The following is a 430,629-nucleotide window of genomic DNA, read 5'->3' as shown; positions in this document are numbered from 1 at the left end:
ACGGCATCACCACCCTGATCGAAGCGATGATCAACCAGGAACTGGGCGAACCCTTCCGCCGCGACGCGATGAAAAAACCCGTCAAAGTCGCTGGCATCAGCAAAGACGACATGAAACCGCAACAGGTTTGATGAACCCTCCCTTGTCGGGGCAGGCCTACGTCCCGGCATTTCCTGCGCCCTCTCTTCATCCACCCTTGAAGAAGAGGGGGCGCACTTTTCTTTTTTTGAAGGATGAAAGTGATGATGCAGGACAGCACAGCCCCCGCATTTGCACCCCGTGTGATGGCGTTTCTGCAGGACAACTGGCGCGGTTTTCTGGTGTCAGTCGTCGTGGCTGCGGCAGCGCAGTTTTTGTCAGAGCATTACGGCGCACCTGCAATGCTGATGGCGCTGCTTCTGGGCATTGCTTTTCATTTCTTGGCCGAAGACAGCGGCGGGGCCTGTAAAGCGGGGATCGAGTTCACCGCGCGCACCGTGCTGCGCTTTGGTGTGGCACTTCTGGGTGCCCGCATCAGTGTCGAGTTGATGGTGGGCCTTGGGCCGAAGCTGATCTCGGTCGTTGTGCTGGGCGTGATCCTGACCATCCTCTTTGGCCTTCTGATGGCGCGTGTCCTTGGGCGCGGCTGGCGGTTTGGCCTTCTGACCGGCGGATCGGTGGCGATCTGCGGGGCATCGGCTGCGATGGCCATTGCCGCGGTTTTGCCAAAAAACGAACATTCCGAGCGCAACCTGATCTTCACCGTTCTGTCGGTCACCGTGCTGTCGACCATTGCGATGATCGCCTATCCGATCCTGACCGAGGCGTTTGACTTCAACGACGAAGTCTCGGGCGTCTTCCTTGGCGGCACGATCCACGATGTGGCCCAGGTTGTCGGCGCTGGCTTCTCGGTCTCGGATCAAGCCGGGGAAGTGGCCACGATGGTCAAGCTGATCCGCGTCGCGATGTTGGCCCCGGTGGTTCTGATCATCTCGATCCTTGTGCGCCGTTTTGCCGAGGACAATGCCGCTGAGGGCAAGCGCCCCCCGATCCTGCCGACATTCGTCGTCGGCTTCCTGATCTTCGCCACCCTGAACTCGCTTGGGCTGATCCCGGCCGCGCTGGTCGACGCCATGTCGTCGCTCAGCCGTTGGGCGCTGTTGGTGTCGATCGCCGCCGTGGGCATGAAAACCTCGCTTAAGCGGATTTTGGAAGTGGGCGGGCAGGCCATTGCGATGATCGTGGTCGAGACGATCTTTATCGCGCTCTTTGTCCTCGCTGGCGTCCTGATGTTGGGCCACTAAGCTAATCCGTCGAAAAGGATCAGACGATGAAACCGCTTGAAATGCTTTTGAAAAATGCAGCGCGCTCGCAAAAGAAGATCGTGCTGAGCGAAGGCGCCGATCCGCGCGCCGTGGCGGCGGCCATTGATGCCCGCGCGCAAGGGATCGCCCGGATTGTGCTGGTGGGGTCTGAGGCCGATGTGCAGGCCGAGCTTGCCCGCGCGGGCGCCGCACCCGGCGATGGGATCGAGATTCAGGATCCGGCAACCTCGCCTTTGTTGGACGAACTGGCAGCGTTGTTTCACGAACTGCGCCAGCACAAGGGCGTCACACCCGAGATGGCCCGCGACGCCGCAAAATCACCGCATGTCTTCGCAGCCCTTCTGGTTAAATCGGGCCACGCCGATGGCACAGTTGGCGGCGCTGTCGCCACCACCGCCGAGATCGTGCGCACGGCCATTCAGGTGATCGGCCCCAAGCCGGGATCAAAGCTGATTTCGAGCTTTTTCCTGATGCTGTTCTGCAAGGATCACCACGCGAAGAAAGGCGCGCATATCTTCACTGATAGCGGCCTTGTCGTGGACCCCACGGCCGAGGAAATGGCCCAGATCGCGCAGGCATCAGCCGAATCCTTCGTGGCCCTGACCGGCGACACGCCGCGGGTTGCGATGCTGTCGTTCTCGACGCGCGGAAGTGCCTCGCATGACAAAGTGTCGAAAGTGGTTACGGCGACGGAACTGGCACGGGCAGCCAACCCCAATCTGCTGATTGATGGCGAGCTGCAGTTCGATGCGGCTTTCGTTCCGGACGTCGCAGCGTCCAAGGCCAGCGGGTCGCCATTGGGGGGCGATGCGAACATCTTTGTCTTCCCCAATCTGGAAGCCGGTAACATCGCCTACAAGATCGCCCAGCGCGTGGGCGGAGCCGCGGCTATCGGCCCGATCCTTCAGGGTCTTGCCCGCCCCGCCAACGACCTGTCACGCGGGTGTTCTGCTGAGGACATCCTGCACATGATCGCCGTCACTGCCGCCCAGGCCGACGCCGCAGATATCTTGAAAGCTGAAGCCAAAGGAGAAGACGCATGACCCCTCACGTTGTCGACCTTAGCAAAACGTCCGACGCCAAAACCTCGCGCCGTCTTGCAGATATCCCAAACTGCGTCGTCGAAGGCGACCCGCATCAGGATATCTGGGTTCATTCAACAAGCCCGGATGGGAAGCTGACCGTTGGGGTTTGGACCTCGACCCCCGGCAAATGGCACGCTTTCGCGGGCAAGGACGAGTATTGCTATATTGTGTCGGGCCGATGCGCCTTGATCCATGAAGACGGAACGCGACAAGAGTTCACCGCAGGCGGATCGTTTTTCATTCCGGACGGGTTCAAGGGCTTTTGGGAAGTGCTGGAAACCTGCACCAAGCATTTCGTGATCCGCGACACCAAACCCTGACCCAAAGCCTTTGGGCGCGTCAGCGAAAGCTGGACTGTCGGATGTCTTGCTGAATGAAGTCGATCAGGCTGCGAAGCTTGCGCGGCAAGGCGCGCCCCTCAAGATAGACTGCCGAGATCGGGCTTGTTTCCCCGTCGTAATCCGGCAGCAACGGCACCAATCGCCCATCCTCTATGGCGTCTTGCAGGGCGAAGCTGGGGCCATAGGCGATGCCCCGCCCGGCGGCCGCCAATTCACAGGCGGCACGCGCCGAGTTCACCCGGAAGCGCCCTGTTACGTTGACCGTCTCTTCGACACCGTTGTGATAGAACGCCCAGCGCGTGGGGGTGCGGCGGTTGGTATCCAAGATGCAGCAATGCGTCGCCAGATCACGCGGGTGCTGCGGATCGCCATACGCGGCCAGATAGGCGGGACTGGCCGCCGCTTGGGTCCGAAACGCCCCCAATTTGCGCGTCTTCACGGATAGGGTCTCGGTGGTGCCAATCCGGATTGCCACGTCAATCCCGTCACTCGCCAGATCCGAGAAGCCATCCGTCAGCCGCAGATCAATGGAAAGGTCCGGGTGCTGCGCAGCAAAACGCCCTAGCATGCCGTTCACATAGACTTCGCCAAAGGTAACCGGGGCCGAAATGCGGATGGTCCCGGTGAAGCCGCGGATGTCTTCGGTCACCTCGGCCAGCATGTCGTCCAAATCGTCCATCAAGGCCGGGGCACGGGCCATCAGATCCTCGCCTGCTGCGGTCAGCCCCACCCTGCGCGTGGTGCGCTGAAACAACCGCACACCAAGGCGATCCTCAAGCGCGCCAACATATTTCGAGGTAAGCCGGTTCGATATCCCAAGCTGCTGGGCCGCAGCCGTAAACGACCCGGTTTGGGCCGTTGCCACGAAGGCTTTTAGCCCGTCAATCAGATCCATGCGGGCTCCATTAAGAACATAATGGCGATAGTCATACAATAACTTCGCCATTTTGTGGATTTTTGACAAGCCCTATGTTGATCCCAGCAAAACAACGACCCCGACAGCAACACTCTGCGGGTCATCTTATGAAAGGATCATCGACATGATCGATCAAACTACTGCTCCCTATGCCGCCTTGGCCTTGCGCCTGACGACCGGTGGCCTTTTCCTGGCACATGGACTGACCAAATTGCTGGTCTTTACCATTCCCGGAACGGTCGGCTTTTTTGAAAGCATGGGCCTGCCCGCCATCCTCGCTTATCTGACCATCATCGCCGAGATTGGTGGCGGGATTGCGTTGATCCTGGGCGTGGCCACCCGACTGGTATCACTGGCTGTTCTGCCTGTGCTGCTAGGGGCGATCTGGGCACATTCTGGTGCCGGGTGGATGTTCTCGAACGAAGGTGGCGGCTGGGAATTCCCGCTGTTCTGGGCCGTGGCACAAATTGCACTGGCGCTTCTTGGAAACGGCGCTTTCGCGTTGAAACTGCCGATTGTCGAAAAAACCCTGGGCCAATACGCTTAATCCAGCGGTGCTGCCTTCTGGCGGCACCCCACCCTGCAGGAGCTGCAACATGAAAGTCGTTCAATCCCTTCAGTCACTACGTGACCGCTTTGCGGCATCCGAGCGGATGCCCTTGGTCTTTCTGGGGCACGGGTCGCCGATGAACGCCATCGAGGACACCAAGTATAGCCGCGGCTGGACCGAACTGGGCCGCCAACTGCCGCGCCCGCAAGCGATCTTGGTGGTCTCGGCCCACTGGGTGACGACCGGCACCACTCTGGTCGACGTGTCAGAAATGCCTGCGGTGATCCATGACTTCTATGGCTTCCCCAACGAACTGTATGACCAAGACTATCCGGCTGATGGCCACCCCGAACTCGCCCGCGAGGTCGTATCGCTTCTGTCCAGCCACAACGGGCAGGAAGACGACACATGGGGGCTGGACCACGGCTCTTGGTCGGTTCTGAAGTTCTTGTTCCCAAAGGCTGACGTTCCGGTTTTTCAGTTGTCGATCGACATGTCTCAGGATTTCGAGTGGCACATGGAAATCGGCCGCGTACTGTCGCAGTTGCGTGACCGCGGTGTTTTGATCCTTGGATCGGGAAACATTGTGCACAATCTGCGCGCCTTGACCCCATCGGGACCGCCGCCAGATTTCGCTCAGGCCTTTGACACGATGTTCACCGAGCGCCTGACCGAGCGCGATTTTGCTGCACTGACAGACCGAAAGGGTATGGGCAGTTTGCTACGTCAGGCACATCCGACGACCGAACACTATGTACCCGCGCTTACCATCGCCGGGGCCTCGGACAGTCGTGACGCGCTGACCTTTCTGAATGACAGTTTCGACCTGGGATCCGTTTCGATGCGATCTTTTGTGTTTCACGCCTGAGCGCATTGCTCTCAACGAGGCGCGTCCGGGTGACAAAGACAGGCGATCGGTTCCGAAAGGTCCGATTGGAATGTTGCAGCGCTCGACGCGCCCGCAAGTGCGTCCATTTTTTTTGCCAGCTTAATATCCAGATCGGTTAGACCGTCTGCGTCGTGTGTCGTCAACGTGACGTCAACGGTGCGATAGACATTGCTCCATTCCGGGTGATGATTCCACTTTTCACACCAGATCGCGACGCGGGACATCCAGCCCCAAGCCTCTACAAAATTGGAAAAAATATATACTTTCCGGATGGCATCACGGTCTGTGACCGCTCCCCAGCCGGCATCTCCCAGCGGCAGCAAGTGCTTCCGACGCTCTTCGGGTGTCAAAACATCTACCATTCTCAGCTTCCCTACAATCTGTCTAATCGCATCCAGACGAGCCATTCCTTGTCCCGTCAGAACGTCAGCCTGCCGTGACTTCAAGACAATCACTTCCGGCTCCAGAAGCCATCACACCAATGGAACCCAGCCCGATCATGCACGAACAATCAACTTGGACCCGTCAGATAGGGCTACTCACCTGCCTTGAAGGCTATCTACGTAGTATCACGATGATTGAATCATTTTGCAAAAGCCCTTTGTTCTGCGAAGTCGATTGGAATCCAAAGCACGACATCCCACTGTCTGAGGGCGCTAGAATTGGTCACCTGTGCAGTTGATTTCGCAAGGAAACCGTCTGATCTATTAGATCACAGCCCGAACAGAAGTCGTGACTGCGAAGAAGATCAGTGAAACCAAGGGAACCTCGTTTCAGGAAGGGTTATCGCTCAGCCGATATTAACGCGAATCGGTGTGGCATGGTGAGCTTCCTAAGCTGATTTTGGGGTGGTTATTCATTAGATTACGCTAATGGGTACACTTGACGCCCAGAAACACATGAAATATGTCCTGTTTTCACTGAGCGGGCGTTGTGTAGTGGTAAGACCTTAGCCTTCCAAGCTAATGACGCGGGTTCGATTCCCGCCGCCCGCTCCAGAAACTCCAGACATCGCAGATTGGTCGCCCAAGAAGGGCCGCGCGCACGGATTTAGTCCCGCGCGTAGACGTCTTCGTAGCGGATAATGTCATCTTCCCCCAGATAAGATCCGGTCTGAACCTCGATCAGGACCATCGGCACCTTGCCGGGGTTTTCCATGCGGTGGGTGGCGCCCAGCGGGATGTAGACGGACTGGTTTTCGCTGACCAGTTTGACCTCGTCATCTACGGTGACCTTGGCGGTACCTTCGACCACGATCCAGTGTTCGGACCGGTGGTGGTGGGACTGCAGCGACAGGGCCGCGCCGGGGTGTACGACAATCCGTTTGACCTGGAACCGGTCCCCCACGACAAGGCTTTCAAACCAGCCCCACGGGCGGTGATCCTTGGGGAAGGCCTCGGCCTGAGGGGCTTTCTGTTCCTTCAGCGCGGTGACCGCCTGTTTGACCTCTTGCGTGCGGTCCTTGTGGCTGATCAGAACCGCGTCGGGCATGGCGACCGCGACGATATCCTCAAGCCCGATGCCGACGATCGCCTGACCTTCCACTTCCGAGCGCAAGAGTGTGTTCTGGCAATCAATCGACGTGGCCGGACCGGACAAAGACAGGCCATCCGAATGGGTTTCACGCCAGACAGCCGCCCAATCCCCCAGATCGGACCAGCGCCCGGCGAAGGGAACGACGGACAGGTTGTCGGCTTTCTCCATCACCGCATAGTCGATCGAGATCGGCTTGGCCGTGTCCCATGCCACGGGGTCGAGACGGGTAAAGCCCAGATCCCGCTTGGCGCCATCCACTGCGCCTTTGACAGCCGCCATAAGCTCGGGCGCGTAGGTTTCAAAGGCCGCCAGAATGGTTGGAACCGAGAACAGGAAAATCCCGGCATTCCACAGGTACCGCCCTTCGGCCAGCATGCTGGCGGCGGTTTCCGCATCCGGTTTCTCGACAAATGATTTCAGCGGCACGGCGGTCATGTTGCCGGTCGGCGCCGCGTCCAGTTCAAGATAACCATAGCCGGTTTCCGGGCGGTCCGGGCTGATGCCGAAGGTGACCATCTGGCCCGCGCGCGCGGCGGGCAAAGCGGCGTCCACGCAGGCGTTAAAGTCGTCCGTGTCCGGGATCACGTGATCAGACGGCGCGACCAACATCATGCCGTCCGGATCGGTGGCGGCCAAATGCAACGCTGCGGCCAGCACAGCAGGGGCCGTATCGCGCCCGGCGGGTTCAATCAGAACTGCCCCGGTCGTGATCCCTGCGCCGTCCAGCTGCTCGGTCACGATGAAGCGGAAATCATTCGCCGTGACGACCAGAGGGGCCGCATAGGCAGGGCCAGACAAGCGATGGGCGCTGGCCTGAAACAGGCTTTCGTCCCCCATCAAGGGCGAGAACTGCTTGGGATAGCTTTTACGCGACAGGGGCCACAAACGGGTGCCAGAGCCGCCACACAGCAATACTGGAGTAATCATTGAACTGTTCCTTCTTGCCCTGCTTATCTTTTCAAATTCGGACAGAAAGGCGGCAATCGGATGTCTTCTTCAAGCAATCCTCAGCCAGCCGCAATCTGACCTTCATACGCCGAAATCACGGCGGCAAGTGCCTGTGGCATCGGGGTTTGGGGGGCGTATCCCAGCGCCTTGGCGCGTTCGGAGGTCATGCATTTCGCCATCATACCCTCGGGCCGGGACAGATCATGGTGAAACGCGCCGGTATAGCCTGCCATTTCGCCAATCATCTGATAGTACTCGTTGACCGAATAATCCGTGCCATAGCCGACATTCAGAACCTGAGGCAGGCTGTCCAGCCGCGGCAGCGACGTCAGCATGAACTGCACCAGATCATCGACAAACAGGAACTCGCGCCGGGCGTTGCCGCTGCCCCAGATCTCGACGCTATCCTCGCCCGCATTTCGCGCCTGCACGACCTTGGTCACGATGGCGGCAATCAGGTGGCTTGCGACCGACCCGAAATGGTCCTCGGTCCCGAACAGGTTGCACGGGATCAGCGTTTTATAGTGTCTGTTGTCGTGGCTGCGGGTGATGTAATCGCACAACCGCGCGCCGGTGATTTTGGACAGCGCATAGCCTTCGTTCGTGGGTTCCAGCGGCGCGGCGAGGATATCGCCTTCCTCAAGCGGTTGGCGATAGTCGCGCGGGTACATACAGGATGATCCAAGGAACACCAGACGCTCAACACCTGCCTGATGGGCGCCCATGATGACCGCGTCGTTCATCCTCAGGTTCTCGACCAGAAAATCGACCGGGTGATCGATGTTGGCCTGAATGCCGCCCACACGCGCCGCTGCATGGATGACTGCATCCACCGGGTTGGCGGCGAACCAGTCGGATACGGCCTGCGCGTCGGTCAAGGGAAGCTCGGCCCGGGTCGGGGCCAGAACCTCAAGGTCGGGCGCAACGGTTGGGGCCAAGCGCTGCAATGCGCTGCCCAACATGCCAGATCCACCGGTCAGAAGAAGCTTCATGAGTGGCTTGCCCCGCTCTTATTCCACAACACCATAGGCACGACGTGCCAGACGCTCGGTTTCCAGAAGCTTCCAATCTTCCTGCACCATTTCGCTGACCAGATCAGCGAAAGGCGTAGAGCTTTCCCAGCCCAGCATTTCGCGCGCTTTTGTCGGATCACCCAACAGCTGTTCAACCTCGGTCGGGCGGAAATAGCGCGGATCGACTTGCACAAGACATTGACCCGTCTTGGCGTCATAGCCTTTCTCATCCACGCCTTCGCCTTTCCATTCCAGCGTCACATCGGTGGCAGCAAAGGCCAGATCACAGAATTCGCGGACCGAGTGCATTTCGCCGGTTGCCAGCACGAAGTCTTCGGGCACGTCATGTTGCAGGATACGCCACATGCCTTCCACATAGTCGCGGGCATGGCCCCAGTCGCGCAGAGCGTCCAGATTGCCCAGATAGAGCGTGTCCTGCAGGCCCAGCTTGATCGCCGCCGCCGCGCGGCTGATCTTGCGGGTCACAAAGGTCTCGCCGCGGATCGGGCTTTCGTGGTTGAACAGAATGCCGTTGGTGGCAAACATGTCATAGGCTTCACGATAGTTGACCGTGATCCAATAGGCATACAGCTTCGCCGCCGCATAGGGCGAGCGTGGATAGAACGGCGTGGTTTCGCGCTGTGGAACCTCTTGCACCTTGCCATACAGTTCCGACGTAGAGGCCTGATAATACTTGGTCTTTTCGGTCAGACCCAGCATCCGGATGGCTTCCAGAATACGCAACGAGCCAATGGCGTCGGCGTTCGCGGTATACTCCGGCATCTCGAAGCTGACTTGCACGTGCGACTGTGCAGCAAGGTTATAAATCTCGTCCGGTTGGATGTCGGCGATCTGACGGATCAGCGTGGTGCTGTCGGTCATGTCACCATAGTGCAGATGCAGGTTGCCGGGACGGTGATTGTCGATCTGCAGGTGGTCAATGCGCGCCGTGTTGAACGAAGACGAGCGGCGCTTGACGCCATGCACTTCATAGCCCTTTGCCAGCAAAAGCTCGGCCAGATAGGCGCCGTCTTGTCCGGTGATGCCCGTGATATAGGCGGTTTTCTTATCGGCCCTAGGTCTGGTCCTTGTTCTTAGAATTTGGCACAGGTCGCGTCGACGACCTCGCGCAGACGATCCAGTTGCGCGGGAATGGGGTGGTGGTGGTTGCCAACAAACAACCCTTCGGAATCAATCACGTCTGCGGCCTTGATCTGGCCAAAGACGTTGTGGTCCAGCTTGTCGATGACAGGGTTGCGCAGGAAGTTTCCGGTAACGATGGGGCGGCATTCAATCTCGGCCTCTTTCAGGGCGTCGACCAAGGCCGCGCGCTGGCCGCGCATCTTGCCCTGCAGCACCATAGCAAAGCCGAACCAGCTGCTTTCGCCGGTTTCGCGCTGAATGGTCAGATGCTCGTGATCGCCAAATAGCGACTGAAACTGCACCGCGTTCTTGCGCCGTTCGGCAACGAAGCTGTCCAGTTTCGCAAGCTGAGGAATGCCCAGCGCACCTTCCATTTCGATCGGGCGCAGGTTGTAGCCGGGCAGCACGAAGCGGAATTGACGCACGAAGGGGTCAGGGTCCATCGGCAGATGCGTATCTTCGGGCAGATCACGGACCCAGCCATGGGCGCGGATCGACAGCATGTTGTCATAAAGCTTGCGATCATCGGTGATCACAAGCCCGCCTTCCATCGTGCAGATATGGTGGCTGAAAAAGGTCGAGAACGTCCCGAACAGCCCAAAAGCACCGGCCTTTTCGCCATTCAGGCTGGCACCCATGCTTTCGCAATTGTCTTCTGCCAGAAGGACACCCGCATCGGCACAGATCTTGCGCAGACGATCCGCCTCGATCGGGTTGCCCAGCAGGTTCACCGCAAAGACCATCTTGGTGCGCGGCGTGATTGCGGCGGCGACCTGATCAACATCGATATTCAGCGTCTCGGGGTTGATGTCGACAAAGCGTAGCTTCATCCCGTTCTGGGTAATCGGGAAATAGGTGGTGGACCAGCTGACCGCAGGAACGATCACCTCGTCTCCGGGCTGAAACCCGAAATCCGGGTGATGGAAGGCCGCCGTGATGCCCAGCAAGTTGGCCGTCGATCCGGACGAGGTCATGACAGCGTATTTCTTGCCAAACTTCTTGGCAAATGCCTCTTCAAATTCGCGGACACGGGCGCCCATTGTGAAACGGTCTGATGCGATCACCTCTTGCAGCGCCGCGTATTCCGCGTCGTCCCAAGTTGTATTTGCCAGCGGATAGAACATCGCCTGATACCTTATGCCTGTCGTAGAACGCACCGATTGCCAATGCGTCGTTTAATTGGCGGCAACTTAGACATCGTATCTTCTAATTGCTAGCACCTTACTTTGACGCATTGCTTGCCATTTCCACTGTGATGCAAAGACCATAGCGCGCCCGTCATTTGGCCAGATCAAGCACCATATCCGTGTCGAACGTGCTGCGCTTGATCAGCTCGCGCGCGACCTCGGGACGACCGAGCCGGTCAAACTGCCGATAGATGTCCTGAAGCGTGTGCACAGACTCCAGCCCCCAATCGACGATCTTTTCATAGATCTCGTACGCCTCGTCGGCGCGATCTGCGGCCATCAGGAACCGGGCCTTGGGGGTCATGATCCGCACGGCGCCATGGGCGAGCTTCTCGGCCTTGTCCAATTCGACCAACGCTTCGGGCAGACGATCTGCCGTGCGACGCAACATGTTGGCGGTCAGGATGCGGATCTCGATAAATTCATGATCATGATCTGCCAGCCGGTCATGAATGGCCCGGGCGTCATCACGACGATCCCTGTCAGACCACAAGCGGTCAGCCAGACAGGCCGCATAGCAAGGGTGGTTGCCGGACAGCTCGGTGGCCCGTTCAAGATAAGGCAGCGCGTCCTTCGCCTCGCCTGTTTCGAACAGGATGTCCGATAAACGCTTGTAGTAAATCGGATTCTCGGGCGCCTGTTCGACCGCCGTCAGATGCGCATCCAGCGCGGCCCGCGTGTTACCCATCGCATGATCATAGACCCCCAGCGCAGAGATCAACGCGGGCTCACCCTTCATCTTGTTAAATGAGCGACGAAGCATGTCACGGGTTTTGGCGATCTTCGAGATGTTGGTGAACGCCCGATTCAGACGCTTGCCAGAAACAAGTCGCCAGTCGCGCACGACGATCTCCCACGGGTGGAAAAGCGGTCGATCTTCCGGCTTCATCCCGTGCGGTACAAGGCCGTTTAGCGCAGCTAAAGACGCTTTGCCGACGGGAAACACGCCGCCTTTTTTACGCACCAGATCCGGATCAAACGGATAGAAATTATCTGGCGTGATCGCACCGCCCCCCAGCGCAGAGCTGAGCGCGCCTTGCACCAAAGGCTCGAGCGGTCGGAACCATGTCGCCGCCTGCAGACGCGAGCGTGCCGCCGTATGATCCCCCTGCACCAACTGGTTCATGGCCGAATATGCGTTCACGACCGCAATGGAATCATCGACATAGACCGGGCGCGCATAGGCCATCTTGCGCACCTCTTCGACATAGGGCAGATCCTGACTGGTCACCGAAAGTTCGCACAGCAGCTGATAGGCAAAGCTTTTATCCAGCCCGTCTTCCATATACGCGCTGATGATCCGCTTGGCGCGCGCGGGGTCGTTACGCGACAACTGGTATTCGATCTGGAAATGCAGGCTTTGCCCTACATCCCCCATGTTGATGAACAGGTCTGATTTCTGTTCCAGCCGCTGAGACATCCGCTCCATCGCGATGTCATGTTCTTCTTGGGTCAGGGCATCCTGAACAGCCCGCAAGTTGCAGCCGCCAATTGTCATGGCCGTCTGGCTATAGGCCGAAGACGGCGGCCCGTAGATCTGCTTGCACAGCGACATGGCATACAATTCAAGAAAATCGCGTGCGCCGCTGGTAAAGTCACGTTCGCCGAACAGATCCGAGATCCCCATCACGCGATCGGATTTTTCTTTCAGCCGGTCCACCTCTTGCGGGGTGTCCGAGAAAACCAGAATACGCTGGGTCGGATCTTCGAGCAGCCGTTCCAGCAACACCTCGTAGAACTCGCGCGGGATGTACTTGTTGGGCCACAGCTTGTTCGACGTCACCTGATTATAGATGATGTCCCCGCGGCGGATGTGAAGCGCAGTCAGGCTGGACCCGGCGAACATCTCTTTGATCTCGCCGATCATCGCCTGAACCGGGGGGGAGTACTCGAACTCGTCCAGACACAGGGGCAAGGCAGCCTGCACTTTGGCCATATCTTCCCATGGCAAAACGGTGATCCCCATCGCCGCACCGGCCAGATAGCTTTCACCCTTTGCGACGGGCTTCAGGAATTGTCCGCGGGTCGTGCCGCTGCCTTCCACCGTGCTGATATCGATCAGATCGTTATAGACCTGATGCAGCACATCGCCGTCGAAGAACTTCCGTTCGACAAAATCCTCGCTGAAAATATAGGTCGGATCACGGCATTCCTCGTGGGTACGCCCACCAGTGGTCCAGCCACAAAACCACGGAATGTCATAGTCACGCGATATCCGAATGGCGTTCAACATCGAGATAATGCGCGCGCCCATCCGGTCGTTGCGGTGGGCAATAATACTGCTCTTCAAATCAGCCTGTTTCATCGCGCAACCCTACTCAGATCAGAAAGGCGGGGCCAGCCGAAAGTCGGAAAGCCTGACGATACGAAATTTGGGTGCATAGATCGGTATCAGTTTTGCCCCAGCTCTGCCCTCAATGCCTCTAATCCGACGGCAAGCGCTTGGTCTGCGGCAGGGGCACTGTCGGCCTCGACATACAGGCGCAGTTCGGGGGCGTTTCCAGAGGGGCGCAGATGCACAATCCGGCCGTCGTTCAGCGTCATGCGCAAGCCATCGGTCCGATCCACGGCGGCACAGCGTCCACCGACGCGCGTCAGAAACGCGTCGCGCGCATCTGCGTCGGCATCCAATCTTGCGACCAATGTCTGCGAGATCTCGGTCGGCACCTCTTGCAGGCGGTCGGCGGCGGTAAAGCGGGCTGGTTGCTGCGCGACCAGCGCCGACAGACCGCCCGCAGCCCGTGCGCGCGTCAGAGGCACTAGGAACGGCAACACCGCGTCGCGGGTCATCAAGGGCGGCAAGCCCTGTGCCTCGAACCCCAGAAGGAAGCCGCCATTTGCCTCGTACCCGACGACGCGTCCGTTGGCCTGCTCCATGCCCGCAATCACGTAAGGCGAGCCGATGCGCGTGCGGATCACCTGGCCGAACACCTCTTCCGCGCCCGTATTCGACGATACCGGGGTCACGGCGACATCGGCCCCCATCGCGGCGCCGGTGATCTGGCCCAGGACATCGCCCACAATCACCTGACCTGCCTCATCCGTCAGCAAGGGCCGATCCCCGTCCCCATCCGTGGAAATGATCGCGTCCAGATCATGCGCGCTGGCCCAGTCGCGCAGCTGTTGGCGAAGTTCGGGGGCGACGGCCTCGGTGTCGACTGGAATGAACGACGGGCTGCGACCCAGCTCCAGAACCGAACCGCCCAGCGCCGGGATCATGTCTAACAGCAGATCACGCCCAACGGCGGAGTGGCTGTAGACACCGATCCGCAATCCGTCCAGCGCATCTGGCCCAAAGGCGGTGACATAGCGGGTCACATAGTCGGCCCCCGCCGTGGTGTTTTGGATCACCTCTGGCCCCGCAATTGGGTCCATACAAGTGTCTAATGCAGCCAAAATCGCGGATTCATGGGCTTTGGTGATCTCACCCTCGGGCGTATAGAATTTCAACCCGTTGCGGTCTGCCGGGATGTGGCTGCCGGTGATCATGACTGCCGAGGCGCCCGCCCCCATCGCCGCCAAAGCCAGCGCCGGGGTAGGCACCGCCCCGCAATCCGTCACTTGAATACCCGCAGCCTGCGCCGCATCCGCCACCATCCCCGCAATGTCGGGCGAAGAGGGCCGCAGGTCACGGCCCACGAACAACCCCGTTCCCACCGGGCAAGCGCGCAGAAAGGCCATAACATGGGCGCCGACCAGGTCAGGCGTCAGGTCTGTGACAAGGCCACGCAGGCCGCTTGTGCCGAATTTAGGGGACATTTCGGAACTCTTTTATGTGGGAAGTTAAGTTAAGGGGCAGGCGTTGCTGCGCATCACTCTTCGATCTTGCGCGCCTCATCCACCAGCATAACCGGGATGCCGCCACGGATCGGGAAGGCCAGATTGGCAGCTTTCGACAGCAGCTCTTGCTTGTCGGCATCATAGGTCAGCTGCGTCTGCGTCACAGGGCAGACAAGCGCCTCGATCATGCGACGATCAAACTTGGTTTCAGCTGGGGTGGTCATTGTACTTTCTCCTCGCCCGCGCCTTTGCGCAACGCAAATTCCATAAGAGTTACAAGGGTTTCGCGGCGCGTGGGCAGCGATGGTGCCTCAAGCAGCGCCTGTTTGTCTTCGGGTGCAAAGGGGCACAACATGGACAGGGCATTGATCAACAGCTCGTCCTCGGCCGATTCAAGGCTTTCCCAATCGGTCTGCAATTCCTGCAGATTGAAATAGCGGGTCAACAGCGCCAGAAACGTCTCGCGGTTTAGGCCTGTATCATGTTCGGGCTGGCCAAGGTCGCGGTCAAAGCTGTCCCACCCCATCTGCGCCTTCAGATAGGGCGTAAAGCCCGTTTCGACCTGCCCCAAACGAAAACGCGACACGCCAGTCAGCGTGACCATATAGCGCCCGTCTTCGGTTTCCGTGAACGAGGTGATCCGACCAGCGCACCCAATGCTGTGCAGCCGCGTATCCTCGCCGCATTCTTCGCCAATGGGCTGGATCATGCCCAGCAGCCGCTGGGGCGTTTTCAGCACATCGTCGACCATCGCAAGATAGCGCGGTTCGAACACATGAAGGGGAAGCCGGCCACGGGGCAAAAGCAACGCGCCCGGCAAGGGGAAGATCGGAAGGGTATCCGGCAAGTCAGCTGATGAGATCATGACACCAGTCTAGCGCGACTTTTCCATTCACACAAAGATCATCGACGACAGCTTGCGACGACCGGTCAAGGCGATCGGGTCCTTGGCGTCCAAAGCGTCGAAAATGGTGAACAGCTGCAGCTTGGCGGCCGCGTCATTCCAGTCTCTATCCCTGCGGAAAAGCTCTAAAAGCTCGTCCACGGCGCCTTGCACATCACCGTCTGCATTCAGCGCAACGGCCAGATCAAACCGCGACTGGTGATCGTCGGGATTGGCGTCGACAGCCGCACGCAGCTCGGCCACGGGACCCGCGTTTTCGGCCTGACGCGCCAGTTCGATCTGGGCGCGGACAGCCTCGAGTTCCGGCGCGTCCGAGATCTCGGCGGGGGCGCCATTCAGAGTCGCCTCGGCGTCATCGGCATTGCCAACAGCCAAATGGGTGCGGGCCAGACCGGCATAGGCTGCGGCCGAGTTCGGGTCTTCTTCAAGGATCGCGGCATAGGTTTGGGCGGCGTCCTGAACTTCGCCTGCCTCCAGCATCTCATCGGCAGCAGCAATGGCATCCGCCAGACCACCATCACCGCCAAGCGCCGCAACGCGGTTGACGAATTCCTTGATTTCGCTGGGCGGCACTGCGCCTTGGAAGCCATCCACAGGCTGGCCCTGAAAGAAAGCATAGACGGTCGGGATCGACTGCACGCGCATCTGGCCTGCGATCATCTGGTTCTCATCCACGTTAACTTTGGCCATGCGGACTTTGCCGCCAGCCTCGGTCACGGCAGCTTCCAAAGCTGGGCCAAGCGTCTTGCACGGGCCGCACCACGGCGCCCAGAAATCGACGATCACCGGCACCTCTTGCGAGGCCTCGATCACGTCCTGCATGAAGGTCGCTTCGCCCACATCCTTGATCAGTTCCACGCCCGCAGACGCGCCGTCCAGTCCGAATTCCATGGCTTTGGCTCCGTTTAATAGGTTTACCGCTTATATGGCGCGTGTCAGGCCAGTTTTAAAGGTCAAACGTCGCGAAGACCGGCGCGTGATCCGACGGCTTTTCCCAGCCGCGCGCGTCGCGCACCACCCGCGAGCCGTGACCTGCGTTCGAGATATCGGACGTGGCCCAAACGTGATCCAGACGACGACCTTTGTCGGCGGCATCCCAATCGCGGGCGCGATAGGACCACCAGCTGTAAAGCTGCCCTTCGGGAATATCCTGACGGGTGATGTCGACCCAACCAGCCGCGTCTTGCACATCGCCCAGCGCTTCAACTTCGACCGGCGTGTGGCTAACCACTTTCAAAAGCTGCTTGTGCGACCAGACGTCATCTTCGCGCGGGGCGATGTTCAGATCGCCCACAAGGATCGACTTCTGCGGTTTCTCGCGCCCGAAATGGTCACGCATGTCGGTGAGGTAATCGAGCTTCTGGCCAAATTTCTCGTTCAGCTCGCGGTCCGGCACATCGCCGCCCGCAGGAACATAAAAATTGTGAACCGTCACGCCATTTTCCAGCTGCCCAGCAATATGGCGCGCGTGGCCCAGATCAGCGAAATCAAAGCTCTCGGCCTCGACCATCGGGATACGCGATAGGATCGCAACGCCGTTATAGCCCTTCTGCCCACGGGCCACCATGTGCGTATACCCCAGCGCCTTGAACCCTTCGAGCGGGATCTTCTCGACCGGGCTTTTGCATTCCTGCAGACACAGCACATCCGGCGCTTCTTCCTCGAGCAACTTCAGCACGATCGGCTCGCGCAGACGGACCGAGTTGATGTTCCAAGTGGCAAGGGTAAAGCTCATCGCGCGTCTTCCTGTTGATGGTCGCATGAGCCAACAGTCTTGCCAGAAAAACGGGGCTGGCACCATTCAGAAATTTTTGCAACTTTAGTATAGAAAAGAGCGCCAAGTGCGTTGGCACAATGGCGCTCTTACATCATGGTGAAACCAGTTACTCTACCCATCCTGAAACAGCCAACATGCCAAACAGCATAATGACGCCCCTGCACGCTCCATGACTAAGAATCTGATCGCATGAGACCCCAAGCAAATACAGCCCGTTGGAATGAAATGCATGTAATTGCCATCAACGGCACACGCGTGCGCTGTCATTGGGGCGTACTGCATCGGCTGATCCTCTCGGGGCAAATGAACGGCACGTTCATTTTGGTCGCCCTTGCGCTGGCGACATTCAAATCCACCCTGTTCGAGATCCCCACCCCCTACCTGACCCGGATCTTGTTCTGGGTAATCGGGGTCTATCTGACCGTCGTGTTTTGGTACGCAATGATCCGTGTGATCCATCTGATCCTGAATCGCCTGCGAGCCAACATTGCCGTGATCAACTATCCCGTTACCGCAGCGGCAACCATTGGTGCCGTGTTCGTCAGCACCTTCCTGATCAACCTGCTGACGCAGAGCACGTTCCTTTATGAAAACCTGACTTGGGCTGATTTCTCTCGCAATCTGCTGATCGCTGCATTGGTCGAACTTCTAACCGTCACAAGCATTCTTCCTTTCTTCTGGGAAGGCACGCCGCCCTCGCCAGAACTGGTTGATGCGCCCGAACCAGCCCCGCAGCTCGACACCATTCGGTTCGAGGATAAGGACATTCACCTTCCCTCGCTTCTGCATGTCCAATCACAGGAACACTATCTGGAATTCGTCTTCGAGCAGACGAAATTCCTGCTGCGCGGCGCGTTGAAGGACTTCGTGGCACTGTGCGACCACAGCCATGGCATTCAGTGTCATCGCTCGCATTGGGTGGCGAGGAAGGCGGTGACCGGCCGCAAGCGTCAGGACGGAAATCCGGTGCTGCTTCTGTCCAATGCCACCGCCGTGCCCATCGCGCGCGGCAGGCTGTCGGACGTGAAAACTTGGTTAGAGCAACACCGGCCCGGGATCTGATCCATATGCATCAAGCGTAGGACACAACCTCCCATTCGACGCCATCATGATCATCGAAATAGAACCGCTTTCCCGGCTCGTAATCGGCGTGGTTATGCGGGGTGAACCCAGCCGCCTTTACGCGTGTTTCGGTCGCGTCGATGTCGTCCACGACCACCCCCACATGGTTCAATCCGGCGCGGGTCGTATAGGAATGCTGCGGGTCCTTCATCGCCATGTTGGGCGTGTATAGAGCCACATATGACCCCTCGTCGCCCACATGCGCGGTGTATCCGCCAGACATCGCGTCGCCCTCCCACCGGGTGGTCCATCCGAACACGGCGCCCAACCATGCGGCGGTTGCTTTCGGGTCTGATACAGTCACATTCACATGCTCTAGATTTGCCATTTTGGCCTCCTTGATCTTTGGTGCGACTCGGTTGATAATTCCTAAAGCTAACTTTAGCTCAAGCTTTTTCTTTCAAGGGGATTCACATGGAACGCAGAAACGAGATTTCCATTGGCACCTTGGCCAACCGCACCGGGCTCGCCGTGTCCGCGATCCGGTATTACGAAACCCAGGGTCTGGTCGCGCCGGAACGCAATGCGGGCGGGCAAAGGCGGTTTTTGCGGTCTGATATCCGTCGCCTGAGCTTTGTAATGATCGCGCAGAAATTCGGCTTCACGCTGGATCGTATCCGCGAGGTCATGTCCCGCCTGCCCCAAAGCCGCACGCCCACCGCCAAGGACTGGACCGAAATCTCGCAGGACTTCCGCGCGGAACTGGACGAACAGATACAGGCTCTAACCCGCCTGCGCGACAAGCTGGACGGCTGCATCGGTTGCGGCTGTCTGTCTCTGGACCGATGTGCTCTGTATAACCCCGACGATGTAGCAGCGGATAAGGGCGCGGGGCCGCGGTATCTGATGGGGGATGAGGCGGTTAGGCCCGAGGACTAAATTCGGTTCGCATCCCTTGATCTGCCTTAAGGCGGCACAAGGGATACTGGTTCAAGCTTCCCTGAAGGAGAGCACCTATGACCGATCACGGACACAGCCAACAGGAAATCACCGACCGCATCGGATCGCCTCCCGGGCGCGGCGTTTTGAAGGATGCAGTCTATGGTGCGATTGACGGCGCAGTAACCACCTTCGCCATCGTGGCGGGCGTGGCCGGGGCCGGGCTGTCGCCGTTGATCATCGTCATTCTGGGGCTGGCGAACGTGCTGGCCGACGGGTTTTCCATGGCCGCCGCGGCCTATTCCGGGACCAAGGCGGAACAGGACAATTTCCAGCGCATCCGAAAGATCGAAGAGGATCACATCGCGCGCAATCCCGAAGGGGAATGGCGCGAAGTTCGCGAGATCCTGTCGCAGAAAGGCCTGTCAGACCAAATCTTGGACGAGGCCACGGACGCCATCACCAAGGACAAGGAAAACTGGATCGCGATGATGATGGAGGGCGAATACGGGTTGGGCGGAATAGACCCTAACCCGCTGCGATCCGCCACAACGACCTTCGTTGCCTTCCTAATCGCCGGCATGGTCCCCCTGCTGCCATTCATCCTCAAACTCGAGGATGCCTTCACCGTGTCCGCGTGGATGACCATGGCCAGCTTCTTCGCCATCGGCGCCTTGAAAAGCCACTGGTCGCTCAGCCCGTGGTGGCGGTCAGCCTTTGAGACCCTGCTGATCGGAGGCGCGGCGGCGGCACTGGCATATGGGGTGGGAAGTTTGTTCAACACATAAGGGGCGTCTCGAAACAAATGGACTATCTACACTGATCCATTTAGTGCTTTGAAACCCATTAAGCCGATTATTTAGTAAAGACGAAATTGAATTGCCCAATAATTTTATATCACTCAAGCAAAAATGGAGTGACGACAGGTTGCTTGAGTTTGAAGTCACCGTGAGCGTGGATGGAAATCTGTTTCGCAACACGGTTTACACTGACCTTCAGAGCATTCGCGAGAACATCACCAACCTAGCCGCCCTGCTTAACAACAACCGAACGCATTCCGACACCTCATTTGGCGGTGAAGGTGGGGAGGTTGCAAATGGATACTACCACCAAGTCGTGAAGGCAGACATTCGTGGGCGTGTTTACATCTCGACCCATCAACAGAGTGACTTCGGAGATAGCACAAACCGGAAGATTGCGCATGAAGCCAAGCTTCATCTAGTTTCGGAACCGGCGTTTGTTGACAGGTATATCAACGCGTTGGAGGCTGCGTGTAAGCACGCCGAGAAAAGCTATTTCCAGGATCCCGAAAGCGACCTTGTGATAGATGGTACGTTTGTTCTTCAATGCCTAGAGATCGACAAAGAGTTCGATCCCGAACTGCACACAGTCCTTTAGCACTCGAAAAACCGGGCCCAATGAGCCCGGTCAGTCTTTCAGGGAGGAAATGTGCCCATAACCTCGGGCACAGGAGGATTCTAAGCGTTCAGACGATAGCCACCGCTTTCCGTCACCAGCAGCCGCGCGTTCGAGGGGTCGGGCTCGATCTTCTGGCGCAGACGATAGATGTGGGTTTCAAGCGTGTGGGTGGTGACGCCCGCGTTATAACCCCAGACCTCGTGCAAGAGCACATCGCGCGCCACCACGCCATCGGTCGAGCGATAAAGGAACTTCAGGATGTTGGTCTCTTTCTCGGTCAGGCGGACCTTGCGGTCATCCTCGGTCACCAGCATCTTCACCGACGGCTTGAAGGTGTACGGCCCAAGCTGGAAGACAGCATCTTCGGACTGTTCATGCTGGCGCAGCTGGGCGCGGATACGCGCCAGAAGCACCGGGAACTTGAAGGGCTTGGACACATAGTCGTTGGCGCCCGCGTCCAGACCCAGAATGGTATCTGCATCGGTGTCATGACCCGTCAGCATCAGGATCGGGCATTTCACACCCTGCTTGCGCATCACGCGGCACAGCTCGCGCCCATCGGTGTCAGGCAGGCCCACGTCGAGGATCACAAGATCATAGAGTGCTTCCTTGGACTTGGTGATCGCCTCGGCCCCGTTTCCGGCTTCGAACACGTCAAAATCCTCGGTCATTAGCAGCTGCTCGGCCAGCGCTTCGCGCAGATCCTCGTCGTCATCTACCAGCAAAATCTTCTTCAACGTGGACATGGCGCCCTCCTTTGTCGTGTTGCCTTCAGATTTGTGGGCGCGCACGGAAATGACAAGATATGCAACAAAACTCTCACGGCCTCGTGTCAATTGACCGGGAAATGTTTCATATCGTGTCAGAACCGCCTATCTAGGGCACGAGAGGATCATGATGACGCTTGCCCCGAACCAGACCGAGCTTCTTGCCCGCGCCCGTGCCGATCTGCGCATGGGGGTGCCGGTCGTGTTACGACTGGATGGCCGCGATGTCGTCGCAGCGGCGGCCGAGACCTTATCTGCCGGGCGCTTGGACAGCCTGCGCGCCTTGGGGGACGCTGTTCTGGCGATCACGCCGCGCCGCGCCGAGACATTGAAGGCGCGTGCCTATTCCGACCGCGTGGCCCGGATCGAACTGCCGTCCGATGCCGATACACGCTGGATCGCCTCGGTCGCTGACCCGGCGGATGACCTATCACACCCGATGAAGGGCCCTTTCCGCACCTGTCGCGGCGGCGACGATGCGCTAGAAGCGCACGCCATCGCGCTGTGCAAAACGGCGCAGCTTTTGCCCTCGGCTTTGGTGGTTGAAACGCAGGATGCCGATGCCTTGGCCCTGTCGTATGGCCTGACACTGGTGCATTTGAACCCGGAAACGCTCCGCGATCTACATCTGGCGCCCGTCGTCCATGCCCGCCTGCCCATGCAGGTATCCGAGGCCGGGCGACTACACATTTTCCGCCCCGAAGACGGCGGCGAGGAACACTATGCCGTGGAAATCGGCCGCCCCGCACGCGACAAACCGGTATTGGCGCGGCTGCATTCGGCCTGTTTCACCGGCGACGTTCTGGGAAGCCTGAAATGCGATTGCGGCCCGCAGTTGAACGCGGCGCTGGCGGCTATGGGGGCTGGTGGTGCGGGTGTACTGCTCTACCTGAACCAAGAAGGTCGCGGCATCGGACTGGCAAATAAGATGCGCGCCTATTCCCTGCAAGATCAAGGGTTTGACACGGTTGAAGCCAACCACCGCCTTGGCTTCGAAGACGATGAACGCGACTTCCGTATCGGGTCCGAGATCCTGAAATCCATGGGGTTCACTCAGGTCAAATTGATGACCAACAACCCACGCAAAGTGGCGATGATGGAAGACAACGGCATCAAAGTGGCTGAACGCGTGCCGCTGAAAGTCGGCGAAGGCGCGCATAACGCGGCCTATCTGGCGACGAAAGCCAAGAAATCCGGGCACCTGCTGTGACACTGCCACGCCGCCACGACATGGTCGTCACCCGTTGGGGTGCGCGCTTCATGGGGCGGCGTTTTCCCGTGGCGATCGGGCGCGGCGGCATGACCGATAACAAGCACGAGGGCGACGGCGCAACCCCGCGCGGCGTTTGGCGGCTGGTGGGCGGCAGCTTTCGCGCAGATCGGCTGGCCCATCCCGATACCCTGTTCGACCTGAACACCATTGGCCCGATGGACATCTGGTCCGACGATCCCGCAGATCCCGCCTATAATCACGGGCTACGCGCACAAAACTATGCGCCCAGCCACGAGAAACTGCGCATGACCGCGCCGCTTTATGACGTGGTGCTGTTCAGCGATTGGAACTATCCGAACGCCACGCCCGGCAAAGGCTCGGCCATTTTCGTGCATCAGTGGCGCAAACCGCGCCACCCAACGGCGGGCTGTCTGGCCTTCGCGCCGAAAGACCTGCGCTGGATCCTCGCGCACTGGACCCCGCACAGCCGGATCATCGTCCGTTAAGCGCATTTTCTTGCCAAAAATATCCTGGGGTTCGAAGGCTTCTTGGAAACTGTCCGGGGGACAGTTTCGCCTGAGAACGGGCGGAGCCCACAAGCGCAGGCTCGAGGGGCAAAGCCCCTAGGAATAGTCCCGTTCGCCAAAGATCGCCGAGCCAACCCGCACATAGGTCGCGCCCTGCGCAATCGCGCGATCGAAATCGCCGCTCATCCCCATCGACAGACCTTTGAGCCCGTGCTTCTTCGCCAGCTTGGCCAGAAGCGCGAAATGCAGGCTGGGTTCTTCGTCCGTGGGGGGGATGCACATCAGCCCCTCGACCGGCAGGTTCAATTCGCGGCACAGCGCGACAAGCTCGGCCAAGTCGCTGGGCAACACGCCGGCTTTCTGCTCTTCCTCGCCGGTGTTCACCTGAATGAACAGACGGGGGCAGTGGCCCACTTCCTCGGCAATACGCGCAATGGCGCGGGCCAGCTTGGGACGGTCGACCGAGTGGATCACGTCGAACAGTTCAATCGCCTGCCGGGTCTTGTTGGTCTGAAGCGGGCCGATCAGGTGCAGCTCGACTCCATCAAACTTTTCCTTCAGGTCGGGCCATTTGCCTGCGGCCTCTTGCACCTTGTTTTCACCGAAGACGCGATGGCCCTCTTCCAACACCGCAACCACGCGCTCCAAAGGCTGAACCTTGGACACGGCAATCAGTTGCGCCGATCCCGGGGTGCGGCCCATGCGCGCCTCTTCCTTGGCGATGCGGGTTTGAATGTCTGAAAGTGCCATGGGTCATCCTGTCTTATACTTGCAAACAGGTTTCCCAAAAGAAAAGAGCGGGCGCAAGGCCCGCTCTTCCCTTACCAAATAATCCGTTAGGATTAGAAGGACATGTTGATGCCCAGATCGGCAACAGTGGTGGTGCCGTCGTCTGCAACACCAGCGTCGATCGAAGCGCCGCCACCCAGGTCGTACGAAACGCCCAGACCGTAAACGTCGGCCGACAGGACGCCATCGCTCAGGTTCGAGTAAGCTGCGGTGATGGTTGCTGCACCCATGGTGTAACCAGCGGTTACGCCGATAGCGGTGACGTCAACGTCGCTCGAACGCGAGTACAGAGCGTTCAGGGCTACGTCACCGAAGTTGCCGCCAGCTTTTACGTGGAAAGCGCTACCTGCGGCCAGATTGCCCCAGTCATCGTAGCCGATGCCGAAGTTGTAGTCGCCCATGGCGTAGGTTGCAACAACCGAGAATACTTCGGTGTCCTGCATGTCGTACGACAGAGCTACACCGAAGTCACCGAACGAACCGGTGTACATGATGTTGCCTTGGTCAGCAGCGTCGATCAGAACTTCTGCAACGTTGTCGGTACCCAGACCCGAGTAACCGATGTCGCCCAGACCCAGTTTAGCGTCCGAAGCCGAACCAACAGCGCCAACGGTCAGTTTGCCGAAGCCGCCTTCAACGTGCACTTCGGTGTCACCAACAGCGGTGCCGCCGTTGTCTTGGGTGATGTCGAAGTCTGCGCCGAACGACAGGCCGCCGTCGGTTTCACCGGTCATCGAAACCGACAGAGTGGTGTAGTAGTCAGGGTTCCAGTCGGAACCGTCGTATACAACACCAAAGCCAGCTGCGCCCGAGAAGCCAATCTCAGCAGAAGCGATACCAGCGGTTGCGACCAGAGCGGTCGAAGCGATCAGAATCTTTTTCATTTCGTTTTCCCTCATGAATTTAAGAGTTCGCCTCAATTCAGGGGAATCCGAATTGAGTATGCATCGTTCAATCCACCTTTCCGCTGCTCATTGCAAGCCGACTGAAACGTCGAAAACCGAAAGTCGGGCGTATTGGTGCTTTCATGCCACAGTTTCATTCTCGCAGTCGGCGAAAACCCGCAATATCAAGCGATTCTCTAAATATATGACTCATATAAGGCGCTTGGGAAAACGCTTGCCCGCCCGCAGGGGCTTATATACTAACAAGAGGAATTTTACTTATGGGGCTGTTTCATGGGCATCCTTAAAACGTCTGCTTTTGGTCTGTCATTGATCGCTATGCTTGGTCTTTCTGCCTGTGGTGGCAGCCGTGGATCTGTTGGCTCTGCCGGATCGGGCAATATTTTCGGGGGCGGCTCGAACGCGCAGCAACAAGGCGGTGGTCTTGGCCATACCCCTGAGGCTGAAGAACCGCGCGAAACCATCTGGGATCTGTTCAAGAACGTAGACGACCCCAACACCACGGTCGAAGTTAACCGCTATATCTGGAATGCATCGCTGGATGTGCTCAGCTTTATGCCCGTTCAGGCCGCTGATCCGTTCTCGGGCATTATCGTGTTTGGTTATGGCCGCCCGCCGGGTGGCGGTGCGTCGTACAAAGCCACAGTATATGTGCGTGACCCCGCGCTGGACGCGCGCTCGCTGTCGGTCGCACTATATACGCGCAGCGGCCCTGCCAGCGCCGAAGCCGTCCGCAAGGTCGAGGACGCGATCCTGACTCGTGCCCGCCAGCTACGTATTCGTGACGGCAAGCTGTAAAAGCATGTCGCTCAAAAGTGGGAACCGGTTTTGAGCTTCTCGGACATGCGTCATCAGCCAATAGGGCCGAAGGCCCTAGACCCGGATCGACCAGACTTATAAGACATGCGCCGGGCCCATAGCCCGGCGTTTTCACATCAAGGACCTGACGAATGTCGCGATACACTGCCGCAGATATCGAACCGAAATGGCAAAAAGCCTGGGACGAGGCCGGAATTTTCACCGCCAAGCGCGATGAATCGAAGCCGAAATATTATGTGCTCGAGATGTTCCCCTATCCGTCAGGCCGGATTCATATGGGTCACGTGCGCAACTATACGATGGGCGACGTGATCTCGCGCTATAAATCGTCCTGCGGGTTCTCGGTTCTGCACCCGATGGGTTGGGACGCCTTCGGGATGCCTGCTGAAAACGCGGCGATGGCGCAGGGCGGCCACCCCGGCACATGGACCTACGACAACATCAAGACCATGAAGGGCCAGATGCGTCCGCTGGGTCTGTCGATTGACTGGAGCCGTGAATTTGCCACCTGCGACCCGGAATATTACGGCCAGCAGCAGGCGATGTTCATCGACTTCATGGAGCGTGGTCTGGTTTATCGCAAGAACGCCACGGTGAACTGGGATCCGGTCGACATGACCGTGCTGGCCAACGAACAGGTCATCGACGGCTGCGGCTGGCGATCCGGCGCGCCGGTCGAACGTCGCGACCTGACGCAATGGTTCTTCAAGATCTCGGATTACTCGGGTGAATTGCTGGACGCGCTGGATGGCTTGGACAACTGGCCCGAGAAAGTGCGCACCATGCAGGCCAACTGGATTGGCCGCAGCCAAGGTCTTCAGTTCAGCTTTGAGCGCACCGATGGCGGCGAGTCGATCGAGGTCTATACGACGCGCCCCGACACCCTGAACGGTGCCAGCTTCGTCGGCATCTCGCCCGATCACCCGATTTCCAAGGCGCTCGAGGCCGAAAACCCCGAGATCGCCGCACAGCTTGTCGAAATGCGCAAGGGCGGCACCACCGCCGAGGCCATCGAGACCGCCGAGAAGCTCGGCTATGACACCGGCATCCGCGTGAAACACCCGCTGAACCCGGACTGGGAGCTGCCCGTCTGGATCGCGAACTTCATTCTGATGGATTACGGCACCGGCGCGATCTTCGCCTGTCCGGCGCATGACCAGCGCGATTTGGACTTCTGTCGCAAGTATGACCTGCCGGTCGTCGACACCTTCCTGTCGCTGGAAAACCCCGCACCCGTCGAAAACGAAGCCTTCGTGCCGCCGAAAACCGAAAAGGTGAAATGGGTCGACCACTTCGCCGGTCTGGACGAGGCGACTGGCGAGGAAGCCATCGACGCCACGGTGAAATTCGCCGAAGCCGCCGGCTGGGGCACAGGCGTCGAAAAATTCCGCCTGCGCGACTGGGGCCTGAGCCGCCAGCGTTACTGGGGCTGCCCGATTCCCGTCGTTCACTGTGACGATTGTGGCGTGGTGGCCGAGAAGAAAGAAAATCTGCCGGTCAAACTGCCCGAGGATGTCACATTTGACGTGCCCGGCAACCCTCTGGACCGTCACCCGACCTGGCGCGACTGCGCCTGCCCGTCTTGCGGCAAGCCCGCCAAGCGTGAAACCGACACGATGGACACCTTCGTCGATTCGTCTTGGTACTACGCGCGCTTTACGTCTCCGAACGCTGCGACGCCGACCGATCTGGAAGAAGCCTCCTATTGGATGAATGTCGACCAATATATCGGCGGCATCGAGCACGCGATCCTGCACCTTCTGTACTCGCGCTTCTTTGCCCGCGCGATGAACATCTGCGGCCATCTGCCGGATTCAGCCCGCGAGCCGTTCAACGCGCTGTTCACGCAGGGCATGGTGACCCACGCGATCTATAAGTCGATTGCAACAACAGAAGCCGGGGATCCACGTGGTGAAGGAGTTATATACTCAAAGTACCACTATCCCGAAGAAGTCGTATTCGCATCGAAAAATGGTGAACAGGTAGCCATCCTTGCTTCTGAAATGGTGGAAGATAATGTCGACCCCACTGACGAACAGCAACGCTCAGACTACGTTGAAGTGGTTGGTAGGACGGAGATTGAGATTATCCCCTCGGCCAAGATGTCGAAGTCGAAAAACAACGTGGTCGACCCGGTGAACATCATTTCGGCCTTCGGCGCTGACACCGCCCGTTGGTTCGTGTTAAGCGATTCGCCCCCCGAGCGTGACGTTGAATGGACCGCATCCGGTGCAGAAGCCGCCGCCAAGCACTTGGCCCGCGTGTTCGCCACCGCCGTAAAGATCGCAGATATGGATGACGCCGACGGCAATGACGAAGAGCTGCTGCGCGCCATGCACAAGGCCATCCACGATGTGACCATGGGCATCGAAAGCTTCGGCTTCAACGCCGCCATCGCCAAGCTCTACGCCTTCCAAAACGCCATTTCGAAATCGAAAGCAGGCGGCAAGGCGCAGAAGCAGGCCATGCGCACCATGGCGCAACTGATGTCGCCCATGACCCCGCACCTCTCGGAAGAGGTCTGGTCGATGCTGGGCGGCGAAGGTTTGGTCGCACAGGCCGCGTGGCCCGTCGCCGACGAGGCCATGCTGGTCGAGGACACCGTCACCCTGCCCATCCAGATCAACGGCAAGCGCCGTGCGGAAATCAGCGTGCCCAAGGACATGGACAAAGCCGAGGTTGAAAAACTTGCGCTGTCCGAGGAAGCTGTCGTCAGGGCGCTGGATGGTAAGGCCCCGAAAAAAGTCATCGTTGTTCCGGGACGTATTGTGAATGTCGTGGTCTGATCGCCGCCATTTTTTGAAAATCTCCGCCGCTGCCGCGCTTTTGTCCGGCTGCGGCTTCACCCCGGTCTATGCGCCGGGCGGCTCGGCTGACGGGTTGCGTGGGGCGGTGACCATCGCCGCACCCAGCGATTCCAACAGCTACGAGTTCGTGAAGCGGATGGAAGAACGACTGGGCCGCAATCTGGCTGCGCCATATCGGTTGGGCTATACGATCACCACACGCTCGGAAGGCGTCGGTGTGACGCCCGCGCAGGAAATCACGCGTACGCAGGTGATGGGCGCAGTCGAGTTCACCGTGACCTCGGTCGCGACGGGTGACGTGGTTGAAAAAGGTGCTGTCTCGAACTTCACGTCTTACTCGACCGAAGGCTCGACCGTATCGACCGCCGCCGTCGAACGCGACGCGAATCGCCGTCTGATGGTGCTGTTGGCCGATCAGATCACCACGCGCTTCTCGGCCACGTTCTCGGGCTGGGCCGAATGAAGCTCTCCCCCCGGGACGCCAGCGGCTATTTCGCCAAGCCTGATCCCAGGCAGATGGGCGTGCTGATTTTCGGGGCAGACGCGATGCGCGTGGCGCTGAAACGGCAAGAGCTGATTGCCAACCTGATCGGCCCAAATGGCGAAGAGGAAATGCGCCTGACCCGCATTCCTGCCGCCGATCTGCGCAAAGACCCCGCAATGCTGTCGGATGCGATCAAGTCGCAAGGCTTCTTCCCCGGCCCGCGTGTGGCCTTCGTGGAAGACGCCACAGACATGCTGGCCAAGATCATCACCCCCGCCATTGCCGACTGGCAGGAAGGCGATGCACAAGTCGTGGTGACCGCCGGATCGCTGACCGCCCGCTCGGCCCTGCGGAAGTTGTTCGAGGGGCACCCGAATGCATTTGCCGCCGGCATCTATGATGACCCGCCCTCGCGGGATGAAATCGAGGCCGATCTGAAACGCTCTGGCGTCGGACAGGTTAGCCCCGAGGCGATGAACGACCTGATGGGTCTGTCGCGCGCTCTGGATCCGGGGGATTTCCGGCAGACGGTGGAAAAGCTGGGGCTGTATAAGCTGTCCGATCCCGCGCCCGTCACGCCCGACGATGTGCTGGCCGTTGCCCCGGCCTCGACCGAGGCCGCGCTTGACGACCTTCTACATGCCGTGGCCGAGGGTCGCGCGGGTGAAATAGGCCCTATTCTTGCCAAACTACAGGCCCAAGGCGTCGCGGCTGTCGGGCTGTGCATTGGTGCCACCCGCCATTTCCGCGCGCTTCATGGGGCAAGTTCCGATCCGGCAGGACCGGGGCAAGGCATCAACCGCCTGCGCCCGCCCGTGCATTTCAAATCGCGCGACCGGATGGTTCGGCAGGCCAACAAATGGGGTCTGCGGCGCTTAGAAAAAGCACTTGAGGTGCTGATTGATACAGATTTGAAGCTGCGTTCCGCCCAGAAGGCCCCGCAGATGGCGCTGATGGAGCGGACCTTGATCCGACTGGCAATGATGAGTGGCCAGCGTTAGGCTAAGGTATATGCCGCTGCAGCACGCCCGGCATGACGCCCGGTCGCGAAACAGGTGGTCAACAGATAGCCGCCGGTCGGGGCTTCCCAATCCAGCATTTCACCGCAGGCAAACACGCCCGGCAGCGCCTTGATCATCAACCCGTCGTCCAACGCATCGAACGGTAGCCCCCCTGCGGTCGAGATCGCTTCGTCCATCGGGCGCGGGCCTTGGTGAGTGATCGGCAGGGCTTTGATGAGAGCGGCCAGCTGGGTGGGATCAGACGGCAAAGGCCGCGAAAACTCCTGTAATAGAGACGTTTTTACGGGATCCAGCTTCAGCGTTTTGCGCAGGTGGTTGGACAAGCTGGCCTTGCCACGGGGGCGGGACAAACGGGCGGTGATATCGTCGAGTGAGCGGCCGGGTAGAAGATCCAACGTCAATGGCGCACCCTCGCGCATCGCGCGGCTGACCGCATAAATCGCAGACCCTTCGATCCCCTGCGATGAAATCACGAACTCGCCCAGAACCGATTGATCCCCGGCGGTGACGCGTACGGATTTCACGGGGTGTCCGAAGTGACGCACCATATGGTCGCTCCACGCGACGACGAACCCCATGTTGGTAGGCTGGAACGGCACGCAAGAAATGCCATTTTGGGCAAGAATAGAGACCCATTTTCCATCAGACCCCAAGCGCGACCAGCTGGCCCCGCCCAGCGCGAGGACGGTGACGTTTGGCCGTAAGGTTTGCGGACCTTCAGGCGTGTCAAACTGCATCGCACCGTCTGCGATACCAACCCACCGCCAGTTCCGGCGCAGCTCCACTCCGGCCTGATCTAACCGCGCAAGCCAATTTCGAAGCAGGGGGGACGCCTTCATCACCTTCGGAAAAACGCGCCCCGATGACCCGGTAAAGACCTCTTGCCCATGCGCTTTCGCCCATTCCTGAACTTCCTCGGGACCGAAACCGCCCACGATCTTCCGCAGGCTATCTGGTCCGTGAATATGGGCCAAAAACGCTGAAATAGGCTCGGATTTCGTCAGGTTCAGACCCGATTTCCCGGCCATCAGGAACTTGCGCGCGGGCGAGGGCTTGGCGTCGGCAACGATAACGGACAGCCCCGCCATCGCCAACTCCTCGGCTGCCATCAGCCCTGCCGGGCCCGCCCCAATGACCAGTGCGGATGTCACGAGGGTTTCACCCCGTCACCCAGCATCTCGACCACGCGGTGCGGATAGGGGATTTCGATGTCGTTGGCCTTGAGCGCCTTCCAGATCTGCATCATGACGCGCGGCGTGAACTTGTTGCGGCCATCGTCGATGCCGTTCACCCAGAATTCCAAGGCGAAATCGACGCCGCTGTCACCAAAGGCGCGTAGTTCGCAATCGGGCATGTGCTCTTCGCTGTCGGTCAGGATGAAGTCCAGCTCGGCCACGGCCTTTTCGATGATGTCCGGCACGGCCTCGATATTGGCCTTATAACTGACCGAGAACGGCGCTTCGTAGCGGTTCGCACTGCCCGCATCCGAATAATTTACAACACGAGTTGTGATGAAATGCTCGTTCGGGACGACGATCCATTTGCCGTCAAATGTCTCTAATATGGCGGCGCGGGCGGTCATTTTAACGATGGTGCCGGCCTCGCCCCCGTCCAGTTCAACGTAATCCCCGACGGTCGCCTGCCCTTCCAGCAGAAGGATGATTCCCGAAATGAAGTTCGAGGCGATCTGCTGCAACCCGAAGCCTAGCCCGACGCCAATCGCACCCCCAAGCACCGCGAGCGAGGTCAGATTGACCCCCATGATGTTCATCAGAATCAAGAAGGCGGCACCGAAAATCGCGATCTCGGCGGCTTTGACCGCCAATTCACGCGTGGCCGGGCGCATCTCTTCCTGTTTCTTGATGGCCTGAGCGGTTTGGTCGTTTGACCACCGGCCCAGCCAGAAGATGACACCGCCCAGCACGGAGAACCGGATGGCGAACAGCAGCGAGAAGCTCATGTTCCCCAGCGGAACGACGGTTTCGTCCAGCTTGGTGGTCACAAGATCCAGCAGCCCGACGGTATAGAGCGCAGCCATCGGGATCAGGATGTACTTGGCCAGAAGCTTCAAGAACGGATCCTTGATGATGTGCTGCGCAAAGGCGCGCACCGCCAAGAACAGGAACACGCGTTTCCCGAAGGCGATCACGGCGCCAGAGCCGAAGATCGAGCGTGTGACCTGTTCGCCCATCGCAGTAAACGCCCACGCCAGCAGCGGCATGGTCAGCGGCAGGAAGATCAGCGCAAACAGGCGGACCTTGGCAATCGGGTGATTGCGGTCGCCATTCGGGGTCAGGATGCGGGTCAGGAACGGCTCGAGCTTCTTATCGGTAAAACGCGCAGCCAGATACGCAATGACCAGCAATCCCAACTGAGACCACGCGGCAGGTGACAGGAGCCAGCCCTCGGCGATTTCCCACCCTTGGTTCAGATAGCCCAGCGCGGTGTCCACGATCTGAGGTCGATTTTCCATCTGCTGTCCCTTGCCTTCACGCGATCACTGATAAAACCTTTGGAAATGGATAGCGGTTTGACCTCAAAGGGCAAGGCTTCCTTGCCGGAATGCGCGCTCTGCGGGCGCGTGATCCCGCCGGATGTGGCGCAAAGCCAGCATCATCTGGTGCCGAGGTTGAAGGGCGGGAAAGGCGGGGAAACGGTGCTGTTGCACCAGATCTGCCACAACCAAATCCACCTTGAGCTTAGCGAGGCCGAACTGGCGCGCAGTTATCACACGCCGGAAGCGCTTCGCGCCCATCCCGAGTTGGCCAAGTTCATCCGCTGGGTCGCCAAACGCCCGCCCGATTTCTATGCCATCACCAAAGGGGCGCGACGTCGAAAAGGGCGAAGTTAGGCTGGATTAGGGCCTATATCAGGGGATCATCTGCTTCATCGCCGCCACGTGATCCGCACTTTGCGATCGGGCGTGGTCGGCAAGCTCTAACGCGGCGTCCATCAAGCCCTCTGGCGCGACCACGCGATCAATCAGACCCCATGACAGCGCCTCGTCGGTCTGGATTTTCTGGCCCGCCATCAGGATCATCTTGGCCCGCGCAGGACCGACCAGCGCGGACAGACGTGCGGGGTCGGATGGCTGAGGCAGATAGCCCAGCTTCATCACCGGATAGAAAAACTTGGAACTGGACACGGAAATGCGCAAATCGCAGGCCAAGGCCATGCCGAAGGCGCCCCCCGCCAGCGTGCCATTCAGGGCGGCAATGGTCAGGCAGGGCGCAGCGGCAATGGCGCCAGACAGGCGCTCCCACACATCGTCGGTGGCCAGACCGGCCTTCGCCTCGTCCAGATCCGCGCCAGCGGAAAACACCTTACCCGCGCCGGTCAGCACCAACACGCGCGCGTCCCCCGCCGCGTCCTGCGCGATCTGAGCGAGCCGCTCCAACATCGCTTTCGTCAGCGAATTCGCCTTGTCCGGACGGTTAATTGTCACCACCCAGACGCCATTTTCTTTCGTTAGTTCAATCATCCGAATACGTTCGCTCGTTTCCTAATATCCATGTCGCGTAGCGAGATTTCCTGTCCCAGAAACTCGTCCGCATCTTCGCTACACATCCACAACAGCGCGCGCGCGGGCCATTCGGCGGGGATGTGTTCTTCCCAGTTCAGCCGCGCCACCGCGTTGATGCCCGAGGCCTTGATCTCGCGCTGCATCTGCGTCGCTACCGTACCCGGCGACAGACCGATGGCCCGGATGCCCTTGCCCGAGGTTTCGAGGTGCAGCGCCTCGTTAAACATATGAACGCCCGCCTTCGAGGTGCAGTAATGCGCCCAGCCTTCCAGCGGGCGATGCGCGGCGCCGGAACTGATCGTCAGGATCGAGCCTCCGCCCTGTTCGATCATATGCGGCAAGGCGGCTCTTGCGCCATAATAGACACCTTTTAGGTTCACATCGATGACATGGCTCCACCCCTCGGGGTCCGAGGTCTCCAGTGGCCCAATGGGTTCAATCACCCCCGCGTTGTTGATCAACACATCCACGGTTCCAAAGCGCCCATGCGCCAGATCAATGGCGGCTTTCACTTGGCTCCAGTTCGACACGTCACAGGTGACGGCCAAGGCACGCTCGCCGATGGATTCCGCGATGGCTTGGATCTGCGCCGCGCTGCGGGCGGTCAGCACCACGTTGGCCCCGGCCTGCGCAAAGATGTGCGCGGCGGCTTCTCCGATCCCGCGGCTTGCACCCGTGATCACAACGGTTTTCCCTGTCATATCATGCATATGGAACCCTCCCTTCCGTTGATGCTAGCGCAGCATTCGCCCAGATGCCAGAGACACATCTTGCGAGCGCGGGGTGCAGGGGTTACCTGAAAGGCACGTAATTGAAAGGACGCCCCATGCGCGCATCGCTTGATAGCCTGACACAACAGCTTTTGGACGCCGCCCGTAAGGCGGGGGCCGACCGGGCCGATGCGTTGGCGGTAGATGGCACATCGGTGTCGATTGACGTGTTGAACGGCAAGCTGGAGCACGCCGAGAGGTCCGAGGGCGTAGACATCGGCCTGCGCGTGATGCTGGGGCAGCGCCAGGCCTGTGTGTCGGCATCGGATGTGTCCGAGGCAACGATCAACGCGATGGCCGAGCGCGCCGTGGCGATGGCCAAGGAAGCGCCGGAAGATCCCCATATCGCGCAGGCTGATCCGGCGGATTTGGCGACGGACTGGGATTTGGAGGCCTTGGAAATGGCCGACCCCAGCGCCGAACCGGACCCCGCTGCGCTGGAACGCGACGCGCTCGAGGCCGAGGCCGCCGCGCTGGCCGTCAAAGGCGTGTCGCAGGTCAGCAGCTCGTCGGCGGGCTATGGGCGGCATCAGTTCCACCTGGCGTGCTCGAACGGGTTTTCTGGCGGATATGGACGTACTCACCGGGCCATTTCCTCGGTGGCAATCACCGGCGAAGGCGCGACGATGGAACGTGACTATGCTGGCGAAATGCGCACCTTTCAGGCCGATCTACCCAGCGCCGAGGAAATTGGAACCAAGGCGGGCAATCGCGCCGTCGAACGTCTGGGCGCGAAGAAGCCCCCCACGGGCGCCTATCCGGTGCTGTATGACGAACGGATTTCGGCGTCATTGATCGGTCATCTGCTGAGCGCCTCGAACGGGGCGATGATTGCGCGTGGATCGTCGTGGCTGCTGGATGCGTTGGGCGAACAGGTGTTGCCCGACGGCATCGACCTGATCGAGGATCCGCACCGCAAACGCATTTCCGGCTCGCGTCCTTTTGACGGGGAAGGTCTGCCCACACAGATGCGCAAGATCGTCGATAACGGGCAGCTAACCAGCTGGACGATGGACATCGCCACGGCGCGTCAACTTGGGATGCGAAGCACCGCCAGTGCGTCACGCGGAACCTCTTCGCCACCCTCGCCGTCAATCTCGAATGTGGCCCTAACACAGGGGAAATCGACGAAAGAGGATTTAATCGCGCAGATGGGCACCGGGCTTTTGGTGACCTCGATGATCGGGTCCACGATCAACCCGAACACGGGCGACTATTCGCGCGGCGCGTCCGGCTTCTGGATCGAGAACGGGCAGATCGCCTATCCCGTCAACGAATGCACCATCGCAGGCAATCTGCGCGACATGCTGAAGCGGATCATCCCGGCCAATGACGCGGAACCGCATCTCAGCCGTATGATCCCCAGCCTGCTGGTCGAAGGGATGACCCTTGCCGGTGACTGATGATCTGAGACTTCTGATCGACGCGGCAGAAGCGGCGGGCAAGATCGCCTCGGGCTTTTTCCACGGTGCGGCCGAACGCTGGGACAAACCCGGCGGCCAAGGTCCCGTGACCGAAGCGGATTTGGCCGTGGACCGGATGCTGCGGAACGAGCTGACTGGCGCCCGCCCCGACTATGGCTGGCTGTCGGAAGAGACCGAGGATAACCCCGCCCGCCTTGACGCCGAACAGGTGTTTATCGTCGACCCGATCGACGGCACGCGGTCCTTCATCGAGGGCTCAACCACTTGGGCGCATTCTCTGGCCATCGCCCGGAACGGGATTGTCGAGGCCGCCGTGGTCTATCTGCCCGAGCGTGGCAAGCTGTATGCCGCCGCGCGTGGGCAAGGCGCGACGTTGAATGGCGCCGCGCTGAGTGTCAGTCCAAAGACCCGGATAGAAGGTGCCACGGTTCTGGCCGCAAAGCCCAATCTGGACCCCAGTTTCTGGCGGAATAGAGACGTTCCTCCGATCGAGCGCGTGTTCCGCAGCTCTCTGGCCTATCGCCTATCTTTGGTGGGCGAGGGGCGCTTTGACGCGATGATGACCTTGCGCCCCACATGGGAATGGGACGTCGCCGCCGGGGCGCTGATCGTCGAAGAGGCCGGCGGCGCCGTGACAGATCAGGTCAAGGGATCCGCGCGTTTTAACAACCCGCATCCGCAGCTGCGCGGCATGGTCGCGGGCACTCCGCCGGTGCAGGACGCACTGGTCTCAAGGTTAGCGGAACCGTTAGTCTAACATCCCTTTGGAATTGGGGCATTGCCAAGCGCCTATCTATCGCTAACATACAACAACCCCCATATGTTCAAGGATGCCTAAGTGACAGACAGACAGCCCCCCCCGAACCGCCGCCCACTGACCCTTCGTGACGTGTCTGAAGCTTCAGGCGTCAGCGAAATGACGGTCAGCAGGGTGTTGCGAAACCGGGGCGATGTCAGCCAGGCAACCCGTGACCGCGTGCTGGAGGCCTCGAAGGAACTGGGTTACGTGCCGAACAAGATCGCGGGCGCGCTGGCCTCGCAACGGGTGAACCTAGTGGCGGTGATCATCCCATCGCTGTCGAACATGGTCTTCCCAGAGGTCATGATGGGCATCAACGAAGTGCTGGACGAAACGCCGCTGCAGCCGGTTGTGGGCGTCACGAATTACGACCCCAAACGCGAAGAGAAAGTGCTGTACGAGATGCTGTCATGGCGCCCCTCGGGCGTGATTATCGCAGGGTTAGAGCATTCTGAAGCGGCGAAAGCCATGCTGAAAGCTGCCGGTATTCCGGTGGTCGAAATCATGGACACCGACGGCGACGCCATCGACGCCTGCGTTGGGATTTCGCACCGCCGTGCAGGCCGTAAGATGGCCCAGGCCATTCTGAAAGCAGGCTACAAGAATATTGGCTTCCTTGGCACCAAGATGCCGTTGGACCACCGCGCCCGGAAGCGTTTTGAAGGCTTCACCGAGGTGCTGGCCAAGGAAGGGATCGAGATCGCAGATCGCGAGTTCTATGAAGGCGGATCGGCGCTGGCCAAAGGCCGCGAGATGACCGAGGTGATGCTGGAACGCACGCCCGAACTGGATTTCATGTACTACTCGAACGACATGATCGGCGCGGGCGGGCTGCTGTACTGTCTGGACAAAGGCATCAACGTGCCCGGCCAGATCGGTCTTGCGGGCTTCAACGGGGTCGAGCTACTGGACGGCCTGCCGCGCCAACTGGCCACAATGGACGCCTGCCGTAAAGAAATCGGCCGCGCAGCGGCGCAAATCATCGCCGACCGCAGCACCGAGGCCGGTGACACCGGTGGCGGCGAACGGATCGAGCTTACGCCCAAGATCGAAGCAGGCGAGACCCTGAAACGCCGCTAGACAAGCCCGACCCGCTTGCCTATTTCCTGCGCAAACGGCCCCGTGGCTCAACTGGATAGAGCAGCCCCCTCCTAAGGGGCAGGTTGCAGGTTCGAATCCTGCCGGGGTCGCCATGCGTTTTCCGTGAAACTGACGTTTGGGGCTGGATTAGACTGTCTTTGTGTCTAACGTCCTGCCCTTATTTAGATCGATAAAGTCCGGGGATCAGATCCTCGGCCAGAGCTTGCAATGCATCCGGGGAAGATCCCGGTGGTTGCGTCGCCCCATAGTGAACCTCGTAGCTTCCACCCAATTTCGCCAACAGCTCGGACACATAGCGCAGCGAGGCGACCTCGCGGCCGATATATTCGTTGTTGCCGCTTAGAATGCGGGCGAGTTTTCGGGTTCGATAATAGTGGCGCGAGTTTCGTAGACCGGCGGACGCGGGCACGATCGGGGCGCCGGTTGCTTCTGACACACGGGTGATACCGGTGCGCCACGGGGGTTCGACCAGCAGCCCCCCGGCCATATCCGCCACGCGCCCGGAACCGAAGACCAGCAACGCGCCGCCTTGGTCCAGATGCGCCTGCATATCGGCCCGGGTCTGCCGCGCGCCCAGCACCTTGTCCGACCGGTCAAGGTCCACGGCGACGATGCGCTCGGCCCCCAGAAACCGTTCGGCCTCGCGGTTGGCGACGACTTTCAGGTCCGGTCGATGGCCCAGCAACGCGCCCGCATGCGAGATGAAATCGAACGTCCCGACGGGATGCGTCGCGCCGATGACCACGGCCCCTTGGGCGGGAATGTTTTCGATCCCGTGCGCAGTAATCTGCGTACCGCCCTGCATCTCTAAAAGCGCCTTCACAAGTTCCGGACCGGTGCGCCCGTCAAGCGCGCGCAGCACCTGCTCGGTCTCGCGCAGGGCAAAGAAGGCCTGCCCCGTCAGGGTGCGGCTGAACAGATCGACCGAGCCCATCAGCAGGCGCAACCCCTTCAACCGGAGATGCGCGCTTTCCGTGAGTCGAAGGCGCGCACGAAGCAGCTCGTCCATGGGGTTTTCGGTCTTCGGTCGGGGCAAAATCAGCCTTGCGATATCGAGTTGTCGGACCAAACGCGTATCTGCGCCTGAGTGGTAGACCTGCAGATTGCAACCCCACTGCACCTGCGGTCAATTCGTTTATTGCTTGCCCAAAGGGTGGTGGGCGTTCAAAACTTGACGTGTCACCAATCGGTTACAGGCCAAAACGGCAAACAAGGGACGGGGGAGCAGCATGAGTACACCAGCACAAGCTGGCATTGACGAGGTGATGCTGAACTTCTCGCCCACAAGCCTGCAGATTTTGAATGCCGTGCTTGCCGTCGTCATGTTCTCGATCGCGATTGACCTGAAACCAAGCGATTTCAGGAAGCTGGCCCGCAAGCCGAAGCCCTTGCTGACCGGGTTGGCATCGCAATTCCTTGTGCTGCCCGCGCTGACCTTCGCCCTTGTGCTGGCAACCACCCCGCGCCCGTCGATTGCCTTGGGTTTGATGCTGGTGGCGGCCTGTCCGGGGGGCAATATCTCGAACTTCATTACCCATCGCGCGGGTGGGAACGCGGCGCTTTCGGTGTCGATGACCGCCTTTGCGACGATCTTTGCGATCCTGCTAACGCCGCTCAATATCGCGTTTTGGGGCAGCCTTTATGAACCGACGCGGGCAATCCTGCGGCAGACCTCGATTGATCCGGTGTCAGTGGCGATCACCGTGGGCGTCATGCTGGTGCTGCCCTTGTGCCTTGGTGTGATCCTGAACGCCAAACGGCCCGACATCACACGACGTCTGCGCACACCGCTTCAATATCTGTCGATGGGGATTTTCATCGCCTTCGTCGTGCTGGCGCTGGCCGCGAACTGGGCGCTGTTCCTAGAGTATGCCGAGGCCGTCGCCGCTCTGGTCATCGCCCACAACGCCCTTGCACTGGGGGCCGGGTTTGGCGTCGCCACGCTGGCCGGGCTGTCCGCCTTTGATCGCCGCGCCATCATGATCGAGACGGGCATCCAGAACTCGGGCCTTGGGCTGATCCTGATTTTCGGATTCTTCAGTGGGCTGGGCGGTATGGCGGTGGTCGCGGCCTTCTGGGGGATCTGGCACGCAGTGTCCGGTCTGGTGTTGGCCGGGGTGCTGGCACGCGGTGGCGCGATACATCCGTCCTATTCCTAGGCTTGACCCGCCGCGTTCGACAGCACATCCAGCAGCCATAACCGGAACTCGGCGGCGGCAGGGTTCTGGTCATTCACCGACAGGTAATAGCCCTCGTTGCTGGGGATCGAGGCCGGGTGGGCGCGGGTCAACTGGCCCGTTCGCTGCGCATTCTGGATCAAAAGCTCGCTGACCAGCGCAACGCCGTTTCCTTCCGCAGCAAGGTGCAGCGCCATGCCGAACGAGTCCGCGAACAGCGTGGGTTCACACCGCCCTCCGATCTGCGCGGACCAACTTTTCCACCCGCCCGAGGTGCCGACGGCCTCGATCAGCGGCAAGTCTTGCAGGGCACCGGTCAGAGCGGGGGATTTCATCGCGACCAGCCCGTCTGGCGTCAGAAGTTCTGCGTTCTTGCCCACCTGCTTGGCGGACCCAAAGCGGATTTCCACATCGGCGCGCGAGGCGTTGAACTCGTCCGGCCAGATCGCGCTCAGGAACCGCACGCGGACGTTTGGGTGCGTTCGGGTGAAGTTCTGCAAATGCGGGGCGATGATCCATTGGGCGACGCTGACCGAAGTCGCGATGGTCAACAGGTTTTGGGTGGGGCCCGCGTCAAACACCTCGGTCGCGGCGGCAAGGGTGCCCAGCGCCGCGCCCACTTGCGGCAACAGCTTGCGCCCGTCATCGGTCAGCGACAGCCCGCGCGCGTGACGGGTGAACAGCGACACGCGCAGCCGGGATTCCAGCGCTTTGACCTGTTGGCTGACCGCGGATTGGGTCAAGCCAATCTCGTCCCCCGCAGCGGTGAAACTCAGGTGTCGCGCGGCGGCTTCAAAGGCGCGAAACCATGTCAGCGGGGGAAGTGATTTCTTCATGGGTCAAACCAGCCATTAGTCTTTTTAATACCTAAGCCCGTAAATCTATCATTTGTCAAAATATCAGGGCGTTCCGATGATGTCGCCAAGCGAATAGGAGACCCAAATGACGCCCGAAATCCGCAAAATTGTGACCTATGACGAAGAGGTTCTGATCGAAGGGTTCAAGCCCGCCGACACCCCGTGGCGCATGTTCGCCGTGGCCGCCGTGGTCAAGAACCCGTGGGCCGGGCGCTTCGTTGAAGACCTGAAGCCGGAAATCCACGCCTTTGGCCCCGTGCTGGGCGAGATGATGACCGAACGCATGATTGCGCTGGCCGGTAGCGGCGACGCGATCGAAGCCTATGGCAAGGCCGCCGTCGTCGGTTTGGATGGCGAGGTCGAGCATGCCTCGGGCCTGATCCACACGCTGCGGTTCGGCAATTTCTATCGCGAGGCCGTGGGCGCGAAGTCTTATCTGGCGTTTACCAACACCCGTGGTCCAGCGAACGCACCGATCATGGTGCCGCTGATGGACAAGAACGACGCGGGGCGCCGCTCGCATTACCTGACTTTGCAATTCGCGATCCCCGACGCCCCCCGCGCGGACGAGATCGTCGTGGTGCTGGGTGCAGCGACCACCGGCCGCCCGCATCACCGCATTGGTGACCGTTATCAGGACCTGAAGGATCTGGGCCATGACCTGGACAACCCGGCCGCGGTCTGATCACGCCACCCTGTCCGCGATCTCCGCTGGGCAGGGGGCGACCATCCTGTTCATCCACGGCGTCGGCCTCAGGGCCGAGGCGTGGGGGGCACAGCTGGACGCGCTATCGCCGCACTATCGCGTGGTGGCGGTGGACATGCCGGGGCATGGGGGAAGCGCTCTGCCCTCGGGCAAACTGGGTCTGGTCGACTACACTGACGCCATCGCCACCGGGATTGACGGCCCGGTGATGGTGGTCGGGCATTCCATGGGCGCAATGATCGCGTTGGACATGGCGATCCGGTATCCGGAAAAAGTGCGCGGAGTGGTCGCCTTGAACGCCATTTTCCGGCGCCGCCCTGATGCTGCCGAGGCGGTGCAAGCCCGTGCCGCCAGCCTGGACGGGGTCAGCATGGCCGATCCCCATGGCACGTTGGAGCGGTGGTTTGGCACGGATGCCTCGCCCGAACGCGATGCCTGCCACGGGTGGCTGACCGAGGTGAACCCGGCGGCGTACAAATCCGCCTACACCATCTTCGCGCATCAGGACGGACCGGATACGGACGCCCTGACCACCCTGCCCCGCCCTGCCCTGTTCATGACCGGCGCGGACGAGCCCAATTCGACCCCAGCCATGTCGCAAGCCATGGCCGCGTTGGCCCCGCAGGGCCGCGCACAGATCGCCGAGAGCGCCGCGCACATGATGCCGATGACCCACGCCGCTGACGTCAACGCGGCCCTTCTGGACTTCGCAAAGGAGATTTGGCCGTGACCGAATTTGATCCCCGCGCCCTGCGCCAAGCCTTTGGCCGCTTCATGACTGGCGTCACCGTGGTCACGACCCGCACGCCCGATGGCACGCCCTATGGCTTCACCGCGAACTCGTTTTCATCCGTGTCGATGGATCCGCCCCTTTTGTTGGTCTGCCCCGGTAAGTTCCTGTCGTCGTTTGACGCCTTCGCCGGCTGCACGCATTTCGCTGTGAACATTCTGGCCGAGGGGCAAGAAGACGTGTCCAACACCTTCGCCAGCTTCAAGGGCGATCGGTTTGCCCAAGTCAGCCACCGCGAAGACGCCAATGGCATCCCCCTGATCGACGGCGCGATTGCGCAGTTCTCGTGCTCCACATGGAACTCCATGCCCGCAGGCGACCACCAGATCCTGATCGGGCAGGTGACAGATTTCGCCCAGTCCGAGGGCCGCGGCCTTGGCTATGCGGGCGGGCAGTATTTCAGCCTTGGGCTGGAGCGCGCCGCGCTGGAACAGACCGAAGGGCGCGCGATCTGCGGAGCGATTATCTCGGTCGGGGACGAGGTGCTTCTGGAACAGACGCCCGACGGGTTCCGCCTGCCACAGATCGAACGCTCGGATCGCGGACAGCTACGGCAAGACTTGCAGGACGATCTGGCCGCACGCGGGATATCGGCGCGGCTGGGGCCAGCCTATTCCGTCTATGACGACGCCAGCCGTGGCCAGCATTTCGCCTATTTCCTTGGTAGCAGCGATAACGCGCAAGTGGACGCGCCCCTTCAGGCCATCCCTGTCGCCGACTTGCCCAGCCTCACCTACACCACACCCGCCATCGCCGACATGATGGCGCGCTACGCCCTTGAATTCCGCACCCGCAGCTTTGGCCTTTATCTGGGCGACGCAAAGCGCGGCGATGTGCATGCTCTGTCAGAAAGGACCTGATCCATGGAATTTTCGCTGTTCGCCCATATGGAGCGCATCACCCCCGACCAGTCGCACGCGCAGCTGAATGACGAGTTCATCGAACTGTGCAAGATGGCCGACGACGCCAAGATGCGGGCGGTCTGGACCGGGGAACATCACGGGATGGATTTCACCATCGCGCCGAACCCGTTTCTGACGCTGGTCAATCTGGCCCACCACACCAAGCATGTGCGTCTTGGCACCGGCACCGTTATTGCCCCCTTCTGGCATCCGATCAAGCTGGCGGGCGAGGCCGCGTCGGCCGATCTGATGACCGGCGGGCGGATCGAGCTGGGCATCGCACGCGGTGCGTATTCCTATGAATACGAACGCCTGATGCCGGGTCTGGACGCGTGGGAGGCCGGGCAGCGGATGCGCGAGATGGCCCCGCTGGTTCCGCAGCTGTGGAAAGGCGATTGCGCCCATGAAGGCGAGTTCTTCCAGTTCCCCGCCACGACCTCGGCCCCGAAGCCCCTGCAGGAAGACGGCCCGCCGATCTGGATCGCTGCACGTGACCCCAACAGCCACGAATTCGGCGTGCACAATGGCTTCAACATTCAGGTCACCCCGCTGTGGCAGGGGATTGAGGAGATCGAAAGCCTGATGGATCGCTTCAACGCAGCCTGTGACGGCTATGACGGCAAGCGCCCGAAAATCATGCTGCTGCATCACACCTATGTGGGCAAAGACGCGGCGGATGTGGATCAGGCGGCGAAAGAGCTGTCGCGCTTCTATTGCTATTTCGGCGCGTGGTTCCAGAACAAGCGCCCGGTCAGCCAGGGTTTGATCCAAGAACTGACCGACGAGGAAATGGCCGCGAACACAATGATGGCGCCCGAGAACCTGAAGCGTGATCTGACCATCGGCACCGCGCAGGAGGTCATCGACCAGATCAAACGCTACGAAGATTTGGGCTATGATGAGTATTCGTTCTGGATCGACAGCGGCATGAGTTTTGAGCGCAAGCGCGAGTCGCTGGCGCGGTTCATCGACGACGTCATGCCAGCGTTTCAGTGAGGGAACAGATGGAACAGAAACCGCATTATCAGCTGTTCATTGACGGCCAGTGGGTCGATGGGGCCGACGGTCAGGTCATGGCCACGCAAAACCCGGCGACGGGTCAGGATTGGGCGACGTTTGCCTGCGCTGCGCCCGCGGACGTGGATCGTGCCATCGCGGCCGGGCGTCGGGTTCTGAACGATCCCGTCTGGCGCGACATGACGCAAACCCAGCGGGGCAAGCTACTCTATCGTTTGGCCGAGTTGATCGAGGAGAACGCCCAGCGCATCGGCCAGATCGAGACGACGGATAGCGGCAAGCTGTTGGCCGAAACCTCGTCTCAATCAGCCTATGTGGGGGATTATTACCGCTATTACGCCGGTCTGGCGGACAAGATCGAAGGGGCGGTTCTGCCCATCGACAAGCCCGACATGCATGTGTTCACCCGGCGCGAGCCCATCGGTGTGGTGGTCGCCATCGTGCCGTGGAACGCGCAGATGTTCCTGACCGCGACCAAGCTTGGTCCGGCTTTGGCGGCGGGCTGTTCCGTGGTGCTGAAAGCGTCCGAGATTGCGCCCGCGCCGATGCTGGAATTCGCACGCCTGATTGAACAGGCAGGCTTCCCGCCCGGCGTGGTGTCGGTCATCACGGGGGACGCGGAAAACTGCGCTATTCCGCTAACCCGTCACCCTGATGTGGACCGCATCGCCTTTACCGGCGGTCCGGAAACCGCGCGGCATGTGGTGCGCAACTCGGCCGAAAACTTCGCGGTCACTTCGCTGGAACTGGGCGGCAAATCCCCTATTCTGGTATTTGAAGACGCCGATCTGGACGGCGCGGCCAATGGGCTGATCGCCGGGAACTTTGGCGCGTCTGGGCAAAGCTGCGTGGCCGGGTCGCGCGGGTTGGTGCATCGCTCGATCTTTGATGCACTCGCCCAGCGGATCGAAGAGAAAATGCAGTCGGTGGTCGTGGGTGATCCCCTGTCAGCAGACACACATATCGGCCCGCTCTGCACCAAGGCACAGGTGCGAACCATCGAGGCGACATTGCAAGCCGCCCGAGATGGCGGCGCAACCATCCGGTTCGGAGGCGCGCCCTTGGATCGTCCCGGCAACTACATGGCGCCGACGCTGGTGGAATGTCCCAATACCGACGTTGAGACCCTGAAGATCGAGATGTTCGGGCCGGTCATGTCCCTGATCCCCTTCGACACGGAAGAGGAAGCCATTGCGATCGCCAACTCAACCCCGTTTGGGCTGGGATCAGGTGTGTTCACCGAAAACGTCGCCCGCGCGCACCGTGTGTCGTCGCGTCTGAAGGCCGGGATCTGCTGGGTAAACACCTATCGCGCCGTGTCGCCCATCGCGCCGTTCGGCGGCTATAACCAATCCGGCTATGGCCGCGAAGCCGGTCTTGAGGCGGTGCTGGATTACACGCGCACGAAAACCACATGGATTAGCACCTCGGACAAGCCGATGGCCAATCCATTTGTGATGCGCTGACATAGGCCGGGGCGTGCGCTGGTACGCCCCGCGCTTTGACTTAGGTCAGACCTTATTAATGCGCATTGATATTAGTCTTAGCCTAATCAATGCTGACTCATAACGTTCTTTTCCGTTGGTCCCAAAGTGACAATGTAAAGCGACCGCAAACAGAAGGTGCGCCCCGCCCTTCCCCTGCGCCGAGACGACATTCAGACATAAGGACCAGACACATGCCCGTTGAAACCATTGATACGCTTGTTGTTGGTGCCGGACAGGCCGGAATTGCCCTCAGCGAACACCTTGGAAACAGCGGCGTGCCTCATCTGATTCTGGAAAAGAACCGCGTGGCCGAGGCGTGGCGGACAGGGCGCTGGGACGCGCTGGTGACCAACGGGCCCGTTTGGCACGACCGCTTCCCTAGCCTTGAATTTAAGGGCAACGGCCCGGACGAGTTCGTGACCAAGGACCGTGTTGCGGATTATCTGGAAGAATACGCGCAGATGGTAAACGCCCCCGTGCGCACCGGGGTCGAGGTGTTGAAAGCTGAACGCCTGCCTGATCAAGCCGGGTTCCGGGTCGAAACCTCGGACGGCGAGATCCACGCCAAGCGCATTGTCGCTGCAACCGGTGCTTTCCAGCATCCCGTGATCCCGCCCATCGTGCCAGAGACCACGAAGGTCACGCAGATCCACTCCTACCACTACAAGAACCCCGCGCAGTTGGCCGAGGGGGCGGTGCTGGTGGTTGGGGCCGGATCATCAGGTGCCCAGATCGCGGACGAGCTGAACCGCGCGGGGCGTAAAGTTTTTCTGTCGGTCGGGCCGCATGACCGCCCGCCGCGCCGCTATCGTGGTCGCGATTTCGTCTGGTGGCTGGGTGTGCTGGGCCTGTGGGATTTGGCCGCGCCGAATCCGGGGACGGAACATGTAACGATCTCGGTCTCTGGGGCATATGGCGGCAATACAATGGATTTTCGTCGTCTGGCGGGCGAAGGCGTCACGCTTCTGGGCATGGCCGACGGGTTTGAGGATGGCACACTGACCTTCCGCGACGACCTGCAAGCCAATGTGGCCGCAGGTGACGCCAATTACAGCGAAATGCTGGATGCCGCCGACGCCTATCTGGACCGCACCGGCCTGTCCCTGCCGGAAGAGCCCGAGGCCCGCATCGCCTTCCCCGATCCCGACTGCCTGACCAACCCAATCCGCACCGTTGATCTGGCCAAGGAAGGGATCACGACGATCATCTGGGCCACCGGGTTCCGGCAGGATTTCAATTGGATGAAATTCGACGCCTTCGACGACAAAGGCGCGCCGATCCACCAGCGTGGCGTGTCGGTCGAACCGGACGTCTATTTCCTTGGCCTGCCGTGGCAATCCCGCCGCGGCTCGACCTTCCTGTGGGGGGTCTGGCACGACGCGAAACACGTCGCAGATCAGATCGCAATCCAGCGCGCCTATCTGGATTATGACGGCCCGGCGGCTGTTGTGTCCTCGGCTGCAGAATAAGCTCAACGAAAGAGAACTCAGATGGCCAAAGATCACATCGACCCCGTAGAGGAACTTCGCCAGAACACCGCCGAACCGTTCGAGCAAGCCCATGCCATGCCGCCCTCGGTCTACACCTCCGACGCGTTCCTGAAGGAAGAGCTGGAGCATATCTTCTCGAAAGATTGGTTCTGTGTGGGCCGGGCGGATGCGCTGAAGGAACCGGGCCAGTACACCACCTGCGAGCTTGCCGGTCAGCCGGTTCTGGTCATCCGCGACCGGGACGGTGAACTGCGCGCCATGTCGAACGTCTGCCTGCATCGCATGTCGACGCTTTTGCACGGCAACGGCAAGACCCGCGCAATCGTCTGCCCTTACCACGCCTGGACGTACAATCTGGACGGCAGCCTGCGCGGCGCCCCGGCGATGACCCTGAACGAAGGGTTCTGCAAGGACCAGTACCAGCTGCCGCAGGTGAAATGTCAGGAATGGCTGGGCTGGGTGTTCATCACCCTGAACCAAGACGCGCCCGACGTGTCTGATCAGCTGTCCCAAGTTGAAGAGATGATCGCAGGCTATGACATGACCAACTACACCGAGGCGTTCTATGAAGAGCACGTCTGGGACACGAACTGGAAGGTGCTGGCCGAGAACTTCATGGAAAGCTATCACCTGCCGGTTTGTCATGCGGGCACGATCGGCGGTCTGTCGAAGCTCGAGGATATGATCTGCCCGCCGGGCCTGCCCGCGTTTAACTATCACACAATCCTGAAAGAAGAATCGCTGCGCATCGCCATGGCGCATCCGAATAATGACCGCCTCAAGGGCGATAAGCGGCGCACGACATACTTATTGGCGCTCTATCCAAGCCTCTTGATCACCCTGACGCCGGGCTATTTCTGGTATCTGTCGCTGCATCCGAAAGGACCGGGCCAAGTACAGATCCGCTTTGGTGGCGGCATGTCCAACGACTTTGCCGATGACGCGGATATCGACCAGAATTTCGCGGATCTGAAGGCGCTTCTGGATGACGTGAATGTCGAAGATCGCGGCTGCACCGAGAAAGTGTTCAAAGGCCTGTCCTCGGACCGCGCCGTTCCGGGGCACCTAAGCCATCTGGAACGCCCCAACTATGACTTCGCGCAGTATCTGATGGCCCGGATCGAGGCCGGACGCGCCGCCACCTGACAACCACATAAAGGGACGCCCCATGGCCCATACCCGCATTCGCAAGTTCAACACCTCGGACACCTACCCCGAGCAAAATCTGGACAATGACCTGTGTCAGGCGGTTGTCACGCAGGGCGGCAAAACCGTTTATCTGCGCGGCCAGTGCCCGCAGAACTTGGACGATGCCGTCAACATCGACAGCCATGATCCGGTCGAACAGACCCACAAGGTGATGCAGAACATCCGCCAGTTGATCGAAGAGGCCGGCGGCGAGATGGAACATCTGGTGAAGGTGGTCGTCTACATCACCGACGTTCGCCACCGCGAGGCCGTCTATCGCACCATGGGCGAGTATATCAAAGGCGTGTACCCCGTCTCGACGGGTCTGGTGGTGCAGGCGCTGGCGCGGCCTGAATGGCTGGTGGAAATCGACGGGACGGCGGTGATCCCGGACTAAACGGTAAGCGAGGGGGCTGTCTGCCCCCTCGCGCTCCCCCGAGGATATTTCGGACAAGAAAAAGGAAACTTGGATGACGTTTTCACTGGTAGCCCGTTGCGCAGAGACTGGCATGTTCGGAGTGGCGATATCATCATCGTCCCCAGCAGTAGCGGCGCGGTGCGCTTATGCACGGGCGGGCGTCGGCGCGGTGGCATCGCAGAATGTGACGGATCCAATGTTGGGACCGCTGGCGCTGGATCTCATGCAGGGCGGCATGTCCGCGGGCGAGGCGATTGCCGGCGTTAAGGATCTGGGCCGGTTCATCGAATACCGGCAGGTTCTGGCGGTGGACAAAAACGGCACGACGGCAATTCATTCCGGCCCAAACAGTCTTGGCATCTGGACGCAGGCGCAGGGGCCGGATGTGGCCTCGGGTGGGAACCTGTTGGCCAATGACGGCGTGCCGCAGGCCATCGTGGACGGGTTCTTGGCCAGTTCCGGCCATCTGGGCGACCGGCTGATCGCCGCGATGCGCGCAGGCCTTGCCGCGGGCGGCGAGGCGGGTCCCGTGCATTCGGCAGGCATGATGCTGGTCGACAAGGTCGCATGGCCCGTCGCCGATCTGCGCTGCGACTGGACCGAGGACTGTCCGATCGAAAACATCGCCACCGTGTGGGAGATCTATAAGCCGCAGCTGGACGCCTATGTCCAACGCGCGCTCGACCCGCGCGAGGCGCCGTCCTACGGCGTGCCCGGCGACGAATAACCCCAAAACGCAACAGGAAACGGAGGGTAAGATGGGTGATTTAAGAACGAAGCTTCAGGATTTGGCCGCCTTGCCGGCCGATCGCCCGATGGGCATGCCTGGGGCGTATTACACAAGTCAGGCGCAGTTCGAGCACGAGGCCGCAACGGTGTTGCGCTGGAACTGGCATTGTCTGGGTCGCGCGGACGAAATCCCCGAGCCGGGCGACTTCTTCACCGTGCAGCTTTTGAAAGAACCGCTGATCGTCGTGCGCGGCGACGATGGGAATGTCCGTGTGCTGGCCAATGTCTGCCGCCACCGGGGCATGCCGCTGGCCGAAGGGCGAGGCAATGTGAAGCGGTTTGTGTGTTCCTATCATGCTTGGGCTTATGGCCGCGACGGGGCGCTGTTGCGTGCCGCGCGGATGGAAAACGCCGGGTTTGACAGCAAGACCTGCCGCCTGCACGGGCATAATGTGCATCTGTGGAACGGCTTTGTTTACGTCAACCTGGACATCAACGCGGCGCCGTTTAACCACCCGGATCTGGACGGCCTGCTGGCCCCCTACAAGACCGAGAATTTCCGTCTGGTCCACGTGGCCGAAGAGAACTGGCAGACCAACTGGAAATGCCTCGTCGAGAACTTCATGGAAGGCTATCACCTGTCCGTGGTGCACCCGCAAACCCTGCATGGCTACACCCCCACCGGACTGGCGCGCAAGCTGTTGGCGGGCGAGGATTTCACCTCATATGCCGCGAATTATCCCGACACGATCCCGCCACGCGGATATGGGGCCGAGGGGCTGAGCAGTGACGAACGCATGCGCTCGACCTTGTTTGCGAAATTCCCGACACAGGTCGCCAGCCAAGCGGCCAGCCTGTTGGTTTCGCTGTCGATTTTCCCGCTCAGCGCTGGTGAAATCCGCGTGAAGTGGACCATGTCCGTCTATGGCGAGGATCTGGACGACGCGACCATCGCCGACCGCATCAAGCTGTGGGAAGAGGTCAACCGCGAGGATCGTGAGAAGCTTGAGCGGATGCAGGTGGCCTTGGGCTCTGAACACGCGCTCGAGGGCCCACTGGCGGGTGACGACTATGAAGGAACGATCCGTGACTTCCAGATCTGGCTGGCGCGCCAAGACAGGGATGTCGTGGCCGCCGAATAGGAGAGTGATGTTAAGTCATACCTCACACGTATCAGGCTTGAACCATATGAACCGTAAGGCATAATCGCACGATGGCTTTGCGGTTCACTCTTCGTCAGTTGGAATATTTCGTCGCCGTGGGCGAGGAAGGCTCGATCGCGCAGGCAAGCGCGCGGGTGAATGTGTCGTCGCCGTCGATCTCGGCGGCGATTTCCCAATTGGAAGACGAGTTCGGCCTGCCGCTTTTCGTGCGCAAGCACGCCCATGGGCTGAGCCTGACGCAGGCCGGGCGGCAGTTCATGGCGCAGGCCAAGCTGGTGCTACAGGAAGCGGACGCGCTGAACCGGCTGGCGGGGGATATCTCGGGCAATGTGCAGGGACCGTTCAGCATCGGCTGCCTTGTGACCTTCGCGCAGGTGCTTCTGCCCGCGATTCGACGGCAGTTTGAACTGAAATACCCGGATGTCCGCGTCAGCCAGATCGAAACCGACCAGTTGACCCTGATCGAGCAGCTGCGTCGGGCGCAGATCGACGTGGCGCTGTCCTATGACCTTGAAATCCCGCCGGATCTTGAGTTTGTGCCGCTTCGGTCCCTGCCCCCTTACGCGATGGTGCCCGAAGGCCACCCCCTTGCCCGCCAGAACGAGGTCGAGGTGGCCGAGCTTTTGGACTATCCGATGGTCCTGTTGGACCTGCCGCTGAGCAGCAACTATTTCCTCAGCTTCTTTGACCAGACAGGCCGCAAGCCGCGCATTGTCGAACGCACGCGGGATATGGCGGTGATGCGGTCGATGGTGGCCAACGGGTTTGGCTATGCAATCGCCAATATTAGACCCTATTCCGACCTTTCTCCGGACGGGCGGCGCTTGGTCTTTATCCCTTTGAAAGGCGAACAGCGCCCCATGCAACTGGGCCTGATCATCCCCGAAGGCGCGCGAAACGTGCTGACGGTCAACGCCTTTATCGACCACGCCGCGACGGTCATTCGTGACTGGAATTATCCGGGGCACGCCATCCCGCCGACACCAGACGGAAGTACCGCATGAGAACACTAGACATTCTGGATCGGCTGATCGCCTTTCCGACCGTCAGCAAGGACAGCAATCTAGAGCTGATCCGCTATGTGCAAAACCTGCTGCAAAGCGCTGGGTTCGCCGTGGTGCGCATCCCGTCGCCCTGCGGTCAGAAAGCCGGATTGTTTGCGCGGATTGGGCCTGAAATGGGCGGCGTTTGCCTGTCCGCGCATACGGATGTGGTGCCGGTCAGCGGGCAGGACTGGTCCAGCGACCCGTTCACCCTGACCCGCCGTGGAGATCGCCTGCATGGGCGGGGGACCACGGATATGAAAGGGTTCCTCGCTTCAGCGCTTGCGATGGCGGAACGTGCTGCGAAAGCCACGCTTATCGAACCGCTTAGCCTTGCGATTTCTTATGACGAGGAAATCGGCTGCGTGGGCATTCGCCAGATGATGCCGACGCTGGCACCCCTTCTGGGCAGCCCCCGCGCGCTGATCGTGGGCGAGCCGACCGCGATGCAGGTAGCGACGGGGCACAAGGGCAAGGTGGCGTTGACCGTGACCTGTCACGGCGAGGCAGGTCACAGCGCGCTGGCGCCGAACTTCACCAACGCCTTGCATGTCGCCGCAACCTTCATCGACGAGGTTCGCGCGCTTCAGGATCGGTTGGCAATGGGCGCGACCGATGCGGCCTATTCCATCCCTTACTCGACCGTTCATATCGGGCGTATGACCGGAGGCCGCGCGCTGAACATAGTCCCGGATTTGGCCGAGTTAGAGATGGAATTTCGTCATCTGGCACAGGTACCGGCAGCAGACATCCTTTCCGAACTGAATGGAATCGCTGTACGCGTTAGCACGGCGTTCGACCGCCCCGACAGTGTCGAGATCACACAAACCAATGCCTATTACGGGCTGGAAACGCCCATCGATGATCCGGTTGTCGGCTGGGCGGGTCAGATGGCGGACACCCCTGACACCACCAAGGTCGCCTTCGGAACCGAGGCCGGGTTCTTCGCTGCTGAAGGCATCCCCACCGTGGTGATCGGACCCGGCGACATGGCGCGCGACGGCCATAAAGCGGACGAGGGCGTAGACCTGTCGGAACTGGCCGCCTGCGACGCGATGATGGACCGGATCCTGACCGATCTAAGCGCCTAAGCGCCCGGATTAGATACGCATCCGTGGCACGTCATTCGGATCCAGCCGCAGCTCGATCAGCAGCGGTTTCGTGCGGGTATCAATCGCGGTGATGGCGCTTTCCAGCGTCTCGACACTGTCCACATAGATGCCCTGCCCGCCCAGCGCGGTGCCGATTTCCGCAAAAGACGGCCAGTCGAACATCGACAGGCCCGGATCCATCTTACGGTCGAGGAACTGGATATGCTCAGCCCCATAGGCGCTGTCATTGGCAACGATCACAACCAGATCCTGCTTCATGCGCACGGCGGTGTTGAATTCGTTGATGCCGCCCATCATGAAGCCACCATCCCCGGTGAACAGAACCACAGGACGGTCCTTCACGGCAAACCCCGCGCCAATGGCGACCTGAAGTCCCAGCCCGATCGAGCCGAAATTGGTCGTGGCGATGAAGCTTTCCGCGTTAGGGGCGGCGACACGGCACCAGACCTCGGTCATGAAGCGGCCGCCATCCGTGGTCAGGAAGCGGTCCTTGGGCAACGCTGCGTCCAGACGGTCCAGCGCGTATTCAAAATTCACAAAACCGGGCGCGGATTTGTCGGGATTGCCTTTCGGGTGAGCAGTCAGAGCATCAATATCCAGCTCGGCGGTGAAACCACTGGGGGGGATTTCGGCCTCGTCCAGCCACCAGACGATGTTGTCGGCGGTCAGGCCCGCATCAGCGACCAAAGCCGCGTCGGGGTGATAGTTCTTGGACACCTCGGTCACGGTGTCATTCACCTGCACCACGCGCTTGCCCTTCATCAGCGCACCCTTGTCGGTGGTGAAGTGATGCAAGGACGTCCCGAACGCCACAACACAGTCCGCCTTGGCGATGGCTTCATACGCGGCGGGGGTCGAGAGCGTACCGAAGATGTCAATGTTGAACGGGTGGTCGTTGAACATCCCCTTGGCTTTCAGCGTGGTCGCCAGAGGTGCTTCTAAACGGTCGGCCAGTTTGATGATCTGATCCACCGAATCCTTTGCGCCGATCCCCGCCAGAATAATCGGGCGCTTGGCCGAAGCGATCATGCCGATAGCCTCGTCCAGATCGTCGCCCTCGGGCACATGTGCGGGGGCCGAGAACGCTGGGAAGACGTGCTTTTCATGCGTGGCCTCTTCCCACATGAAATCGGCGGGCATGTTCAGCACGATGGGCCGCTTTTCGACCTGCGCGCGGTAAATGGCATGCGCCACGTCATAGGATGCTGTCTGGGGCGAGCGCATCTGCTCGAACCCCGCGCCGGTAATCTTCACCGTCTCGCGTTGGTCGATGTTTTGCAGGTTCTGCGGGTTAGCGACAGCCGTGTCGCCCGCCAACAGCACCATGGGAACACGTCCGCGCACGCCCTCGGTCAGGGCGGTGACACAGTTGGTCAGGGCGGGGCCGTGGGTGACGGTGGCAATGCCAACGCTGCCGGACACGCGGCCATAGGCCAGCGCCATCAATACGGCACTGCCTTCAAACGCGACGGGGACGAATTCACCCCCACATTCGCGGACATAGTGGTCAACCATAAACAGGTTCGCATCGCCCATCAGGCCGAACATGGTTGTGTGGTCGTGATCCACCAGCGACTGCGCGATGGATTGATATACATAAGCTGAGGCGCTCATCTATGGGACTCCCTTAAATAGACCCGGCTTTCGGAATTAGCCGGCCTCACTTCTATTCTGGGTCCCTATGTATGGGCGCTAACATGGCAACGTCCACTGTTTTCTTGCAAATGAAACGATCCGATCAGGCGCGCGGGCGCAGGTTTTCCGGATCATAGGCGCAGGTGTCGATCACCTCGCCCTCTCGCAGTTCGTTGTGGATTTTCACCTGAAGCTTGGTGCCCGGAGCGGTCAGCTCCTGCGGCACAAGCGCCATCGCGATGTCATGCTGACAGTGATACGAGAACCCGCCGGACGTGACACGTCCAACGATCTGCCCGTCGTGATAAACCGCCTCGTACGCGATCACCGATGTCTCGCAGAAGGGCAATTTTAGCGTGATTAGGGTCTTATATTTGCCCTCTTCCTTCTGTTTCAGCAAAGCGCCTTTGCCGATGAAGTCGCGGTCGTTCATCGCCACGAAGCGACCCAGATCGGCCTCGAACGGGGTCATGTCCTTACAAATCTCACGGTTGATTGCGCGATAGGACTTGTCCAGCCGCATGCTTTCCAATGCCAGCGCCCCGAAGGGCCGCACGCCCGCCTTTAGAAGCAGATCAACGATGTGGCGATTGTAGTTGACGGGATGGTGAATTTCCCAACCCAACTCTCCGGTATAGCTGACCCGCAGAAGGCGCACGCCCTTGGCATAGCCGACTTCGCCCATCTGGGCGGTCAGCCACGGGAAGGCTTCGTTCGACAGGTCGTTGTCAGTCAGCGGCTGCAAAATCTCGCGCGATTTCGGTCCAGCCAGCGCGACCACGCCGTACTGTTCCGAGATGTCTTCCATCTGAACCGAGCCATCCTCCGGCAGGCGCTTGGACAGCTCGTCCCAGTTGTACACCTGCCCGTTGGGGGTCGAGACCAGATAGAACGCATCCTCGGCGTCGCGGACGATGGTGTATTCGGCATCCATGCCGCCGCGCTCGTTCAGCATCAATGACAGCGTCATTCGTCCCACGTTGGGCAGCTTGTTCGCCATCAACCCGTCCAGCCACGCCGCCGCCCCCGGCCCGCGCACCGTGAACTTGGTCATGGGGGACATTTCGATGAAGCCTGCGTCTTCGCGGGTCGTCTTCACCTCGCCCGCGACATGGTCCCATGCGTGGGTCTGGCGGAAAGACGCCACGGGGATCGCTTCCTCGTGCGTCGGCGCGAACCATTTGGGGAACTCATAGCCGTTATAGGTCGTCCACACCGCGCCCTTGGCCGTCAGCAGGTCATAAGACCCAACAGTGCGCATCGGGCGCGCGGAATAGAGATCCTCGCCCGGAATGTGCGCATGCATATGCGTGCCCCATGTCTCGCGCACTTTATCCATCGTCCAGCGTTTCGAGGCATAGTCGCCGAACCGGCGCGGATCGAGCTCGGACATATCAATGCCCGGCTGCCCATTCAGAATCCATTGCGCCAGCTGATTGCCCACGGTGCCGCCCCACAGGATGCCGCCGGGCATGCCTTCGGCCAGCCACAGGTTGTCATGCCCCGGCGCGGGGCCGGCCAAGGGCAGTTCGTCGGGCGTCATCTGGAACGGGCCGCGGGTGTTGGCCTTGATGCCAACCTCGCCCAGCACCGGCACACGTTCGATGGCGCGTTCCCACTGGGTCTCCACGGCATCGAAGTCTTCGGGCAAAAGGTCAGCGCCAAATTCTGGCGGCACACGGTCCTCGGCGAACAGCTTCAGGTCTTTCTCGAACTCGTAAGGACCGAATTGAAGGCCACCCGTGTCTTCACGCAGATAGGCACCGTAATCCTCGTCCCGCAGGATCGGGTATTCCGGCAGCCCCTCTTTCTTGCGGTCGATCAGATGCGGCACCGTTTCGGTGGTCCAGTACTGGTGCGCGATCGGGATACAGGGCAGGTCTAGACCCACCCGACGGGCGTTTTCCCGCGCGTAGTTACCTGTGGCGAAAATCAGGTGCTCACAAGTGATTTCGCCTTGATTAGTGACTATTTTCCACAATCCGTTCTCGAGCTTTTCGTAACTCTGCGCCTCGGTGTTCTGGTAGATCTTCGCCCCCGCATCACGCGCCAGCTTGGCCATCGCTTGCGTGATGTCGGCCGGGTTCACATAGCCGTCTTCGGTATGCAGGATGCCGCCCTGAATGCTGTTGCTTTGGTTCAAAAGCGGATGCACCTCGGCGATCTCTTCCGGGGTCAGCAGTTTGCAGGGAACGCCCGCCGCCTCGGCCACGGACAGATAGCTTTGGAACTCGTCCCAACGCTCCGGCGTGTTGGCCACGCGCAGCTGTCCGACCTTCTTCAGGCCGACTGACATGCCCAGCTTCTTCTCGACCTCGGTATAGATGCGGATCGTTTCCAGCGTCATTTTCGAAACATTGTGAGACCGCACAAAGGTCACCAGAAGCCCCGCCGCATGCCAGGTGGATCCCGCCGTCAGCTGCGTGCGCTCCAACATCACCGCATCCGAGCACCCGTGTTCCGTCAGCCCATACAGGATCGAGGCGCCAACGCAGCCACCCCCAACAACAACGACCTTCGCATGAGATTGCATGGGATCCCTCCGGTTCAGCATTCCTGTTACGAATCACTCTAGTGGCAAATCACCCTCTGACTTCTCTGAAAACGACACCTGCGCGTCGGTCAGATAACGCGGAAACCCCGCCTGATTTCACAGGCGGGGCACGGCAAGTCGGCAAAGGGCTCGCATCAGCCGGAATAGGCGGGGAAGGCAGTGCAGAGTCCGGCCACCTTGCCCGCAGCCGTGGACAAAGCCGCATCACGGGCGGCGTCATCCCCGGCAGCCTCGACGTCAATCAAATCTGCGATGATCTCGCCCAACTGGGCGAACTCGGCCTCTTTCATGCCGCGCGTGGTGGCAGCACTTGCCCCAAGGCGCAGGCCGACCCATTCGGGCGGGCGGGGGCTGTCATTGGGGATCGCATTCTTGTTGGCGGTGATGTTGGCACGCTCCAGAACCACCTCGGCACGTTTGCCGGTCAGACCCGTCCCGCTGAGGTCCAAAAGCACAATATGTGTGTCTGTTCCACCAGAAACGATGCGAATTCCGCGCGCAGCCAGCGTGCTGGCCAAGGTGGCGGCGTTGCCCTTGACTTGATGCGCATAGGCTTTGAACTCGTCGGTCATCGCCTCACCCAAGCAGACCGCTTTCGCCGCCAGAACCTGCGTGTGGATCGAGCCCTGAACGCCGGGGAATACGGCGGATTGCAGGCGCTTAAACCAGTCCTCGTTGTTGGTTAGGATCAGTCCCCCACGCGGGCCGCGCAGGGTTTTGGTGGTGGTGCAGGTGACGATATCCGCGTGCGGGAACGGTGAGGGATGCGCCTCACCCGCGACCAACCCCGCAATATGCGCCATGTCCACGTGGAACCACGCGCCCACTTTCTTGGCGATCTGGCCCATGCGCTCGAAATCAATCTCTCGCGGATAGGCTGATCCGCCGGCGATCAACAGCTTTGGTTTCAGCGACATGGCCTGTTGTTCCAGTTCATCATAATTGATCACCTCGGTTTCCGGATCGACCCCATAATGGTGCGGCTCGAACCAGCGGCCGGAGAGGTTGGCTTTCAGCCCGTGCGATAGATGCCCCCCAGCAGCCAGATCCAAAGACAAAACCTTGTCGCCGGGTTTCAGCAGCAAAAAGAACACGGCCAGATTGGCCTGCGAGCCGGAATGGGGCTGCACGTTGGCGTAAATGCAGCGGAATAGAGCCTTTGCCCGGTCAATCGCGGCTTGCTCGACCACGTCCACGAAACGACCGCCTCCGTGGAAGCGATTGCCGGGATAGCCTTCCAGCGTTTTGTTCGTCATCTCGTGCCCCAGAACGTCCAACACCGCGCGGCTGACGATGTTTTCGGACGCGATCAGCTCGATCTGATCCTGCTGACGTTGCTTTTCATTGTTCAGCGCATCCGCAATCAGTGGATCGGTTTGGGCGACCGGCGTATTGAATTGAAAAGTCATAGCGTCCTCGCTTTCCTGAAGAGGTGTCGCATTCAGGATCAAGCAGAGGGGCTGGATCGCGCAAATCAGTATTGCTATTATTTTGGTGTAGAAAAACTCAATCTAACTGAAAGCGCGCCATGCCCGTCTCGCCACCCCGTCCGAAAGGCCCACATCTGAACGCCCTGCGCGCGTTCGAGGCCGCGGCGCGTTTGGGCAGTTTCTCGGCAGCGGCAGAGGAGCTGTCGGTCACGCCCGGCGCGATCACCCAGCACATCAAGACGTTGGAAGCCTGGGCAGAGACCCCGCTGTTCGTCCGCAGCGCCCGTGGCGTTGCGCTGACTCCGATGGCCGAAACGCTGGTGCCCGAGTTCACCCGCGCCTTTGACCAACTGGGCCTCGCCGTCCATGCGCTGCGCGAGCAGGTCGCACCCAACAAGATCAAACTGGCGACGCTGCCGTCTTTGGCGCAGTACTGGTTACCCGCCCGTTTGGGAAAGCTGCGCCAGATCGCCCCGGATTTGCAGGTATCCGTCATCGCCCTGGAAGAGCCGCCGAATCTGGTGCGCGAACCCATTGATATGTCGCTGTTTTTCACCTCGGACCCCTTGGGGCCAAACGATATCGAAGTGCTGCGGGATCGCATCTTCCCGATTTGCACCCCGGACGTAGCCGCGCGCCTGACCCGCCTTGAAGACCTGCGCAACGAAACACTACTTCGCGACAGCACATGGTCCAACGATTGGGAGCACTGGCTGTCCGCGCAGACCGATCTTGGCGGCATCGCCTCTGGCGGGACAGAGCATTCGCTGTTCGCCGTCGCGCTGGAGGAAGCGCGGCACGGCGGCGGCGTTCTGATGGCGCACGAAGCCTTGGTGCAGCGTTTTCTGGACAGCGGCGAGCTGGTGCGCCCCTTCGCAGGCATTGTTGACCTTCCGCGAAAGCTAGTCTTACACCTGTCACCCAAGATGGCCCGCTCGGATCAACTGGCGCTGATCAAGGATGTTTTGCTGGACACTGTGCAATAGACCAGCGGACCGCCCGGATGCATTGAATCTGCTTCGGTCAATACCCTGAAAGGTGTTGTAACCCCAAAATCACTGACATACCTTCGCGCCAATTGAACTTTGAGTGCAAAGGATTATCGCACATGCAAACTCTTGCCACCCGGCTGACCTGCGCCGCTTTTTTTGGCGCAACCTTCCTGCCCGGTTCTGCATTCGCAGACCTCTCTACCAGTGATGTTTGGACGCATCTTCAGCAAAGCTCGACCGTTTTCGGTGGCGCGCTCAGCGCAGAGACTTCGGCGCGCGGTGACGGCCTTGCGCTGCAGAACGTGACTTTCGACATGATGCTGCCGTTTGATATGGGATCGGTAAGCGTAGATCTGGGCGCGTTTGATCTGATCGATATGGGGGATGGCCGGGTCGAGATGATCGTGCCCGAAAACAGCACGTATACGTTGACCTATTCCGGCACGGATGGGGAAAGCTTCGGCGGCGCGATGACGATGACCCACCAAGGGTTCACCAACATCTTCTCGGGCAGCCCGGAAGAGATCACCTTTGACCAGAAAGCCGCCCGGTTGGATATCGCGGTCGAGCTTGATGGCGCGCCGGAAGAGATCACGGGCTTCTCGATGAACGGCACGTATCTTGGCCTTGTGGGTCAGTCGGTGACCAAATCGGGCGAGATGACGACCTCGGACATGACCTTCGCTGCGGACGAACAGAACATCACATTCAACCAGTCGATGATGGTCGACGATACCGGTCCGATCACGGCGGCGTCGGTCATGAAATCGGGCCGTATCGAGGGCGAAATGCGCATGGTGAGCCCGTCCGCCGGGATCGACTTTACCAACCTTGCCAAGGCGTTGCGCGACGGGCTGGTGATGGACATGACCACCCGCATGACCGATTACAGCACCGAACAGGTGACCTCGCAGGGGGATACGCTGATGATGGCGCAGTCGTCTTCGGCCAAGTCCTATGATTCCTCGATGAAGCTGGATGCAAGCGGCATCACGATCTCGGGTCCGGCTGAAGATTTCCGTCTTCAGATGGAAATGCCGATGATGCCGGGTCTGCCGCTGGGCGGAAACATTGCGTCGATGTCGGCCACCATGCAAGCGCCACTTCTGGCGGATGACAGCTTTGGCCCCGTTGCGTTCAACCTCGACCTGAACGGACTGACGCTGGACGATATGGTCTGGGAGATGGGTGACCCGATGGGTGCCCTGCCGCGCGATCCGATCCACCTGACCATCGATCTGACCGGCACGCTGAAGCACAATGTCGAGTGGCTGGACTTCGCCAACCTTGAAGCCAATCTCGAGGCGCTGGGTGACATGCTGCCGGTCGAGCCGGGCAGCGCGACGCTGAACGCGCTGCGCCTGTCGGCCGTTGGGGCCGAGGTCACCGGCGAAGGTGCCTTTACCTTTGACGCCACAGACCTCGAGACTTTCGACGGCCTGCCGCGTCCCGAAGGCAAGCTGACCCTGCGCGCCAAGGGGCTGACCGCCCTGTCGCAGAAGCTGGTTCAGATGGGCATTCCGGCAGAGCAGATTACAGGGTCGATGATGATGCTGGAAATGTTCTCGGCTGCCGATGCCGCGAACGGAGACGATGCCCGTATCACCACGCTTGAAGTCACCCCCGACGGATCGGTCTTCGCCAACGGGATGCAGCTTCAGTAAGCTTCGCGCCTACATCCATTGAAACGAAATAGCCCGGCACAAGTCTTCCTTCTGCCGGGCTACGCTTTTTAGCTTGCTTGGCTTGACCCATAGGTCATGGCCTTGGATATTAGCGACCGTTGTCGTTCTTGTTCGACTTACCGGGTACGCCATCGCCGCCGCCATTGCCGAAGCCGTTATTGGCTTTCGAACCTTTGCCGCCGCCGTTGCCGCCATTGCCGCCGTCTCCGCCGCCGCCGCCATCAGGTGTACCGCCGCCGGTTCCGTCATCACCGCCGCCGCCACCATCAGGGGTGCCGCCACCGGTTCCATCATCGCCGCCACCAGTACCATCACCAGTGCCGCCGCCACTGCCATCGCCGGTACCACCACTGCCGTCGCAGCTGGTCGTGCAGCCCGTTTCGGCTGTGGCTTGAGTTGCTGGCATCATCAGAACAGCGGCCAAAAGCGCTGCAAAAAGTCCAGGAATCTTTGAATTCATAATTCCCCCTCCTAATAAATTTTCCGCCCAACCACGCGGGTACTAATGTCTGGTTGCGCCGCTCAGTTTACTCAAGATCAGCCCGGAAGTCCAATTTTCCGCCGTCTTTGGGCCACATTCTCGCCTCAATTGAGGGGCCGATTGACCCACCGAAGCAAAGCAGGTCTGCACCGATATGGACCGACCTGCTTGGTGTTTTATGTGAAATGAGCGTCCTAACGCGCGATCCGCACGTGTCAGATCATCCGAATAACGTCTTTATCAATAGACAGCATATAGCCGCGACGGGCGATGGTTTTCACCAAAAGCTCGCTCATCAGCTGGTTGCCCAGCGCGTCGCGCAGACGCTTGATGCGGGTGGCTCCGGCGGCCTCGTCGCATTCGGACGGGTCACGGCCCGAGATCAGCCCCTCAAGCTGCGAGCCAGACAAAACATCCTCGTCCATACGCGCTTCGGCCAATGCAGACAGGGTTTCAATCGCCGCTTCGGTCAGCGAGAACTCCATGTTGTTCAGGTACACGGTGCGTTCCTCGCGGCTGATCAGAAGCGAATTCACCTGAATGCCCGCGCGCTCGATCTCGCTCATGCGGCGGTTCAGGCCGACAATGGTCAGAAGGAACACAAGCGCCGCCACCAAAAGTGCGGTGGCAAAAATCAGCAACACGAAAATCACCATGCGATAGCTGGTCAGCGTATCGGCAAAAGACGTGCCTGACTGAGCCAGAATTTCAAGCAACTTGATTTCCGCACCCGAGTTCAGCCCGTCATTCTCTACAAATATCTGTTCAACCCGCGCGTTAAAAGCGTTGGCATCCGGCAAGGTCATGAACAGAAACACGGCCGCCAGCAGAAGAATCACGACAATCGCCGCGATCCCGATGACAACCACCCGATTCGAGCGCTTCAGCGCATCAGTAGCGAAGGAAGAATTTTCCGGCACTGTCTTTCCTTTCCTCAAGGCCCGTAGCGTCGAATATGGATTGGACCTTCAGCAGAGACCAGCCATTGGCCTCCAACCGGTCACTTATCTGCCGACGCGCGGCTTTGCGATTGTCGCAAGCGTCATCGGGCAGCTCGATCACACCATAGTGGAGCTTTAGCGGGTTATCCCGTTTGGCCTTGTAGTCGGCATAGCACGCGGCCTGAGCCGTCGATGCCATTGCGACAAGGATAAGAGTGAGTGCTGTTTTTTTCATCATGCCCTGACCATGCTGTGCAGGCGCTGGTTATTCAATAACAAACCCCGCCTGAACGCCATGATAGGGGATAACACCGCCCCGTTATTGCCTGTCTTTAAGGGGGATCCGCATGTTGGGGGCATGACAAGCGCCTGCCGCGCCGATCCAACAGACAGGAGGGTCCGATGATCCAGTATTCAATGCCCCGTTCGTTTATGAAGCTCATTCTCAGTGCAGCCGTGGCGGCCACATTGGCCGCGTCCCCTGTTCAGGCACGTGACGCCACAGACAGAGACGACACCGCCGCCATCATCGCCGCCCTTCTGGGTCTGGTCACGCTTGGCGTTCTGCTGTCCGGGAATGATGACGAGCCGTCCACCCCCTATGGTCATGTCTCGCGCCCCTACAAGCCGACCTATCCTGATCGCCCGCACCGCCCACACCGGGTCAGCAAGTACCGTTCGTTGCCGGCAAGCTGCCTGCGTGAATACCGCACGCAGACCGGTCGCAAAATTATGTTCAGCAGCAATTGCCTGAACAAGAACTTCAAATATGCCAGCGGCCTGCCCCGCACCTGCAAGCGCAACCTGGTCGTGAAGAGCCGCAAGGGCATTTACGTGACGCGCCGGGGGTACCAGCCCGAATGCCTCAGCGAACGCGGCTATCGCGCCACACGTCACTATTAAGCATATCGAGCAGCGGCGTGGCGGTCCCTTTCACTTTACGCGCCGCTAAACTTGGCAGAGGCTTCGGCCTCTGCCCTTTTTACTTGCGGGGCCGAGCGGTTTGAGTCACCCCAAGAGAATGACAAAAACTGTTCCTGATTTCAGCTTCGAAGCCGCCGCGATGACCCGTGGCTTTCAATATATCGCCGGAGTGGACGAGGTCGGACGCGGCCCTTTGGCCGGTCCTGTCACCGCCGCCGCCGTCATTCTGAATCCTGATGACATCCCTGAAGGGCTGAACGATTCCAAAAAGCTGTCCGCAAAACGGCGCGAAGCGCTGTGGGACGCGATCCATGAAAAGGCCTGTGTCTGCATCGCGCACGCCTCGGTCGAAGAAATCGACGAGCTGAACATCCTGCGTGCCAGCCATTTGGCCATGGAGCGCGCGGTGGCCGGGCTGTCGCAACAGGCAGACTACTTGCTGATCGACGGAAACCAGACGCCGCGCGGTCTGACCGGGCCGTCTGAAACCATCGTAAAGGGCGATGCGCGATCCGTGTCGATTTCCGCCGCATCCATCGTGGCTAAAATTGCCCGCGATCGGATCATGGTGGATTTGGCGCAACAGTTCCCCGGCTATGGCTGGGAGACGAACGCAGGATACCCGTCAAAAAGCCACAGGTTGGCGCTTCAAAATCTTGGTGTTACCCCACACCATAGACGTTCATTCAAACCGGTACACAATATCTTGTATCAACAGTAAAATGTAAGTTGCTGATTCAAAAAAGAATTTGACGGCGAATCCACTTTGACTCATCCTGTTCTCATCAAAACGAGCGTGAAAACACGCCGCTGATAGAGCGCTAAAGCGCCGGTACATGAGGCAGAAATGGTAACCAAAACCAAAACAAAGGCGGCTGTAGAGCTGCCCCTGAACCAGATTCTTGATGGCGACTGCATCGAGGTGATGAACAGTCTTCCTGAAAACTCGGTCGACATGATCTTCGCGGATCCCCCCTATAATTTGCAGCTGAAAGGTGAACTTCACCGCCCGGACAATTCGAAAGTCGACGCCGTCGATGACGACTGGGACCAGTTCGACAGCTTCAAAGCATACGACCAGTTTACCCGCGCCTGGCTGAAAGCCGCGCGCCGCATCCTGAAACCGAATGGCGCGATTTGGGTCATCGGCTCGTATCACAACGTATTCCGCATGGGCGCCGAGCTTCAAAACCAAGGCTATTGGATCCTGAACGACGTCATCTGGCGCAAGTCGAACCCGATGCCGAACTTCCGCGGCAAGCGCTTTACCAACGCGCATGAGACGATGATCTGGGCCTCGAAATCCGAAGGCGCCAAGTACACGTTTAACTATGAAGCCCTGAAGGCGCTGAACGAAGGCGTTCAGATGCGTTCCGACTGGGTTCTGCCGATTTGCACAGGCCACGAGCGCCTGAAAGACGAAAACGGCGACAAAGCACACCCGACTCAGAAACCCGAAAGCCTTCTGCATCGCGTTCTGGTCGGCGCCACCAACCCCGGCGACGTGATCCTTGATCCGTTCTTTGGCACCGGCACCACCGGTGCGGTTGCGAAGATGCTGGGCCGTGACTTCATCGGCATCGAACGCGAAGAGGCCTATCGCAAGGTGGCCGCGAAACGCATCTCTAAGGTGCGCAAGTTCGACAAAGAAGCCCTCACCACCACGCCGTCGAAACGCGCCGAACCGCGCGTCCCCTTCGGCCAGTTGGTTGAGCGCGGCATGCTGCGTCCGGGCGAAGTTCTGACCAGCCCGCGTGGAAAAACCGCAAAGGTGCGCGCTGACGGCACGCTGATTTCCGGTGACGCCCGTGGCTCGATCCACCAGGTGGGTGCTGCGCTGGAAAGCGCACCCAGCTGCAACGGCTGGACATACTGGCACTTCAAGCAGGACGGAAAGAAAGCTCCGATCGACCTGCTGCGCCAGCAGATCCGCGCGGAAATGAACTAAGCCAGACTTCCTTACACAACAGAATTTGCGTGGCGCGCGATAGACGCGCCCGCATCATCAGGTACCGCCTGTGCCTGTGGCCCGCCGCCACAGCACAACCTGACTGACCCTGCCTACTTGTTAGGCAGGGTTTTTTTTGGTTTGTGGTGGCATGACCGCGATCCTGTATTCCTTCCGCCGCTGCCCCTATGCAATCCGCGCCCGTCTGGCGATTGCCAGCGCCGGTGTTCAAGTTGAACTGCGCGAGATCCTGCTGCGCGATAAACCCGCCGCGTTTCTAGATGCGTCGCCCAGCGCGACGGTGCCGTGTTTGGTCTCTAATTCAGGGGTTTTGGACGAAAGCTTGGACGTGATGACATGGGCTCTGGGCCAGTCCGACCCCGAGGGTCTGTTGGACATGCCCGAGGCCGGGAACGCCCTGATCGACCGCTTCGACGGCCCGTTCAAACGTGCGCTGGACCTAACGAAATACGCGGTGCGACATCCGGGCAGTGATCCAGAAGAGACGCGGGCCGAAGCGATGGAGATGCTTAGTGCGCTGGAGGATCAACTGGCCGAAGGCTGGCTGTTCGGCGCTCGCCCGACGCTGGCAGATCTGGCCATCCTACCCTTCGTCCGTCAGTTCGCGAATATCGACAGGGCACGCTTCGACAGCGAGGCAACACCCCACGTTTCGGCATGGTTAGAGACGTTTTTAGCCAGTGACCGCCTGTCCTTCGTAATGAAAAAGAACGCTGTTTGGACGGAAGGTGACACGCCCTTGATGTTCCCCTAACGGATCACCGGCGGCGGCAGGGTGCCCGCCTTATACGCGCTCCAATCACTCACATCGGGATAGTGCTGCTTGCGCCAAGCGCGCACGCGCGGGTTCATCACACGTCGCCAGATGGGCGGGATCAGCGCCGCCATCGTCATGATCGGATAGCCATAAGGCAATTGTGGCGCCTCGTTGTCGGGATAGGTCTGCAACAGCGGGAAGCGACGCGCAGGCTTATAGTGGTGATCCGAGTGCCGCTGCAGGTTGATCAACAGCCAATTTGACGCCTTGTGATCCGCGTTCCAGCTGTGATGCGGCATCACGCGTTCGTATTTGCCGTCACCCAGATGTTTCCGGGTCAGGCCGTAATGTTCGACATAATTCACAAGCTCCAGCTGCCAAACGGCGACAAAGGCCTGAAACGCAAACAGCGAAAGGCCCATCCAGCCGCCGATCCAGACTGCCAGAATGATCGCGACGAACTGCAAGGTGCCATAGCGCCAGAACGGGTTAGCGCGGTCAAAGGCCGACAATCCACGCCGCGCCAGCATCGCTTTCTCGGCCCGCCACGCCGAGACCGGCGCTTCGGTCAGAACGCGGAAGAAGAAACGATGGAAGCCCTCGTTATACCGCGCGGTCACGGCGTCGCGGGTGGTGCCAACATGGGGGTGGTGAACCAGCAGATGTTCGGTGCGGAAATGGCTGTAGAGCACGGTGGCCAGCAGCAGATCACCTAACCAGCGCTCGAACCGATTGGATTGGTGCATCAGCTCGTGGCTATAGACGATGCCAACCGTGCCGGACAGCACGCCAACGCCAAAGAAGGCCGCGAATTTTTCAGCCGTCGACAGGTGCTCGGCCCCGGTCACGTACCAAATCATGCCATAGATCATTACGAACTGAATCGGGAACCAGATCATGGTGATCAAGCGATACCAGAACAGATCCGCATCCTCGATCATCGGGTCCGCGTTTTCCGTATAGCGACCGGTGATCGCGTCGAGGATGGTATAAAGCCACCATGTGCCCAGCGGCGGCAGTAGCAAAAACCATCCGCCTTGCGTTACGGCGACAATCACCAACAGGGGCAGAGCGATCGAGATGCCGAAGGGCGCGGCGTTGCGAAAGCGCGAGATCGTGGACGCAGGAAGCATGGCGTTTGTCCTTCTGTTGACGCACAGGTTAGCGGTGAAACCGCCTCCGCTCAATGCGACAGATGCGTTGTCGCCACGTCAAAGGCTTTGCGCATCACCGTCGGCAGATCCGAGCGTTTGATGTCCAGAAATAGACCCTGTTTAGGCTGAATCAGGCCTTCTATCTGCACAACCCGTAGCGAGAGATGCAGGTTGAAATGCGTAAAAACGTGCCGAACTTCCACGCCGGGATCTTGCCAGTCGGCGTCAAAAGGCGGCTGCTCGACCGCGACGTCACCCCAATCGGCGCCCGGCCATCCCAGCATCCCGCCCAGCAATCCTTTCTCGGGTCGCCGCTCCATCAACCATTCTCCCGCCGCGTTTCGGGCCAGATACGCGACGCCATACCGCGTGGGCTTCTTGGCTTTGGGCTTCTTCTTGGGCAGCTCAGCCTGAACACCCACTTTCCGGGCCAAACAGTCTCTATTCCAAGGGCAAATACCGCATGCGGGCGATTTCGGCGTGCAGATCGTGGCGCCCAAATCCATCACCGCCTGGGCATAATCGCCTGCCCTTTCCTGCGGGGTTAGCGTTTCGGCCAATTGCGTCAGCTTACCCTTGGCATCAGGCAAAGGTGTTTCAACGTGAAACACCCGCGACATCACCCGTTCGACATTCCCATCCACCACCGTTTCCGGCAAATCATACGCAATCGCCGAGATCGCAGCCGAGGTATAGGGCCCGATCCCCGGAAGCGCCTGAAGCCCATCGCGGGTCGTGGGAAAAGCGCCCAACTGGGCCACCTCGCGCGCGCATTTCAGAAGATTGCGCGCCCGAGCGTAGTATCCAAGCCCAGCCCATTCGCCCATAACTCGATCATCATCGGCCCCGGCCAGATCCTGAACCGTGGGCCAAATGGACATAAATCGGGTGAAATAGTCTCTTACTGCGGCGACGGTGGTCTGCTGCAACATAATTTCGGACAACCACACGGCGTACGGGTCCGGCATCACGCCCTGTGCCCGGTCGCCCGGGCTGACGCGCCACGGCAGATCGCGGGCATGGCGATCGTACCAGTCCAGAAGATCAGCAGTTTTCGGCACGTCACGCACGTGTTATCTCCTATCCGTCGTTTGTTCTGGCATAGCAAAGTGAACAGCCTAGAATAAGCGAAAAGAAACGAGTCACACCTATCTGTCAGATGGAAAAACCCAAAGCATATCCCCGCCGCAAAAAGGGTTTCGAGCGCACCTCGTCCCTGCTGTCGGCCCGGATTCGCAAAGCCAGCGAAACGCGCGGCTTTGCGGTGACGCGTGTGCTGACCCATTGGGCAGAGATCGTGGGCGAGGCGACGGCCACAATCTCGCGTCCCGTGGACATTTCCTATGGGCGCGGCGGCATGGGCGCGACGCTGACGGTACTGACCACCGGCGCGCAAGCGCCGATGCTGGACATGCAAAAGGACCAACTGCGCGAAAAGGTAAACGCGGTCTATGGCTATAACGCCATCTCGCGCATTCGGATTACACAAACGGCGGCAACGGGCTTTGCCGAAGGGCAGGCCCAGTTCACGCACGCCCCGAAGAAACATCCCCAACCTGACCCCAAAGACTTGGCCCGCGCGACGGACGCAACCAAAGACATAGGTGATGAGGGGCTTCGATCCGCGCTCGAGCTTTTGGCGCGGAACGTCATAACTAAAAACAAACACAAGGCATAATACAGATGAATCGTATCCTTCCGATCCTGATCGCAGCGGTGATCGCCATTGGCGGCGCATTCTATATGACGCAGAACAACGGCTCGCTTCCCGGCGTGTCCGTGGCCGAAGCGCAAAGCAACGACGCAGCCGTTGAGCCGGCCGCCGATATGTTTCTTGGTGATGAAAATGCGCCGCTTACCGTGATCGAGTATGCCTCGTTCACCTGCCCCCACTGCGCCAACTTCCACAAAGACGCGTTCAAGAAGCTGAAGCAGAACTATATCGACACCGGCAAGATTAAGTTCGTCCACCGCGAGGTTTACTTCGACCAGTTCGGACTGTGGGCAGGTATGATCGCCCGCTGTGGTGGTGACGAGCGCTATTTCGGTTTGGCTGACCTGATCTATTCCGGCCAGAAAGACTGGATTGCCGACGGATCGCCCACCACCATCGTGGCCAATCTGAAGAAACTGGGCCGCACCGCCGGCATGACGGACGAGCAGATGGATGTCTGCCTGCAGGATGAAGACTCGGCCCGCAGCCTGGTCACTGCCTATCAGCAAAACGCTGGCGCGGACGAGATCACAGGCACCCCGTCCTTCATCATCGACGGCACCAAATACTCGAACATGAGCTATGACGATTTCGCGGCTATTCTGGACGAAAAGCTGGGATCGTAAATCGATCGGGTTAGGGGCAAATAGTCCACGCGTTTCGAGAGAAATAGCATCGCCAATACCTTGTCGCGCTTCGCGCTCTCAGGACATTGGCGATCTGAATATCTAACGACTTCTCGAAACGCGTTACCCCATAAGGATACGCGAAAGAGCTGCGTCAACTGCACTCCAATCCTGAAGCTCCAATCGCACGGGCACGGTCAGCACCTTACGGCGAAATCCGTCCGGCAGACGCACGGCATCTTTCTCGGTCGTTACCAACTGAGCACCCAAGGCGGCGGCCTCAATCTCAAGCCGTTTCATTAACGCGTCGGTCAGGGGTTGGTGATCGGCCAATGCCTCGGCCCGCAGCAGATTTGCGCCCAAGTCACTTACCGTGGCAAAGAACTTCTCGGGTAAGCCAATCCCGGCAAAGGCCAGTACATTCATCCCCTGCCAATCCATGCCCGTTTGAAGCGGCTCCAGCTGCCCGGTGACATGCGGACAGGGGATCGTTTTGCCCCATTTCTGCTGGAATAGGGTCTGCGCGCGGGCATGACCGACAGACAGCAGAAGATCCGCACGCTTCATCCCTGCATGTACAGGTTCACGCAGCGGACCAGCCGGAATACAGCGTGCATTCCCGAACCCTTTCACCGCATCGACCACGACGATGGACAGGGTCTTGTGCACGCTCGGGTTCTGAAATCCGTCATCCATCAGGATGATCTCGGCACCTGCCGCTTCGGCGGCTTGCACCCCCTTCACGCGATCACGGGCAATCCAGGTCGGCGCAAAAGCGGCCATCAACAGCGGCTCATCCCCGACCTGATCGGCCTTATGTTGACGTTCATCAACTCGCAGCGGCCCTTCCTCGCTTCCGCGATGGCCGCGTGACACGATATGGACCGCCCTGCCCTGCGATATTAGTCTCTGAGCCAGCGCAATCGTGGTTGGAGTCTTCCCGGTTCCGCCTGCATTGATATTGCCAATACAGACCACAGGGACCGACGCGCGATAGGCACCGTCTGCGCGCGCGACACGCCGGGCAGTGCCAAACCCATAGAGCCAGCCCAACGGGGACAACAGGCGCGCGCGCCAGTCCGGAGCTTCGGGGTCAGTGAACCAATAACTGGGTGTACGCATCAAAAACCCTTTCGACTTTCAGCTTCGTCCAGTAAATCCAACAGCCGCCGCATCAAAAACTCGCCAACTTCCGCGCCCCTTGTGGTGATATCCCAAGCGGCCATCGCCATCTCGGCCGCCTTGTCGGGGGCCAGAAGGTGCTCGATCTCGACCGCTAGGGTTGCCGCGTCACGCACCCGACGGGCCGCACCGGCACGCATTAAACGATCAAAAGACGCTGCGTGCCGCCCCCCTTCAGGACCGAAAAGCACAACCGAGCCCAATGCCGCGGGGCTTAGCGGATTCCGGTTTGCCCCACCTGCCAAGGTCCCGCCGATCAAGGTGATCGACGCCAGATGCATCCAAAGCGCACATTCATCTGCGCGATCAACGACGAAGATCTGGTCGTCGCGATGTGGGTGGTCGTCCTTTGACCGCGACGAGATAATCCAGCTGTCGGTCTCAAGCTGTGCAGTCAGGTCAGCGGCACGGGCAGGGTCCTGCGGGATCATGACCAGAAGAAGTCGATGCGATTTACGGATCAGAATGCGATGCGCGGACAGAATGGCGTTTTCCTCACGCGGCTCCACCCCTACGGCCAGCCAGACCGGTCGCGCGTCCAGCTTCTGTGCAATTCGGTCTCGTTCCTCGATATCGCAACCGGGCACCTGACTCAGAGGCTGAAGAATACCTGTGACGTCCATCTTCTCGGCAGGAACGCCAAGCTGCAGCAACTCGCGCCGCGATGCCCCGTCTTTGGGCAGAATAGAGTCTAGTTCGACCACCGCATCGCGCAAGGCAGACAGCTTGAACCGCTGCGTCAAACCGCGATCTTGCGGCGCGCCGGCGCCAAGCCAAATGACCGAGACGCCAGACGCTTTCAGCGCGCCAAGTGTTATAAGATCAAGTTCGGGCTGCATCCAGACGACAACATCTGGCTGCCAATGCTCCAAGAAATTGCGAACCGCGGCGGGCTCGAATTTTGGACTGACCTGATGCCGGGCATCATGCGGAATGGCATCGGAGTGTTGCGGGTCATGCGTGGTCAGCAGAAGGGTCACGTCGCCCATTTCTGCCTGCAGGGGCGGAAGAAGCGACGACAGCGCCTCGGCTTCGGTCAGATCGGGCAGACAAGCCCAGATGAGCAACCCATCTGGGCGCGGTTGATCGGATTTTCCCTGCCGCGCACGCGCAAGTGACAACGCGGCGCTGTCCTGCGCCTCGCGCTTGGTCGCGCGGGTCTTGGTAGACGTCTTGCCCTGCAAGGCTTGCAAGCGCCGCAACAGCGATGATCGGATCAGCGACATGGCCTGCCTTTTCCTAACACGCCGAACCGGCGCAGATACCGAGTGTCAGATTACGGGAAGCAACGGCGGGGGGAAAGGCGTGATCAGTGGTGCCATTCGCCGCGAGCCAACATGGTGATTTGCTGCGTGATCCGCGCGAAACTGCGGCGGGCGCGCTCGGACTGGTGGCGGGCGCGCAGATAGCCGTGTACCAACCCAGCTTCGTTGAACCAAGCCGCTTTTCCGCCGGCGTTCAGAATGGAGTCACGATAGTCGCGCCCATCATCCGCCAAGGGATCACATTCTGCCGTAATAGAGACTGTTGGAGGTAGGTCGCCGAAATCCGTATCCTCGAGCGGCGCTGCCGTGGGGTCTGGGCCGTCAGGCGGAGTCGCAAAGCGGATCTTGTTGTAGAATTTCAGATCCTCCATCGACAACATTGGCGCATTTGCGTGGTCGATATAGGAGCCCTTCGTCATGTCGCCACCCAGACCCGGATAAATCAGGACCTGTCCGGCGATATCGGCCTGTCCGCGCAACGCATGACAAGACGCGGCGGCCAAATTCCCACCTGCACTATCACCGACCAAAACAAGTGGTTTGGGCCAAGTTAGAGACACATATTTGACTACAGCCAACGCATCTTCAAACGCGGCGGGATGGGGATGCTCGGGGCAGAGGCGATAGTCGACGCTGACCACACGCAGCCCGGTTTGATCTGCAATTTCGGCACAGACATCATCGTGACTTTCCAACCCGCCGACCACAAACCCGCCGCCGTGAAAATAGATCACGGTGCCCTGCGGGTCACCCGGTTCGTAAATGCGCGTGGGAACGGTCTCGATCCGCTCGTCCCGCACATTCAGCCCCTCGGGATAGCCCGCAAAGAAGGCGCGGCACATGGTGTTGTAGACCTCGCGCTGCTGGGCAGCGGTTCGGTTCACCGCGTCGGGGGGATAGTGGGCGTCCGTCTCGCGAATGAAGCGCCAGATTTCGTCGTCGATCAGCTTTGAATAATCCATACCCGCACGCTAGGCGGCATGATCCAACTTGGCAAGCTGGCGTGCAGACAGCCAACTGGCAGCGGACATTGCGGCGGCGGTCCCTAGGCACAAGGGCAGACCCCCAATCTGATAGGATAGACCAGACAGAAGCGTGCCGATCAGACGGCCCGCGGCGTTGGACATATAGTAAAAGCCCACATCCATCGTCACGCGCTCGGCTTTGGTGAAGGCGAGGATCAGATAGGAATGAAGCGAGCTGTTCACCGCGAAGACAAAGCCAAACACCAGAAGACCCGCGACCAGAACCGGGGTCAGCCAAGCGCCGGGGAACAGGGCGGCGAGCGCCAGCGCACCAATTACCACGGTCAGGATGCCGACCCAGAGCGTAGCAAGGCGGGGAAAATCGTGCGGATCGCGTTGCGACGCTTTCAACAGTTTCGGCGCCCAGGCCTGCACGGCCCCGTAGCCGATGATCCACACCGCCATGAAGCTGCCGATCAGGAAAAACGCGCTGCGATCACCGGCATGCGTCCCGTCCGAGACCACGGCGTGGAAATAGACCGGAATGCCCACGACGAACCACACGTCGCGCGCGCCGAACAAGAACATCCGTGCGAGGGACAAGCGGTTGATCCGCAGGTCTTTCGACCAAACTTGCGAGAATTTGGCTGATTTAGAGCCTTTTGGCAGTCCGGCAGGCATGAAGGCAACCACGCCAATCAGGATCGCACCCAGCACGATGGCCATCGCGATAACGGATGGCGTAAAGCCGATCAGCGCCAGCAAAGCAGCCCCCAACAGGAAGCCAAATCCCTTCACTGCGTTCTTCGATCCCGTCAGGATCGCCACCCAGCGGAACAGCCCGTCGCCCTCGGGCGCCAGCAGCTTCACAGCGCTTTTGGACGACATCTTGGACAGGTCCTTGGCCACGCCGGACATGCCCTGCACCACCATCACATAGATGACCGAAGTCGCGACTGCCCACTCTGTCGATAGCTGCGACAAGGCAATAAGGGCCACAATCTGCAAGGATAGACCCGCATAGAGCGTCGAGGTCAGGCCGAACCGCGCGGCAATCCATCCCGCGGACAGGTTGGTCACAACGCCCATGAACTCATAGAGCAGGAACAGCCACGCCAAGGTGAAGGGCGAGAAGCCCAGCGTGTGGAAATGCAGCAGTACTAGCATCCGCAGCGCGCCATCTGACAGCATAAACGCCCAATAGGCGGCTGTGACGGCGATATATGCGGCAAGCCCCTGTTTGGGCTCGGTTAGGGTCACATCGAGGCTCCGACCATGCGGGCGACATCGGCCAGACGGCAGGCGTAACCCCATTCGTTGTCGTACCAAGCATAGATCTTCACCTGCGTGCCGTTGATTACCATCGTCGACAGCGCGTCAATGATCGAGCTGCGCGGATCGTTGGTGTAATCGGCAGACACAAGCGGGCGTTCCTCGTAGCCCAGAATGCCGTTCAGATCGCCCTCGGCGGCCTCTTTGAAGAAGGCGTTGATTTCCTCGGCGGTGGTTTCACGCTCGACCTCGAACACGCAATCGGTCAGCGAGGCATTCAGTAACGGCACGCGCACGGCGTGGCCGTTCAGACGCCCGGTCAGTTCGGGGAAAATCTGCGTGATCGCCTTGGCCGACCCGGTCGAGGTCGGAATCAGCGAGTTCAGCGCGGAACGCGCGCGGCGCAGATCCTTGGCGGGGCGGTCCACGATGGTTTGCGTGTTGGTCACGTCATGGATCGTGGTCATCGAACCGTGTTTGATGCCGATCCGATCCAGCAGCACTTTCACCACCGGGGCCAGACAGTTCGTCGTACAGGACGCCGCTGTCACCAGATCATGCCCGTCATAGAGGTCGTGGTTCACGCCATAAACGATGTTCAGGGCGTTCTCTTCCTTCACGGGGGCAGAGACGATCACCTTTTTGACGCCAGCCGCATAGTAGGGGGCCAGCTTTTCATTGGTTTTGAACGCGCCGGTGCAGTCGATCACCATGTCGATGCCGAGCTCTTCCAGCGGAAGTGCGTCCAGCGTCCACGACCCGGTCAGCTTCATTTCCTGGCCGTTGATCGTGATGCTGTCTTCACCCGCCGAGAACTCGGCCGGCCAACGCCCATGCACGGTGTCCCATTCCAGCAGATGCGCATGCTGTTCGGCATTGCCCACGGGGTCGTTCAGCAGAACGATCTCTCCGGGGGCACCGTTGTCGATCAGGTCCCGCAGAACCAGTTTGCCCATGCGGCCAAGTCCGTTGATTGCGATACGTGTCATGTCATGCCCCTTTCATTGGTTCCTGCTCACGCGGGATACGTCGAAGGGGTAACAGATTTATGACGTCGCAAACAATGGGGTCAAAGCGAGGCGCGCGGGGACAAGCTCATCGCGTGGGACGCGGTTTCCGAAGTCTGGTTCAACGAAATGACATTGCCCTGAGAATGGGTGGAATAGCCTGTGTTAGAGACACCTGGAACCACTTGAACCTCGGCCCCCTGCCCCGTCAAACGGGCAATCCACGACTTCGCATCCGCCCGGCTTGCCGGGTCGCCCGAGATCAGCCAGACCACGCGACGGCCAGCATTTGCCATCCCGGCATAGTCGGTCAGCACAGCGTCATCGGCAGTTATCCGAGTCGCATCACGGCGGGTCAGCGCCAGAATGTCAGAGTTGGCCGACGCATCATGGATGATCACATCGGCCCGCTGCATTACAGACAGCGCGCGGAAGGTCAGCAGATCCTGCGCACCCGATCCGATGCCCACCAGCCAGATTCCACCCTTCTGATCCGGGTCTTCGCCGGTCAACGACTGGTCAATCAGTTCTTCCGCGCGAACCTCGTCGCCCGCCAGGAAGGCATCGCCAATCGGGCCTTCGATCATCTGCTCCCAGAACCGGCGACGGGCGCGGCCTGAGGTGATGTGATCTTCGATTTTGCCACGAAAACCGCTGAGGAAGCTGGCAAGGCGGCCGTATCCGGACGGCAAAAGCGACTCGATCCGCGCGCGCAAAATACGTGCGATGACAGGTGCGGCACCTCCGGTAGAGATGGCGATGGTGACGGGGCTGCGATCGACAATCGACGGGGTGATGAAATCACACAGCGGCTTCACATCCGCCACATTCACCAGCGCGCCTTCGGCCTTGGCAGCGGCGTGCAGGAACTTGTCCCGTTCCGGGATGTCGGACGCGCCATACGCGATGATGCAGTCCTTGAAATCGTCCTTTTCCGGTAGGCGCGCATGGTGCGTCACGCCCGGTCGCCCAAGCAATCTCAGCAGTTCGGCCTGCGGGTCGGGCTCGAACACATGTACGGCAGCGCCCGCATCCAAGGCACGTTCAACACGTCGGGCGGCGGTGGTACCGCCCCCGTCTATGACCACTTTTCGGCCCTTTATATCCAGAAATATTGGCAGGTGATCCATATCGCGCCTCCGATGAGTTGCGTGTGATATGCACTTGGTTGGGAAATATTTCCATAGATTCGCCCATCAGGACGTTCCGAAAAGGACGGAACGCGCATCGTAGGCATCTTGAAAGGTCATTGTTCCATTCTTGGCGATATTTCTGGTCCGTTTTTGCGGCGTATTCGCGGACTCCACCGAGTCGCCAAAGTGCAAAATCTGGCTATATCCGCAAGGACTTCTGGACCTACCGCACCCCCTGTTTAACTCGGCATTTTAAAAGCAAGACCAACAGGATCGCGCGAAGATGCGCCCGCCAACCGAACCGCCAATGCGGCCAAGGAACAGCAACACGTGATGAGCAAACCTGAAAACATCCAGATCGACACCTCTCCGCCCGTTTCGGACGAGGTGCGCAAGACGACATGCTACATGTGCGCCTGCCGCTGCGGGATCAATGTGCATATGAAAGACGGCAAGGTCGCTTATATCGAGGGCAACCGCGATCACCCCGTGAACAAAGGTGTTTTGTGCGGCAAAGGATCGGCCGGGATCATGCAGCACTATGCCCCGTCGCGCCTTCGTGCGCCGCTGAAACGCGTGGGTCCGCGTGGGTCGGGTGAGTTTGAAGAGATTTCCTGGGACGAAGCGCTTGAGATGGCCGTTGGCTGGATGGGCCCCCTACGCAACGAAGATCCGTCGAAGCTGGCGTTTTTCACCGGGCGCGATCAGAGCCAAAGTTTCACGTCGTGGTTTGCGCAAAGCTATGGCACGCCGAACTATGCGGCGCATGGCGGGTTCTGTTCCGTCAACATGGCGGCGGCCGGCATCTATACGATGGGCGGCGCGTTTTGGGAGTTTGGCCAGCCCGACTGGGACCGCACCAAGCTGTTCATGCTGTTTGGCGTGGCCGAGGATCACGACTCGAACCCAATCAAGATCGGTCTGGGCAAGCTGAAAGAACGCGGCGCGCGCGTGATTGGCGTGAACCCGATCCGCTCGGGCTATAACGCGATTGCGGATGAATGGATCGGAATCACCCCCGGCACGGACGGGTTGTTTATCCTTGCGCTGGTGCACGAACTGTTCCGCGCAGGACAGGTCGATCTGAACTATCTGTCGCGTTACACCAACGCGGGCTTCATCGTGAATAAAGAGCCTAACACAGCAGAAACCGGCCTTTTCATCCGTGGTTCGACGGGCAAGCCGCAGGTCATCTGCCGCGAAACCGGCAAGCTTGCGGACTATGACACACCGGGTGTGATGCCCGATCTGGCGGCGACCTATACGTCTGACGGCCACACGCACCGCCCCGTATTCCAGTTGATGGCCGAACGCTATCTGTCGGACGACTACGCCCCCGATGCCGTGGCCGAACGCACAGGCATCCCCGCCGACAAAATACGCTCTATTGCAGCGGAATTGGCCCGTGTGGCGTTCGAGGAAGAGATCGTTCTGGACCAGCCCTGGACCGATTGGAAGGGCGAGAAACACGACAAGATGATCGGGCGTCCGGTCAGCTTCCACGCGATGCGCGGGATCTCGGCGCATTCGAACGGCTTCCAGACCTGCCGCGCGCTGCACGTGTTGCAAATCCTGCTGGGATCGGTCGAAGTTCCGGGTGGCTTCCGCTTCAAACCGCCCTACCCCAAACCCGTCGAAGCACACCCCGTCCCGCATGTTGGCGTCACACCCGGCCAGCCGCTGAACGGCCCACATCTTGGGTTCGTCCGCGGGCCCGAGCATTTGGCGCTGAAGGACGACGGCAGCCCCGCGCGGATCGACAAGGCGTTCACGTGGGAAAACCCGATGTCCAGCCACGGGCTGATGCATATGGTGATCTCGAACGCGCATGCGGGCGATCCCTACAAGATCGACACGCTGTTCATGTATATGGCCAACATGGCGTGGAATTCGTCGATGAACTCGTCCGAGGTGATGCGGATGCTCACCGACAAGGACGAGAATGGCGATTATGTCATTCCGCACATCATCTATTCCGACGCCTATAGCTCGGAAATGGTGGCCTATGCGGACCTGATCCTGCCCGACACGACCTATCTTGAGCGTCACGACTGTATCTCTCTGCTCGATCGCCCGATTTGCGAGGCCGATGGCGCGGCCGATGCGATCCGTTGGCCGGTGGTCGAACCCGACCGCGACGTGCGCGGCTTCCAGACCGTATTGATCCAGCTTGGCGTGAAGATGGGCCTGCCCGGTTTTGTGAACGAAGACGGGTCCGCCAAGTACGAAGATTACGCCGATTACATCGTCAATCACGAACGTCGCCCGGGCGTCGGGCCGCTGGCCGGTTGGCGCGGTGAAGACGGCAACGGCAAGGGCCGAGGAGAGCCTAATCCAGCCCAAATCGACAAATATATCGAAAACGGCGGGTTCTGGATCAACCACGTGCCCGAGAATGCCAGCTTCTATAAGCCGTGGAACAAGCACTATCAGGAATGGGCCGTAAAGCGCGGGATTTTCGACGTGGAAAGCCCCTATGTCTTCAGCCTGTATGTAGAACCCATGCGCAAGTTCCAGCTGGCCGCTGAAGGGTTCGGAGACCGCCAGCCGCCTGACAATCTGCGTGCACGGATTGGCGAAACGATGGACCCCCTGCCGATCTGGTACGAACCGTTTGAAGAGGGCAATGTCGACACCGAAGAATACCCGATCCACGCCCTGACCCAGCGCCCGATGCATATGTATCACTCGTGGGGCACGCAGAACGCGTGGCTGCGTCAGATTACTGGCAAGAATTACCTCTATCTGCCCACCAAACTCTGGGAAGAGCATGAGTTTGAAGACGGCGATTATGCGACAGTCTCGTCTGTCCATGGCCAGATCACCGTCCCGGTCGCGCATCACGCGGGCCTGAACGGCGATACAGTCTGGACCTGGAACGCCATTGGTAAACGCAAAGGCGCCTGGGCACTGGACGAAGACGCGCCCGAGGCCACCGAAGGCTTCTTGCTGAACCACCTGATCAGCGAACTTCAGCCGCCAAAAGGCGATGGGCTGCGCTGGACGAACTCGGACCCGATCACCGGGCAGGCGGCGTGGTTCGATCTGCGCGTGAAAATCGAGAAAGCAGACCCTAAACCAGCCGAAAGCCAACCTGCGCACCCGCCAATCAAGTCCCCCGTGGGCAAAGGCCCCAAAACCGTGGCGAGGAAGATCTGATGACTGCTTTGCCTTCGAAAACCGACAAGAAGCTGGGTCTGGTCATCGACCTTGATACCTGCGTGGGCTGCCATGGCTGCGTGACGGCCTGTAAGGGCTGGAACACGCAGAACTACGGCGCGCCGCTGTCCGATCAGGATGCTTATGGCGCGGATCCGTCCGGTACCTTCCTGAACCGTGTGTTCAGCTATGAAGCCCAGCAGTCTGGCTGCGCCTCGCAAACCGTGCACATGCCGCGGTCGTGCTTGCACTGCGAAGACGCGCCTTGCGTGACCGTCTGCCCGACCGGCGCCAGCTATAAACGCGAAGAAGACGGGATCGTTCTGGTGAACGAGGATCGCTGCATCGGTTGCGGCCTCTGCGCATGGTCCTGCCCTTACGGCGCCCGCGAACTGGATCGTGAAGCGGGTGTCATGAAGAAATGCACCCTCTGCGTGGACCGGATTTACAATGAAAACCTGCCGGAAGAAGACCGCGTGCCCGCTTGCGTACGCACCTGCCCTTCCGGTGCTCGCCATTTCGGCGATCTGGGCGACCCGGACAGCGATGTGTCGAAACTTGTCGCTGATCGCGGCGGGTTTGACCTGATGCCAGATCTGGGCACCAAGCCCGTAAACAAATACCTGCCGCCCCGCCCCAAAGATCAGCTGGACACCGCGCCGCTGGACACGGTTGCGGACGAGCCCAAAGGCTTCCTTGGCTGGCTGGACAAAGCGCTCGACAAGCTCTGACGGAGGAAACGGATGCATCCCGCACCCAGTGTTATCATCTTCACCACCTTTTCCGGGCTTGGCTTCGGGCTTTTGGCCTGGATGGGGCTTGGTATTCCTGATGTCGGCGGCATGACGCTGCTGGCGTTCTTCGTCATCGCCTATGTGTTGGCGGCGGGCGGACTGCTGGCCTCGACCTTCCACCTTGGGAACAAAAAGAATGCGATCTACGCCTTCAGCCAATGGCGGACCAGCTGGCTGAGCCGCGAGGGCGTGGCCTCGGTCGTCACACTTCTGCTTTTTGGACTGATTGCATTGGCCCAGATCTTTATGGGCGCTGAAATGGCATTTTCAGGTGTAATAGGCTCTGTTTTGGCGCTGGTCACCGTCTTCACCACCTCGATGATTTACACCCAGCTCAAGACGATCTCACGCTGGAACCAGCCACTTACACCAGTGCTGTTCCTCCTGCACGCGATTGCAGGCGGGGCACTCTTGGCGGGTGAGGTTAAGATCGCAGGCGTGCTGCTGGCCGCCCTCGCCGTTGTTATGTGGCTACACTGGCAACAGGGCGACGCGCGCGCCGCGAACCGAGGCACGCTGGGCGACGCCACCGGGCTGGGCCATCTGGGCGAGGTGCGAATGTTCGAAAGCGGTCACACCGCCCGCAACTATGTGTTGGACGAGATGGTCTATCGCGTCGGCCGCAAACACGCACAGAAGCTGCGCATGATCGCGCTGGGCGCGGGCGCTGTCCTTCCCGCCGCCATTCTGCTTCTGACCCCGGCCGGCCACGCCACCGCCTTTATCGCTTTGGCGCTGCATCTTGCGGGCGCAATCGTTGGCCGTTGGCTGTTCTTCGCCGAAGCCGAGCATGTTGTGGGGCTTTATTACGGCAAGTAAGCCTTTTCGTTGAACCTGATCCCCTCTGGCCCTATGCAGAGGGGAAACGGATTACGAGGGCGACATGGCCAACCATCTTTACAAGCGCGACCTTCCCGATGGGCTGGACCTTGGTCCGGTCGTAGCCATCGACTGTGAAACCATGGGTCTGAACCCGCATCGCGACCGTCTGTGCGTGGTGCAGATGTCGGGCGGGGACGGCAATGCCCATATGGTGCAGGTCGAGAAAGGCCAGACCAGCGCCCCGAACCTTGAGAAGATGCTGACCGACCCCAATGTGCTGAAAATCTTTCACTTTGGCCGGTTCGACATCGCCGCCATGCTGAACGCGTTTGGTGTGGTCACGGCGCCTGTCTATTGCACCAAGATCGCCTCGAAACTCGTGCGAACCTATACGGATCGCCATGGGCTGCGGAATCTGCTGGATCAACTGCTGAAGGTCGACATCTCGAAACAACAACAGATGAGCGACTGGGGCGCGGTAGAGCTGACCGAGGCGCAGCTGGACTATGCAGCATCCGACGTATTGCATCTGCACCGCCTGCGCGAAGAGCTGAACATGCGCTTGGACCGCGAAGGTCGGACCGAAATGGCGCAGGCCTGTTTCGACTTTCTGCCTATGCGCGCTCAGCTGGATCTTGCCGGTTGGCCCGAGCAGGACATCTTTGCGCACTAAAGGGTGCCTTGGAATCCGGTGCATCCGCGCTAGATAACAAACAACCCTAACGGAAGGCCCAGCATGTCCGGCACCCGCATCACATATACGCGTCTTGTGAACTGGCTGAAGATCATTCTGCCAGCCGCGGCGCTTGTGCTGTTGTCGCTGATGTTTCTGCTGTCGAAATCCGTCGATCCCACCACATCGCTGACCTATGCGCGGATCAATCTGGACGAGCTGACGGGCGAACAGAAGATCACCAACCCGAAGTTTTCCAGCGTGACAGACGACGGGACCGCGATCCAGTTCAAGGCTGCCAGCGCCGCCCCGGACGAGGAACGCGCCAATTATTTCAAAGCCTTAGACCTAGAGGCTGATATCGAGACCCCAGACGGTGCGCAGGTACATATCCGCGCGGCACAGGCCGACATTGATGGCATCGCACACCAAATCGACCTGTCCGGCGGTGTGTCTTTGCGCACCTCAACGGATTACTGGATCTCGACCGAAACGCTGACCACATTGATGGACAGCACCTATGTCACCAGCAACGGACCCGTTGAAGCCACAGGCCCGATGGGCGATCTGTCGGCGGGCGATGCGGTGATTTCCCGCGCAGAAGGTGAAGACGGCGGATATGTTCTTGTTTTCAAGGACGGGGTGAAGCTGGTATATGATCCGAAAGACAAGGGGGAACCCCGGTGATCAAACGTAGTTTTATCTATTCCATTTTAATGGCGATCTGTTTGCCGGTCGCCGCTTTTGCACAAGCAAATGTTGCCTTTGGCGGTTTGAAACATGACAGCAGCCTTCCGATCGAAATCTCGGCCGATCAGCTGACCGTGGACCAGTCCAGCGGGGCCGCGACGTTCTCGGGCAATGTGGTGATTGGTCAGGGCGACATGCGCCTGAGTGCTGGCAAGGTGCGCGTGGAATACGCGACGGGTGCCGACACGACCGGCGAAATTTCGCGCCTGCATGCCACGGGCGGAGTCACCCTTGTGAATGGCGCCGAAGCCGCTGAAGCACGCGAGGCCGTCTATACCATCGCTACGGGCATGGTTGTGATGACGGGCAGCGTAATCCTGACGCAGGGCCAGAACGCGCTGTCCTCGGACAAGCTGACGGTGAACCTGCAGAATGGCACCGGCCAAATGGACGGACGGGTCAAGTCGATCATCCAGACCGAGGCAAACTGATGGCCACCCCCAACCTGACAGTTCAAAACGGCGATGCAGGGCTGCGCATCATTGGATTGCGCAAAAGCTATCGCAAAAAGCCGGTGATCCGCGAGGTGAACCTGGAACTGAATCGGGGCGAGGTTGTTGCGCTGCTGGGCCCAAACGGCTGCGGTAAATCCACAACCTTCTATGCCATCGCCGGTCTGGTCACGCCCGAAGCGGGGCAGGTGATCATCGACGGCGAAGACGTGACGCTTTTGCCGATGTATCGCCGCGCGCGCCGCGGGATCGGCTATCTGCCGCAGGAAATGTCAATCTTCCGGGGCATGAGCGTCGAAGACAACATTCTGTCGATCCTCGAGATCTCGACCAAGGACCGGCACAAGCGCCGCGAGCGCCTGGAAGAGTTGCTGAACGAATTTTCGATCAGCCACCTGCGCCGCACCCCAGCGCTGGCCCTGTCAGGCGGGGAACGTCGCCGCTGTGAAATCGCGCGACTCTTGGCCTCGAATCCCAAATATTTGCTGCTGGATGAACCCTTCGCGGGCGTCGATCCGATCGCGGTCGGCGAAATTCGCACACTGGTCCATGACCTGAAAAACCGCGGCATTGGCGTGTTGATCACCGATCACAACGTCCGTGAAACGCTGGAAATCGTAGACCGTGCCTATATCCTGCATGACGGCCATGTTCTGATGAGCGGCACCACCGACGAGGTCGTCAAGGACGAGAACGTCCGCCGCGTCTATCTGGGTCAGAATTTCTCGATCAACTGACGAAAGTGACGCCGGGTCGCTTGACAATCCCCACCGACTCGTCGCCAAATGAAGGTGATGCATGAACACGCAAACCTTCGTTCGTGCCGTGCCCACCGTGGGCTCGCACATTTGATCGCCCCAGACCTGATCGGGCGGACAAATCTCTGCAAAGACAAAACATCCCCATGTTTTCAAACGATTTTCCCGCTTTATGCCCCCGTGGCATAGGGCCAAATTCCTACACGATCAAAGGAGATAGGATGCAATATCAAATCAGTGGCAAGCAGATCGACATTGGTGAAGCCCTTCAGATTCACGTGAAAGAAGATCTTGGCGGGATTGTTCAGAAGTATGCTGAACGCCCGACCGATGCGCAGGTCATCTTCTCGAAAAACGCACATGAATATGTCTGTGAAACCATTGTTCATTTGTCTACGGGACTGACCGCACAGGCCAAGGGTCACGCGACCGAAATCTATGCGGCATTCGACCAATGTGCCGAGAAAATGGAAAAGCAACTGCGTCGTTATAAGCGCAGGTTGAAGGACCATCACCGCGACCGCGTCGATCCGGTTGAAGTTTTCGGTGGATCCTCGTATATCCTCGCCAACGAAGAAGGCCAAGACGAGGCAGAGGACGCTACACTCCAGCCCATGATCATCGCCGAAATGGAAACGCGCATCCCGTCGCTTTCCGTTGGTGAAGCTGTCATGCAGATGGAGCTGGCCCACGCCCCCGTACTGGTTTTCAAGAATGAGAAAACTCAGGGTATGAATGTCGTCTACCGTCGTGAAGACGGAAATGTCGGCTGGATCGACCCGGTAAACAACGAAGCGTAGGCCCCCCGCCTTGGCGGGCGGGAAATTGGTCAAAAATGGAACTTGCGAGCATTTTGGCACCGTCCGCCGTAAAGGTTCTGTCGACGGTGTCGTCCAAGAAACGTCTTTTTCAGGACTTGGGCGACATCGCTGCGGATTGCTATGGCATCAACGCAGAAGATGCGTTTGCCGCCCTGTCCGAGCGTGAAAACCTTGGCCCGACCGGCGTTGGTCGCGGCGTTGCCCTGCCACACGCCCGTCTGGCTGGCGTGACCGAAGTCACCGGTTGCTTTGTCCGCGTTGAAAGGCCGTTTGATTTCGACGCTGTGGATCGTCAGCCCGTAGACTTGATCTTTGCGCTGTTTGCCCCGGAAGATTCCGGCGTGGATCACCTTAAAGCGCTGGCGCTGGTGTCCCGCTCGATGCGCGACGCGTCGATCTGCGCAAAGCTGCGCGCCAACACGGACACCGCCGCGTTGCACGCGCTGTTGACGGACAGCTTGTCGAACAAGGCGGCTTAATCGCCGCCCGTCAGGATTTGCCCCAAGGCCGATAGCCGAACATCATATAGTCGCGTTGGTAAGCTGCCTTAACGGCGGCCTCGACCTCGTCATCATAGATTTCATCCAGCGTGAATGGCGTATCTTTATGCTGCGCGGGCAGTTTTGGGGCGCCTAGGTCGACGTCTTGGGCAAGTGCCGCCAACCCATTCTCTAGTTCGTCTTCCCGAAGGACACGATCGGGCAGCTGGAAGTCGGAAAACCCTTTGATCACAGCGGATTGCGTCGCCCATGACGCGTCCACACGGATACCGGTCTGCCCCGCCAGATTGCGCCGCACGAAGTCTGCAAAGGCGATAAAGGCGGTACGATGGGCCGCTTTGTCCCAGCGGTCATCTGGCAGATGCTCGGGCAGGGGGACGTCATAGTTTTCGCGCAGCGCGTTCTTGATCTCCCAATAGGTCTCGGGACCATCTTGCAGAAAATGCGTGCAGAACACCGCATGAAGCCGCGCAACCGGGTGGCGCAGCACCGTAAACGTGCGGTGCCCTTTGTTGCGGTTCTTCCACTGGCGCAGAGATTTCTGGTTAAACTCCGAGGACAGCGCGCCGAAGCCCTGCATCCAGCCTTCCACACGCTCGACCGGGCCACCCTTGATGGGCAGAAACATCAGAGGCGCGTTTTCGGCGGTCACATAGGTCGGGACGGCCGGTGGGCGGGCGGGTTCAAAGTTTGGCACTTTACCAAGGTCGAACAGGTCGATGTTTCGGACGGTTTCGACCAGCTCGTCCATGTTGCGGACCTTGTCGGCCAGCGTCTCGGGGTTCTGTTTCTTGTACTTGCCCGAAAACTTGGTGATCTCATGCTCGGCGCCCAAAAATTTGCCCAGCCCATTCACAACGTCGATATTCTGCGTGTCTTCATAGTCGATATAGAACGCCGTCTGGCCGGTCTTCTGCAGCCGGCCTTTGATCTTCAGCTGGAAGGCTTTGTATTCATAGAAGAAATTCTCGAACTCGCTTGAATCGAACTTCACGCGGAATTTCTTGGCATCCTTGCCGTTGGTCAGCGCCCATTGCTGCGTCGCCCAAGCGATCCGACGGCTGACATAGCTTTCCACCTGATTGCGGGTCAGAACCACCTTGGCACATCGAGGGTCGTCGATCACGTGCTCGAAGATGCGCATGTCGTGGTCGTGGAAGAAGCGGAACCCGGGGATACCGTCGGTGCCCTCTTTCATTCGCTCCAGCAACTTCACCGGGTTCTTATCGCGCTGTTTCACAGTGACGCCGAACAGATCCTTGAGCTCGGGCTTCACCATGAAATAGGGGTTGAAGGCCTCTCCATAGCATTGGATCCCGTCGAACTGATCCAGATTGCTTTCCAGAAAGTTGGACCCCGTGCGCATTTCAGCAAGGATGATGAAACAGTCGAATTTCTTGGTCATATTACTTTGTCACCAAATAGGGCGTGGCGCGCTCGGCCTGAGGGGGTTCGGGCGCGTAATCGGTTGGGAAATCACCCGCAAGATGCAGATGCATGCCCTGATTTTTCAGATTCTGCAAAAACTCTCCGAACCCGCCCAGATGCACCATCTCGGGCGGGGCGGTCAGCTTGGGGCGGTCGCGGGTCGCCAGTTGGTCCAAAACATCCTGCAACGGCTCGATCGGGTTCCGGACAAAGTCGGACAGGGTCTGGATTGTAACGCGGGCGCGGCAGTGATCGGACCGAAGGACGTTCAAGAACGCGCTTTCCGTCTTTTGCAGGCGCGCAGCGGTGCGGCGCATGTCGGCAAACCGGCCTTCCGACAGGAACAAGGGCACCGCCCATGCGCCCGAAATGACATGGATCCGCGCATTGGCGTCGCGCGCGATGTTCCATGTGATATCCTGCGTGTCGGCAGGGCCAAACTGGAAACACTGGCGTTCGCCCCGCGTGTTCCAAATCAGGTTGGTCAGAAACGCAGTGCCATCATAATCACGCAACGCCGCCGAGGATGAGAGCGCCCCGAAGTATTCGGCCCCACCACCGGCAAAATGCGCGCTATCGGGCGCAAACAGATGCCCATGCACCCGCACTTTGCCAAAGCTGGATAGCCAGGGCTCGAAGCCGCGGAACATCTCGGTGAAGCCCTGCAACACAACATAGGGTTCCGCCGTCACCCTGTTGCCCCACCGCTGATGCGGAAAGCGGCTTTGCATCAACAAACCGGGCCGCCCCTTGGTCCGGCGCTCAACCGCCTTGGCGAAGATGCGATCAATCTCGCCAGGGTTGGGTTCAGCGCCGTGGCTCAGGCTTGGTGCGTCTGACAGGAAACTGTCGTAAAGCCGATCCGCATGTGGCCAGATCTTCCGCGCCACAAAACAGTCCGAGCGCCGAAGAAGTTGCAAGTGGTCGTCGTAGAACACATGCGGTTTGCCCTGATAGTCAAACTTCGAAAGGGTCAGGGATCGGCTTTCAATTTTCTTCGAATGCTGGCGGGATAGGGTCTGATAATAGCTTTCATCCGGGATCCAGACCCGCCGGAAATAGGCATCATTCACTGCGCGTCGCGGATCGCTCAGGATCGCCGACAGTGTGTGCCGTGTCAGGCACCACCATTGACTGCCCAGATGCGGCGAGATCCCCAAAGGGATACGTCGCCGATACCCAACCCGCCGCTGAAGCCGCACATAGGCATCAAACATCCGCCGCCTGCGCTTCCACGAGAATGGAAACCGCAGGGTGAAACGTTCGGTGTTCAGCCCGCCAACAGCCCACGGCACATCCTCGGTCGTGACGCTTTCAATGAAATCGGTGGTGGGCCGGTCACGCAGGTAATCCGTCAGCTCAGCCACTGGGCGCAGGGGCAGACAGCTTCCCGAAGCCAAAAGCACATGTTGCACATCCGGGAACCGCTCGAGCATCAGTTCCGACGCGGTCTGACTGGCGGCGACAAGCGACCACGTGCCCCATTCGCAGCGGTGTCGGGCGCAAAACAACACGTTGTCGCGATCCGCCAAGCTTTCAACGAAGCGATCATAGGTGTCACGATCCACGCGCTGATCGACATGCAGCACCACGGGGCAGCCGTGATCGGACCAATGGCGCGCCAGTTGGGTCGCGCGGTGCAGCGCCTCGTGCACGATCATGACGACGCCCAAGCTCATGCCCAGTTCCCCTTAGACATCAGGCCCAATACCTCAAGCTGTCGCCAGTTGATGTATTCTTCGCTCCACTCACACCAAAGGACCGGATCATCCGCCATTCGCGTGTTATAGGCGCGATATTCGTGGCTGTTGGCATAATGCTGGCGGCGTTGCAGCTCTTCCTTCGACTTTTGCTCGAACGTGTCCAGAAACTTGGTGTGCAACAGACAGCCCGAGGCTTTCTCGCCCCCGGATACGTCGTAAACAAGGTTCAAACCGCGCGGCAGCAGCGTGTGGGTCGAGCTGACATAAGTGTAAGACCGGCGCCATTTCACCAAGGGGATCTTGTTCAGGGCCGGGGCGCGTTCCGGGTTGTCGTCAAAGAAGACACGGGCACGCACGCCGCCTTGGATCCACAGGTTTCGAAACTGGCTGTTCTTTCGAATGGAGTAATTGCCGCTGTCGAACCAGCGCGTAATCTCAAGCGGGTTCTGGCCAGCCTGATAGGGTTCAGCCCCGATCTGGCCCTCAGGATACATATCCATCAACATCGCGCCGAAGCTCTTGATCTCGCTTGCATCCAGCCAATCAGTCAGGGCGCGCAAGGGGCGCGTGTCGCAGAAGGGGTAGACAAAGAACTCGTCCGTATCGACGGTCAGGCACCAGTGGTTATGCCCGTATTTGCGCTGCAGCCAGTTCAGCCAATCCACGCCGAACTTCGCGCGCTTATAGCTGGCCTGCGTGGTCCACAGCGACACGTCATCCTGCTGCGCCAGATATTCCCGCGAACCATCATCCGACCCATTATCCACGATCAGAAAGTGATTTACACCCAAGTCCCTGTAATACTTCAGGAAATAGGGAAGGCGCACCAGTTCATTTCGCAGGGTGGTAAAGACAAGGATGTCAGACGGCACGATCTTCGCCGTGCGGTTTTGCACCGCAGACAGCTCGCGTCGTTTGCGAAACGCGCGGATCTGGTGGCGCTTGCGCTTGAGCCTGAGGCGATATGACGTCAAAGCGCCCAAATCTTATCCTGTCTGTTAATGCCTGTATCAATTGGCGCGCGCTTCTGCCCGTGGCAGGCACAAGGCGCGTTCCACTAACTCTTTATATCCAAATCCTAAACGTCTTCCATACAGGCGTAAATCCTTTCACGCACTGTCGGCATTACGTCCACCCTCCGGCCGACATCAGCCCCAACCGGGTCAGCTGTTGCCAGTCCTCGAACCGCTGCGCGCCGGGGTGCCACAGATCCGGGGCCGCGCCGATCGCATCGTAATAGGCGTCGAACTGGTCGGGCTGGCCGAAATGCTCGCGCCGGGCTTTCTCTTCCTCGGACCGATCCAGCACGCCGGGCAGGAATTTTGTGTGCAGCAGAACGCCGGAAAGCTGGTCGGTGCCGCTGATCGCGGGCGGACCGTCCCACTCGAGGTTCAGGCCCGGCGGCAGGATAGAGTGGGTCGAGTTCGCATAGGCATAGCGGCGCGACCACTTGACCAAAGGCAGCTTGTTCAGGGTCGGGCCGCGTGTGGGGTTATCTGCAAAGAACACCCGTTCACGCGCACCGCCCTGAAGCCACAAGTTCTGCATCGGAGCCTGTCGGACCGTGCGATAGGGGCCTGTGTCAAACCAAGGAAGTGCGTCGATAGGATTATCATCCGCGCTCACCGTCCCGGACCCCAGCGGCCCCTTGGGATAAAGATCCAGCATCAACGCGCCCATCGCCTCTGCGCCCGTGGCCTCGAGCCTTTGCGTCAGGACGGGCAGGGGGCGTTGGTCGTGATGCGGATAGATCAAAAGCTCGTCCACATCGACGCTCAGGCACCAATGGCCATGCCCATACCGAAACTGTAGCCATGTCAGCCAATCCACCCCGAACCGCGCGGATTTATAGCTGGCATCGGCACGCCAGAGCGAGACATCGGGCTGCTCCGCCAGAAACTCGGCACTGCCATCGGTGCAGTCATTCGCGACGATCAGGAAATGCCCAACGCCGAGGCGGCGATAATGCGTCAGAAAGAAGGGCAGACGCTGCATTTCGTTGCGCAGCACGACAAAGGCCAGAACCTGATCGCGCTGGATCAGGTTCGTACGCACATTTATTGGGGTCAACTGTCGCCGGGACCGGATCGAGCGCCACAAAAGGCGCCGACGCTTCAGCCGCATCCGATATCGCGAGATCAGACCGGACACGCCCCCCGTCACGCAGAATTACTCGGCAGCTTTGTTCTGGGCCACCAGATCGTGCAGATAGCCCATAAGCTCGTCCCGCAGCTCGTCTCGGGCCATGCCGAAGGCCACGGTGGCCTGCAGGAACCCAGCTTTCGAGCCACAGTCGAACCGCTGACCACGGAAGCGATAGCCAAACACATCACGTCCCTGTTCCAGTTCGTTCGCGATGGCATCGGTCAGCTGAATTTCCCCACCGGCACCGGTTTGCTTGCGGTCCAAGCTTTTCAGAACATCCGGGGTCAGGATGTAGCGGCCAATCACCGCAAGGTTCGACGGGGCTTCGTCAATCGAGGGTTTCTCGACCATGCCGCGGGTCGATACCAGGTCGCCCATGTCTTCTTTCACATCCAGCACACCGTATGCGCTGGCCTTCTCGGGCGGAACTTCCATCGCTGCAACCATGCAGCCGCCCGTGTTTTCATAGGCTTCAACCATCTGCTGAAGGCAGGGCTTTTCGGCGGCAATCACGTCATCGGGCAAGATTACGGCGAAAGGTTCGTTGGCAATCAAACGGCGGGCACACCAGACCGCGTGGCCCAGCCCCAGCGCCTTGTGCTGACGCATATAAGCGATGGCACCGGATTCCATGTTGGTGTCTTTCAGGATCTTTAAAAGCTGGTCTTTACCCTTCTTACGCAGCTCCTGCTCAAGCACGGGCGAGTTGTCAAAGTAATCCTCAAGCGCGCCTTTGCCGCGCGAGGTCACGAAGATGAATTCCTTGATGCCGGCGGCACGGGCTTCGTCAATTGCGTATTGGATCAGGGGCCGGTCAACCAGCGTCATGATTTCTTTCGGGATGGATTTCGTTGCAGGCAGGAACCGCGTTCCAAGCCCCGCCACAGGAAAAATCGCTTTGGTAACCTTACGCTTCATGAACTTCACCTTTGTACTATTCGCGGCAACTCTGCTCGATCTGCTATCATCTGGTGAAAAATCGACGGCATCTTGTTAGGGTTGCGCTTACTCGTCATTCTCTAATTGATAAATTTGAAAACATCATGGTCTTTTTTCGCTATTCTATAGCACGGCGGTTTTTTTCTCGACTCTTTTCCAAAACCCCAGCGCTGCCGATGAATTACGCAACGCCGAGCTCTTGCAAGATGGCCTCGATCCGCGAGACGTCTTCGGGGTTGTTCAGCTCCCAAAACTGGCGGGAACGGGCATCGACTTCGACGCATTGAATGGGCTTCTCGCGTTCAAGAAAGCGCAGCTGCTCCAACCCTTCAAGCTGTTCCAGAGGGCCAGCGGACCAGAGCGGGTAGGCGGCAAGGGCGGACGGGCGATAGGCATAGACGCCGACATGGTGAAACACCGGCGTTTGATCGTGGTCGGACCAGCCATTGCCCTGCGTATAGGGGATCACCTCTTTCGAGAAATAAAGCGCGTGTCCCTCTGATCCGAAGACCGCCGTCGTTCCACCGACACGTCCCGCCTTGCGGTCTTCCAGAAAGCCGTTCAGCGCGCGGCCATCGCAGCGAAGAACCGGCGTTGCGACCTCGGCCGCTGGATGGGTCTTGAGCGCAGCGACCAGTTCTTCCACGAACCACGGTGGCGTCAGGGGCGCGTCGCCCTGCAAGTTGACGATGATCTCGTACTCTTCGCCCAGCGCGGTCAGGGCTTCGGCGCATCGCTCGGTCCCGTTTTCACAAGTGTCCGAGGTCATCACAACCTCGGCGCCAAACCCTTCCGCCTCGTCCCGGATGCGGTCATCATCCGTGGCGACCACGACCCGATCCACGCCGCGCACAGCCTGCGCGGCGTCCCAACTGCGGTGAATCAGGGTCTTGTTTTGACCCGTCGCCCCCCTGAGCGGCACAAGCGCCTTGCCCGGATACCGGGTCGAGGCGTAGCGCGCCGGGATGACAATCAGCGTCGCCATGCGGGTTCAGGCCTTCTTCAGCTCGACACCCGGCGCATAGGCAATGAAGAACGGGTTTTCATAGATCGGCTTGCCATAGGTCAGCGGTGTATGATCGTCGAAACGCACAACATCCCCGCCAGCCCCTTTCAGAACGGCGTGACCCGCTGCGGTGTCCCATTCCATCGTGCGGCCCACGCGGGGATACAGGTCGGCCTCGCCCGTCGCGACCAGACAGAACTTCAGCGAGCTGCCCGCCGACTTACTGTCTTTGACGTTGTATTTGTTGATGTAATCCTCGGTCGCCTGATCGCGGTGGGATTTCGATGCAACGATGAACAGCGCGTCATTGTCGGGCTTGGACACGGTGATCGGCGACAGGGTGCCCACGGTTTCTTTCGCGAACGGGCCTTGCTCCTCTACACTTTCGCCACCGGCGCGAGTGAAGAACATGCGGCCCTTGGCGGGGGCGTAAACAACGCCGCGCACGGGGGTGCCGTCTTTGACGTAGGCAATATTCACGGTGAAATCGCCACGGCGGTGTATGAATTCTTTCGTGCCGTCCAGGGGATCCACGATCAGGAATTCGCTGGCCTGCTCGCTGTGGCTGTCGGCCTGTTCTTCTGTCACCAAAAGCACATCCGGGAAAGCCGCACGCAACCCGGCAGAAATCAGCGCATCCGCCGCTTCATCCGCCGCGGTCACCGGGCTGTCGTCCGACTTGGCGCGCACGTCGAAATCTTCCGAGTTGTAGATCTCCATGATCACGTCGCCCGCTTCCAGGGCCAGCGTGCGCATAACAGTTTCCAGACGCTCAAAATCCAAGTCGAAGCTCCTTAAATTCGGCCAGATCCGGCCTTGTTGATAACATTTTGCACCCCCCTTATGATCAACCGGTAAAGGATCAGCAAGAAATCCCTGTTAAAAGCTCCGCATAACCGTTCAAGGTGGCGCCATGTTCGAGGCAAAGAAGAAACAATCGCGGCTGTCTGCAGCGTTCTCCATGTTCGAGGTCATCTTCCACATGACCGCGCACAGCGTTCGCAGCGAGCAAACGAACGCCCTTGCAGCACTGGTGCTGAACTTGTTTCAGGTGATGCTGTTGATTGCCATATTCTATGTGATGATGACATTTATTGGTTTGCGTGGCGCCGCCTTGCGTGGCGACTTTCTGCTTTACATTATGTCAGGGATTTTCCTGTTCTTCACAAACGTCAAAGCGATGGGCGCTGTGATGGCATCGTCGGGACCATCTCATCCGATGATGATGCATACGCCGATGAACACTTTTGTCGCGTTTGTATCCTCTGCCCTGGGATCTTTGTATATTCAGATCCTCAGCATCGTGGTGATACTGACCATCTATCACATCGCCGTCACGCCGGTGGAAATACAACACCCCGTCAAGGCGCTGCTGATGGTGATACTATCTTGGTTCAATGGGGCGTCCATTGGGCTGATCTTTTTGGCACTGCGACCGTGGTTCCCAAAATTTACTGGCATCGCTCGGAAGATTTACATGCGGGCCAACATGTTCGCATCTGGGAAGATGTTCGTCGCCAATTCAGCGCCCTACTATCTGGTTGCGATATTCATCTGGAACCCACTGTTCCACGTCGTGGATCAGGGACGCGGCTACATCTTTATCAACTACAATCCGCACTACACGAACTGGATGTATCCTTTGATCTTTTCGTGCGTGGCGACATTGCTGGGCCTGATGGGCGAAAGCTATTCGCGGAAACATGTTTCGGCCAGCTGGTCGGCCCGACAGTAGCTGCAAGCGCGCGTTTTCCGGGTACTAAAACGCGAAAAGCGCACAAATCCTCGAATTGACTCGGAATTTTTGCGCCAACAGAGGCACGCGACCGCTTGCAGGCCTCATTTCGCCTACTTATATACGCCCAGACGCCGGAGATGGATCATTCCTGAACCGGTAAAAATCTGGGATCCGGGGCCGATGCTTTGCAAGGTCGGTCCTGACAACATCGCCTTAAGAGAGGATATTACGCATGGCCAAAGTCATCGGTATCGACCTCGGCACCACCAACTCGTGTGTTGCCATCATGGACGGCTCGCAGCCGCGAGTCATCGAAAACGCAGAAGGTGCACGTACCACGCCTTCGATCGTCGCCTTCAAAGATGAAGAGCGACTGGTAGGCCAGCCGGCAAAACGTCAGGCTGTCACCAACCCCGACAACACCGTCTTCGCCGTGAAACGTCTGATCGGACGCAACATGAACGACCCGGCTGTCGAAAAAGACAAGAAGCTGGTTCCCTACGCTATCGTAGATGGCGGCAACGGCGACGCATGGGTTGAGGCTGCTGGCGAAAAGTATTCGCCCTCGCAAATCTCGGCCTTCATTCTGGGCAAGATGAAAGAAACGGCAGAAAGCTATCTGGGTGAGGAAGTCACTCAGGCCGTGATCACCGTGCCCGCATATTTCAACGACGCTCAGCGTCAGGCCACCAAAGACGCCGGCAAGATCGCTGGTCTGGAAGTGCTGCGGATCATCAACGAACCGACCGCTGCCGCCTTGGCCTATGGTCTGGACAAGGAAGAGACCCAAACCATCGCGGTTTATGACCTTGGTGGTGGTACCTTCGACGTGACCATCCTGGAAATCGACGACGGCCTTTTCGAAGTAAAATCGACCAACGGCGACACGTTCCTTGGTGGTGAAGACTTCGACATGCGCATCGTTCAGTATCTGGTCGATGAGTTCAAAAAGGAAAACCAGGTCGATCTGTCGAAAGACAAGATGGCTCTGCAGCGACTGAAAGAAGCCGCTGAGAAAGCCAAGATCGAACTGTCGTCGGCTTCGCAGACCGAAATCAACCAGCCGTTCATCTCGATGGGTTCGGATGGTGCACCGCTGCACATGGTCATGAAGCTGACCCGCGCCAAGCTGGAAAGCCTTGTGTCGGACCTGATCAAGCGTTCGATCAAGCCGTGCCAAGCCGCTCTGAAAGACGCCGGCCTGTCGACCGGCGACATTGACGAGGTGGTTCTGGTCGGTGGTATGACCCGCATGCCGCGCGTGATCGAAGAGGTTTCCAAGTTCTTCGGCAAAGAACCCCACAAGGGTGTGAACCCGGACGAAGTGGTTGCCATGGGTGCTGCCATTCAGGCCGGTGTTCTGCAGGGCGACGTGAAAGACGTTGTTCTTCTGGACGTGACCCCGCTGTCGCTTGGTATCGAAACGCTGGGTGGCGTGTTCACCCGCCTGATCGACCGCAACACGACGATCCCGACCAAGAAGTCGCAGATCTTCTCGACCGCGGAAGACAACCAGAACGCCGTGACCCTGCGTGTGTTCCAAGGCGAACGTGAAATGGCTGCGGACAACAAGATCCTGGGCCAGTTCAACCTTGAAGACATCCCGCCCGCACCGCGTGGCCTGCCTCAGATCGAGGTGACCTTCGACATCGACGCCAACGGCATCGTTGAAGTGGGCGCCAAAGACAAAGGCACCGGCAAAGAGCACAAAATCACCATCCAAGCATCGGGCGGTCTGTCGGATGACGACATCGACGCAATGGTGAAAGACGCTGAAGCCAACGCCGAGGCCGATAAAGAGCGTAAAGAGCTTGTCGAAGCCCGCAACCAGGCCGAAAGCCTGATCCACTCGACCGAAAAGTCGATGGAAGAGCATGCCGACAAGGTCGATCCGACCACGATCGAAGCCATCGAGCTGGCAATCGCTGCTCTGAAGGACGATCTGGAAAAAGACGACGCATCGGCTGACAAGATCAAAGGCGGTGTTCAGAACGTGACCGAAGCGGCCATGAAACTGGGCGAAGCGATCTATAAGTCGCAGCAAGAAGACGCTGCTGGCGAACCTGCGGAAGAAGCAGACGGCCCCTCGGCCGTGGACGATGACATCGTCGATGCCGATTTCGAAGACCTCGACGATAGCAAACGCTAAGTCGCATAGGTGAATGGCGGGGCGGCCACGCTGCCCTGCCTCCCTCCCAAGTGGAGACGACCCCATCATGGCAAAACGTGATTACTATGAGGTCCTTGGCGCTTCGAAAGGTGCTTCGGCGGACGAGCTGAAGAAAGCCTATCGCAAGAAGGCCAAAGAGCTTCACCCAGACCGAAACTCCGACAATCCCGATGCCGAATCTCAGTTCAAGGAAGTGAACGAGGCCTACGAAGTTCTGAAGGATGCCGAAAAGAAAGCCGCCTATGACCGCTTTGGCCATGCTGCTTTCGAAGGCGGTATGGGCGGACGTCCCGGCGGCGGCCATCATGGCCAAGGCGACTTCTCCAGCGCATTTTCGGATGTGTTTGACGATCTGTTCGGCGACTTCATGGGCGGACGTGGCGGTGGCCGCGCGCGCGCTCAGCGTGGGTCAGACTTGCGTTACAACCTGCGTGTGACACTGGAAGAGGCGTTCTCGGGCATCCAGAAAACCATCAACGTGCCGACCTCGGTCGCCTGTGATGAATGCAGTGGCACCGGATCAGAATCCGGGTCCGAACCGACCATGTGTCCAACCTGTCAGGGCATGGGCAAAGTTCGAGCGCAGCAAGGCTTCTTTACTGTCGAGCGCGCCTGTCCGACCTGTCAGGGCACCGGTCAGATGATCCAGAACCCTTGCAAATCCTGCCACGGGGCAGGGCGCAAGGAGAAGGAACGCTCGCTGTCGGTGAACATCCCTGCCGGTGTTGAGACCGGCACCCGTATTCGTCTTTCTGGCGAAGGCGAGGCTGGGATGCGCGGTGGGCCGTCGGGCGATCTGTACATCTTCATCGAAGTGGCCGATCACGCCATTTTCGACCGCGAAGGCACGCATCTGCATTGCCGCGTTCCCGTGTCGATGGCCGCCGCCGCTTTGGGTGGTGACATCGAAGTGCCGACCATCGACGGTGGCCGCTCGCGCGTGAAGATCCCTGCAGGCAGCCAGTCAGGCCGTCAGATGCGTCTGCGCTCCAAAGGCATGCCCGGTCTGCGCGGTGGACCCATCGGCGACATGTATATCGAGCTTGCGGTGGAAACGCCGGTCAATCTGACGTCGCAGCAGAAAGAGCTGCTACGCGAGTTCGAGAAACTGTCGGAAGAGAACAACCCCGAAAGCTCGAATTTCTTTACGAAAGTCAGAAGCTTCTGGGACAGCATGAAGGGCTAATTGCCCCGTTCAGAAAACCAAGCGCCCCGGTGTTGCACAAACACCGGGGCGTTTTCGTATCTGGGAAGTGTTAACCTATCATTCACCAGTTTTGGGGCAGGCTGATCCCATGACCGACCAGCGTGACTTCCACTTCGCCGAGATGCCGCAAAGCCTGTTCGACACGGACGAGGCACCCGCGACACCGATTGCGATGACCGCTGGCAAGCTGCCGTCCTATATCAAGGATCATCGCCAGCGGTTGCGCGCGCGCTTTAACGAGGGCGGGGCGCAGGCGATGCCAGATTACGAGCTGTTGGAGCTGCTGTTGTTCCGATCAATCCCCCGCCGCGATGTCAAACCCATTGCGCGCGCGCTGTTGGACACGTTCGGAGATTTCAACCGCGTGGTCACGGCCCCCGCTGATCGGTTAAGGGCGGTATCAGGCATCGGCGACTCGGTCATCACCGATCTGAAAATCATCGAGGCTGCAGCCCATCGCATGGCGCGTTCCAAGGTGATGCAGCGGCATGTAATTTCCAGCTGGGACGCGGTCTTGGACTATTGCCACACCACCATGGCGCATCGCGATACGGAACAGTTCCGTATCCTGTTTCTGGACCGCAAGAATGTCCTAATCGCAGACGAGGAACAGGCCAAGGGCACCGTGGATCATGTTCCCGTTTACCCGCGCGAGGTGGTGAAGAGGGCGCTCGCGCTAAACGCCTCGGCGCTTATTTTAGTGCATAACCACCCGTCAGGCGACCCGACCCCATCGGACAGCGATATTCAGATGACGGCACAGGTGAATGACGCAGCGAAGGCGCTTGGCATTGCGCTGCACGATCACCTGATCATCGGAAAATCGACTGAACTGAGCTTTCGGTCCGAAGGCTACTTGTAAACCCTCAGTCCACCCAGATTTCGACCCGGCGGTTTACACCCCGCCCCCAGGCGCTGTCGTCACAGGCCATCGGCATCGCCTCGCCAAAGGCGTCGATCTGCATCTCGACACGGGACAGATCAAAGGCTTCAAGTTGCCCCAACACCTGATCCCGTACGGCGCGCGCGCGACGCTCGGACAGTCTTCGGTTTTGCTCGGCAGCGCCTTGGCCGTCAGAAAATCCAATGAAAGACAAGCGCTTACCGTCAAAATGGCCGCTCTCCAGCGCCTCGGCCAGCAAGGCCACGTTCGACCGCGAAGGCGCATCCAGTAGGGTCGAACCACCCTCAAAACGGAAACTGATCGACAGGCGCTCGGACCCGGTCAGGGTGGTGATCATGCGCTGAAGTTCGTCCAGCGCGACCTCGTCCCCGGCGGCGGTGATCGCGTTGGCCATGCGATCCCCCTGCGCACGCAGCGGCTGGCGGGTTAGCGCCTGATCCACAAAGCCCGCACGACGGGTGACGAATTGCGCACTATCGGTCCGCAGATAAGATAGGAATTCGCGCCCAATCTGGGGCAGGCGACGTTCCGGCAGATACAGGAACATCGGCATGGTCAGGGGATAATCCTCGGACTTGATCGACGCGCGCGAGGCATGGACCGAGAAACCGCAGCGCCCTGACAGCTCGACCACTTCGCCACTGCCGCGCTGCGTGTAGGTGGTCATCGCGATGCCATAGGGATCGCGTGCAATCGCGTCGGCAAGGGTTCGGCTGGTCGGATGGATCACCACGTTGTCGGAGAGGGTGACCCCCTGTGCCGATATAACATCCTGCATGAAGACGGGGCCGAACCCCTCTTCGATATCCATCATATAGGGCGTAATTGGCGCGTCCTCGCCCCCAAGTTCGGACCAATTCGTAATCTTGCCCGCATAGATCGCCGCCAGTTGCGAGATCGAGATCCGTGTCACCGGATTGCCCGGTGCGACAATGGGCACCAACGCATCCAGCGCGGCCACCCGGCTTTGCCGTGCCATCCGCAGATCGCCCAGCCCGGCATCGCGCGCAAGGCTGCGTTCGCGGGTGGTGGCCTGCCGCATCGACAGCACCATATCGGCCTGCTGGCTCAGAAGATCCGCAAAGCCTTCCGAGCTGGTAGTCATCTTGATGGTAAAGCGCGCGACCTCTTGCCCGGATCCGCCTTCCAGAAGCGTATAGAGCGTGCCAACCCCCTGTATTTCCTCGCGTTTCAGGGCGTAACCGTTGCGCAGAGCAAAGCCCTCGACCAACGCGGGGAACAGGACGGCACCCATATTGTGGGCCCCCGAAATCGTCAGCTCGGCCACGAACGGGCCAAGGCTGGGACAGCCCGGTCCTTCGCAACTGACGCCCGAGCTGTCGACGGTCAGGATGCCGAACTCGGTATCGACGCGATAAAACTCGCCATCGAAGGTCAGAAGATAGCCGGTCAACTCGATAGATCCGTCGCGCGACGTCAGGGTCACGTCCTGCGCCTGGGCCGCTGAACTGCCGATCAGCGCAATCGCGCAGATTGCGCCCAGCAGGCGCACAAAGATATCAGGTAGAATTCGAGTCACACGGGGACCATAGATATTTCCGCGCCCAACGCCAGAGGCTCTGTTCGTGAAGGTGGATTTTCCAAGGGGCGGCGTGGCCCATCTGACAACGCCCCGCGCGCTATTTAAGGGGAAGCGACGCAACCGCGTCAACGATGTCAGGCGCGATCAGCGCGGCCCCTGCTGGGCTAAGGTGATCGTCATCCAGATAGAGGATCTTGGTCGCATCCGCGTTTGTGCATCTTGACGTCAAGAAGTTGCAAAACCGCGTATGCACGGGCGCAATCGTGACGTTTTCTGACCCAGCATCAAGTGCTGAGAACATCGACAGCAGCGTATTCGTCCGCGCCGCATAGGCCGCATAGGGTGTAGACAGCGACTGATCATCGCTTCCGTCGAAATACATGCGCTTCGCAATCAGCTCGGGCACGCTCCAGCCAGCTTCCGGGATCGGCTCGACCAGCACCAGATTGAAGCGCGCGGCCAGATCTTCCAGCTTGGCGCGCAGCAATTCGAGCTGCCCATTGTTCGATGAGGCGTCGAGGTCACGGACATCCATGCGGATCCCGTGCTCGACCCCGCCCTCGGTATTGCTGAAGCGCGTTCCGTATAGATAGGCAGGAAAACGGGCAACCAAAACCAAGGTCTCGATGCTGATCTCTTCTGCGTGGGACAGGATGGCGTCGATGAACTCGGCACATTCATGGGCGGTGGATTTGTGCACGCGCTCCATGTTCGGCAGCGGAATACAGCCGCCATAGGACCCGACATAGACATTGCGCCCGCTGGCGTTCAGGGCTGCAACCACCGGCTGCGAGATCGCCGCCACATGGCTGTCCCCCAACAACAACACCGCACCCGAGGCATTCGGCACGGTGTGGTAACAGTCTTGCTTCGGGACAACCCACGCCAGCCTTTCGTCGAAATGGCAAGTGCGGGCGATTTGGTCGGTGTTCAACGTCAATACCGCGCGCGCATGGGGCGAGAACCGGTCGGGAAGCCCCCTGTTCACATGCCCCCAGGCGCCGATCCCTGCGATCAGAGCCAGCCCCAAGATACTGGTCACAAAAACGCCGGATTGCGTTTTCAGACGCGTGTTGGGCCCCGCGCGGAAGGGTTGCTCGACGTAACGCCAGCTGAAAGCCGCCAAGATCAACGAGACCACCGCGAGCCCCAGCATCAGGGCAAGGCTGGGCTCGGTCAGGCTGCGGATACGCGCGAAGGCGAAAAGAGGTTGGTGCCACAGATAGGCGCTGTAGCTGATCAGCCCGATCCCGACGATGGGTTTTGCGGACAAAAGCGCGGCCACCCGTGTACCCTGTTGTCCAAACAGGATGATCAGCAGCACGCCCATCACGGGCAGCAGGGTATAAAGGCTGGGAAATGGTGTTGCGTCGTCAAACAGAAAGACCGCCACAGTGATGGCCAACAGGCCCAACACAGCGGCAGCGTCATTGCCGGGCAGGGCGCGACGGTGCAGGGCGAAAGCGCAGAAGGAGCCGGCCAAAAGCTCCCACACGCGGCCGGGGGCGAGGAAGAAATTGGCGGCTGGGTGGTCGCGCCAGCCCCATTCTGCAAGGCCAAGGCTGAACACCGCGATCAGCGCCAGAATCCATAGCACCGCCCGCCTGCCCAGTTTCCACAGCGCGAACAGCAGGACGGGGAAGACCACATAGAACTGCTCTTCGATGGCCAAGCTCCACGTATGCAGAAGCGGTTTCAGGTCGGCACCGGCCTCGAAATACCCGCTTTCCATCCAGAACAGGAAATTCGAGGAAAACAGGCTAACCGCCACAAGACTTTGGGAGTAGTCGCGCAGTTGCGCAGGCAGCATCCACAAGATCGCGAAGGGGATGGTAAAGGCCACAACAAAGAACAGCGCGGGCAGAATGCGACGCGCGCGACGTTCATAAAACCTCAGAAGGCTGAAGCGTCCGCGCACGATGTCTTCGATCAGGATCGAGGTGATCAGGTAGCCGCTGATAACGAAAAAGACATCGACGCCGACGAATCCACCTTCGAACAGGCCAATGCCCGCATGGAACAAGATGACCGGTAAAACGGCAACCGCGCGCAAGCCATCAATCTCTGGCCGATAAATCATTAATCAACGAAGTCCTGTCAAATACCGCTTAACGATAGGTCAGCTATCGGCAGTCCTGCAAGAAATTGTTGTTATGTGGTGCTGTCGCGCCGCGAGCGGGCGCGACAATATTAGGCCAGTCTGCCGTGGCAGTGCTTGAACTTTTTGCCCGATCCACAGGGGCAGGTGTCGTTGCGCGACGGGTTGCCCCAAGTGGTTGGGTCATTCTCGTCAAAGCCTTCTGCGGCGGCTTCAGACACCGCGGCAGCCTGCATCGCAGCCTGCTGCTGTTGAAGCATCTGCTGCATCATGGCCTGCTGTTCTTCTTCCGTCATCGGGCGGATCTGAGACAGCTTCTTGGTCACGTCCGAGCGCAAACCGTCCAGAAGGCTTTCAAACAGTTGGAACGCTTCGGTCTTGTATTCGTTCAGCGGATCGCGCTGCGCATAACCGCGGAACCCAACGACCGAGCGCAGGTGATCCAGCGTCAAGAGGTGCTCGCGCCATTTCGAATCGATGGTCTGCAGGATCAGCTGTTTTTCGATCGTGCGCATGGTCTCGGGGCCGAAATCCGCCGCCTTTTTGGCCATGAACGCGTCCGAGGCATCATACAACCGCTCGCGGATCAGGTCGTCATCCACACCTTCTTCGGCAGCCCAGTCGACCACCGGCTCTTCAAAGCCCAGATGTTCGATCACAGCGGCCTGAAGGCCTTGGGTGTCCCACTGATCGGCATAAGATTTCGGCGGCATGTACTGATCGACCAGATCGTCGATCACCTGATGACGCATGTCGCCTGCGATTTCGGACAGATCCTCGGCTTCCATGATTTCCAGACGCTGACCAAAGATCGCCTTACGCTGATCGTTCATCACGTCGTCGAATTTCAGAAGCTGCTTACGAATGTCGAAGTTGCGGCCTTCGACCTTGGCTTGCGCACGCTCCAGCGACTTGTTCACCCACGGGTGCACAATGGCTTCGCCTTCCTGCATGCCGAGGGTCGACAGGACTTTCTCCAGACGCTCGGACCCGAAAATGCGCATCAGATCATCGTCCAGCGACAGGAAGAAGGCCGAGCGGCCCGGGTCACCCTGACGGCCAGAACGACCGCGCAGCTGGTTGTCGATCCGGCGGCTTTCGTGACGTTCGGTGGCCAGAACGAACAGACCGCCCGCATCTTTCACCGCTTGCTCGTCAGCTTCGTGTCCCGCTTCGATCTTGGCGCGAATGTCATCAGGGTGCGCGTCGGGATTGGCGGCGATGGCCTCCATCACCTTGAACTCGACATTGCCGCCCAGTTTGATGTCGGTACCACGACCGGCCATGTTGGTGGCGATGGTTACCGCGCCCAGCTTACCGGCGTCGGCGACGATTTGCGCCTCGCGCTCGTGCTGGCGGGCGTTCAGAACGTCATGCTTGATCTTGGCATCGGTCAACAGTTGCGACAGCTGTTCCGATTTCTCGATCGAGGTCGTGCCGACCAGAACCGGCTGACCCTTTTCATTCGCCGCGTGGATTTCCTTGACGATGGCGTCGAACTTTTCGCGCTCGGTGCGGTACACAGCGTCATGGTCGTCAATACGGGCAATCGGGCGGTTGGTGGGCACTTCGACCACGCCAAGGCCATAGATCTCGGCAAATTCCTCGGCTTCGGTCAGGGCTGTACCGGTCATGCCGCCCAGCGTGCCATACAGACGGAAATAGTTCTGGAACGTGACCGAGGCCAGCGTGACGTTTTCCGGCTGGGTCTTGCAGCCTTCCTTAGCTTCAATCGCCTGATGCAGACCTTCCGACAGACGGCGCCCGGCCATCATTCGGCCGGTGAATTCGTCGATCAGAACCACTTCGCCATCACGGACGATATAGTCCTTGTCGCGGGTGAACAGCTTGTGGGCGCGCAGGCCTTGGTTCACGTGGTGCACAATGGTGGTGCTTTCCGGATCATAAAGCGACTGACCCTCGGGCAGCAGGCCACGGGCGTGCAGCAGCTCTTCCAGGAATTCGTTACCCTCTTCGGAGAAGGTGGCGCCGCGGGCTTTCTCGTCAATCGTATAGTGTTCTTCGGTCAGCTCGGGGATCAGCGCGTCAACGGTAACATACAGTTCCGAGCGGTCCTCGGACGGGCCCGAGATGATCAGCGGCGTCCGCGCTTCGTCGATCAGGATCGAGTCGACCTCGTCCACGATCGCAAAGTTATGGCCGCGCTGGGACATGTCTTTCAGCTCGGACTTCATGTTGTCGCGCAGATAGTCAAAGCCAAGTTCGTTGTTGGTGGCATAGGTGACGTCGCAAGCATAGGCCTGACGCTTTTCGTCATCAGCCTGATGCGGATAAACGACACCGGTGGTCATGCCCAAAGCGCCGTAAACCTTGCTCATCCATTCCGCGTCACGCTTCGCCAGATAGTCGTTCACGGTGACGATGTGCACGCCCTTGCCGGACAGCGCATTCAGATAAGCGGGGAAAGTCGCCACAAGGGTTTTGCCCTCGCCGGTTTTCATTTCCGCGATGTTGCCCTCGTGCAGGAAGATCCCGCCCATCAGCTGCGTGTCGAAAGCGCGCAGACCCAGGGCACGTTTGGCGGCTTCGCGACAGTTGGCGAAGGCCTCGGGCAGGATCGCGTCCAGCTTTTCGCCATCCGCCACACGTTTCTTCAATTCTTCGGTCTTGGCGACGATGCCGTCATCCGACAGAGCGGCGAATTCGTCCTCAAGCGCGTTGATCTTTTCGACAATGGGTCGCGTGGCCTTGATCTTGCGATCATTCGGTGTGCCAAAGACTTTACGCGCGATTTTTCCAAGCATGTTTTTTTTGCCTCAATGCGGTTTAACGCTGGTTTGACCAGAGGAAACTTGCCCGTCCCGATCCAGCCACCTATCTAAGTGCTCAAGAACCCACGCTCTTAAGCCCTTAGCGATGTAAGCGTCGGGTGTAAAACTGTCAATGTTGCCGGGGAATCCGGCCTGTTTTGAAGGATATTTTCATGATTTATCGCCACGCGGCCGCCTTTGGCTTCGCCCTCTCGCTGACTTTGGGTGCGCCTGCCTTTGCGCAGGAAACCGCAACCGAAGACGCAATGCCCAAGGTTGAGGTCCAGGCTGACACCGTTTTGGCGATCGTCAACGGTGAGAATATCACCGTGGCACATGTGATCGCTGCCCGTCAGGGGCTTGCGCAGCAGTATCAGCAGCTGCCCGATGACGTGCTGTTCCCCGGCCTGGTCGAACAGCTGATCCAGCAGACCGTACTGGGTCAGGCCGCAGACGAAATCAGCCGCCGGAACGAGATCATTCTGGAAAACACCCGCCGCGAAATGGCCGCTGCCCAGCAGGTTGATGCGATTGTCTCCGAGGCCGTGACCGAAGACGCCCTGCAGGCCGCCTATGACGCGCAATATGCAGATGCCGAACCCACGAAAGAGTTCAGCGCCGCGCATATTCTGGTCGCCACCGAAGACGAAGCGAAAGAGCTGATCACCAAGCTGGACGGTGGTGCGGACTTTGCCGAGCTGGCGAAAGAGTTCTCGACCGGCCCGTCGGGCCCCGGTGGCGGAGATCTGGGCTGGTTTGGTCCCGGTATGATGGTGAAGCCATTTGAAGACGCCGTTTTCGCGCTTGAGACAGGTGCCGTTTCCGCCCCCGTCCAGACCCAGTTCGGTTGGCACGTGGTCAAGCTGAACGACACCCGCATGGTCGGCGCCCCCGAACTTGATGAAGTTCGCGGCGAACTTGCCGCTCAGATCGAAAACGATGCGGTTGAAAATGCCCTTCAAACGCTGCTGGATGGTGCAACAATCGAACGTACTGCGCTGGAGGGGATCGACCCCGCCGTTTCGCGTGATATGACACTGTTGGACAACTGATCTTTAGAGGACAAAGATGGGCAAGACGGCGAAAATTAATAAGCTGAAGAAGAAGGTATCGAAGCTGAAGGCCAAGCTGGCTGCAGCAGACGATCACACACATAAGGTTTCGCCGCTTGCGCCCGCGAACTTTCCCGACCTGCCCGTGATTGCCGGGGCCAAGTTCTCGGCGGTCAAGGCGGGTGTGAAATACAAAGATCGGCTGGATGTAATGCTGGCCGAGCTTCAACCGGGCACCTCGATTGCTGGCGTCTTTACCACATCCGCCACTCGCTCGGCCCCGGTTCTGGATTGTCAGGCCAAGCTGGGCGGTGCATCGGATAAGGGTGCGGCCTTCTTGGTCAACGCAGGCAACTCGAACGCTTTCACCGGCGCCGCTGGGGATGGGTCGGTTGCGGCCATTACTGGGGCCGTGGCCAGCGCGCTGGATGTCCCGCAGGAACGCGTTTTCACCGCCTCGACCGGCGTGATTGGCGAACCACTGCCCCATGACCGCATCACCGCCAAAATCGACGAGCTGAAGGGGCTTCTAACCCCCGACGCGATGCAGGACGCTGCCCAAGCGATCCGCACCACCGACACCTTCCCCAAAGGCGCCAAGGCCGAGGTGAAGATCGGCGACCGGATCGTACATATCGCGGGGATCGCCAAGGGCTCGGGCATGATTGCACCGGATATGGCGACGATGCTGGTGTTCATCTTCACCGACGCGAAAATCGCACAGGCAGACCTGCAGGCGATGCTGTCGGAGCTGAACGAAGACAGCTTCAACGCGATCACGGTGGACAGCGACACCTCGACCTCGGACACGCTGCTGCTGGCGGCGACGGGGGCTTCGGGTGTTGAGGTTGACCAGACCAACGCCGCCTTCCGCGCCGCCTTGAACGAGGTGATGCTGGATCTGGCCCATCAGGTTGTCCGCGACGGCGAAGGTGCCACGAAATTCGTCGAGGTCCGCGTGACTGGCGCGAAATCGAATGCAGACGCCAAGGTGCACGCGCTCGCCATTGCCAACTCGCCATTGGTGAAAACCGCTGTGGCGGGCGAAGATCCCAACTGGGGCCGCGTCGTGGCGGCGATCGGCAAATCCGGCGCCTATGCCGACCGCGATCTTCTGACGATCCGCTTTGGGGATACTTTGGTGGCTGAAAAAGGCTGGGTCTCGCCCGCCTATCGCGAGGAAGATGGCGCGGATTACATGAAGCAAGACGACCTGCTAATCGACGTCGATTTAGGGGTTGGCGAGGGCACGGCCACCGTCTGGACCTGCGATCTGACCCACGCCTATATCCAAATCAACGCGGACTATCGCTCGTGAAAACCATCCTTGTTTCTGCCGTCGCGCTGATCGACCCGGACGGGCGGATCCTGCTGGCCCAACGGCCCGAGGGGAAATCCATGGCAGGCCTGTGGGAGTTTCCGGGCGGGAAGGTGGAACAGGGTGAGACACCCGAGGCCGCACTGGTCCGTGAACTGCACGAAGAACTAGGGATCGAGACGTGGAACTCCTGCCTTGCCCCCCTGTCCTTCGCCAGCCACAGCTATGATGATTTTCATCTGCTGATGCCGCTGTTTGCCTGTCGCAAGTGGAACGGTACGCCGACCCCGCGTGAAGGGCAGGTGCTGAAATGGGCGCGGGTGAACCAGCTGCGCGACTACCCGATGCCGCCCGCTGACATCCCGCTGATCCCGGTGCTGCGCGAGCTTCTGTGAGCCGTTAACTCGCAACAAAACATGCAAAAAGGGGACGGAAAACCGTCCCCTTTTCTTATTCATCACTCGGCGGTGCGATTAGTCCAGCGTACGCTCGACTTCTTCGCGTTCGAAGATCTCGATCACGTCATTCGGACGGATGTCGTCGTAGTTTTCAAACGCCATACCGCATTCCTGACCGGACAGAACCTCTTTCACTTCGTCTTTGAAGCGCTTCAGGGTCTTCAGCGTGCCTTCGTGGATCACCACGTTGTCGCGCAGCAGGCGCACGCCAGCCGAACGGCGGGCAACACCTTCGGTGACCAGACAGCCAGCAACCTTGCCGACGCCCGACACCTTGAAGACTTCGCGGATTTCGGCGTAGCCGATGAAGTTCTCGCGAACCTCTGCCGACAACAGACCCGAGGCCGCCGCTTTCACGTCATCCACAAGGTCATAGATGACCGAGTAGTAACGGATCTCGACGCCTTTTTGGTTGGCCGAGTTACGGGCCGAGGCGTTTGCACGGACGTTGAAGCCGATAACCGGCGCGCCCGAGGCTTCCGCCAGACCCACGTCGGTTTCGGTGATCGCGCCCACACCATAGTGCAGCACACGCACGCGGACTTCGTCGTTGCCGATTTTTTCCATCGCCTGAACGATGGCTTCGGCCGAACCCTGAACGTCGGCTTTGACCAGGATCGGCAGCTCGGCCACATCCTTATCGGCTTTCGCCTTCGCCATCATCTGTTCCAGCGTGGTCGCAGCACCGGCAGCGGCGCGTTTGTCCTTGGCGGCTTGTTCACGATACTCGGCAATTTCACGTGCCTGAGCTTCGGTGTCCACCACGTTCAGAACGTCACCTGCTTCGGGCGTGCCATTCAGACCCAGAACCTCGACCGGAACCGAGGGGCCAGCTTCTTTCACGCGCTCACCGTGGTCGTTGACCAGCGCACGGACCTTACCCCACTGCTCGCCCACGACGAAGATATCGCCCTGTTTCAGCGTACCGTTCTGCACCAGAACGGTGGCAACCGGACCACGGCCCACGTCAAGCTGAGCTTCGATCACGGCACCGGATGCGGCGCGGGTCGGGTTGGCCTTCAGTTCCAGAATTTCCGACTGCAGCGCGATGGCTTCCAGCAGTTCATCCAGACCGGCACCGGTGATGGCGGACACTTCAACGTCTTGCACTTCGCCCGACATCTTCTCGACGATCACTTCATGCTGAAGCAGCTCGGCGCGGACCTGATCGGGGTTCGCGGTCGGCTTGTCGCATTTGTTGATCGCAACGATCATCGGAACACCAGCCGCTTTCGCGTGGTTGATGGCTTCGATGGTCTGCGGCATGACGCTGTCGTCAGCAGCCACAACCAGAACAACGATGTCCGTCACCTGCGCACCACGGGCACGCATCGAGGTAAACGCGGCGTGGCCGGGCGTATCCAGGAAGCTCAGCGTTGCGCCGCTATCGGTTTTCACCTGATAGGCACCGATGTGCTGCGTGATGCCGCCAGCTTCGCCAGCGGTTACCTTCGCATCGCGGATCGCATCCAGAAGCGAGGTCTTGCCGTGGTCAACGTGACCCATGATCGTGATGATCGGGGCGCGGTCTTTCAGGTCTTCCTCTTTGTCTTCAACAGAGTCGATCACGTCTTCAACATCCGCATCCGAAACGCGAACGATCTTGTGACCGAACTCTTCAATGATCAGTTCCGCGGTGTCGGCGTCGATGGCTTGGTTCTGCGTCACCATCATGCCCATTTTCATGAGCGACTTCACGACATCAGCAACGCGTTCGGCCATACGGTTGGCCAGTTCCGAAACAACAATGGCTTCGGGAACCTGAACGTCGCGGATAATCTTTTCCCGCTCGACATTCTCACCCATGGCTTTCTGGCGTGCGCGCTCTTGCTTACGACGCATCGACGCAACCGAGCGCTGACGGCCATCGCCACCACGCATCGCTTGGTTCACGGTCAGCTTGCCCGAACGGCGACCATCATCACGGCTACCTTTGCCACGGTTCTGGCGTTCGGTGGCACCGCCACGATCGTCTTTCTTACGCGGCGCGGACGACGGTTTGCCGGGGCCACGCTGTTCAGCAGCCTGCGCCGCAGCCGGATCAGCGGCCGGGGCAGCCGGAGCTGGTTTCGCGCGGGTCTTGGCTTCTTCAGCTTCGCGCTTCTTGCGCGCTTCTTCTTCTGCCTTGGCTTTCAGCGCCTCTTCGCGCTCGCGCTCTTCGCGTTCCTTGGCTTCGGCTTCTTCGCGACGGCGCTTACGCTCTTCATCGCGGGCTTTTTCTTCGGCTACGCGCTTTTCAGCTTCCTCGACTTCGCGGGCCTTGGCAGCCTGAAGCGCCTTCATGCGGCGTTCCATTTCGGCATCCGAAATCCCGGCGGGACGCTTGCGCGGATCTCCACCTGCGGGTGCCTTACCCGAACCACCAGCTGCCGCACCCGGCTTGGGCACGACAACGCGCTTGCGTTTCGTTTCGACCACGACGTTCTTGGTGCGCCCGTGGCTGAAGCTTTGCTTCACCTGGCCGGGGCGGCTTCCGCGCAGGCCAAGGGTCTTTTTGCCGTCATTATCGCTCATCTGGTCTTCGTACCTTTCCGGCGAGCCTTCCCGCCGTCGTTGTCTTGCACAACACGCATCGCTGTCAGTTTCTGGGCTTCCTCTACAACACGAGAGGCCAAACCGCCAGACGCAAGCGCGCCATGTATCACATTTTCACGTCCAAACGCCAAACCCAGCTCGTCGCCAGTCAGACATTCGATAAACCGTCCCTCTTCGCGGGGCGGTCTGAGTTTCGACTTGCCGCGCTCGGACCCGTCCGAGGCCTGGATCAGAACATGCGCCTGATCTTTCATCAGCCAGTCTTTAACTTTCTCATACCCGGCGACCGCCTGACCCGCTTTGCGCGCCATTGCGATCAGATGCGTCACCCGATCGGCGTAGCTACGCTCGAGCAGATCAAGAAGGCCATCTGGCACGGTGACCGGCTTGCGCGCGGCGCGCGAAAACAGGCCTTTCTTGATCGCCGTGGCAATCGCAGCACGGTTTGCAGCGACATAGATCCCACGACCCGGCAGCTTGCCCAAAAGGTCAGGCACCACCATGTCATCCGGCCCCACCACAAAGCGGATCAACCCGGCCTTAGGCTGAGTTTCTCCGGTTGCGATGCAACGCCGTTCGGGCTCTTCCGGCCGCTTATTATGTCCACCACGCGTCATGCGTTGCCCTTTCAGACCTGAGATCAGGCCTCGGCCTCTTCTTCAGCGGCCTCAGCTTCTTCTTCACCTTCGGCAGCTTCCGCTTCCAGTTCAGCCGGATCGACCCACCCCAGAATGATGCGGGCGGTCATGACCATGTCCTGCGCCTCTTCCAGCGAGATGCCGAACTTTTCAAGCGACCCATCGTCCTTGATGCGCTCGCCGTCTACGGTGGTCCAGCCACCAGCCAGTTCCCAGTCCGCACAGGTTGCGAAATCTTCCAGCGACTTCACGCCATCTTCAGCCAGGGCTTCGACCATCTGAGCCGTCAGACCTTCGAACGCGATCAGGCTGTCTTCGACACCCATCGCACGGGCGTTTTCCAACGCTTTGGCGGCCTGAGCTTCCAGATATTCACGGGCACGGGTCTGCAGTTCGTTGGCGGTGCCTTCGTCGACACCGTCGATAACCAGCAGTTCGTCCACCTCGACATAGGCGACTTCTTCCAAGTTGGTGAAGCCTTCCGAGACCAATAGCTGGGCAAAGAACTCGTCCAGATCAAGGGTATCCATGAACAACGCGGTGCGTTCAGCGAATTCTTTCTGGCGACGTTCGCTTTCTTCAGCTTCGGTCAGGATGTCGATATCAAGCTTCGTCAGCTGGCTTGCCAGACGCACGTTCTGACCGCGGCGGCCAATGGCCAGCGACAGCTGTTCATCTGGAACAACAACTTCGATCTTGCCGGCTTCTTCGTCCAGAACAACCTTGGACACTTCGGCAGGCTGAAGCGCGTTCACCAGGAAGGTCGGCTGATCTTCATTCCACGGAATGATGTCGATTTTCTCGCCCTGAAGCTCGTTCACGACGGCCTGTACACGCGAACCACGCATACCAACACAGGCACCCACCGGGTCGATCGACCCGTCATAGGAAATCACTGCGATCTTGGCGCGCGAACCGGGGTCACGGGCCACGGCTTTGATCTCGATGATGCCGTCATAGATTTCCGGAACTTCCATCTTGAACAGCTCGGCCATGAATTCAGGCGCGGTGCGCGACAGGAAGATCTGCGGGCCACGGGCTTCGCGGCGCACATCCTTGATGTAGCAACGGATACGGTCGTTCGGGCGATAGCTTTCGCGGCCGATCTTCTCATTACGGCGCAGGATGGCTTCGCCAGCACCCACATCCACGATGACGTTGCCGTATTCTTCGCGCTTGACCTGACCGTTGATGATGGTACCGGCACGATCTTTGAACTCTTCGTACTGACGATCACGTTCGGCTTCGCGCACCTTCTGCAGGATCACCTGCTTGGCAGACTGGGCAGCGATACGACCCATTTCGACCGGCGGAACCTCTTCGCTGTACACGTCGCCCACTTCGGGGTTTTCCATGTACTGCTTGGCCTGATCGACGGTGAACTCGGCCTGATAGTTTTCCAGATCTTCATCGGCGACGACGGTACGCACGCGGGTGAAGGTGGCGCGACCGGTCTTGCGGTCGATGGTCACGCGAATGTCCATTTCCGCGCCGTAGCGCGACTTGGCCGCACGGGCCAGACTTTCTTCCATCGCTTCGATGACCAGCGCAGGGTCGATCATCTTCTCGCGGGCCACGGCCTCGGCTGTTTGCAGAAGCTCAAGCTGGTTAGCAGAAGTAATTGCCATTCTCAGTCCTCCTCGGAACCGGTGATTTCTTGAATTTCGTCAAATTGGGCTTCGTCGATCTGGCCCGCATCCTTACGCTGACGCAGCGCCTCGCGGATCAGTTCGTCGGTCAAGACCAGCTTGGCATCCGCCAGCCAATCATAATCGAGGCCAATGGTGACCTCTTCGCCCTGGTTCTCGATTTCGATCAGAACCTCGTTTCCTTCAACGCCTGCAAGGTTGCCCTTGAAGCGCTTGCGTCCGTCGATCAGTTCAGACGTTTCGATCTTGGCGACATAGCCCGACCACACGTCGAAATCCTTCAGACGGGTCAGCGGACGGTCGATGCCGGGCGAGCCGACCTCAAGCGTATAGTTGTCTTCGATCGGGTCTTCGACATCCAGGATCGCGCTAATCGCGGTCGAGATCTGGGCGCAGTCATCAACTTCAATCCCGCCTTCCGGACGCTCGGCCATGATCTGCAGCGTGGGCGTATTGCCGCCCATCAGACGCAGACGCACCAGCTCGAACCCCATGTCTTCAATCACGGGGCCGACAATTTCAGCCAGACGACGGTCAATCGCGGATTTTGCAACAAGGTTGCTCACACGTATCTCCAAAACAAAAAAACGGGCCAGCGGGCCCGTCGGATTTATCCGGTGGAGCTTCGGGGGTGGAGGCCGAAGCGCCGCTGTTGAAAAGGGATATAGGGGAAAGCGGGCGAGTCTGCAAGCCTTACGCGCTTGGCTTCTTTGCGATCAGGAAAAGCGCCGTGATTTTGCCCTTCGGGCGCCAGTCTTCGATGATCTCGAACCCGGCGTCGCGCATCATCTGGCGCAAGTCATCCTCGGTGAACCACGCAAGGTGCGGAAACTTGCCCAGCGCCTGACCAATCGGCGCGACAAGCTTGAGCCACCAGATGCTCCCGACGCAGGTGGTCGAGCTGACGAACAGCCCGCCGGGCTTCAAGGCGTCATACATTTTGTCAATCGCCGCCTTCGGATCGGCCAGCAAATGCAGCGCGGAATGGGCCTGCACCATGTCAAAGCTGCCGGACTCCGGCGGCATCTCGTCGACATCTGCGACCTGAAAGCTCAGGTTTTCCGGGGCATCTTTTGCCTGTGCGATCTCGATCATCCGCTCCGAGATATCGACCGCCAGATACTGCGCCACATGCGGCGCATGCAGGATCGCGGTGCTGCCAGTTCCACAGCCGATTTCTAGAACGGACATGTCGGGCCGGAAATGATCCCGCGTCAGCTTCAGCTTGTGTTCATAAGACGCCATATCCGCAATCGGATCCTTGGCGTATTTGTCGGCGATCTCGTCCCAAAACTTGGCTTTTTGCATTGAGATATCCCTTTGCGACGCGTCAGCGCAGCAGGTCTGCCGCGCGCCAAATACCGTAGGCTTTTCCGCGATACACGATAGTCTGTTGGGGCCTCAGGTCAAACGCCACCGCGTCTTCGCGGGCCACAACCAGTCCATCCGGTTGGGACGCGGCCCACTCAAGGATGTCCGCTTGGCTGTTGGGCAGATAGACGGGCGTCTCAAACCGCGCGAGGAAGTTAAACTCAGCATGATACTTGTCGCCGAAATAGGCGATTTGGTGCCCCGGACGACCCTCGAACGCCGACACGAACGCATCCATGCGATACTGCGGCAAGGTGGGCGTTGTGCTGATCCCGACATTGACGACGGCGATCAACGCCAGCGACCAGACCGTCGCTGCCTGCACAGATCCCACAACCCAGCCACCCAAGGCGACCAAGGCCAGCGCGACCAGCGCCAAGGCCAGCGTGCCGGGTGCGGTGGAAATCTCGGCCGTGTCGATCAGGCCAAATCCAAGCAGGACCGCAAGGACAAGCGCACCAATGGCGATCAACGGCGTGGACCAGTCCAGCGCGCGCCGCCAAGTGACCCGACCAAGCGCCGACGCGACAAGCAGCGCCAACACCGGCATCTCGGGCACGAGGTAATGCGCCTGCTTGCTGCCAATCAGGCTGAACAGAAGAAGCGCGGACAGACCCGCCACCAGAAGAAAGCGATCACCCATATCGCGCCCAGCGCCACGCACGCCTTTCCAGAAGTTCAGGTTGAACCCCCACGGGAACAGATAGACGGGCACCAGCATCAGGAAGAACCAGAAGGGCCGGGCGTGATCAAAGACGTTGCTGACGCGTCCGGCGGATTGCTTCCACAGGATCTCGTGACGATAGGCATCTCCGCCCAAAATGATGGCGGGCAGCAGCCAGCACAGGATAATCGCCAAGCCAACCGCCAGCGCAATCCCCATACCCCGAAACAGCAGGCCGCCCGCAGGCCGGGCATTTTTGCTCCACAGAGGAAACGCGATCAGGGCAGGGGCGATATGGAACAGGATGACCGGCCCCTTGGCCAGCACGCCCACGCCAATCGCGACCCCAACCAAAAGCCACGCCCGCAGTGTGCCCTGCCGCACCCCCTGCCAGATCCCGATCAGCCCGGTCAAAGACGCCGTGGTCAACAGGGCGTCAAACATCGTCAGGCTGGTATATATGGTATAGGCGATCAGCGACGGAAGAATGATCGCGGCGCGGGTGGCAACGTCCGTCCGATCCGGGAACAGATGACGCCCCAGACGATAGGTCAGGTAGATGTTGAAGATCGCGAAGGCGGGCGCAACAAGGCGCGCTGACAGCTCTTCAACCCCGGTAAAGAACCACGCAAGATTGATCAGCCAGAACAGCAGGGGCGGCTTGTGGCCGTAAAGCTCGCCATTCTTCGTCGGAACAAAATAGTCCCCCGAGAGGTACATCTCCCATGCGACGGACACGTACCGCGTTTCGTCAATCGGAAAGAGCGGGCGCAGGAGCACCCCAAGAATAATGACCGCTGCAAACAGAACGGCGACAGACGCGATACTGGCAGGTCTCATTAAGTCTTCTCGGACATCGAGCTTGGTTTGGTGCGATAGATCAGCATCAGGTTACGCACATAGACGATCACGCCCATCGACTGGCCCAGAATGAACACCACGTCCTTGCGATAAATCGCGTAGGACAGCAGCAACAACCCGCCCACAATGGAAATCCACCAAAAGGCTACTGGCACATAGGAATGGCCTGCGCGTTCGGAGGCGATCCACTGCACGATGAAGCGGGCCGAGAACGACAGCTGCGCCGTCAGGCCCAGCGCGACCCACCAGAACTCGGTCCAGTCGCCAATGGACAGGAATTGAAAAACCGCCTCTTTCATGCGCTCGGCCCACTCGAGGCAATGATCTTGACGTCGTTGCGGCGTACCTTTTTGCGACGGCGGATCAGCCATGACACGGCCAACAGGTCCGAAATCCCCACCAAAGCCCGATTCAAGTTATTATACTTGGACTGGCCCGCTTCCCGGTGACGGTGCGTGATGTCGACGTGATCAATCTTCCAGCCATCGCGCAGGAACAGCGCGGGCAGATAGCGGTGCATGTGATCGAAATAAGGCAGCGCCAGAAACGCCTGACGGCGATAGGCCTTCAGACCACAGCCCGTATCGCGCGTTCCATCTTTCAACAAAGCCCCCCGCAGCCAGTTGGCAAATTTGGACCCCCAACGTTTGGCCAGCGTATCATTCCGCTTGGCGCGTTGTCCTGCGACCAAGGCCAGCTCGGGGTCTGCATCCAGAAACTTCGCCAACAGGCCTGCAATCTGGTCGGGCGGGTTCTGCCCGTCTCCGTCCAGCGTAACGATGAAATCGGACTTTGCGACCAACACCGCAGAATGCACCGCTGCCGACTGCCCGGCCGAGCTTGCGTGCTGCACGATCTGCAACTTGGGAATGTCCGCCTGAAGCGCCTTCAGGATTTCCAGCGTACGATCATCCGATCCGTCATCCGTCACGAAGATGGGCGGCTCGCCCAGATCCAAGGTGGCGGCATAGCATTCGCGCAGAAAACCTTCGGCCACTTCCTCTTCATTCTTCATGGGAATGACCAACGCAAAATCGAGCGTCGAGATACGTTCTTCGAGTGTTGGGGACGTATTCCCGGATGAAGAGTGTGTCATGACGATGATCCCAGCTTCCACAAAAAGGCACAACTGCCGATGGATTGATCCGGGCTTACAATGGAACATGCGCGATTGAAAGTCATAATGACCCACGCCCCTACGAGGCGTGACTAACCGCCAACTTCTCCATCGTCGTCACCAGCTCGTCCGCAATACCGCGTTCCGACAGGGCGTGTCCGGCAAGATGGATCATCCGCAGATCGGATGCGGGCCAGCGGCGGTGCAGCTCCCACGACATCTTCGGCGGGCAGATCATATCATGGCGGCCTTGCACGATGGTGCCGGGGATATGCGCGATGCGTTCCATGTCACGCAGGATCTTGCCGTCTTCATCCAGAAAGGCGCCGTGCCGGAAATAGTGGTTCTCCAACCGGGCGAACGCGCGGGCGTATTCTGCCGGGCTGTCAATCGTCACACCTATATTGTGGATCGAGGCCAGCGCGTTTTCCCACCCTGTCCACGCGCGGGCAAAGCGCGCTTCTTCGGCATAGTTGCCCGAGAACAAACGCCGGTGATAGGCGGAGATCATATCGTGACGCTCGGCCTCGGGGATCAGGGTCTCAAAGCGGTCCCACAGCTCGGGCCAGAACCGCCCAGCGCCGCCGCCATAGAACCAGTCGAGCTCGGATTTCGTGGCAAGAAACACGCCACGCAGCACCAAATGCGCCACGCGCGACGGGTGCGCCTGCGCGTAAATCAGGGACAGCGTCGCGCCCCAGCTTCCGCCAAATACAATCCAGCGATCAATGCCCAACATAGTGCGGATCTGTTCAATGTCGCGCACCAGATGCCACGTTGTGTTGTGATCAATACTGGCATGCGGACGCGACCGGCCACAGCCGCGCTGGTCAAACAGGATGATGTGATAGAGCCGTGGGTTAAAGAACCGCCGCATCGCGGGCGAAGATCCGCCACCCGGTCCGCCGTGCAAAACAACCACCGGAATACCGTCGGGATTGCCCGATTGTTCCACATAGATCTTGTGGCCGTCGCCCACATCCAGCATATGCCGGTTAAACGGGTCGATCGGAGGATACAACCTTGCGGCTGCGCTGTTTTTTCCTGCGGCCTTATCCATATGACCTCTATATAATGACCACAACGCGCCCGCCATCAGAAAGAAGGTATCCGATGACTGCCGAAAACCAGACCACCGTCGATCCTGCCGAAGTCGCCAAATTCGAGGCCATGGCCGCCGAATGGTGGGACCCCACGGGCAAGTTCAAACCGCTTCACATGATGAACCCGGTGCGTCTGGATTATATCACAAACCAAATCGCCGCTGAATTTGGTCGCGATCTGAACGATGTCGAGCCATTCAAGGGTCTGCGTTTGCTGGACATCGGCTGTGGTGGTGGCCTGCTGTCCGAACCCATGGCGCGTCTTGGCGCCACTGTCATTGGCGCGGACGCCGCGGCGGGCAACATCCCGGTCGCACAGGTCCATGCCGAGCAGATGGGATTGGACATTGATTACCGCAATTGCACCGCCGAAAGCCTTGCCGCGGCAGGCGAGCAATTCGACGTGGTCCTGAACATGGAAGTGGTCGAGCACGTCGCCGACCCGCTGGCCTATCTGACCGCCTGCCAACAGCTGTTGAAACCGGGCGGGCTGATGGTCGCCTCGACTATGAACCGCAATCCGAAAAGCTATTTTGTGGCCATTATCGGCGCCGAACACATCATGCGTTGGTTGCCCAAAGGCACACATGAATGGTCGAAATTCATCACCCCGGACGAGCTGGCCGACCTGATCGCCACCGCCGGTCTGAATGTGGTGGATCGCATGGGCATGGTTTTCAACCCGCTGGGGTGGAGCTGGTCGCTGTCGTCTCAGGATCTTTCGGTGAACTACGCGATGACCTCGGTAAAGCCAAAATAGTCTCTATTCCGTGGGCCGATAGGCGGAGATTGTAGTTTCCGCCAAAGCAAACCCGGCGCGGCGATACAGCCGTCCGGCATCCGTATCCGCATTCGCCACGATCACCGGAAGCGCGTCTGGCGCGCGCGACCTAGCCCAATCCAGACAGGCGCATAGAAGGGCAGCGCAGATCCCTTGCCGCCGATGATCTTTGTGGGTTTGCACCGACTGATAGCGGATCAGGCGCTGATCGTGGAAAACGCCCATATCGCCGACCAAGGTATCGCCCTTGAAAGCACCAAACCATTGCCCCAACCCTCGGGCAATCAACGCCCGCCGCGTGGCACTGTGTCCGGCCAAATACGTGTCTAATCCAGCCTCAGGCAGCCCATCTTCGATATGCTGATCCTTGGCGATCGCCTCGGATTGGTGCCAGTCACTTGGCGTTTGGAAGGGGCGAAGCGTGACACCCGCGGGCGCCGCGCTTCGGCGCAGGGGGCCAGTCAGGGTCAGGGTATCCGCCTGCTCCACCGTCAGGCCGGTTCCATCAAACATCGCCACGATCTTTGCCCGGTCCAGTCCCGGAATATCCCATCCGATACAGATGTGGCGCGCCTGGGGAAGATCGGTGTGGAAGTGATCGAGATGCGCCTTGGCGTCATCCAGAACGGTGCGGAAAATCACGCGGTTTCCAAACCAGAAATTCGGCTCGGACGGGGTGATCTGTACAAAGCGATCGGGGTGGGTGTCCAACCTGTACCGGCTGGATTGCACCAATAGGTCAGTGGTGAACTCAAGCGCGTTCATTCAACGTCGCTAAGGATCCTACGCATTTCGCGTAAGACTGGCAGCACGTTGCGCACGTTTTCCGCCCCGATCTGACGTACCATATTCGAGATGATTGGCGTGATTGCCGCCAGCGCCGCATCCCGTGCCGCCTTGCCCGACGGCGAAATCGTGACGAACTTGCGCCGTGCGTCGTCCCAGTCGGGTCGGATATGCACATGCCCCGCCCATTCCAGCTTGTTCAGCGTGTTTGTCATCGCGCCGCGCGTGACGTGAAACGACTTGGCCAGCTGCGCAGGGCTTTTTTCCTCGCCCACGCGCGCGAGGTGATTCAGCACGGAAAAATGGCTCAGCTCCATACCTTTCGGCAGCGCTTTTGACAGGCGGTTACGCGCCAGCTGGTCGGCCATGAACATCTCGCTGAACAGGGCGACAGACAGGGTTTCGGCAGAGCTTTCGGACATCAGGGGCCTTTGAATTCTCGATCATGCGTCAGAGACGGGACGCGTTGGCGCGACCTTCCCACGTCTGCAAGGTCAAGATCAACCATTGTGATGCCCGGTGCGACACCTGCGTCGGCCAAAACATCGCCCCAGGGCGACACAACCAAGGAATGCCCATAGGTCGCGCGCTTCGGCCCATGCTGCCCGCACATCGCCGGGGCCAGAATAAACACACCGTTTTCAATCGCTCGGGCGCGGAGCAGGCTTTCCCAATGCGCCGCCCCGGTGACGGGGGAAAACGCGGCAGGCACCGTGATGATCTGCGCGCCAGCTTTGGCCAAAGCACGATAGAGATGCGGGAAGCGCATGTCATAGCAGATGGTCATGCCAATCGGGCAGAACTCGGTCTGGGCCACGACGGCGCGGTCTCCGGGGCGATAACCAGCGCTCTCACGATAGCTTTCCGTCTCGTCGATCTGCACATCAAACATGTGGATCTTGTCATAACGCGCGACAATGTCACCAAGCGGAGAGATCATGAAAGACCGGTTGGCAAAGCGCCCGTCCGGGTCGTCGGTTTTCAGCGCAAGCGATCCGATCAACAGCCAGATGCCCAACGCGTGCGCCTCGTATCTCAGGGCAGCCAGCGTGGGATCATCTTGTTCGTGGTGCAAAACGTCTTGTTGGTGGCGGCGGCTGGTCGAGATGATGTTCGACACCTCGGGCGTCAAAACAAACTCCGCCCCGTCTTGCGCCGCCTGCCGGATCATGTCGCGCAGTGGCCCAAGGTTCGCGGCCGGATCATCCCCGGCCGTAAACTGGATCAGCGCGACGCGCATGGCTCAGCCCGCCAGCAGCGGATCAAGCTTCCCGCTGCGCTCGAGGTCATACAGGTCATCGCATCCACCCACGTGGATATCGCCAACAAAGATCTGCGGCACGGTGTGGCGGCCATTGGCGCGCGACATCATTTCCTGCCGTTTGGTTGGCTGCATCAACACGTTGATCTCGTCAAATTCGACGTTCTTGCTGTTCAAAAGGCGCTTGGCGGCGTGGCAAAACCCGCAAAGCGGCGAGGAATAGATGGTGACAGGCTGCATCAGAGGCTCCGTACGAGGGATCTGGGAATAGGTTTACAGCCAGTTAGGCATCGCGCGCAACGCGCGCAAGGGACAGAACCTTCACGGATGCGGCACCGGCACGAATTGCCGCATGCGCCGCCGCATGAAATGTCGCGCCCGAGGTCATGACGTCATCCAGCAACAGAACATCGCGCCCCTGTAAGGTTTTGCCGTGCTTTGGATGTGGCGCAATAGCGTGATCCATGTTGGCAAAGCGATCCTCAGCACTCATCCCATCATGCATGGCGGTGCGGCGCGGGCGGATCAGGGCTTGTGGTGCGTGCTCCAACCCGGTTTCGCGCGCCAAGGCCCGCGACAGTTCGGCCGATTGGTTATAGCGCCGCTTCAATCGACGGGTCCAATGGATGGGAATGGGGATGATTAGCAGGTCATCGTGCAGGATATCCTGTGCCGCGCGGGCCAGCCACGGGGCGAAACTGCGGGCAAGCTCGGGCCGGTCGCCGTGTTTCAAGGCAAGGATCATCCGACGCGCGTTGCCGCGATAGAGCAGGGCGGATCGGCCCTGTGTCCACGGTCGCGCCCGCGTCATGCACGTGTCGCAATGCACGATGCCGTCCTCATCTTCACCGGGCAGGGGTTCGCCACACAGATCGCAGGACAACCCGCTGATAAACGGCGTATCCCGCCAGCAGTCCGGGCACAGCGCAAAGTCGGTATCTGTCGGTGCATCGCAACTGACGCATTGCGGCGGATAGATCAGATGCAGCGCTGATTGCATTTTCGCCCTTTCCAACTATGGTCCGCCGCCATGAGACTGCCTGACGACACACCGCCCAAGCTGACCAACCGCGCCCAACTGGTGCAAAACCGCCGCCGCGCGACGGCGGATGGCATGTTCCTGCAAGAACTGGCCGCGGATGAGGTGAAGGATCGCCTGACAGAGGTTAACAGAACGTTTACCAAGCCTGCGATCGTCACCGGTTTTCCCGAAGTGTGGGCCGAAAGCTTCCCAGACGCGGTGATTGTCCCCGATGATGACATCCTGTCGCTGGAACCGGGCGCGCATGATCTGGTGATCCATGGGCTGTCGCTGCATTGGGCCAACGACCCGGTGGGACAGATCATCCAAAGCCGTCGCGCGTTGATCAATGACGGGCTGTTCATGGGGGTGATGTTTGGCGGGCAAACCCTGTCCGAGCTCCGCGCCATTTTGTCCGAGGTCGAGGTCGCGCGCACCGGCGGCCTATCCCCGCGCGTCGTCCCAATGGGCGAGATCCGCGACCTTGGTGCGCTCTTGCAGCGTTCGGGACTTGCGCTGCCCGTCGCCGACAGCGCTGTGCGGCAGGTGACATACGCGGACACCTATGCCCTGATGCGCGACCTGAAGGCGATGGGAGAGCGAAATGCGCTGGATCAGAGACTGATGTCCCCCCTGAATCGCGCTTTCTTTGACGACGTCAAAACCCGCTATGCCCAGCACTTCCCAGCAGATGACAACCGCATCACCGCCAGTTTCGAGATGATCTTTTTGACCGGCTGGGCGCCCGATGAAAGCCAGCAAAAACCGCTGCGCCCAGGATCCGCCGCAGCCCGCCTGGCGGACGCCCTGGGCACGGACGAGACCAAATTGTCCAATTGACCTGAAATATATTCTGTTTAAGTGATCTGAGACGCGAACAAGGACGTAGCCATGATTATGCAAAAGCCCACGGATCATCCCACACTCCCCGCCCGCAAAGTCGGCGTTCTGTTCGCCAATCTTGGTACGCCCGATGGTTACGACTATTGGCCGATGCGCCGTTATCTGAACGAGTTCCTGTCAGACCAGCGGGTGATCGACTATCCGGCGTGGAAATGGCAACCGCTTCTGCAGACCATCATCCTGACGAAACGCCCGTTTTCCTCGGGCGAAGCGTATAAGTCGATTTGGAATGAAGAGCAGAACGAAAGCCCCTTGATGACCATCACCAAGGCGCAAATCACCAAGCTTCGCGCCGCATTGGAAGCCAAATACGGTGCCGAAGTCATGGTCGATTTCTGCATGCGCTATGGCAATCCGTCGACCAAATCGAAGGTTCAAGAAATGGTGGCTGCGGGCTGTGACCGCATCCTCTTTTTCCCGCTCTATCCGCAATATGCCGGCGCCACGATGGGCACCGCAAACGACCAGTTCTTCCGCGCCCTGATGGAAGAAACCTGGCAACCCGCGTCGCGCACGATCGAACCCTATTTCGACGATCCCGCCTATGTCGATGCTTTGGCGCAGTCGGTGGAAAAGGGCTATGCCGCGATGGACAAGAAGCCCGACTTGCTGGTCGTGTCCTATCACGGGATGCCGAAACGCTATTTGATGCAGGGCGACCCCTATCATTGCCAATGCCAGAAAAGCACCCGCCTGTTGAAAGAGCGTCTGGGCTGGTCCGACGACGCCATTACCACCACCTTCCAGTCGGTGTTTGGCCCGGAAGAATGGCTGAAACCCTATACGGTCGAGGAAGTCGCCCGTCTGGCTGAAACCGGCAAGAAGAACATCGCCGTTATCGCGCCCGCGTTTTCCGCCGATTGCATCGAGACGCTGGAAGAAATTCAGGAAGAAATCCAAGAGGCCTTCGTCGAGGCCGGAGGCGAAAGCTTCACCTATATTCCCTGCCTGAATGACGACGACGCCCATATCGACGCGCTGATTGGCGTGGCCGAGCGTAATCTGGGTGGCTGGCTGGAATAAGCCCACGCAAATCTGAATAAACGGCGCTTCGCTCAGGCCAATGCTTGTGCGCCGTGTCGCCCGTGTCCATATAGGATGAAACCGAATTTGGAGGCGACATGGCAGAAAGCGAATTTCCCGGCTGGCATGGCACGACAATCATTGGCGTGCGCAAAGGTGGCAAGGTTGTGATTGCAGGCGACGGGCAGGTCAGTCTGGGTCAGACCGTGATCAAGGGCACCGCACGGAAAGTGCGGCGGCTGTCCCCCGGCGGGTTTGATGTTGTGGCCGGATTTGCGGGTTCAACCGCGGATGCCTTCACGCTGCTGGAACGTCTGGAAACCAAGCTGGAAGCGACGCCCGGCCAACTGGCCCGCGCCTCGGTCGAGCTGGCAAAGGACTGGCGCACCGACAAATATCTGCAAAAGCTGGAAGCGATGCTGATCGTCACCGACGGCAAGGATCTGTTCGTGATCACCGGTGCAGGTGACGTGTTGGAGCCTGAACATGACGTGGCTGCGATTGGATCGGGCGGAAACTTCGCGTTGGCCGCCGCACGCGGCTTGATGGAGGGCGACCTAGACGCCGAAACCGTCGCGCGCAAAGCCATGGCGATCGCCGCCGATATCTGTGTCTATACCAACGGAAACCTGACGGTTGAGGAGATCAGCCAATGACCGATCTGACCCCGCGCGAGATTGTATCCGAGCTTGACCGTTTCATTATCGGCCAGAACGACGCCAAACGCGCCGTCGCCGTGGCGCTGCGCAATCGCTGGCGTCGCAAGCAGTTGGCGGATGACCTGCGCGATGAAGTCTATCCGAAGAATATCTTGATGATCGGGCCTACTGGTGTCGGTAAAACCGAGATTAGCCGCCGCTTGGCAAAGCTCGCCCGCGCGCCGTTTCTGAAGGTCGAAGCCACCAAGTTCACCGAAGTCGGCTATGTCGGCCGTGACGTGGAACAGATCGTACGTGATCTGGTGGACGCTGCCATCATCCAAACCCGCGAGCATATGCGCGAAGACGTGAAGGCCCGCGCCGAACAGGCCGCCGAAGATCGCGTGATCGAAGCCATCGCCGGCACGGATGCCCGGGACGCCACACGCGAGATGTTCCGCAAGAAGCTGCGTACCGGCGAATTGGACGACCACGAGATCGAGCTGGAAATTGCCGATACCTCGAACCCGATGCAGATGCTCGACGTGCCGGGTCAACCGGGGCAGGGCATGGGAATGCTGAATCTGGGCGACATGTTCGGCAAGGCTTTCGGTGGGCGCACGATTAAGAAAAAGATGACCGTGCGTGACAGCTATGACGTGCTGATTTCCGACGAGGCCGACAAGCTTCTGGACGATGAAACAGTCACTAAATCTGCGCTAGAAGCGGTTGAGCAAAACGGCATCGTCTTTCTGGACGAGATCGACAAGGTCTGCGCCCGCACCGAAAACCGCGGTGGCGATGTCAGCCGCGAAGGTGTGCAGCGTGACCTGCTGCCGCTGATCGAGGGCACCACTGTCTCGACCAAGCACGGCGCGGTGAAAACGGACCACATCCTGTTCATCGCCTCGGGCGCTTTCCATGTCGCCAAACCCTCGGACTTGCTGCCGGAACTTCAGGGCCGTCTGCCGATCCGCGTCGAACTGCGTGCCCTGACCGAAGAGGATTTCGTGCGCATCCTGACCGAAACCGATAACGCGCTGACCCGCCAGTACACCGCCCTGATGGGCACCGAAGACGTAACGGTCAGCTTCACCGATGATGGCATCGCGGCGCTTGCCAAGATCGCCGCCGAGGTGAACCAAAGTGTGGAAAACATCGGCGCGCGGCGGCTTTATACCGTGTTGGAGCGCGTCTTTGAAGAGCTCAGTTTCTCGGCTCCGGATCGTGGTGGGGAAGAGGTGGTCGTGGACAATGCCTTTGTCGATAAGCACCTCGGCGCGCTTATGACCTCGACCGACGTCAGCCGCTACGTGCTTTAACCTAGGCAGGGGCGGGTTCTTCAGCTAATCAAGAGCTGTATTTAAGGAGCCTGCCCAATGCGTTCTCTGGTGCGCTTTCTGGTTTTTACTATTGTTTTGGCGCTTTCCGCCTGTGCCCCGCGCGGCACCATCACCTATTTCCCGGGCGCCGGACAGATCGGCGATGTGCGAAACATCTTTGTCGCCTCGACCCGCGAACTTGATGAAGATGGCGCACCTACGAGCAATCGGGGTGGCGAGCTTTTGTTCGGGCATGTTGGGGTTTCGATCCCCGAAATCCGCGAACCGGGCGAGATTAATTGGCCTGGGCGTAAGACCCCGGACCCCGCTCAGCATTTCCTTGTCGACAATTACGAACAATACACCTCGCGACACGCATTCGAGGCCGCAATGGCGCGCGCCCTGCGCGGTCGACGTGGTGAAGAACGCACAGCAACCGTGTTTGTTCACGGCTTCAATAACCGTTTTTCGGAAGGGCTCTATCGCTTTGCGCAGCTGAACGCGGATCTGGATCTGCCTTTCCTGCCCGTACACTATTCCTGGCCCAGCGCGGGGCACCCGCTTGGATACGGGTATGATCGCGATTCGATGCTCTATGCACGTGATGGGCTTGAGGCGACATTGCGGTCGGTATCCCGGTCCGGTGTGGATGAAGTTCTGCTGGTGGGCCATTCGATGGGCGCGCTTCTGTCGATGGAGGCCCTGCGCCAGATGGCGATTGCGGACGGCCAGAAGGGGCTAAGCAAAATCGGCGGTGTCGTCCTGATCTCGCCCGATATCGATCTGGATCTGTTCCGGCAGCAAGCAAAGCGCATTGGGGAACTGCCGCAACCGTTCTTTATCTTCACATCCTCTCGCGACCGCGCGTTGCAGCTGTCTGCCCGCTTGACCGGCCAGACCACGCGGCTTGGCAACAACACGGATGTAGAAGAGCTGGCAGATCTGGACGTGACGCTGGTTGACCTGTCCGCCTTCTCAGATGGCGAGGCCGACCACAGCGTCGCCTTCGCGTCGCCCGCGTTCTTGCGCCTGATCAACAGCATCCCGAATCTGTCTGCCGCAATCAGTGCCAGCCCAACCGTTCAACCCGGCCTGTTGCCCGGAACGGTCCTGGTGGTTCAGAACGCAACCCGCTTGGTGATCCCAAACAGCACGCCCTAACGCTGTCTGCGCAGATAGACATAGTAGGCGCCTTGGCCTCCATGCTTCAAATGCGCTTCAGTGATTTGAAGAACGTGTTGGCGCAGGGGTGCCGTATTCAGCCAATGCGGCACCTGATGGCGCAGAACGCCATGACGCACGGGGATCGGTCCACCCTCATCTTTGTTTTTTCCTTTGCCGGTGATCACCAAAACAAGCCGCCGGTCGGCGTCAATCGCGTTCAGGATAAACCGCGTCAGCGTCGGATGCGCCTGCGCGATGGTCATGCCGTGCAGGTCGATCCGCGCCTCGGGCGACAGACGGCCCTTCTTCATTTTGCCGAAGGTCTTGCGATCCATTGCAACCGGAGCGGTCGCGATATGATCGCGCATGGATGGTGCCAGATCGTTGGGATTTCCGGGTTTCTTTCCCCGCTCACCCACACGAAATCTCGGGTGGGTCACCTTGACCGGTTTGGGTGGCTTTTGAATGGGTTCGGCTGAAATAGTCTCGGTTTTCTCGCGCGACGGCTTGGGCGGGCGCAGCCGGATCGTGCTGTCCGCCACCTTTTGCCACAGCGCTTTGTCGTCCTCGGTCAGTTTCTTGGGCCGCTTCGCCATGTCACTGATCCTCGGGCAAAAGCGCATAGGCGCGCTGGATGGGAAGCAGCACATACATGCGCCCGTCATCTTTGATCTTGCCCGCCAGCTTTCCGGCCTGATCGCCAGTGCCCCAAAAAATATCCGCCCGCTGCGCGCCCTTGACCCGCGAGCCCGTATCCTGCGCGACCATCAATCGACGAAACGGCTCGGTCCCGTCTTTTTCCAGCCAGATCGGCGCGCCCAGTGGTGTGTATTTCGGATCAACCGCCAGCGACCGGTGCGCTGTGATGGATCGGTTCATCGCCCCCAGCGGACCTTTGCTGGCGGACACATCCCCGATCTTGCGAAAGAACACATAGGACGGGTTGGACATCAAAAGGTCGTGCCCCGCTTCCGGATTGCGCCGCACCCAGTTCTTGATCACCGCCTGCGAGACCTGATGCTCGTTATAGATGCCCCGCCGGACCAGTTCTTTCCCCAGCGACATGAAGCTGTGCCCGTTCGAGCCGCCATAGCCCAGACGGATACTGCTACCATCGGGCAGACGAATACGGCCCGAGCCTTGGATCTGCAGGAATTGAAGGTCAACCGGATCCGCAACCCAAGCGATTTCCAGCCCACGACCCTTCATCACGTCGCCGTCTTCGATGTCGCGGCGTGGTAGCCACACTTGGCCAATGACCTCGCGCGGCTTGGCGTAGACCGGATAGCGATAGACCGAGGTCTGAACCCGCGAGCCTTTCAGCTCGGGTTCGAAATACGCGGTGAACAGGGGGGTATTACCGTCCTCGATCAGAAGGGGGCGGAAAAACAGCTCGAAGAAGGCTTTTCCGTCATCCTGCGTTTGCGCCAAGGCACAGATCGGTCGCCACTGCGGGTCGTCCAGATCCCGACACGTGTCCAGAAACACACGCAGTGCATCTTGATGGTTGTCATCGTTCCAACCATCAAGTTCTTCAAACGGAACAAGAGTTATGCGCGCGTCTTCCAGACCAGCATAGGCAGGCATGCCCAAAAGGGCCAGCGCACATGCCAGCCCCCGAAACATCAGCCACCCGTGGCGACAAGTTGCCAGTTCGGGTTGTCCGAGCCCATGATACGGGCAAAGGTCCAAACGTCTTTCTGACGCTTAACCTCGTTCGGGTTACCCTCGATGATGTCGCCGCCCTTGTCACGTACGATCGAGGTCAGCTCGCCCACGAATTTCACGGTGATCTCACCTTCGCGGGTGGTGGTATCAAACGCAGCTTCTTCCAGCTTCAGCTCGCGCACGCCAACAAAATTGGCTTCGACCGACAGGCCTTGCGCTTCGCGGGCTTCAACCACGCTGGCGAAGGTTTCGTACACTTCTTCCGACAGGAAAGGCTGGATCTTGGACATCTCGCCCGCTTCGAACCCCATCAGGATCATTTCATAAGCACCGCGCGCGCCGCCCAGAAACTCGCCAACATTAAAGCTGGGCTCGTTGGTTTTCATGGCAGCAAGCGCCAAAGCCGACGGGCTGCCCTCTTCTGCGTGATCCAGAATGTCCCGATCCGGGCCACCTTCGATCACTTCAAGGTTGCTGCGGTCCAGTCGCCGATTGTCCTGACGCGGCACAACGGGCTTCTCGAACCCCTCGCGCGTGCCAAGCACATCGCGCAGGCGCAAAATCAAAAACAGGGCAATACCGGCCAGTACAAGAAGCTGGATCAGGGAAGAGCTCATGGATACCTCTTTTCAAGCGCCATATGGAAACGCGTTCATCGGTGACATATGTAGGTGCAGTACCGGGCCAAGTCCACCGGTCACACGAAAAGGAGATCTTTTGCCATGTGGCTTTTTGCACTGTTCATCGCCGTTCCCCTGATCGAGATCGCTCTGTTCATCCAGGTTGGCGGTGCAATTGGTCTGTGGTGGACCCTTGGGATCGTTGTGTTAACCGCCGTTGTCGGCACCCAATTGATGCGTGCGCAGGGGGCACTTGCAATGTCGCAACTGCGCGACAGCTTTGGGCAGTTGAATGACCCGACCGAGCCACTGGCCCATGGCGCAATGATCCTGTTTTCCGGCGCGCTTCTGCTGACACCCGGCTTTTTCACTGATTTTGTGGGCTTTGCGCTGCTGATCCCTGCCGTGCGCAGCGCCATGTTCAACTGGGCGCGGTCACGTGTGAAGGTTCAAACATTCTCGATGGGGGGAATGGCAGATCAAGATGTACGCCGCCAGCCCGGGCAGGATGAAGATGTGATTGATGGGGATTTCACTGATGTGACGCCCGAAAAGCGTCCGACCCATCCCGGCGTCGAAGGCCCGTCAGGCTGGACCAAACACTGAGGCCGAATGCTTCGACATGTAGATTTTCAGCCATGGTGTGAACTGATCCGGGCTCTCGGCGATTTTCGTCTCTAACGCGCCACGATCCAGCCAATCCACGACCTGAACCTCATCCGGGTTCAGGTCCATTTCGGGGCGGGCGTCACAGTGAATGACGAAGAGATCGACGACCTCGTGCTCGATCAACCCGCCACCCACATCCGCGCGATATTCCAAGTTTTCAACCCAGACCGGATCGACGCCTGTGATCCCCAGCTCTTCCTCCAGCCGGCGGATCGCGCAGAACCGCGGGTCTTCCCCCCAATACGGATGGGTGCAGCAGGTGTTCGCCCACAGGTTCGGCGTGTGATATTTCCCCGCCGCGCGCTGCTGAATCAGCACCTGACCATCGCAGATCAGAAACACGGACACGGCTTTGTGCCGAAGCCCTTTCACATGCGCTTCAAGCTTTTCGACCGGGGTCAGGGTGCCGTCCACCCATGTTGGGATCATCGTTGTCATGGCGCGCTGATAGCGTCAAATTCGCTCTGACGAAACCCTTAGTTGAGGGTCCCCTCCCAACCTGATAAGGACATCTCCGACAGTTTTTCCTGAAGGAGACAGACATGGCCGACGAAGCCACCCCACAGACTCCCCCCACTCCGCCTAAGATGCAGGTTCTGGGCCAATTCATTCGCGATATGTCGTTTGAAAACATTCTGGCGCAAAAAGGCATTCAGGGCGAAGTACAGCCCGACATCAGTGTTGAAGTTGCGTTGGACGCCAAGAAACGCCCGACGGATCACCAGTTCGAAGTGATCACGAAATACACGATCGGCTCGAAAAACAAGGCAAGCGGCGAACAGCTGTTCCTGATGGAGCTGGAATATTCGGGCATCTTCCACGTTGAGAACGTCCCGGAAGAGCAGCTGCACCCGTTCCTGATGATCGAATGCCCGCGCATGCTGTTCCCGTTCGTGCGTCGCATCGTGTCGGACGTGACCCGTGACGGTGGCTTCCCGCCGCTGAACCTGGACACCGTCGACTTCCTGGCCCTGTACCGTCAGGAAATCGAACGCCGCGCTGCGGCCGAGCAGGCAGGCGCTCCGATTAGCTGATCTGCCAAGAAGTTACTGAAACTTCTTCCAAATTGCACCGTCGCCCAGCTTTTCCACGAAAGCATCATGGGCGGCGGTTTCTTTTTCGTGGATCCGGGACGGCAGGGGTTCTGGACGCGGGCGCGGGCGCCAATCGTTGTTTGCACCGCCAGAACCCGAGGTCGCCTGATTTCCCGCCAGAACAAGGTCCGGCTGACGGCCCCCGATCAGTTCCAGATAGACTTCGGCCAGAATTTCACTGTCCAAAAGTGCGCCGTGCAGCGTCCGGGATGTGTTGTCGATCGCATAGCGGCGGCAGAGCGCATCCAATGACGCGGGCGAGCCGGGAAATTTGCTGCGGGCCATCGCCAGCGTATCCAAAGCGCGCTCCCACGGGATTTGCGGCAGACCCATCCATTTCAGCTCGGCATTCAGGAATTTCATGTCGAAGCTGGCGTTATGGATCACCAGCTGCGCATCGCCTATGAAGTCCAAGAACGCTTGCCCGACCTCTTTGAAGATCGGCTTATCTTTCAGGATCACTTCGCCCGGTTCGGCGGGGCGGGGGCTGGCCAGCAGATCAGGGCCGATGCCGTGCACACTGAAGGCTTCGTCCGGCATACCGCGTTCGGGGTTGATATACTGGTGATAGGTCCGCCCAGTCGGCATGTGGTTCATCAGCTCAAGGCACCCGATTTCCACAATCCGGTCGCCACTTTGGGGATCAAAGCCGGTGGTTTCGGTGTCGAGGACGATCTCACGCATCCAACTGCTCCTTCACATGGGCGATAACCTCGTCCACTGCGGCACGCGCGCCGTCCAGTGTTTCGGTCGGAATGATCACATCCGCGCGGGCGCGTTTGTCGGCATCTGGGACCTGTTTGGCCAGAATAGTCTCGAATTGTGCTTCCGTCATGGTGCCGCGCGCCAGCACGCGGTCGCGCTGTAATTCAGCAGGGGCCGAGACGACGACGACGAGATCCACATGTTCATGCGCGCCGATTTCAAACAGAAGCGGCATGTCCAGAAGGACGATGGGCGAGGTGCTGTCGGCCAGAAATTCCGCCCGGTCCTGTCCGACCAGCGGATGCACAATGCCTTCCAGCTTTTTCAGCGCATCTGCGTCTTTCGACATCCAGTCTTTCAACACATCGCGGCTAACGGCGCCATCAATGATCGCATCCGGACAGACCGCGCGGATCGGTTCGACCGCCGCACCGCCCACGTCATATATCCGGTGCACCGCCGCATCCGCGTCCCAGATCGGAACGCCGGCATCGGCAAACATTTTCGCAGTGGTGGATTTCCCCATCCCGATCGAGCCAGTCAGCCCGATAATAAACGGCCCGCTCATACGCCCAGAACCGCGTGGCGCAGCGCGTCATCGACGACGGGGCGTGTGCCGAACCAGCGTTCGAACCCGGGAACGGCTTGGTGCAGAAGCATTCCAAGACCATCGACCACGTGACAACCGGCGGCCTCGGCCTGTTGCAGAAAATCGGTTTTCAGCGGGGAATAGACCAGATCATTCACGACCGCGCCCGGCATCAAACCATCCAGTGGCACACGAAACTCGGGCTTTCCGGTCATACCCAGCGACGACGTGTTCACAACCGTCACCGCATCATCCAGCATATTGCCCGCCTGAACCCAGTCATACACCACGATCCGGGCGCCAAATTCTGCGCGTAAGGCGTCCGCACGGGCGCGGGTGCGGTTGGCCAGGCGGATTTCAGGCACACCAAGTTCAATCAGTGACGCCAAAATGGCGCGCGCAGCGCCGCCTGCTCCGAAAACAGCAGCGGGTCCGGTTTCCGGCGCCCATTCCGGCGCGGATTGGCGGAGGTTCTGTGTAAATCCAAATCCATCAGTGTTGTCTGCGTGGATTTTGCCATCATCGCGGAAGATCAGCGTATTCGCCGCCCCGATCAGCGCCGCGCGGTCGGTGACGATGTCGGCCAGCTTCAGCACGGCCTCTTTATGGGGGATCGTGACATTCAAACCGACAAAACCAGCTTTCGGCAGCGTCCGAATGACCGTTTCCAGATCATCCACCTCGACCCGCATCGGAATATAGTGGCCTGCCAGTCCCATCGTGCGCAGCCAATGGCCATGCAGCCTTGGGGACAAAGAGTGCTCGATCGGGTTACCAATGACGCCCGCCAGGGGAATTCGTGTGTCGCTCATATCTTAAGATCTCCTCGCACGATCAGATATGACAGAAGCTCGGTCAGGGGCAAACCCAACACGTTGAAATAGTCGCCGTCCACCTTGGCAAACAGCCGCACACCTTCTTCTTCCAGCTTATAGGCGCCGACCGAATGGCGGATGCTGTCCCAGTTTCGGTCAACGTAGTCTTCAATGTAACCACTTGATAGTTCGCGCATTTTCAAACGAACCAAGCCCACATGCCGCCAAATCGGCTTGCCGTCTTCGTAAAGCACGGCGGCAGAGAGCAGCCGATGCACTTTGCCAGACATCGCCGCCAACTGAGCGCGCGCTTCTTCGGGGTCTTTGGGTTTGGACAGCACCTTCTGTTCCAGCTCGGCCACCTGATCGCAGCCCAGAACCAGAGACCCCCAATGTTTCTCGCTGATCTTGCGGGCTTTAAACTCGGCCAGCGCGTCGGCAAGATCGCGCGGGCTAGCCCCTTCGGCTTCAAGCGAGGCGCGGATCATCTCTTCATCGATGCGGGCGGGGATGATGTCGAAGTCGATACCTGCGTTACGCAACAGATCGGCGCGGATCTGCGAAGCGGACGCCAGGATCAGGGAAGCGGTCATGTGATAACCCTGTGGAAAAACTCTGTGTAATCCTGTTCTGGAATCAGCAGATAACTCGGCCCGCCCCAGAACAGCTGGATAAGTCCCACCTTTACTAAGATGGTTTTCACAATTCTTCCACTGTTGGTTTTTGCCCAACGCACCCCGTGGGCGAATCCCCAGAGCGTGAATTCATCCCTGCACTTATCCCCAGATCGTAAACGCACATTTTCCTGTGAAACAACGGCGAAAAGATTCCGTCCAGATTCCGGGTCGCCGTTTATCCACCTGTGAATAAATCACGGGACAGATCAATAATCCCCGTTATCCACAGGCCTAACAACAACATCATCTTTTCTTCTTCTTTATTTAATTTATGAAGATCGAAGCGGCATCGCATGTAAGAGGCTTAGAATGGGTGACTTTCTGTCAGACGCGTATTTCTGGACGAAATCGCTGCACATCGTATCCGTGATCGCATGGATGGCGGGCCTGTTCTATTTGCCGCGCCTGTTCGTCTATCATGTCGAGGTCGTGGGATCGGGCAATGAAACAGATGATCTGTTCCAAACGATGGAGCGCCGGCTTCTGAAAGCGATTATGAACCCGGCCATGATCACCTCGTGGATCTTTGGTCTGTGCCTTGTGGCAACGCCTGGTGTCGTTGACTGGTCGTTGATCTGGCCCTGGACCAAGGGGATCTCGATCATCGGCATGACATGGTTTCACATGTGGTTGGCTGCGCGACGCAAAGATTTCATGTCGGGCACCAATACGCTGACCGGTCGGCGCTATCGCATGATGAACGAAGTCCCGACGCTTTTGATGATCGTCATCGTCTTCTCGGTCGTGTTCAAATACTGATTTTGTTGACTCGCGGGCGTCCAGCGCGTATCTGACCTGTCAAGCAGGCCGTCCGGCCATGTGTTTTTCCCAACTCGACATAGACCGCGCGTAGGCGCCGTCATGATCTATTTCCGAGATATTCCATGTCTGAAAACCGTCTGAACCTATCCGATCTTAAAGCCAAAAGCCCGAAAGAGCTGGTGACCATGGCTGAAGAGCTCGAGATTGAAAACGCCTCGACCATGCGTAAAGGGGACATCATGTTCTCGATCCTGCGCGAGCGCGCGGATGAAGAATGGACCATCGGCGGGGATGGCGTGCTGGAAGTGCTGCAAGATGGCTTTGGCTTTCTGCGGTCGCCTGAAGCAAACTATCTTCCCGGTCCCGATGACATCTATGTCTCACCTGACATGATCCGCCAGTATTCGCTGCGCACCGGGGACACTGTTGAAGCTGTCATTCAAGCGCCGGGCGAGAACGAGAACTACTTTGCTATCACCAAGGTCGAACGCATTAACTTTGCAGATCCTGAAGATGCTAAGCACAAAGTTGCGTTCGACAACCTGACACCTCTGTATCCGGATGAGCGTCTGAAGATGGAGATCGAAGATCCCACCATCAAAGACCGTTCGGCCCGCGTGATCGATCTGGTTGCCCCGATCGGCAAAGGCCAGCGTTCGCTGATCGTGGCCCCGCCGCGTACGGGTAAGACGGTGATCCTGCAAAACATCGCCCACTCGATCGAAAAGAACCACCCCGAGTGCTATCTGATCGTTCTTCTGATCGACGAACGCCCGGAAGAGGTGACGGACATGCAGCGGTCCGTGAAAGGCGAGGTTGTGTCTTCGACCTTCGACGAACCCGCAACCCGTCACGTGGCCGTATCTGAAATGGTAATCGAGAAAGCCAAGCGCTTGGTCGAACATAAACGCGACGTTGTGATCCTGCTGGACTCGATCACCCGTCTAGGCCGCGCGTTCAACACGACGGTTCCGTCCTCGGGTAAGGTTCTGACCGGTGGTGTCGACGCCAACGCGCTGCAACGCCCGAAGCGTTTCTTTGGTGCGGCACGTAACATCGAAGAGGGCGGCTCGCTGACCATCATCGCGACCGCGCTGATCGATACTGGGTCGCGCATGGACGAAGTGATCTTTGAAGAATTCAAAGGCACCGGCAACAGCGAGATCGTTCTGGATCGCAAGATTGCAGACAAGCGCGTCTTCCCTGCCATCGACATTCTGAAATCTGGCACACGGAAAGAAGACCTGTTGGTCAATCCGAAAGACCTGCAGAAAACCTATGTCCTGCGCCGCATTCTGAACCCGATGGGTACCACGGACGCGATCGAGTTCCTGATCTCGAAGCTGAAGCAGACCAAGTCGAATTCAGATTTCTTCGACTCGATGAACACTTAATATTTAACTAATACAATAGGTTAGTCCAATGGACACGATCTATGCTCTTGCCAGTGCCCGCGGGAAAGCGGGCGTCGCGGTGGTCCGGATTTCCGGGCCACATGCGTTTCCGGCGGCCCGTGCTTTGGCAGGCGATCTGCCTGCGCCGCGCCGCGCCGGATTGCGCCGTCTGACAAGCGCGGATGGGGCGCTGTTGGACGAAGCCTTGGTGCTGCTGTTTGAAGTGGGCTCCAGCTTCACTGGCGAAGACGTGGTCGAGCTTCAGTTGCACGGGTCGACCGCCGTCGTTCGCGCGGTGCTGGCCGAGCTGTCAAAGCAAGATGGGCTGCGCCCCGCCGAGCCCGGAGAGTTCACCCGCCGTGCGCTTGAGAACGAATGCCTTGATCTGGCGCAGGTAGAGGGGCTTTCTGACCTTCTGGACGCCGAGACCGAGGCACAGCGCAAGCAGGCCGTAGGCGTCCTCTCTGGCGCTCTGGGAGACCTCGCAGGCGCATGGCGTACCGACCTGATCCGCGCCGCTGCACTGTTGGAAGCGACGATTGATTTCGCAGATGAAGACGTGCCCGTCGACGTCTCGCCCGAGGTGAATGCGCTCTTGGACACGACGTTGGAAAGTCTTGAGCGCGAGACTGCCGGAACCCGAATTGCCGAGCGCATCCGCGAGGGGTTCGAGGTCGCTATCGTGGGCCGTCCCAATGCCGGGAAGTCCACGCTTCTGAACGCACTGGCGGGGCGTGAGGCGGCGATCACCTCGGATATTGCTGGGACCACCCGCGACGTGATCGAAGTGCATATGGAGCTTGCAGGGCTTCCTGTGACCGTGCTGGACACCGCTGGTGTACGCGACACCGACGATCAGGTTGAAGCCATCGGCGTCGCCCGTGCGCTGGAGCGTGCGAAGGCGGCGGACCTGCGGGTCTTCCTGCTGGAAGGGCCCGATGATCAGCCCGCGATGGACCCTCTGAAAGATGACCTTGTGGTGCACGGAAAGGCCGATCTTGGCACTTCTGGAGATCTGGTTGTCTCGGGGAAAACCGGGCAGGGGATGGATCTTCTGGTGCAAAGGATCTCGTCCGTTCTGGAAACTCGGGTTCAGGGCGCAGGGATCGCCACGCGTGAACGGCACCGCATCGCGATGGAGCGTGCGCTGTACTCTTTGGAAGATGCGCGAATCGAGGTACAACACGGCCCCGAACGCGCCGAATTTGCCGCAGAAGAAATCAGAACCGCCATCCGGGCTCTTGATAGTCTTGTCGGCCATGTCGATGTAGAGCATCTGCTGGACGAGATCTTTTCCAGCTTCTGTCTTGGAAAATAGCGTGTGCGTAGCGAAGGAGTGTTTCACGTGAAACATCTGGATTTCGATGTGATTGTTGTTGGGGGCGGGCACGCGGGTGCCGACGCTGCCCACGCGAGCGCGCGCATGGGCGCGAAGACGGCGCTGATCACATTGCGCAAAGAAGACTTGGGTGTGATGTCCTGTAACCCTGCCATTGGTGGGTTGGGTAAAGGACATTTGGTGCGCGAGATCGATGCGCTGGACGGCTTGATGGGCCGCGTCGCAGATCAGGCCGGCATCCAGTTTCGGCTGCTCAACCGCCGCAAAGGTCCCGCCGTACAGGGCCCGCGTGCGCAAGCAGACCGTGCGATTTATCGCAAAGCCATGTCGGCCGAGATCCTGTCGACCGAGGGTCTGACCTTGATCGAAGGCGAAACGACCGATCTGATCATGGACGGAGGTCGCGTCAGCGGCGTTGTGCTTCAGGATGGATCACAGCTGCATGCGGGTGCCGTGGTTCTGACCACAGGCACATTTCTACGCGGGATCATTCACATCGGCGACAAGCAAAGCCAAGGCGGCCGCATGGGGGATCGCCCGTCGGTCAAGCTGGCAGAGCGCATCGATTCCTTTGGGCTTCCGCTCGGCCGCCTGAAAACGGGCACCCCGCCACGCCTTAACGGGAAAACGATCAACTGGGACATTCTGGACACGCAGCCAGGCGATGATGATCCCGCGATGTTTTCCTTTATGAACAAGTCGCCCATCGCGCGGCAGATCTCTTGCGGTATCACCCATACGAACGCGCAAACCCATGACATCATTCGTGCCAATCTGGATCGCTCCGCCATGTATGGCGGGCATATCGACGGTGTTGGCCCGCGCTATTGCCCGTCGATCGAAGATAAAATCGTGCGCTTTGCGGACAAGGAAAGCCATCAGGTGTTCCTTGAACCGGAAGGTCTGGACGATGACACGGTGTATCCGAATGGGATCAGCACCTCTCTGCCAGTCGAGGTTCAGGAAAACTACGTGCGTTCGATCGTCGGACTTGAGCAGGTAGAGATCCTTCAGCCCGGCTATGCCATTGAATATGACTACGTCGATCCGCGATCCCTGACGGAAACGCTGTCTTTGCGGGATGTGCCCGGCCTGTATCTGGCCGGACAGATCAACGGCACCACCGGATACGAAGAGGCTGCGGCGCAAGGGTTGGTCGCCGGCACCAACGCAGCGCTGGCGGTACAGGGCAGGGATCCGGTGATCTTTTCGCGCTCGAACTCCTATATCGGCGTGATGATTGACGACTTGATTACACGCGGCGTGACCGAGCCCTATCGCATGTTTACCTCGCGTGCTGAGTACCGCTTGTCGCTGCGTGCGGATAATGCGGATCAACGCCTGACGCCGCTTGGGATCGAACTTGGATTGGTGAAAGATGCGCGCAAATCGGCGTTTGAAGCGAAGCGTGACGCCCTGTCGCGCGCGAAAGAACAGCTGACGTTGACTACGTACACCCCACAAGATCTTGTGGGCCTTGATCGTAATGTGCGCAAGGATGGTACTCGACGCACTGCCTACGAACTTCTCGCGTTCCCCGATATGAGCTTTGAAAAGCTGGTTCAACTGGACGCCGCATTGGATCAGATTGACGATGAAGTGAAGCTTCAGGTCGCGCGCGATGCGCTGTATGCGAACTATATCGAGCGTCAGCAGAAAGATGTCGAAGCTTTGAAGCGAGACGAGGCGCACGTGATCCCAGACGATTTCAGCTATTCTGGGCTGAGCGGCCTTTCGAACGAGCTCGCGTCGAAGCTACAAGCGGCCCGTCCGCGTACTTTGGCCCATGCCAGCCGTGTTGAAGGGATGACCCCAGCAGCCTTGACGTTGCTTTTGTCGAAGATTCGCCAGTTCGAGCGGAAGCGCACAGCATGAATCACGCCGAATTTCAGCGTCACGTCGATGTTTCACGTGAAACATTCGAGCGCCTCGAAGCCTATGTCGCCTTGATGAAGAAGTGGAATTCGGCGATTAATTTGGTTTCACCCAGTACAATCTCAGAAATCTGGACGCGCCACATTCTTGATTCGGCCCAGATATATGGACTTGAACCGGAAAGCCCCAATATATGGTGTGATCTGGGATCGGGCGGGGGGCTACCAGCTTTGGTCGTTGCGATTATGGCGAAGGATGCCAACCCCGATCTTTTGGTGACCTGCATCGAAAGCGACTTGCGCAAGGCGACCTTTCTACGGACCGTCGCGCGCGAGCTGGAATTGAATCTATCCGTTCTGTCTGAGCGAATCGAAAAAGCCGAGCCTCAGAACGCCGATGTTCTGTCAGCACGCGCATTGGCGTCTCTGGATGCGCTTTGTGGCTTTGCCGAGCGTCACTTGAAGGCCGGCGGCGTTGCCATTTTCCCCAAGGGTGAAAACTATCGTCAGGAAATCGACGAAGCCCTTGAAAACTGGTCGTTTCAGCTTGATACATATCCCAGCAAGACCCATCCAAGCGCCGTTATTCTGAAGATTAAGGAAATCTCACGTGTCTGACCCATTCCAAGTACGCGGGCCGAAGATTATTGCCATCACCAACCAAAAGGGCGGGGTTGGGAAGACAACAACAACCATCAATCTGGGTGCGGGGCTGGCCGAGGCCGGAAAGCGCGTTCTTCTGATCGATCTGGACCCTCAGGGCAACGCATCGACCGGATTGGGCGTTTCCGCCGACGACCGCGAGATGAGCACCTATGACCTTCTGCTGGAAGAAGCATCGGTGTTGGACGTCATCCAGAAAACCAGCATCGAGAATCTGCTGATTTCACCCGCGACAACTGACTTGTCCTCGGCGGATATCGAGCTGGTTTCGAATGAGAAGCGTAGCCACCTTTTGCGTGACGCATTGCGAGATGTTGCGTTAGAGCAGCTTGATCTTGACTATATCTTGATTGATTGCCCGCCGTCTTTGAACCTTCTGACGGTCAACGCGCTGGTCGCGGCCGACAGTGTTCTGATCCCGTTGCAAAGCGAATTCTTTGCGTTGGAAGGGCTGTCGCAGCTTCTTTTGACCGTACGCGAGGTGCGCCAAGCCGCAAATCCTGACCTGCGGATCGAAGGTGTTGTGTTGACCATGTATGACAGCCGCAACAACTTGTCCCGTCAGGTCGAGGCTGACGCGCGCGAGAACCTGGGCGAATTGGTGTTCACGACCATGATTCCGCGCAATGTCCGCGTCAGCGAGGCGCCCTCTTTCGCACTGCCTGTGTTGATGTATGATCCGACGTCCAAGGGAAGCCGGGCCTATCGCAACTTGGCTGCGGAACTGATCAAACGTTAATCGGAGACGAGTAATGAGCAAACCAACTAAGAATCGCGGCCTGGGCCGCGGCTTGTCGGCCCTGATGGCGGATGTGGTTGTCGAGGATTCGTCCAAGGATACATCGCCCGAACCGCGTCGCGCCGACATGATGGTTCCGATTGAGAAGATCAAACCAAACCCCGAACAGCCGCGCCGCACCTTTACGCAGGAACAGCTGGACGATCTTGCGGCCTCGGTGAAGGAAAAGGGGGTGATCCAGCCCCTAATCGTGCGTCCACGGCCCGGTGTGGAAGGTGAATACGAGATTGTCGCGGGTGAACGCCGCTGGCGCGCGTCTCAGATGGCAAAACTGCACCAATTGCCTGTCGTCATCCGGGAATATTCCGATACCGAGGCGCTGGAAGTCGCGATCATTGAGAACATTCAGCGCGCCGATCTGAACGCGATCGAAGAGGCTGCTGGTTATCGTGATCTGATGGACCGGTTTGGGCACACGCAGGAGAAGGTCTCGGAAGCTCTGGGGAAAAGCCGTTCGCATATCGCGAACCTTTTGCGCCTTCTGAACCTGCCTGACGATGTTCAGGCCTTTGTGCGCGACGGACAACTGACGGCGGGTCACGCGCGGACACTGGTCACGGCAGAGAACCCGTCGACCTTGGCGCGCGAGATCATCAACAAAGGTCTGTCGGTGCGTGCGGCCGAGAAGCTGGCGAAGGGAGGGGCCCCGCGTAAACCGCGCGCGGTAGGCCCAAAGACCGAGAAAGACGCCGACACCAAAGCGCTCGAGGCGGATCTGTCGGCGGCGACAGGCATGAAAGTTCAGATCGACCACAAAGCCGGAGGCGAGGCCGGAACGGTCACAATTCGCTATCAAAACCTCGATCAGCTGGACGATATCTGCGGAAAACTGTCCGTTTAGTCCGGCAAAAGCTCTCGCAAAATACCATTCAAAACGGGGCGGCCATTTTTGGTCGCCCTAAGTGTTTTCTGATCGACGGAAACCAGATCAAGTTCGATTAAGTCTTTGATTTTATTAATATCTAGCTGGGAATCAAACTGGGTTTTCAGGCGTTCTAGGTCGATCCCCTCAACGGTGCGAAGACCCATCAAAAGGTATTCTGTTACCTGTTCGGGCAGGGGAAGAGGTGCTCTCTCGCGCAGGTCAGCGTCCCCCAGTGCGTTCTCCAGCCATTTGCTCGGCGAGAGAGGGGTTTCCGTTCCCCACCTGTTCCCCCCAAAGGACAGCCGCCCATGTGCGCCGGGACCGATCCCGATCCAGTCTCCGCTGCGCCAATAGATCAAATTGTGCCGACTCTCTTCACCGGGACGCGCGTGGTTTGAGACTTCGTAGGCGGGCAGGCCGGCGGCTTCGGTGGCGTCCTGTGTGTGGAAGAACATGTCGACGGCCAGTTCTTCCTCGGGCAGGCCGGACAGTTTCCCCGCCTCGAACCGCGCGCCAAAGGCCGTGCCGGGTTCAATGGTCAGTTGGTAAAGCGATAGGTGATCCGGCGCGAAGCTAAGCGCGCGATCAAGTTCGGCCTGCCAGTCGGACAGGCTTTGATCCTGACGCGCATAGATCAGGTCAAAGTTCACGCGGTCGAAATGGGTGCGGGCAATGTCGAGCGCGCGCAGACCTTCGTCGACCGAATGCATCCGGCCCAGCTTGCGCAGGTCCGCGTCGTTCAGCGCCTGAAATCCCATCGAGACACGGTTTACGCCTGCGTTATGATAGCCTGCGAAATTCTGCGCCTCGATCGAGGTTGGGTTGGCCTCTAGCGTGATCTCGATGTCATTGGCGAAGGTCCACAGCTCTGCGGCCTTTTCGATGATCGCACCGACCGTCGCAGGGTCCATCAGGCTGGGGGTGCCACCGCCGAAATAGATCGAATCCAGTACACGACCGGGCGTTTCAGCCCCGTAGCGCGCCAGGTCCTTCAGATAGGCCGCCACCCATTCATCTTGGTTAATGGAGGCCGAGACATGGCTGTTGAAATCGCAATAGGGGCATTTGGCGGCGCAGAAGGGCCAGTGGACATACAGCCCAAAGCCCCCGATTTGCCAATTCTCAAGCAAAGGCGCCCTTCACCAGCTTGGCAAACGCATCGGCGCGGTGGCTCATCTGGTGCTTCTTGTCGGGGTCCATTTCGCCAAAGGTAATGTCAAAGCCTTCGGGTACGAAAATCGGGTCATAGCCAAACCCCTGATCGCCGCGCATGGGCCATGTCAGCGACCCCTCGACTTTGCCTTCGAAAACCTCGTCATGCCCATCGGGCCAGGCAAGGCACAAAGTGCAGCAAAACCGAGCCGTGCGGGGCAGGGGGGCGTTCTTTTCTTCCAGATGCGTCCAGGTTTTCTCCATCGCCATGGGGAAATCGCGCCCGTTCGGTGTTTCCGCCCAATCCGCGGTGTAAACACCCGGCGCGCCGTCCAGCGCGTCGACCATGATGCCGCTGTCATCGGACAGAGCGGGCAATCCGCTTGCTTTGGCGGCGAAATGGGCCTTGATCCGGGCGTTGCCGACGAAGGTGTCTTCGGTTTCTTCCGGTTCTTCCAAGCCCAGCGCGCCGGCTGAGGTGACGACGATGCCAAAAGGCTCTAACAAGGCGGAAATCTCGCGTAACTTGCCCGCATTGTGGGTCGCAACGACCAGTTTATCGCCGTCAAACTTCCGCATTATGCTGTCGCCTGAAGCTGTGCTGCGACCAGCTCGGACACGCCTTTGTCGGCCAGATCCATCAGCTGGTTCATTTGATCGCGGGTGAAGGTCGAACCCTCGGCCGACATCTGTACTTCGATCAGTTTAGGACCGCAAAGAACAAAGTTGCCATCCACTCCCGCTTCGCTGTCTTCCGGATAGTCCAGGTCCAGCACCGGCTGACCGGCATAGATGCCGCAAGACACGGCGGCGACCGGATCCATCAGCGGATCGGTGGTGATATCACCCGCTTTTAGCAGTTTGTTCACCGCCAGACGCAGGGCAACCCAACCGCCGGTGATCGCCGCACAGCGCGTGCCGCCATCGGCTTGGATCACGTCACAGTCGACGGTGATCTGACGCTCACCCAGGGCCACCAGATCGATGCCCGCACGCAGCGAGCGGCCGATCAGGCGCTGGATTTCAACGGTACGACCGCCTTGCTTGCCCGAGGCAGCCTCGCGACGCATGCGCGACCCGGTCGAACGGGGCAGCATGCCGTATTCTGCCGTCACCCAGCCCTTGCCAGAATTGCGCAGAAACGGGGGCACGCGGGTTTCAAGCGATGCGGTGCACAGCACATGCGTGTCGCCCACACGGATCATGCACGATCCCTCGGCGTGTTTTGTGACACCGGTCTCGATTGAAATCGGGCGCATTTGATCTAAATCTCGACCTGAGGGACGCATGGCTTCTTCCTTTGTTTCCGCTTTGAAAGCGTGATAGCCATGGGTCCGGCAAAAAGGCAAGGCTAAGCTGATGGCAGACGCTTCTGATTTGATGGAAGACATGAACGATCGCTCGCGCGAGGTCTTCCGCTGCATCGTTGAAAGCTATCTGGAAACCGGTGTACCGGTGGGCTCGCGCAGCCTGACGCGCAGCCTGACCGAGAACGTCAGCGCGGCGACCATTCGCAATGTGATGCAGGATCTAGAGTACATGGGGTTGTTGAACAGCCCGCATGTTTCGGCCGGGCGGATCCCGACCGAGCTTGGCTTGCGGATGTTCGTAGATGGGTTGTTGGAGGTGTCGGATCTGACGATGGACGATCGGCAGAAAATCGATGCAACCGTCGGAAATGAAAGCAATATCAACTCGATGATGGATCGGGTGGGCGCGGCTTTGTCCGGGATCACGGCGGGGGCCAGTCTGGTTCTGACACCCAAACACGAAGCGCCGATAAAGCATATCGAGTTCGTGTCGCTTGGCCCCGACCGCGCGCTTGCCGTGTTGGTCTTTGCGGATGGACATGTGGAAAATCGCGTGTTCGAACCGCCCGTGGGGCAAACCCCAAGTTCGATGCGGGAAGCGGCGAATTTTCTGAATGCTCTGGCCGAGGGCCGCACGATTTCCGAGCTTCAGCGGATTATCTCCACCGAAATCGTGAATCGTCGGCAAGAGCTCGACATCCTGGCGCAGGCTTTAATCGAAAGTGGCGCCGCAATATGGGAAAACGAAGGCCAGCCCTACGAGCGCCTGATCGTGCGCGGACGCTCGAATCTGCTGACCGAAGGCGGGCCCGAGGTCGATCTAGAGCGTATTCGCACCCTGTTTGACGACCTTGAGCGTAAGCGTGATATCGCCGAATTCCTTGATCTGGCCGATCAGGGCGAGGGCGTGCGCATTTTTATTGGGTCTGAGAACAAACTTTTCTCACTTTCGGGTTCCTCTTTGGTGGTTTCCCCTTATATGAACGCTGATCGAAAGATCATTGGTGCTGTGGGCGTGATTGGCCCGACGCGGCTGAACTATGGGCGGATTGTTCCGGTGGTGGACTATACCGCGCAATTGATCGGCAAAATGATCTCGGATCGAGGATAAAGGCCGAGGATAGAGGCAAAGACTATGACGGACGCGAAAACCGAACGCGCAGAGGACCTGGAGCCGGGCATCGACAAACTGATGACCGAAGAAGTGTCCATGGAAGACGAGGTGAGCCTCGAAGACGAGCTGATTGCCGCACGTGCAGAGCGTGACGAGATGAAAGATCGTTTCATGCGTGCGCTGGCGGATGCTGAAAACGCCCGTAAGCGTGGCGAACGTGACCGTCGCGAGGCTGAAAACTATGGTGGATCGAAGCTGGCCCGCGACATGCTGCCGGTATACGACAACATGAAGCGTGCCTTGGAGGCATCAAGCGAAGCTGGCGAAGCGGACAAGGCTCTGCTGGAAGGTGTCCAGCTGACCATGCGTGCGCTTCTGGGCATTTTCGACAAGCACGGCATTCATCTGCTGGCGCCGGAAGTTGGCGATAAGTTTGACCCCGAAGTGCATGAAGCGATGTTTGAAGCCCCGGTGCCCGGCACCAAAGCGGGCGACATCATTCAGGTGATGGCTGAAGGCTTCATGTTGCATGACCGCCTGCTGCGTCCGGCGCAGGTTGGCGTGTCGTCGACCCCCAAATAAGTCTCTAATTCACCACAAAACACTTAAACCGCCCTCGGATTTCCGGGGGCGTTTACGTTTCTGCAGCCAGTTCTTTCAGTTCATAAAGCAGGTTCAGCGCTTCGATCGGCTTCAGGTCGTCCGGGTGGATATCCTTCAGGGCCCTATCCAGATCGCTGGGGCCAGAGGGTGCTGCTTGAACTGGCTCGGCAACGGCGGAAAACAGCGGAAGGTCGTCAATGATGGCCTTTTGACCTGATCCTTCGCGCTCGCCTTTCTCTAGCGCCTCAAGAACCACATTTGCACGGGCGATAACGCTTTCCGGAAGGCCTGCCAGTTTGGCAACCTGCACACCATAGGACCGGTCGGCCGCGCCTTTGCGGACTTCATGCAGGAAAATCACCTCGCCTTCCCATTCTTTCACCGCAATTGTGGCGTTTTCGACCCCATCCAGCTTGTCAGACAGCTGGGTCATCTCGTGATAATGCGTGGCAAACAGCGCGCGGGATTTGTTGACGTCGTGCAGATGCTCCAGCGTCGCCCAAGCGATAGATAGGCCGTCATAGGTTGCCGTCCCGCGCCCGATTTCGTCCAGAATGACCAGCGCACGGTCGTCGGCTTGGTTCAGAATGGCCGCAGTTTCGACCATTTCGACCATGAAGGTCGACCGACCCCGCGCAAGATCGTCCGAAGCACCCACGCGGCTGAACAGTTGCGAGACCAGCCCGATATGCGCGGATATTGCCGGAACAAAGCTGCCGGCCTGTGCCAGCAGGGCAATCAGGGCGTTCTGACGCAGGAAGGTCGATTTGCCGGCCATGTTCGGGCCGGTCAGAAGCCAGACATCGGCTGCTTTTGCGCCATCGGCAAGGTCGCAGTCATTGGCCACAAACGCTTCGCCCGTTTTACGCAGCGCGGCTTCGACCACAGGGTGGCGGCCGCCTTCCACGTGAAACACACGGCTGTCATCTACCACCGGAGCGGACCAATTGTCGGAGCGCGCCAGATCCGCAAAACCGGTGGCCACGTCGATTTCGGACAGGGCGCGGGCGGTATCTGAAACCGCGCCAACCTGATCCAAGATTGCGGCCGTTAGGCTGGAATAGAGACGTTTTTCAATCTCAAGTGCCCGATTGCCCGCATTCAGGATTTTGGTCTCCATATCGCTGAGCGCCACAGTCGTGAACCGCACCGCGTTTGCTGTAGTTTGCCGGTGAATATAGGTTTCCGACAGTGGCGGGTTCAGCATCTTCTGGGCATGGGTTGCCGTGGTTTCGATGAAGTAACCCAGCACATTGTTGTGCTTCACCTTCAGCGAGCTGATGCCGGTGTGCTCGGCATATTGCGCCTGCATCGCGGCGATCACACCACGGCCTTCGTCGCGCAATTGGCGCGCTTCGTCGAGGTCTTCGTCATAGCCGGGGGCGATGAAACCTCCGTCACGGGCCAGAAGGGGCGGTTCGGCGACCAGCGCTTGATCCAGAAGGTCGACCAGATCGTCATGTCCACGCAGATTTTGCGAGGCTTCCGCCAGTTTTGCGGGCAGATCGGACTGAGACAGGCTGTCGGCCAGATCATTTGCGGCAGCAAGGCCATTGCGAATGGCGCCCAGATCGCGGGGACCTCCGCGTTCCAGTCCGAGGCGCGACAGCGCGCGGTCGATGTCGGGGACATTCCGCAAAAACTCGCGCGTACTCTCGCAAATCAGTCTCTGTTCCACCAGAAAACGTACCGCATCCAGCCGGTCGTTAATTTCTGACAGGGTGCGCGAGGGGCTGGAGATGCGACGTTCCAACAAACGCCCACCACCTGCGGTCACGGTGCGGTCTATCACTGACAGAAGCGATCCATCGCGTCCACCGGACAGGCTGTGCGTCAGTTCCAGATTGCGGCGGGTTGCGGCGTCGATCTGCATTGTGCCTTGCGCCAGCTCCTTCACCGGTGGGCGCAGAAGCGGCAATTTTCCTTTCTGGGTGATGTCCAGATATTCAACGATGGCCCCCATCGCCCCAAGTTCAGCGCGCGAGAAGCTGCCGAATGCATCAAGCGACCTAATTTTATAGAGATCCAGAAGACGTTTTTCAGCCCCGGTGCTGTCAAAGGCTGCGCGGCCCAGCTCGGTCGGGGATGCTCCTGATTCAGTCACTATTCCCGCGCAATCAGGAAAATCTGCCTCGGACAGTACCACCTCGCGCGGGGCGAGGCGGGCGAGCTCGGGGCCAAAACGTATGGGCGGGCAGGGCATTACGCGGAAGGCACCGGTCGAAATATCAACCCAGGCCAACGCCGCTTCGTCACGCACCACATTGTAGGCGGCCAAGAAGTTGTGGCGGCGTGCGTCCAGAAGACTTTCTTCCGTCAGCGTTCCGGGCGTGACCAGCCGCACCACATCGCGCTTCACAACGGATTTCGAGCCGCGCTTCTTCGCCTCGGCAGGGTTTTCCATCTGTTCACAGACGGCGACGCGGAACCCTTTGCGGATCAGCGTCAGAAGATATCCTTCGGCCGCGTGAAACGGCACGCCGCACATGGGAATATCTTCGCCCAGATGCTTTCCGCGTTTGGTCAGGGCAATGTCCAAAGCCGCGGCGGCCGCGACGGCGTCATCAAAGAACAGTTCGTAAAAATCGCCCATACGATAGAACAAAAGGGCGTCTTTATAACCTTCTTTGATCTCAAGAAACTGCGCCATCATCGGCGTGATCTTGGCTGGTTTATCGCTCACCTGCTGCCCCCCGGCGTTTTGCTTTGCGACAGACTAGAATGTCGGGCGTCGGGGTGAAAGAGGGGTCAGCTATTTTTGCGGCGCGAGACCCAGTTCCAGCTGCTTTCGCACATGTCATCCAGACCGCGTGTCGCGCTGAACCCCAGCACATCACGGGCCTTGGTTGGATCGCCATACACGCTGGCCACATCTCCCGCGCGGCGTGGGGACATTTGATAGGGAAGCTCTTTCCCAGCGGCTTTTTCATAGGCGCGGAGCATATCCAGAACGGAATACCCGGTGCCTGTGCCAAGGTTCACAGTGTGACCTTCGCCCGTTTTCAGAAGCGCATCCACCGATTGCACATGCCCGCGCGCCAGGTCCATCACATGGATATAGTCACGCACGCCGGTGCCGTCGGGCGTGTCGTAGTCGTTGCCGAAAACCGAAAGCTTCTGAAGCTCACCGGTGGCGACCTTGGCAATATAGGGCATCAGGTTGTTGGGGATGTCGTTCGGGTCTTCTCCGATCAGGCCCGTTTCATGGGCACCGGCAGGATTGAAATAGCGCAGGATTCCAAAGGCCCAGCGGTCATCGGCGGCGGCAACTTGTTCAAGCGATTGTTCGCAGACCAGCTTGGTATAGCCATAGGGGTTGTTGAAGCTGCGCGGCGCGGTTTCAGGCACGGGCAGCTGATCGGGTTGGCCATACACGGTGGCCGAGGATGAGAAGACCAGACGGAACACACCCGCCGCTTTCATCACGTTCAAAAGCGCATAAAGACCCGAGATGTTGGTGGTCAGATAGTCCAGCGGCTTTTCGGTGCTTTCGCCAACGGCCTTCAGCGCGGCGAAGTGGATAACGGCGTCAAACTTGTGTTCGGCAAACACGCGGGTCAGAAGCTCTTGGTCCAGCACATCTCCGTCCACGTGGACGACTTTTTCGCCGCTGATGACCTCGAGCCGGTCCAGCACGCCCCGATCCGCATTCGAGAAGTTATCAAGGATCACAACCTGATACCCGGCTTTGGTCAGTTCGACGAAAGTATGCGAGCCAATGAACCCTGCGCCGCCGGTCAAAAGGACTTTGTGTGCCACGTGAAGCCTCCAAATCTGTTGATCGAGATATAGGATGGATCGGGTCGAAAGGCACGTGGGAATGCCAGGGTGGTGCGGAATTGCGTTTATTGCGCTAACAAACGAATATAATTTCCAACAATTACCCAAAAACCCCCGATAAAAGACAGAATAGTAGCACAATACCGGTTGAGGCCCGGATTTTCCCCCTGTAAGGGTTTGACTTCGTAAGAAGATGACAAAGGCCCGAACCATGCCCAAAGCCAAGATCACAGATGAAGAGGCTCTTGCCTTCCATATTGACCCCACGCCGGGCAAATTCGAGGTCACGCCGTCCGTTCCAATGACCACACAGCGCGACCTTTCCCTGGCCTATTCGCCGGGTGTTGCGGTACCCTGTGAGGCAATCGCCGAGAACCCGCAGACGGCATATGACTATACCAACAAGGGTAACCTTGTGGCGGTGATTTCCAACGGGACTGCGGTTCTGGGTCTGGGCAATCTGGGCGCACTGGCGTCAAAGCCGGTGATGGAAGGCAAGGCCGTTCTGTTCAAGCGCTTTGCCGACGTGAACTCGATCGATATCGAGCTGGATACTGAAGATCCCGAAGCCTTCATCAACGCGGTCAAGCTGATGGGACCGACCTTTGGCGGCATCAACCTTGAAGACATCAAGGCGCCCGAATGTTTCATCATCGAACAGCGTCTGAAGGAAGAGATGGATATCCCGGTCTTCCACGACGACCAGCACGGCACCGCAGTGATCTGCGCGGCGGGCCTTCTGAACGCGCTGCATCTGTCGGGCAAGAAGATCGAGGATTGCCGCATCGTGCTGAACGGTGCGGGCGCGGCGGGCATTGCCTGTATCGAGCTGATCAAGTCGATGGGCGCAAAGCATGACAACTGCATCGTCTGTGACACCAAGGGCGTGATTTATCAGGGCCGTACCGATGGTATGAACCAGTGGAAATCGGCCCACGCTGCCAACACCGAACTCCGTACGCTGGAAGAGGCGATGGACGGAGCCGACGTGTTCCTTGGCGTGTCCGTCAAAGGCGCGGTGACGCAAGACATGGTTGCCTCGATGGCCGACAATCCGGTGATTTTCGCCATGGCGAACCCCGATCCGGAAATCACGCCGGAAGAAGCCCACGAAGTGCGCAATGACGCGATCGTTGCGACTGGTCGTTCGGATTACCCGAACCAGGTGAACAACGTGCTGGGCTTCCCGTATCTGTTCCGCGGTGCATTGGACATCAACGCACGCGCCATCAATGACGAGATGAAGATCGCTTGTGCGCAGGCACTGGCCGAACTCGCCCGCGAAGACGTGCCAGACGAAGTGGCCATGGCTTACGGCAAGAAGCTGACCTTTGGCCGCGACTATATCATTCCAACACCCTTTGATCCGCGCCTGATCCACGTGATCCCGCCAGCGGTTGCGCGGGCCGGGATGGACACAGGCGTCGCGCGTCGCCCGATCATCGACATGGACGGGTACGAGCAAAGCCTGAAGGCGCGGATGGATCCGACGGCCTCGATCCTGCGCGGCATCACTGCACGGGCGCGTAAGAACCAGGCAACGATGATCTTTGCCGAGGGCGACAACTCGCAAGTGCTGCGTGCTGCTGTTCAGTATCAACGCAATGGCTATGGTCAGGCGCTGGTTGTTGGGCGCGAAGAAGATGTGAAAGCCAAGCTGACCGCCGATGGTTTGGGCGACGCCGTGCGCGAGCTGCGGATTGTGAACGCCGCGAATACCGAGCACTTGGAGACCTATAAGGATTTCCTGTACGAGCGCCTTCAGCGTCAGGGCTTCGACCGCCACGATATCCACCGTCTGGCCGCGCGCGACCGCCACGTCTTCGCGTCGCTTATGCTGGCGCATGGGCATGGCGACGGCCTGATCACGGGCGCGACCCGGAAGTCGGCCTATGTTCTGGATCGCATCAATCACGTGTTTGACGCCCGCGCTTCGGATGGTGCCGTGGGTGTGACGGCCGTTCTGCACAAAGGCCGCATCGTTCTGATTGCGGATACCTTGGTACATGAATGGCCCGAAACCGAAGATCTGGCAAATATCGCTGAACGTGCTGCCGCCGTAGCCCGTGGTCTGGGGCTCGAGCCGCGCGTGGCCTTCGTCAGCTTCTCGACCTTCGGCTATCCGGTCTCGGAGCGCGCGTCGAAACTGCATGAAGCACCGACCATTCTGGAAGCGCGCGGCGTAGACTTCGAGTTTGAAGGCGAAATGACCGCAGATGTTGCCCTGAATTCTGACGTGATGGCACAGTATCCGTTCTGCCGCCTGTCTGGCCCAGCCAACATTCTGGTGGTTCCGGCCCGTCACTCGGCGTCGATCTCGGTGAAGATGATGCAGGAACTGGCCGGCGCCACGGTCATCGGTCCGATCCTGTCGGGCATCGATCAGCCGATCCAGATTTGTTCGACCAACTCGACCTCGAACGACATTCTGAACATGGCGATGCTGGCCGCGACCCGATTGGGAAAGCGCTAATTCAGCCAAGTTAGAGACGTTTTCGGCCCGCGGAACATCCCGCGGGCCGTTTTCTTCTGTGCAGGGTTGAACAGGTCTGACGCGTATTGCGCTGAATTGTTTGCTGACCTGAGGTTGTTATCTTTTCTGGTGAAGATAGGAGGCTCTGATGGGTCAGCTTGTGGATGGCGTCTGGCACGACGTTTGGTACGACACCAAGAAAACCGGCGGTAAATTCAGACGCGAAGACGCACGCTTTCGCAATTGGGTCACCGCGGATGGTGCCGCCGGCCCGACGGGCGATGCTGGCTTCAAGGCCGAGGCCGGGCGCTATCATCTTTATGTATCGCTCGCTTGCCCCTGGGCGCACCGCACCCTGATCTTTCGCAAGCTGAAGGGGCTTGAGGATCTGATTGGTGTAACTGCGGTGCATCCGCATATGTTGTCGAATGGGTGGGAGTTTGATCCCGCCGACCCCGACCCGCTGTTCGGGCACAGTTTCATGCATCAGGTTTATACGACCGACAAGGCCGATTACTCGGGCCGGGTGACGGTGCCGGTTCTGTGGGACAAAGCGCAAAAACGGATTGCCAGCAATGAAAGCTCGGAAATCATCCGGATGTTCAACTCGGCCTTTGATGGGCTGACCGGAAACACGCTGGATTTCTATCCCGAAGCGCTGCGGGGCCAGATCGACGCGATCAACGATGACGTTTATCGAAACATCAATAATGGTGTCTATCGCTGCGGGTTTGCCACCACGCAAGAGGCGTATGAACAGGCCTTCGACGCGCTGTTCGAGGCCCTGGACCGGGTGGAAACCATCCTATCCGAAAGCCGCTATCTGGTCGGCGATCAACTGACCGAGGCCGACTGGCGTCTGTTCACCACGCTAATCCGGTTCGATGCGGTCTATCACGGGCATTTCAAAACAAACCTGAAACGGATTGAGGATTACCCGAATATCTCGAACTATCTGCGTGAGCTGTATCAACATCCCGGCGTGGCCGGGACGGTGAGCATGGAGCACATCAAATCCCACTACTATTACTCGCACGAGACGATCAATCCGACGCGCGTGGTACCCAAAGGTCCGGCGCTGGACTTTGATCGCCCCCATGACCGGGATCGCTTCTGACCCGGTTTGACTTGTTTCACGGGACGGCCCTAGGGTTGCCCATGGGATATGCAGTGGATCATCTGCGCGGAAAGCATCCGCTTTGGCAAAGCTTCTGGGTCAACGGGGTTGGGGTCCGGCTGTTGGCCTATGCCTTGATCTTGATGGTTTTGCGCGACGCTCCGATTGCGCTTTGGGTGGCCGTGGTTCTGGCTGGTGCCGATGCATTGTGCTTGTTGTGGCAAGCTGTCGGATATTTCCGTGCGGCGGATCTGCGCGTGCGCGATACCGGGTCGATGCTGCCCACGTGGGGTGGGATGATTGCCCTGATTATCGCGGTGTTTGTCGTGGTGTCGCAATGGTGGGCCTTGGGGTTGGCGACGCGTCCAGTTGATGACGGACCCAGCTTCGCCGAACGTAAGGCGCAAGAGCGGCAGGCGCAGTATCAAATTATTCGCCAGCCTGATGGCAGCCTTCTGTTTCAGGGGCAAATTGTTCTGGGTGCGACCAAGGCGCTGGGACGGGAATTGACACAAGGCCCTGCCCCTAATCGCATTACCCTCAGCAGCGAAGGCGGCAATGTGTTCGAAGCGCGCGGCCTTGCCAAATTGATCACGACGCATGGCCTTCAGACCCAAGTGGACGATGCGTGCAGCTCGGCTTGTACATTGATGTTCATCGCCGGTAGCCAGCGGCAACTTGGACCAGACGCACGTCTGGGGTTTCACAGCTACTCGCTGGAAGACGCGCAGCGGTTGCCGGGGTTTGATATCGAAGCCGAGCAAGCGCGGGATCGGGAGTTTATGCAGGGGCAGGGTGTGTCAGTGGAGTTTATCGCGCGTGTGTACGACACCCCATCCAGCGACATCTGGTTCCCAGAACACGTGTTATTGCGCCAATCTGGCGTCGTGACGCTGACCCCCTAAAACAGAAAACCCCGCCACAAGGACGGGGTTTTCAGGTGATTTAGAGACGTATCAAAAGCGTTTCAGGTTTGGCCTGAGTAGGAGGAAGCTGAAACGCTGTGCCAGATATCTGCATCGCGGGCGTTTCGGGACGAACTTGTGTTTCAAGTTCATCCCAAAACGCTTTAGTCGATGATCGCGTTCAGCGTGGCCGAGGGGCGCATCACTTTGGCTTTCAGTTCGACCGACGGGCGGAAGTAGCCGCCGATATCAGCCGCCGGACCCTGAACTGCTGCCAGCTCGGCCAGAATGGCTTCTTCGCCATCCGCCAGCGCCTTGGCAACCGGAGCGAACTCGGCTGCCAGATCAGCATCGTCCGACTGAGCGGCCAGAGCGTCGGCCCAGTAGCGGGCGAACCAATAGTGGCTGTCGCGGTTATCCGGCTGACCAACTTTCCGCGACGGCGAGTTGTTGTTGTCCAGAATGCCTTGGGTCGCGGCTTCGGCAGCGGCACCCAGAACGCCCGCTTTGGCATTGCCTTTAACGTCCGCCAGGAAGTTCAGGCTTTCACCCAAGGCACAGAACTCGCCCATCGAGTCCCAACGCAGGTGGTTTTCTTCGACCAGCTGCTGAACGTGTTTCGGAGCCGAACCACCAGCGCCGGTTTCAAACAGACCGCCACCTTTCATCAGCTTCACGATCGACAGCATCTTGGCCGAGGTGCCCAGCTCCAGGATCGGGAACAGGTCGGTCAGATAGTCACGCAGCACGTTGCCGGTGATGGCGATGCTATCGTTGCCAGCCGTGATGGTTTTCAGCGACTGAGCCGTTGCTTCGCGCGGGGCCATGATCTGGAACAGGTCGGCTTTGCCAGCAGCTTCCAATGCGGGCGTTACGTATTTGATCAGCTCGGCATCGTGGCCACGGTTTGCATCCAGCCAGAAGATCGCTTCCGAACCGGTCAGGCGCTGACGGTCAAGGGCCAGCTCGATCCAGTTTTCGATCGGGGCTTTCTTCACGGTGCACGAACGCCAGATGTCACCGGCCTCGACGTCGTGGCTGTGCAGCGTGTCGCCATTGGCGGTCACGATGCGGATGGTGCCGTCTGCAGGGGCTTCAAACGTGGTCGGGTGCGAGCCGTACTCTTCCGCTTTCTGTGCCATCAGGCCAACGTTTGCGACCGAGCCCGCAGTGGTCACGTCCAGCGCGCCGTTGGCTTTGAAGAAGTTGATGGTTTCGTCATAGACGGTGGCATAGCAGCGGTCGGGGATCACGCAGTTGGTGTCGCCTTTGTTGCCAGCCTCATCCCAGCCTTTACCGCCAGCGCGGATCACGGCGGGCATCGAAGCGTCGATGATCACGTCCGACGGCACGTGCAGGTTGGTGATGCCTTTGTCCGAGTCGACCATGTACATCGACGGACGGTCCAGCGCGACGATTTCCGCTTTGATCTCGTCTGCGTTGTCCAAGCTGTTGATGGCGTCCAGAACCGCACCCAGACCCGAGTTCGGCGAACCGCCGGCAGCAGCAATCGCGGCACCGTGCTTGTCCCAAACCGGACCCAGCCATGCTTTGACAGCGTGGCCGAAGATGATCGGGTCCGACACTTTCATCATGGTCGCTTTCATGTGAAGCGAGAACATGGTGCCGTCTTTCTTGGTGTCTTCGATGGCCTCGGCCAGGAACGCACCCAAGGCTTTTGCCGACATGAAGGTCGCATCCGCGATGGTGCCTTCTTCCAGCGACCAGCCGTCTTTCAGAACGGTGGTCGAACCGTCTTTACCGACAAACTCGATCTTCGCGTCACCTGCCTGAGCGGCGGTGATGGTGGCCGATACTTCGTTGGCGTAGAAGTCGTTGCCCGGCATCGACGACACTTTGGTCTTCGAGGACGATTCCCAAGCACCCATCGAATGCGGGTTGTTCTGGGCAAAGTTCTTAACGGCGCGGGCCGAACGACGGTCCGAGTTGCCTTCGCGCAGAACCGGGTTCACAGCCGAACCTTTGATGCCGTCATAACGGGCGCGGATGGCTTTTTCGTCGTCGGTCTGCGGATCTTCCGGGTAGGACGGGATGTTGTAACCCTGACCTTGCAGTTCTTCGATGGCGGCAACCAGCTGCGGGACCGAGGCCGAGATGTTCGGCAGCTTGATCACGTTCGCGCCGGGGGTCTTCACCAGCTCGCCCAGCGCGGCCAGATCGTCCGACTGACGCTGATCGTCGGTCAGGTTTTCCGGGAAGGTCGCGATGATGCGGCCGGCCAGCGAAATGTCCGGCGTGCCAACGGTGATTCCCGCGGTGGAAACGAACTTGCGGATGATCGGAAGGAACGAGGCCGAGGCTAGCTCGGGCGCTTCGTCTACAATTGTATACAGAATGTCTGCTTGCGATTTATCGGTCATTTTAGAGCACCTCTTTTTTCGCGGAAAGGTTCGCCAACGGACCAAGGTCCAGAAGGTCGATAGGTGAGATTTCCCCTTTCCCTTACACAAAACCCGTGAAGAAAAAAAGGGCGGAGCGCTAACAGCCCCAAGAAAAAGGGTCGCAGCCCAAGCCGCGACCCCAACGAGTGGTCAAAGTCGATCCATGATGGCCTCGGCGATGGACATCGTGTTGCCGGTGCCGCCAAGGTCAGGCGTGACCCGATCTTTGGCCTGCACGGTTTCGATCACCGCTTTCTTCAGGCGCTGGGCGTCTTCGGGTTTGCCCACATGCTCCAACATCAGGCCCGCGGCCATCAGGAACGCGCAGGGGTTGGCTTTCTGTTGGCCCGCAATGTCGGGGGCCGATCCGTGCACGGCCTCAAAAATCGCGGCGTCTTTGCCGATATTGGCGCCCGGGGCCAGACCCAGACCGCCGACCAGACCGGCGGCCAGATCGGACAGGATGTCGCCAAACAGGTTGGTGGTGACGATCACGTCAAAGCTGTCGGGGTACATTACCATCTGCATGGCGCAGGCATCGACGATGCGTTCGTCGAAATCGACGCGGCCTTCATATTCTTGGGCGATCTTGCGGGCTTCTTCCAGAAACATGCCGGACAGCAGCTTCAGGATGTTGGCCTTGTGGACAATCGTGACCTTCTTGCGCCCGTTCGCCAGTGCATATTCGAACGCGGCGCGGGTGATGCGCTGGGCGCCTTCCTTGGTGTTATATCTGGTCGAGAACACCTTCCCCTCGGGGTCGCCATTGTGCTCCATGTACCCTTCGTCCGAGATGTAATACCCCTCAAGGTTCTCGCGGAAGATCACCATGTCGACGTTGTCAAAACGCCCCTCCAGCTTGATCGTCTTGGTCGGGCGGACGTTGGCATACAGGTTGAACGCCTGGCGCAGTTGCAGGTTGATCGACTTGAACCCACCGCCAACGGGCGTGGTCAGCGGACCCTTCAGCGCCAGTTTGGTTTTGCGGATGCTGTCCAGCGTGGCTTCGGGCAGGGGGGTGCCCTCGGATTCAAATGCGGTCATCCCGGCCTGCTGCACGTCCCATTCAAACGGGCTGCCCATCTTATCAAGAATAGCGGTGACGGCTTCGGTGATTTCGGGGCCAATCCCATCGCCGGGGATCAAGGTGGCTTGGATCTTTGTCATGGTCATCTCCATGGTGGTGCGCGCGTTTGCGTCTGATATATACGGTATACAATGGAATACAATAGCGAAGTGACATTCAAAAGGGTGAATAAAACAAGGCGTTTCCCCGTCATGCTACGCACGACTTGCGCCTGCGGGCAAGCACGCTAACGTGGACAGGCAAGGAGGCGCCGCGTGACCCTATTCAACCTCGGATCCATCAACATTGATAACTTCTATCGCGTGCCGCACATGCCCGCGCCGGGCGAAACCTTGGCAGCGAACGAGCATTCCGTTGGTTTGGGCGGCAAGGGCGCCAATCAATCAGTCGCAAGCGCGCGTGCCGGGGTTCGGGTGTGTCATATCGGGGCGGTTGGGCCGGAAGGTGAATGGTGTGTCGAGGTGCTGACGCAGGCCGGGGTCGACACGCGCCACATCGCGCGGTCGAAAGTGGCAACGGGCCACGCCAACATCCTAATTGATCCCGAGGGTGAGAACCAAATCATTCTCTATCCTGGCGCAAACCGTGCGTTTTCGCAGGATCATGTGGCAAGGGCTTTGTCAGACGCGGGACCGGGGGACACGCTGATTTTGCAGAATGAAACCGCCCTGACGGTCGAGGCCGCAACGCTGGCCAAGTCGAAAGGTCTGCGCGTCATCTACTCTGCCGCGCCCTTTGTGGCCGAGGATGCAAAGGCGATGCTGCCCGTGACGGATATGCTGGTGTTGAACGAGGTCGAGGCGCAGCAACTGACCGGCGCGCTGGGCGTGGGGCTGGCGGATCTTCCGGTGCCCGTGGTGCTGATCACCAAAGGGGCGGATGGAGCGGTCTGGATCGAGAATGGTGTGGAGACCGCACAAGTTCCGGCTTTCCCGGTGACGCCGGTTGATACGACTGGCGCGGGGGATTGCTTTATCGGTTATGTCGCCGCGGGGTTGGATCAGGGGATGTCACGCGAAGAAGCCATGCGGCTTGGGGCGGCGGCGTCCGCCATCAAAGTCACGCGCTTTGGTACCGCAGACGCGATCCCGTCGCGGGACGAAGTAGACCGCTTTCTACAAGGTTAGAGACTTCTACCCTTTCAAAAGCTGCCCCAGACGCATCGCGATCGACACATCTCCGGACACTTTGATCTTGCCCATCATGAAGGCGGTCATTGGGTTCAAATCGCCCTTCATCAGCTTCTGCAAATTGGCGTGCGACATTGAGATCGTGCAGTCCGTATCTGCATCCTCGCGCGATACTGCCCCGTCTTGCAAAACAATCACGCCATCCTCGCCGCAATCCAGCTTCAGGCTTTCATCAAATGGTACCTTGGTCAGGCCGCGTTCGATCTTTTCGACGATGGGGGTCAGGGGCATGGGGGTCCTCATGTAAAAACGCCCTCGTGTGATACGAGGGCGCTTCAATTTGGTCCACAGTGACGTGGCGCGAGTTTACTTGACGCGTTTGTTGCGCATCGCGATCAGTTTCAGACGCAGCGCGTTCAGCTGGATGAAGCCAGCGGCGTCGGTCTGGTCGTAAGCGCCCATGTCCTCTTCGAAGGTCACGTGCTCTTCCGAGTACAGCGAGTGATCCGACCAACGGCCAACCACACGGGCCAGACCTTTGTACAGCTTCATGCGGACGGTGCCGGTCACGTGCTCTTGGCTCAGGTCGATGGCTGCTTGAAGCATCTCGCGCTCGGGCGAGAACCAATAGCCGTTGTACAGAAGCTCGGCGTATTTCGGCATCAGCTCGTCTTTCAGGTGCATCGCGCCGCGGTCCATGGTGATCGACTCGATACCGCGGTGGGCGTCCAACAGGATGGTGCCGCCGGGGGTCTCGTAGATGCCGCGCGACTTCATGCCAACATAACGGCCTTCCACCAGATCCAGACGGCCAATGCCGTGCTTGCGACCGTATTCATTCAGCTTGGTCAGGATGGTTGCAGGCGACATCTTTTCGCCGTTGATGGCAATGGGATCACCTTTTTCGAACTCGATCTCGATATATTCGGGTGTGTCCGGCGCATCTTCCGGGTGCACGGTGCGCTGATAGACGTAATCCGGTGCGTCCTCGGCCGGGTCTTCCAGAACTTTGCCTTCCGACGAGGTGTGCAGCAGGTTTGCGTCGACCGAGAACGGCGCCTCGCCGCGCTTGTCCTTGGCAATCGGAATCTGGTTCTGCTCGGCGAATTCCAGCAGCTTGGTACGCGAGCCAAGATCCCATTCACGCCACGGGGCGATCACGACGATCTCGGGGTTTAGCGCGTAAGCCGCCAGTTCGAAACGCACCTGGTCGTTGCCTTTGCCGGTCGCGCCGTGGCTGACGGCATCCGCGCCGTGCTCGGCAGCGATTTCCACCAGACGCTTCGAGATCAGCGGGCGCGCGATCGAAGTGCCCAGCAGGTACAGGCCTTCATACTGCGCGTTGGCACGGAACATCGGGAAGACGTAATCACGGACGAATTCTTCGCGCAGGTCTTCGATGTGGATGTTTTCAGGCTTGATGCCCAGCATTTCGGCTTTCTTGCGTGCGGGCTCCAGTTCTTCGCCCTGACCAAGGTCAGCGGTGAAGGTGATCACTTCGCAGCCATACTCGGTCTGCAGCCATTTCAGGATGATCGAGGTATCAAGGCCACCGGAATAGGCCAGAACAACTTTCTTAGGTGCCTTCTGCGGTGCAGTATTGGTCGAAATCATCGGTTTCCCTTTCACGAGCGTATCGCGCGGCGCTTATATGTTTTTAAGGGAAAGAGCAAGGATCACAGGGCGTGTTCTGCACGGAAAAGGGCGGCCCATCGGACCGCCCTTGGTAATTTTCGCGCTGTGGCGGAACGGATCAGAGCCCGAGGTTGCCGTGCAGCTCTTCCATCGCGGCTTCGTCCTCGGAAATGTCACGGCCATCGGTCAGCACAAGAAGCGAGTCGTGTTGCGCAGCGGCGGCAGCTTCGGCAGCTTCAGCTTCTTCAGCTTCGAGGCGTGCGAGTTCTTCCTCATAGGCTTTGGCGACCTCAAGATCGGCCTCTGCGGCTGCCAGATCGGTTTCGGTCTGCGCGATCTGGTCGTCCTTTGCGGTCAGTTCGCCTTCCAGTTCAGCAACGCGTGCGGCTTCGTCCTCGGTCAGCTCGGTTTTTTCGTTGAGCGCATCAAGCTCTTCTTGGAGTGCGGTTTTCTCGCCGTTCAGGGTGCTCAGATCGCCGTTCAGACCGTCGACCGCGGCCTGCGCTTCGGCCTCGGTGACACCGGGATCAGTTTCCTTATGGGCCTCAACTGCTGCGGCTGCGGCGGCGGCAGTCCCTTCCGCTTCGTCAGCGGCAACCGTTGCATCGCGATAGGCGGCCGCTTTGCCGACGCGGCTGTTTTCATTGGCGACTTCCAAAGCGCGCGCGCTGGCATTCGAGGCATTCGCCCCTTTTAGCGTGCTGCGAACCGCGCCGTTGCCGTTCGACGCTTTGCTTCCACCTTGCGACTTGGATCCACCTTTCTCTTTGCCGCCGCCTTTTTCTTTGTCTTTGCCTTTGGCAAGAGCAGGTTCGGCAGACACAAGCATGATCGAAGTGCTTGCGACGGGGACAGCAAGGGTGGTGACCAGTGCGGTCATGACGGCTTTGGTGAGGTTCTTCATTTACACGCTCTCCGTGAGTGCTGGGTGTGTTAACCAGTTCTGATTGACGAAACGCTAGTTTGCCAGACAATTCTGACAAGTATTTTGTTCAAATACGCACACAATGAGCGACATTCTGTCATCACTGTTTCCAAACCGACACAACTTCCGCGTGCCCCCTCGCGGGTTGGACTTGCCAAGGCATACGTCTTGATGGAGAGATCACGCATGAGCGATTTTTTGAAAAGAGCCCGCGTCGCCGAACAGCAAATGCGCGCGTTGTTCCCTGCAACACCCTTGCAGCGCAATGACCATCTGTCTGCGATGTATGGCGCCGATATCTGGTTGAAACGCGAAGACCTCAGCCCGGTTCGCAGCTACAAAATCCGTGGTGCATTGAATGCGATGGGCAAGGCCTTGGCTGCGGATCCGTCGCAGGATCTGTTTGTCTGCGCATCCGCAGGCAATCACGCGCAGGGTGTGGCCTTTACCAGCCGCCACTTCGGCGTTCGGGGTGTGATTTTCATGCCGGTGACGACACCTCAGCAGAAAATCGAGAAAACCCGCATCTTCGGCGGGGACAACATCGAGATCCGCTTGGTTGGGGATTATTTCGACGACACGCTGAAAGCCGCGCAAGACTACTGCGCTGCCGAGGGCGGCCATTTCCTGTCGCCTTTTGACGATACGGATGTGATCGAAGGTCAGGCCAGCGTCGCCGCCGAGATCGTGTCGCAGCTTGGCCGTGCGCCGGATCTGGTCATTTTGCCTGTTGGCGGCGGCGGGCTGTCATCAGGGGTTACCAAGTATCTGAGCGAAACTGCGCCGGAAACCTCTTTGCGTTATGTCGAACCCGCAGGGGGCGCCAGCCTGCGTGCCGCGCTGGAGGCCGGGCAGCCGGTCACACTGGACTATGTGGACAACTTCGTCGATGGCGCCGCGGTCGCGCGGATTGGCGCGATGACGTTCGAGGTGCTGAAATCAGTCGATCCGGCGCATGTTCTGACTGTGCCCGAGGATCGGATTTGCCTGACCATCTTGGACATGCTGAACGTCGAAGGGGTCGTGCTGGAACCCGCCGGCGCGATGTCGATCGACGCGCTGAAAGACCTGAGGGATGACATTCAGGGCAAGACCGTGATCTGTGTCACCTCGGGCGGGAACTTCGATTTCGAACGTCTTCCCGATGTCAAAGAACGCGGTCAGCGTTTTGCCGGGCTGAAGAAATATTTCCTGCTTCGCCTGCCGCAACGTCCCGGCGCGCTGAAAGATTTCCTTCAGATCCTCGGTCCGGACGACAATATTGCCCGGTTCGAATACATGAAGAAAAGCGCGCGCAACTTTGGGTCAGTTTTGTTGGGCATCGAAACCAGCCGACCCGAGAACTTCGACCTGCTTGAGCAGCGGTTGGAAGAACACGGCTTTGCCTTCTCGGACATCACGGATGACGAAACCATCGCCGAGTTTGTAGTCTAGCACTGCGCCAGAAACTCGGCCTTGGACTGATCATAGGTGGTGAATACCGGATCGAGCTGGATCTGGTGGGCCTGACCGTTTGCGGCGGCTTGCTCATTCTGACCGCATATCTCAGACAAGTTTTGAAACCCCAAATTCAGTGCCGAGCCTTTCAGGAAGTGCATGTCCTGTTCATACTGTGCGGGATTCGGGCTGGATTTCAGGCGGGCAATCACCTCGTCCACCTCTTCCAAAAAGATCTCGGCGACCTCGCCAAAATCTTCTTCCCCGATTTCGTCTTTCAGTTCGTTTACGCGACCCCAGTTGATCATGGGCGCCTCCTGCTTGTCCGGGGCCATTTTCCAAAATAGGGGTTAAAATACTGTTATAAATACAGATAGTGTTGAATTTTAGCTTTAAAGACCTGTTAAAGCGCTTGCCCTAGTGATGATCAGTATGTCGTTTATTTGATGAGTCTTGGGGCAATCTTGAGTATAGCTAATCCACATAAACTCGAAGCGAACAGCACCAGTGCTGCGCAAAAAGACGGGCGCAGGCCTGAGGCGATTCAACATATTCTGCTTGTTGATGACAGCCGCGCCCAACGCAGCTTGATGTCACGATCACTGGTGAAACAGGGCTATCAAGTGACCGAAGCAGGATCGGGGATTGAAGCGCTTAAACTGTTTGGTACGCAGGAATTCGACTTGATCCTTAGCGACTGGATGATGCCAGGTATGGACGGGCTGGAGCTGTGCCAAGCCATCCGGGCACAGAATGCGAAGGGCTATGTCTATTTCATCCTGCTGACGTCGAAATCGGACAAAGGCGCGGTTGCGCGGGGTCTGGATGTTGGCGCAGATGATTTTCTGGCCAAGCCCTTTAACCCGGACGAACTGCGTGCACGGATCGCGGCGGGTGGGCGTATTCTGTCGATGGAGCGGGAGCTTCAGGAAACCAACCGGCTGGTGTCCTCGGCGCTGGCAGAGCTGAAGACGCTCTATGATTCGCTGGATCGCGACTTGGTCGAGGCGCGGAAGATGCAGCAGTCCTTGGTGCGTGAATCCTTCCGCGACTGGGGCCGGGCAGAAGTGTCCGTGCTGTTGAAGCCCTGCGGGCATGTGGGCGGCGATCTGGTCGGGTTTTTTGATGCCGGAAAGGACCACATCGCGTTCTATTCGATTGACGTGTCGGGGCACGGGATCGCCTCGGCGCTGCTGACCGCGCGGTTGGCGTCATACCTGTCAGAAGGGTCCCCCACGCATAACATCGCATTGATCGAGTGTGAGGACGGCAATCACCACCGGCAACCGCCCGAGATGGTCGCGGCTCAGCTCAACACACTCTTAACCAAGGACATGTTGTCCGAGCACTATTTCACCATGCTGTTTGGCTATCTTAACATGACGACCGGCCATGTGGAGTTTACCCAATGCGGGCACCCGAATGCGGTGGTCCTGAACCGATCTGGTCGGGCGCAGTTTATAGGAGAGGGCGGGATGCCGATTGGCCTGATCCCGGGCGCAGAATTCGAAAGCCAAACCTTGCTGCTGCAACCCGGAGAACGGCTGATTTTCTATTCGGACGGCTTTACGGAATGTGAAAATACGCAGAAAGAACAGGTTGAAGAACAAGGGTTTGGCGAAATCATTGAAAAGAATAGCGGCCTGACCAACGAGATGTTGTTCGACGCGATGGTCTGGGATTTGGACTGTTTTGCAGGCGGACAGGAATTTGGCGATGATCTGTCCTGTGTGATGGTGACCTACAAGTCGCCTACGTAGGTCTGAACAAAATGCCTGTCACCCGGGCTGTGCAGGATCTTTGCCGCAGTGCGCGCGGTGCTCCAGATTGCATCATGGTCCGCCTCAATTGGTGCGCAGATTTGCCGAACGGGCACCGCCAGATAAATGTGACAGATCTTTTCGGCCCACAGGTCATATTCCGGCATGAAGGTGAACCGCCGATACGTGCCCAGTCGCATCGGATTGCGAATGGACCAGCCCGTCTCTTCCATCACTTCACGATGCAGGGCGGCAATCGGGCTTTCCCCCGCATCAATGCCGCCGCCCGGCAGCTGGTATTCGTCGAACGCCCCGCCCTGATGTGTCAGCAGCAGATCCCGCCCGTGCAGAAGGATCGCATAGGCGCCCGGCCGCGGGGTGTAGGCCCGATTTCTCTGCTTAGGAGCGCCAAATCTTCGGATCATCCCTTTTCCATCCGGTTGCTGCCACCATATAGACGCGGTATGCCAAGCTGAACGCCGATAGGAAACCCCAATGACCCTTGGATCTCAAATCGCATGGGATGACACCATTCTGCCATTCCAACTGGACAACAGCGACATCCGTGGTCGCCTTCTGCGCCTTGACGGAACGCTGGACACGATCCTGTCCCAACACAATTACCCCCCCGCGATCGAAGCGCTGGTGGCCGAAGCCGCCATGCTGACCGCGATGATCGGGCAGACCATCAAGCAAAGCTGGAAACTGTCGCTGCAGATCCGCGGCGATGGACCTGCGCGCCTGATCGCGACTGATTACTACGCGCCGAAAGTAGCAGGCGAGCCCGCCGAAATCCGCGCCTATGCCAGCTATGACGACGAGCGTCTGGACCCCACCGGGCCCAGCTTCCCACAGATCGGCAAAGGTATCTTCGCGATCCTGATCCAGCAGAAGGAAGGCAAGCAGCCCTATAAGGGTATGACGCCGCTGGTGGGTAATTCGCTGTCTGACTGTGCGCAGGCTTACTTCGCGCAATCCGAGCAGCTGCCAACCCGCTTTCACCTGACCTTTGGCAAATCGGTCTGGGGCGGTGGTCAGGAAGGCTGGCGTGCGGGCGGTGTGATGCTGCAACACATGCCAAAGTCCTCGCCGCACGTGACGGGCGAAGGTGGGTCGGGCGAAGCTGGGCTTCTGGCGCCCAGCGACCTGCTGACCGACGAAGACAGCGAAAACTGGAGCCGCGCCAACATCCTGCTGGATTCGGTGGAAGAGCTGGAGCTTGTCGGCCCCTCGGTTCAGCCGACCGAGCTGTTGGTGCGCCTCTTCCACGAAGAAGCGCCGCGCGTCTATGATCCACAGCCCGTCACTTTCGGTTGTCCCTGTTCTGAACAGCGCGTGCGTGACAGCCTGTCGATCTATTCGGAACGAGACATCGGCCACATGACCGATGAAGACGGACGCGTGACCGCGGATTGCCAGTTTTGCGGTGCGCATTACGATCTGGATCCGGCCACCGTTGGCAAGGATGCGAAGGGCGTGGATGGTGACAGCGCCTGATCAAATCGCGCGCCTTCGGGCTGCCCTGTCCCTGTCAGGGACGGGAAGCTCGGACTTTGATCTGTCGCCCGGCGTGCAATCTCTTGCCGGGCGGAAACTGCGCCCGGCGGGTGTGCTGATGCCCTTTGTCGAAACCCGAACGGGGTTGGATTTGGTGTTGACCAAACGGTCCTCGGCCTTGAAGCACCACCCCGGTCAGATCGCCTTTCCAGGCGGAAAACGGGACGAAATAGACACTGATATCCGCGCCACCGCCCTGCGTGAGGCGCATGAGGAAATCGGCCTGAACCCGACCCATGTCGAAGTTCTGGGCCAATTGCCCGAGCACGAGACCGTCACCGGCTTCACGGTGACTCCGGTCTTGGGCTTGGTGACCACTGAATTCACTCCAATCGTTGAACCCGGCGAGGTCGAAGAAGCATTCCGTGTGCCCTTTGACCATGTCGCTGACCTTGCGAAGTTCAGCAGGCAGGGGCGGTTTTGGCAGGGCCAAATGCGCTGGTATGAAACCGTGCCGCTTGGCCCATATTACATCTGGGGCGCGACCGCGCGGATGCTGCGTGGGCTGGCTGAAAGGCTGGCACAATGACGCGTGTTCAGGGTGATTGGATCAACGACCCGGGCGCGCAGCGTGTCTGTGCGTTGTTGTCTGACGCGGGATATCAGGCCTATTTCGTCGGCGGATGCGTGCGCAACGACTTGTTGGGGGTCGGGATCTCGGATCTGGACATGTGTACGGATGCGCGGCCCGCGCGCGTGATGGAACTGGCCGAGGCTGCGGGCCTGCGCGTTCTGCCCTCGGGGATCGAGCATGGCACGGTGACGATTGTCATTGATCACGAACCGTACGAGATCACGACCTATCGCAAAGATGTCCAGACCGATGGGCGGCGCGCGGTCGTGGCGTTCTCGGATCGGATCGAGGATGACGCACACCGCCGCGATTTCACGATGAACGCGCTTTATGCCGATCCAACCGGGCAGGTTTTGGACCCTTTGGGCGGGCTTCCCGATCTTCAGGCGTGCCGGGTGCGGTTCATTGACGATGCGGGTGAACGCATCCGCGAGGATTACCTACGCACGCTGCGCTTCTTCCGGTTTCACGCTTGGTATGGCGATGTCGCAGCGGGGATTGATCCCGATGGTTTGGCGGCCTGTGCGGCAAATTTGGATGGGTTAGAGACGCTTTCGAAGGAACGTGTCGGGCTGGAGATGCTGAAAATCCTCTCCGCGCCTGATCCTGCGCCGGCCATGGCTGCCATGGAGCAGTCGGGCGTTTTGGCGTGTATTTTGCCCGGTGCTGATGCCTCGAAGCTGGCCGTTTTGGTGCATCTGGAAGCAGATTTGGCCGCAGACCCCTTGCGGCGACTGGCGCTTTTGGGCGGGCAAGGCGTCGCGAAGGCGCTGCGCTTGTCTAAGAAACAGGCGAAGCAGCTTGAGAACTTGCGCGATGAGATTGGGTCATCCGCCGCTGTCGGAGAACTGGCCTTCCGGTTGGGCCCCGACCAAGCACGTAACATTGCGCTTCTGCGCGCTGTGATGCTTGAAATGCCGCTGGCCGATGGGCTGGAACGCCAGATTGACGCCGGAACCGCAGCCAAGTTCCCCATCAAGCCCGCCGACCTGATGCCGGGCATCACCGGCCCCGCGCTGGGCGACAAGCTGCGTGAACTCGAAACCCGTTGGATCGCATCGGAATTTACCCTGACGCGTGAGGAACTGTTGAAATGAGCGATATGACGCACACCATCACCCGTCTGGGCCATTTGGGCGATGGGATTGCCGAAGGGCCGATCTTCGCCGCCCGCACCCTGCCGGGCGAGGTGGTGCGCGGTGACGTTGTGGGCGACCGGATCGAGACACCAAAGATCGTCACGCCCTCGGCCGACCGGGTCAAACCGGCCTGCCCGCATTACAACACATGCGGGGGGTGTTCGTTGATGCATGCCTCGGATGAATTCGTGGCGAACTGGAAGACCGAGATTGTCCAAAATGCGCTGAGTTCCCATGGAATAGAAACTGATTTCAGGCCGATCCACACCTCGTCCGCGCGGTCCAGACGCCGTGCGGTGCTGTCTGCTCGGCGGGGGAAGAAAGCCCCGATTGTCGGGTTTCATGGCCGCCGCTCCGGCACAATCACCGAGGTTTCGGACTGTCATCTGATCCATTCAGAGATCTTGCAAGCCTTGCCCGCGCTGGGCGAATTGACGGTGATTGGCGGCTCGCGCAAGGGCGAGCTGTCGATCAACGCGACGGTTTCTGATGTGGGGCTGGATGTCTCTGTGACGGGCGGCAAGCCACTGGACCGCGCGCTTGAATCCCAGTTGGGGCAGGCCGTACATCGGTTCGGTTTCGCGCGCCTGTCGTGGGACGGCGAGGTGATCGCGATGGAAACCCCTCCGACGCAAAGCTTTGGACCCGCCGCCGTGATACCCCCGCCCGGTGCGTTCCTGCAAGCCACCCGCGAAGGCGAAGCCGCTTTGCTGGCCGCCGTGCGCGAGGCCGTTGGTGACGCCGACCACATTGTGGACCTGTTTGCGGGCTGCGGCACCTTCGCGCTGCCCTTGGCGGAAAACGCCGTGGTCCACGCGGTCGAGGGCGAGGGCAGCATGTTGAAAACGCTCGATGCAGGCTGGCGTCATGCGCAGGGTCTGCACAAGGTCACCACTGAAACCCGCGATTTGTTCCGAAACCCGCTCTATGCCGAGGACCTGAAACGCTTCGACGCCGCAGTTATCGACCCCCCGCGTGCCGGGGCCGAGGCACAGATCGAACAGATTGCGGCCTCGGACCTGTCAGTTGTGGCAATGGTGTCGTGCAACGCGGTCAGTTTTGCGCGAGATGCCAAGATTTTGCTTGATGCAGGGTTTGAAATGGAGTGGATACAGGTCGTGGACCAGTTCCGCTGGTCCACACATACCGAGCAGGTGGCCAGTTTCCGGCGCGGATAAGTCGGACCTGCCCAATAAAAACTACGGGTGACCCATGAGAATCGTCGTTGCAGTTGCAGCAGTGCTTGCCCTTCTCTTTACCGCGTCCTGCGGCGAGAAGATAACCCGGTATGACGGGCCCGAGGTCACGCGGATTGTTGTGAACAAGGGCGCTCGGAAGATGTATCTTCTGCACGGCACCGAGATTCTGAAGCGCTATGACATCGATCTTGGCTTCGCCCCCAATGGGCACAAGCAGTTCGAAGGCGACGGCAAGACGCCCGAGGGACGCTATGTCATCGACCGCCGCAATCCCAACAGCGCCTTCTATCTGTCGATCGGTATTTCCTATCCCAATCGGAAAGACGTGGAATATGCGCGGGCACGCGGAAAGCCGCCCGGCGGCGAGATATTCATCCACGGTGGTCCGCGCCCCAAGGACCCGAATGGCCCGGATTGGACGGCGGGCTGTATCTCGGTCAAGGATCGTGAGATGCGCGAGATCTATACGATGGTTCGGCTGGGGACAGTTATCGACATCAACCCCTAAGACAAAGCCCGCCGGATGAGGCGGGCTTTTTGTTTGTTTCGAAGGGTTTAGGCGCCGGTTTCCAGAACCCACCAGATCTTGCCATTGGATTCCTGATGCCACGAGAACCCCATGTTGCGCGCCCGCGGATCCATGATGATGCGACGCGTGTCCGGGTTCGCCATCCAGGCCGACAGGGTGGTCAGCTCGCTTTCAAAGGTCTCGGAAATCGTCTCGCCCAAATAAAGCCCCGGATAGCCGACGCGATTGGCGCGATCCAGTGGCGACGACCCGTCCGAGCCGAAATGCCACGGGCGGTTCTGTACCGCCATGTCTTGGGCATGGGTTTTGGCAGCAGCGGTCAGCAGGCTGTCCAGTTGCAGCGGCACGGCGCCCGACGCGGCACGCAGTTCGTTCACGGAATCCAGCATGCGGTACTGAACGCGCGACGTTTGCGAAGACGAAATCCGGTACACTTTGGTGCCGTCTCCGATATTACCTGTGCTGGTCGTACAAGCTGTCAGAGCTGTTGCTGCGGCCAAAGCCAACAAAATCGCGCGCATGGGTACTCTCATCAAAATAATCTTGTTCAGGCGCTTCACTATAGACACTATGAAACGAATTCAAACAACGGGTGCGTGATATTGCCGATTCACGCCGGTTTGATTTGCGACTGATGCCGTCGCGCAATATAGGGTACATTAACAAAAGTTAGTTCATTGGAGTGGCAATATGAGTGACACCCCCAAAACACAGATTGGCCGTCGTACGTTTTTGACCGGTGTTGCCGCCGCAGCGGGCGGTGTGGCGTCGCCTGCGCTTGCGCAGTTTGACAACTCGACTGCGGTTGAACGCGATCTGACTGAAGTGGTGAAGCGGAATATTTCCAGCTTCCGCACGCTGGATTGGCAGCCCTATTTCAGCAACACCAAGAACGGTGTGATCCTTGTCGACATCAGCTCGCGCTGTTTGCACTATTGGTCCGAGGATCAATCGACCTATCGCCTGTATCCGACCTCGGTCCCGCTCAGCGAAGATCTGACCCGCCGTGGCCGCACCAGCGTGATCCGCAAGGTGGAAGGCCCGTCCTGGGCGCCGACGCCTGCGATGCAGAAGCGCAACCCGGAATGGCCGTCCTTTGTTGGCCCCGGCCCCGACAACCCGCTGGGCACCCATGCGCTGTATCTGGGGTGGAAATACTATCGGATCCACGGCACCCACGACACGCGCAAGATTGGGCGTCAGTCGTCGAACGGCTGCATCGGCCTGTATAACGAACATATCGCCGAGCTGTTCGCGCTGACGAAGAATGGCGCGCAGGTTCTGTTGATCTGACTGCAGCGCACCGTAGATACAAAAAAGCCCCGCAATTTGCGGGGCTTTTCTTTTGGCTATGTGCCGGGATTAAACGCTTTCGTCGATCCACGACTGTAGCGCAGCTTTCGGCGCAGCGCCCACTTTGTTCGAGATCACCTGACCGTCTTTGAACATGAACAGTGCCGGAATGCCGCGCACGCCCATCTGGGCCGGCGAATTCGGGTTTTCGTCCACGTTTACCTTCACGATTTTGACCTTGCCTTCATACTCGGTCGACAGCTCTTCCAAGGCCGGTCCGATCTGTTTGCAAGGGCCACACCATTCGGCCCAGAAATCAACAACGACAGGAATGTCCGAGTTGCGGACTTCTGCGTCAAAGGTGGCATCGGTGACAGCGACGGTTGCCATGTGTGTTCTCCTAAAAATTTGGTTGATCAGAACCTATGTAGCCTGACCCTCAGCGTCAAGGCGACCAAATGCGTCATCGACAAGTTGGTCGTCCAAAGGCATCAGCTCGCGCGTTTGTGTCCACAAGATCGCGGTGTGGACGGGTCGATCGGGATAAATGGCGCGTAGCATCCAACGATAGGCGCCCAACTGGCGCAACACACCTTCGGGCGTTTGGTTGGGACGATCCGGGGTGATGCGGTTGGATTTGAAATCCACGGCCAGCACGTGATCATCGGCAACGATCAGCCGGTCGATAAACCCGTGCAGGATGCGCATGGGATCATCCAGCAGATGCCCGGTGATGGGGGCTTCGGCGATGCTACGTTCGTCGAAAAGATGTGCCAGCGTCGGGTCTGTCAGCAGGGCCGAGACCTCGTTGGTCAGCGCGTCGATCACATGGGCTTCCGCCGCATCCGGGCCGTTGGACAACAGATGCTGTGCAACGCCTGCCCAGCTTTCCGAGGCGACGTTCGGCAGATGCTCCAGCAGCGCGTGAATTTGACGTCCGCGGATCAAAGGATCCTGCCCGTCTGCCAGCTCTGCCTCACCGGGAAGCGCCTTCGCGCCGCCCAGATCGGACGGAGACAGCGGTTTTGGCGCGCTGACAGGCGGCGCAGCCTGACTGCTCAGCCAATCCGGCAGCGGGGTTGGCGCGGCGTCCTGTGCGGTGGGGTCGTTCACCCCGGGTTCAGGCCAATCGCCCGTAGCATAGCGTTTGCCCGTGCCTGTCGGGAAGACACAATCAGCCCCACCCGCGCGCTCCATCGCAGCCTCGGCCACGCGATACCAGCCAGTGTCGGCCCTCCCAAGGTCCCCGGCGGCGGCCAGGATCAACCACTGCTCGGCGCGGGTCATCGCGACGTAAAGCAGCCTTGTGCGTTCTTCGATCTCGGCCTCTTTCAAGCCCTCGGCGACTTCGTCAATCGTTTCGGTCCGGTCCGCTTTCGATGGGAACCAGAAGGGCCGATCCGACGGCAGCTTGCCGACCTGCGGCGTGTCCGAAGCGCGCCGCGCCGCCAAATCTGGCAGCATCACAATCGGCGCCTCAAGCCCTTTCGATCCGTGGATCGTCATCACTCGCACCAGATGCCCCTTGCTGTCCACCTGCCGCTTGATCGTGATGTCCCCGGTTTCCAGCCACGTGATAAATCCGGTTAGACTGGGGATCTCAAGCCGCTCATAGTTCATCGCTTGATGCAGCAGCGCATCAATGCCGTCCTCGGCTTCTTGGCCCAGCCGCGCGAGCAGCTTTTTGCGACCGCCGTGTCGGGTCAGGATACGCTCCAAAAGCTCGTAGGGTCGCAAGAAATCCGCGCGGTCGCGCAGGTCATGAAGTGTCTCTAACGTTGCAGAATATTGCTCTGATTGCTCGGATAAAGCCTGCCACAGGAATTTATTCTTGCCGCGATAATGCGCCAGTCGGAACAGGTCGTCTTCGCTCCACCCGAACAAGGGGGACCGCAGCACAGCCGCCAGCGACAGATCATCCTCGGGTGTGGCAAGGAAAGACAAAAGCGCGGTCAGATCTTTCACCGCAAGCTCTGCCCCGATGCGAAGTTGGTCTGCCCCAGCAATCGGAATGTCGCGCGCTTTGCAGGCGCGGATCAGCTCGTGAAACAGTTCACTTCTGGATCGGACCAGAACCAGAATGTCGCCCGGATCGACGGGCCGCGAGCCACCCTTGTCGTCGGGCAAACGTTCTTCACGGATCATCCGCTGGATGTCATCCGCCAAGTTATCCGCCAGCTGCACGCGGTGATCACGCGGCGAGGGGCGGTCGACCGGATCGTTCCAATCGCGGTCTTCCTCGTGTTTCACCGGCTCGATCGACGGCCACAGGTCCACGCGCCCCGGCTTGTCGCCAAAAAACGCCCGGTGCTTGAAGCCGCCCCCAAGACCTGACCGGCCTTCCAGCGCCATATCCACGAAGCCCAGCACGGCGGGAGAGGATCGGAACGAGTATTCCAGCGGCTGAACCGCCAAGGCGCGCCCAACCTGCTGCAAGCGATCCGCGAAACTGTGCTGCATCCGCTGAAACTCGGCCGGTTCTGCGCCTTGGAACGAATAGATCGATTGTTTCGGGTCGCCCACTACGAAAATCGTGCGCTCCACGTCGTCGCGGGCGCCTGATCCGGTGGTGAATTCGCGCGCAAGGCTGTCGATCACGCGCCATTGCACGGGGCTGGTGTCCTGTGCTTCGTCCACCAGAATGTGATCGATGCCACCGTCCAGTTTGAACAGCACCCAAGCCGCCACGGATGGGTCGGTCAGAAGCGCGCCCGCTTTCAGGATCAGATCGTCAAAATCCAGCCAACCACGCGCCAGTTTTGCGGCCTCGTAGTCTTGGACGTAAACGTGTGCAAAGCGGTACAGAACCTGCGTGCGCCGTGCGTTGTGAAGGGCCAGTCGCTTGTGCCGTGCATCCTCGACCCGCGCCATCAGATCATTCAGTTGATCCATGATCGGCGCGCAGATACCTGTCTGAAGTTTTTTGGTCGGAACAGAGCCTATTCTTGCGGAAAACGGCGGAGATTGCTTCAAAAGCACCTTCTCGACCCGTACCAGAAGGTCCAGATTTGGCTGGCTGAAATCAGCGCCGTCCAGCATAGCTGCGTGCTTGATGTCGGTCGCGCCGCCGGTTCTGAGGCTCGCGATCAGGTCCGACAAGAGCTTCAGGTCATCCGGTGCAAAACACGTGTCCAGCAGGGCGTCCAGACTATCGCCAGCCGCCACGCCGAACCAGCCGTTGATCTGCGCTGCGTCCCTGTCATCTGCAAACAACATCCGGGCCGAGGTGATCCCCGCCGTCAGCCGCATCAGATCCTCGCCCGTAAACAGCTGCGCCAGATCTTGCACCACACCTTTGTGCGGCCCGTCGCTCATCTGTTCCAGAATAGTGGCGCGCAGATCATTGGCGGCGCGGTCGTCCATCTCGGCAAACTGGGGGGACACGCCTGCTTCGGTCGGGAAACGACGCAGAAGCGAGGCGCAATAGGCGTGGATCGTCTGAATCTTCAACCCGCCGGGCGTCTCGATTGCGCGGGCGAACAATTGACGGGCCAACGACAGATCACGCGTGCCTTCGACGCCCAGCTCGGCCAGAGCCTGCGTCAGGCTGGCGTCATCCTTCATCGCCCATTCGCCCAAACGCTTGAACAGGCGGTTCTGCATCTCGCTTGCGGCGGCTTTGGTATAGGTGAGGCACAGGATGTTTTGCGGCGATACGCCGTCCAGCAACAAGCGCGCCACGCGGTCGGTCAGAACGCGGGTTTTCCCCGACCCCGCGTTGGCCGATAACCAGGTCGAGGCTGTGGGGTCCGCCGCGCGGATTTGGGCGCGGGTTGCGTCGTCAAACTTCATCGACCGACCTCCGTGATCACAGGGGCATCGCTGTCATCCCATTCGCCGTAGCGTGCAAGATGATCATAGTCTCCGGCGAAGCGCTGCATATGCATTGCCCTGCGCGAGGTATAGCCCTGCGCGTCGTCATTATAGGCTCTAATCAGGCCCAAAAGCTCTTCTTTCACGGCAGAGATGTCAGCGCTGGATAGGTCAGTTGTGACCTCTTTCTGCGGCGTCAGCCCGATATAGCTGACCAAGGACACGGGCGCGGCATCGATGTTTTCAAACTCTCCGACCTCGGCAATTACGGCCTCGAGCAGCAACTGTTTGTCGAAGTGCTTTTGCTGCTTCTCGTTCGGAGGCGAGCCCGTTTTATAGTCGTAAATCAGAAGTGATCCGTCCTGATGTCGGTCAATTCGGTCGGCCTTGGCCACCAGCTCAAAATCCGGGTCATCAAACTGTGTGCGCCCCCAGGTTTCGTTCGCGAGATTGCGCGAGAAGTCACGACGCGACAGCTCTTGCTGAACGAACCACGGCGCGATCCGGTCAATTCGCGCTTTCCATAGTATGCGGGTCGCAAGGTTGGGCACGTGCTCGGCCAAGATGTCGTCTGCAATCTGGCGCAAGCGTTCCTGTTCGAGCACGGGGTCGGGGTTGTCGGGCAGCGACGACACATAGTTTTCAAACACATCATGCAGCACCGTCCCGCGCATCAAGGCGTCTGATCCGCGAAGAAGGGGATCCAACGCGCGCAGATGCAGCACCTTGTCCGCATAGATCGCAAAAGGATCGCGGATCAGTTTGGTCACACCCGTTGCCGACAGCTGCCGTGGGCGCGTGGACAGGGGTGGGGACGGGGACGGTCGCTTTTCAGGCGAAATAGTCTCGTTCGGCTGATCAATCTGTCGCGCAAATTCCAGCCATTGCGTTCCCCGCGCGCGCATATCTTTCAGCGCCCGTTCGCCCTCGGACGACATCCCAGCCATCAGGTTGCAGATGCGGTTCAGCCAGCGCGATGGAATGGTTTCGCTGTCCTCGTCCTTGACCGAACGGGTCAGTATCACCTCTTTCGTGGCGATTGCTTGCTGGAAATCATGGGCCGATAGACCCACGCGGCGTTCGGGCAGGGGAAGGCCCACTTGCATCCGCATTTGGCGGTTCAGCCACGGATCTGGGCCGGGCAGTTCGGGCCAGATGCCATCGTTCAACCCGGCAAGAATGACACGGTCAGCCCCCTGCACACGCGCCTCGAGCGTGCCCCAGAACATCACGCCGGGATGGGGCGTATTCGGATCGCGCACCTCGCCCTTTGACAGGATAGAGCGGAACAGGTCGCGATAGGCAAGGGGGGAGAGATCCCCTCCATGTTCTGCGTTCTCCGCAAGGTTCGAGACGATATCCTGGCACAATTGCCCCGCAGCGCGGTTCCACAACTCGCCCGTTCCCTCGCCGTTCGGACCACGCGCGATCTCACGCGCTAGATCAAGATGGTGGGTCAGAAGATCCGGCAGTGGCAGCTCGCCTTCAAGCGGCGGGGCAAGGCAGACAGTGGCCACCCAGTTGGCCCAGATCGCGCGTTCCGGTTCTTCCTCGAATTTCTGTGCCCAGTCCAAAAGCGTCTGACGATCCGGGACCGCGGCCGAGCCGCGCAGCACCTGAAGCTCTAGATCGCGGGTCCATCGCAGGTGGTCGCCCCGCGCGTCTCCGCCCGTGTTGGTCAGCGGATGCTTTAATAATGTCAGCAGCCGATCCGCCGCCGGAGCCTCGCACATCATAAGAGTGATTTGACGCAGGAACCGGCCCGGTGCGGACAAAGCCAGCGGGCGCCCCGCACTGTCGTCCGGTTCGATGTTCCAGCGATCCAGCGCGGCTGTGACCTGACGGGTCAGATTTCGGTCTGGCGTGATCAAAGCCACGCTGACCCCGTCTTCGACCGAGCGGCGAAGCAGCGCGGCGATCGCCTGCGCCTCGTCCCGCGGTTTTTGCGCCTCGATCAAGGTCAGCCCTTCGGTGGCCTGGGCGATGCCTTCGAACATGCGCCCTTCAATCTGCCATTGGTCCGTCACCGGGGCAGGCCGCAATGCCAGAGAGATCAGTTTGTTGCGCTCCGGCGCGACGGAGGGCAGTTCTGACCAGTTCTGAACTTCGCTTCGGGATAGGTCCAACTGCTTCAAAAGCGTGGCGAAACGGTATTGCGGGTGATCCTCGGCGGACAGGGCGTCTTCCAGCGCGCGCCATGTGTGATCTGGCAAGTCTGTATCGAACCCCGGAAGGATCAACGCACCTTGAGGAAGCTGCGCGACAGCGCGCATCAGAAGCGCGGTTGTGCCGCGTGACCCTGTCGAGCCGGCAATCAGGATCGGATGATCGGGCGGAGTGTGCTGCCAGCCCTCGATGATCTTGGACACCACCATGCGCTGCCGCGTTTCCGCATCAGGAGCATGCCCGGCGCTGGGGTCGAAAAACGGGTTGATGAGAGACAGGAAGCGTAGGCTGCGTGCCCAATGTTCGGACATGTCTTGGACGTCAAGTGTCTCTAACGCGGCAGGATTCACGCCTTCGCCGTGCATTTCATCCATCAGCTTTGCCACGCTGTCGGCCAGATCAAAGGCGGCGCTTTTCGGGGCAAGGTCGGGCTCTTGCTCGAGCAGGGCAAGGATCAACTGGTGCAGTTCCAGTTGACGGCGCAGGGGCGCAACGGCGGTTGGGATCGAACTGTCCAGCGGCATCTGCGCGAGGTCAGTAATCAGCCGAAGGCGCGGAACAAATCCGGGTTGATCGTCAAACAGGCTTTGCACGCGGTTCAGCATGCGGCGGGAGTTCACGAACAGTTCGATCCGCGCCATCTCGTGCGGTGGGCGGTCATCCATGCGGCGGCGCAACCCTTCGACCAGCGCCTTGGGAAAGTCGACGCCGAGCGGGACACCGAACACGCGCGCTGAGGACGAGGGCTCAAACATCGGCGACCCCCAGCATTTGTTCGGCCAGCGTAATCCCGTCAGGATGCCCGACATCACACCACGCGCCCTGATAGGGCAGGCCGAACAGGCGGTCGGCTTGGTGAATGGCATCCCACGCGACGTTCAGCGAGAAGACATCGTCCTCGACCTGCGTTACCGGGGGCGTCTTGATGATCTGACACCCGGTATAGACCAGCCCCGGCCCGCGCGTCAGTTGTCCGTCTGGGGCCATCGTGAAGTCGCCTTGTCCCAAATGTCCGATGGCGTTTTCGGGCGGAACAAGCAACATAAGGGCGTCCATCCGGTCGGGATCCCAAGCTTGCAGAAGGGTCTGCATCGGGTTGGGGCCGGACCAGACCGCATCGGCGTTGAGGGTGAACAGTGAGGCGGTTTTGTGCAAGGTTAGAGCCTGTTTTAGACCTCCGCCCGTTTCCAGCAGCGTATCTTCGTGTGAGAAAAGGATGTCCCGGCCAGCCAAATGCGCGTGGATCTGGTCTGCCAGATAATGCGTGTTCACAATGATCTGCGAGACGCCGTCTGCCGCGTCCACAATATCCAGCGCATGGTCCAGAAGGGGTTTCCCGGCGACGGGGATCATCGGCTTCGGTTGTGCTGCGGTCAGCGCGCCCATGCGGGTGCCGCGCCCGGCGGCAAAGATCATCACTGTGTCGGGCATGGCTGTCTGAGCCTTTCAAGATGGGTGGCGCTGGGTTCGGGCAGGATCGCGTTTAGTTGGGTGCGTAGTTTCGCAAGCGGCGGGTGGCGAAGGTCGTCCTGCAGCAGGGTCCAGACCCTTGGGATCAGGTCAACATAATGCGGCTTGCCCATCTGCTGCGACAAGCGGGAGAAAATGCCAAGGATGCGGAGGTTGCGCTGTACGGCAACAATGTGGAACTCGTCTTCAAATGCGCTCTGATCGAGCCCACGGCGTATCGCGAAGGCTGCTCGTGCGGATTGGGCCAAATCGACCGACACATCGCGCCGCACATCGCGCAGAAGCGAGACCAGATCATAGCTGGGCAACGTGTTCACTGCGTCCTGAAAGTCGAGCAGCCCAACGCGGGAGGTGCCCTCTCGATCCGGCAGCCAGTGTAGGTTCTGCGCGTGGAAGTCACGCAGGGATGTGCGAAGGGTGGTGTCGAAGGGGACCAGCGCTTCTTCGATGGCACCCAGGGCGTCCTTCACTACGGTGGCGGATTGGGGCGTATAGTGCAGGAAAGCCAAGTCGCAAGCTTGCGCCATTTCGCTGATGCCATAGGTGACGACCGGCGCGGGCGTTGCGTCCAGAACGGTATGAATTACGTCAATTGCAGCGGAGTAGAGACTATTTTCAAGCGATGGGTCTCGGTTGATCATGGACGCGAAATCGTCATCCCCGAAATCCGCAAGCAGCAGGAAGCCGCTTTGCAGATCTGCTGCATAGATCTTCGGGGCGGACAGGCCAAGTCCCGCAAGGTAACGCGCGATATCGACAAAACCCTGCATCGAACCGCAGGTCGGCGGCGGGGCGTCCATCAGGATCGCGGGGTGTGCGCCATGTGCGCGGAAATAGCGGCGGGACGAAGCATCCCCGGTCAGAGGCAGGAAGGGCGCATCGGCCCAGTCGGTCGAGTTCAAGAACTGGCGGCGCTCCTGCGCGCGATCATCGCTCATGGCAGCGCCTTTTGGATGCGGGTTTCCCAGTTCTCTGCGGGTCCCGAAATTTGGACGTGCCTGAGGTCGGGGTCTTCAGATGCGTCGCCCGTCGAGAACTCAAGGAACAGCGCGCTTTGCGGCAGCAGCTCGCCCAGACGGTCGGGCCATTCGACTAGGCAAATGGCGGTCTCAAACGCGTCGATCAAGCCCAGCTCTTCCACTTCGTCCGGGTGCGTCAGGCGATAAAGGTCGGAATGCCAGATCTCGCAGGTGGTGTCGTCATAGGTCTGCACCAACGTGAAGGTCGGCGAGGGCACGTCTTCAACCAGACCCTGCGCGGCAAGGCGGGATTGGATCACTGCGCGGGCAAAATGCGTCTTTCCCGCCCCGATCCCACCGGACAGCAGGATCACATCGCCCGGCACCAGTTGCTGGGCAAGTGCTTCGGCAAATGCGGTGGTCTGATCCGGGGTTGTAAATGCAAGATCATGATGAAAGGCGTGCGTCATGGCACGAGTTTTAGACGCCCTGCGCGTCGGTGCAAGGCCAGATCACGTTGCCCGGTGTCAGGGGGCCAAAGACAAGGCCGTGCTTGGTGCAGGCTTCAGGTCGCGCTGGGCGGGGCGGACATGGAAACGCGCCATTGTGGCGCCGCGCACCAAGGGGACGAAATGGCATTCGACCTGTCGCCCGTCCAGAAGGGCGATATGGTCGGACCATGTCTGACGTTCGCCGTGCGCAGCCACGAATTCCTTCAGCATACGCCAGACGGGCGTGTCGCCGGCGGTGCCGCGCCATGTGCGGATCGCGTCTCCCAAATTGATGTCGTCCAACGTGGTCGACGGATCATTACCCCACAGCTTGGTATAGGCCGCGTTCGACATTGACAGCACGCCGCCGGGCGAGAAGATGGCGATTGCATCCTCGATACAATCCAGCGCGGACTGGCCCATCTCAAGCTCGCGGCGGAAGCGGCGGGTCAGCGAGATTTCCGAGGTAATGTCCTCGAACAGGAAGGCCACGGCGCCATCCGGATGGGGGCGCCCGGTGATGCGATAGGTCTGGCCGGTAGGCAGGGACCATGTTTCCTCGTACGTGCCGTGTACCGCTGCGCTTTCCAAATCTGACATCTGCTGACGCCACGAAACATAGTCCTTCGGTTCGGGCATCATCCGCTTTTCGCGCAGACGATCCAGGAAGGTGAACAGCGTCGGTTTGCCCACCAGAAACGAGGCGTCCAGCGCCAGAATGTCGGTGAGGGCCGGGTTGAATAGGGTCAGCTGTCGCTTGCGGTCGAAAATGGCCAGACCGATGGGAAGATGCGCGAAGGTTTTGGTCAGGGTCGCAACGAATTCGGTCCGTGATCTCTCGGCATTCACCACGCGATCCACGGGAATGGCGGTCAGCAGGGTCTCGGTCCCCAAGGGGGCGTCGTGAAGCTCGAACCAATGGCGTTCACCATCGGTGGGAAGTTGCACGGCCACACGGCGCGGGGTCTCAAGGGTCTTGGCATCCGCAAGCCGGGGGCGATCAAACAGCTTTTGCGGGGGCCAGCTGGCGACACCGTCCGCGGCATCCGGGTCGGCGGCCTGATCCAGATAAGTCTTGTTGGCCCACGTAATCTTGCCGTTCGCATCCTCGCGCCACATCATAACCGGTGCATGATGGGCAATCGCGCGCAGCCCGTCCAACTCGTCCCGCATGGCGTCAAAGCTGACGCGGTCGACGGTGGGGGCCGTGCCCTCGGTGCCGGAGGTGACCAGTTGGATCCGGGCCAACCCATCGCGCCATTCCGCGTCTATCCGATGCGCCCCGTCGACGGATGGGATGGACAGGGTGCCAAGTTCGGCCAGATCTGCGACCTGATCCGAGAGGTTGGGAAAACGTGCGTCAAGAATTTGGGACAGATGCTGCCAGTCGGACCCGGAGTTGTGTCGTGGAAGCGCGTCAAGGATCTGCCGCCCTGCCGGGGTCACATCCGTGAGCATCTGATCATCAAACAGAAAGACGACGCTGTCTTTTTCCTGCGAGGTCCGTTTGCGCAGCTTGCGATCCCGCGCCGGGTCCAGCACGGAAAGGATGTAAAGCGCCGCGATCGAGATCGTCAGGGCCGTCAGCACCAGCCCCACCGCGTAAAGAGTATTCATCATGTCCACACCTGTCGTTTCGGCGGTCTGCCACCCGCGTTATCAACGGGTTAACTCTAAGCTAGTGTGGTTAATGAAGGCTTAATCCGGTCGAACGCTTTGTTCGCACAGGGTTTTTCAACCCGCATCGTGGGTGAAATGGATGTTCTCGCCCAGCGCGCCGCTGGTGTCCGCGGCCTCGAGCCCGCGTGTGCCGCGTTTCCACTCCACCTGCGCAATCGCGCCAGATTTCTCGCGCGGGTGGGGGCGGCCGGTATAGGGAGACGAGGCGTTGGCGAAATGCAGCGTGGCCCCAGTACGCTCCAAAAGCGTCTTGGCGATGAACAGACCCAGCCCCATCCCTTTATAGGCCTGACGCTGGCCGCGCTCTGCCTGTGATTTGCGGCGGCGAATGAACGGGTCCCCGATCCAGCCCAGCACCTGCGGCGAGTATCCCTTGCCGTCGTCCAGAATGCGGATGATGATGCGCTCGTCATTCCAGCACAGTTCGATCCAGACCTTGGTCGAGGCGAAATCCACCGCGTTTTGGATCAGGTTGCGCAACCCGTGGATGATCTCGGGGCGGCGCATCAGGATGGGTTGGTCAAGGGGGTCTGCCTCGGTGCAGGTGATTTCGATCTCAAGCGCCTTGCCGCGTTCGCGGTGGGGCTCGGCGGCCTCTTCGATCAGGGCGATCAGGGGGGCGTGCTTGACCAGCATGTCATCTTTGCCGGCGCGGCCCATGGATTGCAGGATGTCCCGGCAGCGGTCGGCCTGTTCGCCGATTAGGCGGGCGTCGTCGCGCAGTTCGTCGTCGCCGTTCAGTTCTTCAACCAGCTCGGATGAGACCAGCTTGATCGTCGCCAGCGGGGTGCCAAGTTCGTGTGCGGCGGCAGCCACAACCCCGCCCAGATCGGTCAGGTTCTGCTCGCGGGACAGGGCCATTTGCGTGGCGAGCAACGCCTCGGACATCGAACGCATCTCGGACGAGATCCGGTGCGTGTAAAGTCCGATAAACCCGACCGAGATCGTAACCGAGACCCAAAGGCCGAACACGAACAGCTCGGGCATTTGCAGAACGCCAGTTGCGGTCTGAAGCGGAATGTTGACCCACGTCACCAAACTGGTCGCGGCGACAGCGACAGCACCGACGATGATGGTCGAGCGTGTCGACAACGCGGTCGCAGCAACAGTTACCGGGGCAAGGATCAGCACCATGAACGGGTTGTGAATGCCGCCCGTCAGCAACATCATCAGGCCCAACTGCAGCGTGTCGAACACCAGAATGCCGGTGGCTTGACGTTCGTTCAGCCGGGTGTTGCGCGGGAAAAGCGTGCTGGAGACAAGATTGGCGGTCACCGCGACCCCAATGACAGCGGCGACCAAACCAAACGGGATCTGAACCGTAAAGAACTGAACTGCCACGGCAATTGCCACGATCTGACCCGCAATCGCTGCCCAGCGCAAAAGGATCAGAGTGCGCAGGCGCACCCAGCTGCGGTGCTGGCTGCCAAGGGCGGCATCAGTGGCCGGGTCTGTCTGTTGTTCCGCCATTTGTGATTAACTGAGTTAGCTTTTTCGGTTGCGTCAATGTGTTCTCTTGCTAGTCGTGACGAAAGGCAGGATCAATGCCCACGCGAACAAACCGGAGATTTTCTATGCAACGCATCTATGCTGTGACGGCCGCAACGGCGATTGTGGCGCTGGTCGGGGTGACATGGTTTGTCACCAGCGGGGAAGAGGATGCGTTTGCTGAATGCCGTGCAGGTGCCATCGGAACCGGCGTTGCTTCAATCGGGGGTCCGTTCGAGCTGACCGATGAAACCGGCGCTCTTGTGACCGAGAAAGACGTGATCACCAAGCCCACGCTGGTCTATTTCGGCTATACGTTCTGCCCCGACGTTTGCCCGCTGGACAATGCCCGCAACGCTGCTGCGATGCGCATTCTGGACGGTCAAGGCTATGACGTACAGGCGGCCTTTATCTCGGTCGACCCGGAGCGTGACACGCCCGAGCATTTGGCCGACTTCACCAGCTACATGCATGACAACATGATTGGCCTGACCGGCACGCAAGAACAGGTCAAAGCCGCCAGTCAGGCCTATAAGACCTATTACCGCAAGCAGGAACCGGAAGAGGGGATGGAGGAGTATTACCTGATGGATCACTCGACCTTCACCTATCTGATGTTCCCCAACAGCGGGTTTGCCGATTTCTTCAAGCGGGACGAGACGCCCGAGTCGATGGCCAAGCGGGTAAGCTGCTTCATTGACGCAGGCGCATAGCAGACATCGTAGCGTCAAAATTGACCTTACGGTCATTAATACCTACGTATCTGAGTGCAGATGCAAACCGGAGGTTGCTGCGATGACCACTGAGGAACTCAAGCCGATTGGCGAAGACGCGTCCCTTCTATTGGTGGATGACGACGAACCGTTCCTACGCCGCTTGGCGCGTGCGATGGAAAAGCGTGGGTTTGCCGTTGAGACGGCAGGATCAGTCACCGCTGGCAAGGCCATCGCCACCGCCCGCCCGCCCGCCTATGCCGTGGTCGATCTGCGGCTTGAGGATGGCAACGGGCTGGATGTGGTCGAAACCATTCGTGACCGGCGCCCGGATGCCCGCATTGTGGTTCTGACAGGCTATGGCGCGATTGCGACTGCGGTTGCGGCGGTCAAGCTGGGCGCGGCAGATTATCTGTCGAAACCCGCAGACGCCAATGACATCACCGCTGCTTTGCTTGCGATGCCGGACGAGCTGCCGCCGCCGCCGGAAAACCCCATGTCCGCTGACCGCGTCCGGTGGGAGCATATCCAGCGCGTGTATGAACTCTGCGACCGCAATGTCTCGGAAACCGCGCGGCGTCTGAACATGCACCGTCGCACGCTTCAGCGCATTCTGGCCAAACGCAGCCCGAAATGAGGCTGTTCGCGGGTCTGATGGGCCTTGCGCTGCTGTCTGCCTGCGTGCAGCCCGGCGCGCCGACACCCGAACCCCGCCAAGCCGCCACCTTCGCGCCCGACGCGCAGGGAATGGCTGTTCTGCCCAGCAATCAGCGCGTGGATTTCGGACGCTCGCCTAAGGGCGTGATCCCCGCCCTGACCCGAGAGCTTGGCCGCCCAACACCCTTGCCACTGACCGGATGCCCTGCAGGCATCACCCAACGTCTGCGCTGGGGGGAACTGGAGCTAAGTTTTACAGCCGAGCGGTTCGTGGGATGGAAACGTGGCACAGAGCAGCACGGCCGCGTCTGCGCCTAGGCGTTTTAGGCTGGAATAGTCTCTGAAGTGACTACCCCATCTGCTCTAACAGGCTATTGTGACGGGCGGTGAAATCGGCGCGGACTTCGGCGGGCGGACGCAGGGTGATGTCCAGCCCCTTAGTGATCGTGGGGTCTGGCACGCCAAAGAACTTCCCGGCTTCCTCGACACTGAACCCGGCGATCTGCGTGGCCTCTAGAAAGGCCGAGATCTTGTCAGCCCGCTTGACGGCTTTTTTCACAGCTACCGGGATTTTCGCAGGCAGGCCAAAGCGGATGTGGATGGCGGCGGTCAGGCGATCGTCCAGCTCTCCGTACCCCGCACCGACCGAGGCTTTCACAGGCGAAATCATGTCGCCAATCACATATTCCGGCGCGTCATGCAGAAGGGCAGCCAACTTCCACTTCACGGGCGCTTTGGGGTTCATCCGGGTGAACAGCGCTTCGACCAATAGCGAGTGTTCGGCCACGGAATAAGGGAAATCCCCGAACGTCTGCCCATTCCATCGCGCGACGAAGGCAAGACCGTGGGCGATGTCCTCGATCTCGATGTCGACGGGGGTCGGATCCAGCAGATCCAGCCGCCGACCGGACAGCATACGTTGCCATGCGCGGGGTTTTGCGGGCATTTTCGGTCCTTCCTGCGGGTTTCGTCCCGCAATGTCGCCTTTTTCACGGGCAAGTCAATTGGCCTTCATTGCGTGTTCGTGGTTAGAATGCTACGGCACGCGCAACAGTAACGGGATCAGGATCGGAGAAACACCGTGACCCAGGATTATATCGTCAAAGACATCGCTCTGGCCGAGTTTGGCCGCAAAGAGCTGGACATCGCTGAAACCGAAATGCCGGGCCTGATGGCCCTGCGGGACGAATACGGTGAAACGAAACCCCTGACGGGCGCACGCATTGTCGGCTCGCTGCACATGACCATTCAGACTGCGGTTCTGATTGAAACGCTGGTCGCGCTGGGCGCCGATGTGCGCTGGGCCTCGTGCAACATCTTCTCGACCCAAGACCACGCTGCTGCAGCGATCGCGCAATCCGGCGTTCCGGTCTTCGCCATCAAAGGCCAGTCGCTGGAAGAGCATTGGGATTATCTGGACCTGTCCTTCCAATTCCCGGACGGCCCGAACCTGATCCTGGACGATGGCGGCGACGCGACGCTGTACATCCTATTGGGTGCCCGCGCCGAAGCTGGCGAAGACCTTGGCGTTCCCGGTTCGGAAGAAGAAACCGTGATCCACGCGCAGATCAAAAAGCGCATGGAAGCCAGCCCCGGTTGGTTCACCAAGATGCGCGACCAGATCAAAGGTGTCTCGGAAGAGACCACCACCGGCGTGCACCGCCTGTATGATCTGGTGAAGAACGGCCAACTGCCCTTCCCCGCGATCAACGTGAACGACAGTGTCACCAAGTCGAAATTCGACAACAAATACGGCTGTAAGGAATCTCTGGTCGACGGCATCCGCCGCGCCACCGACACCATGATGGCCGGTAAGGTCGCCGTGGTCTGTGGCTATGGCGATGTTGGCAAAGGCTCGGCCGCCAGCTTGCGCGGTGCTGGTGCCCGCGTGAAAGTGACCGAGATCGACCCGATCTGCGCGCTGCAAGCTGCCATGGATGGGTTCGAGGTTGTGACGCTGGAAGATGCCGTCGAAAGCGCCGACATTTTCATCACCACCACCGGCAACAAAGACGTCATCCGGATCGAGCACATGCGCGCGATGAAGGACATGGCGATTGTTGGCAACATCGGTCACTTCGACAACGAAATTCAGGTGGCAAACCTGAAGAACCACAAGTGGACCAACATCAAAGAACAGGTAGACATGATCGAGATGCCCTCGGGCAACCGCATCATCCTGCTGTCGGAAGGTCGTCTGCTGAACCTCGGCAACGCCACCGGCCACCCGTCCTTCGTGATGTCGGCCAGCTTCACCAACCAGGTGCTGGCCCAGATCGAGCTGTGGACCAAGGGTGATGAATACAACAACGACGTCTACATCCTGCCCAAGCATCTGGACGAGAAAGTCGCCCGTCTGCATCTGGACCGCATCGGCGTGAAACTGTCGTCGCTGAACAAGGAACAGGCGGACTATATCGGCGTCTCGACCGAAGGTCCGTTCAAGCCGGAACACTATCGTTACTGATCGTCCGGTGATGGAAGAAGACACAAAAAAGCGCCGCCCGTTTGTCTTTCGGGCGGCGCTTTTTCTTTTGTCCTCGGTGTTGTCACTTGTGCTTCTGGGGTTGGTCGCGCTGTGGGTACTCTTGCGGCCTGACAGCGTGTTGCCCGATCACTGGAATCCCACGCGGCCCTTGTCGATCACCGCGCCCGTGACGCCCGTGACCCGTTGGCAGCTGCGCATGGCCACGCGGGACGAGGCCACCTGCCGGGACGTGTTGGCGCAGGCAGGGGTCGGGTTCTCGCAGATGGAGCCTCTGACCTCGGGCGAGCATTGCGGGATCGCGCAGCGCGGCAGCCTGTCGTCGCTGGTCGGCGCGCAGCTATCGCCGGTCGAGACCCGCTGTTCCACCGCGTTGCGTCTTGCCATGTGGGAGCATCACGACGTCCAACCCGCCGCGCGTCAGCATTTGGGAACCGATGTGGCGCAGCTTTTACATATCGGCAGCTATAACTGTCGCAAAATGCGCACCGCACGCGGCACGGAAAGCGCGTGGAGCAGTCATGCCACCGCAGGCGCCTTCGACATCACCGGTGCGCTTTTGTCCGACGGGCGCAGGCTGACCCTGCTGCGGAACTGGAATGGTGCACCCGAGGAAGCCGTGTTCCTGCGTCAGATCTGGCGCGGATCCTGCACGTGGTTCCGTTTGGTTCTGGGCCCCGAATACAATCGGCTCCACGCGGATCACTTCCACCTGCAGGCCAATGGCTGGGGCTTCTGCCGGTAAACGAAAAAGGGACGCCGAGGCGCCCCTAATCCGAATATTTACAAAGACTTACAGGTCTTCGCCGAACCCGAAGTTCTCGGTCACGTAATCGATGTCTTTATCACCACGACCCGACATATTGATCAGGATCGACTTGCCCGGATTCTTCGGGGCCTCGCGCATGGCGAAGGCCACCGCGTGGGCGCTTTCCAGTGCCGGGATGATGCCTTCGGTGCGGCTGACAGTGAAGAAGGCATTCAGGGCTTCTTTGTCATCACAGGCCGAATAGTTTGCCTTGCCGGTGCGATAGAGGTGGGCGTGTTCCGGGCCAACGCCCGGATAGTCTAGACCCGAGGCAACGGTGTGCACGGGGGCAGGCTCGCCGTTTTCGTCTTTCAGAACCATGGTGCGGAAGCCGTGGATGTCGCCGTCTTCGCCGAAGGTGATCGTCGCGGCGTGCTCGCCCAGTTTCGACGAAGTGCCCATGGGCTCAACGCCGTGCAGCGATACGTCTTCGTCGTCGATAAAGCCCGAGAACAGGCCCATCGCGTTCGAGCCACCGCCGACACAGGCGGCGACCATGTCGGGCAGACCGCCGGTCATCTCGAGGAACTGCTCGCGCGCTTCGACACCAACGACGTGCTGGAAGTCACGAACCATCATCGGGAACGGGTGCGGACCCACGACCGAGCCGATGGCGAACAGGGCACGGTCGGCCTGCTCCATATAGCTGCCGAAACAGCTGTCGACGGCCTCTTTCAGCGAACGACCACCAAAGCCTACGGGAACAACTTCGGCGCCCAGCAGCTTCATGCGGGTCACGTTGGGGGCTTCCTTGGCGATGTCGATCTCGCCCATGTGGATTTCACACTCCAGACCGAAGTAAGCGGCGGCAGTCGCCAGCGCCACGCCGTGCTGACCCGCGCCGGTTTCCGCCATCAGCTTTTTCTTGCCCATAAACTTGGCCAGCAGGCCTTCGCCCATGCAGTGGTTCAGCTTGTGCGCGCCAGTGTGGTTCAGATCTTCACGTTTGGCATAGATCTGCGCGCCGCCGCACTGTTCGGACAGGTTCTTCAGATAAGACACTGGGGTTGGACGGCCCTGGAAATGCTTACGGATGTGGCGCAGCTCGGCGATGAAGTCGGCTGACTTCGAAATCCGGTCATAGGCCTCGCGGATTTCTTTGAAATGCGGCTCCAGCGGGGGCGGCAGCATTGCGCCTCCGTACTCGCCGAAAAAGCCGTCACGTGTCGGTGTGGATTTGAGATATGAAGCCATGTCCTGTTGTCCCTCGTGTAATTTGTCCACGAGATGAGACAAGGAAACGGCGGGCGTCACAAGTCGAAAGTTGCGGTTTACAATGATTATCTAAAATAAAATTGCGGCCCCACAGGTGCGAGGCCGCAATCAAAGGTAATTTCAGCGAAATCAGCCGGGAATGCGCAGGTTCTGACCCGGATAGATCAGGTCAGGGTCTTTCAGCATCGGCTTGTTGGCCTCAAAGATCTCTTTATAGCGGGCGCCGTTGCCAAGGGTCTTTTCTGCGATCGCCCAAAGCGTGTCGCCCTTTTCAACGGTGTGGAAGGTCGGCTCGTCCTCAAGATCTGCCTCGACCTCGGCCACACCTTCGACGTTGCCCACGGCCAGAATGACCTTCTCGCGTTCTTCCGCGCTTAGGTTTTCGCCGCCTTTGACGGTGACTTTGTCGCCATCGACCTGGATATCCAGACCCGAGGTGTCGATGCCCAGATCGGCAACTTCTTTGTTCAGGGTGTCAGCGGATGCGGCTTCGTCACCACCAAAAAGCGATTTACCCGCACCTTTTACGAAACTCCAAAGGCCCATTTTGTTCTCCTTGAGCAATATGTGTCGTCGACATCCTGTGCCAGATAGGCGGAAAAACATAGGGGGAAAGCTGCGGCAAACTTTTCCTTTGTGGAAATCCTGATTGCGCCTAGAGTTTCGATGAAAATCATTGAACGTCCATAAAATTGGGAGACACAGATGGGAAAGCGTGACGACTTGATCGCGAAATATGCAGATGACCTTAAGAACAAATGCGGCATGTCGCCGGATATGGATCTTTTGACCAAGGTGACAATTGGCTGTGGTCCTGCAATCTATAATGACGATGCCTCGACCGTGGCTGCAACGCAGGAAAGCGAGCTTGAGACCGTCAAAAACAACTTCCTGATCAAGAAGCTGGGCCTGACAGATGGTCCGCAGTTGATGGACGCGATCAACGCTGTGATCGAAACCTATGGCCGCAGCGAGCGCAACAAGTACCGCGCCGTTGTGTACTACATGCTGGTAAAGCATTTCGGCAAAGAGGCCGTCTACGGCTAAACCGCCCAGACACCTGACCTTTTCAAAGCGCGGCCCCTCGGGTCGCGCTTTTTGAGTCTTTAACGGAAGGTGAATGTAAACCACTGCAATTGAACGGTATTTTACGGTCAATTCAATTGCGCGGTGCCGAAACCTGCGCTAGCTTCATCTACGAAGACCAGGACGGTCGGACCTTGAATTCAGAGACACGTGCGGTGCTGAGGGAGCACGTGGGGTGAGGAAGGGGTCCGAGACGTCGGGCCCCTTCTTGTTTCTTACATCACACCCAGAACCAGCCCGATGATGGTGCAGCCCCCAACGGCATAGCCCCCATCCATCCAGATCAAGGATTTGGACCGGTCGCTGAACATGACGTTGTTGATCATCCACGGTGCGACCACAAAAAGTCCAAGCCCCAGTCCGGCGATCAGGCTTTTGCCCGCCCCATCGATGCCCGCCATGCTGAACATGTGCCGCATCATCCCGGCGACAACCAGCGCGCCCACAAAGGCTACGATATAGGGTTTTGGGTCGGATGCGTTCTGTGGTTTGCCCGCGTCATCCGTTTGGATCCCCGAGGCTTCAACCCACTGTTTTGACAGCGTCATGTACCAAACTGCGCCGAACGCATAGCCCGCAATGGCAGCAACGATGACTTCCAACATATGATTTCCTCCTGTTCGACTGACCTTATGCGATCAGCCGGGCAGGGTGTTTGTCAAGCGTCGCCCGCAAGCTCCAGCACGATGGCCCATTCGGCCTCGGTCACCGGTTGGACCGACAGGCGGGTGTTGTTGACCAGCACCATATCGGCCAAACGCGGATCGTCTTTGCACATGGCCAGCGTCACCGGCTTGGGTAGGGCGCGCACCGCTTTGATGTCCACGCAATCCCAGCGTTCGTCGTCGGTGGTGCTGTCCTGATGGCTTTCCGCGATCACCTCGACGATGCCGACGATCTCTTTTTCCTTCTGCGAGTGATAGAAGAAGCCAAGATCGCCGATTTTCATGGCGCGCATGTGGTTGCGTGCCTGATAGTTGCGCACGCCGTTCCATTCCTCGCCCGCGTCACCCTTTGCGACCTGTTGGTCCCAGCTCCAGGTCGAGACTTCGGATTTGAACAGCCAATACGCCATTAGCCGACCACCCGGTTCCACTGCTCGATGCGCACGTCAGCAAACAGACCGGCCTTGGCATAGGGATCGCCATCGGCCCATGCCTGTGCGGCGGTCATGTCATCGACATCCAGCACCAGAAGTGACCCGCACATCATGCCGTCGGCGTCCAGAAACGGGCCCGCCTGTGCGACCACGCCGGTGTCCTTGATATAGGCCAGATGCGCATCGCGGTTGGCTTTGCGGGTTTCAATGGCACCGGGTTTGTCAGTGCAGATGACGGCTACGAGCATTCATTCCTCCTTGAGCGGCCGTGACAAGAGCATGTCGACAGCTTCGTTTATGGTCAGTTGATTGTCCAGCACGGCGACGACCATCTGCGCGATGGGCATCTCGATCCCGGCGTTTTGGGCAAAGTTAGAGACTGCTTTGGCGGTCGCGCGCCCTTCGACGGTGGTACCTTCGGGCAGGGGATCGCCGTGGCCAAGCGCCAGTCCGAAGCTATAGTTGCGGGACTTCTCGGACGAACAGGTCAGCGTCAGATCGCCGAAGCCCGATAGGCCCGACAGCGTGTCAGGCTGCGCACACTTCAGGGCGGCATAGCGCTGCATTTCGGCATAGCCACGGGTCATCAGGGCCGCACGGGCGCTTTCGCCCAGCCCAGCGCCAATCGCGATGCCGCAGGCGATGGCGACGACGTTCTTCAAGGCGCCCCCGATCTCGACCCCAATCAGGTCGCTGCTGCGATACACGCGGATGTTGTTGGTGGACAGCGCCGCTTGCAGCGCCTCGCCGTTTTCGCAGGCCAAGGTCAGTGCGGTGGGCAATCCGGCTGCGATATCCACGGCAAAGCTGGGGCCAGACAGGATCGCTGGCGTGGCGGAAGGGCAGGTCCGCTGAATGATCTCTGCCGGACCAAGCCCGGATTGCAGATCGACGCCCTTACAGCAGGCAACAAGCGTTTTGCCCTGAAATAGGGTCGCATTTTCAGCCAGAAACCCAGCCAGTTTTTGCATGGGAACGGCCAGCAGGATGATGTCCGAGGTCTGCACATCCTCGATCTGTTTAAGCACCGTCAGGCCGTCGGGAAACGCAAAACCGGGAAGGCGGCGCGTGTTTTCGCGGGCGGATGCCATATCGCCCGGATCGCGCGCCCACAGACCAACCGCGCGTCCGCTTTGCGCCAGAGAGATCGCCAATGCCGTGCCGAATGCGCCTGCGCCCAGAACCGAAATGCTCATGCCTTTGCCCCCTTCTTTCCTGATCCCAACATTGCGGGCGCACGTTGGTCAAGCGGCCATCGCGGGCGGGCTTGCAGGGTCATGTCATCTTGCTGCCCCGCGCGGAACCGCTCGATCCCGGCCCATGCGATCATCGCAGCATTGTCAGTACACAGCGCCAGAGGCGGGGCAAGGAAAGCTGTGTCGTGCTGTGCACAAACAGTCTCTAATTCACCCCGAATGGCCATATTTGCCGCCACACCCCCTGCCACGGCCAATGTGGGGTCGGCTGGGTTCAGGGATAGATATTCTTTCAGCGCGCGGCGCGATTTCTCGGCCAGAACATCACGCACGGCAGCTTGGAAACCCGCGCAGAGGTCCGCGCGGTCCTGCACCCTAAGCCCGCCATGTTCGGCCACCAGCCGGTCACGTTCGCGCAGAAGGGCAGTCTTTAGGCCAGAGAAGCTCATGTCGCAGCCGGGACGATCCAGCAGCGGACGCGGAAATTTGAAGCGTTTGGGGTCGCCGTTCTTTGCCTCGGCCTCGACCGAGGGACCGCCGGGTTGGGGTAGGCCAAGAAGTTTGGCGGTTTTGTCGAACGCCTCGCCGGGGGCATCGTCGATCGTGCCGCCAAGACGTGTAAATTCGTCGGACCCTTTGGCAATCAGGAACTGGCAGTGACCGCCCGAGACCAACAGCATCAGATAAGGAAACGCTGCCTGATCCGTCAGGCGTGGGGTCAGGGCGTGGCCTGCAAGGTGGTTCACACCGACCAAGGGCTTGCCCGCTCCAATCGACAGCCCCTTGGCGCACATGACGCCCGCCAGCACGCCGCCGATCAGGCCGGGGCCAGCGGTGACGGCGATCGCGTCGACATCTGCCAACGCCATATTCGCCTGTGTTAGAGCCTGTTCGACGCAGCTATCCAGCTTTTCCGTATGCGCCCGCGCGGCGATTTCCGGCACGACGCCACCGAAATCTGCGTGCAGCTCGGTCTGGCCGGCGACCACCGACGACAGCACCTCGGGCGTTTCGCCGGGCGTATGGCGCACCACCGCCGCAGCCGTGTCATCGCACGAGCTTTCCAGCCCGAGAACGGTAAGGGGTTGATCAGTTTCAGTCATCACGCTTGCGATCTGTTGCGGGAACGGGTCGGCTCGGGGTAACACCTAGATAGTTCGCAGACAATCCCGGCCAGTATATGTCAAAGTTCCCAATCCTTGTCCTGACGCGCCCAGAAGCGGCGGCGCACCGGTTTTTGACGCAGGTCGAGACCGCGCTGGGCCGGGATGTGCCGCATGTGATCTCGCCGATTTTGCAGATTCAGCCGTTTGGGGATTGGCCCGCGCTGTCCGACGACATTGAGGTGATCCTGACCTCGGAACATGCGGCGCGGTGGGATTTGTCCGGCATTTCTGCCCATTGCGTCGGCAGGCGTACTGCCGAGGCCGCGACAGCGCAAGGCGCACAGGTTCAGACCGTCGCGGTGAATGCAGAAGAGCTGTTGCAGAAGCTGGGCACGCGATCGGCCAATTATGTACATCTCTGCGGCTCGCATAAAGCGGTCGATATTTCGGCCGGTATGACTGCGGCGGGGCTGTCGTGCCGAGATCTTCAGGTCTATGCGCAGGCGGCGCAGCCCCTGACCGACGAAGCGCGCGCTGCGTTGGAAGGGGAAGACCCCGCCCTGCTTCCCCTTTTTTCGCCTCGTTCAGCGCGTTTGGTTGCGGAAGCCATTGCGAAACCGGGGCCGCACCTCCAAGTCATTGGTATGAGCGATGCAGTTGCAGCAGAGTGGCGTGCAACTACGGGCAAAACCGCCGAATTTGTCGATACGCCGACCGGTGATGCGATGGTGAGCGGGATTGTCGCAGCGTTGGGCGGTCACGTCGCTTGAGCCGCACCAAAGCAAGCGATAGGCTGTTCTACGCAGCTGCAGCATTTTAGAGCAAGATTCGAGGGGTTCGTGATTTTGGCCAAGTCTCCGAAAACAGCCAAGGAACAGGCGGAAACGGTGGAAGACGCCGTCGTCGTCGAAGAAACCAAGCTGGACGAGGAACAGGATACTCTTCCTGACAACCCGACTGAGGACACGCCCGCGGCGGAGTCTGAGCAGGATGCGCCGGAGGTTTCCGAGGATGCCGAAGGCGCGGACGGCGAAGATTTGCCGAAAGACGAGGTTGACACTGAAGAGACTGCTGAGCAGACCTTTGAAGAGGTCGAAACCCCGGCAGAACCAGCCCCTATCTCCGCAGACCCAAAGAAAAGCGGGTCCGGCTTTGTGCCGCTTCTTTTGGGCGGCGCGGTCGCCGCAGCCATCGGATTTGGCGCCGCGCGTTTCCCCGATCAATGGCCATTTGGTCAGCCTTCTGAGGATCCTATGGTCGCCGAGATGGCCGCGCTTCAGGACCGCATTGCCGGTCTGGAAAGCCGCACCGCCGCGCAGGGCGACAGTCTTCAGGCCTTGGCAGCAGATGATGGGCTGGATCGACTGCGGGACGAGACCGCAGGCACGATGGACCAGTTGCGCACGCAGCTTGACGGGATGACCGCCAAGCTGGACGCGCTAGAGAATCGAATTCACACGGTTGAGAAGCTGCCCCAAGGCTCGGGCATGGAAGCAGCTGCAGCTGCTGCCGCTGCGTATGAACGTGAATTACAGCAAATGCGTCAGATGCTGGATACCGAGCTTGCGCGGATCACCAGCCAGAAAGAAGACGCGCAGACGTTGGAAGTGTCTGCCGCTGAAACGGCGCGGGCAGCAGCAGCACGTGCCGCAATGGCACGGGTGCATGCAGCGTTGGAAACTGGCCAGCCCTTTGGGGATGCGCTGTTTGATCTGACGGAAAATGCAGGCCTTGCTGCGCCGGATGCGTTGTCGGCCATTGCGGCGGATGGTGTGGCCACGCAGCAATCACTGCAAACAAGTTTCCCGGAAGCCGCGCGCGCGTCGCTCGATGCCTCGATCCGCGCCGCAGTGGAAGCGGGCGAGATGGATCGCGTCTCGGCCTTCTTCCGCACTCAGCTGGGCACGCGGTCTTTGGAGCCAAAAGAGGGTGACGACCCCGACGCCATCCTGTCGCGCGCCGAAGCGGCATTGAAAGCTGGGCAGCTGGACACCGCGTTGACGGAACTGGCCGCGATGCCCGACGCCGGACAGCCAGCGCTGGCCCCGTGGATCGCAAGTGCTACGCAGCGCCGCGATGCCTTGGCCGCAGCAGCCGATCTGTCCCAGCAAATGAACACGAACTGAGGAACCGCCGATGCTTTGGTCTTTGATTAAGATTGTCCTTTTCATCGCAGCGATTGCACTTTTGACAGTGGGCGCTGGGATCCTCATGGAAACCGAAGGTGGCGTGCGCATTGCCGTTGGCGGGACTGAATTCAACATGGAGCCCCTACAGGCCGTCATCGCCGGGGTGCTTCTGGTGATCGCGATCTGGCTGGCGCTGATTGTGTTTGGGCTTCTGGTTGCGTTTGTCCGCTTCGTGAATGGTGATGAAACCGCGATTTCGCGCTATTTCGACCGCTCGCGTGAACGCAAGGGATACGAGGCGCTGGCCGAGGGCATGATGGCAATCGCCTCGGGCGAAAGCTCGACCGCGATGTCGAAAGCCGCCCGGGCCGAGAAATATCTGCGCCGTCCCGAGTTGACCAACCTGCTGACCGCGCAGGCCGCAGAGATGTCCGGCGACAAGCGCAAGGCGGCTCAGGTCTATAAGCGTTTGTTGAAGGACGAACGCACGCAGTTTGTTGGCGTGCGCGGGATCATGAAGCAGAAGCTGGAAGAGGGCGACACCGAAACCGCGATGAAGCTGGCCGAGAAAGCCTTTGCGCTGAAGCCGCGCCACACCGAAACACAGGATGTGCTGCTGGGCCTTCAGGCGCAGAATAACGACTGGGCTGGCGCGCGCAAAACGCTGGGGGCCAAGCTGAAATACGGGGCCCTGCCGCGTGACGTGCACAAGCGCCGCGATGCGGTTTTGGCGCTGTCCGAAGCCAAGGGCGTGATGAAGGAAGGCAACCCGATCGAAGCGCGTGTCGCCGCGATCGAAGCCAACCGCCTGTCGCCCGATCTGGTGCCCGCCGCCGTGATGGCCGCGCGTGGGTATATTGCGGATGGGAAACCGAAGTATGCCTCGCGCGTGTTGGTCAAAGCGTGGTCGGCGCAGCCGCACCCGGATCTGGCCGCGGCCTTTGCGGACATCGCCCCGGATGAAAGCCCAGCCGAGCGGATCAAGCGGTTCCGTGCGCTGACGAAGCATCAGGACGGAAACCCGGAAACCCGGATGCTGCTGGCCGAGCTGAACATCGCAGCCGAAGACTATCCCGGCGCCCGCACCGCGCTGGGCGACCTGCCGGACACGATGCCGACGCAACGTGCGCTGACGCTTCTGGCGGCGATTGAACGGGGCGAGGGTGCCTCGGACCACGATGTGCGCGCCACGCTGGCCCGTGCCGTAACCGCACCGCGAGGGCCGCAGTGGGTGTGCGAAAGCTGCAACCACGTGCACGCCGCTTGGCTGCCGGTCTGTAACAACTGCGATGGCTTTGACACGCTGGCGTGGAAACAAGCGCCCGAGGCCGAGGGTGCCGTTCCCACGGGCGCCGAGATGCTGCCTTTGGTCGTCGGCGACGCCCCGGTGGACGCAGTTGAAGATGCTGAAGAGGTCAGCGACGATCCCGCCGTTCTGGACGGTGAAGTTGTCAAAGAGGCGGACGACAAGCCCGCCGCGTAAAGATCAGATCAGGCGGCGTCACTTGGTCGCCGCTTGATCCTGTTTGGCCTGCCCACCCCGAACGCCATTTTTGCTTGCGCAAAGATCGTGTCGCGTCTAAAACCCCCAACGCTGCGGAGCGGAATTCGCCCGGCAGCCTGTGCGCCTCAATAGCTCAGCTGGTAGAGCAGGTCCTTCGTAAGGACAAGGTCGGGGGTTCGAGTCCCTCTTGAGGCACCACCCCTTTTCCTACTAAGTGAACTGGAGTCTGTGGCTTCTGGCGGGGATCGGTTTGTCTCCACCCTTATGTCCGCCCTGTCTTTCCCGGTTCGTGATGCGGTCAGCAGACAATGACCGGAGGACAAGGCGGTCCTGATGTCAGAGGCCCGTAACCGCTCCGTAAACGACAAGAGCAACGAGCGGCGCCAAAAGGATGAGGGCCGCAATCGCCTGCCAGCCAAAGCGCGAGTTGCGGGCCACCCATTTGGGATTTTCGGCGTTCTTGCGCAACACTTCGCGTTGAAACGGAAGGACGACCAATACCGGCAGCAGCATGAACATAAGCGTCAGCGACAAGGGCGAGTCATCCCCGTCAAAAACTTGGCTTGCGATGCTGATCAGCAAATACAGTATCGCCAACGGGATTGCGACGCGCGACAGGGCAGGCCGTGCTGCGGGGGCTTGCGTCGCGATGCGGCGGAACAGGCTGAAGTTCCAGAACGCTGGAAGCACTAGGCCACGCCAAAAGGCCGAAACATTCTGGTTGTCGACGTCACGCAGCCAGCGCCAGTTTTGCCAGAACCAGTAAAAGGAATAGAATCCCAGGGTTCCGACCGACATGATCAAAAATTTCGCAGTCGAGACGGGATAGAGGATTTGCAGCTTCATCTCGGCTTCTGCGGGCGAAGCGCGATAGCTTATGTAGATAAGCAGGATCAGCAGAACCACGATGATATAGACGGCCACGACCACCGCCCATTCGTCGTCGGACAAGCTGTCCAGACCCATGCGCGTGACCAGCGCGTCTTCATTCGGGCGGTCCAAGCGGATCCATTGCGTGTCGTCGAGGTCTTTCAGTGCTTGCCGGGTATCTTGCCAGGTTTTCGACTGAATGCGATCAGATTTGGTGACATAGAAATAAGTCCACGTGGACGTTCCCGGTTTTCCGCGCGCTTCAAGCTTCAAGTCGAAGGCTGCGGTGTTGAATAGATCTGTCTTGTTTTCATACCCCCAGGACGGATCCGTCAGGTATTTCAACTGATGGCGAAAGCGGACCGGATGCGCGATTGCAAAGGGTGCTTTGCGTGTGTCTTCCTCTAGCTTTGGAAGTTTTGACAGCAGGTCTTTGGGGCTAGACCAGAACACTTGGCCACCTGTTTCGGCGTCGTCTTCCCATTCATCCGGAAGCCGGTAATGTGTGGTGACGGTCAAAGAGGCGTGTGTCTCGTCAACAGTCAGCTCAAGCGGGCTGGTGATTTCGATGCTGGGGTAGATCCCCTTGAAATAGTCGAAGAACGTTTTTTCGATCTCGTCTTCGCCTGCGGAGTTTGCCCAGTCCAACATTCCGTCTGCCTCGGACCCGACATAGGTGGCCTTCGACGTGAACAGGATGGCGTCGGGCTCGGTTCGCAGATCAAATGTGTCGACCACATCATTGTAGTATTCAGGCTGCCGGACATAGGTCGTGATCATGCCGACACTGTCGGGGGCGATGATCACGCCTTTGCCAAACAGCCCCTGTTGCAGATGGTCCAGATCGCCAAGCTGTTCGCCACGGGTCGGATCAAGGACGTAGTTTCGTTCGCCAACGGTCGCCCGCACCACGACATGATCGAAGGCGCGGATACGCGGGATGTCGTCGCCAAGTCCCGCCCCGTAGTCGGTGTTCACCAGAAGCGGTGTCGCGTCGATGTCCAGTGCATACAGGATCGAGGTCAGAAGAACCGTCATGTCCTTGCAGTCGCCAAAACCTCTGCTCAGGACGCGTGCCGGGTCTCGGGGGATGAAACCGCCCACGCCAAGCTGTACGGCGGTATAACGTACCTCTTTCTGGACATAGGCCAGCGCCGCGCGCAGCTGTGCTTTCGGGTCGTCGGGATGGGCAAGCCGGATGGCGTCGGCGACCCCGACAATCTGGGCGTTCTGATACTGGGCCGGGTCATAATGCGGGGCAAAGAACCTGCCGATATCGCTCCAGAATTCGACACTGCTGGCGGTGGTCGACGTCCAGACGCGATACCCTTTGGGGATGTCATCCTCGACGGATTGCGCCGGTACGTTTTCGGCAGACCAGGCGTATTCCGTGAAGTCCCCCTGTTGCGTGATCGTCGGCTCGGGCGCGTTGCCATGCGCCTTCAGAAAGACGGGCGTTCCGGTCGCGACCAGCAACCGATCCCGCGTTCTTTGGGTCGGGCGGCTGTATTTATGGCTGAACCGGTACTGCCAGTGCGGCCCCAAGGCGGGATTGCGACCGTGAGCCGTATAGGCATAGTCCAGCGTGTCCCCTTGCTTGAGCTGCGGCACAAGGAAGGCAAGCTCGAGGCTGCCGTCATAGATCCGCTGCTCGCGATCGCTCTCGCGCCGATACAGCTGCATTTCGCCCTGCTGGGTCACGTCGACAACATCGCCCGTCGCGCGGATGATCCGAACATGGTGCAGCGCAATGGTTTCATACACAGGATTGAAGGCAATGATGATGGAGCCATAATCGTCAACAGCGCTGCTGCTGCGGAGGCTGGTCACATCGCGATAGAAGAATTTTTCGACCGTGTCTGTCGCCAACATCTGCTTGTCGACCAAGCGATAGATCCGGTCCTCATCCGCCGCCAAATCGAACGGCCCGCTTGCCGGTTGATGATGCAGGACCCAATCTTCGGGCGGGGAAATGGAGACATATTGATCGACACTTTGTGCCTGTGCCTGAACCGATAGGCTTGCAAAAACAAATGCGAAAATCGCCACAAATCTCGAATACATAAAACAAAGCTCCAATAGTCGATCCAGACCTATCCAGATCGACCTTTGGTTGCAAGGGTGGCCCGTGATAGCGGCGCCGGAAACCGTGTCACCGGCGCCCCTTTTTTCTGTTCATCCAGAACGGCGGCACATCGCCCGCCATGATGCAGCCGTAGGGATCGATGTAGTCCTCGATCTCGGCCAGATCATAGGATTTGATCTGCGCTACCACGCTGTCTGCGTTTTTATAGCTCGACGGCAGTTCCGACGCATCCACGCCACCGGCATGGAAGCGCACGTCCAAACCTTCGGTCTCCGCCTTCAGCATCTCATCCGGCGTGACCGAGCCCATGCGGCGCTTGTGTTCCGAGCGCGAGAAGTTGCGCCCCGCGCCGTGCGGGCTGAAGCCAAGGCCGTGATCCGCATCTTTGCCGCGTACAACCAGCACTGGCTCGGACATGTTCAGCGGAATAAGCGTCAGGCCCGTCGCGTCGGCGGCGTATCCATTCCACGCGGGGGTCGCGCCCTTGCCGTGATAGAACAGATCGTCGCGTTTGAAGACGAAGTTGTGCTCGTTCCAGAACCGGTCGCCCACATCCCCCACGCGCGCGGCCTCGACCGTCGCTTGGTGGATCGCATTGTGGTTGGCCTTGGTCCATTTGCGGATCAGCTGCAGCGCTTCCCAATAGTCGCGCCCTTCCTCGGTATCAGCCGGGATCCAGGCGTTCTGCTTGGCGGTCTCGGGCGACAACTCCTTGCGGAACTTCTCGGCCACATGCATCCCGTGCTTGTAAAGAACGGCCCCCGGCCCACGCGATCCGTGATGGGTCACGATCGCCGTGCGCCCGGTCTTGCGCGAGCGTCCGACGAACAGGAAGTGGTTCCCGTCGCCCTGCGTCCCCATATGTTCCTGCGCCATACGCAGAAGCTTGGGGCTATTCAGGAACGGATTCTCACGAAACGCATCCAGCAGCTTCAATGACGTGGTGAAACGCTTGCCCTGCGGACGCCCACCCGGCCCGAAATGCGTGACCGCCTGCGCCGCATCCAGAACTGCCTTCGGGTCCGCATTGCCCAGATCGGTGATCATCACCGAACAGCAAATGTCAGCCGAGTGCATCCCCGGATGGATCGCATTGCGCGCCGCCACTACGCCGCCGACCGGAATGGTGCCCACAGGCCCCGCCGGACAAGCATCAGGCATGATGGCCCCTGCCTCGATCGTCGGGGTACGCATCAGCGCGGTCATCGTCTCGCGCACCTTCGCGACATTGTCGTCCTCGTCCGGATGGCCCACGTCGATGTTTTCGTGAAACGACACGTCCCCCGGCGCACGCAGATCCATGGTTTCAGGCAACGGCACAATCTCGCTGTCCAGCTCTTGCCGGATACGGACCAGCCCAAACCCTTCCGTGCGCATCTCGTTGGCCTTCGCCAAAAGCGCAGGGAATTGCTTGCCGGGGCGATGCCCCCAGTCTTTCAAATGATCCCCAGTCACGGGGTAGTTTTGAGTTTCTTCAGTCATTTTTCTTCCAATACGTCGTTTTGGGGTTTGGAACGAATTGATGCCATGTCCAGCAATCTGAGTTTTCAGTTCCAACCAAAGAGCCGCAGCTACAGACGCGGTTAGGGCCGTCGCCGCCATCCAACCCGCAACATCCATTCAGCCGTGACAGATCATCGGTAAGGCCAACGCGCTCGAGTACGTCGCCGAGGTTCATCCAGTCTTCCGACCGTCCTTCCTCGTTCCAGCCGGGGACCAGCCGCTGACGTTCAGCAAGAACGCTGTTAGTGACCCGAAGTACGTACCCTTTTGGAACCGGGTGCACTTCTTCTACGTATCTGTCATCATTCCTCAGGTCGCAAAGTCGGTTCATTTCGGAAATGGTCTCGATTTCGTCGAGCCAGTTCGAAATACGCGAGTTGCAGTTGCTGCAAAAAAGAGCCGTCTTCATTTGCTCACCAGTCCTCATTACTTACGCGGTCCCCTGACCGCTCCATTTTCGTTTGCAGAGATGCGACCAAATAACCCCACCGGAAGGCCCGCCGCGCATCTGAATGGGCAGATACGGTTTGTTTGGCGCCGGCACGGAGCGAGTTCTTCCCCCTCGGCCTTCCGGTTCGCAATCGCGTCGATCCTTGTGTCTTGTTTTCAATGACAGAGTTTTGGCACGGGGACTGTGGCGTAGAGAGGAAAATCGCAAATCCGCATAGGGTATTGATAATGCTTGAGAAAACACAGCATTGTCAGTCGGCGCGCCGCCTTATACGATATAGCCATATAGACTATTATAAATTTGGATAATCCAATGAAGAATGTCGTGATTGGTTTTCTCGGAACCCAAATGGATATGGGGAAAAAGCGCCGCTGGAGGCCGACCCTAAGCCTTGTCAGCCATGACCACTTCAAGGTGGATCGGCTCGAGATCCTGTACGACATGCGGTTCAATCGTCTGGCCAAGCAGGTGAAGCGCGAGATCGAAGAGAAGTCGCCCGACACAGATGTCCTGTTGCAGCAGTTGGACCTGAACGACCCGTGGGACTTCCAAGAGGTCTACGGCAAGCTGTTTGACTTCGCGCGGTCCTATGGGTTCGACGACGAACGCGAGCGGTACCACGTGCATCTGACCACCGGGACCCACGTGGCCCAGATCTGTTGGTTCCTGCTGACGGAAAGCCGCCACGTGCCCGCGCGCTTGATCCAGACCGGTCCTCCGGGTCCGGAAGATGACACGCCGAAATTCGATGTCATTGACTTGGACCTCAGCCGCTACAACGCGTTGCAGCAGCGGTTTGACCAGTTGTCGCGGGAATATAGTGACCAGTTGAAGGGCGGGATCGAGACCCGAAATCCGCAGTACAACGATCTGATCGACCGGGTCGAGCTTGTCGCCAGCAACTCGGACGAACCGATCTTGCTGCTGGGCGAAACCGGCACCGGCAAGACCGAGCTGGCCGAGCGCATTCACAGCCTGAAGCTTGATCGCCGCCGCATCAAGGGGCGGCTGGTTCATGTGAACTGTGCGACCTTGAACGGGCCGGATGCCATGGCAACCCTGTTTGGTCAGCGCCGGTCCTATCTTGGCACGGCGGGCACTGAACGGAGTGGCCTTCTGCGCGAGGCAGATGGCGGTGTTCTGTTTCTGGACGACGTGGATGAACTGAACTCCAACATGCAGTCGGTTCTGCTACACGCGATTGAAACCGGGCGGTTCTATCCGCTGGGCTCGGATCACGAGATTTCCAGCCGGTTCCACCTGATCGCCGGTGCAAACCGTGATTTGCGCAGTCTGGCTGCGTCGGGGCAGTTTCGCCAAGACCTTCTGGCCCGCCTGAACACCTGGAACTTCACCCTGCCCGCATTGCGTCGCCGCACCGAGGATATCGAGGCCAATCTGCTGCACGAGCTGGACCGCTGCGAGCGGGATTTGGGTACGAATGTTGGCTTCAATTCGGACGCTCGCGAGATGTATTTGAGTTTCGCCAAGGATCCGTCAACGCCTTGGCCGGGGAACTTCCGAGACTTTTCGGGCTCGATTCGACGCCTGTGCACGCTGGCACCCCGAGGGCGGATCACGCGGACGATGGTGTCCTCTGAGATCGACGCGCTGCGAGTGGATTGGCAGTCGGCGCATGCAAACGACGACTACAAACTGGTTGCGGATGTGTTGGGGGATGCGGTGACTGACGTGGACCCATTCGACCTTGTGCAACTGGCCGAGGTCATTCGGACCTGTCGCAATTCTTCCAGCCTCAGCGCAGCAGGCCGGGTGCTGTTTGCGGTGTCTCGGGGTAAGCGCAGGACGCAGAACGACGCGGATCGGTTGCGGAAGTATCTTGGCAAGTTTGGATTGGAGTGGGGGGCAATCTAGTGTTTCGCGCAGGGTGTTTCACACGTGTCGTGGTTAGGGGAACATTTGTTTGCCCATCCCGTTCCCAAAGAACCCGGCTTGACGACGCAGATGATCTGCGACGATCTTCGGGTCTGTTGTTGCTTTGTCCAATGGGGGTTTCATGCCTGTCCTGTCTCAAGATCAGTTGTCCCAGCTGACCGCTCTGCGGCACGCGTTGCATCGCCGCCCCGAGATTTCAGGGGAAGAGGCCGAGACTGCAGAGGTCATCGCGGACGAGCTGACAAATCTGGGTGCGTATCGCATCTGGCGCGGGCTGGGGGGTCATGGTGTGGCGGCCGAGTTCACCGGCGCGTCCGACGGCCCCACGGTGCTTTTGCGCTGCGAGCTGGACGGGTTGCCAATCCGCGAGATCTCGGATCTGCCCTATCGGTCCGAGGTCGAGGGGAAGGGGCATTTGTGCGGCCATGACGGGCATATGGTGTCGATGCTGGGGGTCGCGATGTATCTGGCACGCCGTCCTGCCTGTGGCCGAGTGATCCTGCTGTTCCAACCCGCCGAAGAAACCGGGGCAGGCGCGCAGGCGGTGATTGACGATCCACGCTGGGCCGAGATCAAGCCAGACTTTGCCTTCGCTTATCACAACCTGCCCGGACGCCCTCTGGGCGAGATCGGCTTGCGGTCGGGGCCGGGCAATTGCGCGTCGCGCGGGATGCAGATCTTGTTCGAGGGCAGAAGCTCGCACGCGGCGGCACCGCAGGACGGGCTGTCCCCAGCGGCGGCGATGGCCACGCTGATGGAGGCGCTTCCGGCGCTGGGCTCGGGCCAGATCGGGGACGAAGGCTTTGCCCTTTCTACCCTGACCCATGCCAAGCTGGGCGAGCCGACCTTCGGGATTGCGCCAGCGGATGGTGAGTTGCGGGTGACTCTGCGCGCGGTGACCAACGACCGGATGGAGCGTCTGATGGCCAAGGCTCAGGCACTGGTTTCCGAGGCGCGGGGCGATCTGAAAGTCCAACTGCATTGGCATGACGTGTTCCGTGCGGTGATTAACAACGCAGACGCCGTGCAGATCGCGCGCGATGTGGCGCAGGCGCTGGGGCACGAGACGCACGAGATGACCGCCCCGATGCCGTGGTCCGAGGACTTTGGTCGCTTCGCAGATGATGGGGCCAGCGCGGCAATGCTTTATGTGGGTTCGGGTGTGAATCAGCCGCAGCTGCACAACCCGGACTATGATTTCCCAGACGCGCTGCTGCCCGTAGTGATCGACCAGTTCTGCGCCATTGTGGATTGGCTTACGGTGCGTCGTTGATCGCGGGCTGAAGTACCAAACACACTTTCACGCCGCCCAGATCAGAGTAATCCAGCGACAGGGTGCATCCATGCGCCTGCGCCATACGCTGTGCGATGCTCAGCCCCAAGCCTGTGCCCGGCTGGTCCGGGTCAAGCCGTGTTCCGCGCGCAAGCACCGCATCCCATTCTTCCTGCGGGATGCCGGGGCCGTCATCTTCGACGCAGAGGGCCACCTGTGTCTGATCCTGTTCGCCACGCACGGAAATCCGGCTGTCCGACCATTTTACCGCGTTGTCCAGAAGGTTGCCCAAAAGCTCGGTCAGATCATATTCGTCGAAAGGCAGGAACAGCGGGCTGGGTACGTCGATGTCCCACTTTATATGTTCGGCGCCGGGTTGGCGGCCAAGTGCCTTGTGCAGGCGGTCAATGATCGGACCCGCGTCGCATTTCAGCAGCGCTTGATGACTGTCACGCGTCGAGGCAAGCTCTCGTTCGACGATGTGTTGAATGCTGGTGATTTCCGTCATCAGATCGTCGGCCAAGGAATCGTTTCCGGTTCGCCGCACCTTGCGCTCGATCCCGTGCATGATCGTCAGGGGAGTCTTCAGCCCGTGGGCCAGATCGCCCGCCCGCGAGCGGGCGCGCTCTAACGCTTCGGCATTGACGTTCAGAAGCTGGTTTACCTCTTCGACCAGCGGCAGAACTTCGGACGGATATTCCGACGACAGCCGCCCGTTCGGGGTGTGGGACACACGCGAGATCTCGGAGCGGATTTTCTGTAGCGGCTTAAGTCCAAGGCGCACCTGAAACCAGCTTGCGCTCATCAGGAACAAGCCCAAGACGCCCAGCCAGAAGACCGAGTTCGTTGTGAACCGCGCGACCGACATATCCAAGTCTGCACGGTCGATGGCGACCGCCAAAAAGACCTCTTTCCGTGTGTCGTCTTCGCCCATCGTGATGATCCAGCTGGCGACGGCGACGGCATCGCCGGATCCGGTGGTTACATCGGTATAGGTGATCAACCCTGCGGTCTGCGGGCGCGCCAGTTCCAGCGGTGCGGCCCAGAAGGACGGCGACAGAAGCGGCTCGTCCCGGTCGATCTGCACCTGCCAGTAGTAACCGGACAAGGCCTGATTAAACCGCGGATCGGGGATCGGAATGATCTCGACCTCGCCCGCGGTATTGGCCGAGACATTGCCGCTAAGCTGGATCAGATAGGTCTCAAGTTCGCTCCGCGCGCGGTCTTCGAAATAGAGCCGGAACAGGAAGTTAAAGACGATGGCCGTCGCCACCAAGGCAATCGCCGTTGTCATGGCCGCTGCCAGCAACAAGCGAAGGCTTAGGGAAAGCTTCATGCGTCTTCCCCGGCGATCATGTACCCAAATCCGCGCCGTGTTTCGATTACACCGCCGCCGATTTTGCGGCGCAGGCGGCCGACCAGAACCTCGACTGCGTTGCTGTCAGGTTCCTGATCCCGGTAATAGATGTTCTCGACCAGTTCTTCCTGTGTCACCACCTCGCCGCGATGATGCAGAAGATAGTTCAGCAACCGATATTCCAAGGGTGTGACCTTCAACGGACGCCCGTCGACCGAGACACGCATTTGCCGCAAATCGACCCGAAGCGCCCCGGCTTCAAGGATCGTCGCTTTCTGACCGCCGGACCGGCGCAGCAGGGCACGCAGACGCGCGACCAGCTCTTCCATCTGGAAGGGTTTCCCCAGATAGTCGTCGGCGCCTGCGTCGATCCCTTCGACCCGCTCGTTCCAGTTTGCGCGGGCGGTCAGCAAAATGACGGGCAGGTCCAGCCCCTCGTCTCGCCATGCGCGCAGGACCGATAGGCCGTCACGTTTGGGCAGGCCGATATCAAGGATGGCAGCCGCATAGCTTTCGGTGCTGCCCAGAAACCAGCCTTGCTCTCCGTCGTTGGCGATCTCGGGGATCAGGCTCTCGCCTTCCAGAACATCCGCGATCAGCTCGGCGATCTTCTGTTCATCTTCTACGATGAGGATACGCATTCAGCACTTCCGTATGCTTGTGATCCGCCCCGAGCCCGCATCAACCGAGACCGAGACGACCGCGCCGGACCGATCAACGATCAGCACTCTAAACTTCGTTCGCTTTCCTGTGTCAGAAAACCCGACTTGGAGCAACTTGCCGGGCTGCTTGGACTGCACGTTCTTCAAGACCTCTTGTAGCGGTCGTGCATCCCCACGCGCAATCGCGCGTTGGGCGCGTTGATAGTCCTGACGCGAGATCTGGGCGCTGCCGCCGATGGAAGAACTTCGGCAGGTTCCGGGTCCGCTGGGTCCGCTTGGAATGCTTGGAATGCTCGGCCCGCTTGGAATGCTTGGCCCGCTGGGTATGCTTGGCGTGCTGGCCGGAGAGGGCGGTGACGCCGGGCTGACCGGGGACGGAGAAGAGGCGGGGCTGGGCGACGAGGCCGGGGAAGGCGCGCTAGAGGAAGCGCGGGCTAGGCTTAGTCCAGCCATGCTGGGCGCCATATAGGCACTGGCGGCCCCCAGTCCCAACCGAAGCAACGCGGCGCGGCGTGATATGCGCTTGCTGCCGCTCATTGCGCTGCCATGCTGTGAGAGGCAGGGGTGATCAGACGCGCGCGGGCCAAGCTGCGCATCAGGTTTTCGCTGTCTGTCGTGATTTGGTCAACGGGGACATCTGGAAACGCCTCGGACAGGATCTCGACGACCTCGGCCAGGTCTGTCGGCTCTTCCAGTAAGGCCCAGATCGCGGCCGATACCGGGTTCAAGCGGAAAATGCCAAGCCCCGATCCATCAGCCAGAAACGCCTCGTCGCCCACCACGCTTTCGGCCACGCCTGCAGCCTGTACATAGCACTGATTTTTGGTGAAGTCGGGGGCAGGGCGGTTAAGTTGGTCTAAGGGCGCCTGACGGTCATCTTGTGCAAGCTCGGGCAGCTGGGCGGCAGGCAGAGCTGCCAGATCCGGGTGGGTCGACAGGTATTCGGCGGCCTCTTCGGCGCAATGATAGCTCAGCCGATAGATTGGCAAGTGGCGCGTCAAAAGGTCGACCGAGCGCAGGATCGCCCCCGCGTGACGCGTGCGTGCGAAGTTCTGGGTGATCAGGCTGGCCAGCGCGTCTTCGCGTGCCATCGGGCTAAGCTGCGGCGGCTGCGGCGCGTCGCGACGCTCGAGCATCACCATCGCGCCCAAGGGAAGGCTTTCGCCCCATGGGGCGACGGGTGCTTTGGTAAGATATTTGTATTGGCGGTTCGACGGGCCGGGATCCTGCGCAACATCATCGTGAAAGCTGTCGCTGAAGCCTTCAGGTAGAGGCAAACGCAGGCGCGGCTGAATTCCGTTCGCGATGCCCGCGCAGCTTCGCGTGGTCGCATCCACGCGCACGGGCAGAAAATCATCTGAATACAGGGGTCTACCCAGACGCGCCAAGGCAATAGCCAAGGTGCTCTTGCCGGCGCGTCTGGCGTTAGGCATCACCACAAGACGCCCGTTAAAATCAATAGCCGCAGCATGCAGGCACAGCAAATCAGGGTCCGAGCGCAGCCGCTCCCACGCCATCTCGGCGACGATGTCGCAGACTGTGTTGACCCCATCCCAGGTACGGGGCGTTTCGGGCTGGTCCGCACGGATCACGTCCCAGCGGTCTGGCCCAGCGGGACGGATGGTGACGAACGGCGGATCACTTGGTGGAGTGTTCAGGGTGTGGTGCGGCCAGGCAGAAAGGACTGTGGGCAGCATCGCTGCAATCTCGTCTGCGTTTTCCAACGCGACGGGATGCTTCAGACCCTCAAATTGCACATACTGCGGTTCCACCACGCTCCGCTCCTATTTGTCGCTGATCATACCAGCGATTTCCCCCTTGCGCGTCAACGCAATCTGGCCTGCCCACAATTACTGTGCGGGCAGGCCGTCGATCAGGTGGGGATAACCCAGATCGATTTAGCTTTCACAGACTTTAACACCATCTGCGCGCGTAACCACCGTTCCACCGCCGCTGGTGCATTCTTCAGCCGTTGCCACGCGGGGGCCGCTCGGGCCGCTCGGCTCGGAAGGTACGCTGGCCTCGGAAGGCGTGCTTGCTTCGGAAGGTGCGCTGGCTTCGGAAGGTGCGCTTGCCGGCGACGGCGCGCTTGCAGGCGACGGTGCACTTGCAGGCGACGGAGCGCTGGCCGGCGAAGGCGCCGAAGATGCGTGGGCAGCCGACAGCGTGGTCAGCGCGGGTACGGAGTAGGCGGCCAATGCCAGCCCACCAATGCGGGTCAGCGCCTTGCGCCGGGAAAATACCTTGTCGTCTTCTTTGGTCATTTGCTCTGTCCTTTGTTTTCCATTCGGGCGCTATTGATTCGGGCGCCTCTACCCCTGATAGCACCTTGGCCGCGTCAAAAGTCTGAATGAGAGTGTCAGCGTTTTGTCAGGTTGCGGTCTGTGCAGAGTGCTGGGGGATCAGCTCTGCCTGTCCAATGCACCAGCGCTGCGCCACACCGGCCCGCGACGCATTTATGGCAGAATTGCTCGTCACCGGTGCCTGCGACGGCTAAGTTGCGAGCGATGGAATCGCTTACACTTCTCTTCGTGCCACTATCGCTGATCGCAACTGCGGTCATGGCGGCCTCAGCTGCAATTCAGGCGCGTCGCTTCAACCTTGATTTATTCGGCGCAACCGTTCTGGGCGTTGTCACCGCTGTTGGCGGGGGCACGCTGCGGGATCTGCTTTTGGGGCTGACCCCGGTTTTCTGGATCTCTGACCTACGTTTTCTAATGGTGGCGGTCCCTTCATCGTTGCTGAGTTTCTTCGTCGCGGCACGCATGCCGACAGGCAACGGGCGGCGGTTGGCCCTGTTGATGTATCTGGATGCGGTCGGGTTGGCGCTGTTCACCCTGACCGGCGTTCAGGTTGCCTTGGAAGCCGGGGTTGCGCCGGTTCTGACCATCGTAATCGGCTGCGTAACCGGTACGGCGGGTGGCATGATCCGCGATCTCTTGTGCAACATTACCCCAAGCGTCTTGCGTGAAGACCTGTATGCTACGATCTCGTTGGCAGGAGGTGCCGCCTATTTGGCGTTCTCCCAGTTTATGGGGGAATCGACGGCGACGCTTGTAACGTTCGGCCTTATCCTTCTCGCCCGTCTTGTCGTGCTGTGGATGAATCCTCCTCGCCCGGATGAAGAGACGTCCCGGAACTAGGCCGCACGCCTTCCCCCCGTCAGGGCCAAACCTGCGTCCAGACAAACGAAAGCCGCGCTTAATGGCGTAGCGCGAAAAGCGGCGAACCTGGCAAAGGTGCAGAAAGTTGTTCGAGCCAACACCATGGCTGCAACGGCCACAGAGTTGCAGATTATTGAGCACCCAACCAATTGCTATGCATCTGGAGACATAGGTGGCGAATGACTGCTTTCGTCCAATGCCATTTGCGCAAGCAATGCCCTAACCACTCACGGTAAACTGCCCCATCATGCCGCCATCCTCGTGCTCCAAAATATGGCAGTGGAACATATAGGGGAGTGCTTCTGTCGCCGGACGGTCGAACCGCATCAAGATCTCAGCCTCACCATCAATCAGGATCGTGTCCTTCCAGCCCAGGTTTTGTGGAAGTGGGGGGCGTCCGTTTTCGCTGAGCACCTGGAACATGACACCGTGGACATGGAAGGGGTGCATCATCATGTTGGCCGATACCCGCCATTTTTCGACCTGCCCCACCTGTGTTTTGAAGTTGATCTTCGACATGTCGAACGCTTGACCGTTGATCGAGAACCGGTCTTCGGCGCGACGCATCATCATGCCGGGACCCATGGCCATATCGAGCGTGATCCGGCGTCGGGCGGCTGAACTCGCATCCATGTTCGGACGCGATCCACCCAGCGCATCGGGCACTCGGGTTATCCGGACTGGCGCCGCCGGATCGACGACAAAGGGCAGCACCTCGAACGGTGGTCCAGAAGGGCGCCGCCGCCCCATCATGCCACCCATCATCCCTTCGTTGACGTTCTGTCCGCTCAGAAGCGAAATGTCCTTCCCGTTGCCGAAATCCACCAGAACTTCATACCGCTCGCCCGGCGCAAGGCTTAGGGTTTCCAGCGTGATGGGGGCGTCCAGCAGGCCCGTATCGGTGCCGATCAAATGCATGGGGCGGCCATCAGACAGCGCCAAAGTATAGATCCGCGCATTCGAGCCATTCAGCAGGCGCAGGCGGACCACCCCCTTTGGGACGATGGCGGTGGCACCCACTTGCCCATTGACCACCATGGTATCCCCAAGGAACCCCATCATCTGGTCATGCATGGTCACACGATATGACATGCGCCCATCCTGATCGAAGCGACGATCCTGCAGGACCACGGTCAGGTCATCTGTGCCATAGGTGGTTGGCAGACCGCGTGCATCGTCCTGCCCGTCCGTCAGGTGAAGAACACCCGCCAGACCCATTTGCACCTGTTGCGCGGTCTTGCCGTGCGTATGGCTGTGATACCAGACGGTTGCAGGGGGTTGGTCGATGGGAAGGACAGGGGACCAGGTTTGGCCGGGGTCAACCAGCTGATGCGGACCACCATCCACATCGCCGGGCACCACAAGCCCATGCCAGTGCACCGAGATCGCCTGGTCCAACGCGTTGTGAACAGCGACCGCAGTGTTGCCCGCATGGTTCAACCTGACGGTTGGCCCCAGGAAGGGCTGGTCAAACCCCCAGGTTCGGCTTGACGCACGACCCAGGAAATCCGTCTCGCCTGCTTGTGCGGTCAGCGAGAACTGTCCGCTTGAAGTGGCATCAACCAAGGGCGGCATCTGCAGGGGCTTTGAAGGCGTGGTGGCCCAAGCGCGGACCGGAAGCTGCGGTATCAAAGCAGCGGCGCCAAGACCGGACAGCAGAGTTCGACGAGAGATCATGTTCGACTTTCCTTATGGATCTGATGGGCAAGCTTAGCGGCGGTCATCACCGCTGAGACCTTCAAGAATGGGACAATCCGGGCGGTGGTCGCCGGCACACTCTTTAGACAGATGGCTTAGCGTGGCGTGCATGGCCTGAAGATCATTGATCTTCGCTTCGATCTCTTTCAAGTGCTTGCTGGTGATCTCTTTCACATCTGCACTGGCGCGCGTTTCATCCTCGTAGAGGGCCAGAAGGTTGCGGCAATCGTCAATGGTAAAGCCCAAGGCGCGCGCGCGGCTGAGAAAGGTCAGCTTGTGCAGGTCGATTTCGCGAAAGACACGGTAGTCGTTTGTATCCCTAAGCGGTTTAACCAGACCGATATCCTCGTAGTAACGAATGGTTTTTGCGCGAAGGCCGGTGCGTTTGGACACATCTCCGATATTCAGGTTCATGGTAGCCTCCCCTTCAGTTGGCGGCGGTGGCAGGTTTCAAAGTTGCGGGGCGCGCCGCTGATGGCGATGTTCCCGCGCCGATCGCAGGCCGGACCCAGCGCAGTCGCAAGGCGTTTGACAGGACGAACACGCTGGACAGCGCCATTGCACCGGCGGCCAGAACCGGTGACAGAAGCAGGCCAAACGTAGGATATAGCACCCCGGCCGCCACCGGGATCAGGAGTGTATTGTAGCCGAAAGCCCAGAACAGGTTCTGGCGAATGTTGCGCATGGTCCGGGCCGAAATGTCGAACGCGTTGACCACGCCGGTCAGATCGCCGGACATCAGCACCACATCTGCAGCTTCGATGGCCACATCGGTGCCGGTGCCAATGGCAATCCCCACATCGGCCGACGCCAAGGCGGGGGCATCGTTGATCCCGTCCCCGACAAAGGCCAGTTTGCCATGTTCCCGCAGGTTGCCAAGGGCCGTAACCTTGCCCTCGGGCAGCACCTCGGCCACGACATGATCGATGCCCAAACTGCGCGCGATGGCATTGGCTGTGCCCTGATTGTCGCCTGTGATCATGGCGACTTTCAAACCCAAATCGTGCAGAGCGTTAATCGCTGCGGGTGTTGTGGGTTTGATCGGGTCCGATACGGCGATGGCAGCGGCAATCTTGCCGTCGATGGCGGCGTAAAGCGGGGTGCGTCCTTGCTGCCCCAGCTCGGTTCCGGTGTCGCCGAGTTTGCCCAACGCGATACCGTCACGGGCCATCAGTCGGTCCGCGCCGATCAGAATTTGCCGCCCTTCCACAGTCGCGGTTACTCCGTATCCGGTGATTGACGCGAATTTCTCGACGGTTGGAAGGGACAGATCCCGCCCTTCGGCCGCCCGCAGGATGGCCTCGGCAATCGGGTGTTCGGATCCGGCTTCAACGGCAGCAACAAGCCGCAAGACTTCATCACGATCATAGCCATCTGCCACAATCAGGTCGGTCAGTTCCGGCCGCCCGGCCGTCAGCGTGCCGGTCTTGTCCAGAGCAACCACCTGTGTTTCCCCCAGCATTTGCAACGCGTCACCCTTGCGAAACAACACCCCAAGCTCGGCGGCACGTCCGGTGCCCACCATGATCGAGGTGGGGGTCGCCAGACCCATTGCGCACGGGCAGGCAATGATCAGGACCGCAACCCCTGCGACCAGAGCGAAGCTCAGCGCGGGATCGGGGCCGAAGATCAGCCAGGCCACGATGGTCACGGCGGCCACGCCCATAACGGCAGGAACGAACCAAGCGGTAATTCTATCCACCAGACCCTGAATCGGCAGCTTCGCGCCCTGCGCCTGTTCCACCATCTGAATGATCTGGGCCAGCATCGTGTCGGCACCCACCTTGGTCGCCCGGAAGCGCAGCGCGCCTGTGCCGTTCACGGTGGCCCCGACCACTTCGGCGCCCGTGGTTTTCTCAGCCGGCACCGGCTCTCCGGTAATCATGCTTTCGTCAACATAAGAGCTTCCAGACAGGACCTCTCCGTCGACGGCGATTTTTTCACCGGGGCGTACATGGATCACGTCGCCCACCGCAATGTCATCAATCGGAACTTCAACGATGTCGTCACCTCGTTCGACCCGGGCCGATTTGGCCTGTAGCCCGACCAATTTGCGGATCGCTTCGCCAGTGCGGCCCTTGGCGCGCGCCTCAAACCAACGGCCCAGAAGGATCAAAACGACAATCACTGCAGCTGCCTCGAAATAGACATTTGCTGTGCCCTCGGGCAGCAAGCCGGGCGCAAAGGTTGCAACGACCGAAAAGCCGTAGGCGGCCGAGGTCCCCAAGGCGACCAAAGAGTTCATGTCCGGTGCGCCCCGAAACAGCAGCGGAAACCCCTTGGTGTAGAAGTGCAACCCGGGGCCGAACAGCACGATCGTCGTCAATACAAACTGCAGAAGGCGGCTTGTCTGCAAGCCGATGCTACGTTCGATCCACATATGCATGGCCGGAAACAGATGACTGCCCATTTCAATCACAAAGACGGGCAGGGCCAGAATGGCGGCCACCAATGTGAGCTGCCCCAGCCGGGTGATCTCGGCCAGTTTTCGGCTCGCCTGATCGGAATCGCTTCCTTGCTTGACCTGTGCTGGATAGCCCAATTTGCTGGCCGCACGAGCCAAATCCGCTGGGGTGACAACGCCTTCAGCGTATCTTACCTGCGCTGTCTCGGTGGCCAGATTGACCGATGCGCTCAGAACGCCGGGCACTGCGGTCAAGGCACGCTCGACACGGCTGACACAGCTTGCACAGGTCATTGCTTCGATTTGCAACGTGACCTCGGCCATCTGGGCCGGATACCCGGATTGCTCTAGCGCGTCAGCCAAAGACGTTAGGGTTGCGGGTTCGGAAAACACGATGTCAGCGCTTTCAGAGGCCAGATTGACCGCTGCGCTATCGACGCCCGGAACGGCCGTCAAAGCCTTTTCGACGCGGCTGACACAAGATGCGCAAGACATGCCGTCCACGGACAGCCGGATTTGGGATTTCTCGGACATGGTGCCCTCCACTAAACGGGTTCTCGAGTCACACATGGGGGTTCCAGTAAGGGGAGGGTCAAGGGCGAAACCACACATTTTCTTGAGCATTGACCTTCCCCCTTGGGAAGCCCCACCTGCAAACGTGAAGCCACAAGAGGAGCCCTTGTATGCTTACATTCGATGTCCCCGACATGAGCTGCGGACACTGTAAAGCCGTGATTGAGAAAGCTGTCTTGACCGCTGATCCGCAGGCGCAACTGGCGTTTGATCTTGACGCCCACAAGGTCAGGATCACCAGTGACTTAACGGATCACGATTTGCTCGCCGTGCTCGCCAAGGAAGGCTATCCAGCGACAATTTTGGTCTAGATCAATGCGCCATGGTACCTGTCGCCATGCCCAAGTGGTGGGGTTGGTGGTGATTGCCGACGGCCATCAGGCCGAAGAAGCCCAGCGCCCGGATCATCTTAGCGTCTTTCGATGAGGTAACGGTCCAAACAATTTCATCCCCGTTCAAAAGCACCTGACTTGTCCAGCCCGTGTCGGCACTTAACACCGGCGCATGCGCGGGGACCATGCGCGAGACTGCGCCACCTCCAATCCCGGTGGTTTGCACGTGGAACCGTGCGCCCTCTGGCACGTCTTCTGTTGTTACGTCGGCATGCGTCACCAAGTCATCCATGTCGATCAGATGCTGGCGCAGGGCCGCGATATCGACCGCTGACCAATCTGTTTCTGGGTCGGCGCGCAGCAAGGCAACGATCTCGGCGATGGCGGCAAATGCGCCCTGACCGGGTTCGGTCGGCAGGACAGTTTGCGGCATATCACCCGCATGGTCGTGACTGTGCTGTGCGTAGATCGGCGCGGCTGCAAACAATGTGACAATCGCGAATATTGTGTGTCGGAGCATGTTTGACCTCTTGATCGAATGCGTGGCTCCAAAAGCTGGCGTCATTTGGGCCTGTTGGATATGATTTGAATCACAATGAGCAGTTTGATCCCACTCCCAGCGCCATTTGATGGCCTGCCCCTGTCCGATCTGCCGCGCCGCAGTTTGACGGGCGGAGAGCATCTGTTTCATCAGGGCGATAGGGCGCGCGGCATGTTCTTTATTGAACAAGGAGAGGTGCGTCTGGTGCGCCACACGGAAGCGGGGCAGCTGGTCACGATGTTCAGGGCAGGGCCAGGCGACACGCTGGCCGAGCCGTCGCTATTCAGCGACCACTATCACTGTGACGCCATCGCTGACCGGGACAGTACCGTTCGCGTACTCGACAAGGCCATCGTGTTGGGCGCCATGACAGAGGACACTGCTTTTGCAATCGGTCTGGTTCAACGGCTGTCGGCGCAAGTCCAGTCTTATCGCCGCAAGCAAGAGTTGCTGGCGATCCGGTCTGCGCAGGACCGGGTTCTTGCGGGCCTTGCAGATGGGTGGATGACCGGAACGGTGGTGGCTTTCGCCAGCGACCTTGGGCTAAGCCACGAGGTCGTCTTTCGTGTGCTGTCGGATCTGGTACGCGACGGGCAGGTCGAACGCCCCGCCCGCGGCGTCTATTGTCTAAAGCGCACCGATCAGGCGGCGTCGTAGTTGTTGAAAACCTCGGTGCTACCATCCTTGCGGATCAGGTAGACGACATAGGCGTCTCGCTCGTTCTCTGGCCCCATGCCGGGTGATCCAAAGGGCATTCCGGGAACGGACAGCCCCACCGCATCAGGGCGCTCGGCCAGCAGGCGACGGATGTCAGCGGCGGGTACATGCCCTTCGATGAAGTACCCGTTCACCACGCCGGTATGACATGACACCATGTCCTGCGGGATACCGTTCGTTTCCTTATAGCGTGACAGGGCATCCCACGAGGCATTCTGAACTTCCAGGTCGAAGCCTTCTTGCTGCATGATTGCCATCCAGGCGCCACAGCAGCCGCAATCCGGGTCCTTTAGAACCTGTATCAGAGGGCGAGAAGAGGCACTAATTGGCGTGGCAAGTCCGATGCAAGAGGCGCCAAGCCCCGCAAGAAACAGGCGCCGGTCAAGTGTCGGTTTGGTCATGTCTTTTCCTTTGTTGTTCGCGCAGACAGCATGATCTTGGCCCTTGTGGCCGAGGCCGCCGCGAGATGTGATGATAATGGTCGAGCCGGGCAATCATGAACCGCCCTGCATTTGTTCACCTGTGGTGCGTGTGGCCTGCATCTCGCGGATGCGTTCAGGCCAGGTGGATTTTATAAAGGCCAGGATGTCCCAGATTTGTTGATCGCTAAGACTGCTTTCAAACCCCGGCATCCCGCTGGCAAATCCAGATACACCGCGCGTTTCAAGCGCAGCCTGTCCACCGCGTTTGGTATAGTCAAACAACAACGCATCGCCGTGGTGCCAAGTGTGACCGGTTTGGTCATGGGGTGGGGCAGGAAGGACGCCGTCCTCGCCCGCTGCCCGCCAGTCGGGTTGGCCCTCAAGCTTCGCGCCATGGCAAGCGGCACAGTTCTCTGCATACAGGACCTTGCCCGCAACAAGATCCGAGTCCACAGGCTGCTGTGCAGGCTTGGCTTGCGCATTTACGGGGCTGAATGCTGTGAACGCGATGCCGAAGGCCATCAACCCGGGAGCGCATAGTGCAACAAGTGTTCCGCGTCTCATGCTGCCACCCGGATCCAGGTTTTCATACCCGCCTTTTGGTGTGACAGCATGTGGCAATGCAAAAGCCAGTCCCCCGGATTGTCCGCCCGAAACACGATGCTGCGCGTTTCCCCACGATCCATCAGAAGTGTGTCGCGCAGAGGGCCAAGCGAGCCATCGGCCAGACGTTCCTGAAAATGGTGCCCGTGCAGGTGCATGGCGTGTGGAAACGCCGTGTCGTTTTGCATCGGAATTTCGACAATGTCGCCCACGGCAACCTCAACCAATGGGGCTTCAGGCAGACCTGCGACGCCATTGAAAGTCCAAACCTGCCCTTGTTCGACCAATTGCTGGATCGACAGGCGTTCACCCTTCCAAATCCCCTGACGCAGCCCCCCCATCGCGCCGCCTTCCATGATCAAGTGCGCCTCGGTCGTGGCCTGCGCTGTCTCAAGAGGGACAAGCGGATTGGATGGCAAAGGGTTGATTGCCCCGCGCGCGGACGAACTGCCCCCGGCCGAAACATGGAGATCTGCAAGTACGAAAGCCTCGTCACGTTCATGGATGGCAATCAGCGCCTGGTCACCTTCGTCAGCAGTGACATCTACAATGAAATCCGCCCTTTGGGCCGGACCAAGGACAACGTGGTCGGTGTGTTCGGGCGTTTGCAGTGGCATGCCATCCAACGCCACGATGGCGCCGCTTAGGCCATGAATGCCAATCATCATGACGCGGTCCACCGCGACATTGACCAGCCGCAGGCGCAGCCGCTCATGGCGGCGCAGTTGCGATATCTGCGGCAAAAGGGATGCCTGCACGAAGTTTCCGATCCGTCCCGCATGCGTCCAGTCATGCATTTGGTCGAAATCTTCGATGATCTCTCCGCTTTCACGAAGCCGCCAATCATCCAGCACCACAGAAATATCATGGTCGACTTCTGGCGGCTCGGCCTCATCGACAATCAACAAACCATAGAGCCCCCTTGCGATCTGCTCGGTGGATTGGTTGTGCGAGTGATACCAGAATGTGCCCGCATCTGGTGGGGTGAAGTCATAGTCAAACTGCCCGCCGGGTGCGACGGCCTCCTGCGTTATACCCGGAACACCGTCCATCGCATTCGGCACCCGCACACCGTGCCAATGAACAGAGGTGGGCTGTGGCAGCTCGTTCACCAGTCTGCGCATCAAGCGTTCGCCCTGTTTCAGGCGCAACAGAGGGCCAGGTACCCCGCCATCATATCCCCAGATCGGTGTCTCGGGGTATTCAGCTGGCCGCAGGCGCGCGGTCGCCGGGCGGGCCACCAACCGAGGTATGGTTTCAGCATGTATAAATCCCGGCGTCGCAGCAAGCGCGGCGGTTCCGGCCAGAAATGTGCGGCGGTTCAGTTTTGGCCCAGAAGTCACTTGGGCTTTCTGTGATGTGTCCATGCACTTACCCACCTTCGTGTTCATCCATCAGATATGTTGCGATGGCTGTTCGGTCTGCTTCGGTCAAAAAGCTTGTGCCATATAGAACGACCTCACCCATGGTCCCGCCAAAGGCGTCGCCCTCGGGCGTGATGCCGGTGCGCAGCGCGTAAGCGATGCTTGCCACATCCCATCCTCTTTTGGTCAGAGTTTCGTGGTCGATCGCGGGTGCTTTCTCGCCGCCGGGCAGGGTATCACTTCCTTGGAAATGCTCGGTATCCGAGTTGCGGGCCCCTGCGAAATTCCGCCCCGTATGGCAGGCGGCGCAATGGGTGGCACCTTCGACCAGTTCGCGGCCACGGTTCCAAATCTCGTCCTTGCCTTCGACGGGCTCGGTCCGGGGTGGTTCAAGATAGGCCGCACGCCACAGCTTCAAGCCCCAACGCTGGTTGAAAGGAAACTGCATTTCGGGTGCGCGCGACGGCGTGGCGACGGGGGGTACCGTCTGGAACGCAGCCCAGAGGTCGGCGATCTCTTGATCCGTGAAGTTCGCATAGAACGGGTAGGTAAAGGCCGGGTAATAGGCGTACCCTTCGGGCGAGACCCCTTCGCGGACAGCGCGGGCAAACTGAGCCTGCGTCCAGCCGCCGATCCCATGATCGGGGTCGGTGGTCAGGTTCGGGGAATACAGCGCCCCAAATGGGGTCTCAAGGGCCAGCCCCCCGGCAAGGGGAGCGCCTCCGCCAGCGATGTCGGTGTGGCAAGCGATGCACCCAGATGCACGCGCAAGATACGCGCCGCGTTCCACGTTGCCTTGCAGTGTTATCGGCGTAGGGGGTAGGCCAATTGGCCATGCAATCAGTGCCGATAGGCTGGCCGAGGCAGCCACCACCCCAGCCAAACCCAGACGATAGAGTTTGCGCATCGTCTTGGCCTATTTCTCGGCCCGGAAACGGGTGTGGCAAGCAGAACAAACCTGACCCATCATGGTAAAGACGCCATCGGCTGGCATATCGGCGAAGTCCATCATGCCTGCGCCTTGTCCGCCCATCATGCCGCTTCCCATCATGCCCGTGCCTTGACCAGCCATCATGCCACTGCCCATCATGGCGCCCCCTTGGCCAGCCATCATTCCACCGTCAGCAGGCGCGTTGCCGGCCATCATCAACCCGTTATCGGACGCCGCCGCCAGCCCGTCAGCCGTCACGCGCAATTGCTCGGCCAGCGCCGCAAAACTCTCCCAGTCCTGCCAGATTTCAAGCTTCGCCTCGGAGGGGGCATCCGTGCTGCCCTCGGGGAACAGCTTCGTCATGGTCGTTCCGGCATGTTGGCTGATGTCGCCTGCACGATCACGCACCACGTCGGCGTCGTAGTCGACTTTGCCCTGCATCATCGGGGTCAGAACTTTCATGGCCTCTTTCATGACGCCCATACCATCCATGCGTTCCTTGACGATGCCCATGGCACCCCCATGAGCAAGAACGGACTGGCTAGCCACGGCAAGTACGGACGCAGCCATCGCGCCCATAAGTAGTTTGTTGGTTTTCATCGGATTTTCCTGATTGGATTGTATCTCTACGCCACCGGCGCACGGAAGGGATCACATCAGGAAGCGCGGAGGTGGTGGATCGATCCCGGATATGACGGGAAGGCCCAGGAACTTGCTAGGTAGCGCAGAGCACTCGCGGTGGGCGCTTGTGCCTGCAGGCAGAGAGTTGTGCTGGACGATGGCAGGGCCAGAACAAAAAGCACCACCAAAGCAGTTTCCCTGATTGTCATCAGCGAAATCAACGGTATCCGACTGCGCGGTGACCGCTGTTGCTGAGGGCGCATGTTTGCCATGCGCTTCAGCAACGCCACCTGACAAAAGCAGGCTGGCGACAAAAATGCCGACCGCGACGAACATGGGCCCGATCCATCTGCGAATTTCCCCAAGCACCGTTCAGTTGATCCCGTTCTCGCGTTGCAATTCTCGTACGTACGCAATGATGTTCGCAACGTCGGCCCGGGTCAAGCCGTCGACCGGCGGCATGTTGCCGAAGCCCCAATGATGCGCGGTCACCCCCCTTTGCGCAGCCAGCATGAAGGCCATGTCCGCATGATGACTGGGTTCATAGATCTTGTGCACAAGCGGCGGTGCGATGCCCTGCTGCCCCGCTGCATCGGTCCCGTGGCAGTCTGCGCAAACCGCGTCGAAGGCGCGCTTTCCCATCACCGCCTTTGCGCTCAGCTCGGCAGGCAGTTGCACCGTCACCATCGGCGCGCCTGCGGCAATTTCCGCTGCGGGGTCCGCCCCGTCATTCGCCCCGCCACGCGCCAGAAGAAAAATGGCAATGAGGGCCGCAATCCCGATCAGGCTCCACGTTTTGATGGTCATATTCTTTGTTCTTTCCTTGCAGATCAGATCAGCTTGACCTGTGTGCCAACCTTCGCAAATGCGAACAACTCGGCGATCTTCTCGTTATAAAGTCCGATGCACCCGTTCGAGGACCGTCGCCCGATCTTGCGCGTGTCGTTGGTGCCGTGGATCCGATAGTATTGCCAACTGAGATAAAGCGCATGTGTCCCCAAGGGGTTTTGTGGCCCGGGGCCGACATAGTCTGGCCATTCCGGATTGCGTTGTTTCATCGAAGGCGTGGGCCTCCATGACGGCCCGTCCACCTTGCGCACCACGCGTGTGTATCCAAGGCGTGTCAGGTCATCGCTCAGCGGCACGCTGGTTGGATAGATCTTTGCAACCGTCCCGTCCTCGGACCAGTATTGCAGCATGCGCGACGTGGTGTCCGACAGGATCACCCCGTTTTTCAGACTGTCGAAATGGTCTTGCCAGCGGTGCATGCGAAACGAGGAAATGTTACGTTCCGTTTCCACCTGCCCAGTCTGAGCAAGGAGCATTGGCGCAGGAAGGGCGCAACCTGCTGCCAATCCCGACAGGAAACGTCTTCTGGATGTGTTTAAGTTCATGTGCCCCCCATCAAGCTGCATCGTCGCAGGAACGTCTGGTTTCATTTCGATGCAACAGCCAGCTTCCCCCGGGGGAAGGTCAACGCATAATGCGGTCACAATTCGGTGAAATGTCGGTCCAGTTCGTGTTGGCAGGCGGGGGGTGAGTGGTTATCGCCGCAATCAAACTGTGTGGTGGAGGAATTCTTGGCCCCCTGCAGAACCAAATCCCGCAGACATCTCTGAAGCAATTCAGATCAAAGCGACAACGGGGCTGGGTAAGACACAGATGACAATTTCCAGCCTCGCAAGTGATCCCAGTTATCAAAACTCGGAGATTCACTTCTACGTACCGGACAACAAACATGCGGCGGAAGTCGCAAGAATTGCACGGGATCTTGGCTTTCGAGTGCTAGAGCTAGCAGGACGCAATTCCTCCCAAGGAAGTGCAGGTCACTGCGCTCGATATAGAATCGCTGATAAAGCGGCGAAAGCCGGACTGAATGTCTATCGCACATGTTGCCAACAAGGCTCCGGGGATAGTGGTGAATACTGCCCGCTCTTTGAAGAATGCCCATATCTGAAGCAATGGGCTGATGAGCAACCAGCATTCAGAATTTTTGTCCACCAATATGTCTATCTTCCCAAACCGACGCGAGATGGGAAAGGATTTCCTCGCCCGGCCTTAGTTGTTGTCGACGAAAGCTTTTAGCAGAAGAGCATAATAGCTCCCCCTCTCACCTTTCACGTTGACCGGCTATGGGCTTACTCACCATCCGGAGATCAGGGAATTCATGGAGGGCTTGCGGAATGAGTAGGCGCCCTTACCCAGCTTGTCAGCGCCGACATGAAGCGGTTCTGTTTTGGTTGCTCCAGAATCCAGGCGGCAAGCAGTATGAGTGCGCAAAGGCCACTGGGTATTCTCGCTGGCACGTCGGTAGGATCACAGCGTCGCCCGAGTTCAAACGACGATTCCAGGAAGCACTGGACAAGCGATTGGAGCTTTATGCTCTGCGGATGCTTGAGTGAAAGCTCTCAACCGGCGACCTTTAACAAACAATAACAATTTAGCGGATTGGAGCGTTAGGTGTTCTAGCTCTTGTAGTGAGTATCATTCGAGCCCTCGAAAACTGACAATAGGGCATATTGTTATATGCTCTATATCTTTACTGGTACCTCCAGAAGATGGCATACACGCGGCATACGAGCGCCAAAACAGAGCAAGCCGAGCGAAAAAATTTCTTCCAAAAAGGCCACGAATTGAAACACCGCAACGAGAAGACCTTCTTGTCCAAGCTCTCTGCGCTTGACCTACACAAGATCGAGACACCCTTTTACATCTACGATTCCGAAGAACTTTCACAACGGGCCACGCTGGTTAAAACGGTGTTCGAGGGGCTTCTTGCCCCCAGCTATGCGATCAAATCGAACCCGAACTTGCAGGTTCTGCGCAGTGTCATGTCCCAGCTGGATCACATCGACGCGTCGTCGTCGATGGAGGTCGAACGGGCTTTGGCGATCGGTCTGGACCCTTCGCAAATTACGTGGTCCGGTCCAGGAAAACGCGACCGAGAATTGCGCGAATACGCTGGGCTTGGGCTGACCATCGTTGTCGAGTCATCTGACGAAATCGACATGCTGGATGCGATTTGCGCTGAGAAGGGCATCCAGCAGGACGTGCTTCTGCGGATCAATCCCGACCATGTTCCCAAAGGGTTTGGCGCCAGCATGTCGGGCAAGCCAAGCCAGTTTGGCATCGACGAGCCCGAAGTGCCTGCGGTTATTGCAGATATTGATGCACGCGCGTCCCTTCGACTGACCGGCTTTCACGCCTACACGGGGTCTATGTGCCTCGCACCCGAGCCGATTGCTGAAAACATCGAGAACCTTTGCGCGATTTTCTCGCGCGCGGCCGAATGTGCCAGCACCCCGCCCGAGAAACTGATCTTCGGCGCGGGGTTTGGTATTCCGCTGCATGACGGGCAGGTGCCGTTGGACATTGAACAGGTACGAGCGCTGATCGCCCCGCATATCGAATCGCTTGCGCAGGATCCGCGCCTTGGCGCCGCGACACGTTTGCTGGAACTTGGGCGATGGATCAGCGGCCCTTCTGGCGCGCTTGTAACGCGCGTTTTGTCTGCCAAAGTCAGCCGGGGACTGCCCATTGCAGTGTGCGACGCGGGTTTCAACAATCACCTCGCTGCGTGCGGCATGATGGGATCGGTGTTCCAAAAGAACTACCCATTTGAAGTGTTGCAGCATCAGGGCGATCCGGCGCCGGTTGAGCAAATGCTGGCAGGTCCGCTGTGCACCTCGATCGACCAGCTGTCCCGCAAGATCACGCTGCCGCTGCTGGCAAAAGGTGATGTTCTGGCGGTTCTGATGTCTGGCGCCTATGGCCTGACAGCAAGCCCCACCCGTTTTATCAGCCATCCCGAACCGGCTGAGTATATGATCGAGGACGGAAATTTGCGCGACATCAGCGAAAGCGCATTGAACCTTCCTGGCACCATCAGGAGCAGATGATGCAGCCAATTAAAGTCATTGGATTCCCTCGATCAGGGACGTCTCTTTTGCAGCGTCTTTTGACATCGCACCCGAAGATCCACTGCCCACCCGAAACCTATGTCTTTTCCGGCGCTGCCCGGATGATCCGCGAGTCCAGCGGTGAAGGACCTGATCTGGGTATGCTGACGGGTTTGGCCTTTGCAGGCTTTGAGGAGGCAGATGTTCTAGCACGGCTGCGCGCCTTGTGTTTCAGCTTCTTGGACGAAGCCGCTGAAAAAGAAGGCAAGCCCCTCTGGGCTGAAAAATCGGCCTTCGATATCTTTGATTTGGATGGGATCGAGACGCTGCTGTCTGGTCACTGCCGCTTCATTTGCCTTGTGCGAAATCCCTTGGACGTGGTCGCGTCGATGAAAGATCTGACAGACCAGATGGGCCAGAACGTTCCCGAGATGCGTCCGTGGATGGCGCAGTATGACAACTACTATCTGGCTTGGGCGGCTGCTTGGAATGACCTGAACCGTGCGATGCTGGATATGCACATGAGGCTCGGGGCCAGTTCTCTGCTGTGCCGCTATGAGGATCTGACCGCCGACCCGGAGGCCGAGCTGCGCCGGATTACCGACTTTGCAGAACTGCCGCCCTTTGCGGGCAAAGTTGCCCCCGAGAAGGCGCAGATCGGTCTGGGTGACTGGAAGATCTTCAACACGGATGGCGTTGAGAAGACTAGGGTCGCGCGATGGCGCCGGTCGCTGCCGCGTTCGTCGGCCAAAGCCGCTCTGGAGGTGGTAGGGCCGCTTATGGAAGAGCTGGATTATGATCTGCCGCGCATTTCCGCGCCAGTCACGCGACAGCAACGGATCGTTCAATACAAGCGCGCCAAGCAGATGGCGCTATCTGCACATGACCACGCCAAATCCCCGGAAAAGGGTAAGGATAAAGACCTGCCATGACGTATCCTCATCCTCTTGTCGCATTTCTTCGGCTTGTCGAGGATGCGCCTGACGCACCTATGGCGATACAAGGCGAAAAGACCTGGAGCCGGGGTGACATCCTCGAGCTATCAGGGGCGCTTTCGTCCGCGCTGACGATGCGGGGCATCGGGAACCAGCGCGAACAGCGTGTGATGATTGTTCTGCCGAACTCTGCGCACATGATTGCCATGCTGCCCGCGATCTGGTCGATGGGCGCACTTCCGATGTTCCTGTCGGCCAAGGCAACCGCATCGCAGCGCGCGAAAGTCGAGGCCTACTACAAACCCGACCTTGTGGTTGATCAGCCCCTTCTGGACGCGCTTGTCGCTGCACCGGGGGGGCTTGGATCGTTTCGGCCGGAACCCCACAGCGACGCCTCTGTCGTGTTCACGTCGGGCTCAACAGGGTTGCCCAAAGGTGTGGTCCAGAAAGGCGGAACGCTTTCCGCAGGTGTCGACCGAGTGACGCGCACGCTGGGTTATTCCAAGATCGAGCGCATTCTTGTCCCGATCCCATTTGCGCATGACTATGGTTGGGGGCAGATGCTATCTGCCTTGGTAGGCGGCCATGTCCTGATCCTGCCAGAGCGGGACATTTTGCAAGACATCCCGCGCGCCATCAATGCGCACCGCCCGACCGTCTTGGCTGGTGTCCCCTCTTTGTATTCGGGTCTTTTGTTTGGGATTTCGGGTTTCGAAACCGCTGACACAAGCAGCTTGCGGCTGATGACCTCGACTGGCTCTGCAATTTCTTCTCAGGTGATCACTGCACTTCAGGCCCGCGTCCCTCAGGCGCGGGTGCTGCTTAACTATGGCCTGACCGAAACCTATCGCAGCTGTACGCTGCATCCGGACGATGCAGGACGGTATCCTGGAAGCATCGGTCGACCAATCGAAGGCGTCGAACTGCGCATTGTTGACGATTCTGCGACTCCGCTGCCCCCCGGCGAGGAAGGAGAGATCGTCCATCTTGGTGCGGGCACCTTTGATCGCTACCTTGATGATCCCGAGGCCACCGCCCGCGCGCGCCGATTGCTGGATGGCCAGCATGCCGTGTTTACCGGCGATGTGGGTGTGCTGAATGCGGATGGTTTCCTGACGCTGTTGGGTCGCCGCGACCGGCTTGTGAAATCTCAGGACGTGCGCATCAGCCTGACCGATGTTGAAGAGGCACTGAGCGCGCTTGAGGGTGTTGCAGAAGCCGCCGTTCTTGCGCGGCAGCACGATATACATGGCACAGAAATGATCGCCTTTGTCGTCCCCGAAAGCGAGGCTTCAATCCGCGAGATCCGCCGCAACACCAACCGTGGCCTTCCCCCACATATGCGCCCGCGCCGTTTCCATGAACGTGATGCCCTTCCCCGGACCCCAGTTGGGAAAGTGGATTACCCATCATTGATGTCTGAATTGTCGAGTAGTTGAGGTTGGATATGCAGATTCAAAGTATCGGTGAAGTGAACAATGCGATGCGCGGCAACCGGCTGCGTAACTTCCCATCGCATAAACATGGGCACGAGCGACTGGTTCCCTTTCCCCGGCCTGCGACAACACTTTCGCGTCCGCTGTGCAGCGCCCCTTCATTCTTCGTCGCAGGAAACTGTTTTGCACGTGGAATGGAAAAAGCTCTACGCGCGAGCGATATGCAAGTTTTGTCGAGTGTCTTCTCTTCGGATCTGCCAGGGGACGCGGTGAAACAGTTCCAAAACTTCAATGCGTTCAACATTGATGTGCTCTCGAACGAGATCGCCTGGTCAACCGGGCAGGCTGACGCAATGAGCGAGTCTCTGATCCAAGTCGGCGATGAATGGGTGGATATGCAGATCCACTTTACGGTTGCCGGCCCGCGTGAAGAGATGCTCAAGCGCCGGGCGGCGTTCAATGCATTGTATGCGCCGGTTAGCCAAGCGGATGTGGTGATTATGACCGTTGGCGGGCGGCGCTATTGGTATGATGCCGAGAACCAGCTGTACCTTAATGCGATGCCGACCCGGAAAATGACGCAGCTATATCCGGGGCGGTTTGAGCTTCACAGCATGGATCTGGAGGCAGCTGAAAAGCGCATTGAACGTGCAATTTCCTTGGTGGAGAACGCAAATCCCAACGCGCATATTATGCTGGTGAACTCGCCAGTGTATCAGCACAGCTCATTCTGCAGTGTCGACGCGCTTGTCGATCAGACCGTTGGCAAGTCATTGCAGCGTGTCGCCATCGACAATGTCATCGCCCGAAATCCGAACGTGGACTATCTGCCTGCCTATGAAGTTGTGACATTCAGTGACCTCGAGCACGCTTTCATACCCAACAGCCTGCACCATACCCAGCCCGATGTCGCAGCACGGATCGCCGCTGACATGCTTGAGGCGGGTGGGATCACCGACGTTCGATATGAACGTGTTGCAGCAAGTGGTTATGGGCAAGCCCTGCTGCGTTCGCAAGATTTCAAGGCCACCGAACGGTTGCTGGCTCCAATTCTATACGACAAAAACGGAGACGTGCGGCGCGATAACCTGCAGATGTCTTGGATCCACCGAGACTTCATCTTGGCGCTACAGTCTCAGAAGAGACGCCAAGAGGGGCTCTCTCATGGAATTAGTGTCCTGCACGCAATCGATGAGGCAAGAGAGGCAGAAGCCCGCGAAGGGAGCCAGCCCGATGCAAGCGAGGGTATCCTCAGCAAGTGCAAGAATGGAAAACCCATGGCCATGATGATGCGGACGCTCTCGCACCTTGTTCGCGCTCTTGGGGACAAAGAGCAGTGCGCGCTATTCAATCGCTATGTTGCTGAATTTGACCTTAAGATTGATCCGATTGAGGCAGGCAGGCAGGCACGCGGACTTGATTTGCGCGCCGATGTTGCCGCGATTCAAACCGCATATCGCGAACGCCGGGACGAGGACGTTTTGTCGCTTGTCAAAGCATCTGACGACATCCGGCGTGATTTGACTGAACAGGAACGACGCTTAACTGATACGACCAACCTGCAAGCGGCAGCGCGACTTAATCGTGGCGGCGAGGCAATTGATCGCGCGCTTTCGTTGATCGATGCAGAAGGGGCTGAAGGCATGAATGCAAGAGTTCTGGCAAACATATGCCGATCACAGGCTGACATGAAGCAGCTAGAACACCTTCTGACATGCGTTCCCGAAAGCTTCCTTTCTGATGATCAGCGAAATCAGCTGCAAGAGCGCCTCGCGTTCTTTCACAAGCGACATGCTTCTTCTACCTGACATCAAGGGCAAGAAGCCGTGGCAGCACAGCCGAAATCTGCGCGGGTTACGCATGGGGTCGCTCTGAGGGAATGGTCAGGTCGCTTTGGACCCAAGCGACACTGTTGACGCACCAGTTGGCGTGACCCAACCAAGCCTTGTACTTGAACGCGACGGCCTCTCGGCCGGATGTCAGCCCTTCGCCCGCGTGATGAACCCAACCATGTTGTTGATCGTGTCAAAGTTCTCAAGCGTGATCTCGGACTGAGGGATCTCAACCGCGTGGGTTTCTTCGATATACGCAATGACCGAAGTCATCGTGAAACTGTCGATGAACCCTTCCGAAAACAAACATGTGTCAGCCGTAAATTCACTGGCATCCATGCCGGTTTCTTCCGTGATCAGATCATGCAATTCCTGAGCCAAATCTGCCATAGCCACTTCTCTCTTTTAGACTTTTCCCAAAGCGCATCTTGCTTTGTTAGCACGGCCTCAATGAGGCCTTCTTCTGTTAGTGGATGATCAAACTGTTTTCCATCGACAAATGCATCTCTGGCTATTTTTTGTGCCTCTCTGCAACCAATAACGCTTGGACTGCCCATGGGGATTGAGCTACTACCCAATGTTTAGACAGTTTCCGGCGTAGCTTGGGCTACTCTTCACTCCTGTTGCCCGGGATCGGTTTCTTCCTCTCTCAGTCAGCAGAGCACAGCCGGAGGGGGAGGCATGGCTCGGATTGAAAGCCCGTTTCCGAGCAATGGTAAAATCATCCCATGTATTCTGAGCGATCATAGAGGAGAGGGTGAAAGGAAGCCCTTGGGGGGCGGACGAGGTTTGCGTGATCCTCTATGGTCAAATCATACGCCGACGAATCTGGTCGCATAGCCAGACAAGGAGTTCAGTAGATTTGGTACCCATTCTGGCACCCAGAACGTCAAAAGGCCCAGCCATCTCTGGCTAAGCCTTTGAAAAAGTGGTGAGCCGTGAAGGATTCGAACCTTCGACCCACTGATTAAAAGTCAGTTGCTCTACCAACTGAGCTAACGGCCCACTCTGTGAGCGCGGTGACTAAAGGGAGTGGCGGGTGGGGTCAACCCCATTTTCGAATGAATCTGCACGATCTCTGGCAAAAGTTTTGCCAAGGGCTTATATCGCGGCTCATGGCAGATGCGCAGACACATATGAATGGCCTTGAGTTCATGAAATGGCATGGGGCGGGCAATGACTTCGTGATGATTGATTCACGGGGGCGCGATGCTGTTGTGACTCGCGAATTGGCGGCTGGGTTGGGTGATCGCAATCGCGGCGTTGGCTTTGATCAGCTGGCCGAGATTCGCAGCTCGGACGTGGCCGATATTGATCTGGATTTTTGGAATTCGGATGGCAGTCGGGCCGGGGCGTGCGGAAACGCGACCCGTTGCGTGGCGCGCTATATGATGGATCAGACCGGCAAGGATGCCCTGACCATCCGCACCTCGCGCGGGGTGCTTGAAGCACGCGCAGATGGTGATCTGGTCGCGGTGAACATGGGCCAACCTCAGCTAACGTGGCAAGAGGTGCCTCTGGCGCAAGACGTGGATCTGCAGCACCTGCCGCTGGAAGGCGACCCTGTCGCTGTGGGGATGGGCAATCCCCATTGCGTGTTCTTTGTGGACGATGCCGATGCTGTGGATGTCGCCGGTATCGGGCCGGGCTTCGAGACCGATCCGCTGTTCCCCGAAGCCACCAATGTCGAGTTTGCTGAAATCCGGTCGCGCGACGAGATTCGGATGCGCGTCTGGGAACGCGGCACGGGCATTACGCTGGCCTGCGGTTCGGGCGCTTGTGCCACGGCCGTCGCCGCCCATCAGCGCGGCCTGACCGACAAGCGTGTGCGGATGGAGCTGGATGGCGGCTGGCTGACCTTGGATTGGCGCGAGGATGGCGTCTGGATGACCGGCCCCACCGCCTTTGTTTATAGTGGCCAGCTGACGCAAGCCTTTCTGAAGGGTCTGTAAGATGGGCGCGAAACCCCCAATTTTCGCGACGCTTGGCTGTCGCCTGAACGCCTATGAAACCGAGGCGATGAAGCGTCTGGCCGACGAGGCCGGCGTCGAGGGCGCCGTGGTGGTAAACACCTGCGCTGTGACGGCTGAGGCCGTGCGCAAAGCCCGTCAGGAAATCCGCAAGCTTCGCCGGGAAAATCCCGACGCCAAGGTGATCGTCACCGGTTGTGCGGCGCAGACCGAACCCGAGACCTTCGCCAACATGGACGAGGTCGACGCGGTCATCGGCAACCACGAAAAGATGTCACCCGAGACTTGGGCGGGCCTTGCCCCCGACCTGATCGGAGAGACGGAGCGCGTGCAGGTCAATGACATCATGTCCGTGACCGAGACCGCCAGCCACCTGATCGATGGGTTCGGCACCCGGTCGCGCGCCTATGTGCAGGTTCAAAACGGCTGCGACCACCGCTGCACCTTCTGCATCATCCCCTATGGCCGCGGAAATTCGCGCTCGGTGCCTGCGGGCGTCGTGGTCGATCAGATCAAACGCCTTGTGGATCGTGGCTTTAACGAGGTCGTCCTGACCGGCGTGGACCTGACAAGCTGGGGCGCCGATCTGCCCGGAGAGCCGCGCTTGGGCGATCTGGTCATGCGCATCCTGCGTCTGGTGCCGGATCTGCCACGCCTGCGCATCAGCTCGATCGATTCGATTGAGGCGGATGAGAACCTGATGCTGGCCATCGCGTCTGAACCGCGCTTGATGCCGCATCTGCACCTCAGTCTTCAGCACGGGGATGACCTGATTCTGAAGCGGATGAAGCGGCGGCACCTGCGCGACGATGCGATTGCCTTCTGTGAAGAGGCGCGCAAGTTGCGCCCGGGCATCACCTTCGGGGCCGACATCATCGCGGGCTTCCCCACCGAAACAGATGCGCATTTCGAAAACAGCGTGAAGCTGGTCGAGGATTGCGACCTGACATGGCTGCACGTCTTCCCCTATTCGAAACGCGAAGGCACGCCTGCCGCGAAAATCCCCAACACCGTGGATGGCAACGTGATCAAGGCGCGCGCGGCGCGACTGCGGGCGGCGGGTGATGCGCAGGTTCAGCGGCATCTGGAAGCGCAAGTAGGGCAGGAACATCAGATTCTGATGGAGAACCCAACGATGGGCCGCACCGCGCACTTCGCCGAAGTTGTGTTCGATACGCCTCAGGAAGAGGGCGCGCTGATCACCGCCACGCCCATACGGATCGTAGACAAACAGCTGGTTGTCTGATCACCTGTCCTCAGCATTGTCAGAGGACCCGCCATGCACCCGAACCCTGTCTTTCGCCGCAGTCAACGCGACCAGAACATCGCCTTCGCCCAGACCCGCGCCTTTGGCACGCTCTGCGTGGCGGGGGATGCGCCGCTTTTGTCCCATATCCCGTTTCTGCTGTCCGATGACGGGAAGCTGGCTGAGTTCCATCTGGTCCGCTCGAACCCCATCGCGCGGGTGGGTGCGGTGAATGCGGTGATCGCGGTGACCGGGCCAGACGGCTATGTCTCGCCCGATTGGTACGGGGCGGACCAACAGGTGCCCACGTGGAACTATGTCGCCGTGCATCTGCGCGGGCGCTTGGTGCCGCTGGAACACGACGCGCTGCATGACATTCTGGTCCGCCAGACCGCCGCCTATGAAGCGCGGATTGACGGCAAAGCCCCCTGGACCTTCGACAAGATGACGCCCGAGGTGGTGACCAAGATGGAGAGCATGATCGTCCCCATGCGACTTGAGGTCGAAACCATCGACGGCACGTGGAAACTGGGTCAGAACAAGGATGATCCGGTGCGCGAAGCTGCGGCCGCGCAGATGCATACGGGCTTTGGGCAAGAGCTTGCCGAAATCGCCAAACTGATGGACGATCCGCCCGCGTAAGTGGACATAAGCCCCCGGCCCACCTACATTTCTATGTAAGGAGGATCCTATGGCCTTACCGCTTGCCCCAATTGCTGCCGTTGCGCTGCGCTATGGCGCCGTCGCCCTGACCACCTATGCCATCGCCCGTTCGGTTGAACGTGGGCGGCGGGATCAGCGTCATGAAGACGCCTTGGACGAGATGCCCGAAGGGCTGACCGCGCGGCGCGAAAAGTCAGACGAGCACGAGCAAGTCAACGCCACTGCACGGATGCGCCGTGTGATCCGACTTGGGGAAAATGGTCCGGGGGTCGAGATTGACGCCGTCGGCCTGACCCGCATTCGCTTTCGAAAGGTATAAGCCATGCAATTGATCTCGTCCGTGACGTCCCCGTTTGCGCGCAAGGTGCGCGTGCTGTTGCAAGAAACCGGCCAAGAGGGCGACGTGGAAGAGATCATGGCGGCCACCTTGCCGACCGCCCCAGACCCCACGGTGACGGCGGCAAATCCCCTGTCGAAAATCCCGGCTTTGATCCGGCCCGACGCCCCGACGCTTTATGACAGCCGTGTGATCACCCGCTTTCTGGACGCGCGCAGTGGCGGGAAGCTCTATCCCGAGCACCAGATTTGGGACGTCCTGACGCTGGAGGCGACGGCAGACGCGATGATGGATGCCGCCGTTTTGATGACCTACGAACTACGCCTGCGCCCAGAAGGGATGCGGTTCGAGGACTGGATCGAAGGTCAATGGGGCAAGATCGAGGGCGCGCTGGACGCGTTGAATACCCGCTGGATGAGCCACCTGTCCGGCCCGCTGGACATGGGCCAAATCGCGGTCGGTTGCGCGCTGGGCTATCTGGATTTCCGCCACGACGCCCGCGGCTGGCGCAAGGGCCGTGATGCGCTGGACGACTGGTTCGCCGTTTTCTGCGAGCGGGAAAGCATGAAGGCGACGAAGCCGGTTTGATTTGAGTATGAGCGCTACATAATGGCTACAGTTTGTGTTGGTATTGACAATCCCGGCGTATTGAACGTCGAGCACATTTCTTTAGAGGCTCTTTCAGAGCGTCCTGATGTCTGGTTTGAAGACGCTTCAAATTATGACAAGTTGCTTGGGTATATTTGGGTTGAAGGTGAAATCGGTGAGACCATATTGGTTGTTGAGGCTGACCCCTACACCGCATTCGATGAGATTGAGTTTGAGGGTAAAGTTTATTCTTGTTCAGTGGATATGAATACGGTGGGAAATGCTCTTACCTCTGCGCAGTTGTCATTTGGGAAAACAAGTCCGAAGGCGCGCGAGATATGCTTGCGCTACTATCTCGAGTTCGATGCGTTCCCTAGTCCAGACCGGGCATCGCGAGGAGGAAAATTTCTCTGGGGAGGTGGGGGGCACCCTAGTAAGCGAAGGCTCCCCGAGGAATTCATTTCGGTCTGGCGGCGCGCTATGAGCGAAAGCTTGTAGATCTAGCCCCGCGCCGAAAATATCCCCAAACGACTCACGCGCCAAATTGTCGCGCGCCATTTGATTTAAGTCATGGGCGCGCGACTAAGTTTGCGCGAAATAATCTCTGACATTTTAGATGTTCGCGCCAACAGTGCAGCTGCAGCATGTTTTCTGGGTATCATATCCTTGAAAACCACCCCCTGCGCCCTAATGACTTCTGGACTGAGCGCGTTTCGTTAGCTAAACAGCCGCGAAACGGACCGCTTGCAAAGGCGGTCTTAAGTCGTGTCGGTTGCCATATTGCAACCTAGCTAGGGAGATGCGCTCGTGTCACACGCCGACGACCACGAAGGAACCCGCCGGGATTTCCTTTACTATGCGACCGGTGGCGCCGCAGCCGTAACGGCTGGTGCTGCTGTTTGGCCGCTCGTCAATCAAATGAACCCCTCTGCCGATGTTCGGGCGCTCAGCTCGATCCGCGTTGATATTGCTGACGTTGCTGTCGGCAGCCAGATCACCGTGAAATGGCTGGGCAAGCCGGTGTTCATTCGCCGCCGTACCGCAGAAGAAATCGAACAGGCCCGTGCGGACAACGCCGCCGACAACCTGATCGATGCGTTTGCGCGTAACGACAACCGCGATGCGGCCCTGTCGGCTGACGACCAAAACCGTGCGATGGATGAAGCTGGCGAATGGCTGGTGATGATGGGTGTGTGTACCCACCTTGGCTGTGTGCCTCTTGGCGACGGCGCTGGCGAGTTCGGCGGCTGGTACTGCCCCTGCCACGGTTCGCACTACGACACCTCGGGCCGTATCCGTAAAGGTCCGGCACCTGAAAACCTGCCCGTTCCCGTCGCCGTGTTCGTCGACGAAACGACGATCAAACTGGGATAAGGGAGGCTTACATGTCTGGAATTCCTCACGATCACTACGAGCCCAAGTCGGGCTTTGAAAAGTGGCTGGACGAGCGTCTGCCCATCGTTGGCCTTGCCTATGGCACGCTGATGATCCCCACCCCGAAAAACCTGAACTGGTGGTGGATTTGGGGCATCGTACTGGCGTTCTGCCTGGTGATGCAGATTGTCACCGGTATCATTCTGGTGATGCACTATACCCCGCATGTTGATCTGGCGTTTGCCTCGGTCGAACACATCATGCGCAACGTGAACGGCGGTCACATGATCCGCTATATTCACATGAATGGCGCATCGCTGTTCTTCCTGGCCGTATACATCCACATCTTCCGTGGCCTGTTCTACGGTTCGTACAAGGCCCCCCGCGAGATCACATGGATCGTCGGCATGATCATCTATCTTCTGATGATGGCCACCGGCTTCATGGGTTACGTTTTGCCTTGGGGTCAGATGTCGTTCTGGGGTGCGACGGTTATCACCGGCCTGTTCGGTGCGATCCCGTTCATCGGCGAGCCGCTGCAGACCTTCCTGCTGGGCGGACCTGCTGTGGACAACGCCACGCTGAACCGCTTCTTCTCGCTGCACTACCTGCTGCCCTTCGTGATTGCTGCGCTTGTCGCCGTTCACATCTGGGCCTTCCACACCACGGGCAACAACAACCCGACCGGTGTTGAGGTTCGCCGTGGGTCGAAAGAAGAAGCCAAGAAAGACACCCTGCCGTTCTGGCCCTACTTCGTGATCAAAGATCTGTTCGCGCTGGGCCTGATCCTGGTTGGCTTCTTCGCAATCGTCGGCTTCATGCCCAACTATCTGGGTCACCCCGACAACTACATCGAGGCAAACGCTCTGGCGACGCCCGCACACATCGTTCCGGAATGGTACTTCCTGCCGTTCTACGCGATCCTGCGTGCCTTCACCGCAGACGTTTGGGTTGTGCAGCTGGTCAGCTTCGTGACCGGTGGCATCATTGACGCGAAGTTCTTCGGCGTGCTGGCCATGTTCGGCGCCATCATCGTGATGGCTCTGGCACCGTGGCTGGACACTTCGTCGGTACGTTCGGGTCAGTATCGCCCGGCCTTCAAATGGTGGTACCGCCTGCTCTTGATCGACTTCGTCGTTCTGATGTGGGTTGGCGCTCGTGACACGAACTTCCCGCATGACTGGATTTCGCTGATCGGGTCGACCTACTGGTTCGCCTACTTCCTGGTTATCCTGCCGCTCTTGGGTCTGTTCGAGAAACCGAGCACCCCCCCGGCAACGATCGAGGAAGACTTCAACGCCCACTATCCCGGCGCAGCCGAGTGAGAGGATTGAGAACAATGATCAAACAACTCACAGCATCCGCGATCGTCGCTCTGGGTCTCGCCACTGGCGCGGCTCAGGCCGCAGGCGCCGGCGGCGAAGTCCATGACACGGCCTTCTCGTTCGAGGGTCCGTTCGGCAAGTACGACAAAGAACAGCTGCGTCGTGGCCTGAAAGTGTACACCGAGGTCTGCTCGGCCTGTCACGGTCTGCGCTACGTTCCGCTGCGTACCCTGTCGGACAAAGGCGGCCCCGAGTACACCGAGGACGAAGTGCGCGCTTATGCAGCCGAAAACTTCACCATCTACGATCCGGAACTGGATGACGACCGCGCCCGCGTGCCGGCTGACTTCTTCCCGACCGTATCGGGTGAAGGCATGGGTCCCGACCTGTCGCTGATGGCCAAAGCCCGCGCTGGTTTCCACGGTCCTGCTGGTACCGGCATCAACCAGCTGGTTAAAGGCATGGGTGGCGCGGAATACATCGCGTCTTTCCTGACTGCCTTTAACGGCAAGGAACAGGAAGTTGCTGGCCAGTACCTGAACGGCAACGACGTGTTCCCGGGCGGCTGGACGTCGATGCCTCCGCAGCTGGAAGATGGCTCGGTCGAGTATGACGACGGCCACAACAACTCGGCCCACCACTTGGCCGAAGACGTTGCAGCCTTCCTGATGTGGACCGCCGAGCCCAAGATGATGGCCCGCAAACAAGCTGGCTTTATCTCGGTCCTGATGCTGGTCCTGCTGACCTCGCTTCTGTACCTGACGAACAAGAAGCTCTGGGCCCCGCACAAGGGCAAAAAATTCAACGCATAAGCGTTCGGGTTTGACGGAATAGAGAAGGGCGCCGCAAGGCGCCCTTTTTTCTGGTCAGTTTAAGACCGAGAAATATCCGCTCTGCGGGACAATCCGGAACTCATCTGCCTGAATTTGCGTCAACCCAGTATCTGGGCGTAGAATGAGAGCATGACGCCTCAAGCCAATTCATCCCGCAAAAATAACCCAGTATCTTCAGCAAAGCTCTGCCGCATCAAAGTTCTGCTCGCTTTTCTGATAGCATTTGCAGCAACCCCCGCCACAGCAGCCGACGCTATTAAAACATTCAAAAAATGGTCGGTTTTCGTTGAAGTCAAACCCAAACCAAAGACCTGCTGGGTTGCAACAAGGATATTGCATGATCCAGAGACCGATCAAAACTACTTCCTAGCAGTGACGAGGTTTCGTGGAATAAGGGACCCTCAAGTATCGATTTACTCGGACAAGCGAATGCGGAAGTCTTCCGCGATTTACATAGAAGTTGCTGGCCGAAATTATCGTATGCGCTCTGACGGGGTGAGTGCTTGGCCACCACCAAATGCCGACAAGAGGATAATCTCGGAACTATTGAAAGTTTCGCAAGCAAAGCAACCGAGTGAACGAATTGTTTTTGCAGGTCAGAAAGGCCAAATTCGTGTCAAGATTCGAGTCGATGGATTTGCTCAAGCAATGAGCCTCGTAACGAATGAGTGTGCCCGCCCATAGTCTTCGTAGACGTTATCGAATCCAGCATTTCTGAACGCCGAAAAGGGCTCTTAGCGGCCGTTCCATCATCCACCTAAATACTCCCGCATCACCTCCGGCGGGTGCGCAACATCTCCTCCGTCGCAACGAGCGCATGCGCCACGCCATCCGCCACCAGCAACATCTGTTCACAGAGCCCGCAGGCGCGTGCCGCGTCGTGAACGCGTCCCTGTCTTGGCATGGGGTGTGATGACACAAAAAAAGGGCACCCGTGGGCGCCCTTCTTGTATCGAGGCAAAGAGAGGAATATCCCTTGCCCTCATGCGCTTAACTCAATTTGTCCAATTGGCAATCACATCAAACCCTTTCGCTGACGGGGCAGCTTCAAGGACATCTGAAAACTGGGCCCATGCGGCGGCGACTGCTTCGGCATTGGCGTTGGATGTTTCTTCGCTATCGACAAGCGCGATGACACAGCCTGATCCGTCCTCGTTCATCACATTGATGAACTGCAACATACCCGGCATCGCCATGATCTGAGATTTCATCGCGTTCAGCTTTTCGGTTGCGGCGTCTCGGGAACCAGATTTCATTTTGTATTCAGTAACACGTGCAAACATAACTCCCTCCTTAAATTGATTACGGCCCGAAGGCCCTGAAGGGGCAGAGGATACCACAAACGGGGGATTCTCTCAAAAAGGGGTGGATTTCACCCCCCCAAATACTCCCGCATCACCTCTGGCGGGTTGGCAAACATCTCCTCCGTCGCAACCGGCGCATGGGCCACTCCATCCGCCACCAGCACTACCTGATCGCAGAGCACGCGGGCGTCTTCGGGGTCGTGGCTGACCATCAGAAGGGTTGCGCCGGTCTCGTTCAGCAGGTCTCGGACCAGCGCCAGCATTTCCGCTTTCAGCGCAGGGCCAAGCGCGCCGAAGGGTTCGTCCAACAGCAGCACCGGGCGGTCGCGCAGAAGGACGCGGGCAAGGGCGACGCGGGCGATTTGGCCACCGGAAAGCTGCGCGGGTTTGCGATCGCCCATCCCCTCCAGCCCCACGCGGGTCAGGGCTTGGGCGACGCTTGTGTGATCCTCGTCCGAAAGGCGCAGGTTCGGGCGCAGGCCAAGGCCCACGTTCTGCGCGACGGTCAGGTGTGGGAACAGGTTGTTGTCCTGAAAAACCATGCTGATCGGGCGCGCGGCGGGGTCTTTGGGCATGGGCTGTGCGTCCCAGAGGATTGCCCCCGCATCCAGAGGTTGGAACCCCGCAATGGCCGCCAGCAGCGTGGATTTCCCCGCGCCAGACGGGCCAAGCACCGCGACGCGTGCGCCGGGCGTAATTGTGAAGTCCCCTAACAGACTGAAATCGCCCATCTTGATGCGCAGTTGGTCAACGGTCAGCATTCACGCGACCTCCTTTATCGAAGATCCAGAATAGCAGTAGCGAGAGGGACAAGAGCAACAGCGCTGCGGCGGCGGCGTCCTCCATCCGATAGGCGGCCATCAGGCGGAATAGTTGCAAGGGCAGGGTGGCATTGTCGCCGTCGGCAAACAGCGCAATGACGCCGAGGTCGCCCATAGACAGCGCGGCGGCCAGCCCCAAGGCGAAGCCCATCGGGCGGCGCAGGCGAGGCAGCCACAGGTGACGTAGACGGGTCAGGCCGGTCATGCCCAGCCCGTCTGCGAGCGGGCCATAGTCACGCTCGACCGCCGCCAAGGCGGGCACCAGAGCGCGCAGGGTGAACGGCAGGCTGAGGGCCGCGTTGACGATAGCGGTGATGGGCAGGGCGAGGTCGGAGGGCTTCACGAAGGGGAAGGTGATGATGAACAGCCCCGTGCCGATGACAAGCGGCGAGGCGGCGATGGTTAAGTAGCCCAATGCCTCGACCACGCGCGAGTTGTGGCGCACGGCGAGGGCGGCGATGGGCAGGGACAGGGCCAGCGTTAAGGCCGCCGAGACGAGTGCGACGATGACAGAGCGTAGGGCTGCGCCAAAGACCACCTGAGGCAGGTGCAGAAGCCGCGGCAGGCCGTCCAGAATGACCATTCCCAGCGGGAGGAGCAAGAACAGCGTGGCCAGAGTTATCGCGGCGATGTCCTGCACCAACAGGGCCGGGCGGTCATCCCAGCGGGTGACGGCGCGATCCAGCCCCGCGCCCATGTCCGACGGCATCGCGACGCGCAGGGCGATCAGAGCCAGCGCCGCGCCCAAAGCGAACTGGACCAGCGCCAGCAGCGACGCGCGGGCAAGGTCGAAGTCGAAACGGAAGGCCTCGTAGATTGCCAGCTCCACGGTGGTCGCCTTCGGCCCGCCGCCAAGGGCCAGCGCGACTGCGAATGAGGTTAAGCAGATCAGGAAGATGACCAAGAACGCGCCCGGCACGACCTCGCGCAGCATAGGGCGTTCCAGGGTGCGGGCGATGTCGGAGGGGCCCATGCCGAGGGAGGCAGCGAGGCGGAAGCGCTCGGACGGGATGGCCAGCCAGCCTTGTAGGATCAGGCGGGTCGCCAGCGGCAGGTTGAAGAACACATGGGCGAGGATGACGCCGTGATAGCCATAGACGGATATCGGCTCGATCCCGAACAGACCCAGTGCTTGCGAGATCAGCCCGGTGCGGCCAAAGACGGCGATCAGGCCCAGAATGGCGACGATGACTGGCAGGATGAAAGGTGCACCCAGAAGGGTGATCAGCACAGAACGACCGGGGAAGCTGCGCCGCGCCAGCGCGCGGGCGACAGGGATCGCCAGAAGGATGCTAAGGGTGGCTGACGCGGCTGCCTGCCAAAGCGTGAACCGAATGGCGGCCCAATCGGCTGGGCCAAGCCTGCCCGCACCCTCGGCCCGCATCGCAACAGCGATCAGCGTGCCAAGGGTCAGGCAGACCACCACCCCAAGCGCCAAAACGCCAAGGATGGTGGTGGTGCTTATTTGGACGCGGCGGCGAGCCATTCGTCCAGAGCCGGCTTGCGGATTGCCTCGGCTTCCTCTTCCGAGAACACGAGTGCTTTTGCGGGCACGGGCAAGTTCTGGAAGCCTTCCGGCAGCTTCTCAGTCGCCAGTTTCGACGGGAACGACCAGTTGGTGGTGGAGATGCCTGACTGGAACTCTTCGCTCAGCACATAGGCCATGAAGGCGTCGGCCAGCTCGGGTTGGTCCGTGTTCGCGATTTTGCCCACAAGGTCGACGAACAGGTAGTGACCTTCGTCGAAGATGGCTGCCGATTTGGTCAGGTCTTCCTCGGCGATGATGTGATAGGCGGGCGAGGTGACGTAGGACAGTACCATGTCGGCTTCGCCATCGGTGAACATGCCGTAAGCCTCGGACCAGCCTTTGGTGACGGTCAGGATCTTCGGGTTCAGCTTGGTCCAAGCCTCATCCGCCTTGTCGCCGTAAACCGATTTTACCCACAGAAGCAGCGCCAGACCCGAGATCGAGCTGCGCGGATCCTGAATGACGATCTTGGTGTCGTCGGGCATCGCCAGAAGCGCGTCAAAGCTGGTGGGCGCGTGCGCGATCTTGGTGTTGTCATAGATGAAGGCGGTGTAGCTGTAGTCGAACGGCACGAACGTGTCGTCGGTCCAGTCGACGGGCAGGGTCAGGCCGCTGACATCTAGACCGTGCGGGGCAAACAGGCCAGAAGCGCGGGCGCGGGCGGTCACGTCGGTGTTCAGGCCGATCACAACGTCCGCTTCGGTACGCTCGCCTTCCAGCATCAGGCGGGGCATCACGTCGCCGGTGACGAATTCCAGATCGCAGGCGCACTGGGCTTCAAAGCCCGCCTCGATCGAGGGGCCGGGGCCCCACTCGGATGCGAAATAGTCAGGAGCATAAACTTGCAGCACGGGTTTATCCGCAGCAAAGGCTGCGGTCGTGGTCAAAGCAAGTCCTGCGACAAATGAAAGGGCTGTCTTCATTGGGTCCTCCATATGCGCCGAACGGATGGGGGCATTTGGGGATGTCCAAATCACCTTCCCTCCGCCGGTGTTAGCCGGTTCAGGTTCTACGGGTCCGCGCATTGCGCATCTCAGCTGTGGGATCACAGCACCCCGAGGTGCCCCGTACGTGCACAATGCGCAGAAGATTAGCAAGCAGATTTGCAGGTTGGGCTCGAGTCGAGTGGACCACTTCATTGCAACCCAATGAAAAGAAACCCTATTTTACCTAAGGCCTGTTTTCGCGCACTCATAGCACCAGACGAGGTAGACAAGGATACGAGCGAAAACGCATAGCGGCCATGCCCTTGACCCAGGCGCAACAATCAGCAATGTGATCGCTAACACCTTCAGTTTCGGAGCGGTCCATGTCGGACACATCTCAATCCCCCCTGCGCGGGCTTGGTTTCGCCTTTGCAGCCTTTGGGCTGTTTGCCACCCATGACGCGGTAATCAAACTGCTCGGCGCGCAATTTGCCGTGTTCCAGATCATCTTCTTCGCGATGCTGTTTGCCTTCGTTCCGATGGCAGTGATGATGCTGGCCGACCGTCAGGTGGACAATTTCCGCCCGCATCACCCGTGGCTGATCTTGATACGCTCGGCGACCACGGTGATCGCAATGTCTGCGGCGTTCTACGCCTTTACCGTTCTTCCCCTGGCCGAGGTCTATGCGCTTCTCTTCGCGACGCCCCTTCTGATTACGGCCATGTCTGCTTGGCTTCTGGGCGAACCCGTGCGCGGTCAGCGTTGGGCGGCGGTGATCGTCGGCCTGATCGGGGTTCTGATCGTGCTGCGCCCCGGCGTGACCGTGATCTCGTTCGGGCATATCTGCGGCCTGATCGCGGCGTTCTGTTCGGCGCTTGGCTCGATCATCATGCGCAAGATCGGGGGCGAAGAACGCACCGCCGTGATGATCCTTTACCCGATGCTGTCATCCATTCTGTCGATGGGGGTGATCCTACCCTTCGTCTATGTGCCGATGCAGATCGTGGATCTGGGCCTGTCCGCCAGCGTGGGCGCCATGTCGGTGTTTGCGCAGATGATGATCATCATCGCTTACCGTTCCGCCCCCGCCGCCGTCGTCGCGCCCACGCAATACAGCCAGATCCTCTGGGCGACCGCCTTTGGCGCGCTGTTCTTTGACGAGCTTCCGGATATGTGGGTGGGCATTGGTGCCGCGGTGATCATCGCCTCGGGTGTGTTCATCGTCTGGCGGGAAAGCCGCCCGTCCGTATCGATCCGCAACCCGATCCTGCGCAACCCGAACCCGCGCTACGATGCCGGCCCCTCGCCGAAGCCAAAACATCGCAGGCCGCAACAAAGCGAAAGCTAGGCCCTTGGGGCGCTTCCCTTTCGTTTCCCCCTTCGCTATCACGCTTGGGAATGAAGGAGCGCGCCCATGTCGATGAACAGCTTTGGTCATATCTTCCGTGTCACCACCTGGGGTGAAAGCCACGGGCCTGCTTTGGGCGCGACCGTCGACGGGTGCCCCCCTGGTGTGCCGCTCGAGGCCGAGATGCTGCAGGTCTGGTTGGACAAGCGCCGCCCGGGTCAGAACAAGAACACCACGGCCCGCAACGAGCCCGATCAGGTCCGCATCCTGTCGGGTGTCTATGAAGGACAGACCACCGGCACGCCGATCCAGCTGATGATCGAGAATACCGACCAGCGATCGAAAGACTATGGCGAGATCGAAAAGACCTTCCGTCCGGGTCACGCTGACATCACCTATTGGCAGAAATACGGGATCCGCGATCCGCGTGGCGGGGGTCGGTCTTCGGCGCGTGAAACGGCGGCGCGCGTGGCTGCTGGTGGCGTTGCCCGCGAGGCGCTGAAGGCGCTGGTGCCGGGGCTCGAGATCAAGGGCTATATGACCCAGATGGGCGAAAAGCATCTGGACCGGTCGAAGTTCGATTGGGATGCGATTGATGACAACCCGTTCTGGCTGCCCGATGCCACCGCCGTGCAGGAATGGGAAGACTATCTGCAGTTCCTGCGCGTGAAGGAAAATGACAGCGTCGGCGCCGCGGTCGAGGTCGTGGTGCGTGGCGCCCCCGTCGGGCTGGGCGCGCCGGTTTATGCCAAGTTAGACACTGATCTGGCCGCCGCGATGATGTCGATCAACGCGGTAAAAGGCGTTGAAATTGGCGAAGGCATGGCCGCCGCAGGATTGCGTGGAACGGCAAATGCGGACGAGATTTTCATGGGGAATGACGGGCAGCCTGTGTTCAGTTCGAACCATGCAGGCGGTATTCTGGGCGGCATCTCGACCGGGCAGGATATTGTCGTGCGGTTTGCGGTGAAACCGACCAGCTCGATCCTGACACCGCGTCAGTCGATCACCAAGACGGGTGAAGCCATCGAAGTGATCACCAAGGGCCGCCATGACCCCTGCGTCGGCATCCGCGCTGTTCCGGTGGGCGAGGCAATGGCCGCCTGCGTGATCCTTGATCACCTGATGCTGCACCGCGCACAGATCGGTGAAGGACCGCGCGGTCAAATCGGCTGATGCTGGCGATCCTCGCCATCACCTTTCCAATCTATGCCGCCATTGCGCTGGGCTATGCGACCACGCGCGGCGGCTGGTTCAAACCTGCCGATATGCGCGTGCTTGGCGGCTACGTGATGAACATCGCGCTGCCCGCGTTGTTGTTTCATGCGGTGGCGACTCGGTCGGTCGCCGAGGTGTTCAACCTCGCCTACATGTCAGTGTTCATGGCTGGGGGCCTCGCAACTATTGCGCTGGCTTGGGGGTGGTTTCGTGTTACCGGCGTCGATGCCTCGCGTCGCGGCGTGGCGGTGATGGGGACGACCTGCCCGAACACGGGATTCGTAGGTTATCCGGTCATGCTGTTGGCGTTTCCCGACTTGGCCGGGTCAATTCTGGCGATGAACATGCTGGTGGAGAACTTTGTGTTGATCCCCATCGCGCTGGCCATCATGGAGATGGGGCGCGAGGGACCGCACGAAAGCCCTGCCGCCAAGATGCGTAGTGTAATCCTAAGCGTGCTGAAACGGCCCATGGTCGTCGCTCTTGCAGCCGGGCTTGTGGTGTCAATTTCGGGTCTAACCTTGCCCGAACCGGCCCTGCGGCTGTTCGGAATGCTGGCGGCTTCAGCCTCGGCGCTGGCGCTTTTCGTAATTGGCGGAAGCTTGGTTGGCTTGCCGCTGATCGGCAACCGGGCGCTGGCCATGCAGATCACCTTGGGCAAGCTATTCCTGCATCCGGCGATGGTCTTCGTGGCACTGCTTGTGCTGGGTGCTGGTCTATCGCCCGAACTACAATCGGCGGTGATCCTCTCTGCCGCCATGCCGATCTTCACCATCTACACTGTTTTTGCGATGGAGCACGGACGCGAGGGCGTTGCTTCCCTCGCGCTGCTGGGCACTACCGTTGGGGCCTTCATAACGCTGACCCTATTTCTTAGCCTATTAATCTAAGGCAGGAACGCCCAATCAGGCGGTCGCAGCCGTCAGCGCCGTGTCCATCAGGGCCTTGATATCGGCTTTGCTGGTGCCCGCCACGATGCGCCCTAGTTCTTCCTCGCCTTTCAGGACAACCAAGGTAGAGCGGCGCGGGATGCGCAGGGATCGGGACAGTTTCGACTTTCCATACTTGTCCCAATCGACGTCGATAAAGGTAATCGCCTCGTCATAGGCGGGGTTCTCGGCCTTCAGGGCTTTGATCACGCGTCCCTGCGCCGCGCAGGTCGAGCACCAGCTGGCTTTGAAGTCCAGAAACACGGTTTCGCCGTTTGCCAGCGCCTGTTCGACAAGGCCGCGGGAATAGTCCATGGCACCGGCGCGGGCCAAGGCGGGGACAAGAGATACGGCAGCGGTGAGAGAGATGAAGTCTCGGCGATTCATGGTGGTCTCCTTTCAGAGGGATACAGAGAAGTCATTCAGCCATGCAGGCAGGATTTGCACGGCCCAGGCTTCGAGCGTGTGGTGAAAGCGGAATAAAATGGCGGTGCCGACGGCGACAAAGATCACGCCCATGATCGGGCGGGATTTCTGCGCAATCCGCCGCATGAGAGCCTGTCTGCGCATGATTGCGGAACGCGCGCCATAGCCTAAAACGATGATGATTGTGGACACGCCCAGGGCAAAGGTCACCATGATGGCGGCCGCCCAAGGGATCGACTTGCCTTGTGACGCCAGCGAGATCGCGCCGCCCAACGTGGGGCCGATACAGGGGCTCCAGACCGCGCCAAGCAATATGCCGCCAAGGAACTGACCGGACAAGCCGCCCCGGTTCACGTCATCCAGCGTTGTGTCCGCGTGGGATGAGACGCCGGCGGTGGCGATGGCAAAGCGTTCTGACAGGACGGGGGTCATCAGAATCAGGCCAAAGCCCACCATCAAGATTGCGCCTGCGCGCGCGACCATGTCCTCGGTCAGGCCGATCGTATAGCCCAGCACCGTGACCAGAAGGCCAAGCGTGACGAAAGATACACTCATCCCCGCTGCGACCGCCAAGGGGCCAAAGCGGCTGGCCTGCAATGCGGTGGCCAACACGATGGGCAGCACCGGCAAGACGCAGGGGTTGATCAGGGTCAGAAGCCCGGCAAGGTATCCAAAGACAAGTTCCATGCTTGGAATGTGTTGGAAATTGCCGCGAAAGTCATCTCACGAAGCGGGCAAGCGGCTTCACGTTGCTGTGGGGTTTTGTTTCGAAAGCTGCACGGCAAGGATGCCGACGGTGATGATGGCGACGCCGATGAAGTCGACCATGCTCAGCGCTTCGCCTAGCAAAAGCCACGCGATGGCAACGCCGAAAAACGGGTTCAGGAAGTGGAAGGTGGCGGCTTTGACCGCGCCGATGCGTCCGACAAGGGCGAACCAGATCCATGTGGCCATAAGCCCGGGCACCAGCACGGTATAGGTAAAAGCTATCCCAAGGCGCAGGCTGGGCGTGAAGGCCGGGCTTTCTAAAAACAGCGCCGCGATGAACAGGGCACCGGACCCGACGAACATTTGCAGACCGACGATCATCATCAGGTTGCCGCCCGAGGATGCGGTGCGCACCGACAAGGTGGCGGCGGTCAGCGCGGCCGCTGCGATGAAGCACAGAATGACGCCGGTGATGTCCACGCCACCCGATAGCCGAGATCCCATGATCAGCGCCACGCCGACAACGCCGGCAAACAGCCCTGCCACCGCCATCGGACGCAGGCGGTCGCCCAACAGGCTCCACCCTGCGAAGGCAACCATCAGCGGCATGGTCGACGCGATGATCGAGGCAAGCCCCGCTTCAACCCACTGCATGGCGACGAAGTTTAGACCCAAATACAGCGCATTTTGGCAAAACCCGAAGATGATCACGGCCCGCCACTGGTTCCGTGTCAGTTGCCAACTTTGCCCCAAGGCACGTGCAATGATGACGCCCAAAAGACCCGAGATCAGGAAGCGCAAAGACAGGGAATACAGCGGCGGCGCGTCCGAGACGATGATCCGGGCCGAGGTGAAGGCCGAGCTCCACATCAGGGCGAACGCCAGCCCCATGAAAATTGCGCGCAGATCCATGTCGTCTCCTAAAGCGTTTCGGTTTTTGTCTGACACGGCGAAAACCGAAACGCAGTGCAAGATTGTTGTGTCGCGGGCGTTTCGCGACCAACTTGTGCCTCAAGTTGATCTCGAAACGCTTTAATGAAAAAGGGCCGCCAATTTGGCGACCCTTTCCGAATTCTGGCAGCGGGGCAAGGCCCCTTGTGACCAGATCAGCCGTTTACGCTGTCTTTCAGCGCTTTGGCGATGGTCATCTTGACGACCTTGTCGGCTTCTTTCTGGATCTGCTCGCCGGTGGCGGGGTTGCGCACCATGCGTGCCGGACGCTCGCGGCAATAGATTTTGCCAACGCCGGGCAGGGTCACAGCGCCACCGCCCGAAACTTCGCGGGTGATGATGTTGATGATACCTTCCAGGGCACCTGCAGCGGACTTCTTGTCCGAACCCATTTCTTCAGCCAGAGCGGCAACAAGTTGGGTCTTGGTCATCGGTTTCGACATGTATAACACTCCTCACAATTGCCCATTTCTTGGGCTTCATTGCGGGCATTTAACTGTATGTAGCAGGGCGACACAATCGTTAGTTACCCCTATTTTCCTAGGAAATAGCGCTTTTTCGCCAAAAAATGGCATGCCTTCCCCAGGGTCAGGTTTGAATTCACCCTCTTAGGGCTATTTGTCCGCGATTCAGAGGAAAGCCGTTTCTTCGAAGCTGCGCAGTTTCCGGCTGTGGATACGCTCGATCGGCATGTCGCGCAGGGTCTCCATCGCGTGGATGCCAATCTGCAAATGGCGCGCAACTTGTGTCTTATAGAAATCGGACGCCATACCGGGCAGTTTCAGCTCTCCGTGCAGGGGCTTGTCGGACACACATAGTAGCGTGCCATAGGGCACCCGGAAGCGGAAACCGTTCGCGGCGATGGTGGCGCTTTCCATATCCAGCGCAATGGCGCGGGATTGCGATAGGCGCTGAACAGGGCCACGTTGGTCGCGCAGTTCCCAGTTGCGGTTATCAAGCGTCGCGACGGTGCCGGTTCGCATGATGCGCTTCAGGTCATAGCCTTCGTATTCGGTGATCTTCGCCACGGCCTTTTCCAAGGCGATCTGGATTTCCGCCAGCGGCGGGATCGGCACCCAGATCGGCAGATCGTCGTCCAGCACCTTGTCTTCACGCAAATAGGCGTGGGCCAGAACGAAGTCGCCAAGACGCTGGCTGTTGCGCAGGCCAGCACAGTGCCCAACCATCAACCATGCATGCGGGCGCAGAACCGCGATATGGTCCGTTGCAGTTTTCGCATTCGAGGGGCCGACGCCGATGTTGACCAGCGTGATGCCCGAGCCGTCCGGGCGCTTCAGGTGATAGCTGGGCATTTGCGGCAGCTTCGCCGGGGTTGGCAGCTCTTCGTCAGCAGAGGTAATCCGGTGATAGCCCGGACCGACAAAGGCATCATAGCCGCTGTCGGGGTCGGCCAGCATCTGGCGGGCATAGGCCTCGAATTCCTCGACATAGAACTGATAGTTGGTGAACAGAACGTGGTTCTGGAAATCCTCGGGCGTGGTCGCGGTGTAGTGCGACAGGCGCGCAAGGGAATAGTCCACACGTTGCGCCGTGAACGGGGCCAAGGGGGCCGCGCCGCTATCATCCAGCTCAGCCACACCATTCACAATGTCATCATTCGTGGTCGACAGATCCGGCACGTCAAACACATCGCGCAGCGGATAGGTCATTGCGCCTTCCTGCGGAACGGTGATGTCCGGATTACGCGAAACAGCGAAATGCACGGGGATCGGGGTGGTCGAATAGCCAATCTGCACCGGGACGCCGTGGTTCTGCATTAAAAGCGCGATTTGCTGCTCTAGATAGTTCTCGAACAGGTCCGGGCGGGTGATTGTGCTGGCATAGGTACCGGGGGCCGAGACGTGGCCAAAACTAAGACGGCTGTCCTTCTGCGCGTGGCTGGTCGTGGTCAGGCGGATCTCGGGGTAAAAGGCGCGAAAGCGGCTGGGCGGCTGCGCGCCGCTGGCGTTCTGTTCAAACGTTTCACACAGAAAGTCGCAGGCCTTTTCATAAAGCGATTTCAGCTCGTCCACCGCGGCTTTTGGGTCGGTAAACACCTGATAGGCGCCGCCACCGGGGCTGACCACGGGGATAGAGGGTGCGCTGGGGGTCATTAATTTTCCTTCAACAAATCGGTCAGTTCGAATTTCGTCACATCCACCAATCCTAAATCAGAGATCCGTAACGCGGGGATGACAACCAAGGCCAAGAAGCTGTGTTGGATCGAGGCATTATTCAAGGTGCAGCCACAGGTCTCCATGGCGTCAATGATGCTTTTTGCCTTCTCGGCGACCTCGGTTGCGGGGGCGTCGGACATCAGACCCGCGACGGGCAATTCGACCAAAGCCAGCTCTTTTCCGCCTTGATAGACACACATACCACCACCGACTTCGGCCAGACGGTTGGCGGCCAGCGCCATGTCGTCACGGGACGTTCCGACCACGATCATATGGTGGCTGTCATGCGCCACGGTCGATGCCATGGCCATCTGGCCCGTGTACCCGAACCCGTTCACGAACCCATTGATCACGCCGCCGGTGCCTTTGTGGCGTTCGACCAAGGCCACCTGCGCAACATCTTGTGCTTCATCGGTCTGCACGATGCCGTCAGACACCGAAAGATCCCGTGTTAGAGCCTTTGTGGGTGCCTGGTTTTCGACAATGCCGATGACTTTCGCAGTGACGGAGTTCGCCCCTGCAGGCGCTTCAACGATGAAGTCATCCGGCACGATTGTTTTGCCCATATGCATCGTGGCCTTCGCATGATCTGGCCAGTCCAGATGCGGGCAGTCGACGGTGATCTTACCGCCTTCGGCGACGCTGACGCCACGGGCGAAAACGCGGTTGACCGGCAGGGTGGTCAGGTCGTTGGTAAAGATCACATCAGCACGTCTTCCGGGTGTAATAGAGCCTATTTCGCGCTCTAACCCGAAATGCGTTGCCGTATTAATCGTCGCCATTTGGAGCGCAATCAAAGGATCACAGCCATAGCTAATCGCATAGCGCAGGGCGCGGTTCACGTGGCCTTCCTCGACCAGCGTGCCCGAGTGGCAATCGTCGGTGCAAATGATGAAATTGCGCGGGTCCAGACCCTTTTCGGTCACGGCGGTGATCTGTTTTTCCACGTCAAACCAGGCCGAGCCCAGCCGCATCATCGAGCGCATCCCCTGACGGACACGGGCAATCGCGTCGGCCTCGCAGGTGCCCTCGTGATCATCCGCAGGACCGCCCGCCGCATAGGCGTGGAAATTCGGGCCAAGATCGGGGCTGGCATAGTGCCCGCCGATGGTTTTGCCCGCGTTCTGTGTTGCAGCCATTTCCGCCAGCATCTTGGGGTCGCCGTTGATCACACCGGGGAAGTTCATCATCTCGCCCAGCCCGATGATGCCGGGCCACGTCATCGCCTCGGCCACGTCCTCGGGGGTGATTTCAAAGCCTGTTGTTTCAAGCCCCGGCGCGGACGGCGCGCAGGACGGCATCTGTGTATAGATGTTCACAGGCTGGATTAGAGCCTCATCATGCATCAAGCGTACACCTTCCAACCCCAGCACATTCGCGATCTCATGCGGGTCGGTGAACATTGTGGTGGTGCCGTGGGGGATGACGGCGCGGGCGAATTCGGCTGGGGTCAGCATCCCGCTTTCGATATGCATATGCCCGTCACAAAGGCCGGGGATTAGATACTGCCCGCCTGCGTCGATCACCTGTGTATCCGGTCCGATACAATGGCTTGCGTCTGGGCCGACATAGGCAAAGCGCCCATCGGCCATCGCGACGTGCCAGTCCAGAACCTCGCGCGTGTGAACATTCACCACGCGGCCGCCTTGAATTACGGTGTCTGCTGCTTCGCGCCCTGCGGCGACGGCAATCAATCGCGTCGCACTTTCGGGCCATGATTTAAGAATTGGTCTTTCCATGGATCAATTGTTCCGAAATCCTCTGTTAGCGCAACCCCCTATCCGGGGCCGGTGATTTTGCGCTTTCAAATCGTGCGCGGGCGGCGATACTGCGCGCATGAAAAAGACACTGTTTGTATTCGGATACGGCTATTCGGCGCGCGCATTGGCGGCAGAACTACCCGGCGATTTCACCGTGATCGGCACCTCGCGCGAGGCGGGGCCGGATGTGATCAGGTGGCCGGGGGGCGACATTTCGCATGCGCTATCTCAGGCGACGCATCTTCTGATCTCGGCCGGGCCAGATGGGGACGGCGACCCCGTTTTGCGCCGGGTTAGAGACGAAATCGTAGCCCTCGCCCCGCAGCTTGAATGGGTCGGATACCTGTCGACCACCGGGGTCTATGGCGATCATCAAGGGGGTTGGGTCGACGAAGATACGCCGCTTGCGCCGTCCACGCGGCGGGGCAAACTGCGTGTGCAAGCCGAAGCGGACTGGCAGGCGCTGGCCGCGGAGGCGGGGCTGCCCCTGCATATCTTCCGACTGGCTGGGATCTATGGCCCCGGGCGCGGTCCGTTTTCCAAGGTGCGCAAGGGGACTGCGCGGCGGATCATCAAGAAAGATCAGGTGTTTTCACGCATCCATGTCGCCGATATCGCGCAGGTGTTGGCGGCCTCGATCGCGCAGCCCAATCCGGGGCGGATCTATAACCTTTGCGACGACAACGCCGCCCCGCCCGAGGATGTGCTGGCTTATGCGGCCGAGCTTCTGGGCTTGCCTGTGCCCCCCGCGATAGATTTCGAGACCGCCGAGATGACCCCGATGGCGCGCAGCTTTTATGCGGAATCGAAGCGTGTTCGGAACGATCGGATCAGGGAAGAGCTGGGGGTCAGGCTGCGCTATCCGACCTATCAGGACGGGCTGAAAGCACTGCTAAAAGCCGAGGGTTAGGCCCGCTTTTCACCGATCTGCGCCACACCCAGAACGTCCAGCACCTTGGCTTCGATGTCCTTGGCGGACAGCTTGGCTTCCTCGTACATCTTTGCGGGGGATGCGTGGTCGATGAACGTATCGGGCAGAACCATCGAGCGGTACTTGAGGCCGGTGTCGAACACGCCTTCCTCGGCCAAAAGCTGCGCCACATGGCTTCCGAACCCACCGACAGCACCTTCTTCAATGGTGATCAGGGCTTCGTGGTTTTCTGCCAGGGTCAGGATCAATTCACGATCCAAAGGCTTGGCAAACCGCGCGTCAGCGACGGTGGGGGTGATGCCACGAGCGGTCAGAGCCTCGGCCGCGGCTTCGGCTTCCGACAGGCGGGTACCAAAAGACAGGATGGACACGCGCGAGCCTTCGCGGATCATGCGGCCTTTGCCGATTTCCAGCACTTCGCCTTTTTCAGGCAGTTCAACGCCAACACCTTCGCCACGCGGATAGCGGAAAGCGGATGGGCGGTCGTTGATCGAATGCGCGGTGGCGATCATGTGCATCAACTCGGCCTCGTCTGCGGCGGCCATCAGCACCATGTCGGGCAGGTTGGCCAAGAAGGCAATGTCGAAGGATCCGGCATGGGTCGCCCCATCGGCGCCCACCAGACCGGCGCGGTCGATGGCAAAGCGGACGGGCAAGCGTTGCACGGCTACGTCATGCACAACTTGGTCGTAGCCACGTTGCAGGAAGGTCGAATACATGGCGCAGAAGGGCTTCATGCCGCCAGCGGCCAGCGCGGCGGCGAAGGTCACGCCGTGTTGTTCGGCAATGCCTACGTCAAAACAGCGCGAGGGATAGCGTTCCGCCATCAGGTTCAGCCCAGTTCCGTCCGGCATCGCGGCGGTGACAGCGCAGACTTTGTCATCTTCGGTTGCCAGCCGGACCAGCTCTTTCCCGAAGACCGAGGTATAGCTGGGCGCGTTCGAGGGCGCTTTGTGCTGCTTGCCGCTGGCCACATCGAACTTGGCGGTGGCGTGACCGCGATCACGCGCAGCCTCGGCGGGTGCATAGCCTTTGCCCTTTTTGGTGATCACATGGATCAGCATCGGGCCAGTGGCGCGGTCATGGACGGTGCGCAGGACGGACAGAAGGCTGTCCATGTCATGCCCGTCGATGGGGCCGACGTAAGAAAAGCCCAGTTCCTCGAAAAGGGTGCCGCCGACGGTCATGGATTTCACCATTTCCTTGGCGCGGCGTGCGCCTTCCTGGAAGGGGCTTGGCAGCAGGCTAACCGCGCCTTTGGCGGCGGCTTTCAGCTCTTGAAACGGTTCTTCTGCATAAAGCCGGCTGAGATAGCTGGACAGCGCACCGACCGGCGGGGCAATCGACATGTCATTGTCGTTCAGGATCACAAACAGGCGGCGGTTCAGGTGGCCTGCGTTGTTCATCGCTTCGAACGCCATGCCTGCTGACATGGATCCGTCACCGATTACGGCAACCGCGTCGCCGATCCCATGTTCCGGCGCGCCACCAAGGTCGCGGGCAACCGAGAACCCAAGCGCGGCTGAGATCGAGGTCGAGCTATGCCCCGCGCCAAACGGGTCAAACGGGCTTTCCGAGCGTTTGGTGAAGCCCGACAAGCCACTTTCACAGCGCAGGGTGCGGATGCGATCACGACGTCCGGTCAGGATTTTGTGGGGATAGCATTGGTGGCCGACGTCCCAGACGATCCGGTCCTTCGGGGCGTCAAACACCGCATGCAGCGCCACGGTCAGTTCAACGACGCCCAAGCCTGCGCCCAGATGCCCGCCGGTTTCTGACACGGCCGAGATCGTCTCGGCCCGGACTTCATGGGCCAGCTGCTCAAGCTCGCGGTCCGACAAGGATTTCATGTCGGCGGGGACTGCTACGCGGTCCAGAATGGGTGTTTCGGGTCGGTCAGACATTAATGCCCCGTTTGCCTATCTGTCACGCTGGATAACGAAGCGCGCGGCCTCTCGCAAGGTATCGGCATCCTCACCATAGGGGGAAAGTGCATCACAGGCTTGATCTACAAGCTCTTTTGCGCGGGTCTTTGCCGCTTCCAGCCCCAAAAGCGAAACGAAAGTGGCTTTGCCTGCGTCCGCATCCTTGCCCACGGCCTTTCCAACAGCGGTGGCATCGCCTTCGACGTCCAGAATGTCATCGGCGATCTGAAAGGCCAGCCCAAGCGCGGTGGAATAGTCGCGCATTGGGGCAATATCTGCCCCGGCCAACATGGCGCCTGCTTCACCAGACCAACGGATCAGCGCACCGGTTTTACCGGCCTGAAGCTCAGTGATCTGGTCCAAGTTCAGTGGGGTCTCGGCGGTCTCGGCTGCAATATCCAGCGCCTGTCCATGCACCATGCCCAGCTGCCCGGCAGCGCGTGCCATCGATGATACCAGAGGAACGCGGGCCTCGCCCACATCGTCATGGGTCAGTAACTCGAACGCCAAGGTTTGCAGCGCATCACCCACCAGAACGGCGGTGGCGTCGTCCCATTTCTTGTGAACGGTCGGCAGCCCGCGTCGCAGATCGTCGTCGTCCATGCAGGGCATGTCATCATGCACCAGAGAATAGGCGTGGATCGCTTCGATCGCGGCGGCAGGCCACAGCGCGCGGGTCTCGGTCACGCCGTGAATGCGTGCGCTTTCCATCACCAGAAACGCCCGCAGACCTTTGCCGCCCGCCGTGGCATAGCGCATCGGCTCGGCCAAGGCGCCCTTGTCCGAAATCGCTGCGTGCAGATGTGCCCGCGCAGCGCGCGCGGTGTCGTCCAAACGTGTCTTGAACATTTACAGCCCTTCGACAGGAGTGGTGCCGCTTGGCTCTCCGTTTTTGTCCAAGGTGATCGCAGCGACCTTTTCTTCGGCCTCTTTCAGCTTGGTTTCGCAGCGCGCTTTCAGCTCGGCCCCGCGTTCATAGAGCTTGATCGAATCCTCAAGCGCCACGTCACCGCGTTCCAGCTGGCCAACGACGGCCTCGAGTTCCCGCATGGCCTCTTCAAAGGACATTTCGCTTACCGGTTTGTCGCTCATGCGCCGCGCTCCATCATCACGTTGATATAGGCCCCGACGCTGTCGCCAAGGGCTTCCAGATCATAGCCGCCCTCAAGCGACGATACCACCCGCCCATCGCAGCATTTATCCGCCAGATCGCAGATGCGATGCGCCAGCCAGGCGAAATCCTCGGTTTCCCAATGCAGATTGGCCAGAGGGTCGCGCCTATGGGCGTCGAACCCGGCGGACACCAGCACGATTTGGGGGGCGTAAGGCTCGATCTGGTCGGTCAACACACGCTCCCAGGCATCTTGCATCTCTGCGCCACCGGTGCCGCTTTTCAGGGGAAGGTTGATCACCTGCCCAAACGCGCCTTTCTGGTGGATGCCACCCGATCCCGGATAGAGCGGCATCTGGTGAGACGATACAAACCGTACCCGGCTTTCATGCCACAGAACATCCTGCGTGCCGTTGCCGTGGTGGACGTCGAAATCCAGCACCGCGATGCGGTCCAGCCCGTGCGCGTTGGCCGCGTGAATGGCGGCAATGGCGACGGTGGAAAATAGGCAGAACCCCATCGGGGTGGCTTTTTCGGCGTGATGGCCGGGGGGGCGGCAGGCGATGAAGGCATTCTGCGCCTCGCCCGCCATCACGCGGTCCACGGCGTCGATGTTGCCACCGATTGCGCGCAGGGCGGCTTCGAACGATCCGGGGGCCATGAAGGTGTCGCCATCCAACTGCGCCCAACCCTCGACCGGCTGCGCGTTCTCGATCCGCTCGAAATAGGCGCGGGAGTGGCCAAGGCGCACGTGGTCCAGTGACGCAACCGGCGGTTCGGGCCGGATTAGAGACTGAAAATGGGGGGCGGAGAGGGCGGTTTCGATCGCTTCCAGCCGCGCCACCTGCTCGGGATGGCCGGGCGGGGTGATGTGGTCGAAGCTGACCGGATGGGTGTAAAGCAGCGTTGTCATGGCGCGACGCTAGGACAATACTGATCCGACAACAAGAGAGGTTCCCATGCGCTGGATACTACCGTTTCTATTGGTCGCACCCCCGGTATTCGCAGAAGGGTTTTCGACGCAGGTTAGCGGCGATTTTAACGCTGATGGTATAGCGGATCACGTGGCGCTGATTGATTTTGGGGACCACGGCCAAGCCGATCTTCTTTTGAAGTTGGGTGATGGTTTGCAAACAGTTTGGCTGCAGAACCTGATCTGGGTTGGCGGGTTCGGGCAGCAACCGTCGCTGACCGTTACGCCACAAGGCTCGCTTCAGGTGATGTCCCACAACAGTTCAATTGGTCGGAACCGGTGGGAGCAGATTCATACGATTGCTTGGCGTGAAGGCGCGATGAGGGTCGTCGGGTATACGTATCGCTGGTATGACACGCTGAACCTTGACGATATCGGCAGTTGTGACCTGAACCTTCTCACCGGGAAGGGAGAGATTTCGTTGGGACAGGACGATGCAACGCGTTCGATATCCGTCTCGACCCCGGCCTTTGCGGTTCAGGACTGGCTTTACGAAATGCCGCCGGAGTGCGAAGCGCTGTTTGACTGAATACGCCTTAATCCGGCGCCAACATATAGCCCGCCCCGCGCACCGTTTGCAGATAGCGTGGCTGTTTCGGGTCCGCTTCCAGCTTGCGACGCAGACGGGTGATCTGCACATCCACCGCACGTTCCTGCGCTTGCCCCTGATCGCGGCCCAGCTGTTCCACCAAGGACGTCCGGCTGACCGGCTCTGACGGGGTAGCCGAGAAGATCTTCATCAGCTGGTTTTCCGTGGCCGTCAGACGCACCAATTCCTCGCCGCACCACAGCTCGCCCCGTTCTATGTCATAGGTCTTGTCGCCAAGCGTCAGGGATTTCGGGCGCGCATCCTCGGTCGCGGCGGGCATGCGCCGCAGGATGGCGTTGATCCGCAGAAGCAGTTCTTTCGGCTCAAACGGTTTCGCCAGATAGTCGTCGGCGCCCGCCTCAAGCCCCTTGATGCGGTCTTCGGTCTCGCCCTTGGCGGTCAGAAGCAGGATCGGCGTGGTCAGGGTTTCGCGCAGGGATCGGGTCAGGCTGATCCCATCTTCGCCCGGCATCATGACGTCGGTGACAATCATGTCGAAATCCAACCCGGCCAACAAGCGGCGGGCATGGGCGGCGTCGCGTGCGGCACTGACCCAGAAGCCATTGCGCACCAGGAACTTCTGTAGCAGCCCGCGAATGCGTTCGTCGTCGTCGATGATCAGAAGATGTGCTTCGGGCGCGTCAGTCATGTCCGCTGTCCTTCATCCGGGTGAAATGGCGCTGCATGTCGTGATCCATCATTGCTTCTAGCACGGTGCGGAACCCTTGTACGGCCTCGGGCCCGGCCTCGCGATAGGCTTGACGCATCCGCTCGCGCTGGGCGTCGGACAGCTCTTGTTCCAGCGCGGTGCCGGCGTCGGTCAGAAACAAATGCCGCTCGCGCTTGTCACGGGTGCCAACGCGGCTTTCGACCAGCTCGTCCTCGATCAGCGTGCGCAGCACGCGGTTCAGCGACTGTTTGGTTACGCCCAGAATGGAGAGCAGATTGTTCACCGTCGTGCCCGGAGCACGGCTGATAAAGTGCAGCGCCCGGTGGTGGGCGCGGCCATATCCATACTTGTTCAGAATGCGATCGGGATCAGCAGTAAAACCGCGATAGGCAAAGAACATTGCCTCGATGCCTTTGCGCAACTGCTCGTCCGTTAGGAACAGAAGGCTTTGCCCGCCGGGGGACTGCCGTTCGCTCATTACGCCCTCATCACAAATCATGTTACAGTTTCCAATTTTATGTCAGTGTTGTTGACTTTCCAAGAATCAATTGTTAGCGATTTGCGGATTTCGCGAAATATTATGTCCGATGCGGACCGATTTCGCGCAACAAATGGAAAAACGCCACAAAGTTGACTGTGGCTCAGACTTGGAAAGGACGGAAACATGAGCGGATATGATGATCGCGACGGCAAGATCTGGATGGACGGCCAATTGGTCGAATGGCGCGATGCGAACGTCCACATTCTGACCCACGCACTGCACTATGCTTCGTCGGTTTTTGAAGGCGAGCGCCTGTATGACGGCAAAATCTTCCTCAGCCGCAAGCACTCGGAACGCCTACTGAAGTCGGGCGAAATGATGGACATGCCTATCCCTTACTCGGTGGATGAAATCGAAGCGGCCAAGCAGGCTGTTGTCGAGGCGAACGGCCTGACCAACGCTTACGTGCGCGTTGTTGCGTGGCGTGGCGCGGGGGAAGACATGGGTGTCAGTTCTGCCCGAAACCCGGTGCGTATGGCTGTGGCTGCGTGGGCTTGGGGCGACTATTACGGTGACGCCAAGATGAAAGGCGCCAAGCTGGACATCGCCAAGTGGAAGCGTCCGTCGCCCGAAACCATCCCGACCGCTGCCAAGGCCGCCGGTCTTTACATGATCTGTACCATGTCCAAGCACGCGGCCGAGGCCAAAGGCTGCTCGGATGCGCTGTTCATGGATTATCGTGGCTACGTGGCCGAGGCGACCGGTGCCAATGTCTTCTTCGTAAAGGATGGCGAAGTTCACACGCCGCTTCCTGACGCGATCCTGAACGGCCTGACCCGTCAGACGGTGATCGGCATGCTGAAGGAAAAAGGCATCACTGTGCATGAGCGTCACATCATGCCCGAGGAACTGGCTGATTTCGAACAGTGCTGGCTGACCGGGTCAGCGGCCGAGGTCACCCCAGTTGGGCAGATCGGCGACTATACGTTTGAAGTGGGTGCGTTGACCCGCGACATCTCGGAAAGCTACGAAAAGCTGGTCCGCAGCTAACGACGTTTAACGCTTTTTGAACACCCGTCCCCTAGGCTGATGCCATTCAAAGGGGGCGGGCGTTTTGCTGTCCAGAAATCTCAGAATCCTGATCGCGATCATCGTGGTCGTGGTGCTGCCGACCGTGGCGGCCCTGACATGGTATTGGGTGACCAAGGACCCGACGATTCGCCCCTTAGGCATCACCAAACGCGCGTTGGTCGAGAAGACCGCCAAGGAAAGCGGGCTGCTGACAATCGTGATCCGCTTTGATCCGAATGAGGACGCTAAAGCCAGCGAGGCGTTGGGCGCGAATATTGTACGCGCGCTTGAAGCGAAGGGTGTGATTGGCAGTGTCAAACGCCTGCCGGTGCCAGGGCAGGACATGACGGTGACCTATCTGATCGGCGCCTCGACCATCGGGCCCTATTCAGCGTCGCACGCCTCGTCTGGGATCAACGCAGCCGTGGGGGCCTATCGCATGGTCGTGCCGCCTGAAACGCCTGACAGCTAGACCGCCTGTAGTTGCGCTTTGGCCCAACGTGCTGCATCTGCGACCACCGGGTCCGGATCGTTCACATGCGGCTCTAACGTAGGCAAAAACGTGGAATCGCCCGAGTTCCCCACGGCGTAAAGCACGTTGCGCAGGAACCGATCCCGGCCAATACGCTTGATCGGACTGCCCGAGAATTTCTGGCGGAACGCGGCATCGTCCAGCCCCATTAGTTCAGCCAGTTTCGGGGCCAACAGATCCTCGCGTGCGGCATAGCGGATTTCATGCGCATCAGAAGCGAACTTGTTCCACGGGCACGCTGCAAGACAGTCGTCACAGCCATAGATCCGGTTGCCAAGTTTCGCGCGCAATTCTTCGTCCACCGGGCCTTTGTGCTCGATGGTCAGATAGGAAATGCAGCGCCGCGCATCCAGTTGGAACGGCGCGGGAAAGGCGTCGGTCGGGCAGGCGTCCAGACAGGCGGTGCAGGACCCGCAATTCTCGCGCCCCGGCGCGTCCACAGGCAGCTCCAGCGTTGTGAAAATCGCCCCCAGAAAGAACCAGTTCCCTAACTCGCGCGACAGAAGATTGGTGTGCTTGCCCTGCCAGCCAAGACCCGCCGCCGCGCCAAGGGGCTTCTCCATCACGGGTGCGGTGTCGACGAAGACTTTGATCTCGCCGCCGAAGCGATCGATCATCCAGCGCCCAACGCGCTTCAACCGCTTTTTCACAATGTCGTGGTAGTCTTTGTTCTGCGCGTAAACGCTGATCGCGGCCCGGTCCGGCTGGCCGATCACCGCCATAGGGTCATGATCCGGCGTATAGGGCTCGGCCAGCATGATCACGGACCGCGCTTCGGGCCACAGGGCGGCAGGATTGCCGCGCCAGTTCATCCGCTCGCCCATCCACGCCATATCGCCATGCCGCCCCTCGGCCACGAACTGCTCCAGCCGTTTGGAAATCTCGGGCACCGCATCGGGCCGACACACGCGCGCCAAGGCAAAGCCTTCGGCCTGCGCTTGCGCGACAATCTCGTTTTTCTTGTCGGAAATATCCTCGGGGGGAGAGCCGGGTTTACCCGGATCGGCGGGCAGACGGCCCCCCTGCGATGGTCTGGGGCTCAAAAGTCCAGATCCGCGTAATGCGCGGGCTGGGGGAAGCCGGGGATCTGGTCAGCAAGGATCGACCGAAACGCCGGGCGGGATTTGATCTTGGCGTACCAGTCGCGCACATTGGCGTTCCGGTTCCAGTCCACGTCACTGATGTAATCCAGCGATGACAGATGCGCGGCGGCGGCAAAATCGGCCAGCGACAATTCGTTCCCCGCCAGCCAGCGGCGCTGCTCTAAGAGCCATCCCATGTAATCCAGATGGTACTTGATCGCCTTGGCACCCGCTTTCACGTTCTTGCTTTCAGGATATCCGGTGCCCATGACCTTCTTGTTCACCCGCTCATACAGCAGGTTCGAGGTCACCTCGTTATGGAATTTGTCGTCAAACCAGCTGACCAGCCGACGCACCTCGTACCGGTTTTCGGGATCGCGGGGCAAAAGTGCGGGCTCGGGGAATTTCTCTTCCAGATATTCACAGATCGCCGCGCTTTCTGTCAGCAGCCGCCCGTCGATTTTCAGGATCGGCACCTTGCCCGCCGGGTTGCGACGCAGAAACTCGGGGTTCCGCTCCCAATAGCGTTCCTCGACAAGCTCAACCTCGACCTTTTTTTCGGCAAGGGACAGCCGCACTTTGCGGCAGAACGGGGACAGGGGAACGTGGAAAAGGCGGTTCATGTGCAACTTCTGGTCTTGGAGTATGCCCCGTATTGCCCCGAACGCGTCACGGGATCAATCCTCGAAGCAGTCAGAGCGCCCATCCGCGCGGATCGTGGCCGCTCCGTCCATGATGGACTGGGCGCGTTTGCGCACGAAGGGGGACGGACGCGAGGCTGAGCGTTCCTTGGGATTGGGCAGCAGGGCCGCCAGCCGCGCGGCCTGCGTGGCGGTCAGTTCCTCGGGGCCGACGCCGAAGTAATGGCGGGCGGCGGCTTCGACGCCAAAGACGCCTTCGTCGAACTCGGCAATGTTCAAATAGACCTCGACGATCCGGCGCTTGGTCCAGATCAGCTCGACCGCCGGGGTTAGCCCGGCTTCCATCACTTTGCGCAGCCATGAACGACCATGCCATAGGAAGGTGTTCTTCACGACTTGTTGGGTCAGGGTCGACGCCCCGCGGTTGCCGCCATCCTCGATCGCGGCACGAATCGCACCCATGTCAAAGCCCCAATGCTGGCAGAAGTTCGCGTCTTCGGCGGCGACGACGGACCGCGCCATGACCGGAGCAACGTCGTCCAGATCAACCCACTGCCGGTCTACGTCGCCCAGCCGCATCTTTTCAGCAATGATATAGGGCGTGGTGGGCGGATTGATCACCGTGCACGAGGTGACAGTCAGGCCAACAAGAATCACCACAGCCAAGACCCCACGACGCAGCCAACGGATTGGTTTGAACCACTTTCCGGGCTTGGTCTTGTCTGTCTTCGTCTTCGGCGCCTTTTTCTTGGCCGCCGGCTTTTTTTTCATTGCTCGTGCCACAGACCTTTCAGACCACGACAAACGTGCGGGGGTCAAGGTCTGGATCAAAGCGCGGGTCCTCGGGGCGTGCCAAAATGCCCATAGGAAAGGAGGATCCAATGGAAATGAATAAGCTTCCGTTCTATGACATGAGCGATAATCCAACCGGGTGTTGCCCCGTTTTCAAACCTGACACCTGGGAAGGCGTGACGCTTCATTTTAAGGATAAGCCCTTTGTCAGGGCCAAAACGCATTCGGTTCTTCATGTACCTGTCGATATGGGAAAGGTGTTTTCCCGCGTTTTCAAGCATATGGAAGACAGTGGGGTGTATGAGGCGTCCGACTTCGTCGTGATGAGCCGTGATTTGTCGTCGTGGAAAGCAGAACATCTGTTCGCTGCAAACAAGCCAGTGGACGCCGAAGAGATGACCACCCTGTCGGGTGATTTCGTCACCAAGGTTTTTGAAGGCGGGTATCGCGAGGCTAAGAACTGGTACAATGAAATGCAGGCGCTTGCGGCAGAGCATGGCACGAAAAATGCCGAGGTCTGGTTCTTCTACACCACCTGTCCGCGCTGTGCGAAGGTCTATGGCAAGAACTATGTTGTGGGGCTGGCACGCCTGTAACAAAAAAGGGCGGCCCGTAGGCCGCCCTGTGTGTGTCTGCTGCGCCGAAGTTACTCGGCGGGAATTGCGTCTGCTTCCAGCGACAAGGGCGCGGGCAGCTTGTTCAGCATCTCTTTCGGGCAGATCTGCAGGAAGTTGGCCTTCTCGCTGTCCCAGTGACGCAGGATTTCCGTGGCCTTCTGACTGCGGGTTTCCTCGACATGGCGTTCGATCAGGCCTTTCAGTTGGGCTTCCCAGTGATCAACTGCAACGGGGCAGGTCACAAGGCTTTCCATGTTCATATGGTCCTGCGCCTCGCCGTCGGGATCGTACAGGTACGCCATACCGCCCGTCATGCCAGCCCCGAAGTTCGAACCGATCGAGCCCAAGATCACGGCGACACCGCCGGTCATGTACTCGCACCCGTTCGAGCCACAGCCCTCGATCACCACTTTCGCGCCCGAGTTCCGCACCGCGAAACGCTCGCCCGCGCGGCCTGCTGCGAACAGGTAGCCGTCGGTCGCACCGTACAGAACCGTGTTGCCGATGATCGTGTTGTCGGATGCAACCAGCGGGCTGACCAGCGGCGGACGCACAACCACGGTGCCGCCGGAAATCCCTTTGGCCACATAGTCGTTCGCGTCGCCCGACACTTCGATCTTCAGACCGGGGGCCGCGAAGGCACCCAGCGACTGACCGGCCGAGCCTTGCAGCTTCACCGTCAGGTGATCGGGCTGCAACGAGTTGCGCATGCCGAAGCGCTTGACGATGTGCGAGGAAATCCGCGTGCCGACCGTGCGGTGCGTGTTCTGCACCGTGTAGGACAGTTGCATCTTCTCGCCATCTTCCAAGAAGCGCTGCGCATCGCGCACGATCTCGGCGTCCAGCGTGTCTGGCACGGCATTGCGATCACGGTCGCGGTTGTAGACGATCTTGTCCGCACCATCGACCACCAGCAGAAGCGGGTTCAGGTCGAGGTCGTCCAGATGCGCCGACCCACGCGAAACCTGCGACAGCAGATCAGCGCGGCCAATCACGTCGTCCAGCGAACGCGCGCCCAGCTCGGCCAGGATTTCGCGGACTTCCTGAGCGTAGAAGGTGATCAGGTTCACAACCTTGTCGGCATTGCCGGTGAACTTGCCGCGCAGTTCTTCGTCCTGCGTACAGACGCCAACGGGGCAGGTGTTCGACTGACACTGGCGGACCATGATACAGCCCATCGCGATCAGCGCGGCGGTGCCGATGCCGTATTCCTCGGCGCCCATCATCGCGGCCATGACGATGTCACGACCGGTGCGCAGACCACCATCGGTTCGCAGCGTAATACGGTCGCGCAGGTTGTTCATCGCCAGCACTTGGTGTGCCTCGGTCAGACCCATTTCCCACGGCAGACCGGCGAACTTGATCGAGGTCGCAGGCGATGCGCCCGTGCCGCCATTGTGGCCCGAGATCAGGATCACGTCGGCTTTCGCTTTCGCAACACCAGCCGCAATCGTACCAACACCGGACGATGCAACCAGCTTCACCGTCACCTTACAGCGCGGGTTGATCTGCTTCAGGTCATAGATCAGCTGGGCCAGATCCTCGATCGAGTAGATATCGTGGTGCGGCGGCGGCGAGATCAGCGTCACGCCTTTGGTCGAGTGGCGCAGGCGCGCAATCAGGTCGGTGACCTTCATGCCGGGCAGCTGACCACCTTCGCCGGGCTTGGCACCCTGAGCGACTTTGATCTCAAGCTCTTCACACTGGTTCAGGTATTCGGCGGTCACACCGAAACGGCCCGATGCCACCTGCTTGATCTTGGCTGACGGGTTATCGCCGTTGGGTTCCGGGTGGAAGTGTGCGGGATCTTCACCGCCCTCACCCGAATCCGACTTGGCACCGATGCGGTTCATCGCGACGTTCAGGGTTTTGTGTGCCTCGGGCGACAGCGCCCCCAGCGACATACCCGGCGTCACGAAGCGCTTGCGGATCGCGTTGATGCTTTCCACTTCCTCGATCGGAACCGGCTTGCCCATCGGTTTGATGTCCAACAGGTCACGCAGATGGATCGGCGGGTTCGCCCGCATACGTGCGGAATACTGCTTCCACATCTCGAACGAGGCGCGGTCGCAAGCCGATTGCAGCAGGTGCATGGTCTGGGCTTCCCAGGCGTGCGTCTCGCCCGAGCGGCGCGCCTTGTAGAAACCACCAACGGGCAGAACTTTGTCGCCACCGCCAAAACCGGCTGCGTGGATCGCCACCAGTTTCTTCTGAATGCCGCTGACACCGATGCCCGAAATGCGCGAGGTCATGCCGGGGAAGTATTCCGCAACCATCGCACGCGACAGGCCGACGGCCTCGAAGTTCAGGCCGCCGCGATAGGACGAAATGACCGAGATACCCATCTTCGCCATGATCTTCAGCAGACCTTGGTCGATGGCTTCGCGGTAACGGCTGACAGCTTCGGTCAACGAGCAATCCAAGAGGCCACGTTCGATACGATCGGCCAGAGAATCCTCGGCCAGATAGGCGTTAACAGTGGTCGCACCACAGCCCACCAGAACCGCGAAGTAATGCGGGTCAATACATTCGGCCGAGCGTACGTTCAGCGATGTAAACGTCCGCAGACCTTTCTTGACCAGCCAGCTGTGCACAGCCGAGGTTGCTAGGATCATCGGCATCGCCACGCGGTCTCCGCCCTGCGCCTGATCGGTCAGAACAAGGTGACCAGCACCCGAGCGCACGGCCTCTTCCGCTTGGGCGCGGATGTCTTCCAGCGCAATACGCAGCGCGCTTTCATCGCCGCCTGCCGGGAAGGTACAGTCGATCTCGGTCATGGGCGAGTTGAATGCCTCGGTCAGCTTCACGAATTGCTCGTTGCCAACAAAGGGGCTTTCCAGCACGACGATTTCCGTCTGTGCGCCACTTTCATCCAGCACGTTCTTCAGGTTGCCGAAACGCGTCTTCAGCGACATCACGCGGTATTCACGCAGACTGTCGATCGGCGGGTTCGTCACCTGGCTGAAGTTCTGGCGGAAGAAGTGGCTGAGCGGGCGGTACTTGTTCGACAGAACAGCCGACGGGGTGTCATCGCCCATCGAGGCCAGCGTTTCCTTGCCGTCTTCAGCCATCGGGGCCAGAATCTGCTCCAGCTCTTCCAGCGTGTAACCGGCAGCCACCTGACGGCGACGCAGTTCATCGCCTTGGAACAGCGGCTTTTCTTCGATCTGCGACAGGCTTTCTTCCATGTCGTTGATCTTGCCAACCCATTCCCCGAAGGGCTGGGCCGCAGCCAATTTGTCTTTGATTTCAACGTCGTGGTACAGCTTGCCGTCCTTGGTATCCACGGCCAGCAGCTGACCCGGACCAAGTGCGCCTTTTTCCACAACCGTGGCTTCGTCGGTCGGAACCATGCCCGCTTCCGAACCTGCGATGACAAGGCCGTCGCCGGTCACGACATAGCGCATCGGGCGCAGGCCGTTGCGGTCAAGACCGGCACAGACCCAGCGACCATCGGTCATGGCCAAGGCGGCGGGGCCGTCCCACGGTTCCATAACCGAGTTGCAGTAGGAATACATGTCCTTCCACGCCTGCGGCAGGTCGATGGCTTGCTTGGACCAGCTTTCCGGCACCAGAATGGTTTTTGCCATCGGGGCCGAGCGTCCAGCGCGCACCATCACCTCGAACACCGCGTCCAGCGCAGCCGAGTCCGACGACCCGCCCGGCACGATGGGTTTGATGTCTTCTGCCAGATCTCCGAACACGTCCGACGCCATGCGGATCTCGTGCGATTTCATCCAGTTCAGGTTGCCCTTCAACGTGTTGATTTCGCCGTTATGGGCCAGCATGCGGAAGGGCTGCGCCAGCCACCACTGCGGGAACGTGTTGGTCGAGTAACGCTGGTGATAGATCGCGAAGGTCGACTTAAAGCGTTCGTCCATCAGGTCGGGATAGAAGACCGCAACCTGTTCGGCCAGCATCATGCCTTTATAGATGATCGAGCGGCAGGACAGCGACGCGATATACAGGCCGCTGATCTGGGCTGCGTTGGCGGCTTTTTCGATCCGGCGACGGATTACGTAAAGCTCGCGCTCAAACTGCTCTTCATCGACGCCTTTCGAGTTCGAGATCAGGATCTGCTCGATTTCAGGGCGTGTGGCGTTGGCCTTGTCACCCAGACAGTCAATGTCGACCGGCACGTGGCGCCAGCCATAGATGTGATAGCCCATTTTCAGGACTTCGGTTTCCACGATCGTCCGGCAGGTTTCCTGCGCGCCGAAATCGGTGCGGGGCAGGAAGACCTGACCAACCGCGATCAGCTGGTCCTGACGCGGCTCGTGGCCCGTGCGACGGATCTGGTCATAGAAGAACGGAACCGGGATCTGCACGTGGATGCCCGCGCCGTCGCCGGTCTTCCCGTCAGCGTCAACAGCACCGCGGTGCCAAATGGCTTTCAGCGCATCGATGCCGGCCTCGACCACTTTGCGTGTTGGTTTGCCGTCCACGGCAACCACAAGGCCCACACCGCACGAGCTGTGCTCGTCTTCTTCGCGATAGAGGCTGTGCTCGTTCATAAAGGCGCGCTTGGCTTCCTCGCGGCGGACCCAGTTTTCATCGTATTTCGTCATTTCGGTTCTCCTTGCGGATGGGCGCGGGCGGTGATGCCCTGCAGGCCCTTGAATTTGATTACTCAGCAGCGACAGCGGCGGATGCGTTCAGGCTGTCCAGAATGTTGGCGCCTGCTTCACGACCGTCACGGATGGCCCAGACCACCAGAGATGCACCGCGCACGATGTCACCGACGGCCCAAACACCGTCCAGGTCGGTCTTGTGGGTGCCAAAAGAGGCTTTCACGGTGCCCCAGCGAGTCACGGGCAGATCCTGTTCGCCCCAGAGGGTCGGCAGATCTTCGGGTTCGAAGCCCAGTGCCTTGATGACCAGATCGGCGTCTTCGGTATAGTCCGAGCCTTCGATCACTTCCGGGCTGCGACGGCCCGAGGCATCGGGCGCGCCAAGGCGCATCTTCTGCACGATCACGCCGTTCACAGGATTGCCGGTAAAGCCCTTGGGGGCCGACAGCCAGACGAATTCCACGCCTTCCTCTTCGGCGTTCTGCGTTTCGCGCTGCGAACCCGGCATGTTGGCGCGGTCGCGGCGGTACAGACATTTCACCGACTTGGCGCCCTGACGGATCGCGGTACGGACACAGTCCATCGCGGTGTCACCGCCGCCGATGACGACAATGTTCTTGCCCTCGGCATTCAGTTCGCCACTTTCATATTCCGGCACGGTGTCGCCAAAGCTCAGCTTGTTCGAGCAGGTCAGATAGTCCAGCGCGGGAACGATACCGTCAGCACCAGCACCCGGACCCGACAGGTCACGGCCTTTGTAGACGCCGGTGGCCAGCAGAACGGCGTCGTTCTGGGCGCGGATGTCTTGGAAGGTGATGTCTTCGCCGACATTGCAGTTCAGAACGAACTCGACGCCCGCATCTTCCAGCAGCTTCACGCGGCGCATGACCACGTCTTTTTCCAGCTTGAAGCCGGGGATGCCGTAGGTCAGCAACCCGCCAGCGCGGTCGTGGCGGTCATAGACGGTGACTTTCACACCAGCACGCACCAGAACGTCAGCGGCGGCTAGACCACCGGGGCCAGCGCCGATGATGGCCACTTTTTCCGAGCGGTTAGCAACAGGGGTAATGTCTTCGACCCAGCCATTTTCCCAGGCGGTGTCGGTGATGTATTTCTCGACCGCGCCGATGGTCACGGTGCCGTGGCCCGACTGTTCGATCACGCAGTTGCCTTCGCACAGACGGTCCTGCGGGCAGATGCGGCCGCAGATTTCCGGGAAGGTGTTGGTGGCCTGGCTGAGGGCATAGGCTTCCTTCAGGCGGCCAGTGGCGGTCATGCGTAGCCAGTCGGGGATGTTGTTGTGCAGCGGGCAATGCGACTGACAATAAGGTACGCCGCACTGGCTACAGCGGCTGGCCTGCTCGGCCGCCTTCTGCGCGGCGAACTCGGCGTAGATCTCGTTGAAGTCTTCTTTACGGGTTTCGGCGGCGCGCTTTTCGGGCATGTCCCGATCGACCGACACGAATTTCAACATAGGCTGCTTTGCCATCCTGGCTCTCCCTCGGCTGGCCCGTTTTCGGGCAGACTCTTGGCTTGGAGTTTGGCTTTTAAGGGGACTCGCTGGAAATGAAAAGGCAGTAATACTTACCTAAATGCGAAAATATAGTGCGAAGCAGGCTAAATCTTAGTCGTGGCGACAAAAATTAGGACAGCAATGCATACCTATAAAGCCTCTTCCCTTTCCGGACCGCTGCTTTAGCTTGCCGCACAGCTTTGTTTTCAAGGATCCGCGCATGTCGCTTGCCCATATTCTTCTGGTCGCCATCATACAGGGAATCACCGAGTTTTTGCCGGTTTCGTCCTCGGGCCATCTGGTTTTGGTGCCCCATCTGACCGGGCTGCCGGATCAGGGTTTGGCGATCGATGTGGCGGTGCATGTTGGCACTCTGGGCGCGGTGATGCTGTATTTCTGGCGCGATGTGCAGATCGGTTTGGCCGGTATCCCGCGGATGCTGACGGGGCGGATTGATACGCCGGGTGCGAAGTTGGCCTTCCTGTTGCTGATTGCGACGATCCCGGCCGTGCTCCTTGGGCTCGTTTTCAAAGTAACCGGGCTGAGCGATCAGATGCGGTCGATCAAGGTCATCGCCTGGACGATGATCCTGTTTGGTCTGGTGCTATATTGGGTTGATCAAAAGGGCAGCGTTCAGAAAAATGCGGATGATTGGAGCTTGCGGGACGCCGTCATCATGGGTCTGTGGCAGGCGCTTGCACTGATCCCCGGCACGTCGCGGTCCGGGGCCACGATCTCGGGTGCGCGGGCGTTGGGGTACGAGCGGTCAGACGGCGCGAAACTGGCGATGCTGATGTCGATCCCAACGATCATCGCCTCGGGTGTATTGCTGGGGGTCGAGGTTGCGGCCACAGCAGATGCGCAGGTGGCCCGCGACGGCGCCATCGCGGCGGTGTTTTCCTTCGTCGCGGCGCTTCTGGCGCTCAGCCTGATGATGCGGCTGCTGCGCTCGGTCAGCTTCACGCCTTACGTGATCTACCGCATCGCGCTGGGCGTGGTGTTGCTGGGCATTGCCTATCTCTAACGAAAAAAGGCGCGGAAGACCGCGCCCTTTCCTAACTGATGAACCGTCGGCTTAGCCGTCGGTGCGCAGGTTCTTGGCCGAGCTCTGGATGGCGGCATATTGCCCGCCCGCGCGGAAGCGCCACAGATAGTCCGGCAGGATCGCGGCCATGGCGCGCGGGGTGATGCCCAGATCAGCAAAGCCCTTGGCGTCTTCTGCAACCACGTTGTCATAGCCAAGGCTGGTCACCTGATCGCGGGTCAGCGGCGCGGCAATCAGCCCGCCCGAGATCCACTGGATCAAGTCAAAGATCCCGGCCTGAAGGCGCGCAATGCCGAAGGGCAGGTTCAGAACAAGGCGACGACGCTGAGTCACTTCAAGCATCCGGTCAATCGACTCGCGCAGGGTTTCCACATCGGGGCCGCCCAGTTCGTAGATGCCCGCTTCGACCTGACCCAGAGCGGCCATCTCGGCAGCTTTGGCCACGTCGTCCACGTGAACCGGCTGGAACTTGGTGTTGCCGCCGGTGATTGGCAGGACCGGCCCAAAGCGGGTCATGTTGGCGAAACGATTGAAGAACTGGTCGTCGGTTCCGAAGATGACTGAGGGGCGCAGGATCACTGCGCCGGGGAAGGCGGCTTGAACGTCTGCTTCGCCTTGCGCCTTGGTGCGGGCGTATTCGCTGTCGCTGTCTGCATTCGCGCCGATGGCCGACAGTTGAACCAACTGGCCTACGCCTTCTTCGCTTGCGATCCGGGCCACGCGGCCTGCGCCGTCATGGTGTACCGCGTCAAAGCTGTTCTTCCCGATCGAGTTCAGGACACCCACGCAGTTCACAACTGCATCTGCACCTTGCATCGCGGCGCGGACCGAGTTGTCATCGCGGATGTTGCACAGGATCGGCTCGACCTGACCGACGGCACCATAGGGTTTTACGAACAGCGCTTCGTTCGGACGGCGCACGGCAACGCGGACGCGCCAGCCCTGCTTAGCCATGCGGCGGGCGATATAGCGCCCGACAAAACCCGAACCGCCATAAATCGTGACCAGCTTGGACATGGAAGCTCTCCTTGAATTCCTTGGCTTTTGCATAGCTTTCAAAGCGCGTTTCGGCAAGGCGCAAACGGAATCGCAGAAAAGCAAAGAAATGCTGTTGACACTCTCCACCGGTCACACTAAATCCCCCTTCACCAACCCGTGCCCAGATGGCGGAATTGGTAGACGCGCTAGCTTCAGGTGCTAGTGTCCGTATGGACGTGGAGGTTCGAGTCCTCTTCTGGGCACCATTTCCCCCCTGCTATCTCGATGAAGTTAAACGAAAACAGCGCTTTAGCATTGTGCTCGGGACCACTTATGGGACCGCTTTCGTCAAAATCGAACCGAAACATGTCAGTTTTGGGCGAACGAAAACTGTTGCCTGTCGTCACCATTGGGTTGACTGTATCCTACGCATCGCGTTGTTGTCAGGGATGCGCTCTGGGGAAGTCTGTGGGCTTCTGGCGGAGGATCTCGCGAACAAGGGCAATCTGGGGAGCTTCTACCGGATCAGGTCCAACGCACTGAGATCCCTGAAGACCAAGACAGCTGAGCGGGACGTGCCAGTGCATGATGTGATTCAGCACGACGTGCTACCCTACCTTCCAAAGGAGGGACCTCTCTTTCCCGGTATTACAGTTGATCGCGTGACAAAGCAGTTCGCGAAGATGCGGGTGAAGCTGGGTCTCGATCGCCCGGGATTGGTGTTCCACTCAACGCGTAAGTGGTTCATCACCCAGTGTGAGCGCACGGGTGTTCCTGAACACTTTACGGCGTCCTTGGTTGGGCATCAGTCCAGTCGTTCTGGGAACAAGCTCACGTATCGGCTCTACTCTGCTGGGATCAGCAATAGCCAGAAGCGGCAAATCATCGATCAGATCAGATTGCCGCCAACGGTGACACAATGAGTAATCCTGTTCCTGACATTGACGCCTTCGAAGAGCGGGTTGCCATTGCTGAATACGATGGTGGCCTTACGCGCAAGCAGGCAGAAAATTTAGCTGCCCAATGCCAAGGATTCCGTGACGCTGACCACTATTGGCAAACCCTCGCAGACTACGTGGTCACCAGAAGCTTGGAGAGTCGCTAATCACCAAACCAAAACTTCGCCCGGGTCCCTATGTGGGGCTCGGGCGGATGGTTCTCATTATTTTTTTCGAGCCCGATAGCTAACAATGCATGAATTCAGACTTCAACCTGTGGCACTCACCATGTGAGTAGGTCTTGTTGCGCCCTCTAGACGAACAACAACGAAGAAGATAGCCAACGGTAGAACGACGAGTTTGAACAAAAAGGCCGCCAACACGGAAATCATTGCAAACACGAGTTCATCTGATCTCGAGAGTATAACTCTTGCTGACTTCTGCGCGGTGTTTGCGGCGCTCATTACTCGACCAGAAGCGCCTTTAACAGCATCTACGCCCGAGTTAAGCGTCTCACCCGCGTTAGAAATCGAGCTTGATACACTAGACCAAGTTTCGGAGAGCGAATTAGTGATGCTGCCCTCTACATCTTCACTTTCTGTTTCCGGTTTCTCAGTGTCGTTGAAATTAAGATCTGACTGTTGATTTTCTTCCTCTGGATTTGGGACTTGCATTTGGCTTGTCACTTCCTCCAGCACGTTTGAATATTCCTTCCAAGAACTCTCGGATACTCGGTCGCCTATCCAGCTCGCAAATGCAAAAGCAAGGATTGCCGCATAGATAAGAAAGCCCACTCGAGCAAAGCCTCCCAAGCTTTGTACGATCACTGGGTGAAGGTGACGGGATGCATCCATGAAACGGATTCCTGACAAAACGAAAATAGCCAAACCGAGCAGGATGAAACTAGAATGCCCGAGTATCGGAAGAAGAACAGTTACGAGTGAGGCGATTGATCCTGTTAAGAAAATCGCTGTTGATAGACGTTCAACAGCATCATCTACGGGCTCAAGGACCTTGAATGGCTGGATTGTTCCCGAAGCCATCACCACTCCCCCACTGACTTCGACTTCTTGGGCGAAAGAGAGAACAGCATTAAGCGCGCGTAGCGTAATGTAGGTTTTAACTGAATCAGAAGCGATTTCAGTCGCATATGTTTCGGCAGTCTTTGCCAAGGGGACCGAGTTAACCAAGCCCAATACAAGCATTAGTGCTCCTAGTAACATGCCAAAAGAGCTGATGGATTTTGTGCTCATTGCCTTATCGTCAACAAAACAGTGCCACTGCTTACCTGGCATAGGAGGAAAGGAGATATCCCAACTCTGGCATTGGGTGAAGGCGCGCTGAGGAAAGTGCATGAGAACAGCATTCACCTGTATGAGGGATTGGATGTCTAGAGGTTGCTAAGGACCACTCCTTGGACCGCTTCTCGAAACACCAGACACCTAACTCATTGATATTAAAATATTGATATAGAGTTCGATTGCCTCTTCTGGGCACCACTCTCTCATTACAGCGGAATTTTCACCCGGATCAAAGCTTTGGCCGATTCGTGTCGACATGGTTGTTGGGCCGAAATGTGACGGCTGTGTGCCGCTGATTTTAACCTTTTAGGCAGGTGCGATACGGTAACCTATACAAAAGTACAGGTGATTGGGTGAAATGCCACATTTTGCACACATTCCTGGCTCTTTTTTCCTTCTTGACGGCAAAGTTACCAGTTAAAGTTTAAACGGTATTGAGCTTTCGAATCCTGAGCAGGTGAGATGAATAAGCGAACCAAAGATAAAATCTTGAACGAGGATGGGACTGCAACCGTTGAGACGGTTTTGTGGCTGCCGGCGCTATTCATGATTTTCATTCTGATCATTAACGCGTCCTTCGTGTTCTATAAGCAATCGATCATGATGCGCGTTGTTCAAGACGCGAACCGCGCTTTGTCGGTTGGACGCATCGGAGGCGGGCTCGAAAAAGCCGCGGCTGAGGCCGCCACGCAGACCTATATCAAAGATCGGATTTCGGGCTTTTCGAGCAATGGGACGGTAAAGACCACCATCAATTCGTCGACCGGGGTGATCACGACAACGGCGTCGATTCCGGTGTCAGATCTGATCTTTAATGGAAAGTTCAATATTCTTACAGGCTTCTCGATCTCTGCCCAATCGCAACATTTCGTAGAGTATTAATGTGACCGCCATGACCCATACCTCTTTCGCCCTCCGCCGCATCCGCCGCTTCAGACAAGATGAAAACGGAGCCATCACGATTTTCGGATTGTTCCTTTTCGCTGCGATCGTTCTGGTCGGAGGTCTGGCGATCGACATGCACAACCTGATGACGGCGCGCACGCAGCTGCAGATCTCGGCCGACTTGACGGCGCATGCGGCGCTGTATCGCCGTGATTTTGAAACCGATCCCGCCAAAGCGAAAACACAAGCGCTGGCATTGGTTCAAGCAAGTATGCCGAAAGCGACGTATGGCGATGTCATTGAAGCAAAAGACATCACCTTCGGTAAATGGGACCCCTCGACCGAGAAGTTCACCCCCAGCGCCAATTCCAGATCGGCTGTCCATGTCTATTCGACGCGTCTGAATTCGAAGTCGAACCCTGTGTCGACCTTTGTTCTGCGCGTATTGGGCTATGTGAATTATGACATGTCGGTCCAGTCGGTGTTCACCACCTTCCGCCCCACCTGCTTCCGTGAAGGGTTCGTGGCGGATGATCGCATCGATGTGCAGTCGAACAACGCCTATAAGAACGGGTTCTGCATCCATTCGAACGACCACGTATCTTTGAACAACAACAACACGTTTGAAACGGGTACAGTCGTCTCGATGCCCGATATCGGTGACGTTGATTTGCCATCGTCCGGGTGGGAAAAGAACGAGGGTCTGCAAGCGGCACTGCGTGATGGCTATTACCGCCTGCGCCTTGTCAACAAACTGCCCTATATCATTCAGGGTTTGAAAGACCGGGATCCCGAATACCTGCCGGACTTCATTGATCCGCTGGATACAGTTAAGTACCTAACGCTCAAGAACAGCGACAAACTTATGATGTCGGATCTGACCAAGGATCGGGTTCACGTGGTCGGGTGCGGTAAAAACGGTACTCTGACGATCGACGAGCCGACGGCGATTTCTGATGTGGTGATCGTGACCGACTGTGTAATCAAGTTCGGTCAGGCATTGCGCATTGAAAATTCGGTGATCGCAACGACCAATACCGATGCCAAATCCATCAATTCGAGCTCCAGCTTTACCCTCGGCAAGAATGATGGTTGTGCTGATGGTGGTGGTAGCGTGTTGATGACACTGGGGAGTGTGTCGGTTGCCTCGAAAATCCATGTTTATGGCAGCCAGATTATCGCCAAAGACGACATTTCATTCACCGCGAACGCGAATGGGATCGAGGGTGCGTCCTTTATCGCAGGGGGCGAAATTGACGGGACCGCAAATGGCGATATGGGCTTCTGCGGCACCGGGATGACCAACATCTACGAAGCCGAATACTTCCGTATGGCTTACTAAGATCGTGCTTTAAAGAAACCGGCCGGGCGCGTTGCGTCTGGCCGGTTTTTCTATGCGCTGCGCTCTTTCAGGACCTTGTCTAGCTTCAGCCCGGAATGCGGCGTGCGCTCCTGCAACAGCTGGCGCACCTCGTGCTTCAGGTTCTCGGGCCGCTTCAGGTTCACCGTATTGAACAGCGAGGTCTCCCACAGCGCGTCCGGCAGGTTGTTGGTCAGGTATCCTTCGTCCCGGGGCAGCGCCCACATGGTTACGCCCGCCTTTGTCTGAAGCCGTGAGAACCGCAGATCGACAAACCCGGCGCAGGGGTGAATTTCGGCCAATGTCGGGCAGTTCTTGCCCAGAAAACACGCGGTCCCGGTGCCCAGAAGGTCGACCTTGAAGATCTGAGGGCACTTCTTCCCAAACGCAAAGTTCCGCCAGCCAAAGCTGTCTTGCTGCTTTTTGAAAACAAAGGCATGCGCTTGATATCCAAGCGTATTTGTCGCGAGGTCCAGCCTGTCGGTGAAGGCGAGCGTACGCGCCACATAGTCACCGGCATAGATGATGTCGTCATCAATGGTGAAGACGATGTCATCCGCCGCTACCGGAAACGCGAATTTGCCCGCGTCTTTCAGGTCCGCGTCCGGGATCATAACCTCGACGTTGGGGATTGTGTCCAAGCCGGGCGGCGGCGCGGTGTATTCGTTAAGGCAGACAAAGACCTTGTCCACCTGCGGCGCGATGCTTTTGACGGCGTCCAGCAGCAGGTGTTGTCGCTTCGGAAAGGTGGCCAGATGCGCCCGGATCACGCCTCGTCGTCCTGCACATGGTTGTCCGGGGCTGGGCCGCGATAAGCGGCGGTCAGCTCGTCCGGCACTTCGGAACCGTCTTTCAGGAAGGGCAGAATGCCACGGCGCATCGACCGCCCGCGTCCTGCCTCGATCTGGGCGTCGGATTTGGTGACACGCTGGCTCATCCTCCGGCCCCATTGGCCCAGCATCTCGTATAGCCGCGCGATCTGATCCTGATGGGTGTTGCCACGCGCCAGATCGTTCAGCTCGTCCGGGTCGGTTTCCAGATCAAATAGCATCGGGCGCAAGCCGCCTTCCGCGTGCATCAATTTGTAGCGCCCGTCAAAGACCATAAACAGCCGTGCATCACGGGGGCTGACGCCCAGCTTGTCGCAGACGGGTGTGGACGAATAGTCGTACTCGCTGATTGTAAAATCACGCCAATCCGGTGTCTCACCCCGCAACCACGGCATAAGGCTGCGACCTTCCAGAATGTGATCGGCCACGTCTCCGCTAGCAACCTCGACAAAGGTGGGGGCAAGGTCGATCGCCTCGACCAGCGCGTCGCAGGTGGTGCCACGCGTGGCATCGGCGGACGCGCGAGGGTCGGCGATGATCAGCGGCACTTTCACGGAGGGTTCGTGGAACAAATCCTTCTCGCCCAGCCAGTGATCGCCCAGATAATCCCCATGGTCAGAGGTCAGCACGATCATCGTGTCATCGGCCTGCCCGGTGGCGTCCAGATGATCCAGAATACGCCCCAGATGATCGTCGCATTGCTTGATCAGCCCCATATAGGCGGGAATCACTTTGCGGCGGACCTCGTCCTGCTGGAAGGCGGCGGCGATTTTGTTGTGCATGAAGGCGTCAAACACGGGCTGCGCGTTCTGGCGTTCGTCATCCGAGCGCACTGCGGGCGGCACATCGTTCGGCCCGAACATGTCGTGATAAGGCGCGGGTACGATATAGGGCCAATGCGGTTTGATATAGCTGACATGCGCGCACCACGGCCCCTTGGCCTGATCCATGAAGCGCAGGGTTTCCGATGTCAGCCACGCGGTTTCGCTGTCTTCCTCGCGGATATTGGCGGGCTTGTCGGCATTGTCGAACATCCAGCCGCTGGCGATTTCTCCACCCTCGACGCCCGCATTGGCATTGACCGACCACGGATTCTCGGCCTCGTAACCCTTCGACTTTAGGTACGCATTATAGGGAGAGTGTTTTTCATCATAGAACCCATCCGGCCCCTCGGCCCACAGCCCATCGTCGCGGACCCAAACGTCAAAGCCGCACTCGGCCTGACGCGCACCGATGACGCTGTCGGGCGCGATGCCAAGGCGTTTCATCCCTTCGGCATCCACCTTCATATGCGTCTTGCCCAGAAGCCAGCAGTCCATCCCGGCCGCGCGCAGGTGATCGCCCATCGTGTGCTCGCCCACGCGCAGCGGGAAGCCGTTCCATTGCGCCCCGTGGGACGAGGCATAGCGCCCGGTATAGGTGCTCATCCGGCTGGCGCCACAAATCGGGGATTGCACATAGCAATTGGTAAAGCGCACGCCACGCGCCGCCACGCGGTCGAAATTGGGGGTCTTCAGCGTCGGGTGGCCAGCGCAGCTGAGGTAATCAAACCGCAGCTGGTCATACATGATGAAAAGAATGTTCATGTCTGTCCTCCCGTGAGCCTTTCCGGCACGGTAGGGCAGGGGAGGCTGATCAGCAATGGGCGATCAGATCTGGCGGCCCTGCAAAAGGCGCGGCAGGTCTCCGGTCAGGCCGGCGGCCTCGCGGATGAAGTTGCGGCGCAGGCCGGGCATGGCATTCACCGCGCCCAATCCGATGTCACGCGCCACGCGCAGGATGGGATTGTCGTTGGAAAACAGCCGGTTGGTCGCCTCGGTCATCATCACCATCTGCGATACATCCCAGCGGCGCCATTGCTGATAGCGTTCCAGCACGTCCAGACGGCCAATATCTTCACCACGGCGGCGGGCGAGAGTCAGGACCTCGGCCAGCGCTGCCACGTCTTTGAAACCTGCGTTCAGACCCTGACCGGCAATCGGGTGCATCCCGTGGGCAGCATCGCCCACCAATGCCAGACGATCCGCGATAAAGCTGTTCGCGACCGTCAGGTTCAGCGGATAGGTGAAGCGTTTTCCGGCCAGACTGATCTCGCCCAGGAACGAGCCAAAGCGCGGACGCAGTTCCTCTAGATACCCTTCGTCGTCCAGCGCGTGAATCCGTGCGGCCTCGTCATGGGTTTCTGTCCAGACGATCGAGCACTGGTTGCCCGGCAGCGGCAGGATCGCCAAGGGGCCAGCGGGCATGAAGAACTGGTGCGCGACGCCATTATGCGGCAGCTCGTGATCAATCGCGCAGACCAAGGATGTCTGCCCGTAATCATGCCCATGCCGCTTGATACCCGCGCGTTCTCCGGTGCCGGACTTGCGCCCGTCACAGCCGACAACCATCTTCCCGGTCAGACGTTTGCCCGAGGCCAGCTCTAACGTGACCGAGGCAGGTTCGATCACCTGATCCACCACTGTATCCTGATCAATCAGCGTGATATTCGGGTGCGCCTCGACTGCGTCCAAGAAGGCGCGGGACAGGAAGCGATCTTCGACCATATAGCCCATCGGGCCTTCGTCGATCTCGGCGTGGTCGAACTCCAACACGAACGGGCCGGGGCCTTCGCCGGGGCGACCGTCGGAAATGCGGATGTCCAGAAGCGGCTGTGCGTTTTCTGAAACTTGCGGCCAAACGCCAAGCGCGACCAGAAGCCGTTGCGACGCCAACGCCAGCGCATAACCGCGCCCGTCAAAGTCATCGCCCCCGCGCGCGCCCTTCGGCAACGCGTCTATCATGGTCACCTTGAACCCGGTGTCTCCAAGAGCCAGCGCAAGGGCAGGGCCGTTCAGGCCTCCGCCAACGATCAGGATATCGGCATCATGTGTCATACCCTCTTTCTGCCCCCGCTGTTTGGGATTGTCCATGCGTCGTCCTGTCGTTACCGTCCATCGAACAGGGAAAAACGGAGGCAGGGATGAGCAACGCATGGCTGACCATGAGCATGGCAGATCTGGGCCGGGGCATTGCCAAGGGCGAGATTGACCCGGTGGACCTGACGCGTACCTATCTGGACGCCATCAAGGCCCATCCGTTTGGCGACCGCATCTATGCCCGCTTGACCGAGGATCGCGCCATGTCCGAGGCCCGCGCGGCATCAGAACGTGTACGGATCGGCCACCGTCTTGGTCCGCTGGACGGTGTGCCGATCAGCTGGAAAGACCTGTTTGATACGGCGGGTGTCGCGACCGAAGCCGGGTCCGCCCTTCTGAAAGACCGCGTACCCAATCAGGATGCCGAGGTTCTGCGCAACGCCACAGCCGCCGGGATGATCTGCCTTGGCAAAACGCATATGAGCGAGCTTGCCTTCTCGGGCCTTGGCCTGAATCCGGTCACCGCGACCAGCCCCTGTGTGAACGACCATGACGCCGTATCGGGCGGCAGTTCGTCCGGGGCGGCGACCTCAGTGGCGTTTGGATTGGCGCCGTGTGGGATCGGTTCGGACACGGGCGGATCGGTGCGAATCCCGTCGGCGTGGAACGATCTGGTGGGGTTGAAAACGACCTCGGGCCGAGTGTCCTTGAAGGGCGTTGTGCCCTTGGTGGCCAGCTTTGATACGGTCGGGCCCTTGTGCCGTACGGTTGAAGACGCCGCCCTGATGCTGGCGACGCTTGAAGGCGGGACGCCCGCCGATCTGCGCGGCGCATCCCTGAAAAACACCCGTCTTCTGGTGCTGGAAAACGGGTTCGAGGGCTGTCGCGATGAACCGCTGGCCGGTTTCGACAGCGCGCTGGGCCGTCTGATGGATGGCGGCGCGACGGTCAAACGCCAGCATCTTCCCATCGTGGACGAGGCGTTGGCCATGTCTGGCGTTCTGTTCACCACCGAAGCCTACGCCACGTGGCGCGAACAGATCAAAGCCCAGCCCGACCTGATGTTCGCCGAAATTCGCGAGCGGTTCATGGCAGGTGCGTCCTTCTCGGGTGCGGATTTTGTAGCGGCGTGGCAGCGGCTTGACGACATCCGCGCCGAGTTCCTGTCCGAAATCGCCGGCTATGACGCGGTGGTCCTTCCGACCTCGGCCATCATGCCACCCAATGTCGATCGCCTGATGTCGGACCATGACTACTACGTTGAAGAGAACCTCTGGGCACTGCGCAACACGCGGATCGGCAACCTGCTGGGACTATGCGGTCTCAGCTTGCCGACGGGTCTGCCGTCGACCGGGATCATGCTGCTGGGCGCACCGATGGGTGAAGAACGCCTGCTGCGTCTTGGTGCGGCTTGCGAGGCGGTGTTGTCCTAAAAGCCACAACTGAACTCTCCAAGCGTCGATTTTTACGGCGAAATTCTGGACCAGCCGGGATTTGCAGGCTATCGTCATCGGTAACGGGGCGACATGATCCCGAAAACTGAGGCAGTATAAAGACGTTCCAATGACGTTTCCCGAGCGGTATTCCGGCTTGCCCGAGTATGCATTCCCGCGTTTGCGGACCCTTCTCGACGCTCATGCGCCGGGCGGAGAGGTCATGCATATGACCATTGGCGAGCCCAAACATCCTTTCCCAAGCTGGGTGCCCGAAGTGTTGGCCCAAGCCGTTGATGGATTTGCGAAATATCCACCCAACGACGGCGCACCCGAGCTGCTGGATGCGATTTCCGGCTGGCTGGATCGACGCTATGGCGTGGATGTCCCCAACGATCAAATCATGGCGCTGAACGGAACCCGCGAAGGTCTGTTCAACGCATTGATTGCCCTTTGCCCGGAACAGACGTCGCGTGGCGAAAAGCCCGTCGTTCTGATCCCGAACCCGTTCTATCAGGTCTATGCGGTTGCCGCCGTGACGGTGGGCGCAGAACCCGTGTTTCTGCCCGCGACACCCGACAACAACTTCCTGCCCGATTATTCGAAGCTTCCGCCCGAGATCCTAAACCGGACCGAGGTTGCCTTCATCTGTTCGCCCACCAACCCGCAAGGCGCCGTTGCAGACCGCGATTACTGGGCGAACCTGATTGCGCTGGCCGAGAAGTATGATTTCAAGATTTTTGCGGACGAGTGTTATTCCGAGATCTACCGTGACGCGCCGCCCCCCGGCGCGCTTGAGGTTGCCCGCGAAGGCGGCGCTGACCCGGAACGCGTGACGATCTTCCATTCACTGTCGAAACGATCAAACCTGCCCGGCCTGCGCTCTGGCTTTGTGGCTGGTGGCCCGGAAAGCATCAAGCGGGTGCGCCAGCTGCGCGCCTATGCTGGTGCGCCTTTGCCGTTGCCCTTGCAGCGCGTGGCCGAACGGGCGTGGACCGACGAAGACCACGTGATCGAGAACCGCCGGTTGTACCAAGAAAAGTACGCTATCGCGGACGAGATTTTTGCGGGTGTTCCGGGCTACAGGCCCCCAGAAGCCGGCTTTTTCCTGTGGCTGCCCGTCGAGGACGGCGAGGCTGCAGCGATGAAAATGTGGACCGAGACTGGCGTGCGGGTTCTGCCCGGCGCGTATCTGTCGCGGGACGTGAATGAAGAAAACCCCGGAAAGGGGTTCATCCGGGTCGCCATGGTGGCCCCAAAAGAAGACATGACGCGTGGTCTGATCCAGATCCGCGACGGACTGTACAAGTAAGGACGAGGTGGTATGGCGTATCAGGCGAAACAACGAGATCCGATTTTCGACAGCACCACGCAAGCGGTGTTGGAACGACGCGGGAAAGAGCTTTTGGGCATCGGTCTGATTGCGCTTGGCATCGTGATTGCGTTGATCCTTGGAAGCTATTCGCCTGAAGATCCCGGCTGGATGTCGGCCACCGATACGCCTGCGCAGAACGCACTGGGCCGGTTTGGTGCCTTTGTTGCCTCGCCTCTGTCGGTGATCGCGGGTCTTGGTTCTTGGGCGCTGTCGCTGATCCTTGTGGTCTGGGGGCTGCGCATGACCTTCCATTACGGGGAAGAACGCGCCGTTGCGCGCCTGATCTTCGCGCCGATCGCTGTGGCGCTGTGCTCGGTCTATGCATCGACCTTGGTGCCGGGCGCTGGCTGGACCCATTCGTTTGGCCTGGGCGGATTGTTTGGCGACACCGTGCTGGGCGCGCTGCTGTCGGCGCTGCCGATTAGCGCTGGCGCAGGCTTGAAAGCCATGTCGGTGATTGCGGCCATTGCGGCCATCGCCATGACTATGTTCGTGGTCGGGCTGGACCGGGTCGAACTGAAACGCATCGGCCATTTCCTGGTGGTCGGCGTCATCATGACCTATGCGGGCGTTGTATCCCTGATGGGCAGGGGTGCCAAAGGTGCGGCCACAGGCGCCGCCGCCACGGCGCGCCACATGCAGGACCGGTACGCGGCCCGCAAGGAACAGCAGCAGGCGCAAGAAGAATATCAAGAACTGTTCGAGGAAGAGTTCTCGTCCCCGCCGCCCTTGCGCACCGCGCGTGTGCTGCGCCCGGAACCTCCGATGCATGGCGCGCCCGAAGCTATGCAGTATGAAGAGCCCGCCCCGGCGCCGCAAAAGCAGGGTCTGCTGGCATCCCTGATGCGCCGTAATGTCGAGCCCGAGCCCGAGCTGGTAGAACCCGCTGTTTTCGAAGGCGAAATTTCGGAAGAACTGGGCGGTGAAGATCGTATTCGTGCCAAGATCGCGTCGGCCCTGAAGAACCGCTCGCGTCAGATGCCCATTGCCAATCCGATGCGCGCCGAGCCGCCGCTAGAGCGTGCCGTGTCGCGTCACCGCCGCAGCCCGGATCCGATGATTCTGAATACCTCGATGCCGGCCGAGCCGGACATGGCTGTCCCGATGGAAGACCCGTATGCGGCTCCGATGGTCGACGTATCGCTGGAGGCAGAACTGGCAGAAGACGACATGATCGTCGAAGATTTGATGGCTCCGTCGGTGGAACCCGAGGTGCGCGTCTATACGCCCCAGCATTCGGGCTTCACCCAGCCTGCCAAAAAAGTTGTGCAGCACCCGCCGAAGAAGCCAACCCAGCCCTCGACCCGTGCAAAAGCTGAATCCCAGCCCGCGTTGAAATTTGACGATGCCCATCCGGGATACGAGCTTCCGCCGCTGAACCTTCTGGCGAACCCCACCACGATCGAGCGTCACGTTCTGTCGGACGAGGCGCTGGAAGAAAACGCGCGGATGCTGGAAACCGTTCTGGATGACTATGGCGTGAAGGGCGAGATCGTGTCCGTCCGTCCCGGTCCCGTCGTTACAATGTACGAACTGGAACCCGCCCCCGGCCTGAAAGCCAGCCGTGTCATCGGTCTGGCCGACGACATCGCGCGATCGATGTCGGCCCTGTCGGCGCGTGTGTCGACCGTGCCCGGTCGTTCGGTCATCGGGATCGAACTGCCCAACGAACGCCGCGAGATGGTGTCCTTCCGCGAGATCCTGTCGACCCGAGACTTTGGCGACGGTAATCAGCGCCTGCCGCTGGCGCTGGGCAAGGATATTGGCGGCGAACCCGTCGTGGCGAACCTTGCCAAGATGCCCCACCTGTTGATCGCAGGGACCACCGGGTCAGGTAAATCCGTGGCCATCAACACCATGATCATGTCGCTGCTCTATAAGCTGACGCCGGAAGACTGCCGGATGATCATGATCGACCCGAAGATGTTGGAACTGTCTGTCTATGATGGCATTCCGCACCTGTTGTCGCCTGTTGTGACCGATCCGAAAAAGGCGGTCGTCGCCCTGAAATGGGTCGTGGGCGAGATGGAAGAACGCTATCGCAAGATGTCCAAAATGGGCGTGCGCAACATCGAAGGCTATAACAGCCGCGTCGCCGACACGCTGGCCAAAGGCGAGATGTTCGAGCGCACCGTTCAGACGGGCTTTGACGACGATACCGGCGAACCGATCTTCGAGAGCGAAGAGTTCGCCCCCAAGAAGCTACCCTTCATCGTGGTTGTGGTCGACGAAATGGCGGACCTGATGATGGTCGCGGGCAAGGAAATCGAAGCCTGCATCCAGCGTCTGGCCCAGATGGCCCGTGCATCCGGCATTCACATTATCATGGCCACGCAGCGCCCGTCGGTTGACGTGATCACCGGCACGATCAAAGCCAACTTCCCGACCCGGATTTCGTTCCAGGTGACCTCGAAAGTCGACAGCCGCACCATTCTGGGTGAGCAAGGCGCCGAGCAACTTTTGGGCATGGGTGACATGCTCTACATGGCGGGCGGTTCGAAAATCACCCGCGTGCATGGTCCGTTCGTGTCCGACGAGGAAGTCGAGGAAATCGTCACCTACCTGAAAAGCTTCGGCCCGCCCGAATATGTGGGCGGCGTGTCGGATGGCCCGTCGGAAGACAAGGCTGACAATATCGACGCGGTTCTTGGGCTGAACACCGGTGGCAACACCAACGGCGAAGATGCGCTTTATGATCAGGCGGTTGGGATTGTGATCAAGGATCGCAAATGCTCGACTTCGTATATCCAGCGCAAGCTTGGCATCGGCTATAACAAAGCCGCGCGTCTGGTCGAACAGATGGAGGACGAAGGCCTCGTTTCCGCATCAAATCATGTCGGAAAACGCGAAATCCTAATTCCAGAACAGCAGTAACGCCCCGCCCGGACAGCGATCCGGACAGCGCCGTCCCTTTGGGGGCGGCGCGACTTTCAACGACAACAAACGACAACACAACTGAGGCAAACCTATGATTCAACGTCGTCACACAACCGACCGTATGAGCCAAAGCGTCACCCACAAGGGTATCGTCTATCTGGCCGGTCAGGTCGGCACCCCCGGCAACAGCGTGGCCGAGCAGACCCGCGAATGTCTTGAGCAGGTCGAAAAGCTGCTGGACGAGGCTGGTTCCTCGACCAAGCACATGCTGCAGGCGATCATCTGGATGGCCGACATGAAAGACTTCGCCGAGATGAACTCGGTCTGGGACGCTTGGGTTCCCAAGGGCCACGCGCCTGCCCGCGCCACCGGCTCGGCTGAACTGGCGACCCCGGATCACAAGGTTGAAGTGATCGTGACCGCCGCGGTTATCGAGTAACCGCCCACCTTGAAAGGCGCGTTATCGCCTATCATCTACTGTTCGGGCTTAAATTTCCCATATCAAACGGGATAAGATAAGCCCGAGCAGTAAAGGTAGGATGAATGACCCCCTTGCGTATGACTTTCGCCGCATTGGCCCTGATGGCCACGGCGCTTCCGGCTCAGGCCGAAAAGATCAGCCTGAATGCGATTTCCAGCTATTTGAACGGTCTAAGCACCGCCAAATCGCAGTTCACCCAGATCAATGACGACGGCACGATTTCGACCGGGACGATCTATCTGAAACGTCCGGGGCGCGCGCGCTTTGAATACAACCCGCCGATGGATGCGCTGGTCGTGGCAGGCGGATCGCAAGTTGCGATCTTTGATGGGAAATCCAACGCGGGACCGCAGCAGTACCCGTTGAAACGCACGCCGTTGAACCTGATTCTGGCGCGCAATGTGAATTTGGGTCAGGCCAACATGGTGGTGGGTCACGGCTATGATGGGACGGCCACCACGGTTGTGGCGCAGGACCCTGAGAATCCCGAGGTCGGGACGATCGAGCTGAAGTTCACCGCAAATCCGACCGAGCTGCGCCAGTGGGTGATCACCGACAACGCGGGCTCGCAGACGACGGTTCTTCTGGGCGAGCTTGAGAAAGGCATGGACCTTCGCGCGTCGCTGTTTTCGATCACGGCTGCGATCAACAAACGGTCGAGCAACTAAGCGCCGAAACGGAAAATCTGACCCGGGTTTTCCGGGTCAGAGATTGGCTTATCGGCAGTTTGCCAGCTGGATTTGATACATGATCGAACGGCTTGCGACCTCGTCCGCCACGCGCACCAGCCAGGATTTCGACTTGTAGCTGCCACGCAGGTAACCGGTCCGACCCTCGTGATAGGCCAGATATTGGTTGCGCGCATCATGTAGCGGAATGCCCGTGACCTCGTTCGTTTTGGTCATATACCAACCCATGAAATCCGTCGCGTCCTGAATGCTGGTCCGTTTGGCACCGCGGCCGCCTTCGGCCCGCTGGTATTCTTTCCATGTACCGTCCAGCGCCTGCGCATAGCCATAGGCCGAGCTTTGGCGCCCCATAGGCAGCACGCCCAACACGTATTTCACCGGCGTGCGCGCATCATGTACGAATTTCGATTCCTGATAGACGATCGCCATCTGGACGTGAACTGGGACATTCCATTTCCGTTCGGTCTTCTTCATGGCCCGCAAGATCTTGGGCTGCTGGCGCACGATACTGCACGCATTGTCCAGATTGCGCGGAGCCTTGGAGCCACCGCCACATGACGCCACGAACGCCACGACCATGGTCGCGAGAATGAGTTTTTTCATCTGCCTACTGCTCGTATGTTTTTCACCATTCTAACGGATTTTGGGGGCTGTGGGAATCACCTGATCGGCCTTTTTCGCACCCGCGGCGCATCTTTGCTGATCGGGGCAGAGCGAAACCTGCCGGGGCAAAGATGCCCAAACTGTTTCCAAAAAATCCGACCAAGCCGCATGGACAAGCCAAGGTGTTCGGCGTTAGTCATGGGACAAGGTTGGAGTAATGTTGAAGACACACGCGAAATATCATCTGGGCCAAGTTGTGCGCCACCGGAAGCATCCCTTCCGGGGGGTGGTTTTTGACGTGGATGCGATTTTTTCCAACACCGAAGAATGGTATGACGCCATTCCCGAAGACAGCCGCCCGTCCAAGGATCAACCGTTTTATCACCTGCTGGCCGAGAATGATCAAAGCTACTACGTGGCCTATGTGTCCGAGCAGAACCTGGTCGAAGATCACTCGGGCGAGCCGATTGAACATCCTGATCTGCCTGATCTTTTCGGCGATTTCGAAGACGGCCAGTACCCGCTGCAGGTTCAACTGAACTAGCGCCACCCCGTTTCGAAACGCGGCCAACCCGCTGGCAGGCGCGCGTTTTCCTATCTTTTTCGCCACCCTGAGAGATCGCGTTCAGACCCAATATCAGGCCTGTTCGTCCTCGGGTTTTGGGATCCTGAAGGACAGGATATTTCGTCCATCGCGCCGTTCATACTGCAGTTCTTCGGTCAGCTCGCGCACCAAAAGCCAGCCGAATCCCCCTTCGGGCAAGTCACTGACTTCACAGGTTAGATTATGTTCGACCGGCGCATTGGGCAGGTCTGCCGGCAAAGGCAGCCCTTCGTCCTGAACCTGAACGCGTAGCCCCGTGTCCGATTGGTCGACAGACAGATCGATACGTCCCGTAGGCTTTTCCTGATAGGCGTGCTCGACAATGTTGTTCAGAACCTCAGCAAGCACAATTTCGACCACAGATTTTTCTTCTGCGGACAGGGTCAGGGAAAGCACCTTCCCCAAGGCCTGCCGCACAGACAGGTTATCGCTTGGAATTTCCAGCTGCAGGTTCTGATCCGAAAGTGGCGTCGCCGCGTTCTGCAAGGTCTGAGCACTCCTGTAAGTGCGGTATTGTCAGCTGGCGTTGGCAAGACCGCCATCAAGGGCCGCATCCACGTTATCGTGGATGGTAAAGACCGAATCCATACGTGTCAGCGCAAAGACCTTGCCGACAGTTTTGGACAGGGCGGCCAGCTCGAAACTGCGTCCCTCGGGGACTTGCTTCATGGCGGCGACAATCGCGCCAAGGCCGCTTGAGTCAATGAAGTCGACTTTCGTCATGTCCACAACAACACGTTGCGGGCCATCCGACGTCATGTCGCGCATCTGGTCTTTGAACTTGATGGCGATGGCGGCGTCAAGTCGACTGTTGTCTACAGTGATCACTCGGGCCTCGGGCCCGTCTTGATAGGTAAGCTGCACAGGGTCGCTCCTTCCTCGCGGTTAGTAGAACTACAGTCTAGACGGCGATCCTTACCATTCGGTAAGCGAGTACGGGAAAAGCATTGGTTGGAGGCTATGATGAAAAACGTGGTTATCGCAGGGGCGGCGCGCACCCCCATGGGCGGATTTCAGGGCGCATTCTCGGGTGTGACGGCTTCGGAACTGGGCGGCGCGGCGATCAAGGCGGCGTTGGAAGATGCAGGCGCCGAGGCCAGCCAGATCGAAGAGCTGCTGATGGGCTGCGTACTGCCCGCAGGCCAGGGTCAGGCACCGGCGCGTCAGGCCGGTTTTGCCGCCGGTCTGGGCAAAGAGGTTCCCGCCACCACGCTGAACAAGATGTGTGGCTCGGGCATGAAGACCGCGATGATCGCGTATGATCAGGTCGCGCTGGGTGGCACCGACATCATGGTTGCCGGCGGCATGGAGAGCATGACCGAAGCCCCCTACATTCTGCCCAAGATGCGCAGCGGCGCGCGGATCGGCCACGGTGCGGTCGTCGACCACATGTTCCTGGATGGTCTGGAAGACGCCTACGATAAGGGCCGCCTGATGGGCACCTTTGCCGAGGATTGCGCCGAGAGCTTTCAGTTCACGCGCGAAGCGCAAGACGAATATGCGCTGAAGTCGCTGGCGAACTCGCTGGAAGCCCAGAAGACCGGTGCGTTTGAAGGCGAGATTGCCGCCGTCACCATCAAGACCCGCAAGGGCGACGTTGTGGTGGCCGAGGACGAACAGCCCGGCAACGCACGCCCCGACAAGATCCCGACCCTGAAGCCCGCCTTCCGCAAGGATGGTACGGTGACGCCCGCCAACAGCTCGTCGATCTCGGACGGTGCGGCGGCTCTGGTCATTGCATCGGAAGAGGCCGCCAATGCAGCGGGTCTGAAAATCCGCGCGCGCATCATGGGCCACGCCAGCCACGCGCAAGAGCCCAACCTGTTCACCACCGCCCCCGTGCCTGCTGCGCAAAAGCTGCTGGACCGTCTGGGCTGGACCAAAGACGACGTGGATCTGTGGGAAGTGAACGAGGCCTTCGCCGTTGTTCCCATGGCCTTCATGCATGAAATGGGCCTGTCACGTGACATCGTGAACGTGAACGGTGGCGCTTGTGCATTGGGCCACCCGATCGGTGCCTCGGGCACGCGCATCATGGTCACGCTCTTGAACGCGCTGGAAAAGCGTGGTCTGAAACGTGGTGTGGCCGCGATCTGCATCGGCGGTGGCGAAGGTACTGCCATCGCGATCGAACGCGTGTAAGGTCACATAGACCTGCTAGATTAAAGCATTCGACCTTCACGTGAGGCACGAATACCCTGCCATGCTTCGCATTTTCGGGACATTCGCGCCGCAGTATGTTTCAAGTTGAAAGTCGGATGCTTTTGGGCGCGGGTTTCCGCGCCCTTTTCATTTGGAAAACACCATGAAGATCAACTATTCTGAGACCGCCCAGATCATCGCCTCGCTGACCGAAGGCGAGACCGACGAGGTCGCCCTGATGGCCACTGTCACGTGCGAGCTGCATCACGCAGATGACCGGTTCGATTGGACAGGCTTCTACCGCGTGGCCGCGCCCGAGATGTTGAAGATCGGGCCGTATCAGGGCGGGCATGGCTGTTTGCAAATCCCGTTCTCGCGCGGGGTGTGTGGTGCTGCGGCACGCACGGGCGAGGTTCAATTGGTCGATGACGTTGACGCCTTCCCCGGCCACATCGCCTGCGCGTCTTCGACCCGCTCTGAAGTCGTGTTGCCGGTCTGGAACGCAGATGGTGCGCTGATTGCGGTGCTGGATATCGACAGCGATCAGCCTGCCGCCTTCACGCAGGACGACGCTGAGGCGCTTGCGAAAATCCTGTCAGAGACCTTCGCGCGCTAGGTCGATTTCCCGCCGAATCCCCGAAGATCTGCCCCGTTTGGCGGCCTGAACACGACATTTCCTCGTCGTATTCGGGCTTGCCACGAATCACCTTTCTGCCCCAGCATGAAAAAAAGCGTGAAAATTTCACGATAACATTCATGCGGAGGTCACATGCTACACAGCGATCCACAGCACCTGAACCGGACCAGTCTGGGGGCTGACCTGCGGGCCTTGCGCAAATCGCGTGGCATGACGATCTCGGATCTGGCCGAAGCTTTGGGGCGGTCCGTTGGGTGGGTCAGTCAAGTGGAACGCGACAAATCCGAGCCTTCGATTTCCGATCTGCGCGCAATCGCCGAGGCGCTGGGCGTGCCCATGTCGCTGCTTTTTGCGCACAAGTCCTCGCCCGCGGGCGAGCAGGGGCGGATCGTGCGCGCAGGCAATCGACGCCCGATGGGCGCAAGCCACGAAGGGTTGCGGGAAGAGCTTCTGTCCCCCGACCTGACTGATGATTTCGAGATGGTGCATTCCACCTTCGCACCGCACTCGAAGATGCAGACCCCCGCCAGCCGTCCCACGCAAGAGGTCGGCTATATGGTCTCGGGCAAGTTGGACCTGACCATTGGCGGGCGCAGTTTCACCGTGCAGACCGGCGACAGTTTCCGCATCAAGCACGAGACCTATGACTGGGCAAATCCCTATGACGAACCCGCCGTTGCGATCTGGGTGATCGCGCCGCCGGTGTATTGATTGCCATGCATCTGGCCCAACACTTTCGCACGCTTGCCGCGCGACAGACCCGCAACGGACCACAGACACAACGAACACTCGCATCACATGGAGACCTCAATGTCCGACTTCCCCACCAAAGCACGCGTCGTCATCATCGGCGGCGGTGTTGTCGGCGCCTCGACGCTGTATCACCTCGGCCTGAAGGGCTGGACCGATTGCGTGTTGCTTGAAAAGAACGAGCTGACGGCAGGGTCCACTTGGCACGCGGCAGGCAACGTGCCGACGTTCTCGACCAGCTGGGCGATCATGAACATGCAGCGTTATTCGACCGAGCTGTATTCGCGTCTGGGCGAAGAGGTCGACTATCCGATGAACTATCACCAGACGGGCTCGATCCGTCTGGCGCATACCAAGGAACGGATGCAGGAGTTTGAACGCGCCTGTTCCATGGGCCGCTATCAGGGCATCGAGATGGAGATGTGGACGCCCGAGCAGGCGAAAGAACGTTATCCCTTCCTTGAAACTCACGACCTGATGGGCGTGCTGTGGGATCCGTCGGATGGCGATATCGATCCGGCTCAGGTCACCCAAGCGATGGCCAAAGGTGCGCGTGATCTGGGCCAGAAGATTCTGCGTTTCACCCCGGCGACGGGCGTGACCCAGAAGGAAGACAAGACGTGGATCGTGCACACCGAGAAAGGTGATATCGAGGCGGATTACGTGGTGAACGCTGCCGGGTACTATGCCCAGCGCGTTGGCGAGTGGTTCAAGCCCTATGGCGGCCGCACCGTGCCGATGATGGTGATGGAGCACCAGTACCTGCTGACCGAACAGATCCCGGAAATCGAGGCTTGGTCCAAGGCACATGGCGGTAAGCTGCCCCTGATCCGCGACGTGGATGTGTCGTACTATCTGCGTCAGGAAAAGCACGGCTATAACCTTGGCCCGTACGAGCCGAATTGTAAGGCCCATTGGCTGGGTGATGACAAGATGCCCGACGATTTCAGCTTCCAGCTGTGGCAGGAAGATCTGGACCGGATCGAGGATATCGTCGTCGACGCCATGGCCCGCGTGCCGCTGATGGAGACCTCGGGCGTGTCCAGCGTGATCAACGGCCCGATCCCCTATGCCCCCGATGGTCTGCCCCTGATGGGTCCGATGCCGGGTGTTGAGAACGCGTTCGAGGCCTGTGTCTTCACCTTCGGCATCGCGCAAGGCGGTGGCGCAGGTAAGGTCATGGCCGAATGGATCGTCGATGGCGCGAGCGAATGGGACATGTGGGCGGTCGATCCGCGCCGCTACACCGACTACACCGATCAGGATTACTGCGATCAGAAAGGGATGGAGGTCTACGGCAACGAATACGCCATGCACTTCCCCCATCACGAATGGACTGCCGCGCGGGACAAGAAACTGTCGCCTGTTCATGACCGCGTGATCGCTGCTGGTGGCGTCATGGGGGCATATAACGGCTGGGAACGTGCCAACTGGTTTGCGCAGGATGGCGACGATACCTCGGAAGAAGCGACGCACACATGGGGCCGCTCTGGCCCGTGGGAGGCGCGTATCAAAGAAGAATGCGAAGCCGTGCGTGACGGCGTGGGCGTTCTGGACCTGCCGGGCTTCTCGCGCTTTGTTGTCAAAGGCGACGGTGCTGCCGAGGCTCTGCGCGGTCTAGTGACCGGTGGCCTGCCCAAGATCGGGCGTATCAACCTGGTCTATATCGCAGACAACCGTGGCCGCATTCTGACCGAAATGTCGTGCATGCGTCTGGGTGAAGACGACTTCGTCATGATCACCGCCGCAACAGCTCAGTGGCATGACCGGGACATTCTGGTGCAAGCGATGCCTGCGACTGTTTCGGTCGAGGACGTCACCACCACCCGCGACACGCTGATTGTGACCGGACCCAAGTCGCGCGATCTGTTGGCAGGTTTGTCGGATGCGGATCTGAGCCTTGGCTGGCTGACCCATCAGGCGGCTACCGTCGCTGGTAAACCTGCGCATCTGGTGCGTGTGTCCTTCGCGGGCGAGCTGGGCTGGGAAGTCCATGCGTTGAACGAGGACATGCCCGCGATCTATGACGCGATCGTGGACGGTGGCGCCAAGCCCTTCGGCATGTACGCGCTGAATTCTTTGCGTCTGGAAAAAGGCTATCGTGCGTGGAAGGGCGATCTGTCGACGGATTACTCGCTGCTGGAAGGCGGGCTTGGCCGTTTCGTCAAGCTGGACAAGCCACAGGACTTCCCGGGCAAGGCCGCGATCCAGAACGAGATGCAGCAGGGCGTGAAGAAATCCTTCGTGACCCTGACGGTCGAGGCCGGGGACGCCGACGCGCCCTATATGTCCTGCATCTGGTCGGGCGACGAGATCGTCGGCGAAACCACCTCGGGCGGGTGGGGCCATCGCGTGAACAAGTCGATCGCGCTGGGCATGGTTCGTGCCGAACTGGCCACCCCCGGCACCGTGCTTGAGGTCGAAATCTACGGCGAGAAGTTCAAAGCCGTGGTGCAGGAAGACCAACCGCTGTGGGATCCGGCAAACGAGCGTCTGCGCGCCTGATCGCATGATAAAACCGCCCCGCGCGCGCCAAGATGCGCGGGGCACACCAACAGGGAAGGAACAGACGATGAAGGACATGATCCAACATCCCGTTCAGGTCGACATCCTGATGTCAGACGGCTTTGTCTTGACCGAATTGTCCGCCATTCTTGAGCTTCTGCGCATCGCCAACCGCGTCACCGCGCGCGAGGTGTTTCGCTGGCAGAATCTGTCGCGCCACGGTGGGGATGTGCGCTGTCGTGCTGGGATCGATGTAGCGACCCAGCCCTTCCACCCCAAACCGTCGGCGCATTACGTATTTGTGCTGGGCAATTCCGACCCCGACGCGAAAGAGCTGTCACTGCAAAAGGAAATCAAAGCCTATCAATGGGCCGGAGCCCGCGTGATCCTGCTGTCCGAAGCGGCCAGCCGTCACATCGCCGAGACCGGCGAACAAACGATGAGCCACACCACCCATTGGGAAAACCGCGCGGTTCTGAACGAACGCGGCACGCCTGGGGTCGGGTCTTATGCGCTGGTTGCTGACGATGGTCGCATCATCACATCCGCGGGGATGGGATCGACCCATGACCTTGTGCTGGCGCTGTTGGGTAGCCACCTGTCCGCAGCCTCGGTCGCGACGGTGGCCGACATCATGCTGCACGAGAAGATCCGCACATTCTCGACCCTGCAACCCTTTGGCGGGAAGGAACTTACCCTAACCGGAAATCGCGCGCTGGACCAATGTGTCGAGCTGATGCAGGCCAATCTGGAAGAGCCGCTGCGCATCTCGGAACTGGTGGCGCTGCTGGGGATTTCCGAACGCTCGCTGGAACGTCATTTCCGCACGCATTTCCACACCACGCCCAACGCGTACTACCGCGAGCTGCGCCTGAACCACGCCAACACGCTGCTTTTGAAAACCGCGATGAGCGTGCGCGATGTCGGGCTGGCCTGTGGCTTTCCCAACGGGTTCTCGTCGCTCTTTCGCCGCCATTTCGGCGTGACCCCCATGTCGCTGCGCAAGACCGGAAACTTGCCTGCCTATAATAGCTAATTTCCGTCAATTTTGGCGAAAACAAGATGTTTGGTCGCGATGCTGCGTGCAAATCTCGACCCGAATCCATCAAGGAGTGATGTCATGTCCCTGCCCACACAAGCCCGCGTTGTCATCATCGGTGGCGGCGTCATCGGCTGCTCTGTCGCCTATCACCTGACCAAGCTTGGCTGGAAAGATGTGGTGCTGCTTGAACGCAAGCAACTGACATCCGGCACCACATGGCATGCTGCAGGTCTGATTGCCCAGCTGCGCGCGACGGCGAACATGACGAAGCTGGCGAAATACTCGCAGGAGCTCTATGGCGATCTTGAGGCAGAAACGGGCGTTGCCACCGGCTTTAAACGTGTGGGCTCGATCAGCGTGGCGCTGACCACTGAGCGGATGGAAGAACTGGCCCGTCAGGCCGCTATGGCCCGCGCCTTTGGCGTCGACGTGGAAGAAATCACCGCCGAAGAAGCCCTGTCGCGCTATGAACATCTGAACATTGACGGCGTGGTCGGTGGTGTCTGGCTGCCCAAAGACGGGCAGGGCGACCCGGCCAACATCGCGCTGGCTTTGGCCAAGGGCGCACGTCAACGCGGCGCGACCGTCAAAGAGCGCACCAAGGTCACCGGCATCCAGCGCGATGGGCGCAAGGTGACGGGCGTGGACTGGGCGTCGGATGATGGTAAGGAACAGGGTCACATCGCCTGCGACATGATCGTGAACTGCGCAGGCATGTGGGGGCACGAGGTTGGCCGTATGGCCGGTGTGAACGTCCCGCTTCATGCCTGCGAGCACTTCTATATCGTGACCGAAGCCATTTCTGGCCTGACCCAGATGCCGGTGCTGCGCGTGCCGGACGAATGCGCGTATTACAAGGAAGACGCAGGCAAGATGCTGCTGGGTGCGTTTGAACCAAACGCGAAACCGTGGGGCATGAACGGTATCGCAGATACGTTCGAGTTCGACCAATTGCCCGAAGATTTCGACCACTTTGAGCCGATCTTGGAAAACGCCTGTAACCGTATGCCGATGCTGGCCGAGGCTGGCATCCACACCTTCTTTAACGGCCCGGAAAGCTTCACGCCTGACGATGCCTATCACCTTGGCCTTGCGCCCGAGATGGACAATGTCTGGGTCGCGGCGGGCTTTAATTCGATCGGCATTCAGTCGGCAGGCGGCGCAGGTATGGCATTGGCGCAATGGATGGAGGATGGCGACAAGCCCTTCGATCTGGGCGACGTCGACATCAGCCGAATGCAGCCGTTCCAAGGCAACAAGCACTACCTGTATGAACGCTCGAAAGAGACGCTGGGCCTGCTTTATGCCGACCACTTCCCGTTCCGCCAGAAGGCCACCGCACGCGGCGTGCGCCGGACCCCGTTCCACCACCACCTGAAGGAACAGGGCGCGGTCTTTGGTGAACTCGCCGGTTGGGAACGCGCCAACTGGTTTGCGAATGAAGGTCAGAAGGCGGAGTATGAATACACTTGGGGCCGCCCCAATTGGTTCGACAACGCCGCCGCCGAACACAAAGCCATTCGCGAGAATGTTGGCATGTACGACATGTCGTCCTTCGGCAAAATCCGCGTCGAAGGCCCGGATGCCGAGGCGTTCATGAACTATGTGGGTGGCGGCGATTACGCGGTGCCCAACGGCAAGATCGTCTATACCCAGTTCCTGAACCGTCGCGGCGGGATCGAGGCCGACGTGACCGTCACCCGCCTGACCGAGACCTCGTATCTGGTCGTCACCCCCGCCGCCACACGTCTGGCCGACCAGACATGGATGCAGCGTCATGTGGGCGACTTCCGCGTGGTGATCACCGATGTCACCGCGGGCGAAGGCGTCTTGGCCGTGATGGGCCCCAACGCCCGCAAGCTGCTAGAAAAAGTCAGCCCGAACGACTTCACCAACGCCACTAATCCCTTCGGCACCGCGCAGGATATCGAGATCGGCATGGGTCTGGCCCGCGCCCACCGCGTGACCTATGTCGGTGAGCTGGGGTGGGAGATTTATGCCTCGGCTGACATGGCGGGGCACGTGTTCGAAACGCTGTACGACGCCGGGCAGGACATGGGCCTGAAGCTGTGCGGCATGCACATGATGGACAGCTGCCGGATCGAAAAAGGCTTCCGCCATTTCGGCCACGACATCACCTGCGAAGATCACGTTCTGGAAGCCGGGCTTGGCTTTGCCGTGAAGACCGACAAGCCGGACTTCATCGGCCGCGAGGCCGTGCTGGCCAAGAAGGAAAGCGGGCTGGAAAACCGGATGGTTCAATTCAAACTGACCGACCCCGAGCCGCTGCTCTATCATAACGAACCCGTCCTGCGCGACGGCGAGATCGTGGGCTTCCTCAGTTCGGGGTCCTACGGGCACCATCTGGGGGCCGCGATGGGCATGGGTTACGTGCCGTGTAAGGGCGAAACGGCTGCGGATGTGCTGGCGTCGAGTTATGAGATCGACGTGGCGGGCACCCGTGTGAAGGCCGAAGCCTCACTGAAGCCGATGTACGACCCGAAAGGTGAGCGCGCCAAGGTCTGATGCCATCACGAAACGTGATGCGTGGTGTCACGACATTCACGCTACCCAATCCCTCATCCGGCCTGCATAAAGGCTGGGTGAGGAACGCGATATGACAGCTACTGCCAAACCCGAAAATGTGGATACGCCGCAAGGGCTTGCCTTTGCGATCACGGCTTATGTGCTGTGGGGTTTTCTGCCGCTCTACCTGAAGCTTCTGACCCACATGCCCGCAACCGAGGTGCTGGCCCATCGCGTGATCTGGTCCGTCCCCGTCGCGGGCGCCGTGCTGATTGCCATGGGGCGCACGCGTGATCTGAAGACCGTTCTGATGGATCGCCGAAGCCTGCTTCTGGCCTTGGTCACGGCAACGCTGATTTCGGTCAACTGGGGCATCTACATCTGGGCGATTGGTGCCGGGCAAACGGTCGAGGCCGCGCTGGGCTATTATATCAACCCACTGTTTTCGATCCTGATGGGCGCCATGCTGTTGGGGGAACGCTTGTCACCTGCGCAATGGGTGGCAGTGATTTTGGCGGCGTTGGCCGTGATCGTCCTGACGGTCGAAACGGGCCGCCTTCCGATGGTAGCGCTCAGCCTGATGCTGACCTGGGGTTTCTATGCCTATTTCAAAAAGTCGCTGCCCATCGGGCCCAATCAGGGCTTCCTGCTTGAGGTGCTGATCCTAACGCCACCCGCGCTGGCTTATGTCGTTTGGCTGGGCGCCACCGGGCAGGGGCATCTGTTCACTTCGACTTGGGATACGGCGCTTCTGATGGGCTGCGGGCTGGTGACGGCTGTGCCGCTGATGGTCTATGCGAACGGCGCGAAATTGCTGCGTCTGTCGACCATCGGCATCCTGCAATACATCGCACCGACGATGATTTTCCTTGTGGCCGTCTTCATCTTCCGCGAACCGTTCGGAGGCGCCAAGCTGATCGCCTTCCCGCTGATCTGGCTGGCGCTGATCGTCTATACGACGTCGATGTTTCGGCAGATGCGGCGCAAGCGGTGACTTGCGGCGCGGGGTCTCAGCCGCTATCCCGCGCGCATGTCGTCTGAATACAACCCGCCTCAGGATCCTTTGGTCATCCTGCATCACGATCACGAGCTTCTGTTCGTGGACAAGCCCTCGGGTCTGTTGTCGGTGCCGGGCAAGGGCGAGCATCTGGCCGATTGCCTGATCGCGCGCATTCAGGCGGTGTTTCCCGAAGCACTGCTGGTTCATCGTCTGGACCGCGATACCTCGGGCGTAATGGTCTTTGCACTGACGCCACACGCGCAGCGCCATCTGGGGCTTCAGTTCGAGAAACGGCAGACCAAGAAAACCTATCTGGCGCGGGTCTTTGGTCGCGTTGAAGAACGGGAAGGCACCGTCGATCTGCCCTTGATCGTTGACTGGCCCAACCGCCCCAAGCAGCATGTGGATTTCGAGAACGGCAAACCTGCCGTGACCGACTGGAAAGTCCTGCGCTATGAAGAGAACGCCACTCGGATGCGGCTGTTCCCGCAGACGGGCCGTAGCCATCAGCTGCGCGTGCATATGCTGGAACTCGGCCATCCCATTCTGGGCGATCCGTTTTATGCCACAGGCGAGGCGTTGGACGCCCCGCGCCTGATGCTGCATGCCGAAAGCCTGCGCTTGCGCCACCCGGACGGCGGAAAAGGGATCACCATCAAGGCGAAATGCCCGTTCTGACGGCTTGACCTTGGGGCAGTAAGTCTTGCCGCCCGGCGCGCTTCCTGATTGACTGGCACGACCTGCGAAGGAGGCCCCAATGCATCAGCCCGTCATTTCCGGCACCGGCGTATTCACGCCCGAACAGATCATTACAAACGCTGAACTGGTGAAGGCGTTCAACGCCTATGCCGACAAGTTCAACGCAGCAAATGCAGATGGCATCGCGGCGGGCGACGTGGCTGAGATGGGCCATTCCTCGGAAGAGTTTATCGTGTCGGCCTCGGGGATTCATCAGCGCTACGTCATGGATAAAACCGGGGTTCTGGATCCCGATGTGATGCATCCAACCCTGCGCGAACGCGCGGATGACGAGCCGGGGATCATGACGGAAATGGGCGTAGTTGCCTGCCGCAAAGCTTTGGCGCAGGCAGGGTGTGACGCGGCGGACGTAGATCTGGTGATCTGTGCAGCCTCGAACCACGAACGCGCCTATCCGGCCATCGCGATTGAAATCCAACAGGCGCTGGGCGCGGGCGGCTTTGCGTTTGACATGAACGTGGCGTGTTCGTCAGCGACATTCGGTATTCAGGCCGCCGCTGACATGATCCGCTCGGGGTCGGTCAAACGCGCACTGGTGGTCAATCCCGAGATCTGCTCGGCCCATCTGGAATGGCGCGACCGTGATTGCCACTTCATCTTCGGGGACGTGGCAACCGCGACCCTGATCGAGCGCAAGGAAGATGTCCAAGGCGATCATTTCGAGATCCTGTCGACCCGCTGCCTGACTCAATTTTCGAATAACATTCGCAACAACAACGGTTTCCTGCGCCGCACCCGGGAAGAGACCGCTGACCTTCCCGACCGGCGCGACATGCAGTTCATGCAAAACGGGCGCAAAGTGTTCAAAGAGGTGCTGCCGATCGTGTCGAAGCACATCTTGGGGCACATCGCGGATATCGGTGTGGGGCAGGATGATCTGAAGCGGCTGTGGCTGCATCAGGCCAACAAGTCGATGAATGACTTCATCGGGAAGAAGGTGCTGGGCCGTACGCCCGAGGCCGATGAGCAGCCCAATATTCTTCAAGACTACGCCAACACCTCATCCGCCGGGTCGATCATTGCCTTCTCGAAATATTCGGACGACATGGCGCCGGGTGATACCGGCGTGATCTGTTCGTTCGGCGCAGGCTACTCGGTTGGGTCGGTTGTGGTGCGCCGCGCCTGAGGTTAGGCGTTTACCTCACCGCACGATGAATTCTGCATGAAGCGCACCGGCGGCTTTGATGCTTTTCAGAATGTCGATCATGTCGCGCGGCGCCACGCCCAAGGCGTTCAACCCGGCCACAAGTTCAGACAAGGACGCACCGCCGCTGACCTCGGCCAATCCAATGCCGGGTTCTTCCTCGATCGTGGCTTTGGTGCGTGGCACCACGATGGCCTCGCCGTCCGAGAACGGGTTGGGCTGAACCACGATGGGTTGCTCTTGAATGCGCAAGGTCAAGTTGCCCTGAGACACTGCCACTCGGCTGATCCGCACATCCTCGCCCATCACGATGGTGCCTGACCGTTGGTCGACCACAACCTTGGCGCGGCGCTCGGGCTCAACCCCGATGTTTTCGATGGTCCCCAGTGCGTGCGCTGGTGAAATCGCCCGCGTTGCGGTGATGTCGACCACCACGGTGCCGCTGTCCAACATGCGCGACACAACGCGACCGTATTTGCCATTGATTGCCCGTTCGATCCGTTCTGCGGTAGTGAAGTCCGGGGTGCGCAGGGCCAGCCGGATGGATTTCAGCTTGGTGAAGTCAAAGTCGATCTCTTGCTCAACACGTGCGCCACTGGGGATCACGCCGCTGGTGGGAACGCCTTTGGTCACCGAGCCACCATCGCCTTCGGCACTTGCCCCACCCGCGATCACAGTGCCTTGCCCGACGGCATAGATCTCGCCATCTGCGGCATTCAGGGGTGTCATGATCAACGTGCCACCCAGCAGGCTTTTCGCGTCTCCAATCGCCGAGACCGTCACATCGATCTGCGATCCTGCGCGCGCGAACGGGGGCAGCGAGGCCGTGACGAACACCGCCGCCACGTTTTTAGGCCGGAACTGTTCGCCGGTGATGTTGACGCCCAGCCGTTCCAGAATATTCGACATGATGTCTTCGGTGAAAGGCGCGTTGCGGATGCCATCCCCCGTGCCGTTCAATCCGACAACCAGCCCGTAGCCGACCAGCTCGTTGCCGCGTACGCCGTCGAATTCCACCAGATCCTTGATGCGGATCGAATTCGCATGGGCGACGGTCGCCAAAGCGAAAAGCGCAACTAGGCAGGCAAGCAGATGTTTCATCGCATGTAATCCGTGAAGTTAAGTTTCGAGAGATGTGCGGTGGTGGTGTAAAGCGCCTCGAGCTGGCCATAGAGTTCTTCCAGCCTTGCGGCGGTGTCGAACGGATCCGCGGCCGTCAGTTCGTTGTAGGAAAGCTCCAACGCGTGCTGTTCGGCTGTGTTATGTGCCACCGCGTTTTCGATCCGTGCCTCGACGGCACCGACCCGTGCTTGCAACATCGTGGTGTCATCGACAGCGCTAAGAAGGGCGTTTGACGACGTTTCGGCCAGGGATTTCTGTTGATCCAGATCACCGGAAAGCGCGCCCTCGGCCAGCACTACTGTCTTGGCGACGGCAGCCAGAAGGTTGCGTATCTCGGGGTCATTGGCGCGAACGGGCAGTGTTGCGATTTCACCATTGCCCAACCGAATGGGGCCATAGCTCTCGTCTGACCCCAGATAGCCAAGCGTATCAAACCCGCCGCCGGGCGTATTGAACCAGTCGTCGATGGCGGCTGAAACACCGGTGGCGGTAACCTCGCCCGAGATGGCGGTCATCAGTTCGGTGATGATCGTGTCAGCGTTAGCAAGGGCGGGGCCGTCGGTGGCCGAACCAGCAAATAGCGACCGCCCCCCGGCGCCTGTGTTCAGCTTCGAAATGATCGAGGCAAACTTCTGCTCTGCATCCAGTGCTGTGGTTTGCAGCATGGTCACGTTGTTTGCGCTGCGCGCCGCGATCAACCCGCTTGAGAGATCCTGCGCCTGTGTGTGAATCGTGGTTAACGCGACCTGCGTGGTCTCTGCCATCAGCCGCGCCTCGTTCGTGGCTTGCACGTGCGCCGACATAAGTTTGAGGCTGTGCTCCAGCCCCGCGAGCGCACCGTAGCCGCCAGTCGTGTGTGCTCCCAAATCAGTTTTGCGTCCTGTGGACAGTTCCGTGCTGAGCCGCGTCAGATCCTGACGCAACTGCGTGCTATGTCTCCGGGTCAGGAAGGTGCTGGCCATGTCGCCGAAAGTGGAAATGCTCATCCTGCGCTCCTTACATGCTTAACAGAAGTTGCAGCATTTCGTCGGCGGCAGTGACCACCTGAGCGTTGGCGGCGAAGGCCTGTTCGATGACCATCAACTTCTGCATTTCAGCATTCGTATCGACACCTTGCGCCAGTTCCATCTCGCGCAGGCTGTCATTCTGGGCCGCGTCAAAACCCAGTTGTGCTTCGCTATGGGACAGGCTCGCCGCGACGCTATTCAGCAGGTCCGTTGCCAAGCCCGCCGAGGATCGCGCTGTGCCCGAGAACCCACCCGAGGCGGCAACTTTCGGGGCGTCTAATGCATCGACCAGCTGACCAAGATGCGTGGCATTGCCGACATTGCCTGGCACCGCGGCCCCAAGCCCGTCGCGAAGCCGCCAAGCCGCGCCGCCTTGTGCCGGGTCAACGGCGGCGTTCAAGGTGAGGCGACTGCTGAGAGCGATTTCATCTGCGGGATCAAACACCGCGCCAGCATCAGTAAACAGACCCGGCGCCCCCGGTGCGCGCGTCGCATCCAAGGCCGGGTCCTGAAAACGTTCCACAAGATCTCGGGCAAAGGCATCCAGCTGTTCCTGTGCGGTTACCGCCAGATCGTCACGGACCTGAAAATGGGCCGCCAGTGATCCGCCAGTGATCGCGTTGCGGTCGGCGGTAGTGTCAATCGGCTGGCCATTGATGGTCAGCCCAGACAGGGCACCACTGCCCAGCGTCATTTCGGGGACGATTGTGTTGACGGGTGAGAACCCAAGCTCTGCGGCGCGCCCATCCAGCAGAATGGCTCCGCCGCTCGAGATCAGGGCGACCTGCCCCCCATCGCGCGGAACCTGTTTGATCGGGATGATCGAGGACAGCGCGTCGATGGCCTGCTGTCGCTGGTCCATCAGCCCCGAGGGATCCGCACCGCGTACGATCGCCGCCTGAATCTTGGTGTTCAGATCCTGCACATCCTTCAGGCCCTGATTCAGTTGGGCGACCTCTTGCGCAATGGACTGATCTGCCGTCAGCCGTGCGTCCTGAATGTGATCGGACGTGGTTTTCAGATGGGACACAATGTTGCGCGCTGCGTTCAGGCTGGCATTCAAGGCCGCTTCGCTATCGGGACGGGCGGCGGCTTCGATCAGGGCAGCTTCAAATTTGGCCATACGACCCGAGAGCGACCCCAATTGATCCGGGGTGCCGATCGCCTTTTCAAGCCCGTCCAGAAAATTCGACCGGGTGCTTCCGTATCCCACCGCCGCGTCCGACAGGCGGCGGTCGCCTAGAAGCCGTTCGTCCACATGGCGGTTGACCCCTTCGATTACGACCCCCGACGGCGCCCCGCCCAACGTACGTGACGACAGGCTAAGGGATCGGACACCATACCCTTCTGTCGTCGCGTTGGCGACGTTTGAGGACACGACATGAGCCGCGCGTGCATTTGCGCCGAGGCCGGTCAGTGCATTGTAGAGGGCGCTGTTGAGGGTCATTGGAGGTTACTTCGCTATACCGGGTCAGCGTTTGATGTTGGTGGTTTCCTGCAACATCTCGTCGACGGTCTGGATCACCTTCGCGTTCGAACTATAGGCGCGCTGGGTCTGAATCAGGTTGGTCAGCTCGCCCGCGACATCGGTAGTCGATCCTTCGCGGGCAAAGCCCACAACTTCGCCTGTCGGGCCGTCACCTGCATCCCACATGAAGAACGATCCGCTTTCTGGTGACACCTGATAGGCTTGGTTTGACATCGAGGTCAGGCCGTTTGGGTTCGATACGTCCACCAGTGGAACCTGATAGATCGTGCGGATGAACCCGGTGTCATAGGTCGCTTTCAGGAAGCCGTGTTCGTCAATTTGCACCGCAGTCAGGTTGCCCACTGGAGAGCCGTTTTTGGTGATGGCCACTGGGGCAAAACTGTCCGACAACTGGGTCAGGCCGTTGGGATCTCCGATCCCGCCGATGGTCAGCGACAGCGGACCACCCGCGACCGTCAGATCCAGTGTCCCGTCGATGGCATTGTAGGCACCGCCCGAAACCACTGTGACGGATGCCAGCGTGCCGCCGTCGGCACGGCTGTCATCGAATACCAGAGTGTATTCGCCAACCACCGCCCCGCCCGAGGCGCTGTCGGTGATTTGCATCGTCCAAGTGTTCGACGATCCAGTGCCCGGCACGGTTGGGGTAAAACTGAAATCCAGCGTTTCCGATGTGCCAAGGTTGCCGAAATACTCGACGGACAGAGGCAACGGAGTGCCAGCAGAACCTGCTTCGGTCTCGACAGCTGGCAGGTTGACGCCAAGCTTCATGTCCGTGGTTGGGTCGCCGGCTGTCTGGTTGGCGTTGATGACGACAGGTTCCAACCCAACACCGGTATCGCGCGGATAAGTGCCAACGTTGCCGTCTGCATCTGCTGGCCATCCCAAAAGCACAAGTCCGGTTTCTGTTTTTAGAACGCCTTCGGAATCCGTGCGGAATGATCCAGTTGTGGTCATCATCATCGGCCGTTCGCCTGGGTTCGCATCGGCATAGACTTCTTGGGTGACGGGCAGCATGCCGCGCCCGCCGACCGCAATGTCCATCGGGTTCGACGTCGAGATCAAGGGCCCGTGTTCATCGATCAGGCGCTGAGTCGTGGTACGCACACCGCCGGCGGAATAGGTGCCTGACCCGGCATGCCCGCCGATGACAAGACTTTGAAAGTCAGCCGTGGCCCGTTTGTACCCAAACGTCGAAGAGTTCGCGATGTTGTCAGAAATCGTCGCCAATTTCGTCGCATGCGCATTCAGCCCGGACACGCCGGCACTTAGTGAGGAGGAAATCGTCATGGTGCGCCTTTCTGCTGCATCTACCTCGTATCTGGGACAGATTGGACCGAGCGCCCTTAACAGCCGCCTAATAGGGGCGAGATCCACAGCAATTCCTTGTATCTATAAGAATACATTACCTTTTCGAGCGCAGCAGGATCAGCTCGATCCGGTTGTTGCGCGCGGCCATCGGGTTCGGCGTGACCGGTTCATGATCTGCGTGACCGGTGACGCGCTGCACTTTGTCCGGGGATTCGCCCAGCGATTCGTACAGCCTTCGCACTGCATCGGCCCGACCTGAGGATAGCTGCCACGCGGTGTTTTCGGCCACGACGACCGGTTGCGTGGCCACGTGGCCCTCGATCGCGACACCGTTCTTGGCCAAGTCGAAGACTTCGGCGATGGTGATCAGGATCTCTTCCAGGATCGGTGCAGGCGTCGTGGTGCCAGCGTGAAACAGCGGGGCGTGGTCCAGCGCGAAAATCTCGACCAACAGGCCTTCGTCGGTGACGCGGGTCACGACATGGCGCCGAAGCTGGTCGCTGGTCATGCTTTCGCCAGAGCGGCTGAGCAGCATCTCTTCGACCTCTTTCAGCTTGGCGGTTTCCTTTTCGCCACTGTCGCCCGAGTTGTCGGCCTGATTGCCATCCTTGGAAGTTGCGGGATCGCGTGGAACGCCGCCTGTGCCGGTCTGCGACAGGCTTTCATCGCTGAGCACACTATCCCCCCCGAACGAGCCACTGCCACCACCCGAGACGCGGGTAATCGGAATGGTCGGGCTGAAGTAATCCGCAATGCCCTTGCGCTGCTTTTCTGTGGTTGCGTTCAACAGCCACATAAGCAGGAAGAACGCCATCATGGCGGTCACGAAATCCGCATAGGCCACTTTCCACGCGCCGCCGTGATGGCCATCACCACTGACCTTTTTCACTTTCTTGATTATTACCGGAGCTTGCTCATTCGAACGCATCCCACCACCTCATTTTTCACCCGAGATCAGGGATAGCAGCCGCAAGTTTCCATCGGCTTAACTATTCAAATTGTTGCGATTTCATTACTTCTCATGTGAAGTATCGCTTTTTCTTGACTTCGTTTCACATGCAACGATATCATTGCGGCGCAACAGGATGGCCCTTCTGGGCATTGAAACGGATCGATACATGAACACGCACACCCCCTCGCGCGAGATGCAGCGCGCGGTGTCAGCCGTTGGCACCGAAACGTATTACATGCCCGGTTGGGCGAATGATTTCGAAACCGAGGCTCTGCCCGGTGCGCTGCCGCAAGGCATGAACAGCCCGCAGAAATGTGAATATGGCCTGTATGGCGAGCAACTGTCCGGCACCGCCTTCACTGCCAACCCGCCCGAGCGTACGTGGTGTTACCGCATCCGTCCGTCGGTGAAGCACTCGGCGCGCTACACCAAGATTGATGTGCCGTACTGGAAATCCGCGCCCTGCGTGGATCCGGACGTGATTTCGCTGGGCCAGTATCGCTGGGATCCAGTGCCCACCGCCGAAGGTCTGAACTGGATCACCGGCATGCGGACCATGACCACGGCGGGCGACGTGAACACCCAAGTCGGCATGGCAACCCACGTCTACTTGGTCACCGAGTCGATGGTGGATGATTATTTCTTCTCGGCTGACAGCGAGCTGCTGGTCGTGCCGCAGGAAGGCAAGCTGCGCTTCTATACGGAACTGGGTGTCATCGACCTTGCCCCGCAGGAAATCGGCATCATCCCCCGTGGCCTTGTCTATCGCGTTGAACTGCTGGAAGGCCCCGCGCGCGGCTTCGTTTGCGAAAACTACGGCCAGAAATTCGAGCTTCCGGGCCGCGGTCCGATCGGTGCCAACTGCATGGCCAACCCGCGTGACTTCAAAGCCCCTGTTGCTGCGTTTGAAGACCGCGAAGTGCCGTCGACCATCACCATCAAATGGTGCGGTCAGTTCCACAAGACCGAGATCGGCCAGTCGCCCTTGGACGTCGTCGCGTGGCACGGCAACTACGCGCCCTATAAATACGACCTGACAACGTACTGCCCGGTTGGCGCAATCCTGTTTGACCACCCGGACCCCTCGATCTTCACCGTGCTGACGGCGCCCTCGGGCCAGCCCGGCACCGCGAATATCGACTTCGTTCTGTTCCGCGAGCGTTGGATGGTGGCCGAGAACACCTTCCGCCCGCCGTGGTATCACAAGAACATCATGTCCGAGCTGATGGGCAACATCTATGGCCAGTACGACGCCAAACCGCAGGGCTTTGTCCCCGGTGGTGTCAGCTTGCACAACATGATGCTGCCGCACGGGCCGGATCGTGATGCGTTCGAGGGTGCCTCGAATTCGAACCTTGGACCCGAGAAGCTGGACAACACCATGTCCTTCATGTTCGAGACCCGCTTCCCGCAGCACCTGACAGCCTTCGCCGCAAACGAAGCCCCGCTGCAGGACGATTACATCGACTGCTGGGACAGCCTTGAGAAGAAGTTCGACGGGACGCCCGGCAAGAAATGATGAAACTGTATGGATACTGGCGGTCCACTGCGGCCTATCGCGTGCGGATTGCGCTGAACCTGAAAGGGCTTAGCGCGGATCACGTGTCCGTCCATCTTGTGAAAGATGGCGGACAGCAGCACGCGGCAGATTATGTGGCCAAGAACCCGACCCATCTGGTGCCCTCGTTGGAGCTTCAGGACGGCACTGTCCTGACCCAGTCGCTGGCGATCATCGACTATCTTGAGGCCGTGCAGCCCGAGCCTGCCTTGCTGCCCGCAGATCCAGTCAAACGTGCTAAGGTGATGGCCGCCGCGCATGTCGTCGCGATGGATATTCATCCGGTGAACAACCTGCGGGTGGCCAAGCATCTGGGCGACACGTTCGGTGCGGATGCCGAGGCGAAGCGCCAATGGATGGTCCACTGGATGGACACGGGCTTTGCCGCCCTTGAACAGATGGTCGACAAGGGCACCAAGTTTGCCTTTGGCGACACGCCGACGCTGGCAGACATTTGCCTTGTCGCACAGTACTATAACGCACGGCGCTGGGGGGTGGATCTGACCGCCTATCCGCGTCTGACCGAAATCGAAGAAACCTGTCTGGCCCTGCCCGCCTTCGCCGATGCGCGACCCGAGGCACAGCCGGATGCCGAGTGAGGATCACATGAGCCAACTGAAAAAGTCATGGGTGGACAGCGCGAACTCTGCCGAGACCCCCTTTCCCCTGAACAACCTGCCCTATGGCGTGTTCTCGACCGCGGATAGCGAGCCGCGCTGTGGTGTGGCCATCGGGGACATGATCCTTGATATGCAGGCCGCCGAAGAAGCTGGCCTGATCGAGATCGGTGATGAACCCGTCTTCGACGTGCCCTTCTGGAACGAGCTGATGGAGCTGGGATCGGACGCATGGTCCGCCCTGCGCGCCCGCCTTGGGCAACTGCTTGGCGAAGGCTCGACCGAGCGTGACGCGGTTGCGCCTCTGCTTGTGGCCCAAGCCGATGCCGAGCTGCACATGCCGTTCCTTGTGTCGGAATACACCGACTTCTACGCCGGTCGTCAGCACGCCGCCAACATGGGCGCGATCCTGCGTGGCTCGCCCGATCTGCCGGCCAACTGGCTGCACATTCCGATCGGTTATAACGGTCGCGCGTCGTCCGTTGTGATCTCGGGCACCCCGATCCACCGCCCGAACGGTCAGCGCAAAGCGCCCGACGCCGAGATGCCAAGTTTTGGACCCTCGATGCGTCTGGATATCGAACTGGAAATGGGTGCAATCGTCGGCAAGCCCTCCGAATTCGGTCAGCCGATCACCGTGGACGAAGCCGACGACATGATCTTTGGCTACGTGCTGCTGAACGACTGGTCTGCCCGCGACATCCAAGGTTGGGAATACCAACCGCTTGGCCCGTTCCAGGGAAAAGCCTTCGGCACCTCGATCTCCCCGTGGATCGTGACCGCCGCCGCTTTGGAAGAGTTCCGCGCCCCAACGCCGGAACGCGAGAAAGAACTGCTGCCCTATCTGGATGGCTCCAAGGACGGCCTCTATGACATCGAGCTTCAGGTGCTGATGCAGCCCGAAGGCGCGGATAAAGCTTCGGTGGTTGGCGAAACCAACTACACCCGCATGTATTACTCGGCCGCTGAACAGCTGTGCCACCATGCGATTGGCGGATGTGCTATGAATGTGGGCGACCTGCTGGGATCGGGCACGATCTCGGGTCCGACAAAGACAGAATATGGCTCGCTGATGGAAATGAGCTGGGCGGGCCGCGAGCCTTTCACGCTCGACACCGGCGAAACCCGCACGTTCATCGAGGACGGCGACACCCTGACCCTGCGCGGTGCCGCCAAGGGTGACGGCTTCCAGATCGGCTTTGGCGACTGTGTCGGGCAGATCCTGCCTGCCGTTAGCTGGCCCAAGTAAGGTACCCCGCGCATGACGCAATACGTTGGATATATCGCCATGAGCCTTGATGGCTACATCGCTACCCCAGACGGTGGCGTGGCATGGCTTGATCCGTTCAACGAGGCGATGGGTGCCGACGGAAGCGACGGAGGATATGGCGCGTTCATTTCAGAGGTGGACGCGCTGATCACCGGGCGCGAAACGCACCAGCAGGTGCTTGGCTGGGGGTGGCCCTACGAGGATCGCGCCAGCTATGTCCTGACCCATCAGGCCGATTATTCCGCAGATCACGTCACCGCTGCCGGAGACATCGAGACCCTTCGCAAAGCCATCGAAAAGGCTGGGCACAAGAAGGTCTGGGTCATGGGGGGCGGAGCAGCCCAGCGCGCAGCACTTGACGCGGGCCTGTTCGATACTCTGCGCGTCTTCGTGATGCCGACCATTCTTGGTGGCGGGCGCAAACTGTTCACCGACGGACCACAACACAACCTCTCATTCGCCTCCAGCCAGACCCATGGCGGCGGCGTGATTCAAATCGACTATCTCATCAAGGACTGACAACCATGGCAAAGGCATTCGCGTCGCAAGGCGACATGACCGAAAAGAAAATTACCTTCGACCAGATCGGCGAGGGGCTCTATGCCTTCACCGCCGAAGGCGACCCGAACTCGGGCGTGATCATTGGCGATGACAGCGTGATGATCGTCGAAGCGCAGGCAACCCCGCGTCTGGCCAATAAAGTGATCGAGTGCGTACGCTCGGTGACGGACAAGCCGATCAGCCACGTGGTTCTGACCCACTATCACGCCGTGCGCGTGCTGGGCGCGTCGGCCTATGGTGCGGATCAGATCATCATGGGCGACCAAGCCCGTGCGATGGTTGTGGAACGCGGTCAGGAAGACTGGGACAGCGAATTCCAGCGCTTCCCGCGCCTGTTCGAAGGCCACGAGTCGATCCCCGGCCTGACCTATCCGACCACCACCTTCTCGGACGACATGACCGTCTATCTGGGCAACCGCCGCGTTGACCTGATGCATCTGGGCCGTGCCCACACTGCGGGTGATATCGTGATTCACGTGCCGGACCAGAACGTCATGTTCACCGGCGACATCGTGGAAGATCACTCGGCCTGCTATTGTGGCGACGGTCACTTCTCGGATTGGGGCGACACGCTGGACAACATCGCGTCCTTCGACGTGGACGCCATCGCGCCCGGTCGTGGCGGCGCCCTGATCGGCAAAGAAGCCGTCGAGCGCGCCATCGAAAGCACCCGTGACTTCGTTTACAGCACCTACGCCCCAGCCGCCAAAGTGGCTGCCCGTGGTGGTTCGCTGAAAGAAGCATGGGACGCGGTCCGCGCCGCGTGTGATCCGAAATTCGCAGACTATGCCATCTACGAGCACTGCCTGCCCTTCAACGTCGCCCGCGCCTATGACGAGGCTCGCGGCATCGACACCCCCCGCATCTGGACCGCACAGCGCGATCTGGACATGTGGGCCGCCCTGCAGGGCTAAGACCTTCGGGGTTCGGCCATGAGGGCCGGACCCCACACGAAACGCGCGCAGCCGGAGGAGAACCCGATGTTCGACGATAGATACACGCTTGCCTATAAGCGCTATCCTTATAAGAAATCTGCCGATCAGGATGCGGCGTCGCCCGTGCGCCATCCGGTCGTGGTGATGGGTGGAGGACCCATCGGCATCGCGACCGCGCTGGACCTTGGTCGCCAAGGTATTCCAACGCTGGTGCTGGACGACCACGAAGGCGTCGGCATGGGCTCGCGCGCGATCTGTTTCGCCAAGCGGTGCCTTGAGGTTGCTGGCCGCTATGGCTGCGGCAAGCCGATGGTCGACAAGGGCGTTGTTTGGAACATCGGCAAGGTGTTCAACAAGGACGATCAGGTCTTTGAATTCAACCTTCTGCCCGAAGAAGGCCACGAATACCCCGCCTTCATCAACATGCAGCAGCCTTACTATGAAAGCTTCCAGCTGGACCGCTTTGAAGAGCTGCAGAAGGACGGCGCGCCGATCGAGATCCGCGGCAAAAACCGCATCGATAACGTCGAAGTGCATGACGACTATGTCACGCTCGAGATCATGACGCCGGATGGCCCCTATACGCTGGAAGCCGAATGGCTGATCGGCTGTGACGGTGCCGCGTCACCCTTGCGCACGATGCTGGATCTGGACTTCACCGGGAAGGTTTTCCAAGACAGCTTCCTGATTGCTGACATCAAGATGAAGAACGACGATTTCCCGACCGAGCGTTGGTTCTGGTTTGAACCGACCCACGGTGGCGGTGCCTCGACCCTTCTGCACAAACAGCCCGACGATGTCTGGCGCGTGGACTTCCAGATTGGCTGGGACGTCGACCGCAAGGAAGAGATGAAAGAGGAAAACATCCGCCGTCGTCTGGACGCCTTCCTTGGTGAAAACGTGCAGTACGATATGGTCTGGTCCTCGATCTACACGTTCCAGTGCAAACGCATGGACAGCTTCCGTCATGGTCGCGTGTTCTTTGCAGGCGACGCCGCCCACCAAGTGTCGCCCTTCGGCGCACGTGGTGCGAACTCGGGTATGCAGGACGTGGACAATCTGGGTTGGAAACTGGGCATGGTCATGCGCGGTGAAGCACCCGACAGCCTGCTGGCTACCTATAACTACGAGCGTATCCACGGTGCGGACGAGAACATCCTGAACTCGACCCGGTCGACCGATTTCATCACCCCGAAATCGGAAATGAGCCGCCTTCTGCGCGACGCCGTGCTGGACCTGTCGGAAAAGCACGAGTTTGCGCGCCCGATGGTGAACTCGGGCCGTCTGTCGGTGCCCTGCACCTATGATGGCTCGCCGCTGAACTCGGCTGATGCGCTGGACGGCCCCGCCCGCTCGCGTCCCGGTTCGGTCTGCCCCGATGCGCCGCTGGGGGACGACTTCCTGCTGTCGAAGCTGGGGGATAAGTTCATCCTGCTGACCATCGACGCTGACGCCCCCGACATGATCGAGGAAAGCGGCATTCAGGTCACCCGTCTGGCCCTGTCGACCACTGACGACAAGACCGGCGCCTTGCGTGAACGCTATCTGGGTGACAATGACAGCGCCGTCTATCTGATCCGCCCGGATCAGCACGTTGCAGCCCGTCGCCCTAGCTTTGATGACAACCAGATCCGCGCCGCGATCCGTCGCGCCATCGGTAAGGAGTAAGCCCCATGACTGATTTGATCCTGACCCCGAACATCGACGGTGTGGACGATTTCTATGCCGAGCTTCTGGCCGCGCATGAAGGTCTGACCAAAGAAGACAGCGACGCGCTGAACGCGCGCCTTGTGCTGGTTCTGGCCAACCATGTCGGTGACCGTGAAGCGCTAAGCCAAGCGCTGAAAGCCGCCGAGAAATAAGGCTGTAAGCTTCGTTTTGGACATGAAAAGGGGCCCGTGCAGACCTGCGCGGGCCCTTTCTTTTTGATCCATCTTGATTTCCATTGATAATTTGATCAAATTATATTTCCGTGGGTTGCGAAACCAGCCCGGTGGTGCCACAGTGCCGCAAACCCGTCCAAGGAGTCAGGAATATGATCGAGAAACGCGACTTTTACATCAACGGCAAATGGGTCGCCCCCGCCGCCGCCAACGATTGCAATGTGATTGACCCTTCGACCGAAGAGGTCTGCGCGGTCATTTCGCTTGGTGATCAGGCCGACACGGATGCCGCTGTAGCCGCCGCCAAGGAAGCCTTCAAGACTTGGGGCTTTTCATCCAAGGCCGAACGTCTGGAACTGATCGAGAGCATTCTCGAGATCTACAACCGCCGCGCCGAAGATCTGGCCCAAGCCATGAGCCTTGAAATGGGCGCGCCGATTGATCTGTCGCGCAGCTCGCAGGTGGGTTCTGGCAGCTGGCATATCAAGAACTTCATCCGTGCCTTCAAGGATTTCGAGTTCGACAAGATGCTGAGCGAGCGTGCCCCGAACGACCGCCTGCTCTATGAACCCATCGGTGTGACCGCGCTGATCACCCCGTGGAACTGGCCGATGAACCAAGTGACGCTGAAGGTTGTGGCCGCGGCCGCGGCGGGCTGCACCATGGTGCTGAAACCCTCTGAAGTCGCGCCGCTGTCCTCGATTGTCTGGTCCGAGATCATGGACGAGGCCGGCACCCCCGCTGGCGTCTACAACATGGTGAATGGCGACGGCATGGGCGTTGGCAGCCAGCTGACCTCGCATCCCGACGTGGACATGGTCAGCTTCACCGGCTCGACCCGTGCAGGCATCGCCATTTCGAAAGCCGCCGCCGATACGATCAAGCGTGTGGCGCTGGAGCTGGGCGGCAAGGGTGCCAACATCCTGTTTGAAGATGCGGACGAGAAAGCCGTGAAGCGTGGCGTCCTGCACATGATGCAGAACACCGGCCAAAGCTGTAACGCGCCCTCGCGTATGCTGGTCCAAAGCTCGATCTATGATCGCGTGGTGGAAGAAGCTGCCGAAGTGGCTGGCAAAGTGCAGGTTGGGCCTGCGTCGGAAGAAGGCCGCCATGTTGGTCCCGTTGTGAACGAGCTTCAGTGGAACAAGATCCAGGATCTGATCCAGAAGGGCATCGACGAAGGCGCACGCCTTGTGGCGGGTGGTACCGGGCGCCCTGACGGCCTGAATAAAGGCTATTACGTGAAGCCCACCGTCTTTGCCGACGTGACCAACGATATGACCATCGGTCGCGAGGAAATCTTTGGCCCGGTTCTGTCGATCATGAAATTCGACACGGAAGAAGAAGCCATCGAGATCGCCAATGACACCGTCTATGGCCTGACCAACTATATCCAGACGCAGGACGGCGCCCGCGCCAACCGTGTTGCGCGCCAGATGCGTTCGGGCATGGTCGAGATGAACGGCACTTCGCGCGCTGCAGGCTCGCCCTTTGGCGGCTACAAGCAGTCCGGCAATGGACGCGAAGGCGGCATTCTGGGGATCGAGGACTTTCTGGAAGTCAAAGCCGTGTCGGGCTGGTCGAACGACTGATCCAAGCCACAGACTGAACACATGCACCCCCGGTTTGTCCGGGGGTGTTTTTTTGCCATTGTAGTTTGATTTCAATCATGGCTCGCGCCGCTGCCACATGGCTGTTACATCTTTGGTATGAATGCATAACCTATGGCGCGACACAGGAAGGGGCATATGACCGATACGCTTGGAAAGCTGTTCGGCTATTTGGGCGGGACCGCCCGCGACCTTGCCCCGATCCTTCTGATCGTGGGCTTTTTCCAGCTTGTGGTTTTGAAGCAACCGATTGATAATATTGGGCAATTCGCGCTGGGCTTCCTGTTTGTCCTGCTGGGTCTGACGGTGTTTATCCGTGGTCTGGATATGGCGCTGTTTCCACTGGGCGAGGCGCTGGCGAACGCACTGGCCCTGCGTGGCTCGCTTCCCTTGCTTGTCCTGTTTGCCTTCAGCCTTGGCTTTGGCACCACCGTTGCCGAGCCCGCCCTGATCGCCGTCGGGGCCGAGGCCGCGACCGTAATGTCCGAGGCTGGTGTGATCGGCCAAAGCGAGGCCGAGATGAACTTCATGGCCACCGCGCTGCGTTATACCGTGGCCGCGTCCGTCGGTGCGTCCTTGGTCTTGGGCGTCTTCCGCATCCTGATGGGCTGGCCGATTCAATGGCTGATCATTGGCGGCTACATCATGGTGGTTGCCCTGACCCCCATCGCCCCGCGCGAGATCATCGGCATCGCCTATGACAGCGGGGGTGTCACGACCTCGACCATCACCGTACCGCTTGTGACGGCGCTGGGCGTTGGTCTGGCCTCGGTCATCAAGGGACGGAACCCGATGATCGACGGGTTCGGGTTGATCGCCTTTGCTTCGCTCATGCCAATCATTTTCGTGCTGGTGTTCGGATTGGTGGTGGCGACATGATCACGATCCTGACTGACCTTCTGTGGACCTTCCTTAGCGTTGTGCGTGACGTGCTGCCCATTGCGGCGGTGCTGCTCTTGTTCCAGCTTGTGATCCTGCGCAAACCCATTCCCCACCCCAAGAAAGTAGCCTTGGGCATGTTCTATGTGCTGCTGGGGCTTGCGCTGTTCCTGTCGGGGCTCGAGCTTGCCCTGTTCCCTCTGGGCCGCGAAATGGCCGCGCAGCTGACCGATCCGGCCTTCCTTGGGATCGAGCCCGGCGGGGTCGTTCAATGGCTGGATTACTACTGGGTCTATATCTTTGCCTTTGCCATCGGCTTTACGACCACCATCGCCGAGCCGTCCCTGATCGCCGTCGCCTTGAAAGCGCAGGAGGCATCCGGTGGGGCGGTCAAGGCCAATGGGCTGCGCATCGCCGTGGCCTTTGGGGTGGCGATCAGCCTTGCGGTGGGGACGTTCCGCATCGTGACGGGCACGCCGCTCTATCAATACATGATCGTGGGCTATGTGATCGTCGTGATCCAGACGCTTATGGCCCCGCGCATGATCATTCCGCTGGCCTATGACAGCGGCGGGGTGACGACCTCGACCGTGACGGTGCCCTTGGTGGCGGCCCTTGGACTGGGCCTTGCCAGCACCGTACCGGGGCGCAGCCCCCTTCTGGACGGGTTCGGCCTGATTGCCTTGGCCAGCCTATTTCCCATGATTACCGTGATGGGCTATGCCCAAATCAGCAACTGGCTATCGCGCCGCAAGGCCGACAAAGACAGCCAAGGAGAGAACCATGAAGTTTAAACTGATCATTGTGATGACACAGGATGAACTGACGGACACCGCCATCGAAGCGGCCCGCGAAAAGGGCGCAACCGGGTGTACCGTCATCACCTCGGCGCGCGGAGAAGGGCTCAACCCGACCAAGAGCTTCTTTGGGTTGACCGTCGCGGGGCAGCGGGACGTAATTCTGTTTCTGGTCGAAGAACACCACAGCCGCCTGATCCTTGAAAGCATCGGCGCCGCGTGCCGTTTTGACGAAGATCCCGGTACCGGGGTTGCCTTCCAACTGGATATCGAGGACGCAATCGGCCTGTCTGGCCAGATCGCCTCGATCCAAGAGGAAATCAGCAAGGAGGACTTGTGATGGACGATAACAAGAAGAAGGTCCGCGATGTGATGCAGGGCACGATCTATATGATCAGTGGTCTGGCAACCGTGCGCGAAGCCGTGAACGAGATGGACGCCAAGGGCGTCACCGCACTGGTGATCGAGCGGCGGCATGAGGATGATGAATACGGCATCGTCTCGATCGAGATGATTGCCGAGCGGGCGATTGCGGTGAACAAGTCCCTGGACCGCACCAATGTCTACGAGGTGATGGACAAGCCCGCCCTGACTGTCGCTGACCACATGGCGGTTAAATACGCCGTGCGACTTCTGTCGCGACTGGACCACCGCCGCGCTTTGGTCATCGATGATGGTTCGGCCTGTGGGCTGGTCACGCTGCGGGACATGGTGCTGAGCTATGCCGAGGCGCAAGACAGCTAACGCGACTTGACTGCACGCAAAAGAAAACGGCCGGCGAATTGCCGGCCGTTTCTGTTTCAGATCCGCTGCGATGATCAGTTGCCGGCAGCAGCCATCATGCGCTCGTTATGTTCGCGCAGAGTGTCCGAGATGATCGCGTACCATTCACCCGATTCACGCATTTCGTTCAGACCGCGGTTCAGCATCGCAATGTACTGGCGGCCGTAGGGGTTGGTTTTATGCGTTACGAAACGCAGGCTTGCAAAGGTGTTCACAAACGGGTTTTCAACCAATTCGCCTTGAGTCAGACCCATATCTGACATTGCGTCGGCGGCCAGCTGAACTTCGAACGAAGCAATATCTGCCGTTCCGTTCAGAACTGCATCAATACACTCGCGCGCTGTAATCGGGCGGATCATCTCGACTCTCGGAGAAACCATACCTTTTTCTTCAAGGTCGTGGGTGAACCAGCTGTCCATACGGCAGATTGTGGCACCTTCAAATTCTTCGAAACTGCCAGCACGTGCGTACTCGCTTTCCGGCAAGGTGTAGAAACCGACAACGGTATCGTACACACTTACGGTTCCATCCAGCTGCGTGCAGCGGCGGTGTGTGTTCTCGGACCATTCATACGTGCGGTTGCTGCAATCCGGGATGTACCATGCCATCGAGATGTCAAAGGCACCCAACGGCAACAGGGTTTCAAGGTGCGCGCCCCAGTCACTGACGAAGCTGACCGAGTAATCGCGCGAGTTGCCACCGCGGTGCAAAGCAGTCGTTGCCAAGCGAGTGACGAAGCCACCACCATTCAGGCCCTCATCGCTGAATGGTGCCCAGTTTCCTCCGGTCACCAGTCGAATGGGGGGCTCATAGACGTTCGAACGACGGGTGGTCTCGAAGCGGTTTTCCTCGGCGGCGATCACTTCTTGCGCGGAACGACCGTCGGGCAGGCTGCCATCCTCACAGGGCAGAGCCAGCACCAGACCCTGTTCGAGGTCGTTGGGGTTGCTCACGATGTTACGGTTCGCGTTGAAGATTTGCTGATAGTTTGAGGTGCCATAGGCCGTGATTGCGATCGTCGCCAGCGTGTCACCGTCGGCAACGGTATAGTTGGTACAGGCCTGCTGAGCGCTTGCCATGCCAGCCGACAAGGCCACAGCGGCAGTTGTCGCGATTGCGAGCTTTTTCGCAGTTTGTTTAAACATTTCCTATCCTCCAGGTATTCTTATCGGCCTGATGTGGCCTTAACTATTTTCCATTTGGTGGCGCAGAGCTGTGGACACGATGTCCCGCCATTCGCCAGATTGTTGCATGATTTCCAGACCGCGGTTCAGGATCTCTAGGATCGCTTCCCCGTCCGGGTTGTTCACATGGGTCATTACGTTCAGACCCTTGATTGCCGCCAAGTTGGGATTTTCGAGAATCTCGTCCTGATAGCCAAGGCGGCTGATGGCTTCGACGGCGAGGTGAGCTTCGATCGCGACGATATCGGCGGTGCCATTGGCGACAGCGTCGAAACAGGCATCCGGCTCGGTGGGGCGGAGCAACGTGATGGCCGGTTCATACAGGCCAACGGCGTCCATATGGGTCAACGACCAGCCTTCGGGGCGGCAAATCGTCGTCCCGGCAAAATCAGCATGGCTCATCGCCTCTTCATAGCCCGACCCGTTCAGCGCGAAGTAGGTGTCGACCACCTCGTAGAACGGATTCGAGAAATCATAGGTCTCGCAGCGGTTGCGGTCGCTTTCCGACAGGGCTTCAGCCTCTTCGCAATTGGGGCGCGACCAAGGGAACGTGCCATCAAACGCAAGGGTTGGCATCAGAAGGTCCAGATGCGAGCTCCAGTCGTTTACGAACTGGATCTTGTAGGCTTGCTCGGGTGCGGCGCGCAGGAAAGCGGTCTCGACCAGTTTGGTATAGAGGCCGCGATTGGGCAGGGCTTCGTCGGTGAAGGGGGCATAGTTGCCACCGGTGATTAGCAGGATCTGTCGCTCGTCTACGGGCGACGTCCCGGGGCGAGCCGCCTTGCGGATCAGCGCGGCACCTTCGGCGCGGGCGGCTTCGATGGCAGAAGCAGCTTCTGCTTTGGCTGCGGCGACGGCTTCTTCGCTGGCTTTCAACGCTTCTGCTTCGGCATTCGCAACGCGGGCTTCGGCCTCGGCGATGGCTGCGGCGGCGCGGGCTTCGGCCTCGGCAATCAGCTCGGCCGACATGTCACGGGCCATTTTCTCGGCCTCTGTGACAGTCGCTGCTTTTGATGCGGCAAGCGCGGTCGGGCAGGGGATCTTCAAAGTCATGCCCAAGCGGATGATGTTGGGGTCTTTCCCGATCGCATCCTTGTTCGCGTTGTAAATCGCCCGAAAATCCGTGCTGCCGTACACACGCAGCGAAATCTGGCGCAGGCTGTCGCCGCGTTCGACCACATAATTCGAGCACGCCTCTTGGGCGAAGGCAGAACCGGAGATTGCAGTCAGGGCCAGACCGGATGCGAAGAAAAGGTTTCTCATATTTCCTTTGGGTCCTTAGTTAGAAGCGTCGTTTCAGATGTTCAGGGGCTTGATCACGGCGATCGTGACGTTGTCCTGATCAGGGTGGGATTTGGCGCGAAGTGCCTGAACAAGGGCTACCGCCAAGTCACGGGCGGGGTGATCTTTGTAGGTGTTGGCAAGGGACTGGATCTGGTCGTTGTCCAGATATTGAAGCCCATCGCTTGCTGCCAAAATCACGTCTCCTTTGGCCAGTTCAACCGGCGCTTCGGGGCAGTCCAGCTTGGGCACGGGGGCGCCCATGATCACCGAAGTCAGCTGATTGCGGTCAGGATGGGTGCGGGCTTCTTCCTCGGACAGGGTGCCGTCCGAGACTTGCGCGTCGATCATCGGGGCCATCGAGTGGTCCTCGTTGATCTGCATCATGAAGCCGTTGCGGCACAGATACAGCGGCGAGTCCCCGACCGAAACCCAGTTCATATGCTTGCCGCGCAACAGCACGCCCAGCAGGGTCGAACCCATCCGCAGTTCCGAGTCGTTTTCTTCCAGATAGGCTGCCACGGCATCGTTGGTGCGCAGTGCGATCTGGGTCAGGTTTTCTGTCACCTGATCATCACCACACACGCCATTTTCCAACAGGTCATCAAGTTCGGTCTGCCACGTGGTCTTTACAAGCCCCGAGGCAACATCCCCGGCATCATGCCCACCCATGCCGTCTGCAATGACGACATAGCCGGAATCCAAGGCATCAAAGAAACGCGCAGCAATGGAATCTTCCTGAGCGTCACGTTTGCCCTGATCCGCCACGAGGGCGATATCATATGCCGGGTTGGCCAACATGCTTAGCTGTCCTGCCAGTCGAAGCCGTCGTCGCAGAACGACACAAACCGCAGGGTGGTGTCGCTGATGCGGATCATATCGCCATTTGTCAGGGGAACCGTGCTCAGAACCGGGCCGCCATTCAGACGGACCAGATTGGCCTTGCCGCCATGTCCCAAGTAACAGGTCCGATCTTCAGTGTTGTAAGCCACAACAGCGTGTCCGGCACGCGAAATGCCGTTGTCGCCAAAGTCCAGCTGAACCGCTTGATCATCGTTGCGGCCAATCTGAGCCAATCCTGCGATCAGCGTGAAGCTGGTGCCGCGACCCGGCCCCTGAGTGACGACCAGCCACCCTACTGGGAAGGTGTTCTGCTCAACCGCTTGCTTCGGCACAGGGGCAGCGTCCATGCTGTCCTGCACATGCGCGTCGGGACGTTCGAAGCCTAGGAACGTGGTTTTGACACGTTCGCTTCGATCGGTAGAGGGGGTAGGGGCTTCAGCTTGTACCGGTTCGGGCGCAATTTCGACCTGCGGGATCTCTGCGACTTCCGGCGTTTCCGTCAGTTCGATGCTTGGGGTCCGACCGGGCAGATCTTCAGCCAGAATCGTGTTCACAATTGCATCTGCGGCATCGTCCTCGGCCGGGGTGCTGTCCTCGACCATAGGGATATCCTGAGGAACATCTTCGACCACGAGCGGTGCGATGTCTTGGGCGCGGATCTCGTCGATCTGAATATCTTCCGCAATCAGCTCTTCTGCGGGGTCTTCGGCCTCGGACTCTGCTTCGGCGGCCAGATTGCCACCGGCCAAAACCTGACGAAGGGCGTTCAGATCGGCAATGGGCTCTTCCGTGGCTTCGTCGCGATCATCCTCGTGGGAATCGTCCTTGTTCGCGTGTTTAGCGCTACCTTCAAGCAGCCGGCTCAGCGGGCTTTTGTATTTGAACATGGCAACTTCACCTTTCACTCTCTTCGCCAAGGCAAAGGCCTTGGTTCATGACGTCTCATTCCAGTCGGGCAGGATGCCCAGACAGAGTTTGATGTGGATACTCGGTTACTTGCTAATTTCTGCGGCGGATCCAACACCCGCCCGAGCCGCATGGGCTCGCAGGAAACACTATCTGGCAGTCAGGTCATTGGTTGGTGTCAGGATCTCCCTGCAAGTTGCATGGTGACCTGAACCTCACCGCCTTCGCGCAAGACGGTCAGGCGTGCTTGGGACACGCCGTCAGCGACGAGGGTTTCAAGAATGCGATCAAAGCTTTCGATGGCGTTGATTTGCTGACCCGTCGTGTTTTCAGACAACAGGATGTCGCCGACGCGCAGACCGTCGGCATAGTCTGCGGGCAAGCGGGTGACGCTAACCGCCCAGTTGCCATTGTCTGCGTTATGTGCCGTCAAGGTTACGCCATTCTCAAGCCCAAAGAAACGGATCGCGGGCAATGCAAGCAGGCCGTTCAACGGACGTGTGCTGCTGTTGGCGCGATAGCGCGCGCCGACGCGGATATACCCGTCTGGATCGACCTTAACATCGTTCAGAATTTGGGTCACAAAGCTGGCGCCGTCAGTGACAGGTTCACCATTGATCGTGTAAATCACGGCGCCGCGGCTGACCCAGTTCCCGATGATTGACAAGTCCTGCTTCGGATCAACGCCGGTGATCGCAACAGCGCTGCCCGTGGACAGGCGGCGGGTGCTGGTGGCGAAAGGAATCTCGACGTCCCAGTGGCCAAAGGCGATCTGCTGCTCTAACAGATCCTCGGCTGCGACGGGGGCAGGTGCCGGGACCGTCTTAGGTGCCGCGGGAACAGAAGCCTCAGCGGTTTCGGCGCCAATGGCATCGGTCGCGCTGTCTTCCGCCGCTGCGGGTGATGCTTCAACTGCGGCAGCGGGTGCCGTATCAACAACGGGCTTGGCTTCTGGTTCGGGCGTCGGTGCAGGTGCGACCGGTGCCGGGGTAACAGCTGCTACCTCGACCGGGTCAGAGCCATCGGTTCCGTCGGATCCACTAAAGGCAAAGTATCCGCCAGCACCAAGCACGACCAGAGCGATCACACCGGCAATGGCCTTGCCGCCTCCGCCTGAGCTGTTTTTGACAACTGTGACCGACGGATCGCTTTTGGGTTGTGCCTGCGTCAGCCCTTCTGACTGCGCGGTTGTTGCGACATCATCGTTGCTAGACAGAAGCGCGGTAACGATTGCTTCGGCGTTTTCCGAGTCCGCTTTGCGGTCTTCCGGGCGTTCCAGCGCCACGATCACCGAGCTGGGTCGATAGCCAAATTCCTCGAACACAACGGCCGGGCCTCGGAACATCCGCAGCCATTCCAGTGCTGATTGCGGACGGTTAACGATGTGCACTTCCATCGCCTTGTCCAAGGCTTCCAGAAAGCCGTCAGGATAGCCGTCGAAGCGGCCAGACAGCGGTGTATAGGGATCTGTTTCGCCGGCGTTGAATGCCTCGAGGCGCGACTTGCCATCGATCGGGCGTTCGCCGCTGATGGCGTGATAGAGCGTGGCCGCCAAGACATACAGATCGCTTGTCGCGTCCTGATCGGCGCCGCGCGCATAGAATTCGTGCGGAGAATATCCGTCCTTGATCACCCGCAGCGTCAGCAGCGCCGCCGAGCGATTTGCCGCGCGTTCCCGCGCCGCGCCGAAGTCGATCAGAACCGGCTCGCCGTCTTCGTCGATCAGGATGTTGTCGGGCGAAATATCGCGATGCAGCATCCCGTTGTCATGGATGAACGAGATCGCCGACAGCATCTTCTCGGTGACTTTCACGATGAAGTCCGGTGTCACCGTGTTGCGTTTATCCTGAACATAATCAAGTAGATCACCGCCATTGATCAGATCCATGGCGATATAAGCAGTCTGGTTGTCTTCGAAGACCTGATGCACATTCACGATGTTCGGATGAACCAGACGCGCGTGGTTGCGGGCTTCTTGAATGAACAGCCCAATAATTGATCTTAGATCTTCTTCAAAAGCCGGGTCCGAGGCCTCGACATTGTTGCCGACGCGGCGGCACAAAGCACCTGGATAGCATTCTTTGATGACGACATTGCGGTTCAGGCTGTCGCGCGCCAGATAGGTGATGCCAAAACCGCCATTGTTCAGAAAGCGAATGATCTCATACTGGTCGCGCAGCAGTTTTTCACCCGGCTGCAACGCCGCAATCTGAGTGTTTTCGACTGTCTGCCCCGATGCCTGATTATGGCTCATTTGATCTTACCTGCGTCTCTTTTTTTCTGGCAGTGGGATTCCCCAACCGTCGGGTCAATTTATCAAGGTAAATTCAACCAGCGATGCCATCGAAGTTAGACTTAGGAATTGAGACCAAACTGTGGCGGCCACATGGCTTCGCTATGACTCGGGGCGACAAAATAGGCGATGTAACCTCTTTGTTGCTGAATCAAAGAAGATCGACGAGGCATCTGCTTCGTGACAGTCGTGGAATCCGTCCAGGGCCGAGACTTTCTTTGGGTTAATTGCGCGGCGAAGGATCAGGTGATTCCGCCAGAAGTTGACGCGATTCTGTGGATAACTCGTCGATATCAGCGCTTATGCATCTTCGCGTTGCGTTCCCGCCCAAGACAGGTTGTCGCTGAGCTGGGTCATGATGTTCAGGACCGTTTCAGCTGCATGCGGCGTGTCTTCGAATTGCATCAATGTCAGCAGGTCCGAGGCGTTCTCGAACTCACCCACGATCCATTCGGCCGAGGGGGTGATGCTTTGGCCGGGTTCAAGTTGTTCGGTGAAGTCGTCGACCAGTTCTTGGCAGCGCTGCAGCAGGTCTGTAACCTCTAGATCCGGGGTGTCGCGCAGGTCCGTAAGCAAGTCACGCAACGCAGCCTTCCAGTCGTCCAGCAGGGGGTTGTCCAGATCGAGCTCTTCGGGCTCCGGTTCGGAAGCAGCTGCCGCGTTCTCTGCTGCTGCGGCGGCCGCAGCAACAGCTGCCGCTGCTTCTTTCAGATCGGTTTCGGCGGGCTCTTCTGCGACACCCAGAGCTGCCAATGCGGGGGTCAGCTTCGTTTCAAGGTCGTTCTTGGCCGTCTCAAGATCCCGCGTTTTGCGAGTGGCTGCCAGACCCAGCACCTGCTGCGCCAGATCTTCTCCGCCACATTCGGACCACAGTTCGAAATCGGGTTCCGGCTCTTGCGCCATCGCCTGTACGGCGACGGGCGTACCGATGGGAACAACGGCCTGAAACATGCCGTCGCTGTCGCGTTCCAGATGGGGCATAAGTCGCGGCAAAGCTTCCTGCACCGCGGTCAGGTCTGTGTGGGTCACCGCAAGCAGGCTGTTTTCCTGAAGCTCTTTGGCGACATGTGACCACAGAAACCGCTCGGTTTCGCGCCAAGCGTTCGTGCCGTTGGTACACCAAATCGCGCAATCGACGAATTTCAGAAGTTCCAGTGTCTGCTTATAGCTTTCATCCAAAGCGCCTGATCCGGGAAGGTCGAACAGCACCAGCTCTTGCAGGGCTTCAGACGGCAACCCCACCGAAATAAAGTCGGGCGCGTACTCGGCCGCTTTTTCCAGATCGATCCCGGGAAAACTCTCAGAGGCCTTTTCCCACCAACCCACCGTGGTCTCGGGTTCGGGCGCGTATTGCACGATCACCAAGGGTAGCTTCAGGTGCTGCGGCCCCGTGGGCAGGATGTCGGTGCCGGCCAGCATATTGGCCAGACTGGACTTGCCCGCCCCAAACTCGCCCGCAAATCCGATGGTCACGGCGCTGGTCAACTGGTCGATGTGACCCCGTGCCAGCGTGCGCATGCCATCCAGCGGGGCCGAGCGTGGCGCAGCTTCGGTTTTAGAAAGAAACGCCTTCAGTTGACCAAGAACCGAATCTGTTTCTGGAAAGTTGATCACGTTACCGCCTCGAGTTGCTGTACAGGTTCGATACCCTCTTCGAACAACTCTTCCAACTCATTTGCAAGCCTCTTGGCGTTTTCCAATGCCGCATGTGCGTCCGGGCGAGAGGCAGGTTGGGTCTTGTCCAGCTCTTCGAAGCGGGTCGCCAGCACTGCCAGATGATGCTCGATCACCGTATTCAGACGTCCCGTCAGGTCGGATTGAAACTGGTTCACCAAGTCGGTTGCAATCGACTGAAACTCGCGTGTGATCATCTGTTCCGCGCGGGTCACGACGGATTGCTGCTTTAGCAGGCGTGCCAACCACGAGACGCGCAGTTCGACCGTGATGCCGCGGGTCAGAATGCTGGTGTCCGGGCGGTACCAACGCAGCGCGCTGGCATCCACATTCAGAGGGGTGTCCGTAGCGTCTGAGTCGCCTTCCGTAAGCGCAGCGTTGGACCGCATGTCCAAGGCAAACAGCTCGTTCAGCATTTTCTGGCGCTGGGCATGTGCCGCATCCAGCAGCCGGTCGCGCATCGCCTGCCGCAGGTCGCTAAAGTCCAGTTCAGTCGCGCTGCCGGTGGACAACAACGGCGACACGCCATCCTCGCCCTGTACCACGGTCGAGACCATGGACCGGACGATGTCATCAAGCTCTTGCCGCAGCGCGGCCATGTCATGCTGGACTCCACTGGCAAGGCTATCCTTGGTATTTATCACCATCTGGCTTAGCTGCGTGCGGATTTGGTCCTCGGTCTGGGCGAAATGGGCGTCCGCGGTATCGTCGTCGACGATCTTCAGGTGCACGCGGCGGCGCTCCAGCTCGCTATTGGCGAAGTTGCGCAGATGCTGCGCCGCGATGTGAATGCGTTCGCTGCGGGGGCCGATCGACATTTCGCGCATCACGTGGCTGCGCAGGTTAGGCAGGCCCGAGGCAATCATGGCGGCCAAGCGCAACGCGCTTTCGGCGGCGCCGTCCCGCTTGGTTTGTTTCAGTTGTTCAACGCCCTCAAGGAAACGCTGCATTTTCTGCGGATGGGCTTTCAGCCACGCCAAAATCTGGTCGTGGTCGATGCCGGTTAAGTCCCCGGTCAGCGCATAATGCGCCCACTGCGCGCTGCCCATGATCACCGTCATGCGGCTGCTGTCCAGCGCGCGCTCAAGCCCGGCATGCACGTCCGCGTGCACACTGGCGGCATCCTCGACGCCTCGGTTCAGCTCGTCCACCCGGTTCACGAAGACCACCATCTGCCCCAGCTCAAGCGCTTGCATTAGACGAAGCAGCTTCAGATCCGCTTGTGACAGCGCCTGATGTGCCGACAGAACCACGACGAAGAAGTCGGAATTGCGCAGATACTGGTGCGAGATCTCTTCCCGGATCAATAGCGGGTCATTGATGCCCGGCGTATCGGTCACGGTCAGGGGGAACGCGAAATGGCCCTGCTTGAAAAAGACCTCGGCCTTGCGGGTGAGGTCGCTGTAATAGGGGGCTTCGTCATCGCGCTGCGTCGGCTCATCCTCGGGATCGGCGCCGGCACTGACATAGCGCGCCAGATCGTCTTGCGTCAGGTCCTCAAGGTCATGGGATGTCCCCAGCAGCTCCTCATAGCGGGCACCAAGCCGCGCCTTCGCCCGACTTTTCATCGCTTCGATCTGCTCTTCGATGATCTGGCGCTTGTAGTTGTCTTCGCCATCTGGCAGCAGATCACGAATTTCGTCCCCTTCGGACAAAAGTGCCTGCCATTGGGCATTGTCAAAGAAATGGAAGATTCCGCCGTTGGTGCGTCCGGACGGATGCCCGAAATGCATATCGGTCACAACGGTGGTCCAAGGGTTTACATCCGAGGGCAAGAAGTTCGCTTGCCCGGTAAAGCCATTGATCAGGCGCGATTTTCCCGCCTTAATCTGGCCAACAAAGGCGACGCCGGGCTTCAACGATTTCAGGTCCGCCAGAATGCGCGCAATGAACGGCTTGGCTTCATCGCTAGCCGTTTGTGACATCTGTTCGGCGATCCGAAGCAGTTCCTGTCGGCGTCCCTCGTCCATTATTGTTTTCCAACTCGTTATTCAAAGCAAACTGCAGACCCAAATCCCAACGTGAGAAGCGGGCGTTTCATAGTATTCAGCTAAAATTCTCGTTCGAAGTCAATGATTTCCACAATTGTACGGCCGAACCCAACCTACGCGTGTGGTGGGCGGTCATAGTTGTCGCATCCGCGTCGCGACAGATGGTCAAACTGGGCATATCCTGATCCTGAGCGCGCAGGATAATCAGCTGTGGGCCCGCATCTTTTTCATCGTGGTCAGCGTCCCAGGCTGACAGGTCGTCCATCAGCTGCTGAACAGCGTCTAAATTCTGCGACAGAATACCGTCCGGACCGGCAACGGTAGAGTCTGTGTGACGGATCAGGATCCGCTGATCGCTGACCCGCGTTGCGCTTTGGTAAAACCGAGCGGCAATGCCATCGCCAAACTCGTCGTCGGCCGGTGTTTCTGTGGTCGGTTCTGAAGATGGTGCTGGCGCGGCGATCTTTGTGACAGGAATGTCGATGTCTGGTTCGACAGCTTCCGGACCCGAGGGTTCGGACGGCGCCGGAGGCGGGCTGGTGGGTTCAAGCGTATTCAGGGCTGCGTCAATCGCAGAAACCGGCAAACCCGTTGCGACAATGTCCGCACCCTCTTCGGTCGGAGCGCTGAGCATCCGTACCCCAGAACCAGAGCAAACCGTGTTCAGGATCTGGGCAATATTCAGGGCGGTGGCTTCAGGCGGGGTTGCCTGTACCCCGTCCATCAGGGCCTCAGTCATGGCGGCCACGCGGCCATTGTTGACTGCCAGTTTTATCGCGTCGTCCTGATCATTGCTGATCTGAACAATACGCGGCAAAAACGTTGTCCGCACGACCTCAAGCGCTGCTTTGCTGCGGGTCTCGGCCGTATCTTGGGTCAGTTGCACGCTTTGTTCACGCCGCGCCTTTGCGTCGTCCACAATGCGTTCAAGCCGGTCAAGGACATCTGATTGGATTACAGTCATTTCTGTCTACACCGCAGCCGAGATCAGTTTCATATTCGCCGCGGACTTGGCCAGAGCCAGCCCAACATTTGTGCTGTCATCCGAGACATAGCAAATCAGGTGATCCGGCTGATCTGGACGTCTGAGCAGCAGATACAGGCGCTTGCCCGAGCAGATTGCGATCTCGCCAAAGCCTGCGCCTTGGGTGCCGCCGCCGGACAAAAGCTGTTCGACAGCGTTCACGCCGCGGCCCAGGATCAGGTTGGCGATCGAGGTAGACATGGCCTCGAGCGCGGCAATGCTGTCGTCATCACGCCCCTGAACGCCCAGAAGGAACCCCGTTTGCATGTCGACATATCCGGCCGCAACGCAGTTCGGGACGGTTTGCATGCCCGCTGAAAGCGCATCGTCCAGGGACAATGTTACGTCAGCCAAAGTGTTGGTATGTATCATCTGTATTAAAGCACGTGCCAGACAGTATCGCTGTCAGATGCCGTGTCGCTGAGAGATTGCAAGGCGCCTTCGGACTGCTGCGCATGGTGTTCGCGGGCGCGGTCGTCGAAAAGCTTCAGGAAGGTTACGAATTCCTCGTGCAATGCAGCCGGGTCGTCAACATCGCCAAGGGTCGACAGGTGTTCGGCCCACGCTTCCGATGCGCTTAGCGGTTGAGTTTCCGGGATGCTGAAGACAGATTGGCTCGAGGCCAAGGCGATCGTCTCGGCGGTAAGCGCCTCGTCGGCATCTTCTGCCTGATCTTCATAGTCCTGCCCCCGGTCGGAAACCAGATCGGTGATCGACGCGATTAGCTGTTCGGAATCATCCTCTTCAATGTCCTGAGCGGGCTCTTCGGTCTCATCGATCGCCACATCGTCTTGGGCGTCAAGCGGTTCGGCCTCATCCCATTCAGTCGCGGTCTCGTCATCGAAGTCGTCTCGCTGTTCAGGAAGCGCATCTACCAGAGTCAAAGTTTCCGGCGTGTCGTCCTCGGTAACCGCATCCGTCTGTGCGGGCTCCTCGACATGGAAGACGGATTTCAGCTCGCGCATATCCTGTTCTTCATGCGCGTCTGCTTGCACCTTCGCGCGCAGCTTTTCGGCTTCGTCTGCATCAATGCGCTGCCGGGTCTCGGATGTGTCGCCGGCCTGAACACCGCGACGCGGGCGGGCAGGGCGAATGCGCACGACGTTGCCTGCATCGCCGAGTGCTGGCTCGGCATCATCTGCGACCGACATGACGGGCGGGCTCCAGATGCGGGTCGAGGTCTCCTCGCCCAAATGAAGCGCATCTGTGCTCATCTCTTCGCTGGAGCCGTCTTTCTGATAGCGTGCCAGCATCTCGGCGCGTGCGGCCATGATGTCGGCGGTGATGGTCAGGAAGTTGTCCACCAGCTTGCCGCCACCGCTTCCGGCCCACAGATGTGCATGCTCTTCGTGCTCACGCGCAATGATCGCATCGCGGGCCGAGATCATGATCGTGCGGCGGAACATCTCGCCCGTTTCACGGTTGATACGGCGCAGCACCTTGGCTTGATCGGTCTCGTTCAACGCATCGGCGCGCGTCACCAGCAGAAGCGAGTTCTGGCGCAGACGGTCGGGCAACGAGGCCCAGGTCGCGCGTTCGGTTTCGCGCCACGCCTGTGTCGAGTGGGTACACCACAACACGCCGTTGGCCTGCCCCACCGCGCGTCGCCAGACGTCTTCAGAGATCTTCGGGTCCGAGATGCCGGGCGTGTCGATCAGGTCCACAGCCTCAAGAATCTCGGCTTCCAGATAGACCCGCACGAAATGCGCGCCTTGAACGCCAACTTCGCCAATCTCGCTCAACTCGATCGGTTCGCGGCTGCCATCCAAGTTCTGCACATAGGACTGCTTGTTGCCCCACGAGAACCAGATGGGCGGCAATTGCGTCGCCGTGACCTGCGTGGGCAGGGTTTCCTTTTTCAGAAGGAAGTTCAAAAGCGTCGATTTGCCGGCGCTGAACTCGCCCATCAGGGCGAAGACCGGCTTACGGTGTGACCAGCGCTTCAGGCGCTTCCATTGTTCTGCTGTGACAATACGCTGGGGGATATGATCTTTCATTGTATCAGGCCGCCTCGGTGCCAAGATCCTTCAGGATGTCTCCCAAAAGTTCGTCTGGGGATTTCGCAGGCTGAAGGCCAGCCGCTTTCAAGGCTTCCTCGTCCATTTGCGCCTGAGCCGTCTGTGAAATTCCCAGAAGTGTTTCCTGCTGCTCTACCATGAACTCTGCCAGCGACGCGCGGGCGTTTTCCAACACAGCTGCGATCTGGTGTTCTTCAATGTCCTTGGTAATCGAGCTGGCTTCGGATGCCACAAGCCGGGTGTAATCCGCGGCGTACGAGGCCGCACCCCGACGACGCTGCCACCAGCGGCGCCACCATGTGCTTTGCAGATCCAGCGCGATGGTGCGTCCGATTGCAAGGGGGGGCGGGACGTTGGGCACGATCGGCGGTTCGATCGAGAACTCGCCAAGGTGCTGCCCCAGCATGTTGCGGTACACGGCCTCGACGTCATGTGCGGCCGAGGCATAGAGCGCGCCGACCTCTTTGCGCATGGCGCGGGCAAAGTTGAAATAGGCGGATTTCTGAAGCGCACGGAACCCGGCCGGGTCGTATTGCCACGTGCCGTCTTCGCCGTGCTGTTCAAGATGCTCAAGCAGCGATTCAGTAGCACGCTTGATGAAGTTTTCTTCGGTGCGAGCCAGACGCTGCATCACCTTGTCCCGCAGCGATGCGGTCAGGTCAGCCACGCGATTCTCGTATTCGGATGCGACGGTGCGGATGGCGTCTTCGGGCGTTTTGCCGTCCATATCATAGACCATCGTGCCCGTGTCGGTCAGCGTCTTGGCGACCGAGGTTGCACGGATCTGGCTGGCCATGTTGCGGGCGCGGTTACGCACCTTGTTGCACAGGCGCGCGCCTGCGCCCTCGGCGATGCGTTCGTTGATCGACAGAAGCAGATCCGGCAGACCGGACAGGGCCCAGATCTGTTCAAGCGTCACGCTGCCACTGTCAAACCCGGCGGCCGCATAAAGCTTGTTCAAGGACGATGCTGCGTGATCGGTCAGAACGTCAGAATCTCCGGTCAGGGCGGCTTCAGCCCAGAGCGCGCTGCCAAAGATCACGCCCGCATCGGCGTTGATGCTGCTTTGCTTCAGCATCTCGGTCACGCGGTCGCGGATTTCCGGAACTTCGCGGACCGGGTCGTGCAGCTCGTCGATACGGTTGATGAACAGGATGATCTGGCGGTTCTCAAACTGCGAGATCATGCGCATCAGCGCCAGATCCATCGTGGTCAAAGCCTGGCTGGCGGCCATCACAACCACGCAGACCTCGGACCCGCGCAGGCTGCGCAGGGTGATCTGCTCGCGGACCATGAACGTATCGTTCACACCCGGCGTGTCGCTCAGATTGATCGCCATCGGGTATTGCGGGATGTCCAAATACAGTTCGGCTGTTTTGGTCACATCGGCAAAGCGTCCGCTATCGGCGCTGATATCCGGGTCATCTTCGTCGCCCATGCAGACATAGCGCTGCACCAGATCGTCGTCGAAATAGTCATACGAGTGGCTTTGACCCATGATCAGGTCGAAATGCTTGCCCAACCGCTCTTCCGAGCGGGCCTTCATATCTTCAACCTGCTTCCGAATGTCGTCCATTTCGTCATCGGCACCAGCACGGTGGGCCAGTTCACCCAGACGTCCGCCACCGGCGGTCAGGTTCTGCCATTCATCGTGATCGAAGAAGGTAAACTTTGCTTTCGTGTCGCCCGGCGTCCGGGTGTTCACGTGCAGGGTCGTCGCGACCGAGGTCCACGGGTTGACGTCCGACGGCAGCAGCCCGGGGCGTCCTGCCATGATGTTCACAAGCGACGACTTGCCCGCCTTCACCTGACCCACAAAGGTCACGTTGGCGGTGAATTCGTCCATCCGCGATTTCAGTTTGGCCAGTCGGGCCGAACTGCGTGCGTCTGCGATCGCTGTGAGCTGGTCAATAGTCGCGTTCAACCCGCCAAACGCATCGTTCAGCGGGTCCAAAGCTTCATTGCCTGTTGCCAGGAGATGTATGTTTCGCGCCATGGCTTAACCCTCGGTACCGTTTAAGACGTTCCTCTGACCAGTTTCCGTTTGCAGTTGTCCGGCGGGCAGGGCCGACGGTGCGTCGATCAGCTCTACCAGATTGATGACATCAAGGATCAGCTGCATTTCTGGCAGATCCTGACGGACGGGCCCGTCCGGTATGTCCGCAAAGACTTGAATGGTCTGAAATCGCTCGCCGCCTTCGTATTTGGCGACCTGTTCGCCCTTCGGAAAGCCATCCGCTTTGTTGGCAGGAAGTGCCATCTTGGGATTGGCGAGCATATAATGGTCTCCGCGCTTGGTAACAAGCGAGACGCCAAATCCGACCTGAGGGTACTCTGCGCTGATATACTTCAACCTATCGCTGAGACCTTTGCGCATGACAAAGGCTGCGTTTGCCTGAATATCAACAACATTAGACGAAGCGTGCACTGTATGGTCCTCGGCGTTAGGTAGAGTGGGGTACCGGACAGACCTCGGGAAACAAGAGGTCGAGAACTCATAAATACACCTCAACGAGTGTGACCCAGAACGGGGCGTAATTGAGACACAATTGAGGGTTGTTTAAGTCCCAATTGGGGCGCAATTATGGCGAACGGAAAATGCTTTTGTTTCCACCGTTAAGGGATCGTGTGAAGGTGTGTGTAAGCGTTGAGAATTTTCAGTATTGGTGCTGCATGGGCCAATATTTTCAGGAAACATAAGCAATTAAGGCGTTTCTTGGTGCAGATTTCCCTTTCCGCACCGATTCGCGCGTAGCTGGTTTTGGGTCTTCGAGCGTAAGATCTCGTTATACGGTAATGCCACAGTGCGGCTTTGATGAAATCACCCATAAATATGAATGTTTATTTGCGCGCATTCTGTCCAAAAAAATGGTCTGAACATTGTGCAGAATCAGCTGCGACTGATGGCGTTCAACCGCGTGCGATTGGTTGTGCGCTCAATCAACCTTGCGATGAAAAAAATACGTCCATTTGATCTGCGACAAATTGCGCTTACGCGCAGTCAGCTAGTTAACAGGCGAATCCATCACTTGAGGCTCTCACATGACCAAATTGTATTCTGCACTGGCAGCGTTGCTTCTCTTCCCCGGTTTGGCGGGTGCAGAAGGCGATCCGGCCAAGGGCGAAAAAATGTACAATCGCTGCTCGGCGTGCCACGCCATCATCAGCCCGGAAGGCGAGGTGCTGGTCAAAGGTGGCATCACCGGGCCGAACCTGTATGGCGTTGTTGGCCGTTTGGCCGGGACGGAAGGCGATTATCGTAACGGAAGTGAACGGCTTCCGGTTGGGATGTTCACCGACGATATGATCCGTGCGGGCGAAGAGGGCTTGGTCTGGACCATCGAAAATCTGGTTGAATACACGCAAGACCCGATCGGGTTCATTCAGACATTCTTGAACGACCCCAAAGCGCGCCCGAACATGGGTGTGAAGCTGCGCAAGGGCGCCGAGGATATCGTCGCCTACGTCGCGACGTACTCGGACGCGCCAGCGGAATAATGTCCGGGCAGGGTGTCGCCCTGCCTACGGACCCCAAGAACAACAAAAGGCCCCGCGAGGGGCCTTTGTCATTGGTCGGGCTGAGAGGATTCGAACCTCCGACCCCCTGCTCCCGAAGCAGGTGCGCTACCAGGCTGCGCTACAGCCCGACCGTGGCGCGTGAATTATACCTCGTTGGGCTGATTTGCAAGCGCGTTTTCCACACGGAAAGTCCTTATCGCGGCTTCTTGTGAACTTATGTCGATTGGGCCAGACTGAAGTGAAACAAAAAGGGGTAAGCCCTTGCAGGTCTACTATGCCATTGGCGGTGTCGGAATGTTCCTGGTCGGGATGGAAATCCTGACCAACGCGCTGCGTGATGCTGCAGGATCGAATTTGCGCCGGATGCTGGCGCGCTTCACCACAACACCCCTGCGCGGCGTTCTGACCGGGGCTTTGGGTACAGCGGTTATCCAATCCTCTAGCGCCACAACCGTGCTGACCGTGGGCTTTGTAGGCGCCGGGCTTCTGACGATGGTGCAGGCGCTGGGGATTATCTATGGCGCCAATATCGGGACGACGGCGACGGGTTGGCTGGTGTCGCTGGTCGGGTTCAAACTGGATCTGGATATCGCCGCCATGGCGCTGCTTCTGCCCGCAAGCCTTCTGGACCTGCTGGGCAAAGGTATGTGGAAGCGGATCGGGCGCGGGCTTGCCGGGCTGTGTCTGCTGATCATCGGGCTTGAGATGATGCAGACGGGCCTTGGCGGCTTCAAGGATTCGGTCACCCCGGACATCCTACCCGGCAGCGGCATCGGAGGGCTGTTGTTCCTGGTCGGCATAGGGCTGGTCATGACCATCGTTATGCAATCGTCCAGCGCGGCAATGGCACTTGCGCTGGTGCTGCTTCAAGGCGGCGCGATCGAGCTGGTTCAGGCCGCGGCCCTTGTGATTGGCATGAACATCGGGACCACCTTCACGGCCATTCTGGCCTCGGTCGGGGGATCGTTGCCGATGCGGCAAACGGCGATTGCCAACCTGATCTTCAACTGCGTGACGGCTGGGTTCGCCTTCCCTTTGCTTCTGCTGTTCCTTCCGATGCTGAACGGTTTGGCGCAGAGCTTTGACAACCTCACCGCGCTTTTGGTGTTCCACACCGGGTTCAACTTGATCGGCGCGGCGGCGTTTTTGCCCATAACGCCCAAGTTCGCGGCGATGGTCGCCCGACTGGTGCCCGAGAAAGCGGAAGACAAGCTGATCTCGTTGGATCGTAGTCTATTGAAAGACACGGACGCGGCGCTGATTGCGGCGCAGGGTGCAAGTGAGAAGATCGCAAAGCGGTTGTTTGGCGCTTTGGGTCAGGCGATGAACACCCCTCCGGACTATCGCGGTATCTCGGCTCTGGCCCCATTTCAGGGCGCACTCGAGGAACTGTCCGAGTTTCTGTCGCATATCCATCAGGAACGGGACAGTCGCGTCGAAGAGGACACCTATTCCGCGCTGTTGCACCAGACAGACCACATGTCACGCCTGATCAACCGCGCCAGCAAGACCACCCATGTGAACGAGCTGCTAGACGACCACGTTCTGCGCCGCCCCACCTTGGCGCTTGGGGCCACGTTGCGGCGCTTTACCGAAGCCGATTTCGACCCGCGCGAGGCCGCACGCCTGACCCGTCTGCATGACATCGTCAAGCATCGTAAAAACAAGCACCGTCGCGGGCTTTTGCTGGGCGAACATGCGGGGATTTATGATCTGCAGGAGGTGTTTGCGCATACGGATGCGATGCGCTGGCTGGACAGAAGTCTGCACCATGCCGAACGTGTCGCCCATTATCAGGCCATCGCGCGGCGGGGATTCCCCTCGGCCCCGGAAAAGGCCGAAGGGAAAGAGATTTAGAGGCTGGCGTCCAGCGCGGCGATAACGGCATCGCCCATTTCGCTGGTCGAAACCGGGGTCTTGCCTTCTTCGTTCAGCAGGTCACCGGTGCGTACACCGTCGGCCAGAACCTTCTCAACCGCTGCTTCCAGACGGGTTGCTTCTTCACCCATGTCAAAGCTGTAACGCAGGGCCATCGCGAAGCTGAGGATACAGGCGCAGGGGTTGGCCTTGCCTTCGCCGGCAATGTCCGGGGCCGAGCCGTGGACGGGCTCGTACATGGCTTTCGGGCGACCGTTCTCCATCGGAGCGCCCAGCGAGGCCGAGGGCAGCATGCCCAGCGAGCCGGTCAGCATGGCAGCGCAATCCGACAGGATGTCGCCGAACAGGTTGTCGGTATAGATCACGTCAAACTGCTTGGGGGCGCGGACCAGCTGCATGGCGCCGTTGTCGGCATACATGTGGCTTAGCTCGACCTCGGGATAGTCTTTCGACACCTCGGTCACAACGTCGCGCCACAGGATACCCGATTCCATCACGTTGGCTTTTTCCATCGAGCACAGACGCTTGTCGCGCTTCATCGCCAGTTCGAAAGCCGCACGCGCGCCGCGTTCGATCTCGGCTTCGGTGTAACGCTGGGTGTTCACGCCCACGCGCTGACCGTCGACTTCGGAAATGCCGCGCGGCTCGCCGAAATACACGCCCGAGGTCAGCTCGCGCACGATCATGATGTCCAGACCCGACACGATGTTCTTTTTCAGGGACGAGAAGTCGGCCAGCGCGTCAAAGCACTGCGCGGGGCGCAGGTTGGCGAACAGGTCCATTTCCTTGCGCAGGCGCAGAAGGCCGCGCTCGGGCTTCACCGAGAAGTCCAGATCGTCGTACTGCGGACCACCTACGGCGCCCAGAAGAACAGCGTCGACTTCCTGTGCCTTCGCCATGGTTTCGTCGGCCAGCGGCACGCCGTGTTTGTCATAGGCGGCACCGCCCACCAGATCCTCGCTGACATCAAACGTCACGCCGCGTTTCGCGCCGATCCAGTCGATCACCTTGCGCACTTCGGCCATCACTTCCTGACCAATGCCGTCGCCGGGCAGAATAAGCAGAGAGGGGTTCGTCATGGGGGCATTCCTTGCACTGAATTCGTCGCAGACGGGCCTAGCCTGCCCGGCACGCAGGGTCAAGAAAACAACGGCTCAAAACGCAATATCGACCCAGACAAGCCGGTGACGGGACGCGGTTTCGACCGTTTGCGCAAACGGATTGTCGGGCAGGGGCCAGATGACGCCGCTGTCCATGATGCGCAGTCGGGCGTCGGGCAGGACATAGCTGACCCGCAGGTTGCCCGGTTTCTGGTCCGGCCAGTCGGCGGTATCCAGCGCCGGGTCGGCGCGATGGTCTGTGTCTGCGGCGGCTGCTCCCCCGGCGCTTTGCGGATGGAGGTCTTGGAGCTGCGGGTGCTGTAGAAGCGTTTCGATTGCGTCGTGCCGACCGTCCCCATCCAGCGGGTCCAGATTGGCATTTCCGGCAATCACCACGGGGGCGTCGGGGGGCGGGAAGGGTAGAACGCCGTCCAGATACTTGGCCCAGAAGGTGACCTCGTCATGGTTTCGGCGGCCATTGCGATCTTCAGGGCCATCGAACACCGGCGTGTTGGCGTGGAAGGTGAGCAGGTGGAACGGGCGCGCGTTTTCGGGCCGCATCTCGACATCCCAATGCGCCACGCTGCTCAGGCGCTGGACCGTCAGCGCCGCGGGTGTGGGGAAGGGTGCCTCGTCCGGGCCGGGCAGAAGTGCGCCGGGAAGGTCTTTCCACAGAAGGTCCGAGAAATCGCGCACATCCCCAATCGGCACGCGTGACAGCACTGCCATCCCGCCTTCGCCGGTGTAGCGGCCATAGCTTTGCATGTCTTCGGGTTCGGCCAGCCGCCCGTCGCCATCCAGATCAAACCCGGTTTCGATCCCGGTATTGGGCGCGGCGGCGAAACTGTGCGGCAACTGATGGTCCACGGATTTCAATACGTCCTGAAACGCGGCAAGCGCGTGGCCTTGTAAATCGTAGTCAAACCCCTGAAGCACCAGGACGTCCGGCTTGGCATGGGCAATCACCTGCGCCAATGCCACGATCTGCGGATCGTCTTTCAGGATGTCCCGCAAGAGCAGACCCGGCCCCTTTTTGCGAATGTCGGCGTGATAGGTCGCGATGCGCAACACCTCGGCCAGAGCAGTGCAGGGAACAAGCGCCAGCCACAACGCCAGAAGGGATCGTTTCATGCGGTGACAGGCTGTCCGTTGCGGGCCGGAGACCCGTTCTTTTCGCGCACCGCGCTGATCATGATGGCAACACGCTGCATCGCGATTCCGCGCATGAACAGGCTGGCGGGCAGGAAGGCCCACGCGGCAACGGTCCAAATGATCGTCTGGGTTTCGATCGTCTCGAACGTGTCAAACAGGGCTGCGGTTTCGACGACGATCATCGGGGTTAGGAACGGCAGCAAGAACCCAAGCGCAATGTTCCAGCGCGCGTCCCGCTTCAGACGGCGCACGATGTCGCCGCTGCGGGTCGGGCTGAACGTAGGCAGATTGACCCACAGGTTGAAGGTCTCTTGCCGGAAAAAGGGCCAGTTGGTCAGGCGCAGCGCGATCAGGAAAACCGCGACCGACAGAAGCGAGATCAGATAGCTCATCCCGGCAAAGGCGCGCAGTTGGACCAAATCCTTGAACGGGGCGTCTGCAGGCAGGATCGAGACCACCGCATGCACAGGGCTATAGGGGAAATCAATCGCCTGTCCGATCAGAATGCCAATCGAGGTCAGAAACTCGACCGCGATCGACGGGTCGGTTTGCGAGCGGGCAATGATCGACAGGCAGAGGATCGAGGCAAACAGCGACAGGAACCGGATACGGTTAAAGGGTGGGGCGTTCCGAAACTCGACAATGCTGGGATAGGTTGTTGCATATTCGAATGTTGTCAGTGCGGCGGCGGCAAGCGCCAGAATAGCCACGACTTGCCCACCCTCGGTGCTAACTCCTGGAACCAGGACCGAAGGTGTTGCGACCAACATCACCATAAGACCAGCGCGCAAGATGGCGCCGAACAATCGTCTAACCATGCCTCTTCCTCCGCTATACGGACGGTGCGGTTCGTGCCGCATCCTTGTTCCGCTGCTTGTCCCCTCGCCAGGGTCAAACCAGGGTGGTTTCATTCAGATTGCGCGGGAAATGCAGGGGGCCGCAAGGCCTTGCGAACAATCCGAAGGAGATTTGCCCCAAAAACGCCACAAATGATGCCGGAATGCACCAAACAGGCATATAAAAAGGGGCAATCCATTGGATCGCCCCTTACTTCTAGTTGTTTTTGAGCGGTCAGACCCAGGGACGGGCCGCCGATGCCTTGGCTTCGAAAGCGTCGATCGAGGCTTTCTTTTCCATGGTCAGACCGATGTCATCGAGACCTTCCAGCAGGCAGTGCTTCTTGAACGCATCGACTTCGAAAGCAATAGTTTCACCGTCCGACGTGGTGATTTCCTGCGCTTCCAGATCCACGGTCATACGGGCGTTGGCGCCTTTTTCCGCGTCGGCCATCAGCACATCAACTTGTTCCTGCGGCAGGACGATCGGCAGAATGCCGTTCTTGAAGCAGTTGTTAAAGAAGATGTCCGCGAAGCTGGTCGACACGACGCATTTGATGCCAAAATCTGCAATCGCCCACGGGGCGTGTTCACGCGACGAGCCACAGCCGAAGTTGTCACCGGCGATCAGGATCTGGGTGTCGCGGTATTGCGGCTTGTTCAGCACGAAATCTTCGATTTCGGTGCCGTCGCGGTTATAGCGCATCTCGTCAAACAGGTTCTTGCCAAAGCCCGTGCGGGCGATCGACTTCAGGAACACTTTCGGGATGATCATATCCGTGTCGATGTTCACCAGCGGCATAGGGGCCGCGATACCTTGGAGTTTTTCAAACTTTTCCATATTGCGGTCCTCTTAGATCAGTTCACGAACGTCGGTCAGCTTACCGGTCAGGGCAGCTGCGGCGGCCATGGCGGGCGACACCAGGTGGGTGCGGCCTTTATAGCCCTGACGACCTTCGAAGTTGCGGTTCGAAGTCGAGGCGCAGCGCTCGTTCTCGGACAGCTGGTCGGGGTTCATCGCCAGACACATGGAACAACCCGCCAGACGCCATTCAAAACCGGCCTCTTCAAAGATCTCGGCCAGGCCTTCTTCTTCCGCCTGAGCGCGGACCAGACCCGAACCGGGGACGATCATGGCGCGCATGCCGTCCTTGATCTTCTTGCCCTTCACGATCTCGGCCACAGCGCGCATGTCTTCGATACGGCCGTTGGTGCAGGACCCGATGAATACGGTGTCGATCTCGATATCCGAGAGCTTCTGGCCGGGGGTCAGGCCCATGTACTCGATCGAGCGGCGGGCCGCTTCGACCTTGCCGCCTTCGAAATCCTCGGGGCTGGGGACCACACCGGAAATCGGCAGAACGTCCTCGGGCGAGGTGCCCCAGGTTACAACCGGCTCGATCTCTTCGCCTTTCAGCGTGACAACCTTGTCGAAATGCGCGCCTTCGTCGGTGAACAGCGTTTTCCAGTACTCCAAAGCCTGCTCGAACTGGCCACCTTTCGGGGCGTGCGGGCGGCCTTTGACGTATTCAAAGGTGGTTTCGTCCGGGGCAATCAGGCCAGCGCGGGCGCCGCCTTCGATGGCCATGTTACAGACGGTCATACGGCCTTCCATCGACAGATCACGGATCGCTTCACCGCAGTATTCGATGACATAGCCGGTGCCGCCGCCGGTGCCGGTCTCGCCGATCACGGCCAGCGTGATGTCCTTGGCGGTCACGCCCGGCTTCAGCTTGCCGGTGATCTCGACCTTCATGTTCTTGGACTTCTTCTGGATCAGCGTTTGCGTCGCCAGAACGTGCTCAACTTCCGAGGTGCCGATGCCGTGGGCCAGCGCGCCGAACGCACCGTGGGTCGCGGTGTGGCTGTCGCCGCACACAACGGTCATGCCGGGCAGGGTCCAGCCCTGTTCCGGGCCAACGATGTGCACGATGCCCTGACGGACGTCGGATACCGGATAGTAGTGTACGCCGAATTCCTTGGCGTTCTTGTCCAGTGCAGCCACCTGAATGCGGCTTTCCTCGGTCATCTGCGACGGGTCTTCACGGCCCGCGGTGGTCGGAACGTTGTGGTCCGGCACGGCGATGGTTTTGTCCGGTGCGTGTACCTTGCGGCCGGTCATGCGCAGGCCTTCGAACGCCTGCGGGCTGGTGACTTCGTGCACCAGGTGGCGGTCGATATACAGCAGGCAGGTGCCGTCTTCAGCTTCGTGGGCTACGTGGGCATCCCAGATTTTATCATAGAGTGTCTTCGGGGCGGTCATGTCGCTCTCCGTGGATGGTCAAAGGTGTGAAATGTGACAGGGATCATCGGCCCGAATACAGGCGATGAGCAGCCACCCGTGCGGGTGGCAGCAACTTATAGTCGGGCGAGCACAGCGTTCTGGGCGCCGAAGAAGCGCCACGGCAAGAACGCGTGGTCATCCATGTCAAAAATCCGAGTCATGCTGGTCAGATAACCGTTCCCGTCCTTCAGGGCAAGGGCAGAGGCTCTGGACCTTCCGCATTGGACCATGCCATGCTGCCAAAAAAGGAGGGGGAATGGAGCAGGATCCCGCAGCAGAAGTCAAACCGGAGGTGCCCGCAGAACCGGCGGGTCCGTCCTTGACCGAACAGCTTTGGTCGCTGTGGGAGGACGGTGGCGACTTTGTGATCAGCCTTGGCCAGACATGGCGCCTGTATCAGGTTCTGATCATGCTGGGGTTGGCGGCGACCGCGTATATCCTTTCCCGGCTTTTGATTCCCAAGGTCGAAACGTGGCTGCGCACCCGTGAGGGGTGGTCCAAACGCAAGTTGCGCTTTGCCATCCACCTGCGCAATCGCATCGCGATGATGGCTTATATCGTGCTGTCATGGGGCACCGTGTCCGTGATGCGCGAGGCCACATGGCCGTCCCGCAGCTATTTGATTGCGCTCGTAGCCACGATAGTCACGGCGTGGCTGCTGGTCGGCCTTGCCGCATTTGCCATTGAGAACCGCCCACTGCGCCGCACGGCCATGTGGGGGATGTGGATCTACGTGACGCTGTATTTCCTTGGCATCACCGAGGAAACCGCCAGCGTTCTGGATAACCTCGCGCTCGAGGTCGGGGATTTCCGCATCTCGATTTGGACCACTCTGCGTGTGGCGGTCATTCTTGGCATCCTGTTTGCGTTGGCGCGGGTGCTCAGTCGCGGGTCTGCCGCGCGCATTCAGGAAAATGACGACATCTCGCCCTCGATGAAGGTGCTGGCGGTCAAGTTCCTGCAGATGGGGCTTTACGGTGCCGCGTTCTTTATCGCGCTGAAAGCGGTGGGAGTGGACCTGACCGGGCTTGCCTTCCTGTCTGGTGCCATCGGTCTGGGTCTTGGCTTCGGTTTGCAAAAGGTCGTGTCGAATCTTGTGTCCGGGGTGATCATCCTTCTGGACAAGTCGATCAAGCCCGGCGACGTGATCAGTCTTGGCGATACGTTCGGCTGGATTGAACAGCTGGGTGCGCGCTATGTGTCCGTGGTCACACGCGATGGGCGAGAGTATCTGATCCCGAACGAAGACCTGATCACCGGGCAGGTGGTGAACTGGTCCCACACCAATGCTTTTGTGCGCTTGGACATTTTCTTTGGCACTGCCTATGGCGACGATCCCCATCAAGTCCGCAAAATCGCGATCGATGCCGCCCGCAGCGTGGATCGCGTGCTCAGCTTCCGGCCTCCGGTCTGTCATATCGTCGGCTTCGGGGACAGCTCGGTCGATTACATCCTGCGGTTCTGGATCGACGATCCGTCCGGCGGGCTGACCAATATTCGCGGCAATGTCTATCTGGCGCTTTGGGATGCGTTCCAGGAACATGGCATCTCGATCCCATTCCCGCAGCGCGAGGTGCGGATGCTGGAAGATTTAGGCCCCAAAATCGACCCGTGACCTGTTTACACACCCTTCACGCTTGCTTGAAACACTGTGGATTGAGCTTATCTGTTCGCGGTGATACGATTCTCACATGCCCAGCACCGGGGCGGAACGGTGTGTAATGTTAGGAGGACAATGTCCTGTCTTTGCAAACAGAGGCTGCATCAGGCGCAGCCGCAGGGGATCCCGAAATGACGGCTAACCCCGGAAATACCGCCAGCGAGCAGATGCTGGCCCTTGTCCTGAAGTCCCTTGAAGATGACAAAGCCGAAGACGTTGTGGTGATCAACCTCAGCGGCAAATCGCAGATGGCCGACAACATGGTCGTTTGCTCTGGCCGTTCGACACGTCAGGTGGGTGCCATTTCTGAAAAGCTGGCTGATAAGCTGAAGCAGGAAATGGGCGTCTTCTCGAAGGTCGAAGGAAAGGGTCAGGGCGACTGGGTGCTGATCGATGGGGGCGATGTGATCGTCCACGTGTTCCGCCCGGAAGTGCGCGAGTTCTATCAGCTTGAAAAGATGTGGATGGAACCCGGCGCAGCAGACGCCAAAAACTGATCTGGGGGCGATAAGATGCGTGTGCATGTCTGCGCGGTCGGACGGCTGCGCAAATCGCCCGAACTTGAGCTGATCAACGACTACGCCACCCGGTTCGACCGGACCGGGCGGGCGCTGGGCCTTGGTCCGCTCTCTCTGCATGAAGTCGAAGACAAGAAGGGCGGCGGCATGTCTGCCGAGGCGCCCTTGTTGGAACGTGCCATTCCCAAAGGTGCGCTGATCTGCACGATGGATGAGCGCGGCAAGGTCATGTCCTCGCCTGATTTTGCCAACCTACTTGGCCGCTGGCGCGATGCGGGGCGCGGAGACGTCGCCTTTGTTATCGGCGGTGCGGACGGCATCGACCCGTCGCTGCGCGCCAAGGCCGACGCCAGCCTGTCCTTCGGCAAAATGGTCTGGCCCCACATGCTGGTCCGCGTGATGCTGTCCGAACAGCTCTATCGTGCGGCGAGCATTTTGGCAGGCAGCCCGTATCACAGGGTCTAGAGGCGATTTCCCGTCCGGTCGGCAGACCGGACTGCGCCGACCCGCCCCCATGGGGCGGCGCAAATGCGCCACCCCGCGGGTCTATGCAGCCCTATGTGAATTTCCTCTACCGTCGCCCCAATCACCTTCCAGTGATCCCGCACCCGCGCCCTTGAACCTTCGCGCATGACCCCGCACCTTCCCCACAAAGAAGGACCGCGCCCATGCCCCGTTTGCCTGAAAGACCCGACCACGATTTTGACGCCCAAACCCGCGCCGCCTTTGACCGGATGGCCGCCTATGGCGCGTTCGAAAACTGGTCACGAATTGCCGCCCATCACCCGCCGGTTCTGGATCAGGTGGGCGCCATGTTGAGCGCGCTGCGCGATGGCTCGACCTTGCCCACGCGCCTGTCCGAACTGGCGATGGTCACCGTGTCCAAGATCAATGCCTGCGACTATTGCACCACGAACCACGGCCCCAAGCTGCAAGTTACGGGCCTGAGCGCCGAGGGGATCGACCGTCTGCCCGACGTCGAAAACCACCCTGAGCTGACCGAGCTTGAACGCGATGTGGTCCGCTACGCCGAAGCCGTCACCACCCGCGCCGGAAAGATGAGGGACGCCGAGGTCGACGCCCTTTGCGCCAATCTGTCTGAGGCCCAGATTGTCGAGCTGACATGGCGCATCGCCCTGACCGGCGCGTTCAATCGCTTCAATGATGCGCTGCAGATCGTGCCCGAGTAGCGTGGGGGCGCCTCAACCGTTGCACACGCCCCCCTGACCCCATAGATAGAAGGCGAGCAGACAGAGGACTCCGCCATGACCACCCCGAAACCCGTTGTTTTGTGCATTCTGGATGGATGGGGCCTGCGCGAGGAGACCGCGTTCAACGCGCCCGCGCTGGCGAAGACGCCGAACTTTGATCGGCTTATGGCCACCTGTCCCAACAATACCCTGATCACCCACGGCCCCGATGTTGGCCTGCCCACCGGCCAAATGGGCAACTCCGAGGTCGGCCACACCAATATCGGTGCGGGCCGGGTGGTGGCGATGGATCTGGGGCAGATTGATCTGGCGATCGAGGATGGCAGCTTCTTCAAAAACGACGCCCTTCAAGAGTTCGCCGCGAAGGTCAAAGCCGCTGGCGGCACCGCCCACATCGCGGGCCTTGTCAGCCCCGGCGGCGTGCACAGCCACCAGAACCACCTTGTGGCCGCGGCGAAGGCGCTGACCGATGCGGGCCTCACGGTCGCCATCCACGCCATCACCGATGGGCGCGATGTGGCCCCGCAATCCGCCCGCCAACAGCTTGCCGCCTTCCAGTCCGATTTGCCTGAAGGCGCGCGAATCGTGACTCTGTCTGGCCGCTATTTCGCGATGGACCGCGACAACCGGTGGGAGCGTGTCTCGCTGGCGTACGAGGCGATCATGCACGGCACCGGGAACATCTTCAGCTCGGTCGATGCAGCGATTGCATCTGCGTATAACAACGAAACCACGGATGAATTCATCCGCCCGGTGATCATTGATGAACATGCTGGCCTGCAAGAAGGTGACGGGTTGTTCTTCATCAACTTCCGCGCAGACCGCGCCCGCGAGATCCTGCGCGCCATTGGCGAGCCGGACTTTGACGAATTTGCCGTAGGTACCCGCCCGATCCTGTCGGCACTTTTGGGCATGGTCGAGTATTCGGACGCGCACAACGCCTATATGACCACCTGTTTCCCGAAGCGCGAAATCGTGAACACGCTGGCGGAATGGGTTGCGAAGCACGGCAAGACCCAGTTTCACACAGCCGAGACCGAGAAATATCCGCATGTCACCTTTTTCCTGAACGGCGGCAAGGAAGACCCGGTCGAGGGCGAGACCCGCTATATGGCGGCGTCGCCCAAGGTCGCGACATATGACCTGCAGCCCGAGATGTCGGCCCCCGATGTGACCGAACATTTCGTGCAAGCGATCCATGACGGGTTTGACCTGATCGTCACCAACTTCGCCAACCCCGACATGGTGGGCCATACCGGAGACCTCGACGCGGCGATTGCAGCCTGTGAGGCGGTGGACGATGGTCTGGGCAAGGTGATCGCAGCTTTGGAAGAGGTCGGCGGCGCGATGATCGTTACCGCGGATCACGGCAATTGTGAAACCATGTGGGATGACGCCACAAATGGCCCCCACACCGCGCATACGACCAACCTTGTGCCGGTGGTTCTGATGGGCGGACCGGACGGGATCTCTCTGGCGCATGGGCGTCTGGCGGATCTGGCCCCAACGGTGCTGCAGCTGATGGGCCTTGAGAAACCCGCCGAGATGACCGGCGAAAGCCTGATCCGTTCGTGATCCTGCGCCGCGCCCTCCAGCCCCTTTTGGCGAGCCTTGCCCTTGCGGTGTGCGCTGGGCCTTTGTCGGCGCAAACCGACCCGACCCAGACCGCCCGCGCGGCGATGGAGCAGCTTGAGGCCGCAACCCTTGCCCTGCAAGAGGCGCAGAAATCGGGGGACCGCATCGCGGCCCTGACCCAGACCGTTCAAGCCTACGAGGAAGCTCTGTCCGCGCTGCGTGACGGATTGCGCCGGATCAATCTGCGCGAAGCTGCCTTGCAGGCGGCGTTCGAGGCTGAGCGCGACCGTCTGGGCCAGCTTCTGGGCGTGTTGCAAGCCATAGGGAAAGCGCCCGAGCCCGCGCTTTTGGTGCACCCGTCTGGCCCCCTTGGCACCGCGCGGTCCGGCATGATCCTGTCCGAGGTGACGCCCGCCCTGCAAGCGCAGGCCGAGGATTTGCGCGCCCGGCTGGAAGAACAACGCACCCTGCGCGCGCTGCAGGAAAACGCCGTCGAGACGCTGCAAACGGGACTGACTGGCGTGCAGGAAGCGCGGTTTGAACTGAGCCTTGCGCTTGCCCGCAGGACCGAACTGCCCCGCCGCTTCGTCGCGGACGAGGCACGGATGAAGACTCTTGTGGAAAGCGCCGATACACTGGCCAGCTTTGCCGAAGGTCTGATGTCAGACCCAAAAGCCACTGCCAGCGCCACCGCACTGCCCGATTTCGCATCCGTGCGCGGGCGGTTGGCGATGCCGGTTCTGGGCCGCGTGCTGCGCGGCTATGGCGAGCGTGACGCGGCAGGCATTCAGCGCCCCGGCCTGATTGTCGCGACGCGTCCCTTGTCCATCGTCACAACCCCGTGGCCCGCCACGATCCGCTACCTTGGCCCGCTGCTGGACTATGGCAACGTTGCCATTTTGGAACCCGGTGACGGCTATTTGCTGGTGCTGGCCGGGCTGGGGCAGCTCTACGGAGACGTTGGCGAAGTGCTGGCCCAAGGTGCGCCTGTCGGGCTGATGGGCGGGGCCGACCCGACCGTGAACTCCGGCGATGATCAAGCGTTTTTGATCGCTTCTGAGGAAGGAACTGGCGCAGAACGCTCGGAAACGCTTTATATAGAGCTAAGAAAAGACGGAAAGCCCGTGGATCCCACGACTTGGTTCGCGGCAGGCAAGGATTGATGGAATGAAGAAACTCGTAATGGCCGCGCTGGGCGGAACCTTGGCAGGCGCCATTCTGACCACACAGGTTGCCGGCCCCCTAGTCGCGCAAGACGCCAGCGAAAACGCAACGGTGTACGAGCAGCTTGACCTGTTTGGCGATATTTTCGAACGCATCCGCGCGCAATACGTGGAAGAGGTCGAGCCCGGCGATCTGATCGAAGCCGCCATCGACGGCATGCTGTCCTCGCTTGATCCGCATTCCAGCTATCTGTCGCCCAAGGATGCCGAGGATATGCGCGTGCAGACCCGTGGGTCGTTCGGTGGGCTGGGCATCGAAGTGACGCAGGAAGAGGGCTTCGTACGTGTCGTGTCGCCGATGGATGGCACGCCTGCCGATGACGCGGGTATGGCGACCGGCGACTATATCACCCATGTGGATGGCGAAAGCCTGCTGGGCCTGACGCTGGACGAGGCGGTGAACAAGCTGCGCGGACCGGTCGGGTCCGAGATCATCATCACCGTGGTGCGCGAAGGTGTGGACGAGCCCTTTGACGTCTCGATCATCCGCGACACGATCAAGCTGACCGCCGCCACCGCGCGCACCGTCGGCAATACGGTTGTGCTGCGCGTCACCACCTTCAACGATCAGACCTATCCCAACATGGCAGACGGTCTGGCCCGCGAGGTCGAAGCGCTGGGCGGGTTTGAAAATGTCGACGGCGTCGTGCTGGATCTGCGCAACAACCCTGGCGGTCTGCTGACCCAAGCCATCGCCGTGTCTGATGCCTTCCTGAACAGCGGCGAGATCGTGTCGACCCGTGGCCGCAACCCGGAAGAAAGCGAGCGTGTGAATGCTCAGAACGGCGATTTGGCCGAAGGCAAACCCATCGTGGTGCTGATCAACGGCGGCTCGGCCTCGGCGTCCGAGATTGTGGCAGGCGCTCTTCAGGATCACCGTCGCGCCATCGTCGTGGGCACGAAAAGCTTCGGCAAAGGTTCGGTTCAGACGGTGATGCCGGTGGCGTCCGAAGGGGCGATGCGCCTGACCACCGCGCGCTACTACACGCCGTCGGGCCGCTCGATCCAAGCGCTGGGCGTGTCGCCCGACATCGTCGTAGAACAGCCGCCGCGTCAGCCGGAAAGCGAAGACGGAGACGAGGATAACGGCCGTCAGCGCAGCGAAGCCGACCTGCGCGGCAGCCTGAACAATGACAGCCTGTCCGACGATGAACGTCGCAAGATCGAGGAAGAACGCGAAGCCGCCGAAGAGGCCGCCAAGCTGCGTGACGATGACTTCCAACTGTCCTACGCCGTCGATCTGATCAAGGGCCTGGCGACGATCAAGACGGACGATTGATCGCTGTCGCATGAACATCAAGGGCCGCCCTCTCGGGTGGCCCTTTTCCTTTGGCGTCCCTCTCGTTAGGGTCGCAAAAAAAACGAGGCCCAGATGACCCCCGAAGAGATCTTAAAACTTCCCTACCGCCCCTGCGTGGGCATCATGATTCTGAACATGGACGGCAAGGCCTTCGTCGGCCAGCGTCTGGACGCGCCCAAGCTGGGCACGCAGACCGCGTGGCAGATGCCTCAGGGTGGGGTGGATGATGGCGAAGACCCGCGCGACGCCGCTTTGCGCGAACTGTGGGAGGAAACCGGCATCACCGCAGACCTTGTGACGATCGAGGCCGAGCTGCCCGATTGGCTGCCCTATGACCTGCCCCATGACATCGTGCCCAAGATCTGGAAGGGGCGCTATCGCGGCCAGAAACAGCGTTGGTTCCTTCTGCGCTTCCACGGTGACGACGCGCAAGTGAACATCGAAACTGACCACCCTGAATTCAGCCGTTGGCAATGGATGGCCGCAAACGAGGTCGTCGATAATATCGTTCCCTTCAAACGCGAAATCTATGCCAAGGTAATGGAAGGATTTCGGGAGTATTTGTGATGCGTGCTTTGTTACTGGCGATTGTGATGGCGGTGCCTACTGCGGCCTCGGCCCTGTCGTGTCGGCCCTACAACGCCATCGCCGCGTTTAACGATGCAGCAGATTCGGATGACGCCTACGTCGTCGCCCACGGCACGCTGCGCTTCGATGAAAGCAAGCTGCCCAAGGTGGATTGGGACCATCAGGAAGACGTCAAGCCGGACAACTTCCTGACCGGGCGTATCGACGGCCAATCCCTGACGCGCGCCGGGTTTACCGCGCAATTCGTGCGCGATATCGACATCAACGTAATGTGTGCTGGCCCGTGGTGCGCGGGGCTGAGTAACGGGGAAGATTATCTGGTCTATCTAAAGAAGGTGGGCGACAGCTATCTGCTGGAAACCAACCCGTGTGGAGGGATGGCCTTCCAAGACCCGGACGCAGGCACCCTGTCCAAAGTCACGGCCTGCTTGCAGGGCAAACGCTGCGACCCAGATTTGCCTCGGCGCTAGACCGCCCGCGCTTTCACCCTTCGCAAACGCGCGAAACCCTCTATAAGGGCGGCAAATCCATGCTGCCCGGAGTCCCTCATGTCTTTTGATCGTTCCATCAAGATCGCGCCGTCGATCCTTTCTGCTGATTTCGCCAATTTTGGCCAGGAAATCCAAGCCATCGAAGCGCAAGGTGCCGACTGGGTACACGTGGATGTGATGGACGGCCATTTCGTACCGAACCTGACATTCGGCCCGCCCGCCGTGAAAGCCTTCCGTCCGCATGTGAAAACCTTCATGGACGTGCACCTGATGATTGCCCCCGTCGATCCCTATATTCAGGCCTATGCCGATGCCGGCGCCGACATGATCGTCGCCCATTACGAGGCCGGCCCCCACCCGCACCGCACCTTGCAAGCCATCAAGGCCACCGGTGCGAAAGCAGGCATCAGCCTGAACCCGGGCACGCCTGCCTCGGTGATCGAACACCTTCTGCCGCTCTGCGATATGGTGCTGGTGATGAGCGTGAACCCCGGTTTTGGTGGTCAGAAGTTCATCCCGTCCTCGGTCGAGAAAGTGCGTCAAGTGCGCGAGATGATCGGCGATCGCGACATCCACATCCAAGTGGACGGCGGCGTTGACCCGACCACCATCGGCCCGCTGGTCGAAGCCGGCGCCGACTGCTTCGTCGCAGGCTCGGCGGTCTTCAAAGGCGGCTCGGTCGACACGCCCGAGGTCTATGGCGACAACATCCGCGCGCTGCGCGACGCCGCTGCCGCCGTGCAAGGCTGACCTCTTTTTCTTGTCGAAAATATCCCCGCCGGAGGCTTAAAACCCCCCGGCGGGGCGCGTTCTCTTTTTGCTAGAACAACACATGCGAATGTGACAATCTATCCGGAACTGATTTCCGGAGGATCCCATGTTTCGCATCACCACCGCCATCCTGACCTGCCTCGCCCTGCCTGCGCTTGCGGATGAAAACATCGCCGACCAGTACCCGGACTCGGCCCTCTATGAAAAGCCGGTCGAGGTCATCCCGGACGTCTGGTCCGCCATCGGTGCAACCGCGCCGCCCACCTATGAAAACGTGGGCCATAACAACAACTTGTCGTTCATCGTGACGGGCGACGGGGTAATCGTGGTGAACGCGGGTGCGAACTATAAACTGGCCGAGGCGCTGCATTCTGAAATCAAGGCCATCACCGACCAGCCCGTGAAGCTCGTGATCAACGAGAACGGTCAGGGTCACGCGATGCTGGGCAACAACTATTGGATTAATCAGGGCGTCGAGGTTCTGGCCCATGTGGATGCCGCCCATGAGTTCGAGGAATACGCCGGTCAGCTTTTCGAAGGTATGAAGCGCTATGCGCAGGAAAACTGGGAAGGCACCGAGCCGATGGGCCCGACCCGCACGTTTGAGGACAAAGAGGTCATCACGATGGGCGATAAAACCATCGAGGTGCTCTATTCCGGCCCCGCCCACAGCCCCGGCGACATTCAGGTCTGGCTGCCCGAAGACAGCCTGATGATCGCCGGCGACATGGCCTTTCACAATCGTATCCCGCCGATTTTCGAAGACACCTGCACCAGCTGCTGGATCGAAACATGGGAGACCGTCTTTGCCCCTATCGGCGCGACCTATGTGATCCCGGGCCACGGTTACCCGACCAATATGGCGCAAGTGGAAGAGCACACGATCGGGTACCTCAAGCACCTGCGCGGCGAGATTGGCAAGCTTCTGGAAGATGGCGGTACGCTGGACGAAGCTTACTACGTCGACCAGTCCCCCTTCGCCCATCACGATACGTTCGGGGAACTGGCCACGAAGAATGCGGGTCAGGTCTTTGCCGAGATGGAGTTTGAATAGGCGCGGCTAGAAAGGGGCTCTGCCCCTCGCGCTGCGCGCTCACCCCGGGATATTTCTGACAAGAAAAAGCGTAGGGGTCAGGCGGAGGGGGCGAGTCCGTTCAGCAAGGCGAGTGTTGCGAACCCATCCGGGATCAAACCTATGTCATTCTGATAGGCCCGTAGGGCCATGCGCGTGTTCGGGCCGGTGAACCCGTCGGCCCCTTGCGTGTCATACCCGGCAGCGGTCAGGCGCAATTGGAGCTGGGCCATCTGACCGCGGGTCAGGGGCGGCAGGCCCTCGGGGCAAGGGGTGATCTTGGCGCGCGAGCCGGCCAGCCGATCCGACAGATACCCAACTGCGATGCCGTAAGCCTCGGCCCGGTTATATGTCAGGATCACATGGAAGTTGTGATTGACCACGAATGCCGGACCGGTGGCGCCAGAGGGGCACAGCACGGATGCATCGCCATAATCCGGCAGGGCCGTTCCCTCCATCGTGCGCACGCCCATCCCGTTCAGATCGGAAATGGACAGGCGATGTTCGGGGCCCGTCAGTGTGAAGTCAAACCCGTCAGCCAACCGCGCTTCGATCCCCCAAGGCTGGCTTTCATGCCAGTCATGCCGGGCCAGATAGTTGGCAATCGACGCCAATCCATCTGTCGGATCTTTTGACCAGATATCTGATTTGCCGTCATGGTCATGATCCACCGCAAAATTCAGAAAGCTTGAGGGCATGAACTGCCCATGCCCCATCGCACCGGCCCAGGATCCGAGCATTGCATCTGCATCCACATGTCCCCCGTCAATGATTGACAGGGCCGTTGTCAGTTCGGTTTCAAAGAATTCCGCGCGGTGGCCGTTATGGGCCAGATTGCCCAGTGCGGTCAGAACCGAATGCGCGCCCCGCACCCGGCCATAGTCGGTCTCGACCCCCCAGATCGCCAGAATGACCTGAGGATCGACATGATAAGCTTCGGCTATCTCGTTCAGGATCTGTCGCTGGTTGCGAAACGTAGCGCGGCCTTTGCTGACCCGATCAAGCGTGACGACGCGGTCAAGATACTGGGAAATATTCAGGGCGAACTCGGATTGATTGCATTGCTGCTCGTGAATGCTGGGATCGAGCACCAGATAAGGCATCGCGCGATCTAGGGTTTCTTGCGAAATCCCCGACTGCGTTGCCTTTTCGATGTAGCCTTCCCGCCACTGATCAAAGCGTTTCTCTGCGTCCCCAAATGCTTCTGTCACAATCGACCTCGCCATCCCAACCGACGTTACCGCCGGGATCGTTTCACCTTTCGATTGAGTTTGGCTTTTTTTCGCGCATTGTTCACGGGTTTTCTGTGTCCAGATTTCCCCCCTTTGCGGGCTGATGTGCGGGGCAGCTTGCGGCCTTCGACCTCTAGCATCTCTAACGCCAACCCGCCGGTGGTGGGAATGGCTTCGGTCAGGCGCACGACAACGCGCTGACCCAGCCCAAGGGTGAAGTTCGACCGCTCGCCGGTCAGGGTTTGATCGTCGGCGTTGTAGCGGAAGTATTCGTTGCCCAGCGTGCTGAGAGGTACCAGCCCATCCGCGCCGCTTTCATCCAGCTTCACGAACAGTCCAAACCGCGCAATGCCAGACACGCGGCCAGTGAACTCGCCGCCCACGCGTTCGGACAGATAGGCCGCCAGATAGCGGTCGGTCGTGTCGCGTTCTGCCAACATCGAGCGTCGCTCGGTTTCCGAGATATGTTTTGCGGTCGCTTCCAGCGTTTCCACGTCCTGCGGCGACAACCCGTCATCCCCCCAGCCATGCCCGGACACCAGCGCGCGGTGCACGATCAGGTCGGAATAGCGCCGGATGGGTGATGTGAAATGCGCGTAGGATTTCAGCGACAGCCCGAAATGCCCGAAGTTTTCGGGGTAGTAATAGGCCTGAGTCATCGACCGCAGGGTCGAGATGTTGATCAGCTCATCAAACTCGCTGCCTTCGGCCTGCGCCAGCAGGTTGTTTAGGTGCCGGGTCTGCAAAACCTGCCCCTTGGCCAGCGTAAAGCCGGATGCCTGTGCAACCTCGCGCAGGGCCTCCAGTTTTTCGGGGCTGGGCTCTTCGTGGACACGGAACAGAAGCGGGCGCTTCAGGCGCATCAGCTCTTCCGCGGCCGAGACATTGGCGAGGATCATGAATTCTTCGATCAGCTTATGCGCATCAAACCGTTCAGCAAAATCGATCGAGGCGACCTTGCCGTCCTCGCCCAGTACGATCTTGCGTTCGGGCAGGTCCAGGTCCAGTGGTTGTCGTGCCGCGCGGCCCAGTTTGGCGGACCGATAGGCGGCATAGAGCGGCGCGATGACGTCCTCCATCAGGGGCGCGCATTTCTCGTTCGGTTGGCCGTCTTGGGCGGCCTGCACCTCGGTATAATTCAGCGAGGCATGGGACTGCATCAGCCCGCGAATGAAGCTGTGGCTTTTCTTGTTGCCCTGCGCGTCCAGCACCATACGCACCGCCAGACAGGCGCGCGGGACACCTTCGTGCAGGCTGCACAGATCGCCCGACAGGCGGTCGGGCAGCATAGGTACCACGCGGTCCGGGAAGTAGCTGGAGTTGCCGCGCTTGCGTGCCTCGTTATCCAAGGCCGAACCGGGTGTCACGTAGTGCGCCACATCGGCAATCGCGACCCAAACCACGTGACCGCCGGGGTTTCCGGGGGTATCGTCGGCATGGGCATAGACCGCGTCATCATGGTCGCGCGCATCCGAAGGGTCGATGGTGATCAGCGGCAGGTGCCGCAGGTCTTCACGGTTCTTCAGGCCCGCGGGTTTCTGGGCATCAGCTTCCTCGATCACGCGATCTGGGAAAGCGTCGGGGATGCCGTGCTGGTGGATTGCGATCAGGCTGACCGCCTTGGGTGCGGTTGGGTCGCCCAGACGGGCCACGATCCGCGCACGGGGCAGGCCCATGCGCGATTTGGGGCCCGAGCGCTGCGCCTCGACCAACTCTCCATCCTTGGCGCCATCCTCGTCGCCGGGGGCAACCATCCATTCCTTATCCGCACCCTTGTCGATAGGCACGATCCGCCCACCTTCCGATCCTTTGCGGAAGATGCCCAGAATGCGTTGGGGGTTGGTGCCGATGCGCCGGATTAGGCGGCCTTCATAGGCGTGAGATTCGTCTTTAACCTCGGTAAGGCGGGCCAGAATACGTTCGCCTTCCGCCAGTGCGGGGTCGCCGTCTTTCGCTACCAGAAGCACGCGGGGGGCCGCGCCCTCGCCGGTCCATTCGGTAGGATAGGCAAACAGATCGCCATCGGCGTCTGGGCCTTTGACACTCAGAACAGAGACCGGCGGCAGCTTGTCAGCGTCGCGATAGGTCTTCTTGCGTTTCTGCAGATGACCCTCGGCTTCGAGTTCTTTCAGGATGCGTTTCAGGTCGATCCGGGCCGCCCCACGAATGCCAAAGGCCCGCGCTATGTCGCGCTTCGCGGTCTGGGTGGGGTTTTCCGAAATCCAGTCCAGAATGGCTTTCTTGGTGGGCAGTTTGCTCATGCGAAATAATCCTGGATGATGCGGCTGTAGATGGATTTGAGCTGCGGGATCAGGGCGACTTCGACCCGTTCGTCCACCGCATGCATGGTTTTCCCGACAAGGCCGAATTCGACCACCGGGCAGTGATATTGCACGAAACGCGCGTCCGATGTGCCGCCGGAGGTGGAGGCCTCGGGCACCAGTCCCGTTTCTGCTTGCACGGCGTTCGAGATCAGCTCGGACAGCTCACCCGGAGGCGTCACGAAGCTTTCGCCCGAAACGGTTACGACCATTTCGATATCCACGCCGGTGTCGTTGCCGACGCGCTCGGCTTCGGCCTGCAACCACTTGGTCAGGCTGTCCGAGCTGTGGGCATCGTTGAAGCGGATGTTCACCGTGGCGCGGCATTCGGCGGGGATCACGTTGGTGGCAGGGTTTCCGGTGTCGATCGTGGTGACGGCCAGCGTCGAGGCGTCGAAGTGATCGGTGCCTCTGTCCAGCTCATGCGCGGCAAGGTCGGCCATCAGGCGGGCCAGCGCGGGCACCGGGTTCAGCGCGCGATGCGGATAGGCTGCGTGGCCCTGCACGCCGCGGGCGGTGAAGTACGCGGTCATCGACCCACGCCGCCCGATCTTCATCATCTCGCCCATTTCGTTGGGGCAGGTGGGTTCGCCGACAATGCAGTCGGTCATCTTCTCGCCCTGTGCCTCCATCCAGTCCAGAATGGCGACGGTGCCGTCAGTGGCCGGGCCTTCCTCGTCACCCGTGATGGTGATCACCAAGGACGCATCCTCGGGCGCGTGGCGGGTGAAATCCACGGCGGCGGCCACCCACGCGGCCACGCCTGATTTCATGTCGGTCGCACCCCGGCCATAAAGGTATCCGTCACGGATTTCCGCGCCGAAGGGATCGACGCTCCATGCGCCGACATCGCCGACTGGCACCACATCGGTGTGACCGTTGAAGCCCAGCGTGCGCGCGTTCTTCGACCCCCAGCGGGCAAACAGGTTCGATACCTCGCCCCGATCCACACGGGTGCAGGTGAAGCCCGCACCGGTCAGAATGCCCTCAAGCAGCGTCAAAGCTCCGCCTTCGTCCGGCGTGACCGACGCGCAGCGTACAAGTCGTTGGGTCAGGTCCACAGGATCTAGCGGGGCAGGTTGGGTCGTCGTCATCACATTCTCCATTCCCCCCACCCTTAACAGGTGCCGCGACCGGTGGAAACGTCCCTTGCCTGCGAAACCTTGCCCGTGAGGCGTCACTGTGCCCTGTCGCGCTGGACCCTGCGCCACGCTGCCGCTAACCTGCCTGCAAATTGCAACCCCTGATTGGAGCGCCCGATGCGTAAACTCCTGTTCCTTCTGTGCCTTTTGCCACTTGCAGCCTGCGTCGACATGGATTTGACCCTGAAGATCGACGGCGATAACGCGACCGTTTCGTCGACGGTGACGATGGGTCCGGAAGGTTATCAGATGATGGCATCCAGCGGCGAGGACATGTGCGCGGATGGTGTCGGCACGATGCTGGACAACGGCGACTATCAGTGCACGACCGAGATGTCGGGTACGGTTGATGAAATGATCGCCGAGCTGGAAGCCTCGAAAGAAGGGATGGACCCGGACCAGACCGCCAAAATCGAGAAGCTGGAGGACGGCAACCTGCGGGTCTCGTTCGATTTGGCCGAGATGAAAGCCAGCGTTGCGGAAGGTGGTATGGACCCCGGTATGCTGGCGATGATGCAGCAGATGTTGGTGGGGCGGAACCTGACCTTTACGATCGAAGGTCAGATCGTCGAAACCAATGGCACGCTGTCGGACAGCGGGGACATGGCAACGCTGATCATTCCCTTGGACAAGTTCGCGATGCAGGATCCGTCGATCCCGGACAGCTTTGTCACGATCGTGACGCCCTAACGCGTTATCCGATCAGAGACGCGATGACGCCCGGCAATTCGTCGGGCGTTTTGACGTGGGCATCCGCGTCGGACATGTCGTCCTGCCCGCCATAACCCCAATCCACCGCGATGAACGCCATGTTGTTGGCGCGGGCTGCCTTCAAGTCATAGTGCCGGTCCCCGATCATCACACAGCGCGCGGGGTCGTCTTTGGTAATCGTCAGCGCGTGGGCCAAAAGCTCGGCCTTGTCATTGCGGGTGCCGTCCAGCTCGGGGCCGAACTCGTGCGCCATGTGCTGGGCCAGTCCGAAATGCGCGGTGATCTTGCGGGCGTAGGCGTGGGGCTTGGCGGTCGCAATGCTCATCTTATGGCGCGTCGACAGATCGTCCAGCACGGCCAGAATGCCGTCATAAACGGTGCAATCATACATGCCACCGCCGTGATTATAGTACTTGCGGTAGGCGTCGAGCGCGGCGTTTGGGTCCGGGGCGCCGAGCTTTTCGAAGCTCCATAAGAGCGCCGGGCCGATCACCCATTCAAGATCGTCTGCGCTGGGTGCAGGCAGGCCAAGATCATGCAACGCCTTGATCACGCTGCCGGTGATGCCCGGCTTGGGATCCGTCAGCGTGCCATCCAGATCCCAAAAGATCATTGCAGGGGCCGCTTTTCGTCGTCGTAAAACGGGGTCATCTGAGCGACGATCACGCTGTTCTCGGCCAATGCGCGGCCCATCAGTTTGCGTTCCTCGGCGGGGATGTCGTGGCCCTCGGCCAGACGGTCATCCAGAGATCCGTATCCGCTGACATCCAGCGGGGCCAAATCGGCCTGCTTCAGAATGGCAACGGTCTCGCGCACGGCCTCGGCCTCGTCCACGCCGGATGCATAGCACACCAGCGCAGCCCCCGTGGCACCCTCGGGCAGGCCGTCATCGTCTTTCCGTCCCACCTCAACCAGCAGTGTATACACTTTGTGAGGCTTCTTGGTTTTGGTTGTCTTGGTCATGAAAAAAGGGGTGCCAGAACGCCACGGAAAGCACAAGTGTCAAACGCTAACAGTTGGAAGTTTGCGCCGGTCGCGGTATGTGGGAAGTGTAGTTTTGGGGAAAGCGCGATGATTGCACAAAGGCTCCGCCACTTGGCCGCTGTGTGTCTGGCAACAATCTGTATGGCCACGGTGTCATATGCTCAGGCATCTGATCTGGAATTTGTAACGGTCGAGAGGCCTCCTTTCGCGATGTCCGGCGAGGATGCGCCAACTGGGTTTGCCGTCGATCTGATGACCGCCATCGCCACCGAGATGGGGCAGACAGTCAGCTTCGAGATCGCCGATAGCTTCCCCGAGATGTTGCAGATGGTCGAATCCGCACAGGTCGATGGGGCGATTGCCAATATATCAATCACGCGTGACCGGGAAGCCCGTATGGATTTCTCGCAGCCGATCTATCACGGCGGTCTACGCATCATGGTGCCGCGCGATCAGGCTGCGGTCAGCATTTGGTCCACGCTGATCAGTCTTGATCTGGCGCTGGCCATTCTGGCCGCCTTCGCGCTTTTGCTGGGCGGCGGGATGCTGATGTGGTACTTCGAGCGCGACAAGCAGCCTTACTTCGAGGGCGACGCCAAACAGGCCATGTTTCCCGCGTTCTGGTGGGCGCTGAATCTGGTGGTGAATGGTGGCTTCGAAGAGCGCATGCCGCGGTCGATCTTCGGGCGGCTGTTCGGCACGTTCCTTGTGATCTCAAGCCTGTTTGTCGTGTCGGTCTTCGTCGCCCATATCACTGCGTCCATCACAGTCAGCGCGATTTCGGGCTCGATCCATTCGGTGACCGATCTGGACGGAAAACGCGTCGGTACGACCGAAGGCTCCACCGCGTCGATCTTCCTGGAAGATCGCGGCATGGTCTATTCGGGCTATGACTCGTTGGATGCTTTGCTTGGCGATTTCGAGCAGGGCGAGCTGGACGCCGTCATCTTTGACGGTCCCATTCTGGCCCACTATGCCCAGAATGAAGGTGCCTATTATGGCGAGGTGCTGGACAGCGTATTCCGCCCGGAAAGCTATGGTATCGCGCTTCCGACCGGCACGCCTCTGCGCGAAGACATCAATGTCGCGCTTTTGCGCCTGATCGAAACCGGCGTCTATTCAGATCTGTCCGTAAAGTGGTTCGGCGGCCCGCGATAACCATCGCATGACCGCCGAATACAGGTTTCAGGCCCGCCAAGGTGCGGGCCGAAAGTCGTAAGATTAGTCGCGCAGCAGCTCGTTGATGCCCGTTTTCGAGCGGGTCTTGGCGTCCACGCGTTTCACGATCACAGCGCAGTACAGGTTGACGCCGTTCTTCGACGGCATCGAGCCAGCCACAACGACCGAATAGGGCGGTACTTCGCCATACATCACTTCGCCGGTTTCGCGGTCGACGATCTTGGTCGACTGGCCGATGAACACGCCCATGCCCAGAACCGAGCCTTCGCGCACGATGCAGCCTTCGACGACTTCCGAACGCGCGCCGATAAAGCAGTTGTCTTCGATGATGGTCGGGCCGGCCTGCATGGGCTCAAGCACGCCACCGATGCCAACGCCACCCGACAGGTGCACGTTTTTGCCGATTTGGGCGCACGAACCCACGGTGGCCCAAGTGTCGACCATGGTGCCTTCATCAACGTGAGCACCAAGGTTCACAAATGACGGCATCAGGACCACGCCCGGTGCGATATAGGCCGACTTTCGTACAACGGCGTTCGGTACGGCGCGGAAGCCAGCAGCTTTCCACTGGTTGTCGCCCCAGCCTTTGAACTTCGAGTCGACCTTGTCCCACCAGCCGCCGCCTTGCGGACCGCCCGCGTGCTCTTCCATATCTTTGATGCGGAAACCCAGCAGCACGGCCTTTTTGGCCCACTGGTTTACGTGCCAGTCGCCGTTTTCCAGCTTCTCGGCTACGCGCAGTTTGCCGCTGTCCAGAGCGTTCAGCGTGTCTTCGATGGCTTCGCGAGTTTCACCGGTGGTGGCGGGGGTAATCGTGTCGCGCGCCTCCCAGGCGGCTTCGATGGCGGCTTCCAATTGGGCGTTCGACATGTCGGTATCTCCGTAGGCGCGTCAATGTTCCACAAGGGCTATAAGGCCCACGCCCCTTTTTCGCAACGATGATTGGGCCGGGTGCGCCCATCTGCGGCGACAAGCCTCTCTCAAGCGACGTTTTCATCGCGGGAAGGTGACCATCAGGCTCTGGTCCTTGCGGCTCAAAGCCGTTACGCCTTGGGGTAGAGACGCAGAAAGTGACAGGACCAGTGCCATGAAAGACGACCGCAACCATCCGCTTCGTGACAGTCATCAGGACCGCGAAACCGCGCATCAGACGCCCGATACAGCACAGACCCGCGCGCCAGCCTACAGGCTGGCCTATGACGATCAGGATTTCATGTGCCGCGACGAGTTGCGCCCGGTGCGCTTGCAGCTGGAACTTCTGAAGCCCGAACTGATGATGCAGGAATATGGCGTGGAAAGCACCGTGGTCCTGTTCGGCGGCGCGCGCATTCCCGAACCGTCGAAAAAGGACGGCGCCCGCACCCAGACTTTGGCCGACCTGTCCAAGTTCTATGACGAAGCGCGCGAGTTCGCCCGGCTGCTGACCCTGCGCTCGAAGGTGAATGGCCATCGCGAGAACGTGGTCGTCACCGGCGGCGGCCCCGGCGTGATGGAGGCTGGCAACCGCGGCGCAGAAGACGCGGGCGGTGTTTCCATCGGCTTGAACATTGTGCTGCCGCATGAGCAGGCGCCGAACGAATACGTGACGCCCGACCTGTGCTTCAACTTCCACTATTTCGCCATCCGCAAGATGCATTTCCTGATGCGCGCCGAGGCGATCGCCATCTTCCCCGGCGGCTTCGGTACACTGGACGAGCTGTTTGAAAGCCTGACCCTGATCCAGACCGGCCGCATGAAGAAGGTGCCGATTCTGCTGTTTGGCCGCGACTTCTGGACCAAGATTGTGAACTGGGAGGCCCTGTCCGACGCCGGCACCATCAGCGCCGAGGATCTGGAGCTGTTCAAGTTCGTCGAAACCGCACAGGAAGCTGTGGACGCGATCGACAACTGGCCAAGCCGCGAGGCGCGGGACGAACTTCCGGGACGGTAAGTCGATCCACCTCATCCCAGCAAGAAATCAGGACACAGTATGCAAGACACGCCCTCCAAGTCCCGTCCGCCCTTTTCGATTGACGAGGACCGCCCCTCGGATTGGTTCGAGCCACTTTACTCGGGCGCGAGCAAAAGCGGAGACGGTGTGCCGTGGGCCAATATGGCGACTCATCCGTCTTTTGCGCTGTGGTTAGAGGCGCATCCGGTATCCGGTGAAGGGCAGACCGCGCTTGTCGTTGGCTGTGGCTTGGGGGATGACGCAATCGAGCTTGAGGGCCGGGGGTTTACAGTCACGGCGTTTGATGTGGCCGCATCCGCAATTGATCTTTGCAAACAGCGGTTTCCGGACAGCACCGTCAAGTTTCTGCAAGCGGATTTGCTGGAGGATCAGCCGGATTGGCGCCGTGCTTTTGACTTCGTGCTTGAGATCTTCACGGTGCAAGCTCTGCCTCCGAAATACGAGGAGCAGTTGATTAAAAGCATCTCGGATTTCGTCGCGCCCGGTGGCAAGTTGCTTGTGGTCGCCGAAGTCAGCGACGCGCAGCGCGATTTTGCGAAAGGCCCGCCATGGGTGTTAACCCGCGATCACGTTGAGGCATTTGTCGCCTGTGGGCTGGAGCTGGTGGACACGGTAATCGAGACCCGCGGCGCGCATGTGGGTAAGGCGACTTATGTAAGTGAGTTTAGAAGGCGATAAGCCATCGCGGGCTGGAACGTGTAGACTGTCAACCGCTGATCAGCTCTTTATCGTTCTTGATATGCCGTTCGACCATGCGCTTGATTTTCTTGTTGGACGGCACCAAAGCGGCGGGGCCATGTAGAGCGATCCGTTCAAGCACCTCGGGGAACAGGGTCGCGATTTCCTCGACCGCCTCGGGTGATAGGGATTTCAGTGCCTCCGGCCCGGTGAACAGGCTTTCGGCCGGGGCGCCGTTTGCCAGCAGGATCTCGTGCTCATCCAGAAGGATGTGGAAATACTCCAGCGCGCGGGGTTGGTCTTCGACCGCGATGCCTGTGCATCCGACAAGCTTGATGGCGGGGATCAGCACCTCTTTCGTTCCAAACATGCGTTCGGCGACCTTGGAGCGGATCAGGATCCTGTGCTGGCGGCTGACCAGCAGGTCGCGTTCCGGCAGCTGGTTGCCCAAGGCACCTGCACGGATGCGCACGGGGCGCAATTTCGGGGCGTGTAGCATTTCGAACATCGAGACTTCGCGGCGTCCGATCCAGCGGATCTCGCGGCTGTCGCCATTGGCGGTCAGAACCTTGTCCCCTTCGGTCAGCGTTTCGATCCGCTGTGGGCCGGTGGGGGTGGCGATCCGTGTCCCCGTGGCGAAGCAGACAATGGCCGACACATCCGCCTCGAAATGGTTCGACATCGCAGCGCGAATGGAGGTAACGTTCTGGCCTTCGGTGAAGGTTGTGGTGCCGTCGGTCGAATAAAGCGTACCCGACACACCACCATCGCGATACAGATACCCTGAATCGCCAATATCATTGCCATCGCCAGATACCGCTGCATCCCACTCGTCATTCGAAATGAACCCGTCGCCGTCGAAATCCTCGACGGTAATGACCACCGCAGTGGCATTGACAGAATCTACATACCAATCACCGGTTGACTTAGAAACATATGCAACAGTCCCCGGCGGAAACGTAAGCGTTAATGACGCCATGTTTATACCCCGCACACACTCACTCTCTCTGGGATTGAGCCCACCTCTCCCCAGTACTCAGAAAGCAACTTCATTTAGCCAATTGAACATGTGTCTGTCAAATTTCCCTTAAAAATCACCTAAATCTGCCGGAGAACCCCAAAAGGGTGAGCGTTCTCAGCCGGTCAGTTCGACACAGGATCCGTGGTCGGTGTCGTTCACCAGCCCTTTGACAAACATTTCATAGGTCAGTTTCCCGAAGTCGATCGTGAAGGTCAGCACCGTGTCATCGTCGATCACCAGAAAGGTCTCGGCGGCAAGATCGTCGTTTTTGTCGTGCAACCCGTGCAGCACCTGCGCGTCTTTGGACAGGATGGGGGTGTCCAGATGTCCGTGGCGCCCTTCTTCATCCTGCCACAGCTTGATCACGCTGCCATCTTCAACCGAGGTACATTCGAACTTGCGGCCCGCGGCAAAGGCGGGGCTGGCGGTCAAAAGGATCAGGCTGCAAAAAACAGAGGTTTTCATGGGGCTCTCATGGGGATTGCGCATGCGTGTCGGACCGGGCGCCGAGAAGGCGCCGCGACGTGGAATGCGGGTGGTGTCAGTTTATGTGTTCGCGTTTCTCAGGCGCAGGCGCACCCGATACTTGGGGGTGTTAAATATCCCAAGTCACAGCAAGTCAACTGCAGGGTGTGTAAAAAGCTTGCAAACAACCAAGAGGGGGGGTTACCCCCTCAGGCCTGCCTCGGCTTCAATTTGCTTGCGCGATTTGCGTGCGCGTTCGGTGGCCGATTTCAGCTGACCGCAGGCGGCCATAATGTCTTCGCCGCGTGTCTTGCGGATCGGGCTGGCGTAACCGGCCTGATAGATGATGTTCGCAAAGGCGCGGATTCGGTTGTTGGACGACCGTTTATAGGGCGCACCGGGCCATTCGTTGAACGGGATCAGGTTGATCTTGGCCGGGATGTTGTGGCGCTTGATGTGCTCGATCAGGCGGTGTGCGTCCTCGTCCGAGTCATTCACGCCGTCCAGCATTACGTATTCAAACGTGATCCGCTCGCTGTTCGAGGCTTTGGGGTATGCCGACAGCGCGCCCAACAGTTCCTCGATATTCCAACGCTTGTTGATCGGAACCAGCACGTCGCGGACCTCGTCCGTGGTGGCGTGGAAGCTGATGGCCAACAGGCAGCCGATTTCTTGGGCAGTGCGGGCGATTTCTGGCACGACGCCACTGGTCGACAGGGTGATCCGGCGGCGCGACAGCTGGATGCCCTCGGGGTCCATCGCGATCTTCATCGCGTCGCGCACGTTGTCGAAGTTATAAAGCGGCTCGCCCATGCCCATCAGAACGATGTTCGACAGCAGGCGGGTTTCGTCTTTCGGTGCGCCGGGGACAGGCCATTCGTCCAGATCGTCGCGCGCCATCATGACCTGCCCGACGATTTCAGCGGCCGTCAGGTTGCGCACCAGTTTCTGGGTGCCCGTGTGGCAGAAGGAACAGGTCAGCGTGCAGCCAACTTGGCTGGAAATGCACAGCGTGCCGCGGCCTTCTTCAGGGATGTACACGACCTCGACCTCGTGCCCGCCGGCGATGCGGCAGAGGTACTTGCGGGTGCCGTCTTCAGACACCTGACGGGTCACGACCTCGGGGATCTCAATGGTGAAATGCTCGGCCAGTTGGGCACGGTATGCCTTGGCCAGATTGGTCATGTCGGCAAAGTCGCGTTTGCCCCACTGATAGATCCACTGCCAGATCTGACCGGTGCGCATCTTGGCCTGCTTTTCGGGGGTGCCCATCTCGATCAACGCATCACGCATTTGGTCGCGCGTCAGGCCCACGAGGTTGCGCTTGCCACCTTCGTCGGTCTTGCGGGGGATGGTCATCACATCCTGAGTGATCGGGGCCTTGGGGTCCATGTCGCGTTCCTTACTGTGCAAGGCGGCAGCTTATAGGGAAACACATATAGCTTGTCACGCGAAGGTTTTCACCCCCGCGTGGCAGATTGCCCGATTTGGATCAGGTTTAGTTGGCGCAGCGTTTTCCGGCTTCGTCCACGGCAGCGGTGAAGCCCAGCAGGCTGAATGTGTCCTGCGTCTTGGTGCCGCGCGCGGATTGCGCCGACAGAACCGCATTGGCTCCGCCCTTCATCGACGTGATGATCTTTGCATCATCGGCAGGGCTGGCCGCCCAGGCCCATTCGCCGTCGGTGAACAACTGATAGCTGTTGCTGCCGATGGTCAGATCGACGGTCGAGCCGGGCGCGAAAGGATAGCCGCCGGTGAACGACACTTCACCCTTCACATTGCTGCTCGGGCGATAGCTGACGAACAGCAGGATGTCGCTGCGTTTCACCGCAACGGCACGGCCGTTTTTGGTGTTCACGGTTTCCTTCGGGCTGGAGACGCTCCAGCACTCGGTCGGGTTATTTTCGACGAAAACGCTCCAATCGGTGTTTGCCGACACCCGGTTCGAGCTTTCTTGCGCCATGACACCTGTCGCTGCCATCGACAGGCCAAAGGCGCCAATTGCACCCAAGATCAAACGATTCATGTCTAATACAGCCTCCGCTGCCTCTGCCTCGGACCGTTGCGCTGCCCCCGGCCATCTTAAGTGGCTCTTGACCAAACCGCTCAGGTCGTTTCCATGTCTGCACGCGCAGTCTAGCGCCAAAAGACAGGGTAATGAAAGCCCCGGTGGCGGATTTCCGCGTGTTTCCGGGCTGAAGGAGAGCGATATGGGTAAGGCAGAGCGTCTGGTCGAGGTCTGGCGCGGCGACATTCTGGAAAGCCAGCACCGGGGGCACGCGGTTGTCGTCGATAAAACCGGCGCGATTGTGCACGCGTGGGGTGACCCAGATCAGGTGATTTTGCCGCGGTCTTCGGCCAAGATGTTGCAGGCGTTGCCGCTGGTGGAAAGCGGGGCTGCGGATGCGGCCGGACTGACAACCGAGCAGTTGGCCCTGTCCTGCGCGAGCCATCAGGGTGCGGCCATTCACACTGATCGTGTCTCGCGGTGGCTTGCAGATATGGGGCTTGGGAATGACGATCTGTGCTGTGGCCCGCAATGGCCTGCCGACAAGCCTGCCAAGGTGGGTCTGATCAAGACCGATGATAGCCCCTGCCGCATTCACAACAACTGTTCGGGCAAGCATGCGGGGTTCCTGACGCTGAGCCGCCATATGGGGGTGAGCGACCCGGAATATGTCGCGGTGGATCACCCCATTCAGGTGGCGATCAAGCAAGCGTTCGAAGAGGTCACGGGTGAGGCCAGCCCCGGCTTCGGTATCGACGGCTGCTCGGCCCCGAACCACGCCAGCACCCTTCTGGGCATGGGCCGCGCCATGGCCGGCTTTGCGTCCGCGAGGGAAAGCGGCGACGCGCGCCAGAAGGCATCCGTTCGTCTGCGCGAAGCCATGATGCTGCACCCCGAGCTTGTCGCCGGTGAAACCCGCGCCTGTACCGAACTGATGCGCGCGGCCCCCGGCAAGGTGGCCCTGAAAACCGGGGCCGAGGCGTTCTTTGTCGCGATTATCCCCGAGCTTGAGATGGGGGTTGCGTTGAAGATCGAGGACGGTTCGACCCGGGCGTCTGAATGCGCGATTGCGGCGATCTTGGTGAAGCTGGGCGTGCTGGATCCCGCACATCCGGATGTAAAGAAGCGTCTGAACCCGGATGTCCTGAACTTCGCGGGACTGAACACGGGTTTCATCCGCCCGTCCGAGGCTGTGTTGGCGGTATAAGGGGCTTTGCCCCCGTGTGAAGCCCGCGTGGGCTTCACACTCCCCCAGGATATTTGGAGCAAGAAAAAGCTATAGAAGATCGGTGATCAGCTTCAACGCCATGGCGGATGAAGCGATCACCAGCAGCGGCTTGATCAGCTTGGCGCCGATGTGCGAGGCGAGCGAGGAGCCGACGTAGGCGCCTGCCATTTGGGCTGCGCCCATCGCCAGTCCGACTAGCCAAAGCGGGGAGAGGACGAGCAGGAATCCGGCCAATCCGCCTACGTTTGAGGCAAAGTTCAGAAGCTTCGTGTGGGCTGTGGCTTTCAGGATGCCGTGGCCCGCCATGGCGACGAAGGCCAGCATGTAGAAGGCGCCTGCACCCGGTCCCAAGAGGCCATCATAGAACGCGACCAGTGGAACGAAGGTGAGCGAGAACAGAGCTGGTGTCAGTCGTTGGTGACGATCCACGTCGTCCAAGCCCGGTTTCAGCGCGAAAAAGAGCGCGATTGCCACCAGCAAAACGGGCAGCACCATGCGGATCAGCTCGGTCGGCAGGGCGTTGACGGACAGCGCGCCCAGAAGGGCGGCGACAAAGGCAATGAGCGCGGATTTCAACTGCCTGCGCAGGTTCACGTGGCCTTTGCGCGCATAGGTCACCGCTGCCATGCCTGCGCCGAACAGCCCCTGCACCTTGTTGGTGGCCAGCGCCGTCACCGGCGGCACACCCGCGATCAACAGGGCCGGGACGGTGATCAGACCACCTCCGCCTGCGATGCTGTCGATGAACCCGGCGACAAACCCTGCGGCCAGCAGGATGATTAGGATTTCTGCTGAAAACTCAGCCATCTACGAAGTCTGACTGCGCATAGCCCTGAATGTATAGCAGCGCCGTCAGGTCGCCGTGGTTGATGCGGATATCGCATTCGGCCGCGACGGATGGCTTGGCGTGCAGCGCCACGCCAGCACCCGCCAGATCGAGCATGCCAAGGTCGTTCGCGCCGTCGCCCACAGCCATCACGTCGTCATGGGACAGGCCAAGGCGGGCGGTGATCTCTCTCAACGCCTGCACTTTCGCTTCGCGGCCCAAAATGGGCATGCCCACCGTGCCGGTCAGCGCGCCACCGTCGACGTTCAGCGTGTTGGCGCGGTTTTCGTCAAAGCCCAGCGTGGCGGCGACATGTGCAGTGAAGGCGGTGAAGCCGCCGGACACCAGCGCGGCATAGGCACCGTTGGCTTTCATGGTGGACAGCAGAGCCTTGCCGCCCGGCATCAAGGTGATGCGGTTGGCCAGCACGTCGCCGATGACGCTTTCCGGCAGACCTTTCAAAAGTCCAACACGCTCGGTCAGGGCACCTTCGAAATCCAGCTCGCCGTTCATGGCGCGGGCGGTGATGTCTTTCACACGCTCGCCCACACCTGCCTCGTCCGCCAGTTCGTCAATGCATTCCTGCTGGATCATGGTCGAGTCCATATCCGCCAGCAGCATCTTCTTTTTGCGCCCCTCGGCAGGCAGAATGATCAGGTCGACACCCATTTTCTGCAGGTCGCCCCACACGTCCCAACGATTGTCGGGCAGAGCGTCCAGCGAAAACTCGGTTGCTTCGTCCGGGGCCAGCCAGTCCGCGTCGCCGCCGCCCCACGCGTTGCGCAGGCTTTCGACCAAAGCGGGCTCGAGGTTGCGGGCAGAGGGCGATGCGATCAGCGTGGCGAAATACATGGGGCGGGCCTTTGTTGGGCAGATTAAAGCTTCCCGTTTCATGCGGCAGATCACGCCTGTTTCACAAGGCCGAATCCGAAGAATTGCGGCGCCAGCAGCGTGAAATCCCCGTTTCCAGCCGCGTCGCAAGTTTCCGATAGTGGTCATTCTGCGCCCGTTTTCGACCTATCGAATGTTAATTCCGACGCTTTTTTGCTTGTGCAGCATCAAAACGCGCCTTAATTCGGTCAGTGGGACACCCCTCCCCAACGAGGGGCGCTTTATCTGGAAGGATAGCATCGATGGCTATTTCGAAACCGGCAACGCGGCCGGCAAACCCGCGTTTCTCCTCTGGCCCCTGCGCCAAACCCCCCACATGGAATCTTGATGCCCTGGCTGACGCCGCCTTGGGTCGCTCGCACCGTGCCGCCATCGGCAAGGACAAGCTGAAAGCGGCCATCGAAGGTACGCGCGAAGTGCTGGGCATCCCCGCTGATTACAAGATCGGCATCGTTCCTGCGTCGGACACCGGCGCGGTTGAAATGGCACTGTGGTCGCTTCTGGGCGCCCGCGGGGTCGAGATGCTGGCTTGGGAATCGTTCGGCTCGGGCTGGGTCACCGATGTTGTGAAACAGCTGAAACTGGACGCCGTCGCCAAGACCGCCGATTACGGCCAACTGCCTGATCTGGCGTCCGTCGATTTCACCAATGATGTTGTCTTTACGTGGAACGGCACCACCTCGGGCGTGCGCGTTCCGAACGGTGACTGGATTGCGGATGACCGCGAAGGCTTGACCATCTGTGACGCGACCTCGGCCGCGTTTGCGATGGACCTGCCGTGGGACAAGCTGGATGTGACCACGTTCAGCTGGCAGAAAGTTCTGGGCGGCGAGGCGGCTCACGGCATTCTGATCCTGAGCCCCCGCGCTGTTGAGCGTCTGGAAAGCTACACGCCTGCTTGGCCGCTGCCGAAAATCTTCCGCCTGACCAAAGGTGGGAAGCTGATCGAGGGTATCTTTACCGGTGCGACCATCAACACGCCGTCGATGCTGGCTGTCGAAGATTATCTGTTCGCGTTGGACTGGGCGCGTTCGGTTGGCGGGCTGGAAGGCCTGATCCACCGCGCAGATGCCAACACCAAGGCCGTCGCCGACTTTGTCGAGATGCGCGATTGGGTCGACTTCCTTGCTGAAGATGCGACCACGCTGTCGAACACCTCGGTCTGCCTGAAGTTCACCGACGATCGCATCAAGGATGGCGCCACGTTCGCCAAGGCTGTTGCCAAGCGTCTGGAAGCTGAAGGTGTTGCACTGGACGTTGGCGCCTATCGTGACGCCCCTGCCGGTCTGCGCATCTGGTGTGGCGGTACGGTCGAGACGTCGGACGTCGAGGCTCTGATGCCGTGGCTTGATTGGGCGTTCAACGCCGAAATCGCAGCTCAGTAAACATATTTCGGGCAGGGAATTTTCTTCGAAGAAAATTCGTCGGAGTTTTCAAAAACTCCGGTGCCCCGCTCTCTAAAATAAGGACCAAACACATGGCCCCCAAAGTTCTCGTATCCGACAAGCTTTCGGAAACCGCCGTTCAGATCTTCCGCGACCGTGGCATCGAAGTCGACTTCGAACCCACGCTGGGTAAAGACAAGGACGCGCTAGCTGCCAGGATCGGCGAATATGACGGTCTGGCAATCCGCTCGGCCACCAAAGTGACCGACAAGATTCTTGAAGCCGCGACCAACCTGAAGGTTGTTGCCCGCGCCGGGATCGGTACCGACAACGTCGACAAAGTTGCCGCATCGAAAGCCGGTGTGATCGTCATGAACACGCCCTTCGGCAACATGATCACCACCGCCGAGCACGCCATCGCGATGATGTTCGCCGTGGCGCGTCAGATCCCCGAAGCCTCGGCCTCGACCCATGCCGGTAAGTGGGAAAAGTCGAAGTTCATGGGGGTCGAGCTGACCAACAAGACGCTTGGTGTCATTGGTGCAGGTAACATCGGTGGCATCGTGTGCGACCGTGCGCTGGGTCTGAAGATGAAAGTGGTCGCTTACGATCCCTTCCTGTCGGAAGAAAAAGCCGACAGCATGGGTGTCGAAAAGGTCGAGCTGGACGAGCTGCTGGCCCGCGCTGACTTCATCACTCTGCACGTGCCGCTGATCGACGCGACCCGCAACATTCTAAGCCGCGAGAATCTGCAGAAAACCAAAGCCGGCGTGCGCATCATCAACTGTGCCCGCGGTGGTCTGGTGGATGAAGAGGCTCTTGCCGATCTGCTGAAATCGGGTCACGTTGCTGGCGCTGCCTTCGACGTATTCGCCGTTGAACCCGCCACCGAGAACCCGCTGTTCAACCTGCCCAACGTTGTCTGCACCCCGCACCTTGGCGCGGCAACGACTGAAGCCCAGGAAAACGTGGCGCTTCAGGTGGCCGAGCAGATGTCGGACTACCTGCTGACTGGTGCCGTTCAGAACGCCCTGAACATGCCGTCGGTCACCGCTGAAGAAGCCAAGGTCATGGGTCCGTGGATCAAACTGGCCGAGCATCTGGGTGCGTTCGTAGGTCAGATGACCGACGAACCGATCAAAGCTGTGAACATCCTTTATGATGGTGTTGCTTCGGAAATGAACCTGAAGGCGCTGGACTGCGCGGTAATCGCAGGCCTGATGAAGCCGCAGACCCCCGACGTGAACATGGTGTCGGCGCCGGTTGTCGCGAAAGATCGCGGCATCAAGACCTCGACCACCACGCAAGCCAAGGGCGGCGCGTTTGATGGTTACATCAAGGTGACCGTTGTGACCGAAAACCGCGAGCGTTCGATCGCGGGTACTGTCTTCTCGGACGGCAAGCCGCGCTTCATCCAGATCAAAGGCATCAACATCGACGCCGAGATCGGTAGCCACATGCTCTACACCACCAACGACGACGTGCCGGGCATCATCGGCACGCTGGGGAAAACCATGGGTGAAAACGGCGTGAACATCGCGAACTTTACCCTGGGCCGTAAGGAAACCGGCGGTGACGCGATTGCGCTGCTGTACGTGGACGACCGGATCTCGGATGACGTGCTGAACACGCTGCGCGACACTGGCCTGTTCAACTCGGTCAGCCCGCTTGAATTCGACGTTTAAGCGTCAATCATACAGTGGAAAGCCCCGGTTCTACGCCGGGGCTTTTCTTTTTGGGGCATATGCTTAGGTTGGCCACAGAAGAAGGAGCACCCCCATGCGCGCCTATGCGATCGGAGACATTCACGGCCATCTGGACAAGCTGGAGGCGGCGCATGCGCTGATCGCGGAAGACCGCGCGCGCTGTGGCGATATGGATGCACCCGTGGTGCATATCGGAGACCTCGTGGACCGTGGCCCGGACTGCAAGGGCGTGGTCCAGTATCTGATCGACGGGCAGGCGCGCGGGGAAAACTGGGTGGTGCTGAAAGGCAACCACGACCGGATGATGGAGATGTTCCTGCGCGAACATCCGATGGTCGATACCCAACTTCTGATCGACCACAATTGGCTACATCCCCGGATCGGCGGGATTGAAACGCTTGCCAGCTATGGGGTCGACGTGCCCGAAGGGATCCGCACCTATCAGCTGCACCCCAAAGCCCGCGCAGCTGTGCCGGAACGCCACCGCGACTATCTGGCAAACCTGCCGTCCAGCTATCGGTTGGGGGATCTCTATTTCGCCCATGCAGGCATCCGTCCGGGTGCCCCTTTGGATCAACAGACCGAGGATGACCTGTGCTGGATCCGCAAAGAATTTCACCAATCAAACGTCGATCACGGCCCGCTGATCGTGCACGGCCACACACCGGTGGACGCGGTCACGCACTATGGCAACCGCCTGAACATCGATACCGGCGCCGGACACGGCAAAGCCATCTCGGCCGTGGTGATCGAGGGGCGCGATGCGTGGGTGCTGGGGGCTGCTGGGCGGGAAGAGGTGGCAAAAGAAAAGCCACTATTCCCTGTATGAGGTGGCGGTATTTATCCTATGTCAGCTTTGCGACTTGGGGCGTTTGTTGACCAGTATGACACCCGCAAAGATGAGTGCGGTAGCTACGTAGTCCCAAACTATGATGACCTCGCCGAGAAACAGCGCTCCGAGAAAGAGAGCAACGACTGGCGGAACATAGGTCAGTGCTGACGCACGCACTGCGCCAAGCCTGCCGATGACATAGTAGTAAAGCACATAGGCCAGTCCCGTTCCCAGGAACCCAAGGCCAAAAACTAAAACCGCGAAAGAGGTCGGCCTATCGAAAAGCAGGCCAAGGCCTGCTTTCTCTGTCACGACCATCAAGATCAACGCTGCAAACCCGAGCTGGTAAGTTGTGAGCGCGGCGGGTGGTAGGTCGAGAGGTGTGACAAACTTACGGGCATAAACAAATGAGACACCAAGGCTGAACGACCCAAGCATCATCCACAACACTCCCAACAAGTAACTCTCGCCGAGCCCCCCGGAGAATGGTTTCGCGATCAGGGTCACGCCAATCAATCCGACAAGCAAACCCAGAACCCGATTGGTGGAGAGTTTCTCTTCAGGCAGAAACAGAACCGCCGCCAGTAGCGAGAAGAGTGGAATTGAAGCACTGACCGCGCCGGCCAAGCCTGATTCCAACAGGGCGGTTCCTTCGGCGAATCCGTAGAAATAGAGCGCTGCAGCAAGACAGGCCATCACGACAAAATGGATGCTATGCCTTAGATGAGATAGCTTTAGTTGTTTAGTGATCAATGCATAGGCCGCAACTGTCAGAAACCCGGCAATGACCCGCACGAGTGCAACTTGCATTGGGGTGACGGCCTCGGTTGACCATTTGATCAAGACAAAATTGGTGCCCCAGATCAGTCCAAGTAAAAGCCAAGCCAGCCCGGCGCGATTGATATTCAAGCTTCCCACCTCAAGCTGACAATTTTGCGATTGCATTTAACGCGCGTTGGAAATCGGGAAGTTCGGTCAATGTAACTTCCTCCAGAACCTGCGCTTGCGCCTTTGCCCAAAAAGGCATGACACGCTCGATTGTGTGTTGTCCCTTTGCGGTGAGTTTTGCGACTTTTGATTTCCCCGTTGGTGCGCTCTTCACCTGTACAGCGGTGCTTTCAACTAGCGGATCGATAGTCCGGTAGAGCGACGTGCGTTCCATCGCGAGATCATCGGCCAACCGTGACAAAGTCATTGGACCATGCCGTTCAAGTGCCCGCAGAATAGAGAGTTGCACGATGCTGATGCCCGTTTCGGACATCGCATCTTGATAGTGTCGAAATAGGACGCGATTTGCCTTTCTTACGGCTGTGAAGATGCATTGATCCATGATCGATCCAATATAGATGTGACTACATCATGTAAATACATCATATGTGCTGAGTTTTGCAAGCATCCTTATCCACAACAAGAAGGCCGAGATTGGTGAATGTGCCGCACTCGTTAGTTTGGACTAAAGCAGGCGTCCACAAAAAAAGCCCCGGTGTTTCCACCGGGGCTTTCTGTTCAGAAAGACGAGGGCTTAGTCTTCGTCTTTTTTCTTTTTCGGCTCAGGAGCAACCTCTTCGCCGGTTTCCTGATCGACAACTTTCATCGACAGGCGAACCTTGCCGCGGTCGTCGAAGCCAAGCAGTTTGACTTTAACTTCCTGGCCTTCCTTCAGAACGTCCGAAGGATGGTTCAGGCGGCGGTTTTCGATCTGGGATACGTGTACCAGGCCGTCGCGCTTGCCGAAGAAGTTCACGAAGGCGCCGAAGTCGACGATCTTCACAACTTTACCGGTATAGATCGCGCCTTCTTCCGGCTCGGCGACGATCGCGTGGATCATCTCGTAAGCCTTGGCGATGGCGTCACCGTTGGGTGATGCGATCTTGATCACGCCATCGTCGTTGATGTCGACCTTAGCGCCCGACACTTCCACGATTTCGCGGATGACCTTACCGCCCGAGCCGATCACTTCACGGATCTTGTCGGTCGGGATGTTCATGGTCTCGATACGCGGTGCGTGCGCCGAGAATTCCTGACGTCCTTCGGTCAGGGCTTTGCCCATCTCGTTCAGGATGTGCAGGCGGCCATCCTTGGCTTGCGCCAGGGCTTTTTCCATGATCTCGGGCGTGATGCCTGCGACCTTGATGTCCATCTGCAGCGAGGTGATGCCGTTTTCGGTACCAGCCACTTTGAAGTCCATGTCACCCAGGTGATCTTCATCACCCAGAATGTCGGTCAGAACAGCGTAGGAACCATCATCTTCCAGGATCAGGCCCATGGCGACACCAGCAACCGGAGCCTTCAGCGGAACAGCGGCGTCCATCATGGACAGCGAGCCACCACAGACCGACGCCATCGAGCTTGATCCGTTCGATTCAGTGATCTCGGAGACCAGACGGATGGTGTAGGGGAAGTCGGTGGCCGACGGCAGAACAGCCTGCAGCGCACGCCATGCCAGCTTGCCGTGACCAATCTCACGACGGCCCGGAGGGCCAAAGCGGCCAACTTCACCAACCGAATAGGGAGGGAAGTTGTAGTGTAGCAGGAAGTTCGACTTGTAGGTGCCGGTCAGCGCGTCGATCATCTGTTCGTCGTCGCCGGTGCCCAAAGTGGTCACTACCAGACCTTGGGTCTCGCCGCGGGTGAACAGGGCCGAACCGTGGGTACGCGGCAGGATGCCAACCGTGCTGTCGATGGCGCGGACAGTGTCCAGTGCGCGGCCATCGATACGCTTGCCGGTTTTCACAACGTCGCCACGCACAACAGCCGATTCCAGCTTCTTCAGAGCGGTGCCGAGGTTTGCGTCCTCTTGCTGCTCTTCGGTCAGCGATGCGATGATTTCTTCTTTGGCGGCAGCAACAGCAGCAACGCGTTCCTGCTTGTCGGTGTTGCCGTATGCGGCGCGGATCTTGTCTTCGCCAGCGGCTTTAACAGCGTCGTACAGTTCCGAGTAGTCAGCAGGCTGGAAGTCGAAGGGCTCTTTCGCAGCGTCTTCGGCCAGATCAATGATCAGGTCGATCACCGGCTGAATCTGTTCGTGTGCGAACTTCACGGCGCCCAGCATCTCGGCTTCCGACAGTTCGTAGGCTTCCGATTCCACCATCATCACGGCGTCTTTGGTGCCGGCCACAACAAGGTCCAGACGCTGGTCCGGGTTGTTGCGCAGATCGTGCATGTCGTCGCAGGTCGGGTTCAGGATGTATTCGCCATCCTCGAAACCAACGCGGCAAGCGCCGATCGGACCCATGAAGGGTGCGCCCGAAATCGTCAGGGCTGCCGAAGCTGCGATCATGGCAACCATGTCGGGGTCATTGACCAGGTCGTGCGACAGCACGGTGCAGATCACCAGAACTTCGTTTTTGAAGCCGGGAACGAACAGCGGGCGGATCGGACGGTCGATCAGACGCGAGGTCAGCGTCTCTTTTTCGGTCGGACGCGCTTCGCGCTTGAAGAAGCCACCGGGGATTTTACCAGCGGCATAGTATTTCTCGTTGTAGTGAACCGTCAGCGGGAAAAAGTCCTGACCGGGCTTTTGCTGGCGCGCGAAGGTCACGTTGGCCATGACAGAGGTCTCGCCCAGAGTGGCGATGACCGAACCGTCGGCCTGACGGGCAACCTTGCCCGTTTCCAGAGTGAGGGTTTCTTCGCCCCACTCCATCGATTTTTTAGTTACGTCAAACATCATGTTTTCCTAGTTGGAAGCACTCCCGGCCCTCCGGGTCTTCCGTTTTCGTGGTGGCCCCATTGCCACCGACCCCTATACCTTTTTCATGCGCCGGGGTCGAAGCGTCACGTCTCAGATGCGTGCGCCTTACAGGAAAACAAGGGGTTTGGAAAGCAAAACCGTTAGCGCTGATGTGCCTGGCTGTGGCGGCGGCGCGGGTGCTTGGTGATGCCAAATGCCTTGCGGGCGGTGACAAGGCGCAGATCCTCGGGGTCCATGCCCATCGACAGGATGGTTTCGCGGTCGAAGCGTTCCCGCGCGACCTGCGCGTCGTGCTTCGTGCCGAACAGCCGGTCGATCCAGTTCATGCCAAAGCTGACGTGGAAGGTCGCCTCGTGATCTTGGAAGTGGTGCGCCAGATGGGTGCGCGTCACGCGCTGCCCGAACCAGCCTTTCGGCACGTTCACATGGGCCAGCGTGTGGCAGTATTCATAGAAGGTGAAGGCGCTGACCGAGCCGACAAACAGGGCGACATATGCAAACAGCGCCGCCGGCCCCAACCCAAGGACGGGCCACAGGACAAGGGTGTGTGCCACGAAGGACAACGTACCAAAGCGCAGCGGATACCAATGATCGCCGCCGGTGAAGAACTCGGGATCGTTCGGGAACTCATGGTGGCCGATATGGCTGCGGTAAAGCTCGTTAAAGACGCCCTGATCGGTGGGCGACTCGCGGTGCAGAAGGAAGCGGTGCATGGCGTATTCGACGAAGAACTGCGCCAGCACGCCATAGGCGATGGCCAGCAAAAGCCACGGGGTGAACCAGAACCCCAGCACAATCAGGCCCGAAAGCCAGAACGGAAACAGCCGTTGCAAGCTGCCCATGTTCATCAGGACGCGGATGGTTTCTTTCATCGTTTTCTCCTCACCTGTGCATAGGGTGAGCGATGACCGCGGGTCATTTCAAGCCAGACCAAACGTAAAGCAGGTGGGATGCCCTTTCTGCGCAGACCCACAAAAGAAAACGCCCGCCTTTTGCAAGACGGGCGTTTCTGTCCGAATGACTCTGGTCTTAGCGACGCAGACCCAGACGCTTGATCAGGTCCTGATAGCGTGCTTCGTCTTTCGCACGGGCGTAGTCCAGCAGCTTACGACGCTGGGCAACCATTTTCAGAAGACCACGGCGGCCGTGGTTATCTTTCTTGTGCGTTTTGAAGTGCTCGGTCAGGGTCGCGATGCGCGACGACAGGATGGCAACCTGAACTTCGGGCGAACCGGTGTCGCCTTCTTTGGTGCCGAATTCCTTGATCAGGCGGTTCTTTTCTTCAGCAGTAATCGACATCGGGGTCTCCTTCATAGGTTAGAGTGGATGGCGCAGGCCGGGATGTCGTCCAGCAAGGCCCATGGAGATACCCGCCATTTTCTGACGGATGGGGGCGTATAGAAGGATTCTGCCTTAAACGCAAAGGAAATCGCCAAGACCCTTATTGCTCGGTCGGCATGACCTGGATTTCCTCGATGATCTGGCTGGCCCAATCGCCCAGTACCGGGATGAAGTCGATGGATCCCAGCATATAGATCACCCAGGACACAAGAATGGTGGCGCCCAGTACGGATCCCAGACCAAACGCCAACCCGCGATACAGTTGAAATAGGCCCAGTTTGAGCAAGCTGTCATGAAGGCGAATGAAGCGGTGGTTGTTCATCCGCTCGACTTCGGCCCGCAGCGCGCGCACCTCTTGCGAGAGCTGTTCCTCGCGTTGGGTCAGCTGGTCTGTCGCGTCACTGTCCTTTTCTTGCATCACTTGATCCTTGTTTTGCGCTGCGGCGCGGGCGTTAACACTTTGTTAACTTTAGGTTTGAATAAACTTGTCCGCAAATACCCGCCAAAGAATGCGTGGTGTTTCATACATTCGCAAGCGGTGATCTACATCATTGTGGTGGATGTTAAGCGGGTAAGTAAAAACAGGCGGCGTATCGAATGCTATTTGGGTTATTGTTTCTAAGCCTCCTGCCGGTGGTAGTGTTGGCGGACAGTTTCACCGATGACGTAAGCAACGGTCCTGAAGGGAACGGCGGCGGTTCCGATGATGACGATGTGGGGGGTGGTATTCTGACCCCCAACGACGGGTTGGGGGACGATGATAGCCCCGACAAAGGTCAGACCTTGCTGGATCAGCTTCTCGGCACCGAAACCGATTTGCATTACGGACGTGAAGACCTGGATAGCTTTGTGGCCGGGACAACCGAACATGTGTTGAGTAGTGGGGACGATGACGTGACCCTTGGCGCATCTGGTGCCGGGGCCGACCCTGGGGCGATCTCGACCTTTCGGGGAACTGCAGTTGTCACGGGCGATGGGCCGGTTGACGTGTATGACGCAGGCGCGGGCAATGACACGATCCGGGCGGGTGATGACGCAGCCTATGTGTTCGGAAATGACGGGGACGACACGATCATTGCGGGCGATGGCGCACTTGCGGCCTATGGCGGGCAGGGTGATGACCATCTGGACGGCTCGGAAAGCATCGACAGCTATCTGGATGGCGGCACGGGCGATGATATTCTGACAGGTGGTGACGGCGACGACCAGCTTTTCGGTGGCGCACACGAAAATCAGCCATCGGGCGATCTGGATTTTACGGACAACGATATTCTTGATGGCGGCGATGGGGATGACATCCTGAAAGGTGGACTTGGAGAGGATTGGCTGCTGGGCGGAGACGGCGATGATGTGATCGATCACTTCGGTCATGCCATGGAAGAAAGCGGCGCCGAGCAGCATGACTATGCCTGGCATAACGACCACGCGTCAGATGTGCTGGATGGAGGGCAAGGCAATGACACCCTGATCTTCGGGGCCTCGGATGTGGCAACCGGGGGGGAAGGCAGTGACATCTTCTGGCTGTACCCTGATGGTGAAGACGGCATGCCGGTGGCGCAGGTCACAGACTTCGAAACCGGCCGCGATTTCTTGCGCATTTCGTTGGACGAGGATGAGGGGCATTCCGATCTGACCTGCGAAGTTAACCCCTCAGACGACGGGAAAGATGGTGTGGTCACTGTGGGCGGGCAGGTGGTTGCCATCCTGCAGGGTGCCCCGGACGCGACCGTGCACGACATCTATGTCGAGCTGCGCGAGAACATTTTTGCCTAGGGTAGGGGCTTAGAACCAGCGTTCGGGTTGCTGGGCATAGGCGATGTACAGCGGATGCTTCGGGTGCCCATCTTTGGTCAGGCCCAAGTGATATGTCGGCAGATTGGTTTGCCGAAGAAGATGCTCTACCTCTGGCCCGCGTAACAAATGCGCGCCATGGGTGCCCCAGCCGCAGATAACCTGATCGGCCCAGGGGCAGCTTTCCAAAATGGCGGCATCGTTCGCCGGACCTACGGGATCCGTTGCTGCCCGCATCTTCCGCGGATCTGTGTCGCGCCATGCAAAAATATTGGTCACCCGAAACGCCCCAAATCCAAGGGTGCGTGCGCGCCGTTCGCAGCGTTCGACCGTCGGGTCGTTTTGCACTTCGGTCGCCGTTGACGGGTTCAACATGATAAACAGCGCCTTGCGCCCAGCGGGCTCCCATACACGCGTCAGCGTATAGCGGTATTTTTCGCAGTCCGAATAAACGGCAGTGGAATGGGCGTCGCCCTTTTGAAATTCGCGCGTGATCATAGATGCTTTCTGGGGCGATACCTAACCCTTGGCAACCCCTTGCGTTGCCACAGGATTGGGCGGAAGGTGAAAGAAAACGGAGCCGACCATGCTGATATCCGAAGTGATCCGTAAGAAACGCGATGGCCAGACCCTGAGCGACGCCGACATTGCCGCAATGGTCGACGGCATCGCCGGGGGCGGGGCAAGCGACGCGCAGGTCGCGGCCTTTGCGATGGCGTCATGGCTGAAAGGGTTGTCGCCGGACGAAACCGCCGCGCTGACCTTGGCAATGCGCGACAGCGGCGATGTGTTCGACTGGCCAGACATGCCCGGCCCAGTGGTGGACAAGCATTCGACCGGCGGTGTGGGTGATAATGTCAGCTTGATGCTTGCGCCCATTTTGGCCGCCTGCGGGGCGTATGTGCCCATGATCTCGGGCCGCGGCCTGGGGCACACGGGCGGCACGCTGGATAAGATGGACGCGATTCCCGGCTATACATCGCAGCCCGACAATGCGCTGTTTGACCGGGTCGTACGTGACGTGGGCTGCGCCATTATTGGCCAGACCGGAGACCTCGCCCCTGCCGACAAACGCCTTTACGCAATCCGCGACGTGACGGCGACTGTGGAAAGCATCCCGCTGATCACGGCCTCGATTCTGTCGAAGAAACTGGCGGCGGGGCTGGAATCTCTGGTGATGGATGTGAAGTTCGGCAATGGCGCGTTTATGTCGAATTTTGACGATGCCCGCGACTTGGCGGCGTCAATCCAGCGCGTTGCGCACTTGGCGGGGCTGCGCTGTCACGCTTTGCTGACCGATATGAACGAACCCTTGGCCGATGCGGCAGGTAACGCCGTCGAGACGCTGAATGCAATTGAGTTCCTGACTGGCACGCGTCGCACAGCTCGGCTGGAGGAGGTCGTGACCGCCCTGTGCGCACAGATGCTGGTTGCCTCGGGTGTCGAAAGCGATGGGGCGGCTGCGAGAACGCGGGTCCGCGCTGTGCTGGAGAGCGGTCGTGCGGCGGAAAAATTTGGACAGATGGTGGCCGCATTGGGTGGCCCGTCGGATATTGTCGAACGCCCCGAAGCTCATCTGGCCAAAGCGCCGGTGATCACCGAACTGAGCGCGACTGAAGCGGGATATGTCAGCGTCATCGACACGCGCGAGGTTGGGCTGTGTGTGGTCGAACTGGGCGGGGGACGCCGCCGTGCAGCTGACAAGATTGACCCGGCTGTGGGCCTGACGCGTTTGGCACCTCTCGGCGCGAAACTGGAAAGAGGAGATCCGATTGCGGTGATCCATGCGGCCTCGGACGCGGATGCCGAGGCCGCGAAGGCGCAGCTGTCTGCGGCCTATCACATCGGGGAGGCACCGACGCCCGGACCTGTGGTCGCCGAAGTTCTGACTTAAGCGCCCGCCCGTGCCGCAGGCACGGGCCACCCCCAACCAGCGCGGCCCGACAGGGCTGGCGCTGGGCGGGAGAACGCCGCCACCAACTTATAGGCCCAGCACGTCCAACATGCTGTATTCACCGGGCTTTTTGTCTTGCCCCCACAGCGCGGCCTTTACGGCCCCACGGGCAAAGATGGCGCGGTCGGTGGCCAGATGGCGCAGCACGATGCGCTCGCCGGGGGCGGCAAACATCACGTCATGCTCGCCCACGATGTCGCCGCCACGCACCGCGTGAAAGCCGATGTCCCCGCGCTTGCGGGCGCCGGTGATGCCGTCGCGGCCCCGGTCCGAGACCTCGGACAGATCCACGCCGCGCCCTTCGGCGGCGGCTTCTCCCAGCATCAACGCGGTGCCGGATGGGGCGTCGACCTTATGGTGGTGGTGGGCTTCGATGATCTCGATGTCGAAGTCTTCATCCAGCGCGGCCGCGACCTTTTTGGTCAGCAGCGTCAGCAGGTTCACGCCAAGGCTCATATTGCCGGCACGCACGATGGTGGCGTGGCGGCCAGCCAGCGCGATCTTTTCCAGATCTTCGTCAGTCAGACCCGTGGTGCCGATCACGTGGACGGCGCGGGCTTGGGCGGCGATCTCGGCCATATCGATGGTGGCGGCAGGTGCGGTGAAGTCGATCACGGCCTGTGCCTTCGCCATGGTTTCCAGCGCGTCATCCGTCACGGCAACGCCGACGGGCTGGCCGCCCATGCATTCGCCTACGTCGCGTCCGACCCAGTCATGGCCGGGGCGCTCCAGTGCCCCCACAAGGCGCGCCTTGTCATTGGCCAGCACCTCTTTGATCAGCATTTGGCCCATACGGCCTGATGCGCCCATCACTACAATGCCCGGCAAATCGCTCATGTCTGGTCTCCGAATTTCGTTTGAGGGTGTCTAACCCGAGTGCGCCCGCTTGGCAAAGCCCTGTTGCGCACAAGCGCATCAAGGAATACATGGCGGATATGGCAAAGAACCGTTTTGAAGACCAACGTGGCCCCAACCAGCGCCAGCTGCGCGTGGCTGAACTGATCCGCCGGACCCTGTCCGAAGCCCTGATGCGTGGTGAAGTGCACGACCCTGACCTGTCGCGCATGTCCATCACCATCGGCGAGGTGCGACTGTCCGCAGACTTGTCGATTGCAACCGTCTATGCGCTGCCCTTGGGCGGCAAGGGCGGGGCTGAGGCCGTGAAGGCTTTGGCGCGCAACAAAGGCGAGCTGCGCCGCATCGTCGGCCGCGCGATCAAGATCAAGCACACGCCGGAGCTGCGCTTTCTGGTGGATGAGACCTTCGACCAGATGGACCACACCCACCGCCTGTTGCAGCAGGAAGAGGTACAGCGCGATCTGCGCAAGTCCGACAGTGACGAGGCCGAAGAAGACTGATGGGACGCCGCAAGAAGGGGCGCGATATCCATGGCTGGCTGGTCGTGGACAAGCCCGCTGGTATCAGCTCGAACGCCGTTGTGAACAAGGTACGTTGGGCGATGGACGCCAAGAAGGCGGGCCATGCGGGCACGCTTGATCCGGAAGCGACCGGCGTTTTGGCCGTGGCTTTGGGCGAGGCGACGAAGACCGTTCCCTATATCACCGACGCGCTGAAAGCCTACGAATTCACCGTGCGTCTGGGGCAGGCGACCAACACCGATGACGCCGAGGGCGAGGTGATTTTGGAAAGCGACGCTCGCCCTTCGGATGAAGATATTCAGGCCGCGTTGGCGCAATTCACTGGCGACATCATGCAAGTGCCGCCGAAGTTTTCCGCCGTGAAGATCGATGGCGAGCGTGCGTATAAGCTGGCCCGCGATGGCGAAGACGTCGAGATCGCAGCCCGCCCGTTGTGGGTTGAGGAACTGGTTATGGTCTCGCGCCCGGATGCTGATCACGTGACGCTGGAAATGACCTGTGGCAAGGGCGGATACGTGCGCTCGATCGCGCGCGATCTGGGCGAGGCGCTGGGCTGTCATGGTCATGTGCGCAATTTGCGCCGAATCTGGTCGGGGCCGTTTGATGCCGAGGACGGTGTGACCATCGAGCTGATCGAAGAACTTGCCAAAACCGGAGAGCTGGACGCCTATCTGCGCCCGCTTGAGGAAGGGTTGCAGGATCTGCCCGAACTGAAAGCCAGCGCCGAGGGCGCGACGCGCTTGAAGCACGGCAATCCCGGCATGGTTCTGTCATCAGACGTGGAATATGGCGATGAAGCCTGGGCGTCTTACGAGGGCAAGGCGGTTGCGGTCGGCACCTATCGTTCAGGCGAACTGCACCCCAGCCGGGTGTTCAACCAGTAACGCTCCCGCGCCTTTATGACCTTGCGGTCAACAGGCTTGGGGGTGGCCGCGCTGACGCGCGGTGAATTTCATGCCTTCGGCGAGGATATTTCTGACAAGAAAATGCGGGCTTGAACCCATCGATCAAAAGTCGATGGCGATGCCTTTCTTTTCCCAATCACCGAAACGCACCGGCTCGGGCCCGTCGCGTCCGCCAAGTTCAGTGGGCAGAGCTTTCGCTTCGGCTTCGGCTTTCTTGCGGCGCTCTTCAGCTTCGGCCAGTGCGCGGATGGCGGCAGGGGGAAGCTCGCGCTTGGGGGTTTCAGGCGCGGCTTCTTTCGATTGGTCGGCCTTGGGGCTATCGTCTGACATGCGGCGCTCCTTGTTTCGGTGTTGGGGATGATATAGGGCGCAAAGCAGCGAAACGCAAAGGACGTGAGATGAGCAACCCGAAAGACGTGCGGCATGTAGTGGTGGACCTTCTGGATGATGTGACCGTTGAGAAGAGGTTGTTGTCCGAGGCATTGCCGAAACGTCTGGCGAAACTGCCGGCCGAGGATCGCGCGCGGGCGCAGCGTTTGGTGATGCAGGCCTTGCGCGGCATGGATCGCTGCGACCGGATGCTTGGGCCGTTTCTGCGCCAGCGTCCTGTGCCGCGTGTGTTGAACATTCTGCGGCTGGGTGTGTCCGAGATCTGCAATGGCGGGGCTGCGCATGGGGTGGTGAATGCCTGTGTCGAGATCGCGAAGGCGCAGGCGGAAACGGAACATGCGCGGGGCTTGGTGAACGCCGTTCTGCGCAAGATCGACCGCGAGAAAGACAAGTGGGACACGCTGCCCATCCCGCGTCTGCCCAAATGGCTGCGCAAGCCGTTGCTGGCGGACTTCGGGAAAGAGGCCGTGGCCGCGATGGAAGCTGCACAGTTCGCAGGTGCTCCGGTCGATTTGACCGCGAAAGGCGATGCGACAGCGCTGGCCGGGGCGGTGAAGGGCGAACTGCTGCCGACGGGATCGGTCCGGTTGGCGGATGCCGGGCAGATCACCAACCTGCCGGGATATGCGGACGGCGATTGGTGGGTGCAGGATGCCGCCGCCGCCTTGCCAGCCAAAGTTCTGGCCGCGCAGACGGGCGAGTCCGTTTTGGACATGTGCGCCGCCCCCGGTGGGAAAACCATGCAGCTTGCGGCAGCTGGGGCCAATGTCACCGCCTTGGATGTGTCTGAAGGCCGCATGAAGCGGGTGGACGAAAACCTGATACGGACCAAACTTTCCGCCGAACTGGTCACAAGTGATGCGCTGGAATACGAAGGCGGGCCGTTCGACGCGATCCTGTTGGATGCGCCCTGTACCGCCACTGGCACCATTCGCCGTCACCCCGACTTGCCCTATGCCAAGGATGGTGGCGAGTTCCCGGGGTTGTTCGAGCTTCAGGAATACATGATCGACCGGGCGTTGGGGCTTCTCAAGCCCGGCGGACGTTTGGTCTATTGCACCTGTAGTCTGCTGATTGATGAGGGCGAGGAACAGGTGCGCGACGCTTTGGCCCGCCACGAGGGGCTGGCGGTTGATCTGAACGCTCTGCGCCTGCCGGGTGTGGATGCCGACTGGATCGGCCCCGAAGGGCTGCGCTTGTTCCCGCATTATATGGCGGATCAGGGCGGCATGGACGGGTTCTTCATCACCTGCCTACGCCGGAAATAATCGCACGCGCTTGATTTCGCCATGACAGGTGCGGGCCGTCTTGGTATGCTTTGCCAAAGCCCACACAGAGGGGCGGGTCAAAATGACCACGAGCAAATGACATGAGGCGAGGCGCGCTGTGGCTCCACAGATCGGTTCTTCCGGGTTAGGCACCCGATTTTCAAATCGTTGGCACGCAAAACGGGCGGCGCGGGCGCGGCCTGCGGCGGGGTTTGTATCGCAACCCGAACCGCGGACCATCGGGTCGTTTGCGCGTGGCAAACAGCTTTTAGCCGGCAATTTCCTGTTCGCAGGGCATCTGGTGAATGCGCCGGATCACATGTTGTGGGACATTCCACCGCCCAATCCTGCATTTATCGAAGAAACCCAAGGTTTTGCTTGGCTGGATGATCTGGCCAGCGTTGGCGACGCCGAGGCACGTGACCGCGCGCAGGAATGGGTGTTTGGCTGGATAGACGCCTTTGGCAACGGACGCGGCGAGGGCTGGACCCCGGATCTGACCGGGCGGCGGCTGATCCGCTGGATCAGCCATGCGCTGTTCCTGATGCGAGGTATGTCGTCCGAGCAAAGCAAGCGATTCTTCCGATCTTTGGGTCAGCAAACCCTGTTTCTATCCCGCCGTTGGCGCGGCGCGACACCCGGCCTGCCGAGGTTCGAGGCTTTGACGGGGTTGATCTATGCCGGGTTCAGCCTGACCGGTGTTGATGTTCATGTGGAGGCCGCCATTCGGGCCTTGGCGCAGGAATGCACCGACCAGATTGATGACCAGGGCGGAATTCCGACCCGGAACCCAGAAGAGCTGCTTGAGGTCTTCACCCTTCTGAACTGGGCCGCCCTGACCCTGCGCGAAAGCGGGCGTGAGCCCGAATCCGCCCATCTGGACGCCATCAACCGGATCGCGCCGACCTTGCGCGCGCTACGGCATGCCGATGGCGGGCTTGCCCGTTTCCACGGCGGCGGACGCGGGCTGGATGGTCGTTTGGATCACGCTCTGGCGAATTCGGGCGTGCGGGCGGGCGTGAACGAAGGATTGGCGATGGGCTATTCCCGTCTGTCCGCCGGGCGCACCAGTGTGATCATGGACGGCGCGCCGCCGCCTGTCGGGAATGCCTCGGCCAATGGGCACGCATCGACCTTGTCGTTCGAGCTGACCTCGGGCCGGCGTCCGGTGATTGTGAATTGCGGATCTGGCGTGCAGTTTGGGCCGGAGTGGCACAAGGCGGGGCGCGCCACGCCATCGCATTCTGTGTTGGGCGTGAAAGGCATGTCCTCTTCGCGGCTGTCGGCGCCGCAAGTGCTGGACGGGATCGCGCGGACGTTCTTGGCGCAGACCCCAAAACAGGTGCCGCTAGAGCGCGTGGTTGGGGTCGGAACCAACGGCGTTGTCGCCGCCCATGACGGCTATGTGGCGACCTACGGTCTGACCCATATGCGCAAGTTGGAGCTGAACGTGTCGGGGCGCGAGCTGTCGGGTGAAGACACGTTGGCAGCCGTCACCGAAGCGGATCAAGAGGTGTTCGACACAGCGCTGGACGACACATCGCTGCAAGGCGTGCCCTTCACCGTGCGATTCCATCTGCACCCCGAAGTCGACGCCACCCTTGATATGGGCGGTACGGCGGTGTCCTTGGCGCTGCGATCCGGCGAGATTTGGGTCTTCCGCTTCGAAGGGCGCGGTGAACTGATGCTGCAAAGCAGCATTTACTTGGAAAAGTCACGCCTGAAGCCGCGAAAAACAAAACAAGTGGTTCTCTCGGGCGTCGCAATGGACTATGCGACACGCATCCGCTGGACGCTAGCCAAGGCGCAAGACACCCCAACGGTTTTGCGTGACCTTGAAACGGGCGACCGGGCGGAGCTGCCAAGTTAACAGACTTCAGGCCTTGGGGGGCCAACTGACATGACTGACCTTCATCCGGTGCGCCGTGCGCTGATTTCCGTATCCGACAAGACCGGCCTGATTGAGCTGGGCCAGGCGCTCGAGGCCCGCGGGGTCGAGATCCTGTCCACTGGCGGCTCTGCCAAAGCCCTGCGCGACGCTGGCGTTGCCGTGAAAGACGTGGCCGAGGTCACCGGCTTCCCCGAGATGATGGACGGTCGTGTAAAGACGCTGCACCCAATGGTACATGGTGGCCTGCTGGCGCTGCGTGACAACGACGCGCATGTCGCCTCGATGGAGGAGCACGGCATCGGCGCGATCGACCTTCTGGTGGTGAACCTCTATCCGTTCGAGGAAACCGTCGCCAAGGGTGCCGACTATGACACTTGCATCGAAAACATCGACATCGGTGGCCCGGCGATGATCCGTGCTGCTGCCAAGAACCATGCTTTCGTGAACGTGGTTGTGGACGTGCAGGACTATGACAAACTGCTGGGCGATATGGACCAGCACGGTGGCGCAACCTGCCCGAAATTCCGCAAGAAGCTGGCCCAGACCGCCTATGCCCGTACGGCTGCCTATGACGCGGCTGTGTCGACATGGCTGGCAGGCGCACTGGAGCTGGAAGCCCCGCGCCGTCGTGCCTTTGCCGGCGAGCTAAAGCAAACCCTGCGCTATGGCGAAAACAGCCACCAGAAAGCGGCGTTCTATACCGACGGGTCGAACCGCCCCGGTGTGGCGACTGCGACCCAGCTGCAGGGCAAGGAGCTGTCCTACAACAACATCAACGACACCGACGCGGCGTTTGAACTCGTCGCCGAGTTTGATCCTGCTGTCAGCCCCGCTGTCGCGATCATCAAACACGCAAACCCCTGTGGTGTGGCCCAGGGCGCGACGCTGGTCGAAGCTTATCAAAAGGCATTTGACTGCGACCGCACCTCGGCTTTCGGCGGCATTGTTGCGTTGAACCAACCGCTGGATGCGGAAACCGCCACCAAGATCGTCGAGATCTTCACCGAGGTGGTGATTGCCCCCGGTGCATCGGAAGAAGCCAAGGAAATCTTCGCGGCCAAGAAGAACCTGCGCCTGCTGCTGACCGATGGTCTGCCGGACACGCGTGCGCCCCTGACGGCCTATAAGCAGGTTGCTGGCGGTGTTCTGGTGCAGGACAAGGACGTGGGCTATGTCGGCATGGATGACTTGAAAGTGGTGACCGAGAAAGCGCCGAGTGACGCGCAGATGCAAGACCTGCTGTTCGCTTGGAAAGTCGCCAAGCACGTCAAGTCGAACGCGATTGTCTACGTGAAAGACCAAGCCACCGTGGGCGTGGGTGCTGGCCAGATGAGCCGTCTGGACAGCGCGAACGTCGCCGCCTCGAAAGCCGAGCGGATGGCTGCTGAACTGGGTCTGGACGAAAGCCTTGCGAAAGGCTCGGCCGTGGCATCGGATGCATTCTTCCCGTTCCCCGACGGTCTGTTGGAAGCAGCCGCTGCGGGTGGCACCTGTGTGATCCAGCCCGGTGGCTCGATGCGCGATCAGGAAGTGATCGACGCGGCTAACGAAGCAGGGTTGGCCATGGTCTTCACCGGCATGCGCCACTTCCGGCACTAAGCCCATGATGCGCGTGATCGGCATATCCGCTTTGGTGGCGTTCGTTCTGGATCAGCTGACCAAGTATCATGCGCTGTATATCCTTGATCTGGACCGCGTCGGCGTGGTCCAGATCTGGCCGCCCTTTCTGGTCTATCAGATGGGCTGGAACACCGGCATCAACTTTGGCCTTTTCGGCGGCGCTGACCCAAACGTCACCCGTTGGTTCCTGATCGCAATCGCTTTGATCATCGCGGTCTGGGTCGTCTGGTGGGTGGTGAAAGAGCAGATCGGGAAACTGGGCCAGATCTCGGCCGGATTGCTGGTCGGGGGGGCGCTGGGCAATGTTGTAGACCGCATTTACTACGGCGCGGTTGTCGACTTTCTGAACACCTCGTGCTGCGGAATTCGAAATCCCTATTCCTTTAATGTCGCAGATATTTTCGTCTTTGCAGGGGCCATCGGGCTGGTTCTTTTCGCCTCGTCCAACAAGACCCCGTGACGCGGCTTTCCAGATGGGCTAATAAACCCATAGATTACCTTGGGGATTGGGCGTGAAATGCGTATTTCGTCTGTAAAATTTCTGACTTTTGGCGCTGTTTTCATGGGGCTGGTTGCATGTTCCAATAGCGATCCGTCGCTGATGAACCTGCGCGCAACTCAGGATGGCCCGGACGAGTTTGCGATTCTGCCGACGAAACCCCTGCAAGAGCCGAAAAACTATACTGACCTGCCAACGCCGACCCCTGGTCAGGCGAATTTGACCGATCCGACGCCCGAGGCGGATGCCATTGCTGCGCTGGGCGGTAAACTGGGGTCGGGCAAGCTGCGCCGAAGCGAGGGCGCGCTGGTCAGCGCGGCCAGCCGTTACGGCGTGTCGGCAAATATCCGCGAGGTTCTGGCCACATCTGACCTTGAATGGCGTAAAGACAACAAGGGCCGCGTGCTGGAACGTCTGTTCAACGTGAACGTCTATTACCGCGCCTACGAAGCCATGCATCTGAACCAGCATCTTGAACTGGAACGCCTGCGCCGTTTGGGCATCTGGACCCCGGCTGCTCCGCCCGAGGCGGTGACCGATCGGTAATGCATGACAGAACGGGGCCTTCGGGCCCTTTTTTCGTTTCCGGGCCGTGCGCTGGGTTAACGTTGATCACATCTGCGTTGCCAAGGCTTGAAGCGGGTGCTGGGGTGGATAATTCTAATCCGACACAGAAGGAGCATTATATGCGTTTCATTCTTGCAGGATTGTTGGCAATTGGGCTGGGCGCACCCGCGTTGGCCAAGGAAGATGTCAGCCATTTCACGCTGGACAACGGGCTTGAGGTCGTCGTGATCGAAGATCACCGCGCCCCCGTCGTTGTCCACATGCTGTGGTATCGGGCCGGTGCTGCGGATGAACAACCCGGTGTGTCCGGCGTTGCGCATTTCCTTGAACACCTGCTGTTCAAAGAGACCGAGAACTACGAAGCCGGTGCGCTCAGCCGTGTGGTGGCGGAAAACGGCGGGTCGGACAATGCGTTCACCTCGCAGGACTATACGGCCTATTTCCAGCGCGTCGCGGCGGATCGCTTGGGTCTGATGATGGAAATGGAATCGGATCGCGTGCGCAATCTGATTCTGTCCGAAGACGACATCGCCACCGAGCGTGACGTGATCTTGGAAGAACGCGCGCAGCGCACCGACAGTGATCCAAGCGCCCTGTTTCGCGAGCAGCTTAATGCCGCGGCTCATCTGAACCACCCCTATGGTATTCCGGTCATCGGCTGGCGGCACGAGATGGAGAACCTGTCGCGTGCCGACGCGCTGGCATTCTATGAACGCTTCTATGCGCCCAATAACGCGGTTTTGGTCGTGGCAGGCGATGTCGCACCAGACGAGGTGCTGGACCTGGCCAAAACGCACTATGGCCCGTTGGCGCCGACCCCCGATCTGGGCAAGCGCGTGCGGGTGCAAGAGCCCCCACAACTGGCCGAACGCCGCCTGCGCTTTGCCGATCCGCGCGTGGCGCAACCCTATTTGCTGCGCCGTTATCAAGCGCCCGAGCGGGACAGTGGGGCGCAGGAAGAGGCCGCCGCGCTGGTCTATCTGGCAGAAATCCTTGGCGGCAATGGCGCGACCTCGGTCCTTGGGCGGGCGTTGCAGTTTGACGAGCAAATCGCGGTCTATGCGGGGGCGGGCTATGGCGCGGTCGCGCTGGATGACACCAGTTTTACACTGGTCGTCATGCCGTCTCCTGATGTGTCGTTGAAAGATGCAGAAGCGGCCTTGGATCGCGAGATTGCCGCGTTCCTTGAGACCGGAATTGACCCTGCCCAATTCGAGCGTGTGAAATTCCAGATCCGCGCCAATGACGTCTATGCGCAGGATAACGTCATGGCGCGTGCCGAGCGCTATGGCGAGGCGCTGACCTCGGGTTTGACGATCGAGGATGTGAAGGCCTGGCCCGATGTGCTGCAGGCGGTGACGCCCGAAGACGTGATAGAGGCCGCGCGGAACCTTTTTGACGACCGCAGGGCAGTTACCGGCTGGCTGGTGCCCGAAGGCGGAGAGGACATGTAATGAAACGAATCGCTCTTGTTCTGGTGGGGCTTATTGCCCTGACCTTTCCCGCCCGCGCCGAAGTGGCCATTCAGGAAGTGACCTCGAAAAACGGTCACGTCGCATGGCTGGTTCATGAGCCGGCCCTTCCGTTCACCGCGCTTGAAATCCGCTTTCAGGGCGGCACTACGTTAGATCGTCCCGGCAAGCGGGGGGCTGTGAACCTGATGGCCGGCCTTCTGGAAGAAGGTGCCGGTGATATGGATGCACAGGGCTTTGCCGAAGCGCGCGAGGCACTGGCGGCCTCGTTCGGGTTTGACGGCGGCGAAGACAGCATCGGGATTTCAGCACAGTTCCTGACGGAAAACCGCGATCAGGCGGTGGCCCTGCTGCACGAAGCCTTGACCGCGCCGACATTTGACGAAACAGCGCTTGAACGCGTGCGGGGACAGGTGCTGTCGCATCTGGCGTCTCGTGCGACCGAGCCACGCTCGCTTGCAGCTGATGCGTTTGATGACGTCGCCTACGGTGACCATCCCTATGGCAGCTATGACGGCGGCACAGTCGATAGCGTTACCGCGCTGACCCGTGATGACATCGTGAACGCGTATCGTGACACCATGGCGCTGGACCGGGTTTATGTGGCTGTTGTCGGGGACATCACCGCAGAACAGCTTGGCCCCCTGTTGGACCAACTGTTTGACGGTCTGCCCGCGACAGGTGCTGCTATGCCCGACCGGGTCGCGTTTGGCCTGCCGGGTGGCACCACCGTCGTGCCCTTCGACACGCCGCAATCTGTCGCGCTGTTCGGCCATGACGGCATCAAGCGCGAAGCTCCCGATTTCTTTGCCGCGTTTGTTGTGAACACGATTTTGGGTGGGCCAAGCTCTTTGTCTCGCCTGATGAACGAAGTGCGGGAAGTGCGCGGGCTGACCTATGGGATTGGGTCCTATCTGATCCCGGCGGATTGGACCGAAAGCGTGGTTGGGCAGTTCTCAAGCCAGAACGCGGTAATGGGTCAGGCGATTGACGTGGTGCGAGAGGAGTGGGCGAAGATTGCTCGTGACGGTATCACGCAGGAAGAGCTGACCGCCGCGCAGACCTATCTGACTGGGTCCTATCCGCTGCGCTTTGACGGTAATGCCAACATCGCCAACATCATGGCATCGATGCAACTGATTGGCCTGCCAATCGACTATATCGCGACCCGGAATGAGCAGATTATGGCTGTCACGTTAGAGCACGCAAACCGTGTAGCCGCTGAGCTGTACAAGCCCGATGCGCTGCACTTTGTGGTGGTCGGTCAGCCCGAAGGCGTCGTGTCGAATTAAGCCCATTTGCGGAATGGTCGAATCGGGCGTGGGTATGCTAAGTTTTGTGCCATGCCAGAAGACAGCCCCCATATAAGCCCGGATCGGTCGATCCGCCGTCCAGTTATCCGTCAGTTGGATGATGCTGCAATCAACCGAATTGCGGCCGGTGAAGTGGTGGAGCGCCCGGCGTCTGCCGTCAAAGAACTGGTGGAAAACGCCATAGATGCAGGCGCCGCAAGGATCGACGTCACCTATGCGGATGGAGGCAAGACGCTGATCCGTGTGAGTGATGATGGTTGCGGCATCGCGCCCGACGATTTGGCGCTTGCGATGTCGCGCCATGCGACGTCGAAAATCGACGGGTCGGACCTGCTGGATATTCACACATTTGGCTTCCGGGGCGAGGCACTGCCATCGCTCGGCGCGGTCGGTCGCCTGACTATCACCTCGCGCGCGCAAGGCTTTGACGCGGCGGTGATCCGCGTGGCGGGTGGACAGATGGACCCGGTGAAACCCGCGGCCCTGTCTGGCGGCACCGTGGTCGAACTACGCGACCTGTTCTACGCCACCCCCGCGCGTCTGAAATTCCTGCGCACGGATCGGGCCGAGGCGCAGGCGATCTCTGATGTGGTGAAACGACTGGCGATGGCCGAGCCGCAGATCGGCTTCACCCTGCGCGATGTTTCTGGTGGAGGTGAGGGCCGTGTGACCTTCCGCGCGGACCCGGAAACCGGCGACATGTTCGATGCGCTTTCAGGGCGCCTCGCCACCATTTTGGGCCGAGATTTTGCCGAAAACGCCATCCCGATTGATGCCGAACGCGATGGTCTGCGGCTGACAGGATTCGCCGCCTTGCCGACCTATTCGCGCGGGGCCGCCGTGGCGCAATTCCTGTTCGTGAATGGCCGCCCGGTGAAAGACAAACTGCTGACGGGTGCGCTGCGGGCCGCTTATTTTGATTTCCTGTCCCGCGACCGCCACCCGGCGGCAGCGCTGTTTGTCAGCTGCGACCCGCATCTGGTCGATGTGAACGTCCACCCCGCGAAATCCGAGGTCCGCTTCCGCGAGCCCGGCGTGGCGCGCGGGTTGATCGTGTCAGGCCTGCGTCACGCGCTGGCGAATGCAGGACATCGTGCGTCGACGACTGTGGCAGGCGCGACATTGGGCGCAATGCGGCCCGAGTCGATCGAACCCCGCGTTTATCAAATGGACCGGCCCAGCCTTGGGGCGATGCGATCGTCCTATCAGGCGCAAATGCCCGCGCCCGAAGCACCGGGTTTCGCGGAAATGTCCGCGCCCTCGGCCCGGTTCGATCCGGTGGTGGAACCAGAACAACAAGCGTCGCAAGAAGCACTGCCCTTGGGTGCGGCCCGCGCGCAGGTGCACGAAAACTACATCATCGCGCAGACCGAAACGGGCATGGTCATCGTCGATCAGCACGCGGCGCATGAACGTCTGGTGTACGAGAAGCTCAAACGTCAGATGGCGGAAAACGGTGTCGCCCGTCAGGCGCTTTTGATCCCCGAGATTGTTGAGTTGTCCGCAGGTGATGTGGCGCGTTTGCTTGAGGTCGCGGACGATCTGGCAGGCATGGGCCTTGTCATCGAACCCTTCGGCGGAGACGCCGTCGCCGTGCGCGAGACCCCCGCCATCTTGGGCGAGATCAACGCAACCGCGATGATCAAGGATGTGCTGGATGAACTGGCCGATCTGGGCGATAGCAACATGGTGCAGGCCAAGATCGAGGCCGTGCTGTCCCGCGTCGCCTGCCACGGGTCGATCCGCTCTGGCCGCTGGATGCGCCCCGAAGAAATGAACGCCCTGCTGCGCGAGATGGAGGCCACGCCCCATTCCGGCCAATGCAACCACGGGCGCCCCACTTATGTCGAGCTGAAGCTCGCGGATATCGAAAGGCTGTTTGGACGCACATGATCCAGATCGGTGACATAACCTATGACCTCTCTGACCCGCTGGTGTTGTTGACACTCGGCGGCATCGCGCTTGCGGTTCTGATCTTCATTCTGCTGCTCGTGGTGCTGCGCCGCGCTGGCCGCTCGACCCGCGTTGCCGAGGATTTGGCGTTGCAGATGGGCGGTCTGGGGCAGGCGGTACAGGTTCTGGGCGCGGGGCAGGATCAACTGTCGGGCGGGTTGCGCACGGTGTCAGACACGCAGGCCAGCGGGCAGGCGCAGGTATTGCAGGCGATGGAAACCCGCTTGGCCCATGTGCAGCAGCAGATGAATGATCGCCTGCACGACAACGCGATGAAATCTGCCCGCGCCATGTCGGAGCTTCAGGACCGGATGAAGGAAAGCTTGCAAGGCAACGCGGTGAAGACGACCGAAAGCCTGACGCAATTGCAGGAACGGCTGAAGGTGATCGACAAGGCGCAGGACAACATCACCCGTTTGTCGGGCGACGTGTTAAGCCTTCAGGACATTCTGTCGAACAAGCAAACCCGCGGCGCGTTTGGGGAAATCCAGCTGACTGACATCGTCTCAAAAGCGCTGCCGAAGGACAGTTACGACCTGCAGGCGACGCTGTCGAACGGTAAACGGGCGGATTGTCTGATCCACCTACCAAACCCTCCGGGCCCGATTGTGATCGACTCGAAATTTCCGTTGGAAGCGTACGAGGCGCTGCGTCGGGCCGGCACGCCGGAAGAGCTGACGCTTGCCGCCCGCGCGATGAAAACCGCCGTGCGCGCCCACATCAAAGCGATCTCGGATAAGTACATCATCGAGGGCGAAACCGCCGACGGCGCGCTGATGTTCCTGCCGTCCGAGGCCGTCTATGCTGAGCTACACGCCAATTTCTCGGAGGTGGTTCGCGAAGGGTTCGAGGCCCGCGTCTGGATCGTCTCGCCCACCACCTGCATGGCGACCCTGAACACCATGCGCGCGATCCTGAAAGATGCGCGGATGCGTGAACAGGCCGGCGCGATCCGCAAGGAACTGCACCTGCTGTCCGCCGATGTGGGGCGCTTGGGAGACCGCGTGGCAAACCTCGATCGTCATTTCCATCAGGCCTCTAAGGATATTTCGGAAATCAAGATCTCGGCCGAGAAAGCAGGCAACCGCGCGAAACGGCTGGACAACTTTGATTTTGAAGAGGTCACGGAAGAAGACCAGACCGTGGTGCCGATTGGGAAGGGGTGACCCGATGCACCTGACGGATGCATTGGTAAACAGCAATAGTAGTGATAAACGTGCCAATCGAATTTTCAGAGCAAACTAGTCGTGAATGGTTTGGGTTGGCGGAAGCGGACGGCACCATGCTGCTGTCTATAATCTCACCCTACGAGAGAGTGCTTTCGGAAGACGAGTTTGTAAACCTTCCAATGACTTTTGAAGAGAACGACCAGACTAGACAGAATTTACTGCGACGTGAGTTCAGTCGATTCTTCCAAAACTACATCGGTGGGATATCGGAGTTGATTTGGAGCGGCGATCAATTCGCTTCAGCTCCAGTTGCGTCGATAGAAACGCATTTGGAGAAGTTCTTATGCGACGGAGAATCCCAACAGTTCATCGACCGACAGAACGCAATTCTGTACGAGACCCAACCTTATCTTGAGATTCACGTATTCTCTGTGAAAAAGTTCTTAATGTTTGACTCCAGTACTATTTTCCAAAGGCTTGCAAACCAAAGAATTGGTTGGAAAGATACCAACTGGTACTGAAACTGCGTTCTGAACATAAACTTTCTTGGAAGGTGTGAAATCCGACTTTGAGAGGCGCTTGGGATTAATCGAGAGTGTAGCGTTATCGCTTCCTCAATCCTTAGTTCAACTTTCTATGCCCCGCCGACTGACTAAGCAGGCAACGGGATAAGTTGCGTGCTGCACCTTCCAACCTTGACGGATCATTAAACAGATGCTCGTCTAATCCCAACGGATAGGACACCGATCGCATGACTGACCGCCCCTCTTTTGACGCCTACAAGCCCGCCGAGATCGCCGAGTTGATCGAGACTGCGGGCGTGGCGAAAGCTCATCTTCCGTGGAAGCAGATGCTGGTTCTGGCGATGCTGGCGGGCGCGTTTATCGGGTTTGGGGCCGCGGCCTATACGATGGTCATGACCGGGGTGGACGCGAGTTACGGTCCCGCGCGGTTCTTGGGCGGGGTGGTGTTTTGCCTTGGGCTGATCTTGGTGATCGTCGGCGGGGCAGAGCTGTTTACCGGCAATGCGTTGATGATCATGGCAACGGTGGACGGCAAGATCTCGGTCCATGAATTGCTGCGGAATTGGGGCGTTGTCTATGTCGGAAACCTGATTGGCGCCGTGGGGCTGGCGGTCGCGTTTGGCCTGTCGGGACTGCTGGATGCGCCGATGGGTGCCACGGCGGTAAAGCTGGCCGAGGCAAAGGCCAACCTGCCGTTTTTCGAAGGCATCATGCGCGGCGCACTATGTAATGCGCTTGTCTGTTTGGCCGTTTGGCTGACCTTCGCGGCCCGCACGGCAGCGGGCAAAGTCCTAGCGATCATCTGGCCGATTTCGGGCTTCGTGCTTCTGGGGCTCGAGCACTCGGTCGCCAACATGTATTTCTTTCCGCAAGGCTGGGCGGCGGGGGCCGAGGTGAATGTCGGCGGAGCGCTGAACAACATGATCAGCGTGACGATCGGGAATATTCTGGGCGGAGGTGCCGGTGTCGCGCTGGCCTATCAGTTTGCATTCCACGGGCCGAAAGCGGGCTAATTGTCTTTCGTTTCTTGCGGATCCGCGCAGAGGTATCTGCGCCCGTCCGGTAGTCTGCACAGGTTCTCGTAAAATCGCGCGTCGAGCGTACCGTAACGCGGGAGCAGGTGCTCGGCGTCCTGTCGATCCAGATAGCCGCTACAGGTCTCGATATAATAGCGGTCTTGCCGCGCGTCGGACGCGTACCACTGATAAAACGCAAAGGACACGGCCTGTTCTTCGTCACCGGTGGTGCGCATGGTGTCCTCGAATGTGGCGGCGATGTCGGTATGCGAGGCCCAGTTGGACAGCGCGTCCCATGTGGCGTCTTGGCCCCGCTCTTTCATATGCCAGGCGATCAGCAAAGACACGGCGCTGGCATCCGCCTCAAGCGCAAGGGTCGCCCGCGCGTATTCCTTCATGGACAGGTCGCTGGTCGGGCAGAGCGCATGGGTGTGCTGCCAGAGGTGACGCAATTCATGCAGCAATATGCCGGTTTGCAGGCTACGCGGTGCGGTTGTGGCGATGACCATCTTGTTCTGGGCGACATCCAGATAGCCAAGCGCGGTGTCCATCTGGTCGGACAGGCACAGCTGAGTCCCTTCGGACCAAAGGGTTTCCTGCAGAAACGGAAAGCTGCTTGCATACGGGTGTAGCGTGTCCAGCAGTTCGGACAGCCAGTGCTGTTCTGCGGTTTCCGGGGTTGGCGCGCGCAGCTGTATGCAGGTTTCCCCCGCCAATGCGGCCCCGGCCCCGAGCAGGCTGGCCAAAATGACTGTAGCAAGACGCAGCATGGATGGAATGGTGTCCGCTAACCCGGCTGTTGTCCAGTGTCGTGCGGTTTGCCTATTCGTCGCGCGTTTCGTTTAGCTCCATATGCCCCTCTGTACGGCTGAACACGCGACGCAGCATCGGCTCGAAAAACTCGAGCGGCTTCGTGGGGTAATCCGGGTCGAACGAGCTTTGGTCGTAGTCGTGGCAGAATGTCACGCAGGCGTCGTAATGCGGGCTGTCGCGATATTTTTCGCGGGCGTGGCGGTCTCCACCAAGGTGGTGGTTGTAATAATAGCCTTGGAAAACGCAATGGTGTTTCAAGATCCAGTGGGTGCGCTCGCTTACGTAAGGCTTCACGATGGCGGCGGCCAGTTCGCCGTGGTTGAACGGGGACAGAGTGTCGCCCAGATCGTGCAGAAGGGCAGCGATGACAAGGTCCTCGGGCTCGCCCGCTTCATGGGCGCGGGTGGCTGACTGCAACGAGTGCTGGTAGCGGTTGATCGGGTAAGGGGTGTCTTCTTCGTCCAGCTCTTTCAGGGCGGTTAGAAGGCGATCAGGTACGGCGTTCGCATAGGCCTCGTCATAGTCCATGACAGCAAGGAAATCTTCCTTGGTGGCGGTCTCGAAACTTGTCCATTTCGGCTTTGATTTATCCAGCATGGCGGCCTCCTTTTTGGGGAAGCCTAACACGGCCAATCCGCCATGCTGGTTCGTTTGCGACGTCGCGATCAGGCGGTGTGATCAACCACGGCGACGTGTTGGGCCAGTTCGTTCACATGGCCCATCCATGTCTCGATCATCTCGGGATCGGCGGTGGCGGCGGTGACGCCTGCGGGCGCTTTGCCGTCCAGCACCATGTCGATGGCCAGCGACACGGGGGTCGAGACCAGACGCGCCATTGCGGTGCCGCGGTCGTCACCCCAAGCGTCCATCACATAGGTTTTGTGATAGGCAGGCGCGCCGCCTTTTTCGGCTTTCAGCGCCACGCACATGATCACGCGGTCGGGCTCGCCGTCGTCATACGAGTTTTCGTCCCAGAACTGGTCTGACATCTCTTTCAGGCGGGCGTCGCCAGCTTCGCCTTCCAGCGTTTCGACCTCGGCAAACACGTCTTTCCACGCATCGGCCCAGCCATTCAGGCGCAGGGTGCCGCGCACGAAGGTGTCGACGTCCCAAGCAGGATCGAACTTGTAGTCCTCCATGAAGGGGAGCGAGTCGCGGTTGGGGTAGACTTCGAAGCTTTCGGCCTGTTGCAGCGGCGCGTCATAGCTGCTGATCGCATCCCACGGGCGGGCCACGTCGAAAGGTGCACCGTCCTTGATGGATTTCGAAGGCGAACGCAGCGCTTTCAGCACGCCCAGCGGCGACCAGCTGAATTTATAGCGGAACGGGTTCGAGATCTTCGGCACGCCGCCGCAATAGGAAATGAAGCTCAGCTTGTTGGCAGCGTCATAGGCGTCTGAGGCGCGGTAATCCGCGACCAGCCAATGGGCCATCAGGTGGTCGATGCCCGGGTCCAGACCGATCTCGTTCACACAGGCCAGACCGGCTTCTTTGAAGTCTCCATCCAGCGCCTTCATCTCGGGCGCGATATAGCTGGAGGATACGAAATGCGCTTTGTTTTCAAGGCACAACTTGGCGACAGGGACGTGCAGGTCGCCGGGCAGCATCGACACGGCGATGTCGCCGGGTTTTAAAGCGTCGGCCAGAGCTTCGAGCGAGAACGCGCGGATGTCGTCTGTCAGGTCGCCCACGGCCTCTTGCGCTTTTTCGACAGTCCGGTTCCAGACGGTTACCTCGCGCCCATTTTCGATCAGGCGACGCAGGCCGGGGATGGCCGACAGGCCGGTGCCACACCAGTGGATAGTCATAACAGGGCTCCTTTTCAGCCGAATTTCAGTTTCGCGATGATGATCGAGCCGACCAGCGCGATTGCGATTGCGTTTGCGACAACCATGGGCCACGCGGCCAGCATGACGCCGTAGATCAGCCAGAGCGTGACCGACAGCAGCACCAGCAGATTGGTCGACAGCGACAGGTCTTTGGTCTGTCGCGTGCGCCAAGTGCGGATAGTTTGGGGCATCCAGCAGATCGTGCTGACGATGCCTGCGAGGGTGCCGATCAGCGTTTCCATCAGATGTCTTTCATGTGGGTGCGGAAGGTTTCCTCGGCCCGACCCCAGACGCCCGATGTCAGGTCGGTCAGGGTTTCGAGCGAGGCCAGAAGCTGCCCCGCATAGTCGATCGAGCTTTCCAAGGGCAGCATCGAGGGCAGGTTGTCGATCGCCATGACGTCCAGCACGGGATCATCCGCCACGCGCAGGGCAGGGGCGTTCCAACTGGTGGCTTTGTCATAGACCGGCACCGGGTTGTAGTCGCTGTCGGGGTCGCAGGCCACGTCGCCAATGGCGGTCAGTCTACGGTCAGCGGTCAGCGCGTCTTTCGGCACGAAGACCGGCGTTTGCGGGCCCGCAAGGATGCAGTTGATGAACAGATCGTGGGTCAGGATTTCGGGGAAGGGTCCGCCGTTGGCGGTCTCGGCCATGTCCCATTTGGTGACTGTGACACCCATCGCTTCCATCAGGTCCGACGCGCCAGTGCCGACACGACCAAGGGCGCCGATCACGATGGCGTTGGGGCGGGCGGCGCCGGTGGCGTCCAGTTCCGCGCGCAGTTCGTCCATCATGGCGTCTTTATTCTTGTAGGCGCCAACCGGGCCACACAGCTTGCCATGCTGTTGGGCCGCCCACGCTTTTAGCGTCACGGCCGCACCGGCGAACCCGGCCCAGTAGCCAAATGCGGCCACGCGACGGCCGGTTTCGTCCACCAGATATTCAAGGTCATAGAGCGTCCCGCCGCCTGCCTTGAAGCGCTCCAGCAACGCGCGGCCTGAGTGTTGCCCTTTGAAAGCGTGACCAAACATGATGTGGCGATGGGGCAGGGGGGTGCTGTCCTCGGGCAGTTCCTTCAGGCCGAAGATGATCGCGTCGAGCGGCGCATCGGGCCAGCTGTTTTCAGCGGTGATCTCGCACCCAGCATCCTTGTAGCCATCAATGCTGATGGCGCGGACGCTGCTTTCCTCGACCGTCACGCGAATGCCTGCCTTGATCAGCGCGGCGGCACCGTCTGGCGTCAGGCCAACCCGGTCTTCGTTTTCGCGTTGTTCTGCACGGACCCATAGATGTGTCATGGGGTGAACTCCTTCGAAATGCGCCCTTAGAAATGGGTCTGCGCGTGGTGGCGGTCTTTGTGTTCCAGATGCGGAACCGCGTTGTATTGGGTCAGCGTCAGCCCGGCGGGCATTAGCCGCATCCGGTGGATTGAGCTGTTCATGATCGGCAAAATGGTGCGAGTAAATGGGCCAAGATCCAGCCCCATCACCACCCGCGTGGCCATGCCGATAAACCCGCCAGACGTAAAGATGATCGCATCCTCGCCACCTTCGGCAATCTCGTGAATTACCTCGGACACGCGGGTCTGGAAGTCGTGGAAGGTCTCGGGTGCCCCTTCGATCTTGCCTTCCTGCCACGCGGCAAAGGTCAGTGGCAGGTGGTCGATGAAATCGCCATGTCCGGTTGGGTGCGGAATGCCGAACTGCGCGTGCATCCGTTCGGACAGATCGAAATAGCGGACTTCATCCAGACGGGCATCTGCGGTGAAACTCGCAGCGCCCCATTCCTGTGCGGTTTGCTGGTGGCGGGTCAGCGTTCCCGTGTAAACCCGGGCATATCGCTGCCCCGTGTCGCGCATGTGTTCGCCCAGCCACCGCGCCTGCTGGCGGCCCAGATCAGACAGCCGGTCATAGCCTGCCTCGTCCGTGGCGGTGTTGTTCGCTTGTCCGTGTCGGATCAGGGTGATGGTGGTCATTGGCGACTCCTTTCCGCCCATTGCTAGAGAATTGGATCCAATTCGGAAAGGGGGCTGGCGCAAAAACGATGCCTTGCGTCGGGAATGGCGAACTGACGCCGCGGCTTGCATGGTTTATACTGAGAGTCGGAATACGGAGGTACGGATGAGCGACGGTATCAAATTCACCCTGGATGGGCGCGAAGTTGTTGCGCGTGATGGCGAAAGCATCTGGGATGTGGCCAAGCGTGAAGGCACGCTTATCCCGCACCTGTGCCACAAGGATGTGCCCAACCTGCGCGCCGACGGCAACTGCCGCGCCTGTGTGGTCGAGATCGAGGGCGAGCGCACGCTGGCGGCATCCTGTATTCGTGAACCCGCCGAGGGCATGGTGGTTACCACCGACAACGCCCGCGCCAAATCCGCCCGCAAGATGGTGATCGAACTTCTGGTCGCCGACCAGCCGGAAGAACGCCACGACGCCGCCGCTCATTTCTGGGATATGGTTGATCTGAACGGGGTCGAGCAAAGCCGCTTCCCGAAGATGGACGAGGGCCGCGTGCCGCTGTTGGATGACAGCCACGTCGCGATGAGCGTCAATCTGGACGCCTGTATTTCCTGCAACCTTTGCGTCCGCGCCTGCCGTGAAGTTCAGGTGAACGACGTGATAGGCATGGCCGGTCGCGGACATGACGCGTTCCCGACATTTGACATTGCCGACCCGATGGGCGCCTCGACCTGTGTGGCTTGTGGTGAATGCGTGCAAGCCTGCCCGACCGGCGCGCTGATGCCAGCCAAGGTGCAGGATACCTCGGATTTCGACAAGGAAGTCGAAAGCATCTGCCCTTTCTGTGGTGTTGGTTGTCAGGTCAGTCTGAAGGTCAAAGGCGACAAGGTCGTCTATGCCGAGGGCATTAACGGCCCCGCAAACGAAGGTCGCCTGTGCGTGAAAGGCCGTTTTGGCTTTGACTATATCAACCACCCGCATCGCCTGACCAAACCGCTGATCCGTAAGGAAGGCGCCGAGAAGGGCATGAATGTGGACCCGGCCAACCCGCTGACCCATTTCCGTGAAGCGACTTGGGACGAGGCGCTGGACGCCGCCGCCAAAGGCCTGACGCGTCTGCGCGACGAACATGGCGGCGAGGCTGTGGCCGGTTTCGGCTCGGCCAAATGCACCAACGAAGAAGCGTACCTGTTCCAAAAGTTCATCCGTCAGGGCTTTACCCACAACAACGTCGACCACTGCACGCGCCTGTGCCACGCATCAAGCGTGTCGGCGCTGCTGGAAAACGTCGGCTCGGGCGCTGTGACCGCGACCTTTAACGAGATCGAAAACGCGGATGTCGCAATCGTCATCGGTTCGAACCCGATTGAAAACCACCCGGTTGCCGCGACCTATTTCAAGCAGTTCACCCAGCGCGGTGGCAAGCTGATCGTGATGGATCCGCGCGGCGTGGGCATGGGCCGTTTCGCAACGCACCGCCTGCAGTTCAAGCCCGGCGCGGACGTATCGATGCTGAACGCGATCATGCATGTAATCGCCGAAGAAGGCCTGCAAGACGACGCCTATATCGCTGAGCATACTGAGAATTGGGAGGCGATGCGCGAGCATCTGAAAGCCTTCACGCCGGAAGAAATGGCGCCTATCTGCGGTATCGACGCGGACGAGCTGCGCGCCGCTGCCCGCACCTTTGCGAGCGGCAAGAACGGCATGATTTTCTGGGGCATGGGCGTCAGCCAGCACGTGCACGGCACCGACAACTCGCGCTGCCTGATCGCGCTGGCGCTGATGACCGGCAATGTGGGTCGTCCCGGCACGGGTCTGCACCCGCTGCGCGGTCAGAACAACGTGCAGGGCGCGTCGGACGCGGGCCTGATCCCGATGTTCTATCCGGACTATAAGTCGGTGAAGGACGAAGGCGTTCAGGCGCTATATCGTGACGTCTGGGGCGTGGACGAGCTGAACCCGAACCCCGGCCTGACCGTGGTTGAAATCATGGACGCGGTGTACGATCGCAAGATCAAGGGCATGTATATACTGGGCGAAAACCCGGCCATGTCCGACCCGGATGTGAACCACGTGCGCGAAGCACTGCGCCGGATGGAGTTCCTTGTCAGCCAAGACATCTTCCTGACCGAGACGGCGGGCTATGCAGATGTCGTCTTCCCGGCGGCGGCGCTGGCGGAAAAGACCGGCACGACCTCGAACACCAACCGCCAGGTGCAGATGTGCCGCCCGGCCGTTCCCGCCCCCGGCGAGGCGATGGAAGACTGGCAGATCACGACCGAGCTGGCGAAACGGATGGGCATGGGTTGGACCTATGATCACCCCAGCCAAATCTATGCCGAGATGGAGCTGGTGATGCCGTCGCTGGCCAACATCACGTGGGATCGTCTGGAAAGCCAGAACGCCGTGACCTATCCGTCGCTGTCGCCTGAAGATCCCGGCCAAGCCGTTGTATTCGGGGATAAATTCCCGCGTGAAAACGGGCGTGCCCGGTTCGCGCCTGCCTCGATCATCCCGCCGGCAGAAACCCCGGATGACGAATACCCCATGGTCCTGACCACGGGTCGTCAGTTGGAGCACTGGCACACCGGATCGATGACCCGCCGCGCCACCGTTCTGGATGCGATCGAGCCCGAGGCAAACTGTTCGATGAACCCGAAAACCCTGCGTGAAATGGGCGTGGAGCCGGGCGACATGGTCCGCCTGACCACCCGCCGTGGTACCATCGACGTGATGGCGCGAGCGGACTATGCGGTGGCCGAAAATATGGTCTTCCTGCCCTTCGCATACGTGGAAGCGGCAGCGAACCTGCTGACCAACCCGGCGCTGGATCCCTACGGCAAGATCGCCGAGATGAAGTTCTGCGCGGTGAAGGTCGAAGTGCCGACCCAGATCGCTGCAGAGTGATCTCTCCTACAGATCATGTACAAAGGGCGCCCCACCCGGCGCCCTTTTTCTTGTCTTAAATATCCTAGGGTAGCGTCAAATCGCAGATTTGGCGCAAGGGGCAACGCCCCTCAGGCTCACGAAGTGAGCCACCAAAGCCTAACGGGCGCTCTGCATCCACGCATCAATGGCGGCGATTTGATCCGCATCCAGCAACAGTCCTAGCTTCGATCGCCGCCAGACCACGTCCTCGGCCCGTTGGGCGTACTCCTTGCTCATCAGCCAGCGCAGCTCGGTCTCGGTCAGGGTGGCGCCGAAATCCTGGCCCAGATCGTCCAGCGATGTCGCATCACCCAGAATCTCTCGTGCCTCGGTCCCATAGGCGCGGACCAGACGTTTCGCGTGGCGCGGGGTCAGGAAGGGATGGGCCGCGTTGATCTGACCGAGCAGTGCGTCGAACCCGTCCACCGGGAAATCTCCGCCGGGCAGGGGCACGCCTGCCGTCCACTTGTCAGGTAACGGGTCAAGCACCGCACCGATCTTATCCAGTGCGCTTTCGGCAAGGCGGCGATAGGTGGTGATCTTGCCGCCAAAAATGTTCAGAACCGGCGCGTCCTCTACGTGGTCGGTGCGCAGCACATAGTCGCGGGTGACCGCCGCCGCCGAGCCTTCGCTATCGTTGAACAGAGGACGGACGCCGGAATAGGTCCAGACCACATCATCCGCCGCAATCGGATCCTTCAGATACCCATTGATGAAGGCGATCAGATAGTCGCGTTCGTCTTCCGTGCAGTGCGGGGGCGTGTCGGCATCGACGTGATCCGCATCGGTTGTGCCGATCAGGGTGAAGTCGGTCTCGTACGGAATGGCGAAGATGATCCGCCCGTCCTGCCCTTGGAAGAAATAGCATTTATCGTGATCAAACAGGCGCTTGGTGATGATATGGCTGCCGCGCACGAGGCGGATGTTTGCAGGCGCATCGCTGCCAAGCGTGCCGCCCAAGACGTCGGCAATCCACGGACCCGCGGCGTTGACCAGCATGCGCGCGGTGACCTGTCGGGCCTCGCCCGTGTTGGTGTCGGTCAAGGTGACACGCCAACCGGCGCCCTGAGGTTCGGCTTTCGTGACCTTGGTGCGCGGGTTGATCTCGGCGCCACGCGCTTCGGCGTCGCGAGCGTTCAGGACAACCAGACGCGCATCTTCAACCCAGCAATCCGAATACTCGAACGCGGTTTCGAACATGGGGTTCAGGGGCTGGCCTTCTGGCGCGGTCCGCAAATCCACGCGGGTGGTGCCGGGCAGGATTTTCCGCCCGCCCAGATGGTCATACAGAAACAGCCCCAACCGCACGAGCCATCCCGGACGGCGGCCTTTCATCCACGGCATCACGGTGTTCAGCAGCCGCGACGTGGGCGTCGTACTGTCGAAGCGCATCGAGTGGTGATAGGGCAGCACGAACCGCATCGGCCACGAGATATGCGGCATGGCCCGCAGCAGGGTTTCACGCTCTTTCAACGCCTCGCGCACCAGTCGGACCTCGAAATATTCCAGATACCGCAGCCCGCCATGAAACAGTTTGGTCGACGACGACGAGGTCGCGCCGCCGATATCCCCCATCTCGGCCAGACAGACGGACAGGCCGCGCCCCGCCGCGTCGCGCGCGATGCCGCAGCCATTGATGCCGCCGCCGATGATCAGAAGGTCGAAGTCGCTTTGCATGTCGGTTCCAGAACTGAGTCGCACTCACGCAGAGCTTGCGCGAAAATGATGACAAAGAGAAGGTAGAAGGGTTCGTAAATGTTCGAAAATTGCGATATTGTGATCGAAACTCTGGATTTCAGGCGTGGTTTCAGGTCATATGACGTGAAAACGAACATGAGGGCGTGATGAGCACCACCTTGCGAAAATCCGAAATCCTGAACATCGCCCGTCGCGAGGGCAAGGTGACGGTCGACCGTTTGGTCGAGCTGCTGGGGGTGACGCCTCAGACCATCCGCCGTGATCTGACGGAACTGTCGGATGAAGGCGCGTTGGATCGGGTGCATGGGGGCGCGGTGCTGCCGTCTTCGACCGCGAATATTGGCTATGACGCGCGGCGGCAGTTGAATCAGTCCGCCAAGGTCGACATCGCGCGGGCCTGTGCGCGGCAGATCCCGAACGACTGCTGCATCTTCCTGAACATCGGCACCACGACCGAGGCCGTCGCGCAGGAGCTTTTGCACCACAAGGGTCTGCTGGTCGTGACGAACAACATCAACATCGCGGTGATTCTGTCGGCGAATCCGGACGTGCAGGTGATCGTGTCAGGTGGCAGCCTGCGCCGGTCGGATGGCGGGCTGGTGGGCGAGTTGGCGACGGACCTGATCCGTCGGTTCCGCTTTGATATCTCGGTGATCGGATGCTCGGCGTTGAACAACGCGGGCGACATGCTGGATTTCGACCTGCACGAGGTCAGCGTGAGCCACGCCATTATGGCCCAAAGTGACAAAGTGTGGCTGGCCGCAGATCACAGCAAATTCGAGCGCAAGGCCCCTATTCGGATCGGCAGTATGGCAGATGTGGATGTGATCTTCACCGATCAGACCTTGCCAAAGGACTGCGCCGCGCTGTGTGACAGCAGCGGCACCAAGGTCACGCGGGTCTAGCCCCAGCGCACGTCGCCCAAGAAGATATAGCCCGCCCCATAGATCGTCTTGATCAGGCGCGGATTTTTGGGGTCTTCGCGCAGTTTTGTCCGCAGGCGCGAGATGCGAACATCCATCGCGCGGTCAAAGCTTTCACCCGCCACGCCGCCCAGCGTTTCCTGCATTTGTGCACGTGAAATCAAACGCTTAGGGGCGTCTAGGAACAGGCGCAGTACCTCGCCTTCCGCATGAGAAAACGCGGTCTCGGTGCCGTCTTCGTCTTCCAGAACATAGCGGTCGAAATGGGCTGTCCAGCCATTGAAGTGCGCCGTGTTCGAGGCCGTGTTGCCGGGTTTTTGGTTGCGCAGGCGGGCGCGCACGCGGGCGACGACCTCGGCCGGCTCGAAGGGTTTGACGATGTAGTCATCGGCCCCCAGTTCCAATCCGGTCACGCGGTCCTGTACCAAGCTGCGGCCCGAGATGATGATGATCGATGCGCCCCGTTCAAGGGCCAGTCGGTGCACCAAGGTCAGCCCATCACGGTCTGGCAGGCCAAGGTCCACAAGGCAGACATCCGGCGACATGGTGTTCAGCGCAGCCTCGAATTCTGTCGCGCGGGCGAAGGCCGCGGTTCGGAATCCAGCTTCCTCCAGTGCATGGGACAACATGCGGCGGATCTCGGGTTCGTCATCCAGAATAGCGATCATGTGTTGGGTCACGATGGAACCTCTTGCGACAGGAATGTGGCCAGCTCACCGGTGGTGAATGGCTTGGGCAAAACAGGGAACCCGGCGTTCTTGCGTCGTGGGTCGTCGAGCGGCAGGGAAGTCATTAGCAGCATTGGCACATCCAACCCGGTCTGCGCCAGCGCGTCCAGGAATTCGGGCCCGGTCTGCGCGCCTTCCAGTATAACATCAGACAGGATAAGGCCCAGCCCCTCGATTCCGGTCAGGGACAGGGCGTCCTCGGCCGAGTTCGCCTCGATCACCTGATGGCCCATGCTGATCAGCATTTCGCGGACCGATGTCCGGATCGCTTCGCTGTCTTCGATCAGAAGGACAAGACGCGGCGAGATGGGTTGGGCGGGGATGCGCAGAGGCAAACGGATGGATACGACGGCGCCACCGGTTTCTTCGCTGTTGAAAATCTTAACCTGACCACCTGCGACCTTGGTTTGGTCATAGACCATAGACAGGCCAAGCCCCGAACCTTCGCCGCCTTTGGTGGTGAAAAACGGGTCCAGCGCGTGCTCTAACGCCACGGGCGCGAAGCCCGGCCCAGTATCGGTCACACGAAATTCGACCCAGGTTTCACGGATCGGGCGGGCAGTCAGGTGGATGTCGCCGCCCGCATCGCCAAGCGCATGTGTGGCGTTGATGATCAGGTTCAGAATGCCATCCTGCACGGCACCAGAATCAAGGACAACACGCTGGTCCAGATCGGAAACCTCGACCTTCAGGTTAATGTTTGCAGGCAGGGTCGGTCCTGCAAGGCTTTCAAGCCCTTTCAACATGTCTGGGATGTTCACCGGTTCCATATGAACGTCGCGCCGACCCGAGATCGTGGCAATCCGTTCCAGAAGTGTCCCACCCCGGCGTACGGCAGCGTTGGTGGCTTGGACCAACTCCTGTGCGTCATCCCCGATGTCCATTTGGGCCAAGCGGCTTTGCAGACCCATGATGATGGTCAGCAGGTTCGAGAAATCATGCGCAACGCCGGATGTCAGATGTGCGGCCAGCTCGCGCTTTCGGGTCTGGGCGAGGGCGGCGCGGGACTGAGCCTCTTCGGTGACGTCCATCGACAGGATGTAGACGCCGGTGATCTGATCTTTGCCCTTGTCGGGGGTCAACGCCACGCGGATGCGGCGGCCCGATGCCTCGTGCGTAAACTCGAATACGCTGGATTCGCCATGAAACGCGCGGTTGAAATAGGGGCTGATCTTAGAAAAGGCTTCGTCGCCCAGCGCGTCTCGGGCATGTAGGCCCAAAAGATCGGTCGGACGGCCCGGGAAAACCTTGCCCAGGCGCCGGTTCGAGAAGGTGTAATGCAGATCATGGTCAATCCGCGCGATGTGCGCGGGCATCATTTCTGCGGTCAGACGCGTGCGGCTTTCCATGACGGTCAGCTGCCGTTTGGTTTCCTCGAGCGCGATGTTGGACGAGGTCAATGCACGGTTGGTCTGGGCCAATTCCTCGGTATAGGTCAGCACCTGATCAGAAAGCTCTTCGGACCGGGCCCGCAAAAGCGATTCCTGGCGCTTGATCGGGGTAATATCAGTATAGACCGTTACCCATCCCCCCTGCGACAGCGGGTGCCCCTCGACCGAGATCACGCGCCCATTGGCGCGGGTGCGCTCCATGTAGTGGGGTTGGAAATCCAGCGCCTGATCGACGCGCGATTGGACAAATGCGTCGATATCTCCGACCGCTCCATAGTCGCCACGCTCAGCAAGATAGCGGATGGTTTCGGAAAATGGCGCACCGGGTTGCACCAGATGATCGGGCAGATCGAACATATCCTGAAACTGGCGGTTCCCGATGACCAAAGTCAGGCGTCGATCATAGATGGAAAGTGCCTGCTGAATCAGGTTCAGCCCGGCTTGGGTCAACGCGGCCGTTTCTGAAGATTGTAGTGGCAAGCAATCCCCTCCTGCATCTATCGCTAGCACCTGATTTGTCTAGGGAAAAGAGGAATGCGCCCCCGTGTAAGGATTCATCTGATCTTGTAACAATTCGATAGGATTGGGAAAAAGTGCCGAAACCTTTGACGGCGAGATTTTTTTCGTCAGGGTTGTCGAGCAGGATTCGTTCGATGACTGGAACGTCGGTCGACCGACGGTGGGAGGAAAATTTGGCACAGGATCAAGTCGCTTCTGGCGCGTTTGCCTCAATTCCAGCGCTTCTCGCGCGGAATGTGAAGGAATATGGAGATCGCCCGGCTTATCGGGAGAAAGAATTCGGTATCTGGCAAAGCTGGACCTGGGCAGAGGCTGCTGAAGAAATTCAGAACCTTGCATTGGGTCTTTTGGCTTTGGGGATCAACCGTGGGGACCACGTGGCCATCATCGGCCGTAACCGTCCGGCCCACTACTGGGCGATGGTTGCAGCGCAGAAGGTAGGCGCCGTTCCGGTACCGCTTTACCAAGATGCGGTTGTGGAAGAGATGGAATACGTTCTGGAGCATTGCGGCGCACGTTTCGTCGTCTGCGGTGACCAGGAACAAGTCGACAAAGTGATCGAGGTGCAGGACAAGATCCAGCACATCGAACACGTGTTGTACTATGACAAGCGTGGCCTGCGGAAATACGACCACAGCCATCTGCATTGGTACGTCGACATTCAGGAAGAAGGCCGCGTGGCCCATGCCCGTCTTGAAGACGAGATGGCTGTCCGCGAAGCCGAGCTGACCTATGACAGCACCTGCGTAATGCTGTACACCTCGGGCACCACCGGTCGCCCCAAAGGTGTGGTTCTGTCGAACCGCAACATCGTCGAAAGCGCGAAGAACTCGTCCGAGTTCGACAACCTGGGTGTGAACGAAGACATTCTGGCCTATCTGCCGATGGCATGGGTTGGTGACTTCATCTTCTCACTGGGTCAGGCCATGTGGTGTGGCTTCTGCGTGAACTGCCCGGAATCGGCAGACACGCTGATGTCGGACTTGCGCGAAATCGGGCCGACCTATTACTTTGCCCCGCCGCGCGTGTTCGAAACCCAGCTGACCAACGTGATGATCCGTATGGAAGACAGTGGCGATCTGAAATACGCCATTTTCCATCACTATATGGAGTTTGCGAAAAGCGGCGCCGGCGAAAAGCACGGCATGCCGAAGCGCAAGGTGACCACCCAGAAGAAAACTCTGGAACAGAAGATCCGTCACGGGTTCAACTATGCGATGGGTATCGGCTTTGCGGCTGAGACCATCATCGAGAACGGCATTCGTCTGGCCTTTGCCAAGCTGCGTCACGGCAAGAACGTGCGCAAGCATTTCAAAGCCAAGGATCCGCTGGGTCTGAAGCTGTATCGTGGCAGCCTGCAGGAATACTTCAAGTATCGCTGTGGTGACGTGCTGGTGTACGGTCCGCTGAAAGACACGCTGGGCTTTGGCCGCATTCGTGTTGGCTATACCGCTGGTGAAGCCATTGGTCCTGAAATCTTCGCGTTCTATCGCTCGATGGGGATCAACCTGAAGCAGCTTTACGGTCAGACTGAAGCCACCGTGTTCATCACCGTGCAGCCGGATGGCGAAGTGCGCAACGACACTGTTGGTGTGCCTGCGCCGGGTGTGGAAGTACGCATCGAGGACAATGGCGAGATCTTCTATCGTTCGCCGGGTACCTTTGTTGAGTACTACAACAACCCCGAATCGACCGCCGACACCAAGGATCCCGAAGGTTGGGTTGCAACCGGTGACGCTGGCTTCTTCGACAAGAACAACGGCCACCTGCGCATCATCGACCGTGCGAAGGACGTGGGCAAGATGGCTGATGGCCGGATGTTCGCGCCCAAATATGTTGAGAACAAACTGAAGTTCTACCCGGACATTCTGGAGGCAGTTGTCTTCGGCAATGACCGCAACATGTGCACGGCCTTCATCAACATCGACCTGACCGCCGTTGGCAACTGGGCTGAACGCAACAACGTGGCTTATGGTTCTTATCAGGAACTTGCAGGGCACCCGGATGTGGTTTCGACCATTCAGGAACACGTTGAAACGGTTAACAAATCGGTTGCTGAAGACGAAATGCTGTCGGGTTGTCAGATCCATCGCTTCCTGATCCTGCACAAGGAACTGGATGCAGATGACGGCGAGATGACCCGTACGCGTAAAGTACGTCGTAAGATCGTGGAAGAGAAATACGCTCCGCTGATCGACGCGCTGTATGGCGGCAAGTCCGAGCAATATATCGAAACCGAAGTGACCTATGAAGACGGTCGCAAGGGTTCGATCAACGCCACCCTGGAAATCCGCGATGCGGCTGTGGTGGGTAACACTCAGGGGATGGCGGCAGAATGACGACCGATATGAACGCCGACAGCTACGTCACCGCAGACGGGCGCACCATTGGCCCCGTTGTCATGGACCTTAAAAATATCACACTGCGCTTTGGTGGTGTGGTTGCGATCAAGGACATCAGCTTCAACATCCGCGAAGGCGAGATCCGCGCGATCATCGGCCCGAACGGTGCTGGTAAGTCCTCGATGCTGAACGTCATCTCGGGGTTCTACAAACCCCAAGAAGGCGAGGTCTGGTTCCGTGGTTCCAAACGCCCGCAGATGCGCCCCTATCAGGTGGCGCAGCAGGGTCTGGCACGGACCTTCCAGAACATCGCGCTGTTTGACGGCATGACCGTTCTGGACAACATCATGACCGGCCGCCTGAACAAGATGAACGCCAACCTGCTTCAGCAGGCGATCTGGAAAGGCAAAGCCGAAAAGGAAGAGCTGGAAAACCGCGAAGCGTGCGAGAAAGTCATCGACTTCCTTGAAATCCAGCACATCCGCAAAACGCCCGTTGGGCGTCTGCCTTACGGTCTGAAAAAGCGTGTTGAATTGGCGCGTGCCTTGGCCGCGGAACCGTCGCTGCTTCTGCTCGACGAACCGATGGCTGGCATGAACGTCGAGGAAAAAGAGGACATGTCCCGCTTCATCCTCGACATGAATGACGAGTTCGGCACCACGATCGCCCTGATCGAGCACGACATGGGCGTTGTTATGGACCTGTCCGACCGCGTCGTGGTCATGGACTACGGCAAGAAAATTGGGGACGGCACACCCGACGAGGTGCGCAACAACCAGGATGTGATCGACGCCTATCTCGGCGTGTCACACGACTAAGGGGGGAGACTATGCCTGAACAACTACTCTTTGCGATGGAAGTCACCCTGAACGGCCTGATGGCCGGGGTACTTTACGCACTCGTCGCGCTGGGCTTTGTCTTGATCTTCAAGGCATCCGGCATCTTTAACTTTGCTCAGGGTATGCTGGTGGTGTTCGCCGCTATGACCCTGGTGGGTGTTCAGACGGGGCAAATCCCCTTCGCGCACCTGATCAACACGATTTTCGGCACCAAAATCCACCACTTCGGATGGACCGTGCCGACGATTCTGGCGATTATCGTGGCAGGCGCTGCAATGGTGCTTGTCGCTTGGATCATCGAAAAATACATCCTTCAGCACCTGATCGGTCAGCCTGACATCATCCTGTTCATGGCCACGATCGGTATGTGGTACTTCATGCACGGTTTCGCACCGCTGATGTGGGGTTCGGAAGTGATGAAGCTGGACGTGGGTCTGGCGCAAGGTATCAACGAAACGATTGATACGACCACCTATAACTGGTTCGGCTATGGCTTCTTTATCGACAACCTCGATATCGTTGCAGCCATCGTTGCTGCCCTTCTGGTGGCCGCGCTGGTTCTGTTCTCGCAATACACCAAGCAAGGCCGCGCCCTGCGGGCTGTGGCGGATGACCACTCGGCAGCTCTGTCGGTCGGTATCTCGCTGCGCTTCATCTGGGTTCTGGTCTGGTCGATTGCTGGCTTTGTAGCCCTTGTCGCCGGGATCATGTGGGGCTCGAAATCGGGCGTACAGATCTCGCTGGCTGAAGTTGCACTGAAAGCACTTCCGGTTCTGATGCTGGGTGGCTTCACCTCGATCCCGGGCGCCATCATCGGCGGTCTGATCATCGGTGTGGGCGAGCAGCTGTTCGAATTTGCCATCGGTCCCCTTGTGGGCGGCGCAACCCAAGCCTGGTTCGCCTATGTGCTGGCACTTGTCTTCCTCATCTTCCGCCCGCAGGGGCTGTTTGGTGAGAAAATCATCGAAAGGGTCTGATCAATGTTTTACCGCGAAGCTGGTGATTTCAAAACGTCCTACCGCGACGACAACCAGACCTTTCCGATCCGCCTTGATCGGGCTGGATATTGGATCGTCCTGTTCGTCGCCTTCTGTGTGATCCCGTTCTTTGTGAACGATTACTGGGTGAACTCGATCTTTGCTCCGTTCTTCATCTACGCCATTGCGGCGCTGGGGCTGAACATTCTGACGGGCTATGCTGGTCAGGTATCGCTGGGTACGGGTGGCTTCATGGCTGTAGGGGCTTACGCTTGCTACAAGCTGATGGTGGCCTTCCCGGATATCAACATCGTGTTCCACGTGCTGATCGCAGGCGGTATCACCGCCGCCGTTGGGGTTGCCTTCGGTCTGCCGTCGCTGCGCATCAAAGGGTTCTACCTTGCGGTTGCGACCCTTGCCGCTCAGTTCTTTCTGGTGTGGCTGTTCAACAAGGTGGCGTGGTTCTACAACTACTCGGCCTCGGGTCAGATCAACGCCCCTGAGCGTACCGTGTTCGGCATCATCGTAACTGGCCCCAACACCGAAGCCTGGGCGAAATACATGATCTGCCTGGTGTTCCTGGTGGGTGTTGCCTGGGTTGCACGCAACCTGACACGCGGCATGACTGGCCGTAAATGGATGGGCATCCGCGACATGGACATCGCAGCCGAGATCATCGGGGTGAACCCGCTGATGGCCAAGATGTCTGCCTTCGCTGTCTCGTCCTTCTTCGTGGGTATTGCCGGCGCTCTGTTCTTCGCCGTCTATCTGGGCGCTGCAGAAGCTGGTGAAAGCTTCGGTATCACCAAGTCGTTCCTGGTGCTCTTCATGGTCATCATCGGCGGCCTTGGCTCGATCTTCGGATCCTTTGCTGGTGCGGCCTTCATGGTCCTGATGCCGGTCCTTCTGAAGAACGTTCTGGTCGGTACTATGGGCTGGCCCACAGAGATCGCTGCCGAGCTCGAATTCATCATCGTTGGTGGTTTGATCGTGATCTTCCTGATCCTCGAACCCCATGGTTTGGCCCAACTGTGGCGTCTCACGAAAGAGAAGCTGCGCCTGTGGCCCTTCCCGCACTAAGCGGGGAAAAAGATCCGGACATCCGGCCAAGAGGAGGGTCGGGTGTCCAAACGAAGCGTTGCCCAAAAAGGGCACACTATTTTGCTAATCTAGGGAGGAAGCAAATGACTTTTAAACGTGTTGCCGCGGCATCAGTAGCCGCACTCATGGTGGCCTCACCGGTAATGGCGGATCTGGTATTCCCGTCGCTCAGCTACCGGACTGGCCCCTTCGCCGCAGGCGGTATTCCTTACGCTGACGGTTTCGCCGACTACATGACCCTGCTGAACGAACGTGACGGCGGCATCGGTGGTGTAGCTGTTCAGGTTCCTGAATGTGAAACCGCATACAACACCGAGAAGGGTGTGGAATGCTACGAATCGACCAAAGGCATGGGCGCTCTGGCCTATAACCCGCTGTCGACCGGTATCACCTATCAGCTGATCCCCAAAGCGACTGCTGATGACATCCCGCTCTACACCCCCGGTTACGGCCGTACCTCGGCTGCAAACGGCGACGTGTTCAGCCATGTGTTCAACTTCCCGGCCAACTACTGGAACGGTGCTTCGGCTGCGATCAACCACGTTCTGGACCTGAACGGCGGCGACCTGAAGGGCAAGAAGATCGTTCTGCTGCACTTCAACGGCGCATACGGTAAAGAGCCGATCCCGACCCTGACCAAACTGGGCGAAAAGCACGGCTACGACCTGACCACCATTCCGATCGACTATCCGGGTCAAGAGCAGAAAGCTCAGTGGCTGCAGATCCGTCGTGAAAAGCCCGACTACGTTCTGTTCTGGGGCTGGGGCGTGATGAACCAGGTTGCCATTCAGGAAGCCGCGAACATCCGTTACCCGATGGACCAGTTCATCGGCGTATGGTGGTCGGGTGCTGAACATGACGTGAAGCCTGCTGGCGAAAAGGCCACCGGCTATAAGGCGATGACCTTCCACGGTGTTGGTTCGGACTATCCGGTCTTCGGCGACCTGCAGAAATACGTTGTAGACGCTGGTAAAGCAGCTGGCGACGGTTCCAACGTTGGTACTGTTATCTACAACCGTGGTGTTTACGCCGCGATGATGCTGGCTGAAGCTGCGAAGAATGCGCAGGAAATCCACGGTGTAGCAGACATCACCTCGGCTCAGATGCGTGATGGTCTGGAACAGCTGGAAATCACCAACGCACGTATGGCCGAACTGGGCATGGAAGGCTTTGGTCCTGAGTTCAAAGTAAGCTGTGCGAACCACGGTGGCCCGGGCGCGATTGCGATCCAGCAGTGGGATGGTGCTGCCGGCAAGTGGTCGCTGATCACCGACTTCTCGGGATCGGACATGGATGTGATCCAGCCGCTGATCGACGCTGACTCGGCTGCTTATGCTGCTGAAAACAAAATCGATCCGCAGTGTAACTAATACACCGGAACGCGTTCGGGCCTTCGGGCCCGGACGACCCCTAGAAACGATTACGAACAGGACGACCTGATATGCTGGACACTGTTAAGACCGAAGAGACCCTGCTTGAGGTCAACAATATCGAGGTCATCTACAATCACGTGATCCTCGTGCTGAAAGGCGTAAGCCTGTCTGTTCCCAAGGGCGGCATCACTGCGCTTCTTGGTGGTAACGGTGCAGGGAAAACGACGACCCTTAAGGCCATTTCGAACCTGCTTCAGGCAGAGCGCGGCGAAGTGACCAAGGGCACGATTGACCACATGGGCGAAAACATCGCCGAACTGAACCCGGCCGCTCTGGTGAAACGCGGTGTTATTCAGGTGATGGAAGGCCGTCACTGCTTTGAACACCTCACCGTGGAAGAGAACCTGCTGACCGGTGCCTACACCCGCACAGATGGCCGCGCCGCAGTCGCGAAAGACCTGGAAATGGTCTATGAGTACTTCCCACGCCTGGCCGAGCGTCGCAAATCGCAGGCTGGCTATACCTCGGGTGGTGAGCAGCAGATGGTCGCCATGGGTCGGGCAATGATGTCGCGCCCCGAGATGATCCTGCTGGACGAACCCTCGATGGGTCTGGCTCCGCAGCTGGTGGAACAGATCTTCCAGATCGTGAAGCGTCTGAATGAAGAGCAGGGCACCACGTTCCTGTTGGCCGAACAGAACACCAACGTGGCGCTGAAATATTCCCACTATGGTTACATTCTGGAAAATGGCCGCATCGTGATGGACGGCCCCGCTGCCGAACTACGCGAAAACCCGGACGTTAAGGAATTCTACCTGGGTATGTCGGATGAAGGTCGTAAGAGCTTCCGCGACGTGCGCTCGTATCGCCGCCGTAAGCGTTGGCTGGCCTAATCAGGCCCGCCGCCCCCAAGGCGACCCAACTTTATCATGATTTAACGCCGATCCCGGTCGGCGCAGACAGAGGTTCTGCCCATGTCCAACTATTTTGATGCGCTCGAGACCCGTTCGGAAGATGAACGCGCCGCTGGTCTGGCCGCGACCCTGCCCGAGCAGATCGCACGCGCCAAGGCCCTGTCTGGCTATGCCAGCCTTCTGGCGGATGTCGATGCGGCAGGCGTTACCTCGACCGAGGCTCTGGCGAAGCTGCCGGTTCTGCGTAAGTCCGAGATTGGCAAAGCGCAGGCGGCTGACGGCCCTCTGGGCGGGTTCGGTGGTCTGCCGACTCACGAGTTCGCACATATCTTCCAAAGCCCCGGTCCGATCTATGAACCCGGTGGGGTTGGCCATGATTGGTGGCGCATGGGTCGCTTCCTGAACGCATGTGGTATCGGCAAGGGCGATATCGTGCAGAACTGCTTTGGGTATCACCTGACGCCTGCCGGCATGATCTTTGAAAACGGCGCCCGCGCTGTTGGTGCGGCCGTTGTGCCCGCTGGCGTTGGCCAGACTGAGCTTCAGGTCCGTGCTGCTGCCGATATCGGCACCACGGCTTATGCCGGGACGCCCGACTATCTGAAGATCATTCTGGATCGTGCGGATGCAGATGGCGTGCAACTGAAAATCACCAAGGCTGCCGTAGGTGGCGGTGCGTTGTTCCCCAGCCTGCGTCAGGAATACGCTGATCGTGGCATCACCTGCCTGCAAAGCTATGCGACTGCCGACTTGGGCAACATTGCATACGAAAGCAACGCCATGGAAGGCATGATCGTGGATGAAGGCGTGATCGTCGAGATCGTCCGCCCCGGCACTGGCGATCCCGTTGCTCCGGGCGAGGTGGGCGAAGTTGTCGTGACCACGCTGAACCCCGACTATCCGTTGATCCGTTTCGCAACTGGCGATTTGTCCGCTGTACTACCGGGCGTCAGCCCCTGTGGCCGCACCAACATGCGGATCAAGGGCTGGATGGGCCGTGCGGACCAGACAGCCAAGATCAAGGGTATGTTTGTCCGTCCCGAACAGGTCGCCGATTTCGTCGCCAAACACGCCGAGATCGCCAAGGCCCGCGTCATCGCAACGCGTGAAGGCGAGATGGACGCGATGACCGTTCAGGTCGAGGCCAGCGGTGGCGATGCCGATGCCTTTGCCAAGTCTGTGGCGGATACGCTGAAGCTGAAGGGTAAGATCGAACTGGTCGCGCCGGGCAGCCTGCCGAATGACGGTATCGTCATCGACGACCAGCGCGTCTACGACTGAGGCTATTTACAGTTTCCTCCCGGATGGGGCTGGGGCAACCCGGCCCTTTCCGCGTTTGTAATCACAGCTGGAGTCGCGACATTCCAGACCTCAAACACAAAAAAGCCGCCCATTGGGCGGCTTTTTCTGTAACGCTGCTGAAGCGATTAGCCCTGACGGGCTTTGAACCGGCGCTGCGTCTTGTTGATCACGTATACGCGGCCTTTACGGCGCACGACGCGGCAATCGCGGTGACGGTTTTTCAGCGAGCGGAGCGAGTTGCGAACTTTCATGGTCGATCTCCTTCTACGCGGCGCTGCGGTTGCGCCTAGGCTTCAGTTATACCTTCTGACCTTTCGGTCATCTGGCGGTTCATGGTGGGCGATACTGGGATCGAACCAGTGACCCCTTCGATGTCAACGAAGTGCTCTACCGCTGAGCTAATCGCCCGAAATTCTGTGTCGAAACAACCTTTTCAGGCCGATCCAAACGATGAGACGCGGGAAACCCCGCGCCGGTTCGCGTTGCTATAAAAGGAGTCGGGGCTGCGCGCAAGGGCTTTTGGCAAGAGTTTTTTACTTTATAAAGAGGTTAGGAGGCAAAGATGCACGAGCAGACATTTTCGTTGTATCGTCCACGGTTCGAGGACACGAGCGTCGTTTTCGCGTCGCCGCATAGTGGGGCGCACTATGATCAGGTGTTTCTGAACCAAACCATCCTCGACGAACGCAGCATCAGGTCTTCGGAAGATGCCTATGTCGACAGGCTTTATGCCTTTGCGACGGAATGCGGTGCCCCGTTTTTGTGTGCCAATACGCCCCGCGCTTATGTGGATCTGAATCGCGGCGCAGACGAGCTGGACCCAGCGCTGATTTCAGGGCTGCGTCGGTCGACGTTGAACCCACGTATTTCGTCTGGGCTTGGGGTGATTCCCCGTGTCGTTGCTGGCGGTCGTGCGATCTATCGCGGGAAGATGACCCTTGGGGCAGCGCAGAAGCGTCTGGACGCCCATTGGCATCCCTATCACAATGCATTGCGGCAGCTGATGGATACCAACGTGTCACGCTATGGGCAGTCGATCTTGCTGGATTGTCATTCCATGCCGCACGAGGCCCTGGCCAGTATACGCCGCAATGCTTCGGAAATGCCCGAGATCGTTCTGGGCGACAGATTCGGGGCATCAGCAGGGTCCGAGATCGTCGATGCAGTCGAGACCGCGTTTCAGGATGCGGGCTTCCGCACTGCGCGCAACATGCCTTTTGCGGGCGCCTTCATGGTGCAGCATTATGGCCGCCCTCAGGCCGGGCGCCACGTAATCCAGATCGAGATCGACCGCTCGCTTTATATGGACGAGGCGTCGATCACGCCGAACTATCGCTTTACCGAGGTGCAGAGCCGTCTGCGCACGGTCATCGCACGGATTGCGAACATTGGGCGGCAGGACACGGCGTTGGCGGCCGAATAGCCCTCAGCGCAGTCCGCGCCCCTTTTTGATCGCATCTTTCCCGAACCGCGCGCGGATGGTGTCTGTTGCTTTTTCCGCCTGACGTCGCTGCTCGGCGTTGGGGTCCAGCAAGTCTTGCGTCATGTCGGTCTGAGTTGCGGGGCCGATATGGCTGATCCCGACCCCGATCAGGCGAAATGGTCCCTTGTCCAGAACTGTGTCCAGCAACGCCCGGGCGGTGCGATAGATTCGGTCGGCGCTTTGGGTCATGTCGCCCAGATTGCTTTGGCGGCTCAGCGCGCGGAAGTCGGCACGTTTCAGCTTTAGTGTCACAACCTGCCCCGCCATGTCGCGCGCCTTTGCCCGGTCCGAGACATTCTCGGCCAGACGCCACAGGTGGCCGTCCAGCAGGTCGGGGTTGGCGGTGTCTTCGAAAAACGTGGTTTCGTTCGAGATCGACTTGATCGGCGCATTGGCGGTCACGCGCCGCTTGTCCTGACCGCGCGCCAGATGCCATAGACGTTCGCCCATGCCGCCGAAACGGGCCACCAGATCTTCTTTGTCCCACCGCAACAGATCCTCGAACGTGTGGACGCCCGCCTTGTCCAGTTGCGCCTGACTGACGCCCCCCACGCCCCAAATCAGGCCCACGGGTTTGTCGCGCAGGAAACTCATCGTCTCGGCCTTGCCAATCACCGAAAACCCGCGCGGTTTGTCCAGATCGGACGCGACCTTGGCCAGAAACTTGTTGTGGCTGAGGCCGATGGAGCCGGTCAGGCCCAACTCGTCCTCCATCCGGTTGACCAACCGTGCGAGCATCACTGCAGGCGGCACGCCATGCAGCCCGGCGGTTCCGGTCATGTCCAGAAAGGCTTCGTCCAACGACAGGGGCTCGATCGCGGGGGTCAACTCGTCCATCATCGCGCGGATTTGCTTGGACACGGCGGCATAGTGACTGCCGCGCGGGCGGATCACCACCGCGTCCGGGCACAGCTTCAGCGCTTGAAACATTGGCATCGCGGATCGCACGCCGCGAATGCGCGCGACATAGCAGGCCGTGGACACAACGCCACGCTTGCCGCCGCCGATGATCACCGGTTTGTCCGCAAGCGCGGGATTGTCGCGTTTTTCGACCGAGGCATAGAAGGCGTCGCAATCCATATGCGCAATCGACAGATCAAACAGTTCCGGATGCGACAGCACGCGGGGGCTGTTGCAGGACGGGCAGCGACGGCCCGTATCGAACTGGGTCAGGCATTTGCGGCATAAGGACGGCATGGCGCGAAATTAGCGGATGCGGCGGGTGGGGAACAGGCCTAGTCTGAGGCTATGACCCAAGACGACTTCATCGGCGCGAAACTGGTTCTGCTGATCGGCGGGCAGCTTGTGACCATCTTGCGGGATGATCGGCAGGATATCCCCTACCCAAATATGTGGGACATGCCCGGCGGTGGGTCCGAGCCGGGGGAAACACCCGAAGACTGTGTGCTGCGCGAGACGCGTGAGGAGCTTTCTTTGGTGATCGCGCCGGATCAACTGATCTGGAGGCAGCGTTTTGAAAGCCCCCATGTTCCGGGCACCTTTTCGTGGTGGTTCGGCGCGGAAATGCCCAAGGAAGCGGCGGCGCAGGTTGCGCTTGGAAGCGAAGGCCAATGCTGGCGCGTGATGGCCCCTGAAGACTGGTTGTCAGACCCGCAATCTATTGCCCATTTCAAGCCGCGCGTTCAGGCCGGTTTGGACGCGATCTCGCGCATTAACAGTTGAAATTCGGGCATTTCATCCCCATCTATCAACCAAACGTGGACAGTGAAAGGCCATCTTGATGGATGAAATTATTATCGGCATTGGCGGCGGCAACATTGTTTTGCTTTTGCTGGCCGCATTTCTGATTTTAACAGTTCTTCGGGGCGTAAAGATCGTCCCGCAAAGTGAAAAATATGTGGTCGAGCGTTTCGGCCGTTTGCAGTCGGTCCTTGGGCCGGGCATCAACTTTATCGTGCCGTTTCTGGATCGCGTGCGCCACAAGGTGTCGATCCTCGAACGCCAGCTTCCGACCGCCAGTCAAGATGCGATCACGTCGGACAACGTGTTGGTGCAGGTGGAAACCAGTGTGTTCTACCGCATTCTTGAGCCGGAAAAGACAGTGTATCGAATCCGCGACGTGGACGCCGCAATTGCGACGACTGTTGCTGGTATCGTGCGTGCCGGCATCGGCGAGATGGAGCTGGACGAAGTTCAGTCCAACCGTCAGCAGCTGATCTCGCAGATCAAGCAGCAGGTCGCCGATGCCGTGGATGACTGGGGTATCGAAGTGACCCGTGCCGAGATCTTGGACGTGAACCTAGATGCGGCAACCCGCGAAGCGATGTTGCAGCAGCTGAACGCCGAACGCGCCCGTCGTGCGCAAGTGACCGAAGCGGAAGGCACCCGTCGCGCGGTCGAGCTTCAGGCCGACGCCGAGCTTTACGCCGCTCAAAAGGCTGCCGAGGCGCGCCGTGTGTCCGCTGACGCCGAAGCCTATGCGACTGAAGTCGTGGCCAAGGCGATCAAAGAAAACGGCATCGAAGCCGCACAGTATCAGGTTGCCCTGAAGCAGGTCGAAGCTTTGACCGCTGTGGGTGCAGGTGAAGGCAAGCAAACCATTATCCTGCCCGCCCACGCGCTGGATGCCTTTGGCGATGCCTTCAAATTGTTGAAAGGAAAAGCGTGATGCTTTGGTCCGTCTGGTGGGCGTGGATCGGTGGGGCGATCGCGCTAGTCATCCTCGAAATCCTCGCGCCGGGCTATATCTTCCTTGGCTTCGCGATTGGCGCAACGGCGGTTGGGGTGCTTTTGGCGCTCGGCGCAAGTCTTAGCCTGCCAATCCTGCTGGTGATCTTCGGCGCAGTGTCGCTTGCGTCTTGGCTGGTCCTTCGCATGGCCTTCGGGGTGCGTAAGGGGCAGACCAAGAAATGGGACACTGACATCAACGAGCTGTAAGGCCCGACCACTTTCGAAACGAAAACACCCCGCTCTGATCCGAGCGGGGTGTTTTGCTTTTAGATTGCTGCCAGTTCCGCCAGCACCGCTTGTGCTGCGGCGCGGGGGTCGGGGGCGTTTCGGATCGGGCGGCCCACCACGATGTGATCGGCCCCGTCCTTGATGGCTTGCGCAGGTGTGGCCACGCGTTTCTGGTCGCCCAACGCGGCGCCTGCCGGGCGTACGCCGGGGGTCACGATCAGTTTGCCTTTTGCCTCGGGCAGGGCGCGGATCAGCGCGGCCTCTTGCGGCGAGGCGATGACGCCGTCAGCACCCGCCTCCATCGCGCGTGCGGCGCGTTCCAGCACCAGATCCTGCACGTTACCGGGCTTGATCAGGCCCGCATCCAGATCCGAACGATCCAGCGAGGTCAAAATGGTCACGGCCAGGATCTTCATATCCTTGCCACCTTTGCCTTCTGCCGCCGCGCGCACCACATGCGGGTCGCCGTGGACGGTCAGGAAATCCAGATCGAACTGGGCCAGACCACGCACAGCGGCCTCGACCGTGTTGCCGATGTCGAACAGTTTCATGTCCAGAAAGATCTTCTTGCCGAACTCGTCTTTAAGTTCGTTCGCCAAGGCCAGCCCGCCGCCGGTCAGCATCCCCAGCCCGATCTTGTAGAAATTCACGGCGTCGCCAAGTGTTTCGGCCAGTTTCAACCCTGCCAGCGCGTTAGGCACATCGAGGGCTACAATCAAACGATCATCGGTCATGTCTGGGGTCTCCGTTCCGGTTCGCGAGTTCCTACGCCCATGCGACGAAAAACGCAAATCTGTAGCGCTTGGTTGCCTTGAATATCCCCCCGAAAACCCCAAATTAATCCCGAGGCCCAATAAGATGTGCTGCAAGAGCGGGCATCTGCGAATAGGGCGCTTGAAAAGGAGAGTGACATGGATTTGTCGAAGTTCACTGAACGGTCACGCGGCTTCATTCAGGCTGCACAGACCATCGCCATGCGCGAAAACCACCAGAGACTGGTTCCCGAACATTTGCTGAAAGCCCTCATGGATGATGAAGAGGGTATGAGCGCCAACCTGATCACCAAAGCAGGCGGCGCGCCGGATCGCGTGCGCGCGGCTGTTGACGCGGCCATGGGCAAGCTGTCCAAAGTGACGGGCGATGGCGCTCAGGTCTATATGGATAACAAGACGGCCAGCGTGATTGATGAGGCGCAGAAGCTGGCCAAAAAGGCTGGCGACAGCTTTGTGCCCGTGGAACGCCTGCTGACGGCTTTGGCCGTGGTGAAATCAGGTGCGCGCGAAGCGCTGGACGCGGGCGCTGTGGATGCCATGAAGCTGAACGCGGCGATCAATCAGATCCGTCAGGGGCGCACGGCCGATAGTGCCAGCGCCGAAGATAGCTATGAAGCGCTGTCGAAATACGCACGCGATCTGACTGTTGCTGCGGCAGAGGGCAAGATTGACCCGATCATTGGACGTGACGAAGAAATTCGCCGCACGATGCAGGTTCTGTCGCGTCGTACCAAAAACAACCCGGTTCTGATCGGTGAGCCCGGCGTGGGTAAGACCGCGATTGCGGAAGGCTTGGCCCTGCGCATCATCAACGGCGACGTGCCTGAAAGCCTGCGCAACAAAAAGCTGATGGCTTTGGACATGGGGGCTTTGATCGCTGGCGCGAAATATCGTGGCGAGTTCGAAGAGCGTCTGAAGGCGGTTCTGAACGAAGTCACCGACGCGGCTGGAGAGATCATCCTGTTCATCGACGAAATGCACACGCTTGTGGGTGCCGGGAAGTCGGATGGCGCGATGGACGCGGCTAACCTGATCAAACCTGCGCTGGCCCGTGGCGAGCTGCACTGCGTCGGTGCCACCACGCTGGATGAGTACCGCAAGTATGTGGAAAAAGACGCGGCACTGGCCCGTCGCTTCCAGCCGGTGATGGTCGAAGAGCCGACGGTGGAAGACACAATCTCGATCCTGCGAGGCATCAAGGAGAAGTACGAGCTGCACCACGGGGTGCGGATCTCGGACAGCGCTTTGGTGGCCGCGTCGACCTTGTCGCATCGCTATATCACCGACCGTTTCCTGCCGGACAAGGCCATCGACCTTGTGGACGAAGCGGCCAGCCGTCTGCGGATGGAAGTCGATTCGAAACCCGAGGAGCTGGACGCGCTCGACCGTCAGATCCTGCAAATGCAGATCGAGGCTGAAGCGCTGCGCGTGGAAGATGACAAAGCGTCGAAAGACCGGCTTGAAAAGCTCGAAGCCGAGCTGTCGGACCTGAACGAGAAATCGGCAAGCCTGACCGCCAAGTGGCAGTCGGAACGTGATAAGCTGGAAGGCGCGCGCGAGCTGAAGGAACAGCTGGACCGCGCCCGTGCTGAACTGGATGTTGCCAAGCGTGAAGGCAATCTGGCGAAAGCTGGCGAGCTGTCTTACGGCGTTATTCCGGGTCTGGAAAAGAAGCTGGAAGAAGCTGAAGGCGCTGAGGCCGAGATGATGGTCGAGGAAGCCGTGCGTCCCGAGCAGATCGCATCCGTGGTCGAACGCTGGACAGGCATTCCAACCTCGAAAATGCTGGAAGGCGAACGCGAGAAGCTTCTGCGTATGGAAGAAGAGCTTGGGCGTCGTGTGATTGGTCAAACGTCGGCTGTGACCGCTCTGTCCAACGCTGTGCGCCGCGCGCGTGCCGGTCTGAATGACGAGAACCGCCCGCTGGGCAGCTTCCTGTTCCTCGGCCCGACCGGCGTGGGTAAGACCGAGCTGACCAAGGCCGTGGCAGACTTCCTGTTCGACGATGACAGCGCGATGGTACGCGTTGATATGTCCGAGTTCATGGAGAAACACGCGGTCGCCCGTCTGATCGGCGCGCCTCCGGGCTATGTCGGTTATGACGAAGGCGGTGTGCTGACCGAAGCCGTGCGGCGTCGGCCCTATCAGGTCGTGCTGTTCGACGAGGTCGAGAAAGCGCACCCGGACGTGTTCAACGTGCTTCTGCAGGTCTTGGACGACGGGGTCCTGACCGACGGGCAGGGGCGGACCGTGGACTTCAAGCAGACGCTGATCATCCTGACGTCGAACCTTGGCGCGCAGGCGCTAAGTCAGCTGCCGGATGGGGCCGATGCCTCGGACGCGAAGCGGGATGTGATGGACGCGGTGCGGGCGCATTTCCGCCCCGAGTTCCTGAACCGTCTGGACGAGACGATCATTTTCGATCGCCTGAGCCGTGAGGATATGGATGGCATCGTCGATATCCAGCTGGGCCGCCTGACCAAACGTCTGGGCCGCCGCAATATCGCGCTGGATCTGGATGCGGCTGCGAAAAAGTGGTTGGCGGACGAGGGCTATGACCCTGTCTTTGGTGCCCGCCCCTTGAAGCGCGTCATCCAACGCGCGTTGCAGAACCAGTTGGCCGAGATGTTGCTGGCTGGCGACGTGATGGACGGCGACACGATCACCGTCAGCGCCGGCGCCGACGGGCTGTTGGTCGGGGATCGGGTGTCCAGCTCGAACCGGCAACCGCCCGAGGACGCGGTGGTTCATTAACCCAAAAACAGAAAGAGCCCGCTTTCCGGCGGGCTCTTTTTTGTAGGAAGATGTGTGTCCAAGGTGACCAGTGTTCCGGCACAAGGTTCAGCATAAACCATACATTTGTTGTTCGATCATGTGGGCTAGCTATCTACTAAACTTGGACGATCTCAGCAGGAAAAAGTGCCCGCAAATCATCTCGAACCTTGGTGAGTGTTTCCCCCAGAAGGTTTTGGCCTGGCCAAAGTGCCTCTGGAGTCACATCGGCGACGGAAGCTTCGAGGCCGATACCCCAAATGGTATCAACAGGACTGGCTTCGACGAGCTTGCGTTCACCCGTTTGGAACAGCTTTCGTCGAAGCCCTTTGTTCTGTCGGAATTTCTCTAGATTAATTCGATACGCTATATCGCACTTGTTTGCGTCCCAAACGGAATCGCTGAAATTCCGAACGCGTCGCCCCAATGCTTTTTGTCGTCCGGGGTCAGCAGCCTCTAGGATCAGTTCTGCAGTTTCCGCGTCTTTAAATAGGACGGCCTTAAAGTACATCATAGCTTGTTCAGCTGTAACGAATTGGCAACCGTCCAACTCAAATTCGGAACGCTGCCACTGGCTAAAAGGTCCAGACCAGTAGAAATGAAACTTGCCGTTTGTTGAATCCATACTGAGATACTTAGAGCTTCTACAAATAATTCACTAGTGTGTATGTCTTATCGGAAAGCTAGATTGAATCGGGTTTGTTTCGACGAGCAACGATCTGGGTGTCCTTAAAAGCTTGCCCCCAAAGAAATCCGCTCTGCTATTGTATAACACGCGCGGGGGGAGTTAGCTGGAAGGGTACAGTTTTGCATACGCGACATGGCAATGCCGTCGCTAAACGGCAAACGGAAATAGCTGTCGCACATGCTATGACAGATAGCAGCGACTTGCAGAAAAGGAGCAAGACTATGAAGATTCTGACAACGGTGGCAGCGACTGTTCTGATGGCATCCCAGGCCTTCGCTGGATCTTATGAAGTAAGATGCCAGACCAGCTCTGTCCCCTACGAGGAAACTGTCAAAGGGGGAGAGCCTGAAAAAGTCATCGGTGGCGCGATTATTGGTGGCGTGATTGGTAAAGTCGTCACAGATGATGCCGGTGGCGCGGCCGCTGGCGCGATCATCGGCGGGGCAATCGGCCATAACAACAGCCAGCAGACGGTCACCAAATACAAAGAGGTCGAGACCTGCCGGAATGTTTTCATCCCTGAGAAAATCACAGATGCAGACGTTATTACGCAGGCCGTCGTTGACCTGAATAGCGGTCGCACCGTCAGCAAAGAAATGACCATGGACGTGCAGTATACGGTTGGCGTTGCTTATGACGGAAAATGGGGCCCGATGTCCCGGCGTGCTGCTGCTGAATATCTGGGCAACCTGACGCCCATCGCGCAGCCTGCAGAAGATCTGTATTCGCTGGTTGTGAACGATGTTGTCATTGTCAGCTCAGCCGACGCAAATTCGATCGACGAAATCTCGAAGGCTCTGCTTCAAGCGGGTGTTGAATCGCAGATTTTCGTCAATCTGCAGTGATCCGACAAAACTCCGAACACGGTTCCCAACAAATTGCGCCCGCCGACTTTCATCGGCGGGCGCTTTCTTGTGTGAGTGGTGGGGTGGGGTAATTAGGTTTCGTTGGGGATCAGGCCGGCCTCTTGCGCGGCGGCCAGTTCCTCGGCGTCCAGCACGCCATCATCATTGGTGTCGGCCTCCGAGAACGCCTCGGCGGTGACGTCCGGATACATGGCAACGGTTTCTTCGATCGTCACCATACCGTCCTCGTTCGCATCCAAGCCTTCCGCGAAGGCGGCGGTGGCGGCGGTCAGGGCGATGGCGCTGGTCAGAGTTGCGAGTTTCATATGTAGCTCCGTGAGTTTTGGAATTCTGTCTGCGTCTGAATGAACGCAGGGGCAGAGAAGCACGGGGGACCGGGCGGCACAGTGGCCATCGCTGAAATGGGCTGCAATCAGCAGAGCACCGCGAGTTTAGCGTCTACCCATAGGCGAGGAATGGGTCATGCAAGGGGGCCGGGCCGGGGGCGGCGAAGCTTCTCCGACGTGGGGCGCGTATTTCGGCGGGGCTTTGCCCAGAAAACCCGACATGAGTGGCTCGGCGGATTTTGTCTGCCCCCCGAATCCCCCCACATAAATGTCAGCGCCCGTGACTTTCCCTTCCGGGCATCTGCGCTACACTCGGCCCGAAACGGAGGGAATGGTATGCAGTCGATGTTCTGGGCAATCGAGCTTCTGGCTCAGGTGTTGATCTTTGCGGTTGGGGTCATCCTCGTCGCGATCGCGATACTTTATATAATAGACCGTCTGCAGACCCACGATGCGGTGCGCCGGAACTATCCGGTGATCGGGCGTTTTCGTGCGCTGTTCTCGTCGCTGGGCGAGTTCTTTCGGCAGTATTTCTTCGCGATGGATCGGGAAGAGCTGCCGTTCAACCGGGCACAGCGTCATTGGGTCGAACATACGGCGGCGGGGCACGGCAACACCTTGGCGTTTGGGTCGACGCGAAACCTAAGCGTGGTTGGCACTCCGATCTTTGTGAATGCGGCCTTCCCCCCGCTGGACAATCAATTTGCCCAAACGGCCCCGATGATCATCGGCCCGCATGCGCGGTCTCCGTTTGAGGCGAAGTCGATCTTCAACCTGTCCGGCATGAGCTATGGTGCCTTGTCCCGCCCGGCGGTCGAGGCGCTGTCGATTGGCTCGGCCAAGGCTGGCGTCTGGATGAACACTGGGGAAGGGGGCTTGTCGCCCTATCACCTGACCGGTGGCGGAGATATCGTGTTCCAGATCGGCACCGCAAAATATGGGGTGCGTGATCATGACGGGAACCTGTCCGACGACAAGCTGCGCGAGGCTGCGGCCCATCCTGAAGTGAAGATGTTCGAGTTGAAGCTGGCGCAGGGGGCGAAGCCCGGTAAGGGGGGGATTCTGCCCGCCGAAAAGGTGTCCGCCGAGATTGCCAAGATCCGGGGGATCCGCGAGGGCGAGGCCTCGATCTCGCCAAACCGTCACCCCGAGGTCGACGATTGGGACGATCTGCTGGATATGCTGACACATATAAGAGAGGTCACTGGAAAACCCGTGGGCTTCAAAACCGTGATCGGCGCGATCGAACCGTTTGAAGAGTTGTTTGATCGGATCGTCGCGCGCGGGGCCGATGCCGCCCCCGATTTTATCACCATTGATGGTGGGGAGGGGGGCACCGGTGCCGCGCCCATGCCCTTGATGGATCTGGTTGGCATGCCAATCCGCGAGGCCTTGCCACAGATCGTGGACCTGCGCGATGCGCGGGGGCTGCATGATCGCATCCGTATCATCGCTTCGGGCAAGCTGGTAAATCCCGGCGATGTAGCGTGGGCGATCTGCGCGGGGGCGGACTTTGTGGTGTCAGCGCGCGGCTTCATGTTCTCGCTGGGCTGCATTCAGGCGCTGAAGTGTAACAAGAACACCTGCCCGACCGGCATCACCACCCACGATCCCCGGTTCCAGAAGGGTCTGGTGCCTGAAGACAAATGCGTGAAGGTCGCGCGTTACGCCAAAGGCATCGTGAAAGAGGTCGAAACCATCGCCCATTCCGTCGGCGTGGCCGAACCACGCCAGATGCGCCGCCGTCATGTGCGGCTGGTGCAGGACAGTGGGCGCTCGGTCCCGATGAACGAGATTTATCCCTCGGTCCAGCTGCCTGCGGAATGAATTGTTACAATCCTCTGGCGCGGACGTGAGCCATTGTGCTTTGGCTTTGCGGGCGAGGCGTCTTAGATCAGAATAAGATCAAAAGACGAGGTGCCCGAAATGGCCTATAAGAATGTGCTGAAATACTCGGACGTGACGCCCAAGGCGGACTACATGAATCGCCGCCAGTTGATGGGCGGTGCTGCCGGGTTGTTCGCAGGGATGGCGATGGGCCCGGCGCTGGGCGCTTCGAAGTACTCGACCGACGCGACGCCGAACACGTTCGAGGAGATCTCGAGCTACAATAACTTCTACGAGTTCGGCACCGGCAAGGACGATCCCGCCCGCTACGCCCATCAGCTGACAATCGATCCGTGGTCGGTGCAGATCGACGGGATGGTCGACAAGCCCGGCAGCTATGGGCTGGAAGACATTCTGGCGAAGGTCAGCCAAGAGGAACGCATTTATCGTTTCCGCTGTGTTGAAGCCTGGTCGATGGTCATCCCGTGGTACGGGTTTGAACTGAACCAGCTCTTGGACCTGGCAGGCGTGCAGTCGGGCGCGAAATATGTGGCGTTTGAAACGCTCGTCCGGAAAGAGGAAATGCCGGGTATCCGCACCGTCAATGTCGACTGGCCCTATCGCGAAGGTCTGCGTCTGGACGAAGCCATGCACCCGCTGACCATCATGGCCACCGGCATCTACGACAAACCCATGCCGAAACAAAACGGCGCGCCGCTGCGTCTGGTGGTGCCGTGGAAATATGGCTTCAAATCGATCAAGTCGATCGTGCGTGTCACTCTGACCGACAAGCAGCCCCTAACCTCGTGGAACATGCTGCAACCGCGCGAATACGGCTTCTATTCCAATGTGAACCCTGAAGTCAGCCACCCCCGCTGGTCGCAGGCCACCGAACGCACCATTGGCGGCGGGCTGTTTGCCAAGCGCAAAGAGACGCTGATGTTCAATGGATATGAGAATGAGGTCGCCGGGCTGTATGCCGGAATGGACCTGGCGAAGAACTTCTGATGCAGATCGAGAGCATCTCTGAGCTGACCTGTCCTTCTTGTGGACATAAATCGCGCGAGGAAATGCCCACCGACGCCTGCATGTTCTTTTACGAATGCAAAGGCTGCCACCAAGTCCTGCGCCCGAAACCCGGTGATTGCTGCGTGTTCTGTTCCTATGGGACTGTCGCGTGCCCGCCCATCCAAAACGGAGAAAGCTGTTGTTCGTGAAACTTGCTGACCATCTAAATCATGGACTGCGCAAAGTTCCGGTCTGGCTTGTCTATACGCTCGGCGCGACGCTTCCGTTTTGGTATCTCTATCTGGGACTGACCGGGGGGTTGGGCGTCGAGCCGATCAAAGCGCTGGAACACGAGCTGGGAGAGCTGGGGCTGCAAGCGCTGATCCTTGGTTTGGCGGTTACCCCGTTGCGCGCCATTACGGGGGTGAACCTGATCCGGCTGCGTCGCGCGATCGGCGTGCTGACCTTCTTCTATGTCGCGGCGCATCTGCTGGTCTGGCTGGTGCTGGATGTGCAGATCCTGTCTGAGATCTGGAAGGACATCCTGAAGCGTCCCTATATTACGGTTGGCATGGCGGCGTTCATTCTGATGACACCCCTTGCGATCACCTCGAACAACTGGTCCGTCCGCAAACTGGGTCCGCGGTGGCGCAAGCTGCACAAGCTGATCTATCCGACTGCGGCGCTGGGCGGCATCCACTATATAATGGTCGGAAAGACGTGGGAGGCTGAATCGCTCATATATATGGCTGTGATTCTGGCGCTGCTGGGGTGGCGGGTACACGACTCGCGGAAAAAACAGCGGTCGCGGGCGATTCACCGGGGGAAATCGGCGAAGCCAGCCTAGAATCTGCCCGTAATCTGGAAATGACTCGGAAAAATGCCCGGCGATTCACCTGAATCGGCCGGGCATTTTCGTTGAATCGGCCTGTTCGGACATTCGAGTCTGTGGATAACTGGCAGTGCGGCTGAAAACTTGCATTTTAGACGCAAACATTATTGCGCAAAAATGGGTTTTCTCTTGCCATAGATTGCGCAACATACCGTTTTTAAAGAAAAAATCAGGGTTTTCGAAAAAAATGCAGATTTCTTGAAAAAAGCGCTTGCGGCTGTCGGTCAGTAACCTTAGAACCCACTTCACCGGCGGCGCTGAGGCGCACAACGGGACGCCAGACGGCGCGGACGACAGGGTCGAGAGACACAGGAAGAAGCAAAGTTTGGTTATAATACAGAGGCTTATCGGCGGGACGCGCTAAAGGAAACGGCGGCGTATCTGGTTGGTTTTTGTCTCTGGGTTCTGGTTTTACTAGGATCCACG

412 protein-coding genes, 7 tRNA genes, 1 pseudogene and 1 riboswitch are annotated in these 430,629 nt (G+C 59.5%); of the genes and pseudogenes, 214 read left to right on the top strand and 206 right to left on the bottom strand.

The window, feature by feature from the left end; all coding sequences use genetic code 11:
* Window positions 1-242 precede the first annotated feature (242 nt).
* Genes MWU53_RS08905 through MWU53_RS08895 form a run of 3 tightly spaced genes read left to right on the top strand, consistent with a single transcriptional unit; the run spans window position 243 to window position 2,709 of the window.
* Window positions 243-1,283 (top strand): YeiH family protein, encoded by a 1,041-nt coding sequence (locus MWU53_RS08905; protein WP_247092515.1) that lies wholly within the window; start codon window positions 243-245, stop codon window positions 1,281-1,283.
* Window positions 1,284-1,309: 26 nt separating this feature from the next.
* The gene (gene pta, locus MWU53_RS08900) at window positions 1,310-2,347 is read left to right on the top strand and encodes a phosphate acetyltransferase (protein WP_247092513.1); all 1,038 of its coding nucleotides are present in this window, start codon (window positions 1,310-1,312) and stop codon (window positions 2,345-2,347) included.
* A complete protein-coding gene (locus MWU53_RS08895; protein ID WP_247092511.1) occupies window positions 2,344-2,709 on the top strand; it encodes a cupin domain-containing protein in 366 nt (121 codons plus the stop codon). The genes pta and MWU53_RS08895 overlap by 4 nt, the downstream gene beginning before the upstream one ends.
* Window positions 2,710-2,728: 19 nt before the next feature.
* On the opposite strand, the gene MWU53_RS08890 is transcribed toward MWU53_RS08895, so the two are convergent.
* Entirely contained in the window at window positions 2,729-3,625 is an 897-nt protein-coding gene (locus MWU53_RS08890; protein WP_247092509.1) for a LysR family transcriptional regulator, read from the bottom strand.
* 145 nt (window positions 3,626-3,770) lie between these two features.
* Between MWU53_RS08890 and MWU53_RS08885 the strand changes: the two genes are divergently transcribed.
* Window positions 3,771-4,193, top strand: a complete 423-nt coding sequence (locus MWU53_RS08885; protein ID WP_247092507.1) for a DoxX family protein — start codon at window positions 3,771-3,773, stop codon at window positions 4,191-4,193.
* 49 nt (window positions 4,194-4,242) lie between these two features.
* On the top strand, window positions 4,243-5,064 hold the full coding sequence (gene ygiD, locus MWU53_RS08880; RefSeq protein WP_247092506.1) for a 4,5-DOPA dioxygenase extradiol: 822 nt from the start codon (window positions 4,243-4,245) through the stop codon (window positions 5,062-5,064).
* Window positions 5,065-5,153: 89 nt separating this feature from the next.
* On the opposite strand, the pseudogene MWU53_RS08875 reads toward ygiD, so the two are convergent.
* Window positions 5,154-5,447 (bottom strand): annotated as a pseudogene (locus MWU53_RS08875) (4a-hydroxytetrahydrobiopterin dehydratase); the annotation flags it as partial.
* Window positions 5,448-6,009: 562 nt separating this feature from the next.
* Here MWU53_RS08875 and MWU53_RS08870 point away from each other — a divergent pair.
* Window positions 6,010-6,083: transfer RNA gene (locus MWU53_RS08870), tRNA-Gly, on the top strand.
* A gap of 52 nt (window positions 6,084-6,135) precedes the next feature.
* Here MWU53_RS08870 and MWU53_RS08865 read toward each other — a convergent pair.
* The 10 genes from MWU53_RS08865 to MWU53_RS08820 all read right to left on the bottom strand — a co-directional run bounded on the left by MWU53_RS08865 (window position 6,136) and on the right by MWU53_RS08820 (window position 17,331).
* Window positions 6,136-7,548, bottom strand: coding sequence for a mannose-1-phosphate guanylyltransferase/mannose-6-phosphate isomerase (locus tag MWU53_RS08865; RefSeq protein WP_247092505.1), 1,413 nt, complete (start codon window positions 7,546-7,548; stop codon window positions 6,136-6,138).
* A gap of 80 nt (window positions 7,549-7,628) precedes the next feature.
* A complete protein-coding gene (locus MWU53_RS08860) occupies window positions 7,629-8,561 on the bottom strand; it encodes an NAD-dependent epimerase/dehydratase family protein (RefSeq protein WP_247092504.1) in 933 nt (310 codons plus the stop codon).
* An 18-nt stretch (window positions 8,562-8,579) separates the two neighbouring features.
* Window positions 8,580-9,683 (bottom strand): GDP-mannose 4,6-dehydratase, encoded by a 1,104-nt coding sequence (gene gmd / locus MWU53_RS08855; RefSeq protein WP_247092549.1) that lies wholly within the window; start codon window positions 9,681-9,683, stop codon window positions 8,580-8,582.
* Window positions 9,677-10,849 (bottom strand): DegT/DnrJ/EryC1/StrS family aminotransferase, encoded by a 1,173-nt coding sequence (locus MWU53_RS08850; protein ID WP_247092503.1) that lies wholly within the window; start codon window positions 10,847-10,849, stop codon window positions 9,677-9,679. Before MWU53_RS08850 ends, gmd begins: the two co-directional genes overlap by 7 nt.
* A gap of 154 nt (window positions 10,850-11,003) precedes the next feature.
* On the bottom strand, window positions 11,004-13,217 hold the full coding sequence (locus tag MWU53_RS08845; RefSeq protein WP_247092502.1) for a hypothetical protein: 2,214 nt from the start codon (window positions 13,215-13,217) through the stop codon (window positions 11,004-11,006).
* An 86-nt stretch (window positions 13,218-13,303) separates the two neighbouring features.
* A complete protein-coding gene (locus MWU53_RS08840; RefSeq protein WP_247092501.1) occupies window positions 13,304-14,671 on the bottom strand; it encodes a phosphomannomutase in 1,368 nt (455 codons plus the stop codon).
* Between the two features lie 53 nt (window positions 14,672-14,724).
* Window positions 14,725-14,916, bottom strand: a complete 192-nt coding sequence (locus tag MWU53_RS08835; protein ID WP_133485500.1) for a Trm112 family protein — start codon at window positions 14,914-14,916, stop codon at window positions 14,725-14,727.
* Complete coding sequence (locus MWU53_RS08830) at window positions 14,913-15,557, bottom strand: LON peptidase substrate-binding domain-containing protein (RefSeq protein WP_247092500.1); 645 nt, start codon at window positions 15,555-15,557, stop codon at window positions 14,913-14,915. Before MWU53_RS08830 ends, MWU53_RS08835 begins: the two co-directional genes overlap by 4 nt.
* 27 nt (window positions 15,558-15,584) lie before the next feature.
* On the bottom strand, window positions 15,585-16,487 hold the full coding sequence (gene trxA / locus MWU53_RS08825; protein WP_247092499.1) for a thioredoxin: 903 nt from the start codon (window positions 16,485-16,487) through the stop codon (window positions 15,585-15,587).
* Window positions 16,488-16,542: 55 nt separating this feature from the next.
* On the bottom strand, window positions 16,543-17,331 hold the full coding sequence (locus MWU53_RS08820; RefSeq protein WP_247092497.1) for an exodeoxyribonuclease III: 789 nt from the start codon (window positions 17,329-17,331) through the stop codon (window positions 16,543-16,545).
* Window positions 17,332-17,562: 231 nt separating this feature from the next.
* Between MWU53_RS08820 and MWU53_RS08815 the strand changes: the two genes are divergently transcribed.
* On the top strand, window positions 17,563-18,435 hold the full coding sequence (locus MWU53_RS08815) for a LytTR family DNA-binding domain-containing protein (RefSeq protein ID WP_247092494.1): 873 nt from the start codon (window positions 17,563-17,565) through the stop codon (window positions 18,433-18,435).
* A 10-nt stretch (window positions 18,436-18,445) separates the two neighbouring features.
* On the opposite strand, the gene MWU53_RS08810 is transcribed toward MWU53_RS08815, so the two are convergent.
* Window positions 18,446-18,823 carry a VOC family protein gene (locus tag MWU53_RS08810; protein ID WP_247092492.1) on the bottom strand — a complete coding sequence of 126 codons (378 nt, stop codon included), beginning with the start codon at window positions 18,821-18,823 and terminating at the stop codon, window positions 18,446-18,448.
* Between the two features lie 86 nt (window positions 18,824-18,909).
* Between MWU53_RS08810 and soxR the strand changes: the two genes are divergently transcribed.
* The 3 genes from soxR to MWU53_RS08795 all read left to right on the top strand — a co-directional run bounded on the left by soxR (window position 18,910) and on the right by MWU53_RS08795 (window position 20,772).
* A complete protein-coding gene (gene soxR / locus MWU53_RS08805; RefSeq protein ID WP_247092490.1) occupies window positions 18,910-19,374 on the top strand; it encodes a redox-sensitive transcriptional activator SoxR in 465 nt (154 codons plus the stop codon).
* Window positions 19,375-19,451: 77 nt separating this feature from the next.
* Entirely contained in the window at window positions 19,452-20,162 is a 711-nt protein-coding gene (locus MWU53_RS08800) for a VIT1/CCC1 transporter family protein (protein WP_247092489.1), read from the top strand.
* 139 nt (window positions 20,163-20,301) lie between these two features.
* A complete protein-coding gene (locus tag MWU53_RS08795; RefSeq protein ID WP_247092488.1) occupies window positions 20,302-20,772 on the top strand; it encodes a hypothetical protein in 471 nt (156 codons plus the stop codon).
* 80 nt (window positions 20,773-20,852) lie between these two features.
* On the opposite strand, the gene MWU53_RS08790 is transcribed toward MWU53_RS08795, so the two are convergent.
* Complete coding sequence (locus MWU53_RS08790) at window positions 20,853-21,539, bottom strand: response regulator transcription factor (protein WP_247092487.1); 687 nt, start codon at window positions 21,537-21,539, stop codon at window positions 20,853-20,855.
* 151 nt (window positions 21,540-21,690) lie between these two features.
* Between MWU53_RS08790 and ribA the strand changes: the two genes are divergently transcribed.
* Complete coding sequence (gene ribA / locus MWU53_RS08785) at window positions 21,691-22,770, top strand: GTP cyclohydrolase II (protein ID WP_247092548.1); 1,080 nt, start codon at window positions 21,691-21,693, stop codon at window positions 22,768-22,770.
* Window positions 22,771-22,790: 20 nt separating this feature from the next.
* Complete coding sequence (locus MWU53_RS08780; protein ID WP_247092547.1) at window positions 22,791-23,279, top strand: L,D-transpeptidase family protein; 489 nt, start codon at window positions 22,791-22,793, stop codon at window positions 23,277-23,279.
* A 117-nt stretch (window positions 23,280-23,396) separates the two neighbouring features.
* Here MWU53_RS08780 and MWU53_RS08775 read toward each other — a convergent pair whose 3' ends face one another.
* Window positions 23,397-24,050 carry a YggS family pyridoxal phosphate-dependent enzyme gene (locus MWU53_RS08775; protein ID WP_247092486.1) on the bottom strand — a complete coding sequence of 218 codons (654 nt, stop codon included), beginning with the start codon at window positions 24,048-24,050 and terminating at the stop codon, window positions 23,397-23,399.
* 92 nt (window positions 24,051-24,142) lie between these two features.
* On the bottom strand, window positions 24,143-24,973 hold the full coding sequence (locus tag MWU53_RS08770) for a porin (protein WP_247092485.1): 831 nt from the start codon (window positions 24,971-24,973) through the stop codon (window positions 24,143-24,145).
* A 294-nt stretch (window positions 24,974-25,267) separates the two neighbouring features.
* On the opposite strand from MWU53_RS08770, the gene MWU53_RS08765 reads away from it, so the two are divergent.
* The 4 genes from MWU53_RS08765 (at window position 25,268) to holA (ending at window position 30,105) form a co-directional block, all read left to right on the top strand.
* Window positions 25,268-25,792: a DUF3576 domain-containing protein gene (locus MWU53_RS08765; RefSeq protein WP_247092484.1), complete on the top strand. Its 525-nt coding sequence runs from the start codon at window positions 25,268-25,270 to the stop codon at window positions 25,790-25,792.
* Window positions 25,793-25,944: 152 nt separating this feature from the next.
* Window positions 25,945-28,599 (top strand): leucine--tRNA ligase, encoded by a 2,655-nt coding sequence (gene leuS / locus MWU53_RS08760; protein WP_247092483.1) that lies wholly within the window; start codon window positions 25,945-25,947, stop codon window positions 28,597-28,599.
* Window positions 28,586-29,083 (top strand): LPS assembly lipoprotein LptE, encoded by a 498-nt coding sequence (lptE, locus tag MWU53_RS08755; RefSeq protein WP_247092481.1) that lies wholly within the window; start codon window positions 28,586-28,588, stop codon window positions 29,081-29,083. Before leuS ends, lptE begins: the two co-directional genes overlap by 14 nt.
* The gene (gene holA, locus MWU53_RS08750; RefSeq protein ID WP_247092479.1) at window positions 29,080-30,105 is read left to right on the top strand and encodes a DNA polymerase III subunit delta; all 1,026 of its coding nucleotides are present in this window, start codon (window positions 29,080-29,082) and stop codon (window positions 30,103-30,105) included. The genes lptE and holA overlap by 4 nt, the downstream gene beginning before the upstream one ends.
* Here holA and MWU53_RS08745 read toward each other — a convergent pair.
* The gene (locus MWU53_RS08745) at window positions 30,102-31,277 is read right to left on the bottom strand and encodes a TIGR03862 family flavoprotein (protein ID WP_247092477.1); all 1,176 of its coding nucleotides are present in this window, start codon (window positions 31,275-31,277) and stop codon (window positions 30,102-30,104) included. The two genes, holA and MWU53_RS08745, sit on opposite strands and share 4 nt — an antisense overlap.
* Window positions 31,274-32,599 (bottom strand): mechanosensitive ion channel domain-containing protein, encoded by a 1,326-nt coding sequence (locus tag MWU53_RS08740; protein WP_247092475.1) that lies wholly within the window; start codon window positions 32,597-32,599, stop codon window positions 31,274-31,276. Before MWU53_RS08740 ends, MWU53_RS08745 begins: the two co-directional genes overlap by 4 nt.
* Before the next feature lie 45 nt (window positions 32,600-32,644).
* Between MWU53_RS08740 and MWU53_RS08735 the strand changes: the two genes are divergently transcribed.
* Window positions 32,645-32,977, top strand: coding sequence for an HNH endonuclease (locus MWU53_RS08735; protein WP_247092473.1), 333 nt, complete (start codon window positions 32,645-32,647; stop codon window positions 32,975-32,977).
* 18 nt (window positions 32,978-32,995) lie between these two features.
* On the opposite strand, the gene MWU53_RS08730 is transcribed toward MWU53_RS08735, so the two are convergent.
* Both MWU53_RS08730 and MWU53_RS08725 read right to left on the bottom strand, forming a co-directional pair.
* Window positions 32,996-33,607, bottom strand: coding sequence for an enoyl-CoA hydratase/isomerase family protein (locus MWU53_RS08730; protein WP_247092471.1), 612 nt, complete (start codon window positions 33,605-33,607; stop codon window positions 32,996-32,998).
* Window positions 33,604-34,359: an SDR family oxidoreductase gene (locus MWU53_RS08725; protein WP_247092468.1), complete on the bottom strand. Its 756-nt coding sequence runs from the start codon at window positions 34,357-34,359 to the stop codon at window positions 33,604-33,606. The genes MWU53_RS08730 and MWU53_RS08725 overlap by 4 nt, the downstream gene beginning before the upstream one ends.
* Window positions 34,360-34,475: 116 nt before the next feature.
* Between MWU53_RS08725 and MWU53_RS08720 the strand changes: the two genes are divergently transcribed.
* The 4 genes from MWU53_RS08720 (at window position 34,476) to MWU53_RS08705 (ending at window position 37,835) form a co-directional block, all read left to right on the top strand.
* Window positions 34,476-35,822, top strand: a complete 1,347-nt coding sequence (locus MWU53_RS08720; RefSeq protein ID WP_247092467.1) for a TldD/PmbA family protein — start codon at window positions 34,476-34,478, stop codon at window positions 35,820-35,822.
* Window positions 35,809-36,600, top strand: a complete 792-nt coding sequence (locus tag MWU53_RS08715) for a 3'(2'),5'-bisphosphate nucleotidase CysQ (RefSeq protein WP_247092466.1) — start codon at window positions 35,809-35,811, stop codon at window positions 36,598-36,600. Before MWU53_RS08720 ends, MWU53_RS08715 begins: the two co-directional genes overlap by 14 nt.
* Before the next feature lie 81 nt (window positions 36,601-36,681).
* Window positions 36,682-37,722: a LacI family DNA-binding transcriptional regulator gene (locus MWU53_RS08710; RefSeq protein WP_247092465.1), complete on the top strand. Its 1,041-nt coding sequence runs from the start codon at window positions 36,682-36,684 to the stop codon at window positions 37,720-37,722.
* 36 nt (window positions 37,723-37,758) lie between these two features.
* Window positions 37,759-37,835, top strand: a tRNA-Arg gene (locus MWU53_RS08705).
* A gap of 65 nt (window positions 37,836-37,900) precedes the next feature.
* Here the strand turns inward: MWU53_RS08705 and MWU53_RS08700 are convergent.
* On the bottom strand, window positions 37,901-38,752 hold the full coding sequence (locus MWU53_RS08700) for a 1-acyl-sn-glycerol-3-phosphate acyltransferase (RefSeq protein WP_247092464.1): 852 nt from the start codon (window positions 38,750-38,752) through the stop codon (window positions 37,901-37,903).
* Between the two features lie 220 nt (window positions 38,753-38,972).
* Between MWU53_RS08700 and MWU53_RS08695 the strand changes: the two genes are divergently transcribed.
* Complete coding sequence (locus MWU53_RS08695) at window positions 38,973-39,902, top strand: bile acid:sodium symporter family protein (protein ID WP_247092463.1); 930 nt, start codon at window positions 38,973-38,975, stop codon at window positions 39,900-39,902.
* Here the strand turns inward: MWU53_RS08695 and MWU53_RS08690 are convergent.
* Window positions 39,899-40,756 carry a LysR family transcriptional regulator gene (locus tag MWU53_RS08690; protein ID WP_247092462.1) on the bottom strand — a complete coding sequence of 286 codons (858 nt, stop codon included), beginning with the start codon at window positions 40,754-40,756 and terminating at the stop codon, window positions 39,899-39,901. The genes MWU53_RS08695 and MWU53_RS08690 overlap by 4 nt on opposite strands.
* 106 nt (window positions 40,757-40,862) lie before the next feature.
* On the opposite strand from MWU53_RS08690, the gene MWU53_RS08685 reads away from it, so the two are divergent.
* From MWU53_RS08685 to argE, 12 genes are all read left to right on the top strand, one after another.
* Window positions 40,863-41,462: an amino acid synthesis family protein gene (locus MWU53_RS08685; protein ID WP_133485443.1), complete on the top strand. Its 600-nt coding sequence runs from the start codon at window positions 40,863-40,865 to the stop codon at window positions 41,460-41,462.
* Complete coding sequence (locus MWU53_RS08680) at window positions 41,434-42,213, top strand: alpha/beta hydrolase (RefSeq protein ID WP_247092461.1); 780 nt, start codon at window positions 41,434-41,436, stop codon at window positions 42,211-42,213. Before MWU53_RS08685 ends, MWU53_RS08680 begins: the two co-directional genes overlap by 29 nt.
* On the top strand, window positions 42,210-43,133 hold the full coding sequence (locus MWU53_RS08675; protein WP_247092459.1) for a flavin reductase family protein: 924 nt from the start codon (window positions 42,210-42,212) through the stop codon (window positions 43,131-43,133). Before MWU53_RS08680 ends, MWU53_RS08675 begins: the two co-directional genes overlap by 4 nt.
* Before the next feature lie 3 nt (window positions 43,134-43,136).
* Window positions 43,137-44,171, top strand: a complete 1,035-nt coding sequence (locus MWU53_RS08670) for an LLM class flavin-dependent oxidoreductase (RefSeq protein ID WP_247092457.1) — start codon at window positions 43,137-43,139, stop codon at window positions 44,169-44,171.
* An 8-nt stretch (window positions 44,172-44,179) separates the two neighbouring features.
* Window positions 44,180-45,658: an aldehyde dehydrogenase gene (locus MWU53_RS08665; RefSeq protein ID WP_247092455.1), complete on the top strand. Its 1,479-nt coding sequence runs from the start codon at window positions 44,180-44,182 to the stop codon at window positions 45,656-45,658.
* 212 nt (window positions 45,659-45,870) lie between these two features.
* A complete protein-coding gene (locus MWU53_RS08660) occupies window positions 45,871-47,148 on the top strand; it encodes an NAD(P)/FAD-dependent oxidoreductase (protein WP_247092453.1) in 1,278 nt (425 codons plus the stop codon).
* A 21-nt stretch (window positions 47,149-47,169) separates the two neighbouring features.
* Window positions 47,170-48,315 carry an SRPBCC family protein gene (locus tag MWU53_RS08655; RefSeq protein ID WP_247092451.1) on the top strand — a complete coding sequence of 382 codons (1,146 nt, stop codon included), beginning with the start codon at window positions 47,170-47,172 and terminating at the stop codon, window positions 48,313-48,315.
* 22 nt (window positions 48,316-48,337) lie between these two features.
* Window positions 48,338-48,754, top strand: coding sequence for a RidA family protein (locus MWU53_RS08650; protein WP_247092449.1), 417 nt, complete (start codon window positions 48,338-48,340; stop codon window positions 48,752-48,754).
* A 73-nt stretch (window positions 48,755-48,827) separates the two neighbouring features.
* The gene (locus MWU53_RS08645) at window positions 48,828-49,502 is read left to right on the top strand and encodes a DUF1028 domain-containing protein (protein WP_247092447.1); all 675 of its coding nucleotides are present in this window, start codon (window positions 48,828-48,830) and stop codon (window positions 49,500-49,502) included.
* 31 nt (window positions 49,503-49,533) lie between these two features.
* Complete coding sequence (locus MWU53_RS08640; RefSeq protein WP_247092445.1) at window positions 49,534-50,646, top strand: aromatic ring-hydroxylating dioxygenase subunit alpha; 1,113 nt, start codon at window positions 49,534-49,536, stop codon at window positions 50,644-50,646.
* A gap of 71 nt (window positions 50,647-50,717) precedes the next feature.
* Window positions 50,718-51,671: a LysR family transcriptional regulator gene (locus MWU53_RS08635; RefSeq protein ID WP_247092443.1), complete on the top strand. Its 954-nt coding sequence runs from the start codon at window positions 50,718-50,720 to the stop codon at window positions 51,669-51,671.
* On the top strand, window positions 51,668-52,801 hold the full coding sequence (argE, locus tag MWU53_RS08630) for an acetylornithine deacetylase (protein ID WP_247092442.1): 1,134 nt from the start codon (window positions 51,668-51,670) through the stop codon (window positions 52,799-52,801). Before MWU53_RS08635 ends, argE begins: the two co-directional genes overlap by 4 nt.
* Before the next feature lie 9 nt (window positions 52,802-52,810).
* Here the strand turns inward: argE and MWU53_RS08625 are convergent, their stop codons facing one another.
* The 3 genes from MWU53_RS08625 to glyA form a co-directional block, all read right to left on the bottom strand.
* A complete protein-coding gene (locus tag MWU53_RS08625; protein ID WP_247092440.1) occupies window positions 52,811-54,436 on the bottom strand; it encodes a thiamine pyrophosphate-binding protein in 1,626 nt (541 codons plus the stop codon).
* Between the two features lie 124 nt (window positions 54,437-54,560).
* Window positions 54,561-56,990, bottom strand: coding sequence for an FAD-dependent oxidoreductase (locus MWU53_RS08620; protein WP_247092438.1), 2,430 nt, complete (start codon window positions 56,988-56,990; stop codon window positions 54,561-54,563).
* A gap of 155 nt (window positions 56,991-57,145) precedes the next feature.
* Window positions 57,146-58,420 carry a serine hydroxymethyltransferase gene (gene glyA / locus MWU53_RS08615; RefSeq protein WP_247092436.1) on the bottom strand — a complete coding sequence of 425 codons (1,275 nt, stop codon included), beginning with the start codon at window positions 58,418-58,420 and terminating at the stop codon, window positions 57,146-57,148.
* A 119-nt stretch (window positions 58,421-58,539) separates the two neighbouring features.
* Here glyA and MWU53_RS08610 point away from each other — a divergent pair, with 119 nt between their 5' ends.
* Window positions 58,540-59,427, top strand: a complete 888-nt coding sequence (locus MWU53_RS08610; RefSeq protein WP_247092434.1) for a LysR substrate-binding domain-containing protein — start codon at window positions 58,540-58,542, stop codon at window positions 59,425-59,427.
* Between the two features lie 122 nt (window positions 59,428-59,549).
* A complete protein-coding gene (locus tag MWU53_RS08605) occupies window positions 59,550-61,097 on the top strand; it encodes a DUF2125 domain-containing protein (RefSeq protein ID WP_247092432.1) in 1,548 nt (515 codons plus the stop codon).
* Between the two features lie 109 nt (window positions 61,098-61,206).
* Here the strand turns inward: MWU53_RS08605 and MWU53_RS08600 are convergent, their stop codons facing one another.
* The 3 genes from MWU53_RS08600 to MWU53_RS08590 form a co-directional block, all read right to left on the bottom strand.
* On the bottom strand, window positions 61,207-61,578 hold the full coding sequence (locus MWU53_RS08600) for a hypothetical protein (protein ID WP_247092431.1): 372 nt from the start codon (window positions 61,576-61,578) through the stop codon (window positions 61,207-61,209).
* A 236-nt stretch (window positions 61,579-61,814) separates the two neighbouring features.
* Window positions 61,815-62,519, bottom strand: a complete 705-nt coding sequence (locus MWU53_RS08595; protein WP_247092430.1) for a helix-turn-helix domain-containing protein — start codon at window positions 62,517-62,519, stop codon at window positions 61,815-61,817.
* Window positions 62,491-62,775 carry a hypothetical protein gene (locus MWU53_RS08590; RefSeq protein WP_247092546.1) on the bottom strand — a complete coding sequence of 95 codons (285 nt, stop codon included), beginning with the start codon at window positions 62,773-62,775 and terminating at the stop codon, window positions 62,491-62,493. The genes MWU53_RS08595 and MWU53_RS08590 overlap by 29 nt, the downstream gene beginning before the upstream one ends.
* A 167-nt stretch (window positions 62,776-62,942) precedes the next feature.
* On the opposite strand from MWU53_RS08590, the gene MWU53_RS08585 reads away from it, so the two are divergent.
* The 4 genes from MWU53_RS08585 to MWU53_RS08570 all read left to right on the top strand — a co-directional run bounded on the left by MWU53_RS08585 (window position 62,943) and on the right by MWU53_RS08570 (window position 66,187).
* The gene (locus MWU53_RS08585) at window positions 62,943-63,443 is read left to right on the top strand and encodes a hypothetical protein (RefSeq protein WP_247092429.1); all 501 of its coding nucleotides are present in this window, start codon (window positions 62,943-62,945) and stop codon (window positions 63,441-63,443) included.
* Between the two features lie 118 nt (window positions 63,444-63,561).
* Window positions 63,562-64,185 (top strand): ribonuclease HII, encoded by a 624-nt coding sequence (locus MWU53_RS08580; RefSeq protein WP_247092428.1) that lies wholly within the window; start codon window positions 63,562-63,564, stop codon window positions 64,183-64,185.
* A gap of 126 nt (window positions 64,186-64,311) precedes the next feature.
* On the top strand, window positions 64,312-65,412 hold the full coding sequence (locus MWU53_RS08575; protein WP_247092427.1) for a site-specific DNA-methyltransferase: 1,101 nt from the start codon (window positions 64,312-64,314) through the stop codon (window positions 65,410-65,412).
* Window positions 65,413-65,563: 151 nt separating this feature from the next.
* Window positions 65,564-66,187: a glutathione S-transferase gene (locus MWU53_RS08570; RefSeq protein ID WP_247092426.1), complete on the top strand. Its 624-nt coding sequence runs from the start codon at window positions 65,564-65,566 to the stop codon at window positions 66,185-66,187.
* Here the strand turns inward: MWU53_RS08570 and MWU53_RS08565 are convergent.
* Complete coding sequence (locus MWU53_RS08565; protein WP_247092425.1) at window positions 66,184-67,323, bottom strand: alkane 1-monooxygenase; 1,140 nt, start codon at window positions 67,321-67,323, stop codon at window positions 66,184-66,186. The genes MWU53_RS08570 and MWU53_RS08565 overlap by 4 nt on opposite strands.
* A gap of 50 nt (window positions 67,324-67,373) precedes the next feature.
* Entirely contained in the window at window positions 67,374-68,414 is a 1,041-nt protein-coding gene (gene mutY / locus MWU53_RS08560; RefSeq protein WP_247092422.1) for an A/G-specific adenine glycosylase, read from the bottom strand.
* Between the two features lie 89 nt (window positions 68,415-68,503).
* On the opposite strand from mutY, the gene MWU53_RS08555 reads away from it, so the two are divergent.
* A complete protein-coding gene (locus MWU53_RS08555) occupies window positions 68,504-69,022 on the top strand; it encodes a DciA family protein (RefSeq protein ID WP_247092420.1) in 519 nt (172 codons plus the stop codon).
* A gap of 5 nt (window positions 69,023-69,027) precedes the next feature.
* On the top strand, window positions 69,028-69,684 hold the full coding sequence (locus MWU53_RS08550) for a DsbA family protein (protein WP_247092418.1): 657 nt from the start codon (window positions 69,028-69,030) through the stop codon (window positions 69,682-69,684).
* Between the two features lie 123 nt (window positions 69,685-69,807).
* Here the strand turns inward: MWU53_RS08550 and lpxK are convergent, their stop codons facing one another.
* From lpxK to MWU53_RS08520, 6 genes are all read right to left on the bottom strand, one after another.
* Window positions 69,808-70,806, bottom strand: coding sequence for a tetraacyldisaccharide 4'-kinase (gene lpxK, locus MWU53_RS08545; protein WP_247092416.1), 999 nt, complete (start codon window positions 70,804-70,806; stop codon window positions 69,808-69,810).
* Window positions 70,806-72,092, bottom strand: coding sequence for a glycosyltransferase N-terminal domain-containing protein (locus MWU53_RS08540; protein WP_247092414.1), 1,287 nt, complete (start codon window positions 72,090-72,092; stop codon window positions 70,806-70,808). Before MWU53_RS08540 ends, lpxK begins: the two co-directional genes overlap by 1 nt.
* Before the next feature lie 83 nt (window positions 72,093-72,175).
* Window positions 72,176-73,093 carry an alpha/beta hydrolase gene (locus MWU53_RS08535; protein WP_247092412.1) on the bottom strand — a complete coding sequence of 306 codons (918 nt, stop codon included), beginning with the start codon at window positions 73,091-73,093 and terminating at the stop codon, window positions 72,176-72,178.
* Between the two features lie 9 nt (window positions 73,094-73,102).
* Window positions 73,103-74,356, bottom strand: a complete 1,254-nt coding sequence (gene arsJ / locus MWU53_RS08530) for an organoarsenical effux MFS transporter ArsJ (protein ID WP_247092410.1) — start codon at window positions 74,354-74,356, stop codon at window positions 73,103-73,105.
* On the bottom strand, window positions 74,353-75,357 hold the full coding sequence (locus tag MWU53_RS08525; protein WP_247092407.1) for an ArsJ-associated glyceraldehyde-3-phosphate dehydrogenase: 1,005 nt from the start codon (window positions 75,355-75,357) through the stop codon (window positions 74,353-74,355). Before MWU53_RS08525 ends, arsJ begins: the two co-directional genes overlap by 4 nt.
* An 80-nt stretch (window positions 75,358-75,437) precedes the next feature.
* Window positions 75,438-76,505: an NAD(P)-dependent oxidoreductase gene (locus tag MWU53_RS08520; RefSeq protein ID WP_281501335.1), complete on the bottom strand. Its 1,068-nt coding sequence runs from the start codon at window positions 76,503-76,505 to the stop codon at window positions 75,438-75,440.
* A gap of 336 nt (window positions 76,506-76,841) precedes the next feature.
* On the opposite strand from MWU53_RS08520, the gene MWU53_RS08515 reads away from it, so the two are divergent.
* The 9 genes from MWU53_RS08515 (at window position 76,842) to MWU53_RS08475 (ending at window position 85,216) form a co-directional block, all read left to right on the top strand.
* Entirely contained in the window at window positions 76,842-79,667 is a 2,826-nt protein-coding gene (locus MWU53_RS08515; protein ID WP_247092403.1) for a molybdopterin oxidoreductase family protein, read from the top strand.
* Window positions 79,667-80,398, top strand: coding sequence for a 4Fe-4S dicluster domain-containing protein (locus MWU53_RS08510; protein ID WP_247092401.1), 732 nt, complete (start codon window positions 79,667-79,669; stop codon window positions 80,396-80,398). The genes MWU53_RS08515 and MWU53_RS08510 overlap by 1 nt, the downstream gene beginning before the upstream one ends.
* A 12-nt stretch (window positions 80,399-80,410) precedes the next feature.
* Entirely contained in the window at window positions 80,411-81,280 is an 870-nt protein-coding gene (locus MWU53_RS08505; protein WP_247092399.1) for a DmsC/YnfH family molybdoenzyme membrane anchor subunit, read from the top strand.
* 64 nt (window positions 81,281-81,344) lie between these two features.
* Complete coding sequence (locus MWU53_RS08500) at window positions 81,345-81,956, top strand: ribonuclease D (protein WP_247092397.1); 612 nt, start codon at window positions 81,345-81,347, stop codon at window positions 81,954-81,956.
* Window positions 81,957-82,019: 63 nt separating this feature from the next.
* Window positions 82,020-82,643 carry an LPS export ABC transporter periplasmic protein LptC gene (gene lptC / locus MWU53_RS08495; protein WP_247092394.1) on the top strand — a complete coding sequence of 208 codons (624 nt, stop codon included), beginning with the start codon at window positions 82,020-82,022 and terminating at the stop codon, window positions 82,641-82,643.
* Window positions 82,644-82,672: 29 nt separating this feature from the next.
* Window positions 82,673-83,137: a lipopolysaccharide transport periplasmic protein LptA gene (gene lptA / locus MWU53_RS08490; RefSeq protein ID WP_247092545.1), complete on the top strand. Its 465-nt coding sequence runs from the start codon at window positions 82,673-82,675 to the stop codon at window positions 83,135-83,137.
* A complete protein-coding gene (lptB, locus tag MWU53_RS08485) occupies window positions 83,137-83,895 on the top strand; it encodes an LPS export ABC transporter ATP-binding protein (protein ID WP_247092391.1) in 759 nt (252 codons plus the stop codon). Before lptA ends, lptB begins: the two co-directional genes overlap by 1 nt.
* 242 nt (window positions 83,896-84,137) lie before the next feature.
* Window positions 84,138-84,716, top strand: coding sequence for a ribosome-associated translation inhibitor RaiA (gene raiA, locus MWU53_RS08480; RefSeq protein ID WP_247092389.1), 579 nt, complete (start codon window positions 84,138-84,140; stop codon window positions 84,714-84,716).
* A 35-nt stretch (window positions 84,717-84,751) separates the two neighbouring features.
* Window positions 84,752-85,216, top strand: a complete 465-nt coding sequence (locus MWU53_RS08475; RefSeq protein WP_247092387.1) for a PTS sugar transporter subunit IIA — start codon at window positions 84,752-84,754, stop codon at window positions 85,214-85,216.
* A gap of 10 nt (window positions 85,217-85,226) precedes the next feature.
* On the opposite strand, the gene MWU53_RS08470 is transcribed toward MWU53_RS08475, so the two are convergent.
* From MWU53_RS08470 to cysQ, 7 genes are all read right to left on the bottom strand, one after another.
* Window positions 85,227-86,642, bottom strand: coding sequence for a nodulation protein NodH (locus MWU53_RS08470; protein WP_247092386.1), 1,416 nt, complete (start codon window positions 86,640-86,642; stop codon window positions 85,227-85,229).
* A gap of 1 nt (window position 86,643) precedes the next feature.
* The gene (locus MWU53_RS08465) at window positions 86,644-88,344 is read right to left on the bottom strand and encodes a beta-1,6-N-acetylglucosaminyltransferase (RefSeq protein ID WP_247092384.1); all 1,701 of its coding nucleotides are present in this window, start codon (window positions 88,342-88,344) and stop codon (window positions 86,644-86,646) included.
* Window positions 88,341-89,351 carry a glycosyltransferase family 2 protein gene (locus tag MWU53_RS08460; RefSeq protein ID WP_247092382.1) on the bottom strand — a complete coding sequence of 337 codons (1,011 nt, stop codon included), beginning with the start codon at window positions 89,349-89,351 and terminating at the stop codon, window positions 88,341-88,343. The genes MWU53_RS08465 and MWU53_RS08460 overlap by 4 nt, the downstream gene beginning before the upstream one ends.
* 142 nt (window positions 89,352-89,493) lie before the next feature.
* Window positions 89,494-90,519 (bottom strand): glycosyltransferase family 2 protein, encoded by a 1,026-nt coding sequence (locus MWU53_RS08455; protein WP_348647034.1) that lies wholly within the window; start codon window positions 90,517-90,519, stop codon window positions 89,494-89,496.
* Window positions 90,520-90,537: 18 nt separating this feature from the next.
* The gene (gene galU, locus MWU53_RS08450) at window positions 90,538-91,431 is read right to left on the bottom strand and encodes a UTP--glucose-1-phosphate uridylyltransferase GalU (protein ID WP_247092380.1); all 894 of its coding nucleotides are present in this window, start codon (window positions 91,429-91,431) and stop codon (window positions 90,538-90,540) included.
* Window positions 91,432-91,633: 202 nt separating this feature from the next.
* On the bottom strand, window positions 91,634-92,437 hold the full coding sequence (locus tag MWU53_RS08445) for a manno-octulosonate cytidylyltransferase (RefSeq protein ID WP_247092378.1): 804 nt from the start codon (window positions 92,435-92,437) through the stop codon (window positions 91,634-91,636).
* A 6-nt stretch (window positions 92,438-92,443) separates the two neighbouring features.
* Window positions 92,444-93,241, bottom strand: coding sequence for a 3'(2'),5'-bisphosphate nucleotidase CysQ (gene cysQ, locus MWU53_RS08440; RefSeq protein WP_247092376.1), 798 nt, complete (start codon window positions 93,239-93,241; stop codon window positions 92,444-92,446).
* Window positions 93,242-93,371: 130 nt separating this feature from the next.
* On the opposite strand from cysQ, the gene MWU53_RS08435 reads away from it, so the two are divergent.
* The 4 genes from MWU53_RS08435 to radC all read left to right on the top strand — a co-directional run bounded on the left by MWU53_RS08435 (window position 93,372) and on the right by radC (window position 98,435).
* Window positions 93,372-94,193, top strand: a complete 822-nt coding sequence (locus MWU53_RS08435) for an ABC transporter permease (RefSeq protein WP_247092374.1) — start codon at window positions 93,372-93,374, stop codon at window positions 94,191-94,193.
* Window positions 94,194-94,428: 235 nt separating this feature from the next.
* Window positions 94,429-96,345, top strand: a complete 1,917-nt coding sequence (gene dnaK, locus MWU53_RS08430) for a molecular chaperone DnaK (RefSeq protein WP_247092372.1) — start codon at window positions 94,429-94,431, stop codon at window positions 96,343-96,345.
* A gap of 67 nt (window positions 96,346-96,412) precedes the next feature.
* The gene (gene dnaJ / locus MWU53_RS08425) at window positions 96,413-97,552 is read left to right on the top strand and encodes a molecular chaperone DnaJ (RefSeq protein WP_247092370.1); all 1,140 of its coding nucleotides are present in this window, start codon (window positions 96,413-96,415) and stop codon (window positions 97,550-97,552) included.
* Between the two features lie 109 nt (window positions 97,553-97,661).
* Window positions 97,662-98,435 carry a DNA repair protein RadC gene (gene radC / locus MWU53_RS08420; protein ID WP_247092367.1) on the top strand — a complete coding sequence of 258 codons (774 nt, stop codon included), beginning with the start codon at window positions 97,662-97,664 and terminating at the stop codon, window positions 98,433-98,435.
* A 4-nt stretch (window positions 98,436-98,439) separates the two neighbouring features.
* Here the strand turns inward: radC and MWU53_RS08415 are convergent, their stop codons facing one another.
* The 3 genes from MWU53_RS08415 to secA form a co-directional block, all read right to left on the bottom strand.
* Window positions 98,440-100,017 carry a phosphate ABC transporter substrate-binding/OmpA family protein gene (locus MWU53_RS08415; protein WP_247092365.1) on the bottom strand — a complete coding sequence of 526 codons (1,578 nt, stop codon included), beginning with the start codon at window positions 100,015-100,017 and terminating at the stop codon, window positions 98,440-98,442.
* 100 nt (window positions 100,018-100,117) lie between these two features.
* Window positions 100,118-102,100, bottom strand: coding sequence for an acyltransferase family protein (locus MWU53_RS08410; RefSeq protein ID WP_247092363.1), 1,983 nt, complete (start codon window positions 102,098-102,100; stop codon window positions 100,118-100,120).
* A gap of 110 nt (window positions 102,101-102,210) precedes the next feature.
* On the bottom strand, window positions 102,211-104,883 hold the full coding sequence (gene secA, locus MWU53_RS08405) for a preprotein translocase subunit SecA (RefSeq protein WP_247092361.1): 2,673 nt from the start codon (window positions 104,881-104,883) through the stop codon (window positions 102,211-102,213).
* 179 nt (window positions 104,884-105,062) lie between these two features.
* On the opposite strand from secA, the gene MWU53_RS08400 reads away from it, so the two are divergent.
* The 3 genes from MWU53_RS08400 to mutT are packed head-to-tail and all read left to right on the top strand — an operon-like array spanning window position 105,063 to window position 107,654.
* Window positions 105,063-105,941, top strand: a complete 879-nt coding sequence (locus MWU53_RS08400; RefSeq protein WP_247092359.1) for a peptidylprolyl isomerase — start codon at window positions 105,063-105,065, stop codon at window positions 105,939-105,941.
* A 16-nt stretch (window positions 105,942-105,957) separates the two neighbouring features.
* Entirely contained in the window at window positions 105,958-107,259 is a 1,302-nt protein-coding gene (argJ, locus tag MWU53_RS08395) for a bifunctional glutamate N-acetyltransferase/amino-acid acetyltransferase ArgJ (protein WP_247092357.1), read from the top strand.
* A complete protein-coding gene (gene mutT, locus MWU53_RS08390) occupies window positions 107,256-107,654 on the top strand; it encodes an 8-oxo-dGTP diphosphatase MutT (RefSeq protein WP_247092355.1) in 399 nt (132 codons plus the stop codon). The genes argJ and mutT overlap by 4 nt, the downstream gene beginning before the upstream one ends.
* A gap of 78 nt (window positions 107,655-107,732) precedes the next feature.
* On the opposite strand, the gene infB is transcribed toward mutT, so the two are convergent.
* From infB to pip, 9 genes are all read right to left on the bottom strand, one after another.
* Window positions 107,733-110,231, bottom strand: coding sequence for a translation initiation factor IF-2 (infB, locus tag MWU53_RS08385; RefSeq protein WP_247092353.1), 2,499 nt, complete (start codon window positions 110,229-110,231; stop codon window positions 107,733-107,735).
* The gene (locus tag MWU53_RS08380; protein WP_247092351.1) at window positions 110,228-110,869 is read right to left on the bottom strand and encodes an RNA-binding protein; all 642 of its coding nucleotides are present in this window, start codon (window positions 110,867-110,869) and stop codon (window positions 110,228-110,230) included. Before MWU53_RS08380 ends, infB begins: the two co-directional genes overlap by 4 nt.
* 23 nt (window positions 110,870-110,892) lie before the next feature.
* Window positions 110,893-112,518, bottom strand: a complete 1,626-nt coding sequence (nusA, locus tag MWU53_RS08375; protein ID WP_247092348.1) for a transcription termination factor NusA — start codon at window positions 112,516-112,518, stop codon at window positions 110,893-110,895.
* Window positions 112,519-112,520: 2 nt separating this feature from the next.
* Entirely contained in the window at window positions 112,521-113,105 is a 585-nt protein-coding gene (gene rimP, locus MWU53_RS08370; RefSeq protein ID WP_247092346.1) for a ribosome maturation factor RimP, read from the bottom strand.
* 127 nt (window positions 113,106-113,232) lie between these two features.
* Entirely contained in the window at window positions 113,233-113,847 is a 615-nt protein-coding gene (locus MWU53_RS08365) for a class I SAM-dependent methyltransferase (protein WP_247092343.1), read from the bottom strand.
* Between the two features lie 22 nt (window positions 113,848-113,869).
* Complete coding sequence (locus MWU53_RS08360) at window positions 113,870-115,414, bottom strand: glycosyltransferase family 39 protein (protein ID WP_247092342.1); 1,545 nt, start codon at window positions 115,412-115,414, stop codon at window positions 113,870-113,872.
* Window positions 115,414-115,734 carry a lipid-A-disaccharide synthase N-terminal domain-containing protein gene (locus tag MWU53_RS08355; RefSeq protein WP_247092340.1) on the bottom strand — a complete coding sequence of 107 codons (321 nt, stop codon included), beginning with the start codon at window positions 115,732-115,734 and terminating at the stop codon, window positions 115,414-115,416. The genes MWU53_RS08360 and MWU53_RS08355 overlap by 1 nt, the downstream gene beginning before the upstream one ends.
* A complete protein-coding gene (locus MWU53_RS08350) occupies window positions 115,731-116,531 on the bottom strand; it encodes a glycosyltransferase family 2 protein (RefSeq protein WP_247092337.1) in 801 nt (266 codons plus the stop codon). The genes MWU53_RS08355 and MWU53_RS08350 overlap by 4 nt, the downstream gene beginning before the upstream one ends.
* Before the next feature lie 100 nt (window positions 116,532-116,631).
* Entirely contained in the window at window positions 116,632-117,612 is a 981-nt protein-coding gene (gene pip / locus MWU53_RS08345; protein WP_247092335.1) for a prolyl aminopeptidase, read from the bottom strand.
* 53 nt (window positions 117,613-117,665) lie between these two features.
* On the opposite strand from pip, the gene ubiG reads away from it, so the two are divergent.
* Window positions 117,666-118,415: a bifunctional 2-polyprenyl-6-hydroxyphenol methylase/3-demethylubiquinol 3-O-methyltransferase UbiG gene (gene ubiG, locus MWU53_RS08340; RefSeq protein WP_247092334.1), complete on the top strand. Its 750-nt coding sequence runs from the start codon at window positions 117,666-117,668 to the stop codon at window positions 118,413-118,415.
* A 3-nt stretch (window positions 118,416-118,418) separates the two neighbouring features.
* Here the strand turns inward: ubiG and MWU53_RS08335 are convergent, their stop codons facing one another.
* Genes MWU53_RS08335 through MWU53_RS08315 form a run of 5 tightly spaced genes read right to left on the bottom strand, consistent with a single transcriptional unit; the run spans window position 118,419 to window position 121,483 of the window.
* A complete protein-coding gene (locus MWU53_RS08335; RefSeq protein ID WP_247092332.1) occupies window positions 118,419-119,201 on the bottom strand; it encodes a GNAT family N-acetyltransferase in 783 nt (260 codons plus the stop codon).
* Window positions 119,198-119,644, bottom strand: a complete 447-nt coding sequence (locus tag MWU53_RS08330) for a MarR family transcriptional regulator (RefSeq protein WP_247092330.1) — start codon at window positions 119,642-119,644, stop codon at window positions 119,198-119,200. Before MWU53_RS08330 ends, MWU53_RS08335 begins: the two co-directional genes overlap by 4 nt.
* On the bottom strand, window positions 119,644-120,462 hold the full coding sequence (locus MWU53_RS08325; RefSeq protein WP_247092328.1) for a carbon-nitrogen hydrolase family protein: 819 nt from the start codon (window positions 120,460-120,462) through the stop codon (window positions 119,644-119,646). The genes MWU53_RS08330 and MWU53_RS08325 overlap by 1 nt, the downstream gene beginning before the upstream one ends.
* A 3-nt stretch (window positions 120,463-120,465) precedes the next feature.
* Window positions 120,466-120,723 (bottom strand): glutaredoxin 3, encoded by a 258-nt coding sequence (gene grxC / locus MWU53_RS08320; RefSeq protein ID WP_247092326.1) that lies wholly within the window; start codon window positions 120,721-120,723, stop codon window positions 120,466-120,468.
* Window positions 120,724-120,766: 43 nt separating this feature from the next.
* Window positions 120,767-121,483: a ComF family protein gene (locus MWU53_RS08315; protein WP_247092324.1), complete on the bottom strand. Its 717-nt coding sequence runs from the start codon at window positions 121,481-121,483 to the stop codon at window positions 120,767-120,769.
* A gap of 30 nt (window positions 121,484-121,513) precedes the next feature.
* Between MWU53_RS08315 and MWU53_RS08310 the strand changes: the two genes are divergently transcribed.
* The 5 genes from MWU53_RS08310 (at window position 121,514) to MWU53_RS08290 (ending at window position 126,551) form a co-directional block, all read left to right on the top strand.
* A complete protein-coding gene (locus tag MWU53_RS08310) occupies window positions 121,514-122,344 on the top strand; it encodes an SAM-dependent methyltransferase (RefSeq protein ID WP_247092322.1) in 831 nt (276 codons plus the stop codon).
* A gap of 51 nt (window positions 122,345-122,395) precedes the next feature.
* Window positions 122,396-123,430: a ferrochelatase gene (gene hemH, locus MWU53_RS08305; RefSeq protein WP_247092320.1), complete on the top strand. Its 1,035-nt coding sequence runs from the start codon at window positions 122,396-122,398 to the stop codon at window positions 123,428-123,430.
* Window positions 123,431-123,528: 98 nt separating this feature from the next.
* The gene (hslV, locus tag MWU53_RS08300; protein ID WP_247092318.1) at window positions 123,529-124,086 is read left to right on the top strand and encodes an ATP-dependent protease subunit HslV; all 558 of its coding nucleotides are present in this window, start codon (window positions 123,529-123,531) and stop codon (window positions 124,084-124,086) included.
* Window positions 124,083-125,390 (top strand): ATP-dependent protease ATPase subunit HslU, encoded by a 1,308-nt coding sequence (gene hslU, locus MWU53_RS08295; protein WP_247092316.1) that lies wholly within the window; start codon window positions 124,083-124,085, stop codon window positions 125,388-125,390. Before hslV ends, hslU begins: the two co-directional genes overlap by 4 nt.
* 57 nt (window positions 125,391-125,447) lie before the next feature.
* A complete protein-coding gene (locus MWU53_RS08290) occupies window positions 125,448-126,551 on the top strand; it encodes an alpha/beta fold hydrolase (protein WP_247092314.1) in 1,104 nt (367 codons plus the stop codon).
* On the opposite strand, the gene MWU53_RS08285 is transcribed toward MWU53_RS08290, so the two are convergent.
* From MWU53_RS08285 to MWU53_RS08275, 3 genes are read right to left on the bottom strand one after another with little or no spacing between them, the layout of a single operon-like run.
* Window positions 126,548-127,150 carry a Smr/MutS family protein gene (locus MWU53_RS08285; protein ID WP_247092312.1) on the bottom strand — a complete coding sequence of 201 codons (603 nt, stop codon included), beginning with the start codon at window positions 127,148-127,150 and terminating at the stop codon, window positions 126,548-126,550. The two genes, MWU53_RS08290 and MWU53_RS08285, sit on opposite strands and share 4 nt — an antisense overlap.
* A gap of 1 nt (window position 127,151) precedes the next feature.
* Window positions 127,152-128,180 (bottom strand): MltA domain-containing protein, encoded by a 1,029-nt coding sequence (locus MWU53_RS08280; RefSeq protein WP_247092310.1) that lies wholly within the window; start codon window positions 128,178-128,180, stop codon window positions 127,152-127,154.
* Window positions 128,180-128,839, bottom strand: a complete 660-nt coding sequence (locus MWU53_RS08275) for a Tim44/TimA family putative adaptor protein (RefSeq protein ID WP_247092308.1) — start codon at window positions 128,837-128,839, stop codon at window positions 128,180-128,182. Before MWU53_RS08275 ends, MWU53_RS08280 begins: the two co-directional genes overlap by 1 nt.
* Window positions 128,840-128,944: 105 nt before the next feature.
* On the opposite strand from MWU53_RS08275, the gene MWU53_RS08270 reads away from it, so the two are divergent.
* Window positions 128,945-129,448 carry an FxsA family protein gene (locus MWU53_RS08270; RefSeq protein ID WP_247092306.1) on the top strand — a complete coding sequence of 168 codons (504 nt, stop codon included), beginning with the start codon at window positions 128,945-128,947 and terminating at the stop codon, window positions 129,446-129,448.
* Here the strand turns inward: MWU53_RS08270 and idi are convergent.
* Window positions 129,428-129,949 carry an isopentenyl-diphosphate delta-isomerase gene (gene idi, locus MWU53_RS08265; protein ID WP_247092304.1) on the bottom strand — a complete coding sequence of 174 codons (522 nt, stop codon included), beginning with the start codon at window positions 129,947-129,949 and terminating at the stop codon, window positions 129,428-129,430. The two genes, MWU53_RS08270 and idi, sit on opposite strands and share 21 nt — an antisense overlap.
* Before the next feature lie 104 nt (window positions 129,950-130,053).
* Here idi and secB point away from each other — a divergent pair, with 104 nt between their 5' ends.
* Entirely contained in the window at window positions 130,054-130,545 is a 492-nt protein-coding gene (gene secB / locus MWU53_RS08260) for a protein-export chaperone SecB (RefSeq protein WP_247092302.1), read from the top strand.
* 12 nt (window positions 130,546-130,557) lie between these two features.
* Here the strand turns inward: secB and dnaQ are convergent, their stop codons facing one another.
* Genes dnaQ through MWU53_RS08240 form a run of 4 tightly spaced genes read right to left on the bottom strand, consistent with a single transcriptional unit; the run spans window position 130,558 to window position 133,307 of the window.
* Complete coding sequence (gene dnaQ, locus MWU53_RS08255; RefSeq protein WP_247092299.1) at window positions 130,558-131,289, bottom strand: DNA polymerase III subunit epsilon; 732 nt, start codon at window positions 131,287-131,289, stop codon at window positions 130,558-130,560.
* On the bottom strand, window positions 131,282-131,878 hold the full coding sequence (gene coaE, locus MWU53_RS08250; protein ID WP_247092297.1) for a dephospho-CoA kinase: 597 nt from the start codon (window positions 131,876-131,878) through the stop codon (window positions 131,282-131,284). The genes dnaQ and coaE overlap by 8 nt, the downstream gene beginning before the upstream one ends.
* Window positions 131,875-132,711, bottom strand: a complete 837-nt coding sequence (locus tag MWU53_RS08245) for a shikimate dehydrogenase (protein WP_247092295.1) — start codon at window positions 132,709-132,711, stop codon at window positions 131,875-131,877. Before MWU53_RS08245 ends, coaE begins: the two co-directional genes overlap by 4 nt.
* Entirely contained in the window at window positions 132,708-133,307 is a 600-nt protein-coding gene (locus MWU53_RS08240) for a Maf family nucleotide pyrophosphatase (protein WP_247092293.1), read from the bottom strand. The genes MWU53_RS08245 and MWU53_RS08240 overlap by 4 nt, the downstream gene beginning before the upstream one ends.
* 393 nt (window positions 133,308-133,700) lie before the next feature.
* On the opposite strand from MWU53_RS08240, the gene MWU53_RS08235 reads away from it, so the two are divergent.
* The 7 genes from MWU53_RS08235 (at window position 133,701) to MWU53_RS08205 (ending at window position 141,063) form a co-directional block, all read left to right on the top strand.
* A complete protein-coding gene (locus tag MWU53_RS08235) occupies window positions 133,701-134,150 on the top strand; it encodes a CopD family protein (protein ID WP_247092291.1) in 450 nt (149 codons plus the stop codon).
* A 125-nt stretch (window positions 134,151-134,275) separates the two neighbouring features.
* Window positions 134,276-135,547 carry a transcription termination factor Rho gene (gene rho / locus MWU53_RS08230; RefSeq protein WP_247092289.1) on the top strand — a complete coding sequence of 424 codons (1,272 nt, stop codon included), beginning with the start codon at window positions 134,276-134,278 and terminating at the stop codon, window positions 135,545-135,547.
* Between the two features lie 28 nt (window positions 135,548-135,575).
* A complete protein-coding gene (mnmE, locus tag MWU53_RS08225; protein ID WP_247092287.1) occupies window positions 135,576-136,865 on the top strand; it encodes a tRNA uridine-5-carboxymethylaminomethyl(34) synthesis GTPase MnmE in 1,290 nt (429 codons plus the stop codon).
* A 27-nt stretch (window positions 136,866-136,892) separates the two neighbouring features.
* Window positions 136,893-138,761, top strand: a complete 1,869-nt coding sequence (gene mnmG / locus MWU53_RS08220) for a tRNA uridine-5-carboxymethylaminomethyl(34) synthesis enzyme MnmG (RefSeq protein ID WP_247092285.1) — start codon at window positions 136,893-136,895, stop codon at window positions 138,759-138,761.
* Window positions 138,758-139,378 carry a 16S rRNA (guanine(527)-N(7))-methyltransferase RsmG gene (gene rsmG, locus MWU53_RS08215; RefSeq protein ID WP_247092283.1) on the top strand — a complete coding sequence of 207 codons (621 nt, stop codon included), beginning with the start codon at window positions 138,758-138,760 and terminating at the stop codon, window positions 139,376-139,378. The genes mnmG and rsmG overlap by 4 nt, the downstream gene beginning before the upstream one ends.
* Window positions 139,371-140,162 carry an AAA family ATPase gene (locus MWU53_RS08210; RefSeq protein WP_247092281.1) on the top strand — a complete coding sequence of 264 codons (792 nt, stop codon included), beginning with the start codon at window positions 139,371-139,373 and terminating at the stop codon, window positions 140,160-140,162. Before rsmG ends, MWU53_RS08210 begins: the two co-directional genes overlap by 8 nt.
* 13 nt (window positions 140,163-140,175) lie before the next feature.
* The gene (locus MWU53_RS08205; RefSeq protein ID WP_247092279.1) at window positions 140,176-141,063 is read left to right on the top strand and encodes a ParB/RepB/Spo0J family partition protein; all 888 of its coding nucleotides are present in this window, start codon (window positions 140,176-140,178) and stop codon (window positions 141,061-141,063) included.
* Here the strand turns inward: MWU53_RS08205 and hemW are convergent.
* Genes hemW through rph form a run of 3 tightly spaced genes read right to left on the bottom strand, consistent with a single transcriptional unit; the run spans window position 141,060 to window position 143,528 of the window.
* Window positions 141,060-142,217 carry a radical SAM family heme chaperone HemW gene (hemW, locus tag MWU53_RS08200; protein WP_247092277.1) on the bottom strand — a complete coding sequence of 386 codons (1,158 nt, stop codon included), beginning with the start codon at window positions 142,215-142,217 and terminating at the stop codon, window positions 141,060-141,062. The genes MWU53_RS08205 and hemW overlap by 4 nt on opposite strands.
* A complete protein-coding gene (gene rdgB, locus MWU53_RS08195; RefSeq protein WP_247092275.1) occupies window positions 142,210-142,818 on the bottom strand; it encodes an RdgB/HAM1 family non-canonical purine NTP pyrophosphatase in 609 nt (202 codons plus the stop codon). The genes hemW and rdgB overlap by 8 nt, the downstream gene beginning before the upstream one ends.
* A complete protein-coding gene (gene rph / locus MWU53_RS08190; RefSeq protein ID WP_247092273.1) occupies window positions 142,818-143,528 on the bottom strand; it encodes a ribonuclease PH in 711 nt (236 codons plus the stop codon). Before rph ends, rdgB begins: the two co-directional genes overlap by 1 nt.
* Before the next feature lie 70 nt (window positions 143,529-143,598).
* Here rph and hrcA point away from each other — a divergent pair, with 70 nt between their 5' ends.
* Together hrcA and MWU53_RS08180 are read left to right on the top strand one after the other, a co-directional pair.
* Window positions 143,599-144,660, top strand: a complete 1,062-nt coding sequence (gene hrcA / locus MWU53_RS08185; protein WP_247092271.1) for a heat-inducible transcriptional repressor HrcA — start codon at window positions 143,599-143,601, stop codon at window positions 144,658-144,660.
* Window positions 144,661-144,741: 81 nt separating this feature from the next.
* Complete coding sequence (locus MWU53_RS08180) at window positions 144,742-145,245, top strand: nucleotide exchange factor GrpE (RefSeq protein ID WP_247092530.1); 504 nt, start codon at window positions 144,742-144,744, stop codon at window positions 145,243-145,245.
* 52 nt (window positions 145,246-145,297) lie between these two features.
* Here the strand turns inward: MWU53_RS08180 and mutS are convergent, their stop codons facing one another.
* Together mutS and galE are read right to left on the bottom strand one after the other, a co-directional pair.
* On the bottom strand, window positions 145,298-147,919 hold the full coding sequence (gene mutS, locus MWU53_RS08175; RefSeq protein WP_247092528.1) for a DNA mismatch repair protein MutS: 2,622 nt from the start codon (window positions 147,917-147,919) through the stop codon (window positions 145,298-145,300).
* A 95-nt stretch (window positions 147,920-148,014) separates the two neighbouring features.
* On the bottom strand, window positions 148,015-149,025 hold the full coding sequence (gene galE, locus MWU53_RS08170) for a UDP-glucose 4-epimerase GalE (RefSeq protein ID WP_247092269.1): 1,011 nt from the start codon (window positions 149,023-149,025) through the stop codon (window positions 148,015-148,017).
* 232 nt (window positions 149,026-149,257) lie between these two features.
* Here galE and MWU53_RS08165 point away from each other — a divergent pair, with 232 nt between their 5' ends.
* The 3 genes from MWU53_RS08165 to MWU53_RS08155 all read left to right on the top strand — a co-directional run bounded on the left by MWU53_RS08165 (window position 149,258) and on the right by MWU53_RS08155 (window position 153,541).
* Window positions 149,258-151,519 carry an NADP-dependent malic enzyme gene (locus MWU53_RS08165; RefSeq protein ID WP_247092267.1) on the top strand — a complete coding sequence of 754 codons (2,262 nt, stop codon included), beginning with the start codon at window positions 149,258-149,260 and terminating at the stop codon, window positions 151,517-151,519.
* A gap of 148 nt (window positions 151,520-151,667) precedes the next feature.
* A complete protein-coding gene (locus MWU53_RS08160; RefSeq protein ID WP_247092265.1) occupies window positions 151,668-152,636 on the top strand; it encodes a glutathione S-transferase family protein in 969 nt (322 codons plus the stop codon).
* Window positions 152,637-152,677: 41 nt separating this feature from the next.
* The gene (locus tag MWU53_RS08155; protein ID WP_247092263.1) at window positions 152,678-153,541 is read left to right on the top strand and encodes a hypothetical protein; all 864 of its coding nucleotides are present in this window, start codon (window positions 152,678-152,680) and stop codon (window positions 153,539-153,541) included.
* Window positions 153,542-153,705: 164 nt separating this feature from the next.
* On the opposite strand, the gene MWU53_RS08150 is transcribed toward MWU53_RS08155, so the two are convergent.
* Entirely contained in the window at window positions 153,706-155,922 is a 2,217-nt protein-coding gene (locus MWU53_RS08150) for an NADP-dependent isocitrate dehydrogenase (RefSeq protein ID WP_247092261.1), read from the bottom strand.
* 171 nt (window positions 155,923-156,093) lie between these two features.
* Window positions 156,094-157,110: an isocitrate/isopropylmalate family dehydrogenase gene (locus tag MWU53_RS08145; RefSeq protein WP_247092258.1), complete on the bottom strand. Its 1,017-nt coding sequence runs from the start codon at window positions 157,108-157,110 to the stop codon at window positions 156,094-156,096.
* Window positions 157,111-157,284: 174 nt separating this feature from the next.
* On the opposite strand from MWU53_RS08145, the gene MWU53_RS08140 reads away from it, so the two are divergent.
* The gene (locus MWU53_RS08140; RefSeq protein ID WP_247092256.1) at window positions 157,285-158,157 is read left to right on the top strand and encodes a ribokinase; all 873 of its coding nucleotides are present in this window, start codon (window positions 157,285-157,287) and stop codon (window positions 158,155-158,157) included.
* A 6-nt stretch (window positions 158,158-158,163) separates the two neighbouring features.
* Here MWU53_RS08140 and MWU53_RS08135 read toward each other — a convergent pair whose 3' ends face one another.
* From MWU53_RS08135 to MWU53_RS08125, 3 genes are all read right to left on the bottom strand, one after another.
* On the bottom strand, window positions 158,164-158,451 hold the full coding sequence (locus tag MWU53_RS08135; protein ID WP_247092254.1) for an SCP2 sterol-binding domain-containing protein: 288 nt from the start codon (window positions 158,449-158,451) through the stop codon (window positions 158,164-158,166).
* A 75-nt stretch (window positions 158,452-158,526) separates the two neighbouring features.
* Window positions 158,527-159,774, bottom strand: coding sequence for an argininosuccinate synthase (locus MWU53_RS08130; RefSeq protein WP_247092252.1), 1,248 nt, complete (start codon window positions 159,772-159,774; stop codon window positions 158,527-158,529).
* A gap of 139 nt (window positions 159,775-159,913) precedes the next feature.
* Window positions 159,914-160,699 carry a hypothetical protein gene (locus MWU53_RS08125; protein WP_247092249.1) on the bottom strand — a complete coding sequence of 262 codons (786 nt, stop codon included), beginning with the start codon at window positions 160,697-160,699 and terminating at the stop codon, window positions 159,914-159,916.
* A 207-nt stretch (window positions 160,700-160,906) separates the two neighbouring features.
* Here MWU53_RS08125 and ilvA point away from each other — a divergent pair, with 207 nt between their 5' ends.
* On the top strand, window positions 160,907-162,154 hold the full coding sequence (gene ilvA / locus MWU53_RS08120; protein ID WP_247092247.1) for a threonine ammonia-lyase IlvA: 1,248 nt from the start codon (window positions 160,907-160,909) through the stop codon (window positions 162,152-162,154).
* Here ilvA and MWU53_RS08115 read toward each other — a convergent pair.
* Entirely contained in the window at window positions 162,151-162,465 is a 315-nt protein-coding gene (locus MWU53_RS08115) for an Hpt domain-containing protein (RefSeq protein ID WP_247092245.1), read from the bottom strand. The two genes, ilvA and MWU53_RS08115, sit on opposite strands and share 4 nt — an antisense overlap.
* A 234-nt stretch (window positions 162,466-162,699) precedes the next feature.
* Between MWU53_RS08115 and MWU53_RS08110 the strand changes: the two genes are divergently transcribed.
* A complete protein-coding gene (locus MWU53_RS08110) occupies window positions 162,700-163,917 on the top strand; it encodes a SpoIIE family protein phosphatase (protein WP_348647035.1) in 1,218 nt (405 codons plus the stop codon).
* On the opposite strand, the gene MWU53_RS08105 is transcribed toward MWU53_RS08110, so the two are convergent.
* Window positions 163,899-164,342: an NUDIX hydrolase gene (locus MWU53_RS08105; RefSeq protein ID WP_247092241.1), complete on the bottom strand. Its 444-nt coding sequence runs from the start codon at window positions 164,340-164,342 to the stop codon at window positions 163,899-163,901. The two genes, MWU53_RS08110 and MWU53_RS08105, sit on opposite strands and share 19 nt — an antisense overlap.
* Window positions 164,343-164,412: 70 nt before the next feature.
* Between MWU53_RS08105 and MWU53_RS08100 the strand changes: the two genes are divergently transcribed.
* Genes MWU53_RS08100 through MWU53_RS08080 form a run of 5 tightly spaced genes read left to right on the top strand, consistent with a single transcriptional unit; the run spans window position 164,413 to window position 168,894 of the window.
* A complete protein-coding gene (locus tag MWU53_RS08100; protein ID WP_247092239.1) occupies window positions 164,413-165,414 on the top strand; it encodes an Hsp33 family molecular chaperone HslO in 1,002 nt (333 codons plus the stop codon).
* Window positions 165,398-166,003, top strand: coding sequence for a CoA pyrophosphatase (locus tag MWU53_RS08095; RefSeq protein ID WP_247092237.1), 606 nt, complete (start codon window positions 165,398-165,400; stop codon window positions 166,001-166,003). The genes MWU53_RS08100 and MWU53_RS08095 overlap by 17 nt, the downstream gene beginning before the upstream one ends.
* Complete coding sequence (locus MWU53_RS08090) at window positions 166,000-167,145, top strand: CCA tRNA nucleotidyltransferase (protein WP_247092235.1); 1,146 nt, start codon at window positions 166,000-166,002, stop codon at window positions 167,143-167,145. The genes MWU53_RS08095 and MWU53_RS08090 overlap by 4 nt, the downstream gene beginning before the upstream one ends.
* A gap of 5 nt (window positions 167,146-167,150) precedes the next feature.
* Window positions 167,151-168,365, top strand: coding sequence for a class I SAM-dependent RNA methyltransferase (locus MWU53_RS08085; RefSeq protein WP_247092526.1), 1,215 nt, complete (start codon window positions 167,151-167,153; stop codon window positions 168,363-168,365).
* A gap of 34 nt (window positions 168,366-168,399) precedes the next feature.
* Window positions 168,400-168,894 carry a L,D-transpeptidase family protein gene (locus tag MWU53_RS08080; RefSeq protein WP_247092233.1) on the top strand — a complete coding sequence of 165 codons (495 nt, stop codon included), beginning with the start codon at window positions 168,400-168,402 and terminating at the stop codon, window positions 168,892-168,894.
* A gap of 47 nt (window positions 168,895-168,941) precedes the next feature.
* Here MWU53_RS08080 and MWU53_RS08075 read toward each other — a convergent pair whose 3' ends face one another.
* Window positions 168,942-169,436 carry a CAP domain-containing protein gene (locus MWU53_RS08075; RefSeq protein ID WP_247092231.1) on the bottom strand — a complete coding sequence of 165 codons (495 nt, stop codon included), beginning with the start codon at window positions 169,434-169,436 and terminating at the stop codon, window positions 168,942-168,944.
* A gap of 169 nt (window positions 169,437-169,605) precedes the next feature.
* On the opposite strand from MWU53_RS08075, the gene MWU53_RS08070 reads away from it, so the two are divergent.
* Window positions 169,606-170,208 (top strand): L,D-transpeptidase, encoded by a 603-nt coding sequence (locus MWU53_RS08070; RefSeq protein ID WP_247092229.1) that lies wholly within the window; start codon window positions 169,606-169,608, stop codon window positions 170,206-170,208.
* A gap of 69 nt (window positions 170,209-170,277) precedes the next feature.
* Here the strand turns inward: MWU53_RS08070 and trxA (MWU53_RS08065) are convergent, their stop codons facing one another.
* The 8 genes from trxA (MWU53_RS08065) to MWU53_RS08030 form a co-directional block, all read right to left on the bottom strand.
* A complete protein-coding gene (gene trxA / locus MWU53_RS08065; protein WP_133485203.1) occupies window positions 170,278-170,598 on the bottom strand; it encodes a thioredoxin in 321 nt (106 codons plus the stop codon).
* Window positions 170,599-170,631: 33 nt separating this feature from the next.
* Window positions 170,632-174,000 carry a double-strand break repair helicase AddA gene (gene addA, locus MWU53_RS08060; protein ID WP_247092227.1) on the bottom strand — a complete coding sequence of 1,123 codons (3,369 nt, stop codon included), beginning with the start codon at window positions 173,998-174,000 and terminating at the stop codon, window positions 170,632-170,634.
* On the bottom strand, window positions 173,997-176,942 hold the full coding sequence (gene addB / locus MWU53_RS08055) for a double-strand break repair protein AddB (RefSeq protein WP_247092225.1): 2,946 nt from the start codon (window positions 176,940-176,942) through the stop codon (window positions 173,997-173,999). Before addB ends, addA begins: the two co-directional genes overlap by 4 nt.
* Window positions 176,935-177,618 carry a nucleotidyltransferase family protein gene (locus MWU53_RS08050; protein WP_247092223.1) on the bottom strand — a complete coding sequence of 228 codons (684 nt, stop codon included), beginning with the start codon at window positions 177,616-177,618 and terminating at the stop codon, window positions 176,935-176,937. Before MWU53_RS08050 ends, addB begins: the two co-directional genes overlap by 8 nt.
* Window positions 177,603-178,595, bottom strand: a complete 993-nt coding sequence (locus MWU53_RS08045; protein WP_247092221.1) for a phosphotransferase — start codon at window positions 178,593-178,595, stop codon at window positions 177,603-177,605. Before MWU53_RS08045 ends, MWU53_RS08050 begins: the two co-directional genes overlap by 16 nt.
* Complete coding sequence (tsaE, locus tag MWU53_RS08040) at window positions 178,592-179,086, bottom strand: tRNA (adenosine(37)-N6)-threonylcarbamoyltransferase complex ATPase subunit type 1 TsaE (protein WP_247092219.1); 495 nt, start codon at window positions 179,084-179,086, stop codon at window positions 178,592-178,594. Before tsaE ends, MWU53_RS08045 begins: the two co-directional genes overlap by 4 nt.
* A 57-nt stretch (window positions 179,087-179,143) precedes the next feature.
* Window positions 179,144-180,727 carry a PAS-domain containing protein gene (locus tag MWU53_RS08035; protein ID WP_247092217.1) on the bottom strand — a complete coding sequence of 528 codons (1,584 nt, stop codon included), beginning with the start codon at window positions 180,725-180,727 and terminating at the stop codon, window positions 179,144-179,146.
* Window positions 180,728-180,841: 114 nt separating this feature from the next.
* Window positions 180,842-182,257, bottom strand: coding sequence for a sensor histidine kinase RegB (locus MWU53_RS08030; protein WP_247092215.1), 1,416 nt, complete (start codon window positions 182,255-182,257; stop codon window positions 180,842-180,844).
* Window positions 182,258-182,361: 104 nt separating this feature from the next.
* Here MWU53_RS08030 and MWU53_RS08025 point away from each other — a divergent pair, with 104 nt between their 5' ends.
* From MWU53_RS08025 to MWU53_RS08015, 3 genes are all read left to right on the top strand, one after another.
* On the top strand, window positions 182,362-182,988 hold the full coding sequence (locus MWU53_RS08025) for an SCO family protein (RefSeq protein WP_247092214.1): 627 nt from the start codon (window positions 182,362-182,364) through the stop codon (window positions 182,986-182,988).
* Between the two features lie 82 nt (window positions 182,989-183,070).
* On the top strand, window positions 183,071-183,625 hold the full coding sequence (locus tag MWU53_RS08020) for an ActR/PrrA/RegA family redox response regulator transcription factor (protein ID WP_163039982.1): 555 nt from the start codon (window positions 183,071-183,073) through the stop codon (window positions 183,623-183,625).
* Window positions 183,622-183,963 (top strand): hypothetical protein, encoded by a 342-nt coding sequence (locus MWU53_RS08015; protein ID WP_247092213.1) that lies wholly within the window; start codon window positions 183,622-183,624, stop codon window positions 183,961-183,963. Before MWU53_RS08020 ends, MWU53_RS08015 begins: the two co-directional genes overlap by 4 nt.
* 31 nt (window positions 183,964-183,994) lie before the next feature.
* Here the strand turns inward: MWU53_RS08015 and MWU53_RS08010 are convergent, their stop codons facing one another.
* Window positions 183,995-184,591 (bottom strand): HD family hydrolase, encoded by a 597-nt coding sequence (locus tag MWU53_RS08010; protein ID WP_247092212.1) that lies wholly within the window; start codon window positions 184,589-184,591, stop codon window positions 183,995-183,997.
* A gap of 135 nt (window positions 184,592-184,726) precedes the next feature.
* Between MWU53_RS08010 and ahcY the strand changes: the two genes are divergently transcribed.
* Together ahcY and MWU53_RS08000 are read left to right on the top strand one after the other, a co-directional pair.
* Window positions 184,727-186,112, top strand: coding sequence for an adenosylhomocysteinase (ahcY, locus tag MWU53_RS08005; protein WP_247092211.1), 1,386 nt, complete (start codon window positions 184,727-184,729; stop codon window positions 186,110-186,112).
* 10 nt (window positions 186,113-186,122) lie between these two features.
* The gene (locus MWU53_RS08000; protein WP_247092210.1) at window positions 186,123-186,875 is read left to right on the top strand and encodes an extensin family protein; all 753 of its coding nucleotides are present in this window, start codon (window positions 186,123-186,125) and stop codon (window positions 186,873-186,875) included.
* 48 nt (window positions 186,876-186,923) lie between these two features.
* Here the strand turns inward: MWU53_RS08000 and trpB are convergent, their stop codons facing one another.
* Window positions 186,924-188,132, bottom strand: a complete 1,209-nt coding sequence (gene trpB, locus MWU53_RS07995; RefSeq protein WP_247092209.1) for a tryptophan synthase subunit beta — start codon at window positions 188,130-188,132, stop codon at window positions 186,924-186,926.
* A 150-nt stretch (window positions 188,133-188,282) separates the two neighbouring features.
* Complete coding sequence (lysM, locus tag MWU53_RS07990) at window positions 188,283-188,699, bottom strand: peptidoglycan-binding protein LysM (protein WP_247092207.1); 417 nt, start codon at window positions 188,697-188,699, stop codon at window positions 188,283-188,285.
* A 159-nt stretch (window positions 188,700-188,858) separates the two neighbouring features.
* On the opposite strand from lysM, the gene MWU53_RS07985 reads away from it, so the two are divergent.
* Window positions 188,859-189,200, top strand: coding sequence for a DUF2853 family protein (locus tag MWU53_RS07985; RefSeq protein WP_247092205.1), 342 nt, complete (start codon window positions 188,859-188,861; stop codon window positions 189,198-189,200).
* Window positions 189,201-189,454: 254 nt separating this feature from the next.
* On the opposite strand, the gene MWU53_RS07980 is transcribed toward MWU53_RS07985, so the two are convergent.
* From MWU53_RS07980 to tsaD, 5 genes are read right to left on the bottom strand one after another with little or no spacing between them, the layout of a single operon-like run.
* Window positions 189,455-189,844: a DUF1761 domain-containing protein gene (locus MWU53_RS07980; RefSeq protein ID WP_247092203.1), complete on the bottom strand. Its 390-nt coding sequence runs from the start codon at window positions 189,842-189,844 to the stop codon at window positions 189,455-189,457.
* Between the two features lie 53 nt (window positions 189,845-189,897).
* Entirely contained in the window at window positions 189,898-190,314 is a 417-nt protein-coding gene (locus tag MWU53_RS07975) for an EVE domain-containing protein (RefSeq protein ID WP_247092201.1), read from the bottom strand.
* Window positions 190,314-190,586, bottom strand: coding sequence for a YciI family protein (locus MWU53_RS07970; protein ID WP_247092199.1), 273 nt, complete (start codon window positions 190,584-190,586; stop codon window positions 190,314-190,316). Before MWU53_RS07970 ends, MWU53_RS07975 begins: the two co-directional genes overlap by 1 nt.
* The gene (locus tag MWU53_RS07965) at window positions 190,587-191,534 is read right to left on the bottom strand and encodes an NAD(P)H-dependent glycerol-3-phosphate dehydrogenase (protein WP_247092197.1); all 948 of its coding nucleotides are present in this window, start codon (window positions 191,532-191,534) and stop codon (window positions 190,587-190,589) included.
* Window positions 191,531-192,637 (bottom strand): tRNA (adenosine(37)-N6)-threonylcarbamoyltransferase complex transferase subunit TsaD, encoded by a 1,107-nt coding sequence (gene tsaD, locus MWU53_RS07960; protein ID WP_247092195.1) that lies wholly within the window; start codon window positions 192,635-192,637, stop codon window positions 191,531-191,533. Before tsaD ends, MWU53_RS07965 begins: the two co-directional genes overlap by 4 nt.
* A 77-nt stretch (window positions 192,638-192,714) precedes the next feature.
* Here tsaD and MWU53_RS07955 point away from each other — a divergent pair, with 77 nt between their 5' ends.
* From MWU53_RS07955 to MWU53_RS07940, 4 genes are all read left to right on the top strand, one after another.
* A complete protein-coding gene (locus MWU53_RS07955) occupies window positions 192,715-193,410 on the top strand; it encodes a uroporphyrinogen-III synthase (RefSeq protein ID WP_247092193.1) in 696 nt (231 codons plus the stop codon).
* A 69-nt stretch (window positions 193,411-193,479) separates the two neighbouring features.
* Window positions 193,480-194,766 (top strand): hypothetical protein, encoded by a 1,287-nt coding sequence (locus MWU53_RS07950; RefSeq protein WP_247092191.1) that lies wholly within the window; start codon window positions 193,480-193,482, stop codon window positions 194,764-194,766.
* Window positions 194,767-194,776: 10 nt separating this feature from the next.
* A complete protein-coding gene (locus tag MWU53_RS07945) occupies window positions 194,777-196,252 on the top strand; it encodes a heme biosynthesis HemY N-terminal domain-containing protein (RefSeq protein ID WP_247092189.1) in 1,476 nt (491 codons plus the stop codon).
* A 143-nt stretch (window positions 196,253-196,395) separates the two neighbouring features.
* Window positions 196,396-196,471, top strand: a tRNA-Thr gene (locus MWU53_RS07940).
* Window positions 196,472-196,609: 138 nt separating this feature from the next.
* On the opposite strand, the gene MWU53_RS07935 is transcribed toward MWU53_RS07940, so the two are convergent.
* The 3 genes from MWU53_RS07935 to MWU53_RS07925 all read right to left on the bottom strand — a co-directional run bounded on the left by MWU53_RS07935 (window position 196,610) and on the right by MWU53_RS07925 (window position 201,141).
* The gene (locus tag MWU53_RS07935; protein ID WP_247092187.1) at window positions 196,610-199,207 is read right to left on the bottom strand and encodes a DUF3857 domain-containing protein; all 2,598 of its coding nucleotides are present in this window, start codon (window positions 199,205-199,207) and stop codon (window positions 196,610-196,612) included.
* An 88-nt stretch (window positions 199,208-199,295) separates the two neighbouring features.
* Complete coding sequence (locus MWU53_RS07930) at window positions 199,296-200,711, bottom strand: RtcB family protein (protein ID WP_247092185.1); 1,416 nt, start codon at window positions 200,709-200,711, stop codon at window positions 199,296-199,298.
* Window positions 200,704-201,141, bottom strand: coding sequence for a hypothetical protein (locus MWU53_RS07925; protein WP_247092183.1), 438 nt, complete (start codon window positions 201,139-201,141; stop codon window positions 200,704-200,706). Before MWU53_RS07925 ends, MWU53_RS07930 begins: the two co-directional genes overlap by 8 nt.
* 354 nt (window positions 201,142-201,495) lie before the next feature.
* Here MWU53_RS07925 and rtcR point away from each other — a divergent pair, with 354 nt between their 5' ends.
* Window positions 201,496-203,058, top strand: coding sequence for an RNA repair transcriptional activator RtcR (rtcR, locus tag MWU53_RS07920; RefSeq protein WP_281501333.1), 1,563 nt, complete (start codon window positions 201,496-201,498; stop codon window positions 203,056-203,058).
* Window positions 203,059-203,200: 142 nt separating this feature from the next.
* The gene (locus MWU53_RS07915; protein WP_348647033.1) at window positions 203,201-204,352 is read left to right on the top strand and encodes an amidohydrolase; all 1,152 of its coding nucleotides are present in this window, start codon (window positions 203,201-203,203) and stop codon (window positions 204,350-204,352) included.
* Here MWU53_RS07915 and MWU53_RS07910 read toward each other — a convergent pair.
* Window positions 204,336-205,688, bottom strand: coding sequence for a HAMP domain-containing sensor histidine kinase (locus MWU53_RS07910; RefSeq protein ID WP_247092179.1), 1,353 nt, complete (start codon window positions 205,686-205,688; stop codon window positions 204,336-204,338). The two genes, MWU53_RS07915 and MWU53_RS07910, sit on opposite strands and share 17 nt — an antisense overlap.
* Window positions 205,685-206,350, bottom strand: a complete 666-nt coding sequence (locus tag MWU53_RS07905) for a response regulator transcription factor (protein WP_247092177.1) — start codon at window positions 206,348-206,350, stop codon at window positions 205,685-205,687. The genes MWU53_RS07910 and MWU53_RS07905 overlap by 4 nt, the downstream gene beginning before the upstream one ends.
* 256 nt (window positions 206,351-206,606) lie before the next feature.
* Between MWU53_RS07905 and MWU53_RS07900 the strand changes: the two genes are divergently transcribed.
* On the top strand, window positions 206,607-206,840 hold the full coding sequence (locus MWU53_RS07900; RefSeq protein WP_247092175.1) for a hypothetical protein: 234 nt from the start codon (window positions 206,607-206,609) through the stop codon (window positions 206,838-206,840).
* A 64-nt stretch (window positions 206,841-206,904) separates the two neighbouring features.
* Here the strand turns inward: MWU53_RS07900 and MWU53_RS15990 are convergent, their stop codons facing one another.
* A complete protein-coding gene (locus tag MWU53_RS15990; RefSeq protein WP_247092174.1) occupies window positions 206,905-208,146 on the bottom strand; it encodes a PqqD family protein in 1,242 nt (413 codons plus the stop codon).
* Window positions 208,147-208,327: 181 nt separating this feature from the next.
* Between MWU53_RS15990 and MWU53_RS07890 the strand changes: the two genes are divergently transcribed.
* Window positions 208,328-208,561: a hypothetical protein gene (locus MWU53_RS07890; RefSeq protein WP_247092173.1), complete on the top strand. Its 234-nt coding sequence runs from the start codon at window positions 208,328-208,330 to the stop codon at window positions 208,559-208,561.
* A gap of 317 nt (window positions 208,562-208,878) precedes the next feature.
* Window positions 208,879-209,514, top strand: a complete 636-nt coding sequence (locus MWU53_RS07885; RefSeq protein ID WP_247092171.1) for a trimeric intracellular cation channel family protein — start codon at window positions 208,879-208,881, stop codon at window positions 209,512-209,514.
* Between the two features lie 240 nt (window positions 209,515-209,754).
* Here MWU53_RS07885 and MWU53_RS07880 read toward each other — a convergent pair whose 3' ends face one another.
* From MWU53_RS07880 to MWU53_RS07870, 3 genes are read right to left on the bottom strand one after another with little or no spacing between them, the layout of a single operon-like run.
* The gene (locus MWU53_RS07880) at window positions 209,755-211,212 is read right to left on the bottom strand and encodes a multicopper oxidase domain-containing protein (RefSeq protein WP_247092169.1); all 1,458 of its coding nucleotides are present in this window, start codon (window positions 211,210-211,212) and stop codon (window positions 209,755-209,757) included.
* Between the two features lie 33 nt (window positions 211,213-211,245).
* Complete coding sequence (cueR, locus tag MWU53_RS07875; RefSeq protein WP_247092523.1) at window positions 211,246-211,641, bottom strand: Cu(I)-responsive transcriptional regulator; 396 nt, start codon at window positions 211,639-211,641, stop codon at window positions 211,246-211,248.
* Window positions 211,642-211,660: 19 nt separating this feature from the next.
* Entirely contained in the window at window positions 211,661-214,171 is a 2,511-nt protein-coding gene (locus tag MWU53_RS07870) for a heavy metal translocating P-type ATPase (RefSeq protein WP_247092167.1), read from the bottom strand.
* Window positions 214,172-214,320: 149 nt separating this feature from the next.
* Here MWU53_RS07870 and MWU53_RS07865 point away from each other — a divergent pair, with 149 nt between their 5' ends.
* Window positions 214,321-214,521, top strand: a complete 201-nt coding sequence (locus MWU53_RS07865; protein ID WP_247092165.1) for a heavy-metal-associated domain-containing protein — start codon at window positions 214,321-214,323, stop codon at window positions 214,519-214,521.
* Between the two features lies 1 nt (window position 214,522).
* Here MWU53_RS07865 and MWU53_RS07860 read toward each other — a convergent pair whose 3' ends face one another.
* Window positions 214,523-215,062 (bottom strand): hypothetical protein, encoded by a 540-nt coding sequence (locus MWU53_RS07860; protein WP_247092163.1) that lies wholly within the window; start codon window positions 215,060-215,062, stop codon window positions 214,523-214,525.
* Between the two features lie 75 nt (window positions 215,063-215,137).
* On the opposite strand from MWU53_RS07860, the gene MWU53_RS07855 reads away from it, so the two are divergent.
* A complete protein-coding gene (locus MWU53_RS07855) occupies window positions 215,138-215,740 on the top strand; it encodes a Crp/Fnr family transcriptional regulator (protein ID WP_247092161.1) in 603 nt (200 codons plus the stop codon).
* Here MWU53_RS07855 and MWU53_RS07850 read toward each other — a convergent pair.
* The 8 genes from MWU53_RS07850 to MWU53_RS07815 form a co-directional block, all read right to left on the bottom strand.
* Window positions 215,725-216,201 (bottom strand): DUF411 domain-containing protein, encoded by a 477-nt coding sequence (locus MWU53_RS07850; RefSeq protein ID WP_247092159.1) that lies wholly within the window; start codon window positions 216,199-216,201, stop codon window positions 215,725-215,727. The two genes, MWU53_RS07855 and MWU53_RS07850, sit on opposite strands and share 16 nt — an antisense overlap.
* Window positions 216,202-216,294: 93 nt before the next feature.
* On the bottom strand, window positions 216,295-216,786 hold the full coding sequence (locus tag MWU53_RS07845; RefSeq protein WP_247092157.1) for a cytochrome c: 492 nt from the start codon (window positions 216,784-216,786) through the stop codon (window positions 216,295-216,297).
* Window positions 216,783-218,192, bottom strand: a complete 1,410-nt coding sequence (locus MWU53_RS07840; RefSeq protein ID WP_247092155.1) for a multicopper oxidase family protein — start codon at window positions 218,190-218,192, stop codon at window positions 216,783-216,785. Before MWU53_RS07840 ends, MWU53_RS07845 begins: the two co-directional genes overlap by 4 nt.
* Window positions 218,193-218,196: 4 nt before the next feature.
* A complete protein-coding gene (locus tag MWU53_RS07835) occupies window positions 218,197-219,096 on the bottom strand; it encodes a cytochrome c (protein WP_247092153.1) in 900 nt (299 codons plus the stop codon).
* A gap of 9 nt (window positions 219,097-219,105) precedes the next feature.
* Complete coding sequence (locus tag MWU53_RS07830; protein ID WP_247092151.1) at window positions 219,106-219,720, bottom strand: cytochrome c; 615 nt, start codon at window positions 219,718-219,720, stop codon at window positions 219,106-219,108.
* A gap of 51 nt (window positions 219,721-219,771) precedes the next feature.
* The gene (locus tag MWU53_RS07825; protein WP_247092150.1) at window positions 219,772-220,077 is read right to left on the bottom strand and encodes a hypothetical protein; all 306 of its coding nucleotides are present in this window, start codon (window positions 220,075-220,077) and stop codon (window positions 219,772-219,774) included.
* Between the two features lie 36 nt (window positions 220,078-220,113).
* The gene (locus MWU53_RS07820) at window positions 220,114-220,548 is read right to left on the bottom strand and encodes a cytochrome c (RefSeq protein ID WP_247092148.1); all 435 of its coding nucleotides are present in this window, start codon (window positions 220,546-220,548) and stop codon (window positions 220,114-220,116) included.
* 23 nt (window positions 220,549-220,571) lie between these two features.
* A complete protein-coding gene (locus MWU53_RS07815) occupies window positions 220,572-221,066 on the bottom strand; it encodes a L,D-transpeptidase (protein WP_247092522.1) in 495 nt (164 codons plus the stop codon).
* 211 nt (window positions 221,067-221,277) lie between these two features.
* Between MWU53_RS07815 and MWU53_RS07810 the strand changes: the two genes are divergently transcribed.
* The 5 genes from MWU53_RS07810 to MWU53_RS07790 all read left to right on the top strand — a co-directional run bounded on the left by MWU53_RS07810 (window position 221,278) and on the right by MWU53_RS07790 (window position 227,819).
* A complete protein-coding gene (locus MWU53_RS07810; protein WP_247092146.1) occupies window positions 221,278-221,826 on the top strand; it encodes a hypothetical protein in 549 nt (182 codons plus the stop codon).
* 575 nt (window positions 221,827-222,401) lie between these two features.
* On the top strand, window positions 222,402-223,640 hold the full coding sequence (locus tag MWU53_RS07805; RefSeq protein ID WP_247092144.1) for a type III PLP-dependent enzyme: 1,239 nt from the start codon (window positions 222,402-222,404) through the stop codon (window positions 223,638-223,640).
* On the top strand, window positions 223,637-224,572 hold the full coding sequence (locus tag MWU53_RS07800) for a sulfotransferase (RefSeq protein ID WP_348647032.1): 936 nt from the start codon (window positions 223,637-223,639) through the stop codon (window positions 224,570-224,572). The genes MWU53_RS07805 and MWU53_RS07800 overlap by 4 nt, the downstream gene beginning before the upstream one ends.
* Window positions 224,569-226,014, top strand: a complete 1,446-nt coding sequence (locus tag MWU53_RS07795; protein ID WP_247092140.1) for a class I adenylate-forming enzyme family protein — start codon at window positions 224,569-224,571, stop codon at window positions 226,012-226,014. Before MWU53_RS07800 ends, MWU53_RS07795 begins: the two co-directional genes overlap by 4 nt.
* 8 nt (window positions 226,015-226,022) lie before the next feature.
* Window positions 226,023-227,819, top strand: a complete 1,797-nt coding sequence (locus MWU53_RS07790; protein WP_247092138.1) for a GSCFA domain-containing protein — start codon at window positions 226,023-226,025, stop codon at window positions 227,817-227,819.
* A 171-nt stretch (window positions 227,820-227,990) separates the two neighbouring features.
* Here MWU53_RS07790 and MWU53_RS07785 read toward each other — a convergent pair whose 3' ends face one another.
* Window positions 227,991-228,233 carry an acyl carrier protein gene (locus tag MWU53_RS07785; RefSeq protein ID WP_247092136.1) on the bottom strand — a complete coding sequence of 81 codons (243 nt, stop codon included), beginning with the start codon at window positions 228,231-228,233 and terminating at the stop codon, window positions 227,991-227,993.
* A 539-nt stretch (window positions 228,234-228,772) separates the two neighbouring features.
* Window positions 228,773-228,848: transfer RNA gene (locus MWU53_RS07780), tRNA-Lys, on the bottom strand.
* A gap of 110 nt (window positions 228,849-228,958) precedes the next feature.
* On the opposite strand from MWU53_RS07780, the gene dapF reads away from it, so the two are divergent.
* From dapF to MWU53_RS07730, 10 genes are all read left to right on the top strand, one after another.
* On the top strand, window positions 228,959-229,795 hold the full coding sequence (dapF, locus tag MWU53_RS07775) for a diaminopimelate epimerase (RefSeq protein WP_247092134.1): 837 nt from the start codon (window positions 228,959-228,961) through the stop codon (window positions 229,793-229,795).
* Between the two features lies 1 nt (window position 229,796).
* Window positions 229,797-231,059 (top strand): tRNA (N(6)-L-threonylcarbamoyladenosine(37)-C(2))-methylthiotransferase MtaB, encoded by a 1,263-nt coding sequence (gene mtaB / locus MWU53_RS07770; RefSeq protein WP_247092132.1) that lies wholly within the window; start codon window positions 229,797-229,799, stop codon window positions 231,057-231,059.
* Window positions 231,060-231,092: 33 nt separating this feature from the next.
* The gene (locus MWU53_RS07765; RefSeq protein ID WP_247092130.1) at window positions 231,093-231,701 is read left to right on the top strand and encodes an FMN-binding negative transcriptional regulator; all 609 of its coding nucleotides are present in this window, start codon (window positions 231,093-231,095) and stop codon (window positions 231,699-231,701) included.
* Window positions 231,702-231,750: 49 nt separating this feature from the next.
* A complete protein-coding gene (locus tag MWU53_RS07760) occupies window positions 231,751-232,041 on the top strand; it encodes a hypothetical protein (RefSeq protein ID WP_247092128.1) in 291 nt (96 codons plus the stop codon).
* 3 nt (window positions 232,042-232,044) lie between these two features.
* Window positions 232,045-232,647, top strand: a complete 603-nt coding sequence (locus MWU53_RS07755; protein ID WP_247092126.1) for a glutathione S-transferase — start codon at window positions 232,045-232,047, stop codon at window positions 232,645-232,647.
* A gap of 21 nt (window positions 232,648-232,668) precedes the next feature.
* A complete protein-coding gene (locus MWU53_RS07750) occupies window positions 232,669-233,145 on the top strand; it encodes a hypothetical protein (protein WP_247092124.1) in 477 nt (158 codons plus the stop codon).
* Between the two features lie 309 nt (window positions 233,146-233,454).
* Complete coding sequence (gene petA, locus MWU53_RS07745) at window positions 233,455-234,021, top strand: ubiquinol-cytochrome c reductase iron-sulfur subunit (RefSeq protein ID WP_247092123.1); 567 nt, start codon at window positions 233,455-233,457, stop codon at window positions 234,019-234,021.
* Window positions 234,022-234,032: 11 nt separating this feature from the next.
* Window positions 234,033-235,346 carry a cytochrome b gene (gene petB / locus MWU53_RS07740; RefSeq protein WP_247092122.1) on the top strand — a complete coding sequence of 438 codons (1,314 nt, stop codon included), beginning with the start codon at window positions 234,033-234,035 and terminating at the stop codon, window positions 235,344-235,346.
* Between the two features lie 14 nt (window positions 235,347-235,360).
* Window positions 235,361-236,158 carry a cytochrome c1 gene (locus tag MWU53_RS07735; RefSeq protein WP_247092121.1) on the top strand — a complete coding sequence of 266 codons (798 nt, stop codon included), beginning with the start codon at window positions 235,361-235,363 and terminating at the stop codon, window positions 236,156-236,158.
* A 150-nt stretch (window positions 236,159-236,308) separates the two neighbouring features.
* Window positions 236,309-236,863, top strand: coding sequence for a hypothetical protein (locus tag MWU53_RS07730; protein ID WP_247092120.1), 555 nt, complete (start codon window positions 236,309-236,311; stop codon window positions 236,861-236,863).
* A gap of 311 nt (window positions 236,864-237,174) precedes the next feature.
* On the opposite strand, the gene MWU53_RS07725 is transcribed toward MWU53_RS07730, so the two are convergent.
* The 4 genes from MWU53_RS07725 to MWU53_RS07710 form a co-directional block, all read right to left on the bottom strand.
* Window positions 237,175-237,462 carry a hypothetical protein gene (locus tag MWU53_RS07725; protein ID WP_247092119.1) on the bottom strand — a complete coding sequence of 96 codons (288 nt, stop codon included), beginning with the start codon at window positions 237,460-237,462 and terminating at the stop codon, window positions 237,175-237,177.
* An 89-nt stretch (window positions 237,463-237,551) separates the two neighbouring features.
* Window positions 237,552-238,244, bottom strand: coding sequence for an ATP-binding cassette domain-containing protein (locus MWU53_RS07720; RefSeq protein WP_247092118.1), 693 nt, complete (start codon window positions 238,242-238,244; stop codon window positions 237,552-237,554).
* Window positions 238,231-239,790: a thiamine/thiamine pyrophosphate ABC transporter permease ThiP gene (locus MWU53_RS07715; protein WP_247092116.1), complete on the bottom strand. Its 1,560-nt coding sequence runs from the start codon at window positions 239,788-239,790 to the stop codon at window positions 238,231-238,233. Before MWU53_RS07715 ends, MWU53_RS07720 begins: the two co-directional genes overlap by 14 nt.
* On the bottom strand, window positions 239,766-240,755 hold the full coding sequence (locus MWU53_RS07710) for a thiamine ABC transporter substrate binding subunit (RefSeq protein ID WP_247092114.1): 990 nt from the start codon (window positions 240,753-240,755) through the stop codon (window positions 239,766-239,768). Before MWU53_RS07710 ends, MWU53_RS07715 begins: the two co-directional genes overlap by 25 nt.
* 39 nt (window positions 240,756-240,794) lie before the next feature.
* Window positions 240,795-240,900: riboswitch (TPP riboswitch) on the bottom strand.
* Between the two features lie 241 nt (window positions 240,901-241,141).
* Between MWU53_RS07710 and MWU53_RS07705 the strand changes: the two genes are divergently transcribed.
* From MWU53_RS07705 to MWU53_RS07695, 3 genes are all read left to right on the top strand, one after another.
* Window positions 241,142-242,107 (top strand): DMT family transporter, encoded by a 966-nt coding sequence (locus MWU53_RS07705; RefSeq protein ID WP_247092112.1) that lies wholly within the window; start codon window positions 241,142-241,144, stop codon window positions 242,105-242,107.
* Window positions 242,108-242,173: 66 nt separating this feature from the next.
* Complete coding sequence (gene aroC / locus MWU53_RS07700; RefSeq protein WP_247092110.1) at window positions 242,174-243,283, top strand: chorismate synthase; 1,110 nt, start codon at window positions 242,174-242,176, stop codon at window positions 243,281-243,283.
* Window positions 243,283-244,215 (top strand): AEC family transporter, encoded by a 933-nt coding sequence (locus MWU53_RS07695; RefSeq protein WP_247092108.1) that lies wholly within the window; start codon window positions 243,283-243,285, stop codon window positions 244,213-244,215. Before aroC ends, MWU53_RS07695 begins: the two co-directional genes overlap by 1 nt.
* Window positions 244,216-244,230: 15 nt before the next feature.
* On the opposite strand, the gene MWU53_RS07690 is transcribed toward MWU53_RS07695, so the two are convergent.
* From MWU53_RS07690 to ade, 6 genes are all read right to left on the bottom strand, one after another.
* Window positions 244,231-244,641 (bottom strand): thioredoxin family protein, encoded by a 411-nt coding sequence (locus MWU53_RS07690; RefSeq protein ID WP_247092107.1) that lies wholly within the window; start codon window positions 244,639-244,641, stop codon window positions 244,231-244,233.
* Window positions 244,642-244,653: 12 nt separating this feature from the next.
* Window positions 244,654-245,367 (bottom strand): cytochrome c biogenesis CcdA family protein, encoded by a 714-nt coding sequence (locus tag MWU53_RS07685; RefSeq protein WP_247092105.1) that lies wholly within the window; start codon window positions 245,365-245,367, stop codon window positions 244,654-244,656.
* 57 nt (window positions 245,368-245,424) lie between these two features.
* A complete protein-coding gene (locus MWU53_RS07680) occupies window positions 245,425-246,300 on the bottom strand; it encodes a DMT family transporter (RefSeq protein ID WP_247092103.1) in 876 nt (291 codons plus the stop codon).
* A 194-nt stretch (window positions 246,301-246,494) separates the two neighbouring features.
* A complete protein-coding gene (locus tag MWU53_RS07675; RefSeq protein ID WP_108858109.1) occupies window positions 246,495-246,782 on the bottom strand; it encodes an HU family DNA-binding protein in 288 nt (95 codons plus the stop codon).
* Window positions 246,783-246,968: 186 nt separating this feature from the next.
* Complete coding sequence (locus tag MWU53_RS07670) at window positions 246,969-248,453, bottom strand: AMP nucleosidase (RefSeq protein WP_247092101.1); 1,485 nt, start codon at window positions 248,451-248,453, stop codon at window positions 246,969-246,971.
* Window positions 248,453-250,255: an adenine deaminase gene (gene ade / locus MWU53_RS07665; protein WP_247092099.1), complete on the bottom strand. Its 1,803-nt coding sequence runs from the start codon at window positions 250,253-250,255 to the stop codon at window positions 248,453-248,455. Before ade ends, MWU53_RS07670 begins: the two co-directional genes overlap by 1 nt.
* Before the next feature lie 97 nt (window positions 250,256-250,352).
* Between ade and MWU53_RS07660 the strand changes: the two genes are divergently transcribed.
* The gene (locus MWU53_RS07660; RefSeq protein WP_247092097.1) at window positions 250,353-251,186 is read left to right on the top strand and encodes an SDR family oxidoreductase; all 834 of its coding nucleotides are present in this window, start codon (window positions 250,353-250,355) and stop codon (window positions 251,184-251,186) included.
* On the opposite strand, the gene dxs is transcribed toward MWU53_RS07660, so the two are convergent.
* The 4 genes from dxs to MWU53_RS07640 are packed head-to-tail and all read right to left on the bottom strand — an operon-like array spanning window position 251,183 to window position 255,156.
* A complete protein-coding gene (gene dxs / locus MWU53_RS07655; protein ID WP_247092095.1) occupies window positions 251,183-253,111 on the bottom strand; it encodes a 1-deoxy-D-xylulose-5-phosphate synthase in 1,929 nt (642 codons plus the stop codon). The two genes, MWU53_RS07660 and dxs, sit on opposite strands and share 4 nt — an antisense overlap.
* A 15-nt stretch (window positions 253,112-253,126) precedes the next feature.
* Window positions 253,127-253,981: a polyprenyl synthetase family protein gene (locus MWU53_RS07650; RefSeq protein ID WP_247092093.1), complete on the bottom strand. Its 855-nt coding sequence runs from the start codon at window positions 253,979-253,981 to the stop codon at window positions 253,127-253,129.
* Entirely contained in the window at window positions 253,982-254,224 is a 243-nt protein-coding gene (locus MWU53_RS07645) for an exodeoxyribonuclease VII small subunit (RefSeq protein ID WP_108858115.1), read from the bottom strand.
* Window positions 254,221-255,156: a histone deacetylase family protein gene (locus MWU53_RS07640; RefSeq protein ID WP_247092091.1), complete on the bottom strand. Its 936-nt coding sequence runs from the start codon at window positions 255,154-255,156 to the stop codon at window positions 254,221-254,223. The genes MWU53_RS07645 and MWU53_RS07640 overlap by 4 nt, the downstream gene beginning before the upstream one ends.
* A 46-nt stretch (window positions 255,157-255,202) precedes the next feature.
* Between MWU53_RS07640 and MWU53_RS07635 the strand changes: the two genes are divergently transcribed.
* Window positions 255,203-255,745, top strand: coding sequence for a hypothetical protein (locus tag MWU53_RS07635; protein ID WP_247092090.1), 543 nt, complete (start codon window positions 255,203-255,205; stop codon window positions 255,743-255,745).
* A 7-nt stretch (window positions 255,746-255,752) separates the two neighbouring features.
* Here MWU53_RS07635 and MWU53_RS07630 read toward each other — a convergent pair whose 3' ends face one another.
* The gene (locus MWU53_RS07630) at window positions 255,753-256,454 is read right to left on the bottom strand and encodes a response regulator (protein WP_247092088.1); all 702 of its coding nucleotides are present in this window, start codon (window positions 256,452-256,454) and stop codon (window positions 255,753-255,755) included.
* The gene (locus tag MWU53_RS07625; protein WP_247092086.1) at window positions 256,447-256,953 is read right to left on the bottom strand and encodes a MarR family transcriptional regulator; all 507 of its coding nucleotides are present in this window, start codon (window positions 256,951-256,953) and stop codon (window positions 256,447-256,449) included. Before MWU53_RS07625 ends, MWU53_RS07630 begins: the two co-directional genes overlap by 8 nt.
* A gap of 186 nt (window positions 256,954-257,139) precedes the next feature.
* Between MWU53_RS07625 and MWU53_RS07620 the strand changes: the two genes are divergently transcribed.
* Window positions 257,140-258,006, top strand: coding sequence for a branched-chain amino acid aminotransferase (locus MWU53_RS07620; protein ID WP_247092084.1), 867 nt, complete (start codon window positions 257,140-257,142; stop codon window positions 258,004-258,006).
* A 64-nt stretch (window positions 258,007-258,070) separates the two neighbouring features.
* Window positions 258,071-258,499: a hypothetical protein gene (locus tag MWU53_RS07615; protein WP_247092082.1), complete on the top strand. Its 429-nt coding sequence runs from the start codon at window positions 258,071-258,073 to the stop codon at window positions 258,497-258,499.
* On the opposite strand, the gene queG is transcribed toward MWU53_RS07615, so the two are convergent.
* The 3 genes from queG to mtgA all read right to left on the bottom strand — a co-directional run bounded on the left by queG (window position 258,496) and on the right by mtgA (window position 261,053).
* Window positions 258,496-259,530, bottom strand: coding sequence for a tRNA epoxyqueuosine(34) reductase QueG (gene queG / locus MWU53_RS07610; protein WP_247092521.1), 1,035 nt, complete (start codon window positions 259,528-259,530; stop codon window positions 258,496-258,498). The genes MWU53_RS07615 and queG overlap by 4 nt on opposite strands.
* 68 nt (window positions 259,531-259,598) lie before the next feature.
* Complete coding sequence (locus MWU53_RS07605) at window positions 259,599-260,264, bottom strand: glutathione S-transferase family protein (RefSeq protein WP_247092080.1); 666 nt, start codon at window positions 260,262-260,264, stop codon at window positions 259,599-259,601.
* A 54-nt stretch (window positions 260,265-260,318) separates the two neighbouring features.
* A complete protein-coding gene (mtgA, locus tag MWU53_RS07600) occupies window positions 260,319-261,053 on the bottom strand; it encodes a monofunctional biosynthetic peptidoglycan transglycosylase (RefSeq protein WP_247092078.1) in 735 nt (244 codons plus the stop codon).
* Window positions 261,054-261,163: 110 nt separating this feature from the next.
* Between mtgA and MWU53_RS07595 the strand changes: the two genes are divergently transcribed.
* The gene (locus MWU53_RS07595) at window positions 261,164-261,670 is read left to right on the top strand and encodes a hydrolase (protein ID WP_247092076.1); all 507 of its coding nucleotides are present in this window, start codon (window positions 261,164-261,166) and stop codon (window positions 261,668-261,670) included.
* Window positions 261,671-261,720: 50 nt separating this feature from the next.
* Here the strand turns inward: MWU53_RS07595 and gltB are convergent, their stop codons facing one another.
* Both gltB and MWU53_RS07585 read right to left on the bottom strand, forming a co-directional pair.
* The gene (gltB, locus tag MWU53_RS07590; RefSeq protein WP_247092074.1) at window positions 261,721-266,259 is read right to left on the bottom strand and encodes a glutamate synthase large subunit; all 4,539 of its coding nucleotides are present in this window, start codon (window positions 266,257-266,259) and stop codon (window positions 261,721-261,723) included.
* Between the two features lie 58 nt (window positions 266,260-266,317).
* Window positions 266,318-267,751: an NAD(P)-dependent oxidoreductase gene (locus MWU53_RS07585; RefSeq protein ID WP_247092072.1), complete on the bottom strand. Its 1,434-nt coding sequence runs from the start codon at window positions 267,749-267,751 to the stop codon at window positions 266,318-266,320.
* Between the two features lie 244 nt (window positions 267,752-267,995).
* Between MWU53_RS07585 and MWU53_RS07580 the strand changes: the two genes are divergently transcribed.
* Entirely contained in the window at window positions 267,996-268,799 is an 804-nt protein-coding gene (locus tag MWU53_RS07580) for an undecaprenyl-diphosphate phosphatase (protein ID WP_247092071.1), read from the top strand.
* Window positions 268,800-268,850: 51 nt separating this feature from the next.
* Here MWU53_RS07580 and MWU53_RS07575 read toward each other — a convergent pair whose 3' ends face one another.
* Complete coding sequence (locus MWU53_RS07575) at window positions 268,851-269,837, bottom strand: complex I NDUFA9 subunit family protein (protein WP_247092068.1); 987 nt, start codon at window positions 269,835-269,837, stop codon at window positions 268,851-268,853.
* Window positions 269,838-269,977: 140 nt separating this feature from the next.
* On the opposite strand from MWU53_RS07575, the gene MWU53_RS07570 reads away from it, so the two are divergent.
* Window positions 269,978-270,064 (top strand) — tRNA-Leu (locus tag MWU53_RS07570).
* Window positions 270,029-270,721 (top strand): tyrosine-type recombinase/integrase, encoded by a 693-nt coding sequence (locus MWU53_RS07565; protein WP_247092066.1) that lies wholly within the window; start codon window positions 270,029-270,031, stop codon window positions 270,719-270,721. The genes MWU53_RS07570 and MWU53_RS07565 overlap by 36 nt, the downstream gene beginning before the upstream one ends.
* 284 nt (window positions 270,722-271,005) lie before the next feature.
* On the opposite strand, the gene MWU53_RS07560 is transcribed toward MWU53_RS07565, so the two are convergent.
* Window positions 271,006-271,989, bottom strand: a complete 984-nt coding sequence (locus MWU53_RS07560) for a hypothetical protein (RefSeq protein WP_247092064.1) — start codon at window positions 271,987-271,989, stop codon at window positions 271,006-271,008.
* Between the two features lie 510 nt (window positions 271,990-272,499).
* Between MWU53_RS07560 and MWU53_RS07555 the strand changes: the two genes are divergently transcribed.
* Window positions 272,500-272,919, top strand: coding sequence for a TadE/TadG family type IV pilus assembly protein (locus MWU53_RS07555; RefSeq protein ID WP_281501331.1), 420 nt, complete (start codon window positions 272,500-272,502; stop codon window positions 272,917-272,919).
* 10 nt (window positions 272,920-272,929) lie between these two features.
* Window positions 272,930-274,264 carry a TadE/TadG family type IV pilus assembly protein gene (locus MWU53_RS07550; RefSeq protein WP_247092060.1) on the top strand — a complete coding sequence of 445 codons (1,335 nt, stop codon included), beginning with the start codon at window positions 272,930-272,932 and terminating at the stop codon, window positions 274,262-274,264.
* 50 nt (window positions 274,265-274,314) lie between these two features.
* Here MWU53_RS07550 and MWU53_RS07545 read toward each other — a convergent pair whose 3' ends face one another.
* From MWU53_RS07545 to MWU53_RS07535, 3 genes are all read right to left on the bottom strand, one after another.
* Window positions 274,315-275,052, bottom strand: a complete 738-nt coding sequence (locus MWU53_RS07545; protein ID WP_247092058.1) for a hypothetical protein — start codon at window positions 275,050-275,052, stop codon at window positions 274,315-274,317.
* Window positions 275,049-276,698 carry a sulfatase-like hydrolase/transferase gene (locus tag MWU53_RS07540; protein WP_247092056.1) on the bottom strand — a complete coding sequence of 550 codons (1,650 nt, stop codon included), beginning with the start codon at window positions 276,696-276,698 and terminating at the stop codon, window positions 275,049-275,051. Before MWU53_RS07540 ends, MWU53_RS07545 begins: the two co-directional genes overlap by 4 nt.
* A gap of 63 nt (window positions 276,699-276,761) precedes the next feature.
* A complete protein-coding gene (locus MWU53_RS07535; protein ID WP_247092054.1) occupies window positions 276,762-278,024 on the bottom strand; it encodes an FAD-dependent monooxygenase in 1,263 nt (420 codons plus the stop codon).
* Between the two features lie 50 nt (window positions 278,025-278,074).
* Here MWU53_RS07535 and MWU53_RS07530 point away from each other — a divergent pair, with 50 nt between their 5' ends.
* The 5 genes from MWU53_RS07530 to MWU53_RS07510 all read left to right on the top strand — a co-directional run bounded on the left by MWU53_RS07530 (window position 278,075) and on the right by MWU53_RS07510 (window position 284,804).
* Window positions 278,075-279,403 (top strand): amidase family protein, encoded by a 1,329-nt coding sequence (locus MWU53_RS07530; protein WP_247092052.1) that lies wholly within the window; start codon window positions 278,075-278,077, stop codon window positions 279,401-279,403.
* Window positions 279,404-279,533: 130 nt separating this feature from the next.
* Window positions 279,534-280,715 carry an aminotransferase class I/II-fold pyridoxal phosphate-dependent enzyme gene (locus MWU53_RS07525; RefSeq protein ID WP_247092050.1) on the top strand — a complete coding sequence of 394 codons (1,182 nt, stop codon included), beginning with the start codon at window positions 279,534-279,536 and terminating at the stop codon, window positions 280,713-280,715.
* A gap of 12 nt (window positions 280,716-280,727) precedes the next feature.
* The gene (locus MWU53_RS07520; protein ID WP_247092049.1) at window positions 280,728-283,652 is read left to right on the top strand and encodes a DNA translocase FtsK; all 2,925 of its coding nucleotides are present in this window, start codon (window positions 280,728-280,730) and stop codon (window positions 283,650-283,652) included.
* A gap of 94 nt (window positions 283,653-283,746) precedes the next feature.
* On the top strand, window positions 283,747-284,094 hold the full coding sequence (locus MWU53_RS07515; protein WP_247092047.1) for a RidA family protein: 348 nt from the start codon (window positions 283,747-283,749) through the stop codon (window positions 284,092-284,094).
* A 104-nt stretch (window positions 284,095-284,198) separates the two neighbouring features.
* Window positions 284,199-284,804 (top strand): outer membrane lipoprotein carrier protein LolA, encoded by a 606-nt coding sequence (locus tag MWU53_RS07510; RefSeq protein ID WP_247092045.1) that lies wholly within the window; start codon window positions 284,199-284,201, stop codon window positions 284,802-284,804.
* Between the two features lie 48 nt (window positions 284,805-284,852).
* On the opposite strand, the gene MWU53_RS07505 is transcribed toward MWU53_RS07510, so the two are convergent.
* A complete protein-coding gene (locus tag MWU53_RS07505; RefSeq protein ID WP_247092043.1) occupies window positions 284,853-285,428 on the bottom strand; it encodes a transglycosylase SLT domain-containing protein in 576 nt (191 codons plus the stop codon).
* A gap of 217 nt (window positions 285,429-285,645) precedes the next feature.
* Here MWU53_RS07505 and hspQ point away from each other — a divergent pair, with 217 nt between their 5' ends.
* Window positions 285,646-285,972: a heat shock protein HspQ gene (gene hspQ / locus MWU53_RS07500; RefSeq protein ID WP_247092041.1), complete on the top strand. Its 327-nt coding sequence runs from the start codon at window positions 285,646-285,648 to the stop codon at window positions 285,970-285,972.
* Window positions 285,973-286,065: 93 nt separating this feature from the next.
* On the opposite strand, the gene MWU53_RS07495 is transcribed toward hspQ, so the two are convergent.
* Together MWU53_RS07495 and MWU53_RS07490 are read right to left on the bottom strand one after the other, a co-directional pair.
* Window positions 286,066-286,518, bottom strand: a complete 453-nt coding sequence (locus MWU53_RS07495) for an ATP-binding protein (RefSeq protein ID WP_247092039.1) — start codon at window positions 286,516-286,518, stop codon at window positions 286,066-286,068.
* A gap of 30 nt (window positions 286,519-286,548) precedes the next feature.
* A complete protein-coding gene (locus MWU53_RS07490; RefSeq protein WP_247092036.1) occupies window positions 286,549-286,896 on the bottom strand; it encodes an STAS domain-containing protein in 348 nt (115 codons plus the stop codon).
* Window positions 286,897-286,995: 99 nt separating this feature from the next.
* Here MWU53_RS07490 and MWU53_RS07485 point away from each other — a divergent pair, with 99 nt between their 5' ends.
* The 9 genes from MWU53_RS07485 to MWU53_RS07445 all read left to right on the top strand — a co-directional run bounded on the left by MWU53_RS07485 (window position 286,996) and on the right by MWU53_RS07445 (window position 298,519).
* The gene (locus MWU53_RS07485; protein WP_247092034.1) at window positions 286,996-288,174 is read left to right on the top strand and encodes an acetyl-CoA C-acyltransferase; all 1,179 of its coding nucleotides are present in this window, start codon (window positions 286,996-286,998) and stop codon (window positions 288,172-288,174) included.
* A 163-nt stretch (window positions 288,175-288,337) separates the two neighbouring features.
* The gene (locus MWU53_RS07480) at window positions 288,338-288,790 is read left to right on the top strand and encodes a GAF domain-containing protein (RefSeq protein WP_247092032.1); all 453 of its coding nucleotides are present in this window, start codon (window positions 288,338-288,340) and stop codon (window positions 288,788-288,790) included.
* A gap of 153 nt (window positions 288,791-288,943) precedes the next feature.
* Entirely contained in the window at window positions 288,944-289,522 is a 579-nt protein-coding gene (locus MWU53_RS07475) for an XRE family transcriptional regulator (RefSeq protein WP_247092030.1), read from the top strand.
* 99 nt (window positions 289,523-289,621) lie between these two features.
* Window positions 289,622-292,066 (top strand): FAD-dependent oxidoreductase, encoded by a 2,445-nt coding sequence (locus MWU53_RS07470; protein ID WP_247092028.1) that lies wholly within the window; start codon window positions 289,622-289,624, stop codon window positions 292,064-292,066.
* 67 nt (window positions 292,067-292,133) lie between these two features.
* A complete protein-coding gene (locus MWU53_RS07465) occupies window positions 292,134-293,102 on the top strand; it encodes a helix-turn-helix domain-containing protein (RefSeq protein WP_247092025.1) in 969 nt (322 codons plus the stop codon).
* 84 nt (window positions 293,103-293,186) lie between these two features.
* Window positions 293,187-295,634, top strand: a complete 2,448-nt coding sequence (locus MWU53_RS07460; protein WP_247092023.1) for an FAD-dependent oxidoreductase — start codon at window positions 293,187-293,189, stop codon at window positions 295,632-295,634.
* Window positions 295,635-295,725: 91 nt separating this feature from the next.
* Window positions 295,726-296,628, top strand: coding sequence for an EamA family transporter RarD (gene rarD, locus MWU53_RS07455; protein ID WP_247092021.1), 903 nt, complete (start codon window positions 295,726-295,728; stop codon window positions 296,626-296,628).
* A gap of 36 nt (window positions 296,629-296,664) precedes the next feature.
* A complete protein-coding gene (locus tag MWU53_RS07450) occupies window positions 296,665-297,312 on the top strand; it encodes an RluA family pseudouridine synthase (RefSeq protein ID WP_247092019.1) in 648 nt (215 codons plus the stop codon).
* 79 nt (window positions 297,313-297,391) lie between these two features.
* Entirely contained in the window at window positions 297,392-298,519 is a 1,128-nt protein-coding gene (locus MWU53_RS07445; RefSeq protein ID WP_247092017.1) for a beta-ketoacyl-ACP synthase III, read from the top strand.
* Window positions 298,520-298,534: 15 nt separating this feature from the next.
* Here MWU53_RS07445 and MWU53_RS07440 read toward each other — a convergent pair whose 3' ends face one another.
* The 5 genes from MWU53_RS07440 to MWU53_RS07420 all read right to left on the bottom strand — a co-directional run bounded on the left by MWU53_RS07440 (window position 298,535) and on the right by MWU53_RS07420 (window position 304,394).
* Window positions 298,535-299,638, bottom strand: a complete 1,104-nt coding sequence (locus tag MWU53_RS07440; RefSeq protein ID WP_247092015.1) for a flagellar basal body P-ring protein FlgI — start codon at window positions 299,636-299,638, stop codon at window positions 298,535-298,537.
* Window positions 299,635-300,645: a flagellin gene (locus MWU53_RS07435; RefSeq protein WP_247092013.1), complete on the bottom strand. Its 1,011-nt coding sequence runs from the start codon at window positions 300,643-300,645 to the stop codon at window positions 299,635-299,637. The genes MWU53_RS07440 and MWU53_RS07435 overlap by 4 nt, the downstream gene beginning before the upstream one ends.
* A gap of 10 nt (window positions 300,646-300,655) precedes the next feature.
* A complete protein-coding gene (gene flgK / locus MWU53_RS07430) occupies window positions 300,656-302,113 on the bottom strand; it encodes a flagellar hook-associated protein FlgK (RefSeq protein ID WP_247092011.1) in 1,458 nt (485 codons plus the stop codon).
* A gap of 24 nt (window positions 302,114-302,137) precedes the next feature.
* Window positions 302,138-303,445: a flagellar hook-basal body complex protein gene (locus MWU53_RS07425; protein WP_247092009.1), complete on the bottom strand. Its 1,308-nt coding sequence runs from the start codon at window positions 303,443-303,445 to the stop codon at window positions 302,138-302,140.
* A gap of 115 nt (window positions 303,446-303,560) precedes the next feature.
* The gene (locus MWU53_RS07420; RefSeq protein WP_247092007.1) at window positions 303,561-304,394 is read right to left on the bottom strand and encodes a flagellar motor protein MotB; all 834 of its coding nucleotides are present in this window, start codon (window positions 304,392-304,394) and stop codon (window positions 303,561-303,563) included.
* 217 nt (window positions 304,395-304,611) lie between these two features.
* Between MWU53_RS07420 and hmgA the strand changes: the two genes are divergently transcribed.
* The 12 genes from hmgA to MWU53_RS07360 all read left to right on the top strand — a co-directional run bounded on the left by hmgA (window position 304,612) and on the right by MWU53_RS07360 (window position 315,272).
* Window positions 304,612-305,937: a homogentisate 1,2-dioxygenase gene (gene hmgA, locus MWU53_RS07415; protein WP_247092520.1), complete on the top strand. Its 1,326-nt coding sequence runs from the start codon at window positions 304,612-304,614 to the stop codon at window positions 305,935-305,937.
* Complete coding sequence (gene maiA, locus MWU53_RS07410) at window positions 305,934-306,575, top strand: maleylacetoacetate isomerase (protein WP_247092005.1); 642 nt, start codon at window positions 305,934-305,936, stop codon at window positions 306,573-306,575. Before hmgA ends, maiA begins: the two co-directional genes overlap by 4 nt.
* A gap of 7 nt (window positions 306,576-306,582) precedes the next feature.
* Window positions 306,583-307,842 (top strand): fumarylacetoacetase, encoded by a 1,260-nt coding sequence (fahA, locus tag MWU53_RS07405; protein WP_247092003.1) that lies wholly within the window; start codon window positions 306,583-306,585, stop codon window positions 307,840-307,842.
* A gap of 12 nt (window positions 307,843-307,854) precedes the next feature.
* A complete protein-coding gene (locus MWU53_RS07400; protein WP_247092001.1) occupies window positions 307,855-308,382 on the top strand; it encodes a dihydrofolate reductase family protein in 528 nt (175 codons plus the stop codon).
* A gap of 5 nt (window positions 308,383-308,387) precedes the next feature.
* On the top strand, window positions 308,388-309,338 hold the full coding sequence (locus MWU53_RS07395) for an MBL fold metallo-hydrolase (RefSeq protein ID WP_247091999.1): 951 nt from the start codon (window positions 308,388-308,390) through the stop codon (window positions 309,336-309,338).
* 66 nt (window positions 309,339-309,404) lie between these two features.
* Window positions 309,405-311,027 (top strand): FAD-dependent oxidoreductase, encoded by a 1,623-nt coding sequence (locus tag MWU53_RS07390; RefSeq protein WP_247091997.1) that lies wholly within the window; start codon window positions 309,405-309,407, stop codon window positions 311,025-311,027.
* Window positions 311,028-311,032: 5 nt separating this feature from the next.
* Window positions 311,033-311,221, top strand: a complete 189-nt coding sequence (locus tag MWU53_RS07385) for a DUF2783 domain-containing protein (protein WP_247091995.1) — start codon at window positions 311,033-311,035, stop codon at window positions 311,219-311,221.
* A 173-nt stretch (window positions 311,222-311,394) separates the two neighbouring features.
* Complete coding sequence (locus MWU53_RS07380; RefSeq protein WP_247091993.1) at window positions 311,395-312,834, top strand: aldehyde dehydrogenase family protein; 1,440 nt, start codon at window positions 311,395-311,397, stop codon at window positions 312,832-312,834.
* Window positions 312,835-312,990: 156 nt separating this feature from the next.
* A complete protein-coding gene (locus MWU53_RS07375) occupies window positions 312,991-313,731 on the top strand; it encodes a DUF1538 domain-containing protein (RefSeq protein WP_247091991.1) in 741 nt (246 codons plus the stop codon).
* Window positions 313,728-314,525 carry a DUF1538 domain-containing protein gene (locus MWU53_RS07370; protein WP_247091989.1) on the top strand — a complete coding sequence of 266 codons (798 nt, stop codon included), beginning with the start codon at window positions 313,728-313,730 and terminating at the stop codon, window positions 314,523-314,525. Before MWU53_RS07375 ends, MWU53_RS07370 begins: the two co-directional genes overlap by 4 nt.
* Window positions 314,515-314,868 (top strand): P-II family nitrogen regulator, encoded by a 354-nt coding sequence (locus MWU53_RS07365; protein ID WP_247091987.1) that lies wholly within the window; start codon window positions 314,515-314,517, stop codon window positions 314,866-314,868. The genes MWU53_RS07370 and MWU53_RS07365 overlap by 11 nt, the downstream gene beginning before the upstream one ends.
* Entirely contained in the window at window positions 314,868-315,272 is a 405-nt protein-coding gene (locus MWU53_RS07360; protein WP_247091985.1) for a CBS domain-containing protein, read from the top strand. The genes MWU53_RS07365 and MWU53_RS07360 overlap by 1 nt, the downstream gene beginning before the upstream one ends.
* Before the next feature lie 74 nt (window positions 315,273-315,346).
* Here the strand turns inward: MWU53_RS07360 and MWU53_RS07355 are convergent, their stop codons facing one another.
* The 12 genes from MWU53_RS07355 to MWU53_RS07300 form a co-directional block, all read right to left on the bottom strand.
* Window positions 315,347-316,456: a peptidoglycan-binding protein LysM gene (locus MWU53_RS07355; protein WP_247091983.1), complete on the bottom strand. Its 1,110-nt coding sequence runs from the start codon at window positions 316,454-316,456 to the stop codon at window positions 315,347-315,349.
* A 39-nt stretch (window positions 316,457-316,495) separates the two neighbouring features.
* Window positions 316,496-317,758 carry a transporter substrate-binding domain-containing protein gene (locus MWU53_RS07350; protein WP_247091981.1) on the bottom strand — a complete coding sequence of 421 codons (1,263 nt, stop codon included), beginning with the start codon at window positions 317,756-317,758 and terminating at the stop codon, window positions 316,496-316,498.
* Window positions 317,759-317,791: 33 nt separating this feature from the next.
* Window positions 317,792-318,577 carry a protein phosphatase 2C domain-containing protein gene (locus MWU53_RS07345; RefSeq protein WP_247091979.1) on the bottom strand — a complete coding sequence of 262 codons (786 nt, stop codon included), beginning with the start codon at window positions 318,575-318,577 and terminating at the stop codon, window positions 317,792-317,794.
* A 2-nt stretch (window positions 318,578-318,579) separates the two neighbouring features.
* The gene (locus MWU53_RS07340; RefSeq protein ID WP_247091977.1) at window positions 318,580-319,506 is read right to left on the bottom strand and encodes an FHA domain-containing protein; all 927 of its coding nucleotides are present in this window, start codon (window positions 319,504-319,506) and stop codon (window positions 318,580-318,582) included.
* A gap of 197 nt (window positions 319,507-319,703) precedes the next feature.
* Window positions 319,704-321,779, bottom strand: coding sequence for a protein kinase (locus MWU53_RS15935; RefSeq protein WP_281501329.1), 2,076 nt, complete (start codon window positions 321,777-321,779; stop codon window positions 319,704-319,706).
* A 339-nt stretch (window positions 321,780-322,118) separates the two neighbouring features.
* Window positions 322,119-323,432, bottom strand: coding sequence for a dynamin family protein (locus MWU53_RS07330; RefSeq protein WP_247091975.1), 1,314 nt, complete (start codon window positions 323,430-323,432; stop codon window positions 322,119-322,121).
* Complete coding sequence (locus tag MWU53_RS07325) at window positions 323,429-325,462, bottom strand: dynamin family protein (protein ID WP_247091974.1); 2,034 nt, start codon at window positions 325,460-325,462, stop codon at window positions 323,429-323,431. The genes MWU53_RS07330 and MWU53_RS07325 overlap by 4 nt, the downstream gene beginning before the upstream one ends.
* Before the next feature lie 76 nt (window positions 325,463-325,538).
* Entirely contained in the window at window positions 325,539-326,447 is a 909-nt protein-coding gene (locus MWU53_RS07320) for a hypothetical protein (protein WP_247091973.1), read from the bottom strand.
* Window positions 326,448-326,453: 6 nt separating this feature from the next.
* The gene (locus tag MWU53_RS07315; RefSeq protein ID WP_247091972.1) at window positions 326,454-326,879 is read right to left on the bottom strand and encodes a hypothetical protein; all 426 of its coding nucleotides are present in this window, start codon (window positions 326,877-326,879) and stop codon (window positions 326,454-326,456) included.
* Between the two features lie 5 nt (window positions 326,880-326,884).
* Entirely contained in the window at window positions 326,885-328,504 is a 1,620-nt protein-coding gene (locus MWU53_RS07310; protein WP_247091971.1) for a dynamin family protein, read from the bottom strand.
* A gap of 4 nt (window positions 328,505-328,508) precedes the next feature.
* Complete coding sequence (locus MWU53_RS07305) at window positions 328,509-330,521, bottom strand: dynamin family protein (protein ID WP_247091970.1); 2,013 nt, start codon at window positions 330,519-330,521, stop codon at window positions 328,509-328,511.
* 3 nt (window positions 330,522-330,524) lie between these two features.
* Window positions 330,525-330,953, bottom strand: a complete 429-nt coding sequence (locus tag MWU53_RS07300) for a hypothetical protein (protein WP_247091968.1) — start codon at window positions 330,951-330,953, stop codon at window positions 330,525-330,527.
* 614 nt (window positions 330,954-331,567) lie between these two features.
* Here MWU53_RS07300 and MWU53_RS07295 point away from each other — a divergent pair.
* Window positions 331,568-332,023: a cytochrome C gene (locus tag MWU53_RS07295; RefSeq protein ID WP_247091966.1), complete on the top strand. Its 456-nt coding sequence runs from the start codon at window positions 331,568-331,570 to the stop codon at window positions 332,021-332,023.
* 72 nt (window positions 332,024-332,095) lie between these two features.
* On the opposite strand, the gene MWU53_RS07290 is transcribed toward MWU53_RS07295, so the two are convergent.
* Window positions 332,096-332,172: transfer RNA gene (locus MWU53_RS07290), tRNA-Pro, on the bottom strand.
* 133 nt (window positions 332,173-332,305) lie between these two features.
* On the opposite strand from MWU53_RS07290, the gene MWU53_RS07285 reads away from it, so the two are divergent.
* On the top strand, window positions 332,306-333,901 hold the full coding sequence (locus MWU53_RS07285; protein WP_247091964.1) for a Na/Pi symporter: 1,596 nt from the start codon (window positions 332,306-332,308) through the stop codon (window positions 333,899-333,901).
* Here the strand turns inward: MWU53_RS07285 and leuB are convergent.
* From leuB to leuC, 5 genes are all read right to left on the bottom strand, one after another.
* Window positions 333,898-335,001, bottom strand: a complete 1,104-nt coding sequence (gene leuB / locus MWU53_RS07280; protein WP_163039661.1) for a 3-isopropylmalate dehydrogenase — start codon at window positions 334,999-335,001, stop codon at window positions 333,898-333,900. The genes MWU53_RS07285 and leuB overlap by 4 nt on opposite strands.
* 75 nt (window positions 335,002-335,076) lie before the next feature.
* Window positions 335,077-336,153 carry an endonuclease/exonuclease/phosphatase family protein gene (locus tag MWU53_RS07275; RefSeq protein ID WP_247091962.1) on the bottom strand — a complete coding sequence of 359 codons (1,077 nt, stop codon included), beginning with the start codon at window positions 336,151-336,153 and terminating at the stop codon, window positions 335,077-335,079.
* Window positions 336,150-336,992 carry a hypothetical protein gene (locus MWU53_RS07270; protein WP_247091960.1) on the bottom strand — a complete coding sequence of 281 codons (843 nt, stop codon included), beginning with the start codon at window positions 336,990-336,992 and terminating at the stop codon, window positions 336,150-336,152. Before MWU53_RS07270 ends, MWU53_RS07275 begins: the two co-directional genes overlap by 4 nt.
* A 253-nt stretch (window positions 336,993-337,245) precedes the next feature.
* Complete coding sequence (leuD, locus tag MWU53_RS07265) at window positions 337,246-337,851, bottom strand: 3-isopropylmalate dehydratase small subunit (protein ID WP_247091959.1); 606 nt, start codon at window positions 337,849-337,851, stop codon at window positions 337,246-337,248.
* A gap of 12 nt (window positions 337,852-337,863) precedes the next feature.
* On the bottom strand, window positions 337,864-339,273 hold the full coding sequence (gene leuC, locus MWU53_RS07260; protein ID WP_247091957.1) for a 3-isopropylmalate dehydratase large subunit: 1,410 nt from the start codon (window positions 339,271-339,273) through the stop codon (window positions 337,864-337,866).
* A gap of 430 nt (window positions 339,274-339,703) precedes the next feature.
* On the opposite strand from leuC, the gene MWU53_RS07255 reads away from it, so the two are divergent.
* From MWU53_RS07255 to MWU53_RS07205, 11 genes are all read left to right on the top strand, one after another.
* The gene (locus tag MWU53_RS07255; RefSeq protein ID WP_247092519.1) at window positions 339,704-340,909 is read left to right on the top strand and encodes a mechanosensitive ion channel domain-containing protein; all 1,206 of its coding nucleotides are present in this window, start codon (window positions 339,704-339,706) and stop codon (window positions 340,907-340,909) included.
* 176 nt (window positions 340,910-341,085) lie between these two features.
* A complete protein-coding gene (gene rsfS, locus MWU53_RS07250) occupies window positions 341,086-341,451 on the top strand; it encodes a ribosome silencing factor (protein WP_247091955.1) in 366 nt (121 codons plus the stop codon).
* A 15-nt stretch (window positions 341,452-341,466) separates the two neighbouring features.
* Window positions 341,467-341,937, top strand: a complete 471-nt coding sequence (rlmH, locus tag MWU53_RS07245) for a 23S rRNA (pseudouridine(1915)-N(3))-methyltransferase RlmH (RefSeq protein ID WP_247091953.1) — start codon at window positions 341,467-341,469, stop codon at window positions 341,935-341,937.
* A gap of 203 nt (window positions 341,938-342,140) precedes the next feature.
* The gene (locus tag MWU53_RS07240; RefSeq protein WP_247091952.1) at window positions 342,141-342,662 is read left to right on the top strand and encodes a carboxymuconolactone decarboxylase family protein; all 522 of its coding nucleotides are present in this window, start codon (window positions 342,141-342,143) and stop codon (window positions 342,660-342,662) included.
* A 75-nt stretch (window positions 342,663-342,737) separates the two neighbouring features.
* A complete protein-coding gene (gene gpmI, locus MWU53_RS07235; protein ID WP_247091951.1) occupies window positions 342,738-344,258 on the top strand; it encodes a 2,3-bisphosphoglycerate-independent phosphoglycerate mutase in 1,521 nt (506 codons plus the stop codon).
* The gene (locus MWU53_RS07230) at window positions 344,255-345,421 is read left to right on the top strand and encodes a peptidase M23 (protein ID WP_247091950.1); all 1,167 of its coding nucleotides are present in this window, start codon (window positions 344,255-344,257) and stop codon (window positions 345,419-345,421) included. The genes gpmI and MWU53_RS07230 overlap by 4 nt, the downstream gene beginning before the upstream one ends.
* Window positions 345,422-345,425: 4 nt before the next feature.
* The gene (locus MWU53_RS07225; RefSeq protein WP_247091949.1) at window positions 345,426-346,760 is read left to right on the top strand and encodes a S41 family peptidase; all 1,335 of its coding nucleotides are present in this window, start codon (window positions 345,426-345,428) and stop codon (window positions 346,758-346,760) included.
* 93 nt (window positions 346,761-346,853) lie between these two features.
* Entirely contained in the window at window positions 346,854-347,348 is a 495-nt protein-coding gene (locus tag MWU53_RS07220) for an RNA pyrophosphohydrolase (protein WP_247091948.1), read from the top strand.
* Entirely contained in the window at window positions 347,348-347,839 is a 492-nt protein-coding gene (locus MWU53_RS07215; RefSeq protein WP_247091947.1) for a hypothetical protein, read from the top strand. Before MWU53_RS07220 ends, MWU53_RS07215 begins: the two co-directional genes overlap by 1 nt.
* 78 nt (window positions 347,840-347,917) lie before the next feature.
* Entirely contained in the window at window positions 347,918-348,610 is a 693-nt protein-coding gene (gene rpe / locus MWU53_RS07210; RefSeq protein WP_133485049.1) for a ribulose-phosphate 3-epimerase, read from the top strand.
* Window positions 348,611-348,737: 127 nt separating this feature from the next.
* Entirely contained in the window at window positions 348,738-349,685 is a 948-nt protein-coding gene (locus MWU53_RS07205) for an MBL fold metallo-hydrolase (protein WP_247091946.1), read from the top strand.
* A 77-nt stretch (window positions 349,686-349,762) separates the two neighbouring features.
* Here MWU53_RS07205 and MWU53_RS07200 read toward each other — a convergent pair whose 3' ends face one another.
* The 3 genes from MWU53_RS07200 to dapE are packed head-to-tail and all read right to left on the bottom strand — an operon-like array spanning window position 349,763 to window position 354,350.
* The gene (locus tag MWU53_RS07200; RefSeq protein WP_247091944.1) at window positions 349,763-350,914 is read right to left on the bottom strand and encodes a lytic murein transglycosylase; all 1,152 of its coding nucleotides are present in this window, start codon (window positions 350,912-350,914) and stop codon (window positions 349,763-349,765) included.
* Window positions 350,915-350,940: 26 nt separating this feature from the next.
* Window positions 350,941-353,196, bottom strand: coding sequence for a ribonuclease R (gene rnr, locus MWU53_RS07195; RefSeq protein WP_247091942.1), 2,256 nt, complete (start codon window positions 353,194-353,196; stop codon window positions 350,941-350,943).
* Window positions 353,193-354,350 carry a succinyl-diaminopimelate desuccinylase gene (gene dapE, locus MWU53_RS07190; RefSeq protein WP_247091940.1) on the bottom strand — a complete coding sequence of 386 codons (1,158 nt, stop codon included), beginning with the start codon at window positions 354,348-354,350 and terminating at the stop codon, window positions 353,193-353,195. Before dapE ends, rnr begins: the two co-directional genes overlap by 4 nt.
* Before the next feature lie 165 nt (window positions 354,351-354,515).
* Here dapE and MWU53_RS07185 point away from each other — a divergent pair, with 165 nt between their 5' ends.
* The gene (locus MWU53_RS07185; RefSeq protein ID WP_247091939.1) at window positions 354,516-355,088 is read left to right on the top strand and encodes a hypothetical protein; all 573 of its coding nucleotides are present in this window, start codon (window positions 354,516-354,518) and stop codon (window positions 355,086-355,088) included.
* A 4-nt stretch (window positions 355,089-355,092) separates the two neighbouring features.
* Here the strand turns inward: MWU53_RS07185 and MWU53_RS07180 are convergent, their stop codons facing one another.
* Complete coding sequence (locus MWU53_RS07180; protein ID WP_247091938.1) at window positions 355,093-355,722, bottom strand: HAD hydrolase-like protein; 630 nt, start codon at window positions 355,720-355,722, stop codon at window positions 355,093-355,095.
* On the bottom strand, window positions 355,719-356,072 hold the full coding sequence (locus tag MWU53_RS07175) for a hypothetical protein (RefSeq protein ID WP_247091937.1): 354 nt from the start codon (window positions 356,070-356,072) through the stop codon (window positions 355,719-355,721). The genes MWU53_RS07180 and MWU53_RS07175 overlap by 4 nt, the downstream gene beginning before the upstream one ends.
* Window positions 356,073-356,234: 162 nt before the next feature.
* On the opposite strand from MWU53_RS07175, the gene MWU53_RS07170 reads away from it, so the two are divergent.
* Window positions 356,235-357,251, top strand: coding sequence for a transporter substrate-binding domain-containing protein (locus MWU53_RS07170; RefSeq protein ID WP_247091936.1), 1,017 nt, complete (start codon window positions 356,235-356,237; stop codon window positions 357,249-357,251).
* 63 nt (window positions 357,252-357,314) lie between these two features.
* Here MWU53_RS07170 and dapD read toward each other — a convergent pair whose 3' ends face one another.
* Window positions 357,315-358,142, bottom strand: a complete 828-nt coding sequence (dapD, locus tag MWU53_RS07165; RefSeq protein ID WP_247091935.1) for a 2,3,4,5-tetrahydropyridine-2,6-dicarboxylate N-succinyltransferase — start codon at window positions 358,140-358,142, stop codon at window positions 357,315-357,317.
* Between the two features lie 217 nt (window positions 358,143-358,359).
* Here dapD and MWU53_RS07160 point away from each other — a divergent pair, with 217 nt between their 5' ends.
* Together MWU53_RS07160 and MWU53_RS07155 are read left to right on the top strand one after the other, a co-directional pair.
* On the top strand, window positions 358,360-359,202 hold the full coding sequence (locus MWU53_RS07160; RefSeq protein WP_247091934.1) for a TIGR00730 family Rossman fold protein: 843 nt from the start codon (window positions 358,360-358,362) through the stop codon (window positions 359,200-359,202).
* A 39-nt stretch (window positions 359,203-359,241) separates the two neighbouring features.
* Window positions 359,242-359,901 carry a class I SAM-dependent methyltransferase gene (locus MWU53_RS07155; RefSeq protein ID WP_247091932.1) on the top strand — a complete coding sequence of 220 codons (660 nt, stop codon included), beginning with the start codon at window positions 359,242-359,244 and terminating at the stop codon, window positions 359,899-359,901.
* Between the two features lie 28 nt (window positions 359,902-359,929).
* Here the strand turns inward: MWU53_RS07155 and MWU53_RS07150 are convergent, their stop codons facing one another.
* From MWU53_RS07150 to MWU53_RS07135, 4 genes are all read right to left on the bottom strand, one after another.
* Window positions 359,930-360,784, bottom strand: a complete 855-nt coding sequence (locus MWU53_RS07150; protein WP_247091930.1) for a Hint domain-containing protein — start codon at window positions 360,782-360,784, stop codon at window positions 359,930-359,932.
* Window positions 360,785-361,036: 252 nt separating this feature from the next.
* The gene (locus tag MWU53_RS07145; protein WP_247091928.1) at window positions 361,037-361,387 is read right to left on the bottom strand and encodes a hypothetical protein; all 351 of its coding nucleotides are present in this window, start codon (window positions 361,385-361,387) and stop codon (window positions 361,037-361,039) included.
* A 201-nt stretch (window positions 361,388-361,588) separates the two neighbouring features.
* The gene (rlmN, locus tag MWU53_RS07140; protein WP_247091926.1) at window positions 361,589-362,779 is read right to left on the bottom strand and encodes a 23S rRNA (adenine(2503)-C(2))-methyltransferase RlmN; all 1,191 of its coding nucleotides are present in this window, start codon (window positions 362,777-362,779) and stop codon (window positions 361,589-361,591) included.
* Between the two features lie 106 nt (window positions 362,780-362,885).
* Window positions 362,886-363,413, bottom strand: a complete 528-nt coding sequence (locus MWU53_RS07135; RefSeq protein ID WP_247091924.1) for an invasion associated locus B family protein — start codon at window positions 363,411-363,413, stop codon at window positions 362,886-362,888.
* 184 nt (window positions 363,414-363,597) lie between these two features.
* Between MWU53_RS07135 and MWU53_RS07130 the strand changes: the two genes are divergently transcribed.
* Complete coding sequence (locus MWU53_RS07130; protein WP_247091922.1) at window positions 363,598-364,602, top strand: asparaginase; 1,005 nt, start codon at window positions 363,598-363,600, stop codon at window positions 364,600-364,602.
* Between the two features lie 69 nt (window positions 364,603-364,671).
* Here MWU53_RS07130 and MWU53_RS07125 read toward each other — a convergent pair whose 3' ends face one another.
* A complete protein-coding gene (locus MWU53_RS07125; protein WP_247091920.1) occupies window positions 364,672-365,430 on the bottom strand; it encodes a TSUP family transporter in 759 nt (252 codons plus the stop codon).
* Complete coding sequence (gene serB, locus MWU53_RS07120) at window positions 365,423-366,301, bottom strand: phosphoserine phosphatase SerB (protein WP_247091918.1); 879 nt, start codon at window positions 366,299-366,301, stop codon at window positions 365,423-365,425. The genes MWU53_RS07125 and serB overlap by 8 nt, the downstream gene beginning before the upstream one ends.
* Window positions 366,302-366,582: 281 nt before the next feature.
* Between serB and MWU53_RS07115 the strand changes: the two genes are divergently transcribed.
* The 3 genes from MWU53_RS07115 to MWU53_RS07105 all read left to right on the top strand — a co-directional run bounded on the left by MWU53_RS07115 (window position 366,583) and on the right by MWU53_RS07105 (window position 370,260).
* Complete coding sequence (locus MWU53_RS07115; RefSeq protein ID WP_247091916.1) at window positions 366,583-367,725, top strand: phosphoserine transaminase; 1,143 nt, start codon at window positions 366,583-366,585, stop codon at window positions 367,723-367,725.
* Window positions 367,726-367,817: 92 nt separating this feature from the next.
* Window positions 367,818-369,410 (top strand): phosphoglycerate dehydrogenase, encoded by a 1,593-nt coding sequence (gene serA, locus MWU53_RS07110; protein WP_247091914.1) that lies wholly within the window; start codon window positions 367,818-367,820, stop codon window positions 369,408-369,410.
* Window positions 369,411-369,504: 94 nt separating this feature from the next.
* A complete protein-coding gene (locus MWU53_RS07105) occupies window positions 369,505-370,260 on the top strand; it encodes a metallophosphoesterase (RefSeq protein ID WP_247091912.1) in 756 nt (251 codons plus the stop codon).
* 21 nt (window positions 370,261-370,281) lie between these two features.
* On the opposite strand, the gene MWU53_RS07100 is transcribed toward MWU53_RS07105, so the two are convergent.
* The 6 genes from MWU53_RS07100 to MWU53_RS07075 all read right to left on the bottom strand — a co-directional run bounded on the left by MWU53_RS07100 (window position 370,282) and on the right by MWU53_RS07075 (window position 375,716).
* Entirely contained in the window at window positions 370,282-371,172 is an 891-nt protein-coding gene (locus tag MWU53_RS07100) for a DMT family transporter (protein WP_247091910.1), read from the bottom strand.
* A gap of 10 nt (window positions 371,173-371,182) precedes the next feature.
* A complete protein-coding gene (locus MWU53_RS07095; protein ID WP_247091908.1) occupies window positions 371,183-371,593 on the bottom strand; it encodes a MarR family winged helix-turn-helix transcriptional regulator in 411 nt (136 codons plus the stop codon).
* 192 nt (window positions 371,594-371,785) lie between these two features.
* A complete protein-coding gene (gene pnp, locus MWU53_RS07090; protein ID WP_247091906.1) occupies window positions 371,786-373,933 on the bottom strand; it encodes a polyribonucleotide nucleotidyltransferase in 2,148 nt (715 codons plus the stop codon).
* A 164-nt stretch (window positions 373,934-374,097) separates the two neighbouring features.
* The gene (locus MWU53_RS07085) at window positions 374,098-374,829 is read right to left on the bottom strand and encodes a sterol desaturase family protein (protein WP_247091904.1); all 732 of its coding nucleotides are present in this window, start codon (window positions 374,827-374,829) and stop codon (window positions 374,098-374,100) included.
* 157 nt (window positions 374,830-374,986) lie between these two features.
* A complete protein-coding gene (gene rpsO / locus MWU53_RS07080; RefSeq protein ID WP_247091902.1) occupies window positions 374,987-375,256 on the bottom strand; it encodes a 30S ribosomal protein S15 in 270 nt (89 codons plus the stop codon).
* Window positions 375,257-375,398: 142 nt separating this feature from the next.
* Complete coding sequence (locus MWU53_RS07075) at window positions 375,399-375,716, bottom strand: DUF5665 domain-containing protein (RefSeq protein WP_247091901.1); 318 nt, start codon at window positions 375,714-375,716, stop codon at window positions 375,399-375,401.
* A gap of 179 nt (window positions 375,717-375,895) precedes the next feature.
* On the opposite strand from MWU53_RS07075, the gene MWU53_RS07070 reads away from it, so the two are divergent.
* Window positions 375,896-377,071 (top strand): calcium-binding protein, encoded by a 1,176-nt coding sequence (locus tag MWU53_RS07070; protein ID WP_247091900.1) that lies wholly within the window; start codon window positions 375,896-375,898, stop codon window positions 377,069-377,071.
* 9 nt (window positions 377,072-377,080) lie between these two features.
* Here the strand turns inward: MWU53_RS07070 and MWU53_RS07065 are convergent, their stop codons facing one another.
* A complete protein-coding gene (locus tag MWU53_RS07065) occupies window positions 377,081-377,587 on the bottom strand; it encodes a DUF1643 domain-containing protein (RefSeq protein WP_247091898.1) in 507 nt (168 codons plus the stop codon).
* An 88-nt stretch (window positions 377,588-377,675) separates the two neighbouring features.
* Between MWU53_RS07065 and deoA the strand changes: the two genes are divergently transcribed.
* Window positions 377,676-378,983: a thymidine phosphorylase gene (gene deoA / locus MWU53_RS07060; protein WP_247091896.1), complete on the top strand. Its 1,308-nt coding sequence runs from the start codon at window positions 377,676-377,678 to the stop codon at window positions 378,981-378,983.
* 87 nt (window positions 378,984-379,070) lie between these two features.
* On the opposite strand, the gene dapB is transcribed toward deoA, so the two are convergent.
* A complete protein-coding gene (dapB, locus tag MWU53_RS07055; RefSeq protein ID WP_247091894.1) occupies window positions 379,071-379,880 on the bottom strand; it encodes a 4-hydroxy-tetrahydrodipicolinate reductase in 810 nt (269 codons plus the stop codon).
* 98 nt (window positions 379,881-379,978) lie between these two features.
* Here dapB and rbfA point away from each other — a divergent pair, with 98 nt between their 5' ends.
* The gene (gene rbfA / locus MWU53_RS07050; protein WP_247092518.1) at window positions 379,979-380,401 is read left to right on the top strand and encodes a 30S ribosome-binding factor RbfA; all 423 of its coding nucleotides are present in this window, start codon (window positions 379,979-379,981) and stop codon (window positions 380,399-380,401) included.
* On the top strand, window positions 380,401-381,306 hold the full coding sequence (gene truB, locus MWU53_RS07045; RefSeq protein WP_247091892.1) for a tRNA pseudouridine(55) synthase TruB: 906 nt from the start codon (window positions 380,401-380,403) through the stop codon (window positions 381,304-381,306). Before rbfA ends, truB begins: the two co-directional genes overlap by 1 nt.
* A gap of 123 nt (window positions 381,307-381,429) precedes the next feature.
* On the opposite strand, the gene MWU53_RS07040 is transcribed toward truB, so the two are convergent.
* Window positions 381,430-381,657, bottom strand: a complete 228-nt coding sequence (locus tag MWU53_RS07040; protein ID WP_247091890.1) for a DUF1674 domain-containing protein — start codon at window positions 381,655-381,657, stop codon at window positions 381,430-381,432.
* A gap of 68 nt (window positions 381,658-381,725) precedes the next feature.
* Here MWU53_RS07040 and MWU53_RS07035 point away from each other — a divergent pair, with 68 nt between their 5' ends.
* From MWU53_RS07035 to MWU53_RS06985, 11 genes are all read left to right on the top strand, one after another.
* Window positions 381,726-382,985, top strand: coding sequence for an RsmB/NOP family class I SAM-dependent RNA methyltransferase (locus MWU53_RS07035; RefSeq protein WP_247091888.1), 1,260 nt, complete (start codon window positions 381,726-381,728; stop codon window positions 382,983-382,985).
* Window positions 382,986-383,286: 301 nt separating this feature from the next.
* The gene (locus tag MWU53_RS07030) at window positions 383,287-384,855 is read left to right on the top strand and encodes a heparinase II/III family protein (RefSeq protein ID WP_247091886.1); all 1,569 of its coding nucleotides are present in this window, start codon (window positions 383,287-383,289) and stop codon (window positions 384,853-384,855) included.
* 30 nt (window positions 384,856-384,885) lie between these two features.
* The gene (gene purH / locus MWU53_RS07025) at window positions 384,886-386,475 is read left to right on the top strand and encodes a bifunctional phosphoribosylaminoimidazolecarboxamide formyltransferase/IMP cyclohydrolase (protein WP_247091884.1); all 1,590 of its coding nucleotides are present in this window, start codon (window positions 384,886-384,888) and stop codon (window positions 386,473-386,475) included.
* 4 nt (window positions 386,476-386,479) lie between these two features.
* Complete coding sequence (gene lspA, locus MWU53_RS07020; protein WP_348647030.1) at window positions 386,480-386,956, top strand: signal peptidase II; 477 nt, start codon at window positions 386,480-386,482, stop codon at window positions 386,954-386,956.
* Window positions 386,957-387,013: 57 nt separating this feature from the next.
* Window positions 387,014-387,541 carry a DUF3035 domain-containing protein gene (locus MWU53_RS07015; protein ID WP_247091882.1) on the top strand — a complete coding sequence of 176 codons (528 nt, stop codon included), beginning with the start codon at window positions 387,014-387,016 and terminating at the stop codon, window positions 387,539-387,541.
* Between the two features lie 140 nt (window positions 387,542-387,681).
* The gene (locus tag MWU53_RS07010) at window positions 387,682-389,016 is read left to right on the top strand and encodes a pitrilysin family protein (protein ID WP_247091881.1); all 1,335 of its coding nucleotides are present in this window, start codon (window positions 387,682-387,684) and stop codon (window positions 389,014-389,016) included.
* Window positions 389,016-390,326 carry a pitrilysin family protein gene (locus MWU53_RS07005; RefSeq protein WP_247091880.1) on the top strand — a complete coding sequence of 437 codons (1,311 nt, stop codon included), beginning with the start codon at window positions 389,016-389,018 and terminating at the stop codon, window positions 390,324-390,326. The genes MWU53_RS07010 and MWU53_RS07005 overlap by 1 nt, the downstream gene beginning before the upstream one ends.
* A 51-nt stretch (window positions 390,327-390,377) precedes the next feature.
* Window positions 390,378-392,240, top strand: coding sequence for a DNA mismatch repair endonuclease MutL (gene mutL, locus MWU53_RS07000; protein ID WP_247091879.1), 1,863 nt, complete (start codon window positions 390,378-390,380; stop codon window positions 392,238-392,240).
* The gene (gene rmuC / locus MWU53_RS06995; protein ID WP_247091878.1) at window positions 392,237-393,466 is read left to right on the top strand and encodes a DNA recombination protein RmuC; all 1,230 of its coding nucleotides are present in this window, start codon (window positions 392,237-392,239) and stop codon (window positions 393,464-393,466) included. The genes mutL and rmuC overlap by 4 nt, the downstream gene beginning before the upstream one ends.
* A gap of 50 nt (window positions 393,467-393,516) precedes the next feature.
* Window positions 393,517-393,990 carry a hypothetical protein gene (locus MWU53_RS06990; protein ID WP_247091877.1) on the top strand — a complete coding sequence of 158 codons (474 nt, stop codon included), beginning with the start codon at window positions 393,517-393,519 and terminating at the stop codon, window positions 393,988-393,990.
* A 230-nt stretch (window positions 393,991-394,220) separates the two neighbouring features.
* Window positions 394,221-395,006 (top strand): formate/nitrite transporter family protein, encoded by a 786-nt coding sequence (locus MWU53_RS06985; RefSeq protein WP_247091876.1) that lies wholly within the window; start codon window positions 394,221-394,223, stop codon window positions 395,004-395,006.
* Here the strand turns inward: MWU53_RS06985 and MWU53_RS06980 are convergent.
* The 6 genes from MWU53_RS06980 to MWU53_RS06955 form a co-directional block, all read right to left on the bottom strand.
* Window positions 395,003-395,779, bottom strand: a complete 777-nt coding sequence (locus MWU53_RS06980; protein ID WP_247091874.1) for a DUF6782 family putative metallopeptidase — start codon at window positions 395,777-395,779, stop codon at window positions 395,003-395,005. The two genes, MWU53_RS06985 and MWU53_RS06980, sit on opposite strands and share 4 nt — an antisense overlap.
* A 52-nt stretch (window positions 395,780-395,831) precedes the next feature.
* On the bottom strand, window positions 395,832-396,419 hold the full coding sequence (locus MWU53_RS06975; protein ID WP_247091872.1) for an HD domain-containing protein: 588 nt from the start codon (window positions 396,417-396,419) through the stop codon (window positions 395,832-395,834).
* Between the two features lie 68 nt (window positions 396,420-396,487).
* On the bottom strand, window positions 396,488-397,630 hold the full coding sequence (locus MWU53_RS06970; RefSeq protein WP_247091870.1) for a saccharopine dehydrogenase family protein: 1,143 nt from the start codon (window positions 397,628-397,630) through the stop codon (window positions 396,488-396,490).
* Window positions 397,631-397,644: 14 nt separating this feature from the next.
* Window positions 397,645-397,893 (bottom strand): SemiSWEET transporter, encoded by a 249-nt coding sequence (locus tag MWU53_RS06965; protein WP_247091868.1) that lies wholly within the window; start codon window positions 397,891-397,893, stop codon window positions 397,645-397,647.
* Entirely contained in the window at window positions 397,893-398,948 is a 1,056-nt protein-coding gene (locus tag MWU53_RS06960) for a saccharopine dehydrogenase (protein ID WP_247091866.1), read from the bottom strand. The genes MWU53_RS06965 and MWU53_RS06960 overlap by 1 nt, the downstream gene beginning before the upstream one ends.
* A 26-nt stretch (window positions 398,949-398,974) precedes the next feature.
* Window positions 398,975-399,625, bottom strand: a complete 651-nt coding sequence (locus MWU53_RS06955) for a histidine phosphatase family protein (protein ID WP_247091864.1) — start codon at window positions 399,623-399,625, stop codon at window positions 398,975-398,977.
* Between the two features lie 145 nt (window positions 399,626-399,770).
* Between MWU53_RS06955 and fdhF the strand changes: the two genes are divergently transcribed.
* Window positions 399,771-402,521 (top strand): formate dehydrogenase subunit alpha, encoded by a 2,751-nt coding sequence (fdhF, locus tag MWU53_RS06950; protein WP_247091862.1) that lies wholly within the window; start codon window positions 399,771-399,773, stop codon window positions 402,519-402,521.
* Between the two features lie 138 nt (window positions 402,522-402,659).
* On the opposite strand, the gene glpD is transcribed toward fdhF, so the two are convergent.
* Window positions 402,660-404,219: a glycerol-3-phosphate dehydrogenase gene (gene glpD, locus MWU53_RS06945; protein WP_247091860.1), complete on the bottom strand. Its 1,560-nt coding sequence runs from the start codon at window positions 404,217-404,219 to the stop codon at window positions 402,660-402,662.
* A 167-nt stretch (window positions 404,220-404,386) separates the two neighbouring features.
* Here glpD and MWU53_RS06940 point away from each other — a divergent pair, with 167 nt between their 5' ends.
* On the top strand, window positions 404,387-405,145 hold the full coding sequence (locus tag MWU53_RS06940) for a DeoR/GlpR family DNA-binding transcription regulator (protein ID WP_247091858.1): 759 nt from the start codon (window positions 404,387-404,389) through the stop codon (window positions 405,143-405,145).
* Here MWU53_RS06940 and MWU53_RS06935 read toward each other — a convergent pair.
* Complete coding sequence (locus MWU53_RS06935) at window positions 405,142-405,843, bottom strand: response regulator transcription factor (RefSeq protein ID WP_247091856.1); 702 nt, start codon at window positions 405,841-405,843, stop codon at window positions 405,142-405,144. The genes MWU53_RS06940 and MWU53_RS06935 overlap by 4 nt on opposite strands.
* Window positions 405,840-407,762 (bottom strand): PAS-domain containing protein, encoded by a 1,923-nt coding sequence (locus MWU53_RS06930; RefSeq protein WP_247091854.1) that lies wholly within the window; start codon window positions 407,760-407,762, stop codon window positions 405,840-405,842. Before MWU53_RS06930 ends, MWU53_RS06935 begins: the two co-directional genes overlap by 4 nt.
* Before the next feature lie 212 nt (window positions 407,763-407,974).
* Between MWU53_RS06930 and MWU53_RS06925 the strand changes: the two genes are divergently transcribed.
* From MWU53_RS06925 to MWU53_RS06895, 7 genes are all read left to right on the top strand, one after another.
* Window positions 407,975-410,140, top strand: coding sequence for an AMP-binding protein (locus MWU53_RS06925; protein ID WP_247091852.1), 2,166 nt, complete (start codon window positions 407,975-407,977; stop codon window positions 410,138-410,140).
* Window positions 410,137-410,961 carry an ABC transporter ATP-binding protein gene (locus MWU53_RS06920; RefSeq protein ID WP_247091850.1) on the top strand — a complete coding sequence of 275 codons (825 nt, stop codon included), beginning with the start codon at window positions 410,137-410,139 and terminating at the stop codon, window positions 410,959-410,961. The genes MWU53_RS06925 and MWU53_RS06920 overlap by 4 nt, the downstream gene beginning before the upstream one ends.
* Before the next feature lie 11 nt (window positions 410,962-410,972).
* A complete protein-coding gene (locus MWU53_RS06915; RefSeq protein WP_247091848.1) occupies window positions 410,973-411,959 on the top strand; it encodes a branched-chain amino acid ABC transporter permease in 987 nt (328 codons plus the stop codon).
* A 3-nt stretch (window positions 411,960-411,962) separates the two neighbouring features.
* Entirely contained in the window at window positions 411,963-413,039 is a 1,077-nt protein-coding gene (locus MWU53_RS06910) for a branched-chain amino acid ABC transporter permease (protein ID WP_247091847.1), read from the top strand.
* Window positions 413,040-413,143: 104 nt separating this feature from the next.
* Window positions 413,144-414,430 carry an ABC transporter substrate-binding protein gene (locus MWU53_RS06905; RefSeq protein WP_247091845.1) on the top strand — a complete coding sequence of 429 codons (1,287 nt, stop codon included), beginning with the start codon at window positions 413,144-413,146 and terminating at the stop codon, window positions 414,428-414,430.
* A gap of 71 nt (window positions 414,431-414,501) precedes the next feature.
* The gene (locus MWU53_RS06900) at window positions 414,502-415,326 is read left to right on the top strand and encodes an ABC transporter ATP-binding protein (RefSeq protein ID WP_247091843.1); all 825 of its coding nucleotides are present in this window, start codon (window positions 414,502-414,504) and stop codon (window positions 415,324-415,326) included.
* Window positions 415,327-415,407: 81 nt separating this feature from the next.
* Complete coding sequence (locus tag MWU53_RS06895; RefSeq protein WP_247091841.1) at window positions 415,408-416,628, top strand: phenylacetate--CoA ligase family protein; 1,221 nt, start codon at window positions 415,408-415,410, stop codon at window positions 416,626-416,628.
* A 146-nt stretch (window positions 416,629-416,774) separates the two neighbouring features.
* Here MWU53_RS06895 and ykgO read toward each other — a convergent pair whose 3' ends face one another.
* Complete coding sequence (gene ykgO / locus MWU53_RS06890; RefSeq protein WP_005850168.1) at window positions 416,775-416,900, bottom strand: type B 50S ribosomal protein L36; 126 nt, start codon at window positions 416,898-416,900, stop codon at window positions 416,775-416,777.
* 82 nt (window positions 416,901-416,982) lie between these two features.
* A tRNA-Val gene (locus MWU53_RS06885) sits at window positions 416,983-417,057 on the bottom strand.
* Window positions 417,058-417,211: 154 nt separating this feature from the next.
* Between MWU53_RS06885 and MWU53_RS06880 the strand changes: the two genes are divergently transcribed.
* Complete coding sequence (locus MWU53_RS06880; RefSeq protein WP_247091838.1) at window positions 417,212-418,072, top strand: N-formylglutamate amidohydrolase; 861 nt, start codon at window positions 417,212-417,214, stop codon at window positions 418,070-418,072.
* Window positions 418,073-418,075: 3 nt separating this feature from the next.
* On the opposite strand, the gene MWU53_RS06875 is transcribed toward MWU53_RS06880, so the two are convergent.
* On the bottom strand, window positions 418,076-419,329 hold the full coding sequence (locus MWU53_RS06875) for a DNA polymerase IV (RefSeq protein WP_247091836.1): 1,254 nt from the start codon (window positions 419,327-419,329) through the stop codon (window positions 418,076-418,078).
* Between the two features lie 51 nt (window positions 419,330-419,380).
* On the opposite strand from MWU53_RS06875, the gene MWU53_RS06870 reads away from it, so the two are divergent.
* Genes MWU53_RS06870 through MWU53_RS06860 form a run of 3 tightly spaced genes read left to right on the top strand, consistent with a single transcriptional unit; the run spans window position 419,381 to window position 421,030 of the window.
* On the top strand, window positions 419,381-419,815 hold the full coding sequence (locus tag MWU53_RS06870; protein ID WP_247091834.1) for an NUDIX hydrolase: 435 nt from the start codon (window positions 419,381-419,383) through the stop codon (window positions 419,813-419,815).
* Window positions 419,816-419,873: 58 nt separating this feature from the next.
* A complete protein-coding gene (locus MWU53_RS06865) occupies window positions 419,874-420,761 on the top strand; it encodes an SPFH domain-containing protein (RefSeq protein WP_247091832.1) in 888 nt (295 codons plus the stop codon).
* Entirely contained in the window at window positions 420,761-421,030 is a 270-nt protein-coding gene (locus MWU53_RS06860) for a hypothetical protein (protein WP_247091830.1), read from the top strand. Before MWU53_RS06865 ends, MWU53_RS06860 begins: the two co-directional genes overlap by 1 nt.
* Before the next feature lie 59 nt (window positions 421,031-421,089).
* Here MWU53_RS06860 and pyrF read toward each other — a convergent pair whose 3' ends face one another.
* Window positions 421,090-421,785 (bottom strand): orotidine-5'-phosphate decarboxylase, encoded by a 696-nt coding sequence (gene pyrF / locus MWU53_RS06855; protein WP_247091828.1) that lies wholly within the window; start codon window positions 421,783-421,785, stop codon window positions 421,090-421,092.
* A gap of 177 nt (window positions 421,786-421,962) precedes the next feature.
* Between pyrF and clpB the strand changes: the two genes are divergently transcribed.
* Window positions 421,963-424,578: an ATP-dependent chaperone ClpB gene (gene clpB, locus MWU53_RS06850; protein ID WP_247091826.1), complete on the top strand. Its 2,616-nt coding sequence runs from the start codon at window positions 421,963-421,965 to the stop codon at window positions 424,576-424,578.
* A gap of 136 nt (window positions 424,579-424,714) precedes the next feature.
* Here the strand turns inward: clpB and MWU53_RS06845 are convergent, their stop codons facing one another.
* Window positions 424,715-425,221 (bottom strand): NADAR family protein, encoded by a 507-nt coding sequence (locus MWU53_RS06845; protein ID WP_247091824.1) that lies wholly within the window; start codon window positions 425,219-425,221, stop codon window positions 424,715-424,717.
* 284 nt (window positions 425,222-425,505) lie between these two features.
* Between MWU53_RS06845 and MWU53_RS06840 the strand changes: the two genes are divergently transcribed.
* Entirely contained in the window at window positions 425,506-426,129 is a 624-nt protein-coding gene (locus MWU53_RS06840) for a hypothetical protein (protein ID WP_247091822.1), read from the top strand.
* 92 nt (window positions 426,130-426,221) lie between these two features.
* On the opposite strand, the gene MWU53_RS06835 is transcribed toward MWU53_RS06840, so the two are convergent.
* Window positions 426,222-426,455, bottom strand: coding sequence for a hypothetical protein (locus MWU53_RS06835; protein WP_247091820.1), 234 nt, complete (start codon window positions 426,453-426,455; stop codon window positions 426,222-426,224).
* 357 nt (window positions 426,456-426,812) lie between these two features.
* On the opposite strand from MWU53_RS06835, the gene MWU53_RS06830 reads away from it, so the two are divergent.
* The 4 genes from MWU53_RS06830 (at window position 426,813) to msrQ (ending at window position 430,158) form a co-directional block, all read left to right on the top strand.
* Window positions 426,813-428,303: an FMN-binding glutamate synthase family protein gene (locus MWU53_RS06830; protein ID WP_247091818.1), complete on the top strand. Its 1,491-nt coding sequence runs from the start codon at window positions 426,813-426,815 to the stop codon at window positions 428,301-428,303.
* Window positions 428,304-428,402: 99 nt separating this feature from the next.
* The gene (msrP, locus tag MWU53_RS06825; RefSeq protein ID WP_247091816.1) at window positions 428,403-429,311 is read left to right on the top strand and encodes a protein-methionine-sulfoxide reductase catalytic subunit MsrP; all 909 of its coding nucleotides are present in this window, start codon (window positions 428,403-428,405) and stop codon (window positions 429,309-429,311) included.
* On the top strand, window positions 429,311-429,520 hold the full coding sequence (locus tag MWU53_RS06820) for a GDCCVxC domain-containing (seleno)protein (RefSeq protein WP_247091814.1): 210 nt from the start codon (window positions 429,311-429,313) through the stop codon (window positions 429,518-429,520). Before msrP ends, MWU53_RS06820 begins: the two co-directional genes overlap by 1 nt.
* Window positions 429,511-430,158, top strand: a complete 648-nt coding sequence (gene msrQ / locus MWU53_RS06815; RefSeq protein WP_247091812.1) for a protein-methionine-sulfoxide reductase heme-binding subunit MsrQ — start codon at window positions 429,511-429,513, stop codon at window positions 430,156-430,158. Before MWU53_RS06820 ends, msrQ begins: the two co-directional genes overlap by 10 nt.
* Window positions 430,159-430,372: 214 nt before the next feature.
* Here msrQ and MWU53_RS06810 read toward each other — a convergent pair.
* Window positions 430,373-430,629: hypothetical protein (locus MWU53_RS06810; RefSeq protein ID WP_247091810.1), on the bottom strand; the 257-nt coding region annotated here is incomplete at its 5' end.

Source organism: Aliiroseovarius sp. S1123 (genome assembly GCF_023015885.1).
Lineage (GTDB): Bacteria > Pseudomonadota > Alphaproteobacteria > Rhodobacterales > Rhodobacteraceae > Aliiroseovarius.
This window is presented reverse-complemented; position numbering and strand designations above follow the sequence as displayed.

Bases quoted from the DNA above. Each gene is read 5' to 3' on its own strand.
- MWU53_RS08905 (WP_247092515.1), top strand. From the start codon at position 243: ATGATGCAGGACAGCACAGCCCCCGCATTTGCACCCCGTGTGATGGCG.
- pta (WP_247092513.1), top strand. From the start codon at position 1,310: ATGAAACCGCTTGAAATGCTTTTGAAAAATGCAGCGCGCTCGCAAAAG.
- MWU53_RS08895 (WP_247092511.1), top strand. From the start codon at position 2,344: ATGACCCCTCACGTTGTCGACCTTAGCAAAACGTCCGACGCCAAAACC.
- MWU53_RS08890 (WP_247092509.1), bottom strand. From the start codon at position 3,625: ATGGATCTGATTGACGGGCTAAAAGCCTTCGTGGCAACGGCCCAAACC.
- MWU53_RS08885 (WP_247092507.1), top strand. From the start codon at position 3,771: ATGATCGATCAAACTACTGCTCCCTATGCCGCCTTGGCCTTGCGCCTG.
- ygiD (WP_247092506.1), top strand. From the start codon at position 4,243: ATGAAAGTCGTTCAATCCCTTCAGTCACTACGTGACCGCTTTGCGGCA.
- MWU53_RS08865 (WP_247092505.1), bottom strand. From the start codon at position 7,548: ATGATTACTCCAGTATTGCTGTGTGGCGGCTCTGGCACCCGTTTGTGG.
- MWU53_RS08860 (WP_247092504.1), bottom strand. From the start codon at position 8,561: ATGAAGCTTCTTCTGACCGGTGGATCTGGCATGTTGGGCAGCGCATTG.
- MWU53_RS08850 (WP_247092503.1), bottom strand. From the start codon at position 10,849: ATGTTCTATCCGCTGGCAAATACAACTTGGGACGACGCGGAATACGCG.
- MWU53_RS08845 (WP_247092502.1), bottom strand. From the start codon at position 13,217: ATGAAACAGGCTGATTTGAAGAGCAGTATTATTGCCCACCGCAACGAC.
- MWU53_RS08840 (WP_247092501.1), bottom strand. From the start codon at position 14,671: ATGTCCCCTAAATTCGGCACAAGCGGCCTGCGTGGCCTTGTCACAGAC.
- MWU53_RS08835 (WP_133485500.1), bottom strand. From the start codon at position 14,916: ATGACCACCCCAGCTGAAACCAAGTTTGATCGTCGCATGATCGAGGCG.
- MWU53_RS08830 (WP_247092500.1), bottom strand. From the start codon at position 15,557: ATGATCTCATCAGCTGACTTGCCGGATACCCTTCCGATCTTCCCCTTG.
- trxA (WP_247092499.1), bottom strand. From the start codon at position 16,487: ATGGAATTCGGACTGGACGGCGCGTCTGCGGGCGTGGAACTGATCAAG.
- MWU53_RS08820 (WP_247092497.1), bottom strand. From the start codon at position 17,331: ATGAGCTTTACCCTTGCCACTTGGAACATCAACTCGGTCCGTCTGCGC.
- MWU53_RS08815 (WP_247092494.1), top strand. From the start codon at position 17,563: ATGAGACCCCAAGCAAATACAGCCCGTTGGAATGAAATGCATGTAATT.
- MWU53_RS08810 (WP_247092492.1), bottom strand. From the start codon at position 18,823: ATGGCAAATCTAGAGCATGTGAATGTGACTGTATCAGACCCGAAAGCA.
- soxR (WP_247092490.1), top strand. From the start codon at position 18,910: ATGGAACGCAGAAACGAGATTTCCATTGGCACCTTGGCCAACCGCACC.
- MWU53_RS08800 (WP_247092489.1), top strand. From the start codon at position 19,452: ATGACCGATCACGGACACAGCCAACAGGAAATCACCGACCGCATCGGA.
- MWU53_RS08790 (WP_247092487.1), bottom strand. From the start codon at position 21,539: ATGTCCACGTTGAAGAAGATTTTGCTGGTAGATGACGACGAGGATCTG.
- ribA (WP_247092548.1), top strand. From the start codon at position 21,691: ATGACGCTTGCCCCGAACCAGACCGAGCTTCTTGCCCGCGCCCGTGCC.
- MWU53_RS08780 (WP_247092547.1), top strand. From the start codon at position 22,791: ATGGTCGTCACCCGTTGGGGTGCGCGCTTCATGGGGCGGCGTTTTCCC.
- MWU53_RS08775 (WP_247092486.1), bottom strand. From the start codon at position 24,050: ATGGCACTTTCAGACATTCAAACCCGCATCGCCAAGGAAGAGGCGCGC.
- MWU53_RS08770 (WP_247092485.1), bottom strand. From the start codon at position 24,973: ATGAAAAAGATTCTGATCGCTTCGACCGCTCTGGTCGCAACCGCTGGT.
- MWU53_RS08765 (WP_247092484.1), top strand. From the start codon at position 25,268: ATGGGCATCCTTAAAACGTCTGCTTTTGGTCTGTCATTGATCGCTATG.
- leuS (WP_247092483.1), top strand. From the start codon at position 25,945: ATGTCGCGATACACTGCCGCAGATATCGAACCGAAATGGCAAAAAGCC.
- lptE (WP_247092481.1), top strand. From the start codon at position 28,586: ATGTCGTGGTCTGATCGCCGCCATTTTTTGAAAATCTCCGCCGCTGCC.
- holA (WP_247092479.1), top strand. From the start codon at position 29,080: ATGAAGCTCTCCCCCCGGGACGCCAGCGGCTATTTCGCCAAGCCTGAT.
- MWU53_RS08740 (WP_247092475.1), bottom strand. From the start codon at position 32,599: ATGGAAAATCGACCTCAGATCGTGGACACCGCGCTGGGCTATCTGAAC.
- MWU53_RS08735 (WP_247092473.1), top strand. From the start codon at position 32,645: ATGGATAGCGGTTTGACCTCAAAGGGCAAGGCTTCCTTGCCGGAATGC.
- MWU53_RS08730 (WP_247092471.1), bottom strand. From the start codon at position 33,607: ATGATTGAACTAACGAAAGAAAATGGCGTCTGGGTGGTGACAATTAAC.
- MWU53_RS08725 (WP_247092468.1), bottom strand. From the start codon at position 34,359: ATGCATGATATGACAGGGAAAACCGTTGTGATCACGGGTGCAAGCCGC.
- MWU53_RS08720 (WP_247092467.1), top strand. From the start codon at position 34,476: ATGCGCGCATCGCTTGATAGCCTGACACAACAGCTTTTGGACGCCGCC.
- MWU53_RS08700 (WP_247092464.1), bottom strand. From the start codon at position 38,752: ATGGACGAGCTGCTTCGTGCGCGCCTTCGACTCACGGAAAGCGCGCAT.
- MWU53_RS08695 (WP_247092463.1), top strand. From the start codon at position 38,973: ATGAGTACACCAGCACAAGCTGGCATTGACGAGGTGATGCTGAACTTC.
- MWU53_RS08690 (WP_247092462.1), bottom strand. From the start codon at position 40,756: ATGAAGAAATCACTTCCCCCGCTGACATGGTTTCGCGCCTTTGAAGCC.
- MWU53_RS08685 (WP_133485443.1), top strand. From the start codon at position 40,863: ATGACGCCCGAAATCCGCAAAATTGTGACCTATGACGAAGAGGTTCTG.
- MWU53_RS08680 (WP_247092461.1), top strand. From the start codon at position 41,434: ATGACCTGGACAACCCGGCCGCGGTCTGATCACGCCACCCTGTCCGCG.
- MWU53_RS08670 (WP_247092457.1), top strand. From the start codon at position 43,137: ATGGAATTTTCGCTGTTCGCCCATATGGAGCGCATCACCCCCGACCAG.
- MWU53_RS08665 (WP_247092455.1), top strand. From the start codon at position 44,180: ATGGAACAGAAACCGCATTATCAGCTGTTCATTGACGGCCAGTGGGTC.
- MWU53_RS08660 (WP_247092453.1), top strand. From the start codon at position 45,871: ATGCCCGTTGAAACCATTGATACGCTTGTTGTTGGTGCCGGACAGGCC.
- MWU53_RS08655 (WP_247092451.1), top strand. From the start codon at position 47,170: ATGGCCAAAGATCACATCGACCCCGTAGAGGAACTTCGCCAGAACACC.
- MWU53_RS08650 (WP_247092449.1), top strand. From the start codon at position 48,338: ATGGCCCATACCCGCATTCGCAAGTTCAACACCTCGGACACCTACCCC.
- MWU53_RS08645 (WP_247092447.1), top strand. From the start codon at position 48,828: ATGACGTTTTCACTGGTAGCCCGTTGCGCAGAGACTGGCATGTTCGGA.
- MWU53_RS08640 (WP_247092445.1), top strand. From the start codon at position 49,534: ATGGGTGATTTAAGAACGAAGCTTCAGGATTTGGCCGCCTTGCCGGCC.
- MWU53_RS08635 (WP_247092443.1), top strand. From the start codon at position 50,718: ATGGCTTTGCGGTTCACTCTTCGTCAGTTGGAATATTTCGTCGCCGTG.
- argE (WP_247092442.1), top strand. From the start codon at position 51,668: ATGAGAACACTAGACATTCTGGATCGGCTGATCGCCTTTCCGACCGTC.
- MWU53_RS08625 (WP_247092440.1), bottom strand. From the start codon at position 54,436: ATGAGCGCCTCAGCTTATGTATATCAATCCATCGCGCAGTCGCTGGTG.
- MWU53_RS08620 (WP_247092438.1), bottom strand. From the start codon at position 56,990: ATGCAATCTCATGCGAAGGTCGTTGTTGTTGGGGGTGGCTGCGTTGGC.
- glyA (WP_247092436.1), bottom strand. From the start codon at position 58,420: ATGACTTTTCAATTCAATACGCCGGTCGCCCAAACCGATCCACTGATT.
- MWU53_RS08610 (WP_247092434.1), top strand. From the start codon at position 58,540: ATGCCCGTCTCGCCACCCCGTCCGAAAGGCCCACATCTGAACGCCCTG.
- MWU53_RS08605 (WP_247092432.1), top strand. From the start codon at position 59,550: ATGCAAACTCTTGCCACCCGGCTGACCTGCGCCGCTTTTTTTGGCGCA.
- MWU53_RS08600 (WP_247092431.1), bottom strand. From the start codon at position 61,578: ATGAATTCAAAGATTCCTGGACTTTTTGCAGCGCTTTTGGCCGCTGTT.
- MWU53_RS08590 (WP_247092546.1), bottom strand. From the start codon at position 62,775: ATGAAAAAAACAGCACTCACTCTTATCCTTGTCGCAATGGCATCGACG.
- MWU53_RS08585 (WP_247092429.1), top strand. From the start codon at position 62,943: ATGATCCAGTATTCAATGCCCCGTTCGTTTATGAAGCTCATTCTCAGT.
- MWU53_RS08580 (WP_247092428.1), top strand. From the start codon at position 63,562: ATGACAAAAACTGTTCCTGATTTCAGCTTCGAAGCCGCCGCGATGACC.
- MWU53_RS08575 (WP_247092427.1), top strand. From the start codon at position 64,312: ATGGTAACCAAAACCAAAACAAAGGCGGCTGTAGAGCTGCCCCTGAAC.
- MWU53_RS08570 (WP_247092426.1), top strand. From the start codon at position 65,564: ATGACCGCGATCCTGTATTCCTTCCGCCGCTGCCCCTATGCAATCCGC.
- MWU53_RS08565 (WP_247092425.1), bottom strand. From the start codon at position 67,323: ATGCTTCCTGCGTCCACGATCTCGCGCTTTCGCAACGCCGCGCCCTTC.
- MWU53_RS08555 (WP_247092420.1), top strand. From the start codon at position 68,504: ATGGAAAAACCCAAAGCATATCCCCGCCGCAAAAAGGGTTTCGAGCGC.
- MWU53_RS08550 (WP_247092418.1), top strand. From the start codon at position 69,028: ATGAATCGTATCCTTCCGATCCTGATCGCAGCGGTGATCGCCATTGGC.
- lpxK (WP_247092416.1), bottom strand. From the start codon at position 70,806: ATGCGTACACCCAGTTATTGGTTCACTGACCCCGAAGCTCCGGACTGG.
- MWU53_RS08540 (WP_247092414.1), bottom strand. From the start codon at position 72,092: ATGTCGCTGATCCGATCATCGCTGTTGCGGCGCTTGCAAGCCTTGCAG.
- MWU53_RS08535 (WP_247092412.1), bottom strand. From the start codon at position 73,093: ATGGATTATTCAAAGCTGATCGACGACGAAATCTGGCGCTTCATTCGC.
- MWU53_RS08525 (WP_247092407.1), bottom strand. From the start codon at position 75,357: ATGACACGTATCGCAATCAACGGACTTGGCCGCATGGGCAAACTGGTT.
- MWU53_RS08520 (WP_281501335.1), bottom strand. From the start codon at position 76,505: ATGGATCACCTGCCAATATTTCTGGATATAAAGGGCCGAAAAGTGGTC.
- MWU53_RS08515 (WP_247092403.1), top strand. From the start codon at position 76,842: ATGAGCAAACCTGAAAACATCCAGATCGACACCTCTCCGCCCGTTTCG.
- MWU53_RS08510 (WP_247092401.1), top strand. From the start codon at position 79,667: ATGACTGCTTTGCCTTCGAAAACCGACAAGAAGCTGGGTCTGGTCATC.
- MWU53_RS08505 (WP_247092399.1), top strand. From the start codon at position 80,411: ATGCATCCCGCACCCAGTGTTATCATCTTCACCACCTTTTCCGGGCTT.
- MWU53_RS08500 (WP_247092397.1), top strand. From the start codon at position 81,345: ATGGCCAACCATCTTTACAAGCGCGACCTTCCCGATGGGCTGGACCTT.
- lptC (WP_247092394.1), top strand. From the start codon at position 82,020: ATGTCCGGCACCCGCATCACATATACGCGTCTTGTGAACTGGCTGAAG.
- lptA (WP_247092545.1), top strand. From the start codon at position 82,673: ATGGCGATCTGTTTGCCGGTCGCCGCTTTTGCACAAGCAAATGTTGCC.
- lptB (WP_247092391.1), top strand. From the start codon at position 83,137: ATGGCCACCCCCAACCTGACAGTTCAAAACGGCGATGCAGGGCTGCGC.
- raiA (WP_247092389.1), top strand. From the start codon at position 84,138: ATGCAATATCAAATCAGTGGCAAGCAGATCGACATTGGTGAAGCCCTT.
- MWU53_RS08475 (WP_247092387.1), top strand. From the start codon at position 84,752: ATGGAACTTGCGAGCATTTTGGCACCGTCCGCCGTAAAGGTTCTGTCG.
- MWU53_RS08470 (WP_247092386.1), bottom strand. From the start codon at position 86,642: ATGACCAAGAAATTCGACTGTTTCATCATCCTTGCTGAAATGCGCACG.
- MWU53_RS08465 (WP_247092384.1), bottom strand. From the start codon at position 88,344: ATGAGCTTGGGCGTCGTCATGATCGTGCACGAGGCGCTGCACCGCGCG.
- galU (WP_247092380.1), bottom strand. From the start codon at position 91,431: ATGAAGCGTAAGGTTACCAAAGCGATTTTTCCTGTGGCGGGGCTTGGA.
- MWU53_RS08445 (WP_247092378.1), bottom strand. From the start codon at position 92,437: ATGGCGACGCTGATTGTCATCCCGGCGCGCTACGCCTCGACCCGGTAT.
- MWU53_RS08435 (WP_247092374.1), top strand. From the start codon at position 93,372: ATGTTCGAGGCAAAGAAGAAACAATCGCGGCTGTCTGCAGCGTTCTCC.
- dnaK (WP_247092372.1), top strand. From the start codon at position 94,429: ATGGCCAAAGTCATCGGTATCGACCTCGGCACCACCAACTCGTGTGTT.
- dnaJ (WP_247092370.1), top strand. From the start codon at position 96,413: ATGGCAAAACGTGATTACTATGAGGTCCTTGGCGCTTCGAAAGGTGCT.
- radC (WP_247092367.1), top strand. From the start codon at position 97,662: ATGACCGACCAGCGTGACTTCCACTTCGCCGAGATGCCGCAAAGCCTG.
- MWU53_RS08410 (WP_247092363.1), bottom strand. From the start codon at position 102,100: ATGATTTATCGGCCAGAGATTGATGGCTTGCGCGCGGTTGCCGTTTTA.
- secA (WP_247092361.1), bottom strand. From the start codon at position 104,883: ATGCTTGGAAAAATCGCGCGTAAAGTCTTTGGCACACCGAATGATCGC.
- MWU53_RS08400 (WP_247092359.1), top strand. From the start codon at position 105,063: ATGATTTATCGCCACGCGGCCGCCTTTGGCTTCGCCCTCTCGCTGACT.
- argJ (WP_247092357.1), top strand. From the start codon at position 105,958: ATGGGCAAGACGGCGAAAATTAATAAGCTGAAGAAGAAGGTATCGAAG.
- infB (WP_247092353.1), bottom strand. From the start codon at position 110,231: ATGAGCGATAATGACGGCAAAAAGACCCTTGGCCTGCGCGGAAGCCGC.
- MWU53_RS08380 (WP_247092351.1), bottom strand. From the start codon at position 110,869: ATGACGCGTGGTGGACATAATAAGCGGCCGGAAGAGCCCGAACGGCGT.
- nusA (WP_247092348.1), bottom strand. From the start codon at position 112,518: ATGGCAATTACTTCTGCTAACCAGCTTGAGCTTCTGCAAACAGCCGAG.
- MWU53_RS08365 (WP_247092343.1), bottom strand. From the start codon at position 113,847: ATGCAAAAAGCCAAGTTTTGGGACGAGATCGCCGACAAATACGCCAAG.
- MWU53_RS08360 (WP_247092342.1), bottom strand. From the start codon at position 115,414: ATGAGACCTGCCAGTATCGCGTCTGTCGCCGTTCTGTTTGCAGCGGTC.
- MWU53_RS08355 (WP_247092340.1), bottom strand. From the start codon at position 115,734: ATGAAAGAGGCGGTTTTTCAATTCCTGTCCATTGGCGACTGGACCGAG.
- MWU53_RS08350 (WP_247092337.1), bottom strand. From the start codon at position 116,531: ATGACACACTCTTCATCCGGGAATACGTCCCCAACACTCGAAGAACGT.
- pip (WP_247092335.1), bottom strand. From the start codon at position 117,612: ATGGATAAGGCCGCAGGAAAAAACAGCGCAGCCGCAAGGTTGTATCCT.
- ubiG (WP_247092334.1), top strand. From the start codon at position 117,666: ATGACTGCCGAAAACCAGACCACCGTCGATCCTGCCGAAGTCGCCAAA.
- MWU53_RS08335 (WP_247092332.1), bottom strand. From the start codon at position 119,201: ATGAACGCGCTTGAGTTCACCACTGACCTATTGGTGCAATCCAGCCGG.
- MWU53_RS08330 (WP_247092330.1), bottom strand. From the start codon at position 119,644: ATGTCCGAAAGCTCTGCCGAAACCCTGTCTGTCGCCCTGTTCAGCGAG.
- MWU53_RS08325 (WP_247092328.1), bottom strand. From the start codon at position 120,462: ATGCGCGTCGCGCTGATCCAGTTTACGGCCGGGGATGATCCGGCCGCG.
- grxC (WP_247092326.1), bottom strand. From the start codon at position 120,723: ATGCAGCCTGTCACCATCTATTCCTCGCCGCTTTGCGGGTTTTGCCAC.
- MWU53_RS08315 (WP_247092324.1), bottom strand. From the start codon at position 121,483: ATGCAATCAGCGCTGCATCTGATCTATCCGCCGCAATGCGTCAGTTGC.
- MWU53_RS08310 (WP_247092322.1), top strand. From the start codon at position 121,514: ATGAGACTGCCTGACGACACACCGCCCAAGCTGACCAACCGCGCCCAA.
- hemH (WP_247092320.1), top strand. From the start codon at position 122,396: ATGATTATGCAAAAGCCCACGGATCATCCCACACTCCCCGCCCGCAAA.
- hslV (WP_247092318.1), top strand. From the start codon at position 123,529: ATGGCAGAAAGCGAATTTCCCGGCTGGCATGGCACGACAATCATTGGC.
- hslU (WP_247092316.1), top strand. From the start codon at position 124,083: ATGACCGATCTGACCCCGCGCGAGATTGTATCCGAGCTTGACCGTTTC.
- MWU53_RS08290 (WP_247092314.1), top strand. From the start codon at position 125,448: ATGCGTTCTCTGGTGCGCTTTCTGGTTTTTACTATTGTTTTGGCGCTT.
- MWU53_RS08285 (WP_247092312.1), bottom strand. From the start codon at position 127,150: ATGGCGAAGCGGCCCAAGAAACTGACCGAGGACGACAAAGCGCTGTGG.
- MWU53_RS08280 (WP_247092310.1), bottom strand. From the start codon at position 128,180: ATGTTTCGGGGGCTGGCATGTGCGCTGGCCCTTTTGGGCATGCCTGCC.
- MWU53_RS08275 (WP_247092308.1), bottom strand. From the start codon at position 128,839: ATGAGCTCTTCCCTGATCCAGCTTCTTGTACTGGCCGGTATTGCCCTG.
- MWU53_RS08270 (WP_247092306.1), top strand. From the start codon at position 128,945: ATGTGGCTTTTTGCACTGTTCATCGCCGTTCCCCTGATCGAGATCGCT.
- idi (WP_247092304.1), bottom strand. From the start codon at position 129,949: ATGACAACGATGATCCCAACATGGGTGGACGGCACCCTGACCCCGGTC.
- secB (WP_247092302.1), top strand. From the start codon at position 130,054: ATGGCCGACGAAGCCACCCCACAGACTCCCCCCACTCCGCCTAAGATG.
- dnaQ (WP_247092299.1), bottom strand. From the start codon at position 131,289: ATGCGTGAGATCGTCCTCGACACCGAAACCACCGGCTTTGATCCCCAA.
- coaE (WP_247092297.1), bottom strand. From the start codon at position 131,878: ATGAGCGGGCCGTTTATTATCGGGCTGACTGGCTCGATCGGGATGGGG.
- MWU53_RS08245 (WP_247092295.1), bottom strand. From the start codon at position 132,711: ATGAGCGACACACGAATTCCCCTGGCGGGCGTCATTGGTAACCCGATC.
- MWU53_RS08240 (WP_247092293.1), bottom strand. From the start codon at position 133,307: ATGACCGCTTCCCTGATCCTGGCGTCCGCTTCGCAGATCCGCGCCGAT.
- MWU53_RS08235 (WP_247092291.1), top strand. From the start codon at position 133,701: ATGGGTGACTTTCTGTCAGACGCGTATTTCTGGACGAAATCGCTGCAC.
- rho (WP_247092289.1), top strand. From the start codon at position 134,276: ATGTCTGAAAACCGTCTGAACCTATCCGATCTTAAAGCCAAAAGCCCG.
- mnmE (WP_247092287.1), top strand. From the start codon at position 135,576: ATGGACACGATCTATGCTCTTGCCAGTGCCCGCGGGAAAGCGGGCGTC.
- rsmG (WP_247092283.1), top strand. From the start codon at position 138,758: ATGAATCACGCCGAATTTCAGCGTCACGTCGATGTTTCACGTGAAACA.
- MWU53_RS08205 (WP_247092279.1), top strand. From the start codon at position 140,176: ATGAGCAAACCAACTAAGAATCGCGGCCTGGGCCGCGGCTTGTCGGCC.
- rdgB (WP_247092275.1), bottom strand. From the start codon at position 142,818: ATGCGGAAGTTTGACGGCGATAAACTGGTCGTTGCGACCCACAATGCG.
- rph (WP_247092273.1), bottom strand. From the start codon at position 143,528: ATGCGTCCCTCAGGTCGAGATTTAGATCAAATGCGCCCGATTTCAATC.
- hrcA (WP_247092271.1), top strand. From the start codon at position 143,599: ATGGCAGACGCTTCTGATTTGATGGAAGACATGAACGATCGCTCGCGC.
- MWU53_RS08180 (WP_247092530.1), top strand. From the start codon at position 144,742: ATGACCGAAGAAGTGTCCATGGAAGACGAGGTGAGCCTCGAAGACGAG.
- mutS (WP_247092528.1), bottom strand. From the start codon at position 147,919: ATGATGGCGCAGTTTCTTGAGATCAAAGAAGGTTATAAAGACGCCCTT.
- MWU53_RS08165 (WP_247092267.1), top strand. From the start codon at position 149,258: ATGCCCAAAGCCAAGATCACAGATGAAGAGGCTCTTGCCTTCCATATT.
- MWU53_RS08160 (WP_247092265.1), top strand. From the start codon at position 151,668: ATGGGTCAGCTTGTGGATGGCGTCTGGCACGACGTTTGGTACGACACC.
- MWU53_RS08155 (WP_247092263.1), top strand. From the start codon at position 152,678: ATGGGATATGCAGTGGATCATCTGCGCGGAAAGCATCCGCTTTGGCAA.
- MWU53_RS08150 (WP_247092261.1), bottom strand. From the start codon at position 155,922: ATGACCGATAAATCGCAAGCAGACATTCTGTATACAATTGTAGACGAA.
- MWU53_RS08145 (WP_247092258.1), bottom strand. From the start codon at position 157,110: ATGACAAAGATCCAAGCCACCTTGATCCCCGGCGATGGGATTGGCCCC.
- MWU53_RS08135 (WP_247092254.1), bottom strand. From the start codon at position 158,451: ATGCCCCTGACCCCCATCGTCGAAAAGATCGAACGCGGCCTGACCAAG.
- MWU53_RS08130 (WP_247092252.1), bottom strand. From the start codon at position 159,774: ATGATTTCGACCAATACTGCACCGCAGAAGGCACCTAAGAAAGTTGTT.
- MWU53_RS08125 (WP_247092249.1), bottom strand. From the start codon at position 160,699: ATGAAGAACCTCACCAAAGCCGTCATGACCGCACTGGTCACCACCCTT.
- ilvA (WP_247092247.1), top strand. From the start codon at position 160,907: ATGAGCGATTTTTTGAAAAGAGCCCGCGTCGCCGAACAGCAAATGCGC.
- MWU53_RS08115 (WP_247092245.1), bottom strand. From the start codon at position 162,465: ATGATCAACTGGGGTCGCGTAAACGAACTGAAAGACGAAATCGGGGAA.
- MWU53_RS08105 (WP_247092241.1), bottom strand. From the start codon at position 164,342: ATGATCCGAAGATTTGGCGCTCCTAAGCAGAGAAATCGGGCCTACACC.
- MWU53_RS08100 (WP_247092239.1), top strand. From the start codon at position 164,413: ATGACCCTTGGATCTCAAATCGCATGGGATGACACCATTCTGCCATTC.
- MWU53_RS08095 (WP_247092237.1), top strand. From the start codon at position 165,398: ATGGTGACAGCGCCTGATCAAATCGCGCGCCTTCGGGCTGCCCTGTCC.
- MWU53_RS08090 (WP_247092235.1), top strand. From the start codon at position 166,000: ATGACGCGTGTTCAGGGTGATTGGATCAACGACCCGGGCGCGCAGCGT.
- MWU53_RS08085 (WP_247092526.1), top strand. From the start codon at position 167,151: ATGACGCACACCATCACCCGTCTGGGCCATTTGGGCGATGGGATTGCC.
- MWU53_RS08080 (WP_247092233.1), top strand. From the start codon at position 168,400: ATGAGAATCGTCGTTGCAGTTGCAGCAGTGCTTGCCCTTCTCTTTACC.
- MWU53_RS08075 (WP_247092231.1), bottom strand. From the start codon at position 169,436: ATGCGCGCGATTTTGTTGGCTTTGGCCGCAGCAACAGCTCTGACAGCT.
- MWU53_RS08070 (WP_247092229.1), top strand. From the start codon at position 169,606: ATGAGTGACACCCCCAAAACACAGATTGGCCGTCGTACGTTTTTGACC.
- trxA (WP_133485203.1), bottom strand. From the start codon at position 170,598: ATGGCAACCGTCGCTGTCACCGATGCCACCTTTGACGCAGAAGTCCGC.
- addA (WP_247092227.1), bottom strand. From the start codon at position 174,000: ATGAAGTTTGACGACGCAACCCGCGCCCAAATCCGCGCGGCGGACCCC.
- addB (WP_247092225.1), bottom strand. From the start codon at position 176,942: ATGTTTGAGCCCTCGTCCTCAGCGCGCGTGTTCGGTGTCCCGCTCGGC.
- MWU53_RS08050 (WP_247092223.1), bottom strand. From the start codon at position 177,618: ATGCCCGACACAGTGATGATCTTTGCCGCCGGGCGCGGCACCCGCATG.
- MWU53_RS08045 (WP_247092221.1), bottom strand. From the start codon at position 178,595: ATGAGCGATGATCGCGCGCAGGAGCGCCGCCAGTTCTTGAACTCGACC.
- tsaE (WP_247092219.1), bottom strand. From the start codon at position 179,086: ATGACGCACGCCTTTCATCATGATCTTGCATTTACAACCCCGGATCAG.
- MWU53_RS08035 (WP_247092217.1), bottom strand. From the start codon at position 180,727: ATGATGAATACTCTTTACGCGGTGGGGCTGGTGCTGACGGCCCTGACG.
- MWU53_RS08030 (WP_247092215.1), bottom strand. From the start codon at position 182,257: ATGGCGGAACAACAGACAGACCCGGCCACTGATGCCGCCCTTGGCAGC.
- MWU53_RS08025 (WP_247092214.1), top strand. From the start codon at position 182,362: ATGCAACGCATCTATGCTGTGACGGCCGCAACGGCGATTGTGGCGCTG.
- MWU53_RS08020 (WP_163039982.1), top strand. From the start codon at position 183,071: ATGACCACTGAGGAACTCAAGCCGATTGGCGAAGACGCGTCCCTTCTA.
- MWU53_RS08015 (WP_247092213.1), top strand. From the start codon at position 183,622: ATGAGGCTGTTCGCGGGTCTGATGGGCCTTGCGCTGCTGTCTGCCTGC.
- MWU53_RS08010 (WP_247092212.1), bottom strand. From the start codon at position 184,591: ATGCCCGCAAAACCCCGCGCATGGCAACGTATGCTGTCCGGTCGGCGG.
- MWU53_RS08000 (WP_247092210.1), top strand. From the start codon at position 186,123: ATGGAAGAAGACACAAAAAAGCGCCGCCCGTTTGTCTTTCGGGCGGCG.
- trpB (WP_247092209.1), bottom strand. From the start codon at position 188,132: ATGGCTTCATATCTCAAATCCACACCGACACGTGACGGCTTTTTCGGC.
- lysM (WP_247092207.1), bottom strand. From the start codon at position 188,699: ATGGGCCTTTGGAGTTTCGTAAAAGGTGCGGGTAAATCGCTTTTTGGT.
- MWU53_RS07985 (WP_247092205.1), top strand. From the start codon at position 188,859: ATGGGAAAGCGTGACGACTTGATCGCGAAATATGCAGATGACCTTAAG.
- MWU53_RS07980 (WP_247092203.1), bottom strand. From the start codon at position 189,844: ATGTTGGAAGTCATCGTTGCTGCCATTGCGGGCTATGCGTTCGGCGCA.
- MWU53_RS07975 (WP_247092201.1), bottom strand. From the start codon at position 190,314: ATGGCGTATTGGCTGTTCAAATCCGAAGTCTCGACCTGGAGCTGGGAC.
- MWU53_RS07970 (WP_247092199.1), bottom strand. From the start codon at position 190,586: ATGCTCGTAGCCGTCATCTGCACTGACAAACCCGGTGCCATTGAAACC.
- MWU53_RS07965 (WP_247092197.1), bottom strand. From the start codon at position 191,534: ATGAGCATTTCGGTTCTGGGCGCAGGCGCATTCGGCACGGCATTGGCG.
- tsaD (WP_247092195.1), bottom strand. From the start codon at position 192,637: ATGACTGAAACTGATCAACCCCTTACCGTTCTCGGGCTGGAAAGCTCG.
- MWU53_RS07955 (WP_247092193.1), top strand. From the start codon at position 192,715: ATGTCAAAGTTCCCAATCCTTGTCCTGACGCGCCCAGAAGCGGCGGCG.
- MWU53_RS07945 (WP_247092189.1), top strand. From the start codon at position 194,777: ATGCTTTGGTCTTTGATTAAGATTGTCCTTTTCATCGCAGCGATTGCA.
- MWU53_RS07935 (WP_247092187.1), bottom strand. From the start codon at position 199,207: ATGTATTCGAGATTTGTGGCGATTTTCGCATTTGTTTTTGCAAGCCTA.
- MWU53_RS07930 (WP_247092185.1), bottom strand. From the start codon at position 200,711: ATGACTGAAGAAACTCAAAACTACCCCGTGACTGGGGATCATTTGAAA.
- MWU53_RS07925 (WP_247092183.1), bottom strand. From the start codon at position 201,141: ATGAAGACGGCTCTTTTTTGCAGCAACTGCAACTCGCGTATTTCGAAC.
- rtcR (WP_281501333.1), top strand. From the start codon at position 201,496: ATGAAGAATGTCGTGATTGGTTTTCTCGGAACCCAAATGGATATGGGG.
- MWU53_RS07915 (WP_348647033.1), top strand. From the start codon at position 203,201: ATGCCTGTCCTGTCTCAAGATCAGTTGTCCCAGCTGACCGCTCTGCGG.
- MWU53_RS07910 (WP_247092179.1), bottom strand. From the start codon at position 205,688: ATGAAGCTTTCCCTAAGCCTTCGCTTGTTGCTGGCAGCGGCCATGACA.
- MWU53_RS07905 (WP_247092177.1), bottom strand. From the start codon at position 206,350: ATGCGTATCCTCATCGTAGAAGATGAACAGAAGATCGCCGAGCTGATC.
- MWU53_RS07900 (WP_247092175.1), top strand. From the start codon at position 206,607: ATGGAAGAACTTCGGCAGGTTCCGGGTCCGCTGGGTCCGCTTGGAATG.
- MWU53_RS07885 (WP_247092171.1), top strand. From the start codon at position 208,879: ATGGAATCGCTTACACTTCTCTTCGTGCCACTATCGCTGATCGCAACT.
- MWU53_RS07880 (WP_247092169.1), bottom strand. From the start codon at position 211,212: ATGATCTCTCGTCGAACTCTGCTGTCCGGTCTTGGCGCCGCTGCTTTG.
- MWU53_RS07870 (WP_247092167.1), bottom strand. From the start codon at position 214,171: ATGTCCGAGAAATCCCAAATCCGGCTGTCCGTGGACGGCATGTCTTGC.
- MWU53_RS07865 (WP_247092165.1), top strand. From the start codon at position 214,321: ATGCTTACATTCGATGTCCCCGACATGAGCTGCGGACACTGTAAAGCC.
- MWU53_RS07860 (WP_247092163.1), bottom strand. From the start codon at position 215,062: ATGCTCCGACACACAATATTCGCGATTGTCACATTGTTTGCAGCCGCG.
- MWU53_RS07855 (WP_247092161.1), top strand. From the start codon at position 215,138: ATGAGCAGTTTGATCCCACTCCCAGCGCCATTTGATGGCCTGCCCCTG.
- MWU53_RS07850 (WP_247092159.1), bottom strand. From the start codon at position 216,201: ATGACCAAACCGACACTTGACCGGCGCCTGTTTCTTGCGGGGCTTGGC.
- MWU53_RS07845 (WP_247092157.1), bottom strand. From the start codon at position 216,786: ATGAGACGCGGAACACTTGTTGCACTATGCGCTCCCGGGTTGATGGCC.
- MWU53_RS07840 (WP_247092155.1), bottom strand. From the start codon at position 218,192: ATGGACACATCACAGAAAGCCCAAGTGACTTCTGGGCCAAAACTGAAC.
- MWU53_RS07835 (WP_247092153.1), bottom strand. From the start codon at position 219,096: ATGCGCAAACTCTATCGTCTGGGTTTGGCTGGGGTGGTGGCTGCCTCG.
- MWU53_RS07830 (WP_247092151.1), bottom strand. From the start codon at position 219,720: ATGAAAACCAACAAACTACTTATGGGCGCGATGGCTGCGTCCGTACTT.
- MWU53_RS07825 (WP_247092150.1), bottom strand. From the start codon at position 220,077: ATGTTCGTCGCGGTCGGCATTTTTGTCGCCAGCCTGCTTTTGTCAGGT.
- MWU53_RS07820 (WP_247092148.1), bottom strand. From the start codon at position 220,548: ATGACCATCAAAACGTGGAGCCTGATCGGGATTGCGGCCCTCATTGCC.
- MWU53_RS07815 (WP_247092522.1), bottom strand. From the start codon at position 221,066: ATGCTCCTTGCTCAGACTGGGCAGGTGGAAACGGAACGTAACATTTCC.
- MWU53_RS07800 (WP_348647032.1), top strand. From the start codon at position 223,637: ATGATGCAGCCAATTAAAGTCATTGGATTCCCTCGATCAGGGACGTCT.
- MWU53_RS07795 (WP_247092140.1), top strand. From the start codon at position 224,569: ATGACGTATCCTCATCCTCTTGTCGCATTTCTTCGGCTTGTCGAGGAT.
- MWU53_RS07790 (WP_247092138.1), top strand. From the start codon at position 226,023: ATGCAGATTCAAAGTATCGGTGAAGTGAACAATGCGATGCGCGGCAAC.
- MWU53_RS07785 (WP_247092136.1), bottom strand. From the start codon at position 228,233: ATGGCAGATTTGGCTCAGGAATTGCATGATCTGATCACGGAAGAAACC.
- dapF (WP_247092134.1), top strand. From the start codon at position 228,959: ATGGCAGATGCGCAGACACATATGAATGGCCTTGAGTTCATGAAATGG.
- mtaB (WP_247092132.1), top strand. From the start codon at position 229,797: ATGGGCGCGAAACCCCCAATTTTCGCGACGCTTGGCTGTCGCCTGAAC.
- MWU53_RS07765 (WP_247092130.1), top strand. From the start codon at position 231,093: ATGCACCCGAACCCTGTCTTTCGCCGCAGTCAACGCGACCAGAACATC.
- MWU53_RS07760 (WP_247092128.1), top strand. From the start codon at position 231,751: ATGGCCTTACCGCTTGCCCCAATTGCTGCCGTTGCGCTGCGCTATGGC.
- MWU53_RS07755 (WP_247092126.1), top strand. From the start codon at position 232,045: ATGCAATTGATCTCGTCCGTGACGTCCCCGTTTGCGCGCAAGGTGCGC.
- MWU53_RS07750 (WP_247092124.1), top strand. From the start codon at position 232,669: ATGGCTACAGTTTGTGTTGGTATTGACAATCCCGGCGTATTGAACGTC.
- petB (WP_247092122.1), top strand. From the start codon at position 234,033: ATGTCTGGAATTCCTCACGATCACTACGAGCCCAAGTCGGGCTTTGAA.
- MWU53_RS07735 (WP_247092121.1), top strand. From the start codon at position 235,361: ATGATCAAACAACTCACAGCATCCGCGATCGTCGCTCTGGGTCTCGCC.
- MWU53_RS07730 (WP_247092120.1), top strand. From the start codon at position 236,309: ATGACGCCTCAAGCCAATTCATCCCGCAAAAATAACCCAGTATCTTCA.
- MWU53_RS07725 (WP_247092119.1), bottom strand. From the start codon at position 237,462: ATGTTTGCACGTGTTACTGAATACAAAATGAAATCTGGTTCCCGAGAC.
- MWU53_RS07720 (WP_247092118.1), bottom strand. From the start codon at position 238,244: ATGCTGACCGTTGACCAACTGCGCATCAAGATGGGCGATTTCAGTCTG.
- MWU53_RS07715 (WP_247092116.1), bottom strand. From the start codon at position 239,790: ATGGCTCGCCGCCGCGTCCAAATAAGCACCACCACCATCCTTGGCGTT.
- MWU53_RS07710 (WP_247092114.1), bottom strand. From the start codon at position 240,755: ATGAAGACAGCCCTTTCATTTGTCGCAGGACTTGCTTTGACCACGACC.
- MWU53_RS07705 (WP_247092112.1), top strand. From the start codon at position 241,142: ATGTCGGACACATCTCAATCCCCCCTGCGCGGGCTTGGTTTCGCCTTT.
- aroC (WP_247092110.1), top strand. From the start codon at position 242,174: ATGTCGATGAACAGCTTTGGTCATATCTTCCGTGTCACCACCTGGGGT.
- MWU53_RS07695 (WP_247092108.1), top strand. From the start codon at position 243,283: ATGCTGGCGATCCTCGCCATCACCTTTCCAATCTATGCCGCCATTGCG.
- MWU53_RS07690 (WP_247092107.1), bottom strand. From the start codon at position 244,641: ATGAATCGCCGAGACTTCATCTCTCTCACCGCTGCCGTATCTCTTGTC.
- MWU53_RS07685 (WP_247092105.1), bottom strand. From the start codon at position 245,367: ATGGAACTTGTCTTTGGATACCTTGCCGGGCTTCTGACCCTGATCAAC.
- MWU53_RS07680 (WP_247092103.1), bottom strand. From the start codon at position 246,300: ATGGATCTGCGCGCAATTTTCATGGGGCTGGCGTTCGCCCTGATGTGG.
- MWU53_RS07675 (WP_108858109.1), bottom strand. From the start codon at position 246,782: ATGTCGAAACCGATGACCAAGACCCAACTTGTTGCCGCTCTGGCTGAA.
- MWU53_RS07670 (WP_247092101.1), bottom strand. From the start codon at position 248,453: ATGACCCCCAGCGCACCCTCTATCCCCGTGGTCAGCCCCGGTGGCGGC.
- ade (WP_247092099.1), bottom strand. From the start codon at position 250,255: ATGGAAAGACCAATTCTTAAATCATGGCCCGAAAGTGCGACGCGATTG.
- MWU53_RS07660 (WP_247092097.1), top strand. From the start codon at position 250,353: ATGAAAAAGACACTGTTTGTATTCGGATACGGCTATTCGGCGCGCGCA.
- dxs (WP_247092095.1), bottom strand. From the start codon at position 253,111: ATGTCTGACCGACCCGAAACACCCATTCTGGACCGCGTAGCAGTCCCC.
- MWU53_RS07650 (WP_247092093.1), bottom strand. From the start codon at position 253,981: ATGTTCAAGACACGTTTGGACGACACCGCGCGCGCTGCGCGGGCACAT.
- MWU53_RS07645 (WP_108858115.1), bottom strand. From the start codon at position 254,224: ATGAGCGACAAACCGGTAAGCGAAATGTCCTTTGAAGAGGCCATGCGG.
- MWU53_RS07640 (WP_247092091.1), bottom strand. From the start codon at position 255,156: ATGACAACGCTGCTTTACACCCATCCGGTCAGCTTCGACCACATCACC.
- MWU53_RS07635 (WP_247092090.1), top strand. From the start codon at position 255,203: ATGCGCTGGATACTACCGTTTCTATTGGTCGCACCCCCGGTATTCGCA.
- MWU53_RS07630 (WP_247092088.1), bottom strand. From the start codon at position 256,454: ATGACTGACGCGCCCGAAGCACATCTTCTGATCATCGACGACGACGAA.
- MWU53_RS07625 (WP_247092086.1), bottom strand. From the start codon at position 256,953: ATGAGCGAACGGCAGTCCCCCGGCGGGCAAAGCCTTCTGTTCCTAACG.
- MWU53_RS07620 (WP_247092084.1), top strand. From the start codon at position 257,140: ATGAGCGGATATGATGATCGCGACGGCAAGATCTGGATGGACGGCCAA.
- MWU53_RS07605 (WP_247092080.1), bottom strand. From the start codon at position 260,264: ATGAACCGCCTTTTCCACGTTCCCCTGTCCCCGTTCTGCCGCAAAGTG.
- mtgA (WP_247092078.1), bottom strand. From the start codon at position 261,053: ATGAAAAAAAAGCCGGCGGCCAAGAAAAAGGCGCCGAAGACGAAGACA.
- MWU53_RS07595 (WP_247092076.1), top strand. From the start codon at position 261,164: ATGGAAATGAATAAGCTTCCGTTCTATGACATGAGCGATAATCCAACC.
- gltB (WP_247092074.1), bottom strand. From the start codon at position 266,259: ATGACGAAATACGATGAAAACTGGGTCCGCCGCGAGGAAGCCAAGCGC.
- MWU53_RS07585 (WP_247092072.1), bottom strand. From the start codon at position 267,751: ATGGCAAAGCAGCCTATGTTGAAATTCGTGTCGGTCGATCGGGACATG.
- MWU53_RS07580 (WP_247092071.1), top strand. From the start codon at position 267,996: ATGTCGCTTGCCCATATTCTTCTGGTCGCCATCATACAGGGAATCACC.
- MWU53_RS07575 (WP_247092068.1), bottom strand. From the start codon at position 269,837: ATGTCCAAGCTGGTCACGATTTATGGCGGTTCGGGTTTTGTCGGGCGC.
- MWU53_RS07565 (WP_247092066.1), top strand. From the start codon at position 270,029: ATGGACGTGGAGGTTCGAGTCCTCTTCTGGGCACCATTTCCCCCCTGC.
- MWU53_RS07560 (WP_247092064.1), bottom strand. From the start codon at position 271,989: ATGAGCACAAAATCCATCAGCTCTTTTGGCATGTTACTAGGAGCACTA.
- MWU53_RS07555 (WP_281501331.1), top strand. From the start codon at position 272,500: ATGAATAAGCGAACCAAAGATAAAATCTTGAACGAGGATGGGACTGCA.
- MWU53_RS07550 (WP_247092060.1), top strand. From the start codon at position 272,930: ATGACCCATACCTCTTTCGCCCTCCGCCGCATCCGCCGCTTCAGACAA.
- MWU53_RS07540 (WP_247092056.1), bottom strand. From the start codon at position 276,698: ATGAACATTCTTTTCATCATGTATGACCAGCTGCGGTTTGATTACCTC.
- MWU53_RS07535 (WP_247092054.1), bottom strand. From the start codon at position 278,024: ATGGACAATCCCAAACAGCGGGGGCAGAAAGAGGGTATGACACATGAT.
- MWU53_RS07530 (WP_247092052.1), top strand. From the start codon at position 278,075: ATGAGCAACGCATGGCTGACCATGAGCATGGCAGATCTGGGCCGGGGC.
- MWU53_RS07525 (WP_247092050.1), top strand. From the start codon at position 279,534: ATGACGTTTCCCGAGCGGTATTCCGGCTTGCCCGAGTATGCATTCCCG.
- MWU53_RS07520 (WP_247092049.1), top strand. From the start codon at position 280,728: ATGGCGTATCAGGCGAAACAACGAGATCCGATTTTCGACAGCACCACG.
- MWU53_RS07515 (WP_247092047.1), top strand. From the start codon at position 283,747: ATGATTCAACGTCGTCACACAACCGACCGTATGAGCCAAAGCGTCACC.
- MWU53_RS07510 (WP_247092045.1), top strand. From the start codon at position 284,199: ATGACCCCCTTGCGTATGACTTTCGCCGCATTGGCCCTGATGGCCACG.
- MWU53_RS07505 (WP_247092043.1), bottom strand. From the start codon at position 285,428: ATGAAAAAACTCATTCTCGCGACCATGGTCGTGGCGTTCGTGGCGTCA.
- hspQ (WP_247092041.1), top strand. From the start codon at position 285,646: ATGTTGAAGACACACGCGAAATATCATCTGGGCCAAGTTGTGCGCCAC.
- MWU53_RS07485 (WP_247092034.1), top strand. From the start codon at position 286,996: ATGAAAAACGTGGTTATCGCAGGGGCGGCGCGCACCCCCATGGGCGGA.
- MWU53_RS07480 (WP_247092032.1), top strand. From the start codon at position 288,338: ATGAAGATCAACTATTCTGAGACCGCCCAGATCATCGCCTCGCTGACC.
- MWU53_RS07475 (WP_247092030.1), top strand. From the start codon at position 288,944: ATGCTACACAGCGATCCACAGCACCTGAACCGGACCAGTCTGGGGGCT.
- MWU53_RS07470 (WP_247092028.1), top strand. From the start codon at position 289,622: ATGTCCGACTTCCCCACCAAAGCACGCGTCGTCATCATCGGCGGCGGT.
- MWU53_RS07465 (WP_247092025.1), top strand. From the start codon at position 292,134: ATGAAGGACATGATCCAACATCCCGTTCAGGTCGACATCCTGATGTCA.
- MWU53_RS07460 (WP_247092023.1), top strand. From the start codon at position 293,187: ATGTCCCTGCCCACACAAGCCCGCGTTGTCATCATCGGTGGCGGCGTC.
- rarD (WP_247092021.1), top strand. From the start codon at position 295,726: ATGACAGCTACTGCCAAACCCGAAAATGTGGATACGCCGCAAGGGCTT.
- MWU53_RS07450 (WP_247092019.1), top strand. From the start codon at position 296,665: ATGTCGTCTGAATACAACCCGCCTCAGGATCCTTTGGTCATCCTGCAT.
- MWU53_RS07445 (WP_247092017.1), top strand. From the start codon at position 297,392: ATGCATCAGCCCGTCATTTCCGGCACCGGCGTATTCACGCCCGAACAG.
- MWU53_RS07440 (WP_247092015.1), bottom strand. From the start codon at position 299,638: ATGAAACATCTGCTTGCCTGCCTAGTTGCGCTTTTCGCTTTGGCGACC.
- MWU53_RS07435 (WP_247092013.1), bottom strand. From the start codon at position 300,645: ATGAGCATTTCCACTTTCGGCGACATGGCCAGCACCTTCCTGACCCGG.
- flgK (WP_247092011.1), bottom strand. From the start codon at position 302,113: ATGACCCTCAACAGCGCCCTCTACAATGCACTGACCGGCCTCGGCGCA.
- MWU53_RS07425 (WP_247092009.1), bottom strand. From the start codon at position 303,445: ATGACGATTTCCTCCTCACTAAGTGCCGGCGTGTCCGGGCTGAATGCG.
- MWU53_RS07420 (WP_247092007.1), bottom strand. From the start codon at position 304,394: ATGCGTTCGAATGAGCAAGCTCCGGTAATAATCAAGAAAGTGAAAAAG.
- hmgA (WP_247092520.1), top strand. From the start codon at position 304,612: ATGCAGCGCGCGGTGTCAGCCGTTGGCACCGAAACGTATTACATGCCC.
- maiA (WP_247092005.1), top strand. From the start codon at position 305,934: ATGATGAAACTGTATGGATACTGGCGGTCCACTGCGGCCTATCGCGTG.
- fahA (WP_247092003.1), top strand. From the start codon at position 306,583: ATGAGCCAACTGAAAAAGTCATGGGTGGACAGCGCGAACTCTGCCGAG.
- MWU53_RS07400 (WP_247092001.1), top strand. From the start codon at position 307,855: ATGACGCAATACGTTGGATATATCGCCATGAGCCTTGATGGCTACATC.
- MWU53_RS07395 (WP_247091999.1), top strand. From the start codon at position 308,388: ATGGCAAAGGCATTCGCGTCGCAAGGCGACATGACCGAAAAGAAAATT.
- MWU53_RS07390 (WP_247091997.1), top strand. From the start codon at position 309,405: ATGTTCGACGATAGATACACGCTTGCCTATAAGCGCTATCCTTATAAG.
- MWU53_RS07385 (WP_247091995.1), top strand. From the start codon at position 311,033: ATGACTGATTTGATCCTGACCCCGAACATCGACGGTGTGGACGATTTC.
- MWU53_RS07380 (WP_247091993.1), top strand. From the start codon at position 311,395: ATGATCGAGAAACGCGACTTTTACATCAACGGCAAATGGGTCGCCCCC.
- MWU53_RS07375 (WP_247091991.1), top strand. From the start codon at position 312,991: ATGACCGATACGCTTGGAAAGCTGTTCGGCTATTTGGGCGGGACCGCC.
- MWU53_RS07370 (WP_247091989.1), top strand. From the start codon at position 313,728: ATGATCACGATCCTGACTGACCTTCTGTGGACCTTCCTTAGCGTTGTG.
- MWU53_RS07365 (WP_247091987.1), top strand. From the start codon at position 314,515: ATGAAGTTTAAACTGATCATTGTGATGACACAGGATGAACTGACGGAC.
- MWU53_RS07360 (WP_247091985.1), top strand. From the start codon at position 314,868: ATGGACGATAACAAGAAGAAGGTCCGCGATGTGATGCAGGGCACGATC.
- MWU53_RS07355 (WP_247091983.1), bottom strand. From the start codon at position 316,456: ATGTTTAAACAAACTGCGAAAAAGCTCGCAATCGCGACAACTGCCGCT.
- MWU53_RS07350 (WP_247091981.1), bottom strand. From the start codon at position 317,758: ATGAGAAACCTTTTCTTCGCATCCGGTCTGGCCCTGACTGCAATCTCC.
- MWU53_RS07345 (WP_247091979.1), bottom strand. From the start codon at position 318,577: ATGTTGGCCAACCCGGCATATGATATCGCCCTCGTGGCGGATCAGGGC.
- MWU53_RS07340 (WP_247091977.1), bottom strand. From the start codon at position 319,506: ATGTTCAAATACAAAAGCCCGCTGAGCCGGCTGCTTGAAGGTAGCGCT.
- MWU53_RS15935 (WP_281501329.1), bottom strand. From the start codon at position 321,779: ATGAGCCATAATCAGGCATCGGGGCAGACAGTCGAAAACACTCAGATT.
- MWU53_RS07325 (WP_247091974.1), bottom strand. From the start codon at position 325,462: ATGGACGAGGGACGCCGACAGGAACTGCTTCGGATCGCCGAACAGATG.
- MWU53_RS07320 (WP_247091973.1), bottom strand. From the start codon at position 326,447: ATGACTGTAATCCAATCAGATGTCCTTGACCGGCTTGAACGCATTGTG.
- MWU53_RS07315 (WP_247091972.1), bottom strand. From the start codon at position 326,879: ATGATACATACCAACACTTTGGCTGACGTAACATTGTCCCTGGACGAT.
- MWU53_RS07310 (WP_247091971.1), bottom strand. From the start codon at position 328,504: ATGAAAGATCATATCCCCCAGCGTATTGTCACAGCAGAACAATGGAAG.
- MWU53_RS07305 (WP_247091970.1), bottom strand. From the start codon at position 330,521: ATGGCGCGAAACATACATCTCCTGGCAACAGGCAATGAAGCTTTGGAC.
- MWU53_RS07295 (WP_247091966.1), top strand. From the start codon at position 331,568: ATGACCAAATTGTATTCTGCACTGGCAGCGTTGCTTCTCTTCCCCGGT.
- leuB (WP_163039661.1), bottom strand. From the start codon at position 335,001: ATGACGAACCCCTCTCTGCTTATTCTGCCCGGCGACGGCATTGGTCAG.
- MWU53_RS07275 (WP_247091962.1), bottom strand. From the start codon at position 336,153: ATGAAACGATCCCTTCTGGCGTTGTGGCTGGCGCTTGTTCCCTGCACT.
- MWU53_RS07270 (WP_247091960.1), bottom strand. From the start codon at position 336,992: ATGGTTAGACGATTGTTCGGCGCCATCTTGCGCGCTGGTCTTATGGTG.
- leuD (WP_247091959.1), bottom strand. From the start codon at position 337,851: ATGGAAAAGTTTGAAAAACTCCAAGGTATCGCGGCCCCTATGCCGCTG.
- leuC (WP_247091957.1), bottom strand. From the start codon at position 339,273: ATGACCGCCCCGAAGACACTCTATGATAAAATCTGGGATGCCCACGTA.
- MWU53_RS07255 (WP_247092519.1), top strand. From the start codon at position 339,704: ATGCTGGGGTTGGCGGCGACCGCGTATATCCTTTCCCGGCTTTTGATT.
- rsfS (WP_247091955.1), top strand. From the start codon at position 341,086: ATGACGGCTAACCCCGGAAATACCGCCAGCGAGCAGATGCTGGCCCTT.
- rlmH (WP_247091953.1), top strand. From the start codon at position 341,467: ATGCGTGTGCATGTCTGCGCGGTCGGACGGCTGCGCAAATCGCCCGAA.
- MWU53_RS07240 (WP_247091952.1), top strand. From the start codon at position 342,141: ATGCCCCGTTTGCCTGAAAGACCCGACCACGATTTTGACGCCCAAACC.
- gpmI (WP_247091951.1), top strand. From the start codon at position 342,738: ATGACCACCCCGAAACCCGTTGTTTTGTGCATTCTGGATGGATGGGGC.
- MWU53_RS07225 (WP_247091949.1), top strand. From the start codon at position 345,426: ATGAAGAAACTCGTAATGGCCGCGCTGGGCGGAACCTTGGCAGGCGCC.
- MWU53_RS07220 (WP_247091948.1), top strand. From the start codon at position 346,854: ATGACCCCCGAAGAGATCTTAAAACTTCCCTACCGCCCCTGCGTGGGC.
- MWU53_RS07215 (WP_247091947.1), top strand. From the start codon at position 347,348: ATGCGTGCTTTGTTACTGGCGATTGTGATGGCGGTGCCTACTGCGGCC.
- rpe (WP_133485049.1), top strand. From the start codon at position 347,918: ATGTCTTTTGATCGTTCCATCAAGATCGCGCCGTCGATCCTTTCTGCT.
- MWU53_RS07205 (WP_247091946.1), top strand. From the start codon at position 348,738: ATGTTTCGCATCACCACCGCCATCCTGACCTGCCTCGCCCTGCCTGCG.
- rnr (WP_247091942.1), bottom strand. From the start codon at position 353,196: ATGAGCAAACTGCCCACCAAGAAAGCCATTCTGGACTGGATTTCGGAA.
- dapE (WP_247091940.1), bottom strand. From the start codon at position 354,350: ATGACGACGACCCAACCTGCCCCGCTAGATCCTGTGGACCTGACCCAA.
- MWU53_RS07185 (WP_247091939.1), top strand. From the start codon at position 354,516: ATGCGTAAACTCCTGTTCCTTCTGTGCCTTTTGCCACTTGCAGCCTGC.
- MWU53_RS07180 (WP_247091938.1), bottom strand. From the start codon at position 355,722: ATGATCTTTTGGGATCTGGATGGCACGCTGACGGATCCCAAGCCGGGC.
- MWU53_RS07175 (WP_247091937.1), bottom strand. From the start codon at position 356,072: ATGACCAAGACAACCAAAACCAAGAAGCCTCACAAAGTGTATACACTG.
- MWU53_RS07170 (WP_247091936.1), top strand. From the start codon at position 356,235: ATGGCCACGGTGTCATATGCTCAGGCATCTGATCTGGAATTTGTAACG.
- dapD (WP_247091935.1), bottom strand. From the start codon at position 358,142: ATGTCGAACGCCCAATTGGAAGCCGCCATCGAAGCCGCCTGGGAGGCG.
- MWU53_RS07160 (WP_247091934.1), top strand. From the start codon at position 358,360: ATGAAAGACGACCGCAACCATCCGCTTCGTGACAGTCATCAGGACCGC.
- MWU53_RS07155 (WP_247091932.1), top strand. From the start codon at position 359,242: ATGCAAGACACGCCCTCCAAGTCCCGTCCGCCCTTTTCGATTGACGAG.
- MWU53_RS07145 (WP_247091928.1), bottom strand. From the start codon at position 361,387: ATGAAAACCTCTGTTTTTTGCAGCCTGATCCTTTTGACCGCCAGCCCC.
- rlmN (WP_247091926.1), bottom strand. From the start codon at position 362,779: ATGGACCCCAAGGCCCCGATCACTCAGGATGTGATGACCATCCCCCGC.
- MWU53_RS07135 (WP_247091924.1), bottom strand. From the start codon at position 363,413: ATGAATCGTTTGATCTTGGGTGCAATTGGCGCCTTTGGCCTGTCGATG.
- MWU53_RS07130 (WP_247091922.1), top strand. From the start codon at position 363,598: ATGGGTAAGGCAGAGCGTCTGGTCGAGGTCTGGCGCGGCGACATTCTG.
- MWU53_RS07125 (WP_247091920.1), bottom strand. From the start codon at position 365,430: ATGGCTGAGTTTTCAGCAGAAATCCTAATCATCCTGCTGGCCGCAGGG.
- serB (WP_247091918.1), bottom strand. From the start codon at position 366,301: ATGTATTTCGCCACGCTGATCGCATCGCCCTCTGCCCGCAACCTCGAG.
- MWU53_RS07115 (WP_247091916.1), top strand. From the start codon at position 366,583: ATGGCTATTTCGAAACCGGCAACGCGGCCGGCAAACCCGCGTTTCTCC.
- serA (WP_247091914.1), top strand. From the start codon at position 367,818: ATGGCCCCCAAAGTTCTCGTATCCGACAAGCTTTCGGAAACCGCCGTT.
- MWU53_RS07105 (WP_247091912.1), top strand. From the start codon at position 369,505: ATGCGCGCCTATGCGATCGGAGACATTCACGGCCATCTGGACAAGCTG.
- MWU53_RS07095 (WP_247091908.1), bottom strand. From the start codon at position 371,593: ATGGATCAATGCATCTTCACAGCCGTAAGAAAGGCAAATCGCGTCCTA.
- pnp (WP_247091906.1), bottom strand. From the start codon at position 373,933: ATGTTTGACGTAACTAAAAAATCGATGGAGTGGGGCGAAGAAACCCTC.
- MWU53_RS07085 (WP_247091904.1), bottom strand. From the start codon at position 374,829: ATGAAAGAAACCATCCGCGTCCTGATGAACATGGGCAGCTTGCAACGG.
- rpsO (WP_247091902.1), bottom strand. From the start codon at position 375,256: ATGTCGATTACTGCTGAAGAAAAGAACCGCCTGATCAAGGAATTCGGC.
- MWU53_RS07075 (WP_247091901.1), bottom strand. From the start codon at position 375,716: ATGCAAGAAAAGGACAGTGACGCGACAGACCAGCTGACCCAACGCGAG.
- MWU53_RS07070 (WP_247091900.1), top strand. From the start codon at position 375,896: ATGCTATTTGGGTTATTGTTTCTAAGCCTCCTGCCGGTGGTAGTGTTG.
- MWU53_RS07065 (WP_247091898.1), bottom strand. From the start codon at position 377,587: ATGATCACGCGCGAATTTCAAAAGGGCGACGCCCATTCCACTGCCGTT.
- deoA (WP_247091896.1), top strand. From the start codon at position 377,676: ATGCTGATATCCGAAGTGATCCGTAAGAAACGCGATGGCCAGACCCTG.
- dapB (WP_247091894.1), bottom strand. From the start codon at position 379,880: ATGAGCGATTTGCCGGGCATTGTAGTGATGGGCGCATCAGGCCGTATG.
- rbfA (WP_247092518.1), top strand. From the start codon at position 379,979: ATGGCAAAGAACCGTTTTGAAGACCAACGTGGCCCCAACCAGCGCCAG.
- truB (WP_247091892.1), top strand. From the start codon at position 380,401: ATGGGACGCCGCAAGAAGGGGCGCGATATCCATGGCTGGCTGGTCGTG.
- MWU53_RS07040 (WP_247091890.1), bottom strand. From the start codon at position 381,657: ATGTCAGACGATAGCCCCAAGGCCGACCAATCGAAAGAAGCCGCGCCT.
- MWU53_RS07035 (WP_247091888.1), top strand. From the start codon at position 381,726: ATGAGCAACCCGAAAGACGTGCGGCATGTAGTGGTGGACCTTCTGGAT.
- purH (WP_247091884.1), top strand. From the start codon at position 384,886: ATGACTGACCTTCATCCGGTGCGCCGTGCGCTGATTTCCGTATCCGAC.
- lspA (WP_348647030.1), top strand. From the start codon at position 386,480: ATGATGCGCGTGATCGGCATATCCGCTTTGGTGGCGTTCGTTCTGGAT.
- MWU53_RS07015 (WP_247091882.1), top strand. From the start codon at position 387,014: ATGCGTATTTCGTCTGTAAAATTTCTGACTTTTGGCGCTGTTTTCATG.
- MWU53_RS07010 (WP_247091881.1), top strand. From the start codon at position 387,682: ATGCGTTTCATTCTTGCAGGATTGTTGGCAATTGGGCTGGGCGCACCC.
- MWU53_RS07005 (WP_247091880.1), top strand. From the start codon at position 389,016: ATGAAACGAATCGCTCTTGTTCTGGTGGGGCTTATTGCCCTGACCTTT.
- mutL (WP_247091879.1), top strand. From the start codon at position 390,378: ATGCCAGAAGACAGCCCCCATATAAGCCCGGATCGGTCGATCCGCCGT.
- rmuC (WP_247091878.1), top strand. From the start codon at position 392,237: ATGATCCAGATCGGTGACATAACCTATGACCTCTCTGACCCGCTGGTG.
- MWU53_RS06985 (WP_247091876.1), top strand. From the start codon at position 394,221: ATGACTGACCGCCCCTCTTTTGACGCCTACAAGCCCGCCGAGATCGCC.
- MWU53_RS06980 (WP_247091874.1), bottom strand. From the start codon at position 395,779: ATGCTGCGTCTTGCTACAGTCATTTTGGCCAGCCTGCTCGGGGCCGGG.
- MWU53_RS06975 (WP_247091872.1), bottom strand. From the start codon at position 396,419: ATGCTGGATAAATCAAAGCCGAAATGGACAAGTTTCGAGACCGCCACC.
- MWU53_RS06970 (WP_247091870.1), bottom strand. From the start codon at position 397,630: ATGACTATCCACTGGTGTGGCACCGGCCTGTCGGCCATCCCCGGCCTG.
- MWU53_RS06965 (WP_247091868.1), bottom strand. From the start codon at position 397,893: ATGGAAACGCTGATCGGCACCCTCGCAGGCATCGTCAGCACGATCTGC.
- MWU53_RS06960 (WP_247091866.1), bottom strand. From the start codon at position 398,948: ATGACACATCTATGGGTCCGTGCAGAACAACGCGAAAACGAAGACCGG.
- MWU53_RS06955 (WP_247091864.1), bottom strand. From the start codon at position 399,625: ATGACCACCATCACCCTGATCCGACACGGACAAGCGAACAACACCGCC.
- fdhF (WP_247091862.1), top strand. From the start codon at position 399,771: ATGAGCGACGGTATCAAATTCACCCTGGATGGGCGCGAAGTTGTTGCG.
- glpD (WP_247091860.1), bottom strand. From the start codon at position 404,219: ATGCAAAGCGACTTCGACCTTCTGATCATCGGCGGCGGCATCAATGGC.
- MWU53_RS06940 (WP_247091858.1), top strand. From the start codon at position 404,387: ATGAGCACCACCTTGCGAAAATCCGAAATCCTGAACATCGCCCGTCGC.
- MWU53_RS06920 (WP_247091850.1), top strand. From the start codon at position 410,137: ATGACGACCGATATGAACGCCGACAGCTACGTCACCGCAGACGGGCGC.
- MWU53_RS06915 (WP_247091848.1), top strand. From the start codon at position 410,973: ATGCCTGAACAACTACTCTTTGCGATGGAAGTCACCCTGAACGGCCTG.
- MWU53_RS06910 (WP_247091847.1), top strand. From the start codon at position 411,963: ATGTTTTACCGCGAAGCTGGTGATTTCAAAACGTCCTACCGCGACGAC.
- MWU53_RS06905 (WP_247091845.1), top strand. From the start codon at position 413,144: ATGACTTTTAAACGTGTTGCCGCGGCATCAGTAGCCGCACTCATGGTG.
- MWU53_RS06900 (WP_247091843.1), top strand. From the start codon at position 414,502: ATGCTGGACACTGTTAAGACCGAAGAGACCCTGCTTGAGGTCAACAAT.
- MWU53_RS06895 (WP_247091841.1), top strand. From the start codon at position 415,408: ATGTCCAACTATTTTGATGCGCTCGAGACCCGTTCGGAAGATGAACGC.
- ykgO (WP_005850168.1), bottom strand. From the start codon at position 416,900: ATGAAAGTTCGCAACTCGCTCCGCTCGCTGAAAAACCGTCACCGCGAT.
- MWU53_RS06880 (WP_247091838.1), top strand. From the start codon at position 417,212: ATGCACGAGCAGACATTTTCGTTGTATCGTCCACGGTTCGAGGACACG.
- MWU53_RS06875 (WP_247091836.1), bottom strand. From the start codon at position 419,329: ATGCCGTCCTTATGCCGCAAATGCCTGACCCAGTTCGATACGGGCCGT.
- MWU53_RS06870 (WP_247091834.1), top strand. From the start codon at position 419,381: ATGACCCAAGACGACTTCATCGGCGCGAAACTGGTTCTGCTGATCGGC.
- MWU53_RS06865 (WP_247091832.1), top strand. From the start codon at position 419,874: ATGGATGAAATTATTATCGGCATTGGCGGCGGCAACATTGTTTTGCTT.
- MWU53_RS06860 (WP_247091830.1), top strand. From the start codon at position 420,761: ATGCTTTGGTCCGTCTGGTGGGCGTGGATCGGTGGGGCGATCGCGCTA.
- pyrF (WP_247091828.1), bottom strand. From the start codon at position 421,785: ATGACCGATGATCGTTTGATTGTAGCCCTCGATGTGCCTAACGCGCTG.
- clpB (WP_247091826.1), top strand. From the start codon at position 421,963: ATGGATTTGTCGAAGTTCACTGAACGGTCACGCGGCTTCATTCAGGCT.
- MWU53_RS06845 (WP_247091824.1), bottom strand. From the start codon at position 425,221: ATGGATTCAACAAACGGCAAGTTTCATTTCTACTGGTCTGGACCTTTT.
- MWU53_RS06840 (WP_247091822.1), top strand. From the start codon at position 425,506: ATGAAGATTCTGACAACGGTGGCAGCGACTGTTCTGATGGCATCCCAG.
- MWU53_RS06835 (WP_247091820.1), bottom strand. From the start codon at position 426,455: ATGAAACTCGCAACTCTGACCAGCGCCATCGCCCTGACCGCCGCCACC.
- MWU53_RS06830 (WP_247091818.1), top strand. From the start codon at position 426,813: ATGCAGTCGATGTTCTGGGCAATCGAGCTTCTGGCTCAGGTGTTGATC.
- msrP (WP_247091816.1), top strand. From the start codon at position 428,403: ATGGCCTATAAGAATGTGCTGAAATACTCGGACGTGACGCCCAAGGCG.
- MWU53_RS06820 (WP_247091814.1), top strand. From the start codon at position 429,311: ATGCAGATCGAGAGCATCTCTGAGCTGACCTGTCCTTCTTGTGGACAT.